Origin of the sequence: Photobacterium atrarenae (genome assembly GCF_024380015.1) — a bacterium.
Taxonomy (GTDB): domain Bacteria; phylum Pseudomonadota; class Gammaproteobacteria; order Enterobacterales; family Vibrionaceae; genus Photobacterium; species Photobacterium atrarenae.
Window position 1 is genome coordinate 1,285,586 of the sequence record NZ_CP101508.1, and the last position, 461,373, is coordinate 1,746,958.

A 461,373-nucleotide genomic window follows, 5' to 3' on the forward strand; every position below is an offset into this window, starting at 1 on the left:
CGGACGATTTTGCGGCCAATGCCCGTATTCAGTTTTGTGGCCCGTCTGGTGCCGACGCCGTAGAGGCCGCGATTAAGCTGGCCAAGCAAACCACGGGTCGCAACACCATGGCAGCATTCCACGGCGCATATCACGGGATGACCAATGGCACCATGGCACTGATGGGCAACCTGGGGACCAAAGCCCGCCGTCAGGGGCTGATGGCTGATGTGCACTTCTTGCCATTCCCGTATGCCTTGCGCTGTCCGTTCGGCCTGAAAGGTAACGAGGGCGCCAAGCAAAGCATCCGTTACATTGAGCGTATGCTTAGCGATGACGAGAGCGGTGTGCAGAAGCCGGCTGCGATTATTGTTGAGCCGGTCCAGGGCGAAGGTGGGGTGATCCCGGCACCGGCGTTCTGGCTGCAGGAACTGCGCCGGATCACCAAAGAGCACGGCATTCTGCTGATCCTTGATGAAATCCAGTGCGGCATCGGTAAGACCGGTTATCGCTTTGCGTTTGAAGAAGCGGGGATCACCCCGGATATTCTGTGCCTGTCGAAAGCCGTCGGTGGTGGCCTGCCGATGTCGGTGCTGATTTTTGATAAATCAATTGATACCTGGCGTCCGGGTGAGCACACCGGGACGTTCCGCGGTAACCAGTTGGCAATGGCGACTGGCGCCAAGGCGCTGGAAATTATTCGTCGTGACAACCTGGTTGAGCACGCGGCGAAAGCGGGCCAGTACCTGCGCGAAGGTCTGGAGCGCATTGCCCGCCAGACCAGCTGTATTGCCGAAGTGCGCGGTAAAGGCCTGATGCTGGGCGTTGAGATTGTTAAAGCAGACGGCAGCCGGAACAAGTTTGGTGAGCCGGAGGCGGATCCGGAGCTGACTGTTAATATCCAGCGCGCGGCGCTGGAGCGTGGTCTGATCATCGAAAAAGGCGGACGTCAGGGCTCGGTGCTGCGCTTCCTACCGCCATTGATCATCAGTTACGAGCAACTCGATTTTGCCCTGGATGCGCTGTATAACGCGATTCTGGCAACGGCGGGACCGGCATCAATTGCGGAAACCAACACCGATTCCGAGCAGGAAAAGTGGCGTGCTCACTTCATCCACACCGGTGAGGGGGGAGCCAATGTTCTGGAAACTGCGCTGAACCAGACCACTCAGGTGCTGAAGCAGGTGTTTGAGTCAACGGACGCGCCGTACTCCGGCATTGAGCCGCTGATGCTGAAAAACCTAATCAACAACATCGATCTGGACAGCCAGCAACTGCCGCTGGAAACTGTGATTGAACAAACCGGTGAGCTGATTGCCAAGAATTCCATCATGGTCCAGCATCCGAGCTGTATTGCCCACCTGCATACACCACCGCTGATCCCGGCGGTTGCGGCAGAAGCCTTTATCAGCTCATTGAACCAATCAATGGATTCCTGGGATCAGGCCAGTGCTGCAACGTTTGTTGAGCAGAAGGTCGTGGACTGGTTGAGCGGCGTATACGGTTATGGCACCAGTGCCGATGGTGTCTTCACCAGTGGCGGTACCCAGAGCAACCTGATGGGCTTGCTGTTGGCGCGCGACTGGGCGGCTGATCAACTGTCCGGCCATAACATCCAGAAAGACGGTTTGCCGGAGTACGCGGGTAAACTGCGCATTCTGTGCTCGAAGAAGTCGCACTTCACCGTACAGAAGTCGGCCTCACTGCTGGGCTTGGGTGAGCATGCGGTGACGTGTGTTGATACGAACCCTGACGGTGCTATTCGTCTGGCCTCGCTGGTTTCAACCCTGGAGAGCATGAAGCAGGAAGGCCTGCTGCCGTTTGCCCTGGTGGGCACCGCAGGAACCACGGATCATGGCGCGATTGATGATTTGGCCGGTCTGGCTGACATTGCTGACCAGCATCAGCTGTGGTTGCATGTCGATGGTGCCTACGGTGGAGCCCTGATTCTGAGTCGCCATAAGGCGCGCCTGAATGGGATCGAGCGTGCAGACTCGTTGAGCGTGGATTTCCACAAGCTGTTCTACCAACCAATCAGCTGTGGTGCGGTACTGGTGCGTGACAAAGCGAACTTCAAGTATTTGCTGCATCATGCCGATTACCTGAACCGTGAAGATGACTTGCTGCCGAATCTGGTGGATAAGTCGATTGCAACCACCAAGCGTTTCGATGCCTTGAAAGTGCTGATGACCATGCAGTGCGTCGGCACGGATGCATTGGGTGCCATGTATGATCACCTGCTGGGTCAAACGCAGCAAGTGGCGGACATGATCAACCAGTCTGCTGAATTTGAGCTGCTGGCTGATCCGGCGCTGTCGACAGTCCTGTTCCGTTATATCGGGAATCCGGCTGTGGATCTGGATCAGTTCAACAAAGAGCTGCGCATTGAAGCTCTGGTGAAAGGCATTGCAGTGTTGGGCGAAACTGTGGTCGATGGCCGGGTTGCGTTGAAGTTCACCATTTTGAACCCTTGTCTGGAAATGGCAGACTTTGAAACTTTACTTAACGATATCAATCAACTGGCTCAATCAATTGTGCAGTAATTGATAATGACTACGGGGGCTGCCTGGCCTGAGTGGTTCGGACCAGGCAGTACGAGAGACTCTAGATTAATAACGGAAGACAGAAAACTATGGCAATTCTACAAATTGGTGCAGGCGGCGTAGGTTGGGTGATTGCCCATAAAGCGGCCCAGAATAACGATGTATTGGGTGATATCACCATTGCATCCCGCACAGTGAAAAAGTGCGACCAGATCATTGAATCGATCAAGAAAAAGAACAACCTGAAGGATCCTTCAAAGAAACTGGAAGCGCGTGCGGTCAACGCTGATGATGTGGATGCGCTGGTTGCGCTGATTCAAGAAGTTCAGCCTGATCTGGTGATTAATGCCGGACCACCGTGGGTAAACGTGGCCATCATGGAAGCGTGTTACCAGGCGAAAGTGTCTTACCTGGATACGTCGGTTGCGGTTGATCTGTGCAGCGAAGGTCAGCAAGTTCCTGAAGCTTATGATCCGCAGTGGGCCTTCCGTGAGAAGTTCGAGGAAGCGGGGATCACCGGGATCCTGGGCGCCGGTTTCGATCCGGGCGTGGTGAGCGTGTTTGCAGCATACGCCGTGAAGCACCTGTTCGATGAAATCGACACCATTGATGTGATGGACGTGAATGCCGGTGATCACGGCAAGAAATTCGCGACCAACTTCGATCCTGAAACCAACATGCTGGAAATTCAGGGCGACTCTTTCTACTGGGAAAACGGCGAGTGGAAACAAGTCCCTTGTCACACCCGGATGATGGAGTTTGATTTCCCGGAAGTCGGTAGCCATAAAGTTTACTCCATGGCGCATGATGAAGTTCGCTCGATGAAAGAGTTCATTCCGGCTAAGCGTATCGAGTTCTGGATGGGTTTCGGTGATCGTTACCTGAACTACTTCAACTGCATGCGTGACATCGGCCTGCTGAGCCCGGATCCGGTCACCCTGCAAGACGGCACTGTGGTTGAGCCGCTGAAAGTGCTGAAAGCGCTGCTGCCTGATCCAACGTCTCTGGCACCGGGGTATACAGGTAAAACCTGTATCGGTACCTGGGTTCAGGGTAAGAAGGACGGTAAAGCGCGTAGTGTGTTTATTTACAACAACGCGGACCACGAAGTGGCATACGAAGATGTTGAGCATCAGGCCATTTCTTACACCACGGGTGTTCCGGCGATCACCGCTGCACTGCAGTACTTCCGTGGCGAGTGGGCCGGTAAAGGCGTGTTCAACATGGAGCAGCTGGACCCGGATCCGTTCCTGGAAACCATGCCAGGCATCGGTCTGGACTGGGGTGTTCAGGAGCTGGAAGTCGGTCAGCCTGTGATCAACATTCTGAAATAAGGGATGAAGTGAGGTTATCTCATTCGGGTGTTGCCTAAAGAGATAGCATGACTTGTTTTCCTTTTATGTAACTGAAAGCCGATGTGTAGCGCATCGGCTTTGTTCGATTATTAAAGTGATTGAATCTATGCAAAAAAGCGAATTAAAAACCCCTTACTTCATGATTGATGAAGCCAAACTGATCGCCAATCTGGAAATCGCCAAGCGGTTGAAAGAGCTGTCGGGCGTGAAACTGGTTCTGGCGCTCAAGTGTTTCTCGACCTGGGGTGTCTTTGACATCATTAAACCGTATTTGGATGGTACCACCAGCAGCGGCCCGAATGAGGTAAAGCTGGGGTATGAGACCTTCGGCGGCGAAACGCATGCTTACAGCGTGGGTTACAGTGAAGATGACGTCCGTGAAGTGGCTGACATTTGCGACAAGATGATCTTCAACTCGCAATCTCAGCTGGCGGCACACCGCCACCTGGTGGAAGGCAAAGCCTCTGTCGGCCTGCGTCTGAATCCGGGGGTCAGCTATGCTGGTCAGGATCTCGCTAACCCGGCGCGCCGGTTCTCCCGGTTAGGTGTTCAGGCGGATCAGTTGGATCCGGCGGTGTTCGAGACGATCGACGGCGTGATGTTCCACATGAACTGTGAGAACAAAAGTGCCGATGCGTTCATCGGACTGCTGGATGCGATCTCAGACAAGTTTGGAACTTATCTGGATCAGCTTCAGTGGGTCAGCCTGGGCGGCGGTGTTTTCTTTACCTGGCCGGGTTACGAGCTGGAGAAGCTCGCTGTGGCGCTGAAAGCTTTCTCCGAAAAGCATGGGGTCCAGCTGTACCTGGAGCCGGGCGAAGCCATTATCACTAAGACTACGGATCTGGTGGTAACTGTGGTCGATATTGTCGAGAATGGGATGAAAACTGCGATTGTCGACAGTGCCACCGAAGCACACCGTCTCGATACCCTGATTTATAATGAGCCGGCATCGATTGCAGAAGCCTGCGAGCAAGGGGAGCATACCTATGTGATCGGCAGTTGCTCCTGTCTGGCCGGCGATCAGTTCTGTGTGACCTCGTTTGAGCAGCCGCTGGAAATTGGTCAGCGTCTGCACATCATGGACAGTGCTGGTTATACCATGGTGAAACTGAACTGGTTCAATGGTCTGAAAATGCCGTCGATTTACTGCCGGCGCCAGAGTGGTGACATCGAGAAGCTGAACGAATTCGGTTACGACGATTTCAAACGCTCCCTGTCTCAGTGGTCTGTGAGCTGAGTCTGACACCGTTCCCGTCAGATGGCGGGCCGGTTCAATTGAGGCCCGGTGTTCAAATTGCCCCGGGCTTTTTTACGCGGCCAGGTTGCATAATTTCGATGCAACTTGGCTGAAGCGTCACTGATTATGCTGATTTTTAAGCAGTTGACATCAAGCTGTCATCTTTTTTATTGACTCATTTTTCAAAATCAGTAAATTACACCCCGTACCGAAGCGGAGTCATCTTCCGAATCGGTTCAAACAAGATGGCGCGTTGGCAGAGTGGCTATGCAGCGGATTGCAAATCCGTGGACCTCGGTTCGACTCCGGGACGCGCCTCCATTATTTGATGGCAGAGCCTCGACGAAAGTCGGGGCTTTGTTTTATCTGTGCTATTTCTGTGCAATCTGGTAGCTATTTGTGCCTACCTTCGTCTATTTTGGTCAGTACACTCCTGGCTTTCTCTGTCGTTCCTTTCTGGTCGTTTTTCTTTCCCTACCACGCTCTTATGCTCTCCGTAAACTGCCAATTTTATCCTCTCTCGCAGTGAAAGTGGGAGAGGGGATGTGATGAATAAAAATGACGATTCAGTGTGAAATTTGCGGCAGGGTCTGCGGTTAATTGGTTTTTGGTGGAAGTATTTAATTGTAGGGATGCTGCAAAATTCAATTTCTCCTTCCAAAACTGTCAATTACACGGTAATAATAGCATTGTTTTAGCTAAGTCCTCGAATGAGTATTTAAGCCAACGCAAAACCAAGGAAGTGTAAAAAGAGGAACAAATGAGTGAGATACTAAAGGGAATAAAACACTTTTTCAGCATTCCGCTGTTGTATCAGATGGGGTTTACCACCAGAGCGAAATGTTATTGGTTTCTGATTTCTACAGCTATATTATTGGTGCTTTTTGTACATTTGGTTGTCCATGTTGAACTCACGATCGTCGAGCTTATTCTACATGTTTTTTTTACCATAACGCCTGTTGCTGCTATTTGTCTTTTATGTGAACTGGCTGGCCGATTGATTTATAAGACGGAAATCTGGCCTTGTAAGATTAGGGTGTATCAGTTTCTTTTGCTTGCCACAATGGTGATTATCACGAGTGAGTATTTATTTGATTATCTGTTTACTATTTTTGAAGTTTATAATCATATAAAAAGTAAACATACAAACTTTGGTTATGACTTTAAAAGCTCGCATCTCACTTTTATATTAGTGTCCGCAGTGATGTTTATATTTATTCAGTTTGTTTTGCGAGTAAATTGGTCGTCAATTTTGAATTATCAGAAACAAAATTCATCAATGCAACTACAGGCAGTCGAAGAAAATAATTGCAATGTTGACAGCTGTAATCAAGCCGCAGGGTCCAGTTTTTCTGATTTAAACCAAAACGTTCTGAAGTTAAAGGTAAGAGGAGAGCAGATATCTGTTCCCTGCCATAGTATTGTCTATATTCGAGTAGAAGAAAATTACTGTCACATATGGCAGCAAACCTCCAGTGAGGAATACGAACGTCTTACAGTGAGAAAGACTCTTTCTAAATTGACAGAGCAGCTATCACCCTGCGAGTTTAAGAAAGTTCACCGCTCCTTTGTGGTCAATCTGCAATACATTGACTCCGTTTCAAAAGAGTCCAGCCGTTATTATATCACGCTTAAAAACGGGGATTCCGTGCCAATCAGCATACGCTACCTGGAAGATGTTCGTAAGGTAGTAGAGAAATGGCAAGTAGCCTGAATTTATGAAAGTAACGGGCTGATATTAGCCCGTTATTTTCCTGCTGTTCCCCCGCTATCATTTCATACGTGACACCTTCATTCGGCCCCGATCTTACCGGCTGTGACGAAGAGCATTCACCACAACCCACCTGAAATGTACTGGGATAGCTGCTTCCTATCACTGATTTCGTCACTTAATCACCTTTTTCTACATCTTTGCTCAAAATTATCATGTTATAGCCACTCAGGCTTGGAAGCCGGATAGCTTTGTAAATTTTCTATATCTGAGGAGGTTACCGTGACTATAACATTAGGTGCAGGTTTATGCCGATGGGGAAGTGCGCTTGCTTTGCTTACGCTAACAGGCTGTTCGTCAGCCATGTTCACTAAGATTGATTACAGTCATCTGTTCGATCGCAAATCATGGAGTCATACTGATCGTGTTATAGAGGATCTGCAAATTAAGGAAGGAGACCGAGTCGCAGACCTGGGAGCCGGGGATGGCTATTTCAGCTATTTCTTTTCAGAGGTGGTCGGTGAAAAAGGGCAAGTGTTGGCGGTTGATATTGATGAAGAAGCACTGGTAAATATTACGGATACGGCAAAAGAGAAAGGCTTTCATAATATCAGCACCATTCAAGCAGCACAAGATGATCCTTTACTGAATCGTAGTGATATTGACTTAGTATTCCTGTCAAATACCTATCATCATATTGAAAACCGTGTTGGCTATTTTAATAACATAAAGAAGTACCTGAATGACGGAGCACGTGTTGCGGTTTTGGATACGCGAGAAGGAACACCTTGGTTTATTATTCCGCACGGAATTCACGCAGAGCAAATTAGAAGTGAAATGAAGGAGGCTGGTTATATTCATATTGAAAGTCACGACTACTTGCCCTTTAATAATTTCGAGATTTTTCTTTTGAGTAAGTCGTAACAATCCTCACTGATGACTATTTTCGACTGTTGTAGAGCTGATATTAAGTTCTGTGTATATTAAATTCCGTGCTTTGTTGTCCTGAGCGAAAGTCTGGCTGGGATGATGGCCTGCGAATAAAGTCATCCTTGGGAGAAAAAATAATAAAATTGCCAAGACATATTCTGATATTAATTTTAGGGTGTGTTTGTTCCTTAATAGGGCCAGGGCGAGAGCGCGAGTTAATAAATTGTAAAATCATCACTCAAAAGGCATATTTTGATCTACAAGAAGAGTGATTTTCAACCATCTGCCAACAGGTGCTAAATGCATGAGTTGTTCAATAATTGTTCAGGTGGTGCATGGGAATTTATTGGTGAGCAAAAAGTGAACATACGTGCTCTCACCCTGGGTGCACATGGATATTTTCTTAATACTCTTTATTAACAAAGTTGTAATTATAATGGGTGAGCTATATTCTAATGCACTGATATTCATTAAGGAATGTGAGCTGTATGCGTTTTGATGCCTTTGATGGGACACAAACCCTGCGCGCCAGAGTGCTGGGTGGATTGTGTATCACCCTGGGGGTATTGGCCGCCTTGATGGCGATCTTGAATATATACTGGAGCCAGTCTTATTTTATCGGCTTTCTTGAAGGTATCTTTGCTGCGCTATCCTATTCCTTATATGTAAAAGCCAAACGTCAAACTTATACACTGAGGGAAAAGAACTATTATTTGTTATTCCTTTTCGTCTTGGTGACCTATGCGATTTACTCCAAACCATTATCCATGGGTGTTTATGTTTGGGCTTTTCTGTTACCTACCATTTTTTACCTGTTGCTTGGGAAAAAACAGGGCCTGGTCGTGTCACTTGTTTCACTGGTCGCGCAAAATATAAATATTGCGTTGAAACAACCGGCCGCGGATATGATCCAGTCGATCCCTGTGATGGTTAACTTTTCTTTCTGCTATCTCAGTATCCTCGGTGTCTCGCATGTGTATGAATCAAACCGCAATAAGGTTGAACAGGCTTTGCATGAGCTGGCACTGACTGATGCCTTGACCGGGGCTAAGAACCGTCTGGCATTTAAGAAAGACAGGTCGACACAGCATCAGCAAGGAAAGGTGCTGTCGGTCTTAGTTTTGGACATTGACCATTTTAAAGCAATCAACGATACCTATGGTCACGAGGTCGGCGACGATGTGTTGAAGATAGTCACCCAGCGTATCATGGCGGTTGCTGGTGAGGGAACGGTGTATCGCCAGGGCGGAGAAGAGTTTTGTGTGTTGCTCAATTGCCCTCTGCTGGAGGCGGCATCGGTCGCAGAGGGTATCAGGGCTAACATTGATGAGGCTGATTTTGTCAGCCAGGGCACGACGATTCACGTTACAGTCAGCCTGGGTGTCGCCGAGTTTGAGTTCGGTCAAAGTGAGGATGATGTATTGCGCCTGGCGGATGAGCGGCTTTATACCGCCAAGACCAAAGGGCGGAACCAAGTTGTCGCTTCGCATGATGTTTCGTTAGCCAGTTAATCTGAGCCGGATGCTGATTGTGGCCTCAGAGCGTACAGATCTGAAGCGGCTGGCACTTCAGGGCAGGCTTGATCCAGGGGTTTGAGCTCCGGCCAGCTGTTGAGCTGACAGAACAGTTTTTCCCGCCAGGTTTCATCCTGCCAAATCGTAATATGGCCGGGTCGTTCAGAAAGCCATAACTGTTTGGGCCCGTTTGCCAGTTCAAACAAGGTCTGAGCATGACTTTCGTCGATTAATGGGTCTCTTGTACTGTGCGTGATCAGAATGGGTACCTGCTCAATACTGGCAATCGTGTTTGCTGGCGCATAGTGATTGGTCACCGTCCAACTGAGCGGGTATTGGAAAAGCCAGGTGAGCCAGGATTTTCCCAGGGTTTGTTGCATAATTTTCTGGTGCGAACTGAAGGTGCTGTCAATAATTAACCCTTGTGGCCGTTCGGCGGGCGGTAATTCGGCGACCATGTTAATGGCGATTGACGCCCCGAGGCTTTGTCCCCAGACAATCACAGGCCGATTGACGGCTTGCCCGGCTTGAAGCGCCCGGTAACTTGCCAGGGCATCTTGCTGCACCGAGGAAAAATCCGGACGCCCGACAGAGCGTCCGTAGCCGCGATAGTCAATCATCACCACTTCCCAGCCTTGCTCTGCGAGCCAATAGACGTTGGCGGCGTGGTAACTCAGGTTTTGTGCATTGCCATGCAGAAAGAAAATCGTCCCCTGGTGAGGCGCCTGGGTCTGAATTTGCCAGCCATGGATAATGGTGCCATCCTCGGTTCGGAAGAAGCGATCACGTTTGGTAAAATCAAACATCTCCGGTGTCGGCGCCATTTTTTTTGTTGGCCAGAAGAACAGGCTTTCGCAGCCGGACAGGCTGATCACCAGTCCGATAGAGGTTATTAAAATCCAGAACTTACGCAACGGCATATCCCCCTTGACTCATTGTTTTCAGTGTAGTGCCCGCGACACGGCTTACCAGTAATATCGATAAGACACGCTGCTTTCTGTGGCCCCGTCGTAGCTGATCTTGGTGCGAATATCCCAGTCTTTGGCCTGCCCGAAGCGCTGTTCCCATTCCAGGGTGTGGCCATGTTGTTCAGTATTATCCAGATAATAGTGATAGCCAGCGGCGAGTGTGGTTCGCCAGTGTGGATTGATGCGGGAAAGCAAGCCGACAGAGAAGCCTGCCTTGAAATGGCCGCGAGCCCGGTCAGGAGCCTGGAGTTTGCCATCAAGCATACCGTAGAGTGTGCTGGCCTGGTTTAGCCGGTAACTTTTTCCCCAAGAGCCGGCGATCCCCGCCACCAGGCAGTCATCACATTGTAAGTCAACGTTGGCGATCCCAACGCGCACTGCCCAGCTGTTGCCGCCATCATAAGGCAGGCCGGTACTGGTGGCATTGAGATTCTGGACCCGGAACAGATCCCAGTTCTTGAGGCGCCATTGATCATCCCGGTACAGCAGGGAGAGATCGAACATCGACAGTTCGGAAAAGGGGAGACGTCCGGCATCAAGAGCCAGTAAGTCGTAATAATTGGCCCGATACCTCAGCTCAAGCCCTTCTCCCAACTCTGAGTTGTAGGTTGGTGATAACTGAATGAAGGAAGGAAACTGCGCTTCGTGCGGCGGTGTGACTGCCGGTGTTTGCCAGTCTACAGGTGTCGCCGGGAGGGTAAACCGCTTGGCCAGCAACTTGCGCTTGGCATCTTGCTGTGACTGGTCCAGTCCGCTTAATGAAGTTTCTATAAAGCTATATTCTTTCCTATTTGTCCCTATTCAAACACATGAGATCCATTAAGCCACACGTGTCATAAGAGCGTCGATGTTATTCAATCCAGTCATTTGATTCAACTTAATTTAAGTAATTTTTCGCTTGTGGATTCCGAAGTCACCACCTCGGGCGTCTCAGGGCTATGACTGAATATGCAGCAACTTTCTTCGCGAGACGACTATGATTACAAGGAGCCCACTTGTTCCTCATTGTGTGTTGGGCAAGCTGTTTTCAAACAGTGATGTACAGATGACGGAGAAGAACTATGAATAAAGTGCAACTTGTACTGGCAGCAGCGACGGTCACGATGTCGTCTGCCGCGTTTGCTGACATTAAAATTTCTGACAGGGAAAATGGTGCCTGGGTGACCGTGACGCATGAAGGTGCACCGGCAGCCAACGCAACGGTGTCAATCGTTAACCTGCCGCAGGTTCGTCAGAAATACAAAACGGATGAAAACGGTAGGGTGTTTTTACCGATCTCAGTGACCAACTCTCGATCGGTAAAATTCCGGGCCGTGACCCAGGAAGGGAATGTGTATAGCAAATTTGCGTTTCATGCTGACAAGAAACGTTGATGTGAAGCGGGTTAAAGCGTCGTAGAGCAGCGCTTTTGTTTTATCCGCGCATACGCCATGGGTCCGCCTTCAGGGCTCATGGCGCTAACTGAGCACCTCAATTCACCTCACCCAGCCAAGCTTATCAATGACTCCCGCAATTTAATGCTTCTGTTTTCTGAGATAACAGTCGGCATGTGTTATCGTATTATGGAATAACTTAGTTTCATATGTTTGTTGAATTCAGGATGGGCTTCAGGTCATATCGGTGCCGCGATAATTGTTTACATTGTATGACTTTAAGTTGATGAAATAAAAGAAGGAACTTTTCTTGAAAAAGATTGTGCTATCGACCTTGGTGAGTGCGGCAATGGGCTTGTCAGCACTGAATGCGTTTGCGGCTGACGTGCCGGCAGGGGTGGCTTTGGCCAAAGAGCAATATCTGGTGCGGGCGAACGGTGCTGAGCCTAATACGGTCGATCCGGGCTTGGTGGGTTCCGGCAGTCCGGGGGATGTGATCGTTAACGATCTGTTCGAAGGCCTGGTGATTGAAAGCCTGCAAGGGGAAACCATTCCGGGTCAGGCTGAGTCCTGGCGCATTTCAGAAAATGGTAAAACCATCACCTTCAAGTTGCGTGAGCAGCTGCAATGGTCGGACGGCTCGCCGCTGACTGCGCAGGACTTCGTTTATGCCTGGCAGCGTGCAGTGGACCCAAACACCGGCAACACCACCAGTTTTTACTTTCAGACTGCCAATGTACGGAATGCCGAGGCTATTATTGCCGGTGAAAAGTCACCGTCGGAGCTTGGTATTCAGGCGCCTGATGCCAGGACCTTAGTGATCACTCTTGAGCGGCCGACGCCCTATTTCATCAGCCTGATGAGCATTAAAACATTCTTTCCGGTTCCCCGAACTGTGGTGGCGAAATACGGGGACAACTGGACCCGTGCGGAGCACTTTGTCTCCAATGGCGCTTATGTCCTGAAGCAGTGGGTGCCGAACGAAAAAGTTGAAGTGGTGCGTAACCCTTATTATCGGGACAATGATAGAACCGTAATTAACGGTGTGACCTATCTGGCTCTTTCTTCTCAAAACGCGGAACTGACCCGCTACCGGGCCGGTGAGATTGATATGACCAACCGGGTTCAGCTGGAATACTATCAAAAGCTCAAACGAACCCACCCGGAGCAAATTAAGGCGTTGCGGCTGCTGGGTTCTTATGTTTATGCGTTCAATACCCGGGTGGCCCCCTTTGATAATCCGGATGTGCGCCGGGCGCTGAATCTGGTGATTGATCGTCAGTTGCTGGTGGAGAAAGTCACCGGTCAGGGTGAGCCCCCGGCGTATTCTGTGGTGCCGGACATTATCCCGGGCTATCAGGCACCGGTACCGGGGTTTGCCGCGCAATCCCGCCAGGAGAAGCTAGCGCAGGCACGTGCGCTGTTAAGCAAGGCTGGATATAGTCAGGCCAAGCCGCTGACGGTGAAGCTGACCTATAACACCAGCGAGAACCACAAGAAGATAGCCCTGGCGATTGCTTCCATGTGGAAACAGCTGGGCGTGAATGTTGCGCTGGAGAACATGGAATGGAACGCTTACCTGACCGCTAAGTCGACCGGCGATTTCACCGTGGCTCGCTCGTATGCGTTTGGCGATTTTGCGGAGCCGTCCTCGGTGTTGGGTAGCTTTACCTGTGGCCACGCCGGCAATGAAAGCGGGTTTTGCAACGAACGCTTTGATCGCCTGATCAAGCAGGCGGCAAATACCTCCGATCAAGCGCAGCGTTACGCGTTGTTCAGCCAGGCAGAACAGTTGCTGATGGACGATTCACCGGTGATCCCGCTGTATCACTATAACCACACCCGGCTGGTTCGTGCTTCCCTGAAAGGTTTTCCGGAGAATAACCCGAAAGGCAATATTTACGCCAAAGACATGTATTTTGTCGCGGAGTGAAATTCCCCCGGTCTTGTTGACTCGGATGCACGAGAGTAATGAAGGGGCGAAATGCCCCTTTTTTAATCCAGAGCCGCTGATGATGTCACCGTCTCGGCCGTCGTGGAGGCGGCTGGATTGAATTCTGCGCTGGAGATGTCCAATAGGTTGAATACCGTGCCAACTGAGAGTATATTGCAAACGTTTATGATAATGGATTTCATTAAGGTTTTTATATTCTTATGAATAAGATTGCATCCTCCGTTTTACTCAGCTGCTTTATTTCCATGCCGGCCCTTGCGGATTCGGTGACTATTGAACATCGAATGGGTAAAACCGTGATCGATGAAACTCCGAAACGTGTCGTCGTGCTTGGCATGGGGGCCTTAGATGCTGTCGATCAGTTTGGCATTGATCCCGTGGCCGTGAACAAAGTGGCGCAATTGCCTGCCTACCTGCAGAAATATAAAGGGGCAGAATATGCGGCTGCGGGAAGCTTGTTCGAGCCGGATTTTGAAACCATTTATATGCAGAAACCGGATCTGATTGTCGCTGGTGCCCGTGCCGCAGCCAGCTATGATGAGCTGTCTAAGATTGCACCAACAATCGTGTTTGCTGCCGAGAACGATCAAGGTTACTGGGAAAGTACTAAAGCGCAATGGCGGAACCTGGGCAAAGTTTTTGACATTGAAGCCAAGGTTGAGCAAAAAATCGATGCGCTGGATGCGGATTTCAAAGCCATTCGTGATTACAACCAAAAGCATGAAATCAATGCGCTGACCGTGATGAGTTCAGGCGGCAATATCACCACTTTCGGTGCCCAGTCACGTTTCTCTGCGATTTATAAAGACTTTGGGTTTAAAGAAGCGGTGAAAAGTATCAAAACCAGTAATCATGGCGACTTGATTTCATACGAATACATTCGTAAAGCTGATCCGCAGACCCTGCTGATTATTGACCGCGACAAGCTGGTGAATAAAGGGGAGAGCACCACGCGCCAGGATTTTGAAAATGATCTGATCAAAGCGACTCAAGCTTACCAGAACAACAAAATGACCTTCCTGGATCTGAACGCCTGGTACATCTCAATTTCGGGCGTGACGGCGACCGAGCAGATGATCCGCGATATGAAACAAAGCATCGGTATCTGATTGAACCGCCTGACAAGCTGAGGTTAGCTTTGAAAAAGTTATTGCTTGTTCTCGTGGGTTTGAGTCTGGCCTCGTTATTTGTCGGTGTCAGCGAACTGTCATTCAGCCAGGTGATGGCCGGGGATGAGGGTTCGCTGCATTTGCTTGTAACCAGCCGGCTGCCGCGGCTGCTGGCTATTGTGTTAGCCGGCGCCGGTTTAAGCATCGCGGGACTTATTATGCAGCAGATCAGCCAGAATCGGTTTGCTGCACCTTCCACATCCGGCACCATTGAATGTGCCATGCTCGGCTATGTATTGAGCCTGATCCTGTTCGGGCACGGCCATAACCTGTGGCTGATCTTTGGCGTAGCAATGGCCGGGACGCTGTTGTTTGTTCAGTTTATCCAGCGTATTCAATTCAAAAACGCGATTTTTATCCCGCTGGTCGGGATTATCTTCGGTAATGTCGTCGACTCTGCAGCAACCTTTATTGCTTACAAATATGATGCGGTGCAGAACCTGTCCGGTTGGGCGGTGGCTAATTTCGCCAATATCCTGCAAGGGGATTTTGAACTGCTTTATATTGCAGTCCCGATCACCATATTCAGCTATCTTTATGCCGCACGTATTTCGGCGGTGGGGATCGGTAAAGATTTTGCGGTGAACCTGGGCCTGAATTACCAGCAAGTCGTTACTATTGGTGTGATTCTTGTGTCGGTACTGGCGGCTAGTGTGGTGATGATTGTGGGCCAACTTCCTTTCCTGGGCCTGATCGTCCCGAATTTGGTCTGCCATTTTTTTGGCGATAATTTGCGTAAAAACATCCCGCTTACTGCCGTGTGCGGCGCATTACTGGTGCTTGGGTGTGATTTGATCGGACGCTTGATTATTTTCCCGTACGAGGTGCCGATTTCAATGGTGATCAGTATTCTCGGCGGCGGCGTGTTCATCTTCCTGATCCTGGGAGGGCAAAAACGTGTCGGATAGTCGTAAACTCTGGTTGCTGGCGATCACCTCGCTGGTCTTTGCGACACTATTTATCGGTGTCGGTCTCAATGCCGATAACTACGAGTATTTCCTCTCCCGCCGGGTACCGAAGGTGTTAGCGATGGTGCTGGCGGGCGTTGCGATTGCCCAGTCATCTCTGGTGTTTCAGACCATTACCCATAACCGGATCCTGACCCCCAGCATTATGGGGTTTGATTCGCTGTATGTCTTGACTCAGGTCAGCGTGGTAACCCTGTTTGGCAGCTTCAGTGCTTATAGCCTCAATGCCTATTTGAATTTCTCGCTGTCGGCCGGGATCATGGTGTTGTTTTCGCTGCTGCTGTTTGGCTTTTACTTCGCCAAACAGGGACGAAACCTGTTTACCCTGCTGCTGTTGGGCTTGATCCTTGGGCAGTTGTTTAACAATGTGTCGGCGTTTTTCTCCATGCTGATGGATCCGAATGAGTTTGCGACCGTGCAGGCCAATATGTTTGCCAGTTTCAGCAATGTGAAAGTTGAGCTGGTCTACCTTTGCCTGCCGTTACTGGTGGCGGCGAGTGTGGCCTTGTTCCGGATGCATCGGGTGCTGGATGTGTTTTGGCTCGATCATGACAATGCCATCAGTCTGGGGGTCGATGTGCGCCGGACGACTATGGTCGTGCTGATGTTATCGGCTTTTTTGATCGCGGTATCGACGGCGTTACTTGGCCCCATCATGTTCTTTGGCCTGTTAGTAACCAACCTGGCCAGGGAAGTGCTGGGAACGTATCAACACCGGGTGCTGCTGATTGGCTGCTCATTGCTATCGGTGTGTGCGCTGCTGTCGGGACAGTGGGTGATTGAGAACATCTTTCAGTTTGAAACCACCTTGAGTGTGGTGATCAATTTCATTGGTGGGGCGTACTTCCTGTCGATGTTGCTCCGAAACAAGATAGTGTAGGTCCGTGATGATTATCGTAGACAAGTTAACCAAAACCTTTGGCCACAGCAAGGTTGTAAGCCAGGCCAGTGCCCAGTTCGAAAAAGGCAAAGTTACCTCCATTATCGGTCCCAATGGGGCCGGTAAAAGTACGTTGCTGTCGATGGCCAGCCGCTTGCTGCCCAAAGACAGCGGCAGTGTGGTCATTGACTGCAAAGATCTGGCCGAGTGGGATACCAAGCAACTGGCAAAAAAACTAGCGGTATTGCGTCAGGCCAATAATATCACGATGCGGTTTACCGTGCGGGAAATGGTCGCTTTTGGTCGGTTTCCTTACTCGCAAGGCAAACTCAACGCGCAGGATCAGGCCGAAATCAATAATGCGATCGAATACCTTGGCTTGACATCCATTCAGGATAAATATCTCGATGAGCTGAGTGGTGGTCAGCGCCAGCTGGCATTTATTGCTATGGTCATTGCCCAGGACACAGATTACGTATTTCTTGATGAGCCGCTGAATAACCTTGATATCAAGCACTCGCTACAAATAATGAAAAACATCCAGCGCCTGGCCCGCGAGATGAACAAAGCTGTGGTGGTGGTGATCCACGATATTAATTTTGCCGCCTGTTACTCTGACATCATTATTGCGCTCAAACGCGGTGAAGTTGTTGCCAGCGGGACGGTGAATGAGGTGATTCAGGCTTCGGTGCTGAGTGAGATTTACGAAACACCTTTCAATATTGTCGAAGTGGAAGGCAAGCGGATGTGTACTTATCACTAGCTGATACGATAGCGAGCAGTTCAATCAACCCTACCCGCCTTCATATGAAGGCGGTTTTTTTTATCACTGCTTTTTCATGGCTGTTTTTCACCACTGGGGGGAACTTCTGAGTCAGATTTGACTCTGAATATTGGTTCCGGATTTCATGCCAGCTGTTTTCTGATCCAACCCCAAACACAATTCATCGGATGGGGGAGCAGCGGGTCATGAGATCTTTGCTACTTGGTCGCATAAATACGTTGTGGCGGAACCCCAAAAGCGCGTTTGAACGCATTGGTGAAGTTTGATGGGTGCTGATACCCCGCTTCATAGGCCGCTTCGGTAATGGTAACTTGTCCGCGTTCTAACTGCTGTTTGGCGATTTCCAGGCGCCGCTGCCGGATATAGCCACTGACCGTGAGATTGAGGTGTTGTTTAAAGCGCCGCTGCAGGTTAGACACACTCATGGCGAATTGCGCGGCTAGTCGTTCCAGTGACAGATCTTCATCCAAGTGTTTTTCAATATAATGGACAATCTGGGTAACCTGAGAGCAGCGAGGAGTGGCGGCATCCTGCTCGGCTTGAAATGAATCTGAGGTGAGTTGGTTGAATACGCTGGCCGTCAGGGTGTGGGTTAGAATTTCAAACTGCATCTTTTCATGGAAAGTGTGCGGATGCGATAATGCCATCAGAGCTTGGACCCTTTCGAGAATATCCTGATCCAGCCGGATAGGTTGATGGGCTTTATGATAGCGGGAAAACTGATGTACCGGGCAATCCGGCGTTGCCCGTTGGGCAATCCAGTCTGGGTGGAGAATAATATTCAGTTTACTGACTTGGTTGCCCGCTCTGAACTCGCGACGAAAGTTGGCGGGCTTGGCTAAATTCACGATGGTCGCACGGGGCCCATGGGTTGCATCCAGATGAAATTCCAAATCGTCATAACTGAACCCGAGTTGTCCATTGAGCAAGAAAGTGACAATGACAGAAGCGGGTGTTGAAGACACCATATTGGAGTCCGCCAGTTCTAAACTGGTACCGCCGTGTACTGTGATATGGTTATGAAAGCGATAGGCAATGAAATCCCCTTCCGCCAGCGGGGTTTGCTGGGTGCGTTCCTGAGTCAGAATGAGCTGTTTATCGTGGCACTCTATTTTTTTCGTTAGTGCAACTTTCTTTATTTTTCTACTTTTTTCCTGCGAAAACGTCATTTTGACCATTCCTAATAACTACTGTGCAGTTTCGCATAAGCTATTTAGCTTTCCGTTAATGAGAATCAATCCTATCATACGTGCGAATTGTTATCATTTGTGTTTGGGAATAAATTTCATGGAATGGGTAAAAAATACGCCTGCTAAACCATCTCTACTTTGTCTTGCTATCGGTATGGCGCTTTCTTCGGGCGCATACGCTGAAGAAGAACAGTCATATTTTGATGAAATGGTTGTTTGGGGCACGAAAGTTTCCAGCAACTCTGAATCTTTGTACTCGCAAGATATGTCGCTGAAGCAAGCGGATCATATGTCTGATCTGCTGCGTGATATTCCAGGGGTTGACGTGGGCGGGACACATTCCGTGAACCAACGTATTACCATTCGCGGCCTGGGTGAAACCGATCTGGATATCCGCTTAGATGGTGCGTCACAGCACGCAAACATGTTCCACCATATCGGTAACCTGACCCTGAACCCGGACATTCTGAAATCTGCCGACATCCAGGTGGGGAACAACTCAGTGACCCAAAATGGCCTCGGCGGTGCGGTTTACTTTGAAACCAAAGATGCCAAAGATCTGCTGCGTTACGATGAAAAATTCGGGGCCCGTGTTTATGGCGGTTACCAGAGCAATGACAGCCAGCAAGGCTCTCTGACTGTATACGGTCAACTGACCGATACCGTCGATGCCATGATTTATGGTCACTACATCAACCGTGAAAACTTTGAAGACGGTGACGGTCACAAAACGATCGGCTCTGATGGCGATACCTACAACATTCTGGGTAAAGTCGGTGTTGAACCAAGCGAGAAACACCGTTTTGAACTGGCCTATGACCTGTATCGTGACAGTGGTGATTACAGCCCGCGTCCGGACATGGGCGGCAGCGCGAACACCGCATTGTCCCAAGAAGCAGTGATCCCAACCGATTATGATCGTGACACTATCACGCTGAGCTACGGCCTGGATGCCGGACAGCACATGGGGAAAGTGGCGCTGTACACCAGTAAAACCGAAATCACCCGGAATGAAGCGGTACTGAGTGAATTTGGCGTACGTTGGCCGGGTAACCGCCTGTCTGTGAACAGCGCGGAAAACACCAACACTGGTATCAACGTGAAGTTTCAGTCCCAGTTGGAGCTGTTGTCACTGGCGAATCAGGTGACCTATGGTCTGGACTACATGAACAAAGACAGCGAAAGTACCTACGATGGCGTTAAGTTCATGGATGAAACGGCGAAGAGCAGCGCAGTCTTTGTTGAAGACCAAATCTTCTTCACTGATGATTTCTCGATCACCGCAGGTCTGCGTTACGACGATTACAAACGTGAAGCGGTAACGGGTACAGATAATTTTGATGAAGTGACCTGGGCACTGGGCACCGAGTGGAACGTGACTCAGGACTGGACTCTGTTTGCAAATATGCGTTCACTGTTTAAAGGGCCAGAGCTGTTTGAAAGCTTCATCAAGTATAACGATGTAGCGTTCCTGGCGGATGACATTAAAGCAGAAACCGGTCTGAACACCCAGGGTGGCGTGCGCTTCGGCAAGAACTTTGGTGAGCATCGTATCGGCGCTAACATCACTGTTTTCAAAACAGAGATTGATGATTACATCGCAACTAACTGGCAAGACGCGACCGAGAGCTATCTGATCGAAAACATCGGCGATGTAGAGATTACTGGTTTTGAAGCCAGCGCCAGTTATGGCATCGGCATGTTCAACAGTAAACTGTCTTATGCCAAGTCTGATATCGAAAACCAAGAAACAGGTGGTCCGGTTGCTGCTGAAAACGGCCGCAGCCTGGATGTCGGTGACAGCATTGCGCTAACGCTGGATTACCAGTCTGAGACGCTGGAAACCATCTTCGGTCTGACCTCGATTGTGGTGCTGGATGAAGACAATGTGTTTGAAGGGACGCCAGAGAAAGATGGCTACAATGTTCATAATGTGTATGCGCAGTGGGTGCCGTCAAAATTCGATGGCCTGAGTTTGACCTTCGGTATCGACAACCTGTTTGACGAAACGTATGCCTCACACGCATCTCGTTCAGGTGAAGCACGTGGTGCGACGCTGGATGACTTTGAACCTGGCCGTAACTTCAAACTGTCTGCGGCTTACCAGTTCTAAGCCCGCTTAAGTTAAATTGAAAGATACTGCTTTTCGGCCCACCTCTGGTGGGCCGATTTCTTTCGGGCTTACCGACAATCCCTTTGCAACACAATCTGATGATCTACTCGCTGAGCCTGGATCACTGTTAGGAATAGCCTTCACTTCAGCCAGTTAGTTTTTCCTCCGACTGTCCTTCTTGGGCGCCGCTGCTAAAACAAGTCCTTTTTTCTCAAATGGCATCAAGCTAAAGTATGTTGATTCTCCATCTGTTTCAGCGTCACGCGCTGCATTGCCAAAACATAGGTTCATGAATATATGTTCAAGTTTTTTGAAAACCTAACGGCGGCTTTTCCACCTCAGGAACCCGAACAGCCGCCGGGAAATTTATTTGCGTTTTGCCGGTTTTATACCCGCGGGTTTGAATTGCCATTATTGGCGATGTCGGTGCTCAGCGCGCTGGTGGCGATCGTGGAAGTGATTTTGCTGGGCTTTATGGGTCAGTTGGTCGATATGCTGGCCAACCACACCCCAGAGACTTTGTGGGCGGCAGAAGGCAATACCCTTCTGCTGATGGGCGGCCTGGTGATTGTGGTGATCCCGGCGCTGGCATTCTTTCATTCAATGATCATGCACCAGTCCTTGCTGGGGAACTACCCGATGTCGATCCGCTGGTTGGCGCATCGCTATTTGCTGCGCCAGAGTGTGTCCTTCTATCAGGATGATTTTGCCGGGCGTATTGCGACCAAAGTGATGCAAACCTCGTTGGCGGTGCGTGAAACCGTGATGAAACTGGTCGATGTGTTGGTGTATATCAGTATCTATTTTACGGCCATGATCATTATGATGGGGAACTCGGATTTCTATCTGATGTTACCGATTCTGACTTGGTTGGCGCTCTACATTGCAATTCAGTGCTACTTTGTCCCGCGGATGAAGCAGGTCGCGACTGAGCAGGCCGATGCCCGTTCGATGATGACAGGTCGGATTGTCGACAGCTATACCAATATCGCGACCGTGAAGCTCTTTTCGCATACCAATCGCGAAACCGAGTATGCCGAAAAGGGGATGCAGGGTTTTCTGAAAACCGTATATAACCAGATGCGCCTGGCAACTTGCTTTGTACTGAGTGTCGATGCCATTAACTACCTGTTGTTGTTTACGGTTGCAGCGTTATCAATTGGCCTGTGGATGAATGCAGCAGTCAGTGTCGGGGTTATCGCGGTGGCGATTAGTATTGCGCTCCGAATCCAGGGGATGTCGAAATGGATCATGTGGGAGATCGGTGGGCTGTTTGAGAATCTCGGGACCGTGATTGATGGCATGAAGACCTTGTCGAAGCCGGTGTCGATCCAGGATGTACCGAATGCGCCAAAATTGAACGTAGAAAAAGGAAGCATTGATTATGAGCAGGTCAGCTTCCATTATGGCGAAAAAGAAGGGGTGATCGAAAAGCTGAACCTGTCGATCAAACCGGGTGAGAAAGTTGGCTTGGTGGGGCGTTCCGGTGCCGGTAAATCGACCCTGGTCAACCTGCTGCTTCGTTTCCATGATGTGGAAGCAGGGGAGATCAAAATTGACGGCCAGAATATTTCGCTGGTGGATCAGGATTCGCTGCGCAGCAAGATAGGGATGGTCACCCAGGATACCTCGCTGCTGCATCGCTCGATCCGTGAAAATATTCTTTATGGCCGCCCGGATGCAACAGAAGAAGAGCTACTCAATGCAACACGTCAGGCGCATGCGCATGAGTTTATTGAGCACTTGTCCGACCCGCATGGGAATAGCGGGTATGACGCCCAGGTCGGGGAGCGTGGGGTGAAACTTTCCGGCGGCCAGCGCCAGCGGATTGCCATTGCCCGGGTACTGCTCAAAGATGCGCCGATCCTGGTGATGGATGAAGCGACCTCGGCACTGGATTCCGAGGTTGAATCGGCGATCCAGGAAAGCCTGTATCAGCTGATGGAAGGGAAAACCGTGATTGCGATAGCGCATCGGTTGTCAACGATTGCCCAGATGGATCGTCTGGTGGTGCTTGATGAAGGCAAGATTGTTGAAGAAGGTTCACATCAGGAATTGCTGAAACAGAACGGGATTTACGCTCAGTTGTGGGCACATCAAACCGGCGGATTTATCGGCGAGAGTCTGGAACAGGCGTGATACCAAACCAACTAAATATCTACTTAATTAGCGGTATCAGAGGGCGCTGAAGCAACCTGTGATGATCCAGCTTGTGACAGTTGGCTGTTTGGTGTGCATACGGGAAGCAGAAGCATCCCGTTGCAGTTGAAGTGCTGCCTGAGCACGAGCCGTTATGTGACTTGAAGGCTATAGCCGGAATGTATTCGTCAGCACTTTATAGAGTTCGGTTCCTTGCTGGACGCTGGCAGAGGCAAAATGCAGTACAGGAATACAGTCGCAGGGCAGGGTGATTGTCCGGCTATGGCTGGATTCACCGACCAAAGCATTAAAATGCCACAGGGTTGCCAGCGGCTCACCTGCCGGAAGTTGCTGGTTGAGCTTAGCCAGGTACTCGACTTGCCCCCCGGCCGGGCTGAAAAATGCTTTGTAGTCCTTGAGATAACAGGCCTGCATAGCCGAAGGCTCCGGTTGAACATAGTGTTCAAGCCATAGCCCTTGATGTTGCAGGTAGTTGCAAATGCTTTCGGCATCCTGTCGCGCGCCGGCAACATCCAGGTGCTCCTGTGAACCCAGTTCAATGGTGAAAGCATCAACCATGACCGGTAACTCACGCCCGTGCAGGGCAAAGTGCTGGCTCAACTGCCACCACGGACTAAAGCTGGCTTCATCCATGGCACCGCTGAAATCACTCGGGATCAGGATATTCAGCGGAATATGAAAATGGCGCGCCCGCTTTCTGGCATATTCGGGCACATACAGGTGTTGCGCTGAAATCGGACCGGTATGCAGATCCAGGACAATATCTGCCTCGACGGCCATTTTTTGCAGGTTGAGCGCCAGGTGTTGACCGCACGTCAGTCCCCAGGGGGAAGCCATTCTTGCTTCAAGCTGCTGTTTCAGCCGGGTGCGAAAGGCATCACGGATCTCGCTTTCTTCGGCATCCAGGTAGTCTTGGGTGAAAGGCTCGAGCATACTGTGGTCAAAGTGATACTGGCGGTTCCAGTTGATCCCGGTGACCGGATCAAAGCGGCCTAGGGTAAATTCGCCGCTTTTTTGGTTGATCCCAAGCGGGTTTGCTTGCGGGACCATCACGACATCCCCTTGCGGCGGATATTGGCGAAACAGATTCAACAGCTGATAAATGACCGCATTGCCCTGCACCTCAGCGCCGTGGATATTGGCCTGGATATAGACACGTGGGCCGTTTCCCTGGCCCTGAATATGAATGACCGGGACCTCCATGGGATCGCCGGTGGGTTGCTCACCGACTTTGACTGTTGTGGTTGTGATCATAAGCGACTCTTTATCAGACTCCATCCGTATAGTTATTGGGCCAGGCAGGTGTTCATCCACTGATTAACCTGATGGTTGGCATCGAGTACCGGTGTGAGTTCCGGCAACTCGTCCATGTACAAGGGTGGGCGCAAACCAGCATGGCGCAGACGTCCCTGGTGCTGCATCAGGGCTTTAACCGCAATTGGATTCGCGGCGCAGAACAGGCTGTTGCCCGCGTCTTGCCATAATTGTTTAAAACTTGGTGCTGCTTGGCTCAGAGTTTGCTGAACGTATAAGGCGGTTGCTTCCGGCCAGGCATTTCCGGCCACAGAGACGAGGCCACAGGCGCCGGCCGCAGCAAAATCAACAAACAGGGCATCGTCACCGCAGAAAAATTGCAGGGTGGGCGCTGCCTGGATGTAGCGGGTAAAGGTTTCCACGTTACCACTGGCCTCTTTGACGGCCCAGGCATTCGGGTGTTTGGCAATCGCGCCCAAAGTTTGTGCATCCAGCGCTGCGCCGGTTCGCGACGGCACGTTATAGATCATGCATGGCCAACGGCTGTCATCAAGCAGGCTTTCAAACCACTTTTGCTGGCTGGCCGCGCCGGGCTTCGCGTACAAAGGCACAGGGAGCAGCAGCGCATCGATCGGATAGTCGGCTAAGAATGCCAGCCATTGCCGTTGCTGTTGAAGCTGATAACCGCCAACGCCGACCATCAGGGGAACGGACAATGCCAGTGCGCATACATGACGAACCACGGCTTGTTGCTCTTCTGGGGTCATCGCCAGTGCTTCCCCGGTGCTCCCCAGTAGCAAGATTCCGTTACCGGCGGCGTTTTGCTCTGCGACTAGTTGTGTCAGTGTGTCGAAGTCAATCGATTCATCGTCGTTGAAAGGGGTAATTAAAGCCGTCCATAGCGTTGTCTGGTTGAGTGACGTGGCTTGCGGCGATACCAGATGTTCTGTTGTAGGGAATGAATTTTGAATTGGCATCTCTAATCCGAATGTCATAGTTATCCGTTTAGAGAGCTTGGCATTGCGAAAAAGCCGATGGCTGTGGGCCATTCTTGAAGGCAAAAAAGCACAAACACCAGAAGCTCTCCACCAGCGGTGACAGCCCTGGGGATTCAGCCCCAGTGACCGATAAGCTCTGCTTCCAAATGCAGGCTTACCTCGGCGTTAACCCCCTGATCTGTCTTCAGTGGTATTTGGATACCTCGTACAGACTGCCTGGTTAACGCGCCTCTTCTGATCCCTTGAGAGGGAATGATTCGATTCAACCATCAATGATGACGGGATGTCAATCATCGCTATGACTTTTTATGCGAATCCGGTTGATTTTATTCACCGTAAACCGTGCTTCGGGCTCAAAATTGCCGGGTGAGCGCTGCTGCGACAATGCCTGCCGTAATGGCCGGCAGGGGTTTTTGCCAGATAAACATAATCACCGCCGTCGAGAGTAGCGCAAGCCGGGCACCCAGATCACCCTCAACCGCCAAGGGGGCCAGCAGTGCGACCAGAACAGAGCCGGACATGGCGGTGATAAATTGTTGGATCCGATAGCCAATGGGAATAAATGACATGATAAACACGCCGCCCCAGCGGGTGACGAGGGTGACCAGTGCCATCACTAGAATAATCAGTAACGTACCGCCAAAACTGGTTTCAATGCTCATAATTTTTTCTCCGTCCAAAATGCACCCAGGCTGCCGCCGGCAATGGCACCGACCACGACATGACTGTTCTCAGGTAAAAACCAATAGGCGAGCAGGGATGATCCGGCAGCGATCGCCCAGATAGCAACGATTCGTAGATTTTTCGGACCCACCCCAACCATCGAGAGCAAAAAGCACCCCATGACCATATCCAGTCCCAAGCTAACCGGATCGGAAATGGCATTGCCGAAATACAGCCCCAGCCAAGTGCCGACGATCCAGAATGACCACAGCGCAATCCCCCCGCCCAGTAGCAGGCCAAGGCCGGGCTCCTTACGGCTGAAGGCATTCATCGACATGGCCCAGTTGGCATCCGATGCAAACAGCATCACCCCATAGCGCTTTGCCGGTGACAGCTCGCGCAACCAGGGATAGAGCGTCGCCCCCATCAGCAGGTGCCGTGCGTTGATGGCAAAAACGGTGATCATCATCGGGATGAGGGGCACTTCTGCTCCCCATAGATCTAAGGTTGCAAACTGGGAAGCGCCGGCGAAGACCAGGGCGCTCATCAGCATGGTTGAAATGTTATCCAGCCCGGTTTGGGCTGAAGCAACCCCGAAAGCAATTCCGAAAACGATCACGAAAAAGGAGAGGGGAACCAATTGCGTAAAGCCGTTCCAGACATCTTTGTGGGTGAACTCGTGTAAGCGAGTCTCAGGGATTAAGTCCTGTTGAGCGTCGGTCTGCATGATTATCTTTCTAGTCTGCGTGGTTCGAAAATAGTGTGAATAAGGATCCTGTTCAGCACCAAGCGTGATTTATTATACAATTTGACAGTATCGATGAGAGAGTGCCATGAGTGATACAGATATTCAACAGATTGATAACATGCTTTTCGGGAAAGTGTCATGCCCGGCGATGGCAGTCGCCGGGCAGAGCCGGCTCTAGGCTGAACTCACAGAATTTGCCAATGGCTGAGGCAGGGAAGGGGATTGCAGAAAAGCACTGGTGAGCTGTTGGAACAGGGCATCGACGGCAGGGCGGGATGGCAGGTGGTCAAACAGCGGGGTATGCACATCTGCCAGGATTGGCGCATTGTGGTTACAAATCTGGTTGCACAGTTGCACTGGCTTGATCATTGCGTCCATATTACCTTCGAGCAAAATACAGGCCTGGGAGAGCACAACCTGGCCGCCGCCTCTTTTCAGCAACACCCGCTGCGCGGTTCCCACCACTTTTTTACCATCGATATTGAGGTTGTAATCCCCGTCGCAATAAGAGCCGGGCGTGGCGTGAATATCTACCTTGATACCAAGTTCGGCAAAGAAATGACTCAGAATCCGGCATAAGTTGATATATGCCGTTTTAATATCGTATGGCTGGCTATCCGGCCAGTGATAAATATGGGAGAGGTTGATCACCCCCGGCAGCTGGGGCACCGGCGCGCCTCCGGTTTTACGCGCGACCAGCTGCCAGCCAATGCGCTCCAACTCGGTTTTAAGCAATGGTGTCACCGGCCACTTCTTCCCTGCCGGCAATACCAAGGCCGGACTTTTAGCCTGCCACAGTAGCAACACCTGGGAGAGCGTATTCGCCTGCACCTGCTGCAACAATTCAGCTTCTTTGTTGAACAAGTCTTCAGCGTCAATGCTGAGGTAGCGAATGAGTTTGTTTTTGGTTGCCAACAGTGCCTCCTGAGGATGACATAGCAGAGCCTACTATGCTGGCGGGATTATGGCGTAAAGACAAGCACATTATGAGAGGTTTTACGTACCTTATCTTGCAAATTAAAACATTGGTTGTGATATACGGGGTTTGGAAGTCGGGAACAGATAAGGCAGTTGCCGCTATCGAACAGATAGCGGCAGGATAGACGTCTGTCAGGTGTTACTCGGCTTTTGCTACAGTTTTCCCAGCCGGGCGGCGTCGACGTTGTGGGTTCGGCTTTGCACCTGATTTTTTCGGCGCATTGTTGCCATTGGCGCCACGGTTGTTGCGGGCAGCGCTTCCGTCACGATTCTGGCGGTCGCTATGGCGTTTGTTTTTATCCGTTGGTTGATGGCCCCGAGCGTTTTCTCCGGAGCGTTGACCGTCGCGATGGTCGGCTTTGGGCTTCTTCGGCTTCTTAGGTTTTTTCGGTTTGATCGGGCGCGTATCCAGCTTTGACGCCGGTACCGGGTTGGATGGTTTGAAACCTTCAAGCTCCAGGCGCGGTAGAACCTGCTGGATCAGGCGCTCAATCCCGAACAGATCGGCAGCTTCAGCGGCACAAACTAATGAAATTGCCCGACCTGCTTCACCAGCACGACCAGTCCGGCCAATGCGGTGGACATAGTCTTCTGCGACATTCGGAAGTTCAAAGTTGACGACCTGAGGCAGCTGTGGGATGTCAATGCCTCGGGCGGCAATATCGGTGGCAACCAGCACGCGAATGTCACCGGATTTAAAATCGGCGAGCGCGCGGGTCCGGGCACCCTGACTTTTATTGCCATGAATTGGGGCCGCAGTGATACCTTGTTCATTCAGAAAATGGGACAGGCGGTTGGCACCGCGTTTGGTCCGGCTGAAGACCAGCGTTTGTTGCCAGTTGCCGTCTTTGATCAGCTTCTCCAGCATCGACGACTTTTTCTTCACGTCTGCCGGGTAAACGCATTGCTCGACGGTTTTCGCGGTCGAGTTTGCCGGCGTTACCGAGATTTCCACCGGATTGTTGACCAACCCTTTGGCGAGCTGGCGAATTTCATCGGAGAAGGTGGCGGAGAACAGCAGATTCTGACGCTTGGCCGGTAACAGGGCCAGAATTTTCCGGATATCGCGAATAAAGCCCATGTCCAGCATGCGGTCCGCTTCGTCCAGCACCAGCACTTCCAGCTGGTCAAACTTGACCGCATTCTGGCTGTACAAGTCCATCAGGCGGCCGGGGGTGGCGACTAGCACATCGGCGCCTTTGCGTAGTCGCATCATTTGCGGGTTGACCTTCACACCGCCGAAGACAACCGCTGAGCTTAAGGGCAGATGGCGACTGTACTGCACCAGGTTATCTTGTATCTGGGCGGCCAGCTCACGGGTTGGGGTCAGTACCAATGCCCGGATCTGGTTCCCCTTCGCCTTAGGTCCATTGCTCAAGCGCTCCAGGATTGGGAGTGTAAACGCGGCAGTTTTGCCGGTGCCGGTTTGCGCGGCAGCCATGACATCTTTGCCTGCAACCACAGCTGGAATTGCCTGAGCCTGAATGGCTGACGGTGTATCGTATCCTTTATCCTGAACGGCTTTGAGGATTGGAGCGGAGAGGCCCAGAGAGGTAAAACCCATAAATTTGATTCTCAGTAGTATATGTAACGCAGTAAGTGAGACCGACATAGGATCTCAGTCTGCACACAGCAAGTGCGGTATTTTGAGGATTTTATGGCCAGACAGCAACCTGTAATCGAAGTTTATTGTGCTGGGAACAGAGTGAATCGGATGCCTGTCTTATTTGTGGCTGACTTTTTGTGGCGAGGCTGGTAGGGAAAGCCACCGCTAATGGCTGCTTCACTTCAGCTTTAGCGGTGGTTAAAAGTTGGCGGGGGCCGGCCGACGGTACCAGGTAGGGTGATGCTCGCTGGGGCCCCTTCGGTGGATAGCTAGAAGCCGAATTTACCGTTGCTGTTTTTCCATTGTTTTTTGGCGGGAATAGGCTCGATTACATCCCAATGCTCAACGATTTTGTGGTTGGCGACTCGGAACAAGTCGTAAAACGAGACATGCTGGCCCGCAAACTTGCCTTCACTCACACTCAAGACAAAGTTACCTTCGCCCAAGATGATGTGGTTTTCGGTATAGGTCATTTCGATACCTTGGTCAGCCATTGCTTTCATTGCTCGGCTTAATCCGGCCAAACCATCGGCAATAGCTGAATTATGTTGCAGGTAATCCGTATCTTCGCCATCAATAAAGCGGCCAAGCTGCGCATAATCCCCTTTAATCAGGATGGCATCGACGAAATCAGCAACCAATCGCTTGTTTGGTTCGGTTTGTGCGAGATCTGTAACTTCGGTCGGGCCATCAAGTTGGGTGCGGCCACTTGGATTTGCGGCAGTTTTCGCCGCCAGGTTATCCCAATGCTCTACAATCCGGCCATTTTCAAACCGGAACACATCAAATCCCACTTTTGGGCCAAAGAAATTGTAATCAGTATGGGTAAAGACATAGTTGCCATCTTGAAAAGCACGTTTGACATCGACTTTGGCACTACCTTCAGGAAGAGCTTGAAGTACCTTTCCGAACCCAGCCAGGCCATCGCCGACGGCCAAGTTATGTTGGATATACTGATTAGGATCGACATAACTGATGGCCTGTTGATCGCCGGATTCAATACTATTGAGAAGCGCGACAGCTTTCTCCTTGTTAGATAGGCCGGTCATTCCATCCTCTGCCGATATCTGGCTGGAGCAAGCCGTGCATACCATCACTGTTGCTGCCAAAACTGCTGAAATACCTGTTTTCATCATTGAACTCCTGCTATTTGGAATCAGGAGATGGTAATGAAAAGTACGATGGCCCACATGGTCAGTACCGGTAGGATAATGGTTAATGCCGAACCATATACTGCTTCTGGAAACGTGATGGTGTCAGCAAGGTGTGCTTTTTAAAATACTTGACGAAATTACTGGCATCTTCAAAGCCGAATTCATAGGCCAGCTGCTGGATGGGGGAGCCATCCAGAACCAAGCGTCTTTTGGCCTCCAAAATGGTGTAGGCATCGATCAGTTGTTTAGCGGTTTGGTTGGTCGCCAGTTTGCAGATCTGGTTTAAGGTTTTATAGGTTGTATGCAATTGCGCAGCATAGCGGGTGGCATCCCGGGTGTGCTGAAATTGTTGTTCGAGAAGTTCGATAAAGCGGGAAAATTTGTCGAGCTGATCTTTGTTTAATGTATCGTGGCAGTTTTCCGGCTTGACTCTGCGCAGAGTCAAGAACAGGGCAGAAAACAGAAACATGGCTATCAGCGGGTCCGGCTCCTGATGGCGAAGCTCTTTGACCATCTCATTCAGAAGGTTTTGACAGCTCCTCAGTACTTCAGGAGCTGGGGTGAAAACAGGTTGGTAAGCGTACGCCAGATGGGTTGGCGTAAACTCCGGCAGCCGCATGTTGGCCAGTGCCTGATCAATAAAAGCCTGAGTAAATAGCATGACTTTCCCTTTCAGTTTGTGGCTGAAGTCAAATGCGTGAACCTGGTTTCTTTGGATGGTGATAAATGACCCGGACTGGTATGGGTATTCGTCAAAATCAATCAGATGGTTTCCTGCTCCCTGCTCAATATAAATCAGCAGATTGAAGCTGACCCTGTGCGGCAAGGCCGGATGATGGCTCAGGGCGTCTTTGCGCTGGTAAAGCTCTTCTAAGTCAATAACCTCGATTTCGCGGTTTGCCGTCTTAGCATGATTGAAGCCAACTTCGGGAATGTTCATTGAGTAGGGGGTTGCTCTAGTGATAGTCCGTTCCCTCAGAGTTTAATGGAAGGTGTCGCAATGCTCTAGCGGCGAAACATTGATGATGACGATAGTCCAATACGATCACACCTAAGACGGGTTCCGGCCTAAGCCCACCACCCAGCGATTAAGTAGCAGATCAGGGACAGCAAAGCCACCGCTACTGTGTAAGGCAACTGAGTCGAAAAATGATTTTCCGGGGTACAGCCTGCCGCCGAAGCGGCCACAATCACCGAATCAGAGATCGGTGAGCTCTGATCTCCGAATACTGCACCGGAAATCATGGCAGCAATTATCAGCGGAACGTTGGTGCCGGTACTGACTGCCAGAGACACAACAATCGGGGTCATAATACTCACGGTGGCACCGGAGCTGCCGGTTGAGAATGAAATGAGGATACAAGCGACAAAAACAGCAGCCGGAACCAGCCATACCGGCAACTCGCCGGAGAAGTAGCTTGCCAGATATTTTCCGGTGCCCAGCTCGCCCGTTACCCTGCTCAGGGAGAAGGCCAGGGTCAGGATGATCGCGGCAGGTAGCATGTTTTGCATGCCCTGGATGCACCATTCCACATACTGGCCGATGGGGACTCGCCGGGTCAGGAAATAGCTCCCGGAGCCGAGCAGCGAGATAAACCCACTGAAGTAGATTGCTGAGCTGATATCTCCGGCCAACAGATCGCCCTCGCCGGTGATATAGGTCATGATGCAGAGAAAGGACAATAACAATCCAACCGGTACCAGCACAGCAGCGGCACTGGCTTGTGTTTTGTCGGAAGAAATCGGTTGGCGTGTGGTGTGCTGCTCGCAGGCTAAGTTGGGGTGATGATTTAGCGTCTGGTTTTGAGCTCGCTTCCTGTGTGGTTGAATCGTCGCGAGATGGAACAGGGCAGATAAGGGCACCAGGGCCAGGATAGCTAGGGTGTAGAACTGGTAAGGCAAAGCACTTAAAACATAGCCCATGGGCTGCCCACTGAGGGTGCCGTGTTCGACCTCCGAGGCCAGTAAGCCGGACAGAAATACCCCGGCGCCGCTAAACGGCATCAGCCAGGCCAGCGGCGAGCCGGTGCAATTGGCAACAAAAGCCAGCTTTTCGGTTGAAAGCTCAAAACGGTGGAAGAGGGGCCGACCAACCACGCCCACCAGCATCATAGAGCCGATGCCTTCAAGGCACATCAGAAAGCCCACCCCAAAAGTGACCAGTTGCGCACTGGTTTTTGAGGCGACAATATTGCGCTGGTGGGTTAGCTTATAAATGAGGGCTTCTATCCCGCCTGATTGTTTCATGACATTGATGATGGCACCGATCAGCAGGATAAAGATCAGGCTTTTCACCGAGCCTGGCGACTGGAAAGTTTCAGCAATGAGGTTAAAACTCTCTGTCACACCAGCGAATGTATTTTCCGAGAGCAAGACTGAACCGGCCATGATCCCGGCAAAAATAGCCACGTAGACCTGCCGGGTGAGCACGGCGAGCAGAATTGATAAACATGAGGGCAGTAAAGTGAGCCAAGAATCCATAACATGACCTGTACTGAATGGGGCAAAGGCGTAAAAAGAAAGAGACAGCCCGAAGCTATCTCTTGCACATTCATTCGGGGAGGGAGGAATTATTCCTCAAAAACGAATTTGGCGTCGCTTAGCGCTTGTTCCGGGCGCTTGCACTCGTACTCAGGATAGAGCTCGGTTGTACGCAAGGTTTGCTCATTGAATGCTGCCAGTTTACCCAGAACATAAATTACGTAATTGATCCCCCAGCGCTCCTTATCGGTTTCTGCCCCTTTCTTGGCTGTGATCCCATCACCGGCCTGCTGTTCCATTGCAGTAATGTAGTCTGAAGAAAAATGCTCGTATTCAAACGGATAATCCGGCCAGTATTGCTGCAGCAGGGCCAGCATGTCATTTTGGGAAAGGGCATTATGATCCAACTGGACACACTGATTCAGAGTCCGCTCATCGGTGACGGCCAGCGCAGCCAGGTAGCCGATATCTTCAATATCATGAGTATAAATAGGTAGCGCTAAGTCACCAAAAGTGGTGATTTTGTGGAAAAATCGTAGGTTCGGCAGGAAATAGTCAAAGATCCCACCATTATAGAACAGGGTCCAGCCAATTCCTGAGCGAAAGAGTAAGTCATGGAAACGCTTTTTGTTGTCAAACACTTCCCCGGCTCCCATTACCAGCGCCTGGGTATGAACGCCAAACTCGGTTGGAACAAATCGTTTGACCCCGGCTTTTATTGCCGCTTCAAGCCAAACAGGCTCTGATTGCTTAATCACAGGTTTTGCGCCGGGAACACTGGCAACCAGAATATCCACCCCGCTTAAAAGTTTGGCCAAGGCTTCCACATCATGTAAATCTGTACAGACGCAGATTTTCGCCCCTTGTTTTTCAAACGCTGTCAGCTTTTCATTGAATTGCGTCTGACGGGTAATCACGATGACCTCATGCCCCAGTGAGAGTAGGCCATGGGTTAATGGGGTACCCACTTGCCCTGTGGCGCCGATAACTGCAACGTGTTTCTTTTCCATATCAAGCTCCTTCGGGTTCATCAGATGACATGTGGTTTCAGGCAAGAGCGGATCAGTTTGCTTCAACAGGATCTTCGTCTCCCAGCATCAATCCTAATGGTCTCTTATCAGCGTTTCATGGTCATAGCCTGCCGCATAATGGTCAATCTCGAACGTTATAGTGGGGGGCGTTTTACATCCGCGATCAGTTCTGCCTGGCAAGTGAAAATCCCAGTCATGAAAAACTGAAACTCCAAGCAAGGTACACGGGATTCTTTATGGAGATCTGAGTGGCTGGTTCTGCTCGGAAAAACAAGTATCACCTTTAGGGGAATTTGGTCGTAAGAAATATCAGTCCGGATCTGTATGCGAATCAACTTATGGTAAAACACGCACTGGCTGCTGCTCGGTAAAGCGGATGTATGACTCTTGCCCGAACTGCCTGCCAGATGTGCTGCGCGGCGTAATTTTTAACCACCTGAATCAAAAAGATAAAATTTCTTATTGACGGATTTTTTCAATCCAGTAAAGTACATCTCGTTCTCACGGCAAAGCTCGTCAGAACTGATGGTGTTTCCATCGCAAAGATTTGCGTTGCCCTGGTGGTGGAATTGGTAGACACAAGGGATTTAAAATCCCTCGACGTTCGCGTTGTGCCGGTTCAAGTCCGGCCCGGGGCACCATCGAGAAAGATTGCGACATTAGCTCAGTTGGTAGAGCGCGACCTTCCCAAGGTTGAGGTCACGAGTTCGAACCTCGTATGTCGCTCCATTTGGCGCGTTGGCAGAGTGGCTATGCAGCGGATTGCAAATCCGTGGACCTCGGTTCGACTCCGGGACGCGCCTCCATACTTTCTTGAAAATAAAATGCGACACTAGCTCAGTTGGTAGAGCGCAACCTTGCCAAGGTTGAGGTCACGAGTTCGAACCTCGTGTGTCGCTCCAAATTCAAAAAGGCCCCGGTAGCAATACCGGGGCTTTTTGCATTCTGGTACCCTGGTTCTCCACCTCCTAATTTGGTGCCGCTAGGTATAATGCTCCGCTCACACTGCAATATCGTTCAATAATGGTTGTTGAACCTGGGTTATCTTCTCTGAATCAAGAGGAGATCGAATCATGAACAATGTCTTTTTCGCGATGGTGGCATTTGCCTTTGTCGGCGCGGTGACGCCGGGGCCCGTCAACTTGTTAGCAACCAGTACGGCGCTGAATCACGGCAGGCGGGCGGCAGCAAGCCATGTGGTGGGCGCGTCCCTGGCGTATGCTGTTATCGTTTACTGCTCGGGGAGTATGATGCAGACGCTACTTCGTCAACTCCCGGGGCTTGAGACCACGATGCAAATCAGCGGCAGTGTGTTTCTGCTGTATTTGGCATATAAGATATATGCTGCACCGGTTGCTTCCATTCGGCTATCACATTTGACTAAGTCGGGTTTGTGGATCGGCTCTTTAACTCAACTGCTCAATCCGAAAGCGTGGATCGTCGCAATGTCCGGCGTCAGCCTGTATGTTGCAGGTCAGGAGAATGAGCATTGGTCACTGATGGTGTTTACAAGCGTTTCATTGATTGTTTGTCTGATGAGTATCGGTTTGTGGGCGGCTTTGGGCCGGGGGTTGGCAAAATACCTTGAAAATTCGACGCAACAGCGTCAGTTTAATCAAGTGATGGCGGGGCTGCTCGGTGCGTCAGTGATCATGATTTGGTTATAAGGATAGGAGTGGGGATAACAATGAAGAAGGATGCCAGCGCCAGATTCAAGCAAAGTACTTTGTTGCCCTGGATTGAGCTGAGGATTGCCGATCAAAGTTCAGCTTGCTATGAAGCCCATTCTCACGATGAGTTTTCATTTGGCATCATTGATCATGGGCAAGCTGATTATCGCAATCGCCAGCGCATTCATCGGATTGGACGGGGCGATCTTGTCACCATCAACCCGGCTGATGTACATGCTTGTAATCCGGAAGCCGGCACCTGGTCCTATCGAATGTTGTTTGTCGATGCTCTGACCATGGGAGATGCGCAGCAGGAGGTGTTGCAAAGCCGGGCGCATGATTACATGCCGTTTGCCAATGATTTGGAGCACAGCGCTGAACTCCGAGGTAAATTTCTCGCTTTATTTCACGCATTACATACGGAATCAAGCCTGCTACAGGCTGAGGCCGGTTTTTATGAGTTTCTGGAAGCGAGCTTAGGTCAAAGTCCGGCTGAGACCTGTGCTAGAGCAAAGCCGCAGCCCGGGTTGAACCGGGTTCGGGAAAAATTGTTTGATGATCTCGAGACCCCACATCAACTTGAGGCGCTGGCAGCAGAAGCGCAGATGAGCCGTTATCAGTTGTTAAGAGCGTTTAAACACCAGTTCGGGTTACCGCCACACGCTTATCTGATGGATGAAAAAATCAAGCGTGCCAAAATCATGCTCAAATCCGGGCAGGAAATCTCGGAGGTTGCTCTGAAACTGGGATTTGCCGATCAAGCGCACTTCCAGCGGCAATTTAAAAGAAAGCTGGCTGTGACCCCTAAATTCTACCAATCACATTTTGTCTGACTGCGAGGTTGAGATCACGCTGGATCTGATCTGTCCGCTTGGGAACGTGCCATTTAGATGGCGAAGAGGTCAGAGCGCAATTATCAATGGCGTATCATTAGGCTAAACACCTGTTTCAGATGCAACACCATGGTATCTGGCTTCGCTGACACTGGGTCAGATACTTTTTTGGTTTCTTCTCCTATGGCTCTCTTGCTGGCTCCTTCTTTGCTGAGTGTTGTGCGCTGTTAAGCAGCGGACAGAGGCACACGGCTCAAATCATGACTTTATACACATGCTGACCCTGCAGCTCGTGCGATAGCTTAGTGTCATCAATCAGAAGGCCTGGCATTGGATTGTCATTCGGCCTTTGTCGTGAATATCAATCAAGGTAGGGAATCGCGGACATGTTCATGAATAAGCAAGGGGCTCTAATACTGATCATATCTGTATTGGCTGTGCCTGCAATGGCACAGCAGCAAGGGAAATTCGGGTTGTACGGTGAAGTGAATTTATTCGCAGGCGGGGCCAGTGAGAAATCGTCTTTTAATACCGAGGGGGAAGCGGTGATCACCGATTACAATGCCCCGGGGCAACGTGAAGAGTCGACCGTGTTCTTTCCGGTCTGGGATTTGAACTTCAGGATCCCCCGTACCAACAGTGAACTGTACTTTAAATCTGACTTGGTCGGGATGGCGAGCGATTTTTACATGCAGGCCGGATATCGCCATTACCTGGTCGATGGATCCAGTGTCGCCATTGGGGTGGTCCCCGGCGTGCTTGAGAAAGAGACTTGGCAAGATCCATTTGCCTTGAATACTGAACGCCAGGAGACCAAGCAAACGGTCAGAGGATTGGTCTTTAACTTTGACAATATCCTCGGCTCAACAATGGGGTTAGAGCTCGCTGCAGGGGAACGGACCGTCGAAGAAGAGCTGAGTGGAGAAAGCGTGGTTGAAAATATCAGCCTGCTGAACCGGGAGGGGAGTTTGTATTATGCGGCGGTTGGGCAGGGGATTCCGCCGATTGCCGGGGTGGGACTGGATTGGAAAGTTCACTATCTGATTGCAGATGCCGATGGTGCGGCGATGCGGGGAGAGCAGCTTGGTTTGATGGCCGAGTTTAGCTGGCAGGTGAACCGGCACATTTTTGTACTCGGCGGGAACTACGCGACGCATAGTTTTGATGAGCCGCACCCTGTGTTCAACGAGATCAGGGAAGATACCAGCACCGGGGTCTCTGTGCGTTATGTTTATGCTGCCCCGTATAACTGGCACAACGTTACGCTGTTTGCCAGCGGCGGTTGGGATAGCCGGGCGTCCAATATTGATTTTTATGACAAAGAGCAGATCCTGACCACACTCGGGATGCAGTATCAGTTCTAAGTGAAGTGGCCCAGGTGCTTCGCAATGCTTCAGTTGGCTGTTCAGAATTTTAGAACAAGTCGCGCAAATCATTGCGCTATCATCTGAGCCGGGTGCCCACTATAGTTATTTCATCAAATCGAAAACAACTTGCTTATTTAAATCTCGTTCAACTTCCATTTACCTTTCTATGGTTAGTATAGGTGTTGAGAAGTAAATAGAAGTGAACATGAAAGTTGTGGTTGAATCATGCTGTTCCGTCAATCACGATTGAAATGATAATTAAATGGAGATATCCAAATGAAAAAAGTCAGCATTGCACTCGCTTCACTAATGATGGGATTCTCAGCCATGTCTTACGCTGATATCCAAATTACTGATACACAAAATGGTGCCTGGGTAACAGTCACTGATGGTGGCCAGCCGTCTGTCAATGCAGTGGTTTCTGTTGTGAATCAACCACAGGCATCAAATAGTTTCCGTACCGACGATTCAGGTCGAGTGTTTATTCCTTTGTCGCTCAATCACTCCCGCTCAGTGAAATATAAAGCAGTGACTGAATCGGGAAATGAATATAGTCGCTTTGCTTTCCATAGCGCACATAATGATTAATTTGAATTGATTTTTCATGAATGCCTTTTCAAGGATGAAAAGGCTCGATTCAGATATATTGGCACCAATTTTCATTCTATCCATTTGACCTCTAACTTGACTAATTCTGATTCCAGTGATGAAAATTAGGCGCTCATCTGTGCTATTTTCATTGAGTACATCAGACACCGTACCGTTTGTTTCATTTTTGCGTAAATGAGATATCGTTTGGTGTTCATGACTGGCTTGATAAGACGCTCATCTTCATTTTCTCAATCGACTTCTACGCGTGACAATTTTCCTTACTTATCAACACTTATACTCACGACGATGCATTATTTTTCTTGGATTTTTATAATTTCGTTTGGCTATAAGACCTCCGTTCGTATCACATTCGGAAATATGATCAAATCCTCATGAAGGATATGAGCTGCCTGCCTATACTTTTAACTGAGTTTGTTCACTAGGTAGAGAAGGAATCAATGTTCGCTAAACATCGTTCATATACCCTGGCGGGTAAAGTACATAATCATGCACATCTGGCCATCAAACCAACGGGTGAATTATCCGTAGAAATATTGGAGGAACATAAACAGTTGGAAGGTGACTTCGAAGACTTGAGCTTTTCAACACACGGTAAGATAACCGGGGTGGATTGTGTCGAACATGATCATCCATCGCATAAGCTATGGCATATTGATCTTTCACGTCAGGATGCACGTGAGCTTAACCGCTTGATTGATGACGCGAAAGAGGAATATGAAATCATGATGCGTGACTTGTGTTAATCAATAATCAGTTGCCATAAGCAACGAACAGCCTTCCTTACAAACTCTTCTTCTTTTTGAAATTATTTAACATTTTGGCCTCCCTGCGCTACCAGGGATTGGCCTTATAGTATTCAACCAAATGATCAATCAGGGCCCTGACCCCCGGCGCAAGGTGCTTACGCGACGGATACAGGGCATAGACACTCATGACCTTGGGCTGCCATGTCGGCAGAACCTGTACCAGTTGTTCGCTTTTCAGATAAGAATTGGCCAAATAGGTCGGTTGCATCGCAATGCCATGTCCAGCCAGGGCCGCACTCAATAGCACCGTCGCTTCGTTTGCAGTCAGCCGGCAGTGGATGTCGGTCGAGACATGCTGGTCTCCCTGGCTCAGGTGCCAGACATGGTGCTCAAAATTTTTGTATCCCAGACATTGGTGGTCAAGCAAATCACTCGGCTGCCGGATCGGGGCGTGTTGCTGCAGGTATGCCGGAGAGGCCACCAGAATTGATTTGCAGCGGGCAATGGGACGGCCTACCAGGGTGGGATCCGGATTGGCGGCAATGCGGATCGCGAGATCAACCTGCTCTTCGACCAGGTTGACGGTACGATCGGCCACATCAATATCAACCTCGATGCTTGGGTGGCGGGCCATGAAATCGTGAATGGCCGGCATCAGTTGGGCATGGCCAAAGGACATACTGGTTGTAAGGCGTAACTTCCCACTGAGTTGGTTATCGGGTTGATGCAAAAATTGCATGTCTTCTGCCATTTCGACCCAGGCTTGCGCTTGCGTCAGACAACGAAGGCCAGCATCAGTCAGGGTGACCTTCCTTGTGGTCCGTTGCAACAGCCGGGCTTGCAACCAGTTTTCCATCGCCTCGATATAGCGCGTTACCATTGAGCGTGACATCTCCAGTCGCGCTGCGGTAGCAGTAAAGCTACCTGAGCGTGCGACATCAATAAACACCCTGGCCGCAGTGAGCTTATCCATTTATATGTCCGATTTAAGAAATAATGTTGCTCATTATTGGCTATATATATGAGCAAATCAACGCGGTAATCTTGGCTCCAACTTAAACAGAGAGATTGGAGAGAACGATGCGAACACTGACCAAAATTGCGGCTACTTTGCTGGTTGCCGGTACTACTTCTACTTTTGCACACGCGACGCCGCTGCAGCTGGATGTGTATAACGCCGGTCCGGGCAGCTTTCATGTCAATGCCAGTGTGGTGTACGGGGAGACCGAGGCTATGGTGGTGGACACCGGCTTTACCAAGGCCGATGCTCTGCGAATTGCGGCCAAGGTACTTGATTCCGGCAAAACATTAAAAACGATTTTCATCAGCCAGGCGGATCCGGACTATTACTTTGGCGCTGAAGTGCTGGCCGAGCTGTTTCCGGAGGCCAAAGTGATCACCACCCCGGCTGTGCGTGAGAAAATCGCTGAGAAGATGGCGGGTAAGCTGGCATTCTGGGGGCCGAAAATGGGAGGCAATGCGCCGGTGGCACCGGTACTGCCGACGGCATTTCAGGGCCACACCTTGAAGATCGATGATCAGCAGGTTGAGATCCGCGGCACAGACGGCGTCATGGCGCATCGACCATATTTGTGGATCCCGTCAACCAAAACGTTACTGGGTAACGTTGCAGTTTATGGCGACCTGCATTTGTGGATGGCAGATGCCCAGCAAGATCAGGAGCGCCAGGCTTGGGCGCAGCAGCTCGAGGCCATGAAAGCGCTGAAACCGGAGACAGTGGTGCCGGGGCACATGAAAGCGGGCACTGAGCTCAATGGCGCAACGATTAATTATTCTCAGGGTTATCTGGCAGCGTTTGATGTGGCCAAACGGCAGAGTGACAATAGCAAGGCGCTGATTGAAGCGATGACGGCGCAATATCCGCAAGCTGAGTTGCCGATGGCACTGGAGATTGGTGCGAAAGTTCACATGGGAGAGATGAAGTGGTAACCGTTCATTATTTTTTCGACCCGATGTGTGGCTGGTGCTATGGCGCGTCATCGCTGATGGCGCAGTTAAGCCAGCGGGATGGCGTGTCACTCGTGCTGCATCCCGGTGGGATGGTCGCCAATCGCGCCATAGACGATTCGTTCCGCCAGCACATTTTGCAACATGATCAGCAAATTTCCCGGCAGACCGGCGCTGTGTTTGGTGATGCCTATGTGGCGCGAATCCAGAGCGCAGTTCCTGTGGTGCTGGACTCTTACCTCACGGCGCAGGCGATCCTGGCCGCTGAAGCGGTGGGGGGCGATCCGTTTGAGATGCTACACGCGATCCAGCTGGGCCATTATCACCAGGGTCTGGCGGTGAATCAGCTGGATACGTTAGCGGCGCTGGCCGGCTCAATTGGGTTAGATGAAGCGGCATGGCGTGCAGCGATGGCAACGAATGAAGCACAGCTTCATGAGACGATTACGCAGACCCGAGCCTTGATGTCACAACACCAGGTATCCGGTTATCCGACCGTGATGATTGAAACGGCAGCGGGGTGGCAAAAGGTGCCGACCAGCTCGTTCTATGGTGATTTTCCGCGGTGGGAGTCTTTCTGGGAGCAAGTCCTTGGTGAAGCAGAAGCCGACGTTTCCCGGTGAGGTCTCGAAGAAAAGAAAATGGCCGGCGGATACCGGCCATTGGGTAGTTAGGCGGTGCAGGTTTGGTATAAAGCGCGCTCTGTACGTAAGCCTTTAATCAGGCTGTAACACATCAGCAGCAGGACCAGTGTGAACGGTAGCGCAGTCGTTACCACTCCGGCCTGAAGTGCCTGCAGGGCTTCCGTGCCGCCAATCCACAGCATCATGGCAGCAATTGCACCTTCAATTGTGGCCCAGAAAATCCGTTGCGGCACCGGGGCATCGACTTTACCACCAGCGGTAATACTATCGATCACCAGAGAGCCGGAATCTGATGACGTAATAAAGAAGATGATGATCAGTCCCAGTGAAATCACGGAGATCACAGTGCCAAATGGTAACGCGTCATACACGTGGAACAGGGTCAGCGAAATATCAGTCAAGCCGTTAGCGCCCAGCTCACCCACTTGATTGATCACCTGATCAATCGCAATGCCACCAAAGACAGACATCCAGATTGTCGTCATCAACGTCGGTACAAATACAACAGCAAACAGGAATTCACGAACCGTACGGCCTTTCGAGACACGTGCGATGAACATGCCGACAAATGGTGACCATGAAATCCACCAGGCCCAGTAGAACACAGTCCAACCATGCATCCAGGTTTCATCTTCACGGCCGTGTGGATTGCTCAGTGGTACCAGGTTGTCCAGGTATCCCATGGTGGTGGTCGGCAGCGAATCCTGTACGACCCCGAAACCGACGCAGGTGACGAAAATAAATACCGCCAGGGCAAACAGCATGTTGATGTTACTCAGCACTTTTACCCCGCCTTCCAGCCCACGAACCACAGAGATCACGGCCAGTGCGGTGACAAAGACAATCACACCCAACTGCATGCCTAGTCCACCGTCGGTCCCGAACACATGGTTGATCCCACTGGTCACCTGCTGCGCACCCAGGCCCAGAGAGGTCGCCAGGCCAAACAACGTCGCCAGGACCGACATAATGTCGATAAAGTGGCCCATCCAGCCCCAGGCACGGTCACCGAACACCGGGTAGAAAATCGAGCGCATTGACAGTGGCAGCCCTTTGTTAAAGGCGAAGAAAGCCAGTGACAGCGCAACCAGGGCGTACATTGCCCAGCCGTGAACACCCCAGTGGAACATGGTGGCACCTAAAGCCAGCTCACGTGCTTCCGCGGAGTAGGGCTCGACGCCAAGCGGGGTTTCATACCAGCCGGTGAAGTAGGCGGTTGGCTCGGCCACCCCCCAGAACAGCAAGCCGATCCCCATTCCAGCGGCGAATAGCATGGAAATCCATGACAGGGTGGTATGATCTGGCTTGGCATCCACACCCCCGATGCGGATTTTGCCCAGTGGGGAGGCCATCAGGCCGATACAAAAAATCAGGAACAGGTTGGCCGACCACATAAAGAGCTGGTCAAAATTGCTGATGATCTGGCCTTTCACCCCGTCCAGGGCGCTTTTTGCCGTGGCCGGATCAACCACAGCTAAGCTGAGTAAGCAGAGAAGAATCAAACCTGCGCTTATCCCGAACACAGGGTTGTGGACATCAAATCCCCATTTCTGAATGTTGTCCTGGCCGACCTGGTAGTCAGTTGTTTCAATGCTGTATTGATTCAATACGCTATCCATAAAGTCTCTCAAATGTTTTGTCCTCTAAGGGTTTGACTGGGAATTCAATCATGCATGGAGGCTATAAGCCGATAAAACCCTTAGAATTCAAATTAAAAATCGTAGAAATATTACCATTAAGAATAGTTTTTCACAACTTATGCTAATTTTTTGGTCGTTGCCTACCATTAAGTTACTGATTTATAAGAGGTGAATTATATAATTTGATTTGTGTACGAAACGATGTGTACTAAAGGATTATGTGGGAGGTATTTGCGTAGGGGAGGATAAAATACACCCCGGCTGATACCGGAGTGAAGATAAAGCCGATCTTCCACCATTGCTTGAGGGATAGATAACCGGCACCGAATAGGATCGGCGCGGGGCCTGAAGAGTAATGGGTGGTCGACATATACAGGTTACTGAAGATCCCCAGAACGATCGCCGCGAGCATCGGCGGTGTACCGGCGGCGATGGCAATGGCCAGGAAAGCGGCATACATGACGCTGATATGAGCCATGGCACTGGCCATCAAATAGTGGCTGTAGAAATACACCAGCAGTTTCGGCCCTGGGATTTCGCTTGATACAGGGCTTCATCGGCGTATTTGATCAGTGAGGTTATGTCCGCATCGCCTGAAAGGAGGCTGGTAATGCCAAAGCTGGCTGTACATTGAAGCCGGGTGTTTTTGTGAGGAATTTGCAGCGTTTCGATTGCAATTCGGAGCCGTTCGGTGATCTGTTTGGCATCCGACAAGGTGGTATTGTTCAGCAAGATCACAAACTCCTCCCCGCCGAAGCGGGCCAGTAGATCTTCTTGGCGCAAAGTCGCCTGGATGGTTCTCGCGACGGTGCACAGCACATGATCACCGGTCAGGTGGCCATGGTTGTCATTTACTTGCTTGAAGTGATCGATATCGAGCAGGATCAGGCTGATTGACGTTTTACTATCCTGAGTGTCGTCCAGTATAGTTTGCGCATTTTGGCTAAAGGCCCGGCGGTTCAGTAGCCCGGTCAGGCTATCCGTCTCGGCCAGGTATTTCATTTTTCGATTCTGCTGCCGGTGATATTTCACCCACCGAGCACTGGTCAGCAGCAAGAGGAGAAAGCCGAAGGACTGGCAAAGATCTTCCAACTTATCAAGCGTGTAGAATGGCTGGATATACTCATCTGTTACATCAATAAAGTGACCGATAAAGAGCAGTGAAGAAGACAGGAGCAGCAGGCGGTAGATGGGTTTGTTTTCCCTGACGCCATGGACACCAAACATCAGCAGCAAACAGCTAAGCGCCATCACACCTTCAATGATGACATTCGTATAATCAACTGGAATATCAGATGCATAGAAGGTGAAAGCGAAACAAAACAGACATGTGGCGCTCAACAGAATTGCTAACTGAGTTTTTACTTGAGCCACAAATGCCATACTTCCCGGGATACCTTTGATCTTAGAGTTCGCTTTACCTCACGGAAATATACCACACCGGGATGACTGGAAAATAAAAATTCACTGGGGATTGTTGTTTTATTTTAGTGAATTTCTATGAGCTGGTTAACATTCTTTACGCTAATGCCTTGTTATTCAGACTATAATTGTTTCACTGAGACAGTGAGGGTTAAGCTTGATTGCGTATCATCAATGGCTGTGTCGTGAGTTTATTCAAGTGAATGAATAAATCCTCAATTTGTATCAGGGCTTGAAGATGCCAACCGAAAGTCCGGTGGCACTGGTTCAGTGCCATTCACGAGAGAGGGGAAGGTGAATGTATACGAGTAAACGCGTAAAGCAGCGAGTGAAAGAGATCTCAGAACGCACCCGGCGTAAACACTTAGGTGAGCTGGCGGCGCAGAAAACGCCGGATCGATCTTAGTGCTGTTTCTGTGCGGCTGGTACCAGCACAATGAATGCCTGATTCATCAGGAATTGAATAAAGTCGCTCTGAATGGCCCCCATCTGGGGAGGCTGTTCAGAGCGATTGTTGTTAATGGGGATGCGGTGCGCCGTGAAACTACTTGGAAGTGACGTGTTGTCCCCGAGCCCGTCCTTTTGCCATTTTAGCCAGATAATACACATTTACGCAGGCAATAAAGCTGTTGGTGACGACCACAGGCATGGCATCAATGAAGAAACCATAAGTTGTGAACAAAATACAACCGATCAGGTTGAAAACCCGCAACCAGACGATGTCTTTCATCATCAGTGAGAGCGCAACCATCACAGAAGATGCGTAGCCGAGTAATTCGATGCTGCTGAATGCCATTTTGATACCTATATCTTTCCCGTCATGATTTGTGATCCCTGCACTTGCAGACATCAGTACGCCTTGCCTGACTGGTGAAAAAACGGGCCTGAGCCTGGCCCGACTTTAAAATAGCCCGGATCATATCAATCTTAGGTTTATACCAATCGCAGTAAATAACTGGTCATTCTGTCTTGTTCTCAAACATTTTTCCGGCGCTATTTCTGATCACTTACTTAGATTGGTATTAAACGAGAACAGACGGTGTCTGCAACGGTGGATAATAATGGATTTGGGTACTGATATAACAGCTATAGCCTGCTTTTTCAGTATAAATAAATCCCGGTAAACATCGGACCATTGACAGCTACGATGAGGGCTATTCCGCCAGTTCGACAAAGTTATAGACCCCGAACAGGCAGATCATCAAGCCTCCCAAGAGTTGCAGATAAAATGGAAAGGTCAGGGTATCGAAATGCTCGCGGTAGGCTGAACCAAAGACGGCAAGCAGGCACTGAATGACCAGGCTTCCGGTAAAGATGGCTCCAGCCAGTTGCAGCGCGAGGAGCATGTCGACTTCCATGGTGGCGTGACCGATAAAGGCAGAGAGTGCAATCACTGCGATCGGATTAGCGAGTGTCAGGTAGAAAGCCGACCGAAAGCCCAGTTTGCGGGTTGGCTGATGGAAGTTGGCCAACAGACGGGTATTGCGAAGGGCGCTGTACATCATATAAAAACCGACAAAGATCAGTACCCAGGAAGAAAGCAGAATGATTTGGAAGTGGTAGTCGGAGAAGGTTGTGATGATCCAGGCGCCGGCCATGAAACTGATCAGCGCATAGCAATAATCGGCCAGCGCGGCCCCGATGGCACTCCGGACAGCCACCGTATAGCCGTGCTGAATGCCGTTATTGAGGACTAAAATTGCGATCGGCCCGATTGAAAGCGATAACAACAGACCAAAGAAAAAGGCTTTCATAACTTCCATAGGCTCTCCTTAAGTAACAGCGAGTCAGAGCGTCAGGTAAGCAGGTGCTTAGTTAAAGAATAGTCAGTGAAGCGGAAGGTATGCCATGGGTAACATCATGTTTCCAAGTACATTAATGAGGCAAACGCCGTATTTATGCACGGCGTGCTCTCGATGCTGGGGCTGTATAGGGGGTTAAATGAAATCAGGTGATTTTATATTCGGTGAGGATGAATATCTGTTTTGGGGGTACGGCAGGAAAGCATGGTGAGCGCTTTCCTGACGCGTGGTACCGCTGGTTTGCTTTGTGGTTATTTCGACATAGCTAGTTTTTCGTGGTCATTGTTTATTGCGACTGTGTTTGTTGTCCGGCGCTAAGGGTTGATCCCCAATTGTGGTTTTGCCCGGGCAGACTTTTTTGACCGGACATTTACGACATCCCCAGATTGCGGCGTAGGGACACAGGGCAATTACTTTATTTTTCTTCGACATTGCTCACCTCATGATGATGGATGATGTTGATACTGCGCTCTCTTACCTCCCTTTAAGTTCGGCAATCAGTAGCCGCTGGGTTAGTTTGTCTTGGATTGTTTTCGGGTCGCTCAGATCCATTCGCTTCAGCAGGGGACGCAAGCCGGCATCATGGACCGTCGTGGTCAGTGCCTTGAGCATGCATTTGAGCTTGCCACCGGTGGTGGCTGTTTTCGCTTTGAGCGACTTCAGCGCTTTGCCCAATTGCAGCTCTTCGGCAGTAAAACTGCAGCCGAACGGGAATGGCGAGAAGACTTGCTGCTGGGCGAACTTCTGATACACCCGTTGAATGGCTTCTGGGGTGTTATTGCAGAACTCTGGCGGCAAGGTATAGTCCTTGGCCACTTTCCCGGCCGCTTTGGCCTGGGCCAGCAGTTGGGGTTGGAAGCGTGAATCGGCAATTTTGATCAGCTCGGTATACACTACGTGATCGGGTTTGCTCCGCAGATCGGCGATCCCGTATTCGGTGATCACGATATCTCTGAGCTGGCGCGGAATCGTCGTGTGCCCGTAATTAAACAAGATATTGGACTTAAGCTCTCCGTTGCGCATCGCACAGCTTCTGAGCTTCATGATCGAGCGGGAGTCGTGTAACTGATGTGACTGCGCCACAAAGTTATATTGACCCCCGACGCCACTCACCACTTGGCCATTTTCCAGCGCATCTGATACGGCGGCGCCGCTCAGTGTTACCATCATCGCAGAGTTAATAAATCGGGCATGTTGCCGCTGAGCCTGCTTCAGTTGCTGGCTGCCGAGGAAATGATCATATAAATCATTGACGTAGTTGACGCTAGTCATACAGAACTTCTGATGGTCGGATTCACTCATGGTATTCAAAGCGTCATAGAAATCCTTCGGACCCACAAAAAAAGCGCCATGCATCACCACACCACCACTCAGCTGGTTGCCGAGGCAGTGCTGCTCAATCCAGGCTATAGAATCGGCATTGTTTAAATTGGCCGCTACTTGCAGTTGGCCGACAGACAGCTGACCCCTGTCAAACTGAACGTCGGCATTAAACACCCCGACACGTTTGAGATAGTCGACATCATCCCGGGTAAGTTGCGATGCGATTGCGCCGTGATCTTGCAGGGTGGTCAGGGTCGTAACTGAGACATCCGGGGTGATTTTCTGTTGGTTGAGCAAAGTTTGAATGGTCAAATCTTCGAACACTTCGCGTTTGAGGATCCCAGCTTTGTATAAGTGGACGAAACCATCGACCATAAGTTCGCTACAGCCGTATAAGCCTTGTTTAAAAGTGCTGCTGTCGCCGATTTTCTGGCTGATGGGGAACTTCTTGGCGACGTTGAGCTCATTCATCACCTGATGATACACATCGTTTTGCTGGTGACGCAGTAAGGTGCTGGATATCAGGGCGCTGCTGAGCGAGCCGATCCCGACTTGCAGGGTGCCGCCGTCCTTGACCAGAGTACTGGCATAAAAGCCTATCAGGTGATCTTCCGGTGAAATACTGGCATGCGGCGCAGCAAACAGGGCGTAGTCCTGATGGCCGGGGGTGAGGTTTTGGTCCAATACCCAGTCAAACACGTTATCCGCGACTTCGGCGTGGTTGTGCATAAACGGCATGTTGGAATTGACTTCAGCGACCATGGCAACCGGGGTTCCGTTTTCTTTCATCTCTTCCATTAACGGTGCGAAGTCGAGGGCCAGATCAGAATTACTGCATAAACTGTAGGTCGTCACCCCGTCGACGGTGCGTTTGGCAACCAGCTGGGCGACCACGTTGACGCCTTTATCCAGTAAATCTCTGACTGCATGGGTGTAGTTGGTACTGGTGTAGTTCTGCTGTTGCGGGCTGTTTAAAAAACTGCCGGCCTTAAAGAAAAACTCACTGACGGTAATATTGGCCGGCACCTGGTTGCGGCGAAGGTCGGTGATGTAGTCCAGATCCGGTACCCCGGCGAATTCACGTGCGACAAACGGATCCAGGAACCGCTTTTCCAGTGCGCTTTTACCTACCGGTTTTTCCAGGCTGATGCCGGTTTCAATACGCAGGGTGATCCTGGCATCGGCTTTGGCCCGTTGATACAGTGCGTTGACAAAAGCAACGGGTTTGCCAATCGCCAGCGGAACCCCGAGAGTGATCTCGTAACCGACGGTTGCCAGGATGCGATCAACCAATTGTTCAACATCGGCGAAGGCGGGTGCTGCTGGTTTTTCACAGGTCACAGTCATGGTTGCTAGCGGTGGTGTGGTGGTATCCACTAATTCTAGTACTGACATTTTGCATTCCTTGTTCGATTTGTTATTGGAGAGAAGCATATTTTTGTGCGTCAGTTTCATTGTTAGCATCAGGAATAGAGTGTTCACTCTAGACTCGGTTTGCGGTCACGTTTTTTGTCATATTTTGGCCACTTTTTGGTCATAAGTTGAGCTGCGTCACAACGCGTTTTCCGCTCAGCTTGGCCCCTGAAAAGCGGGTGTGGGACAGAGGCGATCACGCATCGAAACCGGTGCGTCAAGATCTCCCTGAAGATGTGTGCCGGTGAGTGCGGACCGGCATAAATTAGAAAGAATGATCTAATTTGGATTGGTAAGCTCAGAGATCTTGATGGGATTGTAATAATTGACAAACAGGATTTTGACCATGATGAATCCAGTAAAGATGATTGGAAATATGAAATCTGTGACTGAAACCGGCGAGAGCGCCCTGAAGCAGGTTGTCTGGGTCGGTCTGGGGGCATACAGTAAAGGGATTGAACAGGTCGGCATGGCCCAGCACCTGGTGACCAAGCGCTTCTCTGCGTTGGTTGATCAGGGCCAGCAAGTGGAAACAGAAACGCTGAGCCGGGTGAAAGATACCGCTGCGGCCGTGCGACAACGTACCGAGGCACAGCTGAATCATACGCTTCGCAAAACCTGCGGTTTCGATCGTGATCGCCTGTCGACATTTGAAGAGAAAGTCGATCGACTACAACTGGCGGTCGATCAGCTGGCGAAGCAAGCCGCAGAGTAAGCCGGCGGCTGAATTACTGGCCGTGTGACCCATAACATTGTGAGGCAGGTTGGCTGCCAGGCAAGCTAGAAAGAAAAGGAACCTTCTATGCCAAGTTTGTCTCTTCTTGATTTCAGTTTTATTGCGTTTGAAACGGCAAAAACGCCGATGCATGTGACCGGCCTGGTGATCCTGGATCCGCCTCCGGAGCAGGCAACGACGTTTGCCCAGGATCTGTATCATCACTTTTTGACGCAGCCGGAAACGGCTGCGCCGTTCAACTGGCGCCTGAAGTGGTCCTTGACAGGGAAACCCGGCTGGGAAGTATTGCCGCAGGTGAACCTGGACGACCACCTGCGGATCACCATGCTCCCGTCGCCGGGAAATGAACAGCAACTGCAGCAGGTGGTTGGTCGCCTGCATAGTCAGGTGCTGGATCGGAGTCGCCCTATGTGGGAAGTCTGGGTCATTGGCGGCCTGGAAAATAACCGGGTGGCGCTGGTGATGAAAATTCACCATTCCATGGCTGACGGGGTCCGTGCCAGCCGGATTTTTACTTCGAGCTGCAGTGCTGATCGGGAGGACTCGTTTGGCAAACCATTCTGGCAGCATGATCTACGTAAAACCGCTTCTGAACGCCGCCAGGAAACACATCTGACCGATTTGGTGATGAAAACCGCGATGACGGCGACCAAACAGCTTTCATTATTACCTTCAATGTTCCGCCTTGGCAGCAAGCTGGCGTTGAAAGCGGTAAACCTGGCCGATTGTGATTTGAAAGTCCCGTTCACGGCACCCAAAACCCCGTTTAACCTGAGCCCCAAGCGAAGTCGTGCTGTGAGCCTTGGGCATTTTTCGATGGCTCAGCTCAAGCATATCAGTCATATTACCGGGGCCTCGCTGAATGACATCCTGTTTACCGTCAGTGATATTGCGCTGAATCGTTACTTGCAGGATCGGGCTATCCCGCTCAGTAAGCCCCTGGTTGCCATGATGCCCATTAATCTCAGGGGCAAAGATGGCACGGAAGGGCAGAGCAATAAGATGTCTATCGGGCATGTTGAGTTGGGGAAACCTTTTCTGACACCGCTGGAGCGCCTGGAAGCGATCCAGCATGCGACTTTGGATCTGAAGCAGGAAGCGTTGAATATTTCCCCCGATGCTTATGTCAATTATTCGCTGCTGGTGAACGGGGTGTCGCTGTTCAGCGGCAAGTTCGGGCTCAATAATTTTATTCCGCCGGCGAGCAACCTGCTGATCTCTAACGTACCGGGCGCCAAAGAACAGTTGTACTTCATGGGGGCCGAAGTACGGGAACAATATCCGGTCTCTTTGCTGATGCCGGGTCAGACCCTGAACATTACCTTCTTCAGTAATGCAGATACCATTTATTTCTCCCTGGTTGCCTGTAGTCAGTCACTGCCGGGCTTTGAAGTGATCACCGATTATATGCGGGAAGCATTTTCAGATATTGAAGCCGAAGTGATGCAAACTGCGGCTAATGCGGTCTCGCAGCAGTTGGAATATCGTCAGGATAAAACGCTGGCGGTTGAAACCGCGGTTGAGGCGGCCAACAGCTCCCTGTCCCCCAATGATGAAGACTTCGAACAGCTTTTTGCCGAGAAGCAGAAAAAGGTTGAAGCGCTGGAGCAGCAACTGGCGAAGTTGACGGCTATGCTGGCAGCAACGGAGCAAAAAGGGGCAGATGAGCATGAAGCAGGGTCTTCTATCACGGGGAAGCAGACCTCTGGCGATAAGCCTGTACAGGCTGCGAAGCTCCACTAATCGTCAGCCGGAAACCTGGTAATCGACAGCCACCGCACTTCAGTTCGGTGGCTTTTTTGTGGTGGTTATTTCTAAAGCTTTTGTGGCGGTGAGTTGCTTGATTGTGGCGAGGGGGCATTGGGAGGCGTTGTCTGGCAATAGGCTACTGTAGTCGCTTTGCAGTGCTTGTCTATGGGACCTGGCGTTTCAAGGGGTAAAAAGAAAGGCCGCGTTGTGCGGCCTTGACGTAATTTACAGCAGGGAGCCGGTTAAGCGTAAGCTGATTTTAATGCCGCGACTTTATCCACGTATTGCTGCATCGCGGCGTCGCTCTCCATTCCTTTGAGCTGCTCCCAGGCTTCGTATTTTGCAGCCCCTTTGAAATCAAACATACCTGGCTTGCTGCCGTGTACATCACCTTCGGTCGCTTGCTTAAACAGCGAGTAAAGTGCCAGCAGTTCATCGTTCGATGGACGCTGGGTCAGTGTTTTGATGTCCTGTTGTGCTTGCTCAAAACTTGCTTGTAAATCTGCCATGATTCAATTTCCTTTTAAAAGTGTGATCTAGCCACTGAATGATGTGTTGTGTCTGATGTCCGTGATTGGATCACAGGTGAATGCCCTTCAGCAGGGCGGAGAAAGCCATCAGCTCTGCGGAGGAGGCCTTCTCGGTTTTTTGCTCTTTGCCCTGATCGCTTTCTTTCGAATCCGGGAACATCCGGAAACTGCTGTTCATTACGATCTCGGCCAATTTCGGGAACAGGGCATGCACCACAGCGCCGAAGATCCCCAGGTTGGTGGCGATCCGTTTTGGCTTGTCGATGATGGCTGTGGCCAGCATATCGGCAGCCTCGTCCGGGGTCAGGGTCGGGACGGACTGATAGATCTTGGTTGGCGCAATCATCGGGGTTGCCACCAACGGCATGTTGATGGTAGTGAAATGGACGTTGAGATCCGAATATTCTGATGCAGCGCATCGGGTGAAGGCATCCAGCGCTGCTTTTGAGGCAACATAAGCCGAGAAGCGGGGCGCATTGGTCAGCACGCCAATCGAAGAGATATTGATCACGTGACCGCCGCCCTGCGCTTCCATTGCCGGGAGCAGTCCCAGGGTCAGCTTTAGCGAGCCAAAGTAGTTGAGTTGCATGGTGCGCTCAAAATCATGGAAACGATCAATTGAGTTGGCAATTGAGCGGCGGATCGAACGGCCGGCATTGTTGATCAGAATATCAACCCGGCCATGGTCGGCCAGTACCTGTTCAACCAGTTGTTCGACTTGCTCAATCACCGCCAGATCACATTGGTAGGTGTGGGCGATCCCGCCTCGCTCTTCAACCGCCTGTTTGGTGGCGGCCAGTTTTTCTTCATCGCGGGCGACCAGAATCATTTCTGCGCCGTTTTCAGCCAGTTTAAAAGCGGTTGCCTGGCCGATCCCGGAGCTGGCACCGGTGATCAGGATGATCTTATCGGAAACGCGTGCACTTAGGCTGCGATCACCGGAGATCGCCGGATCCAGGTGACGCTCCCAGTAGTCCCAGATTGCCGGGGCGTAAGTCGGCAGTCGGGGGCACTCAATCCCGGACCCTTTCAGTGCCATCTGCGTTTCACGGCAGTCAAATTCGGTCGGATAGGTAAAGAACTTCAGCACTTCGGACGGGATCCCCAGATCCTTGAGCGTCACATCCGTGATTTGCCGAATGGTCGGCAAGGACAGAATAGCACCTTTGACCTGGTTAGGGATCAGGCCGAACAGGCGGGCGTCCAGCCGCAGGGCCATGCGTGGCGCGTGACCGGCTTCGGCAAAGATATTCAGCACTTCGCCCGAACGGTAGGGCTTGGGATCGGTCAGGTGGAAACAGCGACCGTCGAGATCCGGCTGGTGGGCGATATGATCCAGGGCGTTGACGACGAAATCGACCGGTACGATGTTCAGGCTGCCGCCTTCCAGGCCGATGGTTGGTACCCAGGCAGGCAGTACTGAGCGGATACGCTGAATCATTTTGAACAGGTAATAAGGCCCGTCGACCCGGTCGGCGACCCCGGTTTTGGAATGGCCAATCACCATCCCCGGACGGTAGATACGATATGGGACCATGCACTGGTCGCGCACGGTTTTCTCAGAGAGGTGTTTGGTCGAGAAGTACGGATGATCCAGATTCTCCGCTTCTTCAAACATATCTTCCCGGAAGTGGCCCTGATACAGCCCGGCCGCTGCAATTGAGCTGATATGGTGGAAGCAGCCCGCATCGAGATCTTCAGCTGCATCCAGCGCATTTTGTGTCCCCTGGACGTTGACTGCTTCCTGAATTTCAGCACTGGCGTTAAGGTCGTAAATGGCTGCCAGGTGGAAGAAGTGGCGAATGTTACCGCGCAGATCTGCAAGACTTGACTCAGACAACCCCAGTCTTGGTTGCGTCAAGTCGCCGGTCACCGGCACGATTCGATCAGCCTGAATCTGTGATTCTGTAATAAATTCAGCCAGCTTTTCCTGCGCCTGGTCATTCCGGCACAGAACATAAATGGTACCGGAACGCTGGACGAGTTTTGAAATGAGGTTGCGGCCTAAGAAACCGGTTCCTCCCGTTAGAAAATATGCCATGAGATCTCCTTAAAGTACGGGCGAAATGTTGAGTATTCCTTTATACAATATTAAATCTACACTGGTCAGATGTGTTGTCTTTAGCAAAAGTTAAAAATTATTAGACAGATCACCTTTTTATTTTTATTGAAACTTTTTATTGCAGTGAAATGATTAAATTAAATAAAATTTCGTGAAAGAATCTATGATTTATTAGAGAATCAATAAAAAATACTTATGACTGGGTAATTTCATCTGGCTGGCAAATCATCCATTTAACTGAGGGATTGTTATGTATGATTTTATTATTGTGGGCGCAGGGTCGGCGGGCTGCGTATTAGCAAATCGGCTCTCTGCTGATCCATCTGTCAAAGTATGCCTGCTGGAAGCCGGACCGAAAGATGCCAGTTTGATGATTCGTGTGCCGCTGGGCATCATCGGGATGATGCATTCGAAGCAAATGAACTGGCGCTATTACACGGAGCCCGAGCCGCATCTGGGTGGCCGCCAGCTGTTCTGGCCCAGAGGGCGGACTCTGGGGGGCAGCAGCGCATCGAATGCGATGTGTTATATCCGCGGACACGCCTGCGATTATAACCACTGGGCCGCGCTCGGGAATCCCGGTTGGGGCTATCACGATGTGTTGCCTTACTTTAAGAAATCCCAGCATCAGTCGCGTGGGGAAGATGCCTATCACGGCCTGGGCGGGCCGCTCCATGTATCGGATCTGCGGGTCCATAACCCGTTGTCGGATGCCTTCATCGCGGCGGCGATGCAAGCAGGCCACAAGCGAGCGCAGGATTTTAACGGCGGTGAGCAGGAAGGGGTTGGCTATTATCAGGTGACCCAGAAAAATGGTGAACGCTGCAGCACCGCTGCCGGTTTTCTGCGGCTTGCTGAGGCACGAGAGAACCTGACGGTGATCACCGATGCTCTGACAACGCGCGTCCTCTTTGATGGCCGGCGGGCAACTGGGGTGGAGTATGTGAAAGATGGCGAACGACATAGGGTGTCCTGTCAGCGGGAAGTCTTGCTTAGCGGTGGCGCCATCAACAGCCCGCAGCTGTTGTTGTTGTCGGGGATTGGCGATCAGGCGCAGCTCAAACAGCACCAGATCCCGCTGGTTCACCATCTTCCCGGGGTCGGGGAAAACCTCCAGGATCACCTGGATGTGCTTGCTGTGACTCGAGAGCGGACCTTTTACTCCATCGGGTTCTCCCCGGTGGCTCTGCTCCGTTCGGTCAAGGGGATTTTTGATTACTTGTTGTTCAGGAAGGGAAATTTCACATCAAATATTGCTGAGGCGGGCGGGTTTGCCAAAAGCTCCCCTGAGCTTGCGGCGCCGGATATTCAATTTCATTTCTCGCCCTGTTTCTTGGACAACCATGGCCTGAACCTGTGGCAGACGGTGCGACACGGCTACTCGCTCCATGCCTGTAACTTGCGCCCCAAGAGCCGCGGCCGGTTAACGCTGCGGGATGCTGATCCGGCGTCATCGCCCGTCATTCAGGCAAATTACCTGGATGACCCGGAGGATATGGCCGTGATGCTCAAAGCTATCAAGCTGTCACGGGAAATCCTCAAGCAGCCGGCGTTTGAGCGCTATCGTGGACGGGAAGTCTATCCCGGCCCCGAGGTTCAAACGGATGAAGCTCTGGCGGCCTTTATCCGCCGTAAAGCAGAGTCGATTTATCATCCGGTGGGGACCTGTAAAATGGGCAATGATGAGATGGCTGTCGTCGATCCGCAGCTCCGGGTACGGGGTGTCTCGGGACTGCGTGTGGTGGATGCGTCGATTATGCCGACCTTGATTGGCGGCAACACCAATGCACCGACCATTATGATTGCAGAAAAAGCATCGGATATGATTTTGGGAGATCATGTAAAAAAGCCAGTCAATGCCCAATTAGAAGTCGAAACGGCAACTTAAATCGATGAGAATGTTTCAGGCTATATTCATGGCCTGATTCTAAACTTCAATTATTTTTAAAGTTAGAATGATTTTTCTAATTTTTCTTTTTACAATTCAAGAGCACGCCTTTATTTATATTTCGATATTATCATGGTGTTGTATATTTTCCATGATTCTTATTGTTAATATTCAGCCGGGATGTGGTCTTGATTCGCTTGATTTCCATGCTTGACTCATAAATGATAGTCAACGACGTGATCAGTGGTAGGTTGGTGTATGATTTCGAAAAATAACCTGAGTCAACGATTTCAGACCGTGATGGATGAGCTGTCATCCAAAATGTCGGAAAATAAGCTGGTGGCGAAAGAGAAGCTGGGTGATTTTATTGAATCGGGATTGCCGCCGGTTCAGAGCGAAATGGTGATCGCCACGCTGAACGGTGCCATTGGGGACTACCTGGCACAGCGAAACAGTCGCTTCTTGCAGCCCATGCTGCTGCGGGATCAACACCAGACCCTGAACCTGGAGCCCGGGCAACTCGATCAGCAGTTGGCCCGCTGTACTGAGCGGATCGTTGTTTGTGTTCACGGCTGGTGTATGAATGATGTGCAGTGGAAACGAAAAGAACATGATCATGGCCGTAGCCTGAGTCAGTATGGTTACACGCCTGTTTATCTGCGTTACAACACTGGTTTGCACATCTCTGAAAATGGTGAAAACTTCGCGCGGATGTTGGAAGCGTTGGTGGCGAGCTGGCCATGCCGGGTCAAAGAGCTGGTGATCATTGGCCACAGCATGGGTGGCTTGGTGACACGAAGCGCTTGTTATTATGCTGAACAGCATCAATTGAACTGGCTGAGTACGCTCCATACCTTTATCACCCTGGGCTCTCCCCATAATGGCGCGCCGTTGGCCAAGCTGGCTTGCTGGATTGATGATCGGATCGCCGATACGCCGTATCTGAAAATGTTAACCCGGCTTTCTGAGATCCGCAGCAGCGGCACCAAGGATTTGAGCCAGGGGCATATCCGCCATACAGACTGGCAACCCCTGGCAGAGCCAGCGTTACCGCAAGAGCGTCCTCCTTTACCGCAGGGGGTGGCATGTTATGCCATTGCTTCCTGCCTGGGGCAGAACCTGGATGATGAAAAAAACCTCCGGCTGGGCGATGGCCTGGTGCCGGTGGCTAGTGCGCTGGGGGCGGCCGGCGATAATTATGCGGCGCTCAATTATCCGTCGCAGCATCAGTGGGTCGCCGGTGGGATCAACCATATCGATTTGTTGATCCACCCGCACATTGCTAAGAAAGTCCAACAATGGGTGTTGTTCAACACAGCTGAATAATAACCAGCCAAGCCCGCGTCAAAAGCGGGCTTTTTGATCACCTGCCGTTTGCGTATCTTTTTTGACAGTTTCGTGAACTCTATATATGGCTATTGTTATATATAGTTGCTCATATATACTGGGCTCACCTGTTCATCGACTGAGACCTACATGAAAAAGAAAATCTTGTTTCTTTGCACTGGCAACTCTGCGCGCTCCCAGCTGGCGGAAGCCCTGATGCGGCATATGGCAGGTGATCACTATTTGGTGATGAGTGCCGGGATGAAGCCGGAAGGCGTTGATCCGCGGGTCTATCAGGTGCTGTCTGAGCAGGGGATTCACGATGACGATCTCCACAGCGTGTCTGCACTGGAACTTCAGGACCAGCATTTTGATGTGGTGATCACCTTGTGTGATAAAGCCAGCAATGAATGTGCGCTGTTTGCCGATTCCGATGCCTTGATCCACTGGGACTTTAAAGACCCGAAGCCGGAAGCAGGGCTGGCACCGTTCAGGGAAACCTTCGAAGGGCTCCGCGCTCGGATCGCACTATTTCTGATGCTCAATGGGGAAGTACAGCATGATGTGATTGGCCCGGTTGAGCTGTTCAAGATTATGAGCGATCCGCTTCGGCTGCGGATCCTGATGCTGATTGAAGACGAGCAAGCCCTCTCGGTAAGTGATTTAACCAAGGTGCTGGATGTCAGCCAGCCGAAAGTGTCGCGGCATTTGGCGCTGCTCCGCGATGGGGGCGTATTGCAGGATCAGCGTGAGGGATTGTGGATCTTTTATCGGTTGGCCGAAAACCTGCCGACCTGGATCCGGCATACGCTGGCGACGGTCAGAAACGGCAACCCGGGAATGATCAATGAAGAGAAGCTGAAACTCTCCGCGCTGACAGATCGTAAGAAGCCGGGTTTTAGCCTTAAAGATTCGACACTGAGTGCCTAGCGCTCAGTTCTATATATTTTATTAGTTTGATGTTCACAGGAATAACCATGTCTACAACACACCCATACTGGACACTCCCTCTCGATGGCAGCGGCCAGTTGATTTTGACCCCTTGCCCCGGTACCAAAGAAACGACGATGAAAGAGGCCTTACAGCAACTGAAAGAGGCGGGCGCTACGGCCGTGTTGACGGCGCTGGAACCCGGTGATCTGGCGGATGATGGCTTAGCTGAACTGGCGAAGGCGTGTGAGAAGCTGGGGCTGAAGTGGTTCCATCTGCCGATAGAGGATGATTGTGCGCCGGGCGATGAATTTCATGCCAACTGGCCGCAAGCTAATTGTGCGGCACAGGCCATGTTGGATCAGGGAGAGTCCCTGGCGATTCATTGCATGGGCGGCTCCGGCCGGACCGGGCTGATTGCGGCTCGGCTGATGCTCGAGAGAGGGGTGGCATTGGACACGGCGATCGCGCAAATTCAAGCGTTACGTCCTGGTGCATTCACACGCCAGGTTCATCTCGACTATATCCGCAAATTTCAATAACCAGAAATTCCAATAGAACAACTCGATCAGTTGGTGATTCAGGCCCCGCTTTGCGGGGCCTTTTTGCTGGGTAATTCAGGATCTTCATGGGTTGCTGGCTTCATCATTTTGTCAGCCAGGGGTTATAAAATGCATCGGGATGAGTATCAGGAGGGGCTTTTGTGAATTTTTTAAGAAAGGGCTAGCCAGAAGCCTTAGATGTGACTAGTATATTCGCAATTCCATATATATGGTTTAACGAATATTTAGACGGTGCACAAGCACAGAGGAAATGAAGCATGGCTATTAAAGTAGGTATCAATGGTTTTGGTCGTATCGGTCGTCTGGCGCTGCGCGCGGCCTATGACTGGGCGGACATTGAATTTGTACAGATTAATGATGTGGCCGGAAATGCACAGACTTTAGGTCACTTGCTGGAGTTTGATTCTGTCCAGGGGCGCTGGCATCACGGGGTAACTGCTGAAGACAATGCCATTGTGATCGGTGAGCACCGGATTCGCTGTACCCAGGAGCGTGATATTGACGCTGTGGACTGGTCTGCATGCGATGTTGTGCTGGAAGCAACCGGGGTACATCGTAAAACTGAGCTACTGCAGAAATACCTGGCTCAGGGGGTCAAACGTGTGGTGGTGTCGGCACCGGTGAAGGAAGAAGGCGTGTTGAACGTTGTTGTAGGCGTGAACGATCATCTGTTTGATGCCGAAAAACATCGCATCGTAACGGCGGCATCCTGTACTACCAACTGTATTGCTCCGGTAGTGAAAGTGATCCACGAGAAACTGGGAATTGAGCAGTCTTCTTTCACCACCATTCACGATTTGACCAACACCCAGACCATCCTGGATGCACCACATAAAGATCTGCGTCGCGCCCGTGCTTGCGGCATGAGCCTGATCCCGACCACCACCGGCTCGGCGACGGCGATTGTCGAAATTTTCCCGGAGCTGAAAGGTAAAATTAACGGTCATGCGGTCCGTGTGCCACTGGCGAACGCATCCCTGACCGATATCATTTTCGATGTCAGCCGTGATACCACAGCCGAAGAGGTGAATGCCCTGCTTAAAGAAGCAGCAGAAGGAGAGTTGGCCGGGATCTTGGGCTTTGAAGAACGGCCACTGGTTTCCATCGACTACAAGGGCGATCAGCGCTCGACAGTGGTTGATGCGCAGTCAACTATGGTGGTCAACGATCGTATGGTCAAAGTCTACGCCTGGTACGATAACGAAATGGGTTACGCAACCCGCACGTCTGAGCTGATCCGCAAAGTCAGCCTGGCCTGAAATCCTGCCTGAGCAACGTGGCTCAAAGGCAGTGTTGAGCAGACGCAGCGCCGGGGTGAACCACTGGCGCTGCTGTCTGCTTTTCCTGGCGTAGTATTAATACTGCTGCAACTGACAAGAGAATTCCGCATGCTTGCTGCTTTTTCGAACTTATCCAAAGACGTGCGCCAATATATGTTGGTGACTTTCAATTACTGGAATTTTACGGTCACTGATGGTGCACTCAGAATGCTGGTGGTGCTTCACTTTCACCAGCTTGGCTATACCCCGCTTGAAATCGCGTCGCTGTTTCTGTTTTATGAGTTCTTCGGGGTGGTCACCAATTTGATTGGCGGCTGGCTTGGGGCCAAGTTGGGTCTGAACCGGACGATGAACGTCGGGCTGGGGATGCAGGTTATTGCTCTGGTGATGCTTGCAGTGCCGTCCGCTTATCTGACGGTGCCCTGGGTGATGCTGGCGCAGGCGTTGTCGGGCATCGCCAAAGATCTCAATAAGATGAGTGCAAAAAGTGCGATCAAAACCCTGGTTCCGAATGAGCGTCAGGGTGCCCTGTATAAATGGGTCGCGATTTTGACCGGCTCTAAAAATGCCCTGAAAGGGGCGGGCTTCTTTGTGGGCGGTGTCCTACTGACCACGATTGGTTTCAAAGGGGCGGTGCTGGCGATGGCTGCAGTCTTGGTCCTGGTGCTGATGCTGAGCTTGTGGGCGCTGGACAAGGATATGGGCAAGGCGAAAAAGGCGGTGAAGTTTAGCCATATCTTCTCCAAGAGCAGCAGCGTTAACATTCTTTCGGCTGCGCGCATGTTCCTGTTTGGCGCCCGCGATGTCTGGTTTGTGGTGGCCCTGCCGATCTATCTCGGCCAGGTGTTTGGCTGGGATCATGCCGCCGTGGGTGGTTTTCTGGCCTTGTGGGTGATTGGCTACGGCTTTGTCCAGGGGATGGCGCCTCGTCTGACCGGGAAAAGCAAAGGTGTGGTCCCGGATGGCAGGGCTGCGATGGCCTGGGCCGGATTGCTGGCGGTGATCACCGCCGCTGTGGCTTTCGGGATCCAGACCGGCTGGCAGCCCGGATTGACGATTGTCGGTGGCTTGTTGATATTCGGGGCAGTGTTCGCGGTGAACTCTTCACTGCACTCATACCTGATTGTCAGCTATGCCAAAGATGACGGCGTGTCGCTGGATGTGGGTTTTTACTACATGGCCAATGCGATGGGACGGCTGATTGGCACGGTACTGTCCGGTTGGTTATACCAGATCGCGGGGCTGGCAACCTGCCTGTGGGTGTCTTTTGCCTTCCTCGCGGCGACGACGTTGATTTCGCTCTGGCTGCCGGCGCACCCGAAAGCACAGGTTGCAAACTGATGATCTGACAGCAGTCGCTCCGGCTGCTGTCATTCTCTGGCGTGATTGTCATATTCCTTTACAGCATATTTCTCTTTGTCGTGACAGGAGAATGGCAGAGTTTCGGGATATAGTGATACATATCAATATTTTGAAACTTTGATCTTCCTCCCATTCGACGCTCGCTTTAATAAACCAGTTTCATCATGTAGAGTCTCACTCCGTTTCGCCATTGATAGCCTGACAAGATGTCAGGTTCCAGACCAAGTTTGACGACTGCTAAGCGAGTGATGAATACCACGATTGAAAATGCGCTTAAGCGCTTACATGGAAATCAACTGTTTGATGAAGCCACGCACCAGCTGTGTGAGTTCTTATCACCCAAGCACTGTTTTATTGGCTATTTTGACGAAACCCGACAATATGCCAGGACCTTGTCTTACCGAATCAATGGCGAATTAACTGATAATTTCACGTATCCACTGGCGGGAACGCCTTGCCATTTGGTGCAGCGGGGCAGTCAGGGGTGCAGTTACCCGGCCAATATCCAGGAGCATTTCCCGGATGATCTTGCGCTGCGGGAGATGAATGTTGAAGGTTATCTCGGGATCCCGGTCTTTACCGATAGCGACGAGCCGGTTGGTATTGTCGTTTGCCTGTTCGATACCCCCTATCAGCATTCTGAAGCTGCCCAGCAGTGGTGTCAGGAGCTCAGCTACCTGTTGGGCGTTGAGCTGAAATATACCCAGTTGTTGTCAAAACAGGAAAAACTGCTGTGGGAGCTCGAGGAAGGCCAGCGGGTCGCCAAAGTCGGCAGTTGGTTCTGGGATCTGACCGCGGATACGATTAGCTGGAGCCAGGAGATTTACCGGATTTACGGGATCGAGGATACCGGGCTGACACCATCGATTGATCTGTTGTCCGAGTTTATCCATCCCGAAGATCGCGATTGGGTGCTGAGCTCGTTGCATGAATCGATTGAGTCGGATTCGGTTAGTTACAATCTGGTCCACCGGGCACAACTGGCGGATGGCTCAATTAAGTATCTGCGTAAACGCGCCGATGTGATCCGGGATAAGCAGGGCAAGCCCCTGTTGATGCGTGGCACAGTTCATGATGTCACGGATGTCTATCAGATTTCAGCCAAGCTGACCAAAACCTCACACAAGCTCAATACGACCTTTAACTCGGTTGAAGAAGGGATCTGGGAATATGATTTGATCAGCGAGGAGTTTTTTACCTCGCCGAAATTCTGGAATATTCTCGGCCGGGATAAGCCGAAGGATGGCAGTGACTTTGCCGAGTGGATTGCGTGCATACATCCGGAGGACAGGGCTGAAGGGCTGAGTTTCTTCCAGCGCTTTATTCAGCAGAATTTCACCAGTGTGTTTCAGTTCGAATTTCGCCTCAGTGAAAAACGCTATCCGGATCTTCAGCGCGGCCAGGAGCGCTGGCTGAAACTCAAAGGTAGTGTCATTGCCAAAAATGACAAAGGTGAGCCAACCCGTATTGCCGGTATCCAGCGGGATATCACCAACACGGTTGAAGCTCGGCGCCAGCTCAATCGTGCTCAGGTGGTGTTTGACAATACCTCAGAGTGTATCCTGATCACGGATTGTCACAATAAGATTATCTCGGTCAACCGGGCGTTCGAGCAAACTACGGGATATCGGGAGAAGGAGTTGCTGGGCCAAACACCGAGTGTCCTCTCATCTGGTTTACATGAGAAAGAGTACTATCAGGAGCTCTGGTACAGTTTGTCGACCATCGGGCACTGGAAAGGCGAAGTCTGGAACAAGCGTAAGAACGGCGAAATTTACCCTGAAGAGATGTCGATCAATGTCATCCGGGACAGCAACGGGGATATTGTGAACTATGTGGCGGTATTCCGCGATATCAGTCACTGGAAAAAAGCTGAAGAGCAACTGACCTTTTATGCCTACTGTGATCCGCTCACCGGGCTGGTTAACCGTCGCAGCTTTGTCCACCGGGTTGAGAAAAAAATTAATTCAGTGAGCAAGAAAAGTGACGTTTTTTCGCTGCTGTTCATTGATATGGATGATTTTAAGTCGATTAATGATCTGTACGGACACGATTTCGGTGACCGGGTTCTGACCCACATTGCAGAGCGGCTCAAAAAACTGTTTCCGACAAATGACAATATTTGCCGATACGGCGGCGATGAGTTTTGTGTTTTGCTGCCGGACAGCGGTGCCGGTGACGCGAAAGAGATAGCCCATGAGGTGGTCGCGGCTGTGTCTCAGCCGCTGCTGATTGATGGCGTCACCGTGAATACCACGGTGAGTATTGGTGTTTCCACTTATCCGGAAAGTGGGCAAACCCATCACGCGCTGCTCAAAAATGCCGATTATGCCATGTACAACATGAAGGGCCGCGGTCGCAATGGGGTCTGTGAGTATGATGGGGATCTCCAGTCGGAGTATCTGCAGAAACTCCGGCTACGGGATCGGTTGAAAAAAGCTATTGCCGATGAAGCGCTGACGGTTTACTACCAGCCGATTGTGGATGCACAAACCGGCCAAATCTCTAAATTTGAAGCCCTGGTTCGCTGGTTTGATGAGGTGGAAGGTTTTGTCTCGCCGGCGGTGTTTATCCCGTTGGCTGAAAAATACGGGCTAATCAAACAACTAGGCTCTTTTGTGCTGCATCAGGCGTGTCGCGACTTGAAAGTGCTTCATGACGCCGGGTATGAAGCCATCTGTTTTTCGGTCAATCGTTCGGTGAAAGAGTTTATCAACAATGCAGAAGAAGAGCAGGTTTGGGAAGTGATCCAGCAGTATGAGCTGCCGGATAATGCTATTATCGTTGAAATCACTGAATCGACCGCTTCCAAGGAGAGTAGCGATATTCAGTGCCTGCTCAATCACTTTAAACAGCGGGATATTAAAGTTGCGATGGACGATTTCGGCACCGGATATTCATCTCTCAGCGCTGTGGTAGATTTGCGACCGGATATCATCAAGATAGACCGAGAGTTCATCAAAGAAATTGAGCAAAGCCCTGATAGCCAGACCTTAGTCTCTCTGATCATCGATCTCAGCGAGAAGCTGGGGATCCAGGTCGTGGCGGAAGGGGTCGAAACTCAGGAGCAGCTGAAGTTGTTGCGAGAGATGCGTTGCCAGTATGTGCAGGGGTTTTACTTTAGCCAGGCGGTGCCGCTGGAACGTTGCTTCACACTGCTGCAACAGCAATGAGGTTTGGTTTTTGTTACACTGCCGGTGTGAATCCATAAGCAGGTTAAATTATGCAAAATGATGAAATCATGAACGGGGACATGCTGGTCGAAACGATTGAAAACCAGCTTGAAGAAGGAAACCCGATCAAAGTCAAAGAGACCCTGATGCGTCTGATGATGACTGGGACGCCCAGAGAGGAAGCCATTGAAATGATGGCCTGTGCCCTGTCGGTGGAAGTGTTCGATGTGGCCAAAAATGACGGAAACTTCGACTTAAAACGCTATTCTGAAAACCTTGATGCGCTCCCGGAGATGCCCTGGGAGTTTGAGGACTAAATCGCCTCTGACTTTAAAAAGCCGCGCAAGCGGCTTTTTTTGTGCCTGCATACCTTCTACACAACAGATCACTTAACTGGGAATGTTGTGTTTGTGTGATGAAATGTGATCCTGCTTTTTCACAACGCATTTGGGTAATGAACATTCAAATCTGCTATGGAAGTCAAATATTCTGAATTTTATCCTGCCGTAATTGTGATTTTACAGCTTGATAGACGGTAATTCATGATTTGTCTATAGAGATTATTCCTATATACGGCTTTAATCATAGGTGTTTTCACTGGATGTTAGAGAAAAGGTGGTCAAGTGGTCTAATTTGTATCCAAAAATCCAAGTTTTGTTGTGTGAGCTGAGTCAAAAACAGTTCATTGTGCCAGATTAGAAGAAAATTCTAGATGTATTTGTTGGTTTTAGGTTAAAAAACGGTGGCACATTCCAGACTTTTTTCATTATTGTGTACATAACTTTTAAACAAGTCAGCAAGGATATAAAAATGATTATCGGTGTACCTAAAGAGATTAAAGTTCATGAATACCGTGTAGGTATGGTGCCAGCATCAGTAAGCGAAGCTGTCGCACATGGACATACTGTGTATGTTGAAACACAAGCGGGTACAGGTATCGGCTTCAGCGATCAGGACTACATTGATGCCGGTGCTCAAATTCTGCCAACAGCAGAAGCGGTTTTTGCCGAATCAGAAATGATTGTTAAAGTGAAGGAGCCGCAAGCTGTTGAGCGTGCGATGCTTCGTGAAGGTCAAATCCTGTTTACTTACCTGCACCTGGCCCCGGACCCAGAGCAAACTAAAGATCTGATCAACAGCAAAGCTGTTTGTATTGCCTACGAAACAGTGACTGACGACAACGGTCGTCTGCCACTACTGGCACCGATGTCTGAAGTTGCGGGTCGTATGTCGATTCAAGCCGGTGCTTTTGCTCTAGAGAAATCTAAAGGCGGTCGCGGCATGCTGCTAGCCGGCGTTCCAGGTGTTGAGCCTGCGAAAGTTGTCGTGATTGGTGGTGGTGTTGTTGGTGCAAACGCAGCACAGATGGCTGTTGGTCTGCGTGCTGACGTTGTTGTTCTGGACCGTAGCATTGATGTCCTGCGTAAGCTGGACGCTCAGTTCGAAGGTAAAGTGAAGTGCGTTTACTCAACCAAAGATGCGATTGAGAAACACGTGCTGGAAGCTGACCTGGTGATTGGTGGTGTTCTGGTACCAGGCGCTTCTGCACCGAAACTGGTTACTGCTGAAATGATTAAGAAGATGAAACCAGGCGCGGCGATCGTTGACGTTGCCATCGACCAGGGCGGTTGTGTAGAAACGTCTCACGCGACAACACACAGCGATCCAACTTACATTGTTGACGATGTTGTTCACTACTGTGTTGCAAACATGCCAGGTGCGGTTGCTCGTACATCGACTTTCGCCCTGAACAACGTAACTCTGCCATATATCCTGAAGCTGGCTAACAAAGGTTACAAAGCAGCACTGCAAGAAGACAAGCACCTGATGAACGGCCTGAACGTTTACCGTGGCCAAATCACTTGTGACGAAGTAGCTGAAGCGCTGGACCTGCCATACGTTGCTGCAGCAGACGTACTGGCGTAATTCGCCAATTCGGTTAGTGTCGGAAAATCCCTGCCAATCTGGCAGGGATTTTTTTTGCGTGTAAAGCTGCTCGCCGGTCCAGGTGATCTTTCAGGTTTGTCTTTACCGCTGTGATCAAGGAAAACGCATTTCATTTGTTGAATCACCCGAATATCATGCACTCGGGTTATATCCGCTGCTGATGACGCTCCGGTACAGTATTTGATGGCTCGTCAATGCGACCGCAAGTGGACTAAGTTCATGGCGGTATTCATCCGAAACTTAAACCAATCGTAGTAAATAAGGGGGTATTATATCTTGTTAAAATGCTCGATAACTTCACTAGAGCTTTTGATTCTATAATAACGACTTAGCGAAAATTCCGCCTTGCTCTCAAGCACTTTTCCGACGTTATTTCCGTTCGCTTACTTACTGTGATTAGTATTAAAAAGCAAACGTGGTCGTGAAGTAAAAAAATACCAGGCATTGATATCTGAAAAACCATTCAGATAACACAGTGCTGGAATCATAACTTAGCGAGAAAGAGTCGATAAAAAAAAGGTATGACAATTGAGTCATACCTTTGCAATGAAGCGAAAAATAATTACTGCTGTTGTTCTTATTAAATTCAGTCTCTTACGAATAACCGATAGTGTTATGCATGTGCATAAATGACGCTGCCGCCTTTAATGGTATCGATAATTTGTCGAGATAAGCCGGTTGGCAGTGCAGGGCAGCCCCAACTGCGTCCCAGGTAGCCATGACGTTTAATGAAAGATTCTGTGGCGTATTTCGCCCCATGGACCACGATGTAACGGCGGCGTGCATTGTCGTTGATACCGCGTGTCAGGCCGTCCAGCTTCAACGAGTAACCATTACCGCCGTAATAAGTGGTGTCGGTCAAGAATGTGCCCAGCGAGGTCTGTCTGGAGTTGACCCGGTTGGAGAAACGGGTTGCCTTGCGACCGCCACTGTTCACCCCATGAGAAACATATGTGCGATAGATCAGTTTGTTTTGATGTAAATCAATCACAAAAAATCGCTTTTCGGTCGAAGGCTTACTGTAGTCAATGATGGTCAGAATTTGTTTTTTTCGGCCCTTGGCTTGGTAATACGCGTTATAGCCTTCTTTAAATACCTGATAATCAATCACACCTTTGAGATTTGCTTGTTGATAAACATGGTCGATGATCGATTCCGGTGTGTTGTTATTACTGTAAGTATTGCTATGAATCTTACTGGCAAATGTTGTGATCGGCAAAAATAAAAAAATCAGAACGAACAGGTTAATCGCTTTTTTCATGGTCCTTGTTAAACACTCTATTGTTCGACTTATAGTTAATATGGCGAGACTTTACCATAAAATCGGCACAAGTTTAGTCTTGTGTGCTGTTTCCTTGTGGGTCGGGTAGCGCAAAAAAATCCTGTTAAATTGAGGAATGAATTTCAAAAACAAATGTTTTACATACGCTTAGAACATGAATTTTTTATTATTGGCAAACACGGGCCGGATCAAGCAAGATCGGTAAAAAAATCAATCAGGCATTAATGATACTTTTGTAATTAAATGATTATGAAGCGCAAATAATGACGACGAGTTGATTAATCTTGAATTCTTGGTGGTTGAACTGTTTGTGCATTTTTTGAGCGCAATATCGCATTTTATCTTGCGGTAAAACCGTCAAAAATCCGATGGTTTATTGGTTTTGGTGTGTTGGTAATTTGACGTTTTGACTGGGTTGGTTATTTATTGTGCAATGGGGCGAAGAAAGCGCGGGATGTTTCCCGCGCTTGAGAGGATGAGTCACCGCCCCTTATAAGGTGCAGACTTCCTTCCAGGTGTTGTCACTGCCCGGTGCTGAGTTCGACCACCAGATGGCTTCATAGATCACGCCGTTATAAATGATCTGATCGCCCTGGTTGGCATGGCTCGGGTTGCCTGCCCAGTCGGTTTGCGGCCAGTCTGGGTATGTATTGATACCGGTTGCGACACATTCACCCGGGTTACCGCCATCGCCGTTACCGGCGCTGATATCACCCAGCGGCAGATCCGGTTGCTCGAACTTGAAGGCGTAGTCCTTGCCGTTGATATTGATACTATAATTCGCCGGTCCGGAAATGGGCAGGTAGTAGACCATGTCCAGCTCGTAGGTGCCGCCTGCAGGCAGGCTCTTCCAGCTTGGCAGGGTAAAGGCAACTCGGTGCATCGGTCCGTCCAGTCCGCCAATGTTGTTGGCACGTGTGTGGCCGGAAGCTATCACCTTGAGCCCGCCACCGGACTGATCTTTGGCATTGTCAGGCGCAGAGACCGGAATATCGAACTGGAATTCCGTACCGCCCGGCAGCTCTTGACCGGTGTTGTTGGTGAAAGTGATTTTCGGATTGATCGGATAGTTCTGATCGCCGACTTTAAAGCCATCGATAGAGACTGTGATATCCAGTGCTTCGGTCGGGAGCGCGCCGGTCGCGATCCGGTTGCCATAAGGCGTCGCAGATTTGAACTTGTGATAGATGGCGTTCGTCATGGTGCTCCCCATATGGTATTCACCATTGCCAGTCTTACAGGCATTCTCGGTTGGGTCGACCGCGCCCCGGCTGCCATTGGCTTCCAGGGTGTAGCAGTTGTAGTCTCCTGCCAGCTCCCAGAACATGATTCCACCGATCCCTTTGTCGATGACATAGTCAGCTTTGACATGGATCGACTGCTCATCTTCAGTCGAGAGGAAGACTTTCTTCTCCGGGTTCCACAGCCAAGGGGCGACGGCGACACTGTCATAGTGGCGTGTATAGGTGCCGACCAGCGGGTGAGTAGTCGGGTCCAGGCCGTAGGCCGCGGTGTAGGAGCCATAAACCCCCTGGGCCAGGTTCAGCGCGTGCCACATTGGGTTAGAGCCCGCGCCCATCTCATCACCGGCGGCATTTTTGTCATGCCAGAGGTTATCCAGTCCCGTGGCACCATTGCCGCAGTTATTTTTTTCGCCTTCACCGGTGCCCGGTGCGCATTGGGTTTGATCCGGCAGTGCTGCCCGTCCCCAGAGGCCGTTTTCGCCACCCGTCACCCCTTGCCAGCCACGCGTATAGTAAGGGACGCCAATGTTGATCCGCCCTGCGGGCATGGAACCGCGGAAATAGTGGTAGGCCCAGTCGGTGTTGAGATAACCGATCCCACCGTAGGCGGCGGTGTCGTAAACGTTCCACATCGCCAGCTCTGAATCTTTACCGGTATCGAAAAGAGCGGCATTGTGGCCGACATGTTCATTCCAGGCGCCATGGAGGTCATAGGACATGATGTTGACGTAGTCCAGGTATTGGGTGACCGCCATGGTTTCCATGCCTCGCAGCAGGTAGCCGGAAGATGGCGCGGCGATGGTGAGCATATAGTGAATGCCGTCTTCGGCACTGGCACGGTCGAGCTTTTCACGTAGCACGCGCATCAGCTCATGATAGGACTTCATCAGATGCGGGCGACGCGGCTCTGCGAATGCTTTGTCATCGGGATTCCCCGCACCTGACATACTGGTTGGATATTCATAGTCGATATCCAGGCCATCAAATTTGTACTGACGCATCATGGCCACAGCGGAGTCGGCAAAGGTTTCGATCCCGGCATGGTTGATACTGCCGTCGGCATTGGTGGTCATGGTATAGAAGCCGCCATCGGCAATCCGCTGACCATCGGCACCAAAGTGGCCGCCGGTTTCAGCCCAGCCCCCGATGGAGATCAGGGTTTTGACGTCATGCTTCACTTTGGCAGTGGCCAGCGCACCAAAATGCCCTTTGAAGCCGAGCGCCGGATCAATGTCGACCCCGTCCCATTCCAGGCCGACTGCCGGGTTGGACGGGTCGTTCACATCGCCAATATTGACCTTGCCATCTGAGCCGATGCTGACAAAAGCATAGTTTATATGAGTCAACTGCTCCCAGGGGATGTCGTTGACCAGGTAGGAAGTTTGTGGGTCATTGCCGGCACGCCAGCTGGTAAAGTACCCAATCACCCGGCGCGGATGATCGGCGCCCATGATTTCCCGGCCTTCACTGTCGTAGATGGTACAGTAAGGCACATTCACCCCTTCAGTCTGGTACAGCCCGTCAGGGCGACAGGTGTTGGCCACCGTGCCGGTAATTGTCAGCTGCGCGGCAGCAGAGTCGGTTGTGGCCCCCTGGCTATCGGTGGCACGGGCAACAACCGCGAATGTACCCGGTTGGTTGGCGGTGTAGCTGAAGGTATAAGGTGCAGAGGCGACGGTGCCAACCAGGTTGCCGCCCACCAGGAAATCAACTTTCTCGACGGTGCCATCACTGTCAGCTGCCTGGGCGGTGAAGGTGACGACAGCACCAGGTTCAACCGTTGCCGCTGAAAGTGCCACATCGACGGTCGGCGGCGTGTTGCCGGTGGTGGCACAATCATCAATAAAGTGCCATTCCTGGCTTGGTCCGGAGTGGGTTGTCGGGTTGTTACCCTGGGTCCACCATTTGGCCTCAAAGACTTTGTTGCTTTCCTGAACCTGAGCGCCGCCGGAGTAGGCTGTACTGCTGTTCCAGGCTTCGATCGAGGTGCAGTCCATCGCGGCCTGGGCATTGAATGCCAGCAGGCACGAAATGGTCAGCGCACTGAGTCTGAAGCTGGCCTTCAGCACGGCTCCATGCATTGAGTGAGTCATTGTTTCATCCTTAAGTCGTTGCGTATTATTGGTTAACCTATCGATTACGGCATGTTATTACTTTATGTTTGCCGTGAAGGAACTATAGGAAACTTGCCAAAAATGAAGCAGATTGCCGGATTGATTTACACGATGACTCGCAAAAATAGGTGATGTCAGGTGACTTTTTTGCGCTTAATTTGCCCAGGAAATCAAATTAGATTGGGTTTCGATGAGCTGTGATGCTGAGGGTGAGGACTGAATACGGGAAATGCGACGCTCGCCGGCGCTTTGCAAGCGCCGGCGAGAGTAAGGGTCACTGAGCCGTCGTTGGTTGATTAATCCGGGCTTTAAAGCGCTCGCGGGTTGCTTCATCAGCCTGCTCGTACCAGTACAACAGCATGTTTTCCGCCACATTCTGCCCCTGGGCCGGCACTGCTGCTTTGCTTGTGGCCGGAGCGGCGGCAAGCTGCGGTGCCGGTGTCGCAGCGAGTGCCGGCAGCGCGGCCGGGGCATTGGTGAGGTTATAGGCCTCGATTTCTTTTTCGTAATCGCGGCCAAACTGCAGCCCATGCTTCACCAGTTTGTCCTGGGTAAATTCGATGGCCTTACCCTGAGGATCCGTTATGTTGACTGTCGGGGCCTTGTCATAGCGACGCACATCCCGCGCAGTGTGCAGCTTCGGCAGTTCTAGCCGGTAGGTGGTGTCCTGGCCGGCAAATTTCACGATAATGACTTCGGATTTATACAACTTATAATCGCCGTTCTCACGATAGTTATCCTGATAACGCAGGGCAATCTGGTGTTCACCGTTGGCCAGGATTAACGCATCATTGCCTGTTGCTTCCTTGCCATTGACCAGGACCAGCTCACTGCTGTAGGGCAGTTCGACTTTGACGTCGGCGAGAGCAGAGGCACTGAGCCCGCAGGCAGCAAGCGTAAGTACGGCAGTATGAAGTTTCATGTCTGTTCCTTGATAATTCGGATATTCCGGCAGTGTCGCGCTAAAGCGCTGAATATAACCTGAATACGCTAGTCGGTGCGACAGAGAATAATGTATAACTATGAAGATGTTAAATCGGGAGTTTGATTTTATATGGATATTTCGCTGCTTCAGATCCTGTTGCTGCTGGGAACTGGTTTTCTGGCCGGGATCATTAATACACTGGCCGGGGGCGGTTCAAACCTGACGCTACCGGCGTTAATGGTGATGGGGATGCCGGCGGAAGTGGCCAATGCAACAAATCGGGTTGGAGTGTTGATCCAGGGGATGACGGCCGTTTCAGGCTTTCGCCATCACGGCAAGCTGGAAACGGATGATACGGTGCCGATCCTGATCCCTTCGGTGATTGGCGGGTTGCTCGGCGCTGCGGGTGCGGCTTATGCCCCGGCAACCTGGATCAAACCCCTGCTGCTGGGTACCATGCTGACCATGGCGCTGGTGATTTTGCTGCGCCCGGCCATTATCGCGCCTGAGCCCGGCACCCCATCGCGCAAAGTGCGGCAAACCCCAAGTTCCTGGTTGGGACTGGGGCTGGCTGGTTTTTACGGTGGGTTTGTTCAGGCCGGGGTCGGTTTCGTGTTACTGGCCGCACTGGCCGGGACATTGCGGTACGATTTGGTGCGTGCCAACGCGCTGAAAATGCTCTGTACCGTGGTATTTACCCTGGTCGCGCTGATCTTATTTATCGCTGAAGATTTGGTGCTGTGGGGACCGGGGCTGATCCTGGCATTCGGCACCATGTTTGGTGCGCATCTGGCAGTGAAAATGGCGATAAAGGCCAAGCCGGAAACCCTGAAATGGTTTTTGTTTATCATGACGCTGTGCGGTTGTGTTGCTGCCATGGCCACTGACTAGGTTGCGTGGCTGAGGAGATTTGCCTGGCAAGGTTTATCCGGCCGAACTGGGGCGGCCGGATAAAAGGCGGTTACTTGACGTAACAGGCGAAGCCTTTCAGGTAAAACCCTTCCGGATACGCACTATCGAGCGGGTGATCGGCCGCCTGGCTGAAGCGTTCGATAAACTGCACTTCACGCTGGGCATCCAGCGCGGCGTCGGCAATGATTTTCTGGAACAATGGGTTGTCCATCAGGCCTGAGCAGGAATAGGTCAGCAGGGTACCGCCTGGCTTCAGGATCTGCATTGCAAGCATGTTGATGTCTTTGTAGCCGCGGCAGGCGCCGGTCAGTTGTGATTTGGACTCGGCAAATTTCGGCGGATCCATAATCACCACATCAAACAGCTCTCCGCGATCGCGATACTCACGCAGCAGCTTGAATACATCAGCGTTGAGGAACTCGGCATTCTCCAGCGGCAGGCCGTTCACTTCAGCATTGTGCCGGGCGGTATCCAGTGCCGGTTGCGACACATCGACATTCACCACCTGGCTGGCGCCGCCTTTGAGGGCATACAAGCCAAAGCCACCGGTATAGCAGAAGCAGTTCAGAACGCGCTTGCCATTGACATATTTGACCGCGCCCTGACGGCTGTCCCGCTGGTCGAGGTAAAAGCCGGTTTTATGGCCGCCGACGATGTCGACGTTGATTTTGACCCCATTTTCTTCAATGGTGACAAACTTTGGTGGCGTTTCGCCGGACAGAACACCGGTCCGTTGTTTCAGGCCTTCTTTCTTGCGAACCGAAACGTCTGAGCGCTCGTACACACTGCACTCAGGGTAGCAGTGGTTCAGGGCTGCGACTAATGCGTCTTTTTGCGCTTCGGCCCCGGCGCTGAGTAACTGGCAAACCAGGAAGTTCTGGTAGCGATCGATAGTGATCCCCGGCAGGCCGTCAGACTCGGCCGCGATCAGGCGATAACCGGTCAGGCCGTCGCGCGCAGCCAGGATATCCCGCAGGCCCTGCGCTGCGTTGAGTCGGTTGATAAAGAAATCGACGTCGATGTGCTCGTTTTGATCAAACGTCCACACGCGGACGCGGATCTGAGATTGTGGTGAGTAGGCACCTCGTGCCAGCCATTCTCCTTTATGGTCATAAATCTCGACGGTCTCGCCCAGCGAAGGTTTCCCCTCGAACCGTTGAATGCCGCGTGAGAAAACCCAAGGATGACGGCGGCGAAGTGATTTTTCCCGGCCTTTGACCAGATAGATTGAAGCTGTCATGACATGCCCAAATATGGAATTCAGAATGGTCGCGTATTATGTTGTCAGGCCAGCGGAAAAGCAAATTTATCTGGGGGCAGAAGCCGGCGAAAACGGGAGAGAGGCAGGGCGTATCTGCGGATACGCCCCGAAATGAAGTGAAGCCAGCTTAGGCTAGGCTTTGAGGCCGTTCATCAAAGACTCGAGGACTTCCGCCTGTTGATTCAGACGCTCAATCTCACTGGCCGATTGCGTAATGGCCTGGCAAATCTGATTCGACTGGGAGCGGACCTGCTCGACGCTGTTGGCAATGCTGTCCGCCACTGCGCCCTGTTGCTCGGCGGCTGCCGCAATTTCGGTACTGCGATCCGAGATGTGCTGATTTCGATCAGTGATCTGGTTGATATTGTTGTCCACACCATCCATCAGTTGCTCGCTGCTGCCGGCATTATCGACCGTGCTTTTCATTACGCTCATCAATTGCTGGCTGTTCTGTTGCAGCGATTCAATCATTTGCTGGATCTCTACGGTCGCCGTTTGGGTTCGTCCGGCCAGGGTGCGAACTTCGTCGGCAACGACGGCAAAGCCACGGCCCTGCTCGCCGGCGCGGGCAGCTTCAATCGCAGCATTTAGTGCCAGCAGGTTGGTTTGCTCGGAAATGGCGTTGATGGTGGTGACCACATCATCAATCTTGGCGGCATTGCTGTCGAGCTCAGCCACGGCATCCGCAGCCTGGGCAATTTCTGCGCTCAGGACCGAAATCGCAGAGCGGGTTTGATCGACTTGGGTGCGCCCTTGCTCTGAAACCTGCTGTGCTTCACGGGTTTGCTCCGACGTTTCATGGGCGTGTGTGGCAACTTCGCGGATAGATGTTGCCATTTCTTCAGTCGCGCTGGCCAGAGAGTCCAGGTGTTGTTGTTGCTCCGAGGACAAGGATTCACTCTGATGGCTGCGCTGGCGCAGGCTGCTGCTGATCTGCTGCATCATCGCAATTGCTTCCTGGGTTGCCTTGACCAGTTGTTGTTCGCGTTCGCTGACTTTATCAATGGTAATGGCGAGCAGGCTGAATTCATCGCGGACTTTGAAGAAGTTTAAACGGTTGGTCAGGTCGCCGTCAGCCAAGGCCTGGAGTGCCTTGTGGGTGGTGAACATCGCGCCGCCAATGAAGGACATGATGTAGTACACCGCAGCCAGCATCAGCACGAGAATGACAACGGCGGTGATAAGCTCTGGTGTCGACAGGAACCCTAAAATACTCGTACTTTCTGTGGCAGCAATGCTGTAGCTCATTCCCGGCACCACTGCCGACAGTTCACCACCGCCGATTTCAAAGCCGTGCCGGGCAAGAATTCGCGCTGCATCGGCTTGACCAACCTGGTATTCCGCCAGCAGGTTGGCCGTGGCTGAAAGTTGATTATTTGTAACTTCAAGGCGTTGCTCGTCGGCAGCATCAACTAAAATGGCACTAATACTCAATACTGCGAGAAGGGGCAGCATAAAGAGCAGATAAAACTTTTCCTGAATTGTAATATGAATGAGATACTTATCGATCCATCGAAAGGCAACTTCTTTCATTTGAGGCATCCTGTTCTGTGCGCGGGTGATGCGGCTTTACTGATAAATTACTCTTTATTATCTGTTCTTATTGTGAAAACTTGAGGTGATATATGTCACAAATTTGTGTAAAGGCTATGATTCGGGGCATGGTTCAGGGCGTCGGTTTCCGGTTTCATACCGCACATGAGGGGCTGAAGTTCGGTTTAACCGGCTATGCGAAAAACCTGCCTGATGGCAGTGTCGAGGTGCTGGCTTGCGGTGAGGAAGCCAAGGTGGAGCAGTTGCTGCAATGGTTACAGGATGGTCCGAAAACCTCCCGGGTCGATACAGTGGAAGCAGAGGAAGTGACCTGGCGCCACGTCGATGGATTTGAAATTATGTAACAGCCCGAGAGTTGTGCCTCGGGCCTAGGAATAGATGGATCGGTGAGGAGCTGCCGGTTAAATGCATTTCACCGGTTTTGGCAGGCCGGCCAATTTGGTCGCTTGCTTTGCAGGACCTTTTGGGAACAGCTTGTACAGGTAGCGGGAGTTGCCTTTTTCTTCACCGTACTTTTTGGCCATGGCTTTGACCAGCATTCGGATCGCTGGTGAGGTATTAAACTCCAGGTAGAAATCACGAACAAAATGCACCACTTCCCAGTGCGCTTCGCTTAGCGTGATCCCTTCTTTTTCAGCCAGTACCGGGACCAGTGACTCGGACCAGTCATCGACGTTTTTCAGGTAACCCTGGGCATCGGTTTCGATATGTTTGCCTTCAAATTCAAGCATGATAAGCCTCGATCGGTTGAACGGGGGCAAGGATAGTGATTCAGCTGGCTGGCTGCAAGTAAAAGTGTATCCGGCGTGTCGGGAAGTGGATTTTCAGATAATAAAAAGCGCCTCGAAAGGCGCTTTGAGGAAAGGGCTGCAACCCTCTCGATGATTCGTCAGCTTAGTGATTAGTCATCGCTGCCCATGATGCCCAGGATTTGTAGCAGGCTCAGGAACAGGTTGTAGATGGAGACATACAGCGTCACAGTGGCGGAAATGTAGTTGGTTTCACCGCCACGAACTATGCTCTGTGTTGTCAGCAGAATTGCGGCAGATGAGAACAGGACAAACATGCCGCTAATTGCCAGTGACAGCATTGGCATTTGCAGGAAGATATTGGCAATCATCGCAACCAGAATCGCAACGAAGCCCGCCATCAGCATTCCACCCAGGAAAGATAGATCACGCTTGGTGGTCAGTGCGTAAGCCGAGCACGCCATGAAGGTCAGGGCTGTGCCGCCCAGTGCCGGAACAATGGCATGGCCCATACCTGCGCCGATGTACATGTTCAGGATCGGGCCAAGGGTGTAACCCATAAAGCCGGTCAGGGCAAAGGTGAACACCAGACCCAGGCTGCTGTCACGGTTTTTCTCAGTCAGGAACATCAGGCCGTAGAAGCCAACCAGCGTCAGGATCAGGCCCGGATGCGGCAGGTTCATGGCCATCGCAACGCCGGCAATTACAGCGGACCAGACCAGCGTTAGCGAGAGCAGGAAGTATGTATTGCGTAATACTTTGTTGGTTGACAGTACGCTTTCGTATGCAGAGCTACGATTGACAATACGATCGTTCATAAATAGTCCCCTCAGGGTTCGTGATAGTTTCAGCTGTTAAGACATATATTGGGGTATTCACTTATAAATGCAAGTCAGCAAAGTATAAATAGCGAATAACAACCCAATATATGTGCTTGGTAAAATGCTAATACCGATAATACTTAACATTTCATCAGCTTTGCTGTCAAAGTTGTAAATTTATGTTTCAGACACTGGTGTCGTGTGTCAGAAAATTGTCTTCCTGGTTAACGGTTGGGCAGGAGAGTACTTGTATAAGTGCTATGCCGTGAGGCGAGAAACGCCCCGGGCATCCGTGGGACGTCCGGGGCGTGAAGGCAAGCGTAGCGGGTTTAACGGATGGGGGGCGCGTATTGGATCCCACCATCCCGCCACAGCGCGTTATAGCCACGACGGACTTTCAGCTCAGAGCTCATGCCTATGGTACGTTCAAAGCTTTCGCTATAATTTCCGACCTGCTTGATCACCTGGAAGCTCCAGTCATCGGCCAGACCGAGTCCTTTTCCTTTTGGTCCGTCAAGGCCGATTAAGCGGCGGATATCCGGATCGTTGGAGTTTTTCATATCATCGACGCTGACGGATGACACTCCTAAATCCTCAGCATGTAGCATGGTGAACAGAGTCCACTTGACGATATCAAACCATTGCTGATCGCCATGGCGGACGGCCGGGCCGAGCGGCTCTTTCGAGATGAGCTCTGGCAACACCACCACCGAGTCTGGATCATCCATGCCGAGGCGGTGGGCATACAGGGCTGACTGATCTGTGGTCATGACTTCGCACTTCGCGGTTTTGAAGCCGTTGATGGTTTCTTCCTCGGTATCGAATATGACCGGGGTATATTTCATTTCCCGGAATTTGAAGTAATCTGCAAGGTTGAGCTCGGTGGTTGTGCCGGATTGGACACAGACGGATTTGCCGTCGAGTTCCATGGCGTTGGTCACACCAAGGCTTTTATTCACCATAAAGCCCTGGCCATCGTAGTAGTTGACGCCGGCAAAGGTAACGCCCAGAGCGGTGTCGCGGTGCAGGGTCCAGGTGGTATTGCGGACCAGCAGATCCACTTCACCGTTTTGCAGTGCTGAAAAACGCTCTTTGGTGGTGAGTGGAATGTATTTCACTTTGGTTTTGTCGCCTAAAGCAGCAGCGGCGACTGCCTGGCAAAACTCAACATCCAGACCTTCCCACTCACCTTTGTCATTTGGGGCGGAAAAGCCTGTTAAACCGGTGCTGACACCGCACTTGAGATAACCGAGCTTTTTCACACTTTCCAGTGTTGAGGCCCCGTTCCCGCTACCGGACGAGTCGGCCAGCTGTTTCTCTAAGCTGGCTATTTTCTCTTCCAGGGCTTGGGTATCGGCGGAGCCATTGCTCGATAGAGTCGGCGGGGATGATTCGGATTCTGCCAGTTGTTGTTCGAGGGTCTGTATTTTTGCTTCCAGCGATTTGATCAGCTCCTTGTCCTGAGTATTGCCGTTGTCACAGCCAGAGAGGGTTATTGCGAAGGTTGATATGGCCAGAGAGTACCTTATTAGTTGCTTCATAGTCTTATCCCGTCGATCCAATAAAGAGGGCGTTCAACAAGGGTTTGTTGCTGCTGAGAATACGGATGTAATAAACCTATGTTATTTGTATCAATATTCAGTATAGGAATAGATAGTGATTCTTCTAGTGCTCATTCAGATTCTTGGCTCAAGATTGATTCACCAGTTTGGAGCGACGGGAAAGGGGCTGTTACTTTAATCGGCGGATCCGACGCAGGTGGTATAGAGCAGCGCCAGCGGGCGGTACTCATCACCTCGGCCACTGCGCAAGTTGAGAGTTTTGACTTCGCCGGAATAGAAACTCAGGGTACTGCTCCAGTAGTTGGCCTTGATGGGCCATTGCAGGCGCAACAGGTGGTGCTGGCCATAGGTATGCAGGGCCGTGAGCTCTTCCAGAGTCGGTAGGCGCAGGCCATAGCGTCGGCACCAGCTTTCGGCTGTCTGGTAGTTCACTTTAGACCAGAAGTGACCGTACTCGTCGTTCATCATTGGCGGCATTTCTTCTACTGAACTGATATTCATTGGCTGGTGATAATTGAGCCGCTCAAACGTAAAAGCGTAAATCGCTGAATTCATGACAACCCGGTTTTCAATCAGCGTCTCCCGGGGTGTTTCTACCGGCCGGGACCGTTGCGCGCCCGGACGACTTTTTGGCGTCGGGAGTGCGGCAGATTGCGCCACGGTGATCGGCGCTAGGGTCTGGCGGATAAACGTATCGGTCAGCTTGCGTGCAGCGAGGTTTTTCTTTGCCGTCACGGCTTGTGACCAGGTTGGGAATGGCCCAATCAGACAGCGAAGGTTACCTTGATCCGGGATAAGGTAGAGATGCTTAGGGTATTGCGCCTGGAGGGTGGAAGTGATGTCTCGGTTCGGCAGATATTTTCCGTAGTGACATTGTAACCAAAAGCTCCGGCCTGAATGGCCGGTTTTCCCCCAGAGGCCGGTGCCGATATCGCAGCCGGCATTGAGGAATTGCCAGCCCCGTTCTGTTTTTTCAACCTGACAGTGAGTTGCTTCAATGTCTGTTGTTGCGTAGTTCGGTCCCGAAAAGAAGGCGCTAGTTAACAGGGCTGAGAAGACCAAGAAACGCAGATGTAGGTTGATCATGTGACAGATAACTCAAATAGAGGGTATTTACTCGTCAATATGACCATAAAATCGCACAAATGTATGAAAAATTAAATAAAAGAATCTCAAGAGCGTGTGGTTGCCCCGAAATTGGGATGTTGCTCAATGCCATCACTTGTATTGAGTGTAGTAGAGCACGATATTAGGAAGCAACAGAGCCCGGTGGTGGGTACCACCGGGCTTTTCTTACCGCGATCCTCGCTTTTAACGTTTCACCTGAATTTCAACTTTGGCGACGTTGGAGTACAAGCCGTTTTTATCCTTGATCTGATAAGTAAAGCTGACGCTTTTTCTGCTCATCGGACGGTAGGAGATCCGGCCATCACCATAGTTGGTCAGGACGCCGTCAAAGCGGTCCGGCTGGCTGATGATTTTCACTGATGAGTAATCCAGATCCGCATAGCCTTTCTCATCGTTATCCATCACGTTGATCATTGCCTCACCTGGGTATTTCACCTCAACATAATCATCGTGGGCTTTCGGCTCTTCTGGGTTTTCGACCAGGAAGCCTTTCACCGGCGGCAGATTTTCTGCTTTACGACCATGGCGACCGACCCCAGGAATTTCTTCCCATTGAACCAGTGCTTTACCTGTGCCGTCATCGATCACACTGTGCTCGTCACCGACATGACCAACCGGGATAAAGAGTTGTGGGTGGTCAAAGGGTGCTTCTTCCCAACGGACCCGCTCATCGGTAAGTGATTTCAGATAAGCAACCAGGGCTTTTTTCTGATCACTATCCAGGTTGAGCGGCCCTAGGTTGAATGCCAGGTTCGATGGTGAGCCGTTATGGCCTGTGGTATCAGGGCCGAACGTGTTGTTCGGGTCAACCAGGCGACGGTTACCCCCACGGCTGTAGAAGTCGACGACTTCCTCCAGGGTGGCCATACTACCGTTGTGCATATAAGGACCGGTTAGCTCAATATTATGCAGCAGCGGCACTTTAAATGAGCCTTCTACGGCAGTTCTTGCATCTGCCGGTACGTCACCGTTGATCAGGCTGCCATCAGGTGCATTGCCGGTTTGTGCCTGCATCGTGAAGGAGAGCGGCGTACCAAACGGTGATTCACCACCCAGACCGATATCCTCGGCTGTCGGTCGCACACCGATATTAAAGTAACCGGCGTCAGAGAAAGCGCGTGCGAAAGTCGGTCCGACAAAGATCTGGCCGATTTCACGGTCGCCTCGTCCCAGCAGATCGAGTGTCGCAGCACTAAATGCCGGACCGGCGTGACAACCGGCACAGCGGCCTTGTCTTCCGTTGAAGATCTCTTTCCCTTGTTTTTCCAGCTCGGTTAATTGATCGTCATGATCGCCACGGGCTTGTCCGATGGAGGTCAGCGTACTTTCATACATCTGAATGGCCAGGCCCCAGAACAGTGGGAAGTTTTGTTCTATCTGGGTGTAGCCCTCTTCATCACGATAAGGTGCCATCCAGTATTTATCATGGAAGGCATGGCGGATCAGCGTGCGGTAGTCCGTTCGCAGGCCCGGGGCCGGATACGCACTAAGCGATCCGAGTGAGCTGTCATCCGGGTGAACTTTTTGTAACCCGAGTGGCGGCAAGCGAAGCAGTTTGCGTGCCATGGTTTTAAACGCTTTGCCGCGGCAGGTCATCTCGAAGTCACTGCCCGGAGGTCCGACGGCCTGAGAGGCGAGACTGGAGTTAATTAAATGGGTTTTCTCAGGGGTCATCTTGCCACTTCTCATGTCGTAGCTCAGGACATGAGCATCTGCATTATGAGGCCCAAATGGATCGACGCCGTTAAAGATATTATTGGCGCGGCCGTCCCAGAAGTTCCGATAGTTATAGACGGCATTAATCATGGTTGGTGTATTTCGCGGCTCAACCCGGCGGGTATTTAAGCCGTTGACATGGAATATATCCTTGATGTTTTCGCAAGTTTCTTTGCCGTCTTCAAAATCAGAGCGGTAATTACTGCCGGTCAGATCAACGAACTGCGCCAGTGAAACCCCTTGAGAGGAAATGACATCATCAGTTTCATATTCAACGTCAGAGTTCCTGTCTGCTTCGTCAGTCAGCCGGTAAAGCGGGAAGTCTTCTTTCACCAGGGTATAGTTTGGCCCCGGTTTCCCCCCCGAAGGTAAAGTTTGATAATCCCCATAGCCAAATTGATCACGCATCTCGGAGTCGGTATGCAACACACTCGGGCTGATTTGGTTCTTGGCCCGGTTATCCGCACCGGCGGCAAAGTGGCAACTCCCACAACTTTGCCCCTGGCTGCCGGCCTGCATATCCCAGAAAAATGCTTTCCCCAATTTGATGGCGGCGTCTTTATCTTTGATATAGTTCTCAAGGCCCGGTACTTCAGGCAAGTTGTCCGGCAGATATTGGCTAGGTTTCTCAGGTGATGCCGCGACCGCCTGATGGACGGATGCTGCAAGCAGTCCTGTTACTGCGATAAATACGCCTAGCCGGGCGTTTTTTCGCATGTTTTTATTTTTCATTGTTTGCTCCTGAATTCCCCAAGGGGTTGCTTAAAGTGCTTGTATAGTTTGTTGTGCGCATTTTGCTATTTAATGATGATCGGAAAAATGCAAACTGGCTTTATTAAAGTTGGGAATTTCAAGGGAAGAAGAAATAAAAGTATAATTAAGTTTGTCAATGCTGTGAAAAATAACACTTACAAATTATCGAGGAAAGACATTGGATTATGATAAGGCCGGATTTTTGTATGTAACTAATTTGCTCAAAATAACAACAATAAGATGCAGTGTTATAAATAAGATGATAAATAAAAAGTGACGATCAATTATCTTGCTTGGTACGAATTTGATAAATTAAAAAAGCCCGACTAAATCAGTCGGGCTTTTGAATATGGGGCGAATTACTCTAAAGGAGTAGTTCTTTGGTTTAGGCACGCGCCAACTTCTTTTCCAACGCTTTGGCATCGACCGGTTTGGTAATGAAGGTCAGCACGACGGCAACGGCCATCATGGCCGCGCAGATGGTGTAAGCCAGGGCGTAGGTACCGGTTGTGTCGACCGCGACTGCCGCTACAACCGGGCCGATGAAGCCACTGATTCCCCAGGCCGTGTACAGGACGCCGTAGTTCGCGCCGTAGTTTTTCAGGCCGTAATAGTCTGCGGTAATTGACGGGAAGACCGCAAGCAGTGTGCCGTAGCCGATCCCTGCCAAGGCAGCACCGATCATCAGCGTGAAATCAGACTGGAAGCTGGCAAACATTGCCATGTTGATGCCTTGCATGATAAAGGCCAGCATCAGGGTTTTGACGCCACCAATTTTATCGGACAACATGCCCGCTGCAATACGGCCTCCGGCGTTGAAGATGGACAGGATCACCACCAGGTACGCAGCTTCTGTGATATTGGCTTGTGCAGCTGCAATGGAGGTGATGTTACCGATGACCATCAGGCCGGCAGAAGAAGCCAGGGCAAACATCAGCCACAGAGAGTAGAACTGAGGTGTTTTCAGCATACTCCGCCAGTTGATATCGACAGGCTTCGCAGCAGCTTTGGATTCGCTGCCGGCCGGGGCTTGCGGCTGGTAGCCGGCTGGCGGGTTGGTGATGGTGCAGGCCAGCGGTAGCGCGATCAGCAACACAGCAACACCCAGGATCAGGAAGCTGGTGTTGATACCGAAGCTGGTGATCAAAGAAGAAGTCAGTGGTGCCAGGTAGACGGCAGCCAGGCCAAAACCCGCTGCGATCAGGCCGTTGACCAGGCCTTTTTTCGACGGATGGAACCATTTCATGGCCGAAGGTGCCAGGCAAGCATAGCCGAAGCCAATACCACAACCGGTCAGGATGCCGAAGGTCAAAACCAGCACTAACGGCGAGGTGGCAAAGCTTGAGACGATCATTCCGATACCGACCATGGTCGTACCCAGAATCAGGATCCGCCGCGGGCCCATGCGGTCTTGCAGTACGCCAGCGATCAGAAGTGATAGGGAGAAAGCAATGACAGCCACTGTGTACGGCATGGATGCGTCTGCGTTCGACCAACCCAGATCTACAACCAGCGCTTGCTTGAAAACGCTCCACGCGTACAAGATGCCCATACATAAGTTAATGCAGAAGCCTGCAAGCAGGATTTGCATCGCTCTATCAAATTTTTTCATGTTCTCTATCACCACGACAGTTGCAGCCAGCGGCTGCGCCAAAGGCATAAAATTTTAGAAATAATCAACAAAAGTTGTATTTTCTAGTAAGGAGCGCGGATTCTATCAACATTTGTTGAAGAGAAAATGGTTTGTAATATTTTGTTACAAATGTGCTGTGTGGCGAGGGGGCTGACTCCCCCCAACCATCAGCGGCAGGGGGGATAGGGTGCAGCGAAGCCTGCTGAGAAACAGGTTGCGGTCGGTTCAGTGTGAGGCAATTGCCTGATGTGTGTCAGTGCTATGCAGCGTTAGTTTGTGAGTATGCTGTAGATCTTGTCCTTTAGTTGTACGCGTTCTAGTTTCAATTGCGTAAAATGTGTGTCTTCTGTCGGAATATTGTTACCTTCCAGCCCTCGAATAGTATGGTCGAGTTGATGGTACCTGTCTGATAATGCTTTAAAATTTTCATCGACCATCTTGAGGTGCTTGATTTTGCTTTCCAGCTCTGGGAACTCATTATTGAGTGCGTGACTTTCACCTAACATCTTCAATACTCCGTACGTTGGTATGTATAGCCCTGCTTTTTCTCGTTGCTGTTGTATTGCCCTACGCCGTGAATCAGCAGCTTAGGGTTGTTATAAAATGGCGCACCCGAAAGCAATTGAAGCATAATTATTCGAATCACTGGCTGTGTGGTGTCAATTTTTGATGTTGTTTTGTATTGATATAAGGATAGAACGAAATGTTGCTGTTGACGTTGGTAGGGTAAAAAAAGGCCGCGTGACGATGTCGCGCGGCCTATGCTGTTTTCAGTGTTGGTCGATGGGGAACCCAGCTTCTTTAGCGAATAAAGCTGATATATGTTTGTAAGACGACCAGGTTGGCGATATCGATAAAGAATGCACCGACAATCGGGACCACCATAAAGGCTTGGGGGGATGGTCCATTTCGCGAAACGAGCGAGCCCATGTTCATTACAGCCGTTGGTGTTGCGCCCATTCCAAATCCGCAGTGTCCGCCGGAGATGATGGCAGCATCATAACTTTTTCCCATCAACCGGAAGGTCACAAAGTATGCGAACAGCGCCAGGGTGACGGTCTGTACCGTCAGGATCACCAGCATTGGCAGAGCCAGATCCAATAACTCCCAGAGTTGCAGGCTCATTAACGCCATCGCCAGGAATAGGGACAGGGAAATGGTGCCGAGCGCATCTACGGTCTCTTTATTCACTTTGTAGAGACGAGTGGTTTCGCACACATTGGTGATGAACACCCCGATGAATAAGGCATAGACGAAATCCGGAATCCGGAGCCAGCTGATCCCGAAGCCGTCGATAAAAGCTTTCAGGTGCGCTGCACCGGCGACACAAACCAGCAGGATAAACAGGATCTCGACTGTGTTCTTAGCCGTGATCCGATCCTCTTCTTGGTCGCTATAGGTGACCAGCTCCGGGTGTTCCAGGTGGTGGTTTTCGCCTTCACCGTACTCAGACTTTAATTTGAATTTGTGGATCAGGCGCTGGGCTACCGGCCCACCGATAATGCCGCCCATCACCAGGCCGAATGTTGCAGCGGCCATGGATAGCTCCAGCGTCTGAAGACCAAAGTTCTCAGCAAAAGTTTGTGACCAGGCAGCGCCGGTTCCGTGTCCGCCGGACAAAGTAATCGAGCCGGCCACCAGGCCAATCAGCGGATCTAACCCCAGCAGGCTGCTGAGTGAGACCCCCACGGCATTTTGGATCACAATGTACAGGGTGGCGACGGCCAAAAAAAGAAAGACGCGGGACCCGCCTTTAACCAACAGTTTAAAACTGGCTGCCAGGCCGACTGTGGCAAAGAACATTTGCATCAGGGTATCTTTTAACGTGAGTTTAAAAACAATATCGATACCTTGCTGATGAAGCAGCGCAATTAGCGCTGCGACAATTAAACCGCCGACGATCGGTTCAGGAATATTATACTTTCTTAGAACCTTAATGTTGTTATTGATAAAGTAGCCAAGAAATAGGACGATCATCGCGATGAGCATGGATTCCAGCTCGTTGATGTGAATAGTTGAGTTCATGATTCTGTCTTTTCATACTTCTTTGATGGCTGATTTTACTGCTTAAAACCCCTTCTGCCTATATTGCTTTTGTGATGAGGCTGGTGTAGGTATTTCAGGTTTATATTTATACGACGCAATAAATCTCACTGAATTATCACATTTTTGAATTGGTTTTGTTAATTCGATGACATAAATAAAATAAACAGAATCCGAACCCTGATGTGAGTTAAAATTCATCATTTTACTTGCCATCTGCACATTTTGTGTTTTATTTTTAATTTATATCAGTGACTTAAATTTAATTTTTGAATTTTAATTCGTGGTTTTTATATTCAGAAAACAGGTGGGTTCGTCAGGCCGTGTAATCACATTGTTACTGTTTTGAGTGTTCATTAGTCATTCTATAGTGATGGTGAATTGGTTGGTGCCGGGCGATAGAGAGCAAAAGAAGTACTTAAATATTGTTGATTTAAGCTGAGATAAAATGATCCTCTGAAAGAGGTTTGGGTGTTTTTTGTTCTGATTGGTTAAGTTGGCGTCAGTGGTGTGTTGGGGATAAACGCCATCGTTATTTTCTTCGTAGCAGAAAACTTGGTGAATGAGGGAATGGCTGTCTGAAAATAGAACCGGATGTTTATCGTTGGCGTGATACCGGTGATACTTTTTGCCTGTAGTTCTGAAGGCCAGCGTAAAGAATACAGGCGCAAACGTATGGTTGAATTGTGATAGGTGCGTATTGGTTCTGTTAACCCGATTAGGAGGTCCGTTTTTTAAGTTTCAGCGACTTTCTCAACTGCTGGATATAATCCACTCGTGCCGGGTTGACGGGTTTGGCCGCGACCTTCAATTGTTCGACTGCTTGCGCTTCACGCTCTGTGACACAGCGGCCATTGATCCGTATATGCCGATCTTTGGTCTCAATAGCAGCTTGCTGTGCTGCATTTTCCTGGGCTTTGGCGAGCGCTTCACGGGCAACACTCTGATTGGTCGGTGCAATGGTCGGCTGCCGGTTATCGAAGCGAGGTCTGGTCGTGGAATTCTGGCCCTGTTTGTCCCGCTGTCGGATAAAGTCATCTAAATAATCACTAAAGCTCATAAGTTCACCATCACCTGATTATTGGGGCGGATTGATTATATACCCAAAAGTTCCTCGCTGAACATCGTATCTTGTACTGATCCAACATTATCTGAATCCGATTCTGCTATTGCTTGGCGCTCAAAACGTTTTTTCGGTTAAGTGCAGCGGATACGGCGCATTGAGATACAAGCGATCAAACTCAGCCACCGGGACGGGCCGCCCAAAGTGAAAGCCCTGAAACTCTTCGACGCCGAGGTTGGCCAAAAATTGCTCCTGTGCCATTGTCTCTACACCCTCAGCGACGACACTCATCCCCAGATTATGAGCAAGTTCAACAATTGAGCGGGTGATGGTGATGTTGTCTTTATTCCAGGGTAAATCTTTTACAAATTCGCGGTCAACTTTCAGGATATGTATCGGGAAACGGCTTAAATATGCCAGAGAGGAATAACCAGTGCCAAAGTCATCAATGGCGATCTTGACTCCCAGATTCTCCAGTTGCTGTAACTTATCCAACGCAGTGGTGACATCCGCCATAATGACGCTTTCGGTGATCTCCAGCTCCAGGCGCTGTGGGTCACAGCCGTTTTCCGCAATGGCTTGCCGGACGGTTTCGACCAGGTTGGAGTTCAGCAACTGACGGGCAGAGATATTGAGGGCAAAGTTCAAAGGGGACTCTTTTTGTTGCCATTCTTTTAACTGTTGGCAGGCGGACTGGATCTGGTGCTCGCCGACTTCAATGATCATGCCGGAATGTTCGAGAATGGGAATGATTTCATAAGGTGGCTGGATATTGCCATCGGCATCTTTCCAGCGCAGCAATGCTTCGACACCACAGATTTGTCGGGTCGCCGTATCGACCTTGGGCTGATAGTACAACTCATAGCGGTCTGTGCCGATCGTTTTACGCAATTCTGTTTCTAACTGCATTTGCTTGATACTTTCTGCGCCCATTTGCGGGGTAAAAAAGCAAAACTGATTTTTGCTGCCGTCCTTGGCACGGTAGAGGGCAATATCCGCATTTTTAAACAGGGTTTCGACATCTTCACAGTCATCCGGGTACAGGCTGCCCCCCATGCTGGCCGAAATGAAGAGTTCTTTTCCGTCGATACAGAGTGGTTCATTGATATGTCGGATGAGTCGGTTAGACATTTTGACCAGATTGTCAGGCTCGACACCGTGTTTGACTAGTATGGCGAATTCGTCGCCACCCAGCCGTGCCAGGATGTCGCCTGACCGCAAGGCTCGCTGGATACGCTGAGCAACTGCGAGTAAGACTTTATCGCCAATGTCATGGCCTAAAGAGTCATTCACTTGCTTAAAATGGTCCAGATCAATCGACAACAGCGCGAACTTAGTGCCATGCGCATGATTTTCCGCGACGGCTTGCTCTAAAAATTGCTGAAGCAACATCCGGTTGGGGAGTTCGGTCAGTAAATCATAATGCGCCAGTTTGTGCAGTTTGCTCTCGAATAGTATCCGCTCGGTAATATCTTTTCCGGTGGAAATATAATGGCTGATTTTGCCCCGGCTATTGCGGATCGGGGAAATCGTTTTCTCCTCGTAGGCCACCGAGTTATCTGCTCGGGTGCGGGAGAGGACTCTACGGATGGTATGACCCTCTTTGAGCTGCTCCTGAACCTCACGAATATTTTCATCGTTGCCCAGGGTGCGCTTGAGCAGCATGGCTGACTGAGAGCCGAGGATGTCCTTGGATTGAATGCCGGTAAACTTCTCAAAGGCACGATTTACGTATTCGATAATACCACGATGATTTGTGATGAGAATTGAATCATTACTTTGCTCCAGGGCACGAGACATACTCTTTAGTTTTTCCTCCCGCTCAATCCAGTCGGTAATGTCGCGGAAGTTGAGTAGCAGCTCACGGCTGGCACTGTAGGTCGTTTCCGTGGCAATACACTCAATATACCGATCTCTGAGATCATTAAACTTCAGTCTGGTTTTGACGGGTTGATGGCTGTTTTGTGTCTGATTGGCGTGGGCTTGCGCAATCAACGCTTGCAGTGCCTGACGATTTTTTTGCCCGTGGATGAGGGTGAGCAGTGGCTTTCCAATCGCAGTTTGGAATTGAACATTCAGGATGCGACCGGCAGACTTATTGATTGAGTTTATGATGAAATCCTGGTTGACTGTGATGAGTCCGTCCGGTGCATTTTTGAGCACGGTTTTATACTTGAGCGCGGCGTCCTCGATTTCCAGTTTCAGTTGTTGTTCATCTCGCAGCATTTGGTAATAGCGCCAGGCGAGCATGATGCTACCGGCAAGCAGGCACATGCTTAGGAACGCGAACAGGAGGAGTTTGACGATGTTCTGTTTCGACATTGCCAGTGCTTTGGTCGCGGTTTTCAAATTCACCCCGGAGATAACCGTCCACGGTAGATCGGCGCCCTGAACAGGAAGTGCAAAGCCCATATGACTTGCGCTGAGCGCTGAAAAAACGTGGGCGTAGGTGTAGAGGTAATCGCCGTGTGTGATCTGACCACTGGAATGGGTTGAAATTTGTGCCCATAGCTCGGGGTAAGCTTGGGAGAACTTTTGAGTTGAGTTCTGGTGATCGGGTACCACGAATTGCTGGCTGCCCGGATCTCCCGGAGCTGACCCGAGCAACCATTCTCCATGGCGATTAATGAGCCAGTTCTCGTTATGATTCAGGCTCTGATGATTTTTTATCTGTCTCAAGTAATCTTCGACGAGGTAGTCGAGCACCACCAGCCAGCTCTTGCCGCCCAATTTTAAATGACTGATAAAGTGCAATGACGGCATGACGTAGGTTTCTATTTGCTGATGTTCAGTATCCAGGTCAAACTGAGAAATATAAATAGAGCCGGGTTGTATCTTCAGTGACTCTTGCACGTAGGAATGATGCCGTTTGTTTTGCAAATCGTCGGCAGGGAGAAGTACAGGCTGATTGTCGCTGACATGAACCCGGAGCTGTTCGTTACCTTGCTCATCAATTAGTTGAATCTGACTGTAATAGGTGCGTGTGTTGGCCATCCGAATGAAGGTATCGGACAGTGTTTGCCGATGAGTTTCAGTCAGTGGCCCATTGTGAGTTACCTCTGTAACCTTATTCGTGAGATAGCGCAGGTCTTCCATAACGGGGGTAAAATGGAGTCCGGTTAGCTGTAAGGTCGACAAGTGAAAAATGCGCTCACTTTCACGTATGCGTGATTCCATCTGCTGAACATCTTCGTTATAGACGTACCAGGCGACAAGAACGGTGCATGTCAGTAATGGAAAGAGCAGAACGATAAACCGCACTATTACTTGCTTCATAGGCCATCCGTGACGTCAAGCGATTCTCTCAATCTGAATAAATACCGGGTCATTTTCTCTGATGGACAAATAGACCATTAATTGAATTTGATTGAGCATCCAAACCTTTCACTCTTATTAAGTACAGTGTAGCAGTGAAACTTAAAGCTCATGTGTTTATTTAGTTGGGCTTTAGTGTTGGCAATTCAATGCAAAAAAAAGCCAGTCGCGATGGACTGGCTGATGAGACGGAATAATGATTTTACGATCTAGCTACGGGTATGTTCAAAGGCGAGCGCTTGTTTTTCTACCTGCCGAAATATGAGGGTCAGGGCGGCATTGACGGTTAAGTAGAACAGGCCGGCAACACTGAACACGACCAGGGTATCGTAGGTTTGCGCATTGATTCGCTGGGCATAGCCCATGACATCCATGATGGTGATGGTGCTGGCCAGGGAAGTCCCTTTAAACACCAGGATCACTTCATTGGAATAGGCTGGTATCGCACGGCGGATCGCATAGGGCAGCAGTACCCCGAGTGTGGCTTTACGGCCCATCCCCAGTGCCCGGCAGGCCTGCCATTGTCCGGCCGGAATACCGTTGAAGGCACCGTTGAACAACTGTGTACTGTAGGCTGCGGTGTTGAGCGACAAAGCCAGCATGGCACAGAACCAGGGTTGGCTGAGCCATTCCCAGAAAATACTGGTTCTGATCCATTCAAATTGGCCGGGGCCATAATAAATCAGGAAAATCTGGACCAGCAAGGGGGTGCCGGTAAACAGCGTGATCAGGCCGCGGCTGAAAGTGTTCAGAACCGGCAGTTTCAGAATTAGTGTCACGGTCATCAGCAGTGCCAGTATACAGCCCACCACCAGGGCGGCTACGGTCAGCTCCAGGCTGGTCCACAGGCCTTCTGCCAGTTGCCAGAGGTGTTGTTGATTCATACAGAAGCTCCTTGCGGCTGACCCAGACCGTGCGCACTGAATTTAAGATCCAGCCGTTTGACGACTCGTTGTGTCAGTAAGGTGATCACCAGATAGATCGCTGCGGCACTGGCATACCAGGTAAAGCTGTCGTGGGTGGCAGCAGCGGTCAACTGGGCTTGCTTCAGGAGATCCGTGACGCCAATCAGTGATACCAGGGCGGTATCTTTGAGTAAGACCAGCCACTGGTTGGTCAGTCCTGGCAGGGCATGACATGCTGCCTGGGGCAAAATGATGCGCATAAAAGTGCGGCTTTTGCCTAACCCCAGTGCGCTGGCAGCTTCCCGTTGACCGTTTGGCACGGCTTTTAGCGCGCCGCGCAGGGTTTGTGCGGCATAGGCGGCAAAGATCAGTGCTAAAGCAACAACCCCGGAGATAAACGGGCTGATATCGATGTAATCACCGGTGATCAGAAACAACACTTGGGTTGAGCCGAAAAAAATAAACAACACCACCAGGAGTTCTGGTAACCCCCGCAGCAGGGTGACCAGCGCCGTGGTTGGCCAGGCAATCCAGCGGTGGCGCGACATTTCGCCACCGGCAAAAATGACGGCCAGGACCAGCCCCAGCAGCAGGCTGGCAAAAGCCAGCTGCAAAGTCAGCCAGCCCGCTTCTGCCAGGGTCGATAAGTAACCGGACAGCACCATATCACTTTCCGAAGTACTTGTTGTAGATGGTCTGATATTCGCCACTGGCTTTCACAGTTCTGAGCGCGGTATTGAGTTTATCAAGCAGTTCCTGATTCTTTTTGTTGACCGCAATACCAAAGCCGTTGCCGAAATATTGCGCATTGGTGACCGGCTTGCCGACAAAGGTAAGTTGGTCATTTTTCTCAAACCATTCAGCAACGACTGCGGTATCACCGAACACGGCATCAATCCGGCCATTTTGCATATCAATGAACGCATCCTGGTAGCTGGCGTATGGGACTGAAGTTACCCCGGCCATCTGCTCTGTTAAGTAGCTCTGGTGCGTGGAGCCGTTCTGCACCCCGACGCGTTTGCCTTTCAGCGCATCCTGGCTTGCAACATGACCGCTGAGTGCAACAAAAGCGGCGGCATTCTCGTAATAGGCGTCGGTAAAGTTGACTTGCTGCAGGCGCTGCTCGGTAATATCAATTCCGGAGATCGCAGCATCGTAACGACGGAATTTCAGGGCCGGGATCAGGCTGTCAAAAGGTTGGTTATGGAAACTACATTTGACCTTGATTTCCTGACAAAGCGCGTTGGCCAGATCGACATCAAACCCCTGGATTTGATTATTTTCATCAATATATTCAAACGGCGCGTAAGTGGCCTCCATGGCAAATTTAATCTCTTCCTGAGCCATTGCGTTCGCGGAAGCCATGCCGATCAGGGTTGCCAGTAGGATCTTTTTCATGCTTGTTACTCCATGTCACTGTCTGTCCGGCGGTGCTGCGTCAATGTTGAGCAGCAGCGACGGTAAAGGGGGATAAATTAATGGGTTAAATATTCAGCAAATGCGGCTGTGCTTGGGTTGGTAAATGCGTCTTTGCTTCCGTGCTCAACAATGTGACCTTGCTCGAGGTAGAGCACATGGCTGGCAATTTTTCGGGCAAAATCGACTTCGTGCGTTACGACGACCTGAGTAATGCCGGTATCACTCAAGTCGTTGATGATATTGACAACCTGGTTGGTAATTTCCGGGTCCAGCGCCGCAGTCGGCTCGTCGAACAGCAGAACCTCGGGCTTCATCATCAAGGCTCTGGCAATTGCCACCCGTTGTTGCTGGCCGCCGGAAAGGTGCAGCGGCCATGCATCGGCTTTAGCGGCCAACTGCAAGGTCGCCAGAATTGACTGCGCTTCCTCAATGGCGGCGGCTTTGCTCATGCCGGCGACTTTCACCGGGGCTTCGATCAGGTTCTCCAGCACGGTCAGGTGAGGCCACAGGTTGTACTGCTGGAACACCATCCCGACCTTGCGTCTTAAAGCCAGGCCATTCTTCTCGGCAATCGGCGCATCGAAGTTAAAAGCTTGCCCGGCAATCTGAAGCTGGCCGCTGCCGGCGGTCTCCAGCAGGTTCAGAATGCGTAACAGTGAGCTTTTCCCGGCACCGCTGGGCCCCAGTAAAACCAAGGTTTCTCCTTGCTGGCAGGAAAAACTGATGTCGTGTAGAACCTGTGTCTGGCCGTAGAATTTATTCAGACTGCTTACTTGAATACCCATGCTAACTTTCTGCATTAAACGTCGGTTGGCGTTTATATTACTCAGGGCGGCATCTTATGCAAGAAAAATGTATAAATAATCTAATGTGTTGCATTATTGTTTGAAAAATGTACCGGGGTCGGGTTTATATTCTGGTTAAACCAGTGGTTTAGAGGTGGGTTGTTACATTTTGGCAGGGCGGAAATCGCTGACTGGTTTTCAGGGTGATATTTTAGTCAGTGGATGGGGATAAAAAGGCTGCCGGAATGGCAGCCTTGGATCAATTGGGGTTAAGAATAATCAGTGTGCCTCGTTGGCGGCTTGCTCTGCCATGGCCGCTTGCTGCGGTGTCTGACGGCGGGACCGGACCACCAGTGCGAATCCTGCCAGGGCAATAAAGCCGGTGACAAACATGGCAACGGTGACGGTATGCAGACTGTAGGCCGAGAATGCTGACACCAGGCCGCTGGCAGCAAAGCAGACCGCAGTTTGCAGGAAGTTCAACAAGCCGGCAGCGGTAGCACTGCAGTTTTTGAAGTCTTCCAGTGCTTTACTGATCACAATCGGATAAATCGCACCATTGGCCACAGCCAGCAGGCAGAATGGAGCCAGGATCGGCCAGATAGTCGTGGGTTCCGTGTTGAACGCGATCAGTAGCATCACCGTGACGCTGCCGATGAACAGCTTCAGCAGCCATGGCAAAACACGTTGACCATCAAACTTGCTCAGCAATGCCCGGCAACCATAACCGCCGATAATAAAGGCCGCAGTTTGCGGTGCGTAGCTCAGGCCGATATCGGCACCCGAGTAGCCCATCGCCGACATCACGAATGGCGAGCCAGTCAAGTAAGCAAAGAAGGCTGCCGAACAGGCCGCAAAAATGAGCATATTTCCGACGAACTTTTTTGAACTTAAAATTTGACGGTAGTCGCGCTGAAGCTGGGTCAGGACTTTTTCTTGTTTTTTGTCCATTTTGGCGCTTTCAGATTCTTTCAGCGTCATTACGGACAGAATAATCCCAAACGCAACCAGGACAATGAAGATGCTGCGCCAGCCAAACTGACCTTCCAGCATGGCGCCGGCCAGCGGCGCCAGTGCCGGCGATAGAGCCACTAACGGCATGATGGTGGCGAAGACACGTTCTGAAACTTTGCCTTCATAGCGGTCAACCACGACGGCTTGCCAGATCACTGTTGCGCTACAGGCCCCCAAGGCTTGGGCAAAGCGAGCGATCAGCATCACTTCAATACTCGGTGCAAAAGCACACAGCAGTGACGCAACACTGAACAGCATCATCCCGCCCATTAGGACTTTAATCCGGCCAATCCGGTCGGAGAGCGGGCCGTAGATCAACTGGCCCAGTGCCATGCCCAGCAGGAAGATGCTGAGTGACAAGCCAATCAGGGATTGGGAGGTGTTGAATTCGGTTTGCATGGTGGCGAAAGCCGGCAGATACATATCTGTGGCTAAGAAGCCCAGCATGCTGAGAAATGCAAACCAGATGAGTGTGATTTTTGAAGGTTGAGTGTTCATAAAGGTGACTATATCGATTTCAATTTTTTGCTAGTTTAAGCTTGGTGGTTCGTAGTGTGAAACGGTAAAATTTCAACACTGCTTTCAAAAAATTTGATGTGATATGTTTTCGTACAATGAATTGCAAGTGATTGATGTTGTGGCCCGGCGGGGAAGTTTTTCTGCGGCCGCTGAAGAATTGCACAAAGTCCCGAGCGCGATCAGCTACACGGTCCGTCATGTCGAAGAACGGCTGGCGGTTGAATTGTTTGTCCGATTGCATCGTCAGGTTCAGCTGACACCAGCCGGCACATATTTCGTCGAGGAAGCCCGCCAGCTCATCAAGCAGATGGAGCAGGTGAAACTGCAAACTCAACGAGTGGCCAACGGTTGGTCACAGAGTGTCTCCGTCGCGCTGGACACTGTTGTCCGCGAGAGCCGGGTGAATACCTTGGTGCGTGATTTTTATCAGCATTTTCCGGATGTCGAACTGCACTTGTCGATGGAAGTCTTTAACGGGGTCTGGGATGCCCTGGCGGACGGCCGGGCCGATCTGGTGATTGGTGCCACAGCAGCGGTGCCGGTGAGCGGCACGTTTGACTACCGGGATATGGGCACGCTGGGCTGGACGTTCGTTGTTGCGCCGGATCATCCCCTGGCAGCGGCTGAAGCGCCGCTGGAGCCGGAAGCATTGGCAAAGTATCCGGCGATTTGCCTGGAAGATACCGCCAGGGTTCTGCCCAAACGGGTGACTTGGCTGATGGACAACCAGCGCCGGATCATGGTGCCGAACTGGCATAGCGCGATGCAGTGTCTAAAAGCCGGGCTTGGGATCACCGTGGTGCCGGAACATATGGCCAAACCCCGGGTGGCTGCCGGCGAGCTGGTGGAAAAGCAACTGGCGATTCATCCACCGGTGAGTCCGTGTTGTCTGGCCTGGAATAAGGAGCGTCTAAACCCGGCGCTGACCTGGCTGCTGAATTATCTGGGTGACAGCGAGCAGTTGCACCGGGAGTGGATGCGTTAGTCAGCCGCTTGCTCGGCGGATGGCGCTACCGGGGTTTCTGTCTGACTTTCAGCAGCTTGATCTTCTGCGGGTTGTTGTTCAGCACCTTCGGCGGCCATTTTGGCGCGCTCGGCTTTGGAAATATAGCGGGGCTTATTGCTGCGGTGCAGTTTGGCGTTTTGTTTCTTCTGTTTCTTTTTCAGAGTTTCGTTAATTTTTTTCTTACGGTTCATGATGCGGTCAGCTCAGTGTGATGCTTGCAAGGGTTAAGCATACCAGAAAATGTGCGGACGCACGCTATTGTCTCGGGCATCATGGCGCCGGGCTATAACAGCGGGGTGGACTGTGTTTGGGAAGATGGATCAGATTCAGGTGGTTACGGCGGGCCCATTGCACCGTCAGTGCGGTCGGGGCAGACAATGTAACCAGGGTTCCGATCCGGGCACGCACCGTTTTGTGGATCAGTTCCAGGCTGCAGCGGCTGGTGATCACTGCAAATCCTTCTTTCGGGTTTATCTCTGCCGTCGCTATGGCACCAATTAGCTTGTCCAGGGCATTGTGGCGGCCGATGTCTTCCCGGCACAGGACGATCTCCCCGGCTTGATCTGCATAAAGGGCCGCATGTAACGCGCCACTTTGTTGTGCGGCAACCTGGGCTTGGCCAATGCGCGTGCGTAAGCCTTTCAAGCTTGCAGCCAGTGGAAGCGGGGTGGGTTGTAACGGCTCAAGTTGAGGTAGTGCCTGCTCTAAGGCTTCGACGCCACAGAGCCCACAGCCACTGGTGCCGGCTAACTGCCGACGATTCTGTTTTAGTGCCCAGAAGGCCCGGTTCGAGATTTCAACGGCTGCGTGGTGTGATTCGTATGCGGCGATGATGTCGATATCATGAATTTCGCGAAATGAGCGGATAATACCGGTACTCAGACTGAACCCTTTGACAAAGTCTTCGAGATTGCCCGGGGTGACCATCATCACCGCCTGGCTGATGCCGTTATAGCTTATGGATAAGGCTGTTTCGCTGGCCAGGGGAAAATGTCCCACTGCATGATCGTCTCCCAGGTCCTGATAGCAGTATGTATCCGGGACAGGCGGAGCCATGTTGATATCGGGGAGCTCGGGCAGTTTTTTCACGGGTTCATTCATGGTCATGCCTTTTGGTCATTCATCTTGCAGCGGTTGGTTCAGTTTTGAGTTTAGTGTCTTTTTTGTTGCCAATTCGTTTCGGAGTCAGGCCATGCCGGTTGCCGGTTTAAGGTCAAGCACTGGTGCCAAAAATGGTCTGTGCCTCGGTAAAACATTGTTCAGCCAGTGCTGTACGTGGTTCGCTGCGCCGCATCAGCAAGCCGATAGGCGACTGGACTTCAGCACCGGAGATGGGCACGATTTGCAAGTGATCATTCAGGGCTTCTAATCCGCTGTGCAGCGGCATCACAGCACAGCACATGCCGGCACTGACCGCTTGGATCAACTGGAAGGTAGAATCGCCTTCAATAACAACTTGCGGCACCAGTCCTTTACTGCTGAAGCTCAGATCTATCGATTGACGGTAATGCATCCCTTTGGTCAGCAGGCCCAATGGGATCTCATCGAGATGGTTCCAGGTTAATTCGGATTCGGAAAACTCAAAATGGCGAATGTCATGTAGCAGTCCCATCCTGGTTGCAGAAAGTTTGATGATGTCGAAATGGGTGGTGTCGACCTGCTCAAGATAACACAAGCCCAAATCGAGCTGATTGCGGTTCAGCCCGTCAATTACTTGCTCTGAGGTCATCGAAGACAGTTGGTAGCGTAGCTCGGGGAATCGCTGCGACAGGGGTTTCAGAAGCTGCATCGGATTTTGGCTCGCCAGTGGCACAATGCCTAAACGCAGGCTGCCGACTAACTGACCGCGGCAGCTCGCCGCTTCTGCCTGAAGGCCGTCATGTGCAGCCAGCACGGTTCTCGCCCAGGCCAGGATCCGCTCACCGGCTTCAGTAAATCCCTCAAAACGCTGGCCGCGTTCGATCAGAACCAGGTCGAGCTCATCTTCGAGATTTCGAATACGCATCGACAGTGTGGGCTGTGTGATATGACACAGTAACGCAGCCTGCCCGAAATGTCGGGTTTGATCCAGCGCGATGAGGTACTTGAGTTGCTTAATATCCATAAAATATCCTGGTCACATTGTCGCCGGCAATATGGTTACGATTAACCTTGGTCGGGGATGACGTATTGCGATTGCGTTGCTCAGCGAGAAATGGCGGTTGATTCACTTCAGTTGGCGGTGAATGATAATTTTTGCCTTTGATATCGTTGTGAATGTCTTATCGAGGTTCATGATTTGAGATGATGAACAACGAGAGATAAGAAGCATGAAGCGACTCGTTTAGCTGTCTGAATCAGAGGTGTTTTTTTACGGTCATCGTATGCGTACGGGGGAACTTTGTTACATTGACTCGCAAGTTACCGACAATATTCAGATAAACACCCGCCTTACATTTGATCTAAATCAAGAATATGGCTGCAACAAACTTCAGTCAAATGAGTCGTATTGATGGCGTGATAGACATCATCTATCACGCCGGAAATATAGAGTTGATGTCGCTTGATAGATAACATTGATGATGAGGTAAATGCTTTCAATTGGACGCTAATCAGCAAAGTGAATAATCTTTGATGCAAATCAAAGTAATTGCATAGCCACTTTCCTGGCGACAATTGTCTGTACCCAATATTGATGAGCGAACCACAGCGCGTTTGAGAAAAACCCGTTCCTGATAACCTGTTTTTAGTCAAACGCCCGGTGCCCATATTAGCAGCCTACTCGCTGTCTCGTTCATTGCTCTCGCCAAATGAGGAATACCTTCATGAGTCAAAAAGAACATATCAGAGATTACAAAGCACCTGCCGGGGGATGGGGGGCGCTGAGAAGTGTCACCAAAAGTTGGCTGGGCAGCGAAAACGCCTTTCGCAACCTCAGAACCATGCTCAAAACGAACCAGAATGGCGGCTTTGACTGTCCGGGGTGTGCCTGGGGAGAATCGCCTGAAAACGGCATGGTGAAGTTCTGTGAGAACGGCGCGAAAGCGGTGAACTGGGAAGCGACCAGCCGTCGGGTGGATCCGGCGTTCTTTGCTCAATACAGGGTGTCCGACCTGGCGAAGCAGACCGATTACTGGCTGGAGGATCAGGGCCGCCTGACGCACCCGATGCGCTATGATGCTGAAACGGATCACTATGTTGAAACCTCCTGGAACGAAGCTTTTGCGCTGGTTGCCAAACATCTCAATGAGCTTGATTCACCGGATCAGGCGGAATTTTATACCTCTGGTCGCGCCAGCAACGAAGCCGCATTTCTTTACCAGCTGTTTGTCCGTGCCTTTGGCACGAATAACTTCCCCGATTGCTCCAATATGTGCCACGAAGCCAGCGCGATTGCAATGTCCGATACCATCGGCGTCGGTAAAGGTACCGTGGTGTTTCAGGACTTGGAGGAAGCTGATGCAATTTTTGTGATTGGCCAGAACCCCGGCACCAATCATCCGCGCATGCTGGAGCCGCTGCGTGCCGCAGTGAAGCGCGGCGCGCAGGTGATCTGCCTCAACCCGTTAAAAGAACGCGGGCTGGAGCGGTTTCAGAACCCACAGCTGCCGGTTGAAATGTTGCGCAATGGCTCGGAGCCCACCAATACGGCGTTTTTCCGTCCAGCGCTTGGTGGCGATATGGCTGTGTTCCGCGGTATGGCGAAATTCTTGCTGAGCTGGGATCGTGAGGCGCAGGAAAAAGGCGAACCGGCAGTGTTGGATCATGCCTTTATTCAAGAGCACACCTGCGGGTTGGATGACTATCTGAACGCGGTTGATGCGACATGCTGGGACCATATTGTTGAGCAATCCGGGCTGACCTTGGAAGAGATCGAAGTACTGGCGCGGATGTACCGTCGGGCTGACAAAGTGGTCATGTGCTGGGCGATGGGGTTGACCCAGCACCGTCACTCGGTGCCCATCATTCAGGAAGTCGTGAATCTGCAACTGTTGCGCGGAAATGTCGGCAAGCCGGGCGCGGGTTTGTCTCCGGTGCGTGGTCACAGTAATGTGCAGGGCGACCGGACGATGGGGATTAATGAGCATCCGCCGGAGGCGTTGCTCAATGCGCTGGAAAAACGCTTTCAATTTGAAGTGCCGCGCATGCATGGTCACAACACGGTTCAGGCCATTCAGGCGATGGAAGAAAAACGAGCCAAGGTTTTTCTGGGGCTGGGTGGTAACTTTGCTCAAGCCACACCGGATACCCCAAGAACGCATCGTGCGCTCCGCAGTTGTGAACTGACCGTCCATATCGCGACGAAACTGAACCGATCTCACCTGGTCACCGGACGAAATGCATTGATCCTGCCGTGTCTGGGGCGGACTGAAATTGACATGCAGGCTGAAGGGCCGCAAGGGGTCACGGTGGAAGATACGTTCAGTATGGTCCATATCTCCTATGGTCAGCTGAAGCCGCGTTCACCTATGCTGCGTTCGGAAACGTCTATCGTTGCGGGGATCGCCAAGGCGACACTTGGCAACCATCCGATCGACTGGGACTGGGCGGTTGCTGATTACAGCCGGATCAGGGATTTGATCGCCGATACCATCCCCGGCTTTGAGAACTTTAACGAAAAACTGAAGCACCCGGGGGGATTCCATCTGGGCAATACTGCGGCAAACCGGGTATGGAATACGCCAAGCGGCAAAGCACAGTTCAGGGCGACCACATTGCCAACACAACTGGTGAATGAAAGCGTGCTGGAGAAAGGCGATAAACCGGATTTGATCTTGCAGACCATGCGAGCACACGATCAGTACAACACCACGGTGTATGGTCTGGACGACCGCTACCGTGGGGTATTTGGCCTGCGTGATGTGGTGTTTGCCAATGAAGCGGATATTCGCCGTCTGGGGTTTGAGCCGGGTGAAAAAGTCGACCTGGTCTCGCTGTGGGATGATGGCCGCGAGCGCCGGGTGTCTGACTTTGTCTTGGTGGCTTATGATATTCCGCCGGGTCAGGCCGCCGCGTATTACCCGGAAACGAACCCTTTGGTGCCGCTGGAAAGCTACGGTGATCGGACGTTCACGCCAACCTCCAAGTTTATCGCGGTTAAACTGGAGAAAGCGAAGCCGAGCGCGGTGATCCCGACTCAGCAGTAACTGGATCATAGGTGAATGACAAGCCGCCGCAGATCGCTTTCCGATCTGCGGCGGCTTTTCGATTGGGCAGGCGGATCAGGACTGGGCTTTCAGGGTCTGATAACCGGCCCAGATCCGCGTGCTGGTGGTGATCCAGCACAGCGCACCGAAGATCCAGGCGATCAGGGCAAAGTACTGTGGCAGCAGACAGCACAGGACAAAACAGGCAATGGTTTCTGTGCCTTCGGTCAGCCCACCAATATAGTACAGCGACTTTTGCTTGTAGACCGGGCTTTCGAGGTTGCGTTTGCTGGCCATGATCGCAAAGGCCAGAAAGCTGGAACCGGTGCCGACAAAGGCAAAGATCAGAAATGCCCCGGCGACCGCATTGGCCTCGGGGTTGGCCAGCACAAAGCCGAACGGGATCAGGGAGTAGAACAGGAAATCCAGCGTAATATCGAGAAACCCGCCGCAATCAGTGATCCCCTGACGCCTGGCGACTGCGCCATCTAACCCGTCAAAAAGCCGGTTAAGGAGAATGAAAGTCAGTGCCCAGCCATACTGCTCCCAAGCGAGGGCAGGCAGGGCCAGCAGCCCGAATACAAAGCCGGTCAGGGTGATCTGGTTAGCATTGATCCCCATTTTATCCGGTAGTGCAGACAGCGATTGTAATGGCCAGCGGATCACTTTGATGGCATAACGATCTAACATGCGATTCTCTCAATTGGTTTCATGGTCTTTGGTCTTCTGTGCTTCGTCTTCAGGTCTTTCCCTTTCGGGCTTTGTGATGGCCTGTTCAGCTGGACTCGGGTATGGGTGCTTTCACCGCCGATTCGGTGCGCCAGGGCCAGCGCAACACCTCGCCGCCAGCCGGAATGTCATCCTCATCATGGGTCACCATCAGCGCCGGAATGGCCTGCTGACGGATCTGATCAAAGACGAACTGGCGAAACTCGCTGCGCAGTGCTTTATCGAGTTTACTGAATGGTTCATCAAGCAGCACTGCATGGGGCCTGGACAGCAAGGTACGCATCAGGCTGATTCGGGCACGCTGCCCTCCGGAGATTTCATCGGGCATCTGATTGGCCAGCGTGCTGAGCCCGAGCTGATCGAGGATCGCCTGCGCCTTCGTTTTACGGGCCGGGCCTTTGACTGTTTTAGGCAGACCGAATGCCAGGTTTTCCCATACATTGAGGTGCGGAAACAGTAAGTCATCCTGGAACAGGATGCCAATCCGGCGCTGATCCGGAGCCAGAGGCGACATGTTTTCGCCGTTGAGTTCAATCTTTCCCGAAAGCTGAAAATATGGGCTTAAATGGCCGGCAATGGCACTGAGCAGGGTGGATTTCCCGCAGCCGCTGGGGCCCATCAGGGTTAACACCTGGCCGGGTACGACCTCAAAAGTGAGCGGCGGGAATAGTGCCTGATCACGGTTATTTATAGTGAGGTTTTCCACAGATAATGTCATCCGTGCTTTCTCTCCGTTGTTGCGGTTTGGTCCGGCGGAAGCGGGCGCTGAAGCGACTGGCCGCCATGGCTAAAGAAAAGAAAATGAGCGGCAGAACGCCCTGGATCAGGCCGTACACTGCGCTGACCCGGCGATCCTGCCCGCTTGCCAGGGCCACGGCTTCGGTGGTCATGGTTGAGATCCGTCCGGCACCGAGCATCTGGGTTGGCAGGTACTGGGCCAGGCTGACGCTGATCCCGACCGCGAGGCCGAGCCAGATGGCCGGCAGCAGCAATGGGCATTTGACCTGCCACCAGGTCTGCCAGCCGTTCAGGCCCAGGCTGCGGGCCGTCTGATCGAGGCGACTATCGTAATGCCGCCACGGACCGTCCAGCGCCAGATACAGATACGGAAAGACAAACAGCAGGTGGCCCCAGCAGACCCAGAACCAGTACCACTGACCGGGGATCCAGTAGGTGGTGATCTGAATCCCGAATAACAGCGACAGCTGCGGGATCACCATCGGCAGGGCAATGAACCAACCGGGCAGGCCGCGCTGATATTTCTGCCGGTATTCCAGGCAGGCGATCGCCAGAATCAGGGCGGCCAGGCTGCTGATGAGGGCCAGGGTGATGCTGTTGGTCGCCAGCTCAATCAGCGAGGCGGATTCCTGTTGCCAGAATCGGGCACTGTAGCGGCTTGGCAACAGATCCGGAAACCGCCAGCGCTGGGCCACCGACCAGAGCATTAACACCGGGATCACGATCATCGGGATCGCAACGAATGGCAGGTAGAGCGGTAGATGAAACCCGGTCAAACGTCGCGGTGCTGATGTTCTTACTATTTTTTTTGCGTGCTGATGGATTCGGGGGGGGTGCTGCTTTTTCGTCGGACCGCTGAACTGCCAGTGACGGCAATAACGCAAGCCCAGCCATTCACTGGCGCGTAGCATTCCGAGTGTCAGCAGGGCGATGGACAGCAGCACGAGAGCACCCACTGCAGCGCGTGGTAGCAGAGTCAGATCGGGCTCGTTAAACCACTGCCAAACCAGTACGGCTAACGTGGGTGGCCGGGTGGGGCCGAGGATCAGCGCGACATCAACCACGGACAGTCCATAGGCGGTGACAGCAAAAATCGGCAGCCGCATGCCGGGCAGCCATTGCGGCAGGATCACCTTGAGCCAGCTTTCGTGACGGCTATACCCCAACCCGGCGGAAACCGCCATTAACCGGCTGACTTGAATTTGCTGTAATACGGCAATGCTCATCAACAGCAGAAAAGGGGTTTCTTTGACGGCTAAGGCCAGCATCAGGCCAAGGCCGTACGGATCCTGAGTCAGGCTAAACCAGCCGTAGGTGTTGAGCCCGAAAAATTCCAACAGGCGAAACAACCATCCGGTCGGGGAAAAGGCAAATGCAAAGCCAATCGCAAACGCGACATGGGGCATCGCCAGCATCGGAGACAAGCTATGCTCCAATAATTGCCAGCGGCGACTGCCCCAGTAGCGTTTCAGGATCAAAAAGCAGAACAGCACTGCCAGTAGCGTGCTGCCAAGGCCTGTCAACAGGGTCAGGCCGATCGCGGTGCTAAGGCCCGGCCAGTATAATACCGTTGTAAAAGCCTGGAGGCTCGGGGTGGTCATTCCCAGTACGGGGAGCCAGGAGAAAGCCGGGATCAGTATCCCCAATACCCCGGGGATAAACGGCAGGGCCCACAGGAGCAGGGTGAGTAAATACAACAAGCGAATCATCATACATCAAGATGTCAGGGAGCAAGGTCAGGTTTGTTCCCTGTTATTTTCCTTACATGCGTTTAGCTGCCATAGCGCTTTTGCCATTCGATCTCCAGCGCAGTTAACCAGCTCGGGTGCGGCTCCGGAATGGATTTAAACAAGGTGAAGCCCTGGGAGTTGCTTGTGGCCAGCGCATCTGGCTTGAGCACAGACGGATCGCCCCAGATCTCGGCATCGGCTTTACGCTGCTGCGCCTGCGGGCTCATCAGGAAATTAATTGCAACCTGGGCGCCTTCTTTGGCGCTGGCATTCCAGGGGATCGCCAGGAAGTGAATGTTCGACAGGGCACCTTGCTGGAATGCATAAGTTTGGGCCGATTTAGCCAGGTTACCATTGGCAATAGCGGCGTTGGCCGCATTCGGGTTAAAGGTAATGGCCAGCAGCAACTGCCGGTCATCCAGCAATTGAATCATTTCGCTGCTGCCTGACGGGAACTGCTTTCCTTGCTGCCAGGCGACCGGATGGAGCTGGTCCAGGTACTGCCACAGCGGTGCTGTAACGCGTTCAAATTTAGCGTGCTCGGTTTTCGGGTCGAGCGGCTGGTACAGCGCGGTTTTATCCGTGGTGAGCTCCAGCAATGCGGCCTTGAGAAAACTGCTGCCGTGAAACTCAGGTGGCTGCGGGTAGCTGACCTTGTCGGGGTAGGCTTTGGCCAGACTCAACAGCTCAGCGAAATTTTGCGGCGGATTGTTCAGGGTCAGTGTGTCATGAATAAACACCAGCTGGCCGACGCCCCACGGCGCTTCCAGCCCATTGGTCGGCTCGGTAAAATCTTCATTGACCGGTAGGGACTTGTCGACCAGCGACCAGTTCGGCAGTGTCTGGGTAAACGGCCCGTACAGCAGGTTATTTTCTTTCATCGAGCGGAAGTTTTCGCCGTTGATCCAGACCAGGTCGACACTGCCGTTCTGATCTTTTCCGGCGGCTTTCTCAGCCAGCAGGCGCTGCGCGGTTTCGGCAATGTCGGCGACTTTGACATGCTTGAGGCTGACCCCGTACTGGCTCTGGAGCTGGCGATCAGCCCAGCGAAGGTAATCGTTGATCTCCTGGCTGCCGCCCCACGCATTGAAGTAAACAGTTTGCCCCCTGGCATTGTCGACGGTTTGCTGCCACTGCTCGGTAGTGTGGGGCGCTGGGTTATTGGCGCTCGCAAATCCGGCAACGAATGACAGGGCGAACCCGGCGAGTAATCTTTTCATGAAATTAGCTATCCCTTTCTTGTTTGAATTGGGTTTCGGGTAATGTAGGTTTCGAGTCATTGGCCTTTGCGCCCGTGCGGTCACGACGCATCCAGCGATGGTATTTTTCGACCCAGGCCAACACCGTTTGCGGCGCATTGGCTTGTTTCCACACCCCGGCCGTGTATTTGGCGGCCTCGCTCATGGTCGGATATGGGTGCACAGTGCCGAGGATCTTGTTTAAGCCTAAGCCATGTCGCATCGCCAGGGTAAATTCAGCCAGTAATTCACCGGCACCGGTGCCGACGATTGTGGCCCCGAGAATAGTATCTTTGCCTTTTGGTGTAATGACCTTTACGAAACCGTGATCTGCGCCATCGGTAATGGCCCGGTCCAGATCATCCAGGCCGTAGGTGATCACATCATAATCAATACGTTGCGCTTTTGCTTCGGTTTCATTGATCCCGACCCGGGCGACTTCCGGCGCGGTGTATGTCACAGCTGGCAGTACCGAGTAATCGGCTTTGAATTTCTTGAACTGACCAAACAGGCCGTTGACCGCAGCGTACCAGGCTTGGTGGGCTGCGGCATGGGTCAGCTGGAACGGACCGGCAACATCGCCGACCGCGAAAATATTCGGGTATGCCGTCTGCATGAACGTATTGACCTGCACGGTGCCGCGCTCGGTGGTTTCGATTCCCAACGCTTCAAGTCCGAATCCTTGCACATTGGCAACCCGGCCAAGGGCAAGCAGCAGGGCGTCAAATTCAACCACCACCTGCTTTTCCTTATTCAAGTCGAGGTAAGCCCGGTATAGGGGCTGTCCCTTGGCATCTTGCGTTGCTTCAAAGCGCATGGCCCGGTGGCTGAGTTTGATGTCAACGCCATCGGATTGCAGGCTCTGCAACACCAGTGAAGCGGCATCGCTATCTTCACGGACCAGTAGCTGATCAGCCATTTCGACCAGGGTCACTTCACTGCCGAGGCGACAAAAGCTCTGGGCCAGTTCACAGCCGATCGGGCCGCCACCGAGTACCAGCAAGCGCTTCGGTTGCGTTTCCAGTGACCAGATAGTATCGGAGGTGTAGTAGTTAACCGTCTCTAAACCGGGGATTGGCGGCACGAGCGGGCGGGCCCCGGTGGCGATGACAATATTGCGGGTGGTAATACGCTGGCCGTTGACTTCGACTTCCCATGGCGACAGGATCCGGGCATCGCCCTGAATGCAGTTGACCCCCAGCTTTGAATAGCGTTCAACGGAGTCATGAGGCTCGACTTTGCGGATCACCTGCTGAACCCGGTCCATGACCCGGGCAAAATCGACTGTCGGGCGGTCAGTGGTGATGCCGAACTCATCGGCGCGGCTGATCTCTGCCATAGTATGCGCGGCACGGATCAGTGCCTTGGACGGCACACAGCCGGTATTGAGGCAATCCCCGCCCATTTTATGGCGCTCAATCAGGGTTACTTTTGCTTTGACGGCAGCAGCGATGTAGGCACTGACTAACCCGCCAGCCCCGGCACCAATAACCACCATGTTCTGGTCAAACTGTGCCGGTCGGGGCCAGTTGCTATAAAGACGACGGCGGTTGAACAGGCCCATCAGCCCTTTGGCACAGAGCGGGAAAACGCCGAGCAAGGCCAGCGAGAAGAGTACTTGTGGCGAAATCACCCCGCTCAGCGATTCAATTTCACCCAACTGGGTTCCGGCGTTGATATACACCATGGTGCCCGCCAGCATCCCGAGCTGGCTGATCAGGTAGAACATCCGGGTTGAGATCGGCGTCAGACCCATCAGCAGGTTGACGACAAAAAACGGGAATACCGGGATCAGTCTCAGGGTAAACAGATACAGCGGGCCATCTTTTTCGACGCCTGCATTGATAGGAGCAAGGCGGTGGCCAAATTTGTCCTGAACCCAGTCGCGTAGAATATACCGGCTGAACAAAAAGGCCAGGGTGGCGCCGATGGAGCTGGCAAATGATACCAGCAGCAGGCTCCACCAGAATCCGAACAGTGCGGCGCCCAGCAGGGTCATGATCGCAGCGCCTGGAAGGGATAGTGCGGTTACCCCGATATACACTACAAAGTAAATCAGGCTGGCGGTGAGGGGCTGACTGGCAATCGTATCCTGCAGGGCAAGCTGCTGCGATTTGGCCTGCTCCAGGGTGAAGTACTGACCCAGATCAAATGCAAACCAGAGGCCGATGAGGGCGGCAACGATGCTGAAGAGTCCTATTTTTTTCTTATCCATAACGTTACCTACTTTGTGTGGTTAGTCGGCTGAGTCGGGTGCGGAGCGGATTGCTCCGGTTGGATCGGCAGTGAGCAAAAGCCCTGCGCAGGTACATCCAGGGCGGTATTAAATTTGGCGGACAGATTCTGGAAAGCGATGAGGGCTGTGAGCTCTACGAGCGCATCCTCGTCGTACCATTGTTTCAATGTTGACAACATGGTGTCCGTGACTTGCTGTCCGGTGACTGTGATAGCTTCGGTGTAGCCCAGCACCGCCTGCTCCTCGGGGCTGAACAGCTCACTTTGCTGCCAATGCGCCAGCGCTTTGATTTTTTCGACAGAGTCACAGCGCTCGGCCAGCTTCATCCCATTAGCATCGACACAAAATGCACAGTGATTGAGCTGCGAAACGCGGACGCAGATCAGTGAGCGGATCACCGGGGTTAACGGGGAGGATTTTCGGTCCAGGTAGCCAAAGAAGCCGGCAACCAGCCAGAACAGGGCAGGGCGGCGCCCCCATAACAGCGCCGGATTCAGAGGATGGCCGTAATGGCGTTTCTGAAGCCAGAGAAGTGGCTTGATAAGAAAAGAATAGTGTTGCTTGGCTGAAATACGCACATCTGCCTCTTAGGTTGCCTGTCTGCTGCATCTGCAACCAAGATAGCATTTATCTTTGGCAAAAACGCAGCAATACCGAATTGGGTATGAGACAAGACCGAGCAGGGGCCGGAAATATTTCAGTTTTGAGGAAAAAATCTTTAAATTCGTTTAGTTGAGCGAAATATAGACGGCTTTTGACTCTTGCTGTTGCGCCATGTCCGGCATAGTGGGCTGAGAGATAAACAGATATCCGGAAGCTAGGACCGGCAGCAAGGCTACAGCCATGGTTTTACCGATATGGTAATTGCGATACCAGTACTTTTTAGAGCGGATTTTAAGCAGTACCCCCCACAACAGGAGGAGGCCGTTAAACCCTGCGGTCACTGCCAACACTTCATCCAGCATTGAAAATGGGGCGAGTTGCTGATGGACGACGAAGACAATCACAATGGTGGGCAGCAAGTTGAGCAAAACTAACAAACGCATCAGTTTCGGCCATTTGCAAAACTTGTCTTTGAACATCTGGCTGGATTGTCCTGGAAAAGGTTGCGAGCTGTACATAAGACCCTCCCTGCGGCGGCTGCGTTGACGCCCCAATTCTACTGAGCCAGCAGGGGATGAAAACCTTGTTGACTGATTTGTGAACAGCTTTGGGAGTGGTGTCAATGTTTGGCATTTCTTCACAGAAAAATGTCATTCACTTGGTGCAAATTTGACATTCTACGTCGTGTGAGGGAGAGCTCCTTGGCAGACTGTTGTTCAGTTACTGGTAGTCATATGATGTGGAAGGCCAGTGAGGGATACTGGGGAGCAGAAAGAGGCGGAAATCGCCTCTTTCGAAATAGGTATGTTCAGAGAAACCGATAGGTGGGTTGCTCAGGAGTTTAATTTCGCCAACAGCTCAGAGCGACGCTGCTGCGGAATCACAGACCAATGGCGTCCGCTGACCGCACCCTCAAGGGCCCACAGCAAATCGATATTAACCGTGTCCTGGTGGGTTTCCTGCAACGCTTTGAAAGCGTTCAACGCACCGGCTTCGTAGAGCTCATCGACGGTCGTGATCCCTGCTTTTTTCAACATCCGCTCATTAGCTAAGCGCAGGTTCGGCAGATCCTTGATCCGGCTTGGGCCACTCTGGCTTTTCTTTTCTTTATCCTGCTTGGCAGCTTCAAAAGAGTGCTTTGCGTGTTCGATGATTTTCTCCGGTTCATTCCACCATTCCTCAGGAATTGCGTAATGTTTCGTGACCACCGGGAACCCACGTTTTTTGTAAACGTACGGGCTCAATCCGGCTTTCTTGAATTGTTCTTCGTTTTCAGCATTGGCCCGCAGGTGCAGTTTGTCGTTAACCACTAACGCAAACATGGTTTCGCCTGAGAAAACTCCAAAGCCACCAAACATTGAACGTGATTTTACATTGTCAAAACAACGAAATAGTCGAAGAGAATCTTTAAGTACTGGTTTGTCCATGCTTCTTTCTCGGTGAAAAATTTCTTGAGTCACCTAACAACAGAGCGAGGATTCAGATTAGCAAATTTCAAAGAAAAGCAATGTCAGGGATTTGTCAGAATTCTGAGCATGACTTCTTGCTATATCCATCGGCAACCCCGCTACCATAAGTTGACTTAATTATTGATAAATAAGCGACTTTTAGGCCGGAAGCTTTGCGTCCCATTCTTTCAAATGGTTTGCCTTGTTCGTGACACAAATAAGCATATCTCAGAAGATATTTTTGAACTTGGTCCCACTTTTAAAAATGTGACACTCCTTCCACAAATAAAGCAATATCATCGGGACAAGAATATCCAAGAGTCACAATTTTTGAACAGGTAGCACAGTTTTAGAACGATTCTAACCCATGATTTACCCATAAATAACTTTGTCAGTAATAGAACTTGAGGGCAATGTCAAAATTGCAACAAAAAACCGATAGCAAGCTATCGGTTTTTTTGTATGGCAAAATTGAAAGTGATAAGCAATTAAGCGTTTATCTTCTTGACAGATTTACGGACAACCAATTCCGGAGCCATCTCAAAGATACGGCGCTCATGTTGTTTGTCTTTCACCCGTGCCATCAGGATCTCAATGGCCTTCTGACCCAGGCGCTGCTTCGGCTGGTGGATGGTGGTCAGCGGCGGAGAGAAGTAAGGCGCCAGGTCGATATTGTCGTAGCCGATAATGGAAACATCATCCGGTACGCGCAGCCCGGCCTGCTCAAAGGTACTGATCAGCGCCATGGCCATAATATCATTGAAACAGAAAATGGCGCTTGGGCGATCGTCCATCGCGATATATTGCTTTGCCGCGGCAACAGCAGATTCACATTCAAAGTCACCTTCAATCAGCCAGTCCGGATTTACGCTCAGATTGGCTTCTTCCATTGCTTTGTAGAAGCCTTTGAGGCGCTCACGGCACGTGAGTTTCTCGGTATGGCCGGTGAGGCAGCCAATTTTCTGGTGGCCGTGCTCAATAAAGTACTTGGTCGCGACATATCCGCCCAGCTCAGCATTGTCCTGAATCTTGTCGGTATGCGGGCTCTCTGGTCCCCAGTCCATGATCACCATCGGCAGATCTTTCTGGCGTTCCAGCAGGGCCAGCAGCTTATCGTCAAGATCGGAACACATCACCAGCAGGCCATCCACGCGTTTCTCAGCCAGCATTCGCAGGTAATCGCGCTGTTTTTCCAGGTTGCCTTCGGTATTACACAGGATCAGGGTGTAGCCTTCTCCGTAGCAGTATTCTTCGACACCGTGAACTACTTCGGCGAAAAATGGGTTGGTCGACTTGGTGACCAGCATGCCGATGGTTCGGGTGGTATTACATTTCAGGCTACGCGCCACAGCACTCGGGGCATAGTTGAGTTCGTCTACAGCGGCCAGAACTTTCTTCTGAGTTGCTTCTGCAACAAACCGGGTTTTATTGATCACGTGAGACACTGTTGTGGTTGAAACACCTGCCAAACGTGCAACATCTTTAATCGTTGCCATACTTATTCTTCTAATAATTCAAAGTGGGCCTGGGCCCATTTATCTTCATTGATCTGAACAGCATTCAACAGCCATGTACCAAACTGAATAAGTATCTGGTATGCCTCCGGGAGTCAGGCCAGATAATTGTTCAGTTTGGCATGATGATCTGCGTTCATAAAGACCATCATGCTGTTTCATACTGCGTATAAAACGTCAAAAAGCCGCTTCTCTGACGAGCGGCTTTCTTCCTCACCTTTCAGGCGTTGCATTGTGTAATCGCTTGCGATCACATTCTACTGAGTGTAGCGCACAGTGCAACGTTTCTGTATCGCAAGGTGATAATTCTTGATAGATATCAACAAACTTACTGCAATTTTTCTAAACTTGGATGCATATCTGATGTAGTGACCGTTGCATCAGATAGCCCCGGCAGAACCGGGGGGGTGAGAAAGCAGGTCGTTGAGCAGGAATCACTTTTTGGGCTATGCCGCAGGCAGGACCACCGGAAAATCCTGGGTCGGGTGCTTGCTGACATGGACCGGCCAGCCGTAGACCCGCTGAATAGTGTCGGGGGTTAAAGCCTGCCAGGGGGGCCCGTCGGCCTGCACCTTGCCATGGTTGACGATCACCAAACGGTCGGCATATTGGGCGGCCAGATTGAGGTCATGGATCACCACAATCACTGCGGCGCCAGCGTTAGCCAGTGTTCGGGCTACTTGCAAGGTCTGGTGCTGGTGGGAGAGATCCAGGGCCGATGTCGGCTCATCCAGCATCAATATGCACTGGTCGCCAGCGTGGCTGAGTTGGGTCAGCACCCGGGCCAGGTGCACCCGCTGTTTCTCCCCCCCGGATAAAGATGGGTACAACCGGTCCTGAAGTTCGAGGACGTCGACCTGGGTCATTTTTTCCGTCGCCAACGCCTGGGTGTCTTTTCTCGTTAGTTGTAGAGGGAGGCTGCCCAGCTCAACCACTTCCCGGGCGGTAAAGGCGAAGGCCAGGTTGCTGTGCTGCGGCAAGATACCCAGGTGTTTGGCCAGCGTAGCTGGTGGGTAATCTTTGCGCTCTTTCCCAAAAAAGCGAATTGTGCCACCGCCTTCGGCTTCACCGCACAATACTTTCAACAGGCTACTTTTTCCGGCGCCATTCGGTCCGAGCAGGGCGGTCAGTTCGCCGCTGGCAATATTGAGGCTAAAATCATCCAGCAGCTTCTTTCCGCCCAGGGTCAGATTCAACGCACGGGCTTCAATCGCGGGGGTCGGATGCTCGGGTGCCGAGACAGGATTTTGAGGAGGAGTCATGACATTCTGCCTCGTTGCTTCATCAGCATAAAGATAAAGAATGGCGCGCCGAGAATCGCGGTAATAATCCCCACCGGTAATTCCGTCGGGGCAGCCACGACACGCGCCAGCATATCGGCCACCAGCAGTACCAGTGCCCCCAGCAGCGCTGAAAGTGGGAGCAAGGTTTTGTGGTTCGGACCACACAGCATACGGCCCAGATGCGGGATGATCAGGCCGAGAAAGCCAATCACGCCGCTCAAGGCAACACAGATCCCGACACCGGCAGCGCACAGCAGGATCAAACGACGTTTGAGCCGCTGGACATTGATGCCCATATGCCGGGCTTCCGCTTCACCGAGCAAGAAGGCATTGAGGCCATTGGCATCGCGATCAAACAGCAGCATCAGGGCTCCTAAGGCCACGAACGCCAGGGCGATCCCCGGCCAAGTCGCGCCAGCCAGCGAGCCCATGCTCCATAAAGACAGATCTCGCAGCGCCTGATCATCGGCCAGATAGTTCATCAGGCCCATTGCAGCGCCGGAAAGCGCAGCAATGGCCACCCCGGCCAATAGCATGACGGTCACTGAAGTGCCGTTTTTGTCAGTGCCGAGGCGATAGACCAGGTAGGTGCTCACCGCGCCGCCGACAAACGCGAAGACTGGTACGGTGCCCAGCGAGAGCAGCAATGGATAGTTTGTTGCCAGCGGTGCAAATACAACAATCGCCAAAGCCGCGCCCAGGCTGGCACCGCCGGAAACGCCGATAATGCCGGGATCAGCCAGCGGGTTTCGGAACAGGCCTTGCATCACGGCGCCGCACAGGGCCAGAATGGCCCCGACGGCAATACAGAGCAGGGTGCGCGGCAGCCGGATTTGGTGGATCACAATCTGAATATGTGCCGGGAGCTCGGGCTGCCAGGGCAGCAGGGCTTTCAGGCTGTCGCTAAAGCTGATACCCATCGGACCGACGACGACCGAGCTGGTGATCGCGGCTGCCAGGACCAGCAGGCCTAGCGGAAAAATAATGGCGGCAGGAATGCGTTGAAACTGCATAGTGTTATTCGGGTCAGTTAGTGTGGGTAAAACACGGTGTTCAAACGTGCCGCTTCGTTCAGGCTTTTCAGGCCCAGTCCGCCGATCAGTGCGGTGCCATCAATGGTGGCGATTGCTTTGTTCTGTCCCGCCGGGGTCGCAACGAGCAGTGGCATTTTCTGCAGCAGATCATCGGCACTGCCAATATGGGACAGGGTGCGTGAGCTAAGCAGAATGATATCGGGTTGCATTTCCACCATCGCTTCGACGGAGATCGGTTTGTAGGATTCGACGGCCTCGGCTGCCGGGTTTACCCCTCCGGCTAAAGTGATCACGGTATCGGCAGTGGTGTTGCGCCCGGCTACATTGGCTGGGCGGCCTTCGCGGATCAACAAAAACAGGACTTTCTTCGGTGTTTGGGTTTGTGCCAGGTTCGCCTGGATAACCGCAAGCTTGGCTTTGACGTCCTGTTGTAAAACGGCTGCCTGGGCCTGCTTGCCCGTGAGTTCGCCGACCTGATCAATTCGGATCATCAAATCATCCACGGTTTCGCCGGAGTTGAGGATATTGACTGCGATCCCGGCCTGACGGAGCAAGTCCAGGGTCGTTTTCGGTCCCATCTCATTTGATCCCAGCAAGCGGGTCGGATTGAGGGCGATCAGGCTTTCGGCAGAGAGCTGGCGATGGTAGCCCAACGTCGGAACTGACTGATCGACCAGTGGCTTGCTGGTAATATCAACCGCCGCAATTTGCGACTGGGCATCGAGCGCATACATCAGCTCGGTGACGGCGGCCCCCGCGCTGATGATCCGTTCACTAGCCCAGGCTGCGCTTGTGGTGAGCAGGAGTGCGGTCGCCAGAGCAATACGCTTCATGATTAATCCTTTTCCATTAATAGTTGTGTGGTTTGATATCGTGAACGAGTATGAAGACAGCGGCAGCGGTGACATAACGTGTCATGTTCATTTGGGTGGATCTACCTTCAATTGATGCCGGATGCCGGTGAATGATTCAGGATTCTCCCGCAAGATAATAATGGCGAACAATGATTAGCAACTGATTGATAAATAGAAACTAATATTATCAATAGAGTTGTCAGGGTCGCTTGTGGGACGAACTTTTCCCTCATTATCCACGAAACACGAATAATATCAATTATCATTTGCAATGTTGTTTGCGGGTCATTATGATGCGTGCAAATACGATCCGCTATCATTTGAAAGGCGCCTTACTTCATGTTGTGGGCAGTTTCGCTGTTGCGATTGAGCTGGTTGCTGCAGCAAGCATGGCGACGTGCATGATGAGTGCCTTTGAAGCGTGACTTCGTCAGACGAACCCCATGCACTGTAGGCAACCTGTTGCTCTGGTACAGTTCTGATACAGTGTGATTTGGAGAGAAACAGTGTTTGAAAAAATTGCTTTAGAATCCCTGAAGATCAAAGTTGCGGAGATGCTGGCTGAAAACCCGGCGTTGCATGCGGTACTGATTGCTCAGGAGTTGGATATTACAGAAGGGGAGGTGATTATGGCCTTCCCGTCTGAGTGGGTTGAAACCCTGCCGGGCGAGCATGCTCAGGCCGTGCTGGAAACCTTGCCTTCCTGGGGGCCAATGACCACCATTGTCCATTCGATGGGGTCGATTTTTGAAATTAAGGCGCCTTTCCCGAAAGGAAAAGAAGCGCGCGGCTATTATAACTTGATGGGGAAGGAAGGTGAGTTACATGGTCACCTTCGCCTGGATCGTGTTGCCCAGGTGGTTCTGGTCAGCAAGCCGTCGAACGGCAATGCCACTTATTTTATCGGCTTTCTGGCGGATAACGGCGAATGTATCTTTAAAGTCTACTTGGGGCGTGATAAGCAACGTCAGCTGTTCCCGGAACAAATTGAACAATTTAAACAACTCAAACAACAGATTCTTGGAGAGTAACAATCATGAGTGATGTCAAACAAGCGCGTTTGCAAAACCGCCTGGGCCCGGAAATTAAAGAATTTCGCGAAGTTTGCCAGACACTGCAACTGGCGACTGTGGATGCTGAAGGCAAGCCGAATGTCAGCTATGCGCCGTTTGCGATGTTGGAAGATGGCTATTATGTGCTGATCAGCCAGATTGCCAAGCATGCCCGCAACCTGCTGGAAAACCCACAGGTATCGCTGATGATGATCGAAGATGAAAGCACCTCGAAGACGATTTATGCCCGTAAGCGATTGACCTTTGAAGCCAATGTGGTGGTGGTTGAGCGTCAGAGTGAGCGCTGGGTTGAAGCTATTGCCGGGCTGAGAGCACGTTTTGGCGAGATTGTTGATGGTCTGAGTGGTCTGGAAGATTTCACCTTGTTCCGTTTGGAGCCAACGCAGGGCCTGTTCGTCAAAGGTTTTGGTCAGGCGTTCCAGGTGAGCGGTGATGATCTGGTGGATTTCGTGCATCTGCAGGAAGGTCACAAGCGCATTCAGGATGGTAGCGAAGTGACTTCTACCTCGGAAGAAGAGCTATAAGTACTTGTGCTCAAAACAGATTTTCAGGGCCTGTCGGTTATGCCGACAGGCCCTGTTTGTTTCGGGGAGCCTGACGAACTGTAATCTGTCTACGATGAAGGCAGCCTGTCGGTGATGCGATACACTCAAAAGAGCAGCATCGAATGGAGTAGGCATCATGGCTGATTATAATCGATCCCGAGCCGGGCATTCAGGGCAACCCACAAGTGAAACCAAACCGACGCGGCGGATGAGCATGCATGAGGGAATCGCTCCCTGGTGTGATTGCTGTGTTTGTGAAGCCGAGCCGTACTGGGCAGCAGTCGCTGAAGAGCTGGGGATTGAGCTGAGTGACTACGAGGACGGGGAACCCCATTGAACTCAGGGTTGCTTCCCATGGCCTGCCCGTGTGGGCAGGCAATGCTTTTTGCTGGGTATTTTCCAGGGGCTCGATGCTGCGATGAGGCACCTGCGGACCTGCTTGGTTTTAACCTTGAAGGTATTGTCCTAAGGCGATAAAAAACGGTACGCCGAGCAATACGTTAAAAGGAAATGTGATACCGAGCGATGCCGTAATCGACATGCCGGCGTTTGCCTCAGGTAAACTTTCTTTCATCGCTGCCGGGACGGCAATGTAAGATGCACTTGCGCCCAGCACTGCCATTAATGCAACCCCGCCGGCACTGAATCCTAAAATAACACCAAGTCCGGTACCTGCGATACCGCCGATCATCGGCATCAGAATACCAAAGCTGATCAGGAAGAGGCTGTTCTTCTTCAGCTCGGACAGTTGCTCACCTGCAACCAAGCCCATTTTCAGCAAGAATAAAGCTAAGATTCCAGAGAAAAGCTCGATAAAGAACGGTGACAGTTTTTGAACACTCAACCCGCCATAGTAGCCAATGAGTAAACTACCCACCATTAACAATATACTTTGATTTGCCAGCAGCTCTTTTTTTATAAAATTGGCATTGATCACTTTCATGCTGCCTTTGGCTAATACCAGGCCCACCAGAATGGCCGGCATCTCGAGTAATACGACAAAGAGCGGGAAATAGGCTTCATAACGGATGTTGTTCGCTTCCAACAGGGCAACCGCAACCGCATACGTGGCAACACTGACCGAGCCATAATGTGCAGCAACGGCGCCGGCGTTGATTCTATCGAGCTGACCGAAATACCGGAGCAAAGGATAAGCGACCAGCGGCAATAATAGTCCAAATGCAATCACCATCAGCGACATGATCAATAAGGATGGATCGATGTGTTCCTGAAGTGCCAGACCTCCTTTGAGGCCAATCGCAACCATCAGGAACATACTGAGGGACTTATATAAGTTTTCAGGAAATGAAATGTTTGCCCCAACCAAACGACAAAAAACACCAAGAATGAAGAAGGCTACGACTGCGTCAATGACCATGGACTACTTCTCTCCGAAGGAATGTTGCATCGTCACATGATCAGCTTTCGATGCTTGTTTGCGCACGGATTGTTTGAAAACATTCAGGACCGTTAAGCCGGCCAGCATCATGGCTAGTACCGAAAATCCGAATGACTCACTATTGATTAAACTGCTGGCAATATAAAATGCGATGAGGGCGGTGCTCGTGACTGTGGGTAGGACTAAACTTCTATACTTCATCATGACCTCCATAACTTTCGGGGAATCATAGTGCGCCTGAAGAATAGATAAAAATAGAAAATTACTATGCTATCAATAGACAAAAGTCTATATTGGTGTGGTTTACGAGTGGAGGAACAATGGCATCCAGGCTGCATTCATATATCGGTACATTTCGTCAATTGGAAATTTTGCTGGCTGTTTATGAGGAGGGGAGTATTAAATCAGCTTCTGAAGCCTTGTTTTTGACCCAGCCTACCGTGTCAATCCAGTTGAAGAAGCTCGCTGAGGCGATCGGCCTGCCGCTTTACCAACAGGTCGGAAAGAAGCTGGTGTTCACGGATGCAGGTCTGGTAACCGTTGAAACGGCAAAAAGTATCCTTCACAGCTGTGAAGCGCTGGACATGCATCTGTCCAACCTGAGGGGGTTGAAATCGGGGACGCTGAGGCTCGCGAGTGCAACCACAGCCAAGTACTTTATTCCACACTTGCTGGGACCCTTTTGTGAGCGCTACCCTGGGATTGATATCCAGTTTACGGTCGCGAACCGGCAACAAGTGATTGAACGGCTGGAGCAGGGCCTGGACGACTTCTATGTGTTCAGCCATTTGCCTGAGGGGTTAGATCTCGATGTGATCGAGTTTATGTCCAATGATCTGGTCGCCATTGCCGAGGCGAACCATCCGCTGACGAAAAAAACCAAAGTTTCTCTGGAAGAGTTTTGCCGGGAAGACTTTCTGATCCGCGAAGTGGGCTCGGGCACCCGTTTCTCGATCGAGTCCTTCTTCAACAATCAGCAATGTAAGCCGAATATTAAAATGACAATCGCCAGTAATGAAGCGATTATTCATTCTGTTTTATCGCGACTGGGGGTCTCTATCCTGTCGGCCCACACACTTGCATTCGGTGAGATTTACGGCGTTCAAAAAATTAATGTGGCGTCTTTGCCCATTCAGTCGAAATGGTCTTTCTCCTGGACAAGATCGCAACACCTGTCCCCGGTCGCCAAGGTGTTTCTGAATTATGTCGAAACGGAAGGACGGGAAATTGTGAAAAAAGCTGCACGCCTTTAATTGGAGTTGCGCGCCAGAGTTTGACTCAAGTCGTACAGCGGCACCACCTTCATTGAAGACCAAAGTATAAGGTGACCCCGGCCAGCAGATTGGTCATCGCGACAGAGGCCAGGATTAATCCCATCACCCGGCTGACGACGCTGGCACCACTTCGGCCGATCAGTTTGTTAATCGCGCCGGACATCAGCATCAGTAAATAAGCAACGAACAGGACCGAAAGCAATAACAGGAAAGTGAGGGCTTGTTCAATCAGGCTGAAGCGAGCATTTTCTGTCAGGAGAACGGCGGCCAGCATGGCACCCGGGCTGGCAATCGAGGGGACCGCGAGGGGGAAAATGGCCGTCTCGTGATGACATTTCACCAGGCGGATCTCCTCATCCGGCTTGCTTTCGCCGAAGATCATGGTGAGCGCAAACAAAAAAAGCACAATCCCGCCGGCAATTTGGAAAGCGGACAGGGGGATCGACATTGCGGTTAAAATAAGTTCCCCGGCTACGACAAAGAACAAGAGGATGCAGGCTGCTGCCAGCGTTGCAAGAAGGGCGATGCGGCGCCTGACCTTCTCATCGAACTGGCTGGTGACCGCAATAAACACCGGTACCGTTCCGATGGGATCAACTACAGCAAAAAAAGTAATAAATGTCGCCGCGATATCGATCATCCATCGTTACCTGAAAGTCACACTGCCGATCGTCTACGTTCACCTGTGGAAGTGTAGCGGAAGTTTGGCTTTTTCGTGAAGGGGATGCCGCTTCACAATCGTTGCCAATTGTGAAATCGTGAGCTCAATTGCGTGTATATCCGTTGGTATATTTTCAGGGGGATTTGTCTGGCACCTCATCCAATTAGCAGTACCATCTGTATGGCATCAAAATATTGCCCGTCAAACTTCATGGCATGTAAGAGATCCTCAATATGTGTGATCACTCAGACGCTAAAGCTCGTTGATAGAGTAAGTCAATGCTCTCTGATTCGGCAAAGTCGATACAATACCCAAGTTCAATTATGTCACCTTTTTTCGAACGATAACCGTTCAGATCACGACTATCCACAAGCTTTGAAACGTCGAAGAATACTTCAAGCGGCAAATCCGAGTAGTCCCGGTATCCTTGCATTGCAGCGATGGCATCTTCATATACTTCAGATCCTTTGTAAAATGTGGCGAGGCATGTGGATAAGGCATAGTTCTTTAGCAACTGCTTATCACTCATGTCGTTCAAGTTATGAGCACTTACGCTTAAACTACAACTCAAGACGAATAATAAGGAACTTAGTCTTTTAATTGCCATAAGTACGCCTTTTTCGCTAAAGGGAAATAACAATGATCTGTACATCTGTTACCAGTCCAAATCGTGGCATGACCAGAAGCGTCTGACCATACATCAACATCTACAACTAATATGCCTTTGTATTCGGAAAGTTTGTCTGTATGGGGGGCATCAATAACGACCTCCGGATTACCGAAGCTATCGTGTAAAAAGTTGATTAAGCCGTATAGCCATCATGGTCACTCATAACATTATTTATGGAAGCGTGAAAATCTCATCATTTTTCATCCTAAACAAATACCATATTATCAGTTATGAAGCATTTTCATATTTAAATGTAAATGAATGAAAATGATAGAAATATTAAATTAAAATAGATTTCTTTTGCGGAGGCTTGCCATGCTGAAATACTTACCTCCAATAAGGTTATATTTCTTTTACTGCCTGCTGCTCTGACAAATCAAGCCCCTGCCAGCGCTGAGCTGGCAGGGGCTTGTGGGGGAGGGGGAACTACAGTTTGTCTGTGGCTTACTGAATTTGATCAACCAGCGTGCTGAGCTCTTTCACCAGCGCTTCAGTTTTTGGATCCTGCTTTTTCATTGCGACCAGGGTTTCCTGTTGCAGTTCTTCCTGCATCCCCATCAATTGCTTGTCTGAGGTAATTTGCTGGCGCTGTTCCGCCATTTTCTTCTTGGCGGCAATGAAGGTCTGGATGAGTTCGCTACGCTCTTCTTTAGACAGATCTTCGGTCTGGATTTTGGTCTGGATTTCCTGTGCTTGGGTGACAAAGGCTTGCGGGTCGTAGCCGATTTCTTTGGCTTTTTTCTCGAACGCCAGCTCCAGCTGTTTGGCTTGATCGGCCAGTTCCGGGTTCGATTGCATTGCCTGCTGGCGGATGCTGGTGAGATCACGCTGGATCGCATTAATGCGCTCGACGGTTTCTTTCGGAGGGGTCGCTGTTTTATTGGCTAGGCTGGCATTGGCCTGTGGCGTCAACATCATCGCCAGGAGAACCAGAGGCAATGACAGGCTGATGAACCAGCGTTGCGCGGATGATTTCACAGACAACGAACGGGCAATACTTGAACGTGTATTGGTCATGGCGGATACCTCTTGCTAAATCAATTGAACGCTCCAGGAGCGCGGTATGGCAATTAATGTAGCGAAGCATCGTGAGGTGAATGTCAGTGATGTGTCATGAAAGCTGTGTCTTTGCTGAACAGCTTGCATTTTTTCGCTTGGCAATGTTTGTACAGAAAAAAGCCGACACCCAGGGTGTCGGCAAGGAGGATGGAGAGTGTTGATGGCTATGATTCTTGCGCTTCACCTTCACCGGCCAAAAAGGCACGGTCAAGCCAGCAGAAAGCGAGCAGCAGATTGACGGCGGCTGCATAGAAGCCGAACGGATCGCGAGCCTGGCACGCTTGGGCAAAGGCCGGTAACCAGTTGAGCAACATGGTGTCGAGAAATTGTTGCTGCGCCTGCATCAGCGGTTCGGCCGCTTGCTCACTGTTTTGCTGATTGGCGAGGATAATGAGGTTGCCCATGAAATCCAGTTCGACGGCAAGATGATCCGCCGGTTCGTTGAACTCCTTACGCTGGGCAATCTCGTAGCGCGTTAACCATTGATTCATGTCCTGGGCTGGCTGGTCATTGAGCAGGCCGCTCTCGCCGACATAGACGGACGCATAAGGCAGGGCGCCGGTTTTCGGTGTGCTGAGAAACAGGCCACAGAAGTCTGCTGCCAGCTCTAGCTGTGCATCGGCACGGTTTTCCAGCCGTTGCAGGGCGTTCTGGAAATCTTGCGCTGGCTGTTTCAGTTCCGGGGTCATGGCCAGACCGGAAAGAAAGGTGAGGATCTCCCCGCTATGGTAATGGCTGAGATCTTCAGCCGTCAGTTCGCGTGAGAGCAGGGAAGACATCCACCAGTAGATCTCCGCGCGTTGTTCGTTGAAAGCAATTATTTCTTGCATGGCGGCTCCAGCGTTTCGCTTATTTAATGTCGTTTTGGGCATCGTTGCCCGGTACTTGATCTGAGCACCGCGCATCTGCCTGCGTTATCGTCTTGATTATAATACCCTGCATCAGAATCCTGTGCCGGGTGTTGCCGCTTCGGAAAAGGTGCCAGCTATGCTGGCACCTTATATCCGTCTGGCGATAGAGAGGGAGATCACCGGTTTAGTCGAGATCCATCGCCGGGAACAACGGATTAATATCGGTCACCTCCGTCGGGCCGTTGAAACCGCTCACTGCCGGCACCGGGCCGGTGTACTTTTCGATGTCCACCAGAGCCGATGCGGCCGATGTGGCCTGTGCCAGTTTGGAAGAGCCGATATCCTGGGTCAGGACATTCGGATCGCCGTAGGTACACAGGGTGCCCGGCTTGCCACCTTCCAAAGGGCTATACCAGGCGCCTTCATGGATCCGGCAAACCCCGGCTTTATAGTCGTCGGTGACAACCGCACCGGCCAGCACCTGGCCCCGGTCGTTGAAGACACGAACGATGTCGCCAGATTGAATCCCCCGCGCCTGGGCATCTGTGGTATTGATGTAGATCGGTTCGCGATCGGCCACCGCGTAGCTCGCCCGGTGCTCGGTGGATGAGCACAGCTGAGAGTGCAGGCGGTGGTTCGGGTGCGTACTCTGCAGGTTGAGCGGGAACTTGTCCGAGCGTGGACCGCCATGGCTGCGCTCTTTCTTCTCAAACCACATCGGATGGCCCTGACAGTCGTCATAACCCATCTGGGCAATGGTCTTACAGTAGATCTCGATCAGGCCGGACGCGGTGCCCAGCGGCTCCAGATCCGGTTCATTACGGAAGGAAGCATGGCGCACCCATTGCTGACCTTCTGGAAATTCGATAAAGCCTTCCCCTTCCCAGAATTTGCGGAAGTTCGGCATCCGCACGCCCAGGCCACGGCCTTGCAGACGGGCACCGTTGTAGATGTGTTCGATCCATTCCATTTGGCTCTTGCCGCCGGTGAATGCTTCTTCGCGGCCGAAGCGACGGCATAGATCGCGGAAGATATCGAAATCATCTTTGGCTTCGAACATCGGCTCAACCACTTTCGGCAGGGCGATGATCCCGGCGTTGGAGTGGTTGCCGTACTGCTCAATGTCGTTGCGTTCATGGGTGGTGGTTGCAGGCAGCACGATATCGGCAAAGCGGCAGGTGGCGGTCCACTGATGATCGATGCTGACTACGGTTTCCAGCTTGCGCCAGACCTTGATCATCTTGTTGCGATCCTGGTGGTGATGGAACGGGTTGTTGCCGCAGAACACCGCCATTTTCATGTGTGGGAATTTCACATCATGGCCATTCCACTGGATGGTTTTACCCGGGTTTTCGATACAGTCGACAAAACGTGCCACCGGAATATAGGTGGAGTAACCCTTGAATGAGCCGTTATGGATCGGATCGATGCCAGTTACGCCGCTGAAGCCGGACATCAGCGGGCCGTTAGAGGTGGTTGAACCGGCATCGTTGTAGTGCCAGCCAAAGCCGAAGCCGCCGCCCGGCAGGCCGATCTGGCCCAGCATTGCAGCGACGACAACCAGCATCCAGGCATACTGCTCACCGTGTTGCATCCGTTGCAGACACCAGCCGCCAATGATCTGGGTGCGGCCACCGGCCATCTGGCGTGCCAGAGTGCGAATGGTGTCGGCGTCGATGCCACAGATTTTCTCGGCCCATTCCGGGGTCTTCTCAACGCCGTCTTTATCGCCCAGCAGGTATGGCAGGAACTTGTCAAAGCCGGTGGTGTAGTCGGCAATGAAATCTTTGCTGTAGAGATCTTCTTTGTACAGGGTATGGGCAATGGCCAGCATCAGCGGCACATCGGTTTGCGGGTTGACCGGGATCTGTTCGCCGCCGACGAACTTCTGGGTCTGAGAGCGGACCGGATCAATGTAGATCACCTTGATCTCTTTGTGCTTCACTTTCTCAGCCAGCTGTTGGTAGTAGGCATACGGGCTGTGGTCCGGCACCAGCCAGCCTACCTGGAGGTTCTTGATTGGATCAGAGCCCCAGATCACGATGGTGTCGGAATGCTCCAGCACCAGCGGCCAGGAGGTTTGCTGCTCATACACTTCCATGGCGCCGGCGACATACGGCAGCACCACCTGGGCGGCACCGGTCGAGTAGTCACCCATCTTGCCGAGGTAAGTACCGTGCAGGCCGATCGCCCGGCTCATCATGGTCCCTGCAGAGTGTAGCTTACCCACCGACTGCCAGCCGGTATGGCCGGCATACAGTGCGCTCGGGCCATAAGAGGTCTGAACTCGTTCTAACTCGTGATAGAAGAAGTCCAGCGCCTGCGACCACGGGACACGAACGAAGCGGTTATCGCCGCGCTGGGTGGTATCCGATTTGTAGCCATGCTTGAGCCAGTCGAGGCGGACCATCGGGTATTTGACCCGGGCCGGGTTATAGACCACTTCCCGCACCCCGTTGATCATCTTGGTTGGGTGCTTGTCTTTCTCGAACGGTACAGTATCGACCCAGACCCCGTTTTCGACTTTGGCGCGGAAGGCGCCCCAGTGAGAGCCGGACAGGACTTCACCGGTGAAGCTGGCTTTGGTTTCGTGGGCGGCCATGGCTTGGCGCGGCGCCAGCAGGCTGGTGCCGACAACAGATGCGGCACTGGCAGCAGCCAGCCCGGAGAGGAAGCGACGGCGCGTGATGCCTTGTGGTTGATGTTGAGTCGCCATAGTTCAATCCTTTACAAAAATTTGAGTCAATCGCGGCGGGTGGGGGAATCGAGCCCGCCGCGGTTCGAATTAGTGGGCGCCGGTGCCACCGGTGTCTTTGCCGTGGTTCTGCAGGTACTTCAGCAGGGTCCGCTCTTCAGTTTTGCTCAGGCGGTAGTAGGCGCTCATCGCATTCAGACCTGAAATCCAGCCGTTGGCAGTAAAGTGCGCCGGATCCGGGGCGGCGTGACAGGCGTTACAGGTTGAGCCGTACATCTGCTCGGCGTATTGCCAGATTGGCTGGATGTTGTCGATCATGTCATCAGCGGTCACCCAGGCTTCGACGGAGACTTGCTGCCAGACGATGTCAGTCGCGCTGTCAGTTTCTTCGGCCAGCACCTGTTGCGTTGCTTTCACATCACCGCGAATGGTGGCTTTGAACACGCGTTTGCCCATGTACTCGGTCATGACCCGGCCTTTACCGGATTTTTCCAGCCAGCCTTGAATTTTCACGTTCAGCATGTTGTCCTGGCGGCCCAGTACCCGAACTTCAGAGGCCGGTAGCAGCTTCCCTTCTGCTTTGCTGTTGGCATCCGCGGTGGCAAACAGTGGTTTTTCACCCAGTGAGAAAAGGGTTTGCGCCGTTGCGCCTTGTTCATTGGCGGTGGCTTGTAGCGCCTGGAAGTCTTTCTGGAAACCACCGGCCATATTCGGCAGCTCGTGGGCAATCCCTTTGTGGCATTCAATGCAGTTCATATCTTTTGCCGCCGCTTTTTTCATTTCGAAGGCGGCTTTGGCTGATTGCTTGCTGTGATCCATGTCGTCGTAGGCGTGGCAACTCTTACAAGTTTTGGAGTTTTGACTGCTCATGCGATCCCAAACAGTCTGAGCCATTTCAAGACGGTGATCTTCAAATTTTTCCGGCGTATCAATTTTGCCGGTAACAAAATGGTGATAGAGATCTTTGGCCGCTTCTAATTTACGGAATACTTTGCCGGGAAAATCTTTCGGTTGGTGACAATCCACACATTGCGCCTGGACGCCAGAAGCATTCTTGAAATGCACGGTTTCTTTATATTCGGCGTAGTTTTGCTCCATGGTGTGACAAGAAGTACAGAACTCGATGGTTGAAGTCATTTCAAAGCCCTTATGGACCACAAAGGTTCCCGCCAGGGAGAGCCCGATCCCGACCAGCACTAGCACAAGGATGGAATACTTGCTGCTTGGCTTTTTTATTTTTTGCCAAAGTTTTTTCATAGTGGAAGATTCCGTTACAGTATGAATGTTTCCGTAATTGACGGTGAACTAATATTTTTTCTGGTGTTATCTTAATTCCATGATATGAATAAGGTTAACGCTGGGGATGAACAGGATTGCCTGCTTTATTAAAAATTGTTAACAGGTATACCTTGTGCTACCGTTTTAAAAGCTGCTGAATTAAATGAAGAGTGAAAAATGAGTCATCACATTCTTGTTGTCGAAGATGAGGTTGTTACGCGCGCCAAACTGGTCGGGTATTTTGAAAATGAAGGGTATCAGGTCAGTGAAGCCGAGAGTGGTGATCGGATGCGGGAAATCATGGCCAGTGAACGTATCGATCTGGTGATGCTGGATATTAACTTGCCGGGTGAAGATGGCTTGCTATTGACCCGGGAGCTCAGAAGCCGCTCTGAAGTCGGGATTATTCTGGTCACGGGCAGGGTGGATAGTATTGACCGGATTGTCGGTCTGGAGATGGGGGCCGATGACTATGTCACCAAGCCGTTTGAGCTGCGTGAGCTGTTGGTCCGGGTGAAAAACCTGTTGTGGCGCATTGGCTTAGCGGAGAAAGCTCGTGAGCAGGGCACCTCAGTGACCCAGGACAGCAATATCATTTCATTTGGTGACTGGCAGTTTGATATCAACCGCCGCGCGCTGACCCACCATGGCGAGCCGGTGAAACTGACCAAGGCAGAATATGAATTGCTGGTGGCGTTTTCCTCTCACCCGAATGTGGTGCTGAGCCGGGAGCGGATCCTGAATATGCTGAGTCATCGGGTTGAAGCCCCAAATGACCGGACGATTGATGTGTTGATTCGTCGTATGCGCGCCAAGATGGAATCCGACCCGAAAAATCCGCAAATATTTGTGACGGTTCACGGTGAAGGGTATATGTTTGCCGGTGATTCATAACCCGCTTTATTGTGAACTTTAAGCATCCCCTTCTTATTGCTGTATTATTCACAACTTGTCATAAATCGCCGGTTTTTCTGTAAATCCGGCTTGAGCCTTCTGAGTTAACTGTACTTTCGTTGATCTGAATCAAGAAGGATGAATTGTTGAAAATCAGGGATTTGTTAGAGGTTTTCAGGGGATGTTGTTTTTCATTAACTGCTATTTAACCTGGAGAGAACGAAAATGATAAATAGACTGATAACCGGGCAATGTTTATTAAAAATGATGTGTTGAATATTTTGAGTTTATTGATTTGTGTGGGTATGACATGAACGCAAAATAAAACAGCCTGGCAGATCCCAGGCTGTTTTTATATCACTTAAGAGAGCGAAATTTGTTCACGCTTTAAGATGGTGTCAGTCAGCGATTGAATTGTCGGTAAGCTGATGCTGCTGAGTTTGGCCAGTGCTCGCTGTTCACTCAGCACATCTTCCAGAATGGTCTCCGTGGTGAGCGGGTTGGCCAGAACCACCCGGAATACTGTAGTGATTTTCCGATCCCATTTCACCGGATTCAGGCGGGTCCGGGAAACAAAGGATTTGCCGGATTCCCGCTGCCGCTTCTGGATGAACTTGGTGAGATCATTGAGGGCGTTGAGCAGCGATTCTTTCTCCTCCGCGGTCGCCAGCGTGAGCGCACGTTGCGTGTCGGCTGGCACGTAGCGATAGGTCAGCAGGCACAGCTCCGGCTCGGAGATCAGCTCAAAGTCCGGGTGCGCCTTAATCAGGGCGGCAAAGTGCTTGGCTTTGTCGATACTGTTGTTGATCAGCATCTCGTAGCCGGGCCGGCTGATGATGTTCATACTGGCAAACAGCAGCATTGCCATCCCGCTCCGTGAGCCTTCCAGAGTGTGGCTACCCAAATCTTTCGAGCCTTTCCGCAGGATGTATTCGGCATGATGCTCAATGGCGGTCATCAAGGCCGGGTTTTTAAAGATGACCATGCCGGCACCCATCGGCACATAAAGCTGTTTATGGGCGTCGATGGTGACCGAGTCAGCCCGCTCAATCCCCTTCAGTAGAGGCCGGTATTTATGGGACATCAAGGTTGCACCGCCCCAGGCGGCATCTATATGGAAGTGGCAGTCGTGCGCCTGGGCGATATCGGCCAGTTGATCCAGCGGATCGATATTGCCGGTTTCCGTGGTACCAGCAACACCGACAATGGCAAACGGTTTGATATTCTTCGCCTTCAGCTCAGCCAGTGTCTGCTCCAGCGCCTGCAGGTCAATCCGGTTATGGTCGTCCGTTTTCACCGCAATCAGGCTGTCGCGGCCGATCCCCAGGACATCAGCGGCTTTTTTCAGCGAGTAATGACCACGCTCAGACACCAGCACCGCCAGATCGTCATAGCCATAATGCTTCATGGCTTTAAACAGGCCTTCCTGGGCGACGCCACGGAACTCGCCGTCTGGCCGCAGGGCATGGTTTCGCGCCACCCATAGCGCGGTGATGTTGGCAATGGTGCCGCCGGAGCAAAAAGCGCCCAGTGAATGGTTGGCGCTGTGCATCCATTGCTGATAAAAGTCATCTGATTCGTGGTAGATCAGGTTGTGCAACATGCCCAGCACCTGACGCTCCAGTGGGGTAAACGCTTTGGAGGTTTCTATCTTGACCAGGTTCTGGTTGAGTCCAATCATGATTTTGGACAGCGGCATCAGGAAGTAGGGCAGGGCTGAGGTCATATGACCAATAAAGCTTGGCGCAGAGGTATGGACCGACTGGGCCACCAGTTTGTCGAGCAGAAAATGCGTATGGTCAGAGACAAAGGAAGGGGTTTCCGGGATATCAGCCGAGGAAAAGTCCTTCTCAATGTCGACCAGCGGCTTTTCCGTTGCCGCAATATGCGTTTGCAGAAACGCATTCAGGTTTTCTGAAATCTCTTTCTCGATTCGGCCCAGGGTCGAATCAGGTGCCTCCGGCACGGTAAAGATGCGATGCAGTGATTCTTCCGTTGCATCGGCTTTTCGGTTATCTACTGCCATAGGGGATAGGTGCTTCAAACTGAAATTGGCAAATTGCTGTTAATGTAATGCAATTTGCCTGTTATGTCCCGTAAAAAGCCCAATTGGGTTCAATCTCGGGCTGATTTTTGAGATCTCGTCAGGGGCGAGCGGGGCGAAAATCAGAGTGTGTAACGGGCACCGGCGCTGATCAGCAGACGTTGTTCATCGTAGAATTGGATGTTGGATTGGGTGTCGTTATAGCCGGCGAGTGTGACCAGACTCCATCGTTTCCAGCCAAAGGGTTCGCGATACTCATAAGCCAGGAACCCGCCCCACCGTTGATCTTTGCGGCGCTGTTGGTAAACCGGGTGAATACTATCGTAATCGCTGAAACGATACTTCAGTGTCAGGGCCAGACTGGCCCGCTGGAACTGATGGACCAAGGAGGATTCCGCGCCATAGTTATGGCTGGCCACTGCATCGCCCTGCGCGTCCAAGCGGCTGTAGCTCAGCGCAGTACGCAGCCGTTGATTTTGCCCCAGAGGCTTGAGGTAGCTCAACTGGCTAAACAGGATATCCCCTTCACGGATCAGCGCTGCTTGTGTTGCAGTATCATCAAGCTGCTGGCCACTTTGCTCATCTTCGATCTGCTGTTTGCCTGCTGCCAGCTCGAGAGACAGTGCAGAGCCCAGAATTTGCTTGTATTTCAACCGTACAGCTTCAACCGTACTGTCGGTTTTACTTTTGATCCCTTTGCCAGCAAACGGATCGCGATCCACTTCCTTGGAGAGAAGTCCGGGCACATAGCCGAAACTGACCCGGCTGCCATCATTGAGTTGCCGCACGTACCCCAGCTCAGCATGAAACCGTCCCAGGGCAAGGTCGGAACGGCTGGTTCCGAAATAGAGCTGCTGATCGCCTTGGGCAAAGGTATAAGTCAGCATGCCGAAAGGTATAACCTTTGTTTTCGATTTTTTGTTGTCATCTTTTGGTGATCGCGCCGTGTCTTTGGGATGTCGCGGGGCACTTGGCGGTGGCTTCGGTGTCTGTGGTGTCGATTCATCCATTCGCTCGTCATAGCTGGCCATCAGCGCGATTTCTCCGCCGAAACCTGGCTCCCATTGCGGATAAGGCTGCGCTGTTGCTGTCGCAGAGATGAGCCCTGCGCCCAGGCAAAGTCGAAGGCTGGTCATTGTGTTCCCCATAAATACACGTAAATCAAATGGTTATTTTGTGATTTGGTTTATTTTTATGGGGCGTAAGGATACGTGTAGTTAATGATAGATGGAACATTTATCTGCTTAGGCGATGGATAAGGCGGGGGAGTCGGATGAAACGCGTTTGGGGGAGTACCTGGCCGGACCGTAATCGGTCCGGCTTGCAGGGGGCTACTGACATTCAATGGCCGCAATCGCGGTCATTTTTTCGTTGTAGGCATTGAGCGGCTGATCAATATCGCCCGGATGGGTGAGCAGATCGGCAAATGCACTACGGAGCTCATAGTTCTTCGGGTGTGGTTTGCTTTGACGGTCATCAAACGACAGTTTGGCTATACGGCCGAGTTCGTTGTTTTCTTGCGAAAGGGCTTTTACATCTTGCTGCGTCAGCTTCAGCCAGGACTCAATTGGCTGCGACAGGGCCAGCTTGTCCTTATCATTTTCTAAATACCAATCTACAGCCTCGCGGTTCAGCTCAAAATGGTGTTTACGTCCTTCCAGGAACCAGTCACCGACTTCTTTCAGGTTCGGGTCTTTTTGAACCGCGATATCAACCAGGCTTTGGTACCATGACAGAGATGCATCCACATATTGGTGATATTTGTCGCTTTGGCAGCTTGTTTCTTGGGCAGCAAGCACTGACGAAGGGAGGAGTGCAAGCGAGAGTATAATAGCAGGTAACTTCATTGCCTTTCCTTGAGTAGACTTTTCTTAGATTTATGGCTGAGCGCATCGTTGACGGTAGCCGGTAGGTTTTGAGCCCGTACGGCACAGTTGAACGACTCGATCAGCAGGTCGTTGGATTGTAAAGGCACGATTGGAATAAGGAAAAGGGATCTTTGCCGGAATGAATCATGGCTAGCAAAGTTGAGGTTGCAGGCTTGCATTTGTGTGATAAACACACCATACCAGTCATAGTCAAATCAGGGAGCATCCTCGCTTGTAAAAGCGCTATGGTTGATCCCTGACTGACGGTGATTGGTATCAGATGTTGCACACCAAGCGCTGTGCATAAAACAGAGGCTTCACGGGGAAGCCTCTGTTCATAGTTCGGGTTGTGTTACTGTTGCTTGTTTTTCATGGCAACGGAGATGCAGTAAGCTGCGCCTCCCCAGGTGATCCCAAGTCCAAACAGCATCATAATAATTGCGCCAATTGTCATAACTTACGCCTCCTGGTGAGTTTGAGGTTTTGAGGTCAGGTTGATGATTACAGCCACGACAAACATGGCAGCAACCAGTCCCCAGCCCAGCAGCATCAAGTCAGACATTGCATAGCCGCCGTATCCATCATTGAATGTATTGACCAGGTTGGTTCCCAGAATCACTGCCAGCATGGCAGGGCTCAGGAAGCGAATACAGATTTCAAACCATTTCCCGATTGTGAATTCAGAAATCTTGTTGGTGTAGCTGCGTACATCCGCGGCTTTAAACAGCCAGCCAATGATCAACAACTCAATCAGGCAACTGGTCAGCAGCGCGACGTTGTTGATGAAGTAGTCGATCAGATCCAGCAGTAGCAGGCCGCCGTTAGTGGCGAACGCCATCGAGACCACAAATCCAGTCCCGCAAACCACTGAGGCTGCTTTTTTACGACTCCAGTTCAGCTTATCAATGATGGCAGAGGTCACGGCTTCCAGGATCGAGATGTGTGAGCTCAAACCGGCCACAACCAGTGCCAGGAAGAATAGTGGGCCCAGAATATAAGGGGCCGGCAGTAAGTTAATGGCCGCCGGAATGGTGACAAATGCCAGTCCAACTCCCGCAGAAACCACTTCCGTCAGCGGTTTTGCTTGCTCTTGGGCCATGTAACCCAAGACACCGAAGATCAGTATACCGGCTGTGATTGAGAAGCCACAGTTGATCAGCACGGTCATAAACGCATTGTTATTGATGTCTGATTTCTCTGGCAGATAGCTCGAATACGCAATCATGATGGCGAAGCCGACACTCAGGGTGAAGAAAATCTGACCGTAAGCCGCGGACCAGACTTTAGCATCCAGGATCTTGCTGAAGTCCGGCTGGAACAGATAGTTCAGGCCGTCCATCGCACCCGGCAGGAATACGATTCGGGTGATCAGGCCAATCACTAACAGGAACAGCAATGGCATCATAATCTTACTGGCACGTTCAATCCCGCCTTTGACGCCGGAGAAAATTGCCGCGAAGGTGATTGCCCAGGCAATCGCCATCGGAATGGCAATATGGAACTGCAGGCTGCCCAGTTGGGTTGGGGTGTTATCGCCCAGTTTCAGATATTCACTGAAGAAGAAGGCGTTGGTATCCGTCCCCCAACTTTGAGTGAATGAGTGGCCTAGGTAGGAAATCGCCCAGCCAATCACGGCGACATAGTAGACTGCGATGATTGTCGCGATAAAGACCTGGAACCAGCCCAGCCATTCGAATTTAATCCCGACTTTAGAAAAAGCGCGTGGCGCTGCACCGCGCAGCTTATGACCTAAGCTGAATTCCATAATCATGAATGGAATACCGGCAGTGAGCATGGCGAAAAGGTAAGGAATAAAAAATGCGCCGCCGCCGTTTTCATAAGCCATATACGGGAAGCGCCAGATGTTCCCCAGACCGATTGCGGAGCCGACCGCTGCCAGGATAAACCCGGCTCGGGAGCCCCATTGTTCACGTTTCATAAGCATCTCCTTATGTACTGCAATTCTCTATGAAACTTTGAAATCAAAGTTAATTATTCTGAATTTTTACTTCCTGTAACGTGGGATCTGGATTGAATAACCACGTTCATGGTTTGAGATTAGCCACTGTAAGAATGTAAAGCAATAGAGTGTAGGTTTGTTAACCTTCATTGGTGCTAGTGTTAACTTTTGCTTGAGTGTAGGACAGATAAGCGAAAAGGGATGGAGGAAGGGAATATTTAGAGAAAATCTCTAGGGTTGTTCGTCATCACAGGGAGAAATATTATTTTTTCCGAGGGATAACTCTGACTGATAATTCACCAAAATATAGCTGTTCTTAGTACTGAGCGAGGGGAAGGCTAGATAATCTAGCCTTTAGAGTATGTGCTCAAAATGAAAACGTCAGCCCCAGGTTGGTCTGCCACTGGCTAAGCCACTCCGAATCAAGACGAATCTGACAGTTCTCACCGCTGCTCTGCAACTGGCAGCTGCTCTTCGACTGACCGTCGACTCTGCTGGCCAGCCAGCGCGCTTCGAACACCAGGCGCATATTGTGACTCAGTTTATATTCTGCTCCGGTAAAAACACCGGCCGAAAACAGCAAATCTTCATCAATCCAGTCGACTTGAGACAACGTTGTACCGAGTGAGAGGCCGAATAAGGCATCAACCCTGGGGGAGCTTTGATAGCGCATGGCACTCTGGAAGTGAACATAGGTCAAAGAGCCGTCACCTTGAATGCCTTTCACTTCGCTGGGCTGGTGGCTGAGAAATAATCCGACCCGGCCCTGATCCATATCCGTTTCCAGTGCAAGGGCGACATGGGGATCATTTTTGATCCTCACTTTGGTACCGTTTTCATCGGTCACAGATTCTGAAAAGCTATAGCCGATATAAGGTGTCACATAGAACGAGTTTTCTTCGGCGGCAGAAGGGGAAGCTGCGGTGAGCATCATGAGACCCATGATTGAGACAAGAGACAATACCTTCATAGCGAGATACGATTCCTTTAACCTAAGATAGATTAATTGTGACAGCATTCTGATAATGATGCGCTTTTAATATAAATAAGCTTGAACTGCCCCCCAAGTAGGGTTAATAATGTGTTAAAACATTGCACTTAATAGGGGATTAATCATGGAATTCGATCTGAAACTGGCACTGTTTACTGCGGTAACGGTGATAAGTGTCATTCTGACCTTCGGGCTTATCTCTATTTCAGTGTAATAGCCTTGTTCTGAAAGGGCTTTAAATGACCTTTGTGTCAATTAGGCGAGTGATGATAGTCTGTCAGATGAGCGTGGCTCACCCATTTTGACAAGAGTGACTTTGATGAATCATCTGCCGTTTAGTTTGAGTGATACTGATTTACAGCTTGTTAACAGTTTTTCTACGCGCCTGGATAGTGTTCGCCACCGAAAAATTGCCTTGGTGGTCCAGGGTGGCGGACAGCGGGGTATCTTCACCGCAGGCGTGTTTGATGCATTTCTCGAAGCCGGGTTTGACCCTTTCGAACTTTATATAGGGACGTCAGCGGGTGCGCTGAATCTCTCCTCCTTTATTAGCCGGCAGCATAAATTCGGCTATCACTTCATCGTTGATTACACCACCGACAATGAGTTTTTCAATCTCTATAAATATCTGAGCAAGCAAAAGCCCATGAATCTGGACTGGGCGCTTGAGCGGGTGGCAGAAGATGGCCCGACACGGCTTGATATTGATACGGCCAGGCAAGTGTTACGTCATCGTACCGCGCTGGCTTGTGCGACGCGCAAAGATACGCTGGAAGATATTTATCTGCCGATGTTCCAGGATGACTGGCAGGAAGTGTTGCGGGCCTCTTGTGCAATCCCGGTGCTCTATAACCTGCCGGTGAGCTTGCGTGAGCTGGAATGGGTGGATGGCGGCGTGAGTGCTGCGGTACCGGTAAAGGAAGCATGGCACCGTGGTGCCGATTTAGTAGTGGTGGTTCGAACGGAGCCGATCCAGCGTCTGAAGGGAGAGGAAAGCGGTAGTTTCAACGACTGGCGGGAAAAAATAGAAACGGTTCTGCCGGATTATATCGACAAGCTCAGCCTGAACCAGTCGTTGGACAGGGTGAAGGCGATCCGTACCGATCTCACCCAGCGATTTGACCAGTGGAAGCTGTGGCAAGATAAGCCCGAAAATCCCGAACAGCAAGTCCGTTCGGAACCTGAGGTCGTGATCCCGCCGACCGAAGTCGAAGCTGAGGGGGCGCAAGCGCCAGAACCTGCCGGGAAAAACAGCCAGTGGCGCTTGTTGTCCGCCGAGAACATCGAGCGCTTCCTGGCTATCACCGGGAAGGGAAAAAGTGCTGAGATTATCGAAATGCTCAACCGCTACTATCGGACCTATGATGATCTGAACCATTTTTTGCTCGAGCCGCCGGATGGACTGAAAGTGATTCAAATTGCCCCCGAACGGGCGTTGCGAAGTCGGGCATTGCTCAGCGACAAGGACGATCTCGAAGTTGACTACCGGGAAGGGAAGCTGGTGGGGCGGCAGTTTCTGGTGCATTTTGCTGAGTTGCTCAACGCCCAGACCACCTTGTTTCGTTAAGCGCGGCTCCCTTATGCGTGGTTCCGTTAAGCGTACCGCTATAACATGCTGCACTGGTGACACGCTGTGGTGTTTGAACGAATTGCTCCGGAACTACTTCACCACGTGGAAAGGCCACCAGGTACCTTGCTGCAATTTGAACCCCCACTTGCTCGCCGATCTGAAAATCGTCACCGTTGGTCGGGCGGGCTCTGAGCTGCAGACCAGATGAGAGTCGGAGGGTATACAGGCTCGCAGCCCCCATAAATACCTTTTGAATGATTTTCCCCTGAGCCAGCCGCGTTGATTTGTGGAGGGCGATTTCTTCCGGACTCAAGAAAACAGTCAATGGCGTGCCGGAGTGCCAGGGTTGCCGCTCCGGAGGAAGCCGTATCAAGCCAAGTTCGGTCTTGATCTGATCAGGCGTCGCAACCACACCGTGAATCGCTTGCTCCCGGCCGAGGAATCGGGCGACATCGGGGCTGGCCGGGTTGTTAAACAGGGCCGCAGGTTTATCCCACTGAACAATATGGTGCTGGAGCAGGAGCCCGATGTTGTCGCTGAGGGCAAAGGCTTCGTTTTTGTCGTGAGTGACGATGAGCGCGGTGATTTGTTTTGCGTGCAGGATCGCACGAATTTCCTCGTAAAGCACATGTTTGAGCGGGGTGTCTAAACTGGAGAAAGGCTCATCCATTAACAGTAGCCGGGGTTGGCTTGCCAGTGCCCGGGCGAGGGCGACCCGCTGCTTTTGGCCATAAGACAACTGGTGCGGGTATTGCCCGGCCAGGGCCGGGATCTGCACCAGTTCGAGCATCTCGTCGATGATGGCTTGTTGTTGCTGGCGGCTGTGGTGGAGATGATGCAGGCCAAAACGGATATTGTCGCGGACCGTCAGATGGGGGAACAGGGCATAGTCCTGAAACACCATCCCGATTTTGCGCTGCTCAGGCGCAACCAGGCCGTTGGGGGTCGATAACAGACAGCCCTGAAGACGGATCTGGCCGTGGCTGAGCGGGATAAAGCCGGCGATGGCTTGGAGCAAGGTGGTTTTCCCGCAACCACTAGGCCCGAGCAGACAGGCTATTTCCTGCTGTGCAAGCGTGAAGCTGAGATCCTTTAACACAGGTTGTGCGCTGAAGCGGCACGCCAGCTGATTGACTTCAAGAAAGGGGGCCATCGCAGTTTCACCGTCAGGACACTTGCTTAAAGTATAAACACAAATGGTAACTGTAGTTATTTGTGTTCCTATTTAGTCTTGTTGAGATACGCTTGGCCGATATCAGCGGATGGTCATTAGCTATCTGTCTGATATGATAAGACCTTTCAGATGATTTCCCGTGAAAACGGATGTACTGACAAACAAGGAGAGAACAGTGCAGTCAGCTTATGTTGTCGATGGGATGCTTTGCCGCACACACCAATTCCACCTTCCCCTGGATTATTCCCAGCCAGAAAAAGACACCATCACGGTGTTTGCCCGTGAAGTCGTGGCCAAGGAGAAACAGGAGCAGGACCTGCCCTGGCTGGTGTATCTTCAGGGAGGGCCGGGCTTTCCGTCGCCACGTCCCGATGCCAACGCCGGTTGGTTGAAGCGGGCGTTACAACAGTACCGGGTGTTGCTGCTGGATCAGCGTGGCACCGGGAACAGCCAGGTTGTCAGTGCCCAGACCCTGGCCGGTCAATCGGTTGAGGTGCAAGTGGCGTATCTGAGCCAGTTCCGGGCCGATAATATCGTTCGTGATGCTGAAGCCATTCGTAAGCAACTTGGGATTGCACAGTGGTCGCTGTTGGGACAGAGTTTTGGTGGCTTCTGTATTCTGCACTACTTGTCTTACTACCCACAAAGCTTGAGACGTGCTTATGTGACCGGCGGGATCCCGCCACTGACACGACATGCTGATGAGGTTTACCAGGCAACCTATCAGCGTGTGCTCGATAAGAATGCGGCGTTCTTTGCCCAGTTCCCGCAAGCGCAGAGCCTGTGTCGTCAAATTGCAGATCATTTGCTGCAGCATGATGTCCGGCTGCCAAATGGGCAGCGCTTTACTGTCGAGCAGTTCCAGTTGATCGGGATTAACTTAGGCCGCAGTGGTGGCGGGCTCGGTCTGTACCATATGCTTGAGGAAGCCTTTGTCGAGGTCGACGGGAAACCAGCCCTGAGCTATAGCTTCCTTAATGCCATGCTAGCGGAGCAGTCTTACCAGACCAACCCGATTTATGCGATTTTGCATGAAGCCATTTATTGTCAGCAGAATGCCTCTGACTGGTCGGCGCACAGAGTCCGGGCCGAGTACCCGCAGTGCTCCTATACCCCAGGTCAGTCATTCAACTTTACTGGTGAAATGGTTTATCCGTGGATGTTTGACCAACTCGACACACTGAAGCCACTGAAAGCGGCTGCGGATATTCTGGCAGCGAAATCTGATTGGCCGCAACTCTATGATCCGGCTCAGTTGGAGAAGAATATCGTGCCTGTGGCTGCTGCGGTGTATGTCGAGGATATGTATGTAGAGTTTGACTATAGTCGTGAGACCCTGAGCCAGCTGGCTAATGCCAGGGCCTGGATGACGAATGAGTATGAGCACAACGGCTTGCGCGCGGATGGTGAGCGGATCCTGGATCGCCTGATTCAGCTGGCTGATGAGCAGGAAGCCGTGATGATGCAATCGTCAGCCCTGTAGGCGCTGAAGCCTGTGATGCGACCGGCAAAATTTCGGTGAGTGCTCCGGTATTCATTGATATGCCGCGACGCTTAGTTTCTTGATTGCTCTATAAGGCGTATATTATTTGCAACTTATAGAGCAAAAAATGGAGGAAAGCATGTATGGCTCGGGTGAAGCACAGGTTGGTATTGTTCGGGTTACTCGCACCGAATGTGGTGAGTTTCTGGTTGCTGGCTGCCCACTTTTTGCGGGGAGGAGCGATGGGATGGTTTCTCTGCTGGTTACTGCTGCCAGCGCTGTTGCTGGTCAGGCGTCGCTGGATCGTCCGGATGGTTCAGCTGGCACTATTGTTCGTTGCATCGGCTTGGGTGATGATCACCGCTGAAATGCTGACCAGCCGTATTATCATGGGCGAGGATTGGTCAAGAATGCTGATGATCATGGGCACGGTGATCTGCATGACTTTGCTCTCTGCCTGTACCTTTCTGCATCCGCAGCTAGAACGACACTATGGCTTGGGACGGTGAGTAGACCCGTTTGATTCAATCGCTGTTCATCGTCCAACGCGATGATACACGGACAGATTTCCCCATCTTCACCTAAATCATATGCAATTAAGGGTGTAGTGCGGATGGGTGTGAAATGTTATAACATAACACTTCGATGTTGGGGCGATTATCCCATGTCAGGCTTGATGCGTCGAAGAAACACAGTTGCGCTGTTTTAGTGTAATAATTTTAGATATCATCTAAGCCATACCAAAGCGTGTTCGTTGCCTGATCACAACTTAATGCACAACTTAGGATGGCAATTGAACATTCAGTCACATGACTTGCAATGATGGTCTGGCCGAATCCGGCGATTGGCTCGTGCGGTGAAAGCGCTGTACTTGGTCTGGAAGGTCATTGCTGATGCGGAAATACTAGGAACAACATGGTGAATGTCAGGGCACGTGTGCCTTTTAAAGTCGGCTTGCAGAGTAACATCGCTGCCGAACTGCTTTCTTTCAACGGGCTTGAATCAGGCAAAGAGCATGTTGCCCTGATTTTTCAGAAAGCCGATAAAAAATCTGTCCCGCCTTTGGTTCGCATGCACTCGGAATGCCTGACAGGGGATGTGTTTCACTCTTCACGCTGTGATTGCGGTGAGCAGTTGGATGAAACGATTCAAAAAATGGGGGCAGAAGGCGGCGTGCTGTTATATCTGCGCCAGGAAGGTCGTGGGATTGGCCTGTATAACAAGATTGATGCGTATGAGCTTCAGAGCCAGGGCATGAATACCTATGAAGCCAATAATCACCTGGGGTTTGGCGATGATCTGCGCGATTTCAGTGAAGCGGCGTTTATGCTCAAGGCGTTGGGCATCTCGACCATTCGTTTGATCACAAACAACCCGAAAAAGATCAAAGAGTTGGAAGATCACGGAATTGAGATCGCCGAAGTTGTAGGCACCAAGGCGCACGTCAAAGAGGGTAATGAGCAGTACCTGCGGACCAAAGCCAGCCACGGTAAGCACCGCTTTAATTTCGATTAAGAAATTTCATCCCGAATGTTCAAACCCTGCCCGGCAGGGTTTTTATTTATCTGCTGATTGCCCGCCGTCTTATTCAGGGGATTAATAATAATCCAAACCTCTCTATTGTCATTACTTTTACTAATCCAAATCATAATAAAGTTTCGTGCTGCCAGCGATGTTAAGTGCTTGCCAGTTTTCGGCTTCCGGATTAGTATCTCCAGCGTAAAACAGGGCTTGAATCTAAGTATCCCCGTAAACTGAGTATCATGTTTTATCAGTTGATTAGATTTGGTGTTTTATCCTGCCTTTTGGCTGTTTTCTCAATTTTAGACAAGTTTTCATTATTTTATTCTGTGATGAGGGATGGGTTGTGTTTCAGCAATCTTCTGCTGCCAGTATGGCAAAGCTGTTATTTTTAATAATCATTCTGGCGGCTGCCGGTCAGATGACACAAACCATGTATGTGCCGTCGATCCCGGCCATGTCGACTTTCTTCGCGGTCGAGTCTTCCTATTTACAGGCAGTCATGGCGGCCTATTTGATCCCTTACGGTTTATCACAGTTTATCTATGGCCCTTTGTCTGATCGAGTTGGCCGCCGGCCGGTGATCCTGATGGGGATGACCATTTTCCTGGTGGGGACTGTGGCTGCTTTAGTGGCCCCGACGTTTGAACTTTTTCTGCTGGCCAGTTTTATTCAGGGGATTGGCACCGGCTGTGGTGGTGCGATGTGTCGGACAGTGACCCGTGACTGCTACGATGGTGTGGAACTGCATCGTGCCAACAGCCTGGTGAGCATGGGGGTGATTTTCTCACCTTTAATCGCGCCGGTGCTCGGTGGTTATTTATCTGCTGCGTTTGACTGGCACGCCAGCTATATTTTTCTGTTGGTGTTCGGCACGCTGATCACCCTGGCGATGATGGCCCTGTTCCGGGAGACGTTGCCGGTTGAACGACGTCGCGCTGAGCGGGTCTGGCAGAGTTATCGCTATGTGCTGTCGAGCCGCCGCTTTCAGGGGTATGTGCTGTGCCTGGTGGCGACGTTTGCCGGGCTGGCCGTCTTTGAAGCAGCGGCGGGTGTGCTGCTCGGCAGTGTGCTTAAGCTGGACCCGAAAACGGTCAGCTGGTTGTTTGTGGTGCCGCTGCCGGGGTATCTGGCAGGCTCCTGGTTGTCGTCACGCTTGATGAAGCGTCTCGGCAATGCGCGGGTGTTATTTCTGGGGGCTTGTGCGGTGGGGCTGGGCTCAGCGACGATTCTGCTACCGGGCCTCGCCGGGCTGGTTACGGTCAGTTCTTTGATTGGCGGCGCGTTTGTTTACTTTATCGGGGCGGGGGTGCTGTTTCCGGCAGCGACGACTGCGGCGATAGAGCCGTTTCCGCATCATGCCGGAACGGCCGGGGCGATCTTGGGTGGCTTACAGAACTTAGGGGCTGGATTGGCCACCTTAGCGGCGTCTGCCATGCGCGTGAGTGATCAGCTGAGTCTTGGGCTAATGATGGGCGTGATGGCGCTGCTGGTGGTCTTTAGCCTGATTTGGGTACGTCGCGGTCATCATCAGGATACGCCGGTGATGGCGTGATAGGTATTAAGCCCGGCTGAGGGTAAAAGAAAGGGAGCCGAATGATGTGGCTCCCTTTTGATGCTCATGCCGTGTACAGCAAACTTAGTCGCGCTTCCACAGGATGTGGCAGAATTTATTGTCCGGGTCACGGCTAACAAGCAAGCGGGCAAAAACATCATCCAGCTCATCATTTTCTTCGTTGACCAGCCCGATTCGGACTTCAGCATACACGTCTTTATCGACATCAAACCCAACATGTTCGGCCCAGTCGTCTTTGGTTTCAACCAGCTCAGCGGCACCACGGTCTTCAAACTGGGCGGTGAACAGGATCACGTCTGCCGGTTCCAGGCTGTCGGCAGCCATTTCTAGAAATATATCGTACGCCGCGTCAATGACATCGTCATAGGCGATCAGGTTTGATGCTTCCATAAACTCATTCAATCTTGGGTGTGAGTGAATTCCGATTATATACCCAAACGACGGCAAGATGCGATGCCTGGCAGGAAGTGTTCGGCTATCAGATGCGCCGATGTATGAGTTGTCTGATTAAAAAATCCACGGTCATTGTGTCTCGGAGAGCCGCAGATTGCGCTGTTCTGTCCAAGTTGGCGACAGAGACGGTAGCCCGTTCAGAAAACAACGGCGGATCGAGTGTTATGATTCGTTCAAGCGGGATGATTTGGTAGAATTCAAGCTCGTCAACTCTGTTCTTGCTTGTGGAATAAATTGAAAGGATAAAGCGTGGCACGCACTTTACCTGTAATTGATGGCCAAACGCCGTTTCAGGATGAATATCTGCCGGTCTTGCTCGACGCTGTGAACCAGCTCAAGGCTGGCCTTGGGAAAAATTTGCACAGTATTTACGTTCACGGCAGTGTAGCCCGGCGCGAAGCCAGGCCCGGGAAGTCCGATCTGAACCTGACGCTTATTGTGGAGAAACCACTCAATGCTTCAGAGCAGTCGGTCCTCAGTACGCTGAAATGGCGGATTGCATCACATCACCCCGTCATTCCCGGGGTAACGCTGAAAGCTGGTGACTTGACCAAGGTGCTGTCGCTGGAGGCGATATTCCGCTGGGGTTTTTGGCTCAAACATTGCTGTCTTTGTCTGTACGGCGATGATTTGGCAAGCCGGTTTGGTTGTTTTGAAGCCAGTTGGGATATTGCCAAAGCTATGGACGGGGATATCAAAAAAGAGCTGAGCGAGTACCGCGCCAAAATCATGGCCACCAAGGTGGTGAAAAATTATCTCGATTATTGTGAAGCGGTTGCCCGGAAAATGCTTTGGAGCTGCTTTTCCCTGGTGCTGCACCGGGAGCAGCGCCTGGCCTTGTCCCTGCGGCAGTGTGCCGATGCATTCCTGCGTCATTACCCGGATAAGTCACTTGAAATTGGACGTCTGTTTATTCTGGTTGAGCGAACCCAGGTGCCGAAAAAGGCATCCCTGTTTATGATCGAGACGTTCGGCGGCTGGATCGTGGACGAATTTGATAAAATTGATCGTAAGATCGGTTGATTGACATCGCCATCCTGCTGATGTCACTGGAAGTCCCTCTGAGGTATTTTTGCAAACGCAACGAACAGGCTTTGTGCTGACAAGGCAGAGCAGAGATTCGCGCGGTCAGACTGAGATCGTGCTCTGGGTCAAAACAGACGAAGGCCCGTGCCGCCTGGTGATTCGGGGGGATAAGCCCGTCTGTTTTATCACCGAAGATGATTATGCTCACGCTGAGCGCTTGCTGCGCGAAGCCGGGATCACTGTGGACTGGCGTTCGCTGACATTGAAGAATTTTCAGCATCAGCGTATGTATGGCTGCTATTGCCATACGGTACGGGACAGTCTGCAATTGGTGAGCCTGCTTCGCAGTGAGCAGATTGAGCCTTTTGAAGCGGATATCCGTCTGGCCGATCGCTTTTTGATGGAGCGGTTTATCCGCGGCGGGCTCACGTTTACCGGCCTCCCTCAAGCCAGAGCCGGTTATACCGACTTTCAGCAGGTGAAAGCCAAATCGGCTGATTATATTCCGCAGTTGTCGGTTGTTTCCCTGGACATCGAGTGTTCGGAAAAAGGCGTTCTGTATTCGATAGGTCTGCATAGTGAGATGGACAGCCGGGTGATCATGGTCGGGACGCCGAATTCTGATGATGAAGCGGTGGATTGGATCCAGTGGGTGGACTCTGAAAAAGCTCTGCTTCAGGCATTGGAGGAGTGGTTTACGCAGTTTGATCCGGATATTGTGATTGGCTGGAATGTGATTGATTTTGATTTCCGCCTGCTGTTGAAACGCGCCGAGTGGAACCTGTTGCCGCTTCGGATCGGGCGGGGCAGCCAGACCCCGCACTGGCGCCAGTCGAGCCAGAATCCCAATTCTGGTTTTATCACCGTGCCGGGGCGGGTCGTGCTCGATGGCATCGATACCCTGAAAACGGCCACTTACAACTTCCGCTCCTGGTCGCTGGAGTCCGTCTCGCAGGAACTGCTGGGTGAAGGCAAGCAAATCCATAATGTTCACGATCGGATGGCGGAGATCAATTATATGTTCCGCCACGATAAGCTGTCTTTAGCGCGCTATAACCTTCAGGACTGCCAGCTGGTGTCGCGGATTTTTGCCAAGACTCATTTGCTGGATTTTGCCGTTGAGCGCAGCCGTCTGACCGGGGTTGAGCTGGATCGGGTCGGCGGCTCGGTCGCCGCCTTTACCAACCTGTATTTACCGCAATTGCATCGTGCCGGATATGTTGCGCCGAGCCTGGACAGTGACAACTGGATCGCCAGTCCAGGCGGTTATGTGATGGACTCCAAACCGGGACTGTATGATTCGGTGCTGGTACTGGATTTCAAATCCCTGTATCCCTCGATTATCCGCTCGTTTCGGATCGATCCACTGGGATTGGTCGAAGGGCTGTTGCTTGAGGAAGGGAAGGCAGAAGATCAGGCCATTGCCGGATTCAGGGGCGGGCGCTTCCACCGGGAAAAACATTTCTTACCGAAAATGATTGAAGCCTTGTGGTCAGCGCGGGATCAGGCCAAGCGGGACGGCGAACAAGCGTTCTCACAGGCAATTAAAATCATCATGAACTCATTTTACGGCGTGCTGGGCTCATCGGGTTGCCGTTTCTTTGATCACCGGCTGGCGTCATCCATTACCATGCGGGGCCATGAGATCATGAAAACCACCCGCGAGCTGATTGAAGCGAAGGGCTATGAAGTGATCTACGGGGATACCGACTCGACGTTTGTTTCCCTCAAGCGGGCCCATGCCGGCGAGGAGGCAGATGCAATCGGGCAGGCGCTGGTGGCCTATATCAATCAGTGGTGGTGCGATCACCTGCGTCAGACCTACAACCTGGACTCGGCCCTGGAGCTGGAATACGAAACTCATTATCACAAGTTTCTGATGCCGACCATTCGCGGCCAGGAAACCGGCAGCAAAAAGCGCTATGCCGGTCTGGTCAAGCGGGGCAAAGAGGAAACGATTGTCTACAAAGGGCTGGAGACGGTGCGGACAGATTGGACTGTGCTGGCGCAGGAGTTTCAGCAACAGCTCTATCACCGGGTGTTCCATAACCTGGATGTGGAAGACTATGTGCGGCAGTACGTCGAGCAGACCAATCGTGGCGAGTTTGATGATAAATTGGTGTATCGCAAGCGGTTACGACGTAACTTATCTGAGTATCAGAAAAATGTGCCGCCCCATGTCCGAGCAGCCCGTATGGCCGATGAGCTGAACCGACAACAGGGCCGCTCGTTGCAGTACCAGAACGGTGGCTGGATTGAGTACCTGATCACGCTCAATGGTCCGGAGCCGAAAGAAGCGCTCCAGAGTGCGGTGGATTATCAGCACTATATTGAAAAGCAGCTTAAACCGGTTGCGGATGGTATTTTGCCCTTTATCGGCAAGCACTTTGATGATATCACCGCACCACAGCTGGGACTGTTTTAACCGCGCCTGGCGTCAATTCCTCTTTCCTGGCTTTCCCTGGTGGTTTCAGATCGTTTAGTATTATTATCAATCGATGATTTTTTGTACGGGGGACGAATGGAGCAACTGGAATTTTTTTCGATTCCGAGCCCGTGCGTGGGAGTTTGTCAGGTGAATGAGCGCGGCTATTGCAAGGGGTGTATGCGGAGTCGCGACGAACGTTTTAACTGGCAAAAAATGACGGCTGCGGAGCAGCGCAATACCATTCGCCTTTGTCGTCAGCGTTATCTTCGTCTACGTCGACAGGGTATGGCTGAGCAGGCGCAGCGTGAGGTGGAAGTGGAGCCGGAGAACCCGCAGACTTCCTTATTTGACGAGTGATATGCGTCAACTCGCTTGATGGGTGAACGGTTTGAAGCATAAAAAAAGCGCCACAAGGGCGCTTTTTTAGATGAGATGAACGCGCAATTAGATGCGAACGAAGTCCATGTGCTCAACTTTTGGCTTGAACGCGTGACGCTGGATGTCTTGCGGCTTAACCTTCACTTCTGCGCCGTCGATTACCAGAGTAATCTCTTCGTAGAATGCTGGGTTGTCCATGCTGTTGATCACGTCATCGTGCTTCAGAGCGATAGCAACAGGTGCAGCTTCACCACCGTAAACGATTGCTGGGAATTGACCTGCGTGACGTAGGCGGCGGCTCGCACCTTTACCTAGATCAGAACGAACTACTACTTCAAATTTCATCTTAAATACTCTTTAAGTTAACTAAATAGGACAGGCGAGTAATGCGACCTTACTCGATGTCTTAAATCGAGCGCGGATACTAACATTGCTTTGCTGGCAGGGCAAGTGAAAACAGTTCGATTCAAGTCAAAAAGCAGTGGCGTACAGTGATTTAGCGACTCTTCATTATCAGCCTGGCTGATGTTATCTCGCAGCAATCATCAAAAACCTAAATAACGCAAGCGTAAATTCGCTTTCTTATGATGAGCTTTATAAAAAATTGATCTGGATCATTATGATAATGATAGTAATTCTCATTGTTATTTGTGATAATGCCTCTAAAGTTTCTATTGATATTAATATTATTAAGTAGGGGTTATGACATATAAGCTCAGTCTCGTTGCCAGCGCCGTTGTTCTGGCCGTTTCTCCAGTACTTCAGGCTCAGGAAACAACTCACAAAGTCGATGACACAATTATTGTGACGGCTTCAAGGCTTGAAGCGACGCAGCAGGAAAAAACACGCTCAATTGATGTCGTTGATCTGAAGCAACTGGATCAAACACAGCCGAACTCGGTTGCGGAGGCACTGAAGTTTGAGCCGAATATTTCGATTGCCGGTGGCAATGTGCCAGGCAATCAATCTGTGAATATTCGTGGGCTGGAAGGCAACAAAATCCTTCAAATCGTCGATGGTAACCGCCAGAACTTTGATTATGACCATCGTCCATCTTATTTCCTTGACCCTTCCCTGCTCAGTGAAGTTCAAGTGATTAAGGGACCGATCAGCTCTTTATACGGTTCGGGCGCGATCGGTGGTGTGGTTGTACAGAACACAATCAATGCCGAAGACCTGGTTGATGGTGATGGGCTGGGGGGGCGTATCAAAACCGGCTATCAGGATAACGGCGATGTCTGGACCAATACGGCTGCAATCGCTCATCAATCAGGCAGCATTGACTGGTTGCTGGCGGGCAGCGCCCGGGATACGGGCGTGATGGAGCAGGGCAATGGTTACCACTTATATGGCACCGAGTCGACTGATACGACAGGGCTTGCGAAAATCAACTGGCAGGCCAATGATGCGAATCGCCTGGGTTTAAGCCTGCGTTACTCTGATCGTGACGGCCATCCGCCGGTCGTCGGTTCTACCGATCCTGCGCCAGCCAGTACATTGATTGACCGCGGGACTGAAGATCAAAATGTGACAGTGAGTTATCAATTTAACCCGGCCAATGCGCTGGTGAATCTGGATACCCGTGTTTACTACAATCAGACTGATATTTCAGAAACGGCCGCCACTGGCACTGGCAAAGACCTGAGTAAAATCAAAACGACAGGGTTTAGTGCGACGAATCAGTCGGATCTGGGGGCGCTTCAGGTATACACAGGTCTGGACGGATATCAGGACAAACTGAATGCCAAACGAGGTGATGGTGAGCAAGGCCGTCCGACCCCGCCGGATGGTGCAAAGACGACAACACTGGGTGCTTTTGCCTATGTGAATTACGGCCTGACGGACAGTATTGGCCTGGATGCCGGTTTGCGTTACGACACCTTCAAAGCAGAAGCAAAGGGGCAGGAAGATAACGATGAATCGGCAGTTTCGCCATCAGCGGGCATCAGTTGGCAGGCCGCTTCCTGGATGCAGTGGTCTTTGCGATATGATGAGGCTTTCCGTGCGCCGACTACAACTGAACTCTACATGGATGGAACACACTTCACCATGTTCAGTATGCCTGGAATTGGTCCGGTGACGAATGCCTTTATGCCAAACCCGGAACTGAAGCCCGAGAAAGCTCAGAATATTGAATTGAAAGGTCAGTTTGATTTTGAAAATCTGATTGCAGAAGACAAACTGAGCCTGACTGCGGCTGTTTTCCAGAATGAAGTTGAAGACTTCATCAATCTCGAAGTTCATGTTCCTACGGATCCCAATGCGATGATGGGCTGCATTATGGGCAGTGGTTCGGGCATTGGCTGTGCCGGAACAAGCCGTTCTGTGAATGTCGATCGGGCTGAGCTGAAAGGCTACGAGTTATCAGCTGCGTACCAGCTTGCCCATCTGACCGCGGGCGTCTCTTACGGCCAGACACGCGGGAAAGATAAGTCTGATGGCTCATGGCTGGCCAATGTACCTGCAGACAAGTGGGTTGCGATGCTGGAGTATGGTTTCTGGCAGATTGATACCCATGTCGGTACGCGTGCCCTCTTTGCCAGCAACCAGGATCGTGTTCCGGAAGGTGAAACCTTTGAGCGTTACAACACCGTAGATTTTTATGCGACCTGGGAACCACTATCCAGCCTGGATGGCCTGAAAGTCGACTTTACCGTAGCTAACGCCTTCGAGGAAAACTATCGGGTTGCCTGGGATAAAGTCTATCAGCCCGGACGCTCGTTCCGTTTGTCCGCGCAATATACTTTCTAAGAAGCGAAAGATGACCTGAACCGCATCAGCCGCACGTTAAAGTGCGGCTTTTTCTGTTTTAAGTTCGTTTATGTTTTCTGGTACTGGTCCAGATCAAACAGCTTGTCCCGGATGGCCCAGAAGCGACCATTCTTGCGGGCGATGATGATCTCCGGCGGGCGCAGGCGGTGTTCATTGTTGGCGACTTTGGTCGGGGCGGTATCGGTGAATGGCCGGTGGCGATCGACCAGGTGGGGATTGATAAACTTGCGAAGAAATTCGTCTTTTTGCCCTTTGGTCGACAGCGTCCAGACTTCGCTGATTTCAGACCCTTCATCGCTGGTATAGATCACTTTGAGCTGCGGTTTGTTAAATTTGTTTTTGCCCGGCTCCAGACGCAGATCGGTACATTTCATGATCATTGCGTCTTTCAGCTTCAGCGCATCACGCAACTTTTTATCCGGATCGACCATCACTGCGTCGCAGACATGGCAGCGGCGGGCGGCGATGTCGTTGTCTGCGCCGCACTCTTCGCAATATTTGGCCCGGAAACGGTAGCCACACTCTTCGCGCTCGCCGGTATCGTCATCTTCAAAATAGCCCTGGCAACGGCGGCCGTAGTGCTCAATCAGAAACCCGGCCGGATCCAGCTTACCCCAGAAGCTGTTGTTAAAGCCGCATGCCGGGCAGGGTACCATGATCACTTCGCTGTCACTGTCGGGTTTGGGATCGCCGACTTCCGGCTGATACAGGTCGTAACAGTTGCCGGCATACTCCAGCACCAGACAGTCTTTTTTGCCTTCAAACAAGCGCAACCCACGGCCAACAATTTGCTGGTACAAGCTGATGGATTCAGTCGGGCGCAGAATGGCGATCAGATCGACATGCGGGGCGTCAAACCCGGTGGTCAGTACCGAGACATTGACCAGGTATTTGATCTCCTGGTGCTTGAAGGCTTCGATGATCCGGTCGCGATCATCGAGCGGGGTGTCGCCAATCACCAGTGCCGCATTCTCACCGCTCAGATACCCCATGATCTCTTGGGCGTGATTGACCGTGGAAGCAAATATCATCACCCCGCGGCGGTCTTTGGCATAGTCGCGGACCTGCTCGATGATCATGGGCGTTGCCCGGCCGGACTGCTCAATCACACTGTCGAGGTCGGCTTCGCGGTATTTGCCGTTGGATGCCGGGGTCAGGCTGGAAAAGTCATAACCGATCACGGCCATGTCCATGATCTTGGGCTCGGTCAGGAATCCTTCATCCAGCAGGTAGCGGATCGGCAGCTCGAAAATACAGTCACGAAAGAATCGGTCCTGCTCGGTTCGGACCTGACCGCGGGTGTGATACTTGTAAATCCAGCCCATCCCTAAACGGTAAGGCGTTGCGGTTAAGCCGAGGATTTTGATCCCCGGATTCACGGTTTGCAGGTGACTGATCACCCGGCGGTAAGCACTGTTTTCATCATCCGGCACCCGGTGGCATTCATCGATTACCAGCAAGGAAAATTCGTTGGCAAACTGATCCAGGCTGTTGACCATGGACTGCACCGAGGCAAAGACGACCTGGCGGTCGGTCTCCTTACGTCCCAGACCGGCCGAGAAAATCGAGGCCTTGAGGCCGTAGCTCTCATACTTGCTGTGGTTCTGCTCGACCAGCTCTTTGACATGGGTCAGCACCAACACCCGTCCGCGAGCGATGCGGGCCAACTCGGCAACCACCAGGCTCTTACCGGCACCGGTCGGCAGGGCCAGTACCGCCGGGGTACTGTGTTTGCGAAAGTAATGGATCGTCGCTTTGACACTGTCTTGCTGATAGGGGCGAAGGGTGTACATATCAGGGTAACTACTGTTGAGAAAAAACCGTTGGAGAAACAGGCGCAAAGTGTACCTGAATTGCGGGGAGAATAGCGAGGGGCGTGTGTCAGAACGGCCCACGGAAATGTGAGCCGTGTTCGGGCGCCGGTCTGGCACCGGAGATTTGTGCTAAGAAGCGATATTGAGTGTCATTTTTTCCTGCTTGATGACTTTGGTCATCAGGCAGAATTGGCGACGAGGAATAAATCCATGCTTTTCATAGAAATTCCGGGCTCCTGAATTACCGATGTTGACTTCCAGCGAGAGGGCATGCACGCCGGCTTCACGCATATGTTGTTCAACTTGTGGGATGAGGTCGGTCCCAATCCCTTGCTGGCGCCATTCTGGCTTGAGGTAGAACTGATCGATCAGGCCGATCCGTCCGCCATGTTCCACACTGAAGCTGTAGCTGATCACAATATGACCGGCAACAATCTTTTCGCCTTCTTGTTCCACTTCAATAAACCATGCCTGACCCAGTTCCGGGTTGTTCAGCAGTTGGTGAATCGCCTGACTTGTCTGTTCGAACTTCTGCGGCAGCACTTCGTACTCAAAGAGTTCTTCAACCAGTTTTAACAGTACGTCGGTTGAAGACAAGCTTGGCGCAACAAGTGAGATGTTCATAGTACGACCTTTATTGGTTAGGTTTTGCATGAGTCCTTTCAGGAAAAGCAGTGCGTTTATACGCCATCTGCCCATATGTATAAAGACCTCGAAATCACATAAATGTTCTATTCTTTGTTGCTTGTTCAATGTGTGATGTTCAACCGGTTCCCGGACTGAGAACGCGAATTGATTCGTGCTGTACATATTGGTGCATGCGCACAGTGTAGTTGCTATGTACTCATCCGTAAAATTGTTATGATACGCGTTTTTGTACCAAGCGGAGCCAGTCATGAGGCTTGATAAATTCTTATGCACCACCTTAGGCATTACTCGAAAAGAAGCCGGTAAACTATTAAAAAGCAAAGAAGTAGAAGTGAACGGTGAGGTGGTGAAAAATGGTGCCCAGAAGGTGACGGATGATTGTGACGTCGAATTCAACGGCCGAACGCTGCATCTGACCGGTCCCCGGTACTTCATGTTGAATAAACCGCAGGGTTTCGTGTGCTCTCATGTAGATGACTTCAACCCGACCGTATTTGTGTTGCTGGATGAAGTCAGCCCGGAAAAACTGCATGTCGCTGGTCGGCTGGATGGAGATACCACCGGGTTGGTGCTGCTGACGGACGATGGCCAGTGGTCGCATCGGATCACCTCGCCGCGTCATGAATGTGAGAAGGTCTACTATGTTGAGCTGGCCGATCCACTACCGCCGGAAACGGTGCAAACCTTCGCTGAAGGGGTGCAACTGCGAGGTGAAAAAGAGCTGACCCGTCCGGCCAAGCTGGAAATTCTGGATGAACGCGAAGCGCTGATCACGATTACGGAAGGGAAGTACCATCAGGTGAAGCGGATGTTTGCCGCGGTTGGCAACAAAGTGGTGGGCCTGCATCGTGAGCAGGTCGGCAGTATTGAGCTGGATGACACCCTGGAGCCCGGCGAGTACCGCCCGCTGACGGACGAAGAAATCGCTGCATTTATGAAATAAATATTAAAGGCGGTCTCACCGCCTTTTCTATGTCTGCTGGTATCCGATTGAAGCGGTGCAAGAATGTGAAGGTGGCAGCCTGACTTCGGGGTTTTAAGTACAAACTGTGATCGGGCTCCGGTTAACAGAAATAGATCATTTCCAATTGGGAAAGAGTCTTTTGTGTGATTTCATCGTACAATAACGCCCTTCCGGTTTTCTTCAGCAAAGAGATTTTATGACCACATCCGACAGCCCGAAGCTGAGCTTTCAACTGATCCTGATCCTCGGGGCCATTGCTGCCCTCACGCCTTTAGCCATTGATATGTATCTGCCTGCCATGCCAAGTATCGCCAAAGATCTCGGCGTTGTTCCGGGTGCGGTGCAAATCACCCTGACGGCTTATACCGCTGGTTTTGCGGTGGGTCAGTTGTTACATGGGCCGCTTGCGGACAGCTATGGTCGCCGGCCGGTGCTGATCATCGGGGTGCTCCTGTTTGCCCTGGCTGCGTGTGTCAGTGCGATGAGCCAGGGGATCACGGAGTTGACCTGGGTTCGGGCAGCACAAGGGTTTGCCGGCGCGTCGGCTGCGGTGATTATTCAAGCGCTGGTGCGGGATATGTTCGAGCGGGAAGAGTTCGCCCGCACTATGTCTTTTATCACCCTGGTGATGACGATTGCGCCGCTGGCGGCACCGATGATTGGTGGCTATCTGTCGGTTTGGTTTGGCTGGCGCTCGATCTTCTGGGTTCTGGCGGCTGTTTCCGTCATGGTGATCCTGGCGGTGCTGAATAAGATCCCGGAAACCCTGCCGGTTGAGAAACGGTTGCCGTTTCATCTCGGCGCCACGCTGCGTAATTATGCCCGGATGATGACCACGCCCGTGGCTGTTGGCCTGATTTTCAGCAGCGGCTTTTCTTTTGCCGGAATGTTTACCTTCCTGACCGTCGGCTCGTTTGTTTATATCGATCTGTATCATGTCAGCACCGAAAACTTCGGCCTGTTCTTTGGCCTCAATATTGTGGTGCTGATCCTGATGACCAGCCTCAACGGCCGGCTGGTGCGCAAAATGGGCTCGCACTGGATGCTGCGCCTGGGGTTAGGGATCCAGTTGCTTGCCGGGGTTGGCCTGGTGTGTGGTCAGGTCTTTGAGCTGGGCTTGTGGGGCGTGGTGATCCCGGTGATGTTGTTTGTCGGTACCATTTCGATCATCGGCAGTAATACCATGGCGTGTCTGCTGGCCAAATATCCGCATATGGCCGGGACGGCTTCCTCACTGGCGGGCACCATGCGCTTCGGTACCGGTACCCTAGTTGGTGGGTCGGTTGCCATGATGCCGGATGCTACCGCCTGGCCAATGGCATTGACCATGGCGTCCTGTGCAGTATTATCTGCGGGATTTTATGGGTTAATGTCGCGAGATGCATGAGGAGCCACATGGCAGTTTTTATTGAAGAGATCGGAAAATTGGTCTCTGACGGGTTGAATGATCTGGCTGAGTCGATTGAAAGCGGAAAAACGCCGGGCAACCCGGTGAGTGAAACGCACTTTCTCAGTGCTTGGGTCACCAAGTCCATCAAGCAGCAGCGATACGACCATAGGGTGGCGAAAACTTTGCTGGCCTGGCAACAGCAGGCCCGTAGTATGGGCAAAAATGCCCAACTGAAGCAGCAATTTGAACAGATTCGCCAGACCCTGACGGGGTTGAACCCGGACGGAACGTTCAAGATGGCTGTGATGGCAGAGCAAATTCAGGCGCTGTATCAAGCGTTGGCCGCGGCAGACTGGCTGGTGACGACCGAGTATGAAGTGAACCGTAAAGTAACCCATCATACCGACGGTCAGGCGTCGCTGGTCGTGTGCGCCAAACAGTACCGGGAAGCGATTGCCGAGTCCGGCGAGGTGGCTAAGCCGCTGTCGCTGTATCTGCGTGGTGATGCTAAAGCGGTGGTCGATACAGCATATCAACATGGCTTGCTGCTGTTTAAGGTCACGGACTATAAGTCGAAGGTCAAATATCACGGTGAGTATGTTATTTATCCGGGTAACCAGGGGGCGCATTTGCCGGAGTTACCGGCGCAAGCAGACCAATGAAACCGGATTGAATCAATCAGAGAACGGGGAGACGGTAATGTCTCCCCGTTTTTTTACAGCGTGATTCTGTGGTTGTCAGTGTTGCTGCCGCTATTCGGTAACGGATTTACCTTCCCGGGCGTCGGCTTGGCAGCGCTTGACGATGGCACGGGTCATGCCTTTGAAAATAAACAGGTGGGCCGGCATCATCGAAAACCAGTACAGTAGTCCGGTAAACCCGGCCGGGTGCCACCAGGCCCGGATGTCGAGTTCCCGATACTCCCCCTGATCGCGAATGGTGAACTCCAGCCGCCCCAGGCCGGGGGCTTTCATCCCGAACAAGAGCGAGAGGAAGCGGTTCGGCTCGATGTTGATCACTTTCCAGGAGTCCAGCTGATCGCCCAGTGCCAGGGTGTCGGGATCGCGCCGGAAGCGGTTCAGCGCATCACCGCCGGCAGCATAGTCGATCCACTCGCGCAGCCGCCACAAGGGATTGGCATAGAAATATCCCTGCTCGCCGCCGAGTTGCTGGATCTGCTGCCAGAGCTGCTCGGCACTCGCATTGGTTTTCAGGGTATATCCGGCTTGTTTGGGATAATAGCCATAGCCGGGTTGCCAGCGGGCGAGGGCATCGGGATCAAAGCCCCAGATTTCGCTGCGAACCACTTCACTTTCATGGCCAAGGCACTCTTGCACGGCTTCGTCGTAGCTGAGCAGCGCTTGCGGGATCAGGGACTGGATTGCGGTGTTGTTTGCGGCCAGATCGAGTTGCAGCCCGCCGATCAGCGCCCGGGCGATATTGGTTGGGACAGAGGTGATAAACTTGAGCCAGTAGGCGGCGATGGCCGGCGTCAGCAACGCCAGCGGCACAATCCGGACCTGCTTACCGACATGTTTGCCCAGGATGCGCATTTGATCGGCATAGGTCAGGGAGTCCGGGCCGGCGATATCAAAGATCTGGTGGCGGCAGGGGGTAAAGTGCAGCAGCTCCTGAAGATAGTGCAGTAAGTTACGCAATGCGATAGGGGCATTGTGCGACTTGACCCACTTGGGCGCTATTATCACCGGCAGGTGATAGACAAAATCACGCATCACTTCAAACGCAGCGGAGCCCGGACCGACAATGATCCCGGCGCGGAGTTCAGTGACGGGGATCCCGCCCTCACGCAGGATCTCCCCGGTGGCTTTGCGGGCGGCCAGATGCCTGGAATGGCCCTCGCTGGGTTGGAGTGCACCGAGATAAATCACCCGTTGTACCTGACTGCGTTTCAGGGCCGCACTGAAATGACGCGCCGCATTCAGCTCAATTTCAATAAAGTCGTGGCCATGATTCATGCCATGGACCAGAAAAAAAACAGCATCGACATCGGCGAGCAGCGGCGTTAAATCGGTCTCGTGATTCAAATCCAGCTCGGCCAGCGAGACATTGGGGAGTTCGCGCCAACCCCGTTTGCGGAGCAGGTCCAGGTTACGCCCGGTTGCCCTGACCTGATAGCCACTGCTGGCCAACGCCGGGACCAGATGGCTGCCCACATAGCCGGAGGCCCCGACAACCAGAATCGTTTTACTCATGAATGATCATGCTCCCTGCAACTCAACGCCTGATGACAGGTACTGCCGTGCCCGGCCAAACTGATCACGGCGCCACTTGTAAGAGGGAAGCCGATGATAAATTGATAAAATTGGTTGTTTATAAAACTGTAGCGGATAAAATTCGAACTGTCTTTGCCATTGATTGTGATTGCTTTCAGCCTCTTATTTTCAAGATCAGGCTTTCAAGAACTGGCTTCAAGATTCGTCCGTCATTGTCCCGTAGTCGGCCTCGCCCGCTGGTAATCTGAAATGAAAAATATCTTGCTCCATTTTCGCGGTGATTTTCTGCGCCGCCTGTTGTTGATCGCTTTCCCGATTGCATTGCAGACCATGTTGTTTTCCAGTCGCAGCCTGGTCGATATCATGATGCTGGGCCAGTTGGGCGAGCAGGATGTGGCCGCAATCGGCATTGCCGGCCGGGCAGTATTTGTCGTCACCATTATGATTTTCGGGGTTACCACCGGCGGGGCGTTGCTGACGGCGCAGTACTGGGGGGCCGGAAACCGTGAGGGGGTCCGGCAAAGTACGGCACTGACGGTCCTGATGACGCTGCTGGCTGCACTCGGGGCCGGGGCGGTCTTTCTGCTGGTCCCGGAAGCGGTCATTGGCATGGCGACAAACTCGGATGCGGTGATTGCGCTTGGTGCGGAATATCTGAGGATCACTGCCTTTAGCCTGTTTGCGCTGGCTTGGGGGAGCAGTATTGCGGTCGGGCTTCGGGCGATGCACCAGCCGGGTATCACGACCTTCTTCAGTGCTATCGGGATCGGGTTGAATGTTTGCTTCAACTGGGTGCTGATTTTCGGCCATCTTGGTTTTCCGGCCATGGGGATTGCCGGGGCGGCCTGGGCTACGCTGCTGAGCGGGGTGATTGAAGCTGTATTGTTGTATGGATACCTTCGTCATCGTCAGCATTTATTGGCGATAAACCCGCGCTTGCTAATCGATGCGATCGAATGGGGGAAAGTCCGGCGTTTTCTGTCGCTGTCGATGCCGACCACCTTTAACCATCTGGCCTGGTCGTTCGGTATTTTTGCCTATCACGCCATTATCGGCCAGTCTGGGGTCCAGGGGCTGGCGGCGCTGTCGGTGATGACCCCGATAGAGTCGTTTGCACTGGCGCTGTTGATTGGCGTCTCAAACGCATCGGCGGTGTTGATCGGCAATCAGCTGGGCGCGAACAACCATGAGGCGGCTTATTATCAAGCCTGGGCAGTGTCCTGGTTCAACTTCTGCTGCGCCGTTGTCGTGGCGCTGGTGATGGTGCTGCTCAAAGACACGGTGCTGGATTTGTTCACTGCCTTATCCGGCGAGAGCCGCAAGCTGGCGGATCACTTCTTTCTGATCTTCGCCGTGGCGGTGGTGGTGAAAAGTATTCCGATGACGATGATCGTCGGTGTACTGCGCGCCGGAGGTGATATCCGCTATTGCTTGTATCAGGATATGGTCGCGCAATGGCTGATCGGGATCCCGCTGACGGCTTTCTGCGCGTTTATCTTACAATTACCCTTAGAGTGGATTTATGCCATGCTCATGCTGGAAGAGTTGGTGAAGTCCGTCGGATCCTGTATCCGGCTGAAGTCCCGTGTATGGATGAATAACCTGGTGGCGGATGGTTGAGTCTCTGCCCGAGGTCGATTAGGCTGTTGATATTCATGCATAAAGTACATTGATTTATAAGAACTTTGTGCTTGAGGAATAGACGGACTGTTTAATTTGTAGGTGGTTTGCTACGCAGGGCATCAAAATGCCGGATAAGCCGGGTAAAGTACTTTCTCGCGTCCCGGCTTTGCTGTACATTTCGATGCCGTCAATCACCTATAAACATTTGGGGAATTCGATGTTACGACTCGTGGGGCTGTGCAAAGGCTATCAGGATGGCGCAGAGTACCATTCTGTCTTGCAAGGTGCAGAGCTGGCGCTGGATCAAGGTGAACAGCTGGCCCTGATGGGCGAGAGCGGCTCGGGCAAGAGTACGCTGCTTAATCTGATTGCCGGGCTGGATACCGTGGACTCCGGTGAAGTCTGGCTGGGAGAAACGCCGATTCATACCATTTCGGAGCGGGAGCGCACAGCATTTCGTCGTAACAACATTGGGCTTGTGTTTCAGCAGTTTAACTTGCTGCCAACCCTGACGACCGCGGATAATATTCGTTTTTGTCGTCAACTCAAAGGCCTGGAAGAAAAGCCGGAGTTGTGGCGTCAGATCATCTCGGCACTGGACTTGATGCCGCTGCTGGGGCGTTACCCGGAAGAGATGTCCGGCGGCCAGCAGCAGCGCGCGGCGATTGCCCGGGCGCTGTATATGGAGCCGCAAATTTTGTTGGCGGATGAGCCGACCGGTAGCCTGGATGAGCGCAACGCCGGGGCGGTCATTCGCTTATTGGTCAATCTGACCCGACAGCTCGACTGTACGCTTTTACTGGTCACTCACAGTAAACAAGTTGCCGAACATATGAGTGGTTGTATTCGTCTGCAGGGAGGTCAACTGCATGTTAAGCCCCGTAGCTAAAGCGCTTTGGGGGCACTATAAACGCCACCCGTTTCAAATTGTCCTGGTCTGGCTCGGTCTGACCCTGGGGATTGCCTTGCTGGTCGGGGTGATGGGCGTCAATCAGCAGGCCAGAGAAAGTTACCGTCAGGGTGAGCAGCTTTTCTCCAATCCGTTTCCTTACCGCATTCGCCACCAGCAACCCGCGCTCAAAGTCCCCCAAGCGTTTTATATCGATTTACGCCGGGCCGGCTTCCACCAATGTGTGCCGATGGATCAGCATCGCATCGTGACCGAAGACAACCGGGATTATGAAATTGTCGGGGTTGATCCGGTGGCGATGATGTCGAGCTTCAAGGTGCAGGCGACGGCGGAACGCCAGGCACAGATGCTGGCGCTGATGCAGCCGCCGCATCCGATCATGGTCGGTGAGCAGCTGGCGTATTACATGGGGGTTGAAGACGGCCAGTCGCTCAAGCTTGATAACGGCAAGTCGATTGGCCCGCTGCGCGTGGTGGATGATGAGCGGATCCGTGGCCCGCGCATGATTGCGGATATGGCGGTGGTACGCGATCTTTATCCAGGGGCCGGGCTGTCTGCCGTGCTCTGCTCCGAAATGCCCACGGAGCGATTGAACCAGCTGGCTGCTGAGCTGCCGCCGGCTTTGCAACTGGAGCATAACCAAAGCGAAACGCTTGAGCCGTTGACCGATGCTTTTCACCTCAACCTGTTTGCAATGGGGATGCTGGCGTTTGTGGTCGGTTTGTTTATTTTTTACCAGGCGATGTCGTTGTCGTTAACCCAGCGCCAGCCATTGGTCGGCCTGTTACGACAGGCCGGGGTGTCCGGGAGCCAACTGACCCAGGCCCTGCTGCTGGAGCTGTTGGGATGGATTGTCCTGGGCCTGATAGGTGGCAACTTGCTGGGGTTGGTTCTGGCGCAGCAACTACTGCCGTCGGTCGCAGAAACCTTAAATAGCCTGTATGGCGCGAATGTCAGCCTGGCGGTTGAATGGCACTGGCAGTGGGGACTGGCGTCGCTGGCGATTGCATCGTTTGGCTGTTTGATGGCCTGCGGCTGGCCGTTGATCCGCTTAATCAAAACCCAGCCGGCCCGGTTGTCGACGCACATGGCGCTGGTGCGCGTCAGTGGGCGGGAGTTCGGCTGGCAGGCCTTGTTCTCCTGTCTCTTTATTGCGGCGGCCTGGGGGGTGTATCAGCTACCCCATGGTCAGCTGGCCGGGTTTGCGCTGATCGCCTTTATTCTGATTGCCTCAGCGCTGGTGATGCCGTTTTTACTGTGGCAGTTGTTCAAAAGCCTGGGGCTGATTGTGCGTTCTGCCCGACTGCGCTGGTTCTTCTCCGATGCGGCCGCCAGCCTGAGTTACCGCGGGGTGGCCTCAATGGCCTTTATGCTGGCTCTGGCCTCGAACATCGGCATGGAAACCATGGTGGGTAGTTTTCGCAACACCACTCAGGTTTGGCTGGATCAGCGGCTGGCGGCGGATATTTATGTTCGTCCGTCAATGAATGTCGCGCCGCGTATTGCCCAGTGGCTGGAAGAGCGGGATGATGTGCGTCAGGTATGGTGGCAGTGGCGCAAATCGCTGCCGACGGATGAAGGGACGTTGCAGGTGGTCAGTATTGGCGGCACACAGCAAGAGCAGCAGGCATTGTCGATAAAGGTGGCAATTCCTGAGTACTGGCAGCAACTGCATCATCAGCGTTCGGTATTGGTGAGTGAATCGCTGGCGCTGAAGCGGGGCTGGGAGCCGGGTGATGAAATCGACTTGCCGGCACCGATGAATCAGCGCTGGCAAGTCGCCGGTGTCTATTACGATTACGGTAACCCGCATGGTCAGATCCTGATGTCGCATAAACGCTGGCAGGCCCTATGGCCGCAAAAAGGCCAGGTTGGTCTGGCGGTTCACCTGATGCCGGGCACTGACAGTCTGGATGTGATGAAGGCGATCGGTGAGCGATACCGCCTGCCGCCGGAGCGGGTGCGCAATAATGTCGAGTTGATGGCGCAGGCAATGCGGGTGTTTGATCGCACCTTTGTGATCACCGCGACCCTGGGCAAGCTGACCTTGTTTGTTGCCGTTTGTGGTCTGTTCTTTGCGACCGTCGCGGGGGAAATATCGCGCCAGCGCCAATTTGCCCTGCTGCGCTGTATGGGAATGACCGGCCGCGAGCTGGCACTGCTTGGCGGGGGACAGTTGCTGTTGATCGGGCTGCTGACGTCTGTCATTGCACTGCCGCTGGGGTTGATCCTGGCACAGTTACTGATTGATGTGGTGTTGAAATACTCATTCGGCTGGACTATGCCGGTTCAGTACTTCCCGTTTGAGTATCTGACTTCACTGGGCTCGGCTCTGGTCGTGTTGTTGGCTGCAGGCGCCTGGCCGGTGTGGCGATTGGTGAAACGTTCGGCGATCTTGTCGCTGCGGGAGGCATTCTGATGTATTGCAGAGATGTCGGATTGCGATTCATCGGCTTATGGTTAGTCGCCATGTTGTTGGGGTGTGAGCCGACTGCGCAGGAGCGGGCCAACACGGTCGAGATCCTGAGTCAGGGAGCGCAAATAGAAAACCAAGGTTTTGCAGCTGTCGTGCCCGGCAAAACCTGGCAATTTCCGCAGGATCATCTCAGTCATCCGGCGTTTAAAACCGAATGGTGGTATCTGACTGCGAACCTGACTTCGCCGGAGGGAAAAACCTTTGGCGTTCAATGGACTTTATTTCGTTTTGCCAGCCGGCGGACGTCTGAGGTGGGCTGGCATAGCCCGCAGATGTACATGGCGCATGCGGTCGTGACTGGTGAGAAGCAGCTCTGGCATGCCGAACGCTTTGCCCGGGGCGGGATCGGTCAGGCCGGCGTCGCTGGTGATCCCTTCCGTGCCTGGTTGGATAACTGGTCGTGGCGTTCAGAGAGCAGTCACCCGTTTCCCGGCATGTTGACGTTTGCCGATGAAAACATGGTTGCGACGCTGAAGGTTGAAAATCAGGGCGAGTTGATTTTCCAGGGTGAGAATGGGTATAGCCGAAAGCACCCGACGGAGGATATCGCCTCATACTACTACAGTGCGCCGTTTCTGCAGCTGAGTGGCACTTTGGTGCTGGATGGCCAGCCATACCAGGTCTCCGGACCGGGCTGGCTGGACCGGGAATGGAGTAGTGAGGGCCTGGCCAAGAGTCAGTTGGGCTGGGACTGGTTTTCGTTGCACCTGGATGACGGTAGCGCCCTGATGCTGTATCAGATCCGGGAGAAAGATTCAGTACCGTATTATTTTGGCTCGCGGAGCTGGCCGGATGGCCGGGCCGTGATGCTCTCGCCGGATGACATTCGGATGACGCCGATTGCCAATGCCCGGCACGAGGGCAAACTCTACCCGGTTCAGTGGCAGGTTGCTGTCCCGAGCCAGAATATTCAACTGAAAGTGGATGTGGTCCGCAAGGAACAATGGTTGCCGTTTATTTTCTCCTATTGGGAAGGCCCGGTCTGGGTCAGCGGCAGTCATACCGGACAAGGATTTATGGAACTGACCGGCTATTAAGTTGCACAGCAAGCTTGCTGTCGCGCCTGGGAGTCGGCTAGCCATAAAAAGAACTAGGATGAAATTGTGACAGAGACGATAACGATAGATGAAAACGCGCTGGGTCAACGATTAATCAATCACCGGCGCGAGTTTCATCGCTACCCGGAGTCGGCCTGGTGTGAGTTCTTCACCACCAGCCGCATTGCCGGACTTTTGCAGTCACTGGGTTATGAACTGCATTTTTCAGATGCCATTATCCATCGTGACACCATTATGGGACGGGATGAAGCCGAAGTTGCTGTGGCCCGGGAGCGGGCAATGGGCTGGGGTGCCGATGCCAATTTCATGGCCGAGATGGACGGGATCACCGGGGTCGGGGCAGTGCTGGATACCGGCCGACCAGGCCCGGTCGTCGCCCTGCGCTTTGATATCGATGCCGTAGAAGTGCGGGAGAGCCAGGAAGATGCCCACCGGCCGCGGTTTTTAGGTTTTGCTTCCCTTCAGCCGGGCGTGACTCACGCTTGCGGTCATGATGCGCACACAGCCATTGGGCTAGGTGTTGCTGAAACCCTGGCGGCCAATCGCGATGCATTGTGCGGCAAAATTAAGCTGTTGTTCCAGCCGGCTGAAGAAGGTTGCCGGGCGGGGAAAGCGGTAGCGCAAAGTGGCTGGCTCGATGATGTCGATTATCTCTTTGCTGCGCATATCGGGATGAATGTCCCAAGCGGTACTTTGGTGTGCGATCCGCAGCATTTTCTCTGTAGCTCCAAATTTGATCTCCACTTTTCCGGCAAGGCTGCCCATGCCGGGATCGAACCCAATGCCGGCTGTAATGCCTTGGCGGCAGCTTGTACTGCAGTGACGCAAATGCTGGCGATCCCGCGTCACCGTGACGGGATGACCCGAGTCAATGTCGGCCAGTTTCATGCCGGTAACGGCCGCAATGTGATCCCGGCCAAAGCGGTCCTGATGGGGGAAACCCGGGGCGAGAACCGGACGTTGAACAGTTACATGTACCAGCAGGTCGAACAGATTGCTCGCGCTGCGGCGCAGATGCATGGTGTCGCCCTCGAGATTAAAACCCAGGGGGAGGCCATCGGACTGGAAAACGATCCGACCCTGGTCGAGTTGCTGGCGCAGCTGGGCCTGAACAGCGGGTTTAGTCAGATCGTGCTGGAGAAAGATTTCGGCGCCAGTGAAGATGCCGGTTATCTGGTTGAGCGGGTTCAGGCCAAGGGCGGCAAGGCGATTTACTGCCTAATTGGCTCAGATCTGGCTGCCGGTCACCACAGCGGTGATTTTGATATCGATGAGAGCCGGATGCTGCCGGCCGTTAAACTGTTCCTAAACGCCATCAGCGAGTTGCAAACGCATCCTGTCTAGTTCGGCCCCGACCGAATTCTGTCAGCACGGCCAGACGAGCAGCTAAGCTGTAGGGTATGGCAATGGCTGCTGACAGTTTTCGGCCGAGGGGTGTGCGAATATGGGCAGGACCATCAGTGCAAAAAACAACTTTTTCTATTTGACCGCTTCGCTGATTATTCTACTGATCAGTGCCACACTGGCTCAGGCCCTGAGTGGCAGCTGGTTTGACTGGGTGCTCAAAGGTGTCACCCTGTTTAACTTTGCCGTTTGCCTGATCAGTTTGCAGGTGGAAAAAATCTGGTTTCGGTTACTGATTGTTATCGCCGCCGGGTGGGCGATTGTTTCGGTGTGTAAGTTGTTTTTCCCCTTTCGCCAGATGGACACGTTGATCCTGTTGCTCATGCTCTGCTTCTTTCTCGGTACCTTCAAAATCATCGCCCGAAAAATCCTGTTTACCGGCAGTATCGATGTCAATAAAGTCGTCGGCTCGGTGGCGTTGTTTCTGCTGCTGGGCTTGATGTGGGCAATGGTGTATTTGATTATTCTGGAATTTTCACCCCAGGCGTTTACCGGTATGACGCAACTGCCCTGGGGAGAAAATTTTGCCAATGTGACTTATTTCAGCTTTGTGACCCTCACTACCTTGGGTTATGGTGACATTAGTCCGCTCTCCGAGATCGCGCGGGTTGCGGTCTATCTCGAGGCAATCGCCGGCATTTTTTATATGGCCATCGTGGTGGCCAGCCTGGTGGGTGCGAGTCAGCAGCATCGGGGGGAGAAGCAGGATCCCCCATAGTTCTGGCTTTCTGGATGAAGGCCATGAGCGCAGGAAGCCGTTAAGGTTTGCAAAGGAGCATAATATGAAACGGAATTTTTTCCAGAAGGCGCGGCGACTACTCAATCAATTGGAAGTGCTGGTGGAAACGTTCAGTTTACCCCGGGTTGATTCGAAAACACCGGGCGGTGGCATGAGTGAAGCGCCGGGTAATCCCCTGGCCAATCAGACGATTTTTATCAGCGGTGGCTCCCGGGGGATCGGTTTTTCAATTGCCAAGCGGTGTGCCCAAGCCGGGGCGACGGTGGTCATTGCTGCGAAAACCACGGCGCCGCATCCGAAGCTGCCAGGCACGATTTATTCGGCGGCGGAGGAAATCAACCAATTGGGCGCGGGTAAAGCCATTCCGGTGGTGCTGGATATCCGTGACGAAGATGCCATCGAGCAGGCGGTCGCCCAAGTGGTGAAGAAAACCGGCGGGATTGATGTGGTGATCAACAATGCCAGTGCGATCCACCTGGCGGATATGGAAAACACGTCCAGCAAGCGGTTTGATCTGATGTTCTCGATTAACGTCCGGGGAACGTTTCTGCTCACCCAGGCGTGCCTACCGTATCTCAAGCGTTCAGCAAACCCGCATATTGTCACTCTGTCGCCCCCCATCAACCTGAAACCTCAATGGTTCGCAGCCCACGGTGCATACACCACGTCTAAATATGCGATGTCGATGATGGCGATGACTTTTGCCGAAGAACTGGCAGCTTATGATATTGCCTCGAACGCCCTGTGGCCGAAAAGCACCATTGCCACCTCGGCGATTGAAAACATGGTTGGCGGTAAACTGCTCGAAGATCGCTCCCGCAACCCTGAGATCATGGCCGATGCTTGTTACGCCATCATCACCCGCGATGCCAAAACCTGCAGCGGCAATTTCTTTATCGATGAAGACGTCCTGCGAGAGCATGGCATCACGGATTTTGATCACTATGCCTGTAAGCCGGGCCATCCGCTACAACGGGATCTGTTTTTGGATGAGTAGTTGAGGCGATGCGCACGCCCGGGCTGCAAGACTGGTACTCATCACAGTTTACAATGAGATGTTTAACTCCATCTCCACGCAATCGATGCCCGGGCCAAAACCGTCTTTCACGTGGTTTGTGATCACGAAACCTCGTTTGGCATAGAACCCTTGCGTATGCTGAGAGGTTTCGATTGTTATCGTGGTCACGGTCTGGTCTGCTTTCAGTCGGCTGAGCCTGTAATCAGCGAGTTGCGTCCCCAGTCCTTGTCCATGACAGTCCCGGTGCACCATGCCCCAGCTGAGCGAACCAAGGTTGAGGTGTTTTTCGATGCCACCACAAGCCAGTATCCTGTCACCGTTGCTGTAAACAAAATAGTCGCTGGATGCATTCAACGAATCCAAAAATTCGATGAACTCGCCGCGCTCACCCGGCGTAAAATATGCGTGCAGGTTGCTGTCAAAGATAGCGATACATTGCGCTCGATAGGCTGTTTCATAGCGTTGAATTTTCATAGGTTCTCTATATGTCACTGTCGCTTGACCGACTGAAACCGCTACTAACCGATATTCACCCGATACAAGCTGTTGGCAGGTTGTTCGACAAAGTATGCCCAAACATGATCAAATACGGCGTGCTGGTTTGGAAAGGGGGCTAACGCTTTCGCTTCTGTTAAAGAGCACCACCTGTATTACGGGATTGTCAGATATCGTGATCCACCTGAACACGCCACCATTTGGGCTTTTTAGAAACATTGGAATGAGCATGGGGGCGGAGTTCCTTACGGTTGGGTGAATCAAAGACACCGAGCACGAGGGCGACCACCGGGGCATCATCAATAGCACCTAATGTGCTGCCACAAATGTCACAAAAGCTCCTGGAAGAAGCATCGGATGAGCGCCAGGTTTTTGGTTGTCCACCTGGGCCATTCCAAGTCACCTGGTCTTGTTTAAACTCAACCCAGGTCTGTGTCAGGGCGCCGGAATGACGCTGACACATTTTGCATGAGCATGTGTGGGGATTCTTGGGGGGGCCCGTTGCGGTAAAGCGGATGTTGCCACATAAGCAACCGCCTTGATAAGTTCTTCCCATTGATTGGACTCCGAATGTTCCTGAGGTATTTTCAAGTGATATAGTCGCCAATGAATTAGCTGATGAGCACCCGCCATGATTGCGGCTTATCCGATGGATAGCAGTGTCACTATTTTATTTCTCTATTGAGTGCATGACTTCAGGGTTTACTACCTCCCTTTAAGCATCTACAGCTCCCATTCTGATTGATAAGTGCGATTATCCAGCAGGGTGCAAAGCTCTGCCATGACTTTCATCGCTTTGATCAGGCGGGGTCTTCGTTCGTCTGAAAGGCCACCATCAACCCAATGGCGGTTGTGCACGTAGACATTGTATGGGTTGATAATACATTTAAAGTCAAACATCAACGAGGCCGCTAAAGACGAGTAGGCCATATAGCTGTGCGGTAATCCCGCGGCATTGACAAACGTCACCACCTTGTCGAAGAGGGCACTGACGTGATTTTCGTCCGTTGAGCCCACATACTCGATATACTTCTTGAGCTCAGAACAACAGCCCCAGTTGTAGGTTGGGCTACAAAGCACAACCCCGGCCGCTTCTATGGTCAGGCTGTGGAGATATTGATATTGCTCGGTTTGGTAAATGGTATCGTTGTCAAAATTCGGCACGTTGAGTTCATCCAAATCGACGAATTTTGAGTTGACCCCAAGGTCATTCAAGACATGATGACACTCTTGAGCAAGAACCCGGCTCCTGCTGTTTGGATCCTGGCTTGAGCTGACAATTAGTATGTACATTTACAACAACTCCTATCATTTTTCTTTTGTGTGCTAACGCCCAACTTACTGTTTACTGATTGTGCGTTTAGTCATGTTGATGCCTGTCGGCTGGAAGCCGATCTCCTTATAGAGCTTGAATGCTCGCTTATTGTCATAGGCAACCAATAGCTCAACTCGATTAATTCCGTTATCTGACCAAGCGCTATCTAATGAAAGGTAAAATTGTTTCCCATACCCTTTTCCTTGGTACTGAGGAAAAATTTGAAAGTCATAAATAAACGCGGAATCTTCATGTAAGCGGTACCAAAAATAACCGATGACATGCGTGTCGTCATTTTGTTCAACCTCCAGGCAAAGAAGGAAATTGTTATCAGTTTCCAAGCCCTGAGGCAGACATTCATCCAATTCCTGATTTGCAAGTTGAATGCCTTCCGCGACAGATATTTTTTGGGCATCAGCGAGTTCTCGGCCTCTAAATTCATTCGAATATGATCGATATTCCAGAAAATCTTGCTGCGTCATATCCCGATAAGAGATCATATGGGGCACCTTCTTAGCGGTAATTTGGATTATGGTGTTGATTGAGCGATATCGTTTTATTATCGACGTTGAAGAGCGTCAGACCGCATGCGGGTATTCTGTACAACCTGTTTCATAAAATCAATAAATTTCAACTGGTTAAATTGCGTGTGAGAGCGGCTTGTGCATGGCTGGAGGTGTTGCAAATGAAAGGGAGAAGGTAAACCTTCTCCCTTGATGGTTATTGGCACTGATTGCGGACTACAGCTTCTGTTAATCTTTACTTCAGCTTGAGTGACGAGGTGCTGCTGTTCAACAGCTGCCGCTGCGGATTGACTTCAACATAGTCGATGACATCCGAGTATCGCTGTTGTTTAGATGTCAGCTCGTCCGCGGTCTGGCGATCAAACTGGACAATCAGTACCCGTCGCTCCGGCATGGCATCGGTGACTATGCCGCCCAGCTCGGCAACCAGTGACTTGGCTTGCGCTTCCATATCAGGTTTATATTTCAGGTAATAGCTGATTTCGCGCTGTTCCTGAGACTGAAGAGCTTTTGAGGTTGCACCCGGCATCGGCATTCCCTGGTTGTACGCATGGCTCGGCACAGTGGCCAGACAGGCGGTCATGATCAGTGAAGCCAACGCTATATGTTTCGGGTGAATCCTGTGAAGCTGTGATGGAGCACAATGTTTTTGCATAATCCAACCTTACTGGAAGTTAATGCGCCAGCTGTTCAGGGTACCGGTATCACGACGGGCGTTGTCGTACACTTTTAGCTGCCAGGTTCCTTGTGAGTCCACACCAGCGTAGTTGACGGTGTAGGTTTTCACAATATCGTTGGCAGAGCCGCCGCTGTGGTTGTGCAGTACCACACTGTCGCCATTTGGTGCGACCAGGGTGACATTCAGGTCGCCGATATAGGTGTGGGTGATGTCCAGATCCACCGTGATGGAGCCGGAATCGCCCGCGCGGGTCACATCGATCGCACTGGTGATCCCGCTCAGTTTGTTATCCGGAATTGCAACAGCGGTGGTGTTGCTAAAGCTGTCGGAACCAGAACCACTGCCGTCCGGGCCGTTACAACCTTCATCCAGGTAGGCTTTGGCTGCGGTTGCATCGATTAGACCGTAGCCGGTGCGGTTGTCGCGACCTGCAACATCGATATCTTCTGCGGTGGCGGTCAGCGCTTGACGAACCTGGCTGGCATCACACTGTGGGTGATAGCTCCAGACCAGCGCCGCGACGCCGGTCACATGCGGTGTCGCCATTGAAGTCCCGTTATAGTACTCGTAGTCTTCGTTGGTCGTGCTGCTGACGGTGATGGTTTGACCGACTGAGTTGGCCAGATCCAGACCCAGTTGACGATCAACCGAGACGGAGACCATCGGGTAGCTGTTGTTGGTATCGACCAGGAACGGGTTCTGCAGGCCGGCCAGCTCGGTATTACTGTAGACAATCGCCGCAGACGCGCCAGCGTTGTAACAGGCTTCCACCGCATCCACTTCAGGATAGGCGCCGGAGCCCTGGTTGCCGATACGCTCAGTCAGACAGACCTTGCCGCTCATATCACCACACTGGAAGTTGCCGGCACTGGTATCACAGGTGGCCAGCTCGGCAGTGACGGTACCCGGGACGGGAGCCGGAACGTAGTTGCCATTGGTGTTGATCAGGCGGTTGTGCGGGACGACGCCACGATCAAAATAGCTTTGGCCGGCCAGGGAGATGTCTGCCAGACGACCTTCGCCCAGGGTAACTGTCGACAGGATCGCTTCACCCGGGGCGGCAATTTCAACCTGGTTGGTGGCTTGCGAGAACACCGCGTGATGCTTTTGGTTATCAATTGCCGCGACAGACATGACGGAATCATAAGAGGCCGGGTAGCTGTGGGCGGTGTTGCCATCGTTACCGGCTGCAGCGATCAGCAGCACGCCGTTGTCATAATGCTGTTTCAGGGCATTTTCCTCGGTGCGGCTCGACTGGCTGCCCCCCAGGCTCATGTTGATCACATTGGCATTGTTGGCGACACAGGTATCAATGGCCTTGACCAGGCTGGAAGAGTAGCCCCAACCGGATTCGTTAAACACTTTAACGATATGCAGGTTCACGTTCTGGTTCGGCAGGACACCGACAACCCCTTCGTTATTCGAGATCGCCGCAATGGTCCCGGCAACGTGGGTGCCGTGTGCATTGTTATTCCCCGGGGAAGACCAGCTGCCGGTACCGCTGTCGTTGGTACCGTTCACCTGGTTACCGCTGAGATCGTTGTGGGCGAGATCATAGCCGGAGTCAATAATACAGACAGTACGGTTGCCGGCGTTCATGTCGCTGAGCTGCGTGGCACCGACGAAGGTCTGCCCCCAGGGCAGAGTTTCAGACAGCAAGTACCGTGGCGGATCGATTTCCACGTATTCGACATCCGGATTAGATTCCAGTGTTTGAAGCGCGCTTGCATCCAGCTCGGCGCTGTAAAGGGCTTTTTTCCCGATGGCTTCAACAGCTTTTGCGTTGACGCGATCAAGTAGAGACTGCTGAGCTAAGTGGTTGCCGGAGAACGGGCTGGCACTCCTGACTGCCAAACCAGACTGCGGCTGATCTTTAAATTTTACAATATATTTCATCGGCATATCCGGCTTTCCGAACCCTGCCAACTCATCAGCCGTTGCATGAGCGCCGCACGCCATCGCGGCCACCGGTAACAGGCAACGTACCATTTTAGCTGTGTTTGTTAATTTCATTCGCTCTTCCTTTTTTGAGCATTGTTATAATCCAAATCAATGATATCTATTCACTTTTAATGAATAAGTGCACTTTTTCAGTGACAGAACACGTATAGCTGCTGTGTAGAGAAGATGTGAGAAAAAAAGAAGATGAGAATTAAGAAGTTGGCTGCATATCAGATATTCAACTAGAAGAGTAAACATGAACCAGATGAATATTAATATTGATTCCTATTCCGTTATCCATATGGTCTGAATTTCTATACGTAATAGGTGCAATATTATGCTTTGGTTGGTATTACCCTGGCGGTCACGCCGCCAGAGACGGAGGAGGGGATTAGCGGCGCTTAATTTTTCTCGGGATCACTTCCACGCCGGTGCGGTAACGGCCGGCTGTGGCATTGAGGGCCAGCTCCAGGGCATTCTCCGCAATCAGCTCAAATTGTTGGGGGAGTGACTGGATCTTGATCGGCAGGAAGTCGAGCAAGCGGTTATCACCAAAGGTTGCCAGGCGGGTGCGTTGCATGAGCTCCGGGTTGGCAAGCAGGCAATCGAGGATCCCTTCAAACAGCGTATAAGAGGTGGCCAGAATCGCCTCGGGCAGGCAGTTCTGGTCAATCCATTGTTGCACCAGTTGCTGGCCTTGTTCCTGACTGAAGTGATCGCCATAGGCAACCTGAATAGCGAGAGCGGGCCGGGTCGCCTGAATGGCTGAGCGAAATCCTTGTTCACGCTCAACGGAGACGCCCAGCTCAGGTACTGCACCGATCAGTCCGATGCTGGCGATGTCATCACTGAGCAGGCTTTGGGTCAGCTCGAACGCACCTTCCAGATCTTCACTGATCACACTGGCAAAGAGTTCATCATCCATCGCCCGGTCGATCGCAATGACCGGGACACCGGCAGTTTGAATGTTGTGATAGAACGGGTGATCGGTTGGCAGTGCACTGGCGACCAACAGCGCATCAATGCGACGGCTGAGTAGGTTGTCGGCCACTTTCATCTCGGTGTCCATATCATCATCGGAGCAGGAGATGATCAACTGATAGCCGGCTTTGCGGGCATCTCGTTCCAGCAGCTTAGCCAGTCTGGCGTAACTGCTGTTTTCCAGATCCGGAATGATCAGTCCCAGCGAACGGCTGCTGCCGGCGCGCAGCGACGTCGCTGCGTGATCCGGGCGGAAATTAAACTCATCTACCACAGCCATAACTTTCTGTTGGGTCTTTTCACTGATCCGGTATTTTGCGGCTTTCCCGTTGATCACATAGCTGGCTGTGGTGCGGGACACCCCAGCGAGTTTGGCTATTTCATCTAATTTCATTTTTGGCTTTCACGGCTGACAGAATTTGTGCGGCGGATCATATAATCGCAAAGGATCCTGTGCGGAACAATTGCAATCTTAGCTGAAACCATTCAGCATGTCAGCTGAATGGTTTCAGCAGAGCGTCAAATTTGAATCAAGTTGTGCTGAGGCTTTTCTTTTCAAGTTTTGCTGAATCGTTTCAGCTTTGTTGGGAACTCAACTAGACTTGAAAGACGGGTAGAGCAACGAAAAGTTTTTGTGAATTAGAAAGAGGGATAGCGCATGTTGTCACTAACAAGTCGGGACATACAGCTACAGCAAGCCGCCGCCAATAAACAAGAAGCGATAAGCGCGTTGGCAGCAGGCCTGGAACAGCAGGGGCTGGTTGAGCAAGGGTATGTCAATGGGATGCTGGCACGGGAAGCGCAGAGCTCCACATTCTTGGGCAATGGGATTGCCATTCCCCACGGCACCACAGATACCCGCGCCCTTGTGAAGCAAACCGGGATTCGCGTGCATCATTTTCCACAGGGGGTTGACTGGGGCGATGGCAAAACGGCTTATCTGGCGATTGGGATTGCCGCCAAGTCGGACGAGCATCTGGGGATCCTCAAACAGCTGACCAAGGTGCTGTCGGTAGATGGCGTTGAACAAAAGCTGCAGCAGAGCGAGAGCGCCGACGCGCTGATCGCGATTCTCAATGGTGAGGCCCAATTGGAAGCCGAGCTCGATACCAGCCTGGTTCAGCTGGCGTTTCCGGCGACCGACTTGATCCAGCTGACCGCCGTTGCGGCCGGCTTGATCAAAAACCGAGAGCTGGCGACTAATGACAGCGTGGCAGATGCCATTGCCAGTGGCGCGAGCTATCTCGGTCAGGGCCTGTGGCTGGCAAAAACCGCCAGGTCTGTTTCACGCACCGCACTGTCCTTTGTGACGCCGGCACAAGCTTTTGAAGCTGACGGCCAGCCGGTACGCGGGCTGCTGATGGTTGCCGCCTGTAATGGTGCTCATCTGCCGCACCTGAATGTGCTGGCGCAACTGCTGTATAAGCAACAGGCCGACAAGCTGTTCAGCGCCGATGAAGAAAAAGTGGTGTTGCTGCTGAGCGAGGAGCAACTGGAAGGCAACAGCCAGGTGTTCAAGATCCGCAATGCCCATGGTCTGCATGCCCGGCCGGGCGCCATGCTGGTGAGTGTCGCCAAGAAGTTCAGCGCCAATGTGCTGGTGAAAAACCTCCATGGGGACGGCAAAGTTGTGAATGCCAAGAGCCTGATGAAGGTGATTGCCCTTGGGGTGAAGCAAGGCCATGAGCTGGAGTTTACCGTACAGGGGAATGATGGCGATCAGGCCCTGGCGGCTATCGGTCAGGCCATCGCGGACGGATTAGGTGAGGGAAGAGCATGAGTAGTCCAGTGAAGCCGAAAGTTGTGACGGTGACCCTGAACCCGGCACTGGATCTGACCGGCAGTCTGGTGTCGCTGATCCCGGGCAACGTGAATCTGGTCGAGCAGGGCTGCCTGCATCCGGCGGGGAAAGGGGTGAATGTTGCCAAGGTGCTGGCGGAGTTGGGCGCCGAAGTGACGGTCACCGGTCTGCTGGGCGCTGATAACCAGGAGCCGTTTTGCCAACTGTTTGAAACGCTGGGTGCAACGGATCGCTTTGTCCGGGTGTCGGGGGCCAGTCGGATCAACGTCAAGCTGGTGGAGGCGGATGGCCGGGTCAGTGATATCAATTTCCCCGGCGTGGCCGTGACGGAAGCCGATATTACTGCCTTTGAAGACACTTTATTTGCGCTGGCTGAGCTACACGATGTGTTTGTGATCTCGGGCAGCTTACCGCAGGGCATCACGCCGCAGCGCTGCGCCGGGTGGATCAGCGCCTTGCAGCAGACCGGGAAGCAGGTGTTCTTTGACAGCAGTAAAGCAGCATTGGCGGCTGGTCTCGAGGCTTCGCCCTGGCTGGTGAAGCCCAATGATGAAGAGCTGGCGGACTGGGCCGGACGTGCGCTGCTGAGCCGGGAAGAAATGACTGTCGTTGCCGAGCAGCTTGCGAGTCAAGGCGTTGAAAATGTGGTGGTGTCACTGGGCGCAGAAGGCGTGATGTGGCTCAACCGCGAAGGTTGGCTGCAAGGCCAGCCACCGAAGATGAATGTGGTCAGTACGGTCGGGGCCGGGGACACCCTGGTGGCCGGTTTGTGCTGGGGCGTCCTGAACGAATGGAACAAGCAAGAGACACTGAGCTTTGCCACCGCACTTTCAGCACTGGCGGTCGGCCAGGTTGGGGTTGGGGTCGAGGATCTCAACGCGGTGCTGGCGCTTCAGAAAAGTGTCCGTCTATCAGGTTGTAACGTGAATGCTAACATGGAACAGAGGGTATCATTATGAAAATCGCAGTGATCACAGCTTGTCCGAGCGGGATTGCCAATAGCGTCATTGCCGCCGGCTTAATGGAAAAAGCCGCCGCTGAACTCGACTGGTCAGTCGATATTGAATGTCAGTCGTCGGTGATTGCCGGTCAGGTGCTGAGCGAGCAGCAGATTGCTGCGGCCGATTGTATTGTCATTGCTGCCAATACCGCGGTAGACACCCGTCGCTTTGTCGATAAGAAAGTCTATCTGGCGGGGATTGATGCCTGTCTGGCAGATCCGAAAGCATTTCTTGAGCAAGCCGTAGCAAAGGCCCAGGTGTTGCGTGAAGTGCAAGTCACGGCAGCCGCACCCGCCGATGCAACCCCTGGCGCGAAGAAGATCGTGGCAATTACTGCCTGTCCGACCGGTGTTGCCCATACCTTTATGGCAGCTGAAGCGCTGGAAGAAGAAGGTCAGCGTCAGGGCCACACCATCAAAGTGGAAACCCGTGGCTCCGTGGGGGCCAAGAACCAGCTAACGGCGGAAGAGATTGCGGCGGCGGATCTGGTGGTGATTGCTGCGGATATCGAAGTGGATCTGGCACGCTTTGACGGTAAAAAGCTCTACAAAACCAGCACCGGTCTGGCGTTAAAGAAAACAGCCCAGGAGCTGGAGAATGCCTTTGCGACAGCCAGTGTTTACAAACATGAAGCGGGCGCGAAAACTGAAGCCGGTAGCGAGCAGGAAAAAACCGGGGCTTATAAACACCTGATGACCGGGGTTTCCCACATGCTGCCGCTGGTGGTGGCCGGTGGTTTGGCAATTGCGCTTTCCTTCGTGTTCGGTATTGAGGCCTTTAAAGAAGAGGGGACTCTGGCCGCTGCGTTGATGACCATTGGTGGCGGCTCAGCCTTTGCCTTGATGGTGCCGGTGCTGGCCGGATTTATTGCCTTCTCGATTGCCGATCGCCCGGGACTGGCACCCGGCCTGATTGGCGGGATGCTGGCCAGTTCGACCGGCGCCGGTTTCCTTGGCGGGATTGTGGCGGGCTTCCTGGCCGGTTATAGCGCCAAGCTTGTTGCGGATCGCCTCAAGCTGCCGCAATCCATGGAAGCGTTGAAGCCGATCCTGATCATCCCGTTGGTGGCGAGTCTGGTGACTGGCTTGATCATGACTTACATCGTTGGCGGTCCCGTCTCGGCTGCGATGACCGGTTTGACCGAGTTCCTCAATAATATGGGCTCCGCCAACGCCGTGCTGCTGGGGATCATTCTGGGCTCAATGATGTGCTTCGACCTGGGCGGCCCGGTGAACAAAGCGGCGTATACCTTCGGGGTCGGCCTACTGGCGTCGCAAACTTACGCGCCGATGGCAGCTGTCATGGCGGCAGGCATGGTGCCGGCACTGGGGATGGGGCTGGCAACCTTCCTGGCCAAACGCAAGTTTACTGCCAATGAAACCGAAGCAGGCAAGGCCTCCTTTGTGCTGGGGCTGTGCTTTATCTCTGAAGGGGCGATTCCGTTTGCGGCCCGCGATCCGATGCGGGTGATCCCAAGCTGCATGGCGGGTGGCGCCCTGACCGGGGCTCTGTCGATGCTGTTCGGGGCCAAACTGATGGCACCACACGGGGGTTTATTCGTGCTGTTCATTCCGAATGCGATCACCCCGGTGTTGATGTACCTGGTGGCGATTGCTGCGGGGACTGTGGTCACCGGTGTGACTTATGCCTTCCTGAAGAAAACGGAGCAGGCGGAACTGGTGCCGGTCGCAGCGAAGTGATCTGAATCGGTCGATAAAAAACGAAAGCCCCGGCATGAACATCATGCCGGGGCATTGCCACCGCTGCCTACAGTTGATTGAGCCCGCCGTCTTTGTGAGTTCTGTTCCCCTTGCATGCACAAAAGAACTCCGTCAAGCCGACCCATCTGTTATAAGTTGTAGACATTCCGTGCGTTGAAAAAACACAGCTTCCACTGCGATAGCGCTTTATTATTTTGATTTATCGTTATTATTTATTGTTATTATTTCCCCAAGTTTATTGTTTTTACTTGTGTTGTTATTGTTCTTTCTCGACCCGGATCAGGGTTTCACCATCCATCACCAACAGGTACGAGTGACCGACTTCCACCTCTTCCCCGCATAGATTCAGGGCGGTTAAGTTACTGCCGCTGCCGAGGAAAAGCTCTCCGGCACACCCGTCGAGGAGCTGCTGGCTCGACACCTGGCCTTTTTGCACCTTGCTGCTGGTAAACATACTCTCGTTGAGCACACTGATATCAAGATCCGCTAAGCTGAAAAATCGAATATAGATTTTGTCTGTGTCGGTTGCCTCGGCAAAGCGGATCGCAGTGAGCTGGGATTCGTTCTCGGCTTCATCGTCGTTCCATGACAGCAGCCAGTATTGTTCGCCGTTGTTGGTGATCAACTCAGACATAGTACTCAGCGTCGTCTGGCTGTTGGTGTCCATCGCACCGACATCAACAGTCAGCGGCGTATTTGAAGTCCAGTTTTCTGTGTGCCGCTGAACCACTTCGACGCTGTTACTTACGACGCGATGGTTGCCGTCAAATAGGGCGCTGCTGTTGTCACTGCGTTTGAGAAAGTAGTCAATGGCTTGCGCTGTGGTATTGATAAACGCAAAGCTGACCTGTTTACCGACGGCTTGATCCGGGGCTGTGATCTGCGTGGATGAGCCCCCACCGCCGCAGGCTGCCACTGCCATGATCACTCCGATTGCTAGCGCTGCCCTTATCATCTCAGGAACCTCGTTGTAATTATTTGTGAAGCTCAAAGTAAGCATATTGCAAGCGCTGGTGATTTTTTGATGAATCACGGGGAGAAAAATGAGTTTTTAATAACCAACTGAATTGAAATGAGAATTCCTCTCTCACTAGTGAGAATGTGCGGTGAGACGGCAGTAAGATGTGGGTGATGGGGCGATTTTTATCCGGTTTGAGCCGGCGGTGTGATTCTCAAGAAGACGTACGAACAACCGCAGCAAGGTGAGACGGTTGTCGCACGTTAAGGACTGGCAATAGGGAAATAACCGAGTAAAACACTCGGTTATTTTGCAAGGACAAAAATGTTTCTCATTAGCACATCCGGCGCTTCAGCCCGCTGATATCCAGTAGCCGGGTGGCGATTTCTTCGACCGACAACGAGGTGGTATTGAGGTACGGGATTGCTTCCCGACGGAACATAGATTCTACCTTATTGAGCTCGGTTTCACATTGATGCTGGCTGGCATAATCACTGTTGGCATAGCGGCCATTTCGGATCTCGACCAGGCGTTCGGTTCCGATTGTCAAACCATAGGTTTTGTAGCGAAACGGCTCAATGGCAGCCGGTAGCCTTAGTTTATCCATATCCTCGGCAATGAAGGGATAGTTCACGGCGCGGATCCCGAATTGCATGGCCAGATACAGGCTGGTCGGGGTTTTGCCGCAGCGCGAGACCCCCAATAAAATGATGTCAGCCTGTTCGAGGTTATTCAACGAGATGCCATCATCATGGGCCAGGGTGTACTCAATGGCTGCGATGCGATCCTGGTAACTGGCGGCATCTTTGTTAATACTGTGGGAGCGGTGCAGCATGGGTTTGGGCTCCATTTGCAAATCCTGTTTCAGTGGCTCAACCAGGGCGTTCAGAACATCATAAAAGTTCGCCTGGCTCTGCTCGATAATGGCTTTGATTTCCGGTAGCACAATGGAGTAGAACACCAGGGGTTTGACACCGGTCTCCTGATAGGCCAGATTGATTTTGCGCTGGACATCGTGAGCGCGATCGGCAGTTTCGACAAAGGGAAGGGTCGTTTGCCGGGTCTCAATGGGAAATTGGCCCAAAACTGCGTGGCCAAGTGTTTCAGAAGTAATCGCTGTACCGTCAGAAACGTAAAACACATCACGAAAATTGGATTTGCGCTGCATAAAAAGTTGAATCCTTAAAAATAATCTGTAACTTAAAGGGCATTAAATACTTATAACAATAACCTTACAGGGTATCTATTCTTGTTTTACATACTTAAGGTAAAACAAAATACCTGGGACGGGGACATATTGTGACGCAGTATTTTTTTGACTGCCAGAGCAATCGTTTTCGTTGAGGGGTTGCCCACATAAACTGTTGAATCCAATAAAGGAGAGTTGCCGTGCAACAGAATGTTGTTTGGTATGATGCTTTGTCAATGAACGATGTTGATAAAGTAGGTGGAAAGAATGCATCACTAGGTGAAATGGTTGCGAACCTGGCGAATGCCGGCGTGAAAGTACCAAATGGATATGCCACGACATCACATGCATTTAATCAGTTTCTTGAAGCGAACGATCTGAACGATCGCATCCATGATCTGCTCGATGCACTGGATGTGGATGATGTGAGTGCGTTGCAAAAGGCAGGAGAAACGATCCGCAATTGGGTTCTTGAAGCACCGCTTCCAGCTGAGCTGGAACATGAAATCCGTGAATGTTACAAGGAGCTGGGTGAAGGTGACGAGATGCTGTCTGTTGCTGTTCGCTCTTCCGCAACCGCAGAAGACCTGCCGGATGCATCCTTTGCCGGCCAGCAGGAAACCTTCCTCAACGTTCGTGGGATTGATGCGGTGATTGAAGCTGTGAAGCACGTATTTGCTTCGCTGTTTAACGACCGTGCGATTTCCTACCGTGTTCACCAGGGCTTTGAGCACAAAGGTGTGGCGCTGTCAGCAGGGATCCAGCGCATGGTTCGTTCTGACGTGGCTTCTTCGGGTGTGATGTTCACCCTGGATACGGAGTCCGGCTTCGATCAGGTGGTGTTTATCACATCATCCTGGGGTCTGGGCGAAATGGTTGTTCAGGGCGCTGTGAACCCGGATGAGTTTTACGTGCACAAACCAACGCTGGAAGCTGGTAATCCAGCAGTGGTTCGCCGTACCTTTGGGTCAAAGCAAATCAAGATGGTTTACGCTGGCGGCAAAGAGCTGGGCAAACAGGTTGAAATTCTCGATACCACAGAAGAAGAGCGCAAGCAGTTCTCGCTGACCGACGCTGAAATCGAGTCTCTGGCCAAACAAGCCATGATCATCGAAAAACACTACGGCCGTCCGATGGACATCGAGTGGGCGAAAGATGGGGTGACTGGCGAGTTGTTCATTGTTCAGGCGCGTCCGGAAACGGTTCGCTCACGTGATGATGCAACGGTTATGGAACGTTTCCACCTCAATGGTGACAGTAATGTTCTGGTTGAAGGTCGTGCTATCGGTCAGCGCATCGGTACCGGTCAGGTTCGCGTTGTCTCTGACTTGAGTCAGATGGATCAGGTGCAGAAAGGCGACGTGCTGGTTGCTGACATGACAGACCCGGATTGGGAACCTGTGATGAAGCGTGCTGCAGCAATTGTCACCAACCGTGGCGGCCGTACCTGCCACGCCGCGATTATCGCCCGTGAACTGGGGATTCCGGCTGTGGTCGGCTGTGGCAACGCAACAGACACCCTGGTTGACGGCCAGGAAGTGACCGTTTCTTGTGCCCAGGGTGAGACTGGCTTCATTTATGAAGGTGAGCTCGAGTTTGAAGTGCGCCGCTCTGCGGTTGACGATCTGCCGAACCTGCCGCTGAAAGTCATGATGAACGTGGGTAACCCGGACCGTGCTTTTGATTTCGCCTGCATTCCGAACGAAGGGGTTGGCCTAGCGCGTCTGGAATTCATCATCAACAAGATGATCGGCATTCACCCGAAAGCGCTGCTGAACTACAGCGAGCAGTCGGATGAGCTGAAAGCGGAAATCGACCAGCGTATCGTTGGTTACTCGGATCCGGCTGAGTTCTATATCGAGAAGCTGACGGAAGGGATCTCAACCCTGGCCGCTGCCTTCTGGCCAAAACGCGTGATTGTTCGCATGTCAGACTTCAAGTCGAATGAATACCGTAACCTGATTGGTGGTGTTCACTTTGAGCCGACTGAAGAAAACCCGATGCTTGGCTTCCGTGGCGCTTCTCGCTACATTTCGCCGAAGTTCGAAGATTGTTTCGCTCTGGAATGTGAAGCCATCAAGCGTGTTCGTGAGCGTATGGGTCTGAAGAATGTGGAAATCATGATCCCATTCGTTCGTACCGTGAGCGAAGCGGCGGGCGTGATTGACCTGCTGGCGAAGTTCGACCTGCGTCGCGGCGAGAACGGCCTGAAAGTTATCATGATGTGTGAGCTGCCTTCGAACGCGATTCTGGCGGATGAGTTCCTCAAGTACTTCGACGGCTTCTCCATCGGTTCGAACGACATGACGCAGCTGACGCTGGGTCTGGACCGTGACTCTGGTGAGATTGCCCACATGTTCGATGAGCGGAATGACGCGGTGAAAGCCATGCTGTCGATGGCGATTAAAGCCGCCAACAAAGCCGGGAAGTACGTCGGGATTTGTGGTCAGGGTCCGTCGGATCACGAAGATCTGGCGGACTGGTTAATGGAGCAGGGCATCGACTCTGTCTCGCTGAACCCGGATACTGTGGTTGAAACCTGGCTGCACCTGGGTGAAAAACACGCATAAATAACCGGCTGACCGTATTCGGTTCACTGTCTGGTCCGCACCTGTCCCTGGCTGACGCAAGTCGCCAAGGCAGGTGCGGACTTTTTTGTATGGGCGCAATAGTGATCTCAATCGTCACGGTTTGATGCGATTGGTATAATATGTAATAAGTTTGATAATAAACTTGGGCTCAGTTAGTATCCCTGAGTCACAGTTGGAATTGATGAAGGGCGAATGAAACCAAAGATTTACCTGATCCCGGGTACCATGTGCACCGCGCTGTTGTGGTGTCGTCTGATGCCATACCTGGAATCTGCTGTTGAGATCATTCCCCTGCCACCGTATCAGCATGCCTCGCCATCAGCATATTTCAGCCAATTGCGACAGTTGCTGCCTCAAAGGCCGGTTAATCTGGTCGGTTTTTCACTCGGGGGCTATCTTGCTGCCAGTTTTAGCACCCAGTTTCCGGCGCAGGTTCAACAGCTGTTCGTAATTTCTAACACGCCCTGTGCACTAAGCGACACGGAACTGACCGCGCGACAGCAAGCTCTGGTGCTGGTGGATCGTTATGGGTACAAGGGGATCAGTCGCAAACGGGCGGCTGATCTTTTGGATCGCCAAGCTTCATCGTGTCCGCTTGCTGAGCCGAATCATACCAGCGCAGATGAAGCATTGATTGACATCATTGTTGAAATGGATCGCGTGTTGGGTGAGTCGACATTCAGGCTTCAATTGCAGACTGCCTCGGCAAGGCAAGATCTGATGGCGGACTTATTGGCGGCTGGCGTGCCCACCACGTTTTACTACAGCGAAGGAGATCCGCTACTCCAGACCGACTGGTTTCAGCGCTTGCAAACCAGGGCTCAGGATAGACATATCGGTTTGCTGCCGACATCCGGGCGCGGGCATATGCTGCCGCTGGAAAAACCGAATGAGCTGGCTGTGCACCTGCTGAACTGGCTGGGCTTGGATGACTTGCAATAGTCGCGTTTATCCAAGCTGTGCCCCGTCGATGTTTGTTGCGTGAAACAACTGTACATCACATTAAATTTATGGAATCCCAACAGGAGTTTGCGTGTATCAATCTGCGTTGCTGTTTGTCAAAGGAGAAGCCGGGCGATTCTTTTTCGTCAACGGTTTTACCGCGCTGGCGTTCTCTTTTATTTTGCCCATTATGAGTCTGTTTCTGGTCAAACAGCTCGGTTTGGATCCGAGCTATATCGGGGTGTATACCGTCAGTGTCGCTTTGTCGGGGATGGTGATCAGCCACCGCCTCGGTGCGTTATCGGATCGGGGCGTGCAGGACAAGAAGCTGTTTCTGCTGGGTGTCGCGGGGATTGCAATGGCCGCGCTGTGTTTTTCGATGGCGACGGCGTTCTGGCAGGTGCTGTTGACCGGCGTGCTGTTTATGGGGCTGGGGAGCGCGTCGATCCCGATGATCCTGGCGATGATCCGTCGTTATGCAGAAAGTTCGGGGCAGGACAGCACCCGGATCAACTCGCAAATGCGATCCTCGGTATCTCTGGTGTGGATCATCGGTCCGGCAATGGCGTTTGCTTCTGTTGAGCAGTTTGGCTTTCAGGGTAACTTCTTTCTGGCTGGTACAATTGCGGTGCTGGTGGGTCTGTTCACCTGGCGGGCGATTTCCGGTGATGACCGTCGCCAAGTTCAATCGATCGAGCTCGATAGCCAGGACGTGAAGAAAGACGCTGCACAGGAGAAAGCACGGCTGCCAGCTCGGGTCTGGTGGCTCGGCTTGGTGATTTTCCTGGCCAATATTGCCAACAGTACCTATATCACCAGTATTCCGTTGTATCTGACGGAAACGCTTGGGATGTCAACTTCTTTTCCTGGCGTTTTGATCGGGTTGACGGCAGCCTTCGAGATCCCGGTGATGCTGCTGTCGGCGCGCTGGGCGAGCCGATACGGCAAGCGTCCGGTGATCCTGTGCAGTTTCCTGCTGGCGGCCGTGTTTTACATCGGTCTGCAAGTGGCTGAAACGCCTTTGGCATTTGTTATCCTGCAGGTTTTTAATGGTCTGTTTTTCGGAATATTTGTCGGGCTTGGGATCAGTCTGCTTCAGGATGAAGCACCGGAACATGTCGGGAAAGCATCCGCGTTCTACACCAATGCGATGGCGGTTGGCACGATGGCCGGTACATCATTAATGGGGGTGGTTGCGGGCGCTTTTGGCTATAAGCAGGCCCTGCTGATCAGCCTGGGTGCGATTTCACTGGCGTTTGTTCTGCTGCTGGCCATTGAGCTTCGGGCACGGCGGATGCAGTCGCAGCAAACGCGCGTAGCACAGCTTTCTTCCCGTTAGTTTGAGTCTCAATGGTGTTAAACCGATACCCACTCATGGGTCACAGCCAGAATAAGACTATGACGAGCATCGTCAGCAGGGCCAGATTGATGTTCTGGATCACTTGATGTCGGTACAGTTGTTTCATCATATCCGCTGAAAATTGGACCATTTGTGCCTGCTCCCGAGTGTATATTTTCCTGGGCTCAGCGGGTTGTTTGGGCTTGGTTAAAGACTGCGGGGCGATGTCGATAGTTAGCGGCAGCCGAGCGGAGGACTGTGAAGGTTTCGGGCCCGGACCAGCGTGACGGATTCTGCTGGGATCAGAGATTGGCGGCGAGGTAACGTCATGATGCTTTCCTTTCGAGCAGATTCAGAGGCGTGTGGGCGGTTTGAATGGTTCCGTGTCAGCGCCTCTGTTGCCTGATTAATGAATATTTCTCACGGCGCGGACAAAGTGCTTTTGCTGCCGCTTGCCACCCAAGATGCTCAGCCCATTGCCTGCCTGGACAATTTTGAGACTGGTGTGCTGTACCCCCGGGAGATCCAGTCCCCGGGTTGCCGGCTCGTGGTAATGCGCCAGCAGTGCATCCCCGGTCGAGTGACCAAACTGGATAGTCGATGCGCCGGCAGATCTTTTTATGCTGGTAGAGCTCCAGTACAGGGCATAGTCAATGTCCCCGGATTCACGTTGATACAGGGACGTCACAAACCGAGGGGAAATCGGTGGTTTGCCTGTCGCCACACGATTGTAATCGACAATGCTCTGGAGCTCTTTAATATTGGGGACCCGCCAGTCGAGGTAGCCGCCGTAGCTAAGGTTTTCTGCATATTGGAGGACGTCCTGCCAGCTGAGTGGCCGCATACTGTCCAGGGTGCTCCACATCAGGCCGGTGGCCACATCAGAGATCGTGCCGTCGCCATTATCAATCAGGCGGTTCTTGCCATAATCTGGATTCCCCCGGACCAGCCGGATGTAAAAGCGGCGATTTTGTGAGGGCTCAACCGGATAGGCTTTGAGCTGGCCACTGGCGAAATTGACGGTATAGACCACATCACCGTGGGTGATCTTTCCTCCGGAGAGCCGGGTGCGGGTAGCAAAAATGGCATTGAGGTTATGGGAAGCCGGATACTGGAAATCAAAGTATGCCGTGTCAATAAAAGGCATCGCATCGGCAGCTGCCTCAATGCTGTTGTAGGGATTCTCCCTGTACTGCCCTGAAAAGTTCACCAGCGAAAACAGCTCTTTGGCGTTTGGCAGGCGCCAGTCAGGGTAGCCGCCGAGCATTGCTTCTTTGGCAGCAGCCTCGGCTTGCGCCAACGTCACCAGGGTATAGCTCTTCTGCCACATCAAGCCCGTAGTTTGATCGATGATTGTGCCGTCACCATTGTCGATATATTGCGAAGCCGGCGCTGTATATTGGGCATCCTGTCCGGTGAACGGCTGATGGCGCGACGGGCATGGGATCGGTTGTGGCGATTGCTCGAAGCACTGGTTCAGGCCGCTATCAACCACGGTAAACGGGAACAAGGTATCGCGCTGCAATTCGTAGGCTGATGCAGTATAAGTTGGCTGACGCTCCTCGTGAATACACGCCGTCAGGGCGGAAGAAGTGAGAAATAGGGTGACAAACTTGACCATCATGAATGCCTTACGCGTTCCCATCAACTGGGCGAAAAATCAGTAACGAAATCATAAAGAGCGTTTTTTTGGGTCCCAAGCCCGCGAATAACTTTTGACTGGATTCAGGCGTATTGTGCTCTCGCCAGCGCCTGGTTGATTCTCTGTTCAATCGCGACGCGTGTTCCTTTGAACAGCTGACCCCGATGCAGCATGTACCATCCGTTTGATTCGCCGGTGTCGTTGATAATTTTAAAGCCGCGATGAATCACGATTTGACGCGTGAATGCGGCGCTACCAAAGTGCTTCGAGCCGGGTTTCACGGCCACTTGTTTGTCGCACCACCTGTCGATACGTTCTTTCAGCGAGTCCAGATCGCCGGAGATCACCTGTTGATTGACTTTGGCTTTCCAGTCATCGGTGTTTCCGGTGGCGTTTTCGACCAGGTGCTCCCGGTAAACCAGTCGCTCAACTGCCGGGAGGAGCGGCTCTGAACCAAACAGGTGACGAGTTCGTTGTGCCCGGCGGGCGCTGAATGTTGTTGTCAGAAACTGACGCAGAGACATCTTGTTCCTTCCTTGTGGTGATTACTGTGGCTAAGAATAAGGTCACAATGGTCAGCAAAAATGGAAAGAATGAGGAGGAAATAAGGAAATGGAATAACATACATTTTAAATGTATGATTGTTTCAAGGTGATTTTGCTTGCCTGTTGATGAAAAAGTTCAATCAAGGGAAACGCTTATGGGTGACTTTGAATTACTGGTACTAGCCAGGGTATTGCATGTTTCAGGGGTGGTGATGTGGATTGGTGGGGTGGCCTTTGTGACGACTGTGCTGATCCCTTCACTCAGAAAGACCACGGATGCCGATCAACGTTTGGCATTGTTTGAACAACTGGAAGGCCGGTTCGGTTTACAGGCCAAGCTCACGACTCTGATCACTGGCGTCAGTGGCTATTACATGCTGGAAACGCTCAACGCATGGGATCGGTACCTGCACCCGCAGTTTTGGTGGATGCACCTGATGACCGTGGTGTGGGGGATTTTCACTCTGGTGCTCTTTGTATTGGAGCCTCTGGTGCTGCATCGCTGGTTTCACCAGCAGGCGGTGAAAAACAGCGAACGGGCTTTTGTCTGGCTGCACCGAATGCACCAGGGATTGCTGAGCCTGAGTTTGATCGCGGTGTTCGGGGCGGTGGCCGGTGCCAATGGTTATGCGTTTTAGGAAATAAGGAAAGTTTGCAGCCGGGAAGGGCGTTGTTACATGTTTGTCTGAGATGAAAAATGCCGCCCCGTGGAGCGGAGGCGGCAAAGAGCAAGAGGGTATTTATAGTTATCTTTCAGCTAGCGATTGTTATACAGCTGGATACGTGTTGTAGCGAACACCCATCATTTGTTCCATACAGTGAACAACCTGGCAGCTGTAGCCGAATTCGTTATCGTACCAGATGTACAGCACACAGCGTTTGTCCTGGGCAATCGTCGCTTCGCCGTCAACCACACCGGCATGGCGAGAGCCAACAATGTCGGTAGATACGATTTCAGTCGACTGGGTGTAATCAATCTGGCCGGACAGTGGCGAGTTGATAGCCATTTCGCGCAGGTAGTTGTTTAGTTCTTCTGCAGAAACATCTTTTTCCAGGTTCAGGTTGGCAATCGCCATCGACACGTTTGGCGTTGGGACGCGGATAGCGTTACCGGTCAGCTTACCGGCCATTTCCGGCAGCGCTTTGGCAACGGCTTTCGCAGCACCCGTCGAGGTCAGAACCATGTTCAGCGCCGCTGAGCGGCCACGACGGTCGCCTTTGTGGAAGTTGTCAATCAGGTTCTGGTCGTTGGTGTACGAGTGAACTGTTTCGATGTGGCCAGACAGCACGCCGTACTTGTCGTTGACCGCCTTCAGCACCGGGGTGATGGCGTTGGTGGTGCAGCTGGCTGCCGAGATGATCTTGTCTTCATCCAGGATCACAGACTCATTCACACCGAAGACCACGTTTTTGATATCGCCTTTGCCCGGGGCTGTGAGCAGAACCTTCGCGGCGCCCGGAGAAGCCAGATGCTGGCTCAGGCCTTCTGCGTCACGCCACATACCCGTGTTGTCGACAACCAGAGCGTTGTTGATGCCATAGGCAGTGTAGTCAACATCTGCAGGGCTGTTCGCGTAGATCACCTGGATGTAGTTGCCGTTGACGATAATTGCTTTGCGCTCTTCATCAACAGTGATGCTGCCGTTGAACTGACCGTGTACGGAGTCACGGCGCAGCAGGCTGGCACGTTTTTCCAGATCACCGCCTTTACCGCGAACCACAATGGCACGTAGGCGCAGTGGGTAACCCTGACCGCTCTTGTCAATCAGCAGGCGAGCCAGCAGACGACCGATACGACCAAAGCCGTACAGCACGACATCACGTGACTCAAGAGACTGCGAGCTGCTTAGCGATTCAGCCAGGGCTGTTTGCAGGTAATCAGTCAGGTTGCTTTCGTCTTCGTTCTTGCTCCAGTAGTCGTGCGCCATACGGCCAACATCGATACGGCAAGGGGACAGGTCCATTTCGGTAAGCGCTTTAACCAGCGGCAGAGTTTGCGCTGGGGACAGCTCGCTGCCGGTATAACGGCGTGCAAAGCGGTGTGCTTTGATGATATCGATGACAGAAGCATTCACAATTTGGCGGCCGAACAGCAGGACTTCAACGCCTTTCTGACGGTATAGCTGGCCAAGAAGTGGTGAGATGGATTCTGCATTGGTTTGGCTTGTTTGCCAGTCTAGAAGATATTTTTCCGGACTCATCTTTACTTAGGACCTTTCACGTTGGGGAAAAGAGACAGGCATAAATCCTGTTCGGTGTTGTCATTTTTATGCGGCGCAGTGTAACGTTTGCGTCGTTTTTATCCTAGTAAAATTAATGGCTTGTGAATTGTGATCTGGATCGGTTTGGTCGGGTGATCTTTGTCATACTTTTGAGGCTTTGTGCTGTTGGGGTGATATGAATTCGTCATACTTATTTTTTAACGATTCATTTACCTTTTGTAAACTGATCAGAGACTTAGTTTGTGCGAGGCACGGAAATGATGAGTTTCTTTTGAGATGGGCACTGAAAAGCAGATGAAAAGTAATGATATTCAGTGCGTGGACGGCGCTTCGGCTGAATTTCTCTGCATTAGAAGAACAAAGTTCATGGAAAACTCTGCCACCCGAAAAAGAAATAGGCAAATCCAATGCCTATTTCTTATTGTCTGGCGGTGTTAACTATTGTGCTGGTTGTTTTCTGGAGCTTTATACTGCCTTTTGGGGGTATTGTGTTGCTCTGTTGTTTTACAGGGGAGCAGCCAGTATCGCTTTGCTCCCCCGGTTCCAGTTAAGTCAGTGTGAGTAACAAACCTTCCTTGCCTGCCAGCGTCATGGACAGTTGACCGTCTTTCACTTGCCATTCATCCCCGGTCAGTTGATCCTGCAACACCGCGTGCTCAATCCCCAGCTGCCAGACCGGCAAGGTGAGTGTTTTGGCATTCTCGCTATTGTTGATCAGGCACAGGGCAATTTCATCGCCTAGTGTCCGGGCAAACGCCAGCTGCTGATGCTCGGCATACAGCCATTGCAGACTGCCTTCCTGAAGTGCAGCTGTGTTTTTGCGCAGTTGGATCAGGTGCGAGACATAGTCAAACATCGCATTTGGCTTCTCCGTGCGTTCCCACGGGAAGCAGCGGCGGTTGTCCGGATCCTGACCGCCTTCCAGCGCAACTTCGGTGCCGTAATACAGGCAAGGGGTGCCGACATAGGCAAATAGCATCAGCAGGGCTAATTTCATGGTGTCCTGATCGCCTTCAAGCATGGTCAGGAAACGCATGGTGTCATGGCTGTCGAGCTGGTTAAACTGGCTGAGCTGGTTTTGCCACGGGATTTTCCCCCGGGCTTCGTCGAGCCAAGCCACGAGTTCCTCAGCGTCGATCTGGCAGCGGTGGTAGGCAATATCCAACCCGGTAAAGAAGGCCCGTACCGGGTGGGCGAAGCCATAGTAGTTCATCGCGCCGTCTTCCTGATCGCCCTGCAGCCACTGGCTGGCTTCGAAAAAGTGCTCGCCCAGCACATAGCTGTCGGGGTTGACCGATTTGGCCGCATCCCGGAACGCTTTCACATAACGGGCATTGTTTACCGCCCCGGCACCTTCGCCCAGCATATGAATGACATCAAAGCGCCAGCCGTCAATCTGGTAAGGCGGGCGGAGCCAGTGTTTGATCACCGCCTCTTCTCCGGCATAGATGAAGTCTTGTACCGCCGGATTGGAAAAGTTCAATTTGGGCAGCGAGCTGATCCCTTTCCAGCCAATATACTCATTGCTGTCGCCGTCGAACTGGTAGTAATCGCGATACGCTGAGTCCGGGTGGTTGTACGCACCCGGCTCGTCCGTGTTGCGCTGGTATTTATCAAACCAGGGATGATCAACCGAGGTATGGTTATAGACGGCATCCAGAATGATCTTCATCCCACGCTGGTGCAGATCGCCCACCATATCGGCAAATTGCGTATTGGTGCCCAGGTGCGGGTCGACCCGGTGATAGTCCGTGGTGTCATATTTATGGTTGCTCGGCGCGGCAAAAATTGGGTTCAGGTAAAGGGCTGTGATCCCCAGCTTTTGAAGATAATCCAGTTTGCTCTGAATCCCGGCTAAATCGCCGCCGTAAAACTCATTTGGCCCGTTGCCTTCATCATGGCTGGACACCGGTGTACCCCAGGCTTTGGCGATGGTTGGCCGTTCATGACCGCGCAAGCAGTACTCATCAGACTGTACACTAAGCGCCGGATCGCCGTTGGCAAAGCGGTCCGGGAAAATTTGGTAGAACACCTGTTGTTTGACCCAGGCTGGCGGCTGTGCCTGGCGGTTGTATTTAAAGTGAGCTTCTTTGCCCGGCACCCGCGGGGTCACGCCCTGTGCGTGTAGCCACCACTGGCGGTTGTTCTGCATGATCTTAAAGCAGTAGTGGGTCAGGGGAATATCACTGTTAAGCGGGATCTCTCCATGCCAGTATTGCAGGCGGCCGTGGGTTTCACCGCGCGACATATCGAGCAGCTCTTCTTCGTTATCTGGTTCGCAACGGACAAAAATAGCTGAAACCTGACGATCGGACTCGCTCACCAAAGTGACTTTCAGGTGATCCCGGGCCGGTGTGGCCCAAAAGGCATCCTGACCGTGGAATAAGTAGGGTGTCTTCATCATGATTCTTCTCTGTCGTGATTGGAAGGTTGACGAGGCACACCATACTGGCTCTGGCACGTGATGAAATCCACCCTGAAAGCGGGTCGGGCGGCGTAGTTGGGGAGGCGTAGAGCATTTTTTGGAAATGCGTCACAAGAAATCAAATCGAACAGCGGCTGGTTTGCTTCGCCATTTCTTGCTGTCTAAGGGGCATACTATCAATCAATTCAGTAAGATAACGCCAGTTGGTTGCGTCACTCCAGCGGTGCTTCTCTTTGCCGTCTTTGCCAATCAGGATCGCGGTGTGGGCATCCGGGGCAATGTTATATTTTTGTGTCAGCATCCGAATATCCTCGGGGCTGAACAGGTTGGCGGGTTGGTTAAAGCCGTCGTGGGTGATCACAATGGTCACAACATCGCGCTCTTGCAGTAGGCAATCGTTCATCAGCGCTTCGCGCAGAAATGCCTGAACATGCTGATCGTTCTGCGGCGCAAAATAGAGGATACTGCGATGATGCCAGTGCAGGGAATCCGGCGGATAAGCTCGTACAGAGGGAGCGACCGTCATCAGGGCGAAGCACAGAGTGCCGCACAGGAAGTAGTAGAGCAAGGTATTGCAGGGCAAGACATGACTGAGCAGGGCGCAGCATCGGTTTTGCTGGAACTCGTTCATCGGCACGCTCCTGATATTGGTCAGATCCATTCAATATGGCTACATCCTTGAAATACCAATCGCAGTAAATAACTGGCCATCCTAGCTTGTTAAAACGCTCGATAACTGCGTTAGAATTTTTGACTGTAGAATAACTACTTATCAAAAAATTCCGCCTTGTTCTCAAACATTTTTCCTGCGCTATTTCTGATCACTTACTTTGATTGGTATAACGATGCCACGTGCTGAGTGGATCAATCAGCGGAGTATTTTGATACCCTTTGGACTAAATCCAGTATAGCTGATGCTCTGATAAGCCCGTATGGTCAGATTTGTGCTAATAAAATCCGGGTTTGAAGTTTATTATGATTCCACGGTGTACTGGGACAGGTGCTCGGAGACATAGTCGATAAAAACCCGCAGCCGGGCCGGCATGAATTTGGTCTGGGCGAACTGCAACACGATATCCCCTTGGTAGTTGCCTTTTAGAGTCCAGTCATCCAGCACCTCAACCACGCTGCCTTCTTCCAGCGCGCGTTTGATCACAAAATCCGGAAAAATCCCGATCCCCAAGCCATCCAGCACCCCTTTCAGCCGCATCTGGGAGTGGTTGACCGCATAACGCCCTTTGACCGGAATCGAGTGGAATTCATCATCTTTGACAAAATCCCAGATATGGTCGGTGGTTGTTTCCCCCAAATAGATGCAATCGTGGTTCAGTAGATCGGTCGGCACGCGCGGCGTGCCGCGCTGGGCCAGGTAATCCGGGCTGGCGCACAGGCTCAGGCGGACTTTGCCGATTTGTTTCAGCACCAGCCCTTCACTTGGTTTTTCGGTGAGGCGAAAGACCACATCGATGCCTTCGGAAATCAGATCGATGTCGCCGTCGGAGGCCTTGAGTTTTAACTCGATGTTCGGGTATTGGGTCAGAAAAGGGGTTACCAGCGGTTGCAGCACAATACTCAGAAACGCTTTTGGCGCAGCCACGGTCAAAGAGCCGGACGGCGTTTCATGCTCTGAGCTGGTAAATTCCACCACTTGCTTGGTCGCCTGCAATATGGTGCAGCATTGATCGTAGATCCCCCGGCCCGACTGGGTGATCACCAGTTTGCGGGTGGTCCGCTCAAGCAGTTTTGCCGAGAGCGTCGTTTCCAACCGGGAGATCTGCTTGCTGAGGGCCGATGGGGTGACCCCCAGTTTTTTCGCGGCAGCCGTGAAGCTGCCTTCATCCACGACAATCTTAAAAACCGCCAGTTCCGGCATTAAGGCAATCAGGGTATTTGTGTCCATAGTTCAAGAGTCCTTTTCCAGGTCAGGGGATAATAGTCCGAATAGGCTTGGATTAGAATGGCTGGCGTTGAAACATCCTGTTAACTGAACATTTTTTCAGACAGATCACCTAACCTGTTTATAAGGTCATCTGTCTGGTGAATGACGTTACGGCGTGCATTTGCAGAATCTAATGAGAGGAACATCATGTCAGCTGCATTCTACGACCAAATCAAACAGCAAATCGAACAAGTAAAAGCTGAAGGTTTGTACAAATCAGAACGTGTGATCACTTCAGCACAAAAAGCGGCTGTTTCGATTAACACCGGCGAGGAAGTCCTGAACTTCTGTGCCAACAACTACCTGGGCCTGGCGAATCACCCTGATCTGATTGAAGCGGCAAAAGCCGGGATGGATCAGCACGGCTTCGGGATGGCATCGGTGCGTTTCATCTGCGGTACGCAGGACGCGCACAAAGAGCTCGAGCGCAAGCTGTCTGACTTCCTGGGAATGGAAGACACCATCCTTTATACCTCTTGTTTCGACGCCAATGCCGGCCTGTTCGAAACGATTCTTGGCCCGGATGATGCCATCATCTCTGATGCCCTGAACCACGCGTCGATCATCGACGGTGTGCGTCTGTGTAAAGCCAAGCGTTTCCGCTACGCCAACAACGACATGGCTGAGCTGGAGCAACAACTGATTGCTGCAGATGAAGCGGGCGCGCGTCATAAGCTGATCGTGACCGACGGTGTGTTTTCGATGGACGGCGTAGTGGCGAACCTGCCTGCAATCTGTGACCTGGCGGACAAGTACAATGCGCTGGTGATGGTTGATGACTCTCACGCAGTTGGCTTCATGGGCGACAACGGTCGCGGTACTCACGAGTACCATGACGTAATGGGTCGCATCGACATCATCACCGGGACCCTGGGTAAAGCCATGGGTGGTGCATCTGGCGGTTATACTTCCGGTAAGAAAGAAGTGATCGACTGGTTGCGTCAGCGCTCTCGTCCATACCTGTTCTCGAACTCTGTGGCACCGGCAATTGTTTCTGCGTCTCTGCGTGTGCTGGACTTGCTGGCCGAAAGCGGCTCACTACGCGATCAGCTGTGGGACAACGCGGCGCATTTCCGTGCCCGCATGACTGAAGCCGGCTTCACCATGGCAGGCGCTGACCACGCAATTATCCCAATCATGCTGGGTGATGCGAAAGTGGCGGCTGAGTTTGCCGAGCGCGCACTGGCGAAAGGTATTTACGTGATTGGCTTCTCCTTCCCGGTGGTGCCGAAAGGTCAAGCCCGTATCCGTACACAGATGTCTGCGGCCCATACCCGCGAGCAGTTGGACCAAGCGATTGATGCCTTTATCGAAGTCGGTAAAGACATGGGCATCATCTAATTCAGGCGATTGGGCCTCTGAAACGACTTGGGCCTGAGACGACCTGGAACTGTACGACCAGGTTGTGAATAACGAGCAATGAATAGATTTTACTCTCCCGAACCATTGCGGGAGAGTCATTCGGACAAGAGATTATGAAAATTAAAGCGCTTTCAAAGCTGAAGCCTGAAGAAGGCATCTGGATGACCGAAGTGGACAAGCCGGAGCTTGGCCATAACGATCTGCTGATCAAAATTAAGAAAACTGCGATTTGCGGTACCGACGTTCACATCTACAACTGGGATGAGTGGTCACAAAAGACAATTCCGGTTCCGATGGTTGTGGGTCACGAATACGTGGGTGAAGTGGTTGGCATCGGCCAGGAAGTTCGCGGTTTTGAAATCGGCGATCGCGTCTCCGGTGAAGGTCACATCACCTGTGGTCACTGCCGTAATTGTCGTGGCGGCCGGACGCACCTGTGCCGTAACACCATTGGTGTGGGCGTCAACCGCGAAGGCGCGTTTGCAGAATATCTGGTGATCCCAGCATTCAATGCATTCAAAATCCCGGACGAGATCTCGGACGATCTGGCGTCGATTTTCGACCCGTTCGGCAATGCCGTTCACACCGCGCTGTCGTTCGACCTGGTGGGTGAAGATGTGCTGATCACCGGTGCAGGCCCAATCGGGATCATGGCTGCAGCCGTTGCCAAACACGTCGGTGCCCGTCATGTGGTGATCACCGATGTGAACGAATACCGTCTGGATCTGGCGCGTCAAATGGGCGTGACCCGTGCAGTGAACGTTGCCAAAGAGAAGCTGGAAGATGTTGCCGCTGAGCTGGGCATGACTGAAGGCTTCGATGTCGGTCTGGAAATGTCGGGTAACCCGGCAGCTTTCAACAGCATGCTGACCAACATGAACCACGGCGGTAAGATTGCGCTGCTGGGTATTCCACCATCAGACATGGGCATCGACTGGAACCAGGTGATCTTCAAAGGTTTGATCATCAAAGGCATCTACGGTCGCGAAATGTTCGAGACTTGGTACAAGATGGCAAGCCTGATCCAATCTGGCCTGGATCTGAACCCAATTATCACCCACCACTTCAAGGTGGATGACTTCCAGAAAGGCTTCGACGCCATGCGTAGCGGGCTTTCCGGCAAGGTTATCCTTGATTGGGAATAAGATTGAGAGCGCTCCGAAAGGGGCGCTTTTTCATTTTGACTGTGCTGTATGCATAAACAGTAAAATGGAAGTTGGGGCGGTATTTAGCCCCCCAAATAGCCCCTTTTTAGCCCCCATCTTTGTGAAAAAAAGCCCCCATGAACCGATGGGGGCTTTTTACTTGGACTGATACATACACTGCCAAACACGTTGGCGGGTACAGTTCGAGCGATCCCACTCCGGCCTCCCTTCAAATTCCTTTCAGACCCAAGCTTGTCAGCACGGATCCTTCCACTCCATTTCATCCCTCACCGTTTTTGCCAGCCAGCTGTCGATGCTGAATCGTCCGCACATCCTGCTTACCTTTTCATCTGTTGATCCATTGAAGTGATAGAGCGCTTGCAAAACGCCCCGGTAGCGTTGAAAATAATACTGTATAAATAAACAGTATTTTGCAATATGAACGTCATTCCAATTTGTGCAAGTGCCGGGATCACAGGCTTTGAGAGCCCGGCCGCCGATTACCTTCAGTTACCGCTCAGCCTGGATGAACTCCTGGTTGAACATCCCAGTGCCACCTTTATCGGGCGAGCACAGGGGCGCTCGATGGAAGGGGTCGGGATATTCGATGGCGATATCCTGATTGTAGATCGTCATGTCTCGGTGGCAGACCACGATGTCATCGTCGCCAATTTCAATGGTGAATTCGTTTGTAAGATCATCGATGTCCGTCAGCGGCGGTTGCTCTCTGCAACCTCTGGGTACCCGCCGATCTGGATCGGTGGCGATGATCAGTTTTCTGTCGAAGGCGTAGTGGTCCGCTCGATACGCTGCCACCGGGCCAGCCGGTTACTGGAGGCCTGATGTTTGCCCTGGTGGATGCTAATAGCTTCTATTGCTCTGCCGAGCAGGTCTACCGGCCAGACTGGCGTGGCAGGCCGATCATTGTGCTCAGCAATAATGATGGCTGTATCGTGGCCGCAAACCGCCAGGCGCGCGAAGCCGGCATTGAAAAATTCAAGCCGTACTTTGAAGTGAAGGGGCTGTGTAAAGCTAAAGGCGTGATTGTCTGTTCGTCCAATTACGAGCTCTATGGTGACTTGTCCGCCAAGATGATGGAGGTGATCGGCCGCTTTGCGCCGGAGCAACATATCTACTCCATTGATGAATCCTTTCTTTCCTTTCAGCGCTGCAGTAAAGCGATTCCGGATTTCGCGGCCCATGGCAGCTTGCTGAGACGGACGGTATGGAAAGAGTGTCGATTGCCTCTATGTGTCGGCATGGGGCCGTCGCTGACGCTGGCCAAGGTGGCGAATCACGCGGCAAAGAAAATCCCCGGCTACCAGGGCGTTTGTGTGTTGGATGAGAGCAGGGCATGGCGTTCGGTACTGGCGCAGATGACAACCCGAGACATATGGGGGATCGGTGGGCGTATCGCCAGGCGGTTATCGCTGGTGGGGATTGAAACGGCGTTGCAGCTGGCCGATATGCCGCCTGGTCTCGCAAGAAAGCAGTTTAATGTTGAACTGGAGCGGACCGTTCGAGAGCTCAACGGCCAGCCCTGCAAAGTGTGGGATGAAGCGAGAGCAGACAAGAAACAGATCTTCTCAACCCGCAGTATGGGCCAGCGGATCACGTCCCTAACCGAACTGGAGCAGGCACTGTGTAAACACGCTGGTATTGCCGCCGCCAAGGCGCGCCGACAACAATCGCTGTGCCGCCAGATACTCATTTTTGCCGGGAACTCGCCGTACGACGAAGCGCCAGTGAGCAGACGTTTTCAGTACCGGTTTGCCTTTCCGACAGATGACACCCGGCAGCTGACACAAATCGCATCCCAAGCCGCCAAATCACTCTTTATTCCGGGTGTTCGCTACTACAAGGTGGGCGTCGGGTTAATTGACCTGGAAGATGCCCGCCATGCCCAGCAGGACTTGTTCAACACCTCCCCAGCAGATCCAACGCTGATGAAAGCTTTCGACGGCATCAATGGAAAGTTTGGCTCAGATACTGTGTTCATGGCCGCGCAGGGGATCACCCCCAAGTGGGCGATGCGCCGTGAATTTCTCTCCCCGCAGTACACCACCAAGTGGCGGGATCTACCGGTTATCAAATGCGGATAAGACATTCGGGGCTGGACAGTTGATCTGCTCTGACAAACAGTGATAAGTGAGAATTACCATTTTCTGCTTATCTCGGGGAGTGTTAACGAGACAGAAATTGCTCAATTTTCTCAGGGCCAATCAGCTTATGCTGTTGAAAATAAGCGCTTTATTCTCCGTTGTTGAGTGCTTATGAGGTCTCGTTATACGCACATGCATGTTTTGACCGAACGTAAAACCGGACATAGATATCAAATCAGGACTTAAATGTTTGATAAGCATAATGAATTGTCTAATATGTTATCAAAATACAATGAGTGTTATCGAGCATGCTGCTTAATACTCTGTTATACCTATGAGGGAGGAAACAATGGGCAAAGGAGCTAATAAATGCATGCGCTGATTGTGTATGGTTTTCCTATTATATTGGTTTCGTTTGAAGCTTTGCTTAGAAATCTGGTTAATGTCGATACCTTCGGGTTCGTTGGTCCAACTTTAGCAGCGACGGGTATTTCTTTCTTGGTACCACTTACAAAATTAAAAGAATTTGAGTTTGAGACAGATGAAGGTGAGCGATGGGTCAAAGTATCGAAAAGAGACCAAGTTTTCGTAAACTTGATGTGGTTATTTCTGTTTGTTTCTCTATTTATATGGTTTTGGATTTGCACTTTATCTATTCAAAGTTCACCAGTACTTTTTCTTGGTTTTCCTGCTCAAATCTTAGCTGGAGCAGGACTTTATGTTTTCAGTATTATTCTTAGTACAGCTAAGGAGTATGTATCATGAATATTGACCTTATGAGTGTTTTGATCGGCATACTCTCATCAATAGTTACAGCCATTGCCGTTTTCTTTACAAAAAGGTTGGCCAAGAAAAACCTTAATCAAAAAGTTGTCACACTAAAAAATAGCCACGGTGGAACTATAGAAATAGTTACAGGAAATGACGGTGAGAAAAATATACGGTCGCATTTCAGAGATGCGATTGAATACGAGAGAACCGTCGCAGATATTCTTAGAAATCTAAATTTTGAGGTTGAAGAAGCTTCACTGAAGTCACCAGATAAAGGTTACGATCTTCTAGCAAAACTTGGAGAGCGGCTGATAGCCGTTGAAGTTAAGTCACATTCAAGACCACTTTCGGCGAGTGTAATCAAAGATACATTAAATAAATTTCCAACCGATATTGATGACGCATTGTTTATCTCTAAAAATGGTTTCTCGAGTTCCTCTTTGGATTATATTCAAAGCTTTAATAAGGGCATCGCCTTAGCGAGTGGAGAAAACGAAGAGCTAATTAAAAGTATTAAAAGTGCGTTAGAGTCAAAAGGTATAAAACAAGCCAAGTAAGTGGGACGCACTAACGTGCGACCCTTCTTGGAGCGTTAGGGCTACACGCAAAAGGAGATACAATTGTCGTTTGAAGTAATTATCGAAGCATTGAAAGACTCTACTGCCACCGTAGGATTAGTGGCTGTTGCAATGGCAGTGTTAAGTAATGTTGTTACTTCACAGATCATTAAGCCAGAAAAAAGGGAAGAGAAGGCCAAGGATAAACTTTTCAAGTTGCTAAACTCTCACTTAGATGCTGGTCACGATATTGATTTAGAGTTTTTAAAATATGTAAAATCATCAGTAGAGCGAGAGTTTGAAACAAACATTGCCATATCTCACCTACTTGAAGACTTTCTTGTTCATAAATTGAACGCGCAAAGCGAAAGTAAACATAATATAGATTACATAAGTAAACTAAAGTTATTAATAGAAGCTGAGAAGCAAGTCAAGCCTTTCGATAGTCTTCCATCAGAAGAAAGAAGACTCCTTAAGGGGTTGAAAGATTCAATCGAAGCTAAAGAGGCAACCGAGAGTACAAATTATTTTATTGATGAACTTAGCACAGTACTATCTGTGAGAAGTAGTGAGCATCAACGAACTCATCAAACTAACAAATGGTCAGTCCCATTGGCTATTATCGGTCTGGTATTTACTATTGTTTTTGGAGTAATGAGTATTTTTAGTGGCCCCAACGAAGATGCAGTGGCTTCCAAAATAATAGAGAGAATCGAGCAACAAAGTCCTAACAAGTAAAACCAGCGGATTCTGGACTTCCCCGGTTGTCAACAACAGCGTCAGGTAATGCAAGGGTTTGAACTGCCGCTCTACATTAAGTCTGTTGAGTGGCATTTATGCCATGACCCTTATGGACTGTGCGGTTGCGGTTCCTCATTCGTTAGAAGGCATCAAATGTGCCCGCAGCATTATCAGGTTTTCCCGCAAAGATCTGAAAATTACATCATCATTGGTTGTTGCAATCTCCTGGTGAAGTGGTTACTCCTGAAAGACTGATATCGGGATTTTACGGACTGACTGGACCGATAATGAGAGGCTCCACAGACTTTCATCCTAGCCATAGCCAGCGGGATATTGACAAACGTCGAAAGGACTTTTGATCGCGGTATTGTTCTGTTGATCAAGACCTTGCATTGGTGAACCTCACCGTGGATACTGAATCAATGTTTGGCTAAATCAATACCATAGATAGATTATTACGTGGTTGCCTCCGGCGATTTCGTCATCAGATTTACCAAGTGTGGCAAAGCCTGATGAGGGGGAGTCCATGTCATTCGTTATGTTTCTGGAGCACAGCCGATATGGCCGAAAACTTATTCAAATACCTTGGTGTGGTGGCAGCGAACTCGTTCCTGCAAGAAGAAACTATCCGATTTACTCCGCCTAACTCATACAACGATCCGTTTGAGCTATCACTTGATATACGTATGCGCTCCAATATTGAGCCGTCTATAGCAGGGCTGAGGTTTGTCCTTCACGGCGGAAAGTCGGTAATCGAGAACTTCCTGATACCCAGTGAAAGGATAGATGAGTATAAATTTGAACTTGCAAACAATGTAATTGAACAACTGAGCTCTAGTGTCGGAACCTGTTGCTTTTCACTATCAGAAAAGAAAATTCCGCTAAACCTGCTGATGTGGGCGCACTATGCGGAATCTCACCGGGGAATAGCCTTAAAGTTGAAGCGCGGAACAGAACTTGCTAATCGTGCTGCTGAGGTCCGCTATAGCAAGGGTAGGCCCGTGGTTGATGGTGCAATGTTCTCGGACGGTTCGGAAATTTCGGTGTCGGATTTGTATGTAAAGTCGGATCACTGGCAATACGAACGCGAGAGGAGAGTTGCAATGCGGCTGGCAGATTGCACTGATACCGGAAAAACCGATGCGTTCAGTATACCCGTTCATGTTGCAAAAATTCCCACGAATGATGTTGAGCAAGTTGTGGTCGGAGTGAACGCAAGCGAAGAAACAAAAAAACTTGCCCTAGAATTTCATCATCGTACTGGGGTTCAGGTTGTACGGGTCAGGCCTTCCGGCCAGAAATTTGGTTTCGAGCCGTATGCGGTTTTCGGTGGCGACTTAGCAGAAGCAAGAGAGTTATGTGAAAGTTATGGCACAGAAGCCTAACAAAACCATGGAGAGGGGCGCAATTTTCGCTATGCCCTGCGGGCTCCGCTCCAAATGCGCCCTCAAGGTTGGCGTTAAGCTCTTCGGGACATGATGATGAAATACTTGGAAGAAATGTTAAACATAATTTCCAAAGGCATGACTAAAAAAACTGCCATCATTTTGATGCTGACAGTGGTTTCTATATTACTATCTTTTTCTACCACCAAAACTCTAGCTGAAGAACTTCCTGTTTTAGTGTTATTTAGTCTGCTTACTGGATTTTATATTGCTTTATATGTACTAGCTTTTGATATCGTGTGTTGGTTGTTTAATCAGATAAATACTATTCGCAAGTCTCTTTTAGACACTTCAATTACTACGTTTGCAAAATTTAAGTTGTTAATTCAAAACAATAAAAAACAAAGATTGGCTCAAAGGTTATTTATAGAGAAAATGGGTGAGAATGAGGTTAAGTATTTGTCTCTTTTTTTTGGTGAGCCTAAAAGTTCCATAAAAAATAATCATGGGTTAATACCTAAAGAGGTAATGGAATACTTTGATGATTTATGTGGTAGTAAGTTAATGGTACGGGAGGTTACTACTGATGGTGCTAGCTATGTATTTTTTATAGATAAACGTTTTTCAAAAACTTTGCAGAAAAGAATTTTTTTAAATGAGCAGGTTAGTAGTTCATTAACTTTAAAACTCACAGAGATTCAAGCGAGTATTGTCACCAGAGGTGGGGGGCTTGCGAGAGGGAATGTCCGAACTTGACAAAGCACTTAAACAGAACAGAAACAGTTGATATTGAGGGGACTTTGAAAAATATTGATTATCCATCTTTCACTGCTTTTATTGCGTTGGTGATTACTTGTTTCTCTGCTGGTTTTTTTACTGGTAGCGGTAGCTGGGGATCTGCGATTTCTGGTGTAATAGTGTCACTTATTTCCAGTTATGTATTCTTCATATTAACGGTCACTTTGACAAAGCGAGAGGATAGAAAGAAAAATAATCGTATTGTTTATCCTCAGCTTGAGAGTTTGATCTGCAAAGTAGACTACGCTTTAGAAGTATGTATCCCTTTAGTTGTGAATCATAAAAACGTCAAAAATATAGATTTAGTTGAGTTAAAGCGATACCTCTCAGTTAGAGGTGCTCTGGATCATCAAATTCCGAAAAATCTGGGCATAGTTATCTATTCGAAGAATCAGTATGAAGCAAGGAATTATAAAGAGCTTCTCACTATATATACTACTTGGCCAATACTCGACCTTATTGAACAACTTAAACCGCACTATTTCCTTATGGAGAAAGAACTAGTTGAAACTCTTTCAAAAATTGCAAATAGTCATTATTTAAGAGTAACAGGCTCTACTCTAGTTGATGAGGGCCAAGTGTTGTTCATTCCACCGCACTTTATTGAGTTTGTTGAAGCTATTGAGCAACTTCGAGAGCAACTATCTAAGATGAGAATGTAAGCATAACAACGTTTAAGCTATCAAGATACTTTATCTAATATTAAATAATCGGGTTAGAATCACTAATCTACCCCATTTCTGCTCAGCTGCGAGTTACGATAACAGCAAACCGCCTTTCGGCGGTTTACTTCCTCTGAACCTTCTGCAACTCTCCCCACACCCGATCGGACTCTTTCTTGTTCGATTCCGTTAACCACTTCCCGTAGACCTTGGCGACCATGGTGATGTCGGCGTGGCCCATTTGCTGCGCCAGGTAACTGACATTGACGTTCGCGTGGGTGATCATCCAACTGGCGTAGGTGTGCCGCAACTGGTACTGGTTGCGGTGTGGAATGCCGGCCTTTTGGCAAAGGGCTTCCCAAACTTTGCCAAGCGCGCGTTTCCCGTAATAGTCGTAGTCGCTGCACTTTTGCTCACGAACGGCCTTTGGGTTGAAGACAAAGCGGAGCTTCTCTTGGCGATAAGCTTGGCCGGGCAACTCAACATCATATTCTTTGGCCGGAAACAAATACGTTAAGTGGCGTTGCGCCTTTAATGCTTCAATGGCTGGTGGCAGTAAATCAACAAAGCGTTCTTTGTCGGTCTTGGTTGTTTTGAGGCCACGCCTGTCATAGGTTGATCGCCGGATGTGAATGGTGTTGTTTTCAAAGTCCACATCTTCCCAGGCGAGGGCACACAACTCGCCGCTGCGAATGCCGGTGTAAACCAGTAGTGTGATCATATTCCTGTGCTGTAGCTGGTGGCATTCAGCCAGTGCCTTGTTAATTTCGTCGACTGAGAAGGGCTGTATGTCAACCTCGCTCTCTTTCACTCGGGTGAGCACCTCCGAGAGATCGCGCTCGACGTATTCCATTTTGTGTAGCCAGGCCAGAAAGGCATTGATGGTGACCAGGTTGCGGTTAATCGTCCGGCCACTTTTCCCTTTCACCAGCTCCTGCCGGAATTGCGTGAGTGATCTGGGCGATAGCGTGTCGCAGCTCCGGTTGGCGCCGTAGAGTTCGAGAAAGTCCCTCAGCACCCATTCATACCGCTGGTGGGTCGACCGGCGAATGTCGTGCGCTTTGGATTCAAGAAACTGTTTCGCGAGTTGGCTCAGATCTAATGCCCCCGGCTTTCCTGACGCATGCTTGGATTCAGGAAAGTGGGCGGCATAGCTAAAGGTGCCGATTTTCATTTCATAGAGCATGGCCTCGCGCTTGCGCGTGGCGAAATTGATGTTCTGTTTCGTTGGTTTCAGGCCAAGTGATTCTCGATGGCGCTTCCCTTTGTAGTAGAAGCATATCCGTAAATTTCCGCTATGGATTTCTATACCAGAAGGGAGTTTATCTACTATTGCATTCGGTGCCATCGGTTCCATTCCTCAATATCTACCATCCAGGTGCCGTGAATCTTTCTCATGACAGTGGATGGATAGAACCCGTCACGAGCTTTTTCTCGCAATGTTTTGGTGCTCAGGCCGATCTCTTCAGAAGCCTTCTTCAGCGTAACAATCGCGATTTGAGATCTACTCATGTATGTGACCTATATATCTGGTTATGGTGTTGAAGGTAACCACCAGTAACGGGCGGAACTGGTGGTTGACTTTTTAAACGTACCGACTCAGTGCGCGGTATTGCTTGAAGCGTGGTGCGCCTTGTTCAGCGCCAGCATGGTTAAGGTGTCTTTGGCGGCATCATGCAACGCGTGGTGCTTGATGAATCCAACAGGATTCTTTTCAACCACATAGCCGTTACGCGAGGCGGACAGAATATCAATGGCAGTACGAACGCAGCGGAACCGGTTGTAGGTCCAGGGCGTCAGCAATTCCAGCTGATCGTAGGCATGATTCAAAATGCCGCCGTCAAAGTCGTAGCCACGGCAAAACACTTGTCCGCTGTCTTTCTTCAGGGGAAGCACGTGAGCACAAAGGTGGATGTGTAGCTTCATCAAAGCATCTTTAATGCTGATGTCTGTCGGGCTTGGCGCCAGAACATGCCTTGCCGCTTCACCCTGGCTTTCCCACCATTTCATCGTGCTGGTGGACTCGGTGAAGCCAGCAGGGAAGCTGGATAAATCGAGAGTCAAATACAGGCTGCTTTCCCGGTGGCACAGTTCATCAAAGCTGACGTTCTCTCCCCAGTTGAATGGCACCACGCCAATGCTGAGAATCTTTGAGGTGTCTTCAGTGTCAGTTGTTTCGAGGTCGATCGTGACGTTTTCGTAGTGCATGTTGGTCCCTTACAGTAGCTTGCTGGCTTGATCGGCGAAGTCGTTGAGCAGATCGGAAGTGAGTTCAGTTGAAACCGGGTAGGGCTTGCTGACGCCCCATCCATTTTCTTGGTTTTCATGCCGGATCAGCTTCAGATCAACCACCTGTCCCAGTGGGAAGAGGTAATACGGCTTGCCGACCGTAATCACCCCGTGTTTTGTTTGAAATGCAGTTGCCATGTTTCCTCGCAAGAAGCGCCCTCCTGAAAGGGCGCGTTATCCGGTTATGAAGAGAACGAGCCGATAAAGGTGTCGATTTCGATTTCTTCCGACAGGAACTTGGCTTGAAGTTTCTCTTGGAACTCTTCGCCCATTTCTTCCTGATGCTGCTCTAATTTCTTGATCCGTAGCACCAGCGTATCGTTCCCGATGGTGCTCATGCGCAGTTCAAACACGCGCTCATCAAGCCCCAGGTACGGCTCACAGGTGAACTTGAACACGGCAGGCATTGGGAATTCATCTTTGGTACGAACAGCAATCGACTCGTACTCAGATTGGTGTTGGCTGAAATCATCAACGTTTGATTCACGGCCTGCTTTTGCTTCGAACTTCATGTTACGAACCGCGGCAGAAGCGACCGCGTTCTCAATGACGTCACCGGCGGTCGAAAACACTTGGATCGACGCGCTGTAATCTTCGATCCACTCGGCCAGCTGCTTTTGCCCGAGGCGTTCTTCATTCACGTTTAGCAGGGCACGAAACAGTGCTGTTTTACGCAAGGTCAGCTGTGCCTGGTGTTTGCAATGGCCCGGGAAATTGTGAGTACCCAGGTCAAAGATGGTTAACGCTGACATGCTGTCGGCGTTGATAAAACACTGGTTTCCTTCGGTCTGATACTCTTCGTGGTAGCGAACAAATTCATCGATGTTGGCCGTTTTCATCAGGCCGCGGAAAGTGTTGCGGTTAGGCATAAAGCTTTCCAGGCTGTGCAGTGCGAAGTTTTCAGGGAGCGCCGCAACAGGAAACCCTGCGCCAGCCAACTGGGCCAGAAACTCTTTCGCGCTGCCGGATTCTTGAATTTGTTGAATTGCAGATTTGTCCATGCTCATGATTACTCTCTTTCAGGTTATTGAATCGGGTGGTGTGTATTAGCCGCGAACTTCACGCAGCACGGCGTCTTCTATAACAACTTGGCCGTGAACGTCTTCTTTTGGTCGGTCGTAGGTCAGTTTGCCGCCTTTCCCTACATACGCGATTGAGGTGTACTGGAAGTCTTCACTCTTGGCGCCGAAACCAGTCTTTGGCTCCTTCACCGACATGTTGACCGTGATTTCAACCATCTCGTTGTTGGTGCCCATGGGCTTCAGCTTGAGGTCCATCTTCACGTTGCCGGCTTTGTCGCTGTACGAAACAGCCCGGGCAACGTTCGACATGGCCAGTCCCATAACATTTGAAATGACCCCGCCATCAAGCTCTTGCATCAGCTTGGGGAAGTTGGTGGTGCGATCCTCAACACTGAGGTTTCCGGCTTCTTGTTTCTGCATCGTTTTTCCTCGCAATTTGTCAGGTGGCTACGTTTTGTGTTTTCAATCTACACATATCGTGTCCATGGGTCAAACACAAAATGTGTTCGTGTGGTTTGCGAGGTGCGAAAGGAGGTATAAAAAAACCGCCCGGAGGCGGTTAGATTTGTGTTTTGGCGAGGCGAGTCGGTTAGAAGAGTTTCATTTTCGCGTCGACAACGACACCAATAATTTTGCAGTTACCGTTGATAGGTAAAGTCGGGTATGACGGATTCAGGGGTTTTAAGAATTTCTGGCCAGCATCGATGACGAGCTTTTTAAAAGTCGCCTCGTTCACATCAATCAGCTTAGCAACGACTAAAGAGCCATTTGCAAAATCTCGTTCCGGATCAACCAGCACAAGCGTTCCTTCTGGAAAGCTGAGACCGGTTGCTGACGTCATAGAGTCACCCTGGACTCTTAACCAGAAGCTATGTTTGCTTGTGCGCTCAGTGGTTTCATACCATTCATCAGCATCAATGCTTGAACAGGGCTCGACTGCTTCAGTCCAGGCCCCAGCTTGAACTGAGCTCAATACTGGAAATTGTTGTTTGTAGGAAGGCTGAATGTCTATCTTAGAAACATTCGCAAACTCAATTAACTCTTCGCTATCAAATAAGATCTGATATGGCTTGATGCCAAGGTGTTTAGCGATGACTTCTGCATCATCAAGGTTGATGCTACGCGCACCCGCTTCATAGTTTCCAATACGAGACGCTCCCCAGCCGCACTTTTCAGCCAGAGATCTTTGACTCATCCCTTTATCTTCCCGGAAGCGCTTAAGGCGTGCCCCGACTTCTTGTTTCTTATTCATGTCATTAAATTACCACGCTCCGTGTACAGAGTAAGCACACTATTTGTGTTTACGGTTGAACACGATTTGTGTATATTTGGTTCGGGAGGAGTACTCATGAACAGAATTTCCGATTTTCGTGACAAAGCAAAAGTCAGCCAGGCAGGGTTAGCAAAAGTTGTGGGTGTTACTCCATCAACTATTGGGAATTACGAATCTGGTATTAGAAATATCAAACTCAAAATGTGCTGGAAAATAGTCAAGGCACTGAATGCATTAGGTGCCAACTGTACCTTTGAGGAAGTGTTCCCTAACCCTCAACACGATACTAGCGAGATCGAGCACAAAGGTTAACCACCAAACATAGGAGCAGATGGTGATAAACAAGAAAGAGATGGTGAACAAGACCATTGCGGGGGTAACCGGTGGGAAGGAAGCGGTTGCTGCGGTTTTGGGGATGTCCGTGGATAGCTTCAATAACCACTTGTACGAAAAGAAAGGCTCGCGTTTCTTCAGTGTTGATGAGCTGGTGGAGATGGCCGATCTGACGATGACGTCATACGTTGCTGAGTACTTTGCAGAGCGTGTTGGCAGCATGGTTGTGGCGCGTCCACGAGTTGCGCAGCTGGATAGCGTCGACATGTTCGATTGCCACTTACAGCTGAACGCGGTGAAGGGGCTTTTGGATAAAACCATCGAAGAGGCGAGGGCCGACGGCGTGTTTGATTCCCGCGAACGGAAGACCATTGCCCGGTTGAAGAATGACTATCAGGGCATGTTCGAGGCCTTCATGCTCAAGCTCGATGCTTTATACGCGGAGGACGTATGAAAACAGATGAATTCTGGGAAATGGTGAAGCAGATGTCGGACATGACGATGAACTCTTGCCGAGTGATTCGTGTGCAGCAGGACGTTGAAGGTGACCGGTTCGAACTGGAACGACTTCGGATACTCAAGGCTCGATGCGACCTGCATATCCAAACGGTAGAGAAAAGAATTGAGTTGGCTTTAAGCCGCGGCAACGACTTAAAGCCAGGATGTGAATTTTCTTGCGAGGAAAAATCACTAACCACCCCGAAAACACGTGTAAGTAACCCGGAGAAGTCATGAGGAGAATAGCACTAAAGGCCCGTATAGAGAACCACCAATGGCGATTGTTCATGGTGGGCAAACATGGGGTTGTAGAAATTAGCCGCTCATTTTTCAAAGCGATTGATGAGGGGGAGAGTCTACTTTTTGGGGAGATCTCCGGCCAGCCAGGCAAGAGTCGATTCGAAAGTCGTCAGGTTAACGGCGTAGTCCGGTTGGCCATATTCAATCGAGGCACGGTTGAAAGCCGGAGTTTCGAAACAACCGAGAGGGTCACTGTCTTTAGGCTTCAGCCGATAAAGCTCATCCGACAGTTCTTTATCTTCCATTTTACTCATATGGAGTCTCACTCGAGAGTACTCGGACATCTGAGCTTTGGCGTGTGCCATCGCACTGTCGGGGCGAAAAACGAAAGCACCAATCGTCAGGCTTGCCATGAGAGCGCCATACCATTGAGTGCCGGATACACCAGAGAATACCATGGTACTCAGGAAAATTTGGAGAAACACCACGAGGTTGTAGGTTCTGCGCCAGAAGGTGTAGAGGTACTTTTCCAGTCTGTAGCAGTAGATAACGTTAAATTCTTGCTCGTGGCGTTTCATGTTGCTTCTCCTTTTATGATGACTGCGGCGGCCTTTGTGGAGGCGGCGGGGGAGGCTGTGTTCGAGGGTAATTCCCTCTCTGTTGATCAGACGGTAAACGTCCAGGCATGTCACTTTCCTTACATTAGTCATTTGGTCGCATATGCATTCTATTGGTTGTTTGGTCGCGCTTCAACCAAGGAGCCCAGTTCGTGCGGTCTGGTTTATCAAAACCGCACAACACGTTTGGAGGTGGCGTAATGGCTGATTATATTGCGTCGGATTTATCACCGAATCAGAAAGATGCCTGGGCAACGCCTGACTGGCTTTATGCGGCTTTGAACAATGAGTTCTGGTTCAGGCTTGATGCTTGTGCCAGTGAGCATAACTTCAAAAACCCTTGCTACATCACTGAAGCCATGGACGCGCTGAGCATGGAGAACTGGAAAGATGTTTGGAAAGGGTATCTTCACCTCAAGCAACGATGGGCATGGATCAACCCGCCTTATTCGCGCGGCATGATTAAAGCCTTCATCGAAAAGGCGTATGAGCAATGCGTGAATCACCAAATCAACTCTGTACTGCTGGTGCCTGCAACGCCAGATGCTAGCTGGTGGCCAAAGCACGCGACTGAAATTCGTTTTATTACTGGTGGCCGGGTGTCGTTCATGAATCCGGTGACGAAAAAGGTGGTAAACGGAAACACCAAAGGAAGCGTTCTGATCCTGTTCAAACATTCCGACCTTGGTGCGGGGCAGGTGACGCGATATGTCGACCGGGATCGCTTGCGTGAAATCGGTGAGGCTATTTTGAGAGAGAGGGAAAAGACTGATGGCTAGGTTGTTTGACGTCGTACGTGAGCTCTCTGGTCAGGCAGCAGCGATCAGCATTCCACGTCCATATATCAAATTCTGCGAGGGGAACCACACCCATGCGGCCGTGCTGTCTCAGCTGGTGTTCTGGTCGAGCACCAAAGCCGACGGTGAGTGGTTCTATAAATCAAATGACGAGTTGGGCACTGAACTGTGCCTGACTACTGACCAGGTGCGTTACGCCGTTCGTCAGCTTAAGAAGCGGTTGGGTGATGTGATTCAAAGTCGGGTGAAGAAGGCCAATGGCGTTCCGACAACGCATTACCAGATCAACGGTGATCGGCTGGTGGAGTTACTGTTTCCGGCAACTGAACAGGATTCCCAAATGGATTCGGTAATTTTACCGGATGGAAATGGAAATATTACCGATTCGAAATGGGAAGATTACTAAAACCATGGAAGTGGGAATATTACCGATTCCAGTAACAGATCCAAACCATATACAAACAAACAGATCATTGATGCACCGAGCAAGCTCGATGCCGACGAGCGGCAACCTGTTTTTCAGCTGGTCTTGAATGACAAGTCGCTGTTCCCGCTGTACGCCGAAGACGTTCAGGCACTGGCAGGGCTGTACCCGGCGGTGGACGTCCACCAGCAGTTTCGGAACATGATCGGCTGGCTTGCTGCGAACCCTCGCCGCCGCAAAACGAAATCCGGCATCGAGCGGTTCATCAACTCCTGGTTGGCCAAAGAGCAAGATCGGGGTTATGCGGTACCTGCGGCCCAGCCGACTTCGAAGCCAAAACCAGATCAGCGTACTCAGCTGAAAAACAAAATTCGCGATCTGGAGTTGGAAATCAACAACGAAAACCAGGCACTGCTGCGCGCGATTGACTGGGGAGCAACACAGGAGTCGATTGATTCCAGTAAGCGTCGTATCGCGGAAATGTCACGGCAACGACAGCAGCTGCTGGACGAACTAGGGGGAAGGAATGGCCAGTGAAAAGGATCTTCGAGCCTTGATGGTATCCCGCGCCAGAGTGTGGACACCAAAGGAGCTGTGTGACGAGCTGGGTGTTCATGTCTGTGAGTTGGTTCGACTGTTAGATAAAGCACGTAAGGCCGGCGCCAACATTCGGATCATGAACAACGAGCAAACAGGAAATACGCATAAGCTCTGGCTGGTGGAGGGATGACCAATGTTTGAACTGACAACCCAAACAGAAATGACGATGAGCAGTCGCGAGATTGCTTCGCTAACCAATAAACGCCACGACAATGTGATGAAGGTTATTCGTGAATTGGTGAGCGGCAGAATACTGAAGCCGAGTGATGGGGTTCCTGAGATTAAGGAGACCCCCTATGTTCACCCACAGAACCAGAGGACCTATTACGAATATCACCTGAACCGACGAAATTCATTGGTTGTGGTGGCGCGTTTATGTCCTGAGTTCACCGCAGTCGTCGTGGATCGTTGGCAAGAGCTGGAAAAGCAGAGCCAACCGAAAGTCCCGGGCTCTTTTGCTGAAGCTCTGCAATTAGCTGCCAACCAGGCGAAAGAGATAGAAGCCAAAAATCACGCCCTGGCGGTTGCCAAACCGAAAGTTGAGTTTGCCGATGCTGTTGCTGGTGCCGACAAGGGGGTGAAGCTGGGCCAGTTTGCCAAGACGGTCGGGCTAGGGCCGGTGACCATCTTCCGTATTCTTCGAGAGATTAAGGTGTTCATGAGCCGTGGGGATTCGTACAACCTGCCATACCAGGAGTATGTGGAGAGAGGGTACTTTACGGTGAAGCAGGGGACGTATGAAACAAACTCTCAGACCCGCATCAGCCATACAGCGATGATCACCGGCAAGGGTGAAATCTGGCTCCGGAAAAAGTTGATTGAAACCGGTCATCTAAAGGCGGTGGCAGCCTGATGATTATTCGTATGTTACCCGATAGCAAAGTTGTTGAAGCGCTTTGCATTTGTTATGAGAAGCAGCGTGTTTATCACCACCAGGGAATACCACACTTTGTGACCTCGATTACGGTTGCCGGATCAGGGCGTGAGGCGCGCGTTGAAGCCGAACTGAATCCCGTATGGAATGAAGAGGTGGTGCTGTGAGTCAGTTAGAGCGTCTGCTGTTAACGCACATTCGGGCAGTAAAGCTGGATGTGCCTGTCGCTGAGTACCGGTTCCATGAAAAGCGTCGGTGGCGATTCGACTTTGCTTATCCGGATCTGCTCGTGGCGATTGAGGTTGAGGGCGGTACCTGGACGAATGGCCGGCACACCCGGGGGAAAGGGTTCGAAGGGGATTGCGAGAAATACAATACCGCGGCATTAAGAGGCTGGACGGTACTGCGTTTTACAGGTGACATGATCAAGCGGGGGGAAGCAATAAAGATGATTGAGGAGGCGTTGCGTTGTTAGTACTTCAACCTTTCCTACAGCCTGATCTGGGTTTGATGATGTTCAAACCCGGCAAAACCCTGTTAACTGAGCTGGTCAAAATGAGCCAGGGTAACCGGCTGGTGGTCATGCCGTTACCGAAAGAGCTGGTGAATGTACCAAGCGGGAAGCTGAACCGTCCGGTGTTCCCGGATCGTTCAACATCGCTGGTGGATGATGAGCGGTTGCTCGAGTTCTTCTCTCATCCGGATGTCCAAAAGTGCCTGGGCAACTTCTATCACTGGTTAGAGCGGATCCCGCATTGCCAGCTGTCGGACAGTGAATACTGCGATAAAAACCTGACGTTCTTGGATTACGCCAGCGGGGCCATCCGGCTTTGCTGGCACCATGACAATGAGGAGCGCATCAATCCAACTGAAAAGGGCAGGGCGATCGCCAGGCGTAATGTCATGCTATGTGGCCTTGAAGCGTTAAAGCACCAGCTGAGGTTAGATCGGGCCGTATCATTGCCCGAGCTCTGCTGGTGGAGTGTGGTGAATGGTGTGTACGACTGTCTGCCGCGTTCTGTTGTCGATGAGATGTTTGGCGTAAAGCCAAAACCAAAATCAGAGACGCTTGCGTCACGCCGCGAGAGCGATGAACGGTTCGACCTCGATACGAAGGCGTTACTGGCCGACCGGGTGAAGCCCATCCAGTTCAAGGTGGATGACGAGCCACCAGCGATGTACATGGCCCGGCCAAAAGAGCTCATTTGGCGTAGCGAAAAGTATCTGAAGTTTGTGCGCTCGTTGCCTTGCGTGATCACCGGTAAAACTGAAAATGTTGTCGCTCATCACTTGATCGGCCACGGCGAAGGGAAGATGGGCGGCAAAACCCATGATCTCTTCACCATCCCTTTAGAAACCAACGAACACCGCCGCTTTCATGACGATCCCAAAGCCTGGGAAGAACGGCATGGCTCACAGCTTGAGTACGTGAAAGCAACGCTGAAGAATGCCCTCGAGCTGGGGGCGCTGGGGTAGGTGAGGTTCCCCGTTTTAGAAGCAAGCATAGCAACCGGCCAGGTTAGTTATGGGTGTGTACTAAAGCGGGGAGGCTTAAAACCTACCTAAAAGCGATGTTATCTCTAAGGTTCCAAGGAAGAACCGTCACGAGTTAAGTCTAAGTCTAGATCTAGTCCATTAGTGATTATTTCAAGTTTAGACAACGAACTATCTTGGACTGCATCTATAAAATCATCTCTTCGGTCGCCATGATGACACCCGATAAGCTTATTTAGAATATAATGCTCTAGACTGATACGACTTTTACCGATTCTAAGTTGCTCTTGTTGATCTCCGATACGAACCATAGGTCCGAGCTCACCGTTTTGAGGTGCTTCAACTACAATATAGTCCGTTGTATGGCCAAACATTTTATTGCATTGTTCAATCAGGCGAGCACGCTCTCTCTTTGTGAGCTTGTCTGAACTACCATTTTTTGCTTGTCCGAGAATTGCTTTAGAACACCCGTTTACAACCCCCTGCTTTTTAAAAACAATAGCAAAATCTGCTCCGTATCTATTCTCTGCTGCTCCCGGTCCGCGATCATTGACAACCACGGTATCGAACTTAAATTCCAATGTTCCGTGGCTTTTTGGATCTTTTATTGTGCCATTCAAGCGTCCCATTACAGCTGAAACATAAGCTGCCTCTTGCTGATAGTGTTTACGTTCAATACCTTGGTGGGCACTTTTGATATGTTCAAAAGCTTTTCTCAAGAACTTCTTATCTCTCAAGTTAACCTCGAATTATATTAATAAACATAGCGGAAGACATGGACTCCCCCTTATCAGGCTTTGCCAAACTTGGTAAGTCTGATTTTTAAATCACCTGAGGCCACAATGTCACCATCTATGGCATTGATTTGCCAAACATCGCTTCAGTATCTACGGGGAGGATCACTAAGGCAAGGTGTTGAACCACAAAACAATAGCGCGATCAAAAGTCATCTTGACGTTTGCTGGTATCCCGCCGGCAATTATCGGGATGGAGGCCGGCGGCGCGTATCATTGCTGGGCCCGAGAGCTCGTTAAACTCGGCCACACGCCAAACATCATGGCATCAAGGGCCAGGAACCAGACCGAAGTAGAGCGGCAGTTCCAAGGCTGCATTAACTAGCGCTGTTGTTGATGACCGGGGGAGGCCGTGTGGCTGCGTAAGGCGCTTTACCAGAACCTATTTTGGAGCGCAGGAATTTCTAATTGTAAGTCATCTTCATACTCATACATTAAAGCGCCATTCGTAGTCGAATATGCTTTAGTTGAATATGAGCGCAACCATAGTTTCCTATCTTCGGCGGAAAGAACATACCCCTTACATTCCTCTTTACCTTTCAAGCGATCCGGGTATGCCCAACCTCTTTTTTCTAGTTTAGATATCGTAACAATCAGGTGAGCCAATAAAGGTTGTTCTGGCGAAACAATTTCATGGAACCAAGGCCAAAATTGTTCATCTCCTTGGGATGCTCTCCAGCCCTTAACTTCGTTTACCTCAGTCAGATTTGCATATGGATGAGAGTGGAATGTCCCTACTAGCTCAATATTTGGCCAATATCTTTCAAAAAAGCTCTTCTTCGCGATTATTGAATCTAAATCTGGTCGTACCCAATCTTGATGTCTTAGAGCTGATGTCTCGACTGTAGCCATTGTAGCTACTATCCGGTCGGGTAAATTTCCTTTTTGAGGAATTGAATAGCCCCATAGAAGCCCGAAGGTTTCTAAGTTTTTATACGATTTACCATTCTTATGAGCCTTATGTTCAAATTCATAAGCTTCGATCGCTGTTGTGAAAAGTTGAGGAACAACATGGTCTTCTATAACTATATTTTTATTCATTTTAGTATCCGTATAAAAAATTTGAAGCTATGGTGCGCAGCCACAGACTCCCTCTCATCAGACAATGACACGCTTGGTAAGTCTGATGACGAAATCACTGGAGGCGAACATGTCACAATCTGTCTATGGCATTTATTAGCCAAACATAGCTTCAGTATCCATGGCGAGGAACATCAAGGCAAGCTGTTGATCTAAAAACAATAACGCGATCAAATGTTGTCTCGACTTTAGCCAGTAACCCGCCGGCTATCATGGGGATGGTAGCCAGCGGCGCGTCTCAGTACTGGGCCCGAGAGCAGGGGGTAATCCCCCCGAAAAATAGCAGCCGGTTGTGTTTTTAATCAGGCTGGATCAGGGTTTGGCCCCTCCAACAAGGGGGCTTCCTTATTGCCTAATGAGAAAGCAAGTCGCTTCTTGTTTTGGTCAAATACGTAAATAGCGATCAGAGGCACTGCTGTCACCAGTACCCCTGATAGAATCGCTGTGATTTGGTTGTTGAACCGGTTTAACAATGGTACGCCCGCGATGCTGGTGCTAATGACCCGGCTAACATACAGACCGACCACCGCAGAGGCTGTGCTGGCCATGATGATACTGATCGACTGAAGCTTATTCGGATCATTGCTTGCCAGTACTCTAGCACTTCGGACACAACTTAATGTTCCTTCTCGTATTAGACCAAGCGCAAAGGCTGGTAGTCTTGTGAGTGTTGAGATCAAGATTTGCGGGATAACGCTCAGAGCGCCGCTTACCCCGGCCTCTACTCCCAACTCCCTCGCTTTAGCCCAGATCTGCCGCTCTTCAAATCGCTGGTTAAGTTTTTGGGATAGACGTTGGTTGAGTTCTTGCACGTTGCCAACAAGCCCTTTCTCATCAAAGAGCTTGAACTCCTTGCTGAATCGCTGCAATTCATCCATGAAGATATCTATGGTTTCAACGACCATCATCCCCACTACCTGCTGCACTGCCATTGTCGCACCGGTTTTGGCAGCAGTAGCGCCAATTTCTAGGGCGGCAGAAGCTTTATGCGCGGCGAGACCTGTTTGGGCTTTCTTCAACGCCTCCTGGCAGTCTGCCTCGTTGACTTCATGGGTTTCACCATTGATCGAGATGGTTCTGACCCCTGGTTTGGTTGGGTGGGGTTCCGATCTCTCAAGAAAATCCGACAACGAGACCGACCCCTTGGACCGGTTCACTGAACTATTGGTGAAGATCAGGTTATCTTTGTTGTTAATGGCATCAATCAACTCTTGGTCTTTTGTACCCGAACGGAGCAATGTTGAGCCATAGACCTCTTTCGCTGCTATTACGTGTTCAATATCAGCATCATAGGCGTTGAGGATATCTTCTTTGTTATAGCCATCTTCGAGTGTACTGAATGAGCTCCTCGCATTAGCACGTTGGTCTTGCATATTCGAGAAATTCTCATGACTTCGAATATTGTGCCCACCTACGCGATCACCGTATTCTTTGTAACTTTCGTGCAGGTTTTCGTACTTTTCCGAAGAGTTTCTATCAATAGCTTCAGTAGCACCGGCCAGAAAGAACGCCGCTGTGGCTCGATGAATTGCTACGTCACGGCACTGGGTGAAAATATCGTCCATCGTCTCTGCCGGAACGGGGAGACGCCCTTGGAGATCGTTTACCATCTGCATGGTGTCTTTATCAATTTCCAGAGTTGAGCGAGCTATCTGATTAAGTTTTTCTGTACCGCTCTGCCAATATTCAGCGATATTGGCTGATTGGTGCTTGATGTCTGTAACCTGCTCCCAGTCGATATTTGCGATGGCATCTTTAGATTTTTGAAGGCTGTCTGAAGCGATGGTTTGCCCTTTTTCTGAAAGCCCAACAGCACTAGCCTTGGCGTCAGTTAAGATTTGTTCGGTGTCTACATTCGATAAAGTATCTTTCGCTGTACTCAACACTTGTGAGGACTTTTCAGATATCCCTGAAACGGTGTCACTGGAAATCTCTTTTGCCCGCTGCTTTATGGTTTCAGTATTGACTTCTGCTATTGTTCCCTTTGCTTGTTCTGCTACCTTTTTAGCTTTATCTAGCCAACCCATATGCATTCCTTGAGTTAAATATAAAAATGGTGGAGTTCTACGCTTGCTCGAAATAACCAGTCAAAATCATATTCTTCGATTGATTTAGACATGGAGTTCATTTGAATTTTTAACAGAGTACTAGGCAGCATGCTCGATAATACGCATACCTTATTGATTAATATGATAGCAATTTAACATTAAGTATCAATTGCTTATGTCCAAATTTGATAGTTGTGCACGGTTTTACTTTTGGTCAAAACAAGCATGTGCGTATAACCAGGCCTCATCAATACTCACCGACGGAAAACAAACCCTTTATTTTTCAGTGGAATAAGGTGAGATGCCCTGAGTAAAGGGAGCAGTTTCTGTCTCGTTCACACAACCGAGATGCGTTGAGATGAGAGATTCTTGGTGTGTGAGTGGTTTGATACTGTTTTTATGAACAGGTATGATCTTCTTATTTGGAGAAGGGGGGCGTTATGGGGCTAATCACAAATATCGAGAAATGGGCTATGCCGGCGGCTATTGGGATGGCGACTGAAGGCATTAAGGCCAAATACAATCACGGTGTTGGTGGTGGCGGCTTCGGTGCTGCTGACATGGAGATCGCATCAAGAATAGACGGTGCGAAAGTCTTAGCCGTTATCGATGAGATTGAAAAAGTATCCCCTCATCTGGCTGACTGGAGTCTGTTTGCATATTCTTCACCCTATTGGAACGCTCAGGAAAATCGACAGCGTTTGTTTTGCCACCTGCTTCATGACTGGGCAATGAAGTTGGCCGGGCATGGCGTTTTCATACAGGAACGAACGTTTAGGCGGGTAGAAACATTGGTCCCACTCATTGCTGGTGGTTTGGCGTTGGAGCAGACCTCAGGCGCCGATGTAAGGTATCACAACTCAGAGCTGCAATATCAACCCGTGTCGACACGTTCTGCATTGATTGCCGCGCTGGTGGAGTTCGATTGTAAAGAGAAGGATGACTTCTCCGAGTCGTTTTGGAAAAAACGCCAGCGGTATTATCAGAATCACTGGTCGGCCTGGCAACCGCATGTCGATAGTATTCGGGCTCAGTTAGTCAGCTATGATCAATTAGCCCGGACGATGTTCAAAAAAGCGCTTGAAAATAAAAACGGGGCATATTAGTGTATATATATCTAGTATGGATAAATGTACAGATTCTTGATGAACCGCCAACTTGGCGGTTTTTTTATGCCTGAAATTCAGGAAATACAATTCATTGTTTGAGGGGGCACCGTGAGGTGCCTTTTTTGATCATCATGCAAGACGAAATGAAAAGCATGTTAAAGAGAGTCGCTGTGTGGTGGTCAGCTTTTCCTGTCACCGTCAGGGCTGAAGAGATCTCGACCGGCTCCACTCGCTTTTGGGCGGGTTGGTCGACGTTTTTTAGTCTGTTCACAGTGCAGGAGTGGGGGGTACTCGTGGGGATTGTGCTTGGCGTTCTGTCGTTTGTGCTGAGTTGGTATTACAAGCATAAGAACCATGAATTACTGAAACATTCAATGGAGCGGGAGCGCCGCGTGGTAAATGAAGTGGAGCAGCCATGAGCGAAGTGAAATCTTTACCTAGATTAACCCTGATCACGAAATCCATCCCGGGTGTCGGCACGTTCGGAGAGTTGTTTTCGAACGGGGAAGTGATTTGCAAGACGGTCGAACGGGAATGGTTGAGCAACCGCAAAAATAAAAGCTGTGTTCCGCCTGGGGTGTACCGGGTGAAGCCGAATCACTCACCGCGTTTTGGTGAAGGGTTTGTCCTGGAGAACCCCGACCTGGGCGTGACGGTGAAAGGGCCGTCGCAACGGACCCACTGCCTGATCCATGTGGCGAACTTCCCGGAAGAAGTCGAAGGCTGCATTGCCCCAGGCACTGATTTTCACTCGGCGCGATGGGGAGTCGCAAACAGCCGATACGCTTTTGGCCGATTGATGGAGCTGTTGGGCGGCCAAGAGTGGGAGCTCGAAATCATCCGCCATTAAGCGGTAAGAATTTGCGGCCGGGGGAAATCAATGATGGCAGGAGTCCAGCCCTCACAGCCGCACCTATCCAAAGTGTTATGGCCCACTTGAATTGGCCAGATAAGCAAAGGAGATGTAGTGAGTGAAGGTGTTTAAGAAAATGCTCGTCGCTATGGCCGCCGTTGTCGGGATGTTGTGTGTGGCACTGCCGGTTTCAGCCAGTGAGGCAGCAATGTCGGCTGAGTCGTCCACGGCGTGGTTAGGGCGCGCGGTTGCGTTCCTCGGGGTTTTAACTGGCCTGATCGCTCAGGTGGACGCCCACGTTCCGGAAGAGTTAAAGCGGCGTTGGCCCTGGTGGTTTGCTGTGGGATGGAATTATCTCGCCGGGAACTATAAGCACTCGAAGAACGCGGGGATGTAGATGGGAGCGACAGCGCTGAAGTTGTTGGTGCTGATGCTGGAGCTGTTCGCGCAAGTGAAACGAAGGGATGCCTATGAAGAGCGTCAAGAGCGGTTGTCACAGGCCAAGGCTGATCCTGCTGGCTATCTGCGGCAGTTTGGTCGGGTGCGTGGGAACTCCGACAACCCCAGCGCCCCCGTGCGTGGCGACCCAGCCGGTACTGAACCAGACGATACATGATACACAAGAGGGGGTGTTTATCGTGCCAACGAGTGAGATGGCACAGATAACCACCTATATAGAACAGCTGCGCCAATGCGTAGAGCCGCCTTAGGCCAGTGGCTGTTCTGTGATAGAGCCCGGTGAACCACCGGGCTTTTTTGTTGATGGGTATGGGGTGAGACCGCTGTCGCACCCCATACCCATGAGCAAAAGACTTCATTACATAGAGGAGAGCCGATATGACCCATTAACTCCCAAGCGGGCGGGTAACGAAGCACGGATCAGGCGTGAGTATCGTTACGGAAACCAATTACCATCGGCCTTCTTTCTTGAATTCCAGAAGGATTGAGAGGTTACGACCTGAGGTCAGACAGATGAGAACAGCAGCCGGTTGGTGACGCTTCTGGATTACAGGTTGTGTTCGACATGGTGAGATCGTGGCCTCGTCCAGCATTGGTAAGCGGGTCCTTTGGGCGATCCGGCATTACCACGGGGGCGGGACCTCGCAGAAAAGCCCTCGTTAAAAATTTTTTTTGATTTTGGAGGTTTCCGGTTTCCGGTTTTTAACCATGAATGAGCAGCATATTCAATCCCGACAAAAAGTTTACTCAGTCGGATATTGCCAAGCTCCTTGGAATTAGCGAAAGACAGGTCAGAAACCTTATGAGTCAAGGGATCTTGCCTGCTGCCAAGGGGCGGAATGGCATGGATCCTCTGGCGTGTAATCACGCTTATATCAGCTACAAATCACAGGCCAAACAGGCCGAATCAAAACCGGAAACGCCGGCAGAAAACCCGGAAGAAGATCTGGAACTGGAAAAGAAGCGGCTGGCGAATGAAGACAAGCGCGAAACGATCGCCATGAAGCGGGCGAAGCGAGTGCTGTTTGAAAAATCATATGGTCCGCTGCAGATCATTGTCGATACCTTGCAGCAAGTCAGCTCGCGATTAACGTCCCGCCTGGATGGTCTGCTCCCCAAAATGAAAAAAGTATGGCCGGACATGCCGCCTGAGGCGGTTGAGGTTTTAGAGGCGGAAATAGCCGCTGCGTCAAATGAGTGTGCGGATGTTCGACCAGATTTCTCAGATTACATGGACGGCGATCCATTCGGCGGTCCAGCGTGGCTTGTCGGGGATGAAGCGGACACCACCAGTGAGTGGAACTGAGTGGGCGAATGAACACTATCGCCTGGCCGCCGGATCCTCTCAGGATGAAGGGGCCTGGGTAACACTGCCATTTCAAATCGCGATTCTGAACATGATGTGTAACCGGTCGATTCGCCGGTTAGCTTTCCAGAAATCAGCACGGATCGGTTGGTCGAAAATGTTGGTGGCAGCCGTTACCTGCATGCTGCACCAGTTCAAAACCAACACCGTGATTTATCAACCCACGGACGATGATGCCAAAGGGTTCTGCATTGATGAAATAGACGGGGCCTGGGAAGAGATGCCGATCATGCGGCGGATATTCCCGTTCCTGTTTGCCCGGGACCAAAACAACACCACCAAAAAGAAAGTCGGTCTCGGTTGGATCCTCGATATTTTGGGCGCCGCCACACCGAAGAACATGCGGCGGATCACCAAGGCGGCGTTATTTGGCGATGAGGTCGATGGCTGGGACTGGGAGCTGGGCAAAGAAGGGGACCCGATTTCTCTGGCTCGCACCCGCCTTGAAGGTGCCGCGTTCCCGATGGAGCGCTGGGGAACGACGCCGACCAATGCCGGTGAATCCCATATCGAAAAACTGATGAAAGAGATGGAGCTGACCTTTCGGTTCTATCTCCCTTGTCCTCACCCTCAGTGTGGCCACGAACAGGTGCTCGAGTGGGGCAGCGCCGAAACCAAGCATGGTTTCAAATGGGACAATGACCAACCGTCCATCGAGAAAAAAGCCCGGACCGCACATTACCGGTGCATCGGGTGTGAACACCCAATTTACTATCGTGATTTGCTGAAAATGGAGAAGGCCGGCCGCTGGATGGCTGAGGACTTCACCTGGACCAAAGATGGGATCCATTTTTTCGATGGGGATGACAACCCGGTGGGTACGCCGGTTAGCGTCGGGATCCACTGCTGGGCCGCTTACAACACCACGATGACCGATGGTTGGGTCGGCTTGGTTCGGGAGTACCTGCATAAAAGAAAGGACCCGGCCAAGCTCAAGACGTTTATCAACCTGATCCTCGGTGAACTGTGGGAAGGGGAAAACGGCGACAAGCTTGATTGGGAGCAGCTCAAGGCCCGGCGTGAGATTTGGTGGTCCGGCGAGCGAAGAAGTAACCCGGTGCCTGATCGAGCCGTTGCCCTGACGGGTGGCATCGATACCCAGGATGATCGGGTGGAGCTGTTTGTCTGGGCCTGGGGTGCAGGTGAAGAGTGCTGGCTGGTTGCACATATTGTCCGGCTTGGCGACCTCTCAAGCCAGGTGCTGAAAGACACCATTGGCAAGGACTTAAACAAGACCTACAAAAAGCGCAACGGTGACGAAATGGACGTCCAGCTTTGGTGCTGGGATGCCATGGGTCACAAGACCGATGATGTATACGAAATGAGCCGAACCCATGGGGTGCTTAGGGTGATCCCAATCCAGGGCGAAAACCAATACGGCAAGCCGATCCAGAATTTCCCGCGCAAGAAAAACAGTAAAAAAGTGTACCTGACCCGCCTCGGTACCGACGGTATCAAGCAACGGCTATACAGCCGATTGTGCCTGACACCCAAAGGCAACGAGCCGGTGCCGGGATGCGTTCACTTTCCGCTGGATGATGAGATAGCCGGCGATGAGTTTTTCAAGCAGTTGTGCTCTGCCAATAAAAAGCTGGAGCACAACAAGTCCGGTCGCCAGGTCTGGCGCTGGATAAAGCAATATCACCCATTTGATGAAGCGCTCGATGGCTGGAACTACGCCTATGCGGCGCTCAATATCCTGATTCAAAAATTCGGCCTGGAGCTCAATGAGCCAGCGCCGGTGCAAGCGCAACAATCCTCCGGCCCCAGCATCGCTGAACTGGCCGCCCGACTGAAAGGTGGATAATGAGTTTACAAGAAAGACTGAGTGAAGCGGAGCACGCTTACCACCAGATCCAGACCGGTACCATGGCGGTATCCATCCAGAAAGGGGACCGCCGGGTAGAGTACAACCGGGCGAACGTGCATGAGTTGCGTGCCTATATCGACGATCTCAAGGCGCAATTAGGCATCACCAACGTTCGGCGCCGCCGTCCTGCAGGAGTCGGATTCTGATGAAAAACACCGGACTGTTGGCCGCAGATGGTCAGACACCATTAAGAGAGGCGGTGTTCAGAGCTGGCGGTTCAGGGTTTGGTGGTCAGATGCGAGACTGGCATCCGCCGTCAAAATCGGTGGATGCCGCTTTGCTGCCTGTTATGAAGCAGGCCAACGCTCGAACCGATGATGTGATCCGCAATAACGGCATTGCCGCGAACGGTATCCAGCTGCACAAAGACCACATCATCGGCTCAGAATTTCGTCTCAGTTATAAACCAAACTGGCTGCTGCTCGGCATCAAACCGGACAAGGGGTTTGTCCGGGAAGTGGAGGCGGTATTTCGCGATATTGCCGAAGACCCGAACTGTTTTATTGATGCCGAGGGGCGCCGCACCTTCACCATGATGATGCGTGAGTCGACCGAGACCCATGCCTCTTCTGGTGAAATTATGGCGAAACCGGAGTGGATTGACCGGAATCATTCGCCGTTTTCAACCTGTATCCGCATGGTCTCTCCCCGGAAGGTGAACAATCCTCACTACGCCATGGATAAGCCGGAACGGCGTGGCGGGATGGATTTCAATCGCCACGGTGAAGCGGTGGCATTTCATATTGAAGAAGGGGCGGATAATTTCGGGGTGCCGAAGCAGTGGCGCCGGATCCCGAAATACACCAAGTCAGGTCGCCTCGGATTCATTCATGTTTTCGAGCCGTCTGAAGGCGGCCAGTGCCGTGGTGTGAACCGGTTCATGTCGAGTCTGGAGCAGTTGAAAATGCTCGACACTCTGCAAAACACCACCTTACAGCGCGCGGTGGTCAACGCCATGTATGCCGCCAGCATCGAGTCTGAATTGGGAACTGATCAGGCCATGGAGTTTATGTTCGGTGCATCCAAGCAGGACGGTGCAATCGGGAAGATGCTGATGGCATACGGGGATTACTACGCCTCCAATGAAGTGAAGTTCAATGGGGTGAAACTGCCTCACCTGATGCCAGGAGACAAAATTAACCTGCACAGCGCCGGCAATGCGGACAACGGGTTCGCTGCGTTGGAGCAGTCGATTATCCGTTACATCGCGGCCGGGATCGGGGTTGACTATGCCCAGCTATCGAAAAATTACGCGCAAATGTCTTACAGCACGATCCGTGCTGCCCACAACGATTCCTGGCGCTACTTCATGGGGCGCCGAAAAATTATTGCCAACAGGTTCGCCAGCCAAATTTTCACCCTGTTGTTTGAGGAAATGTTGCTTCGCCGGTACATCACGCTGCCGAGCAAAGCGCGGTTTGGTTTCTATGATCGCCGCCATGCCTGGACCAAATGCGACTGGATTGGCTCCGGACGCCTGGCCATTGATGGCCTGAAAGAGGTTAAGGAAGCGATTCTTCGGATTGAAGGCGGGCTTTCGACTTACGAGAAAGAGCTGGCGTTGCTGGGTGAGGATTATCAGGAAACGTTCGAGCAGCAGGTGGCGGAAATGCAAGAGCGCAAGTCGCAAGGTCTACCGCCCCCAAGCTGGGTGAAATTGCAGGCGCTTGCGCCGGACAACCCAAACGAGAGCCCAAATGAATAGCTTACAACATCTGATCAGCAACACCTTTAACCGGCCGCTGGCGCTGGAAGCGGGGTATGCCCGGGTATTCTTCTCGGCATTGAGTCAGCGCCTGGGCAACGTGGTGCAACTGACGGATACCGACGGGGTTGTGTTGCGCGAGCAGGAGATGGAAAAAGTCGCTTCCGGCTTTAGTCGCGGCCGTGCCAGCAATCGCAGTTACCAGGTGGTGAATGGCATTGCGGTGATCCCGATTGATGGCTCCCTGGTGCATAAATACGGCCACGTGAAGCCGTATTCAGGCATGACCGGCTATGACGGCATTATGTACCGCCTCACCGAAGCGGTGAGTGATCCGGAGGTTAAAGCTCTCATGCTGGATATGAACACGCCCGGCGGCATGGTCGCCGGGTGTTTTGATCTGGCGGACAAAATAGCGGAGCTTCGCAAAGTTAAACCGATTTGGTCTCTGGGCTACGACATGCACTGCAGCGCGGGCCAGATGATCGCCAGCGCCTGTACTCGCCGTTTGATCACGCAGACCGGCATTGCCGGGTCGGTCGGGGTCATCATGGCTCACACCAATCTTGAAAAGATGCTCAATCAGCAAGGGGTGGAAATCACCCTGGTCACCGCCGGTGACCATAAATCTGATGGCAACCCTTACCAGTCACTCCCCAAAGAAGTGCGGGAAAAATGGCAAAGCGAAGCGGAATCAACCCGTCAGATGTTTGCCGGCAAGGCCGCGCAATACATGGGCATTGATGTGAAAAAAGTTTTGGCGACCGAAGCGCAGGTTTATGAAGGCCAGGCGGCGGTCGACGTGGGCTTCGCAGATGAAGTCGTGAACGGTCTGGATGCGATTCAGCTGATGGCCGAATCTTTCAACAAGCAATCAAGCAAATTTGATATGGGAGCCGCAATGACGGACAAGAATGCAACGAAACCTGCCGCAGCTGCGAAACCACAAGTGGCTGCTGCCCCTCAACCGGCTGCGGAAACTGAACCGACTCAGGAAGAGCTGAATCCGGCGCCAGCACCTCAGGCGTCAGCCCCGGAAAGCGACCCCGATCCCGCGACACAGGAGCGTGAACGCTGCATGGGGATCCTGGGCCTTGAAGAAAGCAAAGGCCGAGAAGCGCTGGCGCACCAGCTGGCCAACAACCCGAAAATTTCGGTTGAAGATGCCAAAGCCTTTCTATCGGCGGCGCCGGTGAGCGCCGTGAGCCAGAACAATGCGGCTTTGCAAACTTTGTCTGCCGAACATGGGGACCCGTTGGGGCAGGATGTCAGCTCCGGTGATGTGACCGATGAACAGCAAAATATCAACGCACTCGCTGCCTCATACACCCGTATCGATTAAGGACAACCTCAATGAGCGAAGTAACAGAATACGTTCCAGATGATTATTTGATTGGTGCTCCCGTCACCACCCGCGCCACGATCAAAGCCGGCGAAACCTTCCCGGCTCGAACGCCGTTGATGTTCGATGCCACGGATACCGCCGCATTGGTGAAGTGGGACGGTACACCAGGTAAGGCGGTGGCCATGTCGGCCCGCAATGTGACAGACACAGGTTCGGATCAACTTTCGACGATTTATACCCAAGGGGGATTCCGGATTGGTTTTGTGAACTGGCCGGATACTGTCACCACCGAAAAAGCTAAACGCGCAGCATTCCTGGGGAGTGCTGTGTACGTCGACGACGAATACTAAGTCGTTTCCCTCCGAATTTAGAAAGAGCTAACTATGCCTGATAATTTCACTACACGTGAACTGCTGGGTGCGATTACGCAAGCCGGTATTCGTCGTGACAACTTTTTCATGCGCTTCTTTTTCCGTGAGTCATACACCTTTAAAACGGAAAAAGTCGACCTGGATATGATCCCGAACAAGACCAAGATTGCAGCCTATTGCTCGCCGATGATTGGTGCGACACCGGATCGCAATCAGGGTTTCAAAACCTCAACCTTCAAGCCTGCCTACGTGAAATCCAAGCACATTGTCAGCGCAAACCAGAGCATCAAACGACGCCCGGGTGAGCCCGTGCGGGGCACCATGTCTGCCGGTGAACGATTGAATGCCATCGTGATGCAGAATATGGACATCGAAGAGCAGGCGGTGCGCGACCGTGAAGAGCTGATGTGTGCAGAAATGGTGTATGACGGTAAAACAATCATTGATAGCCCATTTATTGAAGAGCCGTATGAAATTGATGCCGGGCGGCATCCGGATAACAACATCACCCTGTTGTCTGCGACGATGTGGGCTAATCAGGATCGCCAGACCTACAATATCGTCGCCGATATTGAAAAATGGGCGGCCCAGTCCGAAGGGCTGACCAACACAATCATCGCCGATCCGAAAACATGGGCGCTGATGTGTGAGTTTAAGTCGTTCAATGACAAGCTTGAAACCCGCCGCGGCTCCAAATCTCAGCTGGAAACCGCACTGAAAGATCTGGGTGCAACTGTCAGCATCAAAGGCAACCTGGGTGATGTGACCATCATTGTGGTTGACGAAGAGTACATCGACCGCGATGGCAGCACTAAAAAAGTCCAGCGTGACTTCCACTTGATCCTGGCGCATACCGCGGTTCGTGGTGCTCGCTTGTATGGTCAAATCCAGGATCTGGCTGCCCAGACTGAGGGCTTTGACGAGGCAGAGCGCTACGTCAAGGACTGGACCGAAGGTGGTGACCCGGCGGTGCGCCAGACTAAGACGGAATCGGCGCCGGCGATGTACCTGATTGATGTCAACAAAGTGGTGGTTGTGAAAGTGGGCTAACCCCTTTTCCTGCTGAGATTAACAGGATGGGGCCTTGCGCCCCATTTTTGATGGGATCAACAAAATGAGCCGTAAAGACAATCTGAAAAAACGCATTGATGCGCTGTGCCAGGAGCTGGGGATTTCTGATGTGCCTTACCGTGATACGTCCACGGAGACCCAGCTCAATACCATGATTGATGAACTGGAAGCCAAGCTGCCCGGTGAGGATGAATCGGATGATGAAATCACTCAAGACGAAGAAGCAGGCCCCGAAACGCAAACATCTGACATTGAGGATCACGCCGGTGGTGAAAGCAACGAAGCCGCGAACCCGGTTCAGGATCAGACAGAAGTCCTTGTCGGTGTCGGTGATTTTCCGCCCGGCGCGTCGTTAAACGACGAGCGAGTGCCTCAGGCCAAGGTCAATGATGAAGGACTGATTCAGGTTAAAGTGCTGAGCTCGTTTCAGTGCCAAGTCGGCGACCATCCGAAGTTGCTGAAAGTCGGTGAAGAGCCGTATCTGGATGAAGACACAGCGATGGAAGCGGTTGAAGCCGGAGTCGCGGTAATTATCGCGACCCTGTAAGGGGGCGGCATGTTCGACAATCGATTTGACCAGGCGATGGAAAAAGCCGACCAGACGATCTGGTCGGCTTTTTCGATTCAGGTGCGGGTGAACGGTGGTGACCCGGTTTCAGCCGTTTATGACGAAACCCCGATCGAGTTTGATTCGATGTCAGGGGCGCTCCGGAAACTGTCGTTCCTGGCGTCTTCTGGCGTTCGGGTTCGCAAAGGGGACGTGATTGAGTTCGTCAAAACCGGGAAAAAAGCCACGGTCACCTCAGGCCCTTATCTGGATGGCGGAAATTTTGTGGTGAATCTATGAATCAGATGGATCGGGAGTTGGTCCAGGCGGTGAAAAACCTGTCATCCCTGCAAGAGTCAGCGGTGCCGAAAGCCAGCGCGATGGCGATCAACCGGGTGGCGACCCGGGCGGTTTCCCGGTCTGTCAAAGACACCGCCAAAACGGTTCGGATTAAGCAAAAGGTGATCCGGCCCCGGGCCACGATAAAAAAGGCCAGCGGCAAAATGCCGGTGGCTTATGTGCGGGTACGTCGGTTCGATGTGCCGGCGATTTCGATTGCTACCGCCAGAACCCAAATCCGGCGCAAAAAAGGCCGGATGCAGGTCAGCGGTGTCAGCCGGAACAGCCGGGGCCGGTTCAGCCAGCGTCAGCACTCAGGCAATACCGCGATCGTGGTTGGCCGGCACAAGTTTGCGAATGCATTTTTGCAGCGGCTGAAAAACGGGCGCTGGCACATCATGCAGCGAACCTCAGATAGCCGTTATCCAATTCAGGTGTGCAAGGTGCCCATCGTCAATGAAATCACCCGGGCCTTTAAACACCACAGCCAGACACTGATGAAAACAGATATGCCGAAGGAGCTGTCCAGCGCGATGGGGCAGCAAATCCGGCTGATTGTACGGAGGGAGGTGGGACGTGGACATTAACAACCGGATCCGAGAGCAGGTCCTGGCAGATTTAGAGGCCGGGATGAATTCCGGCGGGACAAGCCTGATCCGGTCATTTCATAACGGCCTGCCGTTGTTCCTCGCAGTGCCGGAGCCCAATAGCTTTGATGATGACGGGGATGTTCCGGCGCTGGCGGTCTCGATTGCAGAAGGCACGCCATCCGGGGACAGCTTTGATGACATCACCTGGCAGGCCACCATGACGGTCCGGATTTATCTCCAGGCGTCGAATGTGGTTGACCAAAGCCTGGATGAAATTGGCCAGTCCGTGCTGAACATCATTGATACCCATTACGACGCCAATGGCCTGCTGGAGCTGTGCAACCGCTCCGGTTTTGACTACGGCCGCGATGACGAGCAGCCATGGGGCACGCTCGATTTGTACTTTTCAATAAAATACACAGAAGGGTAAAGCATGTCAGATCCAACCAAACCCGAAAAAGGCGCCGGGACGACGTTCTGTCGCCTGAATGATGGCGTTGAAATTACCAGCGTCACGGATTACACCGATGATACCCCCTGGATGAAAATCGCCGACATCAAAGAGCTTCAGCCGGGTGAAATCACGGTTGAAGATGAAGCGGATGATTACCTCGATGATCCGGAAGCGGATTGGGATAAAACCAGCCCGGGCAAAAAGAGCGCCGGTGAAACATCCGTGACGATCGCCTGGAAGCCGGGAGACACGGCTCAGCAGCAGCTGGATAAAGATGTGGCTGATGGCACGGTGACTCACTATCGCGCGAAATACCCGAATGGGGCGGTGGATGTCTGGTATGGCTACGTGAACTCGCTGGGTAAAGCGATCCCTCGAAACGAGAAAATGACCCGCTCTTTCAAAATCAAAAACGTCGGCAAGCCGAAAACAGCGGAAGAGCTGCTGGCTGCCGCGCCGGCAGCGTAATGGGGTGATGGCATGACATTTTTGAAGAAACAGACCGTTGATGTTGATGGTCAATCGGTTGAAATCACCCAGCTATCCGGGCTGGAGCGGTTTGATTACCTGGAATACTGTGCAGATCTCCCGCAGCCCGATGAGGTTGCGCCGATGGGAGAAAACCCATCTGAAGAGCAGAAAAAACAGTATGCTCAGGCGATAGCGAAAGCCCATCGGACTTGGACCAAGTTGACTTTCCTATTTCACTCCCGCCTTGTGGCGTATGGGTTAAAAGGTGAAGCGACTGACATCGAGCAACAGCACCAGGTTGTGATGTCGACGATGACCCCTGATCAGATAAAGCATCTGCATGATGAGATCGCCCGGTTTTCAGGTATGCCGTTACTGAATGATGAGCAAAATGAATCCAGTGAAGAGTCTACCATCGAAACGAGCTCTGAGCCCATTGACCCAAAAGCCTGATCCGGTCGGAGCAGGAATTTTCCCAACACCTGGCCCGTGAGTTTGGCCAGATATGCTGGCGAACCATGTTGGCGTCCATCAGCGCGGAAACAGTGCTGGAGTGGCGAAGATATTTTGTCGAGCATGGCTTCACCCATGAGATGGACAATTGGCGAGCCGCGATGGCTACTGCTGCCAACTGGAATGTCACCGCCCTGAGTGCCGGCATCAAGATGGATGAGCCGATGTCTCTGAAGAACTTCCTGCCTTCGACCGGGGAACCGGAACCACCGCGTGAATATACAGATGATGAGCTGATGGATTTGGGTGCATCAGCCGGAGGGATGCGTTTTGAGTGCCCAGATAGCTGATTTCAATATCCGATTCAATTCCGAATCGGCCCAGTTCAACAAGGATGTTGATTACGCCAAAAAGATGCTGCGCGGCTACACCAAGGAAGCCAAGGCCGCCAACCATTCAACCGGCGGTTTTAACAAGCAGGTCAACGTCGCCGGCGTCAGCCTGAAAGGATTGGGTAAGACGGCTAAAACCACGGCGAGGGCATTTGGGGGGGTGACCGCTGGTTTTGGCGCAGTCACGACGGCTTCTACTTACATGATCCGCCAGACCGCCCAGCAGGCCCGTGAAATTGAGCGTATGGCCACCGTCGCTCAGGTGAGCGCCGGAGAAATTCAGGCGCTGGGTTATGCTTCCGAGCAATATAACATTGCCGGGGATAAAATGGCCGACATCCTCAAGGATGTGAACGACAAGATCGGTGATTTCGATGAAAACGAAGGCGGTGAGTTCGCTGACTTCATGGAGAACATCGCTCCGCTCACCGGGCTGACTATCGAGCAGCTGCAACGCTTGTCCGGTCCGGAAGCGCTGATTGCAGTCAAAGAGGCGATGGATGCAGCCAATTTGCCGATGAAGTCGCAGCTGCACTATTTAGAGGCGATTGCGAATGATGCATCCGCCCTGATGCCGCTGCTGGAGAACAAAGGCGCCAAGCTGTATGAGCTGACTCAGCGTTATGACGATCTGAATGTGGCGATGTCAGAATATGACATTGAGCAGATGAAACAGATGGATCAGCAGCTCAATGATATGTCTCTCAAAATGCAGGCATCATTCAGGCAGGCGGTTATCGGTTCAAAAGACCAGATTGATTGGTTGACTGAGCATGTCAGCTATTCGGTTTCCTGGTGGGGAACCCTGTTCGATAGCATGTCCGATAATCCTCGGACTGAGCAAGGAATGGTGAAAAGGCTTGGTGAATTGCGTGGTGATCTGAAAGAAACCAAAGCCGAAGCCGAAGCTGCAAAGTCAGAGCTCAAAAAGCTTGAAGAAATTTCTGGCAGGGCAGAAGGTGACGCTGCACTGACAGCAAGGTTAGCCAATGCCGGACATCCTGAAAAGTTGGCTAAAACCAGGGCAAGGTTTGACGTACTGAAGCATGATGCCGATGAACTTCAGGCCAAAATAGATAGGGCTCAGAAAGCCTATAACGTTGCTGTCCTTGGTATGAACTATGACCAAAACAAGCCATCAGATACACCTCCCGGAATAAATGGTGGCGGAGATGGTGATAAGCCGCGGCTCAGTCAAAGTGAACAGGATGAGCTGGACCGGAAACAGAAAGCAGGTCAAGCCCGTCTGGAAACGCTGGATAATCAGTATGCCAATGAGCGGGATAAGCTTCAGCTCGCTCATCAGCAACGCCTCTCCGATATCGACACGCTGCAGCTCTCTGAGCAGGAGCTGACGCGCCGTGGTTTTGAAACCATGAGCGCCCTGAAATCTGAGTATAAGGATCGGGAGCGGGCGCATCACGCTGCCGAGGTGAAGGAATACCAGCGCCAGCAGGATGAGGCCTTGCAGCGGGAACTGGGTGCGTTTACCCGCACCCAGCAAGAGAAAACCCGAGTCGATGAAGCTGAGAAGAAGAAACGGGCTTACATGGATGAGCGCCTGAACCAGGAGCGCATTCGCGGCGTCAGCAACTTCATGGGCCAGGTATCCCAGCTCAGGGAGAGCGAGAACAAAAACGCGGCCCGGATCGGTAAAACTGCGGCCCGTTTTCAGATCATGCTGAACGCCTATGAATCGGCAACATCGGCCTATAACGCCCTGGTGGGGATCCCCTATGTTGGTCCCGGGTTAGCAGCAGCTGCCGCCGGCACCGCGATGGGGTTCGGCCTGTCTATGGCCAGCAAAGTAGATTCGATCAATATGGCTCACAACGGCATTGGTGAAGTGCCGATGATGGGCGGCCGGAGAGAGTCAAATTGGACACTGATGGCAGGCGAGCGGGTCTATACCAACGATAGTGCCCGTCAGATTGACCAGATGTACCAGGCTGTGATGGCGATGAGTCGTCAGCGGTTTGCGGTCAATGACCCGACCCAGGCCTTCGCCCGTCAGGCGGCAGCCATGCCGCGGGGGGGCGGCGTTATTCTGAATATGTACGGGATCCCGCAAGATGCCCGTATCGAAGAGAAGGAAACCGACAATGGCCAGACGCAGGTCGATGTGTTCCTGTCCGATCTGGACAGCGATGGCCAGATGTCGCAGGCCATCACCCGGACCTTTGGCATACCAAGAGTGGGGGCCGCTTAAATGGTAGGGATGATGTATCCCAGCAACTTGCCCCATCCGCATTTCAGCTCATCCGGTCTCAAGCAACAATCCAATCGCATCAGCACCCAAATGGCGTCGGGCCGGAAACGGCAACGGCGCCGTTTTTATCGGGTGCCGGTCGAGCAGAAGCTGGTCTGGAAACTGAAAGCCGAGGATGCGGCGACGTTCCTGGGCTGGGTGGATGACGCCCTGAACGGCGGCATCTCCTGGTTCACTTTGAACCAGCGTACCGAGATAGGCGTGGTGCCCGTCGATGTCCGGATGCTGGCGCACCCGCTGGAAGATGCCAAGCAAAACGCCGGGAAGTTTATCTACACCGTCAAATGTGAAATCAGACGTTACCCGCGGCTGAGTGAAGCGCAGGTGTTTGAAAACTTGTTATCGCCATACACAACCGAGCAATTTATTGCCGAAATGGATATGAGCCATTACTACACTGAGAGTTGGAAAGATGGAAACCAATAATGTTTATCAGCTGGCAGAGGTTCTCAAGCAGAATATTGACTGGCTCAACGTGATCATGCTGGGTAACGATACTCAATCTATCAATATTGGCGGGGTGGAGAGACCATCGATCAGCAAAGAAGTGTCAAGCCGGCTGGCCGCATTTAATGCGATGGTACAAGGGCGGCGTGCGTATGAAACCTTTGCAGATCTTGTGGCGTCGGGCGCACCGCCATCAGATAAGTTACTGGCAGAGGTCTGGAGTGATGGTGATAATAACGGTCTTTACGGCTGGAATGGTGCCAGCTGGGTGCGCTCGGATTATGATTTGTACCAACAGGTCCGGCGACTGTCTGACTCTCAGTCAAACATGTGGTACCAAGATCTCGGTCCCACCCTTGCGGTAAATGAGCAAAATCGTTCGGTGATTGTCAGGGCAATTAAAGATGTAAAAGCAAACAATCTGGTCAACCCAAACCAGGCTCACTATTTATGGATCCTGGCCAGCAACGATAGCGTTTATAACGACCGATTTTATATCCGGGATGAGTCGGGCACGAACTACAGATTAGATCCTGAAGTACGACCGCAAGGGTGGGAAAACGGCCCTGTCTGGGTTCGTTTGAACACATCTACCAGTTTCAACCAGTTTATTGATGTCCTGATTGACTACCGAGAGTTGCCAACGGGTTTGCTTTGGAACGGCGGCTCTCCGGCGCTAGGGTTTTCCAATGCCTGGTTGCATTACAGCGTAGAGACTCTGGGGGCCGTCAATAAATTAGATTTGATGCGCGGTTGCCTGGAGCCGAATCTCGACCTCTACAAACCAACGGAGAGCTATGACCGGAAGTGGATGAAGCATTTCATTTGCCACGCGTTTTCTTTGCTCCAAGTGAAACACCGTTATCGATTGGTTGTTTTTACTGTCGATGATGATACGCATGGCAACAGAATGACCATCAAAAATGACAGTGATGGACTTTATGAAACATTGCCGGACAGCGAGCCAGTTCAAGCAGGGAAATACTATCAATACGAGTGCCATGGCCATGACGGCGTTATCCGTGTTCTGGTAGACACAGATGCAATTCGAGCGCAGGGCTTGCCGAGTTTGCTATGGAATACCAATGAACATCACCTTTATTTTTCGGCGAATGAAGGTCTTGCAGATCTTCCCCGTATGCTTTGGCTGTCGAACGACTTTCCGATGGTCAACACGATTACTTCCAGTTTGCAAACCTCAGCATATACGGAAGTAGCGAAGAGTATTGTGTCTGCCAACATTGTTGTTGCAGAGCCAGGCTTGACCGTGGATAAGCTTCGTATTCAGGTCTTTACCAAGAGCCCTTCTGATTTTGGAGATAGCATCTGGGTTTGCGATAACGAAAAGACGATCGGCACCTGGTCAGGAAAAGCAGAAATCAATGGCGAAACTGAGCTCACGATCAACGGCACCTGGAGTGGACGCCCTGCCGTTATCAATATGATCGTGGATTGGTCCAGAATCTCAGCCTCCGGGGTTTTGATTAATGGTGTGCCCGGACAGGCTCCAATTCACTTGCGCCATAATAATATTGGTGAGTCGACAGCCGATCGACGAGTCAAAGGCCATGAAGAAACATTTCACTTAGCCCAGTGGCTAGATCCGTCAGCAAAATCTCACTTGCTCTGGGACTCTTTTGCCGCCTTGACTGCTAATTATGTCAAAGGTTTCTATCTCGCGGGCACTCAGGCAGGGGTGGTTTACGGGATAGGTATTATTACCAAGAACTCCACGACCTACGGCACCAAAGTTGATGTTTTCAACAATGAGCGCCGGATTGTTGCCTCTGGGCGTGTGGATGCGCCAAACGAGAACGGTGAAACCATTTTCGAGCTGAAGCCGGTGGGGAGTACGGTTCACGGTAAGATTTGGTTAGACATGACCCAGATGTCAGATGGGGTCGTTGAAAATACCAACAGTCCCAGGTTCCTGCTCAATCCCGACTACGTCGAGGTTCGCGCGATTCCGGACATGCTGCCAGATGTGAAGTCCGAAACGAAACCGTTCACGGTGAGAAATCCTGTTCGTTTGGCTTGCATGGGGAGCTCGATCACCTGGGGCTCCGGATACGTTGGCCAGAGCTCCTATGTCGGGGCGGTTGAAGATTACCTGCGTCATGAAGTGGCGACAACGATCTTAGGGGAGCAACTCGGATATACCACCCGGCTGCCTGAGCCCATGCAGTATAAGGGGGCAGTCGCTTACCTTGAGGGGAATGATGCGACCACCGAGTTTATGTTGCAGGGCGACGAGATTAGTCTGGCAATCTGTAAAGAGCGCGGGAATGAGCACGCGGCCATTGTCGAGCTTTGGGTCAATGATGAGTTGTCTCAGCGATTTTCCACCTTCAATGATGAGCCCTTTTCTGAAGGAGAAGTGAAGTTCTGGCAGGCGGATGGTTCCACCCGCTCCTGGGATTTGGGTGTGCCGTTTACGTTCAACCATACCGTGAGACGGAATGGCAAAGTGTTGACCGGAGGAATGAACAGTGGTGGTTACAGCGGGAGCTGGCCGGACGGTTGGGAGTACATGATTATACGAAAAACCAAAGAGTCCGGTGCAGAGCACGAGATTACGCACTGGCTGACCTTTAAGGTCAATCAAGCGGAAGGCACGGTGATCGAATGCGGGTTTGATCACGGCGAGACCATCAAGCCGATGCGCTCGACTGTCGGCAACCTTGGTAAAGGGCTGGGAAGTGGCATTGAATCAACGTATGGCGATGGCAATATTGCCTATGACCCGGCGAACCCTGTGGGCCTGTCCTCTGGTCTGGATTTTCGTTATACAGATGACCGAGCCATCATTACTGCGAAGTTTCCAACGGTCGGGGCATTAAATGCCAAGTTAGTTATCGTCGGCTCTGATCCTCGGGTAGCCAACCCATCGTCCCCACGGCTTTACCTGAATTTCGTGACCAACAAAATGCACCACCTCATGAATGCAGGGATTGGTGGCTTCAAGGCGAGTAACTTCCTTTCGTCTTATGCGAGCCTGAAAAGCCACTACAAGGTGAGTCAGTGGCAGCCGACACATATCTCGATGGAGTCATGCACCAATGACGACTGGGGGACAAATGAGTATTTGTGCTGGACCGATGTCACGATGACTCAGGCCCAGCTTTTTAAGGTGGACTCCCTGTTGTGGCTCCAGAGCATTCAACAAAATCCAGACGGCAGCTATCTGGTTTCCGATTCACGGATTGACTACGAGGAAATCGGCCCGTTCCATGTGATCCTCAACAGTGACACGACACACATTGGTGATATTCAGCCTGGCGATGTCGTGACGTTTGGACGGTGGAAAGGGGATAACCGCTCGATGTCCGTTCGTCTGGTGAAAAGCTGGGATGCAGCGTCACGCCGGATTGAGTGGGGGCCTGAGCTGAGGCTTGATGACTTCGGCTGGCAGATGGACTCACTTGCTGACATTGAGACGATTCAAGTCAAGTCGCTGAAGCAATGGGGCGCCAATGTTGAGTCGGTCATTCATTATCTCAAAGAGGCCAACCCAAATGCACAAATCAGCATCGGAACCAGCGGCGTGCCCAATATGCGTACTCGCCGCCTGGAAGGTTATGCCGACTACGGGAAGCATATCGCCAAGCAGCTGGGTGTGGATTTTGTCGATTACTACCAGGTGACTCGGGACTGGTCGGAAAATACCGCGGCGGATCACCAAGTTTATGTTACAGCCGATGCTGGGGAAATTAGTGATGGATCCGCAGAGTTTCCGTTGTATCTGGCCGATGGACGAGAGCTGAGAAATCACTGGGCGTTGCGAGGTTGGTCTGTCGTTGTCAATGGAATTGAGCGCTATTTAGATGGCTGCTATGTCATTGGTGGTGCACGCCGCGCCTGGAGCGATATAAACGCTGAACTCACGATGAGTAATTACACCTGGGTGTTTGACCAGTTTAAGGTGATTTTTACCAGGGATGTGCCACCGGCCGGCGCGCAAATCATTGTGAAAAAATCCAGTCAATATTGGTCGGGAGATGATTGCCACCCATCCTCAACGGGTTATTCGTTGTTTGGTCAGGCTCTAACGGAATATTTAAGGAAAGTGATTTAATGCAGAGCCTAGAGGTCTATTATGCCTCTGCCCCTGTCGACTCGACCTCCATCCACACCCTTGAAATTAAAAATGAGCAGGCTGACCAGCGTGGTGAGCCCGGGTCGGTGATCCGGGTCGCCGATGGTTTCTATGATCTCAATGATGAGGGTGAGGAAGGGATCGAACTGGGCCTGGAAGACGGCAGCACCGCTTTCTTTCGCTCTTCCGGGTTCGGCCTCTCCCTGCCGGGGAAGAGTGTCAAGGGCAAGCAGAATCTCCAGTTCCAGCTCGATAACGTCACCGGCGAAGCCCGGCAGTTTATCGACAAGGTGCTGGAAGATGGCAGCAAGGCCATCATTACCTACCGGGTGTACCTGAGCAGTAACCTTTCCGCACCCGCCAAGCCGCCGCTGGTGATGACCTGCGTGTCTGAAAAGGACAACGTTCAGACGGTCGCTGTGGTGGGCTCGTTCCATGATTTGGTTAACCGGGGCTGGCCGAGGCGGCGCTATAAGCCGGCGGTCACCCGGGGCCTTAAATACCAGGGAAGTTAAATGATCACGTTAGCATCCATTATGACCGTCCCTTATGTGGATGGCGGCCGGGATTTGTCCGGCCTCGACTGCTGGGGACTGGTGCGGCTGGTGCGCCACCATCACCACGGCCTGCCGTTGCTGGAAAGCTTTGGCCGGGTCTCGCCCGACGACAAGGCGGGGATGACCGATGGCTATCAGGCCGTGGTTTCTGACTTTGTTGAAACTGCCCCGGTCGATGGGGCGATTGCCTGCCATTTCCTCGGTGATGTCCTCTGGCATGTCGGGGTGGTGGTGAACGAGTGCGGCCTCAAGGTGCTGCATACCGGCAGGAAACAGGGCCGCCCCTGCCTGTCCCGTCTGGCTGAGTTTGAGCGCATGGCCCTGACTACGAGGTATTACATCGAGCATGACAGTTTTAGCCTTTTATCCCAACAAGCTGGATCGCAGCAAGCGTGAGTTTTGCCCGGTTGAGCCGGGCCAGACCCTGCACCAATGGCTCACCCAAAACATCAAAGCCTACCAGGTCAGCAATACCTGCCGTCTCAGCTATGCCGTCAATGATGAAATCTATGGGCCGGAGGCGTGGGATCGGTATGTCTGGCAGCCCGGTGACTTGATTGAGTTGACGGCGGAGCCGAAAGATCCGGTGACTCAGGTGCTGTCATTGGTCGCAGTGGTTGCCATAGGAACTGCCATTTATGAGCTGAGCCAGATCCCGGACAACTACCAGAAGACAACTCCGGAAGGCAGCCCGATTTATTCCACCAATGCACAAGGAAACCGGCCGCGGTTGATGGGGATCATCCCGGAGTTATTCGGCCGCCATAAGACTTACCCGGATATCATTTCAGAGCCGCACTGGTATTTTTCCGATGATGATGAGTACCTGATGATGATGACCGCCATCAGCGTGGGTGATATTGAGCTGACCGCCGATAACATCTTCATCGGGGACACCCCGATTTCTCGCTACGGCAGTGACATCGATTTTCAGGTCTTCCCGCCGGGCAGTGATGTGACCGGCCACCTGGCGCACCAGAATATCTACACTTCCCGCGAAGTGGGCGCGACGGCTTCGACCTCAGGGATTGAGCTGAAAAGTGCGATCGGGACCGTCTCGCCTTACCGTGCGACTCTGGCTGATAAAACGGTGCTGATGACTAAGTTTGTTGACGGCACCTCATCGGCCTACTGGCCGGAAGAGTGGGAGCCCGGGCACCGGGTAGAAATCCAAGGCACCGGTGGCGCGGTGACTGTCTCTGAATCTCATCAGTACGGCGGCTGGAAGGGGGATCCGGCAGAGCCCGGATTGCATTTCTGGTCGAAGGACTCTGAGCTGGCCAATGCCAAATGGGGTCAGTATGTTCAGTATCCGGTTGCCGATGAAGATGGTGAGTTCGAGACCTGGAAAACCGGGGTAGTCAGCAAAATCGGCACCGGGAGCGAAAATGGTGTGACATTTAACCTGATCGTGGTGGTTGGTGTGAATGGTGAGGAGCTGTCCCCGTCGACGGTGGCGTCATCCTTGCGATACTATTCAGTCAAGTTGCTGTCCCCGGAAGATGGTTATTACCGGATCACATCGGTTTCCAACCGGGTGGCCACGCTGGATAAACTCTATCCCAATAAAAGCACGACCATTGCGAACTGGCGCGGATTTGATGACCAGACCTACAGTGGTCTGAAAGTCATTGCCCTGACGTCATTGCCCGGCCAGCCGGCGGGGTCGTTTTTTGTCTGCCCCAGTTCTGAGGTGACGGACCGAATTTATATCGACATCAAGCTGCCGGACGGCCTCGGTTACATGAATGATGACGGCGATATTGAAAGCCGGAATATCAAAGTGATGATTGAGTGGCGGGGAGAAGGGGAAAGCCAGTGGAATCAGCGGCAGTACAGCCGCACGGCGGGCACCCGGGATCAGTTGGGTGACACCGTGACCATCTCGCTTGGCCGCAAAGTTAGGCCGGAGGTGCGTTTCTACCGGATCACCGGTGACAGCGAAGACAGCCGGGTGTTTGACCGGGTTGAGGTCAAGCGCCTGAAAGCCAGGTTGCCGGCGAATACCCGATATGATGACTTTACCACCCTGGCCATCCGGATCCGGGGTAGTAACAGCCTGTCACGTAATGCAGAGAACAAGCTCGGTGTGATCCCGACCCGCAAGCTGCAGATCCCGGACGGCAATGGCGGCTGGACCACCGACACCTATCCGACCCGGGATATTGCCCCGGCGGTGCGCTACATTATCCTGGACAGCGGGTTGACCGATGTTCAGATCGGCCAGAACGAGCTGTTGCGGCTGCATGACGTCTGGCGGGCGCGAGGGGACACCTTTGATGCGGTGTTCACCGATGACAGCACCTTGTTTGAGGTGCTGAAAAAGGTGTTGTCGGTCGGGTATGCCGAGCCGACCCTGAACTATGGTCAGATCGTGCCGGTTCGCGACGAGCCACGCAGCGTACCTGACTACCCGTTTATGCCGGACAACATGCTGGGCAAAGGACTGGAGCGCTCAACGAAGCTGATTGACGACCAGGAGCCGGACGGCATCGAGGTGGAGTATTTCTCGACCGAGACCTGGAAGCCGGAGACCCTGCTGTGTCTGCTGCCGGGCGACTTGGGTGTCAAACCTCAAAAGGTCCGGGCTTTCGGGATCACCGAGCCGAAAAAGGCTTGGCAGTTCGGGATGCGGGTGCGACGCAAGAAACGCTATCGCCGCACCCAGTACACGTTCCAGACTGAGATGGACGGGTTCAACCTCAATTATCTGTGTTATGTCGCGCTGGCCGATGATGTGCCCGGCTATGCCCAAAGCGGGCGCCTGGAGGATTATCAGCCTCTGGGCAAAAGTTACGTGCTGCGGCTGGATATGCCGGTTGAGTGGGGCAGTGGGACACACCACATTGTGCTGCGCAAGCCGGATGGCAAGTCCTCAGGTCCGTATCCATGCTCACCGGGCGGCGATCCGTTCGAGGTGGTGATCAGCACCAAGCTGGATTTCAAGCCGACCCTGGATGGCTCCATGGAGCCGCCGTTGTGGCTGTTCGGGGAGGCGGACCGGTGGTGCTACCCGGCCCTGATCGAGGACGTCGATCCCCGCGGGATGGATAAGTGTGCCGTGAAGGCGGTCAACTACGATGTCCGGGTGTACGAAGATGATGATCACGAGCCGGATGAGAACGGGTACCCGAAAGTGGCGTTATAACTACCATGCCGTATAGCGTGGTAGATAGTCATGCGCAGTTGGTTCCAGTAATCTACCGCTGATAAGTTCTAAAAATTGCGATGGTCTCCGGTTTATCATGATTCATTAGTGTATCCTTTCCATCTTGAATAGTGCATAACATGCTGAACAAGCAGGGAAATATAAAAGTGAATATCAGGGTAGTTTCAGCAATTCTAGTTGCTGCCATTAGTTTGGCTGGCTGTACGGGGCCGATGGTGAAAATTAATGATGTTGATGACACCGTTGCCAGCAAGGTCATGCTAACTACAGACAAATCGGTATTGAAAAAAGAAGGCGTAACCATCATTGGTGTGGTCGAGGCTACATCTTGCAGGCATTTGTTGTGGGAGCCTGATGCCAGTGAGAAGAACTGTATTGATCAGCTCAAAATGAAGGCGCATCAAGTCGGCGCAAATGCGATTATGTTTGGCGCCGCAGATAAAACGTCGGCGGATTTTATCCCGGATGATGGCATCAACCGCAATTGTTGGAATACAGTTGACTGTCGTGGAGTCGCCATCATTGATAACTCGGAAAACTGATAAGACCTGCCCGCTGCCTGGCGGGTAATTTTCCTTCCTTTCTCCCTCCCGTACAGAACTATTCGCAAATAGCCCCATTTTAGCCCCATCAGGCAGCTGTGTGTTTATAACTAACTGATTCATATGGTTTAAAACGCTCTTGTACTGGATATGTTCGAGACTTGGTACAAGATGGCAAGCCTGATCCAATCAGGTCTGGATCTGAACCCAATTATCACCCATCACTTCAAGGTTGATGACTTCCAGAAAGGCTTCGACGCCATGCGTAGCGGGCTTTCCGGCAAGGTTATCCTTGATTGGGAATAAGATTGAGAGCGCTCCGAAAGGGGCGCTTTTTCTTTCTGGTGCCTTCAACACATAAACCAACGCATCGTAAAAATGCTATGTGTTGCGAACTTCTCTTTAAGCAACTTGTGATATTGCTTGGCTGAATCTAAAATGACCAGTATAAAGACCATTTAAGAGACCTGTTATATGACCACTCGAATTTTAGCCGATGTCGCTGCAAGCATTACTGAGTTAAAAGCTAACCCGATGAAAGTTGCAACGAGTGCTCACGGCGAACCTGTTGCTGTACTTAACCGAAATGAACCAGCATTTTACTGCGTACCTGCTGAAGCATATGAAATGATGATGGACAGACTCGAAGATCTTGAGCTGCTTGCTATTGCTAAAGAGCGTGAATCTGAAGAGAGCATTTCGGTTAACATTGATGACCTATAAACTCGATTTCAAAAAGAGTGCACTCAAAGAGTGGAAAAAGCTTGGCTCTACGTTGCAACAGCAGTTTAAGAAAAAACTGATTGAGCGCCTGGAAGACCCACATGTGCCAGCCTCAAAACTTTCCGGCGCTGACAACATGTATAAAATTAAACTGCGTCAATCGGGTTACCGCTTAGTCTACAAAGTTGAAGACGATGTCGTTATTGTAACCGTCTTAGCCGTCGGAAAGCGCGAACGTAGCGATGTTTACCGTAAGGCAATGAAACGTTCAGATGTCTGATGCGGTATAGCGAGTGACAAGGACCCTGACCGAGCTGGAGCAGGCACTGTGCAAACACGCCGGCATTGCGGCTGCCAAGGCGCGCCGACTACAATCACTGTGCCGCCAGATACTCATTTTTGCCGGGAACTCGCCGTACGATGAAGCGCCAGTAAGCAGACGTTTTCAGTACCGGTTTGCCTACCCGACAGATGACACCCGGCAGCTGACACAGATCGCATCCCAGGCCGCCAAGTCACTCTTTATCCTAGGTGTGCGCTACTACAAGGTGGGCGTCGGTTTAATCGACCTGGAAGATGCTCGCCATGCCCAGCAGGACTTGTTTAACACCTCTCCATCAAATCCAACCCTGATGAAAGCTTTCGACGGCATCAATGGAAAATATGGCTCGGATACCGTGTTTATGGCTGCGCAGGGGATCACCCCAAAATGGGCCATGCGCCGTGAATTCCTGTCCCCGCAGTACACCACCAAGTGGCAGGATTTTTTCATGCAGAATCTCCTTTCGTTTAGGTTACGAGAAAATTCTACTTTTTGCTGCTGTTATTTTTCGGGGGGATTACCCGCCCAAGTATTCAGTTTTAAATATTGTTGGTTATCTAAAGGATAAGAATGAAATTTCGAAAGCAAAAATTTTTTCGGGGCAGACAGATGAATTTTAATAGTGAACACTTTTGGGCAAGGAGATACTTTGTCTAGACGGTTGGTCTTTATGAAGAAGTTGTTCTTGAATACATAAGAACTCAAGAGTAAAAAGATGAGCAACGAGATCAACTGAAGTTTGGTTTATAGCGCCTTGGGCACTTTGATGGCGTAATCCAATAAACCTCCGGCTTTGTTGGAGGTCATTTACTTTGTCACTCCCACCACATCACTCGATATGATTAGCCGGAACGATAATAAAAAAATGGGGTCGGTTTGTAACCTGGCCCCGATTTCTTTAGATAACGGCCACAATGAGAGACACGATTTCTTACTCACTCATGAACTGAGCCAATCAACCAGACTTTCAACTCTTTTTTCTCTACTTAACTTACTACGGGTTCGGCCTGAGGCACCTAACTTATACTCAGAAATGAACGCAGAATGAGCCGTATCGTCAGACTTATAAGCTTGAATAAATTCTAGCAATCGCGAACCTATTTCTCTTACATCAGCACCAGCAGACTTAAGGTAATCAATCACTACAAATAAAGTATATAGGTGAACTGTTGATGAAAAAAATCGCGCTATTTCATCACTTTCCTCAAACAAAAAGTCTATATCGATCAGAATATCATTAACTGCCTTTAAGTCATTGTCCTTCTTATCGTAAATGTCATTATAAAGATCATATATCTTATTGATATTACTAGGCGTGTCATTACTTATTCCGCTTCTTTGATAAATTAATAAGCTGCTTGCAAAAGTAATGTCCGCCATTCGGCGCCTTTCATTATCAGAGAATATATTCCACTTTCTATCCCATGACTTTAAAATAGGGTGGTCCGCAACTTTTTCTGAAGCTTTCAGAAATAAGCCATTAAACTCGGCATTTCTAATCTCTTGAGGGTTTAAAGATTTATCGGTTTCGTTTAATCTTCTAAACAACGCAGTAATTTCTTCACGTTTAATATCTGATGGTATCGTTCTAACATTAATAACATAATTCCAAATCTTTTCTTTATTTTCAACTGACAAATCCCCCCAAGACTTATCAGCATAGTCAGATTCTTTGTCATCGAGATAGAGTGATTTCAATTCCCATTCATTACCAACAAACTGCAGAATCGCACTCATGCGCTGTTGACCATCAACAACACTATGCCTCTGCAACCCTGTTTCCGGGTCAACTGGCTGCTGCCACAGATAAAACTCAGGCATTGGATATCCCATCAAAATCGTTTCAATGAGCCGAACTCTCTGCTTTTCAACCCATACTAATCTTCTTTGAAAAGAGTTATCAATAAAATACTTCGTGTCTCTCAACTCAGAATAAAGATTAGAAAGGGTTGGCCGACTTGTCTGAATACGTTCATTAATTATAGTCATAATGAATTTCCTCTCGGACCACTTAGCACATTTTTCAAAAGACCTACGCCAAATTCATGGTAAGATTCAACATCTAACCAATTGGAATAAATCCGATAGTTTATTTTTCGCTTAATTCGAAAGGAACGATTAATATTCTTTTTCATTTCCTCAAGTAACGTAATGGTTTCTCGCATATGTGTGCTTTTATATTCCATTTTATCATTCACAACCAGAAACTTAGAAAAAATGTCATTTGCATGGCTTTCTCTGACTTCTATCTGGTTACTATAATAAGATTTTCTCAATTGCCACCAAGTTTTTTCAAATATTTGAGGGCACGCAATAACAACATCTAAATCAGACTTTCGATTAAAATCTTTAAAAATATCCTTTGTTGGATTCATACTGAATCCAAACTTACCACTACCTACAATAGCAATATTATTAGGTGAAGTATTTAATGCATTTCCGATTTCACATTTAAAATCGTGATATTCCCCTTTCACCCCAAGCTCTTCAGAATTTTCAAAAATATAAACGTTCTGGTCAAATAAATGAGACCTGCAAAAGTCCAAAGGCTTATTTTCTAAGATCAGTTTTTTTAATTCAATTTTATTTATCAGCACTCGTGCAATCTCGATTCATCCTTCTTTAGTATTCCATCTAATAGAACACCCCTTTACAGTCAACTGAGAAAACTAGCCATACTGCCACCACTTTTATAAAACTCACACTACATTATCTACGAGGTTCATACTGAATCACGAAAGTCTGGCCAGATAATTCCCCTTTATTCATGGTACCAGCATCCGTTTTCGCATCTCCTTAGATCAGAATGCGGGATTTCTGACCACGATAAGTAATAAGGCTTAATGCTTGATCTAGTGCGATATGCCGTACTTTCTCCTATGGCACGCCTCCTATCTAATGACAGGAACTATAAGTCAATAAACTCAGTGAGTTATAGCACAAAGTTATCTGTTGCGCATCATGATGTATGGATTTTGTCTGAAGAGAATATTGAATTTGAGAAGTTGTACAATCACGGCATGCAACGGCATAGGGGACGGGAGGTTCTTTGTATTCCACGCATGTTTTTATGAGCTGCTTCAGAGCAGAAGTGTTGCCGAGGTAGTATAGGTGCTGCATGCTCTGCGGCGAATCCTTTATAAAGTGAATCTGACACCGCAGATCGGGGAGTGGAAGGTTATGTCCAGCTCCTATCAACAATGCAACCTGTCGAAACGGCGGCATTTTGTTACTTGGATACAAGAAGTTATCCGAAGGCAGGACACCATCTGCATCTGCTAAATTGGAAATAACCACTTGCGAGTTACGATTGAACCAAACTGCCTTATCGGCGGTTTACTTCTTCTGAACCTTCTGCAACTCTCCCCACACCCGATCGGACTCTTTCTTGTTCGATTCCGTTAACCACTTCCCATCGACCTTGGCGACCATGGTGATGTCGGCGTGGCCCATTTGCTGTGCCAGGTAACTGACATTGACGTTTGCGTGGGTGATCATCCAGCTGGCGTAGGTGTGCCGCAACTAGTATTGATTGCGGTGTGGAATGCCGGCCTTTTGGCAAAGGGCTTCCCAAATTTTGCCGTAGGGCACCTGAACCACTACTGCCCTTCATAATCAAAGCACTGCTGTTTGAGCCAGCGGCCCAGGGCGATGATTTCACTTTGTCTCGCCCGTGATTGCTTATAGGTGAAGTAGAGCTTATCGCCGGTCGGCAGCTCATGGGTGGGGATGCGGACCAGGTGCTGCCGGTCCTGATCATTGAGGAAGTAGTCATTGAGAAAGGCGATGCCTTGGTGATATTTGGCGGCTTCTGCGGCGAGAACCATGTGGCTGAAATAGCTCATGTTGATGCCGTCTGGCAACTCGAACCCGCCTAGTTTGCACCAGGCTTTCCAGTCGGCTCCTTGTTCTGAGTTGAAGATGGAACGCACAGACAGCAAAGGCTGCTGCCAGATGGCTTCCGGCAAGGGCTGATCCTGTATTTTCTGCCACAGCTTCTGGCTGCAGAACGGGTAGAGGGTTTCCTGGTACAGGAACTCGGCGGTAAAGTTCTTTTGCGGCGGGCGCGCTGTGACAAAGCAGTCGGCACACTGATCGGTAAATTCCGGCTCCTCGGTGACCATGTTTAACGTCAGCTCAATATCCGGGTGCTGCTGACGGAAATTATCTAATCTCGGCACCAGCCACTTCACCGCGAGCGAGCTATAAAGGGCCAGCCGCAGCCGGCCACATTCACCCTCGCGGATCTGCTGGCTCGACTGGGAAATACACTGGAGCGAGTGGGAAATATCTTCGAAATAGCGTTCGCCGAGTACGGTGAGGGAGAGCTTGCGCCCGCCGCGAATAAACAGGCTTTCACCCAGATATTCTTCCAACAGTCGCACCTGATGGCTGACGGCACTTTGGGTGACGTTCAGGGCGACAGCAGCTTGGGAGAAGCTGTTCAGCCGGGCAACGGCCTCAAAGCATTGAACGGCGCGAAGGGGCGGTAATTTCATTATTAGAATAGCTCATACTTAGATAATATTTATCATTTCCATTGATATTAACCCATCGACTAAGCTTCTGCCATTGGATGATGAATGAGTAATGAGGGCGGTTGACGCGTCCTCTGGGGAGGTGTTATGCCGGCGATGTCTGTTGGATTTGCGATGACCCTGTTGGTGGTCGGTAATTTGATTGCAGTGTTCTCTGATGCCCTGGTGAAAACCCTCGGGGAAGACGTGGCGGTGTTTCAGTTTGTGCTTTATCGCCAGGTGACAGCCGTGATGATCTTACTGCCGTTTTGTCTGAAACAGGGCAAAAGCGGTTTGATGGATGGGCTGAAGTGGCACACGCTCCGAGCCCATGTGTGGCTCCTGGGCGCGGTGTTTATGGTGGTGGCGATTAACTCAATGCCGCTGGCGACAGCCAATGCGATTTTTTACGCCGCGCCGTTGCTGATGTTGCCGCTGGCCTACCTGTTGTACCAAGAGCAGTTGTCACGCTATTCCATGCTGGCCGGACTGATTGGCTTTGCCGGGGTGCTGGTGATCATCCGGCCGACCCAGATCGACTGGGCGGCGATTGCGGCGCTGATTGTGGCCCTGACGCTGGCGGGCAATAACTTGCTGATCCGCAAACTGCCGACGCACCAAAGCGTTCCCCATACCTTGCTGCTGACCAATGCCGCCGGGATCCCGGTTGCGCTGTGTCTGGCCTTATGGGAAGGCGAGCGCTGGGATTGGAGCCTTCTGCTGACTGCGGCGGGATCCAGTGCCTTGATTATGGTTTATGCCGGGATTTGTGTCGCCACGTATCGGCGGGTTGAAAGCAATAAAATCGCCAGTGCCGAGTACACCGGTTTGCTCGGTGCAGTGGGCGTCGGGTTGATCTGGTTTGATGAAATGCCGGATCTGGCGATGCTGGTGGGAACGGCGCTGATCATCGTGCCTCTGATTTGGCTGGCCCGGGTGGAGAAGAAAAAGAGTCGGGTGCTTCGCGCCGGTCAGGCGTCTGCCGTTGAGACATAGCGTCAGTACTGACGATAAACCTTTTACATGCCGGATGATTATCATGGCTTGACGGATGATGTAGATCACGAAACCTGATATACTCGCCGCGTTCACAAGGTAAAAGCTGTCGATTCGACAGCTTTTTTCATGCTTGTTAAATACATCAACATTGGAACAGTACATTGATTTCTACCGCTAATATCACAATGCAGTTTGGCGATAAGCCATTGTTTGAAAATATCTCCGTCAAGTTTGGTGAAGGCAACCGTTACGGCCTGATCGGCGCCAACGGCTGTGGTAAGTCGACGTTCATGAAAATCCTGGGCGGCGAGCTGGAGCCTTCTTCCGGTACTGTTTCCAAAGATCCGAACGAGCGTATGGCAAAACTGGGCCAGGATCAGTTTGCCTTTGAAGAATACAGCGTCGTTGATACGGTGATCATGGGCCACAAAGAGCTGTGGGCGATCAAAGAAGAGCGCGACCGTATCTACGCGATGGCAGAAATGTCTGAAGAAGACGGCATGCGCGTCGCTGATCTGGAAGTTCAGTTTGCCGAGATGGACGGCTATTCAGCCGAAGCCCGTGCCGGTGAGTTGCTGCTGGGTCTGGGGATTCCTGAGGAGATGCACTTCGGTCTGATGAGTGCGGTTGCGCCGGGCCTGAAAGTACGTGTGCTCCTGGCGCAGGTGCTGTTTGCTGATCCTGAAATCATGCTGCTTGACGAACCGACGAACAACCTGGACATTCACACCATTGCCTGGTTGGAGCGCGTGCTGCTGGAGCGAAACTGCACCATGATCATCATCTCGCACGACCGTCACTTCCTGAACAGCGTCTGTACCCACATGGCGGATCTGGATTACGGTGAATTGCGTATGTTCTCCGGGAACTACGACGAGTACATGGTTGCCGCCACTCAGGCCCGTGAGCGTCTGCTGGCTGATAACGCCAAGAAGAAAGCGCAAATTGCTGAGCTGAATACCTTCGTCAGCCGTTTCTCAGCCAACGCCTCAAAGGCGAAGCAGGCGACATCCCGTCAGAAGCAGATCGACAAGATCCAGCTGGAAGAGGTGAAGGCCTCAAGCCGTCAGAACCCGTTCATCCGTTTCGAGCAGGAAAAAGAGCTGTTCCGTAACGCGCTGGAAGTGGAAGGTCTGAAGCAGGGCTACGGTGATAACATCCTGATCAACGGCGTGAACCTGATGGTTGAAGTGGGTGAGCGTATCGCGATCATCGGTGAGAACGGGATTGGTAAGTCAACCTTCCTGAACACCCTGGCGGGTGCGATGGCGCCGATGGATGGTATGGTGAAATGGTCTGAGAATGCCAACATTGGTTTCTATGCTCAGGATCACTCCGAAGACTTCGACATGGACATGAACCTGATCGACTGGATGGGTCAGTGGAAGAACGAAGGCGATGACGAGCAAACCGTGCGTGGCATTCTGGGCCGGATGCTGTTCTCGCAAAACGACATCAAGAAATCTGTGCGTGTGATCTCTGGTGGTGAGCAAGGTCGGATGCTGTTCGGTAAGCTGATCATGCAAAAACCAAACATCCTGCTGATGGATGAGCCAACCAACCACATGGACATGGAATCGATCGAGTCGTTGAACCTGGCGTTGGAAAACTACAAAGGCACCCTGATGTTTGTTTCCCACGACCGTCAGTTTGTATCTTCGATCGCGACGCGGATCATTGAAATCACCAAAGATGGCGTAGAAGATTTCCACGGCACGTACGATGAGTACCTGGCGAAGAAAGGTCTGGAAGGCTAAGGTCTGTAACGTCTGGTTGTTGAACCTTTGATGCTTTGAAATTCAGAAAGCCGCCGTGAGGGCGGCTTTCTATAATACCAATCGCAGTAAATCACTGGTCATCCTAGCTTGTTAAAACGCTCGATAACTGCGTTAGAATTTTTGATTGTAGAATAACTACTGATCGAAAAATTTTGCCTTGTTCTCGAACATTTTTCCTACGCTATTTCTGATCACTTACTTACTGTGATTGGTATAAGAGAGAATAAACGATGAAGATTTGGGTAGACGCAGACGCGTGTCCGAATGTAATTAAAGAGATTCTGTTCCGTGCTGCCAACCGGGTTGCGATTCCTGTCACGCTGGTGGCGAACCATTTTGTTCGGGTGCCGCTGTCACCCCATATCAAATCGATTCAGGTTGAGTCGGGTTTTGATGTCGCGGACAACTACATCGTCCAGCAGGCGGAAGCCGGCGATCTGGTGATCACCGCGGATATTCCGCTGGCCGATGAGCTGATCACCAAAGGTGCTCATGCCCTGAACCCGCGCGGTGAGCTGTATACCAAGGACACCATCAAACAGCGCCTGCAAATGCGCGACTTTATGGAAACCATGCGCAGCAGCGGCGTCCAAACCGGCGGCCCCGCGCCATTGAACCAAACCGACCGCCAGAACTTTGCCAACAAGCTGGATGCCATGCTGGCGAAGTATCATAAAAAATAGTGGCTGTTAAGGTTGGTTAATAGAGCTTGACCACATTGACTGCAATCATGATGGGGAGCTTTGAGTCTGACGATAAGCTGTATACCGTATTCCCACCATGTTTCTCGGCGGATTTTTCTGCCCGATTGAATTTGATATTTCCAATTGTGAGGGCGTCCGAGGTGGTCACGGCGCGGTCGATTGCTGCCTCCACGCTCCCTAGTGCGGTTAATTCAACCGTCGGTTGATAAGCCACAATTAGCTCAGAAACCCGGCAATGGAGTAGTCCGTTTGCACCCATGATGGAGTCAAGATTCACGCCGCCTTGTAACAACGGTCGGCTTTCTTTGATGAATTTTAACAAGCTACTGTTGAACCAGGCTCCCGGGGTGATTTTAATACGATTCCATGCTTGTGCGCTGATTTCTAAATAGTTGCTGCCCGTGTGTAGCGGAAGTTCAAGTGGAGTGGCGTGCCCAATCTTCAGCGAAACCGGATGTTGTATCGGGATGCGAATGGTTTGGGCATTCGAACCCTTGGTGATTTGATTAACCCATTCGTCGGACCACTGGCTGATGCTGTAGGCCGGGGCCCAGCGCAGCATACCGGCACCATCGGTTGTTTTTGTCCAGCCAAGCGGTGTAAAGCTGGCTGAGGCTGGTGGCTGGCTTGGTGGTTTGATCAGCTCCCGGGCATGAAGTAAAACTTGCTTGGGTTCAAAATGTTCCTCGTCAATCAAGTTCAGTAGCAGGCTGTAACTGTTAAACAACCGTCCCGTACCAAATGCAAACGCACCGCCGGAACATGAAGCCGGTAAGGTGTCACTGAAGTTGACCATGCTTGAAGGTAAGGTTCCGGTTGGCGTCGCTTCCCAGGACCAGGTTTTACTGGGAATGAGCACCTGTCCCTGGATGGTCACCACCGGGTCGGAACTCTGGTTTTCAGGAATCGTGAAAAAGGCCATCGTCAACACCAACAATAAAAAAAACGTGAGGTAGAGGAGCGGGCTTTTCCTGACAGTGTGATTCGGCAACGTCATCACTCTTTAGGGTGTTTTCGGGGCAGGCAGGCTGCCCCGTTGATGATGAAATTTACACTTCTGCCATATCTGCAGCTGATTTCGATTCGCTGGTATTTGGGGTGACATTTCCAGGGAAACTCACCACGACCCCCAGAATTACAGGATTTTCAGAGGTTGTTTTCCCTTCGAAGGTGTTATTCCCGGATGTGCTGTGAACATAGTCGCTTTCATGGCCGCCGCTTCCGCCAAAGTTGAACGGACCGATGCGGAAGCCACCACCCCCGTTGAACTTCTCGTAATTACGGTTGTAGGTTGCTTCGCTCATGGTCACTTTAAAGCTGGGTTTATAAGCGACGAGTAACTGAACAATGCCTGTGGTCAGAATGCCAAACTGGCCAAACAGAGAACTGCTCCCTTTGGGGCCATTGGCAACCCATGGGCTGACAATAGTAAACCCTTGGCCGGATTGCCCTTGGGTCGCATTTGCGAGTTCATTGAGGAAACCGCCGTCATACCAGTCGCCGGGTGAAATATCGACTAAGGTGCTGCTCTCAACGCTGATTTCCGCTTTGACGCTGGAGTCTTGCGAGCTGAGGTCTATTTTCTCCCAGCCCCCGCTGCCATGCACACCCCAGAAGAACGTACTATAGCCCGCGCTGCCGCCGGCCCAGGAGTGATTCATCGCGGAGGATTGCTCACTGGAATCGACGGTAATAGTAAAGGCGCCCTGGGTACCGTTGGTCAGCTCACTGCGCCAATCCTGACCTGATTTGCCAATTTTGAACTCCGGCTGCCACTCCAGAATGCCGCTGCCATTGGGCACTTTGACCCATCCGCGTGGAGCCGTTGCTGATGCAGGATCTGTGGTCGGCATCACGGTCGCGTTAATCGCATTTTGCAGGGTTTGGGGCATAAAGGCTTTTTCGAGTTGTAACTTAAACGCCAGCGCTTGATTGAATGCTGCCGTCGCATCCTTGACAGCTGTTTGATAGCTTTGCGCCTGAGGAGATCCCAGCCAATCGTTGATGGTTGGGTACTGCGCTTCAAAAATCACCCCGCCATTTTGCTTCGCGGCCAGGTAGGCCTGATTCATGTTGCTTTCAGCCTTCACCACGGCATTTTGTTTCTCGGTCACTTGGTTGGTGGCGTCTGTCACCGCCTGTTGCTGCTCCGGGCTGACTTTGAAAGTAACATGCGAGAAGATTTGTTTATACGCGTCAAAAAAACGCGTGGTGGTACGGGTAAAGTTGCCAACGGGTGACCAGTTCGGCATTGCGCTAATCATTTGATAGGCGGTTGGATCGATTTGCCCGGTCGGTGCCACATTCCAGTTAAAGTTCTGTGGCGTCCCGTTCATTTGTAAATATTCAAGGCCGAGCTGAGTACTGAGTTGTTGATATATCTGACTGAATAAATTCTCATTATTAGACATAAACCTTTTTCCTTATGGGTTTCAGGTGATCGTCGATATCCATGACTGAAATAGCCAAATGAATTGTTGAGTTTTAGTTCAGATACAAACTTGAACTTACTTCCGTTTCAACTGCCTCGGAAAGTCACTTAATCGTAGAAGAGGATGAGGGTTGTACAATGAATATGATGTGAAGACCATATCAATATGAGATGAAAAAGTGTAATTATCAATATTCATATTTAAAGTGTATGAATTATAAGGATATCAACCTGTTTATAGAAAGGGCTTTCTGGTCTGACTACTTTTTAATGGCAGGTATTCTTCCTTCATTTGTTTTTCACGATTGATTAGTACCAATCACAGTAAGAAAGTGATCAGAAATTGCGCGATAAAAATGACTGAGAACAAGCTGGAATCTTTCGATAAGTGGTTATTATAGAATCGGAAACTCTAACGAAGAACTCGAGATTTTTAAAAATCTAAGGTGATCATTTTTTACCACGGTTGGTATAAAAAATAAATTTTACCGCGTTATGGGCTTAAGGTCTCGGATTGAATTTAGATGGTAACAGCTGCCGAAAAATAACATTTGTGATTAATTTTGTTTTTTAATGACAGCTTTTTCATAAAAGGTCTTAATTAAAATCAAGATACTTTGATTCGCTTATGGTTAGCGCGGTTTCCACTGCGCGTGCTCGGTCATATTCTAGTTGCGTTTTATCTTGGGTAACAGCATGAAGCGCTTAAATACCCCTTGGTGTCGTGATCCTCATCAGGGACGCAACCACATGATATTGGTGCTGATGTGAGTCATGCCACACAAGATAAAAAACTATAAATGTGGATATATTTGCTGTCGTTGATTGCCTGAAAACTCAATACTCTGTCTGACGGTGAATTTACCAACTATACTTCGCCTTGAGATTTGTCTTAAACAATCGGCATCGCTGTGGGATTTGTGTGTTGTGCCGTGTTCATACTGTTGATTACTAAAGGACAGTGATTGATCAAATAATAAGAGGTAAACACCCGTGAGTGATTAAGAAATCCATGAACAACGAGGATGCAGGAATGACTAAGAAGTTCGCGAATAAGATATTTCTGTTTGGTTTAGGTGTCGCTTTTACCAGTGCGGCCCTGGCCCACCATAATTATTTCAGGTCAACGAATCACGCTGCTCAACTTGACGGCTTTCAGGAGGTCCCATCTGTTTTGACCGAGGGCTCCGGCATGTTTAAAGCCAGGCTTGGGAAAGATAAGCTCTACTTTACATTTAAATATAATAATGTTGCAGGCCCGATTAAGTTTGCGCATATCCACTTTGCCCAGCCTGGGGCTAATGGCGGTGTTCTTGCTTTCCTTTGTACGAATGATGGCTCAAATGCCCCGGCGAATGTTCCTTCCTGTCCGGGAGAAGGTGAAAAGCTACAAGGGATGATTAGCGGTGATGGTGTGCTTGAAATCGCGGAGCAAGGTGTAGTGGCCGGAGATTTTGAGGCACTGAAAAAAGCAATCAAAAATGGTGCAGCTTACATTAATGTCCATACAGATGCTTTTCCATCCGGTGAGTTGCGCGGTAATATCCAAGGTCAATCCGGATCCGAAAAAAATAAGAAATATGACCAGCGAAATAGTCAACCCGATGACTCGGATTCAGATCATAAGCCTCACAAGCGGTATGATCATCATTCAACGAGGGCTGAAAATACAAACAATTACCGGAAAGAGTATTACTAAAAAAGGTTGGTCATCCGCCCAGGCAGGGCGGCTGACCACATGTCGATCTGTCGAGGTTTGGTGGGGGTCAGGCGTTACGGCGTTGCTCCCATTCCGTTCGTAATACGGCGTAGACCACAGTATCCCACCAACGGTCTTTGAAAAAACGGTGCTGGTGAAAGTGCGCTTCTTTTCGCATCCCTAACCGCTGGCACAGGCGAATTGCAGCTTTATTCTCACTGATGGTCTCTGCAAAAATCCGGTGAACATTCAGCTCCTGAAAGCCGAAATTTGCCAGGGCCTGAACGGCTTCAACCATCAGGTTTTGTCCCTGGTGATGGCGGGAGAGTCCGCAGCCCATCGAGGCTTGCTGATCGCCTTCTAAGCGCAAGCAGACGGTGCCGATGAATGCGCCGCCGGCCTGGTGCTCAATCGCCAGTTGATAACTGGTTCGCGGCAGCTCCTTAGCCTGCGCGATAAAGAGCTGAGTCAGTTCCCGATATTTATTCGGATCACAATCGGATTCATCATAAAAGCGTTGATATTTTTCATCCTGAGAAATGGCAACGAAAGCGTCCTCGTCTTCGGGACGCATATCGCGGATGAGAAAATGTTCGGTCTTGAGTTGAAACACTGACAGTCCTTATCAGTTGGGTTAGCTCTGCACGCGGGGAGCGTCAGGCATTGTTGATCAGCTTGTAGGTAATGACATAGAGCTGATCGATGTCCGGGTAAATTTCGCGGATCAACGTTTTGAGTCTGGAGAGCTCAAGTGCCTCCTGCTCGGCATGAAACTCGTTTATGTCGTCAAATTGGATCGGCTCGACGGAGAGAATCTCGATGTCACAGACTTTCTTGTCGGTTTCCAGCGTAAAGACTTCGACCTGGCTGCCGGGGACATAGTGGCTTTCAGATTCATCCCGGATGGTGATGGTCTTCTTCCCCGACACGATCAATGGCGTCAGCATTTCGAAAAAGGTGATCTTGGTTGGGGGCGTGGTCATGGAGCATATTCCTTACAATTTGGCAGATGGTGCCGTTGTGAGCCAATATCAGGCTTGAACGACAGGGACAAACCAGACGATTTGCCCGCAATGGGCATGAATGGGCAGCAGTTTAATGGAGTTCAAGCACCAGCCGCAACATGTCTTTGTGCTGAATACCGCACTCTATAATGGCGTCCTCATAATGATCGATAAAATAGTTTTTGATGACACCATCAACCCGAAAACCCAGCCGCTGGTAGAACGTCAGTTGATAACCGAATGTGCCGGTGCCTAAGACAATCTGTTTGAACCCAAGTGCCTTCATTTCAGCAATGACAAAACGGAGCAGGGCAGCGCCGATCCCCTGGCCCTGGGTTTGCGGGTTTACTGCAATGTTGAACAGTTCAATTTGCTGTTCATTGTGCGCTTTTAACACGCATGCACCGAGGATCTCTCCGCTCCGGCGGGCGATAAAGCTGAGAGAGCCTGTCAGGTAAGTTGCGATTTGCTTCTCGCAAGGATCGGCTTCGAGTAGTAATTGGAGCGGGATGTGTACTGCTGGGACTTCCTGAATCTCTAACATGTTTTCCGGGTTCAGCTGGATTTGCATTTGGTTACCTTCATTATCCCTGTGATTCAGGGTGATAGACGATCGCTGTTATACCAGCTGTTTAATGTGCATTCAATTGCTTTTCTGATAATAATATTCATCGCCCTGTAATATTTCGCTTTCTAATGATTTAGCTGTTCTTTGGGGATGGTTTTGTGACCTTTTGTGTGATATTTGTCACATTGGTGTCGGGTTTCCTGGTAATTTGGGCCGGATCTTTATAGGGTGTTGGCGTTTTTTGTCTGACATTTTTAATTGAAATCACCTTTAGGCTTCTAAGTATTTTATGGTTCTCGAGATTGGGGTTTCGTGATGTTTTTTATGAGTTTGAGGGTATTTTATCTTACACAGGACGTTGGTTATGATTGAACAGTGGATTAACGCTTTCGTTGGTTTTGTCTGGGGCAAGCCCATGTTGATATTGCTCGTCGGTGGTGGGCTGTTTTTTACCCTGTATGGCAAGCTGGCCCCCTTTCGCTACATCAAGCATAGCTTTGAGTTATTAACCGGCCGTTTTGATGATGGCCAGGGCAGTGGCGACTTATCCCATCGCAAGGCGCTTGCTGCAGCGCTTTCTGGCACCCTGGGACTGGGAAATATTGCCGGTGTCGCGCTGGCATTGAGTGCCGGTGGGCCGGGCGCTGTTTTTTGGATGTGGCTCACGGCACTGCTTGGGGTGTCGACTAAGTTTTATACCTGTACCCTGGGCGTGATGTATCGCCATAAGGATGAAAAAGGCCGGGTTCATGGTGGCCCGATGTATACGGTACAAGAAGGTTTGGGTAAAAAGTTCAAGTGGTTGGCGGTTCTGTTCGCGGTAGCCGGCCTGATGGGATTTGTGCCGTCATTCCAGATTAATCAGCTCTCGGCGGTGATCCAGACACAGCTTTTCCCTGAAGTCACCTGGTTGGCCAGTACTGGCTTTTCCTGGGCGCTTGGGATTGTGCTGGCGGTGTTTGTCGGTTTGGTTATTTGGGGTGGCTTGAAGCGGGTCGCCGATGTAGCGGGTGCCTTGGTACCACTGATGGCCGGTGGTTATTTTGTCATGGCTGTGCTGGCACTCTTGATGAATGCGGAGAAGGTGCCGGCGGTATTTACCTCGATTTTCAACAGCGCATTTTCTCCGGATGCTGTCTTTGGTGGTGTGCTGAGCGTGATCATTGTTGGGGTTAGCCGTGGCGCATTTTCCAATGAAGCAGGGATTGGGACAGAAGTGATGGCCCACAGTGCGGCGAAAACGGATGAGCCGGTGCGAGAAGGATTGGTCGCCAGTTTGGGGCCGATCATCGATACCCTGATTGTCTGCAGCTGTACGGCGCTGGTGATCCTGGTGACGGGCGTGCTTGATCAGAGTGAAGGGATGCAGGGGGTGAGCCTGACCATGGCAGCGTTTACCGCAGCATTTGGTCAACCGGGCGCCTGGCTGTTGGCGCTGCAGGTGCTGATCCTGTCCTTCACCACGGTCTTTACGTTCTGGTATTACGGTTATAAATGCTTCGTCTATCTGTTTGGCGAGAAGGCCGGTGAATACTACAAGTATTTGTATCTGGGACTGGTAGTTCTGGGAGCAGTGCTGTCGGTGGACGTGGTGTTCCTGTTCCTGATCGGTGCCTATGGCCTGATGGCAGTACCAACCATGGTGTCTGGTTTACTGCTTGCACCCAAGGTCAATGCTGAGATCAAACGTTACTTCGGTGAGGCAAAACATATTTCAACGGGTGAGCCATTACTAGAACAGTCGAAGTAGGCCATCAAGCAGCCCGATCCTGAAACCATATCTTGAGGACTCGGCTGCGAGAACACGCTTTCCAGCTCGTCGTTCGTTTGTCGCGACGAGCTTTTTTTGTTTGCAAAAGCTATATCCAGCGCCGCACTTTTTGGCAATAGGCGTCATATTCTGCCCCGAACTTTTCGCGCATCATTTTTTCTTCAAACGCGATATACCACCGGTCAGTGATGAGCAAAAAAAGTGCGGTCAGCAGCAGTGAGGAAACGGAGCCGCCAATCAGGATGGCGACGCCGGCCAAAGCGATGCCAAACCCCAGATACATCGGATTTCGGCTGTATTGAAAAATGCCTTCAGTGATCAGCACATCCGGCTTATCAAATGTCATGATATTGGTCTTGCGTTGTTGAAAGATTCTCTTGCCGGTTGCAGCCAGTTCGAGTCCGGCGACGATGAACAGTGCACCAATGAAATTGTAAGGGGATGGAATGGTGTGGTTCATGCCAAATGCCCAGCCGAGCACGCACATAGTCACGATAAACATCACAAACAAGATTGGCGGTAATAACTTTTTCATAGTGAGTCTCCTTTAGAAGTTGAGTCAAGCTTAAAAGGAGAGCAGTGCCAGTACCTTAACTTATGTTAAGTCCATGTGATGTCAGATTCATCTCCCGGCGGATCCTGGACAGGGTGACATCGGTGACCCCGAGATACATAGCGACATGGCGCAACGGGATCTGGGTGCTTTCTTCACCAAACTCATCCAGAAATTGCTCATATCGCTGCCGTGCACTGAGCAGCAGAAAATCCGCTTCTCGCTTTTCTTTTTTCAGTACCAGTCGTTCATAGACCCGGCGCAAAAAAACGGACCAGGCATGGTGCTGTTCGCTAAGTTCAATCAAAGCTTGATAGTTGATCGAGGCGACAGTGCAGGTGGTGATGGCTTCTGCATAAAACGGACTGCCATGGCCTTCGACCAGTGAGCTGACACTGGCAAAAGCGCCGCCGGTTCTGACTAAAGACTTGTTACGTTCCGTGCCGGAAGCATCGATATAAAAATACCGGCCAATACCGTTCAATAAGAAGTGAATTTCACTGACGAGATCACCAGCGGAGAAAATTTCAGTTTTCGGTGGGTAGTGACGAAATGAAAAAAGGGTGTGGGCCTCGTGCAAATCCGCCTGACGAAGCGGGGCGAGGGCTGACAAGGTTTCGAATAGCAGTGTTTGATGATGGTTGTCCATATGTGTCCTTTCCATGATTTTTTCAAACAAACTATTTCATGCTGTGGGCAGGTTTGCAATTGGGGATCTGCGGTGCGGTTTGTGGGAATACTTTATGGTCTCGTGGGTCACACATTGTTGAAAAATTTGGCAAAAGGCGGCAACTGCCGCCTTCTGAATCAATGCGATGCTTGACTGGCTTCGCTCATTAACAAAGTATTTTTCATTCTGAAGGCCAGCACCAGACTGGCGATTGATACCAGATTTAATCCAATCAGGCCCCATGCTGCGGATGAGCCGGCTTGAAGAAGAAACCAGACACTAATGCCAGTGGCAACAGCGGCTGAGATAGCTGCCAATGTTTGCTGTTGGAGCCACGCGGTGATTGCACAAGAAGCGGAGGCGAAAAGGAGTAAGTAGGCAAGACCACCGATATGATGACCGGCTTGGTAGAGCTGAACGCCCTTGAACATGCCGCCAAAGCCACCGAAGTCAATGTAAGCCAAGGGCATAAACCAGAGTGCAACACCACCGATGCCTAACAGTAAGCCGATGATTTTTCTATCCATGTTGTTTCTCTTATGGTGATAAAAACAATCTCGCACGTCCACAAGTTACGCCTGCGTAAACAAGGCAGTAATCGCGTAAGCAACCGAATGTACACATGCGGATATGCGTGTCGATTTATATCAAATTGTGTGATAAAAATCATCGGCTTCCCTACGCGAATGATGAATAAAAACCTGCAATATGATGTGATTGCGCGATAATTCACCGAAAAAGCATCGCACCATCCAATCGCATGCGTTCACTATCATGTGATGGGGCTGCTCATATGCTCGATGATCCAGGTATCGGTTGCCGTATCGTAGCAAGTATCGATAAAGGCTAAGTCTCCGAGTTGAAAGACCAACCCGGATTCATTGGCGCGGGGCTGGTTGCCGCACATGACGTTCATCAGAGCGTTGAGAGAGCTAGATGTTGGCGGCGCTGTTGCCAGGAGCGTGATTCGCCACGCTCCTGGGAGGGGACATTAACAGTCGACCAGGACCTCGAAACCGCCATAGATCAGCCGCTTGCCATCAAATGGCATCGGATTCACTTTAGGGTCGCACATTGGGTCGTCAAAGACCTTGGGCATCGCTTCATCGCGAACGGCTTTGGAGGGCCACCAGATCCAGGAGAACACGACAGTTTCATTCTCTTGGCATTTGACTGCCATCGGGAACGAGGTGATTTCCCCTGCGGGAATATCATCGCCCCAGCATTCAATCACTTTGTCGGCACCGTATTTTTTAAACACCTGCGCAGCTTTTTCGGCATGGTTGCGGTACGCTTCACGCTTGTCATTTGGGACGGCGCAGACAAATCCATCAACATAACTCATGTTTACCTCCTATAGAAAATTACACTTACTGACTTTGTCCTCAAAACCATTGGGCAGTCTCTCGCCGGCTGACATGATCCCGGAGCGAACCAGCTTTTGATTGTCGTCACTCATCGCGGTTAAAAGCGTTTCGTTTGGCATGCTCCCGGCTTCTGAGCTGGGGGATGCTTTGACGATCACCATGACTTTCATGTCGTTTCTCTTGCCGTGTGAAATGAGAACGAGATTCTGTATGTGGCCTGTTTCTAGACCTTAGTCGAATGGGGGCAAGCTGAATCGACAAAGGCAGAAATAATTATTATTTGTGAGGAGTACTGTGTCGAAAGTGCTACTTGATTTGCAACGGCTGGATTTTTTGTTTGAGCAGCTCGCCCAGGGCAAATATAGGACTTGGGGGCGTGGTATGGTGAACGGACTGGGGGGGACTGGAGTGAATGTTTTTTCAGATGACGCCAGTTCTACCTTGGGTAGAGTCGCTATCATTGAATCAGGGCAAGGATGTTGATTGAGGAGTCGAGATGAACAACATGACTGAACAAAAGGCCGATCAGACCCTGCGTGACAGTGCCGGCAAAGTGACTGAACGAGATCTTGAAACCGTGCTGGATAAAGAGCAGGAGATTGAACGCAAGGTCCGAGCAAGCGGAGCACTGCGGGAATATCTGAATGCTGTGGTTTCCATGTTCGCACTGATCAAAGCGTACTGGCAGGGGGAATATCGGGAGATCCCCTGGTTCACGATTGCGGCGATTGTTGCTGCGCTCTTGTATGTGTTTAACCCGATGGACCTCTTACCGGATGTGCTCCCGTTTGTTGGCCTGGTTGATGATGCTATGGTCATTGCGACCTGCCTGAAGTTAGTGAAGCAGGACCTGTCCAGGTTTGAAGAGTGGCAGCAAAGCTCCATGACATCACCGCGAGCAGGCGATAACGGCACCTGAGTGTCGAATTGATGAAGCGATGCCATCAATTCGAATTTTTGCTACAAACGGAGCGTCGTTCAGGCATGGTGTTTGAGGTATTGCTCTCTGTAGTGGCCCGGGGAGTTTCCCTTCCACTGGCTGTAGGCGCGAATAAATGAGTTGGGCTCATGAAAACCAAGTAGAAATGCAATTTCGCCCAGCGACAAGTGCGATTTTTCCAGGTAGTGATCGGCCAACTCGGTACGCATTGTCTGCAATACGGACTGAAAACTGGCCGCTTCGGCGGTGAGTTTTCGCTGTAACGTCCGTTTGCTGATCGCCAGCCGATCAGCCACGGCCTCGATCGAGCTTTCACCGCTCGGCAGGGCTTCGAGCAATACGGCCTTCACCCGTGCCACCATACCGGCAGACGCATCCAGATCAGACAGCTGCTGATTGAGGGAAGACTCAAAGTAGTCCCACATTTTGGCGTTTGAGGTCAGGAAAGGCAAAGCGGCATCTTCGGCCCGGAAACGAAGCGCGACCCGCTGGCCTTGTTTGATCCGGCAGCCAAAATAGGCCTCATAGGCAGCCAGGTTTTGCGGAAGCGCGGTGAGCTCGACTCCAATCGGAGCAATGGCCTCCCGGGTCGCCAGTCGACTCAATTGAGTAAAAAAGACCATTTCGGCCAAGGCCAGGCTGCTGGGAAAGTTTCCCTGATAGCCATAACAGTGTAAGGCGAGTTGGGTTTCCGCCGCTGACTGAGTGACATCTAACACCATCGGACCGATCAGGGGCTTATATTGGCTGATCCGCTTTAGGGCGACATTCAAGTTCGGGCTGCAGATCGCGGCAAAGATCGGGGCATCAAAGGATTCAACCGATAAGTGCTCTGCCAGTAACAGGGGCACCTCTCTGTCACCGGCTGCTTTCTCAATCCCCAGCCAGAGCTGGAAATACTCAAGGGGCGACAACGCCGCCTGCGGTTGCTGAAACAGATCGGCCGGCAGCCTGGCGTAGCGCAGCACGTCGGTGATCTCGAGCTGCATATCTTTAAGCAGCACTTTGCAATTGGGGGAGATCGTAAACTTGCTGGCTATTTTCATCGTCAAACTCCTCGGACAATCTGTCTGCTATCCGGTAACTTATGCTGTTTTTTCCATCGCCTGACGCGACATTTTCAGGACCAGTTTACGAGGAAGCAACGGCACAATCCAATTAAGCATGAATTTCAGGCCACCTTCATTGAAACTGACCAACTCGCCTTTTTCCATCGCCCGGTAGCCGCATTCTGCAACGGAGCGGGCCGATTTGGCTTTCTTCCAAATTTCAACACCTTCCAGATCGCCGGCGCTGACAAAACCAGTGTCGACGGCGCCGGGGCACAGGGTGGTCGCCGTGACATTATATTCGGCAACTTCTGCGGCAATGGCCTGGGTGAATGAGGTGACATAAGCTTTACTCGCATAATAAACGGCTTGCAACGGACCCGGCATAAAAGAGGCCGTTGACGAGACGTTGAGGATCCGCCCGGAACGACGGGTAACCATGCCTTTTAGATAGAGATGCGTCAGGCTGGTCAGTGAGAGCATATTCACCTGCATCATCGCTTGTTCAGCGGCTAAATCACGCGTATGAAACAGGCCATGTCCGCCGAATCCGGCATTGTTGATCAGGGTATCAACCTGGATGCCAAGCTGTTCCGTCTGCTCGAAAATCGCTGCAGCAGCATCAGGCTGCGCTAGATCGGCCACAATTACGGTGATCTGGATTGGGTACTGGCTTTCCAGCTCGGACTTCAACGCTTCAAGTTTGTCCCGGGAGCGGGCAACAAGTACCAGATTGCCACCTTGATGGGCGTGGATTTTTGCCAGTTCCATGCCAATGCCGCCAGAAGCGCCGGTAATGAGTGCTGTGTTTGCTTGTGTCATTGTGCTTTGCCTTGTGTGGTGTTGATAGGTTTATTTTAGGAAATCTGATCGCGCCACACATTCGCAGATGACGACAAGGTGCTGGCAAATGGCGCCAACGACACAGCCGATAAGTGACGCCGTCACTTATCGGCTGAATGGCACCGGGGCGCTAAGATGCAGGGAGCTGGTCTTAACGAAGACAATAGATGTAGGGCGTAGTCGTGGCGATCAATTGAAAGCCGTGCTTTTCGACAATCGGCCGGCTCATATCAGAGGCATCAATGGTGAGAAATTGCTTACCGCGCCGTTTAGCATCGTTGATCCGCTGATGCAGCAGGGCAGAATAGTAGCCCCGGCCACGAAAAGCTGCCAGGGTACTCCCACCCCAGATACTGGCAAACGGGCTCTCGTCACGATAGACGATCCAGGCCGAAGACACCGGCCGGCTTTGCTCATAGACCACATAGATGGTGATATCGTCGGGTGTTTGTTGCTTGGCCTGGATTAAGTGCGACAGTTGATGGCTTAAATCACCGCCCCAGACCTGCTCCTGAACCTGGATTGCATCACGAATACCATCAATATTACTAACCTCGACCACACAGTCCGGTACGGGCTGTGATGCTTCGACCGTTTCCAACGACAGAACCATGAAGGATTCAGAGGCCTCCCGGGTAAAACCATGGGCAAGCAGTGTCGCACCAAGGTCTGCCGGATGGTCGGTGCTGTAGGTTTTCCATTCAAAAGGTTGACCTAACCGGGAAAAGGCCGCGATCTCATTCGCTACCCGCTCATTGGCTTCGTCGGCAGAAAAACAGTGAAAACTGACAAAACTGCCGGGACCGTGTTGTGAGATAAACTTCACCAAGTGCGGGGATTCGACTTTGCTAAAGCCGGAAAACTTCGCGTCCTTTCGTTCATGCTGATTGTAAGCATGCATCACTTCCGATGGTTTCAAATCGTGCTCCCAATGAGTGAATCGCTGGTGCAAATTGTGGCGTATTGCCAGATTATTCACCAAATATGATATGGGATACAATTTTACGATGTCACATTATTTATAACATCTTGATTTCAGTGCTATAGTTTCAGCCTGATTGGCGCGCTGGTAAGCCGTGTGAGCGTGATCCGGTGCCCTGTAAGTATGATGTGGAAAGGAATAGGCGATGAAGTGCCCGAAATGTAAATCTGACTTTGAGCAACTGCACACCCCACTGGGTGACGTGGAGCGGTGTACCCACTGTAAGGGCTTATGGGTCGATATTTATGAATTGGAAGATGTGAAGCCGATTGCTGAAAGCCTGGATACCGGTGATATCGAGGTCGGGAAAGAATTTAACAAAATCGGTCACATTGATTGCCCGGTTTGTCCGAACAATCAACTGCTACGGATGGTTGACCCGAAGCAGCCGCATATCTGGTTTGAAAGCTGTCCGACTTGTTACGGTCGTTTCTATGATGCCGGTGAGTTGATTGACCTGTCCGAATACACCATCAGTGACTTTCTGAAAAAATTTACCGTCAAAGAGCGCCATTAATCGAGGCATCGTGCCGCGCTTAACCTGAAGGAATGAAAAGACCGGGTCAAGATACCCGGTCTTTGCTCAATGGAATTGATTATGAACGTAAGAATTGCGACATCTGCCGATATTGAGGCGATTTGCCGCCTGGGTTATCAGATTAACCAACTGCATTACCGACATGTTCCGCATGTCTTCAGCGATCCTGCCCGAAGTGACAGCGGCAGTGCGTTTTGGCTCGATCTGATGGCGGCTGAAAATACCATTTTTTATGTCTCTGAAATCGAATCGCGGGTGAGTGGGTTTATTGTTGCGCGCCTGACCCAGAACACGGATGTCAGTTTTCTGAACGCAAACCGAATCTGTCGGGTGAACACCATTGTCGTGGATGAAGAATGCCAGGGCAGTGGCATTGGCGCGGCCCTGATGACGGCGGTGGAGCAATGGGCCGTGAAAAACCAGGCGGACGAAATGCGTCTGGAGGTGATGGAATTTAATCGTCAGGCCCAGCAATTTTATGAGTACCAGGGATTTGGGACCCAATCACGGATTATGAGTAAGTTACTGAAACAATAAGGAGATCGGATGTTTGTCGTCTCATTGCACTACGTTTGCGAAATACAGGAAGTTGAACAGCACCTCGAAGATCATGTGGCGTTCCTGGACAGGGAATATGCCAACGGGACATTTCTGGCATCGGGGCGGAAAAATCCAAGAACCGGTGGGGTGATCCTGGCGCGGGCTGAAAGTCAGACTCAGTTGGAGTCTATTCTGGCGCAAGACCCGTTTTATCAGCATGGTCTGGCTGAATATGAGATCACCGAGTTTGTGCCAACCCGAACATCAGCTGAGTTGCGCTGCTTACTCGAAGCCTGATCGAACGCCGTTTGGCGCATGTTTGATCTATTTTGAGGGGCAGTAAAGTGATTTTGACAGGAGAACCCGATGGATTTTCGACAGCTATCTGATCAGGCGTTATGGGATATCGCCAACCCGCTGATGGATAACCTGATGCAAGGCTCGACTGACATCGATCATGCCAGGCATACCCGTGATTTTACCGAGCGGATGCGCAAGATTGTGATGCCGGAATACTTAGAGCGGATCTGTAAACAATATCAGGCTGAGAAAGGCTTTTTCACGGAGCGAACCCCGGTTTGCGTGTTCAAGCGGCCGGACTCTGCGGCTTTCGTCTGGAAGCAGGGATTCAGCAAGGTTGAAGGTGAGTACGTTGCGGAAATGGTCCTGGTCTATCAGGGTGGACGTTACTTGGTTGATCATGTGATGGTGTTTTAATCGGCCACGAATGCAATAAAGAGTGTGTGAAGTCGCATTCAACAGTGACAAGGAGCAATACGTTGGAAATTAGGTTGGCACAACAGGAAGATTTGCCGGGATTCTTTGAATATCTGGCCCGGCAGCTGCAAGAGAACGGAAGTAAAAACACAGCGTTGTTTCACCCGCTCTCCCGTGATCAGCTCGAACTGTCTGAAGCGATGAAAAGCCGTTTTCGTGATGGCATGGACAAAGAAGTCGGCGAGGCAGGTTGGCGTCAGATTTGGCTGGCCGTGGAAGGAGAGTGCATCCTGGGCCATATCGATTTGCGCCATCATGATGAGCCGAATACCCAGCACCGGGCACTTTTGGGCATGGGCGTGGATAGCCAGTGTCGGGGGCAGGGGTTGGGCAAAAAGCTGATCCGATATGTGATGGACTGGGCCGCGACCCATAGTGCGTTTGAATATCTCGACTTATGGGTGTTGTCTTCAAATGCGCCGGCTTGCCGCTTGTATGAGCGAGAAGGGTTCACCCAGTGTGCGTCGATCTCGGACATGTATCGGATCGACGGACGTTCGGTCTCATATTTGATGATGACACGTCCGTTGCACCGGGTCTGAATGAAAGCTGTCATCTTGTATTCCTGAGGCCGGTTGTCTGTGGGGAACTGTCAGACAGGAGGTCATGTAAGCCAATGCTAAGGAAGGACATTGAGTGTCGATACGAAAATTACTGGCAGCACTCCCGATCCTGTTGATCAGCAGCCATGGGATGGCTGCTGATTCTGCTCAGATAAACACAAGCCAGGACGCCATGACGATTCAATCTGAGACGGTGAAAATAGAGCAATTTGCTGAGATTTATGCGCTAATGAAACGTGCTGAGTTTGACGCGGCTGAGCAGGCGCTCGCGAAGCGTTATCAGCAGGATAAACAAGTGTTGCCGTTGTGGGTGTCATTGCTGACCGAGCTGGAACGTTTCGAGAAGTTGCGGGAGCTGGTCGCGCAGGGGATCCTTAAGCCCGGTGACGACAGCGCGGTATTGGCTCAGCTCTATCGCAACCAACCTGCACCGGCACTAGAATATGTGGCTGAGCAAGGAGAGATCCCGCTAGAGAGCCACTTCCTGGTGACGCTACCGCGCGCGGAAGTACAGATTGACGGCAAGACATTTTATTTTGTGCTGGATACGGGGGCGTCAACCAATGTGATCACTCAGCGGGTGGCAGATAAGCTGGGGATCGTCGCCGAGCCGAAGCACCAGGTCTCAATTGATACCGCAACCGATAACGAAGTGTTTGCCCAACTGGCGATTCTGCCGTCTTTCCGGCTGGGGCCGACAGCGCTGCATCATCAGGCTGCGGTGATTGTCGAGAATGAAGCGCTTGAGCAGCGGTTACTGGGAATCAGCTGGTATCAGCTCGATGGTATTATCGGCTGGCCGGTGCTGAAGAAAATGAACCTGACGTTTAATTTTGCCGACAAGTCACTGCTGATCCAGCAGCCGGTCAAAAAAACAGGTCAACCAACCAATTTGGTGTGGCTGTTTGATGATCCTATGGTGCTGACCCAGTCGGCGGAAAAAGGCGACTTGCTGTGGTTTTTAGATACCGGAGCGATGCGTAGCCAGGTGACGGAGCGATACTTGACCCGCCATGCGATAAATGATCTGGATTGGAAGTCTAAACAGTTTTCCGGGTTGGGTGGCAAAGGCAAGGAAGAGAAAACCGCCAGTCTGGATGCTGTCGAATTTGTTTTCCCATCGGCCACGGTCATGGTGGAAGATATTGAGGTCCGGGTGGAGCATGAAGACTGTAAACACAGCCTGTGCGACGGCCGGATTGGGGTCGACACGGCGAAAAAGCGGATTATGAATATCGATTTCTACAACGGCCGCTTTGATGTCCGGGATATCGAGTAACCGCTGAGCCCGGCTTCACTGAAGTTGAGCGTGAGCCGATATCGAATCGTTTGAAGGGGTTAGGAGGAGTTACTGAGGATGTATATTGGAGCCGTCGCCAAACAAACGGGGCTTTCCGTCAAAGCGATTCGTCTGTATGAGAAAAAAGGGCTGATCCAGCCTCCGGCGAGGCACGGCCGCTACCGGGTCTACCGCGCCCAGGATGTTGAAGCCCTGAAACTGATTGTTGAGGCGAAATCACTGGGAGTGACGTTAGCCCGGCTCAAAGATGTGATTGTTTATCATGATGGTGAACTCGACTGGCAGCGAATCGGCTTGTTTCTGACTGAGGTCAAGCAATCCCTTGAGCTGGAAAAGCAGGCGCTGGAAGCGAAAATTGCTCAGGCGGCTCAGTGCCTGCAATCGCTTCATTCCTGTCCGAAAATGCTTGACTCTGCCCTTTAGGGCAGACCGTAGAATCGTTGTCTCAACACCGACAGGAGAAAGAGACAATGAAAATTATGGTACTTAACGGTAACCCGAAAAAAGACAGCCTAAGCCGTCACTTGGCCGATATTTATGAGGTGGAAGCCAGAGAAGGGGCCGAGATTCGACGTTTTAATCTGGGTCAGATGGCCTTCAACCCCAGCCTGGATTGCGGATATGACTCGGAGCAACCGCTGGAACCTTGTTTGGTTGAGTTTCAGGACGCGTTAACCTGGGCCGATCATCTGGTGATTGTCGCCCCGATCTGGTGGGGTGGCGTGCCAGCGAAGCTAAAGGGACTGCTTGACCGGGCTTTTCTGCCGGGATTTGCTTTTCGTTATGCGTCGGGCTCACCGGAGCCGGTCCCGCTGCTGGCCGGCAAAACCGCACGCCTGATCCTGACCATGGACGCGCCGGATACTTTCCTGGCGGAACAAGCGGCCCCTGTGCTGGCGCAATTGGATCGTTATACGCTGCAATTTAGCGGGATCGCACCGGCTGAGGTCGATCTGTTTGGCTCCGTGATTATGGCGGATGAGGCACAACTTCAGCTGTGGGGAGAGACGGTCAGGTCCCACGGGGCTGCCTGCCGATAATCTTTGGTCAGCCTGAAGGCGCGTTGCCGCTTTATCGACAAAAGTCTCGTTCAAGGCGTTCGGTAATGAACGCCTTTTTGATCCGATGCACCTAGCCATCCAATCTTCTGAAACATGAAAATCCAAGGGGAAGTAATCCCAGTTTTCGCAGCAAGAACAGTTCATTAACACCATTGAGGCGTCTTTTGATAGGATGTTGAAACTGCATCAGAGAAGGAACCGACCCATGACATGGACGAATATTCGTTATCCCCGGCCGCTGGCGCCGGGTGCCACTATTGCCGTGACCGCTTTCTCCGCAGGCGTCCCCGAGGCGTGCCACCCGCGGCTGGAGATTGTACTCGCTCATTTGAGAGCGCAGGGTTTTCAGGTGATTGAAGGGGGCTGCCTGCGGGAGAACATCAAGCATGTCAGCGCCCCGAAGGAAGTCCGGGCCCGGGAGCTGATGCAATTTCTCTGTGACGACCGCATCGATGCTCTGATGCCGCCCTGGGGCGGAGATTTTGCCATGGATCTGTTGCCGTTACTGGACTTTGAACAATTAGCCGCGGTGAAGCCCAAATGGCTGATTGGCTTTTCCGATATCAGTACCTTGCAGATGGCCCTGACGACCCGATTGGGCTGGGCCACTGCACATACGGCCAACCTGATGCAACTGCATCCTGAAGAGCGCGAGCCCCTGACCCGAAGCGTATTTGACTGCCTGAACCAAGCTACCGGGGAGGATGTTGCCCAGCAGTCTTCGACAACGTACCAGGTTGCCGGGGAGTCGTTTGCCGACAACCCGGATGCGGTGCTCTCTCTGACGGCATCCACGTGCTGGCAGGTCTTGGGCGATGCCAATACGGCAAAGGTTGAGGGCCGCTTGATTGGCGGATGCCTGGATACCTTGTGTCATCTGGCCGCAACGCCTTATTTCGACCTTGCATCCTTCCGCCGTGCATCAAGTAACGATGGGGTGCTGTTGTACTTTGAAAATGCGGAAATGCCGCCGACCGTGTATTTACGCACTTTACTGGGGCTGAAATATCAGGGCATGTTTGAAGGGCTGAACGGGATCATCATCGGCCGAAATGCCGTGTCGAAGGCAGAAGGGCAAGGCATCACCAGTGATGAGGCTCTGTGTCAGGCATTGGCTGATTTACCGGTTCCTGTGATTTTTGATGCAGATATTGGCCATTTACCCCCGAACCTCACCATGATCAATGGTGCCTTTGCAGAACTGTCCGTGGCAGACGGTCAAGCGACGCTGAAACAAATGCTTTGCTGATCACTGCTGTGCCAAGACTGGCATGTGTCAACTCCAGCTTGTTTATTTACATCCCGTTAACCGGGCTCACATTTTTGTGTGACAAATAAGCATTTAGTTTGATATGTTGCAGGCGTCAACTTAGGATGCGAACCCAGAATCACGGATTGTAAGGGACTGATCATGAAACAGGAAAAAGTGGCGCTGATCACCGGCGCCAGCCGCGGGATCGGCGCAGAAACGGCCAAGTTGCTTGCCAGCAAAGGCTATGCGGTTTGTGTGAACTACCGAACCGATCATGATGCAGCTGAAAAGGTTGCTGATGAGATCCGCGCGATGGGCGGCCGGTGTATCACGGCCCAAGCCGATGTCTCGCAGGCGGATGACGTTGAAGCGTTGTTTGCCCGGGTCGACCAGGAACTGGGCACCTTGACGGTACTGGTCAACAATGCCGCGATATTGCAGTCCCAATGCCGACTGGATGAAATGACCGCTGAGCGCGTGAACCATATCCTGAGCGTGAATGTGACCAGTTGTTTCCTGTGCTGCAAAGCGGCGGTGCTGCGGATGTCGACTCGGCACGGGGGGCAGGGCGGCACCATTGTCAATGTGTCTTCCGGTGCTGCACGGAGCGGCTCTCCGAATGAATATATCGATTATGCAGCTTCGAAAGGGGCGATGGATACCCTGACCAAGGGGCTGTCGCTGGAAGTGGCTGCCGAAGGGATCCGGGTCAATGGCGTGCGTCCAGGGCTGATCTATACCGAGATGCATGCTTCCGGTGGCGAGCCGGGACGAGTGGATCGACTGAAATCGAAGATCCCGATGCAGCGGGGCGGCGAAGCCCATGAAATTGCCGAGGCGATCTACTGGCTCGCCTCTGAGAAATCGTCGTTTTCGACCGGATCCTTTATCGATCTCGCCGGCGGGTTGTAATCCCAATCGGAGTCAATCAGGGGTTATCCTGGTTTGTTCAAACGCTATTACTGCTCACTGACTGTGATTGGTATAACCCGAAAACGATCTTATGCAAAACAAGGAGTAATGATGACACCGGATGTTCAGGCCCTGGGACTTGAAGGGCTGCCGCTGCAGCAGGCATTGGTTGCATCGGCAATCGACGCATTTTACCCCGATGAAGATGTTCTGGCGGCTGTTCTCGTCGGCTCGCTGGCAAAAGGGGGCGGTGATCGGGTTTCTGATGCCGATGTCATTGTGCTGACCATGCGGGATCGTCATCGTCGGGCGGGTGATCTGTTTCAAAAATTTGAGGCTGACAAAGCGATCTTCTATACCTTGGCTGGTGAGCATAATGGGACGGTGAGTTTTCGCAAATACCTGTTTGAGGATCTGACCAGCGCAGAAATTCACTGCCTCGATCTCTCAGAGCCGTTCTTGTTTTGTCAGCCCTACCGGATTTTGTTTGATAAAGCGGATGTGGTCGCACAGCGCTTGACCGATGATCCGGCACCCAAACATGAGGATTTTCCGGCGTATACGTGTGGCGATGACGGGCTGATCTGGGAACTGTTTGACTGTATTAAGTGGCTTAGTCGCGGCAATACGGATCTGGCTAAAGGGTATCTGAAAAAGCTGGCCCGTGAACTGGATGAAGATCGCTGAGCCGGATGAGGCGAGCGTGGAGTAAAGCATGGAACTGTTGAAAAGTGCGCTGGTGGCCCTGGTTGGTGCCGGGGTTGGGGTGTTGAGCGGCATTCCGCTTGGCGAGCTGTTCGGTGCCGCCTTGGCCGTGATCGTAGCCAGGCAAACATTTGGCCTCACCACTCAGTTACCCGGCTGGATATTAACCACTGTTCAGCTGATTCTGGGAGTGAGCGTCGGGGCCGTGGTGAAGTTTGATGCCTTGCTGATGACTATGACCTGGCCGGCGATGATTGGGCTTGCGCTGTGCCTCATCGTTCAAATGGCGATCAACTATTGGTGGCTGCATGCCAAAGAAGGGTGGAGTCCGTTTGAATCGATGCTGGGGGCCGTGCCGGGTGCGATGGCTGCCATCCTGATGGTCAGTGAAACCCATGCCAAGCCCTCGCCGAAAATCGTCTTTGCTCACTCAATTCGCCTGATCACCCTGGTGGCCGTTGCTGCGGTGATCTCCTGGTGGCTGCCGATGAACTCGGTCGAACATTCGGCTCAGCCGGCGGTATTCTGGCCGGCTCTGGGGGCTGTGCTGGCGGTCAGCCTCTTGATTGGCAAGCTGGTGGAACGGCTTGGGTTTCCGGCACCCTATATGGTGGCTGCATTGCTTTGCGCTGCCGTGTCAAACACCCTGTTTCCGGATTGGGTATTGCTCGTGCCGGAGATGCTCCTGCTGGCAGCGACAGCCATGCTGGGGGCGTTGATCGGGAGCCGCCTGGCGCAAACCACACTTCGTGAGGCCATTCGTTACGCCAGAGCTGGCTTTATTGTCACGGTTTATGGTTTGCTGGTTACGGTTGTTTTTGCCTGGTCGTGGTCGCACTTCATCGGGATCAGCCCTGTGGTGTTGTTGCTGTCGTGGGTACCGGGCAGTGTCGAAGCCATGACTGCTGTGGCGTTGTTATTGGGACTGGAGCCGGTCTTTGTGATGGTTAATCATATTCTCAGACTACTGATCCTCCACGCGCTGCCGGTAGTGCTGAAAACCCAGTTGGCACGCGTGGCGGATCAGTCCTGATTCCAGAGCAGGAGAATGTGCCGGCTTAGTCAGCGGCCAGCAGGGCCCCGAAGGTCATGAGGCCGGCACCGCATACCTGATCGAAACGCTTTTTGACTTTTTTCAGTCGTGATTGCAACGGCGCCGAGGTGAACAGCAGCGCGACCAGCGCAAACCACAAGCCATGCAGCAGCATCATATAGAGCCCGTAACCCACTGCGGTCAGGTGGCTGTGATCGTCCGGTGAAATCACCTGGCTGAAGATACTAAGAAAAAACAGCATGGTTTTCGGGTTGAGCACATTACATAGAAAGCCCTGGGACAGATAGCGCAGTCCTGCGACCTGGGTTGTTTCATCGGCCCGGGTATCCAGCGTGTTGTTGGCAGTCAGGATTCCTTTCAGGCCTAAATAGATCAGGTAAGCTGAACCGGCATAGCGGATCGCCGTAAATAAGGCCTCATTTTGTGAGATGAGGTAACTAATCCCCAAGACGGAGTAACTGATATGGACACTGATCGCCAGGCTGATCCCCAGCGCAGTCCATAGCCCGGCTTTTCTTCCTGCCCCAATACTGTTTTTCAGAACCAAGACGAAATCAGCACCCGGGCTCATCACAATGAGTAAGCCCAGCAGTGCAAATCCAAGTATTTCCATGACATCTTCCTGTAATGTGTGATCGAATAGGGTGATTGTAACCAGCCCGGCAGCTCTTTATAATCGATTTTATCTCTCTCAATATGTGAGAAAAAATCACAGATGAGGCACCTGAAAGCATTTTATATTTTCCATGTCGCTGCGGGGGCGGCCAGCTTTACCGAAGCTGCCCAGCGGTTGTCGATCACCCATGGCGCGGTGAGCAAGCAAATCAAACTGCTGGAAGCGTATTTGTCGCAATCATTATTCGAGCGACAGGGGAGGCATGTGGTGCTTACCGCAGCCGGGAAACAGTTGTATCGGTATACCGAGCAGGCGTTTAAGGCGCTGGAGTCCGGGGTTAGTGCGCTCGCACAAAGCAATGAGCGGTGTCTGGAAGTCTCCTGTGAGCCGACGTTAACTATGCGTTGGCTGATGACCCGGTTGTCGGATTTTTATCAGCAACATCCCGGCACGGACATCCGTTTGTCGACGGCGGGGGGCCCGGTCACCCTGGGGTCGAACGGGCTCTCTTTAGCGATCCGCCGGGATGATTTTGCGCTGCGGCCCGATTATCTCAGCCAACCGTTGGTCGAAGAATGGGTTGGGCCGGTGTGCTCTGCACAATACTGGCAGCAGATGCAATCGACGCCGCAACAGGTCAAGCTGCTCCATAGTCAGACCCGGCCCCAGGCTTGGGCGGAATGGTCCGCCAAATCCGGTAGCGATTTGATCCAGCACCAGTCCCAGCAGTCATTCGCTCATTTTTACTTTTCATTACAGGCCGCAGTTGATGGCTTGGGGATGGCGATTGGCTCTTATCCGCTGGTGATGGACGATTTGCTGCGGGGGAATCTGATTGCGCCGTATGGCTTTGTTCGCTCGGGCCATCGCTATGTGTTGATCAGCTTGTATGAAGAGCCACGCATTGCCCTGGAGCAGCAGTTTTCCATTTGGATCCAGCAACAGCTTGCTGCTTGTATCCCTGATGTATGCCGGGAAAAATAAACCGGCTGTGCCGGCTTATAGCTTGTCGTCTTGTGCCGGGCTCGGCTCCTCGACAGCCTCAGTTAAAGCCTCGGCTTTTTCCTTCTCAGCAGCTTTTTCTTTTTCCAGCAGGCGTTTCGGGGTCGATTTTTCTTTCAGGTACTGGCGGTAGGCCTGGGCCTGGTTAAAATCAGAGTCTTCGGTGTCAATGAGTGCCGCGAGCGCTTTACTATCGACCTGATTGAGCTGACCCATGGCCTTGGCCGATAATTTAGATTTCGCAACTTGTGCGTCCTCATCAAGGTCAACTATTACGGTTGCTGCTTCTGTCAGGGCTGCGGCATATTCATCCGGGATGTTCAGGTCATACTCGCTCACTTTCATGTGCTTGCGGATTTCCTTCGCCCAGTGGTATTCAAAAAATGGGATGGCATCTTCAGGTTTTTTGTAACTGATCCCGTTGAGAAACAACACCAAAGACAAGTATTTATCATGCTTGAGCTGTTTTTTCCCCAGATACTCGGGCAGATCATCCGGAGCAATCTTCTTGCCCCGGAAATTATACAGCCACAGCTCATGGTCCTGATTCATTTCAGCCCAGAAGTCATCGCCGGAGTCGATCAGGTTATGGGTCACTTTCACCATGACCGGGACGCTGGTACCGCCGTTGGGCATATCCCAGAACGTGGACAGTTGGTGATGCCCCGAGGTGAGATAAAGTAGCCCGTCTTCCGGTCCGACGACCACAGTGCTGAGTGCATCCTCATGCTGGCCTGTTTTGTCAATGCAAGTGTAGGAGTCGGGTTTGGTCGGCTTGGATTTCTTGGACCAGTCTTTGACACTTTTGGCGCCGTTAGCACGGCATAAATCGTCGAAGACCAGTTTTGGATCGTTTTGATATCGATTGAGCCTGGCATATTGCCAGTCATAGCTGAGCACTGCTTGTGTTGGCAGCAGTTGGTCTAATGCCACAGTGACCACGTCCCCCGATGCTAAACCGGCATATGGGCTTTCCTCTTCATCCTCGGCATTGGCCGGAAGTTGTAACAGGTATGTGGCGAAGCAGAGTAGGAAAAGTCGTAAAAAGTCACGAAGACTTGGCATAGTGCTGCACTCATAAAAATGAATCACATCATGAGTCTAGCAACTGTCAGGGTGGAGGCGTGTTTAAGAAATAATAAACCCGAGTTGCCCGGAGAATTTCGGGAATCACTCGGGTTTACTTAAGGAACCGGTGCTTACAGGCCAAGTTCATCCAACAGGTCTAAATCGACTTCAGCTGAGGCTGATGCGGTTTCTTTTTCAGCCTGTGCTTTTTTTGTACTCTCGATAATGCTGTCCGGATCGAGATCTTCGTGCTGCTCGAAATCTTCCAGCTGGATAAACTCAGTTTTATCCATCGCCAGTTCTAAGTAGAAAATATTGCCTTTCGCGGTGGTGAAGCTCACCCGGCGTGCTTGCGGGCGATCCAGGTTGGTATCGACCGACAGCAAAATTTGTTTGTTCAGGGCCAGCATCTTCGGCTGGTTTTGCATAATGGAGATCCGTAGCTCACGACGGATTTTGCTGGTGAAATCACCGACGACCTGGTTCATCAGTTCGCCGAGGACATCGGCCACCTCATCAGAGGAGTGGTGAATCGCCAGGTCATCTTCAGGGATGCCCATCTTCAGCATGTAGTTCTGGTACAGTTCCAGCGCTGCCTGTTGAGAGAAGTTATTGACCACCAGGCCGGTAAAGCCGCCGTCAAACAGAACGAAGCAGCCGATATCCGGCTTGAGGCTGGTTTTGTTGATCTTCTGAACCATGGCCGAGTAGCCGATCTGGCTATCAGTTGCCGTCGATAAGACCGTTGAAATGGACTGACACAGTTTCAGCAGAATGTCGTCAGTCGTAATGGTTTTGGTTTTTTTCATTGTCTCGGATACCTAGCTGGCTTTCACTGCAGTGTGCCATATCGCGGGCGAATGGCACAGGCGAGTGCGAAGCAAATTGAGATGGTTCACTGTTTTATGGACACATCTGGCAGACGCTGCCTGAATAGCGACTTAAGCGAAGCGTTTTTCCAGATAGTTGATGATATCAGCAGACTCATACATCCATTCGATTTCGCCGTTGTCTTGCTCTATACGCAGACAAGGGACTTTGCGTTTGCCGCCGCCGTTGATCAGCTCCTGCTCCCAGGATGTTTGCTTGGCATCCCGGGTTTCCAGCGGCAGGTTCAGGCGCTTCGCTGCACGACGAACTTTGACGCAAAATGGGCAAGCTTCAAATTGATAGAGTTGAATTCGGCGCACTTCGGCATCAATCTGTTGTTGCTGAGCGGCCTCGCGCTTCATCGGCTTAGGAGAAAAAACAGCGTTGAAGAGAAGAATCAGGCGTCCGAGGATCCAGCGGATAACTTGCATGGGCGAGAGAGTCCTTGATGTTATGGATTTGGGGAGCGATTGTATTACATGCGGTCTGAATTGGTAACTAAAAAGTATCGGCTGTGTCTGTCCGTGTGACTTGTGAACCCGGAGGCGTGACGGCAGGTTTGGTGGGGGAGCGGATGGAGACTGATTTTCGCTGAAACTACCGGTATTTGTATGATGTTGGAACACTGTCGTCTTTTTGACTGTCACTGGCGTGGATAGTGAAAAATTCGATCCAGCTCACTTATTAAAACTATTTCATAGTGTCCAATGAGGATTATGACATCGGTCGATTATGATTAGAGTGGCATTTTTAGAGGGAACCAACGCTAGTGGCGAAAACTCATAACATTCTTATCTGTGACGATTCACCCGTCGTACACCGGGCGATGTCGAGGATTTTATCCGGACAACCATCAGTCTCTTTGTTCTTTGCTGAAAATGGTAAAGAGGGTTTGGCGTGTCTTGCGGCCCAGCCGATCGACGTTATGTTCCTTGATTTGACGATGCCGGTTATGGATGGCTTTGAGGTTCTCAGCGAGCTCTCGGCGACCGCGCATCAGACTAAGATCATCATCTTGTCGGCGGATGTCCAGCGGCAGGCCATGGAGCGTTGTATCGCCCTGGGCGCGCACCAGTTTGTGCCAAAACCCTTTGATCCCCATCATCTCATTTCAGTACTGAAGCCTTTGGGGATCACCCTGGCCGCCGCCCAGGAGCCGCCCTCGACCCTTATGAGTCATGATGAATATTGCTATATTCAGGCTTTCAAAGAGGTCGCGAATGTGGCGCTCGGTAGGGGGGCGGCTATTATCTCGGATCATTTCGGCGACTTCATCAAGATGCCGTTGCCAAATGTGGCCTGTCTTACGCCGGGTGAATTGGAAATGACAATTGATGATATCCGGCAGCAAACTGAGCTGGTTGCGATCGCACAGCGATTTATCGGCGGCGGGATCCATGGTGAGGCCTTGGTCTGCCTGCGCGGGAAGGATGTGGAGCAATTCGGTGCCCGGTTGGGGTTTAGTCAGGTGGATGAGCATAAGAACGAAATCGTGATTGATATTGCCAACCTGATGGTGTCGTCATTCCTGGGCGCTTTGTCGGAGCAAATCAATATTCCATTTTCGGTGCGCCAGCCTATTTTACTGGAAGATTATATGATCTGGACCGATGGCGAATGTGTTTCAACCGAGCTGTTTACGGTGGAATATACCTATCGGGCGGAATCGATGGATCTGGAGTGCGAGGTGCTGTTTATGATGGATGACAGCTCGACTAAAGTGATCAAAAAAGTAATGGATACCTTACATTGAATCAAGTAACGCTTTCAGACTTTCACCTGACGATGCAGGTTCTCGATAATATTGATGCCGGGGTGGTGATTCTTGATAAAGATCACCAGGTGTGGGCGTGGAATTCGTTCATGCAGGCGTATAGTGGCATTACTTCGGATCGGATCATTGGCAAGAACCTGTTTGAGGTGATGGCGGATCTTCCGGTTGCCTGGTTGAAGCAAAAAATTGACTCGACGTTTAAGCTCAGAATGCGTTCTTTCAGTTGCTGGGAAGATCGGCCCAGCATCTTCCATTTTAGAAATTTCAGCCCGGTGACCGGTGGCGCGTCTCTGATGTATCAGAACATGACCCTGACGCCACTCAAATCTCTCAACGGGGAATTCAGCCATATTTGCCTGACGATTACCGATGTGTCGGATATTGCGAAAAGCAAAACCCATTTACGAGAGTCCAATGAGCAACTGACCCATTTGAGTATGACCGACAGGTTGACTCAGCTCTATAACCGGGGGCACTGGGAGGCTTGCCTGGCTGAAGAGTTCGAACGTTGCCGGACAGCGAATATGCCGTCAACACTGGTGATGTTTGATATTGACCACTTCAAAAAGGTCAATGATACCTTTGGTCATGTTGCTGGTGACGGGGTGATCCGCACCGTCGCCAGTATGTTGAGGCGAACCAAGCGTCAGAGCGATATTGCCGGGCGGTACGGCGGTGAAGAGTTTGGGGTCATTTTGCCGGGAACCTCGGCAGAGTTGGGGCTGTATTTTACCGAGCGGCTCAGAACACGTATTGAAGCGGCCTCCGTCGCGGTGGATGTGCGCAGTATTAATGTCACGATCAGTCTGGGGATCTGTGAATGGGCCCCTTGGATGCAAGGGTACGAGCATTGGCTCGAGTTGTCGGATCGTGCTTTGTACCATTCCAAACAAAATGGCCGCAACCAGACGACCGTTTTTTCAAAAGAACTGGGAGACGGGCGAACCCGGCATCAGCAGAAGCTTTGTAGCTGACAGGCTCTGCGGTTTTCGAGAGAGTCAACATTCATGTGTGTTGATTGTTGTTATTTTGCGATCCTTTACCGCTAGCGTTCGTAAGAGTGTTGTAATTTTGCAGAGACTTCTTAGAATTGAGGCAAATACGTACTACGGCTGTCAAAAAGTGTTATGGTTGTTGAATCTGAAGGTTATCACGCGCTGATAGAATATTTTACTGAGCATTTATCACTATTCGAAAATGTCAGTAAAGACGGGTGCAGTGAGACAGTAGAAGATGTGGTTACGGATCTGATCGCCACGAATCTCATGGCGGTTTTCTCCCAAAATCCTGATCTGGAGGCGGACTTTCGCTTCAAGTTGATGCAGGAAGCCGATGCGGTAGTGGATGATCTCAGTGAGGTCCTGGCGGGGGCATGGCATTGCTGCCCGAGCAATGAGCAAATTGCATTTCTGGAAGATTATATTGGACTGGTGAAAAACCTGTTTGATAGCGCCATTAGCCAGCAAGTTTGCCGAAGCTAATTGGTTGTTGTTTAAACCGGATTTCATTGCAGAAGGCAGCCTTGGCTGCCTTCTCTTTTTTGCGTGTCTTATCACAAATGAGTTTGCAAACTCAGTATTGTGGTTAATCTTTGATACTGAATCGTATGATTTCTACCCGAATTCCCGTTTTATATTCCCCAGAGTAATGATTGGCGTGAAGCCATCCTATCAATCCTACTGATCTAATTGATAAAAAGCATACTGTGAAATAATTTTGTCATAGTCCTCGAGTACTTTAGCGGCGCGTCATTGGAACAAGATCACAGTTATTTATTAGTTATTAAAACTGAAACCTTTGTCAGTCACCATAGCACGAGGTAGATCAGGGACTTTACTCATGAAACAAACCAAGCTCGGCAAATCCAGGCTATCGATTGTCACTTATATCCAAATTGTTTTTCTGTTGCTCGTTTGTATGGGCGGCATGCTGTCTTATTTCGGAAATAAGGGGCTCAATGATGTCTCGCGGGAGTTTGAAACCCTGAGTAAGCAGGCGTTGCCTGTTGCGATGAACAACGCTGAAATCATTCAGGGATCGATGCAGACGGCTCAGCGTCTAGCTGAAGTGTTCAACAGTGGTTCGCTCGAAGAACTGGAGGCTGCCGCGGATCAGCTTAATCGCGATCAGCAAAGTGTGATTGCGGCTATTGATGAGCTCGGCACCCTGGCAGAGCAATATCAAATTAATTGGCTGATGGAAGATGTGACGCGGGTGAAGCAGGGCATGAATCAGCTACGCGTCATGTCGCAGACGTTACGTGATTCGCAGCAGAAAATTCTGGAAACCAAAGCGCAGATTATCAGCGATAAAGCCATGATGAATTATGCGGTCTCCGGTGTCCGGGCTGAAATGAGCCGGTTGGGGATGGACTTGTATGCCGGGAACCCGACAGGCCTGAATCATGTCAATAATTTCGTCAACCACTCTTTGGAGATGGCCAGCAACCTCATCGCCTTGTTAATTGAAACCGACGTCGCGAAGGCTGAAAAATTGGCCAAGGGCCTAAAACGAACCAACCTGGCTGGAATGACTTATGCTTGGCGAGAGCTGACGCAAATCAACAGTACCCTTGAAGACTACACCAGTGTGACGGTGCCGTTTGACATGGTGAAAGCCTTGTATGCGGATGATGGGCTCGTCGCACGCCACCTGCATGTGCTGCACTTGATGGAGCTACAGGCCCTGAAAGTTGACGAGGCACGCGGCTTGATTGCGACGGTAATGAGTGAAGTGGATACTTTGACGGCCGGGGCAAATACCATGGTGAGTCAGGGCAAGCAGGGTGTGAGCCAGGCCAGTGAAAATGCCATTACTTTGTTTGTCACCCTCAGTATTGCCGGCTTAATTCTGGCTGTCGCCGCAAGTAGTTGGATCAGCCATACCGTCAGAAGTTCGCTGAAGAAGATTGACCGGGTCGTGAAAGCAACCAGCAACGGCGATTTGACAGCGCGGGCAACGCAGCATGCACCGAAAGAGTTTGCCGTGCTGGGCGGCTTGCTGAACCAGTCCAATATCAATAACAGCCGGATCCTGGGGAAATTGGTTGAAAACAGCAACAGCCTCAATGCCGCAGCAGAGAGTAGCCAGCAAGCAGCTTCAGCTTCACGCGTTGCGCTGAAAGAGCAAAGTGACGAGCTGGCGACGATTGCCACGGCGATTAACCAGCTGGAGTGTTCGATCAAAGAGATTGTCTCGAGTACTTCCGAATCAGAAGCCGAAGCCGAAAAAGCCCATGAGCTGGCCTTGCAGGGGGTAGAGATTATTAAGCGCAGTACATCGGGCCTTCGCTCGCTGGATCAACAATTTATCGTTAACGAACAACGCATGGTCGAGCTGGGAAATCATGTCAATAAGATCACCGAGGTGGTGGAGCTGATCAGCTCGATTGCTGATAACACCAACTTGCTGGCGCTCAATGCGGCCATAGAAGCCGCGCGCGCCGGAGAGCAGGGGCGTGGTTTTGCTGTGGTAGCCGATGAGGTCAGAAAGCTGGCGAGTCAGACCAACCAGCAGACAGAATCAATTCGCAAGACGATTGCCGAGCTGCACCAGGCGGCGAAAGATGCCAATGAAGCCATGGTGGTCAGCCGCTCGGAGATGACCGCCTCGATTGAACTCAGCAGTGATGTGCAGACTGCGATTGATCAGATCCAGAAGATGATCGCCTCGATTAACGATAAAGTGATCACCATCGCTGCGGCGACTCAGCAGCAGGAAAATGCATCCGTCGAAGTGGGTCGCAGTGTGGAGCAGGTCGCCAATCAGGCCAAAACCAACAGTCGACAGCTCAAAACGCTGGTGAAAGAGGCTGGTACTGTCGCAGAAGTGGCTAACCAGCAACAGGAGCTCCTGTCGAACTATCATCTGTAATCGGCTTCACCGTCGGGAGAGTTTTCATTGCAACCACAAGAAGCGCCAGTACAATACTGGCGTTTTTTGTTTGAGTCATTTCCGTGAGGTTGAAAGGGCTGTGATGCGAATTCACGCGGTACACCATCTATATCAGGAGCGTTTAGCGCGCTCGACCCGCCCTTACCGGGCGCGCGGCTGCAACGTTGAGCGTTGCAGCTTTTGCATGCTGCGGCCGCATTTATGCATCTGTGCCGATAAGCCGCAAATCAGTTCTCAGGCTGCCTTCCTGCTGCTCATGTATGATGATGAGGTTTTAAAGCCAAGTAACACCGGGCGGCTGATTGCCGATTTATTCGAAGATACCTTCGCTTATATCTGGTCTCGAACCGAGCCGGATCCAGCGTTGCTGGCCCTGCTTGCCGATCCGCAGTGGCAGCCTTATGTGGTCTTCCCGGCTGAATACACCGAGCCCGAGCGGGTGGCTGAAAACGTAGTGATTGAGCCGGGTAAGCGGCCGCTGTTTATTCTGTTGGACGGCAGCTGGGCCGAAGCCAAGAAAATGTTTCGTAAGAGCCCGTATCTGAATGATTTTCCGGTGCTTTCGATTCAGACGGAGCAGCCGTCCCGCTACAAAGTTCGCGAAGCGGCGAAAGCCGGACAGCTCGGCACAGCGGAAGTGGCGGCCAGAATTATCGATCGGTATGGCGAGGCGCACAATGCCGAAACGCTGGATCTCTGGTTTGATGTGTTCCGTGAGCATTACCTGACCGGCAAGCTGAACCGGCAACTGCCGGAAGCGTCTGCCATGAAGCAACTCAATGCCTTTGTTGCCGCGTAATCTTGTAATTTTAGAACAGGCGAAAGGGTTTTTATGCAACACCCTGTTGTTTCTTTCGGCAAACGCGAGCCATCTCGCTGAGGTGGCTGACTAAATTTGTGCTGCATCACAGTCTGTAGGTGTAGAACTATGGATAATTTTTTCAGTTTGATGTTTTAGTGATTTTATTGCGGAGTGTGCAGGATGTACTACGGCTTTGATGTGGGTGGGACCAAAATTGAGTTTGGTGCCTTTAATGAAAAACTTGAGCGCGTGGCAACCGAGCGGGTGCCGACGCCGGGTGAGGACTATCATAAGCTGGTAGATACACTGGTCACCATGATTGAAAAATCCGATCAGGCATTTGGTTGTGAGGGCAAAGTGGGGATCGGGATCCCGGGCATGGAAGACGCCGAAGACGGCACGGTATTGACGTCCAACGTTCCTGCCGCCAAAGGGCAAACGCTCCGCCAGGATCTGGAACAGCGTCTGGGTCGCAGTGTAACCATTGACAACGATGCCAACTGTTTTGCCCTGTCGGAAGCCTGGGATGAAGATCTGCAAGGGGAGAAATCTGTCCTGGGTCTGATTTTGGGCACCGGTTTTGGTGGTGGGCTGGTGTTTGACGGTCAGGTTTTTTCCGGTAAAAACCATGTTGCCGGTGAAGTCGGCCACACCCGGATGCCGATTGATGGCTGGTTCCACTTGGGGGAGAATGCACCGCTGTTTGCCTGTGGTTGCGAAAAGAAAGGCTGTATTGACAACTACCTTTCCGGCCGTGGTTTTGAACAGCTGTATGCCCACTACTATGGCGAGCAAGTGAAGGCGATTGAGATCATCCAGCGTTATCAAGCCGGGGATGAAAAAGCCGTTGAGCATGTCGATCGCTTCCTGGAGCTGCTGGCGATTTGTTTTGCCAACCTGTTCACGGCGCTGGACCCGCATGTGGTGGTTCTGGGCGGCGGGTTGTCGAATTTTGACCTGCTGTATACCGAGCTGCCAAAGCGCCTGCCGAAGCACCTGTTGTCTGTCGCGCGGGTTCCGAAAATTGTGAAAGCAAAATACGGCGATGCCGGCGGGGTTCGCGGCGCAGCGTTCCTCAATATTAAGTAACGCGATGTCATGACAGCCACCGTGATACGATGCGTGGCTACAGATGCGAGAAGGGAGCGAAAAGCTCCCTTTTTTTGTCTGCAATCTGTTAGAATCCGCGCCTGATTTGAAGATGTGGAACCGCAAAATGTCCTTTCATGCCCTGGGGCTGCAAAGCCAGCTCGTCGAAACCGTGACCCGATTGGGTTTCGAAACCCCGACCCCTGTTCAGCAACAAGCGATCCCTGAAGTGCTGGCCGGGCATGATATTCTGGCGGGTGCCCAGACCGGGACCGGGAAGACCGCAGCGTTTGGCTTGCCGCTGCTGCATCGCCTGATGGATACCGGCAGTGACAGTTTACCGGAAGCGCGCGATGCGGCCGGCACTCCGGCCCGCGTCCGGGCGTTGATCCTGACTCCGACCCGGGAGCTGGCCCAGCAGGTGTATGACAATATCACGGCCTACAGTGAAGGTACCGGGGTGAAAACTGTGGTCGCTTATGGCGGCACTAGTATGAAAATGCAGGTTGCGGCGCTGCGTCAGGGCGTGGATATCCTGATTGCCACGCCTGGTCGTTTGCTGGATCACGCCCACGTGCGCACCATCGACTTGGCAGATGTGCAATATCTGGTGCTGGATGAAGCGGACCGGATGCTGGATATGGGGTTCATTGACGATATCAAGCGGATTATCCGGCGGATGAAGTCGGCCCGTCAGACCCTGTTTTTCTCGGCAACCTTTGCCGGGCCGGTGAAAAAGCTGGCGTATAGTATTTTGCAAGAGCCGAAGCTGATTGAAGTCACGCCGTCAAACAGCACGGCCGTCACAGTCGAGCAGATGGTGTACCCGGTCGATAAACACCGCAAGCAAGAGCTGCTGGCGTATCTGATCGGCTCGCGCAACTGGCAGCAGGTGCTGGTGTTTACCAAGACCAAGCAGGGGGCAGAAGCGCTGGCAAAAGAGCTCAAGCTTGACGGCATTAAAGCGGTGTCGATCCATGGGGATAAAAGCCAGGGCGCGAGGCAGCGATCCCTGGATGAGTTTAAGAGCGGTAAAGCCCGGGTGTTGGTGGCGACGGATGTGGCGGCCCGCGGGATTGATATCGAGCAGCTCGAGTATGTGGTGAACTTCGATATGCCGTTTAAAGCGGAAGATTATGTGCATCGTATCGGGCGAACCGGCCGGGCCGGGAAAACCGGATATGCAGTGTCACTGATGAGCCTGGATGAAGAATGGGCGCTGCGGGCCATTGAAGATCTGCTCGATACCCGGTTGCCGCAGCAATGGTTGGAAGGTTACGAGCCGGACCCGACCATTGAACCGCCGGAACATCAGCGCCGGGGACGCTCAGCGGACAAACGCCGCGCCAAAGCACGTGCGAAAGTCCACCAGGGGCGGGGGCGTAAGCGTCGGGTGTGACTTAGGACCCGGATAACGGTGGGGCCGGGTTGTGCGTTGACAGGGTAGAGAACCTACTCTAAGGTCATGAATTATCGGAAAAGGAATTGCGTATGGCAGAGTCAGTGAAACGTTGCCCGTGGCTGGATGAAAGCAAGCCAGATTATGTGGCTTATCATGATTTGGAATGGGGTGTCCCGGTTTACGATGATCAGAAAATTTTTGAATTTCTGGTGCTGGAGTCGGCGCAAGCCGGCCTGAGCTGGTACACCATTTTGAAAAAGCGCGCGAATTACCGCGAGGCGTTTGCTGATTTCGACCCGCAGCGTGTGGCGACCTTCACCGAAGCGGACGTCGAGCGCCTGATGAACAATTCGGGCATCGTCCGAAACCGACTAAAAATTGAAGCGGCAATCAATAATGCTCGCTGTTTTCTGGCGGTTCAGGAGGCGTTCGGCTCGTTTGCCGACTATATCTGGTCCTTTGTTGAAGGCGTGCCAAAAGTCAGTGAATTGCGGGCACTGTCGGATTACCCGGCAACGACCCCGGAGTCGGATCGGCTGGCCAAGGATATGAAAAAAAGAGGGTTTAAATTCCTCGGTTCAACCACGTTGTACGCCCATATGCAGGCAACGGGGATGGTCAATGATCACAGTCTGGACTGCTTTCGTCGGGCTGAACTGCTGGCTGAGCAAGCCAACAAATAAACAGGTTGTGCAGCGGCTGCCCAGCCGCTTTTTTCTGCAAGGAGCGCCGGGTGGAGACCGTCAAACAGATCCTGGCTTTAACGCCATTTACCTTTTTAAACCACTTTAGCCGGGTGATCCTGACCGTGGTGCTGGCGCGGCTGATGGGGCCGGAGCATTACGGCACTTTTGCCGCCATGCTGGTGCTCAGCGAGGTATTGCTGTTGCCGGCCAGCCTGGGTTTTTCGGCTTCTGTGGTCTGTTTAGCCTATCCGATGTGGCAGGCGGAGCAGATCGCTTTGCTCCGGGGCTTGCGGCAGGTATTTCTCGGCTCGATTGCGATTCTGGGCACCCTGATTGTTGCCGGGGTGCTGAGTGGCTATGCGATCTTTTCGCCGCATCAGCTGGCAGAGCAGCATCTGATGTACCTGTTGCTGATCGTCCCGCTGGCTGCGTTGATGCAGACCCAGTCGTCGCTGTTGTTGGCGTTCGATCGCAAAAAACATGCGCTCCTGAGCAAGCAGTGTGTGCTGGAAGTTCTGGTCCTGGCGTTTTGTCTGGTGGCTTATCTGCTCGAAGATGAGGTGATACTGGCGCGGATCTGCCAGCTGATGATCGTGGCACTGGTCATTGTCGTGGTTGGTCAGCACTGGCTGATTGCTCCGTCCCTGGCTGGGCGGGAAAAGATGTTCCGGATGAAGCTCTGGTATCGGCAGTCACTGACTGCGCTTGCCAGCGGTGCCGGAGTCGTACTGGTGGCCAAGCTCGATGTCTTGCTGGTTCATCACTGGCTGGGTGCCCATGCTGTCGGCATATTCTATCCGGTGATCGTGATTGCCGGGTTGATGGCGATCCTTTCCAATGCCGTCGGAACATTTCTCAAGCCTGTACTGTTACAGGCCCAGTCGGACCCGGGGTCGTTGACCACTCAGTCGACGTTGCGCCACGCAATCCGGACTTTTTGGGGCATCAATACGCTACTGATATTGGTCCTGTCACTGGCCGCCCATCCGTTGCTGACTCTGTATGGCGAAACTCAAATCGAGCTGGGTCATGAGTTGCTTTTGATCATGCTGGCAGGACAGTTGCTTTTACCGCTGCGTGTGGTCTCGGCCAGTATGATTAGCCTGATGTCGAATCCGATCCATAATCTGTATGTTTTGCTTGGCGTCTCGTCCCTGACGGTGTGGCTGGCTTATACGTTGCAGCCGGCGTATCAGTTACTCGGGGTGACGGTGGCGTTCAGTGCCGGCTTTGTGCTGGGGACATTGATCCGGGCAGTGATTGTAGTAAAAACGATTGGGGTGCCGTGGCGGGTCTTATGGGGACTTGCTGGGGATGCATCCGGGAAGCGATGGCATGTCTCCGGCTCATCGTCATGAGCCGGAGTGGTCAGCCATTATTGCTCGGTGTTGTGCTTTTGCTGGCAGTGAGCGATGGCATTTGCCAGGATCTCGGTCGCGCTTTGATCACAGGCTGCAAGTTCGGCTTCTGAGGTGGCGATCGGAGTGGTGCGCTGGCCCCACTTGATGATGCTGGCTCCCCAGGTCAGGCCGGCACCGAACGCGGCCGATAGGATGGTACTCCCTGGTTGAATGTGGCCTTGTTCAACGGCTTCACACAGGGCAATAGGTACGGTTGCAGCCGACGTATTGCCGTATTTCTGGATGTTGACGAAGGCTTTTTCCAGTGGGATCCCGGCATGGTCGCACAGGGCTTCAATAATGCGTTTGTTCGCTTGGTGTGGGATCACAAGATCAATCCCCTGGCTGTCGAGCCCGGAGCGCTCAAGGACCATGTTCGCTGCGGCGCCCATGCCACGAACTGCGCGGCGGAAAATCTCCCGACCGACAAAATCGAAGACGAAATGCCCGGCATCCGGGTTAAAGCGGTCCATGTGGGTTCCGAAATCCGGGATTGCCAGTACATCCCGGCCTTCGGGATCACAGCCTAACTGCGCTTCCAACAGGCCTGACTCCTGCTCGGTTCGGCTTAGCACCACCGCGCCGGCGCCATCACCGAACAAGACGGCGGTATCGCGCTTGCTCCAGTCGAGGTACCACGACAGATGCTCGGCACCAATCACCAGCGCATGGCGGTAATTACCGGCCTGGATCATCCGGGTTGCCGTCTCCAGTCCGTACAGAAAACCGGTACAAGCGGCATTCATATCAAATGCGGCCGCCTTGGATGCACCCAGATCGAGCTGGACCTTGGAGGCAATATTGGGGATCAGGGTATCCGGCGAGCAGGTGGCGATAATAATCAGATCCAGCTCACTGGCTTCAACCCCGGCGGCAGCCAGTGCGCGTGCGCCGGCAACCCGGGCCATTTCCGAGGTATCGACATGGCTGATGTGACGGGATTCAATGCCGGTTCGGGTGCGGATCCATTCATCGGAGGTATCGACGAACTGGCTTAATTCTTCGTTGCTCAGGACGGTCGGGGGCAGACACTTCCCCCAGCCCGTAATTTCGGCGTAATACATAAGGTTCTCTTTTCTCGTTGTTATTAGGCCATTGATACAGCTGGCGGTTCCCCGGGGTTCTGACTGGGCAAAAGAGGGTTGGCCGGTTCAAGGGCGATTAACGCTACTGTAACAAAGGGGTTCGGGCAGGGACAGGGAATTCAGCCAGGAGTTTTAGCTTTATCAACATGTCAGGGACTGTGGGGAGTATTTCGATGGGAAAATAGCCAGTGAATCGGCTCATTCGTTTCGTCTCGGTGGTTTTCACGCAGTGACCTTGGTGCCGGGCGATGATCTGTTATGATAATGCTTCCATAGAATGAAGCAGAAGTGGGAATAATCATGATCCGTTTTGGTGTAATTGGGACAAACTGGATCACTGACAGCTTTATTGAAGCTGCTTTGAAAACAGGACAGTATCAGCTGACGGCGGTTTACTCTCGTCAACTGGAAAAAGCGCAGACATTTGCCGACAAATATGGGGTGAGCCTTTGTTTTGATGATTTGGAGGCGATGGCATCAAGCAGTGAACTGGATGCGGTGTATATCGCCAGTCCGAACTCACTCCATGCGCCGCAGGCGATGCAGTTTATTCAGCATGGCAAGCATGTGATTGGTGAAAAGCCATTGGCCTCTAATATCGCGGAAATCGAAACGCTGATCACCACAGCCCAAGCGCAGGGTGTGGTGTTGTTTGAGGCGATGAAAACCACCTACACGCCGAATTTTGACCAGATTCGTGCGGCCCTGCCAAAACTGGGCAAGCTGAGAAAAGTCTATCTTTCCTACTGTCAGCTCTCTTCCCGCTATGGCAAATACCTCAATGGCGACAATCCGAATACGTTTAATCCGGCATTTTCCAATGGGTCTCTGATGGATATCGGGATTTATCCGCTCAGTGCGGCGATTGGATTGTTCGGCGAGCCGAACAGTTTTACCGCGCAAGGGGCCCTGCTGGACTCCGGGGTGGATGCCCACGGTACCCTAGTGCTGCATTACACGGACTTCGATGTGGTGGTGAGCCACTCGAAAGTCAGTAATGGCCTGATCCCGAGTGAATTTCAGGGCGAACAGGGCACCTTGCTGGTTGACAGTATTTCTGAGTGTCGGGCCGTGACCCTGCATCGTTCGGGAGAGCCGGCACTGGAGATGACTGTAGCGCAGGAAGAGAACGTGATGTACTACGAAGCGTTGGAATTTGCCCGCCTGATCGACGCGCAACAAGTGTCTCATCCGGATTTGGCGCGGACGCAGATTGTCAGTGCGATCATCACCAAAGCCCGTGAAATCATCGGGGTCCATTTCCCGGCAGATGAGCAAACGCTGGCTTAAGCGACTCTGCATCCAAGACCAGTCGCCATGAATTTCTGAGCATGGAGGATCGGACTGGGATAAAAAAAGGTGGCCGTTTCGGCCACCTAAACAGGGATGTTGCTTGTCGTTATTCAGGAAAAATAAGTGCTGTGATTGTTGCCCGACTTACCAGAAGATGTAGGCAATGGCAGACAGCGCGCCGATACAAAGTAGATTGAGGTAAATCCCGGCTTTCATCATTTCAGACTGCTTGATGTGGCCTGAGCCAAACACAATGGCGTTCGGTGGCGTTGCAACCGGCAGCATGAAAGCGCAGGAAGCAGACACAGCAATCAGGGTCGACAGAATGACCGGCGAAACGCCCAGTGCTTCGGCAACTGTGGCAAACACCGGCACCAGCAGAGCTGCACTGGCGGTGTTACTGGCAAACTCGGTCAGGAACACCACGAAGGCTGCAATGACCAGAATTGTAAAGAACAGGCCGGCTTGATCCAGGAAACCACTCAGACCTTCTGCCAGGAAGACGCTGGTACCGGTTGCTTTCAAGATATTACTCAGGCAAATGCCACCTCCGAACAGTAGCAAGACACCCCAGTCCGTTGATTTCTCAATATCTTTCCACTGAACAACGCGAGAGGCACCCAGCAGGACAATGGCCGTCAGCGCAACCAGGGTGTCAAACTTACTGAATCCGCCCAGCATGGCATTGATAGGCTTGCTGAAAATCCACAGACACACGGTCAGGGCAAAAATAACCAGGGTGATCAGTTTCCCGTTGTCCCACTCAACCGGCTTGTGGTCCAGCTCGAAGGTATGTTTGAGGTTTGGTTTCAACAGGAAGTACAGCATGGCTACGGTCAGTGGCAGCAGTACAATCGAGGTCGGCAGGCCGAATGCCATCCACTCGGTAAAGCTCAGACCAACTTCTGCAGCCGCAATGGCGTTTGGCGGGCTACCGACAACCGTTGCGATACCACCGATACTGGCACAGTAGGCAATCCCCAACAGCACAAAGACATAGGTGCTGCGCTCACTCTTGGCATTCACCTTGTTCAGGACACCCAGTACCAACGGTAGCATCAGCGCCGTGGTCGCGGTATTACTGATCCACATGGACAGGCCGGCAGTCACCCCGAACAGCATGAAGACGGCAACGGACATACGGCCTTTGGCCACCAGCAGTACTTTGTCGGCAATGGCTTTATCCAGCTCTTGTTTATGCATCGCAGCAGCCAGCGCGAACCCGCCCAGGAACAGGAAGATAATCGGGTTGGCAAAATTGCTGAGCGCTTGCGGGGTTTGAAAGATACCGAACCCAACCGCCAGAAGCGGCACCAGGATAGCGGTAATGCTGACATGAACGGCTTCAGTCAGCCATAACACAGCCACAAAGGCCAGAATACTAAGACCGACTACGACGTCCTTTTCGTAGGGCAGGGTGTTCATTAGAAGGGTAAAAAGGGCGATGTCTGCCAGTAGAATGATACTATTCCTGTCAAACAGCCACTTTTTCAGTGTCAGGGTTAAGGCTGTCATATGCTTTCCTTTAGCTATTTTATTAGGGTTCATGCACGTCATGCACCTCAGGGTCACACGGCCGAATGTTACATGTTATTTTCTAATTGTTAATTGCTTGCTGCGTGAATCTCAGGCATTCGCGTGGGTAATTATGTATTTTGTGAGGTACTAGCTGATTAATGTGTGGGGAAATACCCATTTTTCATCTGGGTAGAAGATCATGCTAAATAGTATTGAGCAGGATACACTTTACAGCTGAATTTACCATGAATGAAATAAAACATTTCGTTTACATTTGGCGGCGGCATGCGCTGGGAGGCAATGAAATATCATACGAAGCTGGTATTGGAGAGTGGAATAAGCGGCGAGCCCCTGGCTAAATATGCAGAATCTATCTCGCTCGCATCAGCTGATTAATGCTTCACCATGCATCAAATTGATGTGTGATGTATGTCACACTTGTGGTGGGTTGATCGATAAAGGTATTTCAGCGTTTCTATGCCTTGGGTATCATAATTGCTAAAGGAACTTATCAGTAAGAAAAAAGGCTAGGTTGTTATGAGCGCAAAAACGCAAGGGTTGCGTAAGCGTGTGCGTGCGGAGGCACAGGCGCATTTGAAAGGAGTTCGTGAAAAGTTTCTGCAGTCCTATGTTGAGAAGGTAGAAAAAGAAAAGGTGGGTTAACCCATGGTAACTTTTCAGACTGGAAAAACAAAGCCATGCAAATATGCATGGCTTTGTTTTTTTAGGGGGTATCGGCATCGCTGATCAATGGACCTTCAAGCTCTGGCGGCGTGGTCTCTATTGGCTCTTTCGGTCCCGGAAAGCGCGGTTGGATGTTGAGCAGGTAAACATCCGCAATTGCTTTGAGCCGGGCCAGGACTTCGCGTACCCGGATTTTAAATCCGGCCAGGCCGCCCGGTTCCGGCACGGCCAAGCAAATCGCATCGATATTGTTACTTTGGGCAATAAAGAGGGCCCGCTCACAGTGAAACTTCTGCGTAATAATTACGAAGTGATTGACCTCGAATACCCGTTTGGCCCGCACAACCGAGTCCAGTGTTCGAAAGCCAGCATAGTCGAGCACGATATCATGCTCTGGGATCCCCGCCTGGAGCAGATCCCGCTTCATGGTCCAGGGCTCGTTATAAGAGCGGTGGGCGTTATCTCCGCTCACCAGTAGAATGTTCACTTTGCCCAATTGATAGAGCTGCTGGGCTGCTTCCATCCGGTATTCGTAATAGGGGTTGAGGGTCTTGGCAATGTACTTGCTGGTACCCAGAACCAGTCCGATCGAACGCGTTGGTACCTGCGATGGTTCGGTAAAGATCCGCTCTGCTGTAGATGCCGCCACCCAGCGATCAGCTAGTAAGCTTATCCCAATCACGAGCAGACCCATGACAGCAGTAAGGCGGATGACGTTGAGCGCTTTCATATGATTCCGTGGAGCCTTAAAAAAACATATAGTATCAAACAGATGACTAATCTGTTGATAACGCAGTGTAAAATACCTGTCAAATAGCGCGGGAAAGGTGTGCCGACAGCTTATATCTATCCAGATGGATTGAATATATGTGGCCGCGAATAGGTTTGGCAACGGTAAAGCAGAAAAAAGCCCGCATTTGCGAGCTTTTTAGTCAGGCTGGCAGATTAGAAAGAGGTTCGCTTGTAACGGCGGTACTCAGACTGCCAGAAGTTGGCATCGATCTTCTCTCTAATTCGCTCATCGGTATTTTTCGGCGCTTTTTGCTGCTCCACAGCTTTTTTCGCGACGGCAAAAGCAATCTGACGCGAGACGTCCTGGATATCTTCCAGTGGCGGCAGTAGATTGCCAGAGCCGTTTTTCGCCATTGGCGAGCACTCGGCCAGCGCACGGCTACTTTCCATCAACATCTCGTCGGTGACGCGACGAGCACCGACAGCCAGAACGCCCAGACCAATCCCCGGGAAGATGTAGCTGTTGTTACACTGGGCAATCGGGTAGGTTTTCCCTTCATAGACCACAGGCTCAAATGGTGAGCCTGTGGCGACCAAGGCCTTGCCGTCGGTCCAGCGGATCAGATCGGCTGGGGTTGCTTCTACCCGGCTGGTCGGGTTGGACAGTGGGAAGATGATCGGACGCTCACAATGCTGGTGCATCTCGCGGATCACTTCTTCGCTGAACAGGCCCGGTACCCCGGATACACCAATCAGAATGGTCGGCTTAGCGTTGCGCATCACATCCAGCAGTGAGATGTTGTTATCTTGGGTATCCCACTGGTTAATTTCGCTGCGCGGCTGGACCAGCTTTTTCTGGAAGTTGATCAGATTCGGCATATCGTCGACCAGCAGACCCCAGCGGTCGACCATAAAGACCTGGCTACGTGCTTGTTGATCGGTGATCCCTTCCGAAACCATTTGTGCAATGATGGCTTCGGCAATCCCGCAACCGGCAGAGCCGGCACCGAGGAAGGTCACACGCTGCTCAGAGAGCTTGCTGCCAGCTGCCTTGCACGCTGCCAACAGGGAGCCAACGGTAACGGCCGCCGTGCCTTGAATGTCATCGTTGAAGCAGCATACTTTGTCTTTGTAACGCTCCAGCAGTGGCATGGCGTTCTTTTGTGCAAAGTCTTCAAACTGGATCAGCGCATCCGGCCAGCGACGTTTCGCAGCCTGGATAAACTCATCCACAAAATCATCGTACTCCTGACCTGTGATCCGGGTGTGACGCCAGCCCATGTACATCGGATCAGACAGACGTTGCGGGTTGTTGGTCCCCACATCCAGGACCACCGGTAGGGTGTATGCCGGACTGATCCCGCCACAGGCGGTGTACAGCGACAGTTTCCCGATTGGGATCCCCATGCCCCCGATCCCCTGGTCGCCCAGACCCAGGATCCGCTCACCGTCGGTCACAACAATCACTTTGACATTGTGGCGTGATGCGTTGTTCAGCATATCTTCGATGCGATCGCGGTTCGGATAGGAGATGAACAGGCCACGACCACGGCGGTAGATGCTGGAGAAGTCTTCACAGGCCGCGCCAACGGTCGGGGTGTAGATGATCGGCATCATCTCGGTAATATGGTTTTCCACCAGGCGGTAGAAGAGGGTTTCGTTGGTGTCTTGGATATTGCGCAAGTAGATGTGGCGGTCGATGTCGTTATCGAACTTTTGATACTGCTGATAAGCACGCTCAGCTTGTTCTTCGATGGTTTCAATTGCTTCTGGCAGGAGACCTTCGAGGTTGAAGAACATGCGCTCTTCAACGCTGAATGCACTTCCTTTGTTCAACAGGGGAGTTTCGAGTAACGCAGGGCCTGCGTAGGGGATATATAGGGGTCTTTTATCTTTTTTCATGCAATTGACTTTGGTAGTAGGTTAGGTCGGAGTCAATGAAAATTGCATACATCATTTTCATTTAGTGCTAATCCTATGCCGATAAATCGTTTATTTCAAAGGCTCAAGGCCACTTTTTCGCGAAAATGATCAAGTTTTTCGCTATCTTTTTACAGCAATTAACATGAATCAGGCCGCAATGTTTCAATCTGTAATGCAATATTTCAACTTTGTGTTGATTTTGTGTATTTAATGTTTATTTTTGTTTTTGCTTTTGTTGTGATCTGGCTTGCGGAATTAGAATGAAAAATCGTGGCAGGGAATGGCTGTGATTATGTCTCTGTTTGGTTAAGTTTGTTTCTATTTTGTTTGTTGGGTGTTTTGTTTTTGTGTTGGCTTTCAGGGCTGTCAGCACTTTGGCTGGGACTTTTGCTTGGGGCGGTGCCGTGTAAAATCGGCCCAAAAACCCGGCTGGTGAAAGCCGGGCTGTCCTGCTCTGTTCAAAGCTAATGAGGCAGAAATCAGGCAGGTGATGCTTGGGCTGCGTGGGGCTAATAATGCCAGGGGAATCGGCTGAAATCCTGACCGCGTTTTTCCAGAAACGCATCACGTCCTTCTTGCGCTTCATCGGTACCATAGGCAAGGCGCGTGGCTTCACCGGCAAACAGCTGCTGGCCGACCAGGCCGTCGTCCGGCAGGTTAAAGCCGTATTTCAACATCCGCATCGCTGTGGGGGATTTGCTGTTGATCGCTTTGCCCCAGCGCAATGCTTCATCTTCCAGTGAGAAATGGTCGATCACTTTATTCACCATGCCCATCTCATAGGCTTCCTGGGCGCTGTAATCAAAGCCGCAGAAGAAGATCTCCCGCGCGCGTTTCTGGCCGATCATCTTGGCCAGGTAGGCAGAACCATAACCAGAATCAAAAGAGGCAACATCCGGGTCGGTTTGCTTAAACACCGCATGCTCTTTTGAAGCCAGGGTTAAATCGCACACCACGTGCAAACTGTGTCCGCCGCCCACGGCCCAGCCCGGAACTACGGCAATCACAACTTTCGGCATAAAGCGGATCATCCGCTGGACTTCGAGAATATGCAGGCGTCCCATCCGGGCCTGATCAGCTTTACCGGCTTCTGCGCCTTCATATTTGTAGCCGTCTTTGCCACGAATCCGCTGATCACCCCCAGAGGAGAACGACCACTGGCCTTTGTGCGACGGGCCGTTCCCGGTCAGCAGGACACAACCGACATCAGACCATTGGCGGGCATGATCCAGAGCCGTAAACAACTCATCGACTGTTTTGGGACGAAAGGCGTTGAGGCAATCCGGGCGATTAATGGCAATGCGCACCGTACCCTGGTCTTTGGCACGATGGTAAGTGATATCTTCGAATTCGAAGCCCGGGACTTCTTCCCACAGCGCCGGGTTAAAAATTTCTTTGCGAGTCATGATGACGAACCTCTAGATCTGGTTGCATGCTGAAGGCTCTAGGCTAGGCGCTCGTGACCAAATGTCAATGATTTCTATAGGGAAATTAAGTTTCCGGTTGCATAAGCAGCAGGTGGTGGTTTGGCTAGGGGAACTGTAGAGCGCCGGAAAAAGCTCCGACGCTATGAGGATCGGTGGCAAGTCTGGATGAGTCCTGTGTTGTGGGGATGTTAGTGGATACCCTGAAAGTAAACGTACTGTCTTTGTGGATGAGTGCTGACGCAGATCGAGAACACGAACATGCCCGTTATGTTCGATAGTAAAACCGTGCATAGATATCAAATTAGAGTTTAAGTGCTTGCTACTCAAACCGATGGCTTTACTATCACAGGAATTGAGTATGCATCGTGTTTTGTATTGTTGGCATTTTATGCGTTGTGTGTGGACGTTGGGAGTATTTGAGAGAAAATTGGGTTTGATATGATGGTTTGAACGAAAAGGGAGTATAGTCCTGTTTTCACAGTACTGGTGATCATAAACAATCCTTCTCAGGAAACGGCAGTTTGTATCTCAAGGCTCAGTTGGATCAGCTGTACCCGTCAATGACGCCGGAAGTCAGATGGGTTACAAATCTTTTTGAAGATGCACGAGAGAGGCTGATTAAATCGGCATAACGCATCAATGTGACTGGTCATGGCAGAAAGTGTGGTATTGGGGCGACAAAGATGCCGCTGGCTGGATACCATACCGAAATTATACTCTTGTAGGTAGCCTGTTTCTTTAATTGAGTGCGTCTCTTCAAGCCAGTTGTTTTTTATTCTCATTTCGCTTCCATTGTGAAAGGAATTTTAATGAAACTGTAGCGATAAAATACGTTGTGTTCTGTATTCAAGGGAAAAGGAGTTTTGCGTTATGTTACCGAAACAGACATATATTATTGATAGAGTTTTACATTGGGTTTCATCATTGACCATTCTGTTTCTCCTGCTCGATATGGGGACAAGGACCCACCTTATCGATTACAGAATTAAGGGGGCAATAGCGCATAAGCAAGACGCGATTGAGTTACATATGATCATGGGCTTGTTCCTCTTTGTGGTTTTGCTGATGCGACTCATCTGGACTCGTTTTTTTCTGCACCCGGAGTATCAGGTTCAATATCAAAGCAGAAAACATAAATGGCTTGTGCTTACCATACATAATTCTATGTACATGACGTTACTTTTACTGATGTGCTCAGGGTTATTCATGGTGTCTAACTATGAGCATCCATTAAATATTCTGGGCGTGTTTCAATTTTCGGATTCTGGCGTAAACCAGAGTATATTTCTGAGCGCAAATAATTGGCATTTGTGGTTTGAAAGCCTTATTTACTTTCTAATATTTATACATTTTTCCGGTGCCGTGTATAACCGACGATAGCTGCCGATGAATACAAGACAGCGCATCCATGTTAAGTGATGCGTGCAGGAGGGATTATACGCGGGCTACCCTCGCTTAGCTTGTCAATTCAGTCTGCGCCCACGGGAAATCGTGGGCGGAGTCAGAAACGATGTGTTTAAGTGCTGTTTAAGATGGATACGCCTGAATCGGAAGACTATAGAATAAATGCGGAACTTGAGCAGGTCGTTCCGCATGGTTTCGACAATTAAAAAGCTCCTGTCAATCTGTGGTGTAAGTCAGGAAGCTGCGTTATTGCACTTCATTGCTATCGGTAAGTAAGTTTTCAACCGCACGAAATGAGAAAAGTGTTTATCAATCCGTGCGGTTTGGTTTTTCAAACCTCATGGCGCGTTGCCCGGTCGCTACAGTCTGGGATATGACAAGGCGACTGATTCTTGTCACAATAGCGCTTCTGAGATCACAGCATAAGCATTGTTCATGTCACCGTCGTTACCGATTGATTCCCTGAAAGATACTTTTCTGACCCAACTGAAATCCCATCACCTGGTGGTTGAGGCTGAAACCGGCTCCGGGAAGTCGACCCGCTTGCCTGTCTGGGCGGCAGAGCATGGCCGAGTGCTGGTGGTTGAACCGCGCCGGGTGGCTTGTACCGCGCTGGCAGAATATGTCGCTCAGTTACGCGGCGATCGCTTGGGGCAGGGCGTTGGCTACGCCATCCGATTTGATAACCGATTCAACGCGCAAAGCAACATCGTGTTTGTGACCCCAGGGGTGGCGCTGCGCTGGCTCAGTGAAGATCAGCTGGCGGCATTTGACACCGTGATCATAGATGAATTTCATGAGCGCCGCTGGGATACCGACCTGCTGCTGGCTTTACTGAAACAGAAGCAGACCCACCGGCTGGTGGCGACCTCGGCAACCATGGACAGCCGGAGGCTGGCGCAATACCTTGGTGCCGAGCGGCTGCAGGCGACCGGACGTAATTATACGGTTGAGGTTAGCCACCTGGCTTCAGACAGCCGTAATATGCCGGATGTTCGGGGCGTCGAGAAGAAAGTGGCAGAAGCGATTTTACCGCTGCACCAACAGCATCAGGATATTCTGGTCTTTTTGCCAGGCCGCAAAGAGATCGCGCAATGTGCGGCACAACTCAAGCAGGTGTTTGCGGCGGCGATTGCAGCGCAGCAAATCGACGTGATTGCCTTGCATGCCTCGGTCAGTGATGCCGAGCGTCACCGGGCCCTGACAGAGAGTGACAAGCAGCGGATCATTCTGGCGACCAATGTTGCCGAGACCTCGCTGACCATCCCCGGCGTGACTCTGATTATCGACAGTGGGCTGGAGCGGCGGACGCACCAGCGCAACGGCCGCACCGTGCTAGGCCTGCATGCTATTTCTGCTGCCAGCGCCGAGCAGCGCAAAGGCCGGGCCGGGCGGATCAGTGCCGGGCACTGTATTCGTCTTTATGGTAAAGCCGCGCCGATGGAACGGCTCACGCCACCGGAGTTGCAGCGCGAAGAGTTGGTCGAGCCGATGTTGGCCGCGGCAAGTTGCGGCTCGCGTCTGGAGGACTTGAGTTTTGCCGATCCGGTACCGGAAAAATCCCTGGCGCAAGCACAGGACAAGTTGCTGCAGATGCAGGCGATTGATTCGAGCGGGCAGATCACGGCGCATGGCCAGCTGTTGTATCCACTGCCCATCGATACCCTATTTGCCCATCTGATCACCGCGATGCCGGATAAAGCTTCTCGGGAGGCGATGGTGGATCTGGCGGCCGGTCTGAGTGTCTATCAGCGGATCTGGCAGATGCCGGGCGGCGAGGAAAGCCGGGAAAAACTGGCGCAGTGGGAGCCGCATCATTGTGATGCGATGGCGTTGATTAAGCTGCTGCGCGGCAGCGTACCGGAATGGTTGACGATCGATCGCGATGTGCTGGCCGAAGCGCGCCAGTTATCACAGCAGATGCGAGACGCGCTGGCGCTGCCGGATTTAGACGTGGCGAGTGCTGTGCGGCGTGAAGCCTGGTTGAGCGCCGTGATGCGCGCAGTGCCGGAGCTGGTCTATGTGCGCCGACAAAAGCGTCGTCAGGCGCTGGGCAACGGGTTTGGTGAAGTCAGTATCGGCCGGGACAGCCGGTTTCCGGAGCAGGCTGAAGCGGCAGTGGTGTTCGATCAGTTTGCGCTGCCCGGTAAAGGTGTGAAACAGAACCTGGTGCTGGCGACCTGCATGGCGCCGGTGCCTTTTTCGCTGCTCAATGAACTGGATTTTGGCGAAGCGCAGCTGGGTGAAGCGGAAGTGACCGAAGCGGGTTGCCAGGTCGCCCACCACCGGGTGTATGCGGGCCGGGTAATCGAGACCCGTTGGCAGGCGCCGCAGGGAGCGTCGGCGCTGGAAGCGCTGGTCGATATGGTGCTGGACGGGCTGTTGGTCGACGGACTGGCCGCGCAGATCCGCGCCGATATCCATCAGTGGAACCTGTATCTGGCCTTGGGGCGCTACCAGGCCGAGGTCTGCACGCGGACACCTGAACCTGTCGAGGTTCGTACGTGGCTTCAGGCCCAGCTGGAAGCGCTGGGTGTGGAGTCGGCAGAGGATCTGGCATTATTCAGTGCAGAAGATTTTCCGTTCGAGGGTATTCCGGAGTGGGAGCGGGCGGACTTTGATACTGAGTTTCCCTACCAGGTGGTGCTGACCGATTTAACTCTCAATATTGAATATCAGGTGGCCGGCAAGCGGGTGCTGGCAATATATGCTGGCGGGAATCGTAAGGCGGATCCCAAACGCTGGGAGCTGCCGCGCTGGCAGGGTTGGAAAATCCGTTACCGCAAAGCCAGCCGGACGATTGATATCAAATAACACCGCTAGGAAGGCTGAGCGGAGAGCTTGGCACGGATAAAGTCGCTGTGGCTGACATAAATCAGCTCAGCGACCTGGCGGATCACCGCTTCTTCCAGTGGATCGATGAACCCATCGGCATATGCCACCTGCCACATGGCTTCAATCAGCTGGTAGCGCTGCTCAGGCATCAGGCTGCGCAATTTATTGGTAAATTCATAGAGCGACACCGATTGCAGCCTATTGGTACTCGCTTTTTCAATCAGAAACGTTGCTTCCTCTTCACCCATGTCTAACAGTCTTGTCAGTAAATGAACTTTCGCGGACTGCTCTTTGGGATCGACCTGATGGTCGGCTGCGGAAACTTCGCACAGGAGTGCCGCCATCGCCAGCTGGAGGCTGGGTGTATCGACGGCACCGCTATCTTCTCCCTCATGCATGACCTGGCGGAGCAGGGTGCGTAGCTGTCTGAACATCTTGGATTCTCTCTCACTTGTTGCCTGAGCGACAGGCGTGACTGGCACTTATACTGTGTAAGACAGCCGTGATGGCTTTGGGTTCCAGACCCATATTCAGTTCTGCTCTCAGGCCGACAGCAGTCGTGACCGGTGCGGGAAAGACGAGCTGTTGCGGGCGGTCAGGTTCGGATACCGCACCTCACGCAGAGTTGTGGTAGAATTGCGTCAGTTTCATTCAATACCCAGCTGAAAAATCAGGAATTCCTTTGACTCAGTCGAATACTTCTCAGCCAGACGTTTTCAATAATGAAAAAACGCTCAAAGCCGCGATTCAGGATTGCATGATTCGCGATCGCTTTCGTTTGCACAAGCGTGTGCAAGGTGCGGCCAGAATTAACAATGAACAAGCCAGACATGCCGTGTTTGATGAAATTGCCATGGATATTGCCAAGTCCATGCAAACGGCAGAACTGCGGGCAACGCAGCGACCGAAAGTGACCTATCCGCCGCAGCTTCCGGTCAGCCAGAAGAAAGATGATATCGCCGAAGCGATTCAAAATAACCAGGTGGTGATTGTTGCCGGTGAAACCGGATCGGGGAAAACGACCCAGCTGCCGAAAATCTGCTTAGAGCTGGGGCTGGGGACGAAGGGGATGATCGGTCATACCCAGCCGCGGCGTCTTGCGGCGCGCTCAGTAGCCAGCCGGATTGCAGAAGAGCTGGCGTGTGAAATGGGCTCAGCGGTGGGGTATAAGGTCCGGTTTAACGATCAGGTGTCTGATCGCAGTCAGATCAAGCTGATGACCGACGGGATTTTGCTGGCGGAAATTCAGAACGATCGATTCCTGAACCAGTACGACACTATCATTATCGATGAGGCCCACGAACGCAGCCTTAATATCGACTTCATTCTGGGCTATCTGCGTGAGCTGTTGCCGAAGCGCCCGGATCTGAAAGTGATTATTACCTCGGCGACGATTGATCCTGAGCGATTCTCCAAGCACTTCAATAATGCGCCGATTATCGAAGTCTCCGGTCGAACCTACCCGGTTGAAGTCCGTTACCGCCCGGTCAGTGAAGATGGTGAAGACAGTGATCGCGATCAGCTGCAGGCAATTTTTGATGCGGTCGATGAACTGTGTGACGAAGGTCTGGGCGATATCCTGATCTTTATGAACGGTGAGCGTGAAATCCGTGATACGGCCGATGCGCTGGAGAAACGGAACTTACGTGATACCGAGATCCTGCCGCTCTATGCCCGCTTGTCGGCCGGCGAGCAAAATCGCGTGTTCCAGCCCCACGCCGGGCGCCGGATCGTGCTGTCGACCAACGTTGCGGAAACCTCACTGACGGTGCCGGGGATCCGCTATGTGATCGATCCGGGGACGGCGCGGATCAGCCGCTATAGTTACCGGACCAAGGTGCAACGCCTGCCGATTGAGCCGGTTTCTCAGGCCAGTGCCAACCAGCGAAAGGGCCGTTGTGGCCGGGTTGCGGAAGGGATCTGTATTCGCCTGTATTCGGAAGAAGATTTCCTGTCCCGCCCGGAGTTTACCGATCCGGAAATTCTGCGTACCAATCTGGCTTCCGTTATTTTGCAGATGACGGCGATTGGCCTGGGGGATATTCAGGCCTTCCCGTTTGTTGAAGCGCCGGATAACCGCAATATTCAGGATGGTATCCGCCTGCTGGAAGAGCTGGGCGCGATGAATACCAAAGCCAAAGATCCGCGCAAGCGACTGACCAAGATCGGTCGTCAGCTGGCCCGGTTACCGATTGACCCGCGTCTGGCCCGGATGGTGCTGGAAGCGCCGAAACACGGTGCGTTGCGTGAAGTGATGGTGATTGCCTCGGCGCTGTCGATTCAGGATCCGCGTGAGCGACCGATGGAGAAACAACAGGCCTCTGACGAAAAACACCGTCGGTTCTATGACAAAGAGTCGGATTTCATGACCTTTGTGAACCTGTGGGCGTACGTACAGGAGCAGCAAAAAGCGCTATCGGGGAACCAGTTCCGCCGTCAGTGTAAGAAAGATTACCTGAATTACTTACGGGTACGGGAGTGGCAGGATATCTATTTCCAGGTTCATCAGGTGGTCCGTGAGCTGGATCTGCGGATGAATCAGCAGGAAGCCAGCTACGAAGGGGTACATACCGCGCTGCTGGCGGGGATGTTGTCCCATGTCGGCCTGAAAGATCAGGAAAAGAATGAATACCAGGGGGCGCGGAACGCCCGCTTCAACATTTTCCCGGGCTCCGGCATTTTCAAGAAGCAGCCGAAATGGATCATGGTGGCTGAGCTGGTTGAAACCTCCAAGTTGTGGGGCCGGATTGCAGCCAAGATCCAGCCGGAGTGGATCGAGCCGCTGGCGGAGCACCTGCTCAAGCGCAGCTATAGTGAGCCGCACTGGGAGAAGAAGCAGGCTTCCGTGGCCGCGTTTGAAAAAGTGACTCTGTATGGGATCCCGGTTGTCGCTAAACGGAAAGTCAATTACGGCAAGATTGATCCCGTGGTTTCCCGTGAGCTGTTTATTCGCTCGGCGCTGGTGGAAGGGGACTGGGAAACCAAGCATAAGTTCTATCATCAGAACCGAAAACTGCTGCGGGAAGTGGAAGAGCTGGAGCATAAGTCCCGTCGCCGCGACATTCTTATCGATGATGATGCCTTGTTTGAGTTTTATGATCAGCGCATTGACCACACTGTGGTGTCCGGGCGTCACTTTGACACCTGGTGGAAGCAGGCATCGAAGGAAGATGCAGAGCTGCTTAACTTTGAACGCGATATGCTGTTCAGAGGCGATGCCAGTCATGTCACCGATCTGGATTATCCGAACTTCTGGCATCAGGGGAACCTCAAGCTGAAACTGAGCTACCAGTTTGAGCCGGGAGAAGATAGTGACGGTGTCACGGTGCATGTGCCGCTGCCGATCTTGAATCAGGTCGAGCCGGACGGTTTCGACTGGCAGATCCCGGGCCTGCGTCAGGAGCTGGTGGTCGCGCTGATCAAATCGCTGCCGAAACCGGTGCGTCGTAATTTCGTCCCGGCACCAAACTATGCTGATGCCTTCCTGGCGCGCAGCGAAGCCATGGCAATGCCATTACTCGATGCGCTGGAGAAAGAGCTGAAGCGGATGACGGGTGTTACCGTACTGCGTGAAGACTGGAATCTCGATCAGGTGCCGGATCACTTGAAGATCACCTACCGCGTGGTCGATCATCGCAACCGCAAGCTGAAAGAAAGTAAGGATCTTTACAGCCTCAAAGACGGCCTGAAAGAGAAGGTACAGGAAACGCTGTCGAAGGTGGCGGATGATGACATCGAGCAGGACGGCTTGAAAACCTGGAGTTTCGGGAAATTGCCGGAGCGTTATCAGCAGAAGCGGGGTGGCTTTGAAGTGAAAGCTTATCCGGCGATTGTCGATAACAAGGACTCGGTCGGGATCAAGCTGTTCGAAACTGAAGAAGAGCAGCGCACGGCGATGCAGCAGGGTCAGCGCCGTCTGGTGCTGCTGAACGTGCCGTCGCCGATCAAGTATCTGCATGCCAACCTGCCGAATAAATCCAAGCTTGGGCTGTACTTCAACCCGTACGGTCGGGTGATGGATCTGATTGATGACTGTATCGCCTGTGGCGTCGACAAGCTGATCGAAGAAAGGGGTGGCCTGGTGTGGGAGCCGGAAGCCTTTGAAACGCTGAAAGAGCATGTCCGGGCTGAACTGGGTGATACGGTAGTGGACATTGCCAAGCAAGTCGAAGCGATTTTGACCACAGCCTTTAACATTAATAAGCGCCTGAAAGGTCGGGTGGATCTGACCATGGCTTTCGCGTTGTCAGATATTAAGGCGCAAATCGAAGGCTTGATCTTTAAAGGCTTTGCCACCGAGTGTGGCTGGAAGCGCCTGCCGGACATTCTGCGCTACATGAAAGCCATTGAGCGCCGGATGGAAAAGCTGCCGATTGATCCGAATAAAGATCGCATGCACATCATGAAGGTTGAGTCTGTGATGTCGGATTACAAAGAGCTGCTGAATAAGATCCCGAAAGGCCAGCCGGTGCCGGAAAAAGTGAAAGAGATCCGCTGGATGATCGAAGAGCTGCGGGTCAGCTACTTTGCTCAGCAGCTGGGTACGCCGTATCCGGTGTCTGATAAGCGAATTCGAAATGCGATCAGCGAATGTTGATTTGACTTCTATCACGTTATGAAAACAGAGCCGCAAAGGCTCTGTTTTTTTTACTCGCTCCAAAACATCCCCAGGTAAAATTTAAAATTCCCTCAAGGTATCTCCAGGGTGGGTTTTATCTGCCAGATGAATCTGATCGTGCGGCTAGGACGCTAAATTAAAAATAATGATCTAAACGCATTTCATAAATGAAAAATAGTGGTTGTTTTACCGTAATATGCACATTTTGAATATGGTTATTAACTATGCTAATTTTTATTTGAATTAATTCATGCTCTTTTCATATTAAACGATTCTCTTCACCTGATAGCCTTTAAATAATAAATATGGGCAAATGTTAATTTTTATTATTTAGTTTTTGGTGATAATTAACAAGGAACATAAATGAATTTTTCGAGTATTAAGCAGCAGCTACTCATTTTTTGTGGCGCAAGCATACTGACGGTGTCAGGTGCGATGCTGGGATATGGATATTATAGCGGGAACCAACTCCTTGAATCGCTCGATAATCTGGTTTTGAATTATGCAAAAGATTCACTAAAACAAGAGCTTAAACTGTCTGCTCAAGTGGAGGCCAGGAACATCAACCTGGTGTTCAATGAAGCCATGGAAGTGTCGAAAACGCTGGCAGCATCTTTTACCCATCAGGATCCAAATATTTCTCGAGATAGCGTGATTCAGATGATGGGGAATACTATTGATAATATTCCTAATATAATAGGGATCTACTCTGGTTGGGAATATAACAAATTTGATAATTTAGATGAACAATATGTAAATACAAAGTATGTTCAAAAAAATGGCGAGTTTGCGCCATATTTTAACCGCTCCCCGTCCGGGAATATAATTCTGGAAGCGTCTTACCCTTTTTATGATACAGAGAAAAATGAAAATGGTATTCGTGGTTCGGAATGGTATTTATGTCCGAAAGAAACATTATCTGCCTGTGTGATTGATCCAGCCAGTTATGTGGTTCAGGGAAAATCGACCTTAATGAGCTCTTTTACTGCGCCAGTGCTCCGCAATGGTGAGTTTGCCGGCATGTTTGGGGTCGATTACTCGCTCGACTTTCTTCAAACCCTGGCTGTGAATACCAGTAACAATTTATTGAAAGGCCAGTCGCGGGTATTGATCATCAGTGCATCGGGCATCATTGCAGCCGATAGCGGTGATGACGGTAATATCGGCCAGCGGCTGGGGAGCACAGAGGTCAGTCAATTGATCCGCGAGCGACAGCATGGCGAGGTAGTGTTGTCGGGTGAATCCATCATCGCCCACGAGAGCTTTACCACAGTCGGCACCAATAAGCCCTGGCATGTCGTGGTGGTGGTCCCTGAAAAAATAGCGTTGGCCGGCGCTTACACGATTGTTGAAACACTCAGTGCGCATTTCAATGCCAGTCAGACAGGACAAATGACGGTTGGTATGATCACGGGTTTACTGGGAATGGGCATGATTTGGCTGGTAGCGGCATCGATTTCCGCTCCAATAACGGTATTGGTGAAACGGGTCGAAGCATTAACCCGCTCTGGGGGGGATTTGACTCAGCAAATTGAGATCGCCCGCCGTGATGAAACCGGGCAGTTGGCAAACCATCTGAATACATTCATCAATGATGTCCGGGGCATTGTCGGGGATGTTGCCGGCTCGGTGCAATCTCTGACGAGCAGCGTTGCGGCCACGTCTGATATTGCCAAAGAAAGTCAGACCCAGATCGCGATGCAGAGTGATGAAATTGATCAGGTGGTTGCTGCGACCACCGAAATGGCTTCGACGGCACATAGTGTCTCGGACAATGCCCAGGAAACAGCGTCAGCGGTGAGTCTCACGCAGCAGTCTGTTCAACAAGGGCATCAGGTGGTTGCTGCGAGTGCGGAAGGTCTGCGTGAATTGGCCGGTAACGTTGAGGAGGCGGCCAAAGTGATTGAAATTTTGGCGCAGGAAACGAATAACATCGGCAGTATCCTCGACGTGATCCGCAATATTTCGGAGCAAACGAACTTGCTGGCGCTTAATGCGGCGATTGAGGCAGCGCGCGCAGGTGAACAGGGCAGAGGATTTGCCGTGGTCGCGGATGAGGTGCGTAATCTGGCAACCAAAACGGCTCAGTCCACGGATGAAATTCAGCAGATGATAGATTCACTGCGCCACAGCAGCAAAGATGCGGTTGAAAAAATGCGTCACAACCGCAGTCTGAGTGATGTCTGTTTGTCACATGCCCAGCAAGCGGTGTGTTCTCTGGAAGAAGTGCGGACGCAAAGCGGTAAGATCCAGGATATGGCGCATCAGATTGCCAGTGCTGCCGAAGAGCAGGCAGCGGTGACTGAAGAAGTAAACCGCAGCTTGGTGGCCATTAACGAAGTGGCGGGAAAAATTGGCGCAGGGGCAGATCAGACATTGGTCGAAAGTGATCGGGTCTGCGGTTTCACCCAGGATGTGAGCAAGAAGATCAATTTCTTCTGTTATTAATTCTGGCACGACCACGATTGCAAAAACAGTTCGACAATGCAGCTTGTAAGTCTGCCTGTGTGACAATTTGTATGAACTTTCTGTATGAAAAGCGGCACCTGAACAGGTGTCGCTTTTGTGTCTTGCGGTTTCTATGAACTGGCCTCCTCGTGAGGCCGGTTATTATCGCCTGTTTTTAGAGTTCGCCTCCGGATCTGAGTCCGGCAGTTGTGGGAGCAAGCGCCGCGCAGTGCCGGTAACTTGGGGTCTGCGCTGTGATCGACTATGGTAAATAAATACCCGTCTCATTTCTTTTTCGAGTGCTCAAGGGAGGGTTCATGGACTTGCTGGCGTTGATTGGACACACGCCACTTATCGACTTGAGCTTTCTGTTTCCCGATCAGCCCGGCCTGAAACTATTCGCAAAAGCCGAATGGACCAATCCCGGTGGTTCCCTGAAAGACCGATCGGTGAAAGAAATGTTGTGTCAGGCGATTGAGAGCGGACAGCTTCATCCGGGCAAAACGATTCTGGATTCCAGTAGCGGCAATGCCGGTATTTCCTATGCCATGATCGGCGCTGCCATGGGATATCCGGTGACGATTGTGATCCCGGGCAATGCCAGCCGGGAGCGGAAACAACGTTTAATTGCTCATGGGGCAACGCTCATAGAAACGGATCCGCTGGAAGGTTATGACCAGGCTTTACGTCATGTGCATGCGATGTTTGAGGCATCACCCGAGCAGTATTTCTTCTGCGATCAGTACGCTAATTCACACAATGTAAACGCGCATTATCACGGGACAGCGTCTGAGCTGATGAAGCAGGTACCGCAGCCGATCACCCACTTTGTCGGTGGCGTCGGCACCGGCGGTTCGTTAACCGGGATTGCCCGGCGGCTGAAGGAGCAGGATCCGAATGTAAAAATCATCGCGATCCGGCCTGAGCGCTGGCCAGGGGTGGAAGGATTAAAACCGCTTGGAGAGCCGGAGGATATTGTGCCGGCGATTTTTGATCCAAGTCTGGTTGATCAATGGATTGATGTATCGGCTGATGAAGCCAAGGCAGGGTGTTTACGACTTGCCCGGCACGGCATTTTTGTTGGTCAGTCATCCGGAGCTTATCTGGCGGGTTGCACCAAGCTGATGGCTGGCTTGTCCGAGGGGGTGATCACCACCTTACTGTGCGATCTCGGTGAACGCTACTTCAGTGCAGGGTTATGGGACCATGACTATTCATGTTAGCCAGACAATCATTGCACAGATAATCGCTCAGGCTGAGCAGGCTTATCCTGAAGAATGCTGCGGGTTTATTCTCGGCGAGTTAGACAGACAAAACGAGTCTATCTCACACAGCCACTATTATCTGCCTTGTCTGAATGAAAAGTCAGATAACCGGGAACGGCGGTTTTTGATCGACCCGATAGCTTACCAAGACGCAGAAGATCAGGCGGATCGGGAAGGGCTGGCGATTATCAGTATTGTTCATTCACACCCGGATCATCCGGATTCCCCCTCTGAGTTCGATCGGCTCCACGCCTGGCCGGGGCTAAGCTATATCATCATTTCTGTTCATCAGCACAAAGCTGCCGGCTACCGTTCATGGCGATTGACGGAAGACCGACAACGCTTCGATCCGGAGCAGGTTTGTGTTGATGGCTCAGACACCAAGGCATCGATATGAAAGCATTGATTAAGGTTCCTTCACCGCTACGACGATTTACCCAGCAAAAGAGCCAGGTAGAAGTTGAGGCGGCAACCGTATTTGAGGCGATTACTCAGCTCTGTGAGCAACACCCGGAGCTGGAACTTCAGCTCTTTGATGAGCAGGGCCAACTACGAAATTTTGTGAATCTGTTTCTGGACCGAGTGGACATTAAACAGCAAGACGGTTTATCAACGTCCCTCCATGAAGGATGTGAGCTGCGGATTGTCCCTGCGATTGCCGGTGGAGTCGATGTATCCGTGACGGATTCCCCGATAGCGCCAGGACGGCTGACCCCAAAAGAAATCAGCCGCTATAGCCGTCATATTATGTTGCCGGAGATCGGTATGGCCGGGCAGCAAAAACTCAAGGATGCCAAAGTGTTGATCATCGGGGCCGGCGGCCTGGGCTCGCCTTTGTGTTTGTACTTGGTTGCGGCTGGTGTCGGGACGCTTGGCCTGGTGGATCACGATACGGTTGATGAAACCAACCTGCAGCGGCAGATCCTGTTTACCATGAACGATTTGGGGCAGCCGAAGGTCAGCGCTGCCCGCGAAAGGCTGATGGCACTGAATCCTGATCTGGATCTGCGTTGTTATCCCGAGCAGCTGACTGCGGCGAATGCGCTGGAGATGATCGGGGATTATGATCTGGTGATTGACGGGACGGATAATTTTCCGACTCGGTATCTGGTCAATGATGCCTGCGTACTCAGCCACAAACCCAATATTTATGGCAGTATTTTTCGTTTCGATGGTCAGGCGACGGTATTTCATTATCAGGATGGGCCATGTTATCGCTGTTTGTACCCTGAACCACCGCCACCGGGCTTGGTACCATCCTGTGCTGAAGGGGGCGTGTTGGGGGTTTTGCCGGCGATGATTGCCAGTATCCAGGCGACCGAGGCGATCAAAATGATCACCGGGGCCGGCACGACGTTAAGTGGCCGGCTGCTGATCTACGATGCGCTGAATTTAAGTTTTGAAGAGCTGCGTATTGAGCGCAATCCGCATTGCTGCTTATGCGGCGACGTTCCGACCATCACCGGTTTGATTGATTACCAACAGTTTTGCGGGATCCCGGCGACACCGGCCGAGGTTGCTGTTGATGAGATCACCGCTGTTGAGTTACGTCAACGGATGGTAACGGGTGACGTGGTGCTGGTGGATGTCCGGGAAGCCTATGAGCGGGAGATTTGCCTCATTCGCGGCAGCCGACATATCCCGATGAGTGCGGTGACCGAGCATCTGGCTGAATTTCATCCCGATCAAACGGTGGTGTTCCACTGTAAAATGGGCGGACGCTCAGCCAAGGTTTGTCAGCAATGTATCGACCAAGGTGTGACCAATGTGGTGAACTTGAAAGGCGGGATCCTGGCCTGGATTGATGAAGTGGAGCCCGGATTGACCAAATACTGAGGGAATGACTCGGAGCATGAAGTACTTGACCGGGGGAGCCATGCCTGGCTTGCAAGTGTGAACCCATGAAAAAGCGGCGCTTGTTTGAGCGCCGCTTTTGCGTGTTAGCTGGTTCAATCAGCCGGGAATCCGAGCGGATGATTAACGCTCCCAGTAAGCTTCTTCCAGGCAGTCTTCTCGTTCCGGCAGTCCGCGAGACAGACGCGGTGCGTGCTGGGTCAGCACTTCGTAGCTGACCCGGTTCGAGTACTGACAAATCTGCGAGAAAGATGAATAGGTCAGGAAGCTGCCGTTATGCTTGGCAGAGTTCGGAACATTGGCCTTGTGGTAACGGTTGGCGGACATGTCATGCAGCAGGGCAGACAGGGCGGCATCACCGGCACCATTGGTATTTTTGATTTGAACCGGTCCGCCCAGGTAAGGCGCGATATGTGAGTAAATCCGGATTGGCTGTTCACAGACCGATTTTTTCATCGGGCGGCTGAACTCATAGCGGTTGAAATCGGCGATTTGGCCCGGCAGCAGGGGCAGGGAAGACTCACGTTTGAGGGAGTCTTCGGTATAGCCGGCCATATACAGCCCGACCGGTCCCGCGGTGCAGAGCACCATATCGACCCAGTCCAGTGCTTTGTCAGCCGCTAATAGCGGATCTTTCTCGCCAGTCAGAGCTTCGGCCTCTTCCTCATTCATCGCCACGCAGGTGACATGTTCTTTCAGAAATTCTATCCACCAATCCTGCTTGCCTTCGATCACGTACTTGGTACCCAGGGTCAGGACAACCGGCACATCATGCTTTTTCGCGTGCTCAATTGCCTTGAGGGCGGAATCTTTCATTGGATCGGTTGGCTTGCCGCGCACCAGATAGGATGAGAGGACCAGTGCTGAGGCATTCTCGAAAATGTTCTCCGGGATGAACTCCGGACGGAGCTGGTTCATCTGACCTTCGTTGATGGCAAAGGTGCGTTCGCCGTCTGCCGTGATCAGCGTATAGCAGCGACCAATCGGGCCGTTGACCGGCTGCAGGTAGTCAAGATCCATCCGGCTGGAGGTGTTACACAGGTAGCGGTAGGCGTATGATCCAATTTTCAAATCCTGGCTCATCACGCCGAGCAGAATCGATTTATCGTCAGCCAGCACGGAGTAGTTGTGCAGGGTATTACCGATGGTATCGCCTGGATATTCATGGCTGATCAGGTTGCATTCTTTGAGCTCCTGATAAAGTATCTCTGCTTTATCCTCTTCCAGGACCAGTGAGTGACCTTTACTCAGGTGATGACGTGCCAGAAAGTCATCGTCAACGCGGGCTTCAATATCAACAATGGTTTGTCCGACGCCAACCAAGTGGGTACGAGACAGCGGGTTTTCTTGTTGAATTTGAGCAACTAATGGATCGCGGGCATTGACAGGAAAGTAATGCTTGGACTTGCGCTGACCAGGGAATTTCATTTGTGGAGGCTATCGTTTTTCGGGAATTTTGTTCGATAATACCATAAAAGTGAGATTCATCTCTCACTTCTTTGCAATCTGATGACAAATGCTGTTCTTTTGATTCTTTTTTCGCCGTTGGTTGGCATGGACACTGAACTGGAAGGAGAGCACACCGACAGGGCTTCAGGGGGCAAGGTGATGAAAGTGGTCACAAATCGCGGCATCAGCAAGATCACGATGCATCCTGGTCAACTGAATGGAGATATAAAAACAGCTGCCAAATGCAGCTGTTCAATATGATTGTTAGCCGAGCAGTTTTGGCTCGTGGGCCCGACTGCCGCCGACCGGACGGTTCACCGAAATCGAGCGACCTTTCTTCATCCCTTTCTCATAATCATCGGTCAGGGCTTTCATCGCTTCCTGCAATTGTTTTTTGAAGGTTTCACGGTCAATGTTCTCAAACTCTTTATCGATATAGTTGGTCATGCGCTTGTCATGATCATCATCGGTGTTGAGTTCCGGCAGTTTTTCTAACGCGCCTTCGATCCACCCGGCCAGGAAGGAGCCGACTCTGCGGGTGACTTCTGTTGTGCTGGTGCCGGTGCCGGCAAAGCTATTTCTGAACTGGCCGGTTTGCTGGTTCATTTCCCGGTAAACGACATCAAATGCGAAAGCCGCGAAGATAGCACGCTCGGCCACGCCGATAAATTCAGCTTGCTTCAATCCTTTATAATTTGTCAGCACGCACTCGACGCCAAAGCGACGGTTGATGCCACGAATAATTTTGAGGATCTGCGGACTGATATCAGTTGGCAGCAGGGTTGCTGATTTGGTTTTTCCCATTTGAATGAACTCAATATCATCTTTTTCAAGACCGTATTTGAGCATCAGGCGGTGGGCCATTTTGATAGCTTGTGCGGCTTCGTTGACGTTCGCAGAGTTACCCAGCTCTAGGCATTTTACAATTTTCTTCAGCGCCTTTCGCTTCTGTTCAGACATTCGATCACACTCATTCTCTACCGGGGGCGCGTATTTTAACTCGTTCCTCCGGCTTGTACAATTCACGGTTGATAAGTATCTGATACTTGAGAACTCAGGCAGAGCGCCCCATAATGAAACATGATTCAGACTAAGCAAAGAGCCTTATAATGACGACTGCTTATCAATCGATTGATGTGCCTTTTGAGTTTCGCCACACCTGCTGGTTCTGTGGCGAACCCTATTTCGAGTCGTATGCTTTTATGCCGTCTCCCAATTATGAACACCAGGCTGCGCCGGTGCTGCTGCCGTGCTGTGAAGAGTGTTACGGATTTTGCCGCACGATCAAAGTCAGCGGATTGGATCTGCTGCGCGACAAAGTTAAGGAAAAGCTGCACCGTAAATATGAGAAGCACCTGCAAATTGGTGCGAACTGGACCCAGGAAGAGCTGGCAGCTTCAGAGTTTGAAGGCAAAGCATTGGAAGGCTTTAAAGAAAGTGCCTGGACAATGTTTGAGATTGCGAAAGAACGGGTTAATTATGCCGGCTGGCCTTTAACCATTGATGGCCTGCCGATTGCGGGCTTGACGAGTCGGTTTCAGATCGAGTTTGACGGGATCGTGTATACCAGCTTAGCCCATGCGATTGAACAACTGGCGAAAACCTATGTAATTCCGCAGCCTTACCTGGAACAGGTGGTGGAGGTGGTTGGTCGTCAACGACTCGGCTATGCCATCCGCTTTGCCAAAACGACTTATGGTTACTCTGATGAAGAACGAGCTGCCAGTATTGTCAGTTTGAAGAATCTGCTCGCTGAAGAGTCAGAGCTGGCACCCCAAAATGCAGCGTCTACCGGAGGGATGGTTGTGGATTTAGCCGAGATCCAGTCGCTCATTATCGCGCGTATTCAGGTGATGCCGCAGGCCATACACTGGGCACTCACACATGGGGTGACCACATTGCATCAGCTTGCTGAGCAGGAGGAGGCATTCTTTGAATATTTCATGCCGGAGTCCGAGTTGGTGGCGTTTACTTACTTTAACGGACTGCAGGTTTATTTCGAGAAACGGGAAAATGAGCCGGAATGGGCGGCGAGCCAAGACCCGAATCGCGCGCTGTTTGCCCGATTGACGGATTAACAACTTTTTTCATGTTTCATGGCGTTTTTCAAGCGTGCGAATAGAAGGCAGAGAGGTGGTCTCTTTGCCTGATGCTAACGTGCCGTTACTGATTGTGGCGTGACCAGACCCGGGTGTTGCCGTCTTTATCGAAAGCAACGACATTGTAGGGATCTTTTTGATCGTTATACTCCATTCCAGGAGAACCCATTGGCATGCCCGGCGTGGCCAGACCAACTAAGTCCGTCGGCTTTTCAGCCAGAAAACGCTTAATCTCCTCCGCGGGTACATGGCCTTCAAAGGTGTAGCCCTCAATTTCAGCTGTATGGCAGGATGCATAGCCCGGCCGAATGCCCAGTTTTGTTTTAGTCGGCGTCAGATCCTGTTGGTATTTGATTTCCAGCTTGAACCCGTTTTCTTCCATATGCTTGACCCAATCTTTGCAGCAGCCGCAATAAGGGGACTGATAGTTCGTGCCAGTGACGATGTTGGTGGCGAGGGCAACGTGGCTGGCAGTCAGTAGGCCGATAGCGATAAGTACGTGACGTTTCATGACAATGTCCTATTTCTTTAGTCAATTGAATAATAAGCTAACTCAGGCATGCATCATGCACAGCTGAGGTTAATGTTGAGAAGAAATCAGGCGTCAATCGGCGGTCGGTCGAGTGGCTCATGGAGGAAATGGCTGTGGCTGACCGGCTCCGTAAACTGCGGACTGACAGCAGGGCTTGTGAGCAGGGTGTGGTCCGTCAGAATTGCGAACGGAACGGAGCAGGTATGGCAGTCGGCATTTTGGCAGGGGCTGGCTTGAGATGCGTCCGGGTCTGACATCGCGTGATGACACCCCAGCACCGTTGACATCACCGGATGATCGCAGCAGGCAGGCATTGCCTGCGAGGGATACGGCTGAAGAAACGATGGAGAAGGGAGGCCATGGCCGGCAAAGACAGGCGATACCAGGATCGCACAGAGTGCGATCAGTACGGCAAATTTTGCGAAGACGCAATGGGGTTTCACAGAGCTGGCATCCATTTTGTTGGTCACAGAGGGATTATAGGGGGCTGACAGCCGAAGCGGAATCCTTTCTGTCAGAAAACTGTCTGTTTTTTGTTTGAGATCAGCTTCTTCTCCTTGATTAAGTTATGTAAAAAGTCAGACATTTGTACAGGAAAGATAGGCAGGGGACATTAGTACTGTCGGATTCAGGACAAAGTTGTGTGAATTTTTTGTCAAAAGTCAAAAAAGTTACACCAGCCTTACGTTGCTCTGACATTGGCCTCCATCGGTTGCGGTTTAATTCGGAGATAAAGCAGAAAATCACGAAGGTATATGAAATGCAATATACGGAAACAGACCGTGAAGTGTTGCTCGAAACATGGATGAGTTATAAAGCTAAAATGCGGGTAACCCAGATTGAGATGGCTAAAAAGTTAGGCATGAGTCAGCTTGCTTTTTCAGATGTTTTACGCGGGCAGAAACCTCTAGAGCATGGGTTTGTCAGTCAATTTTGTCAGTTTATTGGTGTCGATCCGGTGCTGACGTTACCCTCGCTGCGGGAACAAGTCGGTGGCGTGTTGCCGGGAACGGTGACGTTGAAAAACACCTATATTGTTGACGGTAATATAAAAAATGTTCGTTATAGCGGAAATCAAATTATTGTCGAGTATGAGCACCAAGTACCGGCCTGTTAAACCTCTCTAGAGTCCCATAAAGCGAATAAAATGAAGACCTTGCATGGAAAATTGCAAGGTCTTTTTTTGTATGCATGTAGTTTGGTATAAACTTTTGTCAAATAAAAAAGTGATGTTTATTTTGAATGTTGTAAAGAAAATGAATTGGCGGCATTCACTAATATTGGCTACGCAATTTGATATCTGGTGATTTATTATTTGTCTCAGCATTGAGAACGTAAGAATGGTTAATAAAAACAGAGGGATATAAATAAAATTATTATTTGTCATTTTTGCTGTCTTGATGTTTTGACGCTATGTTCTAGATTTAAATCGTCTTAGTAATAAGATATTTACAGTAAGGGAATATAAGATGTCTTCCATTCAATATCATGATTTGATTTTCATCTGTGACTCCAGCTTACAGTCTTCCCTTTTCCGGGATTACCTTGAAAAGGCCTTGGAACTACCGATTAAAACCACCACGCTGGAAGGGCTTCCGGGATTAAACCTCCGCCCGAAACGGAACATTTTGGTGATCATTGACAACACCCAGATTAATGATGATTCACTGGATGTTTATATCAATTTTCTGGTTGAAAATTCGCTCACGGCCAGTGAAGTGCTGATCAATTCGCCAAATGATGTTGCGGCCAAGGTGATAGCTAAATGGCCGAACATGGTTGGGGTGTTCTTCGTTGGTGACGGAATTGATGTGGTGGCTAAGGGGATGAAAAAAGTCTTTGCCGGTGAGCTTTGGCTGAGTCGAAAACTAACCAATGAACTGATTGCTGCCTACCGACACAAAGATACGCTGATTGCCAAGCCATGCGCCAACCTGACTAACCGGGAAAAGGAAATTATGCAGCTGTTAGTGCTGGGTGCCTCAAATACCCAAATCGCTGAGAAGCTGTTTGTCAGTGAAAATACGGTGAAAACGCATCTTTATAACGTGTTTAAAAAGATTAATGTGAAGAATAGAATGCAAGCTTTTATGTGGGCTAAAAGCAGCAACTACAATGACTTACCGCTATGAGAATCGTTGAGTTCTGTCTACCAGTAGCGCTGTTGTTCGCTGTGCCTGCATGGTCGCAGGAAGAGCAACAGCCGCTTGAAAATGGTCAGCCGCTTGAACAAAACGGCACCCTGGACGACTTGAGAGAAATTAGCGGAGCTGTGATTGACCAAACGATGACCCGCCTCGGGGAAGATTTTTATTCACTATTTGCACAAAAACTCAGTGATGAATTTGACGACTTGAAAGAGAACCTGACGGTTAAAGAGCGTCCGACCGCTCTGTCCGGCAGTGTTATTTCTGTTCTGCACCGGCGTAAGGCTATCTATCGTACGGCTTTGTCACCGGGACGGGATCAGGTTGAAACAAAAGTCGATGAAGCGATTAAAGTTGTCCGCGCGTATGTCACCCGATGGCGTATTGAGCGCTACCTGCAAGATACATTTGATGTTGATTACGATGAAATCTAAGAGGGTTTAGCATGAAAGGGAGTAATTTGGCCTTCGCCGGTCTGCTGGCTATTACGGCACAGGTCTCGGCGACGGAGCTGGTCTATACGCCAATCAATCCCAGTTTCGGCGGTAATCCGTTGAACAGTTCCCATCTCCTGGGTGTGGCGAATGCTATTAACGATCATAAAGCACCGGATGATGACTTATTACTGGGTGAGCAATCGGATCTTGAACGGTTAGCCGCCAGCCTGGAATCTCGTTTAATCAGCCAATTGTTGTCCGATGTGGGGAATGGGAATACCGGTCAGCTGGTAACGGATGACTTCCTGCTGAATATTATTGATGACAACGGGAACCTGATCATTCAAATCACTGATAAAGAAACCGGGGAGTCATCAACAATTCAAGTCAGTGGCTTAGTGCCGGACATGTAGGGAGAAGATGGATGAAAGCGTTGATTTGGGGTAGTTTGCTGTTAATTCTCTCGGGTTGTTCGATGTCTCTTGAAACGCCGGATATCAGTAAAGAGCCGACGCTGATGGCCCGCGGGGCGGCATACCAGGATTTAACCTCGCTGCCGTTACCACGAGGAAAGGTCTATGTTTCCGTGTATGACTTCAGGGATCAGAGCGGACAATACAAACCGCAGCCGAATAGTAACTTCTCGACGGCTGTACCGCAAGGTGGTGCGGCATTACTCACCACCGCGTTGTTGGATTCGAAATGGTTTATCCCGCTCGAGCGGGAGGGGCTGCAAAACTTATTGACTGAGAGGAAGATTATTCGTGCTGCTCAGAAGAAACATGAAATACCGACCAATCATGGTCCGCACTTACCATCATTGGCTTCGGCGAATATCATGATCGAAGGTGGGATTGTTGCCTATGATACCAATCTAAGAACCGGGGGAGCCGGAGCCCGTTACTTGGGGATTGGTGCCTCCGGGCAATACCGGACCGATCAGGTTACGGTCAATATACGGGCGATAGATGTTCGAAGCGGGCAAATATTACTCAGTGTAACAACCAGTAAAACCATTTTGTCCAAAGAGCTTCAAACCGGGGTCTTTAAGTTTGTCGATTATAAAGATTTGCTTGAGGCCGAATTAGGCTATACCACGAATGAGCCGGTAAACTTGGCAGTGATGACGGCAATTGATGCAGCGGTCGTTCATGTGATTGTTGATGGGATTAAGACGGGGCTGTGGCAGCCCTTGCGAGATGCCGACTTACAGCACCCGATAATTCAGGAGTATATGCACCGACGTCGCCCGATTATCTAAAATACTTCCATTCGATTTTACTCTCTGAGCGCCTCTGATCAATGCTGATCAGAGGCGTTTTTCTTTGGGAGGCGTTTCAAACTATTTTTCGGTAGGTATTGTCTGGTGACGGCTTGAGCAGGCTGTTGGACAATCATTTTCACGTCTGTACCTATTTAGGGAAAGTATTTTTGAAAACACTCTGATACCCAGTTAGACAGTCGATAAGTGATTGAACATAAGACGTTGCTGTGAAATATATAAACTAATTGACTAGGCTGCTTACTCGAATCTCATTTTTCCGAATGAGAGATGATCTGAGCATTCGCAATAAAAGTATTAAAAGCGAGAGTCCAGTTTCATCCATAGGTTTATAGATTAAGTTCTGAGAAGTTCGATACTGAAGGTACGAAATGAACATCACGGCCTGGAACAATGAAACGAATCAAAAGCAAATTAATTGCATTGTGTATATCAGGTGCTGCTTTCAATACTTATTCAAGTGACCTTGCGCTAAATGAACTGATGAATCTATCTGAATTCCAGCTTGGCGTTGATAACTCTGCAGTCATTGACCTGGAAGAGGCTAGTCATAGCTCAGCAGTTGTTCAGCAGAAAAGTATCGGTGACAAAGTGGGGAATGCAGCTAAGATAAAGCAACGTGGTAATTATAATGATGCATTCATTGCACAACAGGGAAGCAGAAACATCGCTTATATTAATCAAAGAGGAGACTATAACGAAGCAGCTGTTTCTCAAGATGGGTATGAAAACATGGGTGTGATTTATCAGCTCGGAAATAATAATAAAGCTGGTATTGTACAAAAAGGACGCCGTAATAAAGGGAAGATATCCCAGTACGGGGATGATAACAAAGCACTTATTGTTCAGAAAAGCAATGTTAGGAGTTTCCGTTCTGATATTCAGCAGACGGGTGGTCAAACACATGTCATCATTAATGGCATGAATAAAAACATCACAGTAAGATAATACAATTGAAGGAATAATATCATGAAAAAGTTAGCTCTATTTATCTCAATGGCTTTCGCATCAACAACAGCAATGGCAGCAATTGATAATAGCTCTGATGTGAAAATCAAGAAAGGAAGTGATTATAACCATGTCTCTGTTTATCAAGATTCATATTACTACGGCAATGACTCAAAAGTAAATATTGAATATGACTCAGATTATAACTGGGTTACTGTGAATCAGTATGGCGCGCGTAACTATTCAGATGTAGACATCAAGCATAAGTCTGATGGTAATAGTGCATATGTTAATCAATATGGAAAATACAACTCATCAAAAGTTGATATTAACTACTATGCTGATGATAATCATGTTGGCGTATACCAAGATGGAAAATGGAATCGCTCAAGTGTTTATATTAGCGCGGGTGATCGGAATACGGTCATGGTAGGTCAAAAAGGTGACTATAACAACTCATATGTTGATATCTATGGTGCCTATGCGGATTATAACCTGGTGAAGGTTGACCAATATGGTGACTACTCTCATTCAGATGTAGATATCGGTAGCCACTATGCACCTGCAAGCTATAACACTGTACATGTTAGTCAAACAGATTATGACCACTCTAGTGTTTATATTGCAGACTCTTCATACAACTCTGTATATGTAGCACAGTACTGATATACGGGATTGAGACGGAAAAGCTGCGCTATTGTAGGCGCAGCTTTTATTCATTTATACCTGACTAATTTTAATTATTCTGTTTATTAATACTTCATAATTTAGTTTATGGACTATTTAGATAATTGGTCGATAATTAAATTGAAAATAAAAACATAAGAAAATAGCAGTCAGTAACTGCATGCTCTGGAATGAAATACTTAGAATGTTTGAGATTTTTTATCTTGATTATATCGATTTTAATATTTGTTCGTTCATGAAATTTTAAGTTAGGCTCACAATATCATAATGTAAGGATTACCTATGAAAAAGTTATCTCTATTTATTTCAATGGCTTTAGCTTCAGCTACAGCATCGGCTGCAATTGACAATCGTTCAGATGTGAAAATCAAGAAAGGAAGTGACTATAATCACGTCGCCGTGTATCAAGACTCTTACTACTATGGTAATGACTCTAAGGTAGATATTAACTATGACTCAGATTATAACAACGTAGATGTAAATCAATATGGAAGACATAATTACTCAGATGTTAGCATTAAACATAAATCTGATGGGAATAGTGTTTATGTAACCCAACATGGCGTTTATCATTCTTCAAAAGTGGATATCGGATACTATGCTAAAGATAACAATGTAGGCGTGTATCAGGAAGGTAAACGAAATAATTCAAGCGTATATATTTTAGCTGGGGATCATAACAGTATTTATCTTAAGCAGAAAGGTGAATACAACCGTTCATATGTTGACATCTATGGTGGTTATGCCGACCACAACCTGGTGAAAGTAGATCAGTATGGTGATTACTCTATGTCTGATGTAGATATCGCTAGCCATTACGGACCTGCGAGCTATAACACGGTTTATGTCAGCCAGACTGACTACGACTATTCGAGTGTATATATTTCTGATTCATCATATAACTCTGTTTATATTTCGCAGTATTAATATGTTATTGCAATGATAATTTATAACCGCATCTGATAAGTGCGGTTTTTTTTGAAAATTTTTCTATGTGATATTTTATTTAGTGTGAAAACAAACTGCGAATCTCATACATAGGTTTATGGAACTAAACTCAGAAAAAGCAATAATGAATATGTAAGTGATAACGCGGGAATGACTTGATAATACCTGTGCGTAGTAATGGAATGATTTTTCATATTGCCACTTGGCAATTATCATTATTAAGGTTTTTACACAATTGTAAGTGAAATGGTCTGAGACCAGTCAATAAATCTAAGGAAAAGTTTATGAAAAAGCTAGCTCTATTTATCTCAGCAGCACTGGCATCAACTTCAGCACTGGCTTCAATCGATAATGAGTCTGATGTCAAAATTAAAAACAAGAGTGATTGGAACCATGTCTCTGTTTATCAGGAATCAGCCTACGGCTATGCGGGTAATAAGTCTACGGCTATCATCCGAAATCGTTCTGATAACAATTACATGGACATTTACCAATATGGAGAGAATAATAATTCAAGAGCTGTAATTGCCCGCCGGTCAAATGATAACTATATCGGCGTTTATCAGTCCGGGAAAGATAACCGGTCACGTGCGATAATTAGAAATCGCTCAGATTATAATGAAATTGATGTTGGTCAGCACGGTTATGATAACTTCTCTCGGGCCGTTATTCGTCGTAACTCAGATTACAATAAGATTTACGTAGATCAATCAGGACAATATAACGATTCTCGAGTAAGAATTACAAATCACTCTGATTATAATGATGTAAAAGTTAAACAGTATGGCGCGTATAACATGTCAGATGTCATGATTAATGATGATTCTGACTGGAACTATGTGAATGTTCAACAAGATGGTTACTATAACAGCTCCTATGTCGTGCTGGATTACGATGCCGATTACAATGATGTTGGTGTCTACCAAAATGGTAGCCTGAATTATTCAGATGTAAATATCTACGGTGGTGACTATAACAGCGTGTATGTGAGCCAGTATGGCGAATATAATGATTCAGATGTAGTTATTTCCGGAGAGCATGCGGATCATAACTATGTGACGGTGGCTCAGTATGGTGATTACAACTATTCGAATGTGTTGATTGATGATGGTGGTTACTACGGTGGTTCAACCAGTTATAACACCGTTTATGTATCTCAGGATGGCTATGATATGTCGAATGTTGAGATCACAGGTGGCTCGTCTTACAACACAGTTTATGTGGCGCAGTACTAAGTTGATGAAACGCTTGATTCTACTCTCTACGATTGTTGCTGCACTCCCAGCGAGTGCAGCCACGTTTTCCCCTTTGATGATTCGCTGTGAGTTCAGGCAAGATGATATTCAGCTCGTTGTAACCAATACCAGTGCGCAGTATACGCAGGTGAAGCTGACTTCGAGCCGTCATAATGTCATGGTGACCGGTAGCAGTGGTCAAAGTAGTTCGACCATGACGCTGAGTCGCTCGCAGTTTCCCGTTACCCTGGAAACCGCTCCGGATAATCAGATCAGCATCGACAGGGATTGCCAGATTGAACCTTTGAACGCTTCGTAAGAAGCGTTTTTTTTTTAGCTGGCGTATGGTGAATTTCTGCTGTCAATCTGACCTTCCAGCTCCCCCAAATCCTATGGCTTGTATGAGTGCGTTCGATGACTTGTTTCGTCGGTTTGCATCGTCATTTCTGATATCCGCGAACAACCAAGTCCTTGAGCGGGCAGTGTGCAATTTGTTTGAGTTCTAATGATGCATGGGGATGGGATCTCTCGACCGCGTCAGTCGGACACTCTCTACAAGCTGAGGCAGCGGCCGGTATGAGACCGCTTACGGCCGTAAATCTCACGTTACTGGGTTAAAAAAAGTGATTTTTTTCTGGTGATTTAGGATATGAGCTGATAATGTGCCGCCCCTCACAGCAATAGTGAGAAACTTATGTATACCTCGACACCAAAAGTGAGTGACAAATTGGTTCCAACTCTAACGATTGGCTTTATCAGTTTGTTTCTCCTTTCCGCTCTTATTGACTTGTCGCTTGTTTCCCAAGTGATTCAGTCTATGTTTTCCGATGCAACTGCAATGTTTGGTTACCCTTGGCAATGGCTGATGGTACTCAACTTTGTTGTGGCTATCCTGATTGCGCTTAGCCCGAAAGGGAAAATCCGCCTGGGTCAGCAGAAGACACCGACGATTGGGACGTTTCGCTGGATGGCGATGATCATGTGTACCTTATTGGCAGGTGGCGGCGTGTTCTGGTCTGCGGCGGAGCCGATTTATCATTTCATCACCGTGCCACCGAGTTTTCCGGATACGGCCAGCGGGCTGGCGGAGTCTGCCGCGCCGGCATTGAGCCAGAGCTTTTTGCATTGGGGCTTTCTGGCCTGGGCGATTTTGGGGACACTGGCCACCATTGTGTTGATGCATGCGCATCATCAGGGTGGGGTGAAACTGCGTCCGCGAGCACTGCTTTATCCGCTGGTTGGCGATCGGCTGGAGTCACACTGGCTGGGCTCTGTGATTGATGCCTGTTCGATTATTGCCGTTGCTGCCGGCACTATCGGCCCGATTGGTTTTCTGGCATCTCAACTGGGCTACAGCCTTGAAGTTGTTATGGGGATTGAGAACACGTCTTCCAGCCAGCTGGCGATTCTGGCCGTTGTGGTGGCGATCTACTCGATTTCTGCCTTTACCGGGATGGATAAAGGACTGCAATGGCTGAGCCGACTGAATGTGATCGGTGCATTTGCCTTGTTGCTGGCAATGCTGATCCTGGGTCCGACCCAGTTCCTGTTTGAGCATTTTGGATCGGCATTTGCCACTTACCTGCAACACCTGCCGGAAATGAGCTTGAATGCGGATGCGCCGCAGTGGAACTCCTGGTGGACCTGGTTCTTCTGGGGCTGGTTCATTGGTTTCGCACCGATGATGGCGATTTTTATTGCGCGGATCTCCGAAGGCCGCTCAGTGCGTGAGTTGATCCTGATGGTTGCCATTGGTGCGCCTGTGGTGACGAACTTCTGGTTTACCGTACTGGGCGGTACCGGGATCTTCTTTGAGCTGCAAACACCGGGTACTATTTCCGGGCCGCTGAATGATGCTGGTTTGCCTGCCGTGTTGCTGGCAACGCTGACGCAGCTTCCGTTCAGTGATCTGCTTGTCGCGGCGTTTTTGGTGCTCACAACAACTTTTGTTGTGACGACCGGGGATTCGATGGCTTACTCGATCTCTATGGTAGTGAGTGGTGATAATGAGCCGAAACCGACGCAACGCCTGTTCTGGGCTGTGGTGATGGGATGTGTGGCTGGTGTGCTGTTGGTGGCCGGAGACGGTGGGCTGAACGCGTTGCAGTCATTCATTGTGATCACTGCGGTGCCGGTGTCTGTATTGATTGCCGCGACCTTAATCACCGGACCGATGGCGGTGATACGCATGCAAGCAGACAAAGCGCGTCAGGCGCAAGCTCAGGTAGAGCAGGCAAACTATGCTGCCGCTTCTGTTTCATAACAGCGCTCTCGGCGTTCAGGTTTGACGATGAAAACACTCCCTCGGGAGTGTTTTACTATGTCTGGCGTCTGGTGGTTTAAATTGAATGTAGCTTTTCAACAATCGAGGCCACACCAAATCGAATCGGATCAGTGACCGGCAGTTGGTAATCCTGTTCCCATTGTTGACACAGCGTCATTGCTTCCGCCTCAGTCATGGCTGCAGTATTCAGGGCGATGCCGACAAAGCAGGCTGCCGGGTTGGTCAGCCGGGCGGCCACCAGGTTTGCCTGCAGGGTGGCTTCAATCGACGGAATGTTCATATGCGGTACATGACGTACATGCTGGCGGCCGACTTCATGGCACAGGACCAGCGCGTCGGGTTGTGAGCCGTGCAGCAGCCCCAGGCTGACACCGGCAAACGCGGGATTTAACACCGAGCCCTGGCCTTCAATGACGTCCCAGTCATGGTCGGTGAATGCAGGGCTAATGGCTTCTGCCGCGCCGGAGATGAAATCGGCGACGACGGCATCGACTGAAATGCCTTTGCCTGAAATCAAGATACCGGTCTGCCCGGTGGCACAGAAGCGGGTCTTGAGTCCCTGGCGATTCATCTCCGCTTCAAGTGCAAGCGAGGTATACATTTTCCCGACCGAGCAATCCGTACCGACAGTCAGCAACCTTTTTCCCGGGCGGGGAATACCGGTACCAATAGCCAGCGGCTGGTCAACATGACGTACATCATACAGGCAGCACTGACGAATATTGGCGGCATGGTTTATGGCTGGAAAGCTGCTGAGGCGCTGGTGCATGCCGGAGGCAATGTTGTATCCCAGTTCCAGTGCTTCTTGCAGGGTTGCAAGCCAGGCTTGCGGAATCATGCCACCGGCATTGGCTGTGCCAATCACTAAGGTTTCAGCACCCTGCTGTTTGGCTTCTTCCAGGGACAAATCCGGCAAGCCGAGCGAAACCGTTTCCGGTGTCAGCCTGAACTGACCACTGCAATTTTGTGGCCGCCAGTGCAGGATCCCTTTTGCAGTTTTGGCAGCCAGCGGATCAGTAACATCACCGAGAAAGAGAAGATAGGGTTGTGGGATTCTCATTGTCTTTCCTTGTACTGAGGTTTGGGTGATATCTATTGTATATCAAGCACTAAGATATCACTATGTATGGATGTAGGGGAAATGATCGGTGATAAATATCAGATAAATGCGAAGTGATAGCATGTAATAAACCCGCCGGTGGCGGGCTTATTGGGCTAGAGATCTTCAACCGGAACCATGATATGCGCGTACGGCGTGTCTTTCCACATGACATAAGGGCCGCCGCTACTAGGGTCATCCGTGATTCCCTTCAGCATGGCTCGGGGGACAATGATCATCAGGTGAGGGCCGGTTTCAACATAGTCTTCGGCATTTTTGTGGTCAGGATGGTAGGGATCTGAGTTACTCACCCCGGCCCCTTCGTCACCTTGCAGCATGTAGGAAATACCGATGCTCTTAGGTTCAAAATCTTGCTTGTTTCCCATTGCACCTAGCATTTCCATCCATATGGCGTCATTACACATGGGTATGTTATCCCCCGGAAAAGTGTCCGGCATACAGGTCCAGCCATTGCTGCCTTCGACCACTGTTTTGCCGTCAACCACAATGGTTGCATCGCCACTGATCGAAGGCGGCGCTGCAGATTTGGCACGGGCGATGCGTGCATCTAAAGCTTCGTCGGAAATTGTTTCGTCGGCAAAGGCTGCTGGGAGGACCAGTGTAGTCATCAGAAGGGTGAGCGAGAGTGCTGAATATTTAGAGCTAACCATGATGGTGTCTCCACGTTGAATGCGTTGGCTTGAGATGCCAACCCGATGTCTTGTCAAAGACACTTTTTAGTATAGGTCTCCGAAGTTGGACGAAGAGAGAATAAAAACGCCGGCGAATGCCGGCGTTTGGGAAAGGAGAGTTTTTGCTGTAGCTCAGGCGGCGAGCAAGGCGCTGAAGTCAACTTTACGCTGGTTGAAGCGGTTCACCAGATCGTCAATGTCGTCTTGACAGTAGGGCTTCAGGCCACTCATGACCATGCGTTTGCGACCGGTGCCAACAATTTCCCCATTTTCTTTGAAACAGAACTTCAGAGTCACGCTGCCACGTTTGCCATCGACATCAATGTCGGAGCCGGTCAGTTCAACCGTAGGCGAATGAATATCAAGGCGGGAGAAATCCAGTTCCATGCTCTCATAGATCACTAACGGACGCGCCGGGTTGATCATGATTTGCTTGGACTCCATCAGTGGCACCATGATATGCGGGAAGTTCATCCCGGAGAATTGAACGTAACTCTTGGTGACTTGCTCAATCAATGTCTGGTTGAGGGTGGTTTCACCACTGCGGGTCACATGCAGGTATTCTTTACCGCCAGCATCGACCATCGAGAAATCGGTGTCGGATTTTTGATCGATCCGGAGCGGGATCCCGTCGTTGATCATGCCAGCAAACTCGAAGCGCATTTTCTGGCTCAGGCCGACCTTAGAAAGAATAACAGAGAAAAGCAGGTCGCCCGGAACACAGAAACGCTTGTTATCTTCATCGTGAATCGGGTTGAAGTCACCAGCGACTTTTTTGGCGAAATGGCTGGCTTGCTCACGGGTGAAAGACACTTCACTGTTCTGCTCAGAGTAATACGAATCTAACAACATGCTTAACTTATGAATACCTTGGTTAATCAAACTGCCACGTAGTTTACATGAGAACTTCATATGAGATGGTCTAGCCAGTGACAGGCGTTTATTGCTTGACTCCGGGATGAAAAAGGCTTAATCCGCTTGCGCGGTTTTAGGCCTGTTCAGGACCGGTCGCTAGAGTTTATGTCCTTGGTAAATGCTTGAAAAGTCTTTCCTTTGAAATTCTTTCGCTAATTCCTGTGGGTAAAAGCGGACTTGGGTTAGTCGGTCCAGTGGCAGCCATTCATAGCCAACTTGATAATCATCGGGTTGGCTTGCTGCATTGTTGAGTTGTAGCATGTGGGCTTCAACAAAGATTTCAACCTGGTGAAAGTCGGGTGGGCTGAAGGGGACCGGGCTGCGCGCGGCGATGAAATCGCGAATACAGAGCACATCTCCCATCCGGGCTTCGGCCCCGAGCTCTTCTTTTAATTCACGATGGAATGCATCTTCCAGGGTCTCGCCATGTTCAATACCACCCCCAGGGGTGATGTACCAGATCCCTTTATTATCATGGTGTTTGCACAGCAAAATGTGACCTTGGTTATAAAATACGGCACGAACGGATATTCGAGGTGTCATTGGTAACTTTTTCCCCTGTCTGATCAATGAACTGGCAGATCACGCAAAAAACCATGATTTTTGAGTGCAACGAGCCGCATAATTATGTAAGCTTTCCTCTACTAACAAAGCTAATCTACTTTTAGCATATAAGAAAGAATTCTGGCTGGGTTACTTTATCTGAGCGATAACAAAGTGCTGTAACAGTACGACAACCATCTTCTAGACGTGTAGAAGCTCAGGAAAAAAAGTAGCACGGAAGCTGCAAATAAAAGCACTCAGTAAGCGGCGGTTCGCTGCCGTTTGCTGAGTGCTACTAAAATCAGCGTTCCTTTTCTATTCCCCTAAATTCGTCCCTGCGACGGAATAATGCTCAATACTTCTTCTGTTTCAGCACCGGCTTACTCTGGCGTGATCTCAACCAGACTGCTTGGCAAAACTCACGACAAAGTTGGTGATTTGCTCAAGGTCGTTGATGTCCAGTTGTGGCAGTTCAGTGTCAGCAGCGATATTGGCAGCCACAGCGATGATGTTTGGATCATCCGGGTGAAGCCAGGGTTTCCCTACCTCTCGGCGGTGCAATTCAATTTTCGGGAAGTTGAGTTGCTTGAACCCTTCCACCAGGATCAAATCGAGTTGAGTCTGATCCAACTGGGCGATGAGTTGGGGCAAGCTGGCTTCGGCTTCAGGTGTTTCCGTGATCAACGCATTGCGATAACGAGAGGAAATTAGCATCTGGCAGGCGCCGGCTTTGCGTAACCGGTAGCTGTCTTTGCCTTCTTTATCAATATCAAAATTGTGGTGGGCATGTTTGATTACAGCGACGCGAATACCACGTGCGACCAGCTTGGGCAGCATGGCTTCCAGCAGGGTGGTTTTGCCGGTTCCGCTCCAGGCGGCGAAACCCAGCAGCGGCAGGGTTGCATTCATTTGACTCATGATGGTTGTCCAAATGTCTCGAGTTCTTGCGGTGTGTTGAGGTTGATAAACGCGCGGGGCTGATCGCTGAAATCAACCGTGATCATCTTGCATTGGCGATAGAGCAGCGTGATCTTGCGGTCGCCGTCGTCGAGAAACTGCTCCAGCTTGGGCAAGATTCGCCGGTTCATCAGCGTGACCACAGGCTGAATGTATTCCCCGTCATGGGCGACGGCAATATCGGTATCGGCCTGACAGGCTGACGCCATCCGGGTGACCAGATCGTCCGGCAGGTTGGGGCAGTCACAGGGGACAAAGCCAATCCACTCCGCATCCAGGTGATGCAGGGCGGCGTGTATGCCCCCGAGCGGCCCCGGATAGCCCTTCAGATGATCGCCAAAAACCCGTCCATAGGCTTGATAACGAGCCTGGTTGCGGTTGGCATTGATACTGATCGCCTTGGTTTGTGGGGTGAGCGTCTCCAGAATATGCTCGATCATGGCCCGTCCGGCCAGCGGGACGAGCCCTTTATCATTGCCGCCCATGCGGCTGGCTTGGCCACCGGCCAGAATGACCCAGTGCGTATTGTCAGGCGTAGGCATGCTCATGTTGTTCCTCTCAACGAGCTGTAAATCTGCTCGTTCTTTTAATTGTGTGTCTGAAATGGTCCTTTGGCGACGGCGAAGGGCGGTCAGGGCATTTTGCTGATGGCTGGTGAGTACCAGACCTCTGCTACGTGCCACCAAATCTCGGGCAATTGCGACCCGCGAGTGCTTACCGCCGGATAATACGGAAACGTGCTCGTCCGCCAAGGTTTCTAACCCTACCATACGTAGGGCATTAATGGCTTCTATTCTGCACTGTTGTCAGTGTCTAGAGGTGAATTTCAGACTATCACTGACGTTATAACAGGAGAGCTCGGCATTTTCAGTCTTTCTGCCAAAAAGTTTGCGCTGACGATACAACCGGCCATTGCTGATGAGCTTTAGGGGAGGCCTGTAACCTAAAACAGGTCAAAATAATAAAGGCATGAATGATTCATGCCTTTATTATTTTTGGAACCAACCGAGACAGTGTGTTGTGACAGACCATGATATTGTGATTGACATAGCTTTCGCATCTTTTGGTTAGCAGAGATTCAGCTACAGCAGAATAAGTCCCATTGCCAGAATGGCGGCAGCCGTCAAAACAGTGCGGCGGATAATCCCCATATGGGTTGGTACTATCATTTCAGTATGATTCATAGCAGCTCCTTGTTGTTATTAAAAAACCTTAGCGGTTGATTTAATGATAGTCGGTTTTTGCTAACTTTGTAAAAAAGATGTTAATTTTCAATCTGGTATACGCCACTTTGATTGTCTGGTATTTCCTTTGACGCAGTGTGCAGACTAATAGTGGGGGATCAGGAGCTGTTGACCGGCAAAAATCATCGAGCCGGTCAGATCGTTCGCATTCATGATCCGGGCAACGGTGGTATTGTTGCTTTCGGCCAGTTCACTCAGTGAATCACCGGGCTGAATGTCATGGATGATAAATTTTTGCTTCACATACTCACCACTGAGTCTGTTGTTATAAAACGTTTGACGTGTGTGGTGGGGCAGTAAAATCTTGTTATCTCGGTTGGCATGGGTGTGGCCGCTCAGGTATCCCGGATTCAGTGCGTACACGGCCTGGCTGTCGAGACCGGCGTGGCGGGCGATCAGCTCGAGAGTCACCCGGTTGCGAACGACCACTTCGGTCAGCACAGGTTGCGGATGTATTTCGAGCAAGGGCAGATTGTGCTGGTGGCGTTGTTTAATCAAGTCGGCCATGGCAAGCAGTTTCGGCACATACAAGCGGGTTTCCTTGGGGAGCTTGAGTGCCCAGAAGTCGGTGGATTTCTGCTGGGCACGGTTGCGTTTGATGGCCCGCCGGACCCGGCCTTCTCCGGTATTATAGGCTGCAATGGCATGGAGCCAGTCCCCCTTGAACTTGTCATGCAGATACTCAAGTAGATCCAGAGCTGCAGTGGTGGACGTGACAATGTCACGCCTGCCATCGTATCCCTTTAGATATTCGAGACCGAATGTTTTTCCGGTCGGGATAGTGATTTGCCATAGCCCGGCGGCGCCACGGTGTGAGTAGGCTTTGGGATTGAATGCACTTTCAACAAATGGGAGCAGTACCAATTCAAGCGGCATGTTACGTTGGTCAACCTGCTGGTAGATGTAGTAGAGAAACGGTTCAGCTCGTTTGGTGACGGTATCGAGGTGGTGCGGGTTGTCCAGATACCAGCGTTTATAGTAACGCACACGTTTGTCGTCCGGCACCGGTAGCTGAAAGGACTGGCTGAGGATCTCCCATAGATCATTCGGTCGCCGGGGCAGCATATCTTGCGCGGTGGCGACGGTTTTTTCTTTTGCTTCAACGGCCTGTATCGGTGTCGTCGGGATCACACAGTGGTGTCCCAGAGATTCGAAGAGCGGGTCATCGAGGTGTAACGGGTCCGTTTCAGAAGAGGCGGTTTGCTCTACGAATTGTAACCCTTGGCAACCTGTTAGAAAGAGAGAGATAAAGATGATTGCTCTGTACTTCATAAGCATTTCTTCCACTGAAAGAGCCCACAAACTTGTGTCGTCTGACCGAACAGAGTGTGACTTCTAGCCACAAAAAAGTGATAACTTCATATATTTATAGCAGCAAAATAGTGACAGCATCGAGCAGTGTTCAGAGATTAAGGCGGATCTGCATCGAGTTTCTTACAATTGAGACACTTTGCCATCCCAGCTGAAACAGAGGAGGTGTTTCAAGCGACGGGTTGCCCATGTATTACACTTAGCCATGTTCATTGCCGGAATTTTCGGTAGTTGTCGCCGGACAAAGCGGAGAGAGTGAAGATGGCTGAGTCTGAATTTCCTGCAGGCACCGTCCTGAAAATTCGTTGCAGTACCTACTGGCATTACGGGATTGCAGATGGGGCTGGTGGGGTTATCCATAATTCCAAGAAGCGCCGCCAGGTGCAGTATGATACGTTGGCCGCATTTGCTGAGGGGCGGGCGATTGTGGTCAGTGACATTACCAGCCCGCATCCGGCGCTGGCGTATCAATACGCGCTGAAGCAGGTGGGTCGTTCCTATAATCTGTTAAGCCAGAATTGCGAACAGTTCGTTCGTGAAGCACATGGCCTGTCGGTCGAGTGTACTCAGTTTCAGCAGTGTCTGATCGCTTTTGCCGGCGGCTATATTGCCCTCAACGCCCCGCTGCCGGCGCTGAGAATGGCCGGGATTGGATTGTTATTGGGCGCTGTTACCGCCCCGAGCGAGCAGCGACCGTATCGTCGCGCCGTGAAAGGGGCCAGGCTGGCCGCCGCAGGGGCGATGTGGCTGGCCCACTGGGCCAAAAAACTGACGTCCTAGGCCGTACTCGGGCAATATCGATTCGTGACGATTAGATCTCCCCCACAGAAATCATCTCGCCGGGCAGGTATGTTAATAAAAAGTAATTGAGTAATTACACTAACCAGGTGAGACTTCTGTGACGATTTTCATTGAACGTAACCATGACATGCCAATAGATGAGATTACTGCGCTGTCAGAGCAAATTGCCGAAGAGCTTGAACAAGAATACGGGCTGAGTTGGTCCTGGCAGGGTAACCGCTTGATGATCCGCCATGCCTCGGCCAGAGGCTTTCTGTTGTCGGAAGAGGGGAAGGTGACGATTGAGCTCAAGCTGGGATTTGCCGCCAGCCTGTTCTCCACTAGTATTGAGAGTCATATTTCAGAGCGGCTCGACCGGATGCTGCTGGTCAGTTAATCCACTTTGCCTTTCAAGGTACTTTTCGAGTAGGGCCGAAGGCTTGGCCCTGGTTTTCCCTTTGTCCTCCCGCCGCTAATCCGCTGCTTTACTAATTTTTGATCCAGCCCACGATAAATCGTTGTTTTAGTAAGACCATTCTAATTGAAATTCTTATTCTCTAGTTAAGCAGTCAGGCAATACCCACTGGCTGACACAGTTGTCATAGAGATACGGAGGGCAGATTTATGGGCATTTTTAAACAGACTGCGGAAGAATCCAAGAAAGAACAGATTCGGGACGCAATGGTCTACAACATCTGGTTGGCCGGTTTGGGCGCTTATGCCAAAAGCACAGAAGAAGTGAATCAACTGTCAGATAAGGGCAAGAGCTTGTTTGATGAGTTGATTGAGCGCGGTCGGGCGGTGGAGTCGAAAACCAAGGAGCGTGTTCATACTGCAAGATCGCAAACCTCGGTTGCGATTGAAGAGCGGGTGCACACCATGGTGCAGAAACTGATTGGCGTGGATAACGATCGCCTGGATCGGGTTGATGACAAGATCGATCAGTTGACAGCCAATATTGAGGCTTTGCTGGCGCGCCAGGGAGCGGCGCAATCGGCTGCAAAGCCAGCGACTAAGGCTGCGGAAGAAAAACCTGCAGCTGCGCGCACGCGCAAAACCAGCGTGGCACGACGCAAACCAGCTAAGGCTGCAACACCGGCAGCCAGCAAGGAGTCGGCAAAACCTGCCGCAACTGCCGCGAAGTCGTCGTCAACGACCTCATCGGCGCCAGCTGCAGCGAAGGCTGATGATAAAAAATCCGCGGCGGATTCATGACCGCGTCTTGCAACCGACAGTGGCACCTGAACACGATAGGCACCGAGTCCCAGCAGTTTTCGGTGATTTGAATAACTCTTTTAATCCAGCGTTGAAGCGCGGAGGGAGATGACTATGAGCGATAACACAGTAGTAAAAGCGGCTAAAAATGTCGTGGAAAGCGGTGAAGGGATTGCACGTAACATTTGGCTGGCAGGCTTGGGTCTTTACAGCCGCAGCCTGGATGAAGCGCAGCAATTGAATGAAAAAACCAATCAAGCATTTGAGGAGCTGGTTGAGCGCGGCAAACAAGTTGAAACCGAAGCGAAAGAGTGTATCGGTAAAAACGCTGAGAAAGCCACCGATGAGGTTGAAGCGGGGATGAACGATCTCTTCTATCGTCTCAGTGGTGTGGATCGCGACAAGCTGGAGCGCATGGATGAGAAAATCGACAAGCTCACAGCAGCGGTCGAGAAATTGGCAGCGGCAGAATAGCTGCTAATGCAGAGTTATCACTTTAATGCCAGTCAGATCAATAGGTAACTCTGTCAGGTAAATGGCCGACCCAGTCAACTGGTTGTTTACCTTTTTAGGTTGCGCGTGGGCCATGCACGCGCACCTTTTTTCCGTTGAGGGGCGAGAGAATTACCTGTTGATGAGCTGGGAACGCCGCATCAGGAGCAGTCAAATCAGTGCTGGTTTATTTGCCGAATATTGACCAGTACGGATATTACATTCTAAATTTGTTACTGAAATGTAATAAAGGTGGCGCTTATGGATAGTTGGCGAAATAGGGCTTTCAACAAGGTTTTATTTCGAATCATGCGGCAGCGGCTTGCCAATTGCCATTCTACCGAAGAAATGCGTGATTTGATTTTAAGTATTGATAATTATGGGGCTTTTATATCATCTCCCCGAGGGATGGAGGTGATCCCGACTAAGTTTGCCGACGTGTCGTGTGACTGGGTCAACATGCCGCACAGCAATGGAAAAAAAATCATTCTCTACTTTCACGGTGGCGGGTTTTGTTTCCACAGTCCGAAAATTCATAATGCCTTTTTGGCGCGTCTGGCCAATGCGACCAAGTCTCGTGGCTTGATGGTGAACTACCGCCTGGCGCCGGAAAACCCATACCCGGCTGCGCCGGATGACTGTTTCGCCGTGTATCGGGCCTTGTTGCTGAAGGGGTATCTGCCGCATCAGATCATTCTTGCCGGGGACTCAGCCGGCGGAAACCTGGCGATGACGACGATGATCCGGATCCGGGAGGCGAATCTGCCGCTGCCGGCTGGCGCGATTCTGATGTCGCCGGTATCTGATATGGCTGTCACGGGTGAGTCAGCCTTCAAAAAGTGCAAGGATGATCCGTTTTTTGACCTCAGTACGTTGCTGCTGATGCGCAACAACTATATCGGCTCGCAGAATCCCTGTGATCCGGATATCTCGCCTTATTATGCCGATCTGCATGGTCTGTCGCCGGTCTTTATCACCGCCGGTACGGAAGAGTTGTTGATGGATGATGCGCTCCGGCTGGCGGAGAAGGTGGCGGATGCTGGCTGTGATGTGACCATTAACATCGTGAAAGGGGTACCGCACGTCTACCCTTTGTTCTATCAGCTCAGCGAGGCTCGGGAGGCGATTAAGCTGATGGCTGAGTTTGTTCTCGAGCGGTACAAGCAAGCCAAACTGGAGCACAAAGAAGCCTGCTAGCCCAGGGCGGCAGGCTTGCTGGCTTTCCCGATGATTGGGCTGCTTGAGCTGGACATATTCTACTTTCGTAACTTCTCCTGTTTACCGTAAAGCGTTGACGGTATTGTCTGTTTCGTCGTGTTTTGGCTGGCCTCGGGTTGTGATGCCCGGGATTTTCGCTATTCTCTGTGCACTATCTTAATTGGATTGTACCGTCTTGAAGGAGTCAGTGATGGAATCGCAACAACTGGAGTCATACCTCAATCAGTTTCCGGGCGCACAAGCCAGCTATCCATTTGGTCCGGAAGCGCTGGTGTATAAAGTTTGTGGAAAAATGTTTGCGCTGGTGGGGGAGCATCAAGGTGAAGCACGGGTGACGGTAAAGTGCCAGCCTGCCGATGGTGAGCTGTTGGTGAGTCAGTTTCACGGCATCGTACCTGGCTACTACATGAATAAGCGACACTGGATCACCATTTCATTGGCGAGCGATGTCGATGCAGCCATGGTGTGTGATCTGGCAGAGAAGTCTTATGCGCTGGTGGTCAGCAAGCTGAAAAAAGCAGACCGGGAAAGCCTTGCAGTCGCTGGCGTATAGACACGCCAGCGAGGAGCAGAGTTAGAAGTTATACGTGAGGCTGACCGGGTTTTCGATATCCTGAATGGTGGACTCCTGGCGCCCTTCGTATTTCGCCAGCACGGCATATTTTCCTTTCGAAACTTTCACCGTGACCTCGTTGCCTTGACCGACCGGCTGTCCGTCAAGGTAGAACTGCGCATGTTTGTTGCTGACTAAACGAATATCAAACGACTCCACACCCACTTCTTTGACGATCTGGGCGTCGATTTTCTCGTCGTACTGGACAAACAAGTTCAAGCCGACCTGATACTCGACATTGCCTTCGTAGTCCATGGTTGCGGCCATCACCTTGAAGTTGTTGGTTGAGCTGGTGATGTCAATCTGGCCAAAACGGTTCTCAATCGCATCGTTGATCAGCTTGGATGTGGTTTGTTTGCTTTCAAAACAGGCACGGATGGACTGGTAAGGCGAGCACTGGAGCTTACCGGACACAGACATCGGCACCGGATTGGCAAACTCCGCTTTCAGACGTTCTGTAACTGTGCTTCGAATGGCCTGGAGCTTGTCGTTATAGGCTTTCTTCGACTCGCGCAATGATCCGTTGAGCTGATCGATCTTATGGTTCAGTTGCTTAATCTGGGCAGTATTTACAATGATCTGTTGCTGATTTTGTTTAATTGCCTGCGAGGCCTTCTTCATCGCCCCAAAGTAGAAATCGGTCTTCTCACCACTGCCGGATAGCATCTCGTCACTCAGTTTCTGCTGATAGTCCAGGTACAGCTGCTTATCCCGGTTAATCGCGGTTTTCAGATCTTTGTTTTGGGTATTGAGTGAGAAAATGGTACTGCTGACTTTAGTGAGCTCTTTTAGCTCAGTGGTGTTGTTGTACTGGGCTTTGAGCGCCTTAACCTGCTCGGCTTCGCTGTCGTTGAGTAACGTTGTACCATGGCTGCTGAAAGACAGCCCAAGAGCAGCCAGAAGAATAGCTTTCTTAAACATGGGGTGAATAACCTTTGGCAAATATTATATGCAGACATGCCAGGTTGTTTTGTATTTGTGCGACACATCTTAATCAAGCATTTACTGTAATCACAAATGTGAAAAGATGCATGCTTTTTATCTTCAATTGCTGAAAAAATAATACATGAATCAAGTTTTTATCTGTGTTTTCTCGGTGCCGGGTGAGGAGAGATGAATAACGCCATATGAAATAGCGTTATTCATCTGTTGAACCGGACAAAGCGGCGACCAGGCTAGCTGACCAGTTCGTCCAGCAGGTCCTGGTGGGTGTAGAATGGGGACTGGGCTGATTCGGTCAGATAGGGCTCGACCATGGAAATCAACCGGAGTACCCCGGCTCGGATCAGATCGCTTTCACTGTATTTGTCATCCAGTAAAGTTTGGTAGTTGAGCCAGTTGAGGCTCACCAGCAGTAAGTTATCTGCCAGCAGCGGCAAGCTGGCCTGGTCGCACTTGAGTTTGCCTAAGCTGATCAGGTGCGTGAGCATATCTTTACTGAGATGACGCAGTTTGAGGATCAGTGAACGGATTTTTCGCTTGATTTGCGGGCTTTGGCTGTTGAGCGTTTCTAAGTTTCTGAACAAGAACCGGTAATGGGTAAACAGCGCCATAATGGTATGCATGAATGGCCAGTAGTCATTGAAGTCTTTAACCTGTTTCGGATACTCGTTACTCAAAGTGACCACGGAGTTTTGCAACTCGGTCACCAGGGTAGCGATAATCTCATCCTTGCCCCGAAAGTGGTAGTACAGGTTGCCCGGGCTGATCCCCATTTCCGTGGCAATAATCAGGGTACTGACCTGGGCGATACCGTCACGGTTAAAGAGTTCAAGGCTGACTGATAAAATCCTGTCACGGGTTTTCATAGAAACTTCCTTGTAGTTGAACCTGTTGTCGGCGGGAGACTAGTCCTCTGTCTCCAGTTGCGGCAGCTTGTCACACAAATATTGATATTCGCTTTGCATCTGCTGCTTGATGTCGTCGCAAATGAAGGAGACCAGCGTGCTGCCGACCAGAGGGACCGAAGAGGTCACGGTGACTGTTACTTCATTGCGCGCGGCGATCCCTGGGGTGTTGCCCGGTTCACTGAACAGCATCTTGCCGTTGATGGATGCCGGTACGCCAATCAACTCGACCTCCATGTTACACAGCAGTTGCTCATTTTCCTGCCAATGCCAGCTTTCTTTCTGACGAACGGTATTAAAATCACCAAGGAAGCGCTTGAGCATTCCCGGAACATTGGCCGGGACGTCCCGTTGGGTTTCAACAATAAAGCCGTCATCGGTTTCTTCGAGCTTGAGGATCCGGGTGTTGCGGGTACCGAGCTGCTGATACTTTTCCAGGATGAGTTCTTCTTCACTGAAATAGCGTAGCAGGGTATCCAGATCTTCCTTGTATTCATGTATGGCAGTGACTTGCATGAGCGTTTCCTTCCGTTGACTGGTTTCAATCCGGACCTGCACGTGGTGCAATGCCCTTTTGTTGTGCTGGTCGGATGACTTGTTTTTAGTGTGCACCCGGACGCACAAAACACAAACTTCAGCCCTATGAAATATGGGATGGATCAATATTCCACCTGGGTATTTTGGTGATTTAGAGCAATTGTTCACAAAAGTTAGGTTGGGTTTATGAAACTTACATTGTCAGGACAAGCTTGAAACGTGTCAGCTCAAACCCGATTGGCCATTATGATGGCTTAACTTCTGTCTTGTTACGGCTGGCGTACCGATTAATAGCGATCCTGCGAGATCGGTCTTGAGCGATGATTTTAAATTGCTATCAAATTGACTGGGGACGCAGCGAATCATTGCACCGCTGGTGGGAATCCAGCACAACCCATTCTAATGCACTATAACTAATTGAATTGTTCTTCATATTCGACCAATGTCGTATACAATTAACTTATAACCGTATGAAAACAATGTTATAAATAGCTTATCCAGACAAAGAGGGCGGTTTTATGCTTTTCCCATATCGAAATATTGTTGTATTAACCGGCGCGGGGATCTCTGCGGAATCGGGCATCCGGACCTTTCGTGATCAGGATGGGCTATGGGAAAATCATCATATTGAAGATGTTGCGACGCCAGAAGGTTATCGCCGTGATCCGGCGCTGGTGCAGGATTTTTATAATCAGCGCCGACAGCAATTGCTCAGTGGTACAGTGGCACCAAATGCCGCGCATCTGGCGCTGGCAAAGCTGGAGCAGGAGCTTGACGGCAAAGTGACCATTGTCACTCAAAACATTGATAACCTGCATGAGGCCGCTGGTACCCGAAATATTATTCACATGCATGGTGAGCTGCTGAAAGCGCAGTGTAGTCAAACCGGCCAAACCGTCAACTGGCAAGGTGATATTTCCCTTGATGATCACTGTCACTGTTGTCAGATGCCGGCACCGATGCGCCCCAATGTGGTCTGGTTTGGAGAGATGCCCATCGGTATGGATCGCATTCACGACGCGCTGCTTGAAGCGGATCTGTTTATTTCGATTGGCACTTCCGGGGCGGTGTATCCGGCGGCTGGGTTTGTCCATGAAGCTGCGATGCATGGCGCGCACACCATTGAACTGAACCTCGAGCCGAGCGAAGTCGAAGATGAATTTGCCGAGAAGCGCTATGGTCCGGCCTCGGTGATGGTTCCTGAGCTTGTCGACGAGCTGCTCGGCAAGAAATCATAGCTCCAAAAAATAATAGCTTCGCACAGACAAAGAAAATCGCCCGCTGTTGCGGGCGATTTTGGTTCAGGATTGGACAAATTTAAGCTTGGCCTGCCATTTGACCCGAATGAGATCGTATGCCCAGTTAAATACCATCGCATAGACCAAGAAGAACACGACCACGCCCAAATCCAGAATCAGCACGGCCCAGAAATCCAGTTGCAACACCCACATCAACAGTGGGATTGTGACCACCAGTAATCCTAGCTCAAACCCGAGTGCGTGGCCGGCTCTCATCTTCAGGGGGCGCGCGATACGCTCATGGCCAAAGATTTGATCAAACATCAGGTTATAGAGGTAGTTCCATGCCATCGCAATCAGCGAAAGGGCGAAGCCAACCCCGCCGACCATGGCCGGATCATGACGGGTAAACAGGCTGGCACCCAGCATCATGATGAGCAGGGCGAAACACTCAAACAAAATCGAGTGGAGGATACGCTCCTTGATTGACATTGCTTTTTCGGCGGACATGTTTTTTTCGAGTGATATAGTTTGATTGACTGACATCGTTTTTTCCTGAATTCGACTGAATTGTGACACCTGATGTCCGTTAATTTATCGACTGTTATGATAATATCTAGTTAGTTAATATCAGAATATTTGATGGTATGTATAGTCTCGATCAGCTACAGATGTTTGTCACAGCCGCCCGGCTGGGTTCTTTTTCAGCTTGTGCCCGCCAGTTGGGGAAAGTGCAATCAGCAGTGAGTCAGGGGATTTCGAACCTCGAAATCGATCTCAATGTGGCATTATTTGACCGCTCGACCCGCAAGCCAACCCTGACCCTTGAAGGCAAGCATCTGCTATCGTTTGCCGAAGCCATCTTGCAGCAGCAAAAAGAGTTGGGGAGCGCTGCTCGGGCACTGAGCAAGCAGGAAGAAAGCCAGATCTGTATTGCAGTAGATGATCACTTGCTGAAGCTAGCATTTTTCAACCTGATGGCTGAATTTTCCCAACAGTTTCCATCAACTTCGGTGACCACCATGACGGCGGCCAGTGTGGATATACCAACCTTGATCCGAAGCGGTCAGGCTAATATCGGGCTGATGATCAGCGACTTGACGATCCCGCAGGATGTAGAGATCCGCTATATCGGGAACCTGCGCTGTCTTCCGGTTGCCGCGCCCAGCCATCCGTTAGCTGGTCTCGAGTCCGTGAGGCCATCGGATCTTATCCCGCATCGGCAGATACTGATTAAAGGCGGTAAAGGGATCGCCACGGTCCATCAGCAGCCGCTCTCGGCGCGCTTTTGGTACGCTGATGATCATCGTACGGTACGCGGTTATATCGCACATGGCCTGGGCTGGACGTACTTACCTGAGCACAGTGCCGATGAGATGATTCAGGCCGGTTTGGCAAAAGCACTGCCAGTGACCTTTGATCAGAAAGCCTGGACGGTTCCGGTGGAGTGCCTGCAACCGAAAGGGCAGACCCCGGGGCCGGCCTTGCAGTGGCTCAATCAGGCGCTGAATACGCTGTTGCCGGGCTAGGGTGGTAAGAGAGGATGGTTTCTCGCATAAAAAACTCGGGCCTGAAGCCCGAGTCTGAAGTCATTTTCGAGGTTAGATCTTACTGGCCAGCTTTGAGTTTCTGATAGTACTCTTCGTACAGGGTGTTGGCGCTGCCGACATTGTTTTGCCACTCACCGGCATCCATCACCGCTTGTGGTGGATAGATGTTGGTATCGTTGACAAACGAAGCTGGCAGGAGCTTTTTGGCGCCTGCAACTGGGGTCGGGTAACCGATTTCCAGCGCAATTTTCGCAGCATTTTCCGGACGCAACAGGAAGTCGATCATCTTGTGGGCGGCTTCAACATTTTTCGCGGCTGCCGGAATGGCCAGGCTGTCCATCCAGAAGATCGCGCCTTCTTTCGGCCAGACGATCTCAACCGGTGCCCCTTCCTGGCGTGCCATATAGGCTGAACCGTTCCACAGCATGCCCAGAGAGGTTTCACCGGCCATGTATGGGTTTGCCGGGTAATCTGAGTTAAACACCAGCACGTTCGGCATCAGCTTCTTCAGCTCTTCATATGCGGCTTTGATTTCTTCCGGGTTGGTGGTGTTGGCCGAATAACCCAGTTTGCGCAGTGCGATATGGAAGAACTCACGAGCATCGTCCATCATCATCAGTTGGCCTTCCCATTTCGGATCCCACAGATCAGCCCAGGCGTTGATCTCAGACTTGTCCATCATATCCGTATTGACGCCAATGCCGGTCGCGCCCCAGATATAAGGGATGGAATAATCGTTGTTCGGATCAAACGGCTTGCGCATAAAGTTTGCGTCCAGCTGTTCGAAGTTGGACAGTTTGGACTGATCAATCTTCTTCAGCATGCCTTCGTTACGCATTTTTGAGACATAGTAGGTTGAAGGAACCACCAGGTCATACCCTTCACCATGTGTCTTCAACTTGGCATACATGGTCTCATTAGACTCATAAGTTGAGTAAATCACTTTAATGCCCGTTTCTTTCGTAAACTGCTCCAGTACCTCTGACGGGATATATTCTGACCAGTTGTAGAAATACAGTTCGTCGTCTGCTGCATTAGCCATGCCGGAAAACATCGCCAGGGCGCAGACACTGCCGGTCATTAAAGAAGACCATTTGTTCATTGTTTTATGCTCCAAATTAACAGGAATGTTGAGAGTATTCTCCGGCGTCTCGCTTTGTAACGGGTGGGGTTACAAAAGGTGGTTCCGCCGCTCCTAACTTCGTTGTCATTGTGGAATGAGTCCAGACAATGACGTTAACATACTGAGTTATCAGGTGGGAGATTATAGCAGAAGTGGGTTAAAACGCAGGAGGTGAATTGTTTCAGCATGCGCTATCTGTCGGCAATGTAAACAGAATGGTCAGAATTAGGTGGCTTCGCATGGTCGAGGCGCTGAGCGTGTAATAACAGGCAGCCGGATGGCTGCCTGTGGTGGGGATTATTCCCCGGCTTTGAGTTTGAGGAAGTAGTTCTCGTAGCGAATGTTCATCTCGCCCACAGCATCCTGCCACTCACCGCGATCCATATCCTCCTGTGGCGGGAACAGGGTCGGGTTGTCTTTGTATTTGGCGTTTGAAGCCTTGATCGCTGTTAAGTAGCCGGTATCTTCAGAGATCTTGGCGGCAATCTCAGGGCGCAGCAGGAAGTCAATCATCTTGTGGGCGGCATCGACATTCTTGGCATTTTTCGCAATCGCCAGGCTGTCAACCCAGAAGATCCCGCCTTCTTTCGGCCAAATCAGTTGAATGGGCAGACCTTCACGCTGCGCCGCCGCGGCTGAGCCGTTCCACAGCATGCCCAGGCCAACTTCGCCGGCAAGGTAGGGCGCTGCCGGGTTATCTGAGTTGAACACCAACACGTTCGGCATCAGCTTCTTCAGCTCTTCATAGGCTTCATCGATCTGCTTTGGATCGGTGGTGTTGCCGGAATAGCCCAGCTTGCGCAACGCGATATGGAACACTTCGCGGGTGTCGTCCATCAGCATCAGCTGGCCTTCCAGTGCCGGATCCCACAGATCGGCCCAGCTATCGAAATCAGCCGGATCGTACATGTCGGTGTTGACCGCCAGGCCGGTCATCGCGATTACGTGGGGGATCGAATAATCGTTCTTCGGGTCGAATGGCTTGTCCAGGTAGTTGCTGTCAAGCTCATTGAAATTCGTCAGCTTGGATTTATCGATTTTCTGTAACATGCCTTCATCGCGCATTTTCGCAACGAAGTAGGTTGACGGTACGACCAGGTCATAACCTTCCGGGTGCGCTTTTAATTTCGCGTACATCGTCTCGTTCGACTCGTAAGTCGAATAGATCACTTTAATCCCAGTTTCTTTAGTGAACTGTTCACGAAGCTCCGTAGAGATATACGGCCCCCAGTTCATAAATACTAATTCCTTGTCATCTGCATGGGCAACGTTGGTAAACATTGCCGCGGCGCATGCAGTACCGGTGAGAAAAGCGGACCATTTTTTCATTAGATTATCGTCTCCAAAACCCGTTTAGGGTGCTGATAAAAAACAAGTGGCCGGATGGGGCCACTTGCTCCGTTGATTGGCATGAAGCCAAATTACAAAATTACTTTATTTTTTCCCGAGCCAGCAGCTGGGAGCTGATCACCAGGATCAAGGATACAATCAGCATGACCGTCGCCAGGGCGTTCACTTCCGGGGAAATCCCCACTTTGACCATGGAATAAATCTTCAGCGGCAGAATCTCATAGCTCGGCCCGGTGACAAATGAGCTGACAATGACATCATCCAGTGACAGGGTGAAGCTGAGTAGCCAGCCGGCAGCCACCGCCGGTTTCGCCAGTGGCAGGATGATTTGTTTCAGGATTACCCACTCACTGGCGCCCAGATCCCGGGCCGCTTCCAGCATTTTGACATCAAACCCTTTCAGGCGGCTATAAACCGTCACCACCACGAATGGCAGGCAGAAGGTAATGTGTGACAGCAGCAGGGTTAAAAAACCCAGCTCTGCACCGATGAGGATAAACAGCGCCAGCAGGGAGATCGCCATGACGATATCCGGAGACATCATCACCACAAACAGCATGCCGTTGACGAAGCTTTTGCCGCGGAACTGGTAGCGGAACAGGGCCACGGCAGTCAGGCTGCCGATCACGGCTGCTGCAGTTGCCGAGAACACTGCGATATTCAGCGAATGCCAGGCGGCCTGCATCAGGCTGTCGTTGCTGATCAGCTGCTCGTACCATTTGGTGGTAAACCCGCCCCATTTCATGCCGAACTTGCTGGCATTGAAGGAGTTCACAATCAGAATGATGATCGGGGTATACAGGAACGCATACACAACCGTCATCAGGCTGAATTTAAAAATGCGTCCCATTATTCCAACTCCACTTTACGGTTTAACAGCTTGCCGGCCCGGTAATAGGCATACAGCATGACGGCCATGGCAATGGTCAGCGCAATACTGGTTGCCGCGCCGAACGGCCAGTCACGGGCGTTGAGCACCTGGCTCTTTATCACGTTCCCGATCAACAGGTTCTTCGCACCACCCAGAAGATCCGCAACATAGAACATCCCCAGTGCCGGCAGTAGCACCAGCAGGCTCCCGGCGATGATGCCCGGCATCGTGAGCGGGAAAATCACCTTCACAAACGTCTGGAACTTGCTGGCGCCCAAATCGCGTGCGGCTTCAATGTAGTTGTGATCCAGCTTTTCAATCGCGGAGTACAACGGCAGCACCATAAACGGCAGCAGAATGTAAACCAGACCGATCATCACCGCATACTCGGTGTACATGATGCGGATTGGCTTATCAATAATATCCAGGTAGAGCAGGGTATTGTTCAACACGCCGCGGGTTCCCAGCATGATCTTCAGGCCGTAGGTCCGGATCAGGGAATTGGTCCAGAATGGTACAATCACCAGGAACAGCATAAACGGCCGCCATTTCACCGGCATTTTGGCAATCGCGTACGCAAACGGATAGCCAATCAGCAGGCAGAGCAGGGTGGCCACCAGCGCCATGTAGAACGAATGCAGCATGACCTTGGCATACAGTGGGTCGAACAGCCGGATATAGTTCTCCAGCGTGAATGTCAGTTCGATCAGGTTCGCATCATCCCGGGTCAGAAAGCTGGTCCCGATAATCATCAGGTTCGGCATAAAGACGAACAGCACCAGCCAGCTGACGATCAGCGTGATGATGGTTGTCTGCAGATTAAGCTTCTTGTTCATCAGCCAATACCACTTCCCAACTATCAACCCAGGTAACAGCGACTTTCTGATCAAGCGAGTGGTCTACATCCGGATCATCTTCGTTGAAAAATTCGCTGACCATGACAGAGAGCCCGGATTCCAGTTCAACTACAGAATCCAGTGTCATCCCTTTATATGTCCGCTCACGGACGTATCCGATCATGCCGTTGGCTGAATCACCATTGTTCAGCTCTTCCAGGCGGATATCTTCCGGGCGCAACAGCACCTTGAGCTTATCGCCGTTGTCGACGGGCAGTTTGCAATGCAGCTTAGCCGGGCGGCCTTCCAACTCCGCGAGGATTCGCTCATCATCCAGGCGTTCTGTGACGGTTGCGTCGAAGACATTGATCTCGCCAATAAAGCGCGCCACAAACAGGTTTTTCGGTTCTTCGTAAATCTCTCGCGGGGAGCCATCCTGCTCGATATGACCGTCGCGCATCACGATAATGCGATCAGACATCGACAGGGCTTCTTCCTGGTCGTGGGTGACGAAGATAAAGGTGATCCCCAATTTACGCTGCAGTTGCTTGAGTTCGATTTGCATCTGCTTACGCAGTTTGTAGTCCAGCGCTGAGAGGGATTCATCCAGCAGTAACACTTTCGGTTTATTGACCACGGCGCGGGCAATCGCGACACGCTGCTGCTGACCACCAGAAAGCTGATGCGGTTTACGCGGGGCAAATTGATCCAATTGGACCATGCGCAGTGCTTCCATCACACGTGGCTCAATATCGCGCTCGGCAACTTTTTGCATGCGAAGGCCAAAGGCAACGTTGTCAAACACCGTCATGTGCGGAAACAGTGCATAACTTTGGAAAACCGTATTGACGTGTCTTTGTTCAGCCGGCAGGTCTGTGACATTTTGACCGGCAATCACCACCCGGCCGGCATCAGCATTTTCGAAGCCGGCAATCAGTCTTAATACGGTGGTTTTACCGCAGCCAGAAGGACCCAGAATGGTAAGAAACTCACCATCATTCACATTCAAATCGAGACCAGTGATGATTTGTTTGCCATCAAAGCTCTTACTCAGCCCTTGGAGCTGAATCACCGGTGCTTTCGTTGTTTCTGCAGCGTTCAATTGTACGTGATCTCCGCTTTGGGGTTTCATTATATCCCCCAACTCGTTGGATGAATTTAGGGGGCGCATGATAGTCGCCTAAACGTGTAAATTAAAGCGTTTTTTCATGGTTTTTTTAGCACTGATTTGTTGCTGATACCGTCTATTTCTGGCAGATGGGATCAGGCTTATCTTCTATAGCATTTTTTGAGTTCACCTTGATGACAGCGGCGTCTCAATTTCAGGTGAAAAATTCGGAGTATTTGGTTGTTTTCAAACCCGTCTCTCAAGAAGGATTGCCGATAGACCTGAACAGAGACGGTGTGATGCGGCCACGATTCTGACGGTTTTCCGGCCTTACGATTTTTATATCTTTCTCAGCTGTCGTACAATCACGCCTTTATGACTCTGCAAAAAGTTGATGAATCAGAATGAACAATAAAACTTTCCATGTTGGCGGCTCAATTGAGAAAGCGATGAAAGGAGACGCAGAACTTCAGGCGGTTGCCGTTCTCCAGGAAGCCTGGAAGGTCACAGCCAAACATTTTTTCTCTTTCTTTCCCGCAATTGTTGGCTTGTTCCTGGCTCAGGTTGCTTTGCTGATGTTGGGGTTGCAAGTTCAGCTGGGCGATCCCATGGTTTTCTTCGATGCCATTATTTCCGGTGAAATGATCACCCCGGAGATCATTCAGGCAGGCTACATGGCCAATTTTTGGTCGGACGTGCTGAGTGCGCCGCTTTATGCCGGCCTGAGTTTGATGGCCCTGAATCATGCGGTGGGCTTGCCAACCAAACCGAGTCATCTGGTCAAAGGTTTTCCGTTCACCCTGGTTTCCGTAGTGACTATGCTGCTGACCTCGTCGCTGCAAGGGGTGGGGAGCGCGATTTTCCCGTTTATTGGTCTGTTTTTGTCGATGGCGTTCAGTATGGCCATTATTCTGGTGTGTGAAAAACGGGTGAGTCCACTGAAAGCGATTCAGTACTCCGTGGTTGCAACCGTGCGGAAGCTATTGCCGTTGACGGCGATCTTCCTGGTGATTCTGATCCTGATTTCCCTGTCGTTTGCGACGTTCGGCCTGGGCCTGATCTGGACTGTGCCGTTTTTCTTTAATGTGAAAGGCATTATTTACCGCAACCTGTTCGGCATTACGCTTCAGGTGAGCAATATGAAGCCGGGCAGTGGTGACGATAACTCAAAACAAGAAGAGACAAAGGTGTTTAACGCGTGATCCCCCAGAAAACAAAAACAATTATAAGAAAGAACACTTGGGTGGCGCTACTTGCCGGGCTGACAGCCTGTGGTGAGACGCCTCCTGAAATCACACCGACAACCGCCAGTGACTCCCTTAGCGCTGTTTATGAAACCAAGCCGGACTTTGGTGCTATAACGGATATTCAACAGCGTAAAGCCGCTTTCTTTGATTACTTGCGACCGGCCGTCGCATTTGAGAACCAGCGGATTGAAGGTGAACGCCAGTTCCTACTCGATATTCAGCAACAAATGGATGCCGGACAAGTACCCGACAGTCGCGCGATGGCTCAGGTGAACGAGTTGTCCGAAGCTTATATGGTGACTCTGGATGGTGATGGTGTCACTCAATCCTGGTTGACGCGGATGTTGAAACGGGTTGATGTGCTGCCGGAAAGCCTGGTCCTGAGTCAGGCCGCCAATGAATCCGGGTGGGGCAGGTCACGCTTTGCTATTGAAGGGAATAACTATTTTGGCCAATGGTGTTATCGTCAGGGCTGTGGTCTGGTACCGTCCAGTCGCACCGATGGTGCCAGCCATGAAGTTGCGGTGTTTGCCTCTCCGTATTTATCGGTGAAGGCGTATTTTATGAACGTGAACCGGAACCCGGCTTATGCCGAGCTACGCGACATTCGAGCCTTACAACGCCAGGCCGGCCAGCGTATCGAAGGAAAACGACTGGCGGAAGGGCTACACCGTTACTCAGAACGAGGTCATGCATATGTTGATGAAATACAGTCCATGATCAGACATAACAATCAATATTGGCGCCAAGGATAAAGGATGAAGTTAGCCCACTGGCTATTGGCTGGCGTATTGGCCAGCACGACGGTTTATGCCCAGGATGTCTCTGCGCAGAATATCGAGCTCCGTTATAGTTCGCTGTTTGGCAAGCTGAAGCAAAATGTAAAAGAAGGTCATGACGATGTCCGAATCGCACTGTTCCTGCTGGATCAAAAAACAGGCGAAGTGTGTCGGATCCACCATGGCTCCATGCGAAAGGAAAAGCATTATGAAGAGCTGGTGATTCCGGACAACCAGGAACTTCGGGTGCCGATCGACAATAACCTGCGTCAGGCCAACCCGGATGTGACCTTTGTGATTGATGACGGTATTACCTGTGACATGTCGATGCAGGTGATCGCCAACAATACGTTTGAAACACAGATCAGCCAGGCCGATATTGCAGCCCTGACGCCCCAGATGGATCAACTGCTGGCTGATTTGGGCGGGATGTTCTCCAGCTGGTTTATGCCGGAAGTGGGGGGGGTCGTCGTGCATTTCGATCAGGATACGGTGGAGGCATTGCAGACTTCCAAGGGCAATACGATCGCAGTCAACCAGCACAAAGCGGTGATCAAATTGGCCGAACTGTCTGAAGGTGAAGTGGTTTCCCTGCCGGTGCCGGCGGTGAAAGTGACGCCTTGGATCCCGAAATCTAACTAAATGTGCTGTGCTCTTTACATACAGAACGGCCCGGGCAATTGCCCGGGCCGTTTGTTATCGCTTCATCCTTCTGTTTTATGCCAGCACTTGTTGCATCTCGGTTTTGATGCTGTCGGACTGGGTGCAGAAGATGGCTTGCAGGTTATCGCCAATTACCAACACTTCCCGGGCTCCGAGTTGTTTAATCTGCTCGATATCGGCTTGCTTGATATCCAGCAGTGAGACGCGCAGGCGGGTAATACAGGCATCCACATGCTTGATGTTTGCTTTGCCGCCCAGAGCGCTGACCAGGTTTTCGGCCAGCTCAGAGCCAATCTCCGCAATCTGGCTGACCGAGCCGGATTCTGATTCGCGTCCGGGAGTCATCAGGTTGAGTTTGGTGATCAGTAGGCGGAACACGGTATAGTACATCAGTGCCCAAAGCGGACCGATGATGATAAACAGCCAGGCGTTTTGCGATAATGGGTAGTAAATCAGGAAATCGATGGCGCCATGAGCGAACGTGACACTGTGGTGAATATCCAGTGCACTGACCAGCGCAAACCCTATCCCGGTGAAGATACAGTGGATCACATACAGGACCGGCGCGACAAACAGGAATGAGAACTCCATCGGCTCCGTGATCCCGGTCAACCAGGAGGTCAGGGCTGCAGAGACCATGATCCCGCCCACCAGCGCACGCCTCTCCGGCTTGGCAGAACGGTAAATTGCCAGGCCAATGGCCGGCAGGGCCCACATCGAGTACATATAGCCACCCGCCAGATTCCCCGCGGTCGGGTCGCCCGCCAGATAGCGCTGGATCTCGCCTTTAATCACCGCCCCGGTTTCCGGGTTAACGTACTCGCCAACTTCAAAGAAGAAGGGCACATTCCAGATATGGTGTAGCCCAAAGGGGATCAACGCCCGCTCGACAAAACCGTAGATACCGAAGGCCAGGGTCGGACTTTGATAGGCTGCCCAGTGGGAAAAGGTGTCGATCATATTGCCGATAGGTGGCCAGACGTAGCTCATGAACACCCCGAGCGCGATTGCTGTCACGCCGGTGATGATTGGAACAAAGCGCTTCCCGGCAAAAAAACCGAGGTATTCCGGCAGGCGGATATTATAGAAGCGCTTGAATAAGACCGAAGCGATAGCCCCGATGATAATCCCGCCAAATACCCCGGTGTTGATGGTCGGAATCCCGATGACACTGGCGGTTTCGATGCCGTGGAGTTTAGCCATCACGCCCATGGTCGCGGTCAGAATGGCAAATCCCACTGTCGCTGCCAGCGCGGCAACCCCATCGTTATCACTTAGTCCCAGCGCGACTCCGATGGCAAAGATCAGGGCGAGGTTGCTAAATACCGCATCGCCTGACATGGCCATAATGTCTGACACGATGGCGGGGAGCCAGGAAAAGTTTGCCGAACCGATCCCAAGTAGCAGACCGGCAATCGGTAATACGGCAACCGGTAACATCAGTGACCGGCCGATTCGTTGTAACAGACCAAAAGTAGAGTTGATCATCATTATCGTCCTTGTAGTAGTGGTGCTTATGTTCACTACTTACTGTACGGAATATAAATCTGGCGAAAGTAAGGTATGGTTATGGCTTTGTAAGAGGACGCTTACAAAGCCATTCAAAATTGATCTTTTTATGCCGGAGATAATTGATAGAATGAAATTTATAAAATATGTTTGTTGTTTGTTCAGGTGATTTAACTCGGCGAGAAAAAACGTTGCATAAGAAAACAATTTTGGTTGTCGATGACAGCGAAGAAATTCGAGATGCTTTGAGCGAATATTTGGGTCGTTCCGGGTTTGAAGTATTAACGGCTGCTGATGGTGAAGAAATGTGGCAGCATTTCCATCGTCGTGAGCCGCATTTGATTGTGCTGGATATCATGCTACCGGGTGATGACGGCCTGACCTTATGCCGAAAGATACGCACTCGCTCCCATGTTCCAATCCTGATGCTGACTGCGGTGTGTGATGAAGTGGATCGGGTGGCCGGGCTGGAAATTGGCGCTGATGACTATATGACCAAAACCTTTAGTCCGCGGGAGCTGCTCGCTCGAATTAAAGCCCTGCTCAGGCGCAGCCAGTTTAATCGCAGCGCAGCGACGGGACGCCAGATCCAGTTTCTGGATTGGACCTTTGATACGGTCAAACGCCAGTTGATCCACCACAGTGGCGAAGTCACTCAGCTCTCGGGCGCCGACTTTTCCCTGCTCAGCTTGTTGCTACAACGCCCGAACCAGCCGTTAAGCCGTGATGACATTGCCCGGTTTGTGTGGGGGCGCGACGCCGATCCCCTTGAAAGGGGCATTGACGTGCAAATGAGCCGGCTGCGCAAACACCTGAGAGATGAGGATCGCACCATCATTATCACGGTGAGAAATAAAGGTTACATGCTCGCGCTCGATTCAATGGGGGACTGATTTTTGGCTCAGGGAAGTGCGCGGTGAAGACAGGCTTTTTCAAATCCATCACGTTTCGGGTGGTGATCACCTTATTGACTACTATTTTAATTGCCGAGTTGCTGGCGGGACTCATCTGGTATCAGGCCAATAATACCACCAAGGAAGATAATGCCCGTCATACCCTGACCAATATCGCCAAAGCGGCTGCGGATACTTATAACTATTTCCAATCCCTGCCGGTCAATTATCGCCACCTGATTTTGAATCAACTACGTGAAGTTGGCGGGACCCGGTTTTTTATTTCGATCAATCACCGCAAAATCGAGATGGATGCGATCACCGATTTATCGTTTACTGGTTGGTTAACCGACTTTACGGCCCAAGCGCTGAGTCAGCATGTTGCCAGCGGACAACAGGTCGATGTGACCCTGACCCGGCGTGAAGATATTCGGTTGTTTAATTCCGGGATCAAACTGGCTGAGCTGCCTGAAATCTGGACCAAATACAGTTTGGTGCTGGGTGAGTTAGATTTACCGATTGTGGTCATGCAAATCAAAATTTCGGAACAGGAATGGTTCTATATTGCCTCGGCTGTCCCTGTGCCGTTTTCATCCTTGAACAGTCAGTTTATTGATCCGCGCCAGCTTTTATTTTTATTCGTCGCATCGGGATTGCTCATGCTCGGTACTGCCTGGGTGCTCCAGCGGGAAATCCAGCCGATTAAATCTCTGGCCAGGGCTGCAACCTTGATGGGCAGCCCGCTGACGGTTACAGAAATTGCTGAAGCCGGGAGCAATGAAACCCGCAGTGCCATTCATGCGTTCAACAAAATGAACCGCAGGGTGAAGGCCTATATCCGGGACCGGGAAATGTTGTTTAGTGCGATTTCCCATGATCTGAAAACCCCCCTTGCTTGCCTCAAACTCCGCACCGAAATGCTGGATGATGAACGCACCCGCGAGCGATTTGAAAAATTGCTCAATGAAGTGGACTTGATGTTGAAAGGAGCCCTGCAGTGTATCCGGGATACGGATATTCATGAAGAAGCGGAGTGGATCAATATTCATCAGCTCTTGCGGGGGTGTGCCGATTACCATAACCGCGAGGCGCGCCGGGTCACGATTCATACCGCCCAGCCCAAGCCGTATCTTGGTAAACCCATCGCCGTAAAGCGCTGTGTGTATAACATCATTGATAACGCTGTGCTGTACGGACGGAAAGTGGACGTCGAGGTGCTGGACTCCCCACAAGCGCTGACCTTGCTAATTCGCGATCAAGGGCCGGGGATCGACAGTAAATTACTGGAGAAGGTTTTTGAACCCTACTATCGGGCCGGCAGAGCGGATGATACGGGGTCTGGGTTGGGGTTGACGATTTCCCGCAGCATAGCTCGTTCTCATGGTGGCGACATCAAGCTCAGGAACCAGGACGGGCAGGGACTGGAAGTTGAATTGTGTTTTGCGAGAGATGTATGAAGTATTTACTGCTGTTGATATTGAGTTGCTGGGCGCTCGTTTCACATGCCAGCAAGACGGTCCACTTTCTGCATTGGTGGACTGCCGAAGGAGAAGCAATCGCCACGAAGATTGTTGAGAATACGCTGCAAGCATCCGGATACTCGGTGGCGAATGTGCCGATCCAGGGCGGTGGCGGTGGCACCGCAAAGTCCATTTTGCAGGCGCGGGCAATTGCTGGTAATCCGCCGGATATGGCATTGCTGGAAGGTCCTGCGATTAAGTCCTGGGCCGCATTGGGTTTTCTCCACTCGCTCGGTCCGGTGGCGCAGAAGCATGAGTGGGGTCGCCACTTGAATCCACTTGTCCGGGAGATCCACCAGTTTGACCGAGAATACGTCGCAATCCCCATTACTATTCACCGCCTGAACTGGGTGTGGGTCAACCATGAGGTGCTGGCAAAGTATCACCTGCCGGTGCCCCGGGACTGGCAGCAGATGCTGACTGTTTTCCGCCAGCTCAAACAGCACGGGGTGCCACCGTTGGCCTTGGGGAATGAGCCGTGGCAGGTGGTCCAGCTGTTTGAGAATATTGCTTTTGGCCTCGGGGGGCCGGATTATTATCGCCGTGCTTTTATTGAGCTGGATGTGGAGGCGCTGGACAGTGCCGTGACCCGGGAGGCACTGACGCTGTTTCGGCAGATCAGCCAGATTGTGTTGCCGGATCTGTCCCGCCAGCGCTGGGAAGAAGCGACTCAGATGTTGCTCAATGGCCAGCGGGCTTTTCAGATCACCGGAGACTGGGTGGCCGGTGAGCTGATGGCGTTGGCGGGACAGTTCCCGGAGACAATCTCTTGCTATGCGGCTCCGGCCAGGCAGCCGGGATTTATTTATAACATGGACAGCTTTGCGTTATTTAAGAGTCCGACACTTGATGAACAACAGGCGAATGACATTGCAGGCATCCTTTCTAATCCGAACTTTTTGCGCAAATTTAACCAAACCAAAGGGGCAATCCCGGCCCGGCGGGATGTATCGCTCGACGGGTTTAACGCCTGCTCAGTGAAAGCCATGGCAGACTTCCAACATGCAGAGCAGCAGGAAACACTGGTGCCCAGTATTATTGATTCGATGGCTGTGAGCCCGGTGATTCAAAAGGCGACGACCAGTGAGCTTTATCGCTTCTTCAACACCCCCTCGGTGAGCGTGGATGAGATCATTCGGCATATTAAGCATATGGATGCGAGCGGATTGACACTCTAACGAACTATGGGCTTACCGAGCTCGGTTGAATTAAACATGCACTCTGATAAGCATAGAAGCGAGGAAATTGCTCTCGCTTGTTTTATTTCGCCCAATTATTTGTCGATATATAATGAAAAACTGATTCATCGCAATTCATTGCCCGCAGGTCTCAAGGATACTTGGTTGGTATTTGGGAGGGAGGTAACAGTTTACCTTCCTCGATAGCACGTACCTGTATACCCAGACCAAAACAATGACGAGTGGGACATGGATAAATTAATTGATCGGTTTTTGCGCTATCTGAGTATTGATACTCAGTCTGACGCTTCTTCTATCCACTGCCCAAGCACCGCAGGGCAAACAATGCTCGCCAGTGAGATCAAACAAGAACTGATTTCGCTGGGACTGAAAGATATTGACCTAGACGAACACGGCTATCTGACGGCTCGCTTGCCGGCCAATGTGGACTATGATGTACCGGCCATTGGGTTTATCGCCCATCTGGATACTTCACCGGATGCGCCGGGCAAAAATGTGACTCCTCAGGCTGTTGAAAACTATCAGGGGGGAGATATTGCCCTGGGGGTAGGTGATGAAGTGCTCTCTCCGATCCAGTATCCGGAACTGCATCAGTTACATGGTCAGACGTTGATCATGACTGATGGCACCACGTTATTGGGGGCGGATAACAAAGCCGGGATTGCGGAAATTCTGACGGCTGTAGCGTATCTGATTGCCAAGCCGGAGATCCCGCATGGCGATATTTGTATCGGCTTTACCCCGGACGAAGAAATCGGCCGGGGCGCCGATCGATTTGATGTAGAGAAGTTCGGCGCTCAGTGGGCTTATACCATTGACGGTGGCCCTGTGGGAGAGCTGGAGTATGAAAATTTTCATGCTGCATCAGCCAAAGTGGTGTGTAAGGGCGTCAATGTGCATCCGGGAACCGCCAAGAACAAGATGGTGAACAGCATGGGTATCGCGGCACAGTTTCAGCTGATGATGCCGGACAGCGAAACGCCGGAATGCACCGAAGGGTACGAAGGTTTCTATCATCTCGCGGCGATGGAGGCCTCTGTGGCGGAAACCTCGTTGCATTATTTGCTGCGTGATTTTGACCGGGATGGGCTGGCGCAACGCAAAGCCTTGATGCAGCAAAAAGTAGATGAGTTGAATCATCAGCTTGGCAAGGCGCGTATTACGCTGGAAATTACCGATAACTATGCCAACATGCGGGAAATGATTGAGCCGCATCCGCATATTATTGCGTTGGCAAAGCAGGCTATGATCGATTGCGATGTCCAGCCAGTGATTAAGCCAATCCGTGGCGGTACCGATGGTGCGCGTTTATCTTATATGGGGCTGCCGTGTCCGAATATATTCACCGGCGGTTATAACTTCCACGGGATCCATGAATTTATCACTCTGGAAGGGATGGAGAAGGCGGTCAAAGTGATTGTCAAACTGGCCGAGAAAACCGCACTTCACTATCGTCCGGCTTAAATGCTCGCTCACAAGCCCTCTGATGTGTACCGCTGCCTAGGCGGTACCATCATCATTCACCTCAAATCCTTTTCTGTCACCCTTTTGCTTTAGCTGTACTCACTGTACTCGGTTAAACTCGGGCTTTAGGTGTTTCTGTCTATATTTGGACTTTGTAGATGTCATTTGAGAGGTTGAAGCCGGAAATATCAAAGTAAAACAATCTAAGGCTAGCAACTTTTACGCATTAATGATAAATTTGTCCATATATGGACAATTCTTGTGATCGAGTTAAGAGGTGGCGATGAACGCATCCCATGCCACAAACCAGGCCATTCATGCCCATACCGGCAACCAGGTGCTGCCGGTGGTGTTTAATATTCTGGACAAATGGTCCTGTACTCAGGCGCAGCAAATGGCGTTGCTGGGGCTGAGTTCCCGCTCCACGCTCAATAAATACCGTAGCCACCCCGAATCGGCCAAGGTATCGAATGATTTACTGGAGCGAATGAGCTATATCCTCAATATTCACAAATGTCTGCGCATCCTGTTCAGTGCTGAAGAGAGTGTGTATCAGTGGGTTCAGAAGCCAAATGCCCATCCGTTTTTTGCCGGCCGCTCGGCAATGGATGTGATGACACAGGGCAAAGTCGTGGATTTGTACCAGGTGGCCTCTCGTCTCAACGCCTGGCGGGGTGGGAAGTCATAGATGGAATACCCACAACAATCCTTTCGGGAGCAGCACTGCTTTCGCCTGATCCCGTCCAAATACCCGCCCATCAATTTATATGAAGATGTCGCTGAGCCTGAGCAGCTTGAAGCGGTGTTTGCGGTCGAAGCCCTGACCAATCCGCGTTTGTCGGAAGAAGTCGGCAATTTCAGCCAGGTCCCGGCAGACGAGAGGCTGGTCGGGATCCCGCATTGTAGCTATGTTATGGCTGCCTTTACCCATATCAACCCAGATGGCGCAAGGTTCAACACTGCGGACTTTGGCGGTTACTATGCAGCACCGGATGTAAATACTGCCATCAAAGAAACGGTGCACCATATGGAACGGGTGATGGGCTACACCCAGGAGCCGGCGCAGGATATTCAGATGCGTTGCATTGATGCCTGGTTCAGCGCCGAGCTGACAGATTTAACCGCTCAGCCTTATCTCGACTCTGAGCTGTATCATCCGACCAACTACAGCCACTCACAAGCACTGGCAACAGAAATTAAAGCTGCAAAAGGCGATGGGATTGTGTATCAGTCCGTCCGCCACCAGGGCCATGACTGTTATGTGCTGTTCAAACCGAATCTGGTGAGTAAAGTCTGTCAGACCCGCCATTACACCTATAAATGGAACGGGGTGTCGGTCAATTCGATACTGGAGATGAGTTTGATCTGATTCTCAACGGGTTTCATCAATGGGAGTAAAGAAAAACGCCCTGGCATCAGCTCAGGGCGTTTTGTTCATTGCCACACCGATGGTGAGTTACGATTTCAGATAGCGTTCAACCAAGTGATTTCTGAAATGCTCCGCATTCAGGCGCTCGCCGGTGGCTTCAATCAGCAGTTTGTCGGTCGAGACTGAGGAGGCCTTCTTCCAGATATGCTTATCCAGCCAGTTGAAAATTGGCTGCAGGTTGCGCTCGCGGATCAGGTTGTCGACGTTCATCTCTTTGCGTATGGCGGCCATAAACTGAGCTGCATACATGGCACCCAGGGTATAAGACGGGAAGTAACCAAAGCTGCCGTCGGTCCAGTGGATATCCTGCATACAGCCGTCGGTGTAATTCCCTTTGGTCGACAGGCCAAGGTACTCGGTCATTTTCTTATCCCACAGCTCCGGGATATCTGCCACCTCAATATGACCTTCAATCAAGTCGCGCTCAATCTCGTAGCGCAGGATCACGTGTGCCGGATAGGTGACTTCATCAGCATCAACACGGATAAAGCCTGGTTTGACGCGGGTGTTGAGTAATGTCAGGTTGGCGCTGGAGAGCGCTGAGTCATTACTTCGGTCGAATGCTTCTGCCGCCAGGGGCGCCAGGATTTCCATAAACGGCTCACTGCGGGCGAGCTGCATCTCAAAGAACAGGCTTTGCGACTCGTGAATTCCCATTGAGCGGGCTTCACCAATCGGCAGGCCGCGCCATTTGGCCGGCAAACCCTGCTCATAGCGCGCATGGCCGGTTTCATGAACCACGCCCATTAGCGCTGAGGTAAAATCATTTTCGTCGTAGCGGGTGGTGATGCGCACATCGGTCGGTACGCCGCCACAGAACGGGTGGACACTGACATCCAGTCGGCCATGGTGAAAATCAAACCCGAGCTTGGACATCACATCTACACTGAGGGATTTTTGTTGCTCAATTGGAAATGGGCCCGCCGGCGTAGACACTTTCTCTGTGCCTTGCTTTTCGCGGACCTGATGGATCAGGCTCGGCAGCCAGCTTTTCACTTCGCTGAACAGCTTATCCAGTTCGGCAGTGGTCATGCCGGGCTCATATAAATCCAGTAGCGCGTCATAACGGCTGAGGCCGGTCGCTTCGGCGCGGATCTGTGCTTCACGGCGAGCCAGTTCAACCACTTTTTTCAGATTCAAGCTGAATTCATGCCAGCTATTGGCGGCTCGCTGGCTGCGCCAGGCGTGTTCACATTTTGAACCTGCGAGGGATTTCTCTTCAACCAAATCGGTTGGCAGCAAGTTGTTGATCTGCCATGAGCGCTTCATTTCTTTTAGACTGGTGACTTGCTCTGCAGTCAGGGTTTCCCTTTCTGCCTGAGCGAACCAGTCAGCAAGTTCCGGCGCGGTTGCCTGTTCGTGATGCATGACGGCCAACTCTGCCATTGCTTCAGAGCGGGCCTGGTTACCACCTTCCGGCATCATGGCGGCTTGGTCCCAGCCGCAAATAGCGTTGAGGTGCGCGAGGCGAGAGAGCTTCTGATAGTGCTGCTCTAATTTGCTGTAGAAAGTCATTACCTATCCTTATGTTGACTACTACTTGGTAGATGAATCTCCTGCCAAGTTTTACGATTAAGCATAAAAGTTTTTGATTCGTTAAAAAATGGTAAACAGCAAAAAAATAAGAATTTTTTGCAAAATTGGAACTCAAAAGCAAAGGGTGTTTGTTGTAAGTTACTGTACTGTAGATGTTTTTATTGACTGTGAAGTTCAGTTGTCATCTGAACTTCATCTTCAGGTAATAAAGTCATTTCTATGGCTATAGGACAATAATGCAGCATAAAAGCATACCCCCTACTGAGTTTGATGTGCTACGCCATCAACCAAAACTGCCACCTCGCTCGACTAAGTGCGAGAAGTGGCTGAAAATAAAGCGTTAGTATGTTATTTGTTGCTCATGCAATATGTGGCTTGGGATGGTTTGTAAGGGTATATGACAATTGGTAAACCTTGGTAAAAGGCCGCAAGCATCCCCCCGGCACTTCGATATACTGGCCCGAACAGGAAAGAGGACTGGCGATATTACCATGCAAAGGACAATTCGATTTCGCGCAGCCATGATCGGCACTGCGTTACTCTCTGGTATTTTTTCAACTGCATCTGTGGCGGCGCCAACGATTATTCCCGATCCACCGAGCCTTGGCGCAAAAGGCTATGTTTTGATGGATTATCATACGGGGCAGGTGTTGGCTGAAAAAAATGCCCACGATCAACTGAACCCAGCCAGCCTGACCAAGCTGATGACCAGCTATGTTGCCGGGCAGGAGATGAAAAGCGGCAATATCAGTAAGGATGACAAGGTTGTGATTAGCCGCAACGCTTGGGCAAAAAACTTCCCGGATTCCTCGAAAATGTTTATCGAGGTGAATACAGAAGTGGCCATGATGGATCTTTATCGTGGGTTGATTATTCAGTCCGGCAATGACGCCAGCGTGGCGATCGCTGAGCATGTGGCCGGTTCGGAAGGGGCATTTGTCAGCCTGATGAACTCCTGGGCCAAGAAGTTGGGGATGAACAACAGCTCATTCTCGAACCCGCACGGACTGGACAGCGATGCGCTTTATTCCACGCCGTATGATATTGCACTGCTCGGCCAGGCGTTGATCCGGGATCTACCGGATATCTATCGTCTCTACAGCGAGCGCTCTTTTACCTACAACAAGATCACCCAACGTAACCGCAATGGTTTGCTGGGCGATCGCAGCATGAACGTTGACGGGATGAAAACCGGCTACACCAGCGGGGCGGGCTATAGCCTGGCGAGTTCTGCAACGGAAGGGAACATGCGGCTGATTGCGGTTGTGATGGGAACCAAGAGTACCAAAGCCCGTGAAGCTGAAAGCAAACAACTGCTCAATTATGGATTCCGGTTCTTTGAAACGGTATCCCCTCATAAGCAGGGTGAGACGGTACTGGAAGAGCGTATCTGGAAGGGGGAGACATCCTCTATCGCGCTGGGCGCTGCATCCAATACATACGTGACCTTGTCACGCAATGATAAAGATAAACTCACGGCAAGCGTGGAACTGGACGGTACCTTGATGGCGCCGGTACAGGAAGGCGATGTGGTCGGGAAGATACTCTATCAGGTTGATGAAGAAACGATTTCAGAAGCGCCATTGGTGGCGTTGCAAAGTGTTGAAGAAGGCGGTTTCTTCAGCCGGCTCTGGGATACGATTTATCTGTTCTTTCTTGAGCTATTTAGCTGAAAGATAACAAAGTAAGAAGTGGCAAAACGCTCCTCACCGGGAGCGTTTTTGTTTTGCGGAGTTCTGTTCGCGCTTTGATAGAAAGTCGCTCGCCGTTTGATATTTATGGTATCCCTTCTTCTTCAATAATATCCGGAACAAATGGGTTGTCTGTTGAGAATACAGACGTAAAAGTTGGACTGGGAATGGGAGAATTAAAGTGAGTCAATTGCGTGATCCATCATTCAATCAACACAGCTCTGTTACTGAGCAGAAAACGGATAAGGCGCTGCTTCTGATCCTGCTCATGGCGATGGCACTGCCGATGCTTGTTTTGTACGCCACGGGCGCACTTGCGCCGCTGATGCTGGAAGAAGCCCACATCAATCCACACATACTCGGTATATTTACCTTGGCTGCCTTTGGCGTGGCCGCCGTGCTTTCCATGTATGCAGGACGTTGGGTCAAGCATTGGGGTGTTCGCCAGGCTGCAGTGTCTTTATTTCTTCTGACCGGACTGTCGTTCACGGTATTAATTTGGGTTGAGCACTGGCTGGGCATGGCCTTGGCGATCGCTGTTTGCGGGATCGCCCAAGCCCTTGCCAACCCGGTTACGAATCAAGCAATTGCGTCTCAGGTCCCGCCCTCCCGGAAAGCGTTGATGGTCGGGGTCAAGCAGTCCGGCGTTCAGTTAGCAGCCCTGGCAGCAGGGTCTGTGCTGTCTCTGGCAGCTACTGAATGGGGATGGCGATCCGCGTTTGCGTTGATGATTCCACTTTGTTTCGGGATGGCAGGCTTAGTGGCCGGGAAGCACTGGCAAGCCAGAGTTCCCGTGATACGCATTTCTGCACGGGGTCAGGGGGACAAGCTGGTTCTGGTATATTTGCTGGTGATGCAGGCAGGCGTTGGCGTTACCTTGGCTGCATTTATCACTCAAATTCCGATGGTTGCGGCCCAGATTGGAATGAGCACGCAACAAGCTGCATTTCTGATCACTCTGTTTGGCGGGGTGGGAATTGTGTCTCGCTTGGTACTGACCCCGCTGGCAAGCCGGCTTCGGCATGAGTCCGATCTGCTGCTGATATTGTACCCTGTCGCCGGATTGTCGCTGCTGTGCGCGTTTAGTGCGACACAAGCGTGGCAATGGCTGATTTATGTCGGTGTCGTTGGTATCGGCAGCACTTTGGTTGCTACGAATGCTGTCGCGATGGCGATGGTGATTCAATATCCGGTTTTTGGTGAAATCCCCACTGCTTCAGGGCGTGTTTCCGCGGCATTTTTTGGCGGCCTGGCCAGTGGGTCTCTATTATTCCAGACGGCAGCAAGTCTGACTGAATACTTTCACGCAGGGATTGGGTTGTTGCTGCTTTGCATGGTGATTTGTTGTTGGTCAGCCGTGAGTTTGCGGATCGCGACCCTGCGTCACTGACAGGGAGCCTGTTGTCAATGTTGTGAGCGGTAGTCGATGGGCGTCAAGCCTTCCTGTTGCCTGAATGCCTGAGTGAAATGGCTGGCACTGCTAAAGCCGCATAAATGGGCAATCTCCGTTATACTGTGCGCATGATCTCGCAAGTACGATTTGGCTAATGCTATCCGATAGCTTCTGAGCCAGCTAAATACAGTTTTACCATATGTTTTTTTGAAACTTCTGTTTAGCCGGGTATGGCTCATTCCAACCTTCCGGGCAAGATCATCAAGCGTCGGCGGGTTGGTCATTTCGGAGATTAAAATCTTCCGGGCACGCTCAATAGGATCCCTTTTTGAAATCGGTGCATTGTCAGGGTGGAAGGGTTGAGCGAGGGGAATCAGCCAATGAGCAATCAGCGCCAGGGCTCTTCCTTCGGCTTTCATGCGATCAAACGGATGTAGCAGGGGGTTGTTGAGCAGTGGGGCAATCCAGCGCGCGTTATCCTGTTGTATGGCGACTTTCGCATACTCCATGGTGAAGATGGGGTTTAATGAACGGTCTTGCTCAGAAAAAGTACGTTGAAGTCGGTCTGTTGGTATTTTCAGCACAGCCATCTCATGGCAGGTGTTGGCACTGGTATAGCGATATAGGGCGCTGCCTTTCACGTTAAATAACCAAATCTCACCTGCTTTAATTGTATTCAATGCGTCTTTACAAAAACCCAGGCGGCTTTCTCCCATCAGGCCAAACACCAGGAGAGTTGTCTCAGTTGGGTAGTCAATTTCGGACAGCAGCGGGACATCACTTTGGTACGTGCTTTTAGTAAAGCAGATATTTTCAGCAAGTTGAAAACACTGAAAATGATTTCTCCCTTTTAGGTCAGGAAATTGCAGATTATACCAACACATCGAGTCTGCGCCGCCAGAGGCATGCAATTGCGGCGTTATCTGCTTCACCGCGACAGGGTTCTTGGTGTCCGGCTGGTTCGCCCTGAAGGTTTGTTCCATCTGTAACCACCCGTCTAGTTACATTAAGTGATATTTATTCTCACTTAAGACTATATATAAACGGACACTTCTATTCAATTCTTAGGTATGGTAGCTGCGAAGATCGGTGGATTGAGGCGTTTTTCATGGATCCTGGACGGGCAGAGTGGTAACGCCGGTACCTTTAATATTTCAACCTTCAAGAAAAGTCCGTATAATCCACGCCCTATCTAGAATCCAGTCAGGAAATCTACAGTCGACCCAATCGACAGTGTGAGAAGTCGCAATGAATCAGAAAGATACAAGAAAAGATACACTTGAATTCAACAAGCTGCAGAAACGCCTGCGGAGAAATGTTGGCAATGCCATCATTGACTACAACATGATTGAAGAAAATGATGTGGTCATGGCCTGTATCAGTGGCGGTAAAGATTCATTTGCGATGTTAGATATCCTATTGAATCTGCAAAAAGCAGCGCCGATTAAGTTTGATGTTGTTGCGGTCAACCTGGATCAGAAACAGCCGGGCTTCCCTGAGCACATTTTGCCAGAGTACTTTGAGAGCCTGGATATTCCGTACTACATCGTTGATAAAGATACTTACTCGGTGGTGAAAGAGAAAGTGCCGGAAGGGAAAACGACTTGCGGCCTGTGTTCACGACTGCGTCGCGGCACCCTGTATTCTTTTGCCGAAAAGATCGGGGCGACCAAAATTGCGCTGGGTCACCACCTGGATGATATTGTTGAAACGCTGTTTTTGAATATGTTCCACGGCTCGCGAATGAAAGCGATGCCGCCAAAACTGCGCTCTGATGATGGTCGAAACGTGGTGATTCGCCCACTGACGTACTGCCGCGAAACAGATCTGATCAAATATGCCGAGCATAAAGCGTTTCCGATTATCCCTTGTAATCTGTGCGGCTCCCAAGAGAACCTGCAACGCCAGGCGATTAAAGCCATGCTTGTTGAGTGGGATAAGAAAACGCCGGGTCGTGTCGAGAGTATCTTCAAATCGATTCAAAATGTCAGCCCGAGCCAGCTGGCGGACAAAACGTTATTCGATTTTGTCAATCTTCCGCTGGAGCGTGAGGGAGAGCGGGAAGAATACGCGTTTAACGAAGCGGTGGTCTCTTCAACCAATATCGACGAATCCATGTTCATTGATGTGACCAACCTGTAATTTAGCTGCTCGGGAAGGCTGTCCTGCCTTCCTGATAGCCCGTCTCTATGGCGGCGCTGCAATTGTTGATAGGCGCGCCGCTATCTTTACGCTCTCTTCTCCTTAGCCGACGTCTTTCTCCATCTGAACCACTTTATTGTGCAACTGGGTTGCTATTTACTCAGGTTTGGTATTGTATAACCTTTCAGGTGAACCCATTCCCCTACAACCCGTGATTCACGGATCAGCACAATGTTTTACCAATCGTAGTAAATATCTGGTCATCCTAGCTTGTTAAAATACTCGAAAACTGCGTTAGAATTTTTGATTGTAGAATAACTACTTATCGAAAAATTCTGCCTTTTTCTGAAGCATTTTTCCGGCGCAAACTTTGATCACTTACTCACTGTGATTGGTATTAAGGAGAACAGGATGGAAAGGAAAAAAGTTGGAATACTGATTTTTGATGATGTGGAGGTACTCGATTATTGCGGGCCTTATGAAGTCTTTTCGACTACGCGGCTGGTGGAGGAAAATCGACGCGAATCACAGTCACCGTTCGAAGTAATTTTGATTGCAGAGCATCAAGCTCCCATTGTGACGAGTGGCGGGATGCGAGTGCTACCGGATTACAGCCTGGAAGATTGCCCACAACTGGATATCCTGGTTGTCCCAGGAGGTTGGGGAACCCGGCCATTGCTGGATAACCCAAAGCTGCTCGGTTGGCTTCAGAACACTACACCGACGCTGGAGCTGCTGACTTCAGTGTGTACCGGAGCCTTGGTTTTGGGGCAGGCCGGACTGCTTGAGGGCAAACAGGTCACGACCCACTGGCGATCACTAGATTGGATGCAGGAATTGTTTCCGCAAACAACCGTGTTGAAAACCCAGCATGTGGTCGAAGACGGCAAACTGCTGACCTCAGCCGGTATTTCGGCAGGAATTGATATGGCGCTGACGGTTGTATCGCGATACTGTGGCGAGCCAGTTGCCCGGGCGACAGCAAAACATATGGAATATCCCTTCCCGGACAGCAACGAACGCCGGATTGAGATTTAAAGTCGCTCTGAAAGCACAGACTTGCCAAATCGTAAAACAGCCTCCAAATGGAGGCTGCTTGTGTTCAATGTTTAAGATATTTTATCTTGTTCCGGATGCGGGCTGAGCGGGCTGACATAGCCTTCCGGCTTCAGGGCCAGCAAGTCACAATTCAAGCGGTCGATGGTATGCTCGGCGGTATTTCCGATAAATACGGCAGACAAACCGGTGCGGCCTGTGGTGCCGAGGATCACCAGTTCGGCATCTAACTCTTTCGCTACATTGGGGATCACATCTTCAGGTAAGCCTTCAACCACATGGGTCTGCTCTTCCGGTAAACCATGCTTATGGCGCAGGGCTTTCATCGAGGTCAGATGATGGCCCCGGACGGCATCTGAATAGGATGCGGGATCAAATTCAGGTAACTCGATGGTGATATTGACCGGCGTTGACGGATAGGCGTTCACCAAATGGACTTCCGCACCGACGGTTTCAGCCATTGAGAGCGCTTCCGTTACGATGGCATCATTGAGTTTATCGTGGGTTTCACTGTCAGCGGCCAGGTTTACACTGGCAATAATTTTACCGTTTTCCGGCCAGCTATGCTCTTTCACCATCAATACAGGGCAGGGGCATTTGCGAAGTAAGTGCCAGTCGGTCGGGGTAAAAATCACCGAACCTATTTTATCGTGATCGTGTGTTGCCTTAATCAGTAAGTCGTGCTCTTTACTGAACACTTCCGCAATAATGGCCTCATAAGGTCGATTGTGCCAAACTACGCTCAGCTCAATGTGAAAGCCTTCATCAAGGTAGGGCTGGATAATGTCTTTTAACCACTCTTCCCGCTGCATCACCACGCCACGGCGCATTGCCTGGCGCTCATCGGCAGACAACATCGAGGTCATTTCGTATGAAAAGTCATAGATGGCAAGAAACAAGGTGATGGTGACATCCTGCGAGCATTTCGCAAGGTCAACAGCACGAGATAAGGCGGGTTGGTGATCCTGCTCCGGATCGGCCACCACAAGAATATTACTGTACTTGGTCATTATTGCCCCCTTACACAACCGTGTTGGCATCAATACCAGTCTCAGATCCCTGTCTAGGAATACTATCTAGTTGCCCTGAATACCCTTGAAAGCAAATAGATAAATCAGATTGGCTCAATTAACTGTAACGTATCGCAGCGGTTATGGGGAGCTTAGAAAAGAAAAAAAGTGATACGACGCATGCTCGTATCACTTTCTTATTCAACCGGAAATCAGCTTATCAGTCGATGCTGCCGACGCCTGCCAGACGAGACAGCTCATCGTGATCCAAAATGGTGATGTATTTGCCTTTTACACCCAACATGCCGGATTTCTGGAAGCGACCCAGTAGGCGACTAATGGTCTCAACGGTCAGACCCAGATAGTTACCGATGTCGCCACGCGTCATGGTCAGGCGGAATTCACGGGGTGAAAAACCTCGCTGAGAAAAACGCAGAGAAAGGTTATACAGGAACGCCGCCAGACGCTCTTCAGCATTCTTCTTCGACAGCAACAGGATCATTTCCTGATCGCCTTTAATCTCGTTACTCATCAGACGCATAATCTGCTTGCGCAGTTTCGGCATGCGACCGGATAAGTCATCGAGGATTTCGAACGGAATTTCACAAACCATGGATGTTTCCAGGGACTGGGCAAAACTCGGATGCATCATTTCATTGATGGCATCAAAGCCGACCAGGTCACCGGCCAGGTGGAATGCCGTGATTTGCTCATCACCCTGTTCAGTGATGGTGTAGCTCTTAATGGTACCAGAGCGGATCGCATAGAGCGACTTTAGCTCATCACCGGCTTTGAAAAGCTCTTGTCCTTTCTGGATCGGCTTTTTACGCTCGATGATCTGATCCAACTGATCAAGCTCAGATTCGTTCAGCGTGAATGGAATACATAACTGGCTGATACTACAGTCCTGGCAATGAATGGCGCATCCACCGGACTGGACACGTTTGGTTGGAAGTTTGTCCGAAATCATAAGCCTGTCTAACCGTTTTGATGTAGGTCAATATTTTAACACAATATGAATCTATGTGACGAGAAATATAAAACCCTACAAAATTTGTTTGATTGCGATATAACCAGTATGGACCCCATACATGAGGAGCAGCAAGGCACTGGCTCGCTTGAAATAGAGGTTCTTTAAAACCTGTTGTAATTGCTGAGCTAAAGAGCCGACAGCAATCATCGCCGGTAAGGTCCCGAGACCAAAAGCCAGCATCACGGCCGCACCGCTGGCAGCACTGCCGGAGACTGCTGCCCAGCTTAAGGTTGAATAGACCAGCCCGCAAGGTAGCCAGCCCCAGAGTATGCCAAAAGGCAACGCTGCGGCTGGTGACTTCAGCGGTAACAAGGACTTTGCCTGAGGTGAAATCAGCCGCCACAGGTGTTGACCGAGCCTTTCTAAGTGTGTGATCGCCTGCCACCACTGACCAATATACAGCGCGAGCAAAATCATCATTACCGCCGCCAGCAAACGCAGAGAAACCAATGCTGTGGCATGACCGCTGAGGGCGGCCATGCCGGCAAATGCGCTACCGATGATGGCGCCGGCAATTGCATAAGAGATCAGCCGACCAGCGTTATAACAAACCAGGTAGGGCCAACGTCGACCGTTGTGCTGACCGGGTATTCCAAGCGTGAGGGCAGCAGCGACACCACCACACATGCCCAGACAATGCCCGGCGCCCATCAGGCCAATCACAAAGGCTGCGATAAAATCACTGGAGATGACAGTTTCCATGAGGATTAATTGCGCTTCTGTGTAGGTTTACCCGTTTGCTCATTTTCAGCCTCGTCAAAGAGGATGTCATAGCCACGCCGCTCAAGATCTTCAAACTGCTCACTTTTCACTGCCCAAAGAAAAATACCGACAGCGATACAGACGAAAATGATCGCGATGGGGATCAACAGATAAAGACTAGCCATTTTCTTTCAACAACCTTAAAGAGTTAGAGACAACGATGATTGAGCTTGCTGACATTCCTACCACCGCAATATATGGGGCGACGAAACCGGCGACGGCCAGTGGTAAAATGACCAGGTTATAACCCAAAGCCCAGGCCAGGTTTTCCCGGATGATCTTCCGGGTTTTCAACGCAAGCTGTCGAGCACGCAAGATGCGTGATAGCTTATCGCCCAGCAATACCATATCTGCTGAGGACTTGGCAACATCTGTCCCGCTGCCCATGGCGACAGAAAGGTGAGCGCCGGCCAAAACTGGCGCATCGTTCACGCCGTCACCAATCATCAGGGCAACCTGATCCTGATTCAGGCTACGCAGGTAAGCAAGTTTTCCCTCCGGGGTTGCCCCGGCAACCAGGGTGTCAACGGCAAGCTTGTCGGCGACGGCTTGGGCGTTAGCTGAGTGATCCCCGGTTAACATAGTCACTTTGATCCCCGCCGACTGGAATTGTTCAACCAGCTCTTTGCTGTCTTCACGGATTGGGTCATCAAGCTTAAATGCAGCAATCGGTTGGGCATTGCAGGTCAGCCAGACCTGGAAGCGGTTGTCACACTGCATCAGCAGGTGTTCTTTTTCCGGATGCAGCTCCAGCGCAAAGGTGGCCTGGCCGATACGCCATTCGTCATTACCCGTGAAGCCTTTCAGGCCTGAACCGATGACATTCTCAACATTATCAAAGCTCAGGTGCTCGGAGCGGTAGTCGCGAAATGCTTTGGCAATCGGGTGGTTGGCAAACCGTTCGAGTTCCGCGGCATAAGCAAGCGCGTCTTGCTGGGAGAGATTGCTCAGTAACTTGGTGTCGACCAGGCGAATGTTCCCTTCGGTGAGCGTCCCGGTTTTGTCGATCACCAGCTGGTTCACTTTGCAAAGCGTCTCGAGTACATGACCGCGACGCAGGAGGATTCCCAGCCGGCCTAAGCTGGATGTTGAGCACGTCAGAGCGGTTGGCGTTGCCAGAGATAACGCACAAGGGCAGGTGGCCACCAGAACGGAAAGTGTGATCCATAGAGCATCTTCCGGACGTTCCTGTACCCAGAACAGCCAGGTGCCGGCAGAGATAATTAAAATGGCAGCGACGAAATAACGGGCGACAATATCGGCAATTTCGGCCACTTTCGGCTTGGAAGACTGTGCCTCATCTTGTAGACGTACAATGTTGGAGATTAAAGAGTTTTGCCGATCCTGCGTTACTTTCAGGGTAATGTTACCATCGCCGTTAATGGTCCCGGCAAAGACCTGCTCTCCGACTGTACGCGGGACCGGCATCGGCTCACCGGTGAGCATGGATTCGTCAATGGCGCTTTCCCCTTGCAGGATTTCGCCATCTGCCGGGAGGTTTTCACCCGGCAATACCATGATCACATTACCGACTTTCAGCGTCTTAGCGGCCACTTGGCTGCCGTCTTCCAGGGTTGCCATGGCTGGCACCAGCTTCAATAGGTTGGCACTGGCCGCTGCAGCCTGACGGCGGGCGCGCATTTCAAGGAAACGGCCCAGCAGCAGAAAGAAGGTAAACATGGAGATGGATTCAAAAAAGACTTCGCCTTTTTCCATCACTGTGGCGTACAGACTGGCCACGAAAGCAAACAGAAGAGCGATTGAAACCGGAACATCCATCCCCAGCGTCCGGGCTTTGAGATTACGCCAGGCATTGAGGTAAAACGGCAGGGCAGAGTAGAGCAGTACCGGAGTAGCAAAGATCAGGCTGACCCAGCGCAGGTAACTTTTGAATTCGGCATCCAGATCGCCAAATATTTCGAAATACAAAGCCACGGCTAGCATCATCACCTGCATGGTAGCAATTCCGGCTATCCCCAGACGGTAGAGGTAGCCTTTCATGGTGCGGTGATATTGCTGTTCTTGGGCGTCAGCTTCGAAAGGCGCGGCTTTATAGCCGAGTTGATGAATGATACCGAGTAAATGACTCAACTTGGCTTGCGCCGGATCCCAGGTTAGCAGGGCGCGATGGGTGGTGGTGTTCACACGAATGGCAAGGACGCCGGGCTCACGGTTGAGCTGTTTTTCAATCAGCCAGGCACAGGCAGCGCAGGAGACGCCGTCGAGCGAAAGGGAGACTTCCTTGCTGTGCTCAACATTACGGACAAACTCCTGTTGTACTTCTTCATGATCATACAGCAACAGGGACTGAAGCTGCTGAGGAACCAGATCGGCCTTCTCAGCTGGTGCCGTGCGGTACTCGTAATAGGAAGTCAGGCCGCTGTCGACAATGGTCTGTGCAACAGCTTCACAGCCCGGACAGCACATATCGCGCAATTCACCCAGGATGTTTACTTGCTGATGGTAACCCGCTGGGACCGGGTCACCACAGTGGTAACAGTCTTTGCTCATCCCTTGTCCTGCCCGTACAGCGAGATTGGGTCAGATGAAGGCAAGGTCACTCGTCCTTGGAGCATCCAGTCGCCATCAAATGGTTCCAACTCAACAAACCAAGGGCCTTGCAATGCTTCAGGTGCGTTGAAACGATAAGTGCCTTTCATATCGGCGCTGACCATTTGGGTAAAGTCTTTGTTGGCTAAAGTCCGGTGTGTGAAGGTCACCCGGAGGTTGGGGTAGCTTTTCAGCTCACCTTTAGTGAAGTTTACAACCACATCTGTTTCAGCGACTTGAACAGACGCTTTGAGTTTTAGCGCGTCGGCGACGCGTAACCGGGAAAGGTCAAGGTTAATCGCTTTGCCTTTCTTGTAATAATCTTCTGCGACGAGATCGACCTGGTTTTGAGAAAAGATGTAAACAGCAGTCAGGCTGTAGATAATGGAAATGGCAGGAATGGAGAAAACGAACCAAGGCCAGAAATGCTTATACCATGGTTTACGCATAGTGATTACCTTTGACGCTTTGATGAAAAGAGCCCCTGAATGTAACAGGGGCTATGTGTTAAGTCTCAGTTTTAATTACTAATTTATTAGATAATATGTAACTGATTTTTTAAACCATCCGATTATTTGCTGGCTTCGTTGCTCAGGCTCCAGACGTAGGCAGAGATCAGCTGAACTTTCTCTTCACCCAGAACATCTTTCCATGCAGGCATCACACCTTGACGACCGTGTGTGATCGTCGCTTCAACCGCACGGCGAGAGCCACCATATAGCCAGGTTTGATCCGTCAGGTCAGGCGCACCGAAGGCCGGGTTACCTTTACCATCTGTACCATGACATGCGGCACAAACAACGAAGCGTTGCTGACCGGCTGCGGCCTCTTTAGCGTTCACGCTACGACCGGACAAGCCCAGAACATACGTTGTGACGTCGCGAACACCGTCTTCGCCCAGCGTGTCGATCCAGGCCGGCATGACACCGTGACGGCCTTGCATAATGGTCGTCTTGATCGTTTCCGCTTCACCACCGTATAGCCAGGCGTCGTCGGTCAGATTCGGGTAACCTAGCTGACCACGTGCATCAGAACCATGACATTGCGCACAGTTTTGAATGAACAGACGCTGACCCACCTTGATGGCGTCAGAATCGCCGGCAATTTCAGTGATTGGGCGCAGTGCATTACCAGATGCGTCGTAGGCCAGTGTTTTGAACGTTTCGCCGAAGGTCGCTTTTGCGTCATCCAGCTCGCGTGCGTACTGATCCAAACGTTGCTCTTTCTGTGCATTGGCGATCGCTAGTTTTGACTCTTCGACGCTACGCACAGTCTGGTTCGAACTTTGCCAGCCTAAAAAGCCTTTAAAGTTACCCAGGCCAGGGAACAGCGCCAGGTAAACCAAGCCAAAGATGATGGTGCCCCAGAACATGTAGGACCACCACTTCGGCAGTGGGTTGTTGATTTCACGAATACCATCGTATTCGTGACCCATATCCTCACCTTCTTCGACACCCATTTTGTCCTTCATGCACCAATACAGAATGGTGGCAATCCCCAAAATTGTGCCGAGCGTGATGATTGTAATCCATAGACTCCAGAATGTAGTCATGCTTCCTAGCTCCTGTCTTTCTCACGCGTTGCCAAATCTTGCTCTTCATCTGCAAACACAAGGTTAGCGGCTTCGTCGAAGCGGGATTTTTGGCGTTTACTGTAAGCCCAAAGGACAATACCAATAAAGCTTGCGAACAGTATCACTGTCCAAATGCTATGAATGGTTCCAATATCCATTGTGGCCTCCTTACTTCATTGCGTGACCGAGAGACTGAAGGTAAGCAATCAGTGCATCCATTTCAGTCTTGCCTTTCACTTCATCACCAGCCTTTTCAATTTGCTCTTCAGTGTAAGGCACACCGAAGCTCTCCTTGAATACAGCCAGCTTTTTAGAAGTTAACTTGCCGTCAAGCACGTTTTCTTCCAGCCAAGGGAACCCTGGCATGTTTGACTCAGGAACAACTGCGCGTGGGTTAATCAGGTGAATACGGTGCCAGTCGTCTGAATAACGGCCGCCAACACGTGCCAAATCCGGCCCCGTACGCTTAGAACCCCACAGGAATGGGTGTTCCCAGACACTTTCACCGGCGACAGAGTAGTGACCGTAACGCTCAGTCTCAGAACGGAACGGACGAACCATCTGGCTGTGACACACGTTACAACCTTCACGGATGTAAATATCACGACCTTCCATTTCCAACGCCGTATAAGGGCGCAGGTTTTCTACCGGCTCAGTCGTTTGATCCTGATACAGAAGCGGCGTGATTTCTACCAGCGCACCAAAACTGATGGCGATGATGATCAGAATCGCAAGAAGGCCGACATTTTTCTCTACAATTTCATGACGATTATTAGCCATTGTCGAACTCCTTATGCTGGCTGCTCAGTTGCTTTCAGGCTTTCTTTCGGCGCGGCAATAGTCTTGTATGCGTTGTAGGCCATCAGAACCATACCGAACAAGAACACAGCACCACCCAGGAAGCGAACAAAGTAGAATGGGTAAGAAGCCTGTAGAGACTCAACAAAGCTGTAGGTCAATGTACCGTCAGTGTTGACCGCACGCCACATCAGACCTTGCATCACACCGGAGATCCACATCGCAACGATGTACAGAACCGTACCGATGGTCGCCAGCCAGAAGTGGACGTTAACCAGTTTGATTGAGAACATGCGCTCTTGACCAAACAGTTTCGGGATCAGGTGATATACCGAACCGATTGAAACCATGGCAACCCAACCCAGTGCACCTGAGTGTACGTGACCAATCGTCCAGTCCGTATAGTGGGACAGGGCGTTGACAGTCTTGATTGACATCATCGGGCCTTCGAAGGTGGACATGCCGTAGAAAGACAGAGACACCACCAGGAAGCGCAGAACAGGGTCATAACGCAGTTTGTGCCATGCGCCAGACAGCGTCATGATACCGTTGATCATACCGCCCCATGATGGAGCAAACAGGATCAGAGACATCACCATGCCCAGAGACTGAGTCCAGTCTGGTAGCGCAGTATAGTGCAGGTGGTGAGGGCCGGCCCAGATATACAGTGAGATCAGTGCCCAGAAGTGGACGATAGAAAGGCGGTAAGAATAAACCGGACGTCCAGCTTGCTTTGGTACAAAGTAGTACATCATCCCCAGGAAACCAGCAGTCAGCAGGAAGCCTACTGCGTTGTGCCCGTACCACCACTGAATCATTGCATCCACTGCACCAGAGTAAATCGAATATGATTTAGTCAGGGAAACAGGGATTGCCATGCTGTTGACGATGTGCAGAACTGCAACCGTCAGGATGAAGGCACCGAAGAACCAGTTCGCAACATAAATGTGCGAGGTTTTTCGTTTAATCATCGTCCCGAAGAAGACAATCGCGTAGGAAACCCAAACCACGGCAATGGCGATATCAATCGGCCATTCCAGCTCTGCGTATTCCTTACTCGAGGTCATACCCAGCGGCAGCGTAATTGCTGCAGACAGGATAACGGCTTGCCAGCCCCAGAAGGTGAACGACGCTAATTTTCCACCGAATAGTCTTGTTTGACATGTACGCTGTACTACGTAGTAGGACGTAGCAAACAGGGCACTAGTTCCGAACGCGAAAATCACCGCATTAGTATGCAGTGGTCGCAGACGGCTGTATGTCAACCAAGGTATGTCGAAGTTTAACGCCGGCCACACCAGTTGAGCGGCAATCAATACACCAACGCCCATTCCGACAATTCCCCAAAGTATGGTGGCTAAAGTGAATTGACGAACGACCGTATAGTTGTAGTTTTGTTCAAGCTGCTTTACTTGGCTCATGTTGCATGCTTCCAATTTTAATTGTTCAACTACACTCTCTTTCCTTGTGCGGACAACAAGTTGTCGCAATGCCACCCAAAAGGCAATTCAGACGTCGTGTTGCCTTTTTAAAGGGCACGGTATTTAAATTGCTATTTTGTTGTAAAAGTGGCATTTTCGGTGCACATAATACTTGAGATACAAAGTGATTGACAGGGTCAAGTCCACACTCGCTTTACGGATAAGCAACATTTATGTGAAAACTTTGAACTCTGTAACACGGGAAGCGCGATAAAAATGGCAGCAGAAAAACTGACACGAGCCAGATTGGCTCAAATTTTAGTCTTACTGGCGGTTCTGATGACTGCATTTGTATGGAGAACAGTAACCTACGAAAACACTAAGGTATTAGAGGATCATCCTGACCGGTGTCAAATCACAGCAGAATCTTGCGTGATGAAACGTGGCAATCACTCTTTGGGGTTATCACTTTCGCCCTTTCCGGTGAAAGCAAATACCGAGACTCTCATACATGTTCGTAACGCAAATGTAAAGCCTGTTGCGACCGTGGCCGGAGTTGAGATGTTTATGGGGAAGATTCCGGTAGTATTCGAGCAAGGAGAAAGCGGTTGGGTTGGACGTTTTCAGGTGCCGGAATGCGTGCATAACACCATGAAGTGGGCTGTGACGATACAAGCTGGAGAAACCCAAGTTATTGCCGATTTTATCGTCAAAAAATAGTCAACTTTGACTTTTACCCAAGCTGAAAACTGTGATTTTTCTCACTTTGAGAGGGCTTCTCAGGCCAAAGTATTACTTAATCTCTAATAATTATATCAATTTGCTGATTAACAAGAGATTAGTGACTATGATTGTGTCAGTACGACAAAAAAAGATAAGAACAGTATGGACATCGCTACCAGTTACTCTGCAATTCCTTATACAAATGAAGCGGTCTCTGACATCATTTGTAAATTAAAAGAGAAGATCGCCAATCCAAAATTGTTGCTGGTTTATTTAACGGAGCAATATGACGATGTGATTATCCAACAAGCGCTAACCAAGGCTTTTCCGGGTGCTCAGATCCTGGGTTGTACTTCCTGTCAGGGGGTGATGACCGACGAAGGCTACATTGGCGGAAATGGTCTGGCAGTTTGGGCGATGCGTGATTATTTTGGTGCTTTTGGCAGCGCGATTGTTTCGACCCGGCAATCTTCCTATGATATGGCTCGCCAGGCATTGTTGCGGGCAATTGCCAATAGCGGGAGGCCAGGGGAGCTGCCTGCACTAATCATCTTGCATGCTAGTCCGGGGAATGAAGAAGACGTGATCCGGGGCATTGAAGATGAGCTCGGCATTCCTGTTCCTATTATTGGGGGAAGTGCCGCCGATGATCACGTGCTCGGGCACTGGAAACTATTTACGCATGAGCAACGCAGCCGGGAAGGTGTCGGTTTATGCGTGATGTACCCCTCCTGTAACGTCAGTTACTCCTTCCATTCCGGCTATGCCAGTACCGGCCTGCATGCGGTTGCTACCAAAACCGAAGGTCGTGAACTTGTTGAACTGAATCACCGGCCGGCGATTGAGACCTACCAAGCCTGGATGGGTGAAAAATTTTCGGATGAAAACAGCATTATCTCCGCAAGTAGCTTAAATCCCTTAGGAAGAATTGCCGGCCAGGTTCATGATCTGCCTTACTTCAAATTATCTCATCCGTTACAAGTGACCCCTAGAGGGGGGATTGAGCTGTTCGCCACCGTCGAAGAAGGGGAAAAGCTCTACTTTATGAAAGGTACTGAAGAGCGGCTGATCACCCGAGCAGGACGAGTGGTAGATGCAGCGCTTGATCTTCACCGCGCAAATCAAAAAATTGATCCCATCGGCGGGATCACCATTTACTGTGCCGGCTGCATGCGGCGGGTACAGCACCGAATGGATGAAGTTGCCCACCACGTGAACAATGCCATGCATCACGCGCCATTTGTCAGTCCGTTTACATTTGGTGAGCAGGGGCAGTTTGTCGGTGGCGAAAATGCGCACGGAAACTTGATGATTTCAGCAGTTCTATTTCACAGGGATTAATGATGCCTAACTTTGAGTCGGAAAAGCTCCAGGAAACATTGCTTGATCTGATGCGCAGTCAGGAAAGGGAAAGGCAGCTGAGTGAAGAAAATGCCGCGATTCTGGCCGGCATCTCCGCCATGGCAGGGGCCAATACCAAGCGTCAGGTGTTCAATAGCTTACTGTCAGTGCTTCATAAATATATCGGTTTTCAACACGCCCTGGTGCTCACTCGAGAAGATGAAACCACATCGCTGCAAGAGCTGGTCACAACCTGTCCTTATTTTGAATCGACCATATGGCCGGTAGGCAACACATTTATTCGGGCGTTAAGCGGCGAAAGTATCGCCTTATTTGAACCCAGAGATGTTGCAGAGTTCCAAAACTTGCCTTCAGAGATGCTTCATCATTGCCGGTCAGTGTTGCTGACCGGCGTGAAAGTCAGTTCCGGTGATGCTGTTTTGCTGTTTATGCATTCGGAGCGAGGACAATTTTCACCGCATTGCCGCCGAGTGCTGGATCGATTTCGTCCACTACTGGAACGCGCCATTATCGATATCGATTACAGGGAGCGGCTTCAGTCCCTGGTTTCGGTCCGAACTCAAGAATTAATCCACAGTCAGCAACGCTTCAAGGACTTCGCAAAAACTGTCGGTGACTGGTTCTGGGAAATCGATACCGACTACCAGTTTACCTATATTTCAGCACCATACGTCGCAAACCATATGATTGACAGTGACAATATGCTGGAAGCATTTGGTGAGCACAGTAGGGTCAGAGAGGTGCTCGCGTCCAAATTTAAACAGCGTGAAGCATTCGAAGAGATCGAATGGAAATTAGATGAAAGTGAAGGGGGAGGTTGGATCAGCCTCAGTGGAACCCCGTATTTTGATAAGCAGGGTAAGCTGCTTGGTTATCGTGGCACAGCGAAAGATATCACCAACCGAAAAAATCGGATTCGCCAGCTTCAGGAGGCTCGGGAACAAGCCGAATCGGCGAATAAAGCTAAATCACAGTTTCTAGCCATGATGAGCCATGAAATTCGGACGCCGCTCAATGCAGTGCTTGGGTTTATGGATACATTGATGGATTCTGGTCTCGATAATCAACAAACCTACTTGGTCAATCAGATGGATCAGTCAGCCCAGCTACTGCTGACCATCATTAATGATATCTTGGATTTATCCCGGATTGAGTCTGGTAATTTCGAGCTGTATAACGCTGATATGAATATCGCAGACAGCGTGAATTTAGTCGTCGATCAACTTCGCGAACAGGCTCAGAAAAAGAAAATTAATCTTCACACTCAAATGGCACCAGATTTACCGCAGACAATTCTTGGTGATAAAAACCGCATTACACAGGTGATGTTTAACCTGATCGGAAATGCGATTAAATTTACCGATCATGGCCAAGTGTCGATCAATGTAACCCAGCAACAGCAAGAGATCGTGATTGCCGTTTCGGACACCGGGATTGGTATTGCAGCGGAAGCGCAGAAGCATCTGTTCAATCCATTTGTACAGGCTGATGGCAGTATTACTCGTAAATACGGTGGTACGGGGCTGGGGCTTTCGATTAGCCGGTACCTGATAGAGAAAATGCACGGGAAGATCACGTTAAGCAGCCAGCTCAATGAAGGCAGTTGCTTTACGGTTTATATCCCGATTATACAGCGAGTCGAGACTTCTGTGAGGCAGTCGCCAGTTATTCAGTCTGAGTCAGGACAATCTTTGAATATATTGCTGGCTGAAGATAGCCATACTAATCAGCTGGTTGCCAGAATGATGCTGGAAAAGCGTGGGCATCGGGTCGAAATTGCAAATCACGGGCAGGAAGCCATCGACAAACTTGAGCAGCACCATCAGCAATTCGACTTGGTCTTTATGGATATCTCCATGCCGGTCTTGGATGGCATTGAGGCAACCAAGCAGCTGAGAAAGCAAAAGATCGATTTACCGATCATTGCGCTCACAGCCAATGCCATGCATTCAGATCAGATACAGTATCTGGAAGCCGGCATGGACGGTTTTCTGGCAAAGCCAATTAATAAAGCCGAGCTTGACGCTACGCTTCATAAATACCAGTCGCAAACTGAAACTATTTAGCCAGTCGAAACTGGCTTTTGTAATTAACACCTGATTTTGAAACGCCAGGCAAACTGACCATTTGCAGCCGGGTTTAAAAATAGGTGTTAATTACCTATTTTATGGTAAATAGCCAATACTGTTAAATTGCCCGGTACTGGCTGTGTTATGAGAAGCAGAGGGGATGAAAGCAAGCGGTTTTAGGCTATGGATTTGCGATTCATCTTTTCTATCTTACACTGTATTTAACATAATATACATAATGCGCACTGGGAATGTAAGATCTAGTTAGAAATGTCAGGTTTGAGCCAGATTGAAATGTCATGTTGTTCTAGCTTCAAAACACGCTTTATTAGCCGTGTTTGGAGCCCTTGGATGCTATTGACCATGACTGACAATGAATTATTGAGAATCAAACTAATCCAAGACATCTGTGATAAACGGATCACCGGTGTCGATGCTGCCCGCTTACTTAAGCTCAGTCCTCGCCAAGTTCATCGCTTGGTCAAACGCTTCATCGAATTTGGTGCTGCTGGTTTGGTTTCTTTAAAACGTGGTCAGCCTGGCAACCATCGTCATGATGAGAAATTAAAATTACAGACTTTGGCTTTGCTTCATCAGCACTACGAAGATTTCGGCCCGACATTGGCCCATGAAAAACTCTCCGAGCTTCATAACATCCATGTTTCAGTTGAGACCCTGCGCCAATGGATGATCGCCGATGGCTTATGGGTTCCCCATGCCAAGCGTAAACCACGGGTTTATCAACCACGACATCGCCGGGACTGTCTCGGTGAGCTGGTTCAAATTGACGGCTCCCACCATGACTGGTTTGAAGGCCGCAGCGATAAATGCTGCCTGCTGGTTTATATCGATGATGCCACTGGCCGCCTGATGAACCTGCGCTTTAGCGAAACTGAGTCAGCTTTCGATTATATGGTTGCAACCCGCGAATACATCGAGCACCACGGCAAGCCGACGGCGTTCTACAGCGATCGCCATACCGTGTTTCATGTCAGCAAACGTGATGCCCAATCCGACCGGCTGACCCAGTTTGGCCGTGTGCTCAATGAGCTTAATATCGAGCTGATCTGCGCCAACAGCTCACAAGCCAAAGGCCGCGTGGAGCGCGCGAACAAAACGTTACAGGATCGCTTAGTCAAAGAAATGCGCCTGCAAGGCATCGATACCATCGAGCAAGCCAATGCCGGGTTCCCCGACTTCATCGCCGAATTTAAGGCACGGTTTCCGAAATATATGCACCGACCGCTGCGGGAATCCACCGACGAACTGGATGATATCTTTTCCTGGCAAAAGAGCTGCGTAAGCTCACGAAATCCCTGACATTTCAGTATGACATGGGCGACACTGAGCCGGTCAAGCTGGTCGGCATTGTCGTCGCTAGTTTCAATCCGGCGTATTGTGGCCTGCGTTTTGGCTTCCCGGATGCGCTCGGTGCGTTCCCTCTCCTTCGCATTGTTCCTCTTTGGTAATATTTTGCGACAAAAAAGCACCAATTTATGCGTTTGCGACTATTCTATTGATAAGGAAAGCAGTAGTTCTTCGGTCTACTGTTGAATCAAAAGAAAGCTGTAGGCCATGAGCCCTCGTTGATTATTTAACATTGAAGAGTTTGTTAAGATGGATAATCATAGCTTTGATGTACTGATGGGATCACTTGCTTCTCTTACCGACCAGCAACTGGACATGCTAAAGAGTGAAATCCTGAGCTGCCGACAAACAACCCACGAACAGATTTTAACAGATGAAGAATTAGGGATGATCCGTGACATGTTCGCTCCCTCAGATTCGATGCAAGATAAGGTAAAACAGCACTGATGTGCTGTTTTACCTATATCTCTTTAACACGGCTGACGGACTCGACTTGATGACTGAGGCAATAGGAACAGCCTTCGACATTGGCATAAATTTCTTTTGCATTTGAGATGGCTTCATTGTGGCTGCCGTAATACCCAACACAAGTAAGCTGTTCCGGGGACGGTAATCGCGAACAATCATTTTTGTGGAGTTGGTGAAGACGCGTCATACGATCCGGCTTATCGCTGACAAAATACATAGCATAACTCATCAAATCACTCCTCATTGTGGAGTCTTCATCATGTGTTATTTTTGTTTCAGTAATATGACAGCTAATGCAATTCATCTCATTGAGTAATGATAAAGTGACCCTGTAACTTTATTACGGTGAGCTTCTTTTACTCACACTCGCCCTCGCCTCAATGGTTATTCGGGTTTTCACAGAGTTGGCAATGAAGCAGTTTTGGTGTGCCAGGTGGTGCATCTTATCAAGCTGTTGGGTTGTCGGTTGTTTCTGGCCGGAAAATGTAATGTTTGGCCGCAGGGTGACTCGTGTGACCGAACTCTTCCCTGCCCTGTCTTGTTCAAGTACACCTGTTGCAATGTCCCGGTAGGTGTCAATAACAAATTTCTTTTTGGCTGCAATGGCAAGAAACGTCAGCATGTGGCAGCTGGACAGTGCGGCAATGAATGCTTCTTCCGGATCGACACTCTCAGCAATTGAATAAGGTATCGGCACCACATGCGGTGATGATGATGCCGATACTTGAACTCCGCCATCAAATGCCCAAGTGTGGCCACGGCTAAACTGATTATCACTGAACGCTTCCTTTTCGCCGCGCTGCCACTCAATCGATGCATTGAACTCCGTCATTCTGATCATGCTCCACTATAAACGTTACCGCGTCATGTTTCTCTTTACGATATTCTAAATATTGCTGTTCGATCATGATTCAGGTAAATGAACTTGTTTCATGATTAGCTGTGTTCTATCTTTATATGCATGCAAATCAATATGCTATCCATCGAGTTGGTGTAGATGAAGAAAATACTGATTGTTGAAGATAACAAGCTTATGGCTGAGATTTTAGCGCAAGTCATTCGCCGCTGTGAATCTTGTGAGATCGTCAAGGTAAATAATATCAACTCGGCCCAGAGATTACTCATCAGTGCAAGTTATCAACTGGATGGCATATTTCTGGATTTAAACATTGAGAAGCCGCTGGATGGCTTAGAGCTCCTGAAATATATCAAGCAACATCTACCGGAAATGCCGACTGCAGTGATTACCTCGGAAAGCCAAGCTGAGGTCGTGAAGCAAGTCCTCGCCTTGAACCCACATGATTACCTTATCAAGCCAATTTCAACGCAAAAAGTTCAACGAAGCCTTTCAAAGTTTGAGGTGGCGAAAGCTTCAGCAGCCCAGGCTGAATGATGTGTTCCCCCCCTTTTTTCGATACCCACATTGGGAAGATTTTTCTGCCATAAAGTGTTATCACGCCATAAATTATGACTTAAATGATAACTTAGACCCATCAAAAATAAGTTGCGCTAATAACATTTTGACCTGCTCTAGGCCAAATTCATCAAACAGCATCCCGCAGTTATTGGCACCGGCTGAGCGATGAATGCTCTTAATATAGCCCGAGAGATGATAGTTCTTATTGGTCTGTGGATTTTTGATACTGACGGTCAGTTTGCGCCCTTCCTCGAACTGCGGGCCATTCAGATCATACCGGAAGCAGCAGCCATTTTTGGAAAGGTCTTTAAAGTCCACCAGCAATACCCTTTGGCCTAGCGAAATACGTCCCTGAAGCTGAACATCATACCGCGCTTCACTGCGAAGCTGGAGTAAGTCTACCGAGCGAGGCATATCCAGAATAAGAAGCCGAATTGGTTTTTTCACGAGGTGGGCTATTTGGGTCTTGAAGGAGATTTGTGCCCCTTCGCCTTTTTCTGAAATGGCTTTCACTGTGATCCAGAAGCCTTCATGAAAATAATCCAGTGCGGCCTGCTGACTGACAACCGGGTACTCGAGCACGATACTGTCTGTGCCGTTAGAGCCCACGAAAATTGTTTCGGCCCTGAGCAAGCGTCCTAGCGGTGTTTTGATGCTGAATGTCACTTCACTGCCATGCTGAATCATAGCAATTCCCTGTATCCCCGTGACTGACTTCTCTCGATCCCGGTTCGAAAGGAGTCGTTTTTTTAGCGGATTATCTTTGAAGCCCAAGCTCAACCCTATAGCTAATTTCCATCATGAAGTGAATTCTAAACGCTGTGGCTGAGATTACAAGCACCCTATTAAAGCTTTTAATTCATAGGGTTATATGTCTTTTGAGGTATGCGGTATTGGAGTTATGTTTAAAAGCTAAATATAAAGTTATAGTGCATTAGGTATTAGTTTATTGATGACACCAGTTCTTTTGTTTTGCGCATTTTTCACAGACTGATACTCAGATAAAATGCCATCGGAACAACGTATCTTGCTTGATGCAGCCTCTAATAGAAGCAATCAAACTGTTTGATATAAGGTTTATATTCCTTAAAATGACATCAAACAATAGTAAAACAACCCAAGTAGTACAAATGGCGATTACAATTCGAAACACGGACGAACATTACTACATGATCCAAGCGCTGAAAGATCTGACTAAAAGTAATGTCACGACAAAAGCACTGATTAAAGGCGCCTATCTTGCAGTTGAGCTCGGTCAGCAACTTGAAGCTGAAAAAGAACGTCGGATACAGGCAGAATCTGAGTTGGCAACGCTCAAAGCAACCGTCAATCAGTACCTCAATAGCCAACAGGCACTCAAGTCAGTGCTCGATTAAAACCCTGACAACAGCACCGTGGCGCGAGTCATTCCCCTTTTTTATCAACACCCGAGGTTCCCGCAAAAGCCCCCTCATCCGTGGCATATTGCCGTAATAGCATGTGGGCAAGCTGAACCTGATCGTTTGCAAATCAGGTTCAGTGGGTATTTACTGGCGTGACTTCGAGACGATCAACTCATCAAATCCTGTCTGTGGATCGAACTCACGCTGAAATGTCAGGTTAGCGTAGCTTGCTAAGCACACCTCTGCGGTATAAGACACACATCCTTCGACGAGATGCCCGCCATATACCCGGCCGGATTGATCCGCGACAGAGATATGCACATGCACATGTGCTGGCGTCAACGTTCCGCTCAGAGTCAGGATCTCCAGCGGCTCTTCGAGTTCCAATACTTTGCTTTCATCGGCAAGGCGAATCCGCACCTCACTCAGGCAACCGACGACGCTCAAGAGTGAGCCGGCTTGAATACGGTGTTTTGAAATATAGTTCAGGATAGATTGTTTCAGCGCCATCCCTTTGGTGAGGCGAAACGCATGCGGTATCAGCATCATCTTTCATTTCAATTGTTGGTTGAACGGAACAAAAAAGGCTTCATCACTGAAGCCTTTTCCAGAAAATAACGCAGAGGCTTGTTCTTACTAGGCTCTCCTGCCCCGTTTCTTGGTTGAAGAAGCATGTGGAAACACATTATGGATCCGCTGTTTTACCTTCGCTGGTATACTTTTCGAGAAAACCAGTTTGGTCGTAAACCGGTTTTTATAGACTTTAATTTTTCCCGAGAATGGTTCTTTGTGCGCAATATCCTTACAACCCCGTAAAAAGCCCGTCGGAATTTGACCTTTGGAACCAGTCAGCTCACCCTTTTCAAAGGTCAGCACCATCACCGGACGATCTTTAAATACCAGAAAAGCGACTGCAATGGCGAGAAGAATGACATATTCCATTTCCGTACTCCTTGGCGTATTCGTCGACCACTATAAGATAAGCGTAATCGAAAAAATCTGGACGAGCTGCTTTCATATTGTATAAACCACGATAAATTACTCAAATTCGAGTAATTCATGTAGATCATTGCGGATATCAAGCACCTTCTTACTCGCTTCTTCTGAGCGGCTGCTTTCACTGATGAGGTACTCGATCGTATCGGATAAAGTACAATCAAGCGAGCGAGATTTCTCAGCAAGTTTCTCCCAAACCCGGTAATCCAAATCGATCGACTTTTTCCGGGTATGGGTTTGTTCGGCATTAAAATGGCGTTTGCGCTTGGCTCGGATCGCTTGTTTCAGCTTTTTATCCAGATTGGGAGACATATGCTTGCCAATCCACTTGATCACCTTGGTCGGTTCATGTTCAATAGCAAGCAAGTCCTGCACAGCGGCTTCTGCCTCGCTGGTATCAATATAACAGGTGATCGCCTCGCCTTCTTTCCATTTCTTCACCAGGTACTTCCATTTCCACCCGGCTTCCAGGTTTTCAAGCTGCTGATATTTCATAGTCCAACGATTCTCAAACAAGGCTACACTTAAACTGTGACAGTGTAACTGTAGATGAATAAAACCTCAATTCCCTATCTTTAAATTTACTGATTGTTTTCAGCGTGTTCCGAGCGATACCCAATAAATGATGAAACCCATGATACATCCGTCATATGACAGCCAATTGAGAGCCGCGTTTGTTGCACCATGGACGAACGGCCGGCTACGGCTGAAAGCAGCTTCCCCGTAATTCATTCAACAACTGCCTATTATGCAGTCTTTGATTCCTTTATACTGCTGTCCTTTTCACAGTAACGATATAAAGCTATAGCCCATGCATGAACAAACCTGGCGTACGATGACTCCAGACTACTCAAAGTTCCAATCAATCCTTGAACAGTATGACGATCTCAGCCCAGCACCAACAGGGACTTTGCAAGATCGCCTCTCGGATGCAGTACGCCGGTTTACCGCGGTCGAGCTCCAACCTCGTGTGCTTCGAATCACGGCACCAGACAACAAGGTCTATCGCGATTATGTCATCGAGTTGCTGTCTCACTTCGACAACGCAGCTCTGGGGCCACAATCAGCTCTGGGGATCAGCCCGATTATTATCGGAGAGAATGTTACCGAACAAAGCTTGTTTGGCGCTGTCTATCCACCGATTGAAGAAACAAAACTGACCAAGTCTCAAATCAAACACGGTTTAGTTCACCAAGCCAACAATGGCTACCTGGTCCTCTCGGTTACTAGCATTCTTGCCAACCCCAAACTGTGGCCACGTCTGAAAAGTGTGCTGATGAACGGCACGCTGGAGTGGCAGCCAGCCAGCACCAAGACTTTATACCCACTCCCGCCGGCCGAGCAGCTGAATGTCAAGCTAGTGTTGATTGGCGATCGCTACCTGATGGCCGAGCTGGAAAATGCCGAGCCGGATATTGCTTCAGGCTTTACAATGTATGGGGAATTTGAGCAGGATGTCATACTTGATAACCAGTCCCTGCCGCTCTACCTCGCCTACCTCAAGGCACTGACCCAAAAAGCCCGGCTGCCTGAACTCGCCGACTTTCATGCCATTCAGGTCCTAATGAAGGCCGGTGCCCGTCTTGCTGAGGATCAGCGCAAGCTACCGCTTTGCCCAATCTGGCATCAGAGCTTACTGTGCGAAGCGGCGATTGAATCTCAGGGCGAAAAAATCACGGCTGAGCATCTCAAAGCCTCGTTCAAAGCCCGGGAATACCGGGAGTCATACCTGCCTGAACGTGCCATTGAAGATATTCATCACGGTCAGGTGGTGATTGATTGTCAGGGCGAGCAGGTTGGCCAGGTTAATGGCCTGACCGTCGTTGAGATGTCAGGCCACCCAACGGCTTATGGTGAGCCGGCGCGTATTTCCTGCGTGGTTCACTTCGGTGATGGTGATATCTCTGATGTCGAGCGTAAGGCCGACTTGGCCGGGAACATTCATGCCAAAGGTATGATGATTATGCAGGCCTTCATCAGTACTGCGCTGGATTTGGATCAACCGCTACCATTCGCCGCTTCAATCGTCTTCGAGCAGTCTTATTCCGAGGTTGATGGTGACAGCGCCTCACTGGCTGAACTATGCTCTTTAGTGTCGGCTCTGGCAGTGCAGCCAATCAATCAGCAAATCGCGGTGACCGGTGCTGTGGATCAGTTTGGCCGTGTCCAGGCCGTCGGCGGGATCAACGAGAAAATCGAAGGGTTCTACAAAGTATGTGCGTTCCGTGGCCTCACGGGGGACCAGGGTGTCATCTTACCGAAAACGAACCTGGGTAACCTGTGCCTGAACGATGAAGTGATTGATGCGATTCGCGCCGGCCAATTCCATCTGTGGGCAGTTGAAAGTGTTGATGACGCTCTGCCGCTGCTGACCGGAAAAGCCTTCCGGAGTGACAAAGAAGACACAGAGACGCTACTGAGCAAAATTGCCGAACGGATTGAACACATTCACCGTGGTGATCATGATCATCATAATCATTGGGTTACGCGTATTCGGAACTGGTTTGTCCAGAACTGATCCGAGTTGTTAGGCGTACATGTGTAAGCTAAATTGCCTCCATACATTTCAAGGAGCTAAATAAGTCTGATGAAACGCCAGCAATCTTATAATTACGAAGAACTCGTTGCATGTGGTAAGGGCGAACTACACGGTCCGGATTTCCCTTCCCTGCCATCTGACAACATGCTGATGATTGACCGAATCATTAAAATCACCGACGAAGGCGGTGACCACGGAAAAGGCTTCATCCATGCAGAGCTGGATATTAACCCTGATCTTTGGTTCTTTGACTGCCACTTCAAAGGTGACCCTGTCATGCCTGGCTGTCTGGGTCTGGATGCCATGTGGCAGCTGGTCGGCTTCTTCCTGGGCTGGAACGGCGGCGAAGGTAAAGGCCGTGCGCTGGGCGTGGGTGAAGTGAAGTTTACCGGTCAAATCCTGCCGGAAGCGAAGAAAGTGACCTATGAAATTCAGCTCAAGCGTGTGATTAACCGTAAGCTGATCATGGGTGTTGCTGATGGTCGCGTTCTGGTCGATGGCAAAGAAATCTATGTTGCCAAAGATCTGAAAGTCGGCTTGTTCAAGGATACCTCGACATTCTGATTGTGCTTGGCACAATATATCAAAGGTCGCTCAGGCGGCCTTTTTTGTCACACTATTTAGTGACACCGTAACGGAAGTGCTTCTTTACTCCGGCTCACTTACCCCTATCCTGTCGTGACACCGTCACAAATAACACTTTTCATACTGTCTCATGGCTAAAAATACATGACAGATCGCCAGAAAACAAAAAGCCCCTTCTCCTGAAAGGGGCTGTATAAGGGTGATATGAAGGGATTTATTTATACAGGCCAGATTGCAAGTCTTCCCTTGCTTCTCGCCAGCCACCTAGCCAATTCGTACGGGCATCCGCCATCTGGTACGGGCAGTCTTCACTGGAACGACCATTGATACCAGCTTTATAGCCACGAGCCTGAGCGCGTTCCAAACGATCCCGCTTTTGTCTCTTCATAGTACAATTCCTCATCCTTATCCGCGATTCTTGCATTTAAGTGTCATCTTGGTGGAGTTTTTGTGACTCCACACAATAAGAATTGGTCAAACGGCACTAATGATCAACCCCAGAGACAACTCAGGCTCACAAAGTGTGAGCCTGTATGAAAAATGAGCTTTTTTGACAAAAAACTATTTTCTGCGACGGAACCCAATCAGGCCCAGGAAGGTCAGTGTCAGCATGCCCAGAGAAGCACCGCTACGTTCAACAGACGCTTCTTTCGCTGGACGCGGTTCAATTTCACCGCCAACAATCGGAACCAGCTTGACTGCGACCACGCGCTCATCGCCGCTACACGCCGCCTCTTTGGTCTGATCCGAGTAACCACCGTCACACTTGAGTGCCGTGGCTGAAATCACCCCGGCATCGTTAATACCGGTCGCATGGGCAATTCGGTAAGCGTTGTTGGCGTCACTGAAGCTACCGCCATGGGTCAGATCATCCAGCATCCAAGCTGTGTTACCCTGTAATGGTGAGCCATCTACAGTACTTCCCGCAAGATACGTAAAGCCGCGCTGGCGACGCTCACGACCGTTCACCTGGTTCACACTCTCCGCATCAACCCAGCCAACCATCTGATCCCGGTTATTGATTGCAGCCGGGTAACCATTCACCCCACTGAAGAAAATATTCTCATCAATCGTCGAGTTCAGCTGGGTCAGTTTGCCACTGGTATTGTCATAGACAAACATGGTTTCCGCGAATGAGCGGTTTTCAGAGTTGACACTCTTGCTGAAACCAATCACCTTGTTGTTGGTATTGATATCGGTCGCCGCAGAGAACAGCAGCTTACGATCATTACTTTGCTCGATATCCAGGCCAGGGATAATTTTACGTTCCCACTGCCCTTCACCATTGGCCGGATCAAAGTCTGCTTTCGGGGTGTAAATCGCCGCACGAATGGCATAATAGTCCCCATCAACGGTATTGATCGAGCTACTATCAATCGAGTCGGTCGAGAACCCAGCGATAACCGGTTTACCATCCACCAGCGCTACAGCACGGGCTGACGCCTGGAAGGAACGCTCTTGCGAACCATCAGGATCCTGCGCCGGATAAGACTTATTGTTTCCATCGACACGTTCAGCCAGCGGTACCGCATTGCCAGACACAGCGCCGGCATTATCAACGGTCCAGAACACAGCATCATTGGCAAACACGGAGAATTGGCACTCCCAGGTATGATACAGTTTGTTCAGGTTGCCGGCATTGTCATCACAGCTGGCAAACTCACTGGTACTCAGAGACAAGCGATCATCCCCATTGCTGTCTGATGGCAGCTTGTCGCCATCATCCAGTTTACTAGTGCTGAATGCCGCGCTCCCGACCACCAGCAGCTGGCCGTTGTACTCCACTGCATCCCAACCCAGGGTCTGGCCCATCTGAGTCACCAGCGCTTCGCTGCTATCAACCGGGTTGAGTGCTTCGCTGGTGCCGACGGCATTGATGAATCCCCGCTTGTTGAACTGACGGGCGTAACGGTTGTTATCTGCGAAGAAGGCAGAACTGGTGATCCCGAGCTGATAATCACTGCCGGAAAATTCACCGATACGGTTCACCACCGCATTCTCTGTGCTATGACTAGCGACCATGGTCCCCAGCTCAGCCACCGCAGCTGCATCATACTTTGCAGGATCATCAGCAAAGGTATTTATTTGTGACAGCGTCCCGGCCGAGGTTTCCACCAACGGATACGCGTTGCTGTAGTAGTTCTCATTCCATGCGACCTGCTCGCGGTGCAAGCCACCGAAACCACTGCCGTCCTGGCCATTGTCCTGATTATAACCAACACCGTAGTAGCGATTATCAGCCCAACTTGTGCAGGTATTAAAGCCCAAATTGTTATTGCAATAAGAGCGCAGGAAAAACAGATCATTGATTTCCTGGTAATTATCACTCAGGAATGCTACTTCATGGCGGTAATCAATGCCGTCCGTTCCAAATCGGCTTTCGCCGAACACCGGATATGTGGCGGCATCACAAGCCGTTACAAAACAGTTCTCAGTCCCGGTACTTGGTGCAATGCCCTGGGCGTAGAACTCGACACGCGCCTGAAGATCTGATGTGTTTTTATCATAGTACTGAGCAGAGCCGACATTACTGCTGGCCCCATCAACTTCAACGACCTGATAGACCGCCGCTTGCGCCTGCGTTGCACTGGCGATCAACGCCGCCAGTGTCGATAGCTTTAACGTCTTATGTTGCATTAGGATTCCTTCTGCATTGCTTCCAGCTCTTCCCAGCGTTCAAATGCCTGCTCAAATTCAACTTCTGCCTCGGCAAGCCGGTTCAGTGTCGCTTGGGTATCATTTTTCACATCTTGGAAGAAAGCAGGATCATTAATCAATTCCTGCAGCTGGGCAATTTCGTTTTCCAACTCTTCAATTCGCTGCGGCAGATCTTCCAATTCCTTCTGAAGCTTGTATGACAGCTTCTTCCCGGAACGGGAACGGCTTGCCTGCCGCTGCTTGTTCTCTTCTTTTTTCTTGGTCGCTTCAATTTGCGCAGCCTGCTCTTTGGCGATCTGCGACAATGAATTGGCCCGTTGCTCCATGGCATCGTGATAGCCGCCGACATACTCGTCGATCACACCGTTTCCTTCGAACAACCAGCTGGTTGTTGCCGTGTTATCAACAAATTGACGGTCGTGACTGACCAAAAGCAACGTCCCCTGATAATTGGCAAGAATTTCTTCCAAAAGTTCCAAGGTTTCGATATCCAAATCATTGGTTGGTTCATCAAGCACCAACAGATTATTTGGTTTGAGGAACAATTTTGCCAGCAAGAGTCGGTTTTTCTCTCCGCCCGAGAGCGCTTTGACCGGGGTTCGGGCACGGCGCGGATGAAACAGGAAGTCCTGGAGATAACCCAGCGCATGGCGGGTCCGGCCATTTACCGTCACCTCTTGCTTGCCATCAGCCAGGTTGTCCATCACGGTTTTTTCGGGATCCAGCACTTCACGGTACTGATCGAAGTACGCCACTTCCAGCTTGGTGCCACAATGCAAGTGACCCTGTAATGCTTTCAGCTCACCCAGCAGGAGTTTAAGCAAGGTACTCTTACCGCAGCCGTTCGGACCAATCAGCGCGATGCGGTCACCACGCATGATATTAAAGCTAAAGTCTTTCACGATCGGCTTGTCGCCGTAACTGTAAGACAGGTTTTCCGCTTCAAAAACAATTTTACCGGAGCGCTTGGCTTCCTGTAGCTGCATATCCGCCTTGCCGACCACTTCCCGTCGCTCACTGCGCTCTCGGCGAAGCTGCTTCAGGGCTCTGACCCGTCCTTCGTTACGCGTTCGACGTGCTTTGATGCCTTGGCGGATCCATACTTCTTCCTGGGCAAGCTTCTTATCGAACTCTGCATTCTGCTCGGCTTCAACGCGCAACAGCTCTTCTTTATCTTCAAGATACTTGGCGTAGTCACCCGGGAAAGAAACCAGCTGACCGCGGTCCAGATCCACAATACGGGTCGCCATCGACTGAATAAACGCCCGGTCGTGAGAAATAAAGACAATTGAGCCTCGGAATTCTTTCAGGAAACCTTCCAGCCACTCAATGGTTGACACATCCAGGTGGTTGGTCGGCTCATCAAGCAGCAGAATATCCGGATCGCACACCAGCGCCCTCGCCAATGCGGCCTTGCGCTGCCAGCCCCCGGACAGATCTTTCAGCTGAGTCGTCGGGTCCAGTTGCAGGTGTTCCAGTACCGCAGTGATTTTGTTGTCAAACTGCCAGGCATCAGCGTGATCAATTTGCTCCTGAACTTTTGCCATCTTGGCAAAGTTCGACTCACTCGGATCATGCGTCACCAGCTCCAGAAGGCGGTGATACTCACGCAGCACCTGACCTATTTCGGCCAGCCCTTCGGCGACAAAGTCAAACACGCTGCCTTGTGCATCACGCGGCGGATCCTGCTCCAGACGTGAGACACGCAGTTCAGACTGGCGCTGAATCGTGCCATCATCCAGGAGGACATCCCCGGCAATGATCTTCATCAGGGTCGACTTGCCTGCGCCATTCCGGCCGACCAGACAGACACGCTCATTGGGTTGGAGAAGAAACTCGGCGCGATCCAGCAGCGCATGATCACCATACGCCAGCTGTGCGTTACTGATTTTAATTAATGCCATTACTATCTAACCATGCTGCAAGCTCGGCGGCATCAAACGGCCAGCCAAGTTCAGAAATTGAATCGTCTAGATGCTGAACAGAGAGCACCGGGATAGTGACGCCGTAACGAGAAAAAAGCGCATCATCGAAAGCGATATCTACCACTTTCACCCGCGCTGCCATTCCGGCATCAAGGAGCAGACCATAGGCCTGCTCACAGAGATGACATCCTTCGGTGCTGTATAACGTGATAAGCACTTAGTCTTCCTTGTGTGTAATGATCCAGCAGTTGTGAATTTGTTTATTGCGGGCAAAGTCCAGCGGCAACGTTTTATCCGAAATGTTTTTCGCACTTAAACCAAGCTCTGCCAGTTTATCGAAGTCCATCTTGAAATGGCGCTTGTTGTTAGAGAATACAATCTGGCCACCCGGACGCAGCATACGCTTCAGATTTTCCATCAGCATGATGTGATCGCGCTGGATGTCAAAACTCTGCGTCATCCGCTTTGAGTTGGAGAATGTCGGTGGATCGATGAAGATCAGATCAAAGTCCTCATCCACTTCCTGCAACCACTGCAGACAATCTGCCTGAATAAACTGATGCTGACGGCCAACCTGACCATTCAGCGCCATGTTATCCTGTGCCCAACGCAAGTAAGTATTGGACATATCAACAGTCGTCGTCGACTTCGCACCACCGCAAGCCGCATGGACCGACGCAGAGCCGGTATACGCGAACAGGTTGAGGAAATCTTTGCCCTGCGCCATTTCGCCCAGTTTGCGACGGGTGATCCGGTGATCCAGGAACAAGCCCGTATCCAGATAATCGTACAGGTTCACTTTCAGCTGCACACCGTACTCGTTCACATTCATGTGGCGATCGGCGCTGGACAACTTCTGGTACTGGCTCTTGCCCTTCTGGCGCTCCCGAACTTTGAGGATCACTTTGTCGCTTTCAACACCAGTAACCTGAATCGTCGCGCGAAGGATATCCATCAGCCGACGGCGTGCTGTCTCTTCAGGCACCGACTTCGGCGCGGCGTATTCCTGGATCACCAGGAAATCCTGATACCGGTCAATGGCCGCATTATAGTTCGGCAGATCAGCATCATACAGGCGGTAGCATTCAATGCCTTCCTTCTTCGCCCATTTGCCTAGCTTGGCAATATTCTTCTTCAGACGATTGGCAAAATCCGGCGCAACTTCGGTTTCTTCCAGTTTTCCTTCAGCTTCTCCTTCGACCTGCTGAACACCACCGCCGGTGATCAGATAGGTTTTCAGCACACAATCCAGAGCACCATTGCGTAATTTAAATTGCTTGTCGGCCCGCATGCGCAAACAGCTCAGCAGTTCGCTCGAAGCCGAGTAAATCGCGGCCGTTGAACCTGCGAACGCAAGTTTCAAACGTTTCCCCAGTTCGGTATACAGGGTGATCAGCTCCGGCGTAGTCCCCAGACGCTCACCGTACGGCGGGTTACACAGGATCACACCATTTTCAAAGCCGGCCGGACACATGAGCTGCTTGGCATCACCATAATCAAAGTCAATCAACTCACCGACACCAGCTCGCGCGGCGTTATCGCGAGCAATGCCCAGCACACGGCGATCCTGCTCACGACCGAAGAACTTGGTTTCAACCAGGGCTGGACCACGACGGGCTTTGACCTTCGCTTCGGCATGAATTTCCAGCCAGGCTTCGCGATCAAAATCTTTAATCGACTCAAAGCCCCAGCGCTTGCGCTTGATCCCCGGTGCAATGTCCGCAGCCATCAGGGCGGCTTCAATCAGCAAGGTACCCGAGCCACACATTGGGTCGAGCAAAGGCTTCTCTGGCGTCCAGCCGCTCTTCATCACCAGCGCCGCTGCGTGGGTTTCACGCAAGGGTGCCTTACCGGCATCGGTACGATAGCCACGCTGATGCAGGCCACTGCCAGCCATATCCAGACCCAGAACGCCTTTTTCACCCGACAAGCGCATGTGAATACGCAAATCCGGGCGCTGGCGGTCAATGCTCGGGCGCGCCAGGTCAGCCTTGGTAAAGCGATCGACAATCGCATCCTTGACTTTTAAAGCGCCGTACTGACTGTTACGGATCTCCCGGTTAGTCCCGTTGAAATCGACAACAATACGAGTATCGCTACTGAAATAATTTGGCCAATTAATGGCCGTTGCACCGAGGTATAGATCCATATCGTCACGGACATCAAATTCACCCAGTACCTGGATGATACGTGAGGCAATTCGCGTCCAAAGACAACAGCGGTAAGCCTCGGCCTGATCAGCCTTGAAGCGGACGCCGGCATGAACAACCTGGATTTTTTGCGCGCCAAGTTGTTCCAATTCTTCAGCAAGGAGGTTCTCAAGACCTCGGGAAGTGATAGCTAGATATTGATTCATGGGGTTCTTTTCACATATATGTTGCCGGGAATTATAACCGAAATCAGTCCAAATACCTCGCGCTAAACCTTCCCAAACACGCCGTTTACTTAAAAAAACGCCAACACCATGCGCCATCAACTTATGGCTCTCGTCATCTGGAAGGAAACAAACAGGCCTCATTCATTGCGTTTCCATAGAAACACAATCCCAACAGAACCACCTTTGCATTGTTGATGTGAGTGCACGCTTTCCATTCAAATACATGTTCACACCCATCAACAATAAGGCCGCATCATTGTTCCCAGTTGGAAACGTTAAAGATAAACCTATGATTTTAGATGTGTTTAATTCAATTCGAGCAAAGCCAGCCTTGGCGCTCAGCCTACAAGAAACAGATAGGAAGTACAGACCTGCAGGCCTGCAGACCTACAAGCATTAGCTGAATCTTCTGCCATTCCACCCACTCTTTCCTGATAAGAAATTATTGCCTGTTGGGAAAATATACTCGGTGTTATTGAGTTTCACGAATGGGGAAAATGAGGAAGATCTTCATCAAACACTTTAAATTACGGCTTGAAATATTGGTGTTTTCTTGTGCAAGAATGACAAAAAGAGGCAAAAAAAAAGTGCTAATTTTTTAAAAAATTCGAATTAAAGTCACTTAATTTGTTCAAAAATAAACCTTATTTTCATCACAAATAAATGACCATACAAAAGGAATGGATGTTTCTTGAGCAAGTCATTTCTAACATACCTGACGTCATATCTCCTATCTTGGGAAGAGGATGAGCTTTTGAACGAGCACAGTAAGCGAACAGAGCGCATAGAAGTGTAAAGCCTGCTGGGCTTTCCCTTCGGTGTAAATCGTCAGAGGATGGTTTTGAGCCGGGAAATACGTTGCTGCCAATGACGGCCGCCCATGGCAATGAAACAGGTGTGAACTTTAACCATCGAGCGTTGTTTCTGAGCAGTGCTGATACGCAAGGAGAAGGAAAAAAGAAGGTAAAACGTTTGATACAGAGGTGTGTAGTGAATCGTAGTGATATCCGGGAAAATTGCTGGGTATTTGCAAACAGTGATGCCAGCCAAGTGTTGAACTGCTTCCTGCAGGAGATGTTTACCGGGTCAGTCTCATCCCCTGCTGCTAGCCAACCAGCGCTAAGTTCACACTGCTTTCAACCACATAGGCTTGCATCCGGTCATTCATGACCTTGATGGTGTCGCAAAAGGCCATTGATTTGGTGCTAGTCAGTGCCAATGATGACGTTTCGGCCAGCATACAGAGGCTGGCACAGCCACTGTTTTCAATGACCAGGAACTTCGCCATGCCGGCATCTGTTTCTAGCGTGACAATATCTGCCTCTTGCGGCTCGCATCCCTCCCCCTGGGTGTGGAAGAACCAGCTTTTCGGCATCATCGGCTTATGGAAACGGCTCGCTGCCACAGCATTGAGCGCCAGCTCCGCTTTACGAGGCTCAGAAAGGTCCAGGCCGGCAATGCTTTCCACGAAAGTCTGAAATACGCTTGCATCATCCACAGTGAAATCTGTCCGATCGTATGCAGATGTGATCAGGTGTTTGGGAGGAATAGAGACCCGGAAAATCATGTCATCGCCCAAATCTAACATCAGGGAGTCATGTTTTGAGTCATAATACCATGTCCATGAGTTGTTAGGCTTCAGCATGCAACTACTCCAAAATCAGTTCTTTATACTGCTTATCCAACGACATAGAAAAAACTTTAGGAGAATTTTACTGTTCCAATGTCAAAATAAAAGGGGAAATAAAGTGCTGATCTTATTGTGATTCTCGTGAAAGTTTGACAAAAATCGGATAAATTCCGATCTCGGGATAGTTACAGGCAAAAATAAAGCCCCTGCAATGATCATCACTGAGGGGCTGCTTGGATCCTGATGCTACTTCATGTTATATATTCGTCACAATATCTTTCACCAGCTTCGGCCCATGATAGATAAAGCCGGAATAGACCTGCACCAGCTGGGCACCGGCCATCATTTTCTCTCTTGCGGATACCGCTGAGTCGATGCCTCCTACCCCAATAATCGGCAAGGTACCATCCAGTTCTTCAGCCAGGCGACGGATCACTTCGGTACTACGGTTCTGCAGCGGCCGGCCACTCAGGCCTCCAGCCTCATCACAGTGCGGCATGTCTTTGATCAGAGCACGATCCAAGGTAGTGTTGGTCGCGATAACCCCATCAATATCATTCTTGATCAACGACTGGGCAATTTGGGTGATCTCACGATCCTCAAGATCCGGCGCGATCTTCAGTGCCAGCGGAACGTACTTACCGTGTTTTTCGGTCAACGCCTTTTGCTTCTGCTTCAGCTGAGACAAGAGATCGTCCAGTGCTTCACCATATTGTAAAGCTCGCAATCCCGGCGTGTTCGGCGAAGAGATATTTACCGTGATATAACCGGCATACGGGTAGACTTTCTCCATGCAGATTAGATAGTCTTCCGCGCCCTTCTCTACCGGCGTATCTTTGTTTTTGCCGATATTGATCCCGATGATGCCGTCGTACTTGGCTTTCTTCACATTCTCGACCAGGTTATCCACCCCGAGGTTGTTAAAGCCGAAACGGTTAATGATCCCTTCAGCCGGGATTACCCGGAACAGGCGTGGTTTCTCATTGCCAGGCTGTGGACGCGGTGTCACTGTGCCCACTTCGACAAAGCCAAAGCCCATGGCGCCGAAGGCATCAATACATTCACCATTTTTATCCAAACCAGCCGCAAGGCCAACCGGGTTTTTAAATTTGATTCCCATAACTTCAACGGGACGATCGGGAACGTGTTGACGGTAGAAGAGATCGAGAGGAGTGCCAGTAAAGCGAGAAAGATTCTTGATTGCCAGATCATGTGCTTTTTCAGCATCAAGTTGAAAAATAGCGGATCGAGCGAGGCGGTAAAACATTGTACCTCCTTATAAAGGCCCCGTATAAACGGGAGAACATTATTCACAGAAATATCGCTAAATTCAACGACTATTTTCGATTTTTTTCATTAAAAACAGCCCTTTTCCAGTACTACCTGTGAAAATTGCACAAAAACAGCAATTTTCGGGCAAACGTTTACGCCGTGGTGAAATAATTATTAAAAAACCGCTATGCAGAAGCATAGCGGTTTTTACTAAGGTTCAACTTATCGCTGCATCTTGTACTTACATTGCCGGGCGACAATTCAGGTTCAGCAACATCAACTCACGCAGGGCTACCGAGAACTTGGCGAACTCATGGGTTGTCCCCACTTTGAACTCTGCCAGAACCGTATTCCAGCGCTGGATCGCCACCTGATGTTCCGCTTTCCAGTCTTCGATCAGCGTTTCGGCCTGCTTCCCTTCCGGACAAGCGGTGATCACCGCCGAGGTCAGCTGGCGTTGCTGCCAGTCCAGATCTTCACGGAATGATGCACGGGCCAGTGCCTGCCAATGGTTCTCAACCGGCTGATTATGAACCTGCTGCAGGAACCAGTGCAGTGACAAGTCGGCACCCACCACAAAGTAAACGCGGGAGATAAAGTCGATATCTTTCTCCAACTCTTTGGCGATCTGAGCGATATCCAGGGCTGAGTATAGGCTGCTCAAGCGAGCAATCCCGTGCGCCAGTGCTTCAGGAACCCCTTGCTCAATCATGACGTTTGCCTGATCGTCATGCTCTTTCACTTCTTCAGTGACAAGGTAACCTTCCAGATTTTCCTGCAGTTTCTGAACAACGGGCTGATAGAATGCAATCTGCTGCTCGATGCCCAGCTGACGATCACGGTTGCGAAGCATCCAGCGGGTCACACGGCGCAGCATGCGGCGGCAACGATACAGCATATCGTACTGTACCTGAGCCGAGACAACGTTATCCAATTCACGGATCTGGTCGAAGAAGCGGTCAAAGCCATAAATTTCGCGACCCACTGCGTACGCTGAAGCAATCTCAGCAACGGAAGCCCCTGTCTCTTCCTGCAGGCGAGTGACAAAGTTACATCCCATCTCATTGGACATTTGATTCGCCAGCGAGGTTGCAATCAGTTCCTGACGCAGCGGATGGAGGTCCATCTTATCGCGGTACTTTTCTTGCAGCTCTTTCGGGAAGTACGCAGGTAGCAGGCGCGCATGGTAAGGATCATTGGCGATCTCGTCAGTCACCATGTCTTCCTTCAGAACCATCTTGCCGTAAGCGACCAGTACCGCCAGCTCAGGACGGGTCAGACCCATGCCCGATTTTTCGCGCTCTGCCAGGGTATCATCATCCGGCAGGTACTCCAGGTTCCGATCCAGTTTACCTTCTTTTTCCAGGTGGTGGATAAAGCGGATCTGTTCTTTCAGCAACTGGACTTGTTGCTGTTGAGTCACAGAAATCGACTCGCTCTGGCAATACGCATCATCCAGAACAATCTCACCGACTTCATCTTCCATCCGCTCAAGCAGCTCGTTACGCTGTTTGTAGGTCAGGTCGCCACCAGCGACTAGGCTGTTCAGCAGGATTTTGATGTTCACTTCGTTATCTGAACAGTCAACCCCACCGACGTTATCAATGAAGTCGGTATTGACCAGGCCGCCTTTCTTGGCAAACTCAACACGGCCCAGTTGGGTCAGGCCCAGGTTACCCCCTTCACCGACAACCTTGGCACGCAGCTCACTCCCGTTGACGCGAAGGACGTCATTGGCACGATCACCTACATCAGCATTGGTCTCACTAGCCGCCTTGACATAAGTGCCAATCCCGCCGTTCCACAACAGATCCACTTCCATTTTCAGGATCATCTGGATCAACTCGTTCGGCGTCATGCTCTGCTTGCGGGTTCCCAACAGTTTCTGGATTTGAGGCGTCAGCTTAATTGACTTGCTGCGGCGGGAGAAAATACCGCCCCCTTCAGAGATCAGGCTCTTGTCATAATCTTCCCAGCTTGAACGCGGCAGATTAAACAAACGATTACGCTCTTCCCAGCTGCTCGCTGAATCCGGATTCGGATCCAGGAAGATATGCATGTGGTTAAAGGCTGCCACCAGGCGAATATGTTTCGACAGCAGCATCCCGTTACCAAACACGTCACCCGCCATATCACCGATCCCGGCACAGGTGAAATCGGTAGTCTGGCAATTGATGCCCAGCTCACGGAAGTGACGCTTCACAGATTCCCAGCCACCGCGGGCCGTGATCCCCATCTTCTTGTGGTCATAGCCGTTTGAGCCGCCCGATGCAAATGCATCTCCCAGCCAGAAGTTGTAATCGTCCGAAACTGAGTTAGCCAGATCCGAGAAGGTCGCTGTGCCTTTATCAGCCGCAACAACCAGATACGGGTCATCCTCATCATGACGAACCACATTGGCTGGTGGCACGAGTACACCATCCACAATGTTGTCAGTCACATCCAGCAAGGCGCGGATGAAACGCTTGTAACAGCGTTGGCCTTCCGCCCAGATCTCTTCACGTGTTGTCAATTGCGGCTGACGTTTACACACGAAGCCCCCCTTTGCACCGACCGGTACGATGACAGTGTTCTTCACCTGCTGTGCTTTCACCAAGCCAAGGATCTCTGTCCGGAAGTCTTCCTGACGATCAGACCAACGCAGCCCACCCCGGGCAACTTTGCCGCCGCGCAGGTGCACCCCTTCAATATCCGGGGCATAAACGAAGATCTCGAAGAACGGAACCGGCGCCGGGATCTCTGAGATCTCAGACGGGCGCAGCTTCAGCGACAACCATGGCTTCGGCTTACCTTCAGCATCTGTTTGATAGTAGTTAGTGCGCTGGGTCGCCAGGATCATTTCCATATAGCGACGGATGATCCGATCGTCATCCAGGCTCTCAACCTTATCCAGCTTCTTATTCATTTTGGCGATCAGATCTTGCTCGGCTTTTTCCGTCCGCTTCTTCTTCGGATTAAACCGAAGCGCAAACAGGGCCACCAGATCGCGGGCCAAATCGCTATGATTCGACAGTGTCTCTTCTATATAGTGCTGGCTGAACGGGAAACCGACCTGACGCATGTAACGAGCATAGCTTCGCACAATGGTCACTTCGCGGCCGGTCAGTCCGGCACACAGAACCAAGCGGTTAAAGCCATCACTTTCAAGATTGTTATGCCAGATGGCCGAGAAAGCTTCCTGGAAACGGTCGCGAGATTCGGTCAGATCGATCTCATCACATGCATTGAGCAGCATGGCGAAGTCAAGGATCCAGTACACAGTCCCGTTGGCGGTCACGATTTCGTATGGTGATTCACCAATGACACGCAGACCCAGGTTTTCCAGCATTGGCATCACATCAGACAGATGGATTGGCTCATCACGATGGAAAAGCTTCAGCTTGACGAAGTTGGAGTTGACACCTTTCTCTTGAGGGCGGTAGAACAGCATCCCCAGCTTGTTGTCTTCACTCAGGCTTTCCAGTTGCTCAATATCGGCAACCGCAGAGCCCGGCAGCATTTGTTCTTTGTACGAACGCGGGAATGCACGCGCATAGTTCTTCGCCAGTGGCGTTCCTTTGTTTTCGCCAAAGTTGGCGACCAGAGAGGCGCTCAGGCGGTCTTCCCAGGCCGCGGCAGCTTCAACCAGGTTATGCTCGATGGCTTTGACATCAACATCAAAGTTATTGTTTTCTACGCGCACGATGTAATGGGTTCTCGCTAACGGACTTTCAGAGAAGAAAGTCGTAAATTCAACATCTTGATCCGATCCGAAATAGTCTTTCAGGATCTGTTGGGTTTTCCGGCGCAACTCCGTGTTGTAACGCTCTTTGGTGACATACACCATGCACGAGAAGAAGCGGCCGAACGGGTCACGGCGGACAAACAGACGCAACAGGTCACGGTCTTGCATGCGAACCACGCCGCAGCCGACATCTAACATCTCTTTTTCGTTGGCCTGGATCAGTTCATCACGCGGATAAGTCTCCAGCAGGTTGTTCAGCGCCTTCCAGGAGTGCGAACCTTCTGAATAGCCGCTAGCCTGGAGGATCCGCGAGACCTTGTTGCTGATCAGCGGAATATTCATCGCAGTTTGATGGTATGCCGTCGAAGCATAAAGGCCGGTAAAACGGTGTTCACCCACCACGTTGCCATTCTTGTCAAAGCGGCGAATACCGATGTAATCGGTATAAGCCGGACGATGGACTTTCGACTTGGTGTTACTTTTGGTCAGGATCAGCAGATCTTTCTTGCGTGCTTCCAAGCGGGCTGATTCTGGTAAATCTGACAGTTTCAATGAGCGTACTTTACCCTGCTTACTCAGCAAGCCTAAAGCTGAACCCTCACATGGTGTCAGTTCATAATCACCTTCAATCGGTAACAGGTCATACTGGTGATAGCCCATGAACGTAAAGTTATGACGAGTGACCCAATCCAGGAATGCAATGGCTTCATCACGCTGGGCTTCATCAACAGGTAAGTCAGCTGCTTTCAGCTCTTTGACAATCTCCTGCATTTTGCCCTGCATGGCATGCCAGTCGTTCACCACCAGATCGACGTCTTGCAGCACTTGTTCTAGTTCTTCTTTCAGTGCTTTCATTTCCGCCTTATCGTTCAGACGGTCCACTTCAATGTGGAACAAGGTCTGCAGATCACCGTTCTGACCACAGGCTTCGGTAATTGCGCCCAGCTCATTACGCTTGAAATAATAAGGGCCATTCAACATCAGGTGGCTGGTGATCCCGAGGCGGGTCAGGGTCATACGAACAGAGTCCACCAGGAATGGACGGTCTGGAGTCACAATCTCAACCACAGTGTGGGTCGATTGCCAGCCGTAACGGCTGAGTGTCGGGTTGTAGACCCGAACAGAGATTTGATCCGGTTTGTTTTGCACAAGGTGATGCCAAAGGCTCAGCACTGCACCATATAAGTCAGATTCATTCCGTTGCAGCAGATCGTCGTCTGCCAATTGACCTAATAATTTTTGAGCAAAAACTTCTACTAATGACTGCTGCGGGGTCTCAATCTTGTCCTGGATTAAGCCATACACTTTTTCAAGCAGTACCGGCACTATAGGGTCAGGTGCGGTCATAGCAAATGCTCCATCGTCATATTCTATTATCGATCTAGTATAGGGTTTTTATATCAATCCCATGGGCCATTCGAGGTCTAGTGGCTCACGGTATCGGTATTCGTTCTGTGAGGGCTATTGTAGGGTGTTTTGTTGCGAAAGGGTTACGATAATAACTCTGGAACAGAAAGAAAAAATCGAATATGTGACTAAGGTTAAGATTTTGACTGGTCGGAACATCTGGCATTGATGAAAAGAGCAGCTATCCCCCTGAAATCCAGCGGGTCATTGGTCTAACCAATTATGAATACTGTCAATTTTTGTAGTGGTATACCGCTGTCAAAGCAGGGTGCCAGACGATAAAAACACCCCATCATGATATGTGTTCCTGCTCAAAGTGCAACCGAATGTTAAATATAAGTAAACAGCAATTCCAGGCGTAATACCAATATCGAAGTACTGTAGGAGGATACCTCCCGAATACAGCATCAGCATGACGGTCAGGTGATTTGCTCGATCCCTTCGATACGGTTCTGGGCATTCACCGTGACACGAAAACGCCCTTTGACTCCCAATTGGCTCAGGAATGGTCGAAATCGCGATGCCGGTAACTGCAGCTTCAATCCGTTGTCGGTCACGACCAACACAGTACTCGCTGCACCTGAATAATGATCCAGATATGCCTGGTAGCTGATATACATGGAAAAGATATAGTGTTTCATCATTTCACTTCAAGCTATGACGTAGATTTACTCATTCACGCCTGCTTCTGCTTATTCGCATCTGCTCTTTAACAACATAAAGAAAATAAGGCCTCCGGTGTCAGAGGCCTTGATATTGTTTAGCTCAACGAGCAGATTACTGCTCCAGCGCTTTCTGCACTTTTTCAAACAGATCTTTTGCCAGATTCTCCAGCCCTGCCAGTTTCTCCAGCTCGGCACGCATCAGCGCCTGGCGCTGCGCATCATACTGACGATACTTCAGGAATGGTTCAATCAAACGAGACGCCACCTGTGGGTTACTGGTATTCAACGCCGTCAGGATCTCAGTCAGGAACTGATAGCCAGAGCCATCTTTGGCGTGGAATCGCACCGGGTTGTTGGCACAGAAGCTGGCCACCAGGCTGCGGGTCCGGTTCGGGTTTTTCAGATCAAACGCCGGATGGGCCATGGTCGCGCGAACATTATCCAACGCATTCTCTGCCGGGTTTTTCCCTTGCAAAATAAACCATTTATCCATCACCAGGCCATCATGGGTCCACTTGTCGCTGAAGTCCTTCATTTGTGCTTCACGGCATGGCAGCTGTGCCCCATTGGCCGCAGACATCGCCGCCATGGTATCAGTCATGTTATCCGATTGCTGATACTGAGCCGAAGCCAGCTTGTCCCCCTGCTCGGTATTCGCCAGAAATGCCAGACAGCGGTTCCGCAGCGCGCGCTTGGCCATCGCATCATGCGCGATCGTGTACGCCGGTTGCGCCAGCGAATGGTAGATCGCTGACAGCTCATCAACCATTTCAGTCGCCAGCACTTTTTCCAGCTCGCTGACGACCTGATGAATCGCATCCACATCAACGGTTTCATACCAACCGGCAATTTCGTTTTCGCTCGGCAGGGTCAGCACTTCGGCGATAAATGCAGGATCCAGCGTCTCGTCCAGCAGAACGCCACGGAATGCATCAACGACAGACTCAGGCAGCGCAAATGCTTCACCCTGCTGCACGCGTTTCACGTTCTCGCGGATATACTTCGCCAGCAGGATCTGACCGGCATCCCAACGGGCAAAGGCATTACGGGCATGCACCATCAGGAAGATCAGATCTTCATCACGGTAGTCATATTCCAGGATCACCGGTGCAGAGAACTCGCGCAACATTGAGATGACCGGCTCTTCGTCAACCTGCTCGAACTCAAACACTTGCTCAGCTTCGGTGACATCCAGCACATGGTGAATTTCTTTTCCATTACACTGTAACGCAATAACTTCGCCCTGGCGGTTATACAACTCGATATCAAACGGAATATGCAGCGGCAGCTTCTCTTCCTGGCCTGCTGTTGGTGCTGTATGCTGCTTAATCGTGACGCGGTAACGCTTCTGCGCGGCATCATATTCTGTTGCGACATTCACCACCGGCGTCCCGGCCTGGCTGTACCAGCGGCGGAACTGCGCCAGGCTGATCCCGGAAGCATCTTCCATCGCCTGAACAAAATCATCGCAAGTTGCAGCCGTGCCATCGTGGCGTTCAAAATACAACTTCATTCCTGCCTGGAACTTGGCTTCGCCCAGCAAGGTGTGCATCATCCGAATCACTTCACTACCCTTCTCGTATACGGTCAGGGTGTAGAAGTTATTCATCTCAATCACTTTTTCCGGACGGATAGGATGAGACATCGGACCGCGATCTTCTGCAAACTGCGGGCCGCGCATGATCCGGACATTGTTGATTCGGTTGACCGGACGCGAGCCCAAATCAGACGAGAATTCCTGATCACGGAATACGGTCAGGCCTTCTTTCAGGCTCAGCTGGAACCAGTCCCGACATGTCACCCGGTTCCCGGTCCAGTTGTGGAAGTACTCGTGGCCAATCACGGACTCGATACCCTGATAGTCCGTATCGGTTGCAGTCGACGGGTTCGCCAGCACATATTTGGAGTTAAAGATGTTCAGCCCTTTATTCTCCATCGCCCCCATGTTGAAGAAATCAACAGCAACGATCATGTAGATGTCCAGGTCGTATTCCAGTCCGAAGCGTTCTTCATCCCACTTCATGGAATTGATCAGCGAGGTCATCGCGTAATCGGCGCGATCCAGGTTGCCTTTATCGACAAAGATCTCCAGGGCAACATTGCGCCCACTTTTCGTGGTATAAGTATCGCGCAGCACATCAAAATCGCCGGCGACCAGCGCAAACAAGTAGCTTGGTTTCGGGAACGGGTCTTCCCACTGTACCCAATGGCGGCCATTGTCCAGTTCACCGGCATCAATCCGGTTCCCGTTGCTCAGCAGGTATGGCATGGACGCTTGGTCGGCAATCACCTTGGTTTTAAAGCGCGCCAGGACATCCGGGCGATCGAGATAGAAGGTGATCCGACGGAAGCCTTCTGCTTCACATTGGGTACAGAAGCCCTCACCTGACTTATACAAGCCTTCAAGCAGCGTGTTTTTCTGCGGGTTGATTTCGGTTTCAATGGTCAACTCGAACGCAGCCGGGACATTATGAATCGTCAAACCGCTGTCAGTCTCTTGATAATCCGTCCAGGATTCACCATTGATTTCCAAGCGTACCAGTTTCAGGCTATCGCCGTCTAAGATCAACGACGTGGCTTGCACTGCCTGACGCTTTACCTGGCTCACCGCAACAACACGGGTGGCCGTATCATGCAGGTCAAACGTCAGGTCGATATCGGTAATGGTATAGTCTGGTGCCTGGTAATCTGCTCGATACTTGGCTGTCGGCTGTGTGGTGGTCGGTTGTTCGGCCATATTCGGTTTCCTTGTTTTTTCCGCCATGGCGGTGATGCCATGATGAGCGGCTGACACCTGTCATTATTCTGTCTTTGCGGCTGCCTCACAAGAGCAGCCAGCCGGTTTCATAGACAGACACCACGGGAATCACGTATTCCGGGGCATCCTATTGCCTATTCTTAAAAAAGCGATCGTAGTACGTCTTATCTCCCCGAAATACCATTGCAAATACAGGGTTAAGAAGACGAAATCCAGAAGATTACTCTTTATGAAAATAATATGGTGAGCAGACTTGTTGTTTTCAAGGTTTCGGCGTAAGGTACGTCCCTATTTTTTTAGTCTATTTGGGATGCTTACGGCCAAAATAGACTCAAAATAATGTAATATTCTCGGATTGCGATAGACAACTACATTAGCTATGACTCATACAGGACACACTGGGGTAATCGAATCCCTGCTTGATACTGATGCATATAAATTGCATATGCAGCAAGCGATTTTTCATCAATACCCTAATATTGAAGCGGTTGCAGAGTTTCATTGCCGTAGCCAAGAAGACCTTCGTCCTTACTGCCACGACATTCAAGCCCAGATCAATCAACTGGGTACGCTCTCCTTTACAGAAGATGAGCTGGCCTACCTGGCGACACTGCCTTTCTTCACCGCCGATTACCTGGACTACCTGAAAACCTTCAAGCTCAACAGTGATCAGGTTAATGTTGATGCCTCCGGCGAACAGCTGACTATTAAAATCACCGGTAAATGGCTCGATATCATTCTGTGGGAAGTGCCGCTACTGGCGGTCATTAGCGAAGTTCGCTCATCAATATGCTATCCGGAATCCTCGACAGAAGATGCCATTGAGCGACTCAAAGTGAAGCTGGCAAATTTCTACCAAAAAGCAAAAGCAGGCGACACCGATTTAAGCGAATTTGCATTGGTCGACTTCGGTACCCGTCGCCGTTTTTCCAAAGCCGTCCACGAAACGATTGTTGATTATCTGAAAGAGAACGTGCCGGAGTTCAAAGGTACCTCCAACTACCACCTGGCCCATACCCGCGGCTTAACGCCCGTCGGTACCCAGGCGCATGAGTGGTTCCAGGCACACCAGCAACTGGCCGGCGAGTTGGCAGATTCCCAGCAATTGGCTCTGAACCGCTGGTTACAGGAGTATCCGGATTCACTCGGAATTGCCCTCACCGACTGCATCAACATGGATGCCTTCCTACGCGACTTTGACCTGCGCTTATCGGAGCGCTTTAGCGGCCTGCGTCATGACAGCGGGGACCCGATTGCCTGGGGTGAAAAAGCAATCCGCCACTATGAATCGCTGGGCATTGATCCAAAGAGCAAGACACTGGTTTTCTCCGACAGCCTGACCCTGGATAAAGCCTTGGAGATCTACAAACAGTTTGCCCACCGCGTTAACCTCAGCTTCGGGATCGGCACCCAACTGACTTGTGACTTGCCGGGTGTGGATACCCTGAACATCGTCATTAAGCTGACTGAATGTGAAGGTCGTCCGGTTGCGAAAATTTCTGATGAGCCCGGCAAAAGCATCTGCCAGGATGAAGACTACCTGTTGCAGCTTCGTCAAGCCTTTAAGCTGGCCAATAGCTGAATTCCCCTCTTACTCAGCAAAAAAGGCTTGCCACTACTGGCAAGCCTTTTTGATGCCGTTGATGTTCATGAAGATGTTCATGAAGCATCGTGGACCCAGATCACCCCACTACTCTCGCACCATCACCGCTTCCATACCGAATTGCTTATTGGTCAAGGTCAGGGTATCTGATCCCAGACGGAATTGGCTGTCATGCTGGCCATCTTCATAAATCAGCACAATGCGGTCATCTTCAATAAAGTAAATACCCTGGTGCTCGCGGTTCCGTCCGTCATCACCGGAGACCTTGGCCGAGAACAGAAAGTCAGGCCGCAGAGAAATGGCTAACTCAGAAACCCCATCGCCGACATCCCGTCCTGAAATCCGCGATGAACGCCAGTTCCCCGGCAGGTTTTCTGGTGCCAACTTAGTAAAACGCGCGCCATCAAGAATGAATTGGTTATAACTGAGCAGGTAACTATGTTGTTGTTCCGGTTGACCTTTAGCCCGGAAAATAACCGAGCTTTCATCGATATCATATATCCCTTCCCAGGCTTCGATCGTCCCGTCGACCTGAAGCAAACGAATCACAAACTGATAGGAAGATTTAAACTTGATATTCATTGCCCGGTAACTGACGCCATCGGTCACCACCCCGTCGTTGGTGCTACTGAACCAATACCAGTCACCCAACAATAAAGGGTAATCAAACTCTGTTAAATCATCGGCATAGGAAAATGAACTAAAGAATAACACAACCGCGAGCAGTGACGATTTCAACATAGCGCTACCCCAACAACAAAATGAAGTCCTTCTTAAACCCTAGTCGGCAAACAGGCGCTACGCATAAAAATGATGAGCAATCTCACACGAATTCCGGCGGCCATCTCACTCTTAAGACATGCCTGAACACGAGAAGAAACTGTGAATACAAGGGAATAGAACACCTGCGTGCTGCGGCGCGTGCACAAACATAAAATACAGGCATAAAAAAACGGTACCGGAATCGGTACCGTTTGAGACGAACAATGGTAAAAAGCTTAGCTTGATGCCCTGATCAAGTCCGCAGTGATCGCCACCGCCTCATCAAGGTAGGCATCCGGTGCTTCGTAATCTTTAGGAATGTCATCTAAAGTTGCGAATACCTTTTTACCCATCGCTTTCTGACGCTTATTCAGGCGAGCCAAACGTTCAACATCATCTTTCTCCTGCTCAGCAATTCGTTTCTGCTCATTCAGAGAAATCGTATTCACATCTTTCTCTTGCTGATAACGCTTGATGTCTTCCAGAATAAAGCCAAACTCCAGATCTGACTTAATCCGGCTTTCGTGCTTCGCGATCAGGTTTTTCAGCATTGGTGAGAAGTTATACACCTTCTGGTATTTCGCCGGCTTAATGCTGTCCCAAGGCAAGGCGTTATCTTCTACACTTTCACCCGTTTCTGACGGATCAACCGCTGACGGGAATGGGACATCCGGGACAACCCCCAAATTCTGAGTGCTGCCGCCATTAATCCGGTAGAACTTCTGAATGGTGTACTGCACATGGCCCAATGGCTGATCAAATAAATCATAAATATGATTCAGCGAGCGGTGTTGCTGTACTGTACCTTTCCCGAACGATTGCTCACCAAGAACCACAGCACGGCCATAATCTTGCATCGCAGCCGCAAAGATCTCAGACGCCGATGCACTGTAACGGTTGACCAGAACGGTCAGCGGATTATCAAAGTAAACTCGATCATCAGAATCGCCGTTTACTTTCACCCGACCATAACTATCACGCACCTGCACTACCGGACCACTGTTAATAAACAGCCCGGTCAGCGCGGTGGCTTCTGTCAGCGCACCACCACCATTGTTCCGCAAGTCAATCACAATACCATCGACTTGCTGATTATTGAGTTCAGCCAGCTCTTTCTTGGTATCTTCCGACAGGCCGACATAGAAGCTCGGGATTTCGATCACCCCGATCTTGCGCCCTTGCGAAAACTTAACTTCGGACTTAACGGCTCGATCTTCCAGACGGATCTTGTCACGAACAATCGTAACATCATAACTTTTGGTATTGCTCCCTTCCGGCAGGATCTGCAGTTTCACTTTGCTGCCTTTCGGGCCTTTGATTAGCTGAACCACATCATCCAGACGCCAGCCAACCACATCTACCATTTCCTTGCCGTCTTGCGCAACACCGATAATTCGATCCCCTGCCGACAAGCGTTTGGAGTCTGAAGCAGGTCCACCTGCAACCAGCGAGCGGATCACGGTATAGTCATCCACCACTTGCAACACCGCCCCAATCCCTTCCAGGGACAGGTTCATTTCTGCCTGGAACTGCTCGGCATTTCTCGGCGACAGGTAACTGGTGTGCGGATCGACTTCACGGGCAAACGCATTCATATAAATCTGAAACACATCCTCATTATGAGTCTGAGTCAGACGCTTGAGCGCATTGTTATACCGCTTGCTGAGCGTTTCTTTGATCTCAGGCCATTTCTTGCCGGTGAGCTTCAGGTTCAGCGCATCGTATTTCACCCGCTTGCGCCAAATCTCATTGAGTTCGTTGCGATCTTTTGGCCACGGCAATTCCGAACGGTCAATCACAAAGTCTTCATCAGCCGTGAAGGTGATTTCCCGATCAAGCAATGTCAGGGCATATTGATAGCGGTCATATCGACGCTTGAGAGATTTATTAAAAATATCATAAGCAGCAGTGGACTCACCGCGTTTCAGCTGGTCATCCAACTGATACTGCCACTGTTCAAACTGTCGGACATCCGACGCGGTAAGGAAGCTTTTATTGAAGTCCAACATTTCGATGTAGCGTTCAAAAATGCTGGCCGAGAACTGATCGTCTAAGCTGAATTGCTTGTAATGCGAACGGGTAAACCGCGACGCTATCCTTTTGCTAGCCGTGGCATGTTGCTTTTCGGGCACCAGCACCGGCAAATCACTTAGCGAATATTTTGCCTCAAGGGCTTGTGCTGAAGCTGCCAGCATCATGCCGGCAGCGATCAGTGAGAAACGGAATCGACATTTCATACGTCGAGCATTCTCCTTTACGAACGAAGGTGCTCCGCTTTAACAACCATGGTCAACCCATTGGTTAAACGTACACGTACATCGCCCTTATTAATTTCAACGATAGTCGCCGGCATGTTTCCGTTGCCCATGTTGACACTGACAGATTTACCAACGGTAACTTCATCAGCGTTCAGTGCACGGGTCGTTTCTGCTGGCTTTTTATTTAGCTTAGTCGTTTTTTGTTTGGTGCTCTTAGGTTTAGACGATTTCGCGCGAATTTTTTTCGTCTTCTCCTCACCATCTTGGCTTGCAGCAGCTTTCGCTTCTGCCTGCTCTTTACGGCGAGCACGGACACGGGCCTTGCTCTCTTCAAGTGCTTTTTTCGCGTGCTCTACGTGTTCCTCTTCCAGCACGCCACACTCGTTGCCGTCAAGATCAACACGACTGACACCGGCTTTCACACCGTGCAGGTAACGCCAGGAAGAAGTGTATTGACGCAGTGCAGTACGCAGCTGGGTCTTACTCACCTTCGGGTCTTCGCTCAGACGTTCTGCCAGCTCTTGGAAGATACCAATTTTCAGTGGCTTAGCTTCACCTTCAACGGTAAAGCATTTTGGGAAACGCTCAGCAATGTAGGCAATCACTTCTTTACTGTTCGTTAGCTTTTCAGAGTTTTCCATGGACTTTCCTGACAATGCGAGTGAGACTCGCCTTTAGTACTTTGATCAAAAAGAAATTGTCTCGCTATTATAGTTACCTAGCACTGAAAAACCACAATAAGCATTCAATTAGAGCCTTTTTTGTAATTCCTTGACCAAACTCACTAGCCCATCCTCATCGGATTGGTCAAATCTTGATAAAGTTGGGCTATCAATGTCCAGTACACCACAAAGCTCACCATCCACACTGAATGGAATGACAATCTCAGAGTTACTGGCGGCGTCACAGGCAATATGCCCTTCAAACTGGTGCACATCCGCAATCCGCTGCACTTTATTTTCAGCGATGGCTGTACCACACACACCTCGCCCTACCGGGATGCGCACACACGCCGGGTTGCCCTGGAACGGACCGAGAACCAGCTGTTCGCCTTTCAGAAAGTAGAAGCCGGCCCAGTTAATATCTTCTAACTCCATAAAGAGTAACGCACTAATATTAGAGATATTAGCAATCAGATCCGGCTCGCCTTCAACCAGTGATATCGCTTGTTTTGTGAGTCTTTCGTAAAACGCTGACTTATTTTCCATGGCTTACTCCTTAATTAGCCTCTAAAATAGAACCCTTTGTAATAATAGGAATCATTATCACTGTGAAAGACAACGAAAACCAAATGATTAACTGGTCTTGGCTGGTAACGCAAGCAAAACATCACCGGCCAAGGCTCATTGCTGCCAATATCATCGCCGTGCTCGCGACTCTGATTAGTGTGCCGATTCCCCTGCTGATGCCACTCATGGTCGATGAGATTTTGCTGGATAAACCAGCCCAGGGCATTGAGTTCCTTAACTTTTTCCTGCCTCAATCGCTCCAGGGGCCGACCGCATACATCTTTCTGGTCCTCCTGTTCGTCGTTCTGATGCGGATCAGCAGCCAGGCCTTGAACATTTTGCAAAGCCGCCAATTTACCCTGGTTGCCAAAAACATCACCTTCAGTATCCGCCGCCACCTGATCGATAAGCTCGGCCGGATCAGCATGCGTCAGTATGAGGAAAAAGGCAGCGGCGGCATCACCTCGCATCTGATCACGGATGTGGAAACCATCGATAAATTTGTCGGCGACACCCTGAGCCGCTTCCTGGTCGGCTTGCTGACCGTGGTTGGCACCGCGGTGATCCTGCTGTGGCTGAACTGGCAACTGGGACTGTTCATTCTGCTGGTCAACCCGATTGTTGTGTATGCCTCCAAGAAAATGGGAAACCGGGTCAAAACCCTCAAACGGAAAGAAAACCAGGCATTTGAGAAATTTCAGCAGCGTCTGGTCGAAACCCTGGATGGGATATACCAACTGCGCGCCTCAAACCGGGAACGGGAGTTTCTGGCCCAACTCAAGTCTAATGCAGACAAAATCCGCTACGACGCGGATAAATATGCCTGGCAATCGGAAGCGGCCGGTCGGATCTCTTTCCTGCTGTTTCTGGTTGGGTTTGAACTGTTCCGGGCCATGGCGATGGTCATGGTGCTGTTTACCGATCTGACCATCGGCCAGATGTTCGCCGTGTTTGGCTACCTGTGGTTTATGCTGGGCCCGGTTCAAGAGCTGCTCGGTATCCAGTTTGCGTGGTACGGGGCCTCAGCTGCGATGCAACGTCTCAATGGCCTGATTGCGCTGGAAGAAGAAGTGCGTCCGGTGGCCAAAGTGAATCCATTTCAAGCAGGGGAAGCACTACAAATCGATGTCCGCGATCTGCATTTTGCCTACGATGAAGATAAAGAAGTGCTTCGTGGCCTGAACTTATCAATTCCTGCTGGAAAACGTGTGGCACTGGTAGGCTCTTCCGGTGGCGGGAAGTCAACCTTAATCCAACTGCTGCTGGGGATTTATCAAAAAGACAACGGTGATATTCTGATCAATGGCGTCCCGGTTGAAGACGTCAGCTACGAAGCACTGCGAGAAAAGATGGCCGTCGTGCTGCAACACCCGGTTCTGTTCAATGACACCCTGCGCAACAACCTCTGCATGGGCGCACAGTTTAGCGATGAACAGTTGTGGCAAGCGCTGGAAATTGCTCAGATGATGGATGTAACCGAACGGCTGACCAACGGACTGGATACCGAAATCGGTCGCCAGGGGATCCGCCTCTCCGGTGGCCAGCGTCAGCGTCTGGCAATCGCCCGGATGATTCTGGCAAACCCAGACTTTGTGATCCTGGACGAGGCAACCTCAGCGCTCGATACTGCAACGGAAGCTGCCCTGCACAAAGCCCTGAATGAGTTTCTGGCGGATCGAACCACGCTGATTGTTGCGCACCGTTTATCTGCAGTTAAGCAAGCTGATTTAATCTATGTACTCGAAGACGGCCAGGTGAGCCAGTCGGGTACACACGCTGAGCTGGTGAGTGAAGCAGGGTTATATCAAACCCTGTATGGTTCTGTGCAATCTTCCGAGCCGCATGCGGTGTCTCCCTCAGAATCTCAGACCGATACGCAACTCGCTGTAGCCAGAGTGAATGTAAAATAATATAGTGTTCATTTTTTACAGCGTCGGCTAAAAGTGCCTATTTATTAGCCGCATAAAGGATTAAACCACCATGTCACTGGCAAGACGATGTCCCGGATGCGATTTAGCCATCATGCCGCAGGTCGCCCAACAAGGACAAAGTGCCTATTGCCCGCGTTGCAATACGCGTTTGTACCGTGGCGGTGCGTCGCGTTTCAACAGTGAGCTGGCCATTGCCCTGGCGTGTTTAATCCTTTTCATCCCTGCACATGCATTTCCGCTGATCACCATCCGCCTGTTCGGGGTGATGATCCCAGCAACGCTGCCGTCAGGCACCTTGACTCTGGCCGCAGACTTCCCAATCGTCGCTCTGCTCATCCTGTTTTGCAGCAGCATCGCCCCGTTGCTGGTCAGCCTCTCGGTGCTCAGCGCTCAGGCCGGTCTGAAATGGCGGCGCTTCTCGCTGTTTCGGACTTCCCTGACCGTGATCGAACACCTCAGAAATTGGGCGATGTTTGATGTGTTCCTGGTCGGGCTGGCGATCTCCTGCTTTAAAGTGCAGGATTATGCTGACATTTATGTCGGGCCCGGCCTGTATTCACTGGTGATTCTGCAAATTCTGATGTCACTGCTAATCACCCGGGTCAGTGTCCACCGCTACTGGGAAGCCTGGCAGCCGGAGGGCGAGCATCGCGACGACGAGCTCAAGGCCCAGTGCCATAGCTGCCATTTGACCCAGGCTCAGGGCGAGCACTGTATTCGCTGTTCGGCTCCGCTGTATCACCGGATCCCCCACTCGATCCAGAAAACCTGGGCGTACCTGATCGCTGCGACGGTGTTTATTTTTCCGGCGAATCTGTATCCGATCTCCATTTTTCTGAATAACGGTAAGCGAGTGGAAGACACCATCTTTTCCGGCGTGGCCTCACTGATCAATAGTGGCATGACCGGAATTGCCGTGATCATTTTTGTCGCCAGTATTGTGGTTCCAGTCGCCAAAATCCTCGGACTGGCATTTCTGCTGCTGGCCATCCAGTTTAAGCGACAGGTCAACCACCGGCACCGAATGGTGATTTTCCGCATCATTCAATGGGTTGGTAAATGGTCGATGGTTGATCTGTTTGTCATTTCAATTATGGTGACGCTGATTGACCGTGATCAGCTCCTTGATTTTACACCCGGTCCGGGGGCAATTGCCTTCGGCGTCGTGGTCGTACTTACCATGCTGGCTGCCGAAAGCCTGGATTCTCGTCTGATATGGGACAACTATGAACGACAGACTCGATAATCAACAACCTGAACCTGTAAACCTCAAACGGGATCGTGGTATCTCTCCCCTTTGGATCCTCCCGTTGCTGGCGCTCATTTTAGCCGGCTGGCTGGTCTACAAAGCGGTCAATGAAGCCGGCCAGCGGATCAAGATTCATTTCAGCGATGCCGCCGGGCTAGTGGCTGGCCGCACCACGATCCGCTACCAGGGCCTGGAAGTCGGGATCGTGCGGGATGTCATTCTGTCGAAAGATTTACAAAGCATCTACGCCGAAGCGGATATCTACCCGGAAGCGGTCAAAACCTTAAAAGAAGGAACCCAATTCTGGCTGGTCAAACCCAAGGCATCGATCACTGGGATCTCCGGCCTGGATGCCCTGGTCTCAGGCAACTACATCGCCATGCAACCGGGCCATGGTGACAGTGCCGATGAGTTTACCGCGCTGGAGACACAGCCCTCCGATCTGACGCTGGGAGAAGGACTGAAGCTTCAGCTCCGCGCGCCCAGCCTGGGTTCAATCAACATCGGCTCTCAGGTGATGTACAAACAGATCCCGGTCGGCGAAGTCTATAACTACACCCTCAGTGACAGTAAAAAACGCGTCCTGATTGATTTGCTGATCAAGCCGCAATATGCCGAGCTGGTGACAAATAAAAGCCGTTTCTGGAATGTCAGCGGCATGAGCGCCAATGTCGGCTTTAACGGCATTGATGTGCAGTTTGAAAGTTTGTCGGCCATGATCGGCGGGGCCATTGCCTTCGACTCTCCGGATGAAGGCGTCCCAATCCAACCCGATAAACAGTTCCGACTGTACCCGGATTTGAATACTGCCGGACGCGGGATTGCGATCACCATCGAACTACCCGACCATAACAATGTCAGCGCCAACGGTGCCCCGATCATTTATCGCGGGCTGGAAATCGGCAAGATTTCCGATTTGCGCCTCGACAAGAAACGCCATAAAGTTATAGCCCACGCTGCTATTGAGCCGAGCATGAGCGAGCTGCTCACCACAGGCTCACGGATGCTATTGGAGGAAGCCGAGGTGTCCCTGACCGGGGTCAAGAACATCGGTAACCTGATCCGCGGCAACTTCCTGACCCTGATCCCGGGCAACGGCGAGACAGCCCGCCACTTTGTCGCCATCACCCAGGATCAGCTCCAGGAGCAGCAACCCGGCGTCGCCACCTTCTCCCTGTATGCCGATCACAGTTATGGCGTCAAACGCGGCACCCGCCTCAAACACCGCGGCCTGGAAGTGGGCCGGGTGAAAAGTGTCACCCTGGAGAAAAACAGGGTTCGCTTTGATGTCATTGTCCTGCCTGAGCATACTGCCCTGGTTCGTTCGGCCAGCCGCTTCTATTTAGATGGCGGGATTAACGCGACGATTGGTGCCCAGGGGCTGAATGTGAGTGTGCCACCGGCCGATCAACTGATCAGCCAGAGCATCAGTTTTACCAGCAGCGGCAGCCGCAAGATCCTGGCCCACTACCCGCTCTACCCAAGTGAACAACTCGCGACCCTGGCGGCTGAGAAGCAACAGGGGCAATCCACCTTTACCCTGTTTGCTGATGAACTACCGCCGGTCTCCGTGGGAAGCCCGGTGCTCTATCGCAACCTGCCGGTCGGTGAAGTGAAAAACTACGCGCTCACTCGTGACGGCGTCACAGTTAGCCTGGCTGTGAAGAATAAATATCGCCACTTAATCAACGCCGATACGGTCTTCTGGAATCGCTCTGGTGTAGAAGTAGAAGCCGGGATCGGCGGGGTCAGCATCAAAGCGGATCCACTCACCACCTTGGTCAAAGGCGGCATTGCGTTTGATACCCTGCCGGGCGTCGCCAACAAAGCCGGAAAACGTTTCAAGCTTTACCCGAGCCTGAAAGAAGCCAAGAACTTCGGCCTGACCATTACCCTGACAGCCAGTGATGCCAAAGCAATTTCCGTCAATTCGGATATTCGCTATCAGGGCGTCAATGTCGGCAAGGTGCTGGATATTATTCCGAACTTCAAAGCCGGTAATGTCAGTATCCAGGCGCGTCTCTTCCCGCAATATGCCAGCCAGCTGGCCAAGGCAAACAGCCATTTCTGGCTGGTGACGCCGAAGATCAGCCTGTCAGGTGCCAAAAATCTCGACTCTCTGCTCAGCAGCTATATAGCTGTTGAGCCTGGCTCCGGTACTTATGCGCAAAGCTTCACGCTGGGCAGTACCGAACTGGCCGAATCCGGCCTGACCGTCATTCTGGAAAGTGAAGAACGCGGCTCCATCAGTGAAGGGACACCGCTCTTGTATCGTGATATGCAAGTCGGCCAAGTGGTGAATGTTTCACTGGGCGATCTTGCTGATCGCATCATTATCAAAGCCCAGATTGATGAAGCCTACAGCCACCTGGTACGCACCGACAGTGTATTCTGGAATGTCTCCGGTTTGGATGTCACCATTGGCCTGACCGGCGCCAATGTCGAAAGCGGCACCGTAGATAGTTTACTTCGCGGCGGTATTGCTTTCGCTACACCAGAGCAACAGCCGCTGTCACCGATCGCGGCATCAGAGACGCACTTCCTGTTACACCGGCAAGCCAAACCGCAATGGCGCGCCTGGCGCACAGCCATTCCCCGTCACTAGCCAGTGAACCAGAAGCAGAAGGAGCGCACCCGCGCTCCTTTTTTCTTGGTGACGTCATTCAGATAATCGATTATTCACCGGCTTTGGTATAAACTCACGCTCCAAGCTAGTTAACCGAGACATTCCCTTGCATCCGAACATTCACCTTCCTGAAGCTTACCTTGAGCAGATCCGCCAAATCATGCCAGAGCACCTGAGCATGGATGAGTTTATTGCCTGCTGTAAAACCCCGCTCCGCCGCAGTATCCGGGTCAATACCCTGAAGATCAGTGTCGAAGATTTTCTGGCGCGGGTTGCAGATAAAGACTGGACGCTGACACCTGTTCCCTGGTGTGAGACCGGCTTCTGGATTGAACGTGAAGACGAGGACAGTGTCTCGCTCGGCAACACGGCCGAACATATGGCCGGCCTGTTCTACATTCAGGAAGCGAGCTCAATGATGCCGGTCACCGCGCTACTCAAAGACAATGATCAGCTCGGTTGTGTGCTCGACATGGCCTCTGCCCCCGGTTCAAAAACCACTCAAATTGCCTGTGCGATGGAAAACCGAGGCGCGCTGGTCGCCAACGAACTTGCGGCCAGCCGAATCAAAGTTCTTCATGCTAACCTGCAGCGTTGTGGTGTGTACAATACGGCGCTCACCCACTTCGACGGCTGTGTCTTTGGCGGCTGGGCACCAGAGTCTTTTGACTCCATTTTACTCGATGCCCCCTGCTCCGGCGAAGGGGCCATTCGCAAGGATGAAGATGCCATGGCCAACTGGAGCCTGGCTTCCGTTGCAGACATTGCCAACGTGCAGCGCGATCTGATCGTCAGTGGTTTCCAGGCATTAAAACCGGGCGGCGTAATGGTTTACTCGACCTGTACCCTGAATTTGCAGGAAAACCAGCAGGTCTGCCACTTCCTGAAGGAAACTTTTGGTGACGCGGTCACATTTGAGCCCCTGGGCGATCTGTTTCCGGGCGCAGAAAACGTGCTGACCGAAGAAGGATTCCTGCACGTTTATCCGCAAATTTTCGATAGTGAGGGTTTTTTCGTCGCCCGGATCCGAAAGCACGGTTCGGTTGAATCCCCAAAAGTAAAAAAGCGTCTGGGAAAGTTCCCGTTCAGCCCAGCCAGCGACAAAGAGCACACCCAAATTGCCACCAGCCTGCAAACCAATTTAAATCTGGCGATCCCGGAAGGCAGCGAGGTCTGGCTCCGCGATAAGGAAGTTTGGCTGTTCCCGGCCAATCTTCGCACGTTGCTCAGTGAAATTCGCTTCCAGCGGATTGGCGTTAAGCTTGCCGAGCAGCATAAGAAAGGATACCGCTGGCAACATGAAGCGATCATGACCCTGGCCAGCGGCCAGGAATCTGTCGCAACACCGCTAACAGCAGAGCAAGCAAAAGAGTGGTTTATGGGCCGGGATATCCGCCCGGACAATATCAGTGGTCAGGGCGAAGTGATCGTGACCTACCGAAACTACCCGATTGGCATTGGTAAATGGGTTGGCAACCGGATCAAGAATGGTCTGCCGCGTGAGCTTGTTCGTGATAAAAATCTTTTTGAAATCTGATCGCTAAAGTTGAGGGGATCGCTCAAGGTTACAGCACAAAATAACCTGAACATCAGCTTCACGGCACAGGTGTCAGAATTGAATGACATTCTCAATGCCTAAACTGGCAAATTATACTGCTTGAACTACCATTGATAGTGTAATTGATCTCCATTTACTAACCAGTTAGCGCAAGGCTCTCACGAGCCATTCCCCTAAGCCCGAAACAGGAGTCGTTTCGGGCTATTTTTTTGTTTATTTCTGACGTTTTCCCAGCGCTCCCGAACCCATACAGCACAAAATAATACCAATCAAAGTAAGTCAGTGTTCAGAAATAGCGCAGCGCTTCAAGAGAGTGAGGCATCCCCCACCTATTAATAGATACCGTGCCTACACACCAACAGAATGTCACTTTAATCTATTGAATTCATTAACTGTTAAGTTCATCAATAATTTTGAACAACTTGCACGATACTTTCCACTATCATCGCACCAGCCTATCTCATATATTTACTGCCAAGCGCATAACTCAGTGAAGGAATTATCTATGTCAAACGTACTTGTTCTAAAATCCAGCATTCTCGGCGATTACTCTCAATCAAATGGCCTGATTGATCACTTAATTGCTGCCTGGGAAGGTAAAACAGCTGCGATTATTGAACGTGACCTGGCTGCACACCCACTGCCGGTACTGGATGGCGAACTCGCCGGTGGCCTACGTGGTGGAGAGAACCTCAATACACGTCAACTAGAGGCGCTGGCCCTATCTGATCAGCTGATTGAAGAGATTAAAGTCAGTGATACACTGGTGATTGGTGCGCCGATGTACAACTTTACTATCCCGACGCAGCTGAAAAACTGGTTTGACTTAATTGCTCGTGCCGGTGTGACTTTCACTTATACCGAAACCGGCCCGGTTGGCTTGATGAAAAACAAGAAAGCGATCCTGGTTACTACCCGCGGCGGCATGCATAAAGATGGCGGAACCGATCACATGATACCTTACCTGAAAACGGTCCTGGGCTTTATCGGCATTACCGACGTGGAAGTGGTTTATGGCGAGGCACTGGCCATGGGCGAAGAGATGGCGGCAAACGGGATCGCCGCTGCGAAATCAGATCTTGAAAAATTGACCGCTTAACTGAAATCCTGGCGGGCTCTTTCGGGGGCTCAAAGTAAAGCTCTAGACCAAAAATCCACGGCTTAAAGTGATGCTATTGTCTTTGGTTATATACCAACCTTATCCGTGCTTGCGGATAAGGTTTTTTATGTTGGTTCAAACACTTGGTACTGCGCCACCCGACGTTCAAACAAAGATAATAAATTCGAAAATTCCGGGATTACCGTCATCGTATCGCTATCAGACTCATAAACCCCGATCTGACGTTGGGCTGGCCGAAACATCAGTGCGAACCCGGTGTCTGTTGGCTGAATGCCAAACTCGTCCTCCCGGTACACTTTCTGGCTGTCGTCATAACAGGCCGAAAAAAACTGCAAGAGTTCGTGCGCCGGCGGCGATTTAAACACTTCATCCCCGATTGTGGCACCATTGCTGTCTGAAGCAATCACCCGAAACCACTGCTCACTATACTTCATCAGTTCAAACAGCTTCCGCCGTTGCGACTGAGTCGGCTTCACCGCGGTATGTACCCGTCCCCGGGCTTCATAACGGATCACCCCGGTGGCTACCATCAGGTTCACAATGGTCAGCTCATCACAGGCCCCCTGCATCTCTGCCGGCAACAACGCAGCCACCGCACGGTGGTACTGTCGATTGTCCGTGTCCGAACGATGCAGGTTCAGCAATCTGCCATCAGGCAGGATATATCCACCATCCTGCTGGACGCGTGTGACCCCGAAATGTGTCACCAACGCGGAGATTAACCGATCACAGTTTTGTTGTACTTCTTTGTCCATAACATCCATCCATCTGAAACAAGTCTTGAATTTTCAGACAGATTTATGATTCATGACTCAACAAGAAAAGTCAGTGCGTCGGCTCTCATTATTTACAGTCTTACCAATATCAAAGCTTGGCTGCCGTTTTTTTCATCAGCGGCAGTCGCCCATCGCACAGTCGATAGCGCCATGCAAGAAGATTCAAGAGAAATCTGGACGATTTCAAGGCCTGTTCTATAATAAGAAGTGGAAAGCGTTTCTTTCTGCCAATAGGTCTTACAGAGATGAGGGGAAAGAGTAGCAACCGCGTAAGTTTCTGGGCTTGCAGCGTGGTCAACGAGAGCAGAAGCATAACCCTGTCATCGCTAACTCTCGACGCGCTTTCCATACTTCATCAATGATGATGGTAAACAACCCGCCTGTGTTGCGGGTTTTTTATTGTCCTTTTTCCCGTGAATTTTCATCGATAGCCGCAATAAGCGGCTACCCGAATCGATGAAATCGCCCTACACTTCCCAATCCGATGCATCGGATGGAAGATTGGCAAGCTTGTCTTCCGCCCAACTCAGCGCAGCCATTACGCAAGGAAAACCAAGGGTACTGGTCAGTAAAATCAAGCTGTGACGAACCTCTTCCGCACTCGCCCCGGCAGCCAGGGCGCGCTGAGTGTGGCTGTGAACCGCACCTTCCGAGCGGCAAGCTGCAGCAGCTGCAAGCTGGATCAGTTGTGCAGTTTTCTCATCGACCGGTCCCGCTTGCTTAACCGCTTTCCCCAGCGACTCAACCGCTTCAAGCAACTCCGGATATTCTTGCTGCATCATTCGATAATGTTTCGATGGATTGGCAGACATAGCTCCTCCTCACTTACCAGACCAATTGTTATACCAATCAAAGTAAATCAGTGATCAGAAATAGCGCAGGACAAATGTTTGAGAACAAGGCAGAATTTTCAGATAAGTAGTTATTTTACAATCAAAAATTCTAACGCAGTTATCGAACATTTGAACAAGCTAGGATGACCAGCTATTTACTGCGATTGGTATTATAGATAACCCGGCGACAGCGAAAGCTGTCACTGCCGGCACAGATACGCCCAAGTACCTCAAGCGTAGCTGCTCTGGCTAGAATGCCTGATGAACTTCAAACAAAATCGACAAACGATGCCTGTCTCAGCAACCTTGCCCGAACCTCTACACAATAAAAAACCCGGCCTGGGCCGGGTTTCTCCATGTTTTGACGTTACGGGATAATTCCTTATTTTGGCTTCGCAGCCAATTCAGCTTTTTTGAGCTCTTTCACTTTCTTGCTGATCTCACGACGCTCTTTAGATAGCTCAGCACTGATGATGATGTGATCATCAACGCGATCTTCATAGTCGCCCTTCATGTTCTTAATGATTTCAACAATCTGCTCGTGCGTCATATCTTCCTGGATGTAATCCAGCAGGTTTTCCAGCAGCTCAACACGTTTCCGGTTATCCCGGACCTTGCGATCGTTATCCAGGATCTCACGCTTTAGCTTATTTTTACGGCGTGTCTGGCGAACCAACTCTAGGATCGTGCTCATGATTTGTCCTTCTATGAATCTACAAAACCCAACTAATCTCGTTATAACAGAAAGTTATGTTGCCACTCAAGTCACAATTTCGCGAAGAAAAAAATATCACAGATTCTTTGATTTCAGCCAGTAAAACAGCCGTTACCTTGCATGGCAAACATGTTCGCCATGGCTCGACACACCCCAAACCAGTGAGAAAATTCTTACAATACAAATGTCTAGAGTTTGAGAATCGTTCTAGAATTCACCTTAAAGCTGTGAATAAAGCCACAAAACACCCACTTTAATATTTGCAAACAGCATATCAATGCCTATTCTTTGAATGTCAGTAGTGTTTGGCAGTGATGCAACAATATGAACGAACACACTTCATGTATCGGCGGTTTTTTCAGCATGTTGTACAGAAGGAACAGTTTCAATTGTCACCAAGGTTAAATATTTATTGGCGTAATGTGTTGATGTAAAAGATTCAGGAGACAACATGTCTAAAGCAACAGGTACCGTTAAGTGGTTTAATGAAGAAAAAGGGTTCGGTTTTATCACGCAAGACAATGGCGGTGCCGACGTATTCGTTCATTTCCGTGCCATCACAGGTGACGGGTTCAAAACACTCGCTGAAGGCCAAAAGGTATCTTACGATACCGAGCAAGGACCGAAAGGTCTGCAAGCCGCGAATGTCGAAAAGCTGTAACAAATTTTTGCATAAGTATGAATAAGGGCCGTTTCGGCCCTTTTCTTGTTTCTGGGGGTAAAGCAATATTTTGTTATTTTTTCATACTTTCAGAGGGGTTTATCACCAATTTTCTGTAAACCCCAAAGATTCTGCTAACTTAGCTTGATACAAAGTTCACATTTTCTCAGTTAAGAGCTTAATTCTATAAGTATTTGCTTGCCCTCCCCTACGTATTATGGCTTAATAGTCCTCGGCCTGTAATGCAGTCCTATTTATGCAGCAAATTGAAATAGAAAACTTCGTTCCACCACTTTGCAAGAAGTGTCGTTGTCCTGAAGAGCTCCATTATTCCTTTTGTCCATAAGTAATTGATTATGCTGGCTTAAGTGCGCACATAGGCGCGAGATTAATATTTTTCAGGAGACATCACATGTCTAAAGCAACTGGTACTGTTAAGTGGTTTAACGACGAGAAAGGTTTTGGCTTCATCACTCAAGACAACGGCGGTGCTGACGTATTCGTTCACTTCCGTGCTATCGCTGGTGACGGCTTCAAATCTCTGGCTGAAGGCCAGCAAGTAACTTTCGACATCGAGCAAGGCCAGAAAGGTCCTCAAGCTGCGAACGTTGAAAAAATCTAAGTCTTTTAGACTTTAAGAATTTGAAAAGGGTGCCATTGGCACCCTTTTTTAGTTCGACTCTCCAATATCACCTACCCCGACCTCACTTGATTGCCCACAAGAATATACAACTCTTCTGCTCAGGGTAAAGGCGCTTACCGTTCCGAAAAGAAAACCGAGCGCAATGCACTCGGTTCCATCGTCAGCGATGGTTGTGATTTAGCGGTGTCGGTAAGAAAAAGAAGTCAGGTCAACCCCAGGATCCAATCCGATGTAATCATCCTCAGCATCCGGGACCAATCCCAGATCATGCTGGCTATATACGCCCGGAGCGGGAATATAATCCTTGCTGGACGTCTCCGAACCAGCCTTCATCACGACCTGAACCGGCGTCATTGCACTGATGCTATTCATCTGGGCCAGGATTGCTTCAACCTGCGTGGCATCATGCGCTAAATAGCGAAAGTTTTTATTTAATTGGATGACCAGCACGGTTTCCGCTTCCTTCGTATCACCCGTTTGTTCTGGCCGCCTCACCGAAGCCAGTTGTGCCACTTCAATGGCGAAACCTTCATCCTCAACCGCTGCCAGCTGCCCTGACTCGCCCTGCTCTTGTAGCCGATAGAGTTCGCCATGTTGCAAGCTCTCCACAACGACAACCGGCTCGGATTGCCCGTCCATGCTTTGGGTTTTCCCTGCCGCCGGCTGCCAGGCACGGACCCGAATATCACCCTCATCAAATACTGCATTGTGGTTGAGATCATAGCTGACCGTTAACCATGAGTTTGCTGTTGCGGATGGGATAAACACGGAAACCCTGGGGTTGCGAAATTGCAGGGTCATCTCGAATATGCCGGTCTGTCGCGGCGCATCCAATAAAGTGGCTGATTTCGTCATTGTGATGTTTTTTACCGATTTTGCGACAGTCTGGATGATAACAGTCACCTTATCGCTGCCCTTGCGATCCCCGGTATCCGTCACCGTCAACTCAAACACATATTCACCCGCCTGATCCGGGTAGATGAATCGCGCACTCAGCTCATCGGCATCCAGTAGTGTCACCTGACTTGGTCCACTGCTCTGACGCCATTGAACAGACTTTGTATCGTACATATCTAAATGATGTTTGACCTTCCCTTGCAGGGCCACCGTCGTGATCGGCGTTGAAATCACCAGATCATCCCCGGCATTAACCTCTGGTTGTTTCTTTTTATCCCAATCATCAGCATCCGTACTGCAGCCTGCGAGCAGCACGGTCAGTAACAAATACCTGATCCCTTTTTTTAGTGTCAATGAAAACTGAGCCACAACGCCTCCTTAATCTCGCTGGCCAAATATGCATCTGTGATAAAACAAGAACACATCCAAAGTTAACAGGATAATCGGGACGAGTCTGTGGCGAAGTGGAGACGCTTTTGGACAGTTTGTGACAGGTTTTCAGGCAGTCTCCGGGACAGATTGTCGAGACTGTTTCGGCCAGGAGATGTCAAACCGCGCTCCACCGAGTGTTGAGTGCTGAATCGAGACATGTCCCTTATGCCAGTTCGCAATTTGCTGAACAATGGCCAACCCTAAGCCGTGCCCGCTGTTTCGCTCTCGTGGGGCGTTATTTTCCTGAGCGAACGGCTCGAATATTTTGCCCCAGGCGCTTTCCGGAAGACCACAGCCATCATCCTCGACGATCAGTGAAAATTGATCCTCGCGACTAGACAGCGTGACCCGAATCGTCGTGCGGGCAAACCGCCCTGCATTGGAGAGTAGGTTGTTCAATGCACGGACCATCGCCCGGCTATCAACCACCGCTGTCATCTCCCTGAGGTCGTCACAGCAGCGGTATTCAATCACCAGGCCTGCATGCTCATCCCGGAAATGATCCAGCTCCTTTTCAATCAGCCGGGCTAATTCACACTCGCGAAACTGGCTGACATCGGTGATCCGACTGTATCGTGATAGCACCAGCGTCTGATTAATCAGGTGATCCAAGTCATCGATACTGGCCCGAATCACATTTTCATATTTATCTTTCTGCGCCGTAGTGGTTTCTTCACTCCCCAACATCTCGAAAGCAAAACGCAATCGATAGAGCGGCGTGCGTAAATCATGGGCAATCGCATTGGTCATCTCTCGCTGGCCGAGGATCATTTCTTCAATGCTATCCGCCATTTGATTGAACGATCGTCCGAGCTTCTCAACCGTTGAAGAGCGTGAAACCTTAGCCCGCTTTTCCAGCCGCCCTTCCCCGAAATCATTCGCCGTTACAGCCAGACGATTCAGATCGCGCCATAAGGGGTACACCCACAAAAACATCGCGGCGGAAATGAAAATCACGAAAGTGATCAACAGGAGTCCATAGTAGTGCCCGAAGGGGTACTGTCCATCAACCTGATCCGCTTGTAATACGTAGGGTGCATTGAGCCGGTAATACAGCGTCATCTGGCCATCGGGCTGTTGCCGGACTACCGGCTGGGCGTTGTTTAACAGGGTGGTTTCTGTTGCCGATAGTTTCAGCTCGTCGTCTGTCTGTAACAGCAAGGTGTACGGAACCTGCTGATTGACCGACTGAAGATACTGAGTCCAGTCCGACACAGGGATTGTCTGCATGGCCTGCGCGAGAAGATGAAAGGTACCGCGACTGTTCCGGCGAACATGTTCTTCCAGAGACTGATTGAGTCCCAGGGAAATCACCCACGGACTCTCCTCAACCCGGTGCAGCAAGGCGCTGTGATCTGTAGTGGAAAGCACATAGGCACCAGCCAGTAATTTATCTTTCTGATCCGAATCGAGCGTCACGTCTTCAACGGGCTGTAATTGAAGAGAATACCCGAACGTATCCGACAGCGCTGAGATCGCATCAGGCCACTGCGCCTGAGGAACGGACTGAAGATGTTGCTTCAATAAGTAAAAGGTGCCGCGATAGGTTTCTTCGTAATAGTTCTCTTCAACATAGGCGTTAATCAGGCTAATGGGACTCAACCCCGTCGGCAGGATTAAAAACAAAGTCGGCATAAAGACGGCAAGCCATAAGACCGAAAACGCTTTCAACATGATTCCACAACCTCTTCGTGATTAACGGATACAGAGCTGATACCCTTTCCCGCGCACCGTTTTAATCACCTGAGCCTGCTCTTTGGTGTCATCATTCAGTGCTTTACGTAACCGGGAGATACGACGATCGATTGAGCGATCGAGTCCATCGTATGCCAATCCCCTGAGTTGTTGAACAATTTCTTCCCGGGTGACCACTTCACCGCTGTGCTTTGCAAGTAAACACAGGAGTTCAAATTCAGCCGTCGTGAGATCCACCGGCTGTGAATCAAGCAACACGCTACGTCGGGTCAGATCAATTGAGAGCGCCCCAAATTGATAATCAAATGAATTTGGTTCCGGTGGCACATCTTGCGTTGGTGTAGCCCGGCGCAACAACGCCCGGATCCTAGAGAGCAATAAGCGCGGCTGTACCTGTTTAATGACATAGTCATCGGCACCAAGCTCTAACCCCAACATCTGATCGATATCATCATCCAGAGCGGTTTGCATTAAGATGTAACCGTCATATTGCTGCCGGACCTGGCGGCAGACTTCCATCCCGCTGAGACCCGGCAGCATAATGTCCAGAATCACTAAATCAGGTTGTTCATCAATAATGCGCGTTACCGCGGCTTGGCCATCATTGACCACCGAAACCGCAAACTCATAGCGCTCCAGAAACTCCTGGATCAACACAGCTAAATCGCTATCATCTTCAACCAGCATGATCCGCTTGTTCACCACTGCGCCTGACGCCTCACCCATCATCTCAACTCCATAAGCTGCTGTAATCGCTAATCATACAAGATCTCGCGCATTTAACTGTGACAGTTTGTGACGAGCGACTGCGAAAGCGTTGCCGGCTATGTCGTCTGTGCCAGCACCCCGGTCCGATTCTGGTACTGCACCATCCCCGCCAAACAGGTAGCGGCCCCGACAGACACACCAATCACCACCAGCCAGGAATTCTCAAACCCCCAATGATCAATCATCAGCCCCATCAGGGTAAAGCTGGGCAGGACAATCAGGTTTTTCATGGTGGTTAAGACCCCCTGGATCCGGCCGCGATGGCTTTTGGGCGAATGGTTAGCTAGGTAGACGCCTTCTTTGGTCACCAGTAACACTTCAGCAGCTGAGAGGAAAAACCAGGCAAAGAAATGGATCGGGATCGTGGGCAGTACCATCACCAGCGCGTAACCCGCCGCAAACATCATCCCCGCATACGCCAGGCTGACAATCTCGGCCTGATTAGACGTCAGTCGCATTAATAGCGGGGTGATCACCACCACCAGAATACAGGCATAAGTCATCAACTGGCCAAACAACACCGGGCCATCGATACCGAAGATATGATTCAGGTACAGCGGGCTGGTCATTGTCATCTGGTTCAGGGCAACCCACAGCAAGGCACATAATCCGGTAAAGACCAGCAATCTGGGACGCTGCTTGAGCACCTGCCAGACCGAGCCTTCAACAGCCTGCTCCAGCGCTGAATGTGCCTCACCCTCTGAAACACCATCACGTTCGTCGGTCCGAATGAAAAACATCACCAATGCAATCCCCACCAGAGCGGCAATGCCATTGCCCCAGAAGATCCAGGCGGTAAAGTTCCAGAACAGGTACCCGGCCACCAGCGGCCCCGCGGCTGATCCCAGGTTAAATGCGAGGTAACTCAGCGACATCACCGCATCGCGGTTGGTTGGCGTCGACAGATCGGCAACCAGGGCATTACTGGCCGGGAGGGCCACCCCGAAGAAGAAATAGGCAACAAACAAGAACAGCGGGACCAGTTGGGCGTCGTCACTGTAAAATCCGCAGGCAATCAGGATCACCGCTCCCGCCAGCTCCCCCCAGACCATGATCTTTTTATGGCCCAAGCTGTCAGATAGTTTGCCGCCACAAAGGCCACCAAAGACAAAGAGTGCCATCAAACCCATCGCCAGGGTTCCGGCAAGCGTCGCGGAATAATCCAGCTTTTCCGTCAACAGGAGCAGTAAGAAAGGAATAATAAAATTGCCTAAGCCCAGGATAAAGCGGGCCACAGCGATGATATAGATGTTACCCGGTAACCCACGGTACAACGCGAGTGATTGCCATAATTGATTGAGCATGCAGTTCCTTGCATTGAAATACAAACGCTGGCTATGCCGCCAGCGTGGATTACTATATGGCAGCCGTTTCATCGGGCTGCCACACATCTAGATAGATTTAGATCTCAGCTTCAACTTCAGCTGACAATCGCAGACTGAATACTCGATGAGATGAGCTCATCAAACATCTCGGCCTGGCCTGCTGGAAGTAATTGTCGGTGGATTTCACGCCGTTTCACCTCTCCACAAAGGCGCTCTGCGATCCAGCCGGTGAGATACATACTCGACAGGCAGCCACCTGCGGTCGCGATATTGCCGTCAACAACCAGCGCCTTGTCCTCAACCGTGGCACCCATATCTTCCAATCTTGGTTTGGCATCCGGATGCGTAGTCAGCTTCCGTCCTTCAAGCAACCCAAGCCGGTAGAGGATAAATGAACCGGCACAAATCGACCCAATCAGTTGCTTTTCCGGATTCAGGTGAAAAGCCCCCATGAAATCGGGATCCTCAAGTACCGCCGGAACGCCCTTATAACCACTGACAAACAACACGGCGTCAGCCATGTTGGCTTGCGAAATATGACCATCCGTTTGAACTTCGATACCGAGTGTCGATATGTGGCTTGCTTTGGTTCCCAGCACACGCACCTGCCAGTCCCTATCGGAGCGACCGAAAACATCCCGCATTAAAAAGAAATCGACATCGGTAAATTCATCAAACAAAACAATTGCAATTTGGTACATAAAGTCTCCAGTGCTTGAAAGCCTCAGTTATTCACCGACGTGACGAATGAAGTCGAAAAAATGCGCATCTTGCGAAGCCACAGCAAATCCCAGCTTGCGATACAGCGCTACTGCCGGCGCATTATTTTTAAAGCAGCTGAGGGTAAGCGGTTTCCCTGCACGCTGCGCTTCCTGTTGAAGCTGGTTTGTGATCGTCACGCCGAGCCCTTGCCTCTGCCACGACTCAAAGACCGCCAGCAGGTGAAGGTGAACGCTTTGCTCGGTGTGCTTATAACAGACAAGCCCGACGCGTTCTCCCTGAAACACCACCCAGTAAAACCATGACGGCTGCAACCGGGACGTAAAGTAATGTTGCTGAAATGCCTCGTCCCAGCCCAAAGCTTCCTCAATCACCGGCTTCATCGCGGCTTTGAAGACCTCAAAAGTCAATGGCAGCTCTGTTTTACTGATACTGCAGAATTCTATGTCCACCACCCCGCCACTCCTTTGGATTCATTGATGCCATCCTATGGCGCAAACATGAGCTTCATAATATGTTGCGGCCCGGCTGCCCCGCCATGATATAAAGAGCCGGTATCTTCAAAACCGCCACTTAAATAACAGTGCTTTGCGCCGGGGTTTTTACAATTGACCGTGAGGTACATTTGCCGGAACTGAGGATAAGCCTGTGCTAGGAAACCACTGAGTTGCTGCACGGCTGATTTTCCGAAGCCCTGGCCCTGATATTGCTGATCAATCAAGTAACCTCTTAAGCCAAGACTGCCAGACTCAGCAAATTCATAGTTGTTGGCATACGTGGTATCAACCAGGAAGAAACCGACAACATGATCGTCTGACAAAATCACATGGGGATGAACGACGCTATCAATGTTGACCAGAATTTCATCGATAGTGCCAACAAATGGCAGTTGCTCATCCGACACGCTTAATTGGATCACCTCATCCAAATGATGAGGCTTCATTGCTTCAATACGAATCACAGTTCATCCTTATAACTGACTTTATTAAACATCCTGTCACCGCAATATGCTATCGTATTGATATATTAATACAATCATATTTATAAAGTAAAAATAATGAGATAAGTAAGGAGCATAGCCTTATCGACTGAGGCGACGTACTGAGCAGCTACCGTCAGCTCGTAAAAAGCAAGGGATCAGATTCCATAACGGTCAGAAACAGCAACGCCGGACAGGGTCCGGCGCCGATTCATATTAAAAATTGTTCACGCTTACTGAATGCCGTGGAGCTCTTTCCAGTTGCCCGGATGGACCACATAACCAAACAGCGCATGACCGCCGTAGATCAGCTCGGTTCCTTCCGGGATCCACAGCATCTGCCCCGGATACACCTTGTGCGTTTTCCCGTTGGCGGTCAGCTCAAAGCAGCCTTCAATCACGAAGACCACTTCGTCATAGAGGACCGTCCAGGCGACTTCGGCGCCTTCCCATTTGGCAAAGCCAACCCCGAGATTGGGAGAGACTTCCGGGCTCAGCGCCCGGGCTACGTAGGCCATGCCCGGCGTGTCACCGCGGACGTTAAACTCAAGCGACTGACTGTCGATCACTTTCACTTGCTTCATAATTCACTCCGACTCTGCCATTTGGCTAACTGAATTCGACTTCGCACGCCCAGCCCCAGTAAGGGCTCGGGCGGATTGAGGCTCGGCATCCCCGTCACCTGGCGGATATCTGTCAGCGCGGTGGAAGATGCCCCCATCACATAATCTGCCAGTAAGGTGCCCGAAATGGTGCCCCACGCAGCACCGACTCCGTTATCGCAGGCACTGGCATAAACCCCGTCATCCAGCTGACCAAAGAAATTGGTGAAGTTGCGGGAAATCGCGTAGACACCGCCCCAGGTATGGGTAAACGGCACCTCAGTCAATGCCGGATAACGCGCCAGAAAGACTTGACGATGATCATCTTGGATCTGTTGCCTCATAGCATCACTGATACTGGCACCGTATTTCGGCACATGTTTGTACGTGTTACGGATCAGGATCCGCCGATCGGCCGTCATCCGCAGTGTGGTCCCGGCATGATCAGCCGGGGTCAACCCCCAGTTGAGCTGCCCGCCATAACGCTGCATTTCTGCATCCGCTAACGGTCGTGTCCAACTGGCAAAAGTCATCACCGGCAGCAGGCGGTTTTTCAGATAGTCAAACTCACGGGTGAAGATACTGGTACCGAGCAGCAGCTCCGGCGTTTTCACCACACCGTGATCGCCCTGCAAAACCCAGTTGCCGCCTGCTTTTCGAAGGCTGCGTATGGGCGAGTTTTCAAAGATCGTTACATTCTCAGGCAAACTTTCGCCCAGCCCGCGCACCAATGCCGCAGGCTGCATCAGGTAACCACCGGGAGTGTAAATGGCACGACTGTAATAATTGGTGCCCAGCACTTTAGCCAGCTCAGCGCCGCCAACGTGCTCGAACGGCTCGCCGAGATCGGTCATCAGGTGCTCAAAATGATCGAGGTACGCTTCGCCGCGCGCGCCGACCGCGCCCTGATATTTCCCGACCGCCGACCACTGGCAATCAATGTCGTGCTGTTTGACCAGCCGGGACAGTTGCGCAATCGCCGAACGGTTCAGGGACAACAGCTTTTGCTTATGCGCTGGATCGGGATGTTCTAGGGCAAACTTATGCGGCAAGTCGATCACAAAACCTGAGTTACGCCCTGACGCCCCCTGGCCGATCCGCTGCGCATCGATCAGCAGGATCCGGGATTCCGGGCTGAGTACCGCCAGTCGCCGGGCCATCGCCAGTCCGGCAAACCCGGCGCCCAGCACCACATAATCTGCGTGCTCTTCGCCTTGAAGCTGCGCTTTGGCCGGCGCATCCGGTAAGGCCTGATACCAGCCGCAGGTGTTATCGTCATTCGGTAAGTGAATCATCTTTATTCCTCCACTTACGCCGCAGATTGTTTGAGGGATAACTGCCCCAGCCACTGCGCCCGCAGGGACTGCACCTGTTTCCCAAGCAAGGCAAATCCGGTCATCACCCCTTCCGGCGAATAGAAAGCAGCCGTCAGATCATCGCCTTGCTGCTCCACCACCCATTCACCCGCTGCGCCGGCAGCAACCGGGAAGACAGAGAGCGGCATGATCGGTGTTTTAACCAGCACCGGCGTTGGTGACAAGGTCACAGGTGCCAGATGACCGAGCAGACTTTCAACCAGCGACGGGATCATCTGATTAATCGGCGCAATATAAGGCTGCCAACCCTGCGTGGTCTCGACACAGTCACCCAGTGAGAAGATGTGCGCATCACTGGTCTGGCCGTATTGGTTCACGGTGATCCCGCGACCGACGTCCAGCCCGGATTGCGCAGCCAACGCGACATTCGGCTTAAGGCCAACGGCGCTGAGCACCAGATCGGCCTCGATCTGCTTACCGCTGGTCAACTGCAAGCTATAACCGGATGCCGGATTGACTGAAGCAGGTTCAATGCTGGCAATGCTGTCCTGCAGTGCCCAGGTAACGCCTTGCGCACTGAGTGCACTTTGCAGCGCTTCACCGAGTTGCTGCGGGATAAGGCGCTCCATCGGCCATTGGCCCAGGCCAATCACAGCCACCTCAAACCCGCTTGCAATCAGATCATTGGCAAACTCACAGCCGATCAGGCCATCGCCGAGGATCGCAATACGCTGCTTACCTTCAAGCTGCTGCCGGAAACGACGATAATCGACCAGATCATTGACGCTCACCACCCCAGTGCGATCACCGGCAATCGGAATTTCAATCGGTGACGCCCCGGTGGCCAGCACCAGGCGGCTGTAGGCGTAGGTGCCGATACTGGTGTGCAGCATCCGATTGTCACGATCGATCTGTTCCACCCGGGTATGCGGATAAACCCGGATATTCAGCCGTTGCTCCCATGCCAGCGCACTCTCGCTTTGCAGGCCATCGCCGTCTTTGCCCATCGCCAGCGCATTGGACAATGCTGGTTTACTGTACAGGGCACCATCATCGGCGGTGAAGACGGTGATTGACACATCGGCCGACTGTGCCCGAAGGGCGGCTGCCAGCTGATAGCCACTATGACCACTGCCAATGATCACAATCGGCTCAACCGCAAACGCAGATTGACCCACTTCCTGCGGCGTCGGCTGCTCTGCCGGGATCGCACTGCTATCGGATGTGTTTGACACCGCGACGGCATCCGTCATTGATTCCGCATCATCTTCGGTGATTTCAATCATTTCAAAATCGGCTTTCCCGACCAGACAATCCGGGCAGAGCCAGTCATCCGGCACATCTTCCCAGGCCGTCCCCGGCGCAATGCCGTCGGATGGCCAGCCTTTTGCTTCATCGTAAATTAAGCCGCAAATGATACAGAGCCACTTTTTCATTACTTTGTCTCCAACTACCTTGTTGCACTGCCCTGAACATCGGCACTCACGCCACCCTGACCCGTTCCGTTCATCAAGGCGGCGTGAGGCAGATGAAAAGGAAACCGATGTTCTGGCCTACTCGTTACTTTCGTGCTGTAAGCGAATCGCGATGTTTCGGGTATGAACATAGCTGTAAATCGCTTCCTGCCCTTTCTCGCGGCCAAACCCGGACAGCCCGACACCGCCAAACGGAGTTTCGATGCCACCGGCAAACCATTCGTTGATGAACACCTGTCCGCCGCGCAGCTGTTGCGCCACCCGCAGGGTCTGGCTCAGATTTTCACCGAACACCCCGGCCACCAATCCAAACTCAGTGCCATTGGCAATCGCCACAGCTTGTTGTTCGGTCTCAAACGGGGTGATCACCAACACCGGGCCAAACACTTCTTCCTGAGCGATGGACATCTCCGGCGTCGCTTCAATCACCGTCGGGGCGACGAAATAACCGGACATTTCCGGGGCGTACCCACCGGTGAGAATGTTGGCCCCTTCCGCTCTGGCCTGCTCTATCATTGCCAGCACCCGCGCTTGCTGCGCTTCAGAGACCAGCGGCGTGAGATCCGGCTGGCTCTCGCCCTGACCGATCGTCAGTCCTTCCGCCATCTCCACGACCGCGGCTTTAAATTCCTCATAGCGTTCCTGTTGCACCAACAGGCGCGACATCGCTGAGCAGACCTGACCGGCATTGAAGAAAATCCCGACCTGCACACTTTTTAGCAGCGTTTCCAGGTTGGCATCTTTCAGTGCAATCGCCGCAGATTTCCCTCCCAGCTCCATCACCGATGGCGTTGCTCGGTGCGCGGCATCTTTGAGGATCCGCTGGCCGGTCGGCACCGATCCGGTAAAGACGATCTGATCGACTTCCGGATGCTGCACCAGATGGCTGCCGACTTCCGAGCCTTTGCCGCATAGCAGATTGATCGAACCCTGCGGGAAGCCGGCTTTTTCAATCGCTTTGACCAGCAACGTCATCGCCAGAGGCGAGATCTCCGGGGATTTGATCACCACCGCATTGCCTGCCGCCAGGGCCGGAGCCAGTGAGCGAGCACAAATCGACACCGGGAAGTTCCACGGCACAATCTGCACCGACACCCCGAACGGCACGTACTGGGTAAAATCAACATAATCTTTGCCGAGTGGGATTGAGGTGCCTTCCAGCTTGTCGGCCATTCCGGCGTAGTACTCGAAGTAACGGGCGGATTCCAGAAACTCATCTTTGGCGTCCTGCAGCGACTTGCCGTTTTCACGACAGGCCACCAGCCCGCCTTCTTCGACCATTTCACGAATTGCAGCGGCAGCCTTGAGCATCCATCCGGTTCTGACCGCCGGACGAACATCCGACAGCAACCCTTCATTCACGCAGCGACGCGCAGCGGCCATGGCCCGGTCCGCATCAGCGAGATCAGCCTGGGCAATCGTGGCATAAGGCTCCGCCGTGCCTGGGTTCATCACTGTGAGAGCGCGATCTGCGTCGCACCACTGACCGTCGATATAATTGAGATAATGGGTCATACTCGGGCCTCCATCGCCGATTTCACTTGTTTGGCCAACCAGGTCTGGAAGAAGTGGGTCGGCACATCCATCTCCGGCGAGAACACCCCACCGCCAAAGCCCGGCGAGTGACGGCCCTGCTGCATGCCTTCCACAGCACCGATATCTTCCCCGAACACCACGCGCCAGGACTCCACGGTTGCGGTGCGACAGGCAGCGAACTCATCTTTGGTCGCTTCATCACCGACATAGAAGATGCGCAGATGCTCGATGCTCTTATCGGCACTGATAGGTTCGATCATCATGGCAAAGGCATGATCAGCCTGGATCCCCAGCAAGACATTCGGAAACAGCGCGACGTATTCGGCGTGGCGGAGTTTGTCTTCCGGCCAGCTCGGGAATTTCGGCAAATGGGTGCCCGCAGTATCCGACAGGTTGTAGGCCAGGCTACCCTGGCCGGCAAAGCGCTCGTCGAACATGATGTTGTAGTGATCTTCAAGGCGCGAATAGCTGTTCAGACTCGGGTGGACCCAAGGCAGGTGGTAGGCTTCACAGTAGTTTTCCACCGCCAGCTTCCAGTTACTGTTGACTTCAATTTCCAGGTTACCGCCCATGTTCACCCGGCGCAGCAAGCCAAGCCCGTCATCGCCGAGGAATTGCTGCCAGCGCTGCTCCAGCGGCGCAATATGCTGCTCGAAACTTGGCGCATCGCCCGACAGATTGACAAACACCATGTCCATCCAGACCGCAGAGCGAAGCGGTTTCAAGCCGTGTTTTTCACACTTGAAGCGGTCATCTTTGTGCTTGGCAATTCCGCCGATATGCGGGGTGCCTTTCAGATTGCCGTCCAGATCGTAGGTCCATGAGTGATACGGGCAACGGATCATCCCCTGCACTTCACCGGCTTCATGCACCAGCTTCATCCCACGGTGGCTGCAGACGTTATGGAACACCTGGACTTCCCCCTGGCGATTTTTCATCAGCAGCAACGGCAGGTTCATGAAATCGATGGGCATCACGTAACCGTTCTTGACCAGATCAGAAGCAAAACCAATACAGACCCAGGTATTGCCAAACACCTGATCACGCTCAAATGTAAAGTAGTCGGCGTTGGTGTAAGCGTCGTTCGGCATCCCGGTCGCCTCGCTGATGGGATTTAACACGCGATCGACCAGTTCAATAGGGATAATGGTTTGATTGACATTGCTCATATTCTTATCTCCGAAAATAGAGTGGCATCCAGTGCACACAACATCGTGTTGTTTTTTGAAAAGTGGCTTGAATCGTTGTTTGAATGGAGATGATTCTGGTTAACAACGTCGTAACAAACAAACGACTTTTTCGGAGGGTGTTAATGAGAAATTATCATTCGTGCATTGATCTGAGTTAATCAATTCAACCTTATTATTAATAAGACTATTACTTACATGATCAACGCTCATCAATTGATGATAATTAATCAGTTGAAACCCGATCCACCACTCTCTACCCTTTTCAAAAATTAACAATAACGCAACAACACTGAAGCATTGAACCCAAAATTGAATCCAAAATTGAATCCAAAGCACTGAGAGGGATGTCTATGAGAGCAACATCAGGGATACTGAAAGGACTCAACCCGACGGTGACGATTGCATCAAAAATCGTCGTCATCGGTTTTGTCCTGTTCTGCGCGATTCTCGCCAACCAGGCCGGACAATATTTCGAAACTATCTCCAGCATCTTATTGCAGAATATGAAGTGGTTTTATATTGGGCTGGTCTCACTGGTGGTCGGGTTTCTGCTGTATTTAATGGTCAGTCGCTATGGCCATATTCGTCTTGGCAAAGACGATGAGAAACCGGAATTTAACTATTTGTCGTGGGTGGCCATGTTATTCTCCGGCGGGATGGGGATCGGGCTGATTTTCTGGTCGGTTGCCGAGCCGATGTGGCATTATGCCGACAATCCGTTTACCGAGGGGCTCACCAATCAATCCGCTGCAACATCAATGAAGCTGACCTTTTTTCACTGGGGCTTACATCCCTGGTCTGTGTTTATTATTGTTGCGCTGGCGCTAGCCTATTTTTCTTACCGTAAAGATCTCCCCTTCACCCTCCGCTCGATTCTGTACCCTTTGATTGGGGAGCGCATTTATGGTCCCATCGGCCATACCGTGGATATTCTCACCGTCGCCGTCACAGCCTTTGGCATTTCCCAAACCCTGGGCATGGGCGTCATTCAGATCAACTCCGGCTTAAATCAGGCCTTTGGTCTCGATATCAGCCTGGGAACCCAGCTGGTGATTATTGTTGCCCTCTGTACCTGTGCCGTGGCCTCCGTGCTGTCGGGCGTCGGCAAAGGGATCCGCCGCTTGTCGGAATGGAATATGTTACTGTCACTCGTGCTGGTCATGGTGGTGCTCTACATCGGCCCGACCCGGTATATTCTCAACACCTTGCTCGAAAGCACCGGTGCTTATGCGCAGAATATTGTCGGTATGAGCCTGTGGAGCGACGCGCAAAATGACTCCGGCTGGCAGAACTGGTGGACCGCCTACTACTGGCCATGGTGGATGACCTGGGCCCCGTTTGTCGGCATGTTTGTCGCCCGGATCTCAAAAGGTCGTACGATTCGCGAGCTGATCGGCGGCGCGCTGATTGTTCCGACCCTGATCACCTTCTTGTGGATTTCCGTCTTTGGCGGCGCTGCGCTGAAAGTTGAGCAGGATGCCCGGATGGCTCACCAAGCGCAGGTGGTGGCCGCGCAAGAAGCCAACCAGGCGCCACCGGCCGCATTTACCGGCGGTCCGATCCTCGAAGCAACCAAAGCCGACACCACCCGCGCATTGTTTACCCTGTTTGATAACCTTGATGCCGATCTGTTCGGGAAGCTGCTGAGCACCCTCGCCTGTTTGCTGCTGGGCACCTATTTCATCACCTCGGCGGATTCCGGAACGTTGGTGCTGTGTACCCTGGATGCTGCCGGCGACAGTGAGCCGCCGACCTCTATCCGGGTGCTCTGGGGGATCATGATTGCAGCGATCGCCGGTGTCTTGCTCTATGCCGGCGGCCTGAAAGCCATGCAGACCGCATCGATCATTGCCGGTTTCCCCATTGCCATCTTTATTGCCGTGATGAGCTTCACCCTGTTCCACTGCATCCGCCGCGAGCCAAAACCATGGGCCATGCTGCCGGAGCACGTCCACCCGGAGCAAGAAAAGCTGGATGGCCCGGTTGAGCCGCTGGTTGAAGCCAAAACAGAAGCCGAACCTGCAGCGCAGGCTTCATCCCGGATCGAGCCGGATTCGAAGGCAACACCACCGCTCAATCCAAAACCGCTGCTCGGATCATAGACAAAACCGTGCCCAGAAGCGCAACCAAAAAAGCTGGAACTCAGGTTCCAGCTTTTTTATTCATCGGCCTATATCAGGCCAGGCCATTCAGGGATACATAGAATCAGGAAAACGTCCCCCGCGCTAAACCAGTCCTTTCTGCCCCACCGCGTCCGGCAGCTGTTGTAACAGCCACTCGCGAAAACACTTTACACTGGCCGGAACGAGACCCCGCCCCTTCGGCTCGAGCAACGAAAAATTCGACGGGGTTTTCAGAACATGCTCGACCGGCCGAACCAACACCCCACTTTGCAGATAGTCATCGACCAGCGACCCCCAAGCCAGGGCAATTCCCTGGCCATTAATCGCGGCCTGCAACAACATCGGGTAATTATTGATATTCATCCGGTTCCTCGGCGTGATATTGGGCAGGCCCACGGCTTGAAACCACTCTTCCCAGTTCACCCAGTCTCGCTGCGACTCTTCCAGGAACAGCAGGGTTTTGCTGAATACGTCTTCCGGTGCGGCCGGCTGGCCGATTTTTTCCAGGTAAGCCGGACTGCAGACGGGAAATACTTCTTCTGAAAACAGCGTGGTGACTTCCATCTCCGCTGGCGGAGTCCGGCAATAGAACAATGCCAAATCACAATCCAGGCGCCGTAAATCAAGAATATTATCCGAGGCCAGGATCCGCAGATCGATATCATCATGCTCGTTCTGAAACTCAGCGACTTTCGGCAGCAGCCACAGCGCCGCCATGGCATTGGTGGTCGCCACCGTGATCTTCTGCTCGCCCTGCCACTTCTTCACTTCTCCGGTGATTTGCGCAATATCCATCAGCGACTGACTCACCGACTGATAATACTGCAGGCCGGTCGGCGTGAGATTGATACTGCGGTTGGCCCGAGTAAACATGGCTTTGCCCAGATACTCTTCCAGTTGTCGAATTTGCCGGCTGATGGCGCCTTGAGTCACATTCAGCTCTTCAGCGGCCAGCGTAAAGCTCAGGTGTCGGGCCGAAGCCTCAAACGCAACGAGGCTGTTTAGTGGTGGTAGGGGTTTGATTTTCATGGTACTTCCAGTAAGGCTATCTTTAATTATTATGATGAGATGCCGTGGGTCAGACCCCGGCACCTCCTGCTCATTCTGAGCAGAAATAGCCAAACAACAATAAGGAAATTCGAAAAAAGAGAAGTGAGTCATCATTGGCTCAAGTGCGGTCGAATGGTTTTGTTTAAAACACTGAAAGACTGATTTGTTTGAGGCTGCCTTTGGCAGAAAGGCAGCCTCGAGTCATCGCATTTTAAATCTAATTCACTCAAACCGAATGATAGCATTCGGTTATTTGCTTGATTTTAACGCCGCGAGAGATTGCAATCCATAACGAAAAGATGATGTGGGTAATCAGACTTTTTAGCAGCATATGAGGGATTTAGCGACATCCGCCGCTATGCAGAATCATCATGATTTCGGCGAGACCCAGCGCGGATCCTCGTCACCACAAACGAAACCACCGCCAAAAGCAGAAACAACCAAAACAACGGGATGAATCCAAACGGTTCCACCAAGAAACCGTCGTCATCAACGGATGAACCTATCAGATAATAACTCACCCCGCAGATCAGGCTGATCCCCAGCAACACCACCGATAGCCAAAATGTTTTCAGGATTTTCATGAATCGTGTACCTTTCGTCGGATCAATTGATGCGTCATTTGAATACCTCGATCATTTCATCAATGATTTTACGATGATGTGCCGCTCGGGTCACAGCACCAGGCTCTTTACAAATATCATCTGCACCTTCAGCAGCGAGGATCTGAAGCCCGATTTCTGAGCATCGGCTAAACGCACTATAGGGCGTTGCAGCACTCACCCTGCTCAGTTTGAGCTGTGGGATCTCAGACAGTGATTTTGCAGGTGCCAAAGCCGCCTTTGCAGAACCGGAGAGATCAAGCACTGCCACCGGCACTGAAATCGCCTTCAAGCTCTGCTCGTCAAAGGTCTGGGTTAATTCAGGGTTGATCACCACATAGGATTTGATGCGTGGGTCCGTTGTAGTCCCGGCGATCAACTCATCCCGAATGGCAGTGAAATCGACTTGATTGGCTGAGAACCATTGGCAGTCAATATTGACGCCTGCATGCTCACACGATGCTTTATAGGCGTCCGGGCTGACTTTTGCGCCTGCAAGCGTCATCATGGCCGTTCCCCCAAGAAAAAATCCGGCGCCAAACACCCGGCTGTGATCAACATATTGATCCAGTGCCGGATGTTGCTTGAGGCTTGATAGTGCCAGGGAGATATCGCTGGGCCGACGCACGAGTTCATAGGGCGCGGATTGCGGTTGGAGCGCATCAAAGCCGGGCGGTTTTGGCACCACCACCATATAGCCTTGCTTGACCAAAGCGGCGGCGATCCAACCGGTATGAACAAATGCGGATCGCATGCCGCCATGGGACAACAGAACCACCGGATATTGCCCCGGCGCAATCTCAGCGTCCCGTATCACATCGGTACTGAGAAACACTTTACTCTCGCCAAAGGTTTCACTGGCACCCTGCGCATGGGTCGGATACCAGTAGTAGATCTCGACATCCCGCTGACGATCCGGGCTATAAATTCGCTTTACCTGTAAACCTATCTCGGTACTGTCCCCGGCATTGACACTGAAAGACAGCATTAACATGCCGAGGAAACTGATCACTTTTTTCATACGTTCCTTTTACCCTGTAATTCAGCGGAAATGCCATCCTGCCACCAAACCATAGCTAAAAGGAATATTGATCAACACACCATGAGCAACAGCGTGCTTAAATCTGTGACCGACCTTTGAAAAGGCTGACTCTCCCGCCAATCAACTCTCAACCAACGAAGGGGGGAACCCCTTAATTTCTCGAAAATGAATCCCCAGCCGCCAGTAAAAAACAATTTCAAACACGCTGAAAAACACCACATCCCACATCGAGGTCTCCACCGGTGAAACCGCGGAAAATATAAAAATGAAAGGAAGAAAAGCAACCAAAAAGCGAATCCCGAATACCCATGCCAATGCCAATGCAAAATATTGAGTCAGGAACTGACCGCCTGAGCTTTGCTTATGCACATACAGTAAACCGAACACCAGGATCGGCACGCTCAATATCGATGATGCAATATCGTAGATGTTATAGCTGGTAAACGGGATGAACAGCAGACTGATCACCACCATATGGGCCATAAAATACTGAAACGATTCATGCTCACTGACTTGGTTTGCCGCGAGCTCTTTTTTCAGAGATTGAATATCCCAAAAATACATCCCTATATCCTTCTCGACACGCCGCATACCAACATCACGGCACTAGTATTCAAAATTGAGCACATCAAACCATATGCTTTGAATCTGGTAAAGTGTTCCGAAAGAAATGCTCAATGTCATAAGCCGTTATCTGGTGGGTGCCTGATATAAAAAGAGAGAGGTATATCCCTCTCTCTTTACAAGATTTGAATTGTCGGGAACGTGCCCAGCCTTAATCCAGCACCGGCCGGAAAAAGCTGCGTTCATAACTGAGAATACATTGTGTATCTTCGGCAAATTGAAATGCGCTCATACACTCCGGATCATCAAAAGACTTGGTCCGGTATTCCTCATAAGCCGCCAGGCTTGGAAAAGTAAATAATGCCAGGGCGATATTACTCGCCCCTTCCGATGGCAAAAAGTAGCCATGATGTTGCCCACCAAATCTATTCACCAGTGGGATCCACATTTTTGCATATTCTTCGAACGCATTGACCTTCGAAGGATCGATCACATATTTCAAATAACACGTCACCATTACCACTATTTCCCTATTATGTTCATATCAATGTGTCGATGATTTCAGGTACCACTATTGCTGCTTCATCAATGCAAAACAAGTTACAGCCGTTTCCGTTTCTTTTCAACGTCATCAATCGCCGCATCCAACGTTTCACTGAACACCCATTTCAACTCAACCCTCTCTGTGTATACGTTCACTGTATGCAGAAAATTATATTTCACTGATTCATAACGATTTTTGTAGCCTGCATATAGGTGTAGTGGTATTGTGAACTGTCCGCGCTGCTATAAACCATTTCCATCCGCGCGGTAAAACGATGAGTCGTACCAAAGGAGATCAACATGGATCCAGTGTTTCAAATTCTCGACGTTATTCTGAACGTTGAAGTCTTTCTGCTTATTTTTGTGTTAGTCCTGCTCAAAAGCAGCGTGAAATTTGTGCCGCAAAATCGCGCCTGGCTCATCGAGCGCTTTGGTAAATATCAATCGACAAAAGAAGCCGGACTGAACTTTATTGTGCCGTTTATCGATCGTATTGCCGCTGACCGTAGCCTGAAAGAGCAAGCGCAGGATGTTCCGTCACAATCAGCCATTACCAAAGACAATATTTCTCTGGTGGTGGATGGCGTACTTTATTTCCGAGTGCTTGATCCTTATAAAGCCACCTATGGCGTCGATGATTACGTATTTGCCGTTACCCAGCTGGCGCAAACCACCATGCGTTCCGAATTGGGTAAAATGGAGCTGGATAAAACCTTTGAAGAACGTGACCTGCTGAATACCAATATCGTGACTGCAATTAACCAGGCGTCAGAGCCATGGGGCATTCAGGTATTGCGTTATGAAATCAAAGATATTGTGCCACCAAACTCCGTCATGGAAGCCATGGAAGCACAAATGAAAGCTGAGCGGGTCAAGCGTGCGCAGATCCTCGAATCAGAAGGTGACCGACAAGCGGCCATCAACGTCGCTGAAGGTAAAAAGCAGTCCCAGGTTCTTGCAGCTGAAGCGGATAAAGCCGAGCAGATCCTCCGCGCAGAAGGTGAAGCGAAAGCGATTATTGCCGTTGCTGAAGCGCAAGCCGAAGCGCTGCGTAAAGTCGGTGAAGCCGCCAACACCGAGCAAGGTCAGAAAGCGATCCAACTGGATCTGGCCACCAAAGCGATTACGGCCAAAGAGGCTATTGCCAAAGAGTCTTCCGTGGTCTTGTTGCCGGACGGCAACACGGATGCCAGCTCGCTGGTCGCCCAAGGCATGTCGATTATCAATGCCATTAATCAAAAGCAAAATAGTTAATTTCAGAGTGTAAATGATGGAATTCATAACCGAACATTTGCCCCAAGCACTCATGGTTCTCGGCGTTCTCGCGCTGATCACTGAGGTGGCCGTGCTGGGGATGTCGACCTTCATCTTACTTTTCCTGGGGCTTTCATTGTTAGCTACCGGGATCCTGATGAACGTTGCGATCCTCGACAGCTCACTGACCACGGCGCTCTGGAGCAATACCCTGCTCACCGCCGCCCTAGCATTCATCTTGTGGAAACCGCTCAAGCGGATGCAGGAAAGCAAAGGGGCGAAAGATATTCAGTCAGACTTTGCGGAGTTAACCTTCATCCTTGAAAGTGATGTGGATGATCGCGGACTAACTCAGTACGCCTACTCCGGGATCAACTGGAAACTCAAGAGTCGGCAGCCGCTTGCGGCCGGCACCCAGGTCAAAGTCGTCAAAAAAGAAGTCGGCGTAATGTGGGTTGAGGCGCTGGGGGCTTAGCCTTATGCACTAGCCATTTACGACGAAGCCACACCTCAAGGTGTGGCTTTTTTGAAACAGCGACACCGTCTATTGCCGGAATAACAACCATTTCGTCTCACATACCGCACTGATCCCAGTCGCGCAGGCTTATTCACACCATGATGACTTCAGGCCAGATCAACCTCTGGAGCCAAAACCCGTTGAATCATCTGCCTCAACCAGAGATGCGCCGAGTCCGACGTCTTGCGCTGGTGCCAAATCGTATCGAAATCAAACGTATCAATATGAAATGGCGGGCGGAAAATCGTAAGGTTTTTGTCAGTGGCAAATTGCTCTAGCGTTCTTGCGGCGACGGTTAAGATCAAGTCGGTGCCTGCCACTAAGTTCCCTGCGACGCCCCAATGAGGCAGCACCATACTAATGTTCCGGGTGTGCCCAATTTTATGCAGCGCGCTGTCGACTTCATTGTCCGAGCCTTCACGGAGCGCCACCAGCAAATGAGAGCGCGCTAACCAGGCTGATAAATCCAGATAGCCGCATTCCGGCAGTGTCGCACTGTCGGCAACACAAACAAAAGCTTCCTGAAAGAGCGTTTCTGATTGAAGCTCATAAGGGATATTAGGAAAAACACCGAAAGCAAGGTCCACTTCACCATCGATCACCTGGGTGATCATGGCATCCCGGCTGCCCTGAGTGACGACCAGCTTAATATTCGGTGCAACAGCGCGAATTTCCCTTAACAACGGAGGCAGGATCACCTGGGCCCCATAATCAGACATCGCAATGCGGAAGGTACGATCCGCCAACTCGGGGGAAAATGCCGGAGGCTCAAAGAGCGTCCCGAGCTGGGACAGAGCTTCATCCAAAGGTTTCTTGAGTTCTGCCGCCTTTGGCGTCAATTCGAATTTGCCCCCCTTTCTGATCAGCAATGGATCATCAAAAACTCTCCTCAGGTAAGCTAGCGAGTGACTGACCGCTGGCTGACTCTTATTGAGCCTGACCGCGGCACGCGAAATATGCTTCTCCGATAACAACGCCTGCATCGTGACTAGGTGGTTGAGATCAACGCGTCTCAGGTAGTTCATAGGTTGCCCTTTGATGAGTGTGGCGCCTAAATCCACTTCGGCGAGCACGGTCCACACCGCCAGCTGCGCCATCCCGCTTGCTTGTTCAGACCACTTTTCAAAGTTGTCTGCGTGACATGGCGGCCTAAGTTGTATACAGATCGTCTTTTCGCGAGACTTGATAATAATTGATGATTCATTCAATGTCCTACTTCTATTTATTGACCACAACAGAAGTGGTTGGCTGTTCTTTGCTGCCGACGGCAATCGTTGTTTTCCCGGATGTAAAATACTGAACCATGATCATTCCGGATATGATCAAGGTAATCCCGATGATCCTGCCCAAATTCACTTCCTTCACCGGCAATCCCAGCAAGCCAAAATGATCAATCAAAAGTGAAACCATGACCTGCCCGGTGATCACACAAACAATGAACGTGGTGGCACCAAGTTTCGGCGTAAGCACCAAAGCCGCAGTGATATAAATCACACCAGCAACACCGCCAAACCAGGCCCACCAAGGGATGTTTCCGATACCTGTGAGATTCATCGGTTGTACTTTCATCGTAACGATCACCGATAACACAATCGCTAAGCTGACCACCAATGAAACGACGGTTGCCCACAAAGGATGACCCAGCGCTTTCCCCAAGAAGGCATTACTTCCAGCCTGGAATGGCACGAGCGCACCGGCAATGACTGCAATAGTCAGAAATATAAACAGATTCGAGGAAATGTGATTAGACATATTATTTTCCTTAAATTATTTGATGAGTTTCATTCTTCCATGATTCGTGGGATTAATGAAATTCAAAAAAAACATGTTCAATATTCACCTAATGAATAGTTTTCAGCAAATTTAAATTTGACGGGATAATGCAGCAAAAGAGAATTTTTGAATCATGAGAAAAATAGCCGCCCTGTCGCGGGCGGCTATTATACATTTGAGAAGTCAGAGCCGGTTATATCAAAGGCAGCCAGCCCAGCAAGGCAAAGCTGATCGCCGCCGCTGCGCCGGTCAACAGCACATAAGGGAACTGGGTCCGGATATGATCGATGTGATCATTACCAGTTGCCATTGATGAGACGATCCCGGTGTCACTGATGGGCGACGTCATGTCTCCGAAAATAGCGCCGGAAATCGCCGCACCGATCATCAGATGAGGATCGATCCCGGTTGCCACGCCGATTTGCACCCCAATCGGGATCATAATGGCGAAGGTGCCCCAAGAAGTGCCGGTAGCCAGCGACATCAGGGCTGCAATCAGAAAGACGAAACTTGCCGAGAATCCGGCCGGGATCACGCCTTCAATGCTCTGAGTAATGTACTGCCCGGTATGCATTTCTGCCGACAGGTTCCCCATCAGGAACGCCAAGGTCATGATGGCACCCAGTGGCATCATCGATGAATAGCCCGCCAACAGATGGGTGAAGAACTGATCGACTGTGAGCACCCTGCGCGCAATGAAATAGACGAAAGAAACCGCCGTTCCCGCCATGACCGCCCAGAAGACCGCGGTTGAGCCCGAGCCGTGGGCAATATCGCCGTCACCGGTGATATATAGTCCCACCGGTACCATCACAACCGTTGTCAGCAACGGAATGATAAAGTGCAGCGGATGACCGTGTTGCTTCGTTTGCAGCGTCTGGACTTCATCATCGCCTGCAATCGGAAATGCACCGTCTCTCAGTGCTTTACCACCGGCGGCCCGTTGATCGGCCACTTTCATCGGCCCCCAGGATGCCTGGCTGAAGATGTAAAACAACACGCTGGCAATGGAGAACCAGGCCATCAGGTTATACGGCATCGCGTGGAGCAGGATATTGAAGGGTTCCCCTTCCAGATAGCCCTGACTGATCTGCACGCCGATGATCGCCATCATCGCCGCGCCCCAGCCATTCATGATGATGCTGGAACAGCTCGCCACGCAGGAGGACTGAATGATGTAGGCCATCTTCTCCCGCGAAATATTGTACCGGCCGGCAAGATCCCGGGTGACCGTCCCGGCGGACATCAGCGAGATCGAGCTCTCGATAAAGATGAACATAGTGGTCAACATCGCCAGCAGCTGGACGGCGTAGCGGTTGTTAATCACATGCGCTTTTTCCGTCAGCCAGTGCACCATGCCCTGAGTACCACCGGTGACCTGCACCAGGCGAATAATACCGCCCACCATAAAGCAGAACAGAATAGTGCGGGTATTGCCGGCAGAGGCAAAGACCTCAATCACTTTGTCCAGGGTGTGCTGCACCCCAGTCACCGGATTAAAACCAGCCATCACGGTATAACCCACCACAGCGCCGGCCAGCAGCGACAGAATGACCTGGCGAGTAAGCACCGCCAGGGTAATGGTGACCAGTGGGGTGATCACAGTCCAGATTCCGTAGTCTTGCATGAACATCCCTTAGCGTAGTGCGGCTTCAAGATCAGCGAGCAGATCCTGAATGTCTTCAATCCCGACCGACAGTCGCAGTGTGGTGTCATACACACCAATCGCGGCACGCTCTTCAGGTGTCATCGAGCCATGGGACATGGACGCAGAATGGTTCAGCATACTCTCGACCCCGCCCAGAGACTCGGCCAGGACGAAATACTGCAACTTGCCGATAAACTGCTTGGCCGTTTCCAGATCGCCTTTCAGGCGCACGGTCACGACAGCGCCACCGCTGCGCATCTGTTTTTGGCACAGCGCATGCTGGGGGTGGCTTTCCAGTCCTGGGTAATGCACTTCGGCTACGCTCGGGTGAGATTCAAGAAAACGGGCCACTTCCAGCGCGTTACTGCATTGGCGCTCCATGCGCAGGGCCAGAGTTTTCATCCCGCGTAGCGCCAGATAGGCATCGAACGGCGAAGCAATCGCGCCAACGGTGGTTTTAATGAAATCCAGCTCTTTCGCCAGATCATCCCGGTTGGTGATCAGTGCCCCGCCAATCAGATCCGAGTGGCCGCCAATGTATTTGCTGGTCGATAGCATCACGATATCCGCCCCCAATGTCAGTGGCGTCTGGTTCCAGGCACTGGCGAAAGTATTATCAACGCAAGTCAACAGGTTGTGTTGTTTTGCCAGGTGGCACACCGACGCAATATCAACCAGCTCCAGCAATGGGTTGGTCGGGGTTTCAATCCAGATCATTTTGGTTTCCGGGCGGATATGCTGCGCAACCAGATCCAGATCATTGAGGTCGATATAATCGACACTCAGCTGGTTATTTTGTTTCCGCAAGCGCTCAAACAGACGGTAAGTACCGCCGTACACCCCTTTCATCGCAATAATATGCGAGCCGTGCGGCAGCAGCTCAACCGCCAGCGCCGTGGCAGCCATCCCGGATGCCGTTGCGGTGGCGTAACAGCCCTGCTCCAGTGCTGCCAGGGCCGTTTCGTAAGCGTGGCGAGTCGGATTACTGACGCGGGAGTAAGCGAAGTCTCCCCCTTCGTCAAGGTTCGGCTGAATAAAACTGCTGGCCGTATAAATCGGTGGAAATAGTGCGTTATGGCCTGCATCTTGTTGCTGGCCGCCATGGACGGCTAACGTTGAGATATTTTTACTTTTCATGGGTAATGAACCTGATCATGGGTGAAGAAACGGTGCCTGTATTCGTGGCAATGGTGCGGAATACGGAAAGATCTCAATGAATGGTTTAACGATAAGTGCACCATCATAATATTCTTCCCATTCAGCACCTTAATAGCGTTTTGTTCTAATATAGAAACTGACCAGAATACGGTGAATTATCATACAAAATCTGGATTTTCTAAGCGCGGCGCCAGAGCTCAAATATCGAAACAGTCTGATTAATCACCAGTTTCAGAGAACAGAGGACCTTATAAGAAGATTGAAATGATGGAAGCTGTGTTGCCCTGACCCAGCAATTTACAGAAGGGTCAATTTGTCATTACTCAACCCGATGATGTGCGACACAACTCACAACACTGCGAACTAATGTCATCGTTTGCACAGGATTAGTGACCCGAATCACCTAAATATCCCAGACTTAAATTTAGAATCATCACTCTAATTTTCAATGACAACATTAGTGAATGATGAAAAGACATTTCTTAGCCTCAGCCATCTGCCTCTCTCTTGCCGGACAAGCCTTCGCCGCAGACGGTGACATCGTTGATGTCACAATTCTGGGGACTTCAGATATTCACGGCCATTTCATGCCGTGGGATTACGCCAGTGACAAGCTCAATCTGCGCGGAAGCCTGAGCCAGATTGCCACCAAGGTGAAATCGATTCGAGAAGCTCAGGACAACGTGATCCTGGTTGATGCCGGTGACACTATTCAGGGCAACTTCGTCGAAACATTCAAAGATGAGCCGGTTGATCCGATGATGCTGGGCTTCAATGAAATGAACTACGATATTTGGGTGCTGGGCAACCATGAGTTCGACTTCGGCCTCAATGTCCTCAACCGTTCGCTCACCCAGTTCAAAGGCACGTCTCTGGGCGGTAACATCAAGCGTCCCGACGGCAATCCTTTCCTGCCCGCTTACAAGATCATTGAAAAACAAGGAGTCAAAATCGGTGTCATTGGCATGGATACACCAATGACCCAAGTCTTCGCTGAAGGTACAAATCGCCTCGAAGGCATGACCTTCACCAACCCTTCACTTGAAGTGAAAAAGGTCATCCAGCAGATTGATGATCAGGTTGATGCCATTGTGCTGGTCGCACATATGGGGATCGATAACGAAAATAACATCGAAGCCACCGGGGTCCGTGATATTGCCAATGATAACCCGGAACTAGATGCGATTGTCGCCGGCCATATGCATACCCTCATCAACAAAGCGACCATCAACGGCGTGATTATCACTGAGCCGGACAAATACGGCCGCGCCCTTTCCCGTATCGATTTGCAGTTTGAAGAAAGAAACGGCCAGTTTACGTTGGTCAACAAAGACAGCTACACCTACAAAATCAAAGGCACGGCTTCCGATGCGACAATGGAAGAGCTCTATGCGCCCTACCATCAACGCCTGCGTGAGAATGCCAACCGTATCGTGGCTGAACTTTCCGGTGTTGATTTAGTGCCCGAGAATGAAATCAAAGGGATCCCTCAGGTTCACATTCAGGACACTGGTATCAGCGCGCTGTTCCAGGAAGCCAGCATGTACTATGCACCGAAGGCCAACGTGATTGCCCTGCAGATCGATAACGACCAGGCCGAACTGGATGTTGGTCAGATCAAAGCCAAAGATATTGCCTACAACTACCAGTATGCCGGTGGTGAAATCACGGTTTACGAAATGACGGGCAAAGCGCTGAAAACTTACATGGAATGGTCTGCCGGTTACTTTAACCGTGTGAAAGAAGGCGATGTGACGTACAGCTTTAACCCTGAGCGCCGCGCATCCAAATATTCAACCAATGATTTCTTCGCCGGGGTGACCTACACCATTGACCTGACTGAACCTGTGGGCCAACGCATTAAGTCATTGCAATTTGCTGATGGCAAGCGCATCACGGACACCACTCCGATCCGCATCGGGATGAACAGCTACCGGATGGGACACCTGACCAAAGCAGGCGGTGTACTTGAAGGACGTGATTTTCCGGTGCTGTTTGATACCGAAGCTGAATACGGCGAAGAGGCAGGCACGATTCGTAATCTGACGATCCGTTACCTAACCGAAGTGAAACACGGCAAGTACGAAGGTAAACCGATGCACCGCTGGACTCTGAGTGGACTCACAGGTTTTGAGAAAGAACGTAACATCGTCAAAGCTCTGATCAACGAAGGAAAAATTTCAGTCCCAAGCAGCAAAGATGGTCGCTATACCAACATTGCATCGATAAACGTCAAAGATAAGATCTTTGCCACCCACGATGCGTTCAAGCGCTATCTTGACACCATGGAGCAAAAGCTAAGCCAAACGTCTGATGATGCCGCGAAGCAGCACATCGAGCGTGAGATCATCATTGCCAAAGCACTAAATCAAGCTTAAGCCCCCCAAGAAACCAAAAGCCTCCGTGAATGCGGAGGCTATTGTGTTGATGACGGACTCCTATTGTGCGTTTGCTGTCTCAGAATAGAGCGGCGCAGCAGGTTTAAGTAAGCGAACCATAATTGTCAGCGCGCTTCTGTCAGTCAGCAAACGACTTTTTCCCCACTTCTTCCAGCAAAGCTCTGGCCGCAAGCTTTCCAAGCGCATTGGCAGCAAGAGGGCTGTCACCTGTCAGCATCTTCCTATCCTGATACGTGGCTCCGGTAATATCCTGATTAACAATTTCGAAGCCGCAAGCCTTCAGCTTTTCACCGAACTTCCATGTCAGGTGGCCAGGCATATAACCGGCAAAAGAGACATCTAAACAGGGCGGTCGCAATACCGCCCTTTCTTTTGTCACCCTCGCACGATTTATGTTTAAAACTCGCTCCGTGGCCGGTTGAATGGTGCCTGTCCATTTAACACATAGTGACAGCCCATTGAATTGACTTCATTGGTTCCCATTCCCCACCTCCCTCTGGCGTTTAAAGTTTGCTCGCCATCTCAAATTTGTTGCGCCTGGCACTCGAAACATTCCAATTGTGATACCTGGCCATTTTTTAACAAAAAATTACAATAAAATACCAATTGAAAACAAATAAAAAGATGTTACCACCATAAGTTTTATTTTCACCCGCACAAGAAACTAGGTTGATTTTTTAAATTCCAGTCTAATCGACTAAGGGGGTTGTTATGAGTACCACCGGAGCGACTGCCGTCAGCGCGACAAAGAAGAAACTCAGCTTTCCTTCCGCATATACCGTCTTGTTTTGCGTTGCTGCCCTGGTGGCAATGCTGACTTGGTTTGTTGATGCCGGCGTCTATAACAAACTGTCCTATCAGGGTGAAAGCTTTATGATCACCTATTCGGACGGCCGTACAGAAACGTTACCCGCAACACAGGAAACACTGGACAATATTGGCATTAAGGCCGATCTGGAAAAATTCGTCAACGGCGACATCTATAAGCCCGTCGGAATCCCCAACTCCTACACTACCGTCGATCCGAACCCGCAGGGGATCATGGATTTATTCAAAGCCCCGATCCAAGGCATGTATCAATCCATTGATGTCGTGTTCTTTGTCCTGGTGATTGGCGGGTTCATCGGTATCGTCAACCATTCAGGTGCATTCGGCGCCGGGATCAACCGTCTGTCACAGGTGATGACGGGTCGGGAAAAGTGGCTCATTGTCATCGTCACGGCCCTGATTGCACTGGGCGGAACAAGCTTTGGCATGGCTGAAGAAACCATTGCTTTCTACCCGATCCTGGTGCCCATATTCATTGCCGCAGGCTATGACGCAATTGTCGCCCTAGCCGCAATTTATCTGGGATCGTCCATCGGGACCATGTGCTCAACGGTCAACCCGTTCAGTACCATCATTGCTTCAAACGCTGCCGGGATTAACTGGACGCTGGGTTTAAACTTACGTTTGGCGTTGCTGATTGCCGGTACTCTGGTCTGCATGTTGTACATCATTCGCTACGCGCAGCGGGTGAAAGCCGATCCAACCCAATCGCTAATCTACAACCAGAAAAAAGAAATTGAAGCACGCTTTCTGAAAAACATCGATACCAGTGCATCGGCAGCGAAACTCGAGAAACGTCACGCGATCATTCTGACCCTGTTCGCCAGTACCTTCTTCATTATGGTGTACGGTGTCTCCAGCCTGGGCTGGTGGTTTGAAGAAATGACCACCCTTTTCTTCGTCTCTGCCATCGTGATTGCGCTGGTTGACCGGATCCCGGAAAAAGATTTCGTTCGCGAGTTTATTCAGGGGGCCAATGACTTGCTCGGTGTCGCCCTCATCATCGCGATTGCCCGCGGTGTCACCGTATTGATGGATGGCGGCATGATCAGCGATTCTATCCTTCATGCCAGCGCCAATATGGTGGAGGGAATGGACAAAGGCCTGTTTATTGTGGTGATGATGTTCCTGTTCGCTGGCGTGTCGTTCTTCGTCCCTTCCTCATCCGGGTTGGCGGTGCTGTCGATGCCCATCATGGCACCACTGGCCGATGTGGTCGGTATTCCTCGAGACAACATTGTCAGCTCATACCAATACGGGATGGGACTCATGGCATTCATTACCCCGACCGGTTTGGTGCTTGCCTCGCTGGCCATGGTCAATGTCACCTTCGATAAATGGTTACGGTTTGTGATGCCACTCCTTGGCATTCTTGTTGCTATGGCTGCCGCGACCTTGTTGATCAGCGTTTATATCTAATCTCACCTCGACACGAAATAAGGCTACCGCGAGGTAGCCTTATTTTTTCGAGAAAATTTTACAAGGTGACACAATATCCTCTTCTGCCCATACCAACCGTATTTGTCAGGGGAACAATCACGCCATGGCTCCCCACACACTGGCGATCAACACTAAAAATGACTAATAAACCGGTGGGATGTGACAACTCCGGGGTACATGGGCGGACTACGGAAACGATGGGCAGTTCTGGCTGGTCACTTTCGATCTCGCCCCTCCCCATTGAACGCTAAAAGCCGATATCTGCCTGATATCACACATTTTTCATCTGGTAGGAGCAGTTTTTTGAAGTGTGCCGAAAGTTGAATATGCCGCTCATCCTTTCTAATTGAGTAATCGGTAAAATTCGCTTCACAAAGTAAGTTGAATACGAATAACTCATAGGAAAAGGTTATGAACAAAAGCCAGGTTGCTTTAGCGATATCAACAGTACTGATTCTGTCCGGTTGTGGTGGCGGCGGTGATGGCACGAGCGCTGATCAAAAAGGCGCAGTCCCCGTAGATCAACCAACTCCGGAAGTCACAACGCCAACCACGGTTTCAAAAGTCAACCTGCAAGTCGCGGTGAGTGATACCGCCGCACTGCAGAACGCGACGGTATGGCTGGAGAAGAAGAACCAGCGAAACAACCAGCCGGATGCGGATGAACTGCGTGCCGTAACCGACCAGGATGGTCGCGTCACGTTTGACAGTGTACCGGTAACAGAGCTGGATAACTATGTCTTGATGGCCGAAGTGATTGCCGGAAAAACGTCTCATCAGGGGCGCAATGCCGTCCATGGCAACTACCTGATGTCCGCTCCACTAACCGCTTCTCTGGTGACAACAAAGGCCGGAAAATCGACTGCCAATACGACCTCTCATCCGATTAAGCTGAATCCCCTGACCACTCTGATCGAGTTACACCTGCTTGAGGCGCAACAAGAAGGCATAGCGTTAACCATTGATGCAGTGGCAGAAAAAGTGGCGTTAAGCCTTGGCTTGGCTGAAGGCAGTGGTGCTGCACTTCTCACCAGTTATGCAGAAGTTTCTGAAGCAAACGAGGAACTAACTCAGAAACTTCGCCAGGCCGCTTCATCGCTGGTTTACTCAAATGCGCTGGCGGGATCAGCCGATGATTTCGTTGCAAAGCTGTCACTCTTGATCAGTAACGCAGAAAAAATTACGGCTGCTCTGCAAAGTGCAGCCGGTGATGAAATTGTCCTGTTGGAGGCAACCGGTAACCTGCGGACGATCAGTACACTGGACAGTGACAACGACGGTGTGATGGATGAACTGGACGCATTCCCGAATGATGACACGGAATGGTTTGATACCGACGGCGATGGGATCGGAAATAATGCCGATGACGACGATGATAACGATGGCACATCAGATACCGTCGACCCTTATCCGATGAAACCAAAAGATGTTGTTGACACTGACGGTGATGGCATCAGTGACAAGAATGATTCTGATGATGACAATGACACGGTACCGGATGAGAAAGATGCCTTCCCACTGGACGCCACAGAATCAGCTGATGCGGATGGCGACGGCATTGGCGATAATCGGGATACCGATGATGATAACGATGGCGTCTCAGATCACGAAGATGCTTTCCCGCTTGATAGTTCGGAGCAACTGGATACAGATCAGGATGGTATCGGTAACCACGCCGATAAAGATGACGACAACGATGGCTATGAGGATGAGCAGGATAATGCGCCATTACAAGCGCTGAAGACGCCCAAGACGCTGAGTGCTTGTGTTGCCAGCCTGCCGGCACTGGATGGAGAGCATCTGAGTGTATCCGACCGGCCTAACAGCCGTCTTTACCAGGTATCGCGAAAAATGGCGACATCCGGAGATATTCAGAATTACACCCAGAGTGAAATTGATGTTGATGTCTGGACCGGGCTACCGACAGGCCAGCTGGCGGATCGGGACATTAAAGTCACCCAAATTGCAGGGTATACCCCGGGGGCTGAGTTCGATGATTATCATCCGACTTTCGAGCATGAATATACAGATGCGTACACCGGAGAGTATCTGGGTAACCGGGAAACTTTCCGTGACTGGTGGTCGGTCAATGTCGACAGTAGTCCGTATGTTGATCCGGAGTTGGGCAAAGTTACCCCAAGGTGGATTAAACGGCTGGACAAACATGCGCCTGACACCCCCATTCGTCATGAGAACCTGACAACCGAGTATTTAGGCAAAGAGATTATCGAAACAGCGATCGGGCTACGTGAAGTCTGCGTGGTTCAGCAATCAGCGGAAATGATGTTAATGAATAACCAGGATGATCTGGAAGACAATCATTACCCTGTGGCAAAAGTGGTCGAGCAACGGAAGCAGTTTCTGGACATTGATAACCTGGCGCAGCGTGTTGAAGTCAGTTATCTGGAATACGATCCCGTAGCGACAGACAGCATCTCCTGGGGATACACGGATTACACCAAAGCGCTGGTCGGCGCCATTGTCGATAATCACTTGTTTGGCCGCGACCCAGTCACGGAACGAGGTTCGCCAGCAGATCAGCCGGTCAGCCTGGAACAATGTCTGGCCGGATTGCCGGATAGCGGTTATACCGTAAGTCCGAATGAAGAAATAACCTATCTAGTCAATCGTTTTGATTTACAAGATTTAAGCTCGCGCCTCGGCCTCTTTACCATGATCCCACTGGCCGGTGAAAATGGCAGCTGGCGTGGGCATGAGGGCCTGAATCAATCGGTGATCCACGGGCACTTCGACCAAGGGACGTACAGTTTTAAAGAGGTGTATTACAATAACGCCGCTGGCGAGATGGTGGGTTTCGAAGCCACGGAAAATGCAGGGGATACCATTGCATGGGGCCAGTATGTAGAAGAGATAAAGCCATGGTCAGCGGTTGCTGGCGCGTACTTCCTGCCGGAAGTCTCTTACTCACGCGGATTGTTACTCGGCGATCATCCTGAACGCCATCGCTTCGAGCAAGTGACCAGCACGGTGTTCACCGGTCGGGTGCTAGAGTGGAACAAGGTGACGGAGTCGTACAGCATACCGGCTTGTGAAGTAAACCGCCGCCGGGAAGTCACCTTCTATCAGAAAGATGGCCAACCGGTACTGGATTATTACGGTGAACCTCTGATTGAGATTACAGACGAAAGAGACACTTATGATAACCATGGCTTGATCTATCGTAGCCGCCAACACAGTTATACCAGCTACCACGAGACCTGGGATCGAGGTTAAGGTCCGAAGTTAAGGATCAAAGTTATCGACTGAGATCTGTCCCAAATGACAAAGGCCGCAGCAGCGGTCTTTTCTTTGCCCCTGCTACCCCACTGTTGAAGTCTCGTATAAGGTAAACACGCCCAAATCAGTGACACCGTCACAGTTCAAATCTGAGGAAGAACAAGACCAGAGCCCTCAATCTTTAACGGCTGCGACTGAGCAGTCAACGCCTTTACTGATCAGCCATAAGGAGGTGTTGCAGATGTTTCACATCACCGGCATAGATGCCGACCCCTTCCATGCTCCGCCCCTGCGCCAAACCAATGTAGGTCGCGCTGGGGTGCTCAACCAGCAACTCATCAAGGGACAAAGGAAGCTGTAGATAGTCTGCCGCCGGGCTTTCAAAGCCGGTGATCCCGGCGCTGGCGTAAAAAGGGATAAAGTTCATAACCGCACAGATACTGTTTATTTATACAGTGCATTGTTACCTCAGAGGCGGGCTTGGTCAAGATCCATTGTTTTCTTGATGTGAGTCGCATAGCGAAGCGGTGAGATACTATTGTCATACCACTCAGTGAATAGCCACCGACTCAGTAGACACTAATTAACCTTTCTTCATACCGCTTTTCATACTCTACTGGTGACAACTGATTATTGGAACCGTGTCTGCGTTTGACGTTGTAGAACATCTCGACATATTCGAAGATATCCATCCGCGCTTCTTCCCGAGTGGAATAGATCTTTCGCTTTACTCTTTCTCTTTTCAGTAACTGGAAAAAACTTTCAGCTACCGCATTGTCATGGCAGTTGCCCCGACGGCTCATGCTTGATTCCAGACCGTGCTGCTTTAAGAATTTATCCCAGTCATGACTTGTATACTGGCTTCCTTGATCGGAATGCACGAGTACCTTCTCTGACGGTGAGCGTCGCCATATCGCCATCAGGAGCGCGTCCAACACCAGCTCTTTCGTTATTCTGCTTTTCATCGACCAACCAATCACTCTCCGAGAGAACAGGTCAACGACGACTGCGAGGTATAGCCAACCTTCGTGAGTTTTTATATACGTGATACCGGTCACCCAAGACTGATTTGGAGCAGTCGGGTTGAACTCCCTGGCCAACTTATTCGCAACAACGACATTCTCTGTGCCCACTTTGGACCTGGGTTTTCGATATCCTCTTTGCGACTGTAAGCCTTCTCGTTTCATCAAGCGGTGAACTTGGTTGATACCGCAACATTCACCTTCATCACGTAAATCGCTGTATATCTTTCGATAGCCATAAACGCCACCAGATTCCAGCCAGAACTGCTTGATGAGTCCGAGAAGGTATTTACGCCGTTTCTCCTGTCTGCTGTCGGGTTGCTTAAGCCAGGCATAATAACCACTTGGGTGGATGCTAAGGACTTTACACATACGTCGAACAGGCCAAACAGCTTGATTGGCTTTGATAAAGGCGTACCTCAGTCGGACTGGCTTGCGAAGTACACCGCGGCTTTTTTTAATATGTCCCTTTCTTCGGTGACTCTTTGCAGCTCCTTTTTGAGCCGACGAATTTCGGCACTTTCATCGGACTTGGCTTGATATTGGGAGGAATCTGGGCCGTAGCGTTTAATCCACGCATAAAGGCTATGCGTGGTAGTCCCTAAACGATTTGCCACATCGGCTACACTATGACCTTTTTCAGTAACCTGTTTGACGGCTTCAACTTTGAATTCTTCTGGGTATCGCTTGCTGCTCATAAGCACCTCTCTGCTAGTCATTTTGTCTAACTAAAAGGTGTCTATCAAGTCGGTGGCTATTCAATTGTTACACCCATCACGAGCACAACAATACCCCAAACACGACTCCCACTTCCCACCACAAATCAGTTATCCTTCAATCCAAGGAAAACCAAACTGACTCCCAAGGTTCACCATGGATACTATCAACTTATGGCTTGAGTTCATCAACGAGCTGCTCAAGCTGATCGGCTAGCACCATTGCTCACGGTTTGAACACTCGCACGCTGTCGCTAAAATCCAACCACACCCGTGCCCATTCTTTGTTATCATGATGTCAGATAACACTTTATCCCGTGTAAAGGTCACAATGAGTAATCACGATAACCAGCCAACTCTCTTTTGGCTGGACTACAAGATCTCTTGCGTAATTAACTGTTATTATTGATTATTTTTTTGATTGGTTGTTTTGTTGGACACCATCTGGACACGGCTCTGAATCAAACGAGCGAGGTCTCAATTCCTATCGCTCAAGTCAGTAAGGATCAATCGGCTATTGAGACCCAAGTCCTTACAAGCTTAGCCCCTAATTCTTGCTACAGCCGTGTTACCAGTTGGCATTAAGAGTGGTTCTGAATGAAGTAATTAGGAAAACCCGTAATAGCTGGCAAGAGCACCGCCAAGGAAGCTACCAGCTGTTCCCACACCAATGCTCCAGGCACCAGTTGCAGCCTTAGTGATCATTTTACCCATCCAAGCTGATACTCTGGCACCATATTCACCCTCTTTTACAGGTGTAGCGTCCATTTCAATTGCTTCTGCTAACTCACATACATCATCTTCAGTCAATCCGCCTTCAAGAAGATGTTTTTTTAGTGAATCCATGTCATTTTGGTGAACGGTCATTGTCAAGTGAGAAATGCTGTTTTCACTCACTTCATTCCCAACTATGCCTTGTACATTGCCATTAATATGGAAGTTGTTTGTTGTCACCTTCGCAATCTCCTTTTCACGTGGTGTAAACGATATGCCTTCACCTTTGACACCATTCATTTCCAACTCAATTGCCCAGTCCAATATGGAGCTTCTTACTGTGGATATGATTCGCATTATTGCAGATCGCCCTAAGAAGTGAGCATATTGTGTGTTATAGCCTACAAGCTGACCCACCATTCGGGCTTGTTCACCATTAAGGTAATAACAAATCTCTATACCTCCCTTCATCTCACTCATGGTGTCTTCAAGTTGAGAAATTGATTCAAAGCAATAAGCTCTTGAAAGGATCTTCTCATATTTATCATTAGGGATAACTACAGGGGTCCAACCCCGCCCATTAAATCCTCTCAAATGGGCAATAGGAGCTCGATAGTCTGGAAGTTCCCCCGCAGCGCATTCATAGCCTTTCAACTCAAAATTTGCCCAATTCGCAAACTCATCTAGTTCAAGCTTTCTTGCAACTGCATATGCTTTGGGTAACAAGGACGAAAGTGGCACCGAGTCATCCATTGCTTCTACTTGAATTGTTTCGACAATACTCTTACTCACCCTTTCTCCCCGACTTTTTCTGATGAACGCATCTATATGACAATAATGCCCTTGCATGCATATAAGTCAACTAAGATTCGTTCTTGCAAGAAAACTCGTTACGTCTTAGACTTACCTTGCATTGGCAAAATCCAATGCCGGGATTGGTCCCCCGTTTTACTCATTGCACAGGCGCATAGTCGCCAGCTTTCTGCTGGTTTTTTTATGCGTGCGATTCAGCGCACCCAAATTATGGTGGGCTGGTTGAGGCAGCTTCGGCTGGCCGTTCCCTGTGCGCGGTAGGACCAACCTCGATCAGTCCATCACCCAAAGATTGGTCCCTTTGCATGATGGAGTTATTGATTCGTCGCACAGGAGGCTAAAATGCCAAATCAAATCACAGTCCCTTTTCACGGCTCAAATCTCTTTATAGTTGAACACCAAAACCAACCATTTACTCCAATGAAACCCATCGTTGAAGGGATGGGACTCGATTGGCGCGGACAGCAGGCCAAGCTCGCAGCCAACCCCAGAAGGTGGGGTATGGAGAAAATCTCCATTCCTTCAATTGGTGGTAAACAAGCGACTGTTTGTATCCCCCTCCGCAAGCTTTTCGGCTGGCTTCAAACCCTCTCCCCCAACAAAGTTAAACAAGAAATCCGCAACCAAGTTATCCAGTACCAGAACGAGTGCGATGATGTACTTTGGGATTACTGGAACCAGCAATGCAATAAACCCGCAGCGCCAGTGATGCCACCTCAAACCATGCGCTTACTCATGGTGATGGATCAGGGCCGTGTCGTCAGCACGCAAGTTGTTCCAGATGACTGCATGGTACTTGGACGTTCCGAAATTCCAGAACTCATCAAAGAACCTGGCTTTTTTTCAGTTGAAGACCTTAAGCGCATTGCTGACATCGCCATGGCCAGAATAACTGAAGTTGCACAGAGCAACATTCAGGCGATCAAGCAGCGTTGAGCTGCTCACAGCGAGAAAAGCATCACAACAACGTTAACACATAGCGCGTAAGCAAAATTAAAGGCCCAGACGGGCCTTTAACTATCTGCTTGTTAGCGTGGTGAAAAGACTGAAAGATCTGCATATTAAATAGAATCACAAAAGCGTTACGCATAACGCAGTAATTTTAACCTATAAGAAGCAAAATTGAACCACCAATAAGCAATCACACGCATAAAGGTGAGGGATGAATAAATATCTAAGGTTAACATTATATATCTGCGCAACATTTTTTATTTCTTTTATAACTCTTGGTATTGCAACACAGACCATGAGCGCTATTCCAGGTAGTTTGACCTGGGTCGTAGTTACAGGACTTTGCGGCTGCGCTCTCTTCAAACGCTGGCGTAAGTTTCACCCTAAAACACCAAGCTCCCCTAAACAAGAATGGCAAGGTTGGGAACCAGTTACCCGTGAATCACCGACCCAAAAGCAAACTCCAACCAAGCAAAAGCGTTTTACGCCATGGTATGAGGAGGATCTACTTTGGCAAGGAAAACGCAAATTACAGATAACGTATCATAGTGAAAAAGACGAAGTCACAGAGCGAAGAATTGAAATGGTAGGATGTTGGCCAAATGAAAATGGTGAAATTTTCATTCGGGCAAAATGTGATCTAAGAGATGACTGGAGAACATTTAAAGCAGACAACATTCTCCATTTGAAAACAGCTAGAAACAAGTCTTTTGACAATTTCTCTGACTATATGAGTTCAGAGCTAGGCATCTAATCCGCCCCATGGTCACCAGATAGCCTCAACTGCAGCCCGCTATCACTGAGTGACCATTCCACCGTCTTCAGGCGCCACTTACCGTCTTCCAGATCCCCGAACCCATCCAGGGTTACATGGCCTTCGGCAACCAAGGCCATCAGCGAAGAACGGGCTGGCAGGGTGATGTCCAGGGTGTCACTGCCGGATTTGACCTGCTTGGCCCGGGCCAGGACGGCAGCCTTGGCTTCTTCATAGTTCGGATACTTAAACACAATCCGAAATTCCGGCTCACCGGTGCCGGTAGACACTTCTTTGGTATCGCCGCTCTCCAGATCATGATAGGTCGCCACCACCCGACGCACATCGTTGCGGCTGCTGAACCGGCACTGCCAGGTGGTTACCTGGTGCGGCTGCAGAGTGATACTCGTCAGTGCCTTGCCGGAGGCCGACTTCCCCTCGCCCTCTTTCAGAAACAGCCAGTAGCCATTCGCCGGCTTGCTGACCGCGCCGTAGCGTTTCGCCAGTCGGGTCAGCAGGTTCATGTCACTTTCGCTGACCTGATCGACATGGGTCAGCTTGATGCTGTCTAGTTCGCTACTGATCCGCGGTACCAGGCCATGCTCCGAGGCCACCGATTTGACCAGATCGCCCAGGGTCAAATCATCAAAGCTGCGGGTTTTCTGGGTTTGCAGGCTCCCGGGCTGCTTGCGGTTATCCATCGGCGCGGCGTTCGCCACAATCTGCACCACCCGCGGCGGGCCGCTAGAGGTGACTTCATCGACCACGAACTGGCCCTTGTCCGTCAGCTCGCCATTAAACCCCAGCCCCAGGCGTAACACCGCGCCCTTTTTCGGGGTGGCGACGGTGTCCGGCAGGATCACCGCAATCGCCAAGCGGTCGGATTCACTGCCGGCGTTGTCGGTCAGGGTCAGGCTGATCAGGTTTCGCTGGATTACGGCCGTGATGTCGTTGCCATCCGCCGACAGGGAAAAATCAGGGCGATGGTCTAGTCCCATAAGCTGGTCGCCTCCTTCGCCACCGGGGTTGCTAAATCCGGCAAGGTGATTACCAGCCCGCTGGGCAGCACCGGACCCACATCCGCCAGGCCCGGGTTGGCCTTGAGCACTTCGGTGACCGCGCTTTCCCGGCCATAGTGGCGCCAGCAAATCGCGTCAATCATATCCCCCTCACGGGTTCTGTAAGTCGTTGCCATAAAAAGCCAGCTCCAGGGTAAAAGTCTGATACCGCGCCAGGCCGCCCTGGACGAAATTGGTGTTGGTCTCATTGAGATCCGTCATCACCCAATAGCCCATGACATCCCCCAGGCCCGAGACCAGCAGCAGCGGCTTTTTCTCATGGCCCAGTTCTGCCAGTTTTTCGATTTGCCGGGTGCCGACCTCGCGGAACGCGGTGGCGATCTCGCCGTTGAGTGAAATCTTCTCCGCAGCCTGACCGGTATATTGCAGTAAATCAGACTGGCCAATCCGTGACTGCGCATTCCAGCGCCACTGCCACGTTCTGACCAGCTCGTTGTAAGCGGCGGATCCAATATGGAACTTGAACCCGCCCAGCGACAGCATGACCTGCGCCATTAACCGACCTCCGGTAAATCATGAAGGGCACTGGCCCGATGGCTGCCCAGCTTGTCGTGAACCGACTGGCCCACTTCAGCCGGCGACTGACCCGGCGCCGCATAGACGTGAATGTCACCGACCTTCTGGTGCACCGTGGTGCCCCGGCTGGCCGGATAGCTGCCGTAAATGGCGGATTTCGCCTGATTGGTCTTGTCCGTCGGCTGCTGATAGGCTGCTGCGTGGCTGGATGGGTAGTTGCCGTATTGCGGCGGCTTCTGCCGGCGCTGTTGCGCGGTCTGCGGCCGCTGATAATAGGGATTGGCAGGCTGGACCCGGGCTGG

General features: G+C 51.1%; 426 protein-coding genes, 5 tRNA genes, 8 pseudogenes and 2 riboswitches (2 of these 441 only partly in view). Of the genes and pseudogenes, 221 read left to right on the plus strand and 218 right to left on the minus strand.

The genetic code is table 11. From position 1 onward, the window contains the following. From NNL38_RS06090 to NNL38_RS06120, 7 genes are all read left to right on the plus strand, one after another. Positions 1-2,522: the 3' portion of a pyridoxal phosphate-dependent class III aminotransferase gene (locus NNL38_RS06090; protein WP_255390129.1), read on the plus strand. It extends 367 nt beyond the left edge of the window; 2,522 of the gene's 2,889 nt are visible here — the last part of the coding sequence; its start codon lies beyond the left edge, outside the window; the stop codon is at positions 2,520-2,522. An 89-nt stretch (positions 2,523-2,611) separates the two neighbouring features. Further along, positions 2,612-3,856, plus strand: a complete 1,245-nt coding sequence (locus NNL38_RS06095; protein ID WP_255390130.1) for a carboxynorspermidine synthase — start codon at positions 2,612-2,614, stop codon at positions 3,854-3,856. 127 nt (positions 3,857-3,983) lie between these two features. Next, positions 3,984-5,117: a carboxynorspermidine decarboxylase gene (gene nspC / locus NNL38_RS06100; RefSeq protein ID WP_255390131.1), complete on the plus strand. Its 1,134-nt coding sequence runs from the start codon at positions 3,984-3,986 to the stop codon at positions 5,115-5,117. A gap of 247 nt (positions 5,118-5,364) precedes the next feature. Continuing rightward, positions 5,365-5,438, plus strand: a tRNA-Cys gene (locus tag NNL38_RS06105). Positions 5,439-5,877: 439 nt separating this feature from the next. Next, entirely contained in the window at positions 5,878-6,831 is a 954-nt protein-coding gene (locus tag NNL38_RS06110; RefSeq protein ID WP_255390132.1) for a LytR/AlgR family response regulator transcription factor, read from the plus strand. 279 nt (positions 6,832-7,110) lie between these two features. Next, positions 7,111-7,752 (plus strand): class I SAM-dependent methyltransferase, encoded by a 642-nt coding sequence (locus NNL38_RS06115; protein ID WP_255390133.1) that lies wholly within the window; start codon positions 7,111-7,113, stop codon positions 7,750-7,752. A gap of 494 nt (positions 7,753-8,246) precedes the next feature. Next, positions 8,247-9,269 (plus strand): GGDEF domain-containing protein, encoded by a 1,023-nt coding sequence (locus NNL38_RS06120; RefSeq protein WP_255390134.1) that lies wholly within the window; start codon positions 8,247-8,249, stop codon positions 9,267-9,269. Here NNL38_RS06120 and NNL38_RS06125 read toward each other — a convergent pair. Both NNL38_RS06125 and NNL38_RS06130 read right to left on the minus strand, forming a co-directional pair. Then, a complete protein-coding gene (locus NNL38_RS06125) occupies positions 9,266-10,192 on the minus strand; it encodes an alpha/beta hydrolase (RefSeq protein WP_255390135.1) in 927 nt (308 codons plus the stop codon). The two genes, NNL38_RS06120 and NNL38_RS06125, sit on opposite strands and share 4 nt — an antisense overlap. A gap of 45 nt (positions 10,193-10,237) precedes the next feature. Then, positions 10,238-10,957: a DUF7840 domain-containing protein gene (locus tag NNL38_RS06130; protein WP_255390136.1), complete on the minus strand. Its 720-nt coding sequence runs from the start codon at positions 10,955-10,957 to the stop codon at positions 10,238-10,240. A 344-nt stretch (positions 10,958-11,301) separates the two neighbouring features. Here NNL38_RS06130 and NNL38_RS06135 point away from each other — a divergent pair, with 344 nt between their 5' ends. The 6 genes from NNL38_RS06135 (at position 11,302) to vctC (ending at position 17,347) form a co-directional block, all read left to right on the plus strand. Beyond that, positions 11,302-11,613, plus strand: coding sequence for a DUF4198 domain-containing protein (locus NNL38_RS06135; protein WP_255390137.1), 312 nt, complete (start codon positions 11,302-11,304; stop codon positions 11,611-11,613). 349 nt (positions 11,614-11,962) lie between these two features. Then, entirely contained in the window at positions 11,963-13,546 is a 1,584-nt protein-coding gene (locus NNL38_RS06140) for a peptide ABC transporter substrate-binding protein (protein WP_255390573.1), read from the plus strand. Positions 13,547-13,767: 221 nt separating this feature from the next. Then, positions 13,768-14,676, plus strand: coding sequence for a siderophore ABC transporter substrate-binding protein (locus tag NNL38_RS06145; RefSeq protein WP_255390138.1), 909 nt, complete (start codon positions 13,768-13,770; stop codon positions 14,674-14,676). 29 nt (positions 14,677-14,705) lie between these two features. Then, positions 14,706-15,644, plus strand: a complete 939-nt coding sequence (gene vctD, locus NNL38_RS06150; RefSeq protein ID WP_255390139.1) for an iron chelate uptake ABC transporter permease subunit VctD — start codon at positions 14,706-14,708, stop codon at positions 15,642-15,644. Beyond that, positions 15,634-16,584 carry an iron chelate uptake ABC transporter family permease subunit gene (locus NNL38_RS06155; RefSeq protein ID WP_255390140.1) on the plus strand — a complete coding sequence of 317 codons (951 nt, stop codon included), beginning with the start codon at positions 15,634-15,636 and terminating at the stop codon, positions 16,582-16,584. The genes vctD and NNL38_RS06155 overlap by 11 nt, the downstream gene beginning before the upstream one ends. Before the next feature lie 7 nt (positions 16,585-16,591). Continuing rightward, positions 16,592-17,347 (plus strand): iron chelate ABC transporter ATP-binding protein VctC, encoded by a 756-nt coding sequence (gene vctC, locus NNL38_RS06160; RefSeq protein ID WP_255390574.1) that lies wholly within the window; start codon positions 16,592-16,594, stop codon positions 17,345-17,347. A 218-nt stretch (positions 17,348-17,565) separates the two neighbouring features. On the opposite strand, the gene NNL38_RS06165 is transcribed toward vctC, so the two are convergent. Beyond that, positions 17,566-18,537 carry an AraC family transcriptional regulator gene (locus tag NNL38_RS06165; protein ID WP_255390141.1) on the minus strand — a complete coding sequence of 324 codons (972 nt, stop codon included), beginning with the start codon at positions 18,535-18,537 and terminating at the stop codon, positions 17,566-17,568. Positions 18,538-18,655: 118 nt separating this feature from the next. Between NNL38_RS06165 and NNL38_RS06170 the strand changes: the two genes are divergently transcribed. Both NNL38_RS06170 and NNL38_RS06175 read left to right on the plus strand, forming a co-directional pair. Further along, entirely contained in the window at positions 18,656-20,671 is a 2,016-nt protein-coding gene (locus tag NNL38_RS06170; RefSeq protein ID WP_255390142.1) for a TonB-dependent siderophore receptor, read from the plus strand. 297 nt (positions 20,672-20,968) lie between these two features. Further along, positions 20,969-22,810 (plus strand): ABC transporter ATP-binding protein, encoded by a 1,842-nt coding sequence (locus NNL38_RS06175; protein WP_255390143.1) that lies wholly within the window; start codon positions 20,969-20,971, stop codon positions 22,808-22,810. Between the two features lie 168 nt (positions 22,811-22,978). On the opposite strand, the gene NNL38_RS06180 is transcribed toward NNL38_RS06175, so the two are convergent. From NNL38_RS06180 to NNL38_RS06225, 10 genes are all read right to left on the minus strand, one after another. Then, complete coding sequence (locus NNL38_RS06180; RefSeq protein WP_255390144.1) at positions 22,979-24,085, minus strand: succinylglutamate desuccinylase/aspartoacylase family protein; 1,107 nt, start codon at positions 24,083-24,085, stop codon at positions 22,979-22,981. A gap of 32 nt (positions 24,086-24,117) precedes the next feature. Beyond that, the gene (gene dapA, locus NNL38_RS06185; protein WP_255390145.1) at positions 24,118-25,062 is read right to left on the minus strand and encodes a 4-hydroxy-tetrahydrodipicolinate synthase; all 945 of its coding nucleotides are present in this window, start codon (positions 25,060-25,062) and stop codon (positions 24,118-24,120) included. A 93-nt stretch (positions 25,063-25,155) separates the two neighbouring features. After that, a riboswitch (Lysine riboswitch) is annotated at positions 25,156-25,325 on the minus strand. Positions 25,326-25,436: 111 nt separating this feature from the next. Continuing rightward, complete coding sequence (locus tag NNL38_RS06190) at positions 25,437-25,745, minus strand: AzlD family protein (RefSeq protein WP_255390146.1); 309 nt, start codon at positions 25,743-25,745, stop codon at positions 25,437-25,439. Further along, positions 25,742-26,473, minus strand: a complete 732-nt coding sequence (locus tag NNL38_RS06195) for an AzlC family ABC transporter permease (RefSeq protein WP_255390147.1) — start codon at positions 26,471-26,473, stop codon at positions 25,742-25,744. Before NNL38_RS06195 ends, NNL38_RS06190 begins: the two co-directional genes overlap by 4 nt. Positions 26,474-26,668: 195 nt before the next feature. After that, positions 26,669-27,409 carry a lipoate--protein ligase family protein gene (locus NNL38_RS06200; RefSeq protein WP_255390148.1) on the minus strand — a complete coding sequence of 247 codons (741 nt, stop codon included), beginning with the start codon at positions 27,407-27,409 and terminating at the stop codon, positions 26,669-26,671. Between the two features lie 202 nt (positions 27,410-27,611). Next, complete coding sequence (locus tag NNL38_RS06205) at positions 27,612-29,036, minus strand: DEAD/DEAH box helicase (protein WP_255390149.1); 1,425 nt, start codon at positions 29,034-29,036, stop codon at positions 27,612-27,614. A 311-nt stretch (positions 29,037-29,347) separates the two neighbouring features. Then, positions 29,348-30,211, minus strand: coding sequence for a nuclear transport factor 2 family protein (locus NNL38_RS06210; RefSeq protein WP_255390575.1), 864 nt, complete (start codon positions 30,209-30,211; stop codon positions 29,348-29,350). 82 nt (positions 30,212-30,293) lie between these two features. Next, the gene (locus NNL38_RS06215) at positions 30,294-31,172 is read right to left on the minus strand and encodes an AraC family transcriptional regulator (protein ID WP_255390150.1); all 879 of its coding nucleotides are present in this window, start codon (positions 31,170-31,172) and stop codon (positions 30,294-30,296) included. Positions 31,173-31,300: 128 nt separating this feature from the next. Beyond that, positions 31,301-32,713, minus strand: coding sequence for a Na+/H+ antiporter NhaC family protein (locus tag NNL38_RS06220; protein WP_255390151.1), 1,413 nt, complete (start codon positions 32,711-32,713; stop codon positions 31,301-31,303). Positions 32,714-32,802: 89 nt separating this feature from the next. Next, complete coding sequence (locus tag NNL38_RS06225; RefSeq protein ID WP_369414593.1) at positions 32,803-33,723, minus strand: NmrA family NAD(P)-binding protein; 921 nt, start codon at positions 33,721-33,723, stop codon at positions 32,803-32,805. A 575-nt stretch (positions 33,724-34,298) separates the two neighbouring features. On the opposite strand from NNL38_RS06225, the gene NNL38_RS06230 reads away from it, so the two are divergent. From NNL38_RS06230 to NNL38_RS06270, 9 genes are all read left to right on the plus strand, one after another. Next, positions 34,299-34,385 (plus strand) — tRNA-Leu (locus NNL38_RS06230). A 12-nt stretch (positions 34,386-34,397) separates the two neighbouring features. Further along, a tRNA-Gly gene (locus tag NNL38_RS06235) sits at positions 34,398-34,473 on the plus strand. A 3-nt stretch (positions 34,474-34,476) separates the two neighbouring features. Next, positions 34,477-34,550 (plus strand) — tRNA-Cys (locus NNL38_RS06240). Between the two features lie 20 nt (positions 34,551-34,570). After that, a tRNA-Gly gene (locus tag NNL38_RS06245) sits at positions 34,571-34,646 on the plus strand. Positions 34,647-34,817: 171 nt separating this feature from the next. After that, positions 34,818-35,411, plus strand: coding sequence for a LysE family translocator (locus tag NNL38_RS06250; RefSeq protein ID WP_255390152.1), 594 nt, complete (start codon positions 34,818-34,820; stop codon positions 35,409-35,411). Between the two features lie 20 nt (positions 35,412-35,431). Next, complete coding sequence (locus tag NNL38_RS06255) at positions 35,432-36,247, plus strand: helix-turn-helix transcriptional regulator (protein WP_255390153.1); 816 nt, start codon at positions 35,432-35,434, stop codon at positions 36,245-36,247. A 392-nt stretch (positions 36,248-36,639) separates the two neighbouring features. Continuing rightward, the gene (locus tag NNL38_RS06260) at positions 36,640-37,611 is read left to right on the plus strand and encodes a DUF2860 family protein (protein WP_255390154.1); all 972 of its coding nucleotides are present in this window, start codon (positions 36,640-36,642) and stop codon (positions 37,609-37,611) included. Positions 37,612-37,890: 279 nt separating this feature from the next. Then, on the plus strand, positions 37,891-38,202 hold the full coding sequence (locus NNL38_RS06265) for a hypothetical protein (protein WP_255390155.1): 312 nt from the start codon (positions 37,891-37,893) through the stop codon (positions 38,200-38,202). Between the two features lie 461 nt (positions 38,203-38,663). After that, on the plus strand, positions 38,664-38,969 hold the full coding sequence (locus NNL38_RS06270) for a hypothetical protein (RefSeq protein WP_255390156.1): 306 nt from the start codon (positions 38,664-38,666) through the stop codon (positions 38,967-38,969). Between the two features lie 88 nt (positions 38,970-39,057). On the opposite strand, the gene NNL38_RS06275 is transcribed toward NNL38_RS06270, so the two are convergent. Then, the gene (locus tag NNL38_RS06275; RefSeq protein ID WP_255390157.1) at positions 39,058-39,945 is read right to left on the minus strand and encodes a LysR family transcriptional regulator; all 888 of its coding nucleotides are present in this window, start codon (positions 39,943-39,945) and stop codon (positions 39,058-39,060) included. A 107-nt stretch (positions 39,946-40,052) separates the two neighbouring features. On the opposite strand from NNL38_RS06275, the gene NNL38_RS06280 reads away from it, so the two are divergent. Then, positions 40,053-40,922, plus strand: coding sequence for an MBL fold metallo-hydrolase (locus NNL38_RS06280; RefSeq protein WP_255390158.1), 870 nt, complete (start codon positions 40,053-40,055; stop codon positions 40,920-40,922). Next, positions 40,916-41,563, plus strand: a complete 648-nt coding sequence (locus NNL38_RS06285) for a DsbA family protein (RefSeq protein ID WP_255390159.1) — start codon at positions 40,916-40,918, stop codon at positions 41,561-41,563. The genes NNL38_RS06280 and NNL38_RS06285 overlap by 7 nt, the downstream gene beginning before the upstream one ends. Positions 41,564-41,610: 47 nt before the next feature. Here the strand turns inward: NNL38_RS06285 and NNL38_RS06290 are convergent, their stop codons facing one another. From NNL38_RS06290 to NNL38_RS06315, 6 genes and pseudogenes are all read right to left on the minus strand, one after another. Next, positions 41,611-43,203 (minus strand): BCCT family transporter, encoded by a 1,593-nt coding sequence (locus NNL38_RS06290; protein ID WP_255390160.1) that lies wholly within the window; start codon positions 43,201-43,203, stop codon positions 41,611-41,613. Positions 43,204-43,432: 229 nt separating this feature from the next. Further along, positions 43,433-43,744: pseudogene (locus NNL38_RS06295) on the minus strand (anion permease); the annotation flags it as partial. Then, on the minus strand, positions 43,714-44,607 hold the full coding sequence (locus NNL38_RS24765; protein ID WP_369414595.1) for a GGDEF domain-containing protein: 894 nt from the start codon (positions 44,605-44,607) through the stop codon (positions 43,714-43,716). The gene NNL38_RS24765 and the pseudogene NNL38_RS06295, both read right to left, overlap by 31 nt. A gap of 583 nt (positions 44,608-45,190) precedes the next feature. Next, positions 45,191-45,442, minus strand: coding sequence for a hypothetical protein (locus NNL38_RS06305; protein WP_255390578.1), 252 nt, complete (start codon positions 45,440-45,442; stop codon positions 45,191-45,193). Positions 45,443-45,800: 358 nt separating this feature from the next. Beyond that, complete coding sequence (locus tag NNL38_RS06310; protein ID WP_255390161.1) at positions 45,801-46,409, minus strand: LysE family translocator; 609 nt, start codon at positions 46,407-46,409, stop codon at positions 45,801-45,803. Between the two features lie 513 nt (positions 46,410-46,922). Further along, a complete protein-coding gene (locus NNL38_RS06315; protein WP_255390162.1) occupies positions 46,923-49,166 on the minus strand; it encodes an acetyl-CoA hydrolase/transferase C-terminal domain-containing protein in 2,244 nt (747 codons plus the stop codon). A 364-nt stretch (positions 49,167-49,530) separates the two neighbouring features. On the opposite strand from NNL38_RS06315, the gene NNL38_RS06320 reads away from it, so the two are divergent. Continuing rightward, on the plus strand, positions 49,531-49,899 hold the full coding sequence (locus NNL38_RS06320) for a phasin-related domain-containing protein (RefSeq protein ID WP_255390163.1): 369 nt from the start codon (positions 49,531-49,533) through the stop codon (positions 49,897-49,899). Between the two features lie 87 nt (positions 49,900-49,986). Next, positions 49,987-51,663: a wax ester/triacylglycerol synthase family O-acyltransferase gene (locus tag NNL38_RS06325; protein ID WP_255390164.1), complete on the plus strand. Its 1,677-nt coding sequence runs from the start codon at positions 49,987-49,989 to the stop codon at positions 51,661-51,663. A 248-nt stretch (positions 51,664-51,911) separates the two neighbouring features. Here NNL38_RS06325 and NNL38_RS06330 read toward each other — a convergent pair whose 3' ends face one another. Next, positions 51,912-52,178, minus strand: a complete 267-nt coding sequence (locus NNL38_RS06330; RefSeq protein ID WP_255390165.1) for an acyl-CoA-binding protein — start codon at positions 52,176-52,178, stop codon at positions 51,912-51,914. A 70-nt stretch (positions 52,179-52,248) separates the two neighbouring features. Then, on the minus strand, positions 52,249-54,240 hold the full coding sequence (locus NNL38_RS06335) for an SDR family oxidoreductase (protein WP_255390166.1): 1,992 nt from the start codon (positions 54,238-54,240) through the stop codon (positions 52,249-52,251). A 271-nt stretch (positions 54,241-54,511) separates the two neighbouring features. Between NNL38_RS06335 and NNL38_RS06340 the strand changes: the two genes are divergently transcribed. The 9 genes from NNL38_RS06340 to ald all read left to right on the plus strand — a co-directional run bounded on the left by NNL38_RS06340 (position 54,512) and on the right by ald (position 66,709). Next, on the plus strand, positions 54,512-56,149 hold the full coding sequence (locus tag NNL38_RS06340) for a GMC family oxidoreductase (protein ID WP_255390167.1): 1,638 nt from the start codon (positions 54,512-54,514) through the stop codon (positions 56,147-56,149). 258 nt (positions 56,150-56,407) lie between these two features. Then, on the plus strand, positions 56,408-57,475 hold the full coding sequence (locus NNL38_RS06345) for a PGAP1-like alpha/beta domain-containing protein (protein ID WP_255390168.1): 1,068 nt from the start codon (positions 56,408-56,410) through the stop codon (positions 57,473-57,475). A 150-nt stretch (positions 57,476-57,625) separates the two neighbouring features. Further along, the gene (locus NNL38_RS06350) at positions 57,626-58,405 is read left to right on the plus strand and encodes a metalloregulator ArsR/SmtB family transcription factor (RefSeq protein ID WP_255390169.1); all 780 of its coding nucleotides are present in this window, start codon (positions 57,626-57,628) and stop codon (positions 58,403-58,405) included. A gap of 47 nt (positions 58,406-58,452) precedes the next feature. Further along, a complete protein-coding gene (locus NNL38_RS06355) occupies positions 58,453-58,947 on the plus strand; it encodes a phosphatase domain-containing putative toxin (protein WP_255390170.1) in 495 nt (164 codons plus the stop codon). Positions 58,948-59,225: 278 nt separating this feature from the next. Then, the gene (locus NNL38_RS06360; RefSeq protein WP_255390171.1) at positions 59,226-60,227 is read left to right on the plus strand and encodes an ArsJ-associated glyceraldehyde-3-phosphate dehydrogenase; all 1,002 of its coding nucleotides are present in this window, start codon (positions 59,226-59,228) and stop codon (positions 60,225-60,227) included. Between the two features lie 129 nt (positions 60,228-60,356). Continuing rightward, on the plus strand, positions 60,357-61,589 hold the full coding sequence (gene arsJ, locus NNL38_RS06365) for an organoarsenical effux MFS transporter ArsJ (protein ID WP_255390172.1): 1,233 nt from the start codon (positions 60,357-60,359) through the stop codon (positions 61,587-61,589). Positions 61,590-61,858: 269 nt separating this feature from the next. Continuing rightward, positions 61,859-64,783, plus strand: a complete 2,925-nt coding sequence (locus NNL38_RS06370; RefSeq protein WP_255390173.1) for a bifunctional diguanylate cyclase/phosphodiesterase — start codon at positions 61,859-61,861, stop codon at positions 64,781-64,783. 50 nt (positions 64,784-64,833) lie between these two features. After that, a complete protein-coding gene (locus NNL38_RS06375) occupies positions 64,834-65,100 on the plus strand; it encodes a hypothetical protein (protein WP_255390174.1) in 267 nt (88 codons plus the stop codon). Positions 65,101-65,593: 493 nt separating this feature from the next. Further along, positions 65,594-66,709 carry an alanine dehydrogenase gene (gene ald, locus NNL38_RS06380; RefSeq protein WP_255390175.1) on the plus strand — a complete coding sequence of 372 codons (1,116 nt, stop codon included), beginning with the start codon at positions 65,594-65,596 and terminating at the stop codon, positions 66,707-66,709. A gap of 634 nt (positions 66,710-67,343) precedes the next feature. Here ald and NNL38_RS06385 read toward each other — a convergent pair. The 3 genes from NNL38_RS06385 to NNL38_RS06395 all read right to left on the minus strand — a co-directional run bounded on the left by NNL38_RS06385 (position 67,344) and on the right by NNL38_RS06395 (position 72,292). Further along, positions 67,344-67,991 (minus strand): murein L,D-transpeptidase catalytic domain family protein, encoded by a 648-nt coding sequence (locus tag NNL38_RS06385; RefSeq protein WP_255390176.1) that lies wholly within the window; start codon positions 67,989-67,991, stop codon positions 67,344-67,346. A 511-nt stretch (positions 67,992-68,502) separates the two neighbouring features. Continuing rightward, positions 68,503-71,349: a chitinase C-terminal domain-containing protein gene (locus NNL38_RS06390; protein WP_500797077.1), complete on the minus strand. Its 2,847-nt coding sequence runs from the start codon at positions 71,347-71,349 to the stop codon at positions 68,503-68,505. Between the two features lie 295 nt (positions 71,350-71,644). Further along, positions 71,645-72,292: a YccT family protein gene (locus tag NNL38_RS06395; protein ID WP_255390177.1), complete on the minus strand. Its 648-nt coding sequence runs from the start codon at positions 72,290-72,292 to the stop codon at positions 71,645-71,647. A gap of 132 nt (positions 72,293-72,424) precedes the next feature. Here NNL38_RS06395 and NNL38_RS06400 point away from each other — a divergent pair, with 132 nt between their 5' ends. Next, positions 72,425-73,186, plus strand: coding sequence for a sulfite exporter TauE/SafE family protein (locus tag NNL38_RS06400; RefSeq protein WP_255390178.1), 762 nt, complete (start codon positions 72,425-72,427; stop codon positions 73,184-73,186). A gap of 70 nt (positions 73,187-73,256) precedes the next feature. Here NNL38_RS06400 and NNL38_RS06405 read toward each other — a convergent pair whose 3' ends face one another. Together NNL38_RS06405 and NNL38_RS06410 are read right to left on the minus strand one after the other, a co-directional pair. Continuing rightward, a complete protein-coding gene (locus NNL38_RS06405; protein WP_255390179.1) occupies positions 73,257-74,447 on the minus strand; it encodes a class I SAM-dependent methyltransferase in 1,191 nt (396 codons plus the stop codon). Between the two features lie 153 nt (positions 74,448-74,600). After that, positions 74,601-76,001 (minus strand): methyl-accepting chemotaxis protein, encoded by a 1,401-nt coding sequence (locus tag NNL38_RS06410; RefSeq protein ID WP_255390180.1) that lies wholly within the window; start codon positions 75,999-76,001, stop codon positions 74,601-74,603. Positions 76,002-76,093: 92 nt separating this feature from the next. Between NNL38_RS06410 and yccX the strand changes: the two genes are divergently transcribed. Continuing rightward, a complete protein-coding gene (gene yccX / locus NNL38_RS06415; RefSeq protein ID WP_255390181.1) occupies positions 76,094-76,366 on the plus strand; it encodes an acylphosphatase in 273 nt (90 codons plus the stop codon). 57 nt (positions 76,367-76,423) lie between these two features. On the opposite strand, the gene tusE is transcribed toward yccX, so the two are convergent. The 15 genes from tusE to punC form a co-directional block, all read right to left on the minus strand. Next, entirely contained in the window at positions 76,424-76,753 is a 330-nt protein-coding gene (tusE, locus tag NNL38_RS06420; protein WP_255390182.1) for a sulfurtransferase TusE, read from the minus strand. A gap of 170 nt (positions 76,754-76,923) precedes the next feature. Beyond that, on the minus strand, positions 76,924-77,589 hold the full coding sequence (locus NNL38_RS06425; RefSeq protein ID WP_255390183.1) for a Bax inhibitor-1/YccA family protein: 666 nt from the start codon (positions 77,587-77,589) through the stop codon (positions 76,924-76,926). A gap of 332 nt (positions 77,590-77,921) precedes the next feature. Next, on the minus strand, positions 77,922-79,133 hold the full coding sequence (locus NNL38_RS06430; protein ID WP_255390184.1) for an amino acid ABC transporter substrate-binding protein: 1,212 nt from the start codon (positions 79,131-79,133) through the stop codon (positions 77,922-77,924). A gap of 195 nt (positions 79,134-79,328) precedes the next feature. Then, complete coding sequence (locus tag NNL38_RS06435) at positions 79,329-80,240, minus strand: adhesion domain-containing protein (RefSeq protein ID WP_255390185.1); 912 nt, start codon at positions 80,238-80,240, stop codon at positions 79,329-79,331. 225 nt (positions 80,241-80,465) lie between these two features. After that, entirely contained in the window at positions 80,466-82,730 is a 2,265-nt protein-coding gene (locus tag NNL38_RS24735; RefSeq protein WP_304414192.1) for a cytochrome-c peroxidase, read from the minus strand. A 406-nt stretch (positions 82,731-83,136) separates the two neighbouring features. Beyond that, positions 83,137-84,363: an L-lactate MFS transporter gene (locus tag NNL38_RS06450; RefSeq protein WP_255390186.1), complete on the minus strand. Its 1,227-nt coding sequence runs from the start codon at positions 84,361-84,363 to the stop codon at positions 83,137-83,139. A 290-nt stretch (positions 84,364-84,653) separates the two neighbouring features. Then, entirely contained in the window at positions 84,654-84,890 is a 237-nt protein-coding gene (locus tag NNL38_RS06455) for an HP1242/YdcH family protein (RefSeq protein WP_255390187.1), read from the minus strand. Between the two features lie 295 nt (positions 84,891-85,185). Next, positions 85,186-86,409, minus strand: a complete 1,224-nt coding sequence (gene gltS, locus NNL38_RS06460; RefSeq protein ID WP_255390188.1) for a sodium/glutamate symporter — start codon at positions 86,407-86,409, stop codon at positions 85,186-85,188. A 736-nt stretch (positions 86,410-87,145) separates the two neighbouring features. After that, positions 87,146-87,487 carry a hypothetical protein gene (locus NNL38_RS06465; RefSeq protein ID WP_255390189.1) on the minus strand — a complete coding sequence of 114 codons (342 nt, stop codon included), beginning with the start codon at positions 87,485-87,487 and terminating at the stop codon, positions 87,146-87,148. A gap of 120 nt (positions 87,488-87,607) precedes the next feature. After that, positions 87,608-90,766 carry an EAL domain-containing protein gene (locus NNL38_RS06470; protein ID WP_255390190.1) on the minus strand — a complete coding sequence of 1,053 codons (3,159 nt, stop codon included), beginning with the start codon at positions 90,764-90,766 and terminating at the stop codon, positions 87,608-87,610. A gap of 248 nt (positions 90,767-91,014) precedes the next feature. Further along, positions 91,015-91,689: an arginine ABC transporter permease ArtM gene (artM, locus tag NNL38_RS06475; protein WP_255390191.1), complete on the minus strand. Its 675-nt coding sequence runs from the start codon at positions 91,687-91,689 to the stop codon at positions 91,015-91,017. Next, positions 91,686-92,375: an arginine ABC transporter permease ArtQ gene (gene artQ, locus NNL38_RS06480; RefSeq protein WP_255390192.1), complete on the minus strand. Its 690-nt coding sequence runs from the start codon at positions 92,373-92,375 to the stop codon at positions 91,686-91,688. Before artQ ends, artM begins: the two co-directional genes overlap by 4 nt. A 1-nt stretch (position 92,376) precedes the next feature. Then, the gene (locus NNL38_RS06485) at positions 92,377-93,108 is read right to left on the minus strand and encodes an arginine ABC transporter substrate-binding protein (RefSeq protein ID WP_255390193.1); all 732 of its coding nucleotides are present in this window, start codon (positions 93,106-93,108) and stop codon (positions 92,377-92,379) included. Between the two features lie 77 nt (positions 93,109-93,185). Next, positions 93,186-93,914: an arginine ABC transporter ATP-binding protein ArtP gene (artP, locus tag NNL38_RS06490; protein ID WP_304414193.1), complete on the minus strand. Its 729-nt coding sequence runs from the start codon at positions 93,912-93,914 to the stop codon at positions 93,186-93,188. A 279-nt stretch (positions 93,915-94,193) separates the two neighbouring features. Further along, positions 94,194-95,426: a purine nucleoside transporter PunC gene (gene punC / locus NNL38_RS06495; protein WP_255390195.1), complete on the minus strand. Its 1,233-nt coding sequence runs from the start codon at positions 95,424-95,426 to the stop codon at positions 94,194-94,196. A gap of 103 nt (positions 95,427-95,529) precedes the next feature. Between punC and punR the strand changes: the two genes are divergently transcribed. Beyond that, positions 95,530-96,432, plus strand: coding sequence for a DNA-binding transcriptional activator PunR (gene punR / locus NNL38_RS06500; RefSeq protein WP_255390196.1), 903 nt, complete (start codon positions 95,530-95,532; stop codon positions 96,430-96,432). Here punR and NNL38_RS06505 read toward each other — a convergent pair. From NNL38_RS06505 to NNL38_RS06515, 3 genes are all read right to left on the minus strand, one after another. Next, positions 96,429-96,644, minus strand: a complete 216-nt coding sequence (locus NNL38_RS06505; RefSeq protein WP_255390197.1) for a DUF2986 domain-containing protein — start codon at positions 96,642-96,644, stop codon at positions 96,429-96,431. The genes punR and NNL38_RS06505 overlap by 4 nt on opposite strands. 79 nt (positions 96,645-96,723) lie before the next feature. After that, the gene (gene fdhD, locus NNL38_RS06510; RefSeq protein ID WP_255390198.1) at positions 96,724-97,554 is read right to left on the minus strand and encodes a formate dehydrogenase accessory sulfurtransferase FdhD; all 831 of its coding nucleotides are present in this window, start codon (positions 97,552-97,554) and stop codon (positions 96,724-96,726) included. A 112-nt stretch (positions 97,555-97,666) separates the two neighbouring features. Continuing rightward, positions 97,667-98,557, minus strand: a complete 891-nt coding sequence (locus NNL38_RS06515; protein ID WP_255390199.1) for a LysR family transcriptional regulator — start codon at positions 98,555-98,557, stop codon at positions 97,667-97,669. Positions 98,558-99,257: 700 nt separating this feature from the next. On the opposite strand from NNL38_RS06515, the gene NNL38_RS06520 reads away from it, so the two are divergent. Further along, positions 99,258-101,579 (plus strand): FdhF/YdeP family oxidoreductase, encoded by a 2,322-nt coding sequence (locus NNL38_RS06520; RefSeq protein ID WP_255390200.1) that lies wholly within the window; start codon positions 99,258-99,260, stop codon positions 101,577-101,579. Between the two features lie 75 nt (positions 101,580-101,654). Here the strand turns inward: NNL38_RS06520 and NNL38_RS06525 are convergent, their stop codons facing one another. The 12 genes from NNL38_RS06525 to NNL38_RS06580 form a co-directional block, all read right to left on the minus strand. Next, positions 101,655-102,269, minus strand: coding sequence for a CDP-alcohol phosphatidyltransferase family protein (locus tag NNL38_RS06525; protein WP_255390201.1), 615 nt, complete (start codon positions 102,267-102,269; stop codon positions 101,655-101,657). 85 nt (positions 102,270-102,354) lie between these two features. Further along, a complete protein-coding gene (locus NNL38_RS06530; RefSeq protein ID WP_255390202.1) occupies positions 102,355-103,026 on the minus strand; it encodes an ATP-binding cassette domain-containing protein in 672 nt (223 codons plus the stop codon). After that, positions 102,992-104,755, minus strand: coding sequence for an ABC transporter permease (locus NNL38_RS06535; protein ID WP_255390581.1), 1,764 nt, complete (start codon positions 104,753-104,755; stop codon positions 102,992-102,994). The genes NNL38_RS06530 and NNL38_RS06535 overlap by 35 nt, the downstream gene beginning before the upstream one ends. 62 nt (positions 104,756-104,817) lie before the next feature. After that, on the minus strand, positions 104,818-105,996 hold the full coding sequence (locus tag NNL38_RS06540) for an ABC transporter substrate-binding protein (protein WP_255390203.1): 1,179 nt from the start codon (positions 105,994-105,996) through the stop codon (positions 104,818-104,820). A gap of 4 nt (positions 105,997-106,000) precedes the next feature. Continuing rightward, positions 106,001-108,229, minus strand: coding sequence for a dihydrolipoyl dehydrogenase family protein (locus NNL38_RS06545; RefSeq protein WP_255390204.1), 2,229 nt, complete (start codon positions 108,227-108,229; stop codon positions 106,001-106,003). An 8-nt stretch (positions 108,230-108,237) separates the two neighbouring features. Further along, positions 108,238-108,828, minus strand: coding sequence for a carboxymuconolactone decarboxylase family protein (locus NNL38_RS06550; protein WP_255390205.1), 591 nt, complete (start codon positions 108,826-108,828; stop codon positions 108,238-108,240). Between the two features lie 150 nt (positions 108,829-108,978). Continuing rightward, a complete protein-coding gene (locus NNL38_RS06555) occupies positions 108,979-109,371 on the minus strand; it encodes a hypothetical protein (RefSeq protein ID WP_255390206.1) in 393 nt (130 codons plus the stop codon). Between the two features lie 315 nt (positions 109,372-109,686). Further along, positions 109,687-110,280 carry a TfoX/Sxy family DNA transformation protein gene (locus NNL38_RS06560; protein ID WP_255390207.1) on the minus strand — a complete coding sequence of 198 codons (594 nt, stop codon included), beginning with the start codon at positions 110,278-110,280 and terminating at the stop codon, positions 109,687-109,689. A gap of 127 nt (positions 110,281-110,407) precedes the next feature. Continuing rightward, a riboswitch (cyclic di-GMP riboswitch) is annotated at positions 110,408-110,513 on the minus strand. Between the two features lie 276 nt (positions 110,514-110,789). Further along, positions 110,790-111,797 (minus strand): HTH-type transcriptional repressor PurR, encoded by a 1,008-nt coding sequence (gene purR, locus NNL38_RS06565; protein ID WP_255390208.1) that lies wholly within the window; start codon positions 111,795-111,797, stop codon positions 110,790-110,792. A gap of 464 nt (positions 111,798-112,261) precedes the next feature. Then, a complete protein-coding gene (locus NNL38_RS06570; protein ID WP_255390210.1) occupies positions 112,262-113,077 on the minus strand; it encodes a heme ABC transporter ATP-binding protein in 816 nt (271 codons plus the stop codon). Continuing rightward, a complete protein-coding gene (locus tag NNL38_RS06575; RefSeq protein ID WP_255390211.1) occupies positions 113,074-114,111 on the minus strand; it encodes a FecCD family ABC transporter permease in 1,038 nt (345 codons plus the stop codon). Before NNL38_RS06575 ends, NNL38_RS06570 begins: the two co-directional genes overlap by 4 nt. A gap of 17 nt (positions 114,112-114,128) precedes the next feature. Then, positions 114,129-114,965, minus strand: a complete 837-nt coding sequence (locus NNL38_RS06580; RefSeq protein ID WP_255390212.1) for a heme/hemin ABC transporter substrate-binding protein — start codon at positions 114,963-114,965, stop codon at positions 114,129-114,131. 311 nt (positions 114,966-115,276) lie between these two features. On the opposite strand from NNL38_RS06580, the gene NNL38_RS06585 reads away from it, so the two are divergent. The 4 genes from NNL38_RS06585 (at position 115,277) to NNL38_RS06600 (ending at position 116,941) form a co-directional block, all read left to right on the plus strand. After that, complete coding sequence (locus NNL38_RS06585; protein WP_255390213.1) at positions 115,277-115,411, plus strand: hypothetical protein; 135 nt, start codon at positions 115,277-115,279, stop codon at positions 115,409-115,411. A gap of 129 nt (positions 115,412-115,540) precedes the next feature. Then, entirely contained in the window at positions 115,541-116,017 is a 477-nt protein-coding gene (gene hutX / locus NNL38_RS06590) for a heme utilization cystosolic carrier protein HutX (protein ID WP_439651388.1), read from the plus strand. A 5-nt stretch (positions 116,018-116,022) separates the two neighbouring features. Continuing rightward, on the plus strand, positions 116,023-116,583 hold the full coding sequence (gene hutZ, locus NNL38_RS06595; RefSeq protein ID WP_255390215.1) for a heme utilization protein HutZ: 561 nt from the start codon (positions 116,023-116,025) through the stop codon (positions 116,581-116,583). A 157-nt stretch (positions 116,584-116,740) separates the two neighbouring features. Then, positions 116,741-116,941, plus strand: a complete 201-nt coding sequence (locus NNL38_RS06600) for a hypothetical protein (protein ID WP_255390217.1) — start codon at positions 116,741-116,743, stop codon at positions 116,939-116,941. A 108-nt stretch (positions 116,942-117,049) separates the two neighbouring features. On the opposite strand, the gene NNL38_RS06605 is transcribed toward NNL38_RS06600, so the two are convergent. After that, complete coding sequence (locus NNL38_RS06605; RefSeq protein ID WP_255390218.1) at positions 117,050-117,982, minus strand: sodium-dependent bicarbonate transport family permease; 933 nt, start codon at positions 117,980-117,982, stop codon at positions 117,050-117,052. A 341-nt stretch (positions 117,983-118,323) separates the two neighbouring features. Here NNL38_RS06605 and NNL38_RS06610 point away from each other — a divergent pair, with 341 nt between their 5' ends. Continuing rightward, positions 118,324-119,256, plus strand: a complete 933-nt coding sequence (locus NNL38_RS06610) for a LysR family transcriptional regulator (protein WP_255390219.1) — start codon at positions 118,324-118,326, stop codon at positions 119,254-119,256. A gap of 49 nt (positions 119,257-119,305) precedes the next feature. Here the strand turns inward: NNL38_RS06610 and NNL38_RS06615 are convergent, their stop codons facing one another. From NNL38_RS06615 to torC, 7 genes are all read right to left on the minus strand, one after another. Next, the gene (locus NNL38_RS06615) at positions 119,306-119,917 is read right to left on the minus strand and encodes a MarC family protein (protein ID WP_255390220.1); all 612 of its coding nucleotides are present in this window, start codon (positions 119,915-119,917) and stop codon (positions 119,306-119,308) included. Positions 119,918-120,179: 262 nt separating this feature from the next. Then, entirely contained in the window at positions 120,180-120,467 is a 288-nt protein-coding gene (locus NNL38_RS06620) for a T6SS amidase immunity protein Tai4 family protein (RefSeq protein WP_255390221.1), read from the minus strand. A gap of 59 nt (positions 120,468-120,526) precedes the next feature. Then, on the minus strand, positions 120,527-120,742 hold the full coding sequence (locus NNL38_RS06625) for a T6SS effector amidase Tae4 family protein (protein ID WP_255390582.1): 216 nt from the start codon (positions 120,740-120,742) through the stop codon (positions 120,527-120,529). A gap of 310 nt (positions 120,743-121,052) precedes the next feature. After that, positions 121,053-121,625, minus strand: coding sequence for a hypothetical protein (locus NNL38_RS06630; RefSeq protein WP_255390222.1), 573 nt, complete (start codon positions 121,623-121,625; stop codon positions 121,053-121,055). Positions 121,626-121,831: 206 nt separating this feature from the next. Continuing rightward, a complete protein-coding gene (gene torD, locus NNL38_RS06635; protein WP_255390223.1) occupies positions 121,832-122,497 on the minus strand; it encodes a molecular chaperone TorD in 666 nt (221 codons plus the stop codon). Between the two features lie 205 nt (positions 122,498-122,702). Then, the gene (gene torA / locus NNL38_RS06640) at positions 122,703-125,234 is read right to left on the minus strand and encodes a trimethylamine-N-oxide reductase TorA (RefSeq protein WP_255390224.1); all 2,532 of its coding nucleotides are present in this window, start codon (positions 125,232-125,234) and stop codon (positions 122,703-122,705) included. Between the two features lie 69 nt (positions 125,235-125,303). Continuing rightward, positions 125,304-126,470, minus strand: a complete 1,167-nt coding sequence (torC, locus tag NNL38_RS06645; RefSeq protein WP_255390225.1) for a pentaheme c-type cytochrome TorC — start codon at positions 126,468-126,470, stop codon at positions 125,304-125,306. Positions 126,471-126,668: 198 nt separating this feature from the next. On the opposite strand from torC, the gene torR reads away from it, so the two are divergent. Beyond that, the gene (torR, locus tag NNL38_RS06650) at positions 126,669-127,385 is read left to right on the plus strand and encodes a two-component system response regulator TorR (protein WP_255390226.1); all 717 of its coding nucleotides are present in this window, start codon (positions 126,669-126,671) and stop codon (positions 127,383-127,385) included. A gap of 361 nt (positions 127,386-127,746) precedes the next feature. Here the strand turns inward: torR and panP are convergent, their stop codons facing one another. The 6 genes from panP to NNL38_RS06680 all read right to left on the minus strand — a co-directional run bounded on the left by panP (position 127,747) and on the right by NNL38_RS06680 (position 134,227). Next, on the minus strand, positions 127,747-129,411 hold the full coding sequence (gene panP / locus NNL38_RS06655; RefSeq protein WP_255390227.1) for a pyridoxal-dependent aspartate 1-decarboxylase PanP: 1,665 nt from the start codon (positions 129,409-129,411) through the stop codon (positions 127,747-127,749). A gap of 140 nt (positions 129,412-129,551) precedes the next feature. Further along, positions 129,552-130,565, minus strand: a complete 1,014-nt coding sequence (locus tag NNL38_RS06660; RefSeq protein WP_255390228.1) for a DUF2860 family protein — start codon at positions 130,563-130,565, stop codon at positions 129,552-129,554. A 195-nt stretch (positions 130,566-130,760) separates the two neighbouring features. Beyond that, positions 130,761-131,276 carry a hypothetical protein gene (locus tag NNL38_RS06665; protein WP_255390230.1) on the minus strand — a complete coding sequence of 172 codons (516 nt, stop codon included), beginning with the start codon at positions 131,274-131,276 and terminating at the stop codon, positions 130,761-130,763. Between the two features lie 373 nt (positions 131,277-131,649). After that, on the minus strand, positions 131,650-131,751 hold the full coding sequence (locus tag NNL38_RS06670; protein WP_255390231.1) for a MetS family NSS transporter small subunit: 102 nt from the start codon (positions 131,749-131,751) through the stop codon (positions 131,650-131,652). A gap of 3 nt (positions 131,752-131,754) precedes the next feature. Further along, positions 131,755-133,236, minus strand: a complete 1,482-nt coding sequence (locus NNL38_RS06675; RefSeq protein WP_255390232.1) for a sodium-dependent transporter — start codon at positions 133,234-133,236, stop codon at positions 131,755-131,757. 388 nt (positions 133,237-133,624) lie between these two features. After that, a complete protein-coding gene (locus NNL38_RS06680) occupies positions 133,625-134,227 on the minus strand; it encodes a putative outer membrane beta-barrel protein (RefSeq protein ID WP_255390233.1) in 603 nt (200 codons plus the stop codon). Positions 134,228-134,372: 145 nt separating this feature from the next. Here NNL38_RS06680 and cydH point away from each other — a divergent pair, with 145 nt between their 5' ends. Together cydH and NNL38_RS06685 are read left to right on the plus strand one after the other, a co-directional pair. After that, a complete protein-coding gene (gene cydH, locus NNL38_RS24770; protein WP_369414597.1) occupies positions 134,373-134,462 on the plus strand; it encodes a cytochrome bd-I oxidase subunit CydH in 90 nt (29 codons plus the stop codon). A 105-nt stretch (positions 134,463-134,567) separates the two neighbouring features. Continuing rightward, a complete protein-coding gene (locus NNL38_RS06685) occupies positions 134,568-135,815 on the plus strand; it encodes a patatin-like phospholipase family protein (protein ID WP_255390583.1) in 1,248 nt (415 codons plus the stop codon). Here the strand turns inward: NNL38_RS06685 and NNL38_RS06690 are convergent. Further along, complete coding sequence (locus NNL38_RS06690; protein ID WP_255390234.1) at positions 135,787-136,971, minus strand: ABC transporter ATP-binding protein; 1,185 nt, start codon at positions 136,969-136,971, stop codon at positions 135,787-135,789. The two genes, NNL38_RS06685 and NNL38_RS06690, sit on opposite strands and share 29 nt — an antisense overlap. Before the next feature lie 196 nt (positions 136,972-137,167). On the opposite strand from NNL38_RS06690, the gene NNL38_RS06695 reads away from it, so the two are divergent. The 4 genes from NNL38_RS06695 (at position 137,168) to emrD (ending at position 141,551) form a co-directional block, all read left to right on the plus strand. Next, the gene (locus NNL38_RS06695; protein ID WP_255390235.1) at positions 137,168-138,475 is read left to right on the plus strand and encodes an alpha/beta fold hydrolase; all 1,308 of its coding nucleotides are present in this window, start codon (positions 137,168-137,170) and stop codon (positions 138,473-138,475) included. A 143-nt stretch (positions 138,476-138,618) separates the two neighbouring features. Continuing rightward, the gene (locus NNL38_RS06700) at positions 138,619-138,984 is read left to right on the plus strand and encodes a hypothetical protein (protein WP_255390236.1); all 366 of its coding nucleotides are present in this window, start codon (positions 138,619-138,621) and stop codon (positions 138,982-138,984) included. A 406-nt stretch (positions 138,985-139,390) separates the two neighbouring features. Further along, a complete protein-coding gene (locus NNL38_RS06705; RefSeq protein WP_255390237.1) occupies positions 139,391-139,990 on the plus strand; it encodes a GTP cyclohydrolase II in 600 nt (199 codons plus the stop codon). A gap of 379 nt (positions 139,991-140,369) precedes the next feature. Next, positions 140,370-141,551: a multidrug efflux MFS transporter EmrD gene (gene emrD / locus NNL38_RS06710; RefSeq protein ID WP_255390584.1), complete on the plus strand. Its 1,182-nt coding sequence runs from the start codon at positions 140,370-140,372 to the stop codon at positions 141,549-141,551. 84 nt (positions 141,552-141,635) lie between these two features. Here the strand turns inward: emrD and NNL38_RS06715 are convergent, their stop codons facing one another. Next, complete coding sequence (locus tag NNL38_RS06715) at positions 141,636-141,962, minus strand: HI1450 family dsDNA-mimic protein (protein WP_255390238.1); 327 nt, start codon at positions 141,960-141,962, stop codon at positions 141,636-141,638. Positions 141,963-142,274: 312 nt separating this feature from the next. Between NNL38_RS06715 and NNL38_RS06720 the strand changes: the two genes are divergently transcribed. From NNL38_RS06720 to NNL38_RS06730, 3 genes are all read left to right on the plus strand, one after another. Further along, positions 142,275-143,048, plus strand: a complete 774-nt coding sequence (locus NNL38_RS06720) for a nucleotidyltransferase domain-containing protein (protein WP_255390239.1) — start codon at positions 142,275-142,277, stop codon at positions 143,046-143,048. Positions 143,049-143,097: 49 nt separating this feature from the next. After that, positions 143,098-145,476, plus strand: a complete 2,379-nt coding sequence (locus NNL38_RS06725; protein ID WP_255390240.1) for a DNA polymerase II — start codon at positions 143,098-143,100, stop codon at positions 145,474-145,476. A gap of 96 nt (positions 145,477-145,572) precedes the next feature. Further along, positions 145,573-145,836 carry a DUF1289 domain-containing protein gene (locus tag NNL38_RS06730; RefSeq protein ID WP_255390241.1) on the plus strand — a complete coding sequence of 88 codons (264 nt, stop codon included), beginning with the start codon at positions 145,573-145,575 and terminating at the stop codon, positions 145,834-145,836. An 87-nt stretch (positions 145,837-145,923) separates the two neighbouring features. Here the strand turns inward: NNL38_RS06730 and rplY are convergent, their stop codons facing one another. After that, positions 145,924-146,202 carry a 50S ribosomal protein L25 gene (rplY, locus tag NNL38_RS06735; protein WP_255390242.1) on the minus strand — a complete coding sequence of 93 codons (279 nt, stop codon included), beginning with the start codon at positions 146,200-146,202 and terminating at the stop codon, positions 145,924-145,926. A gap of 357 nt (positions 146,203-146,559) precedes the next feature. Here rplY and NNL38_RS06740 point away from each other — a divergent pair, with 357 nt between their 5' ends. Further along, positions 146,560-148,608: a TonB-dependent hemoglobin/transferrin/lactoferrin family receptor gene (locus NNL38_RS06740; protein ID WP_255390243.1), complete on the plus strand. Its 2,049-nt coding sequence runs from the start codon at positions 146,560-146,562 to the stop codon at positions 148,606-148,608. 68 nt (positions 148,609-148,676) lie between these two features. Here NNL38_RS06740 and radD read toward each other — a convergent pair whose 3' ends face one another. Further along, the gene (radD, locus tag NNL38_RS06745) at positions 148,677-150,422 is read right to left on the minus strand and encodes a DNA repair helicase RadD (RefSeq protein WP_255390244.1); all 1,746 of its coding nucleotides are present in this window, start codon (positions 150,420-150,422) and stop codon (positions 148,677-148,679) included. A gap of 150 nt (positions 150,423-150,572) precedes the next feature. Then, positions 150,573-151,067, minus strand: coding sequence for a GNAT family N-acetyltransferase (locus NNL38_RS06750; protein WP_255390245.1), 495 nt, complete (start codon positions 151,065-151,067; stop codon positions 150,573-150,575). A 271-nt stretch (positions 151,068-151,338) separates the two neighbouring features. Between NNL38_RS06750 and rsuA the strand changes: the two genes are divergently transcribed. From rsuA to NNL38_RS06765, 3 genes are all read left to right on the plus strand, one after another. After that, positions 151,339-152,034, plus strand: coding sequence for a 16S rRNA pseudouridine(516) synthase RsuA (gene rsuA / locus NNL38_RS06755; protein WP_255390246.1), 696 nt, complete (start codon positions 151,339-151,341; stop codon positions 152,032-152,034). Between the two features lie 217 nt (positions 152,035-152,251). Continuing rightward, positions 152,252-153,442: a Bcr/CflA family multidrug efflux MFS transporter gene (locus tag NNL38_RS06760; RefSeq protein ID WP_255390247.1), complete on the plus strand. Its 1,191-nt coding sequence runs from the start codon at positions 152,252-152,254 to the stop codon at positions 153,440-153,442. Positions 153,443-153,450: 8 nt separating this feature from the next. After that, complete coding sequence (locus NNL38_RS06765; protein ID WP_255390248.1) at positions 153,451-154,107, plus strand: DUF2913 family protein; 657 nt, start codon at positions 153,451-153,453, stop codon at positions 154,105-154,107. A 90-nt stretch (positions 154,108-154,197) separates the two neighbouring features. Here NNL38_RS06765 and NNL38_RS06770 read toward each other — a convergent pair whose 3' ends face one another. Further along, positions 154,198-155,658 (minus strand): DUF2867 domain-containing protein, encoded by a 1,461-nt coding sequence (locus NNL38_RS06770; RefSeq protein ID WP_255390249.1) that lies wholly within the window; start codon positions 155,656-155,658, stop codon positions 154,198-154,200. A 270-nt stretch (positions 155,659-155,928) separates the two neighbouring features. On the opposite strand from NNL38_RS06770, the gene NNL38_RS06775 reads away from it, so the two are divergent. From NNL38_RS06775 to NNL38_RS06805, 7 genes are all read left to right on the plus strand, one after another. Next, positions 155,929-157,299, plus strand: coding sequence for an MATE family efflux transporter (locus NNL38_RS06775; RefSeq protein WP_255390250.1), 1,371 nt, complete (start codon positions 155,929-155,931; stop codon positions 157,297-157,299). Positions 157,300-157,519: 220 nt separating this feature from the next. Then, the gene (locus tag NNL38_RS06780; protein ID WP_255390251.1) at positions 157,520-158,191 is read left to right on the plus strand and encodes an ABC transporter ATP-binding protein; all 672 of its coding nucleotides are present in this window, start codon (positions 157,520-157,522) and stop codon (positions 158,189-158,191) included. Beyond that, positions 158,172-160,631, plus strand: a complete 2,460-nt coding sequence (locus NNL38_RS06785) for an ABC transporter permease (protein WP_255390252.1) — start codon at positions 158,172-158,174, stop codon at positions 160,629-160,631. Before NNL38_RS06780 ends, NNL38_RS06785 begins: the two co-directional genes overlap by 20 nt. Then, a complete protein-coding gene (locus NNL38_RS06790; protein ID WP_255390253.1) occupies positions 160,631-161,725 on the plus strand; it encodes a lipocalin-like domain-containing protein in 1,095 nt (364 codons plus the stop codon). Before NNL38_RS06785 ends, NNL38_RS06790 begins: the two co-directional genes overlap by 1 nt. A gap of 66 nt (positions 161,726-161,791) precedes the next feature. Continuing rightward, a complete protein-coding gene (locus NNL38_RS06795; protein WP_255390254.1) occupies positions 161,792-163,090 on the plus strand; it encodes an amidohydrolase in 1,299 nt (432 codons plus the stop codon). A gap of 100 nt (positions 163,091-163,190) precedes the next feature. Then, complete coding sequence (locus NNL38_RS06800; RefSeq protein ID WP_255390255.1) at positions 163,191-163,868, plus strand: potassium channel family protein; 678 nt, start codon at positions 163,191-163,193, stop codon at positions 163,866-163,868. A 64-nt stretch (positions 163,869-163,932) separates the two neighbouring features. Then, on the plus strand, positions 163,933-164,886 hold the full coding sequence (locus NNL38_RS06805) for an SDR family oxidoreductase (RefSeq protein WP_255390256.1): 954 nt from the start codon (positions 163,933-163,935) through the stop codon (positions 164,884-164,886). 48 nt (positions 164,887-164,934) lie between these two features. On the opposite strand, the gene NNL38_RS06810 is transcribed toward NNL38_RS06805, so the two are convergent. From NNL38_RS06810 to cra, 8 genes and pseudogenes are all read right to left on the minus strand, one after another. Beyond that, on the minus strand, positions 164,935-165,381 hold the full coding sequence (locus tag NNL38_RS06810) for a GNAT family N-acetyltransferase (protein ID WP_255390257.1): 447 nt from the start codon (positions 165,379-165,381) through the stop codon (positions 164,935-164,937). A gap of 44 nt (positions 165,382-165,425) precedes the next feature. Beyond that, a pseudogene (locus tag NNL38_RS06815) lies at positions 165,426-165,557 on the minus strand (NUDIX hydrolase); the annotation flags it as partial. 11 nt (positions 165,558-165,568) lie between these two features. Further along, on the minus strand, positions 165,569-165,958 hold the full coding sequence (locus NNL38_RS24775) for a GFA family protein (RefSeq protein ID WP_369414598.1): 390 nt from the start codon (positions 165,956-165,958) through the stop codon (positions 165,569-165,571). Positions 165,959-166,125: 167 nt separating this feature from the next. Then, positions 166,126-166,695: an NADPH-dependent FMN reductase gene (locus NNL38_RS06820; protein WP_255390258.1), complete on the minus strand. Its 570-nt coding sequence runs from the start codon at positions 166,693-166,695 to the stop codon at positions 166,126-166,128. A 45-nt stretch (positions 166,696-166,740) separates the two neighbouring features. Then, positions 166,741-167,217: a GNAT family N-acetyltransferase gene (locus tag NNL38_RS06825; protein WP_255390259.1), complete on the minus strand. Its 477-nt coding sequence runs from the start codon at positions 167,215-167,217 to the stop codon at positions 166,741-166,743. A 259-nt stretch (positions 167,218-167,476) separates the two neighbouring features. Then, complete coding sequence (locus tag NNL38_RS06830; protein WP_255390260.1) at positions 167,477-167,839, minus strand: hypothetical protein; 363 nt, start codon at positions 167,837-167,839, stop codon at positions 167,477-167,479. 66 nt (positions 167,840-167,905) lie between these two features. Then, entirely contained in the window at positions 167,906-169,879 is a 1,974-nt protein-coding gene (locus NNL38_RS06835; protein WP_255390585.1) for a S8 family serine peptidase, read from the minus strand. Positions 169,880-170,252: 373 nt separating this feature from the next. Continuing rightward, a complete protein-coding gene (gene cra / locus NNL38_RS06840; protein WP_255390261.1) occupies positions 170,253-171,236 on the minus strand; it encodes a catabolite repressor/activator in 984 nt (327 codons plus the stop codon). Between the two features lie 264 nt (positions 171,237-171,500). Here cra and fruB point away from each other — a divergent pair, with 264 nt between their 5' ends. From fruB to fruA, 3 genes are read left to right on the plus strand one after another with little or no spacing between them, the layout of a single operon-like run. Continuing rightward, positions 171,501-172,622 carry a fused PTS fructose transporter subunit IIA/HPr protein gene (fruB, locus tag NNL38_RS06845; protein ID WP_255390262.1) on the plus strand — a complete coding sequence of 374 codons (1,122 nt, stop codon included), beginning with the start codon at positions 171,501-171,503 and terminating at the stop codon, positions 172,620-172,622. Beyond that, complete coding sequence (gene pfkB / locus NNL38_RS06850) at positions 172,619-173,602, plus strand: 1-phosphofructokinase (RefSeq protein WP_255390263.1); 984 nt, start codon at positions 172,619-172,621, stop codon at positions 173,600-173,602. The genes fruB and pfkB overlap by 4 nt, the downstream gene beginning before the upstream one ends. After that, on the plus strand, positions 173,599-175,344 hold the full coding sequence (fruA, locus tag NNL38_RS06855; protein ID WP_255390264.1) for a PTS fructose transporter subunit IIBC: 1,746 nt from the start codon (positions 173,599-173,601) through the stop codon (positions 175,342-175,344). The genes pfkB and fruA overlap by 4 nt, the downstream gene beginning before the upstream one ends. Positions 175,345-175,621: 277 nt before the next feature. Here the strand turns inward: fruA and NNL38_RS06860 are convergent, their stop codons facing one another. Together NNL38_RS06860 and ppsR are read right to left on the minus strand one after the other, a co-directional pair. Further along, positions 175,622-176,287, minus strand: coding sequence for a hypothetical protein (locus NNL38_RS06860; protein WP_255390265.1), 666 nt, complete (start codon positions 176,285-176,287; stop codon positions 175,622-175,624). Between the two features lie 370 nt (positions 176,288-176,657). Next, positions 176,658-177,491: a posphoenolpyruvate synthetase regulatory kinase/phosphorylase PpsR gene (ppsR, locus tag NNL38_RS06865; RefSeq protein ID WP_255390266.1), complete on the minus strand. Its 834-nt coding sequence runs from the start codon at positions 177,489-177,491 to the stop codon at positions 176,658-176,660. A gap of 221 nt (positions 177,492-177,712) precedes the next feature. Here ppsR and ppsA point away from each other — a divergent pair, with 221 nt between their 5' ends. The 3 genes from ppsA to NNL38_RS06880 all read left to right on the plus strand — a co-directional run bounded on the left by ppsA (position 177,713) and on the right by NNL38_RS06880 (position 182,384). Then, entirely contained in the window at positions 177,713-180,082 is a 2,370-nt protein-coding gene (gene ppsA, locus NNL38_RS06870) for a phosphoenolpyruvate synthase (protein ID WP_255390267.1), read from the plus strand. Between the two features lie 213 nt (positions 180,083-180,295). After that, the gene (locus NNL38_RS06875) at positions 180,296-181,045 is read left to right on the plus strand and encodes an alpha/beta fold hydrolase (RefSeq protein WP_255390268.1); all 750 of its coding nucleotides are present in this window, start codon (positions 180,296-180,298) and stop codon (positions 181,043-181,045) included. Between the two features lie 91 nt (positions 181,046-181,136). Then, on the plus strand, positions 181,137-182,384 hold the full coding sequence (locus NNL38_RS06880) for a sugar efflux transporter (protein ID WP_255390269.1): 1,248 nt from the start codon (positions 181,137-181,139) through the stop codon (positions 182,382-182,384). A 406-nt stretch (positions 182,385-182,790) separates the two neighbouring features. Here NNL38_RS06880 and NNL38_RS06885 read toward each other — a convergent pair whose 3' ends face one another. Together NNL38_RS06885 and NNL38_RS06890 are read right to left on the minus strand one after the other, a co-directional pair. Further along, entirely contained in the window at positions 182,791-184,008 is a 1,218-nt protein-coding gene (locus NNL38_RS06885) for an Lcl C-terminal domain-containing protein (protein WP_255390270.1), read from the minus strand. Positions 184,009-184,109: 101 nt separating this feature from the next. Further along, on the minus strand, positions 184,110-184,550 hold the full coding sequence (locus NNL38_RS06890; RefSeq protein ID WP_255390271.1) for a DUF3319 domain-containing protein: 441 nt from the start codon (positions 184,548-184,550) through the stop codon (positions 184,110-184,112). A 176-nt stretch (positions 184,551-184,726) separates the two neighbouring features. Here NNL38_RS06890 and NNL38_RS06895 point away from each other — a divergent pair, with 176 nt between their 5' ends. Further along, the gene (locus NNL38_RS06895) at positions 184,727-185,209 is read left to right on the plus strand and encodes a hypothetical protein (protein ID WP_255390272.1); all 483 of its coding nucleotides are present in this window, start codon (positions 184,727-184,729) and stop codon (positions 185,207-185,209) included. A 129-nt stretch (positions 185,210-185,338) separates the two neighbouring features. Here NNL38_RS06895 and NNL38_RS06900 read toward each other — a convergent pair whose 3' ends face one another. From NNL38_RS06900 to NNL38_RS06915, 4 genes are all read right to left on the minus strand, one after another. Further along, entirely contained in the window at positions 185,339-186,772 is a 1,434-nt protein-coding gene (locus NNL38_RS06900; RefSeq protein WP_255390273.1) for a glyceraldehyde-3-phosphate dehydrogenase, read from the minus strand. Between the two features lie 568 nt (positions 186,773-187,340). Further along, a complete protein-coding gene (gene malZ, locus NNL38_RS06905) occupies positions 187,341-189,194 on the minus strand; it encodes a maltodextrin glucosidase (protein ID WP_255390586.1) in 1,854 nt (617 codons plus the stop codon). 142 nt (positions 189,195-189,336) lie between these two features. Further along, complete coding sequence (locus NNL38_RS06910) at positions 189,337-189,744, minus strand: DUF4174 domain-containing protein (protein ID WP_255390587.1); 408 nt, start codon at positions 189,742-189,744, stop codon at positions 189,337-189,339. Between the two features lie 447 nt (positions 189,745-190,191). After that, positions 190,192-191,118, minus strand: coding sequence for a LysR family transcriptional regulator (locus tag NNL38_RS06915; RefSeq protein ID WP_255390274.1), 927 nt, complete (start codon positions 191,116-191,118; stop codon positions 190,192-190,194). 186 nt (positions 191,119-191,304) lie between these two features. On the opposite strand from NNL38_RS06915, the gene NNL38_RS06920 reads away from it, so the two are divergent. The 10 genes from NNL38_RS06920 to NNL38_RS06965 all read left to right on the plus strand — a co-directional run bounded on the left by NNL38_RS06920 (position 191,305) and on the right by NNL38_RS06965 (position 200,680). Next, positions 191,305-192,498, plus strand: coding sequence for a glycine C-acetyltransferase (locus NNL38_RS06920; RefSeq protein ID WP_255390275.1), 1,194 nt, complete (start codon positions 191,305-191,307; stop codon positions 192,496-192,498). A 134-nt stretch (positions 192,499-192,632) separates the two neighbouring features. Next, entirely contained in the window at positions 192,633-193,664 is a 1,032-nt protein-coding gene (gene tdh, locus NNL38_RS06925; RefSeq protein WP_255390276.1) for an L-threonine 3-dehydrogenase, read from the plus strand. Between the two features lie 438 nt (positions 193,665-194,102). After that, the gene (gene umuD, locus NNL38_RS06930) at positions 194,103-194,507 is read left to right on the plus strand and encodes a translesion error-prone DNA polymerase V autoproteolytic subunit (RefSeq protein WP_255390277.1); all 405 of its coding nucleotides are present in this window, start codon (positions 194,103-194,105) and stop codon (positions 194,505-194,507) included. Further along, positions 194,507-195,766 carry a Y-family DNA polymerase gene (locus NNL38_RS06935; protein WP_255390278.1) on the plus strand — a complete coding sequence of 420 codons (1,260 nt, stop codon included), beginning with the start codon at positions 194,507-194,509 and terminating at the stop codon, positions 195,764-195,766. The genes umuD and NNL38_RS06935 overlap by 1 nt, the downstream gene beginning before the upstream one ends. A 369-nt stretch (positions 195,767-196,135) precedes the next feature. Continuing rightward, entirely contained in the window at positions 196,136-196,531 is a 396-nt protein-coding gene (locus NNL38_RS06940; protein ID WP_255390279.1) for a hypothetical protein, read from the plus strand. Continuing rightward, positions 196,528-197,094, plus strand: a complete 567-nt coding sequence (locus NNL38_RS06945) for a restriction endonuclease (protein ID WP_255390280.1) — start codon at positions 196,528-196,530, stop codon at positions 197,092-197,094. The genes NNL38_RS06940 and NNL38_RS06945 overlap by 4 nt, the downstream gene beginning before the upstream one ends. A 63-nt stretch (positions 197,095-197,157) precedes the next feature. After that, positions 197,158-197,832 (plus strand): hypothetical protein, encoded by a 675-nt coding sequence (locus NNL38_RS06950; RefSeq protein ID WP_255390281.1) that lies wholly within the window; start codon positions 197,158-197,160, stop codon positions 197,830-197,832. 563 nt (positions 197,833-198,395) lie between these two features. Continuing rightward, positions 198,396-199,220 (plus strand): DUF2971 domain-containing protein, encoded by an 825-nt coding sequence (locus NNL38_RS06955; RefSeq protein WP_255390282.1) that lies wholly within the window; start codon positions 198,396-198,398, stop codon positions 199,218-199,220. Positions 199,221-199,325: 105 nt separating this feature from the next. After that, on the plus strand, positions 199,326-199,976 hold the full coding sequence (locus NNL38_RS06960) for a hypothetical protein (RefSeq protein WP_255390283.1): 651 nt from the start codon (positions 199,326-199,328) through the stop codon (positions 199,974-199,976). Next, positions 199,973-200,680, plus strand: coding sequence for a hypothetical protein (locus tag NNL38_RS06965; RefSeq protein ID WP_255390284.1), 708 nt, complete (start codon positions 199,973-199,975; stop codon positions 200,678-200,680). The genes NNL38_RS06960 and NNL38_RS06965 overlap by 4 nt, the downstream gene beginning before the upstream one ends. Before the next feature lie 124 nt (positions 200,681-200,804). Here NNL38_RS06965 and NNL38_RS06970 read toward each other — a convergent pair whose 3' ends face one another. The 7 genes from NNL38_RS06970 to NNL38_RS07000 form a co-directional block, all read right to left on the minus strand. Next, positions 200,805-202,028 (minus strand): site-specific integrase, encoded by a 1,224-nt coding sequence (locus tag NNL38_RS06970; RefSeq protein WP_255390285.1) that lies wholly within the window; start codon positions 202,026-202,028, stop codon positions 200,805-200,807. Next, positions 202,010-202,192: a hypothetical protein gene (locus NNL38_RS06975; RefSeq protein ID WP_255390286.1), complete on the minus strand. Its 183-nt coding sequence runs from the start codon at positions 202,190-202,192 to the stop codon at positions 202,010-202,012. The genes NNL38_RS06970 and NNL38_RS06975 overlap by 19 nt, the downstream gene beginning before the upstream one ends. Positions 202,193-202,279: 87 nt before the next feature. Then, positions 202,280-202,888, minus strand: coding sequence for a 3'-5' exonuclease (locus NNL38_RS06980; protein WP_255390287.1), 609 nt, complete (start codon positions 202,886-202,888; stop codon positions 202,280-202,282). A gap of 9 nt (positions 202,889-202,897) precedes the next feature. Continuing rightward, positions 202,898-203,107 (minus strand): hypothetical protein, encoded by a 210-nt coding sequence (locus tag NNL38_RS06985; protein ID WP_255390288.1) that lies wholly within the window; start codon positions 203,105-203,107, stop codon positions 202,898-202,900. A 44-nt stretch (positions 203,108-203,151) separates the two neighbouring features. Next, positions 203,152-203,976 (minus strand): DUF2303 family protein, encoded by an 825-nt coding sequence (locus NNL38_RS06990; RefSeq protein ID WP_255390289.1) that lies wholly within the window; start codon positions 203,974-203,976, stop codon positions 203,152-203,154. 39 nt (positions 203,977-204,015) lie between these two features. After that, on the minus strand, positions 204,016-204,411 hold the full coding sequence (locus NNL38_RS06995; protein ID WP_255390290.1) for a YfdP family phage-associated protein: 396 nt from the start codon (positions 204,409-204,411) through the stop codon (positions 204,016-204,018). A 169-nt stretch (positions 204,412-204,580) separates the two neighbouring features. Then, positions 204,581-205,243 (minus strand): LexA family protein, encoded by a 663-nt coding sequence (locus NNL38_RS07000; protein WP_255390291.1) that lies wholly within the window; start codon positions 205,241-205,243, stop codon positions 204,581-204,583. 96 nt (positions 205,244-205,339) lie between these two features. Here NNL38_RS07000 and NNL38_RS07005 point away from each other — a divergent pair, with 96 nt between their 5' ends. From NNL38_RS07005 to NNL38_RS07015, 3 genes are read left to right on the plus strand one after another with little or no spacing between them, the layout of a single operon-like run. Continuing rightward, on the plus strand, positions 205,340-205,576 hold the full coding sequence (locus NNL38_RS07005) for a helix-turn-helix transcriptional regulator (RefSeq protein WP_255390292.1): 237 nt from the start codon (positions 205,340-205,342) through the stop codon (positions 205,574-205,576). Between the two features lie 19 nt (positions 205,577-205,595). Further along, on the plus strand, positions 205,596-206,051 hold the full coding sequence (locus NNL38_RS07010) for a YmfL family putative regulatory protein (protein WP_255390293.1): 456 nt from the start codon (positions 205,596-205,598) through the stop codon (positions 206,049-206,051). After that, entirely contained in the window at positions 206,048-206,332 is a 285-nt protein-coding gene (locus NNL38_RS07015) for a hypothetical protein (protein ID WP_255390294.1), read from the plus strand. Before NNL38_RS07010 ends, NNL38_RS07015 begins: the two co-directional genes overlap by 4 nt. Before the next feature lie 119 nt (positions 206,333-206,451). On the opposite strand, the gene NNL38_RS07020 is transcribed toward NNL38_RS07015, so the two are convergent. Continuing rightward, entirely contained in the window at positions 206,452-206,913 is a 462-nt protein-coding gene (locus NNL38_RS07020; protein ID WP_255390295.1) for a hypothetical protein, read from the minus strand. Between the two features lie 239 nt (positions 206,914-207,152). On the opposite strand from NNL38_RS07020, the gene NNL38_RS07025 reads away from it, so the two are divergent. The 8 genes from NNL38_RS07025 (at position 207,153) to NNL38_RS07060 (ending at position 211,123) form a co-directional block, all read left to right on the plus strand. Then, complete coding sequence (locus tag NNL38_RS07025) at positions 207,153-207,731, plus strand: phage N-6-adenine-methyltransferase (RefSeq protein WP_255390296.1); 579 nt, start codon at positions 207,153-207,155, stop codon at positions 207,729-207,731. Then, a complete protein-coding gene (locus NNL38_RS07030) occupies positions 207,724-208,155 on the plus strand; it encodes a hypothetical protein (protein ID WP_255390297.1) in 432 nt (143 codons plus the stop codon). The genes NNL38_RS07025 and NNL38_RS07030 overlap by 8 nt, the downstream gene beginning before the upstream one ends. A 123-nt stretch (positions 208,156-208,278) precedes the next feature. Continuing rightward, positions 208,279-208,710, plus strand: a complete 432-nt coding sequence (locus tag NNL38_RS07035) for a hypothetical protein (protein WP_255390298.1) — start codon at positions 208,279-208,281, stop codon at positions 208,708-208,710. Continuing rightward, positions 208,700-208,903 carry a hypothetical protein gene (locus NNL38_RS07040; RefSeq protein WP_255390299.1) on the plus strand — a complete coding sequence of 68 codons (204 nt, stop codon included), beginning with the start codon at positions 208,700-208,702 and terminating at the stop codon, positions 208,901-208,903. The genes NNL38_RS07035 and NNL38_RS07040 overlap by 11 nt, the downstream gene beginning before the upstream one ends. Positions 208,904-208,906: 3 nt before the next feature. Further along, positions 208,907-209,626 (plus strand): phage antirepressor KilAC domain-containing protein, encoded by a 720-nt coding sequence (locus tag NNL38_RS07045; RefSeq protein ID WP_255390300.1) that lies wholly within the window; start codon positions 208,907-208,909, stop codon positions 209,624-209,626. After that, complete coding sequence (locus tag NNL38_RS07050; protein ID WP_255390301.1) at positions 209,626-209,814, plus strand: hypothetical protein; 189 nt, start codon at positions 209,626-209,628, stop codon at positions 209,812-209,814. The genes NNL38_RS07045 and NNL38_RS07050 overlap by 1 nt, the downstream gene beginning before the upstream one ends. Then, positions 209,811-210,122, plus strand: a complete 312-nt coding sequence (locus NNL38_RS07055) for a putative endonuclease domain-containing protein (RefSeq protein ID WP_255390302.1) — start codon at positions 209,811-209,813, stop codon at positions 210,120-210,122. The genes NNL38_RS07050 and NNL38_RS07055 overlap by 4 nt, the downstream gene beginning before the upstream one ends. Further along, positions 210,116-211,123 carry a DUF968 domain-containing protein gene (locus NNL38_RS07060; RefSeq protein ID WP_255390303.1) on the plus strand — a complete coding sequence of 336 codons (1,008 nt, stop codon included), beginning with the start codon at positions 210,116-210,118 and terminating at the stop codon, positions 211,121-211,123. The genes NNL38_RS07055 and NNL38_RS07060 overlap by 7 nt, the downstream gene beginning before the upstream one ends. Positions 211,124-211,227: 104 nt before the next feature. On the opposite strand, the gene NNL38_RS07065 is transcribed toward NNL38_RS07060, so the two are convergent. The 3 genes from NNL38_RS07065 to NNL38_RS07075 all read right to left on the minus strand — a co-directional run bounded on the left by NNL38_RS07065 (position 211,228) and on the right by NNL38_RS07075 (position 215,042). Then, a complete protein-coding gene (locus NNL38_RS07065; RefSeq protein ID WP_255390304.1) occupies positions 211,228-211,860 on the minus strand; it encodes a hypothetical protein in 633 nt (210 codons plus the stop codon). Between the two features lie 447 nt (positions 211,861-212,307). Beyond that, positions 212,308-212,976 carry a hypothetical protein gene (locus NNL38_RS07070; RefSeq protein ID WP_255390305.1) on the minus strand — a complete coding sequence of 223 codons (669 nt, stop codon included), beginning with the start codon at positions 212,974-212,976 and terminating at the stop codon, positions 212,308-212,310. 341 nt (positions 212,977-213,317) lie between these two features. Beyond that, entirely contained in the window at positions 213,318-215,042 is a 1,725-nt protein-coding gene (locus tag NNL38_RS07075; RefSeq protein WP_255390306.1) for a hypothetical protein, read from the minus strand. Between the two features lie 461 nt (positions 215,043-215,503). Here NNL38_RS07075 and NNL38_RS07080 point away from each other — a divergent pair, with 461 nt between their 5' ends. The 31 genes and pseudogenes from NNL38_RS07080 to NNL38_RS24840 form a co-directional block, all read left to right on the plus strand. Continuing rightward, positions 215,504-216,169 (plus strand): hypothetical protein, encoded by a 666-nt coding sequence (locus NNL38_RS07080; RefSeq protein ID WP_255390307.1) that lies wholly within the window; start codon positions 215,504-215,506, stop codon positions 216,167-216,169. A gap of 134 nt (positions 216,170-216,303) precedes the next feature. After that, positions 216,304-216,591, plus strand: a complete 288-nt coding sequence (locus NNL38_RS07085) for an HP1 family phage holin (protein WP_255390588.1) — start codon at positions 216,304-216,306, stop codon at positions 216,589-216,591. Next, complete coding sequence (locus NNL38_RS07090) at positions 216,588-217,022, plus strand: DUF5675 family protein (protein WP_255390308.1); 435 nt, start codon at positions 216,588-216,590, stop codon at positions 217,020-217,022. The genes NNL38_RS07085 and NNL38_RS07090 overlap by 4 nt, the downstream gene beginning before the upstream one ends. 121 nt (positions 217,023-217,143) lie before the next feature. After that, positions 217,144-217,422 carry a hypothetical protein gene (locus NNL38_RS07095; protein WP_255390309.1) on the plus strand — a complete coding sequence of 93 codons (279 nt, stop codon included), beginning with the start codon at positions 217,144-217,146 and terminating at the stop codon, positions 217,420-217,422. Beyond that, positions 217,423-217,641: a hypothetical protein gene (locus NNL38_RS07100; RefSeq protein ID WP_255390310.1), complete on the plus strand. Its 219-nt coding sequence runs from the start codon at positions 217,423-217,425 to the stop codon at positions 217,639-217,641. Between the two features lie 555 nt (positions 217,642-218,196). Beyond that, positions 218,197-218,790 carry a hypothetical protein gene (locus NNL38_RS07105; protein WP_255390311.1) on the plus strand — a complete coding sequence of 198 codons (594 nt, stop codon included), beginning with the start codon at positions 218,197-218,199 and terminating at the stop codon, positions 218,788-218,790. After that, a complete protein-coding gene (locus tag NNL38_RS07110; RefSeq protein WP_255390312.1) occupies positions 218,777-220,657 on the plus strand; it encodes a terminase gpA endonuclease subunit in 1,881 nt (626 codons plus the stop codon). Before NNL38_RS07105 ends, NNL38_RS07110 begins: the two co-directional genes overlap by 14 nt. Continuing rightward, positions 220,657-220,866: a phage head-tail joining protein gene (locus tag NNL38_RS07115; protein ID WP_255390313.1), complete on the plus strand. Its 210-nt coding sequence runs from the start codon at positions 220,657-220,659 to the stop codon at positions 220,864-220,866. Before NNL38_RS07110 ends, NNL38_RS07115 begins: the two co-directional genes overlap by 1 nt. Then, positions 220,866-222,425, plus strand: a complete 1,560-nt coding sequence (locus NNL38_RS07120) for a phage portal protein (RefSeq protein ID WP_255390314.1) — start codon at positions 220,866-220,868, stop codon at positions 222,423-222,425. The genes NNL38_RS07115 and NNL38_RS07120 overlap by 1 nt, the downstream gene beginning before the upstream one ends. Then, complete coding sequence (locus NNL38_RS07125; protein ID WP_255390315.1) at positions 222,418-223,767, plus strand: S49 family peptidase; 1,350 nt, start codon at positions 222,418-222,420, stop codon at positions 223,765-223,767. Before NNL38_RS07120 ends, NNL38_RS07125 begins: the two co-directional genes overlap by 8 nt. An 11-nt stretch (positions 223,768-223,778) precedes the next feature. Beyond that, the gene (locus tag NNL38_RS07130) at positions 223,779-224,120 is read left to right on the plus strand and encodes a head decoration protein (RefSeq protein ID WP_255390316.1); all 342 of its coding nucleotides are present in this window, start codon (positions 223,779-223,781) and stop codon (positions 224,118-224,120) included. A 33-nt stretch (positions 224,121-224,153) separates the two neighbouring features. Beyond that, positions 224,154-225,191, plus strand: a complete 1,038-nt coding sequence (locus NNL38_RS07135; protein ID WP_255390317.1) for a major capsid protein — start codon at positions 224,154-224,156, stop codon at positions 225,189-225,191. A gap of 64 nt (positions 225,192-225,255) precedes the next feature. Further along, a complete protein-coding gene (locus NNL38_RS07140; protein WP_255390318.1) occupies positions 225,256-225,759 on the plus strand; it encodes a hypothetical protein in 504 nt (167 codons plus the stop codon). 9 nt (positions 225,760-225,768) lie between these two features. After that, on the plus strand, positions 225,769-226,059 hold the full coding sequence (locus tag NNL38_RS07145; protein WP_255390319.1) for a head-tail joining protein: 291 nt from the start codon (positions 225,769-225,771) through the stop codon (positions 226,057-226,059). Then, positions 226,056-226,685: a phage tail protein gene (locus NNL38_RS07150; protein WP_255390320.1), complete on the plus strand. Its 630-nt coding sequence runs from the start codon at positions 226,056-226,058 to the stop codon at positions 226,683-226,685. Before NNL38_RS07145 ends, NNL38_RS07150 begins: the two co-directional genes overlap by 4 nt. After that, positions 226,675-227,118: a phage tail terminator protein gene (gene gpU / locus NNL38_RS07155; protein ID WP_255390321.1), complete on the plus strand. Its 444-nt coding sequence runs from the start codon at positions 226,675-226,677 to the stop codon at positions 227,116-227,118. The genes NNL38_RS07150 and gpU overlap by 11 nt, the downstream gene beginning before the upstream one ends. A gap of 3 nt (positions 227,119-227,121) precedes the next feature. Beyond that, positions 227,122-227,610 (plus strand): phage tail tube protein, encoded by a 489-nt coding sequence (locus tag NNL38_RS07160; protein WP_255390322.1) that lies wholly within the window; start codon positions 227,122-227,124, stop codon positions 227,608-227,610. A gap of 12 nt (positions 227,611-227,622) precedes the next feature. Continuing rightward, positions 227,623-228,066 carry a phage minor tail protein domain-containing protein gene (locus NNL38_RS07165; protein ID WP_255390323.1) on the plus strand — a complete coding sequence of 148 codons (444 nt, stop codon included), beginning with the start codon at positions 227,623-227,625 and terminating at the stop codon, positions 228,064-228,066. Positions 228,067-228,131: 65 nt separating this feature from the next. Continuing rightward, positions 228,132-228,416, plus strand: a complete 285-nt coding sequence (locus tag NNL38_RS07170; RefSeq protein ID WP_255390324.1) for a phage tail assembly protein T — start codon at positions 228,132-228,134, stop codon at positions 228,414-228,416. After that, positions 228,397-230,667 carry a hypothetical protein gene (locus tag NNL38_RS07175; RefSeq protein ID WP_255390326.1) on the plus strand — a complete coding sequence of 757 codons (2,271 nt, stop codon included), beginning with the start codon at positions 228,397-228,399 and terminating at the stop codon, positions 230,665-230,667. The genes NNL38_RS07170 and NNL38_RS07175 overlap by 20 nt, the downstream gene beginning before the upstream one ends. Continuing rightward, a complete protein-coding gene (locus NNL38_RS07180; protein WP_255390327.1) occupies positions 230,668-231,153 on the plus strand; it encodes a hypothetical protein in 486 nt (161 codons plus the stop codon). It begins immediately after the preceding gene. Further along, positions 231,140-235,249 (plus strand): SGNH/GDSL hydrolase family protein, encoded by a 4,110-nt coding sequence (locus tag NNL38_RS07185; RefSeq protein WP_255390328.1) that lies wholly within the window; start codon positions 231,140-231,142, stop codon positions 235,247-235,249. Before NNL38_RS07180 ends, NNL38_RS07185 begins: the two co-directional genes overlap by 14 nt. Beyond that, entirely contained in the window at positions 235,249-235,785 is a 537-nt protein-coding gene (locus NNL38_RS07190) for a DUF1833 family protein (RefSeq protein ID WP_255390329.1), read from the plus strand. The genes NNL38_RS07185 and NNL38_RS07190 overlap by 1 nt, the downstream gene beginning before the upstream one ends. After that, positions 235,786-236,223: a C40 family peptidase gene (locus NNL38_RS07195; protein ID WP_255390330.1), complete on the plus strand. Its 438-nt coding sequence runs from the start codon at positions 235,786-235,788 to the stop codon at positions 236,221-236,223. It begins immediately after the preceding gene. Continuing rightward, positions 236,174-238,975 carry a host specificity factor TipJ family phage tail protein gene (locus NNL38_RS07200; protein WP_255390331.1) on the plus strand — a complete coding sequence of 934 codons (2,802 nt, stop codon included), beginning with the start codon at positions 236,174-236,176 and terminating at the stop codon, positions 238,973-238,975. The genes NNL38_RS07195 and NNL38_RS07200 overlap by 50 nt, the downstream gene beginning before the upstream one ends. A 140-nt stretch (positions 238,976-239,115) precedes the next feature. Then, positions 239,116-239,538, plus strand: a complete 423-nt coding sequence (locus NNL38_RS07205; protein ID WP_255390332.1) for a hypothetical protein — start codon at positions 239,116-239,118, stop codon at positions 239,536-239,538. 147 nt (positions 239,539-239,685) lie between these two features. Beyond that, positions 239,686-239,844: pseudogene (locus NNL38_RS07210) on the plus strand (L-threonine 3-dehydrogenase); the annotation flags it as partial. A 168-nt stretch (positions 239,845-240,012) separates the two neighbouring features. Beyond that, entirely contained in the window at positions 240,013-240,261 is a 249-nt protein-coding gene (locus NNL38_RS07215) for a type II toxin-antitoxin system Phd/YefM family antitoxin (RefSeq protein ID WP_255390333.1), read from the plus strand. Beyond that, entirely contained in the window at positions 240,251-240,541 is a 291-nt protein-coding gene (locus NNL38_RS07220; RefSeq protein ID WP_255390334.1) for a type II toxin-antitoxin system RelE family toxin, read from the plus strand. The genes NNL38_RS07215 and NNL38_RS07220 overlap by 11 nt, the downstream gene beginning before the upstream one ends. A gap of 13 nt (positions 240,542-240,554) precedes the next feature. After that, positions 240,555-241,151: a DUF4113 domain-containing protein gene (locus NNL38_RS07225; RefSeq protein WP_255390335.1), complete on the plus strand. Its 597-nt coding sequence runs from the start codon at positions 240,555-240,557 to the stop codon at positions 241,149-241,151. Next, a pseudogene (locus NNL38_RS24840) lies at positions 241,105-241,294 on the plus strand (transposase); the annotation flags it as partial. The gene NNL38_RS07225 and the pseudogene NNL38_RS24840, both read left to right, overlap by 47 nt. 228 nt (positions 241,295-241,522) lie before the next feature. Here the strand turns inward: NNL38_RS24840 and NNL38_RS07230 are convergent. From NNL38_RS07230 to NNL38_RS07245, 4 genes are all read right to left on the minus strand, one after another. After that, on the minus strand, positions 241,523-242,572 hold the full coding sequence (locus NNL38_RS07230; RefSeq protein ID WP_255390336.1) for a DUF262 domain-containing protein: 1,050 nt from the start codon (positions 242,570-242,572) through the stop codon (positions 241,523-241,525). Beyond that, positions 242,569-243,180 (minus strand): hypothetical protein, encoded by a 612-nt coding sequence (locus NNL38_RS07235; RefSeq protein WP_255390337.1) that lies wholly within the window; start codon positions 243,178-243,180, stop codon positions 242,569-242,571. Before NNL38_RS07235 ends, NNL38_RS07230 begins: the two co-directional genes overlap by 4 nt. 739 nt (positions 243,181-243,919) lie before the next feature. Further along, a complete protein-coding gene (locus NNL38_RS07240) occupies positions 243,920-244,081 on the minus strand; it encodes an integrase (RefSeq protein ID WP_255390338.1) in 162 nt (53 codons plus the stop codon). Between the two features lie 101 nt (positions 244,082-244,182). Beyond that, positions 244,183-245,082, minus strand: coding sequence for a LysR substrate-binding domain-containing protein (locus NNL38_RS07245; RefSeq protein ID WP_255390339.1), 900 nt, complete (start codon positions 245,080-245,082; stop codon positions 244,183-244,185). Positions 245,083-245,208: 126 nt separating this feature from the next. Here NNL38_RS07245 and NNL38_RS07250 point away from each other — a divergent pair, with 126 nt between their 5' ends. The 3 genes from NNL38_RS07250 to NNL38_RS07260 all read left to right on the plus strand — a co-directional run bounded on the left by NNL38_RS07250 (position 245,209) and on the right by NNL38_RS07260 (position 248,560). After that, complete coding sequence (locus NNL38_RS07250) at positions 245,209-246,096, plus strand: DMT family transporter (protein WP_255390340.1); 888 nt, start codon at positions 245,209-245,211, stop codon at positions 246,094-246,096. 164 nt (positions 246,097-246,260) lie between these two features. Then, entirely contained in the window at positions 246,261-247,856 is a 1,596-nt protein-coding gene (locus tag NNL38_RS07255; protein WP_255390341.1) for an ABC-F family ATPase, read from the plus strand. A gap of 251 nt (positions 247,857-248,107) precedes the next feature. After that, positions 248,108-248,560, plus strand: coding sequence for a YaiI/YqxD family protein (locus NNL38_RS07260; protein ID WP_255390342.1), 453 nt, complete (start codon positions 248,108-248,110; stop codon positions 248,558-248,560). 16 nt (positions 248,561-248,576) lie between these two features. Here NNL38_RS07260 and NNL38_RS07265 read toward each other — a convergent pair whose 3' ends face one another. Together NNL38_RS07265 and NNL38_RS07270 are read right to left on the minus strand one after the other, a co-directional pair. Then, on the minus strand, positions 248,577-249,578 hold the full coding sequence (locus NNL38_RS07265; protein ID WP_255390343.1) for a hypothetical protein: 1,002 nt from the start codon (positions 249,576-249,578) through the stop codon (positions 248,577-248,579). Positions 249,579-249,630: 52 nt separating this feature from the next. Next, positions 249,631-250,992, minus strand: coding sequence for a hypothetical protein (locus tag NNL38_RS07270; RefSeq protein WP_255390344.1), 1,362 nt, complete (start codon positions 250,990-250,992; stop codon positions 249,631-249,633). Between the two features lie 1,053 nt (positions 250,993-252,045). Between NNL38_RS07270 and NNL38_RS07275 the strand changes: the two genes are divergently transcribed. Further along, complete coding sequence (locus tag NNL38_RS07275; protein ID WP_255390345.1) at positions 252,046-252,711, plus strand: CHRD domain-containing protein; 666 nt, start codon at positions 252,046-252,048, stop codon at positions 252,709-252,711. 67 nt (positions 252,712-252,778) lie between these two features. Here the strand turns inward: NNL38_RS07275 and NNL38_RS07280 are convergent, their stop codons facing one another. From NNL38_RS07280 to NNL38_RS07290, 3 genes are all read right to left on the minus strand, one after another. Beyond that, positions 252,779-253,324: a GNAT family N-acetyltransferase gene (locus NNL38_RS07280; RefSeq protein WP_255390346.1), complete on the minus strand. Its 546-nt coding sequence runs from the start codon at positions 253,322-253,324 to the stop codon at positions 252,779-252,781. Positions 253,325-253,367: 43 nt separating this feature from the next. Then, the gene (gene yqfB / locus NNL38_RS07285) at positions 253,368-253,694 is read right to left on the minus strand and encodes a N(4)-acetylcytidine aminohydrolase (protein WP_255390347.1); all 327 of its coding nucleotides are present in this window, start codon (positions 253,692-253,694) and stop codon (positions 253,368-253,370) included. 112 nt (positions 253,695-253,806) lie between these two features. Beyond that, positions 253,807-254,286, minus strand: a complete 480-nt coding sequence (locus tag NNL38_RS07290) for a GNAT family N-acetyltransferase (protein ID WP_255390348.1) — start codon at positions 254,284-254,286, stop codon at positions 253,807-253,809. Positions 254,287-254,647: 361 nt separating this feature from the next. Between NNL38_RS07290 and NNL38_RS07295 the strand changes: the two genes are divergently transcribed. Next, positions 254,648-256,033 carry an alanine/glycine:cation symporter family protein gene (locus tag NNL38_RS07295; RefSeq protein ID WP_255390349.1) on the plus strand — a complete coding sequence of 462 codons (1,386 nt, stop codon included), beginning with the start codon at positions 254,648-254,650 and terminating at the stop codon, positions 256,031-256,033. 109 nt (positions 256,034-256,142) lie between these two features. Here the strand turns inward: NNL38_RS07295 and NNL38_RS07300 are convergent, their stop codons facing one another. The 5 genes from NNL38_RS07300 to NNL38_RS07320 form a co-directional block, all read right to left on the minus strand. Further along, entirely contained in the window at positions 256,143-256,589 is a 447-nt protein-coding gene (locus tag NNL38_RS07300) for a methyltransferase family protein (RefSeq protein WP_255390350.1), read from the minus strand. A gap of 55 nt (positions 256,590-256,644) precedes the next feature. Beyond that, a complete protein-coding gene (locus tag NNL38_RS07305; RefSeq protein WP_255390351.1) occupies positions 256,645-257,256 on the minus strand; it encodes a Crp/Fnr family transcriptional regulator in 612 nt (203 codons plus the stop codon). A 158-nt stretch (positions 257,257-257,414) separates the two neighbouring features. Next, on the minus strand, positions 257,415-257,804 hold the full coding sequence (locus NNL38_RS07310) for a hypothetical protein (RefSeq protein ID WP_255390352.1): 390 nt from the start codon (positions 257,802-257,804) through the stop codon (positions 257,415-257,417). 464 nt (positions 257,805-258,268) lie between these two features. Next, entirely contained in the window at positions 258,269-258,622 is a 354-nt protein-coding gene (locus NNL38_RS07315) for a DUF1428 domain-containing protein (protein ID WP_255390353.1), read from the minus strand. A gap of 9 nt (positions 258,623-258,631) precedes the next feature. After that, entirely contained in the window at positions 258,632-258,814 is a 183-nt protein-coding gene (locus tag NNL38_RS07320; protein ID WP_255390354.1) for a YciI family protein, read from the minus strand. Positions 258,815-259,140: 326 nt separating this feature from the next. On the opposite strand from NNL38_RS07320, the gene NNL38_RS07325 reads away from it, so the two are divergent. After that, positions 259,141-259,563: a YkvA family protein gene (locus NNL38_RS07325; protein WP_255390355.1), complete on the plus strand. Its 423-nt coding sequence runs from the start codon at positions 259,141-259,143 to the stop codon at positions 259,561-259,563. 59 nt (positions 259,564-259,622) lie between these two features. Here NNL38_RS07325 and NNL38_RS07330 read toward each other — a convergent pair whose 3' ends face one another. The 3 genes from NNL38_RS07330 to NNL38_RS07340 form a co-directional block, all read right to left on the minus strand. After that, positions 259,623-260,630 (minus strand): AraC family transcriptional regulator, encoded by a 1,008-nt coding sequence (locus NNL38_RS07330; RefSeq protein WP_255390356.1) that lies wholly within the window; start codon positions 260,628-260,630, stop codon positions 259,623-259,625. 39 nt (positions 260,631-260,669) lie between these two features. Then, positions 260,670-261,455, minus strand: coding sequence for an SDR family NAD(P)-dependent oxidoreductase (locus NNL38_RS07335; protein ID WP_255390357.1), 786 nt, complete (start codon positions 261,453-261,455; stop codon positions 260,670-260,672). 172 nt (positions 261,456-261,627) lie between these two features. Then, positions 261,628-262,395 carry a GNAT family N-acetyltransferase gene (locus NNL38_RS07340; RefSeq protein ID WP_255390358.1) on the minus strand — a complete coding sequence of 256 codons (768 nt, stop codon included), beginning with the start codon at positions 262,393-262,395 and terminating at the stop codon, positions 261,628-261,630. Positions 262,396-262,603: 208 nt separating this feature from the next. Here NNL38_RS07340 and NNL38_RS07345 point away from each other — a divergent pair, with 208 nt between their 5' ends. The 12 genes from NNL38_RS07345 to NNL38_RS07400 all read left to right on the plus strand — a co-directional run bounded on the left by NNL38_RS07345 (position 262,604) and on the right by NNL38_RS07400 (position 271,139). After that, the gene (locus tag NNL38_RS07345) at positions 262,604-262,975 is read left to right on the plus strand and encodes a TFIIB-type zinc ribbon-containing protein (RefSeq protein WP_255390359.1); all 372 of its coding nucleotides are present in this window, start codon (positions 262,604-262,606) and stop codon (positions 262,973-262,975) included. 81 nt (positions 262,976-263,056) lie between these two features. Continuing rightward, a complete protein-coding gene (locus tag NNL38_RS07350) occupies positions 263,057-263,533 on the plus strand; it encodes a GNAT family N-acetyltransferase (RefSeq protein WP_255390360.1) in 477 nt (158 codons plus the stop codon). 9 nt (positions 263,534-263,542) lie between these two features. Continuing rightward, entirely contained in the window at positions 263,543-263,833 is a 291-nt protein-coding gene (locus tag NNL38_RS07355) for a YciI family protein (RefSeq protein WP_255390361.1), read from the plus strand. 69 nt (positions 263,834-263,902) lie between these two features. Beyond that, positions 263,903-264,253: a hypothetical protein gene (locus tag NNL38_RS07360; RefSeq protein WP_255390362.1), complete on the plus strand. Its 351-nt coding sequence runs from the start codon at positions 263,903-263,905 to the stop codon at positions 264,251-264,253. A gap of 62 nt (positions 264,254-264,315) precedes the next feature. Further along, complete coding sequence (locus NNL38_RS07365) at positions 264,316-264,855, plus strand: GNAT family N-acetyltransferase (protein ID WP_255390363.1); 540 nt, start codon at positions 264,316-264,318, stop codon at positions 264,853-264,855. Between the two features lie 94 nt (positions 264,856-264,949). Continuing rightward, positions 264,950-266,155, plus strand: a complete 1,206-nt coding sequence (locus NNL38_RS07370; RefSeq protein ID WP_255390364.1) for a retropepsin-like aspartic protease — start codon at positions 264,950-264,952, stop codon at positions 266,153-266,155. Positions 266,156-266,233: 78 nt separating this feature from the next. Next, a complete protein-coding gene (locus NNL38_RS07375; RefSeq protein ID WP_255390365.1) occupies positions 266,234-266,599 on the plus strand; it encodes a MerR family transcriptional regulator in 366 nt (121 codons plus the stop codon). A 47-nt stretch (positions 266,600-266,646) separates the two neighbouring features. Beyond that, entirely contained in the window at positions 266,647-267,216 is a 570-nt protein-coding gene (locus tag NNL38_RS07380) for an NAD(P)H-dependent oxidoreductase (RefSeq protein ID WP_255390366.1), read from the plus strand. 226 nt (positions 267,217-267,442) lie between these two features. Beyond that, positions 267,443-268,486, plus strand: a complete 1,044-nt coding sequence (locus tag NNL38_RS07385; RefSeq protein WP_255390367.1) for a S66 family peptidase — start codon at positions 267,443-267,445, stop codon at positions 268,484-268,486. Between the two features lie 162 nt (positions 268,487-268,648). Then, on the plus strand, positions 268,649-269,401 hold the full coding sequence (locus tag NNL38_RS07390) for an SDR family oxidoreductase (protein WP_255390368.1): 753 nt from the start codon (positions 268,649-268,651) through the stop codon (positions 269,399-269,401). A gap of 111 nt (positions 269,402-269,512) precedes the next feature. After that, entirely contained in the window at positions 269,513-270,088 is a 576-nt protein-coding gene (locus NNL38_RS07395; protein ID WP_255390589.1) for a hypothetical protein, read from the plus strand. A gap of 28 nt (positions 270,089-270,116) precedes the next feature. Continuing rightward, the gene (locus tag NNL38_RS07400) at positions 270,117-271,139 is read left to right on the plus strand and encodes an AbrB family transcriptional regulator (protein ID WP_255390369.1); all 1,023 of its coding nucleotides are present in this window, start codon (positions 270,117-270,119) and stop codon (positions 271,137-271,139) included. A gap of 25 nt (positions 271,140-271,164) precedes the next feature. Here NNL38_RS07400 and NNL38_RS07405 read toward each other — a convergent pair whose 3' ends face one another. After that, complete coding sequence (locus NNL38_RS07405) at positions 271,165-271,773, minus strand: LysE family translocator (RefSeq protein WP_255390370.1); 609 nt, start codon at positions 271,771-271,773, stop codon at positions 271,165-271,167. Between the two features lie 102 nt (positions 271,774-271,875). Here NNL38_RS07405 and NNL38_RS07410 point away from each other — a divergent pair, with 102 nt between their 5' ends. Continuing rightward, positions 271,876-272,760 carry a LysR substrate-binding domain-containing protein gene (locus NNL38_RS07410; RefSeq protein WP_255390371.1) on the plus strand — a complete coding sequence of 295 codons (885 nt, stop codon included), beginning with the start codon at positions 271,876-271,878 and terminating at the stop codon, positions 272,758-272,760. A 15-nt stretch (positions 272,761-272,775) separates the two neighbouring features. Here the strand turns inward: NNL38_RS07410 and NNL38_RS07415 are convergent, their stop codons facing one another. The 3 genes from NNL38_RS07415 to NNL38_RS07425 all read right to left on the minus strand — a co-directional run bounded on the left by NNL38_RS07415 (position 272,776) and on the right by NNL38_RS07425 (position 275,147). Further along, positions 272,776-273,843, minus strand: coding sequence for a ParB/Srx family N-terminal domain-containing protein (locus NNL38_RS07415; protein ID WP_255390372.1), 1,068 nt, complete (start codon positions 273,841-273,843; stop codon positions 272,776-272,778). A gap of 134 nt (positions 273,844-273,977) precedes the next feature. Further along, positions 273,978-274,655, minus strand: coding sequence for a DUF3334 family protein (locus tag NNL38_RS07420; RefSeq protein WP_255390373.1), 678 nt, complete (start codon positions 274,653-274,655; stop codon positions 273,978-273,980). A gap of 132 nt (positions 274,656-274,787) precedes the next feature. Then, positions 274,788-275,147 (minus strand): glutathione S-transferase N-terminal domain-containing protein, encoded by a 360-nt coding sequence (locus tag NNL38_RS07425; protein ID WP_255390374.1) that lies wholly within the window; start codon positions 275,145-275,147, stop codon positions 274,788-274,790. 395 nt (positions 275,148-275,542) lie between these two features. Here NNL38_RS07425 and NNL38_RS07430 point away from each other — a divergent pair, with 395 nt between their 5' ends. The 9 genes from NNL38_RS07430 (at position 275,543) to NNL38_RS07470 (ending at position 285,721) form a co-directional block, all read left to right on the plus strand. Further along, on the plus strand, positions 275,543-276,469 hold the full coding sequence (locus tag NNL38_RS07430) for a response regulator (RefSeq protein WP_439651389.1): 927 nt from the start codon (positions 275,543-275,545) through the stop codon (positions 276,467-276,469). After that, positions 276,466-277,464: a sensor domain-containing diguanylate cyclase gene (locus tag NNL38_RS07435; RefSeq protein WP_255390376.1), complete on the plus strand. Its 999-nt coding sequence runs from the start codon at positions 276,466-276,468 to the stop codon at positions 277,462-277,464. The genes NNL38_RS07430 and NNL38_RS07435 overlap by 4 nt, the downstream gene beginning before the upstream one ends. A 153-nt stretch (positions 277,465-277,617) precedes the next feature. Beyond that, positions 277,618-277,971, plus strand: a complete 354-nt coding sequence (locus NNL38_RS07440; protein WP_255390377.1) for a DUF3802 family protein — start codon at positions 277,618-277,620, stop codon at positions 277,969-277,971. 358 nt (positions 277,972-278,329) lie between these two features. Continuing rightward, positions 278,330-280,363 (plus strand): methyl-accepting chemotaxis protein, encoded by a 2,034-nt coding sequence (locus NNL38_RS07445; RefSeq protein ID WP_255390378.1) that lies wholly within the window; start codon positions 278,330-278,332, stop codon positions 280,361-280,363. 103 nt (positions 280,364-280,466) lie between these two features. Continuing rightward, positions 280,467-281,183, plus strand: a complete 717-nt coding sequence (locus NNL38_RS07450; RefSeq protein WP_255390590.1) for a tRNA-uridine aminocarboxypropyltransferase — start codon at positions 280,467-280,469, stop codon at positions 281,181-281,183. Positions 281,184-281,366: 183 nt separating this feature from the next. Continuing rightward, positions 281,367-282,275 (plus strand): N-acetylglucosamine kinase, encoded by a 909-nt coding sequence (gene nagK, locus NNL38_RS07455; protein WP_255390379.1) that lies wholly within the window; start codon positions 281,367-281,369, stop codon positions 282,273-282,275. A gap of 127 nt (positions 282,276-282,402) precedes the next feature. Beyond that, positions 282,403-283,674 carry a DEAD/DEAH box helicase gene (locus tag NNL38_RS07460; RefSeq protein WP_255390380.1) on the plus strand — a complete coding sequence of 424 codons (1,272 nt, stop codon included), beginning with the start codon at positions 282,403-282,405 and terminating at the stop codon, positions 283,672-283,674. A gap of 104 nt (positions 283,675-283,778) precedes the next feature. Further along, positions 283,779-284,360: a DNA-3-methyladenine glycosylase I gene (locus NNL38_RS07465; RefSeq protein WP_255390591.1), complete on the plus strand. Its 582-nt coding sequence runs from the start codon at positions 283,779-283,781 to the stop codon at positions 284,358-284,360. 50 nt (positions 284,361-284,410) lie between these two features. Next, positions 284,411-285,721, plus strand: a complete 1,311-nt coding sequence (locus NNL38_RS07470; RefSeq protein WP_255390381.1) for a lipopolysaccharide biosynthesis protein — start codon at positions 284,411-284,413, stop codon at positions 285,719-285,721. A 17-nt stretch (positions 285,722-285,738) separates the two neighbouring features. Here NNL38_RS07470 and NNL38_RS07475 read toward each other — a convergent pair whose 3' ends face one another. Beyond that, complete coding sequence (locus NNL38_RS07475; RefSeq protein ID WP_255390382.1) at positions 285,739-286,827, minus strand: ketoacyl-ACP synthase III; 1,089 nt, start codon at positions 286,825-286,827, stop codon at positions 285,739-285,741. Positions 286,828-287,148: 321 nt separating this feature from the next. On the opposite strand from NNL38_RS07475, the gene NNL38_RS07480 reads away from it, so the two are divergent. Continuing rightward, on the plus strand, positions 287,149-288,138 hold the full coding sequence (locus tag NNL38_RS07480) for a Gfo/Idh/MocA family protein (protein ID WP_255390383.1): 990 nt from the start codon (positions 287,149-287,151) through the stop codon (positions 288,136-288,138). A 147-nt stretch (positions 288,139-288,285) separates the two neighbouring features. On the opposite strand, the gene NNL38_RS07485 is transcribed toward NNL38_RS07480, so the two are convergent. Then, the gene (locus NNL38_RS07485; RefSeq protein ID WP_255390384.1) at positions 288,286-289,656 is read right to left on the minus strand and encodes an SLC13 family permease; all 1,371 of its coding nucleotides are present in this window, start codon (positions 289,654-289,656) and stop codon (positions 288,286-288,288) included. Positions 289,657-290,196: 540 nt separating this feature from the next. Here NNL38_RS07485 and NNL38_RS07490 point away from each other — a divergent pair. Further along, complete coding sequence (locus NNL38_RS07490) at positions 290,197-290,322, plus strand: hypothetical protein (RefSeq protein WP_255390385.1); 126 nt, start codon at positions 290,197-290,199, stop codon at positions 290,320-290,322. 61 nt (positions 290,323-290,383) lie between these two features. Here NNL38_RS07490 and NNL38_RS07495 read toward each other — a convergent pair whose 3' ends face one another. The 4 genes from NNL38_RS07495 to NNL38_RS07510 form a co-directional block, all read right to left on the minus strand. After that, on the minus strand, positions 290,384-291,073 hold the full coding sequence (locus tag NNL38_RS07495) for a SanA/YdcF family protein (protein WP_255390386.1): 690 nt from the start codon (positions 291,071-291,073) through the stop codon (positions 290,384-290,386). A gap of 215 nt (positions 291,074-291,288) precedes the next feature. Further along, positions 291,289-292,977, minus strand: coding sequence for an NAD-dependent malic enzyme (locus NNL38_RS07500; RefSeq protein WP_255390387.1), 1,689 nt, complete (start codon positions 292,975-292,977; stop codon positions 291,289-291,291). Between the two features lie 235 nt (positions 292,978-293,212). Further along, positions 293,213-293,563 carry a hypothetical protein gene (locus NNL38_RS07505; protein ID WP_255390675.1) on the minus strand — a complete coding sequence of 117 codons (351 nt, stop codon included), beginning with the start codon at positions 293,561-293,563 and terminating at the stop codon, positions 293,213-293,215. Then, complete coding sequence (locus NNL38_RS07510) at positions 293,508-294,404, minus strand: 1,4-dihydroxy-2-naphthoyl-CoA synthase (protein WP_255390388.1); 897 nt, start codon at positions 294,402-294,404, stop codon at positions 293,508-293,510. Before NNL38_RS07510 ends, NNL38_RS07505 begins: the two co-directional genes overlap by 56 nt. Positions 294,405-295,295: 891 nt before the next feature. Between NNL38_RS07510 and NNL38_RS24780 the strand changes: the two genes are divergently transcribed. After that, on the plus strand, positions 295,296-295,805 hold the full coding sequence (locus tag NNL38_RS24780; RefSeq protein WP_369414604.1) for a cytochrome b: 510 nt from the start codon (positions 295,296-295,298) through the stop codon (positions 295,803-295,805). 459 nt (positions 295,806-296,264) lie between these two features. Continuing rightward, entirely contained in the window at positions 296,265-298,643 is a 2,379-nt protein-coding gene (locus NNL38_RS07515) for a helicase-related protein (protein WP_255390389.1), read from the plus strand. Positions 298,644-298,648: 5 nt separating this feature from the next. On the opposite strand, the gene NNL38_RS07520 is transcribed toward NNL38_RS07515, so the two are convergent. Continuing rightward, positions 298,649-299,098, minus strand: a complete 450-nt coding sequence (locus NNL38_RS07520) for a tellurite resistance TerB family protein (protein WP_255390390.1) — start codon at positions 299,096-299,098, stop codon at positions 298,649-298,651. A gap of 248 nt (positions 299,099-299,346) precedes the next feature. Here NNL38_RS07520 and hrpA point away from each other — a divergent pair, with 248 nt between their 5' ends. The 5 genes from hrpA (at position 299,347) to moeB (ending at position 308,831) form a co-directional block, all read left to right on the plus strand. Next, positions 299,347-303,261 (plus strand): ATP-dependent RNA helicase HrpA, encoded by a 3,915-nt coding sequence (gene hrpA / locus NNL38_RS07525; protein WP_255390392.1) that lies wholly within the window; start codon positions 299,347-299,349, stop codon positions 303,259-303,261. Positions 303,262-303,645: 384 nt separating this feature from the next. After that, positions 303,646-305,730, plus strand: a complete 2,085-nt coding sequence (locus tag NNL38_RS07530) for a methyl-accepting chemotaxis protein (RefSeq protein WP_255390393.1) — start codon at positions 303,646-303,648, stop codon at positions 305,728-305,730. A gap of 317 nt (positions 305,731-306,047) precedes the next feature. Continuing rightward, positions 306,048-306,953: a PLP-dependent cysteine synthase family protein gene (locus NNL38_RS07535; protein ID WP_255390395.1), complete on the plus strand. Its 906-nt coding sequence runs from the start codon at positions 306,048-306,050 to the stop codon at positions 306,951-306,953. Beyond that, positions 306,937-307,392, plus strand: coding sequence for a M67 family metallopeptidase (locus NNL38_RS07540; RefSeq protein ID WP_255390396.1), 456 nt, complete (start codon positions 306,937-306,939; stop codon positions 307,390-307,392). The genes NNL38_RS07535 and NNL38_RS07540 overlap by 17 nt, the downstream gene beginning before the upstream one ends. Then, a complete protein-coding gene (gene moeB, locus NNL38_RS07545) occupies positions 307,389-308,831 on the plus strand; it encodes a molybdopterin-synthase adenylyltransferase MoeB (RefSeq protein ID WP_255390397.1) in 1,443 nt (480 codons plus the stop codon). Before NNL38_RS07540 ends, moeB begins: the two co-directional genes overlap by 4 nt. A 141-nt stretch (positions 308,832-308,972) precedes the next feature. Here moeB and NNL38_RS07550 read toward each other — a convergent pair whose 3' ends face one another. Both NNL38_RS07550 and NNL38_RS07555 read right to left on the minus strand, forming a co-directional pair. Further along, positions 308,973-310,277: an inosine/guanosine kinase gene (locus NNL38_RS07550; RefSeq protein ID WP_255390398.1), complete on the minus strand. Its 1,305-nt coding sequence runs from the start codon at positions 310,275-310,277 to the stop codon at positions 308,973-308,975. Positions 310,278-310,562: 285 nt separating this feature from the next. Beyond that, positions 310,563-311,258 carry a DUF2786 domain-containing protein gene (locus NNL38_RS07555; RefSeq protein WP_255390399.1) on the minus strand — a complete coding sequence of 232 codons (696 nt, stop codon included), beginning with the start codon at positions 311,256-311,258 and terminating at the stop codon, positions 310,563-310,565. Between the two features lie 149 nt (positions 311,259-311,407). Between NNL38_RS07555 and NNL38_RS07560 the strand changes: the two genes are divergently transcribed. Then, positions 311,408-312,376, plus strand: coding sequence for a hypothetical protein (locus tag NNL38_RS07560; RefSeq protein ID WP_255390400.1), 969 nt, complete (start codon positions 311,408-311,410; stop codon positions 312,374-312,376). An 85-nt stretch (positions 312,377-312,461) separates the two neighbouring features. On the opposite strand, the gene NNL38_RS07565 is transcribed toward NNL38_RS07560, so the two are convergent. Further along, entirely contained in the window at positions 312,462-312,908 is a 447-nt protein-coding gene (locus NNL38_RS07565) for a DUF411 domain-containing protein (RefSeq protein WP_255390401.1), read from the minus strand. Positions 312,909-312,994: 86 nt separating this feature from the next. Beyond that, positions 312,995-313,399 (minus strand): hypothetical protein, encoded by a 405-nt coding sequence (locus NNL38_RS07570; RefSeq protein WP_255390402.1) that lies wholly within the window; start codon positions 313,397-313,399, stop codon positions 312,995-312,997. Between the two features lie 290 nt (positions 313,400-313,689). Between NNL38_RS07570 and NNL38_RS07575 the strand changes: the two genes are divergently transcribed. From NNL38_RS07575 to NNL38_RS07625, 11 genes are all read left to right on the plus strand, one after another. Beyond that, a complete protein-coding gene (locus NNL38_RS07575) occupies positions 313,690-314,046 on the plus strand; it encodes a helix-turn-helix domain-containing protein (RefSeq protein ID WP_255390403.1) in 357 nt (118 codons plus the stop codon). A gap of 352 nt (positions 314,047-314,398) precedes the next feature. Continuing rightward, positions 314,399-315,061 (plus strand): LuxR C-terminal-related transcriptional regulator, encoded by a 663-nt coding sequence (locus NNL38_RS07580; RefSeq protein WP_255390404.1) that lies wholly within the window; start codon positions 314,399-314,401, stop codon positions 315,059-315,061. Then, positions 315,058-315,510: a CsgE family curli-type amyloid fiber assembly protein gene (locus NNL38_RS07585; protein ID WP_255390405.1), complete on the plus strand. Its 453-nt coding sequence runs from the start codon at positions 315,058-315,060 to the stop codon at positions 315,508-315,510. Before NNL38_RS07580 ends, NNL38_RS07585 begins: the two co-directional genes overlap by 4 nt. Positions 315,511-315,521: 11 nt before the next feature. Then, on the plus strand, positions 315,522-315,926 hold the full coding sequence (locus NNL38_RS07590; protein WP_255390406.1) for a curli assembly protein CsgF: 405 nt from the start codon (positions 315,522-315,524) through the stop codon (positions 315,924-315,926). A gap of 11 nt (positions 315,927-315,937) precedes the next feature. Further along, positions 315,938-316,774 carry a CsgG/HfaB family protein gene (locus NNL38_RS07595; protein ID WP_255390407.1) on the plus strand — a complete coding sequence of 279 codons (837 nt, stop codon included), beginning with the start codon at positions 315,938-315,940 and terminating at the stop codon, positions 316,772-316,774. A gap of 414 nt (positions 316,775-317,188) precedes the next feature. Beyond that, on the plus strand, positions 317,189-317,743 hold the full coding sequence (locus NNL38_RS07600; protein WP_255390408.1) for a hypothetical protein: 555 nt from the start codon (positions 317,189-317,191) through the stop codon (positions 317,741-317,743). A gap of 21 nt (positions 317,744-317,764) precedes the next feature. Continuing rightward, complete coding sequence (locus tag NNL38_RS07605; protein ID WP_255390409.1) at positions 317,765-318,409, plus strand: curlin repeat-containing protein; 645 nt, start codon at positions 317,765-317,767, stop codon at positions 318,407-318,409. 303 nt (positions 318,410-318,712) lie between these two features. Next, the gene (locus NNL38_RS07610; RefSeq protein WP_255390410.1) at positions 318,713-319,357 is read left to right on the plus strand and encodes a hypothetical protein; all 645 of its coding nucleotides are present in this window, start codon (positions 318,713-318,715) and stop codon (positions 319,355-319,357) included. A 305-nt stretch (positions 319,358-319,662) separates the two neighbouring features. After that, on the plus strand, positions 319,663-320,613 hold the full coding sequence (locus NNL38_RS07615) for a hypothetical protein (protein WP_255390411.1): 951 nt from the start codon (positions 319,663-319,665) through the stop codon (positions 320,611-320,613). A gap of 4 nt (positions 320,614-320,617) precedes the next feature. Next, on the plus strand, positions 320,618-320,932 hold the full coding sequence (locus NNL38_RS07620; protein ID WP_255390412.1) for a hypothetical protein: 315 nt from the start codon (positions 320,618-320,620) through the stop codon (positions 320,930-320,932). A 375-nt stretch (positions 320,933-321,307) separates the two neighbouring features. Next, positions 321,308-322,876 carry a BCCT family transporter gene (locus NNL38_RS07625; protein ID WP_255390413.1) on the plus strand — a complete coding sequence of 523 codons (1,569 nt, stop codon included), beginning with the start codon at positions 321,308-321,310 and terminating at the stop codon, positions 322,874-322,876. A gap of 76 nt (positions 322,877-322,952) precedes the next feature. On the opposite strand, the gene dgcN is transcribed toward NNL38_RS07625, so the two are convergent. The 8 genes and pseudogenes from dgcN to NNL38_RS07665 form a co-directional block, all read right to left on the minus strand. Continuing rightward, complete coding sequence (dgcN, locus tag NNL38_RS07630) at positions 322,953-323,957, minus strand: N-acetyltransferase DgcN (protein ID WP_255390414.1); 1,005 nt, start codon at positions 323,955-323,957, stop codon at positions 322,953-322,955. Between the two features lie 155 nt (positions 323,958-324,112). After that, the gene (locus NNL38_RS07635; protein WP_255390415.1) at positions 324,113-324,667 is read right to left on the minus strand and encodes a hypothetical protein; all 555 of its coding nucleotides are present in this window, start codon (positions 324,665-324,667) and stop codon (positions 324,113-324,115) included. Between the two features lie 153 nt (positions 324,668-324,820). Beyond that, the gene (locus tag NNL38_RS07640; RefSeq protein ID WP_255390416.1) at positions 324,821-325,540 is read right to left on the minus strand and encodes a DUF3581 domain-containing protein; all 720 of its coding nucleotides are present in this window, start codon (positions 325,538-325,540) and stop codon (positions 324,821-324,823) included. Between the two features lie 159 nt (positions 325,541-325,699). Beyond that, positions 325,700-326,146: an NUDIX domain-containing protein gene (locus NNL38_RS07645; RefSeq protein WP_255390417.1), complete on the minus strand. Its 447-nt coding sequence runs from the start codon at positions 326,144-326,146 to the stop codon at positions 325,700-325,702. Between the two features lie 405 nt (positions 326,147-326,551). Continuing rightward, positions 326,552-327,064 (minus strand): annotated as a pseudogene (mobB, locus tag NNL38_RS07650) (molybdopterin-guanine dinucleotide biosynthesis protein B); the annotation flags it as partial. Further along, positions 327,061-327,645: a molybdenum cofactor guanylyltransferase MobA gene (mobA, locus tag NNL38_RS07655; RefSeq protein ID WP_255390592.1), complete on the minus strand. Its 585-nt coding sequence runs from the start codon at positions 327,643-327,645 to the stop codon at positions 327,061-327,063. The pseudogene mobB and the gene mobA, both read right to left, overlap by 4 nt. Before the next feature lie 6 nt (positions 327,646-327,651). Next, a pseudogene (locus NNL38_RS07660) lies at positions 327,652-327,900 on the minus strand (ABC transporter ATP-binding protein); the annotation flags it as partial. A 531-nt stretch (positions 327,901-328,431) separates the two neighbouring features. Further along, positions 328,432-329,619, minus strand: a complete 1,188-nt coding sequence (locus NNL38_RS07665; RefSeq protein WP_255390418.1) for a transglycosylase SLT domain-containing protein — start codon at positions 329,617-329,619, stop codon at positions 328,432-328,434. Between the two features lie 300 nt (positions 329,620-329,919). On the opposite strand from NNL38_RS07665, the gene NNL38_RS07670 reads away from it, so the two are divergent. The 6 genes from NNL38_RS07670 to NNL38_RS07695 all read left to right on the plus strand — a co-directional run bounded on the left by NNL38_RS07670 (position 329,920) and on the right by NNL38_RS07695 (position 333,916). Then, positions 329,920-330,438, plus strand: a complete 519-nt coding sequence (locus tag NNL38_RS07670; RefSeq protein WP_255390419.1) for a lecithin retinol acyltransferase family protein — start codon at positions 329,920-329,922, stop codon at positions 330,436-330,438. A gap of 118 nt (positions 330,439-330,556) precedes the next feature. Continuing rightward, positions 330,557-330,835 (plus strand): polyhydroxyalkanoic acid system family protein, encoded by a 279-nt coding sequence (locus tag NNL38_RS07675; RefSeq protein ID WP_255390420.1) that lies wholly within the window; start codon positions 330,557-330,559, stop codon positions 330,833-330,835. A 227-nt stretch (positions 330,836-331,062) separates the two neighbouring features. Next, complete coding sequence (locus tag NNL38_RS07680; protein ID WP_255390421.1) at positions 331,063-331,653, plus strand: phasin-related domain-containing protein; 591 nt, start codon at positions 331,063-331,065, stop codon at positions 331,651-331,653. A gap of 114 nt (positions 331,654-331,767) precedes the next feature. Next, complete coding sequence (locus tag NNL38_RS07685) at positions 331,768-332,127, plus strand: phasin-related domain-containing protein (RefSeq protein ID WP_255390422.1); 360 nt, start codon at positions 331,768-331,770, stop codon at positions 332,125-332,127. A gap of 366 nt (positions 332,128-332,493) precedes the next feature. Next, positions 332,494-333,342: an alpha/beta hydrolase gene (locus NNL38_RS07690; RefSeq protein ID WP_255390593.1), complete on the plus strand. Its 849-nt coding sequence runs from the start codon at positions 332,494-332,496 to the stop codon at positions 333,340-333,342. Positions 333,343-333,553: 211 nt separating this feature from the next. After that, positions 333,554-333,916 (plus strand): MmcQ/YjbR family DNA-binding protein, encoded by a 363-nt coding sequence (locus tag NNL38_RS07695; RefSeq protein ID WP_255390423.1) that lies wholly within the window; start codon positions 333,554-333,556, stop codon positions 333,914-333,916. 21 nt (positions 333,917-333,937) lie between these two features. On the opposite strand, the gene NNL38_RS07700 is transcribed toward NNL38_RS07695, so the two are convergent. From NNL38_RS07700 to NNL38_RS07710, 3 genes are all read right to left on the minus strand, one after another. After that, complete coding sequence (locus NNL38_RS07700; protein ID WP_255390424.1) at positions 333,938-334,897, minus strand: hypothetical protein; 960 nt, start codon at positions 334,895-334,897, stop codon at positions 333,938-333,940. Between the two features lie 254 nt (positions 334,898-335,151). Next, the gene (locus NNL38_RS07705; RefSeq protein WP_255390425.1) at positions 335,152-335,784 is read right to left on the minus strand and encodes a TetR/AcrR family transcriptional regulator; all 633 of its coding nucleotides are present in this window, start codon (positions 335,782-335,784) and stop codon (positions 335,152-335,154) included. 39 nt (positions 335,785-335,823) lie between these two features. After that, positions 335,824-336,339 carry a DUF2505 domain-containing protein gene (locus NNL38_RS07710; protein ID WP_255390426.1) on the minus strand — a complete coding sequence of 172 codons (516 nt, stop codon included), beginning with the start codon at positions 336,337-336,339 and terminating at the stop codon, positions 335,824-335,826. Positions 336,340-336,878: 539 nt separating this feature from the next. On the opposite strand from NNL38_RS07710, the gene cobB reads away from it, so the two are divergent. Further along, on the plus strand, positions 336,879-337,598 hold the full coding sequence (cobB, locus tag NNL38_RS07715; protein ID WP_255390427.1) for a Sir2 family NAD+-dependent deacetylase: 720 nt from the start codon (positions 336,879-336,881) through the stop codon (positions 337,596-337,598). A 63-nt stretch (positions 337,599-337,661) separates the two neighbouring features. On the opposite strand, the gene NNL38_RS07720 is transcribed toward cobB, so the two are convergent. Continuing rightward, positions 337,662-338,090, minus strand: a complete 429-nt coding sequence (locus tag NNL38_RS07720) for a PACE efflux transporter (RefSeq protein WP_255390594.1) — start codon at positions 338,088-338,090, stop codon at positions 337,662-337,664. 155 nt (positions 338,091-338,245) lie between these two features. Between NNL38_RS07720 and NNL38_RS07725 the strand changes: the two genes are divergently transcribed. After that, positions 338,246-339,127 (plus strand): LysR family transcriptional regulator, encoded by an 882-nt coding sequence (locus NNL38_RS07725; RefSeq protein WP_255390428.1) that lies wholly within the window; start codon positions 338,246-338,248, stop codon positions 339,125-339,127. A 79-nt stretch (positions 339,128-339,206) separates the two neighbouring features. On the opposite strand, the gene NNL38_RS07730 is transcribed toward NNL38_RS07725, so the two are convergent. The 5 genes from NNL38_RS07730 to potA form a co-directional block, all read right to left on the minus strand. Next, the gene (locus NNL38_RS07730; RefSeq protein ID WP_255390429.1) at positions 339,207-340,250 is read right to left on the minus strand and encodes an extracellular solute-binding protein; all 1,044 of its coding nucleotides are present in this window, start codon (positions 340,248-340,250) and stop codon (positions 339,207-339,209) included. A 318-nt stretch (positions 340,251-340,568) separates the two neighbouring features. After that, positions 340,569-341,600, minus strand: coding sequence for an extracellular solute-binding protein (locus NNL38_RS07735; protein WP_255390430.1), 1,032 nt, complete (start codon positions 341,598-341,600; stop codon positions 340,569-340,571). Between the two features lie 100 nt (positions 341,601-341,700). After that, a complete protein-coding gene (gene potC / locus NNL38_RS07740) occupies positions 341,701-342,471 on the minus strand; it encodes a spermidine/putrescine ABC transporter permease PotC (RefSeq protein WP_255390431.1) in 771 nt (256 codons plus the stop codon). Next, positions 342,471-343,328, minus strand: a complete 858-nt coding sequence (gene potB, locus NNL38_RS07745) for a spermidine/putrescine ABC transporter permease PotB (protein WP_255390432.1) — start codon at positions 343,326-343,328, stop codon at positions 342,471-342,473. The genes potC and potB overlap by 1 nt, the downstream gene beginning before the upstream one ends. Continuing rightward, positions 343,312-344,430, minus strand: coding sequence for a spermidine/putrescine ABC transporter ATP-binding protein PotA (gene potA, locus NNL38_RS07750; RefSeq protein ID WP_255390433.1), 1,119 nt, complete (start codon positions 344,428-344,430; stop codon positions 343,312-343,314). Before potA ends, potB begins: the two co-directional genes overlap by 17 nt. A 410-nt stretch (positions 344,431-344,840) precedes the next feature. On the opposite strand from potA, the gene NNL38_RS07755 reads away from it, so the two are divergent. Genes NNL38_RS07755 through NNL38_RS07765 form a run of 3 tightly spaced genes read left to right on the plus strand, consistent with a single transcriptional unit; the run spans position 344,841 to position 347,104 of the window. Next, positions 344,841-345,638, plus strand: a complete 798-nt coding sequence (locus NNL38_RS07755; protein ID WP_255390435.1) for a hypothetical protein — start codon at positions 344,841-344,843, stop codon at positions 345,636-345,638. A 41-nt stretch (positions 345,639-345,679) separates the two neighbouring features. Next, on the plus strand, positions 345,680-346,438 hold the full coding sequence (locus tag NNL38_RS07760; RefSeq protein WP_255390436.1) for a glucosaminidase domain-containing protein: 759 nt from the start codon (positions 345,680-345,682) through the stop codon (positions 346,436-346,438). Between the two features lie 3 nt (positions 346,439-346,441). After that, positions 346,442-347,104 carry a DUF2987 domain-containing protein gene (locus NNL38_RS07765; protein ID WP_255390437.1) on the plus strand — a complete coding sequence of 221 codons (663 nt, stop codon included), beginning with the start codon at positions 346,442-346,444 and terminating at the stop codon, positions 347,102-347,104. 75 nt (positions 347,105-347,179) lie between these two features. Here NNL38_RS07765 and ptsG read toward each other — a convergent pair whose 3' ends face one another. Beyond that, entirely contained in the window at positions 347,180-348,613 is a 1,434-nt protein-coding gene (gene ptsG, locus NNL38_RS07770; protein WP_255390595.1) for a glucose-specific PTS transporter subunit IIBC, read from the minus strand. Positions 348,614-348,825: 212 nt separating this feature from the next. Here ptsG and NNL38_RS07775 point away from each other — a divergent pair, with 212 nt between their 5' ends. The 6 genes from NNL38_RS07775 (at position 348,826) to NNL38_RS07800 (ending at position 355,079) form a co-directional block, all read left to right on the plus strand. Continuing rightward, positions 348,826-349,527 carry a response regulator gene (locus NNL38_RS07775; protein WP_304414195.1) on the plus strand — a complete coding sequence of 234 codons (702 nt, stop codon included), beginning with the start codon at positions 348,826-348,828 and terminating at the stop codon, positions 349,525-349,527. A gap of 23 nt (positions 349,528-349,550) precedes the next feature. Then, complete coding sequence (locus NNL38_RS07780; RefSeq protein WP_255390439.1) at positions 349,551-350,984, plus strand: ATP-binding protein; 1,434 nt, start codon at positions 349,551-349,553, stop codon at positions 350,982-350,984. Next, the gene (locus NNL38_RS07785) at positions 350,981-352,225 is read left to right on the plus strand and encodes an ABC transporter substrate-binding protein (RefSeq protein WP_255390440.1); all 1,245 of its coding nucleotides are present in this window, start codon (positions 350,981-350,983) and stop codon (positions 352,223-352,225) included. The genes NNL38_RS07780 and NNL38_RS07785 overlap by 4 nt, the downstream gene beginning before the upstream one ends. 249 nt (positions 352,226-352,474) lie before the next feature. Beyond that, positions 352,475-353,710 carry a peptidase T gene (pepT, locus tag NNL38_RS07790; protein WP_255390441.1) on the plus strand — a complete coding sequence of 412 codons (1,236 nt, stop codon included), beginning with the start codon at positions 352,475-352,477 and terminating at the stop codon, positions 353,708-353,710. A 283-nt stretch (positions 353,711-353,993) separates the two neighbouring features. Further along, positions 353,994-354,398, plus strand: coding sequence for an MbcA/ParS/Xre antitoxin family protein (locus tag NNL38_RS07795; protein ID WP_255390442.1), 405 nt, complete (start codon positions 353,994-353,996; stop codon positions 354,396-354,398). Beyond that, positions 354,399-355,079, plus strand: a complete 681-nt coding sequence (locus NNL38_RS07800; RefSeq protein WP_255390443.1) for an RES family NAD+ phosphorylase — start codon at positions 354,399-354,401, stop codon at positions 355,077-355,079. It begins immediately after the preceding gene. 87 nt (positions 355,080-355,166) lie between these two features. Here the strand turns inward: NNL38_RS07800 and NNL38_RS07805 are convergent, their stop codons facing one another. After that, entirely contained in the window at positions 355,167-356,654 is a 1,488-nt protein-coding gene (locus tag NNL38_RS07805; RefSeq protein WP_255390446.1) for a carboxypeptidase M32, read from the minus strand. 542 nt (positions 356,655-357,196) lie between these two features. On the opposite strand from NNL38_RS07805, the gene NNL38_RS07810 reads away from it, so the two are divergent. Both NNL38_RS07810 and NNL38_RS07815 read left to right on the plus strand, forming a co-directional pair. Further along, a complete protein-coding gene (locus tag NNL38_RS07810; RefSeq protein ID WP_500797080.1) occupies positions 357,197-358,348 on the plus strand; it encodes a serine hydrolase in 1,152 nt (383 codons plus the stop codon). A gap of 286 nt (positions 358,349-358,634) precedes the next feature. Continuing rightward, on the plus strand, positions 358,635-359,756 hold the full coding sequence (locus NNL38_RS07815) for an MFS transporter (protein WP_255390448.1): 1,122 nt from the start codon (positions 358,635-358,637) through the stop codon (positions 359,754-359,756). 14 nt (positions 359,757-359,770) lie between these two features. On the opposite strand, the gene NNL38_RS07820 is transcribed toward NNL38_RS07815, so the two are convergent. Further along, positions 359,771-360,742: an AraC family transcriptional regulator gene (locus NNL38_RS07820; protein ID WP_255390449.1), complete on the minus strand. Its 972-nt coding sequence runs from the start codon at positions 360,740-360,742 to the stop codon at positions 359,771-359,773. A 265-nt stretch (positions 360,743-361,007) separates the two neighbouring features. On the opposite strand from NNL38_RS07820, the gene ttcA reads away from it, so the two are divergent. Both ttcA and NNL38_RS07830 read left to right on the plus strand, forming a co-directional pair. Next, the gene (ttcA, locus tag NNL38_RS07825; protein WP_255390450.1) at positions 361,008-361,901 is read left to right on the plus strand and encodes a tRNA 2-thiocytidine(32) synthetase TtcA; all 894 of its coding nucleotides are present in this window, start codon (positions 361,008-361,010) and stop codon (positions 361,899-361,901) included. 411 nt (positions 361,902-362,312) lie between these two features. After that, a complete protein-coding gene (locus tag NNL38_RS07830; RefSeq protein ID WP_255390451.1) occupies positions 362,313-362,939 on the plus strand; it encodes a DJ-1/PfpI family protein in 627 nt (208 codons plus the stop codon). A gap of 71 nt (positions 362,940-363,010) precedes the next feature. Here NNL38_RS07830 and uspE read toward each other — a convergent pair whose 3' ends face one another. The 10 genes from uspE to ccoN all read right to left on the minus strand — a co-directional run bounded on the left by uspE (position 363,011) and on the right by ccoN (position 372,104). Then, positions 363,011-363,967, minus strand: coding sequence for a universal stress protein UspE (uspE, locus tag NNL38_RS07835; RefSeq protein ID WP_255390452.1), 957 nt, complete (start codon positions 363,965-363,967; stop codon positions 363,011-363,013). Positions 363,968-364,187: 220 nt separating this feature from the next. After that, positions 364,188-364,937 carry a fumarate/nitrate reduction transcriptional regulator Fnr gene (gene fnr / locus NNL38_RS07840; protein ID WP_255390453.1) on the minus strand — a complete coding sequence of 250 codons (750 nt, stop codon included), beginning with the start codon at positions 364,935-364,937 and terminating at the stop codon, positions 364,188-364,190. Positions 364,938-365,012: 75 nt separating this feature from the next. Beyond that, the gene (locus tag NNL38_RS07845; RefSeq protein WP_255390454.1) at positions 365,013-365,702 is read right to left on the minus strand and encodes a sulfite exporter TauE/SafE family protein; all 690 of its coding nucleotides are present in this window, start codon (positions 365,700-365,702) and stop codon (positions 365,013-365,015) included. A gap of 5 nt (positions 365,703-365,707) precedes the next feature. Continuing rightward, positions 365,708-365,887 (minus strand): cbb3-type cytochrome oxidase assembly protein CcoS, encoded by a 180-nt coding sequence (gene ccoS / locus NNL38_RS07850; protein WP_369414606.1) that lies wholly within the window; start codon positions 365,885-365,887, stop codon positions 365,708-365,710. Continuing rightward, positions 365,880-368,273, minus strand: a complete 2,394-nt coding sequence (locus NNL38_RS07855) for a heavy metal translocating P-type ATPase (RefSeq protein ID WP_255390455.1) — start codon at positions 368,271-368,273, stop codon at positions 365,880-365,882. Before NNL38_RS07855 ends, ccoS begins: the two co-directional genes overlap by 8 nt. Then, on the minus strand, positions 368,270-368,761 hold the full coding sequence (locus NNL38_RS07860; protein ID WP_255390456.1) for a FixH family protein: 492 nt from the start codon (positions 368,759-368,761) through the stop codon (positions 368,270-368,272). Before NNL38_RS07860 ends, NNL38_RS07855 begins: the two co-directional genes overlap by 4 nt. A gap of 122 nt (positions 368,762-368,883) precedes the next feature. Further along, complete coding sequence (gene ccoP / locus NNL38_RS07865) at positions 368,884-369,864, minus strand: cytochrome-c oxidase, cbb3-type subunit III (protein WP_255390457.1); 981 nt, start codon at positions 369,862-369,864, stop codon at positions 368,884-368,886. A gap of 5 nt (positions 369,865-369,869) precedes the next feature. Further along, positions 369,870-370,043 carry a cbb3-type cytochrome oxidase subunit 3 gene (locus NNL38_RS07870; RefSeq protein ID WP_255390458.1) on the minus strand — a complete coding sequence of 58 codons (174 nt, stop codon included), beginning with the start codon at positions 370,041-370,043 and terminating at the stop codon, positions 369,870-369,872. A 10-nt stretch (positions 370,044-370,053) separates the two neighbouring features. Then, a complete protein-coding gene (ccoO, locus tag NNL38_RS07875; RefSeq protein ID WP_255390459.1) occupies positions 370,054-370,665 on the minus strand; it encodes a cytochrome-c oxidase, cbb3-type subunit II in 612 nt (203 codons plus the stop codon). An 11-nt stretch (positions 370,666-370,676) separates the two neighbouring features. Continuing rightward, positions 370,677-372,104: a cytochrome-c oxidase, cbb3-type subunit I gene (ccoN, locus tag NNL38_RS07880; protein WP_255390460.1), complete on the minus strand. Its 1,428-nt coding sequence runs from the start codon at positions 372,102-372,104 to the stop codon at positions 370,677-370,679. Positions 372,105-372,380: 276 nt separating this feature from the next. On the opposite strand from ccoN, the gene NNL38_RS07885 reads away from it, so the two are divergent. From NNL38_RS07885 to NNL38_RS07905, 5 genes and pseudogenes are all read left to right on the plus strand, one after another. Continuing rightward, positions 372,381-372,824, plus strand: a complete 444-nt coding sequence (locus tag NNL38_RS07885) for a hypothetical protein (protein WP_255390461.1) — start codon at positions 372,381-372,383, stop codon at positions 372,822-372,824. A gap of 165 nt (positions 372,825-372,989) precedes the next feature. After that, on the plus strand, positions 372,990-374,168 hold the full coding sequence (locus tag NNL38_RS07890) for an FIST signal transduction protein (RefSeq protein ID WP_255390462.1): 1,179 nt from the start codon (positions 372,990-372,992) through the stop codon (positions 374,166-374,168). A 2-nt stretch (positions 374,169-374,170) separates the two neighbouring features. After that, positions 374,171-376,255 carry a hybrid sensor histidine kinase/response regulator gene (locus NNL38_RS07895; protein WP_255390463.1) on the plus strand — a complete coding sequence of 695 codons (2,085 nt, stop codon included), beginning with the start codon at positions 374,171-374,173 and terminating at the stop codon, positions 376,253-376,255. A gap of 366 nt (positions 376,256-376,621) precedes the next feature. Further along, positions 376,622-377,592 (plus strand): annotated as a pseudogene (locus tag NNL38_RS07900) (ISNCY family transposase); the annotation flags it as partial. A 283-nt stretch (positions 377,593-377,875) separates the two neighbouring features. After that, positions 377,876-378,073 (plus strand): hypothetical protein, encoded by a 198-nt coding sequence (locus NNL38_RS07905; RefSeq protein WP_255390465.1) that lies wholly within the window; start codon positions 377,876-377,878, stop codon positions 378,071-378,073. Between the two features lie 13 nt (positions 378,074-378,086). Here the strand turns inward: NNL38_RS07905 and NNL38_RS07910 are convergent, their stop codons facing one another. Beyond that, a complete protein-coding gene (locus NNL38_RS07910; RefSeq protein ID WP_255390466.1) occupies positions 378,087-378,323 on the minus strand; it encodes a hypothetical protein in 237 nt (78 codons plus the stop codon). Between the two features lie 111 nt (positions 378,324-378,434). Continuing rightward, positions 378,435-378,926: an OsmC family protein gene (locus NNL38_RS07915; RefSeq protein WP_255390467.1), complete on the minus strand. Its 492-nt coding sequence runs from the start codon at positions 378,924-378,926 to the stop codon at positions 378,435-378,437. Between the two features lie 165 nt (positions 378,927-379,091). Here NNL38_RS07915 and NNL38_RS07920 point away from each other — a divergent pair, with 165 nt between their 5' ends. Next, complete coding sequence (locus NNL38_RS07920) at positions 379,092-379,487, plus strand: response regulator (protein ID WP_255390468.1); 396 nt, start codon at positions 379,092-379,094, stop codon at positions 379,485-379,487. 72 nt (positions 379,488-379,559) lie between these two features. On the opposite strand, the gene NNL38_RS07925 is transcribed toward NNL38_RS07920, so the two are convergent. Further along, on the minus strand, positions 379,560-380,198 hold the full coding sequence (locus NNL38_RS07925; RefSeq protein ID WP_255390469.1) for a flagellar brake protein: 639 nt from the start codon (positions 380,196-380,198) through the stop codon (positions 379,560-379,562). 443 nt (positions 380,199-380,641) lie between these two features. Here NNL38_RS07925 and NNL38_RS07930 point away from each other — a divergent pair, with 443 nt between their 5' ends. Next, a complete protein-coding gene (locus tag NNL38_RS07930) occupies positions 380,642-380,887 on the plus strand; it encodes a hypothetical protein (protein WP_255390470.1) in 246 nt (81 codons plus the stop codon). Positions 380,888-381,037: 150 nt separating this feature from the next. On the opposite strand, the gene NNL38_RS07935 is transcribed toward NNL38_RS07930, so the two are convergent. The 3 genes from NNL38_RS07935 to matP all read right to left on the minus strand — a co-directional run bounded on the left by NNL38_RS07935 (position 381,038) and on the right by matP (position 382,384). After that, positions 381,038-381,439, minus strand: coding sequence for a PPC domain-containing DNA-binding protein (locus NNL38_RS07935; protein ID WP_255390596.1), 402 nt, complete (start codon positions 381,437-381,439; stop codon positions 381,038-381,040). A gap of 90 nt (positions 381,440-381,529) precedes the next feature. Further along, positions 381,530-381,835: a DUF3634 family protein gene (locus NNL38_RS07940; RefSeq protein WP_255390471.1), complete on the minus strand. Its 306-nt coding sequence runs from the start codon at positions 381,833-381,835 to the stop codon at positions 381,530-381,532. A 96-nt stretch (positions 381,836-381,931) separates the two neighbouring features. Further along, complete coding sequence (gene matP, locus NNL38_RS07945) at positions 381,932-382,384, minus strand: macrodomain Ter protein MatP (RefSeq protein ID WP_255390472.1); 453 nt, start codon at positions 382,382-382,384, stop codon at positions 381,932-381,934. Between the two features lie 316 nt (positions 382,385-382,700). Here matP and NNL38_RS07950 point away from each other — a divergent pair, with 316 nt between their 5' ends. Together NNL38_RS07950 and fabA are read left to right on the plus strand one after the other, a co-directional pair. Continuing rightward, positions 382,701-384,407 (plus strand): AAA family ATPase, encoded by a 1,707-nt coding sequence (locus NNL38_RS07950; RefSeq protein WP_255390473.1) that lies wholly within the window; start codon positions 382,701-382,703, stop codon positions 384,405-384,407. Between the two features lie 69 nt (positions 384,408-384,476). Further along, on the plus strand, positions 384,477-384,992 hold the full coding sequence (gene fabA / locus NNL38_RS07955) for a bifunctional 3-hydroxydecanoyl-ACP dehydratase/trans-2-decenoyl-ACP isomerase (protein ID WP_255390474.1): 516 nt from the start codon (positions 384,477-384,479) through the stop codon (positions 384,990-384,992). Positions 384,993-385,227: 235 nt separating this feature from the next. Here fabA and rmf read toward each other — a convergent pair whose 3' ends face one another. From rmf to pepN, 10 genes are all read right to left on the minus strand, one after another. After that, positions 385,228-385,401, minus strand: coding sequence for a ribosome modulation factor (gene rmf, locus NNL38_RS07960; protein WP_255390475.1), 174 nt, complete (start codon positions 385,399-385,401; stop codon positions 385,228-385,230). 173 nt (positions 385,402-385,574) lie between these two features. Then, positions 385,575-387,650: a DUF3466 family protein gene (locus NNL38_RS07965; RefSeq protein WP_255390477.1), complete on the minus strand. Its 2,076-nt coding sequence runs from the start codon at positions 387,648-387,650 to the stop codon at positions 385,575-385,577. Then, on the minus strand, positions 387,650-389,575 hold the full coding sequence (uup, locus tag NNL38_RS07970; protein ID WP_255390478.1) for an ATP-binding cassette ATPase Uup: 1,926 nt from the start codon (positions 389,573-389,575) through the stop codon (positions 387,650-387,652). Before uup ends, NNL38_RS07965 begins: the two co-directional genes overlap by 1 nt. Beyond that, positions 389,562-389,813: a glutaredoxin family protein gene (locus NNL38_RS07975; protein WP_255390479.1), complete on the minus strand. Its 252-nt coding sequence runs from the start codon at positions 389,811-389,813 to the stop codon at positions 389,562-389,564. The genes uup and NNL38_RS07975 overlap by 14 nt, the downstream gene beginning before the upstream one ends. Then, on the minus strand, positions 389,814-391,952 hold the full coding sequence (rlmKL, locus tag NNL38_RS07980) for a bifunctional 23S rRNA (guanine(2069)-N(7))-methyltransferase RlmK/23S rRNA (guanine(2445)-N(2))-methyltransferase RlmL (RefSeq protein ID WP_255390480.1): 2,139 nt from the start codon (positions 391,950-391,952) through the stop codon (positions 389,814-389,816). Positions 391,953-393,078: 1,126 nt separating this feature from the next. Continuing rightward, positions 393,079-393,618, minus strand: coding sequence for a cell division protein ZapC (locus tag NNL38_RS07985; RefSeq protein ID WP_255390481.1), 540 nt, complete (start codon positions 393,616-393,618; stop codon positions 393,079-393,081). A gap of 241 nt (positions 393,619-393,859) precedes the next feature. After that, a complete protein-coding gene (pyrD, locus tag NNL38_RS07990) occupies positions 393,860-394,870 on the minus strand; it encodes a quinone-dependent dihydroorotate dehydrogenase (protein ID WP_255390482.1) in 1,011 nt (336 codons plus the stop codon). Between the two features lie 246 nt (positions 394,871-395,116). Continuing rightward, complete coding sequence (locus tag NNL38_RS07995; protein ID WP_255390483.1) at positions 395,117-399,946, minus strand: NAD-glutamate dehydrogenase; 4,830 nt, start codon at positions 399,944-399,946, stop codon at positions 395,117-395,119. Between the two features lie 479 nt (positions 399,947-400,425). Continuing rightward, positions 400,426-400,647, minus strand: coding sequence for a DUF2835 domain-containing protein (locus NNL38_RS08000; protein ID WP_255390597.1), 222 nt, complete (start codon positions 400,645-400,647; stop codon positions 400,426-400,428). 136 nt (positions 400,648-400,783) lie between these two features. Beyond that, on the minus strand, positions 400,784-403,408 hold the full coding sequence (pepN, locus tag NNL38_RS08005) for an aminopeptidase N (protein WP_255390484.1): 2,625 nt from the start codon (positions 403,406-403,408) through the stop codon (positions 400,784-400,786). Positions 403,409-403,808: 400 nt separating this feature from the next. On the opposite strand from pepN, the gene pncB reads away from it, so the two are divergent. After that, positions 403,809-405,011: a nicotinate phosphoribosyltransferase gene (gene pncB, locus NNL38_RS08010; RefSeq protein ID WP_255390485.1), complete on the plus strand. Its 1,203-nt coding sequence runs from the start codon at positions 403,809-403,811 to the stop codon at positions 405,009-405,011. A 108-nt stretch (positions 405,012-405,119) separates the two neighbouring features. On the opposite strand, the gene NNL38_RS08015 is transcribed toward pncB, so the two are convergent. The 4 genes from NNL38_RS08015 to NNL38_RS08030 form a co-directional block, all read right to left on the minus strand. Beyond that, complete coding sequence (locus NNL38_RS08015; protein WP_255390486.1) at positions 405,120-405,773, minus strand: hypothetical protein; 654 nt, start codon at positions 405,771-405,773, stop codon at positions 405,120-405,122. Positions 405,774-406,030: 257 nt separating this feature from the next. Then, positions 406,031-408,031, minus strand: a complete 2,001-nt coding sequence (prc, locus tag NNL38_RS08020) for a carboxy terminal-processing peptidase (protein WP_255390487.1) — start codon at positions 408,029-408,031, stop codon at positions 406,031-406,033. 17 nt (positions 408,032-408,048) lie between these two features. Continuing rightward, on the minus strand, positions 408,049-408,693 hold the full coding sequence (gene proQ, locus NNL38_RS08025; protein ID WP_255390488.1) for an RNA chaperone ProQ: 645 nt from the start codon (positions 408,691-408,693) through the stop codon (positions 408,049-408,051). 108 nt (positions 408,694-408,801) lie between these two features. Further along, positions 408,802-409,260, minus strand: coding sequence for a free L-methionine (R)-S-oxide reductase MsrC (locus NNL38_RS08030; protein ID WP_255390489.1), 459 nt, complete (start codon positions 409,258-409,260; stop codon positions 408,802-408,804). 83 nt (positions 409,261-409,343) lie between these two features. Here NNL38_RS08030 and NNL38_RS08035 point away from each other — a divergent pair, with 83 nt between their 5' ends. The 5 genes from NNL38_RS08035 (at position 409,344) to NNL38_RS08055 (ending at position 417,744) form a co-directional block, all read left to right on the plus strand. After that, positions 409,344-411,191, plus strand: a complete 1,848-nt coding sequence (locus NNL38_RS08035) for an ABC transporter ATP-binding protein (RefSeq protein ID WP_255390490.1) — start codon at positions 409,344-409,346, stop codon at positions 411,189-411,191. Positions 411,192-411,261: 70 nt separating this feature from the next. Next, the gene (locus NNL38_RS08040; protein WP_255390491.1) at positions 411,262-412,458 is read left to right on the plus strand and encodes a paraquat-inducible protein A; all 1,197 of its coding nucleotides are present in this window, start codon (positions 411,262-411,264) and stop codon (positions 412,456-412,458) included. Further along, positions 412,439-415,066 (plus strand): MlaD family protein, encoded by a 2,628-nt coding sequence (locus tag NNL38_RS08045; protein ID WP_255390492.1) that lies wholly within the window; start codon positions 412,439-412,441, stop codon positions 415,064-415,066. Before NNL38_RS08040 ends, NNL38_RS08045 begins: the two co-directional genes overlap by 20 nt. Positions 415,067-415,193: 127 nt before the next feature. Continuing rightward, positions 415,194-416,624 (plus strand): 16S rRNA (cytosine(1407)-C(5))-methyltransferase RsmF, encoded by a 1,431-nt coding sequence (gene rsmF / locus NNL38_RS08050; RefSeq protein ID WP_255390493.1) that lies wholly within the window; start codon positions 415,194-415,196, stop codon positions 416,622-416,624. Between the two features lie 526 nt (positions 416,625-417,150). After that, positions 417,151-417,744, plus strand: a complete 594-nt coding sequence (locus NNL38_RS08055) for an FMN-dependent NADH-azoreductase (protein ID WP_255390494.1) — start codon at positions 417,151-417,153, stop codon at positions 417,742-417,744. A 125-nt stretch (positions 417,745-417,869) separates the two neighbouring features. Here the strand turns inward: NNL38_RS08055 and NNL38_RS08060 are convergent, their stop codons facing one another. From NNL38_RS08060 to NNL38_RS08070, 3 genes are all read right to left on the minus strand, one after another. Continuing rightward, a complete protein-coding gene (locus tag NNL38_RS08060; protein WP_255390495.1) occupies positions 417,870-418,520 on the minus strand; it encodes a hypothetical protein in 651 nt (216 codons plus the stop codon). Between the two features lie 488 nt (positions 418,521-419,008). Beyond that, a complete protein-coding gene (locus NNL38_RS08065) occupies positions 419,009-419,353 on the minus strand; it encodes a carboxymuconolactone decarboxylase family protein (RefSeq protein WP_255390496.1) in 345 nt (114 codons plus the stop codon). A gap of 403 nt (positions 419,354-419,756) precedes the next feature. Next, on the minus strand, positions 419,757-420,068 hold the full coding sequence (locus NNL38_RS08070) for a DUF496 family protein (RefSeq protein WP_255390497.1): 312 nt from the start codon (positions 420,066-420,068) through the stop codon (positions 419,757-419,759). 472 nt (positions 420,069-420,540) lie between these two features. Between NNL38_RS08070 and cspE (NNL38_RS08075) the strand changes: the two genes are divergently transcribed. Next, positions 420,541-420,750, plus strand: coding sequence for a transcription antiterminator/RNA stability regulator CspE (gene cspE, locus NNL38_RS08075; protein ID WP_255390498.1), 210 nt, complete (start codon positions 420,541-420,543; stop codon positions 420,748-420,750). Positions 420,751-421,162: 412 nt separating this feature from the next. After that, entirely contained in the window at positions 421,163-421,372 is a 210-nt protein-coding gene (gene cspE / locus NNL38_RS08080; protein ID WP_255390499.1) for a transcription antiterminator/RNA stability regulator CspE, read from the plus strand. A gap of 198 nt (positions 421,373-421,570) precedes the next feature. On the opposite strand, the gene NNL38_RS08085 is transcribed toward cspE (NNL38_RS08080), so the two are convergent. The 12 genes from NNL38_RS08085 to NNL38_RS08145 form a co-directional block, all read right to left on the minus strand. Next, on the minus strand, positions 421,571-422,659 hold the full coding sequence (locus NNL38_RS08085; RefSeq protein ID WP_255390500.1) for a PKD domain-containing protein: 1,089 nt from the start codon (positions 422,657-422,659) through the stop codon (positions 421,571-421,573). A 129-nt stretch (positions 422,660-422,788) separates the two neighbouring features. Further along, a complete protein-coding gene (locus NNL38_RS08090) occupies positions 422,789-424,396 on the minus strand; it encodes an ATP-binding protein (RefSeq protein WP_255390501.1) in 1,608 nt (535 codons plus the stop codon). A gap of 21 nt (positions 424,397-424,417) precedes the next feature. Then, complete coding sequence (locus NNL38_RS08095) at positions 424,418-425,146, minus strand: winged helix-turn-helix domain-containing protein (RefSeq protein WP_304414196.1); 729 nt, start codon at positions 425,144-425,146, stop codon at positions 424,418-424,420. Between the two features lie 95 nt (positions 425,147-425,241). Then, a complete protein-coding gene (locus tag NNL38_RS08100) occupies positions 425,242-426,489 on the minus strand; it encodes an MFS transporter (RefSeq protein ID WP_255390502.1) in 1,248 nt (415 codons plus the stop codon). 116 nt (positions 426,490-426,605) lie between these two features. Continuing rightward, a complete protein-coding gene (locus NNL38_RS08105) occupies positions 426,606-427,211 on the minus strand; it encodes a DJ-1/PfpI family protein (protein ID WP_255390503.1) in 606 nt (201 codons plus the stop codon). 27 nt (positions 427,212-427,238) lie between these two features. Then, positions 427,239-427,685, minus strand: a complete 447-nt coding sequence (locus tag NNL38_RS08110; RefSeq protein ID WP_255390504.1) for a GNAT family N-acetyltransferase — start codon at positions 427,683-427,685, stop codon at positions 427,239-427,241. Positions 427,686-427,717: 32 nt separating this feature from the next. Continuing rightward, positions 427,718-428,191 carry a GNAT family N-acetyltransferase gene (locus NNL38_RS08115; protein WP_255390505.1) on the minus strand — a complete coding sequence of 158 codons (474 nt, stop codon included), beginning with the start codon at positions 428,189-428,191 and terminating at the stop codon, positions 427,718-427,720. Between the two features lie 251 nt (positions 428,192-428,442). Continuing rightward, positions 428,443-428,793 (minus strand): EutQ-related cupin domain-containing protein, encoded by a 351-nt coding sequence (locus NNL38_RS08120; RefSeq protein WP_255390506.1) that lies wholly within the window; start codon positions 428,791-428,793, stop codon positions 428,443-428,445. Continuing rightward, the gene (locus NNL38_RS08125; RefSeq protein ID WP_255390507.1) at positions 428,790-430,106 is read right to left on the minus strand and encodes an NAD(P)/FAD-dependent oxidoreductase; all 1,317 of its coding nucleotides are present in this window, start codon (positions 430,104-430,106) and stop codon (positions 428,790-428,792) included. The genes NNL38_RS08120 and NNL38_RS08125 overlap by 4 nt, the downstream gene beginning before the upstream one ends. A 14-nt stretch (positions 430,107-430,120) precedes the next feature. Next, complete coding sequence (locus NNL38_RS08130; protein ID WP_439651380.1) at positions 430,121-431,563, minus strand: FAD-dependent oxidoreductase; 1,443 nt, start codon at positions 431,561-431,563, stop codon at positions 430,121-430,123. 117 nt (positions 431,564-431,680) lie between these two features. Continuing rightward, on the minus strand, positions 431,681-433,117 hold the full coding sequence (locus NNL38_RS08140) for an aldehyde dehydrogenase family protein (protein ID WP_255390508.1): 1,437 nt from the start codon (positions 433,115-433,117) through the stop codon (positions 431,681-431,683). Next, positions 433,114-434,307, minus strand: a complete 1,194-nt coding sequence (locus NNL38_RS08145) for an aromatic ring-hydroxylating oxygenase subunit alpha (protein ID WP_255390509.1) — start codon at positions 434,305-434,307, stop codon at positions 433,114-433,116. Before NNL38_RS08145 ends, NNL38_RS08140 begins: the two co-directional genes overlap by 4 nt. A gap of 371 nt (positions 434,308-434,678) precedes the next feature. On the opposite strand from NNL38_RS08145, the gene NNL38_RS08150 reads away from it, so the two are divergent. Continuing rightward, positions 434,679-436,430, plus strand: coding sequence for a BCCT family transporter (locus tag NNL38_RS08150; protein WP_255390510.1), 1,752 nt, complete (start codon positions 434,679-434,681; stop codon positions 436,428-436,430). Positions 436,431-436,553: 123 nt separating this feature from the next. Here the strand turns inward: NNL38_RS08150 and gcvA are convergent, their stop codons facing one another. The 5 genes from gcvA to NNL38_RS08175 form a co-directional block, all read right to left on the minus strand. Beyond that, a complete protein-coding gene (gcvA, locus tag NNL38_RS08155; protein ID WP_255390511.1) occupies positions 436,554-437,480 on the minus strand; it encodes a transcriptional regulator GcvA in 927 nt (308 codons plus the stop codon). A 377-nt stretch (positions 437,481-437,857) separates the two neighbouring features. Then, on the minus strand, positions 437,858-438,085 hold the full coding sequence (locus NNL38_RS08160; protein ID WP_255390512.1) for a DUF3955 domain-containing protein: 228 nt from the start codon (positions 438,083-438,085) through the stop codon (positions 437,858-437,860). 34 nt (positions 438,086-438,119) lie between these two features. Then, positions 438,120-439,124 carry an alpha/beta hydrolase family protein gene (locus NNL38_RS08165; protein ID WP_255390513.1) on the minus strand — a complete coding sequence of 335 codons (1,005 nt, stop codon included), beginning with the start codon at positions 439,122-439,124 and terminating at the stop codon, positions 438,120-438,122. A 141-nt stretch (positions 439,125-439,265) separates the two neighbouring features. Continuing rightward, positions 439,266-439,709 (minus strand): hypothetical protein, encoded by a 444-nt coding sequence (locus NNL38_RS08170; RefSeq protein ID WP_255390514.1) that lies wholly within the window; start codon positions 439,707-439,709, stop codon positions 439,266-439,268. A gap of 211 nt (positions 439,710-439,920) precedes the next feature. Then, the gene (locus NNL38_RS08175) at positions 439,921-440,226 is read right to left on the minus strand and encodes an NIPSNAP family protein (protein WP_255390515.1); all 306 of its coding nucleotides are present in this window, start codon (positions 440,224-440,226) and stop codon (positions 439,921-439,923) included. 326 nt (positions 440,227-440,552) lie between these two features. On the opposite strand from NNL38_RS08175, the gene NNL38_RS08180 reads away from it, so the two are divergent. Then, entirely contained in the window at positions 440,553-441,506 is a 954-nt protein-coding gene (locus NNL38_RS08180) for an SPFH domain-containing protein (protein WP_255390516.1), read from the plus strand. A gap of 13 nt (positions 441,507-441,519) precedes the next feature. Next, positions 441,520-441,981, plus strand: coding sequence for an NfeD family protein (locus NNL38_RS08185; protein WP_255390517.1), 462 nt, complete (start codon positions 441,520-441,522; stop codon positions 441,979-441,981). 149 nt (positions 441,982-442,130) lie between these two features. Here NNL38_RS08185 and NNL38_RS08190 read toward each other — a convergent pair whose 3' ends face one another. From NNL38_RS08190 to NNL38_RS08205, 4 genes are all read right to left on the minus strand, one after another. After that, positions 442,131-443,120: a LysR family transcriptional regulator gene (locus NNL38_RS08190; RefSeq protein ID WP_255390518.1), complete on the minus strand. Its 990-nt coding sequence runs from the start codon at positions 443,118-443,120 to the stop codon at positions 442,131-442,133. Between the two features lie 121 nt (positions 443,121-443,241). Then, positions 443,242-443,775 carry a DMT family transporter gene (locus NNL38_RS08195; protein ID WP_255387575.1) on the minus strand — a complete coding sequence of 178 codons (534 nt, stop codon included), beginning with the start codon at positions 443,773-443,775 and terminating at the stop codon, positions 443,242-443,244. Between the two features lie 214 nt (positions 443,776-443,989). Beyond that, positions 443,990-445,423, minus strand: a complete 1,434-nt coding sequence (locus NNL38_RS08200) for a Na+/H+ antiporter NhaC family protein (RefSeq protein ID WP_255387576.1) — start codon at positions 445,421-445,423, stop codon at positions 443,990-443,992. Between the two features lie 9 nt (positions 445,424-445,432). After that, the gene (locus NNL38_RS08205) at positions 445,433-446,581 is read right to left on the minus strand and encodes a trans-sulfuration enzyme family protein (RefSeq protein WP_255387577.1); all 1,149 of its coding nucleotides are present in this window, start codon (positions 446,579-446,581) and stop codon (positions 445,433-445,435) included. 488 nt (positions 446,582-447,069) lie between these two features. Here NNL38_RS08205 and NNL38_RS08210 point away from each other — a divergent pair, with 488 nt between their 5' ends. Further along, positions 447,070-448,980 carry a bifunctional metallophosphatase/5'-nucleotidase gene (locus NNL38_RS08210; RefSeq protein ID WP_255390600.1) on the plus strand — a complete coding sequence of 637 codons (1,911 nt, stop codon included), beginning with the start codon at positions 447,070-447,072 and terminating at the stop codon, positions 448,978-448,980. Positions 448,981-449,119: 139 nt separating this feature from the next. Here NNL38_RS08210 and NNL38_RS08215 read toward each other — a convergent pair whose 3' ends face one another. After that, the gene (locus NNL38_RS08215; RefSeq protein ID WP_255387578.1) at positions 449,120-449,380 is read right to left on the minus strand and encodes a type 1 glutamine amidotransferase family protein; all 261 of its coding nucleotides are present in this window, start codon (positions 449,378-449,380) and stop codon (positions 449,120-449,122) included. Positions 449,381-449,712: 332 nt separating this feature from the next. Here NNL38_RS08215 and NNL38_RS08220 point away from each other — a divergent pair, with 332 nt between their 5' ends. Together NNL38_RS08220 and NNL38_RS08225 are read left to right on the plus strand one after the other, a co-directional pair. Next, the gene (locus NNL38_RS08220) at positions 449,713-451,248 is read left to right on the plus strand and encodes a YfcC family protein (RefSeq protein ID WP_255387579.1); all 1,536 of its coding nucleotides are present in this window, start codon (positions 449,713-449,715) and stop codon (positions 451,246-451,248) included. Between the two features lie 432 nt (positions 451,249-451,680). Next, the gene (locus tag NNL38_RS08225; RefSeq protein WP_255387580.1) at positions 451,681-454,503 is read left to right on the plus strand and encodes a thrombospondin type 3 repeat-containing protein; all 2,823 of its coding nucleotides are present in this window, start codon (positions 451,681-451,683) and stop codon (positions 454,501-454,503) included. A 250-nt stretch (positions 454,504-454,753) separates the two neighbouring features. Here the strand turns inward: NNL38_RS08225 and NNL38_RS08230 are convergent. The 3 genes and pseudogenes from NNL38_RS08230 to NNL38_RS08240 all read right to left on the minus strand — a co-directional run. Continuing rightward, a pseudogene (locus NNL38_RS08230) lies at positions 454,754-454,933 on the minus strand (S24/S26 family peptidase); the annotation flags it as partial. Positions 454,934-455,075: 142 nt separating this feature from the next. Then, a protein-coding gene (locus NNL38_RS08235; RefSeq protein WP_255387581.1) for an IS3 family transposase occupies positions 455,076-456,226 on the minus strand; the annotation gives its coding sequence in 2 pieces (ribosomal slippage) (positions 455,076-455,989 and positions 455,989-456,226; 1,152 coding nt in all). Positions 456,227-456,850: 624 nt separating this feature from the next. Then, entirely contained in the window at positions 456,851-457,750 is a 900-nt protein-coding gene (locus tag NNL38_RS08240) for an AbiTii domain-containing protein (protein WP_255387582.1), read from the minus strand. 363 nt (positions 457,751-458,113) lie between these two features. On the opposite strand from NNL38_RS08240, the gene NNL38_RS08245 reads away from it, so the two are divergent. Together NNL38_RS08245 and NNL38_RS08250 are read left to right on the plus strand one after the other, a co-directional pair. After that, positions 458,114-458,707: a phage antirepressor N-terminal domain-containing protein gene (locus NNL38_RS08245; protein WP_255387583.1), complete on the plus strand. Its 594-nt coding sequence runs from the start codon at positions 458,114-458,116 to the stop codon at positions 458,705-458,707. Between the two features lie 226 nt (positions 458,708-458,933). After that, positions 458,934-459,476 (plus strand): WYL domain-containing protein, encoded by a 543-nt coding sequence (locus NNL38_RS08250; RefSeq protein WP_255387584.1) that lies wholly within the window; start codon positions 458,934-458,936, stop codon positions 459,474-459,476. Here the strand turns inward: NNL38_RS08250 and NNL38_RS08255 are convergent. The 4 genes in view from NNL38_RS08255 to NNL38_RS08270 are tightly spaced (each overlapping or abutting the next) and all read right to left on the minus strand, a layout consistent with a single transcriptional unit that may run on beyond the window. Continuing rightward, positions 459,473-460,474, minus strand: coding sequence for a contractile injection system protein, VgrG/Pvc8 family (locus NNL38_RS08255; RefSeq protein WP_255387585.1), 1,002 nt, complete (start codon positions 460,472-460,474; stop codon positions 459,473-459,475). The genes NNL38_RS08250 and NNL38_RS08255 overlap by 4 nt on opposite strands. After that, on the minus strand, positions 460,465-460,671 hold the full coding sequence (locus tag NNL38_RS08260; protein WP_255387586.1) for a tail protein X: 207 nt from the start codon (positions 460,669-460,671) through the stop codon (positions 460,465-460,467). The genes NNL38_RS08255 and NNL38_RS08260 overlap by 10 nt, the downstream gene beginning before the upstream one ends. Further along, the gene (locus NNL38_RS08265) at positions 460,646-461,050 is read right to left on the minus strand and encodes a phage tail protein (protein ID WP_255387587.1); all 405 of its coding nucleotides are present in this window, start codon (positions 461,048-461,050) and stop codon (positions 460,646-460,648) included. Before NNL38_RS08265 ends, NNL38_RS08260 begins: the two co-directional genes overlap by 26 nt. Further along, on the minus strand, positions 461,050-461,373 hold the end of the coding sequence (locus NNL38_RS08270; protein ID WP_255387588.1) for a phage tail tape measure protein. 1,884 nt of this gene lie beyond the right edge of the window; only the last 324 of its 2,208 coding nucleotides appear in the window; its start codon lies off the right edge, out of view — the gene reads right to left on this strand; the stop codon is at positions 461,050-461,052. Before NNL38_RS08270 ends, NNL38_RS08265 begins: the two co-directional genes overlap by 1 nt.

Excerpts from the sequence above, each read along its gene's own strand:
- NNL38_RS07355 (WP_255390361.1), top strand. The coding sequence starts at position 263,543 with ATGTTTGTCGTCTCATTGCACTACGTTTGCGAAATACAGGAAGTTGAA.
- NNL38_RS07295 (WP_255390349.1), top strand. The coding sequence starts at position 254,648 with ATGATTGAACAGTGGATTAACGCTTTCGTTGGTTTTGTCTGGGGCAAG.
- NNL38_RS07205 (WP_255390332.1), top strand. The coding sequence starts at position 239,116 with ATGCTGAACAAGCAGGGAAATATAAAAGTGAATATCAGGGTAGTTTCA.
- NNL38_RS07215 (WP_255390333.1), top strand. The coding sequence starts at position 240,013 with ATGACCACTCGAATTTTAGCCGATGTCGCTGCAAGCATTACTGAGTTA.
- NNL38_RS07530 (WP_255390393.1), top strand. The coding sequence starts at position 303,646 with ATGAATTTTTCGAGTATTAAGCAGCAGCTACTCATTTTTTGTGGCGCA.
- NNL38_RS07115 (WP_255390313.1), top strand. The coding sequence starts at position 220,657 with ATGAGTTTACAAGAAAGACTGAGTGAAGCGGAGCACGCTTACCACCAG.
- NNL38_RS08070 (WP_255390497.1), bottom strand. The coding sequence starts at position 420,068 with ATGAGCACGATCCTAGAGTTGGTTCGCCAGACACGCCGTAAAAATAAG.
- NNL38_RS06165 (WP_255390141.1), bottom strand. The coding sequence starts at position 18,537 with ATGACGTTTTCGCAGGAAAAAAGTAGAAAAATAAAGAAAGTTGCACTA.
- NNL38_RS06775 (WP_255390250.1), top strand. The coding sequence starts at position 155,929 with ATGAAAAATATCTTGCTCCATTTTCGCGGTGATTTTCTGCGCCGCCTG.
- NNL38_RS07905 (WP_255390465.1), top strand. The coding sequence starts at position 377,876 with ATGGATAATCATAGCTTTGATGTACTGATGGGATCACTTGCTTCTCTT.
- nspC (WP_255390131.1), top strand. The coding sequence starts at position 3,984 with ATGCAAAAAAGCGAATTAAAAACCCCTTACTTCATGATTGATGAAGCC.
- NNL38_RS07405 (WP_255390370.1), bottom strand. The coding sequence starts at position 271,773 with ATGGAAATACTTGGATTTGCACTGCTGGGCTTACTCATTGTGATGAGC.
- NNL38_RS06985 (WP_255390288.1), bottom strand. The coding sequence starts at position 203,107 with ATGGCAACTGCATTTCAAACAAAACACGGGGTGATTACGGTCGGCAAG.
- ccoP (WP_255390457.1), bottom strand. The coding sequence starts at position 369,864 with ATGACTACATTCTGGAGTCTATGGATTACAATCATCACGCTCGGCACA.
- NNL38_RS08170 (WP_255390514.1), bottom strand. The coding sequence starts at position 439,709 with ATGTATTTTTGGGATATTCAATCTCTGAAAAAAGAGCTCGCGGCAAAC.
- NNL38_RS06405 (WP_255390179.1), bottom strand. The coding sequence starts at position 74,447 with ATGACAGCTTCAATCTATCTGGTCAAAGGCCGGGAAAAATCACTTCGC.
- NNL38_RS07620 (WP_255390412.1), top strand. The coding sequence starts at position 320,618 with ATGAAACGCTTGATTCTACTCTCTACGATTGTTGCTGCACTCCCAGCG.
- NNL38_RS07325 (WP_255390355.1), top strand. The coding sequence starts at position 259,141 with ATGAACAACATGACTGAACAAAAGGCCGATCAGACCCTGCGTGACAGT.
- NNL38_RS07940 (WP_255390471.1), bottom strand. The coding sequence starts at position 381,835 with ATGGAATATGTCATTCTTCTCGCCATTGCAGTCGCTTTTCTGGTATTT.
- mobA (WP_255390592.1), bottom strand. The coding sequence starts at position 327,645 with ATGCCTACGCCTGACAATACGCACTGGGTCATTCTGGCCGGTGGCCAA.
- NNL38_RS07600 (WP_255390408.1), top strand. The coding sequence starts at position 317,189 with ATGAAACGAATCAAAAGCAAATTAATTGCATTGTGTATATCAGGTGCT.
- NNL38_RS07100 (WP_255390310.1), top strand. The coding sequence starts at position 217,423 with ATGGGAGCGACAGCGCTGAAGTTGTTGGTGCTGATGCTGGAGCTGTTC.
- cobB (WP_255390427.1), top strand. The coding sequence starts at position 336,879 with ATGCTTTTCCCATATCGAAATATTGTTGTATTAACCGGCGCGGGGATC.
- NNL38_RS07610 (WP_255390410.1), top strand. The coding sequence starts at position 318,713 with ATGAAAAAGTTATCTCTATTTATTTCAATGGCTTTAGCTTCAGCTACA.
- NNL38_RS06605 (WP_255390218.1), bottom strand. The coding sequence starts at position 117,982 with ATGGTCATTGACGCAGTCGTAGCCTTCTTCATTCTTGGTGTTTTTTGT.
- NNL38_RS07425 (WP_255390374.1), bottom strand. The coding sequence starts at position 275,147 with ATGCAAGTTATCCGCTGGATCCTCGGACGCCTGATTCTTCTCTTCAAC.
- NNL38_RS07515 (WP_255390389.1), top strand. The coding sequence starts at position 296,265 with ATGTCACCGTCGTTACCGATTGATTCCCTGAAAGATACTTTTCTGACC.
- NNL38_RS07350 (WP_255390360.1), top strand. The coding sequence starts at position 263,057 with ATGAACGTAAGAATTGCGACATCTGCCGATATTGAGGCGATTTGCCGC.
- NNL38_RS06280 (WP_255390158.1), top strand. The coding sequence starts at position 40,053 with ATGCGAACACTGACCAAAATTGCGGCTACTTTGCTGGTTGCCGGTACT.
- NNL38_RS07085 (WP_255390588.1), top strand. The coding sequence starts at position 216,304 with ATGCAAGACGAAATGAAAAGCATGTTAAAGAGAGTCGCTGTGTGGTGG.
- NNL38_RS07510 (WP_255390388.1), bottom strand. The coding sequence starts at position 294,404 with ATGACTCGCAAAGAAATTTTTAACCCGGCGCTGTGGGAAGAAGTCCCG.
- NNL38_RS07820 (WP_255390449.1), bottom strand. The coding sequence starts at position 360,742 with ATGGAACAAACCTTCAGGGCGAACCAGCCGGACACCAAGAACCCTGTC.
- NNL38_RS08245 (WP_255387583.1), top strand. The coding sequence starts at position 458,114 with ATGCCAAATCAAATCACAGTCCCTTTTCACGGCTCAAATCTCTTTATA.
- potC (WP_255390431.1), bottom strand. The coding sequence starts at position 342,471 with ATGGGACGCATTTTTAAATTCAGCCTGATGACGGTTGTGTATGCGTTC.
- NNL38_RS07805 (WP_255390446.1), bottom strand. The coding sequence starts at position 356,654 with ATGACTTTCTACAGCAAATTAGAGCAGCACTATCAGAAGCTCTCTCGC.
- NNL38_RS07480 (WP_255390383.1), top strand. The coding sequence starts at position 287,149 with ATGATCCGTTTTGGTGTAATTGGGACAAACTGGATCACTGACAGCTTT.
- NNL38_RS06270 (WP_255390156.1), top strand. The coding sequence starts at position 38,664 with ATGTTCGCTAAACATCGTTCATATACCCTGGCGGGTAAAGTACATAAT.
- NNL38_RS07925 (WP_255390469.1), bottom strand. The coding sequence starts at position 380,198 with ATGATTCAGCATGGCAGTGAAGTGACATTCAGCATCAAAACACCGCTA.
- uup (WP_255390478.1), bottom strand. The coding sequence starts at position 389,575 with ATGGCATTAATTAAAATCAGTAACGCACAGCTGGCGTATGGTGATCAT.
- NNL38_RS07495 (WP_255390386.1), bottom strand. The coding sequence starts at position 291,073 with ATGAAAGCGCTCAACGTCATCCGCCTTACTGCTGTCATGGGTCTGCTC.
- NNL38_RS07390 (WP_255390368.1), top strand. The coding sequence starts at position 268,649 with ATGAAACAGGAAAAAGTGGCGCTGATCACCGGCGCCAGCCGCGGGATC.
- NNL38_RS06095 (WP_255390130.1), top strand. The coding sequence starts at position 2,612 with ATGGCAATTCTACAAATTGGTGCAGGCGGCGTAGGTTGGGTGATTGCC.
- NNL38_RS06890 (WP_255390271.1), bottom strand. The coding sequence starts at position 184,550 with ATGTCTCTGCGTCAGTTTCTGACAACAACATTCAGCGCCCGCCGGGCA.
- NNL38_RS07345 (WP_255390359.1), top strand. The coding sequence starts at position 262,604 with ATGAAGTGCCCGAAATGTAAATCTGACTTTGAGCAACTGCACACCCCA.
- cydH (WP_369414597.1), top strand. The coding sequence starts at position 134,373 with ATGGAATTCGATCTGAAACTGGCACTGTTTACTGCGGTAACGGTGATA.
- NNL38_RS06570 (WP_255390210.1), bottom strand. The coding sequence starts at position 113,077 with ATGACTCCTCCTCAAAATCCTGTCTCGGCACCCGAGCATCCGACCCCC.
- NNL38_RS06835 (WP_255390585.1), bottom strand. The coding sequence starts at position 169,879 with ATGGCGTGCGGCGCTCATGCAACGGCTGATGAGTTGGCAGGGTTCGGA.
- NNL38_RS07935 (WP_255390596.1), bottom strand. The coding sequence starts at position 381,439 with ATGCTGATACCGCATGCGTTTCGCCTCACCAAAGGGATGGCGCTGAAA.
- hutX (WP_439651388.1), top strand. The coding sequence starts at position 115,541 with ATGCTGGCTGAAAACCCGGCGTTGCATGCGGTACTGATTGCTCAGGAG.
- NNL38_RS06485 (WP_255390193.1), bottom strand. The coding sequence starts at position 93,108 with ATGAAAAAGATCCTACTGGCAACCCTGATCGGCATGGCTTCCGCGAAC.
- NNL38_RS08255 (WP_255387585.1), bottom strand. The coding sequence starts at position 460,474 with ATGGGACTAGACCATCGCCCTGATTTTTCCCTGTCGGCGGATGGCAAC.
- NNL38_RS06360 (WP_255390171.1), top strand. The coding sequence starts at position 59,226 with ATGGCTATTAAAGTAGGTATCAATGGTTTTGGTCGTATCGGTCGTCTG.
- NNL38_RS08105 (WP_255390503.1), bottom strand. The coding sequence starts at position 427,211 with ATGTACCAAATTGCAATTGTTTTGTTTGATGAATTTACCGATGTCGAT.
- NNL38_RS07475 (WP_255390382.1), bottom strand. The coding sequence starts at position 286,827 with ATGTATTACGCCGAAATTACGGGCTGGGGGAAGTGTCTGCCCCCGACC.
- NNL38_RS07220 (WP_255390334.1), top strand. The coding sequence starts at position 240,251 with ATGACCTATAAACTCGATTTCAAAAAGAGTGCACTCAAAGAGTGGAAA.
- NNL38_RS06970 (WP_255390285.1), bottom strand. The coding sequence starts at position 202,028 with ATGGCACCGAATGCAATAGTAGATAAACTCCCTTCTGGTATAGAAATC.
- NNL38_RS07520 (WP_255390390.1), bottom strand. The coding sequence starts at position 299,098 with ATGTTCAGACAGCTACGCACCCTGCTCCGCCAGGTCATGCATGAGGGA.
- NNL38_RS07860 (WP_255390456.1), bottom strand. The coding sequence starts at position 368,761 with ATGCGTAAACCATGGTATAAGCATTTCTGGCCTTGGTTCGTTTTCTCC.
- NNL38_RS24765 (WP_369414595.1), bottom strand. The coding sequence starts at position 44,607 with ATGGCATTTGTGGCTCAAGTAAAAACTCAGTTAGCAATTCTGTTGAGC.
- NNL38_RS08055 (WP_255390494.1), top strand. The coding sequence starts at position 417,151 with ATGTCAAACGTACTTGTTCTAAAATCCAGCATTCTCGGCGATTACTCT.
- NNL38_RS08015 (WP_255390486.1), bottom strand. The coding sequence starts at position 405,773 with ATGTTGAAATCGTCACTGCTCGCGGTTGTGTTATTCTTTAGTTCATTT.
- NNL38_RS07005 (WP_255390292.1), top strand. The coding sequence starts at position 205,340 with ATGAACAGAATTTCCGATTTTCGTGACAAAGCAAAAGTCAGCCAGGCA.
- NNL38_RS06705 (WP_255390237.1), top strand. The coding sequence starts at position 139,391 with ATGGTGAATGTCAGGGCACGTGTGCCTTTTAAAGTCGGCTTGCAGAGT.
- NNL38_RS07320 (WP_255390354.1), bottom strand. The coding sequence starts at position 258,814 with ATGAAAGTCATGGTGATCGTCAAAGCATCCCCCAGCTCAGAAGCCGGG.
- NNL38_RS07430 (WP_439651389.1), top strand. The coding sequence starts at position 275,543 with ATGTCGAGGATTTTATCCGGACAACCATCAGTCTCTTTGTTCTTTGCT.
- yqfB (WP_255390347.1), bottom strand. The coding sequence starts at position 253,694 with ATGACCACGCCCCCAACCAAGATCACCTTTTTCGAAATGCTGACGCCA.
- NNL38_RS08040 (WP_255390491.1), top strand. The coding sequence starts at position 411,262 with ATGTCACTGGCAAGACGATGTCCCGGATGCGATTTAGCCATCATGCCG.
- NNL38_RS07070 (WP_255390305.1), bottom strand. The coding sequence starts at position 212,976 with ATGAATAAAAATATAGTTATAGAAGACCATGTTGTTCCTCAACTTTTC.
- NNL38_RS06885 (WP_255390270.1), bottom strand. The coding sequence starts at position 184,008 with ATGATGGTCAAGTTTGTCACCCTATTTCTCACTTCTTCCGCCCTGACG.
- NNL38_RS07395 (WP_255390589.1), top strand. The coding sequence starts at position 269,513 with ATGACACCGGATGTTCAGGCCCTGGGACTTGAAGGGCTGCCGCTGCAG.
- NNL38_RS07360 (WP_255390362.1), top strand. The coding sequence starts at position 263,903 with ATGGATTTTCGACAGCTATCTGATCAGGCGTTATGGGATATCGCCAAC.
- NNL38_RS06790 (WP_255390253.1), top strand. The coding sequence starts at position 160,631 with ATGTATTGCAGAGATGTCGGATTGCGATTCATCGGCTTATGGTTAGTC.
- NNL38_RS07170 (WP_255390324.1), top strand. The coding sequence starts at position 228,132 with ATGTTGGCGTCCATCAGCGCGGAAACAGTGCTGGAGTGGCGAAGATAT.
- NNL38_RS07755 (WP_255390435.1), top strand. The coding sequence starts at position 344,841 with ATGAACAATAAAACTTTCCATGTTGGCGGCTCAATTGAGAAAGCGATG.
- NNL38_RS07680 (WP_255390421.1), top strand. The coding sequence starts at position 331,063 with ATGGGCATTTTTAAACAGACTGCGGAAGAATCCAAGAAAGAACAGATT.
- NNL38_RS08090 (WP_255390501.1), bottom strand. The coding sequence starts at position 424,396 with ATGTTGAAAGCGTTTTCGGTCTTATGGCTTGCCGTCTTTATGCCGACT.
- NNL38_RS07195 (WP_255390330.1), top strand. The coding sequence starts at position 235,786 with ATGATCACGTTAGCATCCATTATGACCGTCCCTTATGTGGATGGCGGC.
- NNL38_RS08045 (WP_255390492.1), top strand. The coding sequence starts at position 412,439 with ATGAACGACAGACTCGATAATCAACAACCTGAACCTGTAAACCTCAAA.
- NNL38_RS08060 (WP_255390495.1), bottom strand. The coding sequence starts at position 418,520 with ATGGACAAAGAAGTACAACAAAACTGTGATCGGTTAATCTCCGCGTTG.
- NNL38_RS06465 (WP_255390189.1), bottom strand. The coding sequence starts at position 87,487 with ATGAGCTTTAGTGATTATTTAGATGACTTTATCCGACAGCGGGACAAA.
- NNL38_RS07245 (WP_255390339.1), bottom strand. The coding sequence starts at position 245,082 with ATGAAATTACCGCCCCTTCGCGCCGTTCAATGCTTTGAGGCCGTTGCC.
- NNL38_RS06350 (WP_255390169.1), top strand. The coding sequence starts at position 57,626 with ATGAAAAAGAAAATCTTGTTTCTTTGCACTGGCAACTCTGCGCGCTCC.
- NNL38_RS06255 (WP_255390153.1), top strand. The coding sequence starts at position 35,432 with ATGAAGAAGGATGCCAGCGCCAGATTCAAGCAAAGTACTTTGTTGCCC.
- NNL38_RS07145 (WP_255390319.1), top strand. The coding sequence starts at position 225,769 with ATGTTCGACAATCGATTTGACCAGGCGATGGAAAAAGCCGACCAGACG.
- NNL38_RS06765 (WP_255390248.1), top strand. The coding sequence starts at position 153,451 with ATGGCAGTTTTTATTGAAGAGATCGGAAAATTGGTCTCTGACGGGTTG.
- rsuA (WP_255390246.1), top strand. The coding sequence starts at position 151,339 with ATGAGGCTTGATAAATTCTTATGCACCACCTTAGGCATTACTCGAAAA.
- NNL38_RS06810 (WP_255390257.1), bottom strand. The coding sequence starts at position 165,381 with ATGAAAATTCAACGCTATGAAACAGCCTATCGAGCGCAATGTATCGCT.
- NNL38_RS07045 (WP_255390300.1), top strand. The coding sequence starts at position 208,907 with ATGTTTGAACTGACAACCCAAACAGAAATGACGATGAGCAGTCGCGAG.
- NNL38_RS08065 (WP_255390496.1), bottom strand. The coding sequence starts at position 419,353 with ATGTCTGCCAATCCATCGAAACATTATCGAATGATGCAGCAAGAATAT.
- NNL38_RS06515 (WP_255390199.1), bottom strand. The coding sequence starts at position 98,557 with ATGGATATTAAGCAACTCAAGTACCTCATCGCGCTGGATCAAACCCGA.
- NNL38_RS06355 (WP_255390170.1), top strand. The coding sequence starts at position 58,453 with ATGTCTACAACACACCCATACTGGACACTCCCTCTCGATGGCAGCGGC.
- cra (WP_255390261.1), bottom strand. The coding sequence starts at position 171,236 with ATGAAATTAGATGAAATAGCCAAACTCGCTGGGGTGTCCCGCACCACA.
- artM (WP_255390191.1), bottom strand. The coding sequence starts at position 91,689 with ATGAATCAACAACACCTCTGGCAACTGGCAGAAGGCCTGTGGACCAGC.
- moeB (WP_255390397.1), top strand. The coding sequence starts at position 307,389 with ATGAAAGCATTGATTAAGGTTCCTTCACCGCTACGACGATTTACCCAG.
- NNL38_RS06935 (WP_255390278.1), top strand. The coding sequence starts at position 194,507 with ATGTTTGCCCTGGTGGATGCTAATAGCTTCTATTGCTCTGCCGAGCAG.
- NNL38_RS06760 (WP_255390247.1), top strand. The coding sequence starts at position 152,252 with ATGACCACATCCGACAGCCCGAAGCTGAGCTTTCAACTGATCCTGATC.
- NNL38_RS08180 (WP_255390516.1), top strand. The coding sequence starts at position 440,553 with ATGGATCCAGTGTTTCAAATTCTCGACGTTATTCTGAACGTTGAAGTC.
- emrD (WP_255390584.1), top strand. The coding sequence starts at position 140,370 with ATGGCAAAGCTGTTATTTTTAATAATCATTCTGGCGGCTGCCGGTCAG.
- NNL38_RS06630 (WP_255390222.1), bottom strand. The coding sequence starts at position 121,625 with ATGACCAATACACGTTCAAGTATTGCCCGTTCGTTGTCTGTGAAATCA.
- NNL38_RS07130 (WP_255390316.1), top strand. The coding sequence starts at position 223,779 with ATGAGCGAAGTAACAGAATACGTTCCAGATGATTATTTGATTGGTGCT.
- NNL38_RS24775 (WP_369414598.1), bottom strand. The coding sequence starts at position 165,958 with ATGGGAAGAACTTATCAAGGCGGTTGCTTATGTGGCAACATCCGCTTT.
- pepT (WP_255390441.1), top strand. The coding sequence starts at position 352,475 with ATGGATAAATTAATTGATCGGTTTTTGCGCTATCTGAGTATTGATACT.
- NNL38_RS07565 (WP_255390401.1), bottom strand. The coding sequence starts at position 312,908 with ATGAAACGTCACGTACTTATCGCTATCGGCCTACTGACTGCCAGCCAC.
- NNL38_RS07795 (WP_255390442.1), top strand. The coding sequence starts at position 353,994 with ATGAACGCATCCCATGCCACAAACCAGGCCATTCATGCCCATACCGGC.
- NNL38_RS06275 (WP_255390157.1), bottom strand. The coding sequence starts at position 39,945 with ATGGATAAGCTCACTGCGGCCAGGGTGTTTATTGATGTCGCACGCTCA.
- NNL38_RS07615 (WP_255390411.1), top strand. The coding sequence starts at position 319,663 with ATGAAAAAGCTAGCTCTATTTATCTCAGCAGCACTGGCATCAACTTCA.
- NNL38_RS07230 (WP_255390336.1), bottom strand. The coding sequence starts at position 242,572 with ATGACTATAATTAATGAACGTATTCAGACAAGTCGGCCAACCCTTTCT.
- NNL38_RS06190 (WP_255390146.1), bottom strand. The coding sequence starts at position 25,745 with ATGAGCATTGAAACCAGTTTTGGCGGTACGTTACTGATTATTCTAGTG.
- NNL38_RS07135 (WP_255390317.1), top strand. The coding sequence starts at position 224,154 with ATGCCTGATAATTTCACTACACGTGAACTGCTGGGTGCGATTACGCAA.
- NNL38_RS07040 (WP_255390299.1), top strand. The coding sequence starts at position 208,700 with ATGGCCAGTGAAAAGGATCTTCGAGCCTTGATGGTATCCCGCGCCAGA.
- dgcN (WP_255390414.1), bottom strand. The coding sequence starts at position 323,957 with ATGAGAATCCCACAACCCTATCTTCTCTTTCTCGGTGATGTTACTGAT.
- NNL38_RS07330 (WP_255390356.1), bottom strand. The coding sequence starts at position 260,630 with ATGAAAATAGCCAGCAAGTTTACGATCTCCCCCAATTGCAAAGTGCTG.
- NNL38_RS08175 (WP_255390515.1), bottom strand. The coding sequence starts at position 440,226 with ATGGTGACGTGTTATTTGAAATATGTGATCGATCCTTCGAAGGTCAAT.
- malZ (WP_255390586.1), bottom strand. The coding sequence starts at position 189,194 with ATGAAGACACCCTACTTATTCCACGGTCAGGATGCCTTTTGGGCCACA.
- NNL38_RS07025 (WP_255390296.1), top strand. The coding sequence starts at position 207,153 with ATGGCTGATTATATTGCGTCGGATTTATCACCGAATCAGAAAGATGCC.
- NNL38_RS07730 (WP_255390429.1), bottom strand. The coding sequence starts at position 340,250 with ATGAACAAATGGTCTTCTTTAATGACCGGCAGTGTCTGCGCCCTGGCG.
- NNL38_RS06315 (WP_255390162.1), bottom strand. The coding sequence starts at position 49,166 with ATGTCAGTACTAGAATTAGTGGATACCACCACACCACCGCTAGCAACC.
- torD (WP_255390223.1), bottom strand. The coding sequence starts at position 122,497 with ATGCAAGAAATAATTGCTTTCAACGAACAACGCGCGGAGATCTACTGG.
- NNL38_RS07440 (WP_255390377.1), top strand. The coding sequence starts at position 277,618 with ATGGTTGTTGAATCTGAAGGTTATCACGCGCTGATAGAATATTTTACT.
- ccoO (WP_255390459.1), bottom strand. The coding sequence starts at position 370,665 with ATGGCTAATAATCGTCATGAAATTGTAGAGAAAAATGTCGGCCTTCTT.
- NNL38_RS07010 (WP_255390293.1), top strand. The coding sequence starts at position 205,596 with ATGGTGATAAACAAGAAAGAGATGGTGAACAAGACCATTGCGGGGGTA.
- NNL38_RS07460 (WP_255390380.1), top strand. The coding sequence starts at position 282,403 with ATGTCCTTTCATGCCCTGGGGCTGCAAAGCCAGCTCGTCGAAACCGTG.
- NNL38_RS07165 (WP_255390323.1), top strand. The coding sequence starts at position 227,623 with ATGACATTTTTGAAGAAACAGACCGTTGATGTTGATGGTCAATCGGTT.
- NNL38_RS07915 (WP_255390467.1), bottom strand. The coding sequence starts at position 378,926 with ATGACGGAGTTCAATGCATCGATTGAGTGGCAGCGCGGCGAAAAGGAA.
- NNL38_RS08130 (WP_439651380.1), bottom strand. The coding sequence starts at position 431,563 with ATGAAAAAGTGGCTCTGTATCATTTGCGGCTTAATTTACGATGAAGCA.
- NNL38_RS07300 (WP_255390350.1), bottom strand. The coding sequence starts at position 256,589 with ATGAAAAAGTTATTACCGCCAATCTTGTTTGTGATGTTTATCGTGACT.
- NNL38_RS08260 (WP_255387586.1), bottom strand. The coding sequence starts at position 460,671 with ATGGCAACGACTTACAGAACCCGTGAGGGGGATATGATTGACGCGATT.
- NNL38_RS07375 (WP_255390365.1), top strand. The coding sequence starts at position 266,234 with ATGTATATTGGAGCCGTCGCCAAACAAACGGGGCTTTCCGTCAAAGCG.
- NNL38_RS07080 (WP_255390307.1), top strand. The coding sequence starts at position 215,504 with ATGGGGCTAATCACAAATATCGAGAAATGGGCTATGCCGGCGGCTATT.
- NNL38_RS08205 (WP_255387577.1), bottom strand. The coding sequence starts at position 446,581 with ATGAAAAGTAAAAATATCTCAACGTTAGCCGTCCATGGCGGCCAGCAA.
- prc (WP_255390487.1), bottom strand. The coding sequence starts at position 408,031 with ATGAAATGTCGATTCCGTTTCTCACTGATCGCTGCCGGCATGATGCTG.
- NNL38_RS08140 (WP_255390508.1), bottom strand. The coding sequence starts at position 433,117 with ATGACCCATTATCTCAATTATATCGACGGTCAGTGGTGCGACGCAGAT.
- NNL38_RS06895 (WP_255390272.1), top strand. The coding sequence starts at position 184,727 with ATGGGTGACTTTGAATTACTGGTACTAGCCAGGGTATTGCATGTTTCA.
- NNL38_RS07445 (WP_255390378.1), top strand. The coding sequence starts at position 278,330 with ATGAAACAAACCAAGCTCGGCAAATCCAGGCTATCGATTGTCACTTAT.
- NNL38_RS07720 (WP_255390594.1), bottom strand. The coding sequence starts at position 338,090 with ATGTCAATCAAGGAGCGTATCCTCCACTCGATTTTGTTTGAGTGTTTC.
- NNL38_RS06330 (WP_255390165.1), bottom strand. The coding sequence starts at position 52,178 with ATGGCAGATTTACAAGCAAGTTTTGAGCAAGCACAACAGGACATCAAA.
- NNL38_RS07920 (WP_255390468.1), top strand. The coding sequence starts at position 379,092 with ATGAAGAAAATACTGATTGTTGAAGATAACAAGCTTATGGCTGAGATT.
- NNL38_RS06195 (WP_255390147.1), bottom strand. The coding sequence starts at position 26,473 with ATGCAGACCGACGCTCAACAGGACTTAATCCCTGAGACTCGCTTACAC.
- NNL38_RS07585 (WP_255390405.1), top strand. The coding sequence starts at position 315,058 with ATGAGAATCGTTGAGTTCTGTCTACCAGTAGCGCTGTTGTTCGCTGTG.
- NNL38_RS07240 (WP_255390338.1), bottom strand. The coding sequence starts at position 244,081 with ATGATCACCCACGCAAACGTCAATGTCAGTTACCTGGCACAGCAAATG.
- NNL38_RS06260 (WP_255390154.1), top strand. The coding sequence starts at position 36,640 with ATGAATAAGCAAGGGGCTCTAATACTGATCATATCTGTATTGGCTGTG.
- NNL38_RS06340 (WP_255390167.1), top strand. The coding sequence starts at position 54,512 with ATGTATGATTTTATTATTGTGGGCGCAGGGTCGGCGGGCTGCGTATTA.
- hutZ (WP_255390215.1), top strand. The coding sequence starts at position 116,023 with ATGAGTGATGTCAAACAAGCGCGTTTGCAAAACCGCCTGGGCCCGGAA.
- NNL38_RS07695 (WP_255390423.1), top strand. The coding sequence starts at position 333,554 with ATGGAATCGCAACAACTGGAGTCATACCTCAATCAGTTTCCGGGCGCA.
- NNL38_RS07550 (WP_255390398.1), bottom strand. The coding sequence starts at position 310,277 with ATGAAATTCCCTGGTCAGCGCAAGTCCAAGCATTACTTTCCTGTCAAT.
- NNL38_RS07450 (WP_255390590.1), top strand. The coding sequence starts at position 280,467 with ATGCGAATTCACGCGGTACACCATCTATATCAGGAGCGTTTAGCGCGC.
- panP (WP_255390227.1), bottom strand. The coding sequence starts at position 129,411 with ATGGCAGTAGATAACCGAAAAGCCGATGCAACGGAAGAATCACTGCAT.
- NNL38_RS07265 (WP_255390343.1), bottom strand. The coding sequence starts at position 249,578 with ATGACGTTGCCGAATCACACTGTCAGGAAAAGCCCGCTCCTCTACCTC.
- NNL38_RS07380 (WP_255390366.1), top strand. The coding sequence starts at position 266,647 with ATGAAAATTATGGTACTTAACGGTAACCCGAAAAAAGACAGCCTAAGC.
- NNL38_RS07670 (WP_255390419.1), top strand. The coding sequence starts at position 329,920 with ATGGCTGAGTCTGAATTTCCTGCAGGCACCGTCCTGAAAATTCGTTGC.
- NNL38_RS07645 (WP_255390417.1), bottom strand. The coding sequence starts at position 326,146 with ATGACACCTCGAATATCCGTTCGTGCCGTATTTTATAACCAAGGTCAC.
- NNL38_RS06980 (WP_255390287.1), bottom strand. The coding sequence starts at position 202,888 with ATGCACTACGAAAACGTCACGATCGACCTCGAAACAACTGACACTGAA.
- NNL38_RS07950 (WP_255390473.1), top strand. The coding sequence starts at position 382,701 with ATGCATGAACAAACCTGGCGTACGATGACTCCAGACTACTCAAAGTTC.
- fdhD (WP_255390198.1), bottom strand. The coding sequence starts at position 97,554 with ATGAATGAACCCGTGAAAAAACTGCCCGAGCTCCCCGATATCAACATG.
- NNL38_RS08100 (WP_255390502.1), bottom strand. The coding sequence starts at position 426,489 with ATGCTCAATCAATTATGGCAATCACTCGCGTTGTACCGTGGGTTACCG.
- NNL38_RS07595 (WP_255390407.1), top strand. The coding sequence starts at position 315,938 with ATGAAAGCGTTGATTTGGGGTAGTTTGCTGTTAATTCTCTCGGGTTGT.
- NNL38_RS07385 (WP_255390367.1), top strand. The coding sequence starts at position 267,443 with ATGACATGGACGAATATTCGTTATCCCCGGCCGCTGGCGCCGGGTGCC.
- arsJ (WP_255390172.1), top strand. The coding sequence starts at position 60,357 with ATGCTTGCTGCTTTTTCGAACTTATCCAAAGACGTGCGCCAATATATG.
- NNL38_RS07685 (WP_255390422.1), top strand. The coding sequence starts at position 331,768 with ATGAGCGATAACACAGTAGTAAAAGCGGCTAAAAATGTCGTGGAAAGC.
- NNL38_RS07995 (WP_255390483.1), bottom strand. The coding sequence starts at position 399,946 with ATGACCGCACCTGACCCTATAGTGCCGGTACTGCTTGAAAAAGTGTAT.
- umuD (WP_255390277.1), top strand. The coding sequence starts at position 194,103 with ATGAACGTCATTCCAATTTGTGCAAGTGCCGGGATCACAGGCTTTGAG.
- NNL38_RS06335 (WP_255390166.1), bottom strand. The coding sequence starts at position 54,240 with ATGGCATATTTTCTAACGGGAGGAACCGGTTTCTTAGGCCGCAACCTC.
- NNL38_RS06715 (WP_255390238.1), bottom strand. The coding sequence starts at position 141,962 with ATGGAAGCATCAAACCTGATCGCCTATGACGATGTCATTGACGCGGCG.
- NNL38_RS07690 (WP_255390593.1), top strand. The coding sequence starts at position 332,494 with ATGCGTGATTTGATTTTAAGTATTGATAATTATGGGGCTTTTATATCA.
- NNL38_RS08095 (WP_304414196.1), bottom strand. The coding sequence starts at position 425,146 with ATGATGGGTGAGGCGTCAGGCGCAGTGGTGAACAAGCGGATCATGCTG.
- NNL38_RS07765 (WP_255390437.1), top strand. The coding sequence starts at position 346,442 with ATGAAGTTAGCCCACTGGCTATTGGCTGGCGTATTGGCCAGCACGACG.
- NNL38_RS06520 (WP_255390200.1), top strand. The coding sequence starts at position 99,258 with ATGAGTCAAAAAGAACATATCAGAGATTACAAAGCACCTGCCGGGGGA.
- uspE (WP_255390452.1), bottom strand. The coding sequence starts at position 363,967 with ATGACCAAGTACAGTAATATTCTTGTGGTGGCCGATCCGGAGCAGGAT.
- NNL38_RS07605 (WP_255390409.1), top strand. The coding sequence starts at position 317,765 with ATGAAAAAGTTAGCTCTATTTATCTCAATGGCTTTCGCATCAACAACA.
- NNL38_RS07270 (WP_255390344.1), bottom strand. The coding sequence starts at position 250,992 with ATGTCTAATAATGAGAATTTATTCAGTCAGATATATCAACAACTCAGT.
- NNL38_RS24735 (WP_304414192.1), bottom strand. The coding sequence starts at position 82,730 with ATGAAAAATAAAAACATGCGAAAAAACGCCCGGCTAGGCGTATTTATC.
- NNL38_RS06125 (WP_255390135.1), bottom strand. The coding sequence starts at position 10,192 with ATGCCGTTGCGTAAGTTCTGGATTTTAATAACCTCTATCGGACTGGTG.
- NNL38_RS07200 (WP_255390331.1), top strand. The coding sequence starts at position 236,174 with ATGACAGTTTTAGCCTTTTATCCCAACAAGCTGGATCGCAGCAAGCGT.
- NNL38_RS24780 (WP_369414604.1), top strand. The coding sequence starts at position 295,296 with ATGTTACCGAAACAGACATATATTATTGATAGAGTTTTACATTGGGTT.
- NNL38_RS06425 (WP_255390183.1), bottom strand. The coding sequence starts at position 77,589 with ATGAACGATCGTATTGTCAATCGTAGCTCTGCATACGAAAGCGTACTG.
- NNL38_RS07105 (WP_255390311.1), top strand. The coding sequence starts at position 218,197 with ATGAGCAGCATATTCAATCCCGACAAAAAGTTTACTCAGTCGGATATT.
- NNL38_RS07090 (WP_255390308.1), top strand. The coding sequence starts at position 216,588 with ATGAGCGAAGTGAAATCTTTACCTAGATTAACCCTGATCACGAAATCC.
- NNL38_RS06450 (WP_255390186.1), bottom strand. The coding sequence starts at position 84,363 with ATGAAAAAATTTGATAGAGCGATGCAAATCCTGCTTGCAGGCTTCTGC.
- purR (WP_255390208.1), bottom strand. The coding sequence starts at position 111,797 with ATGGCAACGATTAAAGATGTTGCACGTTTGGCAGGTGTTTCAACCACA.
- NNL38_RS06210 (WP_255390575.1), bottom strand. The coding sequence starts at position 30,211 with ATGAAAACAGGTATTTCAGCAGTTTTGGCAGCAACAGTGATGGTATGC.
- NNL38_RS06620 (WP_255390221.1), bottom strand. The coding sequence starts at position 120,467 with ATGAGTGATAAGCAGTTGCTAAAGAACTATGCCTTATCCACATGCCTC.
- NNL38_RS06170 (WP_255390142.1), top strand. The coding sequence starts at position 18,656 with ATGGAATGGGTAAAAAATACGCCTGCTAAACCATCTCTACTTTGTCTT.
- NNL38_RS06910 (WP_255390587.1), bottom strand. The coding sequence starts at position 189,744 with ATGACGGTCGCTCCCTCTGTACGAGCTTATCCGCCGGATTCCCTGCAC.
- NNL38_RS06535 (WP_255390581.1), bottom strand. The coding sequence starts at position 104,755 with ATGATTCGCTTGTTGTATTTACTCACCCTGCTCCTGTGGGCCCTGCCG.
- NNL38_RS08190 (WP_255390518.1), bottom strand. The coding sequence starts at position 443,120 with ATGGCGCAGCTGGCGGTGTGGACCGTGCTCGCCGAAGTGGATTTAGGC.
- NNL38_RS06665 (WP_255390230.1), bottom strand. The coding sequence starts at position 131,276 with ATGAAGTTACCTGCTATTATACTCTCGCTTGCACTCCTCCCTTCGTCA.
- NNL38_RS07705 (WP_255390425.1), bottom strand. The coding sequence starts at position 335,784 with ATGAAAACCCGTGACAGGATTTTATCAGTCAGCCTTGAACTCTTTAAC.
- NNL38_RS07140 (WP_255390318.1), top strand. The coding sequence starts at position 225,256 with ATGAGCCGTAAAGACAATCTGAAAAAACGCATTGATGCGCTGTGCCAG.
- NNL38_RS06955 (WP_255390282.1), top strand. The coding sequence starts at position 198,396 with ATGGCCGAAAACTTATTCAAATACCTTGGTGTGGTGGCAGCGAACTCG.
- NNL38_RS07290 (WP_255390348.1), bottom strand. The coding sequence starts at position 254,286 with ATGCAAATCCAGCTGAACCCGGAAAACATGTTAGAGATTCAGGAAGTC.
- NNL38_RS07870 (WP_255390458.1), bottom strand. The coding sequence starts at position 370,043 with ATGGATATTGGAACCATTCATAGCATTTGGACAGTGATACTGTTCGCA.
- NNL38_RS08265 (WP_255387587.1), bottom strand. The coding sequence starts at position 461,050 with ATGGCGCAGGTCATGCTGTCGCTGGGCGGGTTCAAGTTCCATATTGGA.
- NNL38_RS07250 (WP_255390340.1), top strand. The coding sequence starts at position 245,209 with ATGCCGGCGATGTCTGTTGGATTTGCGATGACCCTGTTGGTGGTCGGT.
- NNL38_RS06400 (WP_255390178.1), top strand. The coding sequence starts at position 72,425 with ATGGATATTTCGCTGCTTCAGATCCTGTTGCTGCTGGGAACTGGTTTT.
- NNL38_RS06215 (WP_255390150.1), bottom strand. The coding sequence starts at position 31,172 with ATGAACATTCCCGAAGTTGGCTTCAATCATGCTAAGACGGCAAACCGC.
- ccoS (WP_369414606.1), bottom strand. The coding sequence starts at position 365,887 with ATGGCTAGTCTTTATCTGTTGATCCCCATCGCGATCATTTTCGTCTGT.
- NNL38_RS08030 (WP_255390489.1), bottom strand. The coding sequence starts at position 409,260 with ATGGAAAATAAGTCAGCGTTTTACGAAAGACTCACAAAACAAGCGATA.
- NNL38_RS06290 (WP_255390160.1), bottom strand. The coding sequence starts at position 43,203 with ATGGATAGCGTATTGAATCAATACAGCATTGAAACAACTGACTACCAG.
- NNL38_RS08150 (WP_255390510.1), top strand. The coding sequence starts at position 434,679 with ATGAGAGCAACATCAGGGATACTGAAAGGACTCAACCCGACGGTGACG.
- pncB (WP_255390485.1), top strand. The coding sequence starts at position 403,809 with ATGACTCATACAGGACACACTGGGGTAATCGAATCCCTGCTTGATACT.
- NNL38_RS08220 (WP_255387579.1), top strand. The coding sequence starts at position 449,713 with ATGAGTACCACCGGAGCGACTGCCGTCAGCGCGACAAAGAAGAAACTC.
- cspE (WP_255390499.1), top strand. The coding sequence starts at position 421,163 with ATGTCTAAAGCAACTGGTACTGTTAAGTGGTTTAACGACGAGAAAGGT.
- NNL38_RS08165 (WP_255390513.1), bottom strand. The coding sequence starts at position 439,124 with ATGAAAAAAGTGATCAGTTTCCTCGGCATGTTAATGCTGTCTTTCAGT.
- NNL38_RS06470 (WP_255390190.1), bottom strand. The coding sequence starts at position 90,766 with ATGAAGCAAGTAATAGTGCGGTTTATCGTTCTGCTCTTTCCATTACTG.
- NNL38_RS08185 (WP_255390517.1), top strand. The coding sequence starts at position 441,520 with ATGATGGAATTCATAACCGAACATTTGCCCCAAGCACTCATGGTTCTC.
- NNL38_RS07420 (WP_255390373.1), bottom strand. The coding sequence starts at position 274,655 with ATGAAAAAAACCAAAACCATTACGACTGACGACATTCTGCTGAAACTG.
- NNL38_RS07310 (WP_255390352.1), bottom strand. The coding sequence starts at position 257,804 with ATGGATAGAAAAATCATCGGCTTACTGTTAGGCATCGGTGGTGTTGCA.
- NNL38_RS06580 (WP_255390212.1), bottom strand. The coding sequence starts at position 114,965 with ATGAAGCGTATTGCTCTGGCGACCGCACTCCTGCTCACCACAAGCGCA.
- NNL38_RS06730 (WP_255390241.1), top strand. The coding sequence starts at position 145,573 with ATGGAGCAACTGGAATTTTTTTCGATTCCGAGCCCGTGCGTGGGAGTT.
- NNL38_RS06385 (WP_255390176.1), bottom strand. The coding sequence starts at position 67,991 with ATGAAAAAAGCGATTAACCTGTTCGTTCTGATTTTTTTATTTTTGCCG.
- NNL38_RS06610 (WP_255390219.1), top strand. The coding sequence starts at position 118,324 with ATGGCATCCAGGCTGCATTCATATATCGGTACATTTCGTCAATTGGAA.
- NNL38_RS06305 (WP_255390578.1), bottom strand. The coding sequence starts at position 45,442 with ATGGCATTCAGCAGCATCGAATTACTCGGCTACGCATCTTCTGTGATG.
- NNL38_RS06740 (WP_255390243.1), top strand. The coding sequence starts at position 146,560 with ATGACATATAAGCTCAGTCTCGTTGCCAGCGCCGTTGTTCTGGCCGTT.
- NNL38_RS06430 (WP_255390184.1), bottom strand. The coding sequence starts at position 79,133 with ATGAAGCAACTAATAAGGTACTCTCTGGCCATATCAACCTTCGCAATA.
- NNL38_RS07885 (WP_255390461.1), top strand. The coding sequence starts at position 372,381 with ATGGCAGCAGAAAAACTGACACGAGCCAGATTGGCTCAAATTTTAGTC.
- NNL38_RS06915 (WP_255390274.1), bottom strand. The coding sequence starts at position 191,118 with ATGGACACAAATACCCTGATTGCCTTAATGCCGGAACTGGCGGTTTTT.
- NNL38_RS08125 (WP_255390507.1), bottom strand. The coding sequence starts at position 430,106 with ATGATTCACTTACCGAATGACGATAACACCTGCGGCTGGTATCAGGCC.
- NNL38_RS07700 (WP_255390424.1), bottom strand. The coding sequence starts at position 334,897 with ATGTTTAAGAAAGCTATTCTTCTGGCTGCTCTTGGGCTGTCTTTCAGC.
- artQ (WP_255390192.1), bottom strand. The coding sequence starts at position 92,375 with ATGGTGCTGTCCGGTTACTTATCGACCCTGGCAGAAGCGGGCTGGCTG.
- NNL38_RS07725 (WP_255390428.1), top strand. The coding sequence starts at position 338,246 with ATGTATAGTCTCGATCAGCTACAGATGTTTGTCACAGCCGCCCGGCTG.
- NNL38_RS08000 (WP_255390597.1), bottom strand. The coding sequence starts at position 400,647 with ATGAAACACTATATCTTTTCCATGTATATCAGCTACCAGGCATATCTG.
- rplY (WP_255390242.1), bottom strand. The coding sequence starts at position 146,202 with ATGAAATTTGAAGTAGTAGTTCGTTCTGATCTAGGTAAAGGTGCGAGC.
- NNL38_RS06670 (WP_255390231.1), bottom strand. The coding sequence starts at position 131,751 with ATGACAATTGGCGCAATTATTATGATGCTGTTTGGACTTGGGATCACC.
- NNL38_RS06345 (WP_255390168.1), top strand. The coding sequence starts at position 56,408 with ATGATTTCGAAAAATAACCTGAGTCAACGATTTCAGACCGTGATGGAT.
- NNL38_RS07735 (WP_255390430.1), bottom strand. The coding sequence starts at position 341,600 with ATGAAAAAATGGTCCGCTTTTCTCACCGGTACTGCATGCGCCGCGGCA.
- NNL38_RS07150 (WP_255390320.1), top strand. The coding sequence starts at position 226,056 with ATGAATCAGATGGATCGGGAGTTGGTCCAGGCGGTGAAAAACCTGTCA.
- proQ (WP_255390488.1), bottom strand. The coding sequence starts at position 408,693 with ATGGAAAACTCTGAAAAGCTAACGAACAGTAAAGAAGTGATTGCCTAC.
- NNL38_RS07335 (WP_255390357.1), bottom strand. The coding sequence starts at position 261,455 with ATGACACAAGCAAACACAGCACTCATTACCGGCGCTTCTGGCGGCATT.
- NNL38_RS07190 (WP_255390329.1), top strand. The coding sequence starts at position 235,249 with ATGCAGAGCCTAGAGGTCTATTATGCCTCTGCCCCTGTCGACTCGACC.
- NNL38_RS07160 (WP_255390322.1), top strand. The coding sequence starts at position 227,122 with ATGTCAGATCCAACCAAACCCGAAAAAGGCGCCGGGACGACGTTCTGT.
- yccX (WP_255390181.1), top strand. The coding sequence starts at position 76,094 with ATGTCACAAATTTGTGTAAAGGCTATGATTCGGGGCATGGTTCAGGGC.
- NNL38_RS06675 (WP_255390232.1), bottom strand. The coding sequence starts at position 133,236 with ATGAAACGTGAACAATGGGGCTCCCGAGCCGGGTTTATCCTGGCAGCG.
- NNL38_RS06180 (WP_255390144.1), bottom strand. The coding sequence starts at position 24,085 with ATGATCACAACCACAACAGTCAAAGTCGGTGAGCAACCCACCGGCGAT.
- NNL38_RS06875 (WP_255390268.1), top strand. The coding sequence starts at position 180,296 with ATGAAACCAAAGATTTACCTGATCCCGGGTACCATGTGCACCGCGCTG.
- NNL38_RS07400 (WP_255390369.1), top strand. The coding sequence starts at position 270,117 with ATGGAACTGTTGAAAAGTGCGCTGGTGGCCCTGGTTGGTGCCGGGGTT.
- NNL38_RS06455 (WP_255390187.1), bottom strand. The coding sequence starts at position 84,890 with ATGTTAGGTGAAAGTCACGCACTCAATAATGAGTTCCCAGAGCTGGAA.
- NNL38_RS07540 (WP_255390396.1), top strand. The coding sequence starts at position 306,937 with ATGACTATTCATGTTAGCCAGACAATCATTGCACAGATAATCGCTCAG.
- matP (WP_255390472.1), bottom strand. The coding sequence starts at position 382,384 with ATGAAATATCAGCAGCTTGAAAACCTGGAAGCCGGGTGGAAATGGAAG.
- NNL38_RS06145 (WP_255390138.1), top strand. The coding sequence starts at position 13,768 with ATGAATAAGATTGCATCCTCCGTTTTACTCAGCTGCTTTATTTCCATG.
- NNL38_RS06530 (WP_255390202.1), bottom strand. The coding sequence starts at position 103,026 with ATGACATTATCTGTGGAAAACCTCACTATAAATAACCGTGATCAGGCA.
- NNL38_RS07410 (WP_255390371.1), top strand. The coding sequence starts at position 271,876 with ATGAGGCACCTGAAAGCATTTTATATTTTCCATGTCGCTGCGGGGGCG.
- NNL38_RS06140 (WP_255390573.1), top strand. The coding sequence starts at position 11,963 with ATGGGCTTGTCAGCACTGAATGCGTTTGCGGCTGACGTGCCGGCAGGG.
- NNL38_RS07000 (WP_255390291.1), bottom strand. The coding sequence starts at position 205,243 with ATGAATAAGAAACAAGAAGTCGGGGCACGCCTTAAGCGCTTCCGGGAA.
- rlmKL (WP_255390480.1), bottom strand. The coding sequence starts at position 391,952 with ATGAATCAATATCTAGCTATCACTTCCCGAGGTCTTGAGAACCTCCTT.
- NNL38_RS06525 (WP_255390201.1), bottom strand. The coding sequence starts at position 102,269 with ATGTTAGATCGTTATGCCATCAAAGTGATCCGCTGGCCATTACAATCG.
- NNL38_RS06780 (WP_255390251.1), top strand. The coding sequence starts at position 157,520 with ATGTTACGACTCGTGGGGCTGTGCAAAGGCTATCAGGATGGCGCAGAG.
- NNL38_RS07855 (WP_255390455.1), bottom strand. The coding sequence starts at position 368,273 with ATGAGCAAAGACTGTTACCACTGTGGTGACCCGGTCCCAGCGGGTTAC.
- NNL38_RS07020 (WP_255390295.1), bottom strand. The coding sequence starts at position 206,913 with ATGAAACGCCACGAGCAAGAATTTAACGTTATCTACTGCTACAGACTG.
- NNL38_RS06975 (WP_255390286.1), bottom strand. The coding sequence starts at position 202,192 with ATGAGTAGATCTCAAATCGCGATTGTTACGCTGAAGAAGGCTTCTGAA.
- NNL38_RS08210 (WP_255390600.1), top strand. The coding sequence starts at position 447,070 with ATGAAAAGACATTTCTTAGCCTCAGCCATCTGCCTCTCTCTTGCCGGA.
- NNL38_RS06505 (WP_255390197.1), bottom strand. The coding sequence starts at position 96,644 with ATGAACCGTAAGAAAAAAATTAACGAAACTCTGAAAAAGAAACAGAAG.
- fruB (WP_255390262.1), top strand. The coding sequence starts at position 171,501 with ATGTTGTCACTAACAAGTCGGGACATACAGCTACAGCAAGCCGCCGCC.
- NNL38_RS06175 (WP_255390143.1), top strand. The coding sequence starts at position 20,969 with ATGTTCAAGTTTTTTGAAAACCTAACGGCGGCTTTTCCACCTCAGGAA.
- torA (WP_255390224.1), bottom strand. The coding sequence starts at position 125,234 with ATGGCGACTCAACATCAACCACAAGGCATCACGCGCCGTCGCTTCCTC.
- NNL38_RS07485 (WP_255390384.1), bottom strand. The coding sequence starts at position 289,656 with ATGACAGCCTTAACCCTGACACTGAAAAAGTGGCTGTTTGACAGGAAT.
- NNL38_RS08250 (WP_255387584.1), top strand. The coding sequence starts at position 458,934 with ATGAATAAATATCTAAGGTTAACATTATATATCTGCGCAACATTTTTT.
- ald (WP_255390175.1), top strand. The coding sequence starts at position 65,594 with ATGATTATCGGTGTACCTAAAGAGATTAAAGTTCATGAATACCGTGTA.
- NNL38_RS08160 (WP_255390512.1), bottom strand. The coding sequence starts at position 438,085 with ATGAAAATCCTGAAAACATTTTGGCTATCGGTGGTGTTGCTGGGGATC.
- NNL38_RS06410 (WP_255390180.1), bottom strand. The coding sequence starts at position 76,001 with ATGAAAGAAGTTGCCTTTCGATGGATCGATAAGTATCTCATTCATATT.
- NNL38_RS06370 (WP_255390173.1), top strand. The coding sequence starts at position 61,859 with ATGAATACCACGATTGAAAATGCGCTTAAGCGCTTACATGGAAATCAA.
- NNL38_RS07665 (WP_255390418.1), bottom strand. The coding sequence starts at position 329,619 with ATGAAGTACAGAGCAATCATCTTTATCTCTCTCTTTCTAACAGGTTGC.
- NNL38_RS06700 (WP_255390236.1), top strand. The coding sequence starts at position 138,619 with ATGGCTCGGGTGAAGCACAGGTTGGTATTGTTCGGGTTACTCGCACCG.
- NNL38_RS07580 (WP_255390404.1), top strand. The coding sequence starts at position 314,399 with ATGTCTTCCATTCAATATCATGATTTGATTTTCATCTGTGACTCCAGC.
- NNL38_RS06110 (WP_255390132.1), top strand. The coding sequence starts at position 5,878 with ATGAGTGAGATACTAAAGGGAATAAAACACTTTTTCAGCATTCCGCTG.
- NNL38_RS07830 (WP_255390451.1), top strand. The coding sequence starts at position 362,313 with ATGGAAAGGAAAAAAGTTGGAATACTGATTTTTGATGATGTGGAGGTA.
- rmf (WP_255390475.1), bottom strand. The coding sequence starts at position 385,401 with ATGAAGAGACAAAAGCGGGATCGTTTGGAACGCGCTCAGGCTCGTGGC.
- nagK (WP_255390379.1), top strand. The coding sequence starts at position 281,367 with ATGTACTACGGCTTTGATGTGGGTGGGACCAAAATTGAGTTTGGTGCC.
- NNL38_RS07890 (WP_255390462.1), top strand. The coding sequence starts at position 372,990 with ATGGACATCGCTACCAGTTACTCTGCAATTCCTTATACAAATGAAGCG.
- ppsR (WP_255390266.1), bottom strand. The coding sequence starts at position 177,491 with ATGCAGCGCAAATCCAATTTTCGTGATGTGTTTTACGTTTCTGACGGT.
- NNL38_RS06990 (WP_255390289.1), bottom strand. The coding sequence starts at position 203,976 with ATGAGCATGGACAAATCTGCAATTCAACAAATTCAAGAATCCGGCAGC.
- NNL38_RS07625 (WP_255390413.1), top strand. The coding sequence starts at position 321,308 with ATGTATACCTCGACACCAAAAGTGAGTGACAAATTGGTTCCAACTCTA.
- NNL38_RS07930 (WP_255390470.1), top strand. The coding sequence starts at position 380,642 with ATGGCGATTACAATTCGAAACACGGACGAACATTACTACATGATCCAA.
- NNL38_RS06560 (WP_255390207.1), bottom strand. The coding sequence starts at position 110,280 with ATGGACAAACCAGTACTTAAAGATTCTCTTCGACTATTTCGTTGTTTT.
- NNL38_RS07535 (WP_255390395.1), top strand. The coding sequence starts at position 306,048 with ATGGACTTGCTGGCGTTGATTGGACACACGCCACTTATCGACTTGAGC.
- artP (WP_304414193.1), bottom strand. The coding sequence starts at position 93,914 with ATGGGTATTCAAGTAAGCAGTCTGAATAAATTCTACGGCCAGACACAG.
- NNL38_RS06545 (WP_255390204.1), bottom strand. The coding sequence starts at position 108,229 with ATGGATAAGAAAAAAATAGGACTCTTCAGCATCGTTGCCGCCCTCATC.
- radD (WP_255390244.1), bottom strand. The coding sequence starts at position 150,422 with ATGTACACCCTTCGCCCCTATCAGCAAGACAGTGTCAAAGCGACGATC.
- NNL38_RS06770 (WP_255390249.1), bottom strand. The coding sequence starts at position 155,658 with ATGAGTAAAACGATTCTGGTTGTCGGGGCCTCCGGCTATGTGGGCAGC.
- NNL38_RS06585 (WP_255390213.1), top strand. The coding sequence starts at position 115,277 with ATGATGCGTGCAAATACGATCCGCTATCATTTGAAAGGCGCCTTACTT.
- NNL38_RS07305 (WP_255390351.1), bottom strand. The coding sequence starts at position 257,256 with ATGGACAACCATCATCAAACACTGCTATTCGAAACCTTGTCAGCCCTC.
- NNL38_RS07125 (WP_255390315.1), top strand. The coding sequence starts at position 222,418 with ATGAATAGCTTACAACATCTGATCAGCAACACCTTTAACCGGCCGCTG.
- NNL38_RS07785 (WP_255390440.1), top strand. The coding sequence starts at position 350,981 with ATGAAGTATTTACTGCTGTTGATATTGAGTTGCTGGGCGCTCGTTTCA.
- fruA (WP_255390264.1), top strand. The coding sequence starts at position 173,599 with ATGAAAATCGCAGTGATCACAGCTTGTCCGAGCGGGATTGCCAATAGC.
- NNL38_RS06600 (WP_255390217.1), top strand. The coding sequence starts at position 116,741 with ATGGCTGATTATAATCGATCCCGAGCCGGGCATTCAGGGCAACCCACA.
- NNL38_RS07260 (WP_255390342.1), top strand. The coding sequence starts at position 248,108 with ATGAAGATTTGGGTAGACGCAGACGCGTGTCCGAATGTAATTAAAGAG.
- NNL38_RS07490 (WP_255390385.1), top strand. The coding sequence starts at position 290,197 with ATGAGCGCAAAAACGCAAGGGTTGCGTAAGCGTGTGCGTGCGGAGGCA.
- NNL38_RS06900 (WP_255390273.1), bottom strand. The coding sequence starts at position 186,772 with ATGAGTCCGGAAAAATATCTTCTAGACTGGCAAACAAGCCAAACCAAT.
- NNL38_RS07895 (WP_255390463.1), top strand. The coding sequence starts at position 374,171 with ATGCCTAACTTTGAGTCGGAAAAGCTCCAGGAAACATTGCTTGATCTG.
- NNL38_RS07800 (WP_255390443.1), top strand. The coding sequence starts at position 354,399 with ATGGAATACCCACAACAATCCTTTCGGGAGCAGCACTGCTTTCGCCTG.
- NNL38_RS07180 (WP_255390327.1), top strand. The coding sequence starts at position 230,668 with ATGGTAGGGATGATGTATCCCAGCAACTTGCCCCATCCGCATTTCAGC.
- NNL38_RS06540 (WP_255390203.1), bottom strand. The coding sequence starts at position 105,996 with ATGAAAAGATTACTCGCCGGGTTCGCCCTGTCATTCGTTGCCGGATTT.
- NNL38_RS07315 (WP_255390353.1), bottom strand. The coding sequence starts at position 258,622 with ATGAGTTATGTTGATGGATTTGTCTGCGCCGTCCCAAATGACAAGCGT.
- NNL38_RS07575 (WP_255390403.1), top strand. The coding sequence starts at position 313,690 with ATGCAATATACGGAAACAGACCGTGAAGTGTTGCTCGAAACATGGATG.
- NNL38_RS07015 (WP_255390294.1), top strand. The coding sequence starts at position 206,048 with ATGAAAACAGATGAATTCTGGGAAATGGTGAAGCAGATGTCGGACATG.
- NNL38_RS06680 (WP_255390233.1), bottom strand. The coding sequence starts at position 134,227 with ATGAAGGTATTGTCTCTTGTCTCAATCATGGGTCTCATGATGCTCACC.
- pyrD (WP_255390482.1), bottom strand. The coding sequence starts at position 394,870 with ATGTTTTACCGCCTCGCTCGATCCGCTATTTTTCAACTTGATGCTGAA.
- fabA (WP_255390474.1), top strand. The coding sequence starts at position 384,477 with ATGAAACGCCAGCAATCTTATAATTACGAAGAACTCGTTGCATGTGGT.
- NNL38_RS06785 (WP_255390252.1), top strand. The coding sequence starts at position 158,172 with ATGTTAAGCCCCGTAGCTAAAGCGCTTTGGGGGCACTATAAACGCCAC.
- punR (WP_255390196.1), top strand. The coding sequence starts at position 95,530 with ATGTTTTCGTACAATGAATTGCAAGTGATTGATGTTGTGGCCCGGCGG.
- NNL38_RS06945 (WP_255390280.1), top strand. The coding sequence starts at position 196,528 with ATGAATATTGACCTTATGAGTGTTTTGATCGGCATACTCTCATCAATA.
- ptsG (WP_255390595.1), bottom strand. The coding sequence starts at position 348,613 with ATGATCAACTCTACTTTTGGTCTGTTACAACGAATCGGCCGGTCACTG.
- NNL38_RS06800 (WP_255390255.1), top strand. The coding sequence starts at position 163,191 with ATGGGCAGGACCATCAGTGCAAAAAACAACTTTTTCTATTTGACCGCT.
- fnr (WP_255390453.1), bottom strand. The coding sequence starts at position 364,937 with ATGATTTCGGACAAACTTCCAACCAAACGTGTCCAGTCCGGTGGATGC.
- ttcA (WP_255390450.1), top strand. The coding sequence starts at position 361,008 with ATGAATCAGAAAGATACAAGAAAAGATACACTTGAATTCAACAAGCTG.
- NNL38_RS06940 (WP_255390279.1), top strand. The coding sequence starts at position 196,136 with ATGCATGCGCTGATTGTGTATGGTTTTCCTATTATATTGGTTTCGTTT.
- NNL38_RS07965 (WP_255390477.1), bottom strand. The coding sequence starts at position 387,650 with ATGCAACATAAGACGTTAAAGCTATCGACACTGGCGGCGTTGATCGCC.
- NNL38_RS06615 (WP_255390220.1), bottom strand. The coding sequence starts at position 119,917 with ATGATCGATATCGCGGCGACATTTATTACTTTTTTTGCTGTAGTTGAT.
- torC (WP_255390225.1), bottom strand. The coding sequence starts at position 126,470 with ATGAAAAAACTTTGGCAAAAAATAAAAAAGCCAAGCAGCAAGTATTCC.
- NNL38_RS06225 (WP_369414593.1), bottom strand. The coding sequence starts at position 33,723 with ATGGAAAAGAAACACGTTGCAGTTATCGGCGCCACAGGGCAAGTGGGT.
- NNL38_RS07030 (WP_255390297.1), top strand. The coding sequence starts at position 207,724 with ATGGCTAGGTTGTTTGACGTCGTACGTGAGCTCTCTGGTCAGGCAGCA.
- NNL38_RS06575 (WP_255390211.1), bottom strand. The coding sequence starts at position 114,111 with ATGCAGTTTCAACGCATTCCTGCCGCCATTATTTTTCCGCTAGGCCTG.
- gltS (WP_255390188.1), bottom strand. The coding sequence starts at position 86,409 with ATGAACTCAACTATTCACATCAACGAGCTGGAATCCATGCTCATCGCG.
- NNL38_RS06860 (WP_255390265.1), bottom strand. The coding sequence starts at position 176,287 with ATGGCAGTGGCAGCCTGCGGCGGTGGGGGCTCATCCACGCAGATCACA.
- NNL38_RS07505 (WP_255390675.1), bottom strand. The coding sequence starts at position 293,563 with ATGCGTTTCTGGAAAAACGCGGTCAGGATTTCAGCCGATTCCCCTGGC.
- gcvA (WP_255390511.1), bottom strand. The coding sequence starts at position 437,480 with ATGAAAATCAAACCCCTACCACCACTAAACAGCCTCGTTGCGTTTGAG.
- NNL38_RS06120 (WP_255390134.1), top strand. The coding sequence starts at position 8,247 with ATGCGTTTTGATGCCTTTGATGGGACACAAACCCTGCGCGCCAGAGTG.
- NNL38_RS07185 (WP_255390328.1), top strand. The coding sequence starts at position 231,140 with ATGGAAACCAATAATGTTTATCAGCTGGCAGAGGTTCTCAAGCAGAAT.
- tdh (WP_255390276.1), top strand. The coding sequence starts at position 192,633 with ATGAAAATTAAAGCGCTTTCAAAGCTGAAGCCTGAAGAAGGCATCTGG.
- NNL38_RS06685 (WP_255390583.1), top strand. The coding sequence starts at position 134,568 with ATGAATCATCTGCCGTTTAGTTTGAGTGATACTGATTTACAGCTTGTT.
- NNL38_RS08120 (WP_255390506.1), bottom strand. The coding sequence starts at position 428,793 with ATGAAGCAAGTGAAAGTGATCGACAGTCAGTCGCTTGAGTTTAACGTC.
- pfkB (WP_255390263.1), top strand. The coding sequence starts at position 172,619 with ATGAGTAGTCCAGTGAAGCCGAAAGTTGTGACGGTGACCCTGAACCCG.
- NNL38_RS06920 (WP_255390275.1), top strand. The coding sequence starts at position 191,305 with ATGTCAGCTGCATTCTACGACCAAATCAAACAGCAAATCGAACAAGTA.
- tusE (WP_255390182.1), bottom strand. The coding sequence starts at position 76,753 with ATGCTTGAATTTGAAGGCAAACATATCGAAACCGATGCCCAGGGTTAC.
- punC (WP_255390195.1), bottom strand. The coding sequence starts at position 95,426 with ATGAACACTCAACCTTCAAAAATCACACTCATCTGGTTTGCATTTCTC.
- NNL38_RS07555 (WP_255390399.1), bottom strand. The coding sequence starts at position 311,258 with ATGTCTGAACAGAAGCGAAAGGCGCTGAAGAAAATTGTAAAATGCCTA.
- cspE (WP_255390498.1), top strand. The coding sequence starts at position 420,541 with ATGTCTAAAGCAACAGGTACCGTTAAGTGGTTTAATGAAGAAAAAGGG.
- NNL38_RS06555 (WP_255390206.1), bottom strand. The coding sequence starts at position 109,371 with ATGTACAGCTCGCAACCTTTTCCAGGACAATCCAGCCAGATGTTCAAA.
- NNL38_RS06135 (WP_255390137.1), top strand. The coding sequence starts at position 11,302 with ATGAATAAAGTGCAACTTGTACTGGCAGCAGCGACGGTCACGATGTCG.
- NNL38_RS06395 (WP_255390177.1), bottom strand. The coding sequence starts at position 72,292 with ATGAAACTTCATACTGCCGTACTTACGCTTGCTGCCTGCGGGCTCAGT.
- NNL38_RS06750 (WP_255390245.1), bottom strand. The coding sequence starts at position 151,067 with ATGAACATCTCACTTGTTGCGCCAAGCTTGTCTTCAACCGACGTACTG.
- NNL38_RS06220 (WP_255390151.1), bottom strand. The coding sequence starts at position 32,713 with ATGGATTCTTGGCTCACTTTACTGCCCTCATGTTTATCAATTCTGCTC.
- NNL38_RS07845 (WP_255390454.1), bottom strand. The coding sequence starts at position 365,702 with ATGGAAACTGTCATCTCCAGTGATTTTATCGCAGCCTTTGTGATTGGC.
- pepN (WP_255390484.1), bottom strand. The coding sequence starts at position 403,408 with ATGGCCGAACAACCGACCACCACACAGCCGACAGCCAAGTATCGAGCA.
- NNL38_RS07415 (WP_255390372.1), bottom strand. The coding sequence starts at position 273,843 with ATGCCAAGTCTTCGTGACTTTTTACGACTTTTCCTACTCTGCTTCGCC.
- NNL38_RS06660 (WP_255390228.1), bottom strand. The coding sequence starts at position 130,565 with ATGACCAGCCTTCGACTTTGCCTGGGCGCAGGGCTCATCTCTGCGACA.
- NNL38_RS08195 (WP_255387575.1), bottom strand. The coding sequence starts at position 443,775 with ATGTCTAATCACATTTCCTCGAATCTGTTTATATTTCTGACTATTGCA.
- NNL38_RS08145 (WP_255390509.1), bottom strand. The coding sequence starts at position 434,307 with ATGAGCAATGTCAATCAAACCATTATCCCTATTGAACTGGTCGATCGC.
- NNL38_RS06320 (WP_255390163.1), top strand. The coding sequence starts at position 49,531 with ATGATGAATCCAGTAAAGATGATTGGAAATATGAAATCTGTGACTGAA.
- NNL38_RS06820 (WP_255390258.1), bottom strand. The coding sequence starts at position 166,695 with ATGTACATACTAATTGTCAGCTCAAGCCAGGATCCAAACAGCAGGAGC.
- NNL38_RS06995 (WP_255390290.1), bottom strand. The coding sequence starts at position 204,411 with ATGCAGAAACAAGAAGCCGGAAACCTCAGTGTTGAGGATCGCACCACC.
- NNL38_RS08200 (WP_255387576.1), bottom strand. The coding sequence starts at position 445,423 with ATGCAAGACTACGGAATCTGGACTGTGATCACCCCACTGGTCACCATT.
- NNL38_RS06435 (WP_255390185.1), bottom strand. The coding sequence starts at position 80,240 with ATGATCAACCTACATCTGCGTTTCTTGGTCTTCTCAGCCCTGTTAACT.
- NNL38_RS07275 (WP_255390345.1), top strand. The coding sequence starts at position 252,046 with ATGACTAAGAAGTTCGCGAATAAGATATTTCTGTTTGGTTTAGGTGTC.
- NNL38_RS06205 (WP_255390149.1), bottom strand. The coding sequence starts at position 29,036 with ATGGGTTTTACCTCTCTGGGCCTCTCCGCTCCAATCCTCAAAGCCGTT.
- potB (WP_255390432.1), bottom strand. The coding sequence starts at position 343,328 with ATGAACAAGAAGCTTAATCTGCAGACAACCATCATCACGCTGATCGTC.
- NNL38_RS06375 (WP_255390174.1), top strand. The coding sequence starts at position 64,834 with ATGCAAAATGATGAAATCATGAACGGGGACATGCTGGTCGAAACGATT.
- NNL38_RS07500 (WP_255390387.1), bottom strand. The coding sequence starts at position 292,977 with ATGAAAAAAGATAAAAGACCCCTATATATCCCCTACGCAGGCCCTGCG.
- NNL38_RS07910 (WP_255390466.1), bottom strand. The coding sequence starts at position 378,323 with ATGAGTTATGCTATGTATTTTGTCAGCGATAAGCCGGATCGTATGACG.
- NNL38_RS07120 (WP_255390314.1), top strand. The coding sequence starts at position 220,866 with ATGAAAAACACCGGACTGTTGGCCGCAGATGGTCAGACACCATTAAGA.
- NNL38_RS07075 (WP_255390306.1), bottom strand. The coding sequence starts at position 215,042 with ATGGGTTGGCTAGATAAAGCTAAAAAGGTAGCAGAACAAGCAAAGGGA.
- NNL38_RS07635 (WP_255390415.1), bottom strand. The coding sequence starts at position 324,667 with ATGGTTAGCTCTAAATATTCAGCACTCTCGCTCACCCTTCTGATGACT.
- NNL38_RS06310 (WP_255390161.1), bottom strand. The coding sequence starts at position 46,409 with ATGGAAGTTATGAAAGCCTTTTTCTTTGGTCTGTTGTTATCGCTTTCA.
- NNL38_RS07640 (WP_255390416.1), bottom strand. The coding sequence starts at position 325,540 with ATGTTGTTAGATTCGTATTACTCTGAGCAGAACAGTGAAGTGTCTTTC.
- ccoN (WP_255390460.1), bottom strand. The coding sequence starts at position 372,104 with ATGAGCCAAGTAAAGCAGCTTGAACAAAACTACAACTATACGGTCGTT.
- NNL38_RS08035 (WP_255390490.1), top strand. The coding sequence starts at position 409,344 with ATGATTAACTGGTCTTGGCTGGTAACGCAAGCAAAACATCACCGGCCA.
- NNL38_RS06390 (WP_500797077.1), bottom strand. The coding sequence starts at position 71,349 with ATGACTCACTCAATGCATGGAGCCGTGCTGAAGGCCAGCTTCAGACTC.
- NNL38_RS07050 (WP_255390301.1), top strand. The coding sequence starts at position 209,626 with ATGATTATTCGTATGTTACCCGATAGCAAAGTTGTTGAAGCGCTTTGC.
- torR (WP_255390226.1), top strand. The coding sequence starts at position 126,669 with ATGAGTCATCACATTCTTGTTGTCGAAGATGAGGTTGTTACGCGCGCC.
- NNL38_RS06690 (WP_255390234.1), bottom strand. The coding sequence starts at position 136,971 with ATGGCCCCCTTTCTTGAAGTCAATCAGCTGGCGTGCCGCTTCAGCGCA.
- NNL38_RS07590 (WP_255390406.1), top strand. The coding sequence starts at position 315,522 with ATGAAAGGGAGTAATTTGGCCTTCGCCGGTCTGCTGGCTATTACGGCA.
- vctC (WP_255390574.1), top strand. The coding sequence starts at position 16,592 with ATGATTATCGTAGACAAGTTAACCAAAACCTTTGGCCACAGCAAGGTT.
- NNL38_RS06265 (WP_255390155.1), top strand. The coding sequence starts at position 37,891 with ATGAAAAAAGTCAGCATTGCACTCGCTTCACTAATGATGGGATTCTCA.
- NNL38_RS06250 (WP_255390152.1), top strand. The coding sequence starts at position 34,818 with ATGAACAATGTCTTTTTCGCGATGGTGGCATTTGCCTTTGTCGGCGCG.
- NNL38_RS06805 (WP_255390256.1), top strand. The coding sequence starts at position 163,933 with ATGAAACGGAATTTTTTCCAGAAGGCGCGGCGACTACTCAATCAATTG.
- NNL38_RS07560 (WP_255390400.1), top strand. The coding sequence starts at position 311,408 with ATGACGACTGCTTATCAATCGATTGATGTGCCTTTTGAGTTTCGCCAC.
- NNL38_RS07815 (WP_255390448.1), top strand. The coding sequence starts at position 358,635 with ATGGCGATGGCACTGCCGATGCTTGTTTTGTACGCCACGGGCGCACTT.
- dapA (WP_255390145.1), bottom strand. The coding sequence starts at position 25,062 with ATGCCAATTCAAAATTCATTCCCTACAACAGAACATCTGGTATCGCCG.
- NNL38_RS08225 (WP_255387580.1), top strand. The coding sequence starts at position 451,681 with ATGAACAAAAGCCAGGTTGCTTTAGCGATATCAACAGTACTGATTCTG.
- NNL38_RS06825 (WP_255390259.1), bottom strand. The coding sequence starts at position 167,217 with ATGATCTCTTATCGGGATATGACGCAGCAAGATTTTCTGGAATATCGA.
- NNL38_RS06325 (WP_255390164.1), top strand. The coding sequence starts at position 49,987 with ATGCCAAGTTTGTCTCTTCTTGATTTCAGTTTTATTGCGTTTGAAACG.
- NNL38_RS07710 (WP_255390426.1), bottom strand. The coding sequence starts at position 336,339 with ATGCAAGTCACTGCCATACATGAATACAAGGAAGATCTGGATACCCTG.
- NNL38_RS07985 (WP_255390481.1), bottom strand. The coding sequence starts at position 393,618 with ATGCTGAAGCCTAACAACTCATGGACATGGTATTATGACTCAAAACAT.
- NNL38_RS07810 (WP_500797080.1), top strand. The coding sequence starts at position 357,197 with ATGATCGGCACTGCGTTACTCTCTGGTATTTTTTCAACTGCATCTGTG.